This is a genomic window from Pseudomonas marginalis (assembly GCF_008692035.1).
In the GTDB taxonomy this organism is placed as follows: Bacteria; Pseudomonadota; Gammaproteobacteria; order Pseudomonadales; family Pseudomonadaceae; genus Aquipseudomonas; species Aquipseudomonas marginalis.
Genome location: NZ_VTFG01000002.1, coordinates 1 through 457,448 on the forward strand (window position 1 = coordinate 1; position 457,448 = coordinate 457,448).

The 457,448-nt window shown below is 61.1% G+C and carries 426 protein-coding genes, 11 tRNA genes, 3 rRNA genes and 6 pseudogenes (1 of these 446 running past the window's edge); 222 read left to right on the plus strand and 224 right to left on the minus strand.

What is annotated here, in order from left to right:
• The 6 genes from FX984_RS19865 to gspG all read right to left on the minus strand — a co-directional run.
• Positions 1-1,001: GspE/PulE family protein (locus tag FX984_RS19865; protein ID WP_154905357.1), on the minus strand; the 1,001-nt coding region annotated here is incomplete at its 3' end.
• 46 nt (positions 1,002-1,047) lie between these two features.
• Entirely contained in the window at positions 1,048-3,378 is a 2,331-nt protein-coding gene (gene gspD / locus FX984_RS19870) for a type II secretion system secretin GspD (protein ID WP_146477490.1), read from the minus strand.
• Positions 3,375-3,884 (minus strand): type II secretion system protein M, encoded by a 510-nt coding sequence (locus FX984_RS19875; protein WP_146477488.1) that lies wholly within the window; start codon positions 3,882-3,884, stop codon positions 3,375-3,377. Before FX984_RS19875 ends, gspD begins: the two co-directional genes overlap by 4 nt.
• Positions 3,877-5,016: a type II secretion system protein GspL gene (gspL, locus tag FX984_RS19880; protein WP_146477485.1), complete on the minus strand. Its 1,140-nt coding sequence runs from the start codon at positions 5,014-5,016 to the stop codon at positions 3,877-3,879. Before gspL ends, FX984_RS19875 begins: the two co-directional genes overlap by 8 nt.
• The gene (gene gspK, locus FX984_RS19885) at positions 5,013-5,936 is read right to left on the minus strand and encodes a type II secretion system minor pseudopilin GspK (RefSeq protein WP_027603443.1); all 924 of its coding nucleotides are present in this window, start codon (positions 5,934-5,936) and stop codon (positions 5,013-5,015) included. The genes gspL and gspK overlap by 4 nt, the downstream gene beginning before the upstream one ends.
• A gap of 8 nt (positions 5,937-5,944) precedes the next feature.
• Positions 5,945-6,394 carry a type II secretion system major pseudopilin GspG gene (gene gspG / locus FX984_RS19890; protein ID WP_027603442.1) on the minus strand — a complete coding sequence of 150 codons (450 nt, stop codon included), beginning with the start codon at positions 6,392-6,394 and terminating at the stop codon, positions 5,945-5,947.
• Positions 6,395-6,531: 137 nt separating this feature from the next.
• On the opposite strand from gspG, the gene gspI reads away from it, so the two are divergent.
• On the plus strand, positions 6,532-6,918 hold the full coding sequence (gspI, locus tag FX984_RS19895) for a type II secretion system minor pseudopilin GspI (protein ID WP_027603441.1): 387 nt from the start codon (positions 6,532-6,534) through the stop codon (positions 6,916-6,918).
• Between the two features lie 4 nt (positions 6,919-6,922).
• Here the strand turns inward: gspI and FX984_RS19900 are convergent, their stop codons facing one another.
• Positions 6,923-7,354 (minus strand): type II secretion system protein N, encoded by a 432-nt coding sequence (locus FX984_RS19900; RefSeq protein ID WP_027603440.1) that lies wholly within the window; start codon positions 7,352-7,354, stop codon positions 6,923-6,925.
• A 68-nt stretch (positions 7,355-7,422) separates the two neighbouring features.
• Here FX984_RS19900 and gspH point away from each other — a divergent pair, with 68 nt between their 5' ends.
• Together gspH and gspJ are read left to right on the plus strand one after the other, a co-directional pair.
• Positions 7,423-7,884: a type II secretion system minor pseudopilin GspH gene (gene gspH / locus FX984_RS19905; RefSeq protein ID WP_027603439.1), complete on the plus strand. Its 462-nt coding sequence runs from the start codon at positions 7,423-7,425 to the stop codon at positions 7,882-7,884.
• Complete coding sequence (gene gspJ / locus FX984_RS19910; protein ID WP_027603438.1) at positions 7,881-8,486, plus strand: type II secretion system minor pseudopilin GspJ; 606 nt, start codon at positions 7,881-7,883, stop codon at positions 8,484-8,486. The genes gspH and gspJ overlap by 4 nt, the downstream gene beginning before the upstream one ends.
• A gap of 63 nt (positions 8,487-8,549) precedes the next feature.
• Here gspJ and FX984_RS19915 read toward each other — a convergent pair whose 3' ends face one another.
• Entirely contained in the window at positions 8,550-9,293 is a 744-nt protein-coding gene (locus FX984_RS19915; RefSeq protein ID WP_027603437.1) for a YkgJ family cysteine cluster protein, read from the minus strand.
• Between the two features lie 274 nt (positions 9,294-9,567).
• Complete coding sequence (locus FX984_RS19920) at positions 9,568-10,686, minus strand: NADH:flavin oxidoreductase (RefSeq protein WP_146477483.1); 1,119 nt, start codon at positions 10,684-10,686, stop codon at positions 9,568-9,570.
• A 102-nt stretch (positions 10,687-10,788) separates the two neighbouring features.
• Here FX984_RS19920 and FX984_RS19925 point away from each other — a divergent pair, with 102 nt between their 5' ends.
• Positions 10,789-11,172, plus strand: coding sequence for a winged helix-turn-helix transcriptional regulator (locus FX984_RS19925; RefSeq protein WP_027603435.1), 384 nt, complete (start codon positions 10,789-10,791; stop codon positions 11,170-11,172).
• Between the two features lie 254 nt (positions 11,173-11,426).
• Entirely contained in the window at positions 11,427-12,854 is a 1,428-nt protein-coding gene (locus FX984_RS19930; protein ID WP_027603434.1) for an aldehyde dehydrogenase family protein, read from the plus strand.
• A 245-nt stretch (positions 12,855-13,099) separates the two neighbouring features.
• Here FX984_RS19930 and FX984_RS19935 read toward each other — a convergent pair whose 3' ends face one another.
• Positions 13,100-13,708, minus strand: coding sequence for a TetR/AcrR family transcriptional regulator (locus FX984_RS19935; RefSeq protein ID WP_146477482.1), 609 nt, complete (start codon positions 13,706-13,708; stop codon positions 13,100-13,102).
• Between the two features lie 78 nt (positions 13,709-13,786).
• Here FX984_RS19935 and FX984_RS19940 point away from each other — a divergent pair, with 78 nt between their 5' ends.
• Complete coding sequence (locus FX984_RS19940; RefSeq protein WP_146477480.1) at positions 13,787-14,671, plus strand: NmrA family NAD(P)-binding protein; 885 nt, start codon at positions 13,787-13,789, stop codon at positions 14,669-14,671.
• 198 nt (positions 14,672-14,869) lie between these two features.
• On the opposite strand, the gene FX984_RS19950 is transcribed toward FX984_RS19940, so the two are convergent.
• Positions 14,870-15,787 carry a LysR substrate-binding domain-containing protein gene (locus FX984_RS19950; RefSeq protein WP_027603431.1) on the minus strand — a complete coding sequence of 306 codons (918 nt, stop codon included), beginning with the start codon at positions 15,785-15,787 and terminating at the stop codon, positions 14,870-14,872.
• A 187-nt stretch (positions 15,788-15,974) separates the two neighbouring features.
• Here FX984_RS19950 and FX984_RS19955 point away from each other — a divergent pair, with 187 nt between their 5' ends.
• From FX984_RS19955 to FX984_RS19985, 7 genes are all read left to right on the plus strand, one after another.
• Positions 15,975-17,495 carry an ABC transporter substrate-binding protein gene (locus tag FX984_RS19955; RefSeq protein ID WP_027603430.1) on the plus strand — a complete coding sequence of 507 codons (1,521 nt, stop codon included), beginning with the start codon at positions 15,975-15,977 and terminating at the stop codon, positions 17,493-17,495.
• 81 nt (positions 17,496-17,576) lie between these two features.
• A complete protein-coding gene (locus tag FX984_RS19960) occupies positions 17,577-18,494 on the plus strand; it encodes an ABC transporter permease (protein ID WP_146477478.1) in 918 nt (305 codons plus the stop codon).
• A gap of 9 nt (positions 18,495-18,503) precedes the next feature.
• Positions 18,504-19,406 carry an ABC transporter permease gene (locus tag FX984_RS19965; RefSeq protein WP_146477476.1) on the plus strand — a complete coding sequence of 301 codons (903 nt, stop codon included), beginning with the start codon at positions 18,504-18,506 and terminating at the stop codon, positions 19,404-19,406.
• 32 nt (positions 19,407-19,438) lie between these two features.
• On the plus strand, positions 19,439-20,455 hold the full coding sequence (locus FX984_RS19970; protein ID WP_146477474.1) for an ABC transporter ATP-binding protein: 1,017 nt from the start codon (positions 19,439-19,441) through the stop codon (positions 20,453-20,455).
• The gene (locus tag FX984_RS19975) at positions 20,452-21,441 is read left to right on the plus strand and encodes an ABC transporter ATP-binding protein (RefSeq protein ID WP_108574705.1); all 990 of its coding nucleotides are present in this window, start codon (positions 20,452-20,454) and stop codon (positions 21,439-21,441) included. The genes FX984_RS19970 and FX984_RS19975 overlap by 4 nt, the downstream gene beginning before the upstream one ends.
• A complete protein-coding gene (locus FX984_RS19980) occupies positions 21,438-22,862 on the plus strand; it encodes a M20 family metallopeptidase (protein ID WP_146477472.1) in 1,425 nt (474 codons plus the stop codon). The genes FX984_RS19975 and FX984_RS19980 overlap by 4 nt, the downstream gene beginning before the upstream one ends.
• Positions 22,859-24,013 (plus strand): M20 family metallopeptidase, encoded by a 1,155-nt coding sequence (locus tag FX984_RS19985; RefSeq protein ID WP_146477469.1) that lies wholly within the window; start codon positions 22,859-22,861, stop codon positions 24,011-24,013. The genes FX984_RS19980 and FX984_RS19985 overlap by 4 nt, the downstream gene beginning before the upstream one ends.
• 46 nt (positions 24,014-24,059) lie before the next feature.
• On the opposite strand, the gene FX984_RS19990 is transcribed toward FX984_RS19985, so the two are convergent.
• The 3 genes from FX984_RS19990 to FX984_RS20000 all read right to left on the minus strand — a co-directional run bounded on the left by FX984_RS19990 (position 24,060) and on the right by FX984_RS20000 (position 26,139).
• Complete coding sequence (locus FX984_RS19990; protein WP_146477467.1) at positions 24,060-24,482, minus strand: hypothetical protein; 423 nt, start codon at positions 24,480-24,482, stop codon at positions 24,060-24,062.
• 47 nt (positions 24,483-24,529) lie between these two features.
• A complete protein-coding gene (locus FX984_RS19995) occupies positions 24,530-24,994 on the minus strand; it encodes a hypothetical protein (protein ID WP_027603422.1) in 465 nt (154 codons plus the stop codon).
• A 128-nt stretch (positions 24,995-25,122) separates the two neighbouring features.
• Positions 25,123-26,139, minus strand: coding sequence for a 1-aminocyclopropane-1-carboxylate deaminase (locus tag FX984_RS20000; RefSeq protein WP_027603421.1), 1,017 nt, complete (start codon positions 26,137-26,139; stop codon positions 25,123-25,125).
• Between the two features lie 198 nt (positions 26,140-26,337).
• Here FX984_RS20000 and FX984_RS20005 point away from each other — a divergent pair, with 198 nt between their 5' ends.
• Positions 26,338-26,847, plus strand: coding sequence for an Lrp/AsnC family transcriptional regulator (locus tag FX984_RS20005; protein ID WP_146477465.1), 510 nt, complete (start codon positions 26,338-26,340; stop codon positions 26,845-26,847).
• Positions 26,848-26,854: 7 nt separating this feature from the next.
• Here the strand turns inward: FX984_RS20005 and FX984_RS20010 are convergent, their stop codons facing one another.
• The gene (locus FX984_RS20010) at positions 26,855-27,835 is read right to left on the minus strand and encodes an AraC family transcriptional regulator (protein ID WP_186511897.1); all 981 of its coding nucleotides are present in this window, start codon (positions 27,833-27,835) and stop codon (positions 26,855-26,857) included.
• Between the two features lie 188 nt (positions 27,836-28,023).
• On the opposite strand from FX984_RS20010, the gene FX984_RS20015 reads away from it, so the two are divergent.
• Both FX984_RS20015 and FX984_RS20020 read left to right on the plus strand, forming a co-directional pair.
• Positions 28,024-29,202 carry an aldo/keto reductase gene (locus FX984_RS20015; RefSeq protein WP_043293236.1) on the plus strand — a complete coding sequence of 393 codons (1,179 nt, stop codon included), beginning with the start codon at positions 28,024-28,026 and terminating at the stop codon, positions 29,200-29,202.
• A 178-nt stretch (positions 29,203-29,380) separates the two neighbouring features.
• Positions 29,381-30,091: a hypothetical protein gene (locus FX984_RS20020; protein WP_186511896.1), complete on the plus strand. Its 711-nt coding sequence runs from the start codon at positions 29,381-29,383 to the stop codon at positions 30,089-30,091.
• A 106-nt stretch (positions 30,092-30,197) separates the two neighbouring features.
• Here the strand turns inward: FX984_RS20020 and FX984_RS20025 are convergent, their stop codons facing one another.
• Positions 30,198-30,608, minus strand: a complete 411-nt coding sequence (locus FX984_RS20025) for a winged helix-turn-helix transcriptional regulator (protein ID WP_074845758.1) — start codon at positions 30,606-30,608, stop codon at positions 30,198-30,200.
• An 88-nt stretch (positions 30,609-30,696) separates the two neighbouring features.
• Here FX984_RS20025 and FX984_RS20030 point away from each other — a divergent pair, with 88 nt between their 5' ends.
• The gene (locus FX984_RS20030) at positions 30,697-31,545 is read left to right on the plus strand and encodes an SDR family oxidoreductase (RefSeq protein WP_098479892.1); all 849 of its coding nucleotides are present in this window, start codon (positions 30,697-30,699) and stop codon (positions 31,543-31,545) included.
• Between the two features lie 165 nt (positions 31,546-31,710).
• Here the strand turns inward: FX984_RS20030 and FX984_RS20035 are convergent, their stop codons facing one another.
• Positions 31,711-33,909, minus strand: coding sequence for a TonB-dependent receptor (locus FX984_RS20035; protein ID WP_146477463.1), 2,199 nt, complete (start codon positions 33,907-33,909; stop codon positions 31,711-31,713).
• Between the two features lie 175 nt (positions 33,910-34,084).
• Between FX984_RS20035 and FX984_RS20040 the strand changes: the two genes are divergently transcribed.
• The 7 genes from FX984_RS20040 (at position 34,085) to FX984_RS20070 (ending at position 42,481) form a co-directional block, all read left to right on the plus strand.
• Entirely contained in the window at positions 34,085-35,314 is a 1,230-nt protein-coding gene (locus FX984_RS20040) for an MFS transporter (RefSeq protein ID WP_146477460.1), read from the plus strand.
• Between the two features lie 117 nt (positions 35,315-35,431).
• Positions 35,432-35,947 (plus strand): sigma-70 family RNA polymerase sigma factor, encoded by a 516-nt coding sequence (locus FX984_RS20045; RefSeq protein ID WP_027603406.1) that lies wholly within the window; start codon positions 35,432-35,434, stop codon positions 35,945-35,947.
• Positions 35,948-36,925 carry a FecR domain-containing protein gene (locus FX984_RS20050; RefSeq protein ID WP_092359193.1) on the plus strand — a complete coding sequence of 326 codons (978 nt, stop codon included), beginning with the start codon at positions 35,948-35,950 and terminating at the stop codon, positions 36,923-36,925. It begins immediately after the preceding gene.
• A 100-nt stretch (positions 36,926-37,025) separates the two neighbouring features.
• On the plus strand, positions 37,026-39,440 hold the full coding sequence (locus tag FX984_RS20055) for a TonB-dependent receptor (RefSeq protein WP_146477458.1): 2,415 nt from the start codon (positions 37,026-37,028) through the stop codon (positions 39,438-39,440).
• 64 nt (positions 39,441-39,504) lie between these two features.
• Entirely contained in the window at positions 39,505-40,659 is a 1,155-nt protein-coding gene (locus FX984_RS20060) for an ABC transporter substrate-binding protein (RefSeq protein WP_092359198.1), read from the plus strand.
• Positions 40,656-41,702 (plus strand): FecCD family ABC transporter permease, encoded by a 1,047-nt coding sequence (locus FX984_RS20065; RefSeq protein WP_092359200.1) that lies wholly within the window; start codon positions 40,656-40,658, stop codon positions 41,700-41,702. Before FX984_RS20060 ends, FX984_RS20065 begins: the two co-directional genes overlap by 4 nt.
• A complete protein-coding gene (locus tag FX984_RS20070) occupies positions 41,696-42,481 on the plus strand; it encodes an ABC transporter ATP-binding protein (protein ID WP_098479897.1) in 786 nt (261 codons plus the stop codon). Before FX984_RS20065 ends, FX984_RS20070 begins: the two co-directional genes overlap by 7 nt.
• 31 nt (positions 42,482-42,512) lie before the next feature.
• Here FX984_RS20070 and FX984_RS20075 read toward each other — a convergent pair whose 3' ends face one another.
• Positions 42,513-43,520: an aldo/keto reductase gene (locus FX984_RS20075; protein WP_027603400.1), complete on the minus strand. Its 1,008-nt coding sequence runs from the start codon at positions 43,518-43,520 to the stop codon at positions 42,513-42,515.
• Between the two features lie 273 nt (positions 43,521-43,793).
• On the opposite strand from FX984_RS20075, the gene FX984_RS32960 reads away from it, so the two are divergent.
• Positions 43,794-43,928, plus strand: a complete 135-nt coding sequence (locus tag FX984_RS32960) for a hypothetical protein (protein ID WP_257228071.1) — start codon at positions 43,794-43,796, stop codon at positions 43,926-43,928.
• 35 nt (positions 43,929-43,963) lie between these two features.
• Positions 43,964-44,950: an acrylyl-CoA reductase (NADPH) gene (gene acuI / locus FX984_RS20080; RefSeq protein ID WP_092359202.1), complete on the plus strand. Its 987-nt coding sequence runs from the start codon at positions 43,964-43,966 to the stop codon at positions 44,948-44,950.
• Positions 44,951-45,099: 149 nt separating this feature from the next.
• On the opposite strand, the gene FX984_RS20090 is transcribed toward acuI, so the two are convergent.
• Positions 45,100-45,687, minus strand: a complete 588-nt coding sequence (locus FX984_RS20090; RefSeq protein WP_146477621.1) for a TetR/AcrR family transcriptional regulator — start codon at positions 45,685-45,687, stop codon at positions 45,100-45,102.
• A 148-nt stretch (positions 45,688-45,835) separates the two neighbouring features.
• On the opposite strand from FX984_RS20090, the gene FX984_RS20095 reads away from it, so the two are divergent.
• The 3 genes from FX984_RS20095 to FX984_RS20105 all read left to right on the plus strand — a co-directional run bounded on the left by FX984_RS20095 (position 45,836) and on the right by FX984_RS20105 (position 48,809).
• Positions 45,836-46,936 (plus strand): alkene reductase, encoded by a 1,101-nt coding sequence (locus FX984_RS20095; protein ID WP_146477456.1) that lies wholly within the window; start codon positions 45,836-45,838, stop codon positions 46,934-46,936.
• A gap of 543 nt (positions 46,937-47,479) precedes the next feature.
• On the plus strand, positions 47,480-48,325 hold the full coding sequence (locus FX984_RS20100) for an alpha/beta fold hydrolase (RefSeq protein ID WP_146477454.1): 846 nt from the start codon (positions 47,480-47,482) through the stop codon (positions 48,323-48,325).
• Positions 48,326-48,347: 22 nt separating this feature from the next.
• Positions 48,348-48,809 carry an SCP2 sterol-binding domain-containing protein gene (locus FX984_RS20105; RefSeq protein WP_223841655.1) on the plus strand — a complete coding sequence of 154 codons (462 nt, stop codon included), beginning with the start codon at positions 48,348-48,350 and terminating at the stop codon, positions 48,807-48,809.
• Here the strand turns inward: FX984_RS20105 and FX984_RS20110 are convergent.
• From FX984_RS20110 to FX984_RS20125, 4 genes are all read right to left on the minus strand, one after another.
• Positions 48,709-49,077 carry an NAD-dependent epimerase/dehydratase family protein gene (locus FX984_RS20110; RefSeq protein ID WP_146477452.1) on the minus strand — a complete coding sequence of 123 codons (369 nt, stop codon included), beginning with the start codon at positions 49,075-49,077 and terminating at the stop codon, positions 48,709-48,711. The two genes, FX984_RS20105 and FX984_RS20110, sit on opposite strands and share 101 nt — an antisense overlap.
• A 54-nt stretch (positions 49,078-49,131) precedes the next feature.
• Positions 49,132-50,667: an amidase gene (locus FX984_RS20115; protein WP_092359208.1), complete on the minus strand. Its 1,536-nt coding sequence runs from the start codon at positions 50,665-50,667 to the stop codon at positions 49,132-49,134.
• A gap of 213 nt (positions 50,668-50,880) precedes the next feature.
• Entirely contained in the window at positions 50,881-51,513 is a 633-nt protein-coding gene (locus FX984_RS20120; protein ID WP_090404594.1) for an ANTAR domain-containing response regulator, read from the minus strand.
• Positions 51,510-52,658 (minus strand): transporter substrate-binding domain-containing protein, encoded by a 1,149-nt coding sequence (locus FX984_RS20125; RefSeq protein ID WP_108574690.1) that lies wholly within the window; start codon positions 52,656-52,658, stop codon positions 51,510-51,512. The genes FX984_RS20120 and FX984_RS20125 overlap by 4 nt, the downstream gene beginning before the upstream one ends.
• Positions 52,659-53,308: 650 nt before the next feature.
• On the opposite strand from FX984_RS20125, the gene urtA reads away from it, so the two are divergent.
• From urtA to FX984_RS20180, 11 genes are all read left to right on the plus strand, one after another.
• Entirely contained in the window at positions 53,309-54,490 is a 1,182-nt protein-coding gene (urtA, locus tag FX984_RS20130) for an urea ABC transporter substrate-binding protein (protein WP_065926081.1), read from the plus strand.
• Positions 54,491-54,569: 79 nt separating this feature from the next.
• Positions 54,570-55,472: an urea ABC transporter permease subunit UrtB gene (urtB, locus tag FX984_RS20135; RefSeq protein WP_027603389.1), complete on the plus strand. Its 903-nt coding sequence runs from the start codon at positions 54,570-54,572 to the stop codon at positions 55,470-55,472.
• Position 55,473: 1 nt separating this feature from the next.
• Positions 55,474-56,622: an urea ABC transporter permease subunit UrtC gene (urtC, locus tag FX984_RS20140; protein ID WP_092359212.1), complete on the plus strand. Its 1,149-nt coding sequence runs from the start codon at positions 55,474-55,476 to the stop codon at positions 56,620-56,622.
• A complete protein-coding gene (urtD, locus tag FX984_RS20145) occupies positions 56,619-57,356 on the plus strand; it encodes an urea ABC transporter ATP-binding protein UrtD (protein WP_027603387.1) in 738 nt (245 codons plus the stop codon). The genes urtC and urtD overlap by 4 nt, the downstream gene beginning before the upstream one ends.
• A gap of 2 nt (positions 57,357-57,358) precedes the next feature.
• Positions 57,359-58,048, plus strand: a complete 690-nt coding sequence (gene urtE / locus FX984_RS20150; RefSeq protein WP_027603386.1) for an urea ABC transporter ATP-binding subunit UrtE — start codon at positions 57,359-57,361, stop codon at positions 58,046-58,048.
• Between the two features lie 23 nt (positions 58,049-58,071).
• Complete coding sequence (ureE, locus tag FX984_RS20155; protein WP_146477450.1) at positions 58,072-58,512, plus strand: urease accessory protein UreE; 441 nt, start codon at positions 58,072-58,074, stop codon at positions 58,510-58,512.
• Entirely contained in the window at positions 58,509-59,264 is a 756-nt protein-coding gene (locus tag FX984_RS20160) for an urease accessory protein UreF (RefSeq protein ID WP_146477447.1), read from the plus strand. The genes ureE and FX984_RS20160 overlap by 4 nt, the downstream gene beginning before the upstream one ends.
• Positions 59,265-59,309: 45 nt before the next feature.
• The gene (locus FX984_RS20165; RefSeq protein ID WP_146477445.1) at positions 59,310-60,005 is read left to right on the plus strand and encodes an urease subunit beta; all 696 of its coding nucleotides are present in this window, start codon (positions 59,310-59,312) and stop codon (positions 60,003-60,005) included.
• 3 nt (positions 60,006-60,008) lie between these two features.
• The gene (gene ureC / locus FX984_RS20170; protein ID WP_146477443.1) at positions 60,009-61,721 is read left to right on the plus strand and encodes an urease subunit alpha; all 1,713 of its coding nucleotides are present in this window, start codon (positions 60,009-60,011) and stop codon (positions 61,719-61,721) included.
• 26 nt (positions 61,722-61,747) lie between these two features.
• A complete protein-coding gene (gene ureG / locus FX984_RS20175) occupies positions 61,748-62,401 on the plus strand; it encodes an urease accessory protein UreG (RefSeq protein ID WP_027603381.1) in 654 nt (217 codons plus the stop codon).
• The gene (locus FX984_RS20180) at positions 62,398-63,276 is read left to right on the plus strand and encodes an urease accessory protein UreD (protein ID WP_146477441.1); all 879 of its coding nucleotides are present in this window, start codon (positions 62,398-62,400) and stop codon (positions 63,274-63,276) included. The genes ureG and FX984_RS20180 overlap by 4 nt, the downstream gene beginning before the upstream one ends.
• 131 nt (positions 63,277-63,407) lie before the next feature.
• Here FX984_RS20180 and FX984_RS20185 read toward each other — a convergent pair whose 3' ends face one another.
• Positions 63,408-64,262, minus strand: coding sequence for an MBL fold metallo-hydrolase (locus FX984_RS20185; RefSeq protein WP_218190479.1), 855 nt, complete (start codon positions 64,260-64,262; stop codon positions 63,408-63,410).
• Entirely contained in the window at positions 64,255-64,815 is a 561-nt protein-coding gene (locus FX984_RS20190) for a sugar ABC transporter (RefSeq protein WP_092359220.1), read from the minus strand. The genes FX984_RS20185 and FX984_RS20190 overlap by 8 nt, the downstream gene beginning before the upstream one ends.
• A gap of 157 nt (positions 64,816-64,972) precedes the next feature.
• On the opposite strand from FX984_RS20190, the gene FX984_RS20195 reads away from it, so the two are divergent.
• On the plus strand, positions 64,973-65,875 hold the full coding sequence (locus tag FX984_RS20195) for a LysR substrate-binding domain-containing protein (protein WP_065947806.1): 903 nt from the start codon (positions 64,973-64,975) through the stop codon (positions 65,873-65,875).
• Between the two features lie 94 nt (positions 65,876-65,969).
• On the opposite strand, the gene FX984_RS20200 is transcribed toward FX984_RS20195, so the two are convergent.
• Entirely contained in the window at positions 65,970-66,995 is a 1,026-nt protein-coding gene (locus tag FX984_RS20200) for a LacI family DNA-binding transcriptional regulator (protein WP_027603379.1), read from the minus strand.
• A 199-nt stretch (positions 66,996-67,194) separates the two neighbouring features.
• On the opposite strand from FX984_RS20200, the gene FX984_RS32965 reads away from it, so the two are divergent.
• The 5 genes from FX984_RS32965 to FX984_RS20220 all read left to right on the plus strand — a co-directional run bounded on the left by FX984_RS32965 (position 67,195) and on the right by FX984_RS20220 (position 71,702).
• Complete coding sequence (locus FX984_RS32965) at positions 67,195-67,323, plus strand: hypothetical protein (RefSeq protein WP_256221047.1); 129 nt, start codon at positions 67,195-67,197, stop codon at positions 67,321-67,323.
• A gap of 13 nt (positions 67,324-67,336) precedes the next feature.
• Positions 67,337-68,365, plus strand: coding sequence for a Gfo/Idh/MocA family oxidoreductase (locus tag FX984_RS20205; protein WP_146477439.1), 1,029 nt, complete (start codon positions 67,337-67,339; stop codon positions 68,363-68,365).
• On the plus strand, positions 68,362-69,321 hold the full coding sequence (locus FX984_RS20210; RefSeq protein WP_027603376.1) for a sugar phosphate isomerase/epimerase family protein: 960 nt from the start codon (positions 68,362-68,364) through the stop codon (positions 69,319-69,321). The genes FX984_RS20205 and FX984_RS20210 overlap by 4 nt, the downstream gene beginning before the upstream one ends.
• A 96-nt stretch (positions 69,322-69,417) precedes the next feature.
• Entirely contained in the window at positions 69,418-70,836 is a 1,419-nt protein-coding gene (locus FX984_RS20215; protein ID WP_092359228.1) for a sugar porter family MFS transporter, read from the plus strand.
• Between the two features lie 116 nt (positions 70,837-70,952).
• Positions 70,953-71,702: a nitroreductase gene (locus tag FX984_RS20220; protein ID WP_092359230.1), complete on the plus strand. Its 750-nt coding sequence runs from the start codon at positions 70,953-70,955 to the stop codon at positions 71,700-71,702.
• A 90-nt stretch (positions 71,703-71,792) separates the two neighbouring features.
• On the opposite strand, the gene FX984_RS32970 is transcribed toward FX984_RS20220, so the two are convergent.
• Complete coding sequence (locus FX984_RS32970) at positions 71,793-71,918, minus strand: hypothetical protein (RefSeq protein WP_256592556.1); 126 nt, start codon at positions 71,916-71,918, stop codon at positions 71,793-71,795.
• On the opposite strand from FX984_RS32970, the gene FX984_RS20230 reads away from it, so the two are divergent.
• On the plus strand, positions 71,917-72,699 hold the full coding sequence (locus FX984_RS20230; RefSeq protein ID WP_098479905.1) for an IclR family transcriptional regulator: 783 nt from the start codon (positions 71,917-71,919) through the stop codon (positions 72,697-72,699). The two genes, FX984_RS32970 and FX984_RS20230, sit on opposite strands and share 2 nt — an antisense overlap.
• Here the strand turns inward: FX984_RS20230 and FX984_RS20235 are convergent.
• Positions 72,696-74,174: a class I adenylate-forming enzyme family protein gene (locus tag FX984_RS20235; protein ID WP_098479906.1), complete on the minus strand. Its 1,479-nt coding sequence runs from the start codon at positions 74,172-74,174 to the stop codon at positions 72,696-72,698. The genes FX984_RS20230 and FX984_RS20235 overlap by 4 nt on opposite strands.
• A gap of 2 nt (positions 74,175-74,176) precedes the next feature.
• Entirely contained in the window at positions 74,177-75,199 is a 1,023-nt protein-coding gene (locus tag FX984_RS20240; RefSeq protein ID WP_098479907.1) for an alcohol dehydrogenase catalytic domain-containing protein, read from the minus strand.
• A 148-nt stretch (positions 75,200-75,347) separates the two neighbouring features.
• Between FX984_RS20240 and FX984_RS20245 the strand changes: the two genes are divergently transcribed.
• From FX984_RS20245 to FX984_RS20300, 12 genes are all read left to right on the plus strand, one after another.
• A complete protein-coding gene (locus tag FX984_RS20245) occupies positions 75,348-76,061 on the plus strand; it encodes an enoyl-CoA hydratase/isomerase family protein (RefSeq protein WP_146477437.1) in 714 nt (237 codons plus the stop codon).
• 107 nt (positions 76,062-76,168) lie between these two features.
• Entirely contained in the window at positions 76,169-78,694 is a 2,526-nt protein-coding gene (locus FX984_RS20250; RefSeq protein WP_146477435.1) for a TonB-dependent receptor plug domain-containing protein, read from the plus strand.
• Positions 78,694-80,007 carry an MFS transporter gene (locus FX984_RS20255; RefSeq protein WP_222935656.1) on the plus strand — a complete coding sequence of 438 codons (1,314 nt, stop codon included), beginning with the start codon at positions 78,694-78,696 and terminating at the stop codon, positions 80,005-80,007. Before FX984_RS20250 ends, FX984_RS20255 begins: the two co-directional genes overlap by 1 nt.
• 20 nt (positions 80,008-80,027) lie before the next feature.
• Complete coding sequence (locus FX984_RS20260) at positions 80,028-81,212, plus strand: acyl-CoA dehydrogenase family protein (RefSeq protein WP_098479911.1); 1,185 nt, start codon at positions 80,028-80,030, stop codon at positions 81,210-81,212.
• A gap of 9 nt (positions 81,213-81,221) precedes the next feature.
• Positions 81,222-82,544: an amidohydrolase gene (locus tag FX984_RS20265; protein ID WP_146477433.1), complete on the plus strand. Its 1,323-nt coding sequence runs from the start codon at positions 81,222-81,224 to the stop codon at positions 82,542-82,544.
• A gap of 126 nt (positions 82,545-82,670) precedes the next feature.
• Positions 82,671-83,591 (plus strand): ABC transporter substrate-binding protein, encoded by a 921-nt coding sequence (locus FX984_RS20270; protein ID WP_027603372.1) that lies wholly within the window; start codon positions 82,671-82,673, stop codon positions 83,589-83,591.
• Positions 83,588-84,700 (plus strand): phosphotransferase, encoded by a 1,113-nt coding sequence (locus FX984_RS20275; protein ID WP_098479914.1) that lies wholly within the window; start codon positions 83,588-83,590, stop codon positions 84,698-84,700. The genes FX984_RS20270 and FX984_RS20275 overlap by 4 nt, the downstream gene beginning before the upstream one ends.
• Positions 84,697-85,569: a sulfurtransferase gene (locus FX984_RS20280; protein ID WP_146477431.1), complete on the plus strand. Its 873-nt coding sequence runs from the start codon at positions 84,697-84,699 to the stop codon at positions 85,567-85,569. The genes FX984_RS20275 and FX984_RS20280 overlap by 4 nt, the downstream gene beginning before the upstream one ends.
• 127 nt (positions 85,570-85,696) lie before the next feature.
• Positions 85,697-87,844: a TonB-dependent siderophore receptor gene (locus FX984_RS20285; RefSeq protein ID WP_146477429.1), complete on the plus strand. Its 2,148-nt coding sequence runs from the start codon at positions 85,697-85,699 to the stop codon at positions 87,842-87,844.
• A 75-nt stretch (positions 87,845-87,919) separates the two neighbouring features.
• Positions 87,920-88,513 (plus strand): nicotinamide riboside transporter PnuC, encoded by a 594-nt coding sequence (gene pnuC / locus FX984_RS20290; RefSeq protein WP_092359234.1) that lies wholly within the window; start codon positions 87,920-87,922, stop codon positions 88,511-88,513.
• 114 nt (positions 88,514-88,627) lie between these two features.
• Positions 88,628-90,001, plus strand: coding sequence for an LLM class flavin-dependent oxidoreductase (locus tag FX984_RS20295; RefSeq protein WP_027603367.1), 1,374 nt, complete (start codon positions 88,628-88,630; stop codon positions 89,999-90,001).
• An 81-nt stretch (positions 90,002-90,082) separates the two neighbouring features.
• A complete protein-coding gene (locus FX984_RS20300; RefSeq protein ID WP_146477427.1) occupies positions 90,083-90,817 on the plus strand; it encodes a UTRA domain-containing protein in 735 nt (244 codons plus the stop codon).
• Between the two features lie 128 nt (positions 90,818-90,945).
• Here FX984_RS20300 and FX984_RS33225 read toward each other — a convergent pair.
• The 6 genes and pseudogenes from FX984_RS33225 to FX984_RS20330 all read right to left on the minus strand — a co-directional run.
• Positions 90,946-91,467: pseudogene (locus FX984_RS33225) on the minus strand (methyl-accepting chemotaxis protein); the annotation flags it as partial.
• A 1,802-nt stretch (positions 91,468-93,269) separates the two neighbouring features.
• Positions 93,270-93,345, minus strand: a tRNA-Gly gene (locus tag FX984_RS20310).
• 60 nt (positions 93,346-93,405) lie between these two features.
• Positions 93,406-93,966 (minus strand): CDP-diacylglycerol--glycerol-3-phosphate 3-phosphatidyltransferase, encoded by a 561-nt coding sequence (gene pgsA / locus FX984_RS20315; protein ID WP_027603207.1) that lies wholly within the window; start codon positions 93,964-93,966, stop codon positions 93,406-93,408.
• A 32-nt stretch (positions 93,967-93,998) separates the two neighbouring features.
• Positions 93,999-95,822: an excinuclease ABC subunit UvrC gene (uvrC, locus tag FX984_RS20320; RefSeq protein ID WP_027603206.1), complete on the minus strand. Its 1,824-nt coding sequence runs from the start codon at positions 95,820-95,822 to the stop codon at positions 93,999-94,001.
• 1 nt (position 95,823) lies between these two features.
• Positions 95,824-96,465: a response regulator transcription factor GacA gene (gacA, locus tag FX984_RS20325; RefSeq protein WP_003190387.1), complete on the minus strand. Its 642-nt coding sequence runs from the start codon at positions 96,463-96,465 to the stop codon at positions 95,824-95,826.
• A gap of 151 nt (positions 96,466-96,616) precedes the next feature.
• Positions 96,617-96,982, minus strand: coding sequence for a helix-turn-helix domain-containing protein (locus FX984_RS20330; protein WP_027603205.1), 366 nt, complete (start codon positions 96,980-96,982; stop codon positions 96,617-96,619).
• 81 nt (positions 96,983-97,063) lie between these two features.
• Between FX984_RS20330 and FX984_RS20335 the strand changes: the two genes are divergently transcribed.
• Positions 97,064-97,303 carry a DNA-binding protein gene (locus tag FX984_RS20335; protein ID WP_065947535.1) on the plus strand — a complete coding sequence of 80 codons (240 nt, stop codon included), beginning with the start codon at positions 97,064-97,066 and terminating at the stop codon, positions 97,301-97,303.
• Between the two features lie 35 nt (positions 97,304-97,338).
• Here FX984_RS20335 and FX984_RS20340 read toward each other — a convergent pair whose 3' ends face one another.
• Both FX984_RS20340 and FX984_RS20345 read right to left on the minus strand, forming a co-directional pair.
• Positions 97,339-97,770 (minus strand): GNAT family N-acetyltransferase, encoded by a 432-nt coding sequence (locus FX984_RS20340; protein WP_098479918.1) that lies wholly within the window; start codon positions 97,768-97,770, stop codon positions 97,339-97,341.
• Positions 97,770-98,519 (minus strand): carbon-nitrogen hydrolase family protein, encoded by a 750-nt coding sequence (locus tag FX984_RS20345; RefSeq protein WP_027603202.1) that lies wholly within the window; start codon positions 98,517-98,519, stop codon positions 97,770-97,772. The genes FX984_RS20340 and FX984_RS20345 overlap by 1 nt, the downstream gene beginning before the upstream one ends.
• Before the next feature lie 623 nt (positions 98,520-99,142).
• Here FX984_RS20345 and FX984_RS20350 point away from each other — a divergent pair.
• Positions 99,143-100,207 (plus strand): 3-deoxy-7-phosphoheptulonate synthase, encoded by a 1,065-nt coding sequence (locus FX984_RS20350; protein ID WP_027603201.1) that lies wholly within the window; start codon positions 99,143-99,145, stop codon positions 100,205-100,207.
• Between the two features lie 171 nt (positions 100,208-100,378).
• On the plus strand, positions 100,379-101,197 hold the full coding sequence (dkgB, locus tag FX984_RS20355; protein WP_027603200.1) for a 2,5-didehydrogluconate reductase DkgB: 819 nt from the start codon (positions 100,379-100,381) through the stop codon (positions 101,195-101,197).
• Here the strand turns inward: dkgB and FX984_RS20360 are convergent.
• From FX984_RS20360 to FX984_RS20395, 8 genes are all read right to left on the minus strand, one after another.
• Positions 101,194-101,616, minus strand: a complete 423-nt coding sequence (locus FX984_RS20360; RefSeq protein ID WP_146477422.1) for an ANTAR domain-containing protein — start codon at positions 101,614-101,616, stop codon at positions 101,194-101,196. The two genes, dkgB and FX984_RS20360, sit on opposite strands and share 4 nt — an antisense overlap.
• 134 nt (positions 101,617-101,750) lie before the next feature.
• Positions 101,751-105,365, minus strand: a complete 3,615-nt coding sequence (locus tag FX984_RS20365; RefSeq protein ID WP_146477420.1) for a transporter substrate-binding domain-containing protein — start codon at positions 105,363-105,365, stop codon at positions 101,751-101,753.
• Between the two features lies 1 nt (position 105,366).
• Positions 105,367-105,996 (minus strand): response regulator transcription factor, encoded by a 630-nt coding sequence (locus tag FX984_RS20370; RefSeq protein WP_154905358.1) that lies wholly within the window; start codon positions 105,994-105,996, stop codon positions 105,367-105,369.
• 268 nt (positions 105,997-106,264) lie between these two features.
• Positions 106,265-106,981, minus strand: a complete 717-nt coding sequence (locus FX984_RS20375; protein ID WP_065926226.1) for an MgtC/SapB family protein — start codon at positions 106,979-106,981, stop codon at positions 106,265-106,267.
• A 16-nt stretch (positions 106,982-106,997) separates the two neighbouring features.
• Complete coding sequence (gene mgtA, locus FX984_RS20380; protein ID WP_146477418.1) at positions 106,998-109,703, minus strand: magnesium-translocating P-type ATPase; 2,706 nt, start codon at positions 109,701-109,703, stop codon at positions 106,998-107,000.
• A gap of 514 nt (positions 109,704-110,217) precedes the next feature.
• On the minus strand, positions 110,218-110,820 hold the full coding sequence (locus tag FX984_RS20385) for a GNAT family N-acetyltransferase (RefSeq protein WP_092359243.1): 603 nt from the start codon (positions 110,818-110,820) through the stop codon (positions 110,218-110,220).
• A gap of 22 nt (positions 110,821-110,842) precedes the next feature.
• Complete coding sequence (locus tag FX984_RS20390; protein ID WP_027603194.1) at positions 110,843-111,280, minus strand: T6SS immunity protein Tdi1 domain-containing protein; 438 nt, start codon at positions 111,278-111,280, stop codon at positions 110,843-110,845.
• A 24-nt stretch (positions 111,281-111,304) separates the two neighbouring features.
• Positions 111,305-111,649 (minus strand): FKBP-type peptidyl-prolyl cis-trans isomerase, encoded by a 345-nt coding sequence (locus tag FX984_RS20395; protein WP_027603193.1) that lies wholly within the window; start codon positions 111,647-111,649, stop codon positions 111,305-111,307.
• Positions 111,650-112,044: 395 nt separating this feature from the next.
• Here FX984_RS20395 and FX984_RS20400 point away from each other — a divergent pair, with 395 nt between their 5' ends.
• From FX984_RS20400 to FX984_RS20410, 3 genes are all read left to right on the plus strand, one after another.
• Entirely contained in the window at positions 112,045-112,290 is a 246-nt protein-coding gene (locus FX984_RS20400; protein WP_027603192.1) for a DUF6124 family protein, read from the plus strand.
• A 250-nt stretch (positions 112,291-112,540) separates the two neighbouring features.
• The gene (locus FX984_RS20405) at positions 112,541-113,428 is read left to right on the plus strand and encodes a nitrilase family protein (RefSeq protein WP_146477416.1); all 888 of its coding nucleotides are present in this window, start codon (positions 112,541-112,543) and stop codon (positions 113,426-113,428) included.
• Between the two features lie 14 nt (positions 113,429-113,442).
• Positions 113,443-114,612 carry a hypothetical protein gene (locus tag FX984_RS20410; protein WP_186511895.1) on the plus strand — a complete coding sequence of 390 codons (1,170 nt, stop codon included), beginning with the start codon at positions 113,443-113,445 and terminating at the stop codon, positions 114,610-114,612.
• A 50-nt stretch (positions 114,613-114,662) separates the two neighbouring features.
• Here FX984_RS20410 and FX984_RS20415 read toward each other — a convergent pair whose 3' ends face one another.
• The gene (locus FX984_RS20415) at positions 114,663-114,884 is read right to left on the minus strand and encodes a hypothetical protein (protein ID WP_143491232.1); all 222 of its coding nucleotides are present in this window, start codon (positions 114,882-114,884) and stop codon (positions 114,663-114,665) included.
• Between the two features lie 22 nt (positions 114,885-114,906).
• Here FX984_RS20415 and FX984_RS20420 point away from each other — a divergent pair, with 22 nt between their 5' ends.
• Together FX984_RS20420 and FX984_RS20425 are read left to right on the plus strand one after the other, a co-directional pair.
• The gene (locus FX984_RS20420) at positions 114,907-116,403 is read left to right on the plus strand and encodes a PAS domain S-box protein (protein WP_146477413.1); all 1,497 of its coding nucleotides are present in this window, start codon (positions 114,907-114,909) and stop codon (positions 116,401-116,403) included.
• Positions 116,404-116,534: 131 nt separating this feature from the next.
• Positions 116,535-116,807, plus strand: coding sequence for a DUF1652 domain-containing protein (locus FX984_RS20425; RefSeq protein ID WP_027603187.1), 273 nt, complete (start codon positions 116,535-116,537; stop codon positions 116,805-116,807).
• Here FX984_RS20425 and FX984_RS20430 read toward each other — a convergent pair.
• Both FX984_RS20430 and FX984_RS20435 read right to left on the minus strand, forming a co-directional pair.
• Entirely contained in the window at positions 116,770-117,963 is a 1,194-nt protein-coding gene (locus FX984_RS20430) for an MFS transporter (protein ID WP_027603186.1), read from the minus strand. The genes FX984_RS20425 and FX984_RS20430 overlap by 38 nt on opposite strands.
• Before the next feature lie 76 nt (positions 117,964-118,039).
• Positions 118,040-118,348 (minus strand): RcnB family protein, encoded by a 309-nt coding sequence (locus tag FX984_RS20435; protein ID WP_027603185.1) that lies wholly within the window; start codon positions 118,346-118,348, stop codon positions 118,040-118,042.
• A gap of 220 nt (positions 118,349-118,568) precedes the next feature.
• Here FX984_RS20435 and FX984_RS20440 point away from each other — a divergent pair, with 220 nt between their 5' ends.
• Genes FX984_RS20440 through FX984_RS20450 form a run of 3 tightly spaced genes read left to right on the plus strand, consistent with a single transcriptional unit; the run spans position 118,569 to position 121,596 of the window.
• Positions 118,569-119,126, plus strand: a complete 558-nt coding sequence (locus tag FX984_RS20440; protein ID WP_027603184.1) for a helix-turn-helix domain-containing protein — start codon at positions 118,569-118,571, stop codon at positions 119,124-119,126.
• 11 nt (positions 119,127-119,137) lie between these two features.
• The gene (locus FX984_RS20445) at positions 119,138-120,484 is read left to right on the plus strand and encodes a glutamine synthetase family protein (RefSeq protein WP_146477411.1); all 1,347 of its coding nucleotides are present in this window, start codon (positions 119,138-119,140) and stop codon (positions 120,482-120,484) included.
• A 14-nt stretch (positions 120,485-120,498) separates the two neighbouring features.
• Complete coding sequence (locus FX984_RS20450) at positions 120,499-121,596, plus strand: DNA alkylation repair protein (protein WP_146477409.1); 1,098 nt, start codon at positions 120,499-120,501, stop codon at positions 121,594-121,596.
• A gap of 39 nt (positions 121,597-121,635) precedes the next feature.
• Here FX984_RS20450 and FX984_RS20455 read toward each other — a convergent pair whose 3' ends face one another.
• The gene (locus FX984_RS20455; RefSeq protein ID WP_146477406.1) at positions 121,636-122,532 is read right to left on the minus strand and encodes a LysR family transcriptional regulator; all 897 of its coding nucleotides are present in this window, start codon (positions 122,530-122,532) and stop codon (positions 121,636-121,638) included.
• Positions 122,533-122,660: 128 nt separating this feature from the next.
• Between FX984_RS20455 and FX984_RS20460 the strand changes: the two genes are divergently transcribed.
• The 6 genes from FX984_RS20460 (at position 122,661) to FX984_RS20485 (ending at position 130,400) form a co-directional block, all read left to right on the plus strand.
• Entirely contained in the window at positions 122,661-124,307 is a 1,647-nt protein-coding gene (locus FX984_RS20460) for a GMC family oxidoreductase (protein WP_146477404.1), read from the plus strand.
• Positions 124,308-124,372: 65 nt separating this feature from the next.
• The gene (locus FX984_RS20465) at positions 124,373-125,995 is read left to right on the plus strand and encodes an MFS transporter (RefSeq protein ID WP_027603179.1); all 1,623 of its coding nucleotides are present in this window, start codon (positions 124,373-124,375) and stop codon (positions 125,993-125,995) included.
• Between the two features lie 229 nt (positions 125,996-126,224).
• The gene (locus FX984_RS20470) at positions 126,225-128,174 is read left to right on the plus strand and encodes a DNA topoisomerase III (RefSeq protein WP_146477617.1); all 1,950 of its coding nucleotides are present in this window, start codon (positions 126,225-126,227) and stop codon (positions 128,172-128,174) included.
• 119 nt (positions 128,175-128,293) lie between these two features.
• Entirely contained in the window at positions 128,294-128,734 is a 441-nt protein-coding gene (locus FX984_RS20475) for a CBS domain-containing protein (RefSeq protein WP_027603177.1), read from the plus strand.
• An 8-nt stretch (positions 128,735-128,742) separates the two neighbouring features.
• Positions 128,743-129,606, plus strand: coding sequence for an NAD-dependent protein deacetylase (locus tag FX984_RS20480; RefSeq protein ID WP_146477402.1), 864 nt, complete (start codon positions 128,743-128,745; stop codon positions 129,604-129,606).
• A gap of 464 nt (positions 129,607-130,070) precedes the next feature.
• The gene (locus FX984_RS20485; protein WP_016977362.1) at positions 130,071-130,400 is read left to right on the plus strand and encodes a hypothetical protein; all 330 of its coding nucleotides are present in this window, start codon (positions 130,071-130,073) and stop codon (positions 130,398-130,400) included.
• Positions 130,401-130,462: 62 nt separating this feature from the next.
• Here FX984_RS20485 and FX984_RS20490 read toward each other — a convergent pair whose 3' ends face one another.
• Positions 130,463-131,368 (minus strand): LysR family transcriptional regulator, encoded by a 906-nt coding sequence (locus tag FX984_RS20490; protein ID WP_027603175.1) that lies wholly within the window; start codon positions 131,366-131,368, stop codon positions 130,463-130,465.
• A gap of 133 nt (positions 131,369-131,501) precedes the next feature.
• On the opposite strand from FX984_RS20490, the gene FX984_RS20495 reads away from it, so the two are divergent.
• The 4 genes from FX984_RS20495 to FX984_RS20510 all read left to right on the plus strand — a co-directional run bounded on the left by FX984_RS20495 (position 131,502) and on the right by FX984_RS20510 (position 135,260).
• Positions 131,502-132,200 carry a CoA transferase subunit A gene (locus FX984_RS20495; RefSeq protein WP_027603174.1) on the plus strand — a complete coding sequence of 233 codons (699 nt, stop codon included), beginning with the start codon at positions 131,502-131,504 and terminating at the stop codon, positions 132,198-132,200.
• Between the two features lie 34 nt (positions 132,201-132,234).
• Positions 132,235-132,894 carry a CoA transferase subunit B gene (locus FX984_RS20500; RefSeq protein WP_027603173.1) on the plus strand — a complete coding sequence of 220 codons (660 nt, stop codon included), beginning with the start codon at positions 132,235-132,237 and terminating at the stop codon, positions 132,892-132,894.
• 11 nt (positions 132,895-132,905) lie between these two features.
• Positions 132,906-134,087, plus strand: a complete 1,182-nt coding sequence (locus FX984_RS20505; RefSeq protein WP_027603172.1) for an acetyl-CoA C-acetyltransferase — start codon at positions 132,906-132,908, stop codon at positions 134,085-134,087.
• Between the two features lie 378 nt (positions 134,088-134,465).
• On the plus strand, positions 134,466-135,260 hold the full coding sequence (locus FX984_RS20510) for a DUF4349 domain-containing protein (RefSeq protein WP_108574643.1): 795 nt from the start codon (positions 134,466-134,468) through the stop codon (positions 135,258-135,260).
• Here the strand turns inward: FX984_RS20510 and FX984_RS20515 are convergent, their stop codons facing one another.
• On the minus strand, positions 135,261-136,346 hold the full coding sequence (locus FX984_RS20515) for a DUF1615 domain-containing protein (protein ID WP_027603170.1): 1,086 nt from the start codon (positions 136,344-136,346) through the stop codon (positions 135,261-135,263). It abuts the gene before it with no gap.
• Between the two features lie 332 nt (positions 136,347-136,678).
• Here FX984_RS20515 and FX984_RS20520 point away from each other — a divergent pair, with 332 nt between their 5' ends.
• A complete protein-coding gene (locus tag FX984_RS20520) occupies positions 136,679-141,472 on the plus strand; it encodes an RHS repeat-associated core domain-containing protein (protein ID WP_154905408.1) in 4,794 nt (1,597 codons plus the stop codon).
• A gap of 25 nt (positions 141,473-141,497) precedes the next feature.
• Positions 141,498-141,896 (plus strand): hypothetical protein, encoded by a 399-nt coding sequence (locus FX984_RS20525; RefSeq protein WP_315899086.1) that lies wholly within the window; start codon positions 141,498-141,500, stop codon positions 141,894-141,896.
• Positions 141,897-142,095: 199 nt separating this feature from the next.
• Here the strand turns inward: FX984_RS20525 and hemB are convergent, their stop codons facing one another.
• The 3 genes from hemB to FX984_RS20540 all read right to left on the minus strand — a co-directional run bounded on the left by hemB (position 142,096) and on the right by FX984_RS20540 (position 144,730).
• The gene (gene hemB / locus FX984_RS20530; protein ID WP_146478360.1) at positions 142,096-143,070 is read right to left on the minus strand and encodes a porphobilinogen synthase; all 975 of its coding nucleotides are present in this window, start codon (positions 143,068-143,070) and stop codon (positions 142,096-142,098) included.
• 118 nt (positions 143,071-143,188) lie between these two features.
• Positions 143,189-144,028 (minus strand): PhzF family phenazine biosynthesis protein, encoded by an 840-nt coding sequence (locus FX984_RS20535; protein ID WP_146478359.1) that lies wholly within the window; start codon positions 144,026-144,028, stop codon positions 143,189-143,191.
• A gap of 3 nt (positions 144,029-144,031) precedes the next feature.
• On the minus strand, positions 144,032-144,730 hold the full coding sequence (locus tag FX984_RS20540; protein WP_146478358.1) for a glutathione S-transferase N-terminal domain-containing protein: 699 nt from the start codon (positions 144,728-144,730) through the stop codon (positions 144,032-144,034).
• Between the two features lie 253 nt (positions 144,731-144,983).
• Between FX984_RS20540 and FX984_RS20545 the strand changes: the two genes are divergently transcribed.
• Both FX984_RS20545 and FX984_RS20550 read left to right on the plus strand, forming a co-directional pair.
• Entirely contained in the window at positions 144,984-145,685 is a 702-nt protein-coding gene (locus tag FX984_RS20545) for a hypothetical protein (protein ID WP_027603165.1), read from the plus strand.
• Positions 145,686-145,730: 45 nt separating this feature from the next.
• Positions 145,731-146,786, plus strand: coding sequence for a permease (locus tag FX984_RS20550; RefSeq protein ID WP_146478357.1), 1,056 nt, complete (start codon positions 145,731-145,733; stop codon positions 146,784-146,786).
• Here FX984_RS20550 and mnmH read toward each other — a convergent pair.
• The 4 genes from mnmH to FX984_RS20570 form a co-directional block, all read right to left on the minus strand.
• Positions 146,776-147,876 carry a tRNA 2-selenouridine(34) synthase MnmH gene (gene mnmH / locus FX984_RS20555; protein ID WP_146478356.1) on the minus strand — a complete coding sequence of 367 codons (1,101 nt, stop codon included), beginning with the start codon at positions 147,874-147,876 and terminating at the stop codon, positions 146,776-146,778. The two genes, FX984_RS20550 and mnmH, sit on opposite strands and share 11 nt — an antisense overlap.
• The gene (gene selD / locus FX984_RS20560; RefSeq protein ID WP_027603162.1) at positions 147,876-148,910 is read right to left on the minus strand and encodes a selenide, water dikinase SelD; all 1,035 of its coding nucleotides are present in this window, start codon (positions 148,908-148,910) and stop codon (positions 147,876-147,878) included. Before selD ends, mnmH begins: the two co-directional genes overlap by 1 nt.
• Positions 148,911-149,004: 94 nt before the next feature.
• The gene (locus FX984_RS20565; RefSeq protein ID WP_146478355.1) at positions 149,005-149,754 is read right to left on the minus strand and encodes a TerC family protein; all 750 of its coding nucleotides are present in this window, start codon (positions 149,752-149,754) and stop codon (positions 149,005-149,007) included.
• Between the two features lie 29 nt (positions 149,755-149,783).
• Positions 149,784-150,035 (minus strand): hypothetical protein, encoded by a 252-nt coding sequence (locus FX984_RS20570; protein ID WP_027603160.1) that lies wholly within the window; start codon positions 150,033-150,035, stop codon positions 149,784-149,786.
• A 134-nt stretch (positions 150,036-150,169) separates the two neighbouring features.
• Between FX984_RS20570 and nhaR the strand changes: the two genes are divergently transcribed.
• On the plus strand, positions 150,170-151,072 hold the full coding sequence (gene nhaR, locus FX984_RS20575) for a transcriptional activator NhaR (RefSeq protein WP_027603159.1): 903 nt from the start codon (positions 150,170-150,172) through the stop codon (positions 151,070-151,072).
• Positions 151,073-151,076: 4 nt separating this feature from the next.
• Here nhaR and FX984_RS20580 read toward each other — a convergent pair whose 3' ends face one another.
• Positions 151,077-152,234 (minus strand): MFS transporter, encoded by a 1,158-nt coding sequence (locus FX984_RS20580; protein ID WP_027603158.1) that lies wholly within the window; start codon positions 152,232-152,234, stop codon positions 151,077-151,079.
• 232 nt (positions 152,235-152,466) lie between these two features.
• Between FX984_RS20580 and sstT the strand changes: the two genes are divergently transcribed.
• On the plus strand, positions 152,467-153,687 hold the full coding sequence (gene sstT / locus FX984_RS20585; RefSeq protein ID WP_027603157.1) for a serine/threonine transporter SstT: 1,221 nt from the start codon (positions 152,467-152,469) through the stop codon (positions 153,685-153,687).
• A 64-nt stretch (positions 153,688-153,751) separates the two neighbouring features.
• Here the strand turns inward: sstT and FX984_RS20590 are convergent, their stop codons facing one another.
• Complete coding sequence (locus FX984_RS20590; protein WP_027603156.1) at positions 153,752-154,261, minus strand: DUF1993 domain-containing protein; 510 nt, start codon at positions 154,259-154,261, stop codon at positions 153,752-153,754.
• Positions 154,262-154,434: 173 nt separating this feature from the next.
• Here FX984_RS20590 and FX984_RS20595 point away from each other — a divergent pair, with 173 nt between their 5' ends.
• Complete coding sequence (locus FX984_RS20595) at positions 154,435-155,085, plus strand: YceH family protein (RefSeq protein WP_027603155.1); 651 nt, start codon at positions 154,435-154,437, stop codon at positions 155,083-155,085.
• Between the two features lie 60 nt (positions 155,086-155,145).
• On the opposite strand, the gene FX984_RS20600 is transcribed toward FX984_RS20595, so the two are convergent.
• Complete coding sequence (locus tag FX984_RS20600) at positions 155,146-155,964, minus strand: shikimate 5-dehydrogenase (RefSeq protein WP_146478354.1); 819 nt, start codon at positions 155,962-155,964, stop codon at positions 155,146-155,148.
• 156 nt (positions 155,965-156,120) lie between these two features.
• Here FX984_RS20600 and FX984_RS20605 point away from each other — a divergent pair, with 156 nt between their 5' ends.
• The 3 genes from FX984_RS20605 (at position 156,121) to FX984_RS20615 (ending at position 157,176) form a co-directional block, all read left to right on the plus strand.
• Positions 156,121-156,474, plus strand: a complete 354-nt coding sequence (locus FX984_RS20605) for a hypothetical protein (protein ID WP_027603153.1) — start codon at positions 156,121-156,123, stop codon at positions 156,472-156,474.
• Between the two features lie 233 nt (positions 156,475-156,707).
• Positions 156,708-156,902 (plus strand): hypothetical protein, encoded by a 195-nt coding sequence (locus tag FX984_RS20610; RefSeq protein ID WP_027603152.1) that lies wholly within the window; start codon positions 156,708-156,710, stop codon positions 156,900-156,902.
• Positions 156,903-156,993: 91 nt separating this feature from the next.
• Positions 156,994-157,176 carry a hypothetical protein gene (locus tag FX984_RS20615; RefSeq protein ID WP_027603151.1) on the plus strand — a complete coding sequence of 61 codons (183 nt, stop codon included), beginning with the start codon at positions 156,994-156,996 and terminating at the stop codon, positions 157,174-157,176.
• Positions 157,177-157,179: 3 nt separating this feature from the next.
• Here the strand turns inward: FX984_RS20615 and FX984_RS20620 are convergent, their stop codons facing one another.
• Positions 157,180-158,247 carry an AI-2E family transporter gene (locus FX984_RS20620; RefSeq protein WP_108574784.1) on the minus strand — a complete coding sequence of 356 codons (1,068 nt, stop codon included), beginning with the start codon at positions 158,245-158,247 and terminating at the stop codon, positions 157,180-157,182.
• A gap of 161 nt (positions 158,248-158,408) precedes the next feature.
• Here FX984_RS20620 and trhP point away from each other — a divergent pair, with 161 nt between their 5' ends.
• Positions 158,409-159,728 carry a prephenate-dependent tRNA uridine(34) hydroxylase TrhP gene (trhP, locus tag FX984_RS20625; protein WP_108574785.1) on the plus strand — a complete coding sequence of 440 codons (1,320 nt, stop codon included), beginning with the start codon at positions 158,409-158,411 and terminating at the stop codon, positions 159,726-159,728.
• Here the strand turns inward: trhP and FX984_RS20630 are convergent.
• The 6 genes and pseudogenes from FX984_RS20630 to FX984_RS20650 all read right to left on the minus strand — a co-directional run bounded on the left by FX984_RS20630 (position 159,725) and on the right by FX984_RS20650 (position 165,416).
• Entirely contained in the window at positions 159,725-160,933 is a 1,209-nt protein-coding gene (locus tag FX984_RS20630; protein WP_146478353.1) for a pyridoxal phosphate-dependent aminotransferase, read from the minus strand. The genes trhP and FX984_RS20630 overlap by 4 nt on opposite strands.
• Positions 160,930-161,589 carry an RraA family protein gene (locus FX984_RS20635; protein ID WP_098479943.1) on the minus strand — a complete coding sequence of 220 codons (660 nt, stop codon included), beginning with the start codon at positions 161,587-161,589 and terminating at the stop codon, positions 160,930-160,932. Before FX984_RS20635 ends, FX984_RS20630 begins: the two co-directional genes overlap by 4 nt.
• Positions 161,586-162,254, minus strand: a complete 669-nt coding sequence (locus tag FX984_RS20640; protein WP_092359612.1) for an RraA family protein — start codon at positions 162,252-162,254, stop codon at positions 161,586-161,588. Before FX984_RS20640 ends, FX984_RS20635 begins: the two co-directional genes overlap by 4 nt.
• A 101-nt stretch (positions 162,255-162,355) precedes the next feature.
• Entirely contained in the window at positions 162,356-163,177 is an 822-nt protein-coding gene (locus tag FX984_RS33230; RefSeq protein ID WP_371856068.1) for a methyl-accepting chemotaxis protein, read from the minus strand.
• Positions 163,178-163,213: 36 nt separating this feature from the next.
• Positions 163,214-164,035: pseudogene (locus FX984_RS33235) on the minus strand (cache domain-containing protein); the annotation flags it as partial.
• A gap of 61 nt (positions 164,036-164,096) precedes the next feature.
• A complete protein-coding gene (locus FX984_RS20650; RefSeq protein WP_186511929.1) occupies positions 164,097-165,416 on the minus strand; it encodes a Na+/H+ antiporter family protein in 1,320 nt (439 codons plus the stop codon).
• A 1,381-nt stretch (positions 165,417-166,797) separates the two neighbouring features.
• Between FX984_RS20650 and FX984_RS33240 the strand changes: the two are divergent.
• Positions 166,798-166,944, plus strand: a pseudogene (locus FX984_RS33240) (HAMP domain-containing protein); the annotation flags it as partial.
• A 102-nt stretch (positions 166,945-167,046) separates the two neighbouring features.
• Positions 167,047-167,802 carry a methyl-accepting chemotaxis protein gene (locus FX984_RS33245; RefSeq protein WP_371263343.1) on the plus strand — a complete coding sequence of 252 codons (756 nt, stop codon included), beginning with the start codon at positions 167,047-167,049 and terminating at the stop codon, positions 167,800-167,802.
• Between the two features lie 67 nt (positions 167,803-167,869).
• On the opposite strand, the gene FX984_RS20660 is transcribed toward FX984_RS33245, so the two are convergent.
• Genes FX984_RS20660 through FX984_RS20675 form a run of 4 tightly spaced genes read right to left on the minus strand, consistent with a single transcriptional unit; the run spans position 167,870 to position 170,467 of the window.
• Positions 167,870-169,189 (minus strand): sensor histidine kinase, encoded by a 1,320-nt coding sequence (locus FX984_RS20660; RefSeq protein WP_146478351.1) that lies wholly within the window; start codon positions 169,187-169,189, stop codon positions 167,870-167,872.
• Entirely contained in the window at positions 169,186-169,854 is a 669-nt protein-coding gene (locus tag FX984_RS20665) for a response regulator transcription factor (protein ID WP_027603141.1), read from the minus strand. The genes FX984_RS20660 and FX984_RS20665 overlap by 4 nt, the downstream gene beginning before the upstream one ends.
• Complete coding sequence (locus FX984_RS20670) at positions 169,854-170,165, minus strand: PepSY domain-containing protein (protein ID WP_027603140.1); 312 nt, start codon at positions 170,163-170,165, stop codon at positions 169,854-169,856. The genes FX984_RS20665 and FX984_RS20670 overlap by 1 nt, the downstream gene beginning before the upstream one ends.
• Entirely contained in the window at positions 170,165-170,467 is a 303-nt protein-coding gene (locus tag FX984_RS20675) for a PepSY domain-containing protein (RefSeq protein WP_027603139.1), read from the minus strand. The genes FX984_RS20670 and FX984_RS20675 overlap by 1 nt, the downstream gene beginning before the upstream one ends.
• Positions 170,468-170,661: 194 nt before the next feature.
• On the opposite strand from FX984_RS20675, the gene FX984_RS20680 reads away from it, so the two are divergent.
• From FX984_RS20680 to codA, 6 genes are all read left to right on the plus strand, one after another.
• On the plus strand, positions 170,662-171,741 hold the full coding sequence (locus FX984_RS20680; protein WP_146478350.1) for a patatin-like phospholipase domain-containing protein: 1,080 nt from the start codon (positions 170,662-170,664) through the stop codon (positions 171,739-171,741).
• Between the two features lie 76 nt (positions 171,742-171,817).
• The gene (gene queD, locus FX984_RS20685; RefSeq protein WP_003237990.1) at positions 171,818-172,174 is read left to right on the plus strand and encodes a 6-carboxytetrahydropterin synthase QueD; all 357 of its coding nucleotides are present in this window, start codon (positions 171,818-171,820) and stop codon (positions 172,172-172,174) included.
• Positions 172,175-172,470: 296 nt separating this feature from the next.
• A complete protein-coding gene (locus FX984_RS20690; protein WP_027603137.1) occupies positions 172,471-173,094 on the plus strand; it encodes an NUDIX hydrolase in 624 nt (207 codons plus the stop codon).
• Between the two features lie 190 nt (positions 173,095-173,284).
• On the plus strand, positions 173,285-174,547 hold the full coding sequence (gene codB / locus FX984_RS20695) for a cytosine permease (protein WP_065939378.1): 1,263 nt from the start codon (positions 173,285-173,287) through the stop codon (positions 174,545-174,547).
• Positions 174,544-175,749 (plus strand): PucR family transcriptional regulator, encoded by a 1,206-nt coding sequence (locus FX984_RS20700; protein WP_027603135.1) that lies wholly within the window; start codon positions 174,544-174,546, stop codon positions 175,747-175,749. The genes codB and FX984_RS20700 overlap by 4 nt, the downstream gene beginning before the upstream one ends.
• Before the next feature lie 27 nt (positions 175,750-175,776).
• Positions 175,777-177,012, plus strand: coding sequence for a cytosine deaminase (gene codA, locus FX984_RS20705; RefSeq protein WP_108574786.1), 1,236 nt, complete (start codon positions 175,777-175,779; stop codon positions 177,010-177,012).
• Between the two features lie 8 nt (positions 177,013-177,020).
• On the opposite strand, the gene FX984_RS20710 is transcribed toward codA, so the two are convergent.
• From FX984_RS20710 to FX984_RS20730, 5 genes are all read right to left on the minus strand, one after another.
• Positions 177,021-179,171: a lipase family protein gene (locus FX984_RS20710; RefSeq protein WP_146478311.1), complete on the minus strand. Its 2,151-nt coding sequence runs from the start codon at positions 179,169-179,171 to the stop codon at positions 177,021-177,023.
• A 12-nt stretch (positions 179,172-179,183) separates the two neighbouring features.
• Positions 179,184-179,966 carry a hypothetical protein gene (locus tag FX984_RS20715; protein WP_027603132.1) on the minus strand — a complete coding sequence of 261 codons (783 nt, stop codon included), beginning with the start codon at positions 179,964-179,966 and terminating at the stop codon, positions 179,184-179,186.
• Positions 179,959-180,795 carry a DUF4123 domain-containing protein gene (locus FX984_RS20720; protein ID WP_092359601.1) on the minus strand — a complete coding sequence of 279 codons (837 nt, stop codon included), beginning with the start codon at positions 180,793-180,795 and terminating at the stop codon, positions 179,959-179,961. The genes FX984_RS20715 and FX984_RS20720 overlap by 8 nt, the downstream gene beginning before the upstream one ends.
• Positions 180,795-182,816 (minus strand): type VI secretion system Vgr family protein, encoded by a 2,022-nt coding sequence (locus FX984_RS20725; RefSeq protein WP_098479951.1) that lies wholly within the window; start codon positions 182,814-182,816, stop codon positions 180,795-180,797. Before FX984_RS20725 ends, FX984_RS20720 begins: the two co-directional genes overlap by 1 nt.
• Positions 182,817-183,126: 310 nt before the next feature.
• On the minus strand, positions 183,127-184,113 hold the full coding sequence (locus tag FX984_RS20730) for a diaminopimelate epimerase (RefSeq protein WP_092359598.1): 987 nt from the start codon (positions 184,111-184,113) through the stop codon (positions 183,127-183,129).
• A 348-nt stretch (positions 184,114-184,461) separates the two neighbouring features.
• On the opposite strand from FX984_RS20730, the gene FX984_RS20735 reads away from it, so the two are divergent.
• On the plus strand, positions 184,462-185,613 hold the full coding sequence (locus tag FX984_RS20735) for an MFS transporter (protein WP_146478312.1): 1,152 nt from the start codon (positions 184,462-184,464) through the stop codon (positions 185,611-185,613).
• Between the two features lie 10 nt (positions 185,614-185,623).
• Here the strand turns inward: FX984_RS20735 and FX984_RS32785 are convergent, their stop codons facing one another.
• The 15 genes and pseudogenes from FX984_RS32785 to FX984_RS20810 form a co-directional block, all read right to left on the minus strand.
• The gene (locus tag FX984_RS32785; RefSeq protein ID WP_223841656.1) at positions 185,624-186,544 is read right to left on the minus strand and encodes a type III secretion protein; all 921 of its coding nucleotides are present in this window, start codon (positions 186,542-186,544) and stop codon (positions 185,624-185,626) included.
• 186 nt (positions 186,545-186,730) lie between these two features.
• A complete protein-coding gene (locus FX984_RS20745) occupies positions 186,731-186,886 on the minus strand; it encodes a type III secretion effector protein (protein WP_098480019.1) in 156 nt (51 codons plus the stop codon).
• 291 nt (positions 186,887-187,177) lie between these two features.
• Complete coding sequence (locus tag FX984_RS32790) at positions 187,178-187,627, minus strand: hypothetical protein (protein WP_081744363.1); 450 nt, start codon at positions 187,625-187,627, stop codon at positions 187,178-187,180.
• Positions 187,628-188,398: 771 nt separating this feature from the next.
• A complete protein-coding gene (locus tag FX984_RS20755; protein WP_098479953.1) occupies positions 188,399-190,804 on the minus strand; it encodes a TonB-dependent siderophore receptor in 2,406 nt (801 codons plus the stop codon).
• Positions 190,805-190,901: 97 nt separating this feature from the next.
• Positions 190,902-191,855, minus strand: a complete 954-nt coding sequence (locus FX984_RS20760) for a FecR family protein (protein ID WP_043293201.1) — start codon at positions 191,853-191,855, stop codon at positions 190,902-190,904.
• A 29-nt stretch (positions 191,856-191,884) separates the two neighbouring features.
• A complete protein-coding gene (locus FX984_RS20765; protein ID WP_027603123.1) occupies positions 191,885-192,385 on the minus strand; it encodes a sigma-70 family RNA polymerase sigma factor in 501 nt (166 codons plus the stop codon).
• Between the two features lie 91 nt (positions 192,386-192,476).
• Positions 192,477-193,112, minus strand: a complete 636-nt coding sequence (locus FX984_RS20770) for a CGNR zinc finger domain-containing protein (RefSeq protein ID WP_146478313.1) — start codon at positions 193,110-193,112, stop codon at positions 192,477-192,479.
• 96 nt (positions 193,113-193,208) lie between these two features.
• Positions 193,209-193,823 carry an adenylyl-sulfate kinase gene (gene cysC / locus FX984_RS20775; protein ID WP_146478314.1) on the minus strand — a complete coding sequence of 205 codons (615 nt, stop codon included), beginning with the start codon at positions 193,821-193,823 and terminating at the stop codon, positions 193,209-193,211.
• Entirely contained in the window at positions 193,820-195,049 is a 1,230-nt protein-coding gene (locus tag FX984_RS20780; protein WP_027603121.1) for an MFS transporter, read from the minus strand. Before FX984_RS20780 ends, cysC begins: the two co-directional genes overlap by 4 nt.
• 10 nt (positions 195,050-195,059) lie before the next feature.
• Positions 195,060-195,830 (minus strand): class I SAM-dependent methyltransferase, encoded by a 771-nt coding sequence (locus FX984_RS20785; RefSeq protein WP_146478315.1) that lies wholly within the window; start codon positions 195,828-195,830, stop codon positions 195,060-195,062.
• A gap of 7 nt (positions 195,831-195,837) precedes the next feature.
• A complete protein-coding gene (locus tag FX984_RS20790) occupies positions 195,838-196,974 on the minus strand; it encodes a Rossmann-fold NAD(P)-binding domain-containing protein (RefSeq protein ID WP_146478316.1) in 1,137 nt (378 codons plus the stop codon).
• Positions 196,971-197,696 (minus strand): SDR family oxidoreductase, encoded by a 726-nt coding sequence (locus FX984_RS20795; protein ID WP_027603118.1) that lies wholly within the window; start codon positions 197,694-197,696, stop codon positions 196,971-196,973. Before FX984_RS20795 ends, FX984_RS20790 begins: the two co-directional genes overlap by 4 nt.
• Positions 197,697-197,706: 10 nt before the next feature.
• Entirely contained in the window at positions 197,707-198,435 is a 729-nt protein-coding gene (locus FX984_RS20800; RefSeq protein WP_146478317.1) for a sulfotransferase-like domain-containing protein, read from the minus strand.
• Positions 198,432-199,655: a transaldolase family protein gene (locus tag FX984_RS20805; RefSeq protein WP_146478330.1), complete on the minus strand. Its 1,224-nt coding sequence runs from the start codon at positions 199,653-199,655 to the stop codon at positions 198,432-198,434. The genes FX984_RS20800 and FX984_RS20805 overlap by 4 nt, the downstream gene beginning before the upstream one ends.
• Before the next feature lie 123 nt (positions 199,656-199,778).
• Positions 199,779-200,375 (minus strand): annotated as a pseudogene (locus FX984_RS20810) (HAD family hydrolase); the annotation flags it as partial.
• Between the two features lie 247 nt (positions 200,376-200,622).
• On the opposite strand from FX984_RS20810, the gene FX984_RS20815 reads away from it, so the two are divergent.
• The 3 genes from FX984_RS20815 to FX984_RS20825 all read left to right on the plus strand — a co-directional run bounded on the left by FX984_RS20815 (position 200,623) and on the right by FX984_RS20825 (position 204,217).
• On the plus strand, positions 200,623-201,423 hold the full coding sequence (locus tag FX984_RS20815) for a glucose 1-dehydrogenase (protein ID WP_146478318.1): 801 nt from the start codon (positions 200,623-200,625) through the stop codon (positions 201,421-201,423).
• Positions 201,416-203,242, plus strand: coding sequence for a glycoside hydrolase family 15 protein (locus FX984_RS20820; RefSeq protein WP_146478319.1), 1,827 nt, complete (start codon positions 201,416-201,418; stop codon positions 203,240-203,242). The genes FX984_RS20815 and FX984_RS20820 overlap by 8 nt, the downstream gene beginning before the upstream one ends.
• A gap of 75 nt (positions 203,243-203,317) precedes the next feature.
• On the plus strand, positions 203,318-204,217 hold the full coding sequence (locus FX984_RS20825; RefSeq protein WP_146478320.1) for an alpha/beta fold hydrolase: 900 nt from the start codon (positions 203,318-203,320) through the stop codon (positions 204,215-204,217).
• Here FX984_RS20825 and FX984_RS20830 read toward each other — a convergent pair.
• Positions 204,214-205,182, minus strand: a complete 969-nt coding sequence (locus FX984_RS20830; protein ID WP_146478321.1) for a GlxA family transcriptional regulator — start codon at positions 205,180-205,182, stop codon at positions 204,214-204,216. The genes FX984_RS20825 and FX984_RS20830 overlap by 4 nt on opposite strands.
• 90 nt (positions 205,183-205,272) lie before the next feature.
• Between FX984_RS20830 and inhA the strand changes: the two genes are divergently transcribed.
• Entirely contained in the window at positions 205,273-205,953 is a 681-nt protein-coding gene (gene inhA / locus FX984_RS20835) for an isonitrile hydratase (protein ID WP_146478322.1), read from the plus strand.
• Positions 205,954-206,135: 182 nt separating this feature from the next.
• Here the strand turns inward: inhA and FX984_RS20840 are convergent, their stop codons facing one another.
• A complete protein-coding gene (locus FX984_RS20840) occupies positions 206,136-206,765 on the minus strand; it encodes a LysE family translocator (protein WP_027603110.1) in 630 nt (209 codons plus the stop codon).
• A 159-nt stretch (positions 206,766-206,924) separates the two neighbouring features.
• Here FX984_RS20840 and FX984_RS20845 point away from each other — a divergent pair, with 159 nt between their 5' ends.
• From FX984_RS20845 to FX984_RS20915, 15 genes are all read left to right on the plus strand, one after another.
• Positions 206,925-207,440, plus strand: a complete 516-nt coding sequence (locus FX984_RS20845) for a sigma-70 family RNA polymerase sigma factor (RefSeq protein ID WP_053132260.1) — start codon at positions 206,925-206,927, stop codon at positions 207,438-207,440.
• The gene (locus tag FX984_RS20850; protein ID WP_092359590.1) at positions 207,427-208,377 is read left to right on the plus strand and encodes a FecR domain-containing protein; all 951 of its coding nucleotides are present in this window, start codon (positions 207,427-207,429) and stop codon (positions 208,375-208,377) included. Before FX984_RS20845 ends, FX984_RS20850 begins: the two co-directional genes overlap by 14 nt.
• Positions 208,378-208,483: 106 nt before the next feature.
• Positions 208,484-210,970: a TonB-dependent siderophore receptor gene (locus FX984_RS20855; RefSeq protein WP_146478323.1), complete on the plus strand. Its 2,487-nt coding sequence runs from the start codon at positions 208,484-208,486 to the stop codon at positions 210,968-210,970.
• Between the two features lie 430 nt (positions 210,971-211,400).
• Positions 211,401-212,840, plus strand: coding sequence for an undecaprenyl-phosphate glucose phosphotransferase (locus FX984_RS20860; RefSeq protein WP_027603106.1), 1,440 nt, complete (start codon positions 211,401-211,403; stop codon positions 212,838-212,840).
• The gene (locus tag FX984_RS20865) at positions 212,840-214,300 is read left to right on the plus strand and encodes a mannose-1-phosphate guanylyltransferase/mannose-6-phosphate isomerase (RefSeq protein ID WP_027603105.1); all 1,461 of its coding nucleotides are present in this window, start codon (positions 212,840-212,842) and stop codon (positions 214,298-214,300) included. Before FX984_RS20860 ends, FX984_RS20865 begins: the two co-directional genes overlap by 1 nt.
• A gap of 1 nt (position 214,301) precedes the next feature.
• Entirely contained in the window at positions 214,302-215,213 is a 912-nt protein-coding gene (locus FX984_RS20870; protein WP_027603104.1) for a glycosyltransferase family 2 protein, read from the plus strand.
• Positions 215,214-215,242: 29 nt separating this feature from the next.
• On the plus strand, positions 215,243-216,019 hold the full coding sequence (locus FX984_RS20875; RefSeq protein ID WP_027603103.1) for a polysaccharide biosynthesis/export family protein: 777 nt from the start codon (positions 215,243-215,245) through the stop codon (positions 216,017-216,019).
• Between the two features lie 14 nt (positions 216,020-216,033).
• The gene (locus tag FX984_RS20880; protein WP_027603102.1) at positions 216,034-218,025 is read left to right on the plus strand and encodes a GumC family protein; all 1,992 of its coding nucleotides are present in this window, start codon (positions 216,034-216,036) and stop codon (positions 218,023-218,025) included.
• Complete coding sequence (locus FX984_RS20885) at positions 218,025-219,215, plus strand: glycosyltransferase (protein WP_146478324.1); 1,191 nt, start codon at positions 218,025-218,027, stop codon at positions 219,213-219,215. Before FX984_RS20880 ends, FX984_RS20885 begins: the two co-directional genes overlap by 1 nt.
• A complete protein-coding gene (locus tag FX984_RS20890; protein WP_146478325.1) occupies positions 219,205-220,533 on the plus strand; it encodes a cellulase family glycosylhydrolase in 1,329 nt (442 codons plus the stop codon). Before FX984_RS20885 ends, FX984_RS20890 begins: the two co-directional genes overlap by 11 nt.
• 8 nt (positions 220,534-220,541) lie before the next feature.
• On the plus strand, positions 220,542-221,759 hold the full coding sequence (locus FX984_RS20895) for a glycosyltransferase family 4 protein (protein WP_108574799.1): 1,218 nt from the start codon (positions 220,542-220,544) through the stop codon (positions 221,757-221,759).
• Positions 221,750-222,853 (plus strand): glycosyltransferase family 4 protein, encoded by a 1,104-nt coding sequence (locus FX984_RS20900; protein WP_098479967.1) that lies wholly within the window; start codon positions 221,750-221,752, stop codon positions 222,851-222,853. The genes FX984_RS20895 and FX984_RS20900 overlap by 10 nt, the downstream gene beginning before the upstream one ends.
• 2 nt (positions 222,854-222,855) lie before the next feature.
• Positions 222,856-224,283 carry an O-antigen ligase family protein gene (locus FX984_RS20905; protein WP_027603097.1) on the plus strand — a complete coding sequence of 476 codons (1,428 nt, stop codon included), beginning with the start codon at positions 222,856-222,858 and terminating at the stop codon, positions 224,281-224,283.
• Positions 224,283-225,692 carry a lipid II flippase MurJ gene (locus FX984_RS20910; RefSeq protein WP_146478326.1) on the plus strand — a complete coding sequence of 470 codons (1,410 nt, stop codon included), beginning with the start codon at positions 224,283-224,285 and terminating at the stop codon, positions 225,690-225,692. Before FX984_RS20905 ends, FX984_RS20910 begins: the two co-directional genes overlap by 1 nt.
• Positions 225,693-225,714: 22 nt before the next feature.
• Positions 225,715-226,749, plus strand: coding sequence for an acyltransferase family protein (locus FX984_RS20915; protein ID WP_146478327.1), 1,035 nt, complete (start codon positions 225,715-225,717; stop codon positions 226,747-226,749).
• A gap of 36 nt (positions 226,750-226,785) precedes the next feature.
• On the opposite strand, the gene FX984_RS20920 is transcribed toward FX984_RS20915, so the two are convergent.
• The 3 genes from FX984_RS20920 to FX984_RS20930 form a co-directional block, all read right to left on the minus strand.
• The gene (locus FX984_RS20920; RefSeq protein ID WP_027603094.1) at positions 226,786-227,361 is read right to left on the minus strand and encodes a DUF4174 domain-containing protein; all 576 of its coding nucleotides are present in this window, start codon (positions 227,359-227,361) and stop codon (positions 226,786-226,788) included.
• 164 nt (positions 227,362-227,525) lie between these two features.
• On the minus strand, positions 227,526-228,158 hold the full coding sequence (locus tag FX984_RS20925) for a glutathione S-transferase N-terminal domain-containing protein (RefSeq protein WP_092359571.1): 633 nt from the start codon (positions 228,156-228,158) through the stop codon (positions 227,526-227,528).
• A 31-nt stretch (positions 228,159-228,189) separates the two neighbouring features.
• Entirely contained in the window at positions 228,190-230,547 is a 2,358-nt protein-coding gene (locus FX984_RS20930) for a DNA polymerase II (RefSeq protein ID WP_092359568.1), read from the minus strand.
• Positions 230,548-230,765: 218 nt separating this feature from the next.
• Here FX984_RS20930 and FX984_RS20935 point away from each other — a divergent pair, with 218 nt between their 5' ends.
• Positions 230,766-233,003: a TonB-dependent receptor gene (locus tag FX984_RS20935; RefSeq protein WP_146478328.1), complete on the plus strand. Its 2,238-nt coding sequence runs from the start codon at positions 230,766-230,768 to the stop codon at positions 233,001-233,003.
• Positions 233,004-233,081: 78 nt separating this feature from the next.
• On the opposite strand, the gene FX984_RS20940 is transcribed toward FX984_RS20935, so the two are convergent.
• The gene (locus FX984_RS20940; protein ID WP_154905359.1) at positions 233,082-233,549 is read right to left on the minus strand and encodes an SRPBCC family protein; all 468 of its coding nucleotides are present in this window, start codon (positions 233,547-233,549) and stop codon (positions 233,082-233,084) included.
• Between the two features lie 99 nt (positions 233,550-233,648).
• Here FX984_RS20940 and FX984_RS20945 point away from each other — a divergent pair, with 99 nt between their 5' ends.
• Positions 233,649-234,050 (plus strand): GFA family protein, encoded by a 402-nt coding sequence (locus FX984_RS20945; RefSeq protein ID WP_043293198.1) that lies wholly within the window; start codon positions 233,649-233,651, stop codon positions 234,048-234,050.
• Between the two features lies 1 nt (position 234,051).
• Here the strand turns inward: FX984_RS20945 and mrdA are convergent, their stop codons facing one another.
• The 6 genes from mrdA to FX984_RS20975 form a co-directional block, all read right to left on the minus strand.
• Positions 234,052-235,944, minus strand: a complete 1,893-nt coding sequence (mrdA, locus tag FX984_RS20950) for a penicillin-binding protein 2 (RefSeq protein WP_027603090.1) — start codon at positions 235,942-235,944, stop codon at positions 234,052-234,054.
• Positions 235,945-236,214: 270 nt separating this feature from the next.
• Positions 236,215-236,330: ribosomal RNA gene (gene rrf, locus FX984_RS20955) — 5S ribosomal RNA — on the minus strand.
• Positions 236,331-236,488: 158 nt separating this feature from the next.
• A 23S ribosomal RNA gene (locus FX984_RS20960) occupies positions 236,489-239,380 on the minus strand.
• Positions 239,381-239,628: 248 nt separating this feature from the next.
• Positions 239,629-239,704 (minus strand) — tRNA-Ala (locus FX984_RS20965).
• A 30-nt stretch (positions 239,705-239,734) separates the two neighbouring features.
• Positions 239,735-239,811: transfer RNA gene (locus FX984_RS20970), tRNA-Ile, on the minus strand.
• 83 nt (positions 239,812-239,894) lie between these two features.
• Positions 239,895-241,431 (minus strand): 16S ribosomal RNA (locus tag FX984_RS20975).
• The 16S, 23S and 5S rRNA genes sit together here with 2 tRNA genes alongside, the layout of an rRNA operon.
• Positions 241,432-242,129: 698 nt before the next feature.
• Here FX984_RS20975 and rhtA point away from each other — a divergent pair.
• Together rhtA and FX984_RS20990 are read left to right on the plus strand one after the other, a co-directional pair.
• On the plus strand, positions 242,130-243,017 hold the full coding sequence (gene rhtA, locus FX984_RS20985; RefSeq protein WP_027607139.1) for a threonine/homoserine exporter RhtA: 888 nt from the start codon (positions 242,130-242,132) through the stop codon (positions 243,015-243,017).
• Between the two features lie 164 nt (positions 243,018-243,181).
• Positions 243,182-243,463, plus strand: a complete 282-nt coding sequence (locus FX984_RS20990) for a hypothetical protein (protein WP_027607138.1) — start codon at positions 243,182-243,184, stop codon at positions 243,461-243,463.
• Positions 243,464-243,570: 107 nt separating this feature from the next.
• Here the strand turns inward: FX984_RS20990 and FX984_RS20995 are convergent, their stop codons facing one another.
• From FX984_RS20995 to FX984_RS21005, 3 genes are all read right to left on the minus strand, one after another.
• Positions 243,571-245,379 (minus strand): aminopeptidase P family protein, encoded by a 1,809-nt coding sequence (locus tag FX984_RS20995; protein ID WP_146478029.1) that lies wholly within the window; start codon positions 245,377-245,379, stop codon positions 243,571-243,573.
• Between the two features lie 39 nt (positions 245,380-245,418).
• Positions 245,419-246,579 (minus strand): cysteine desulfurase family protein, encoded by a 1,161-nt coding sequence (locus FX984_RS21000; RefSeq protein ID WP_027607136.1) that lies wholly within the window; start codon positions 246,577-246,579, stop codon positions 245,419-245,421.
• A 234-nt stretch (positions 246,580-246,813) separates the two neighbouring features.
• On the minus strand, positions 246,814-247,083 hold the full coding sequence (locus FX984_RS21005; protein ID WP_027607135.1) for a hypothetical protein: 270 nt from the start codon (positions 247,081-247,083) through the stop codon (positions 246,814-246,816).
• Positions 247,084-247,482: 399 nt separating this feature from the next.
• Here FX984_RS21005 and msuE point away from each other — a divergent pair, with 399 nt between their 5' ends.
• From msuE to FX984_RS21025, 4 genes are read left to right on the plus strand one after another with little or no spacing between them, the layout of a single operon-like run.
• A complete protein-coding gene (gene msuE / locus FX984_RS21010) occupies positions 247,483-248,046 on the plus strand; it encodes an FMN reductase (protein ID WP_027607134.1) in 564 nt (187 codons plus the stop codon).
• A 9-nt stretch (positions 248,047-248,055) separates the two neighbouring features.
• Positions 248,056-249,195 (plus strand): FMNH2-dependent alkanesulfonate monooxygenase, encoded by a 1,140-nt coding sequence (gene ssuD, locus FX984_RS21015; protein WP_027607133.1) that lies wholly within the window; start codon positions 248,056-248,058, stop codon positions 249,193-249,195.
• Positions 249,196-249,250: 55 nt separating this feature from the next.
• Positions 249,251-250,438, plus strand: coding sequence for an acyl-CoA dehydrogenase family protein (locus tag FX984_RS21020; protein WP_065924542.1), 1,188 nt, complete (start codon positions 249,251-249,253; stop codon positions 250,436-250,438).
• A 12-nt stretch (positions 250,439-250,450) separates the two neighbouring features.
• Complete coding sequence (locus tag FX984_RS21025) at positions 250,451-251,554, plus strand: sigma-54 interaction domain-containing protein (RefSeq protein ID WP_092358583.1); 1,104 nt, start codon at positions 250,451-250,453, stop codon at positions 251,552-251,554.
• On the opposite strand, the gene FX984_RS21030 is transcribed toward FX984_RS21025, so the two are convergent.
• Positions 251,543-251,908, minus strand: coding sequence for an antibiotic biosynthesis monooxygenase (locus tag FX984_RS21030; RefSeq protein WP_027607130.1), 366 nt, complete (start codon positions 251,906-251,908; stop codon positions 251,543-251,545). The genes FX984_RS21025 and FX984_RS21030 overlap by 12 nt on opposite strands.
• Positions 251,909-252,007: 99 nt before the next feature.
• On the opposite strand from FX984_RS21030, the gene soxR reads away from it, so the two are divergent.
• The 10 genes from soxR to FX984_RS21080 all read left to right on the plus strand — a co-directional run bounded on the left by soxR (position 252,008) and on the right by FX984_RS21080 (position 259,333).
• Complete coding sequence (gene soxR, locus FX984_RS21035; protein ID WP_027607129.1) at positions 252,008-252,448, plus strand: redox-sensitive transcriptional activator SoxR; 441 nt, start codon at positions 252,008-252,010, stop codon at positions 252,446-252,448.
• Between the two features lie 91 nt (positions 252,449-252,539).
• Positions 252,540-252,998, plus strand: a complete 459-nt coding sequence (locus FX984_RS21040) for a VOC family protein (RefSeq protein WP_141157193.1) — start codon at positions 252,540-252,542, stop codon at positions 252,996-252,998.
• Positions 252,999-253,218: 220 nt separating this feature from the next.
• A complete protein-coding gene (locus FX984_RS21045) occupies positions 253,219-254,421 on the plus strand; it encodes a PepSY-associated TM helix domain-containing protein (protein WP_027607127.1) in 1,203 nt (400 codons plus the stop codon).
• A complete protein-coding gene (locus FX984_RS21050; RefSeq protein ID WP_027607126.1) occupies positions 254,418-254,957 on the plus strand; it encodes a hypothetical protein in 540 nt (179 codons plus the stop codon). Before FX984_RS21045 ends, FX984_RS21050 begins: the two co-directional genes overlap by 4 nt.
• On the plus strand, positions 254,954-255,277 hold the full coding sequence (locus FX984_RS21055; protein WP_027607125.1) for a hypothetical protein: 324 nt from the start codon (positions 254,954-254,956) through the stop codon (positions 255,275-255,277). The genes FX984_RS21050 and FX984_RS21055 overlap by 4 nt, the downstream gene beginning before the upstream one ends.
• Positions 255,274-255,834, plus strand: a complete 561-nt coding sequence (locus FX984_RS21060) for a DUF6162 family protein (RefSeq protein WP_092358577.1) — start codon at positions 255,274-255,276, stop codon at positions 255,832-255,834. Before FX984_RS21055 ends, FX984_RS21060 begins: the two co-directional genes overlap by 4 nt.
• Positions 255,835-255,853: 19 nt before the next feature.
• The gene (locus FX984_RS21065; RefSeq protein WP_146478031.1) at positions 255,854-256,774 is read left to right on the plus strand and encodes a metal ABC transporter substrate-binding protein; all 921 of its coding nucleotides are present in this window, start codon (positions 255,854-255,856) and stop codon (positions 256,772-256,774) included.
• Positions 256,771-257,517 (plus strand): metal ABC transporter ATP-binding protein, encoded by a 747-nt coding sequence (locus tag FX984_RS21070; protein WP_027607122.1) that lies wholly within the window; start codon positions 256,771-256,773, stop codon positions 257,515-257,517. The genes FX984_RS21065 and FX984_RS21070 overlap by 4 nt, the downstream gene beginning before the upstream one ends.
• A complete protein-coding gene (locus FX984_RS21075) occupies positions 257,514-258,413 on the plus strand; it encodes a metal ABC transporter permease (RefSeq protein ID WP_027607121.1) in 900 nt (299 codons plus the stop codon). Before FX984_RS21070 ends, FX984_RS21075 begins: the two co-directional genes overlap by 4 nt.
• Entirely contained in the window at positions 258,413-259,333 is a 921-nt protein-coding gene (locus FX984_RS21080) for a metal ABC transporter solute-binding protein, Zn/Mn family (protein ID WP_092358573.1), read from the plus strand. Before FX984_RS21075 ends, FX984_RS21080 begins: the two co-directional genes overlap by 1 nt.
• 19 nt (positions 259,334-259,352) lie before the next feature.
• Here FX984_RS21080 and FX984_RS21085 read toward each other — a convergent pair whose 3' ends face one another.
• On the minus strand, positions 259,353-260,066 hold the full coding sequence (locus FX984_RS21085) for a UTRA domain-containing protein (protein WP_027607119.1): 714 nt from the start codon (positions 260,064-260,066) through the stop codon (positions 259,353-259,355).
• A gap of 347 nt (positions 260,067-260,413) precedes the next feature.
• On the opposite strand from FX984_RS21085, the gene FX984_RS21090 reads away from it, so the two are divergent.
• From FX984_RS21090 to FX984_RS21115, 6 genes are all read left to right on the plus strand, one after another.
• Positions 260,414-261,490, plus strand: coding sequence for an ABC transporter substrate-binding protein (locus FX984_RS21090; protein WP_131699191.1), 1,077 nt, complete (start codon positions 260,414-260,416; stop codon positions 261,488-261,490).
• 189 nt (positions 261,491-261,679) lie between these two features.
• Positions 261,680-262,486 (plus strand): alkaline phosphatase family protein, encoded by an 807-nt coding sequence (locus tag FX984_RS21095; protein ID WP_146478033.1) that lies wholly within the window; start codon positions 261,680-261,682, stop codon positions 262,484-262,486.
• Positions 262,483-263,328, plus strand: coding sequence for an ABC transporter permease (locus FX984_RS21100; protein WP_146478035.1), 846 nt, complete (start codon positions 262,483-262,485; stop codon positions 263,326-263,328). The genes FX984_RS21095 and FX984_RS21100 overlap by 4 nt, the downstream gene beginning before the upstream one ends.
• The gene (locus FX984_RS21105; protein WP_027607115.1) at positions 263,315-264,115 is read left to right on the plus strand and encodes an ABC transporter permease; all 801 of its coding nucleotides are present in this window, start codon (positions 263,315-263,317) and stop codon (positions 264,113-264,115) included. Before FX984_RS21100 ends, FX984_RS21105 begins: the two co-directional genes overlap by 14 nt.
• On the plus strand, positions 264,112-265,101 hold the full coding sequence (locus FX984_RS21110) for an ABC transporter ATP-binding protein (protein ID WP_092490276.1): 990 nt from the start codon (positions 264,112-264,114) through the stop codon (positions 265,099-265,101). Before FX984_RS21105 ends, FX984_RS21110 begins: the two co-directional genes overlap by 4 nt.
• Positions 265,102-265,131: 30 nt before the next feature.
• Positions 265,132-265,785 carry an HAD family hydrolase gene (locus FX984_RS21115; protein ID WP_027607113.1) on the plus strand — a complete coding sequence of 218 codons (654 nt, stop codon included), beginning with the start codon at positions 265,132-265,134 and terminating at the stop codon, positions 265,783-265,785.
• Between the two features lie 96 nt (positions 265,786-265,881).
• Here the strand turns inward: FX984_RS21115 and FX984_RS21120 are convergent, their stop codons facing one another.
• The gene (locus FX984_RS21120) at positions 265,882-266,844 is read right to left on the minus strand and encodes a zinc-binding dehydrogenase (RefSeq protein WP_027607112.1); all 963 of its coding nucleotides are present in this window, start codon (positions 266,842-266,844) and stop codon (positions 265,882-265,884) included.
• A gap of 138 nt (positions 266,845-266,982) precedes the next feature.
• On the opposite strand from FX984_RS21120, the gene FX984_RS21125 reads away from it, so the two are divergent.
• Both FX984_RS21125 and FX984_RS21130 read left to right on the plus strand, forming a co-directional pair.
• Positions 266,983-269,064 (plus strand): carboxy terminal-processing peptidase, encoded by a 2,082-nt coding sequence (locus tag FX984_RS21125; protein ID WP_174562728.1) that lies wholly within the window; start codon positions 266,983-266,985, stop codon positions 269,062-269,064.
• 118 nt (positions 269,065-269,182) lie between these two features.
• A complete protein-coding gene (locus FX984_RS21130) occupies positions 269,183-270,952 on the plus strand; it encodes a bifunctional diguanylate cyclase/phosphodiesterase (RefSeq protein ID WP_043293707.1) in 1,770 nt (589 codons plus the stop codon).
• Here the strand turns inward: FX984_RS21130 and FX984_RS21135 are convergent.
• The 4 genes from FX984_RS21135 to bamJ form a co-directional block, all read right to left on the minus strand.
• A complete protein-coding gene (locus FX984_RS21135; RefSeq protein ID WP_005786715.1) occupies positions 270,949-271,320 on the minus strand; it encodes a hypothetical protein in 372 nt (123 codons plus the stop codon). The two genes, FX984_RS21130 and FX984_RS21135, sit on opposite strands and share 4 nt — an antisense overlap.
• The gene (locus tag FX984_RS21140; RefSeq protein WP_027607109.1) at positions 271,317-271,655 is read right to left on the minus strand and encodes a helix-turn-helix domain-containing protein; all 339 of its coding nucleotides are present in this window, start codon (positions 271,653-271,655) and stop codon (positions 271,317-271,319) included. The genes FX984_RS21135 and FX984_RS21140 overlap by 4 nt, the downstream gene beginning before the upstream one ends.
• A gap of 93 nt (positions 271,656-271,748) precedes the next feature.
• Positions 271,749-272,207, minus strand: a complete 459-nt coding sequence (locus tag FX984_RS21145) for a YkvA family protein (protein ID WP_027607108.1) — start codon at positions 272,205-272,207, stop codon at positions 271,749-271,751.
• Between the two features lie 312 nt (positions 272,208-272,519).
• The gene (gene bamJ, locus FX984_RS21150; RefSeq protein WP_146478036.1) at positions 272,520-273,251 is read right to left on the minus strand and encodes a BamJ family beta-barrel-assembly machinery protein; all 732 of its coding nucleotides are present in this window, start codon (positions 273,249-273,251) and stop codon (positions 272,520-272,522) included.
• 258 nt (positions 273,252-273,509) lie between these two features.
• On the opposite strand from bamJ, the gene FX984_RS21155 reads away from it, so the two are divergent.
• Together FX984_RS21155 and FX984_RS21160 are read left to right on the plus strand one after the other, a co-directional pair.
• Positions 273,510-275,318, plus strand: a complete 1,809-nt coding sequence (locus FX984_RS21155; RefSeq protein WP_098480069.1) for a di-heme-cytochrome C peroxidase — start codon at positions 273,510-273,512, stop codon at positions 275,316-275,318.
• Complete coding sequence (locus FX984_RS21160; RefSeq protein ID WP_146478038.1) at positions 275,315-276,481, plus strand: catalase family protein; 1,167 nt, start codon at positions 275,315-275,317, stop codon at positions 276,479-276,481. Before FX984_RS21155 ends, FX984_RS21160 begins: the two co-directional genes overlap by 4 nt.
• 124 nt (positions 276,482-276,605) lie before the next feature.
• Here the strand turns inward: FX984_RS21160 and FX984_RS32505 are convergent, their stop codons facing one another.
• From FX984_RS32505 to FX984_RS21180, 5 genes are all read right to left on the minus strand, one after another.
• Positions 276,606-276,767 carry a hypothetical protein gene (locus tag FX984_RS32505; RefSeq protein ID WP_155954383.1) on the minus strand — a complete coding sequence of 54 codons (162 nt, stop codon included), beginning with the start codon at positions 276,765-276,767 and terminating at the stop codon, positions 276,606-276,608.
• 52 nt (positions 276,768-276,819) lie between these two features.
• A tRNA-Asp gene (locus FX984_RS21165) sits at positions 276,820-276,896 on the minus strand.
• 19 nt (positions 276,897-276,915) lie between these two features.
• Positions 276,916-276,991, minus strand: a tRNA-Val gene (locus tag FX984_RS21170).
• A 176-nt stretch (positions 276,992-277,167) separates the two neighbouring features.
• Positions 277,168-277,244: transfer RNA gene (locus FX984_RS21175), tRNA-Asp, on the minus strand.
• 19 nt (positions 277,245-277,263) lie between these two features.
• Positions 277,264-277,339, minus strand: a tRNA-Val gene (locus FX984_RS21180).
• 159 nt (positions 277,340-277,498) lie between these two features.
• On the opposite strand from FX984_RS21180, the gene rdgC reads away from it, so the two are divergent.
• The 3 genes from rdgC to sugE all read left to right on the plus strand — a co-directional run bounded on the left by rdgC (position 277,499) and on the right by sugE (position 279,899).
• Entirely contained in the window at positions 277,499-278,419 is a 921-nt protein-coding gene (rdgC, locus tag FX984_RS21185; RefSeq protein ID WP_027607105.1) for a recombination-associated protein RdgC, read from the plus strand.
• Between the two features lie 92 nt (positions 278,420-278,511).
• Positions 278,512-279,477, plus strand: coding sequence for a bile acid:sodium symporter family protein (locus FX984_RS21190; protein WP_027607104.1), 966 nt, complete (start codon positions 278,512-278,514; stop codon positions 279,475-279,477).
• 107 nt (positions 279,478-279,584) lie between these two features.
• On the plus strand, positions 279,585-279,899 hold the full coding sequence (gene sugE, locus FX984_RS21195) for a quaternary ammonium compound efflux SMR transporter SugE (RefSeq protein WP_027607103.1): 315 nt from the start codon (positions 279,585-279,587) through the stop codon (positions 279,897-279,899).
• A 56-nt stretch (positions 279,900-279,955) separates the two neighbouring features.
• Here the strand turns inward: sugE and FX984_RS21200 are convergent, their stop codons facing one another.
• From FX984_RS21200 to FX984_RS21210, 3 genes are all read right to left on the minus strand, one after another.
• Positions 279,956-281,830 carry an MFS transporter gene (locus FX984_RS21200; RefSeq protein WP_098480067.1) on the minus strand — a complete coding sequence of 625 codons (1,875 nt, stop codon included), beginning with the start codon at positions 281,828-281,830 and terminating at the stop codon, positions 279,956-279,958.
• Between the two features lie 57 nt (positions 281,831-281,887).
• Positions 281,888-283,036 carry a TDT family transporter gene (locus tag FX984_RS21205; RefSeq protein ID WP_027607101.1) on the minus strand — a complete coding sequence of 383 codons (1,149 nt, stop codon included), beginning with the start codon at positions 283,034-283,036 and terminating at the stop codon, positions 281,888-281,890.
• Between the two features lie 88 nt (positions 283,037-283,124).
• Positions 283,125-284,324, minus strand: coding sequence for an MFS transporter (locus tag FX984_RS21210; RefSeq protein WP_146478040.1), 1,200 nt, complete (start codon positions 284,322-284,324; stop codon positions 283,125-283,127).
• Between the two features lie 91 nt (positions 284,325-284,415).
• On the opposite strand from FX984_RS21210, the gene FX984_RS21215 reads away from it, so the two are divergent.
• A complete protein-coding gene (locus FX984_RS21215) occupies positions 284,416-284,955 on the plus strand; it encodes a TetR/AcrR family transcriptional regulator (RefSeq protein ID WP_027607099.1) in 540 nt (179 codons plus the stop codon).
• Positions 284,956-285,021: 66 nt separating this feature from the next.
• On the opposite strand, the gene FX984_RS21220 is transcribed toward FX984_RS21215, so the two are convergent.
• The 4 genes from FX984_RS21220 to FX984_RS21235 all read right to left on the minus strand — a co-directional run bounded on the left by FX984_RS21220 (position 285,022) and on the right by FX984_RS21235 (position 288,198).
• Positions 285,022-285,801 (minus strand): ABC transporter permease, encoded by a 780-nt coding sequence (locus FX984_RS21220; RefSeq protein ID WP_012723134.1) that lies wholly within the window; start codon positions 285,799-285,801, stop codon positions 285,022-285,024.
• The gene (locus tag FX984_RS21225; protein ID WP_027607098.1) at positions 285,798-286,730 is read right to left on the minus strand and encodes an ABC transporter ATP-binding protein; all 933 of its coding nucleotides are present in this window, start codon (positions 286,728-286,730) and stop codon (positions 285,798-285,800) included. The genes FX984_RS21220 and FX984_RS21225 overlap by 4 nt, the downstream gene beginning before the upstream one ends.
• A gap of 134 nt (positions 286,731-286,864) precedes the next feature.
• Positions 286,865-287,482 carry a glutathione S-transferase family protein gene (locus tag FX984_RS21230; RefSeq protein ID WP_027607097.1) on the minus strand — a complete coding sequence of 206 codons (618 nt, stop codon included), beginning with the start codon at positions 287,480-287,482 and terminating at the stop codon, positions 286,865-286,867.
• A 56-nt stretch (positions 287,483-287,538) separates the two neighbouring features.
• Entirely contained in the window at positions 287,539-288,198 is a 660-nt protein-coding gene (locus FX984_RS21235; protein WP_146478042.1) for a transglutaminase-like domain-containing protein, read from the minus strand.
• Between the two features lie 191 nt (positions 288,199-288,389).
• Here FX984_RS21235 and FX984_RS21240 point away from each other — a divergent pair, with 191 nt between their 5' ends.
• Together FX984_RS21240 and FX984_RS21245 are read left to right on the plus strand one after the other, a co-directional pair.
• Positions 288,390-290,837, plus strand: coding sequence for an acyl-CoA dehydrogenase (locus FX984_RS21240; protein ID WP_146478044.1), 2,448 nt, complete (start codon positions 288,390-288,392; stop codon positions 290,835-290,837).
• A 75-nt stretch (positions 290,838-290,912) separates the two neighbouring features.
• On the plus strand, positions 290,913-291,320 hold the full coding sequence (locus FX984_RS21245) for a PA2817 family protein (RefSeq protein ID WP_146478045.1): 408 nt from the start codon (positions 290,913-290,915) through the stop codon (positions 291,318-291,320).
• A 67-nt stretch (positions 291,321-291,387) separates the two neighbouring features.
• Here FX984_RS21245 and FX984_RS21250 read toward each other — a convergent pair whose 3' ends face one another.
• Positions 291,388-292,320 carry a LysR family transcriptional regulator gene (locus FX984_RS21250; RefSeq protein WP_146478047.1) on the minus strand — a complete coding sequence of 311 codons (933 nt, stop codon included), beginning with the start codon at positions 292,318-292,320 and terminating at the stop codon, positions 291,388-291,390.
• An 89-nt stretch (positions 292,321-292,409) separates the two neighbouring features.
• Here FX984_RS21250 and FX984_RS21255 point away from each other — a divergent pair, with 89 nt between their 5' ends.
• Together FX984_RS21255 and FX984_RS21260 are read left to right on the plus strand one after the other, a co-directional pair.
• Entirely contained in the window at positions 292,410-293,036 is a 627-nt protein-coding gene (locus FX984_RS21255; protein ID WP_027607093.1) for a serine-tRNA(Ala) deacylase AlaX, read from the plus strand.
• A gap of 147 nt (positions 293,037-293,183) precedes the next feature.
• Positions 293,184-294,923, plus strand: a complete 1,740-nt coding sequence (locus FX984_RS21260) for a dipeptidase (RefSeq protein ID WP_146478048.1) — start codon at positions 293,184-293,186, stop codon at positions 294,921-294,923.
• Positions 294,924-294,987: 64 nt separating this feature from the next.
• On the opposite strand, the gene FX984_RS21265 is transcribed toward FX984_RS21260, so the two are convergent.
• The 5 genes from FX984_RS21265 to FX984_RS21285 form a co-directional block, all read right to left on the minus strand.
• Positions 294,988-295,725: a hypothetical protein gene (locus tag FX984_RS21265; protein WP_027607091.1), complete on the minus strand. Its 738-nt coding sequence runs from the start codon at positions 295,723-295,725 to the stop codon at positions 294,988-294,990.
• Between the two features lie 144 nt (positions 295,726-295,869).
• Positions 295,870-295,945: transfer RNA gene (locus FX984_RS21270), tRNA-Gly, on the minus strand.
• Between the two features lie 3 nt (positions 295,946-295,948).
• Positions 295,949-296,024: transfer RNA gene (locus tag FX984_RS21275), tRNA-Glu, on the minus strand.
• A gap of 105 nt (positions 296,025-296,129) precedes the next feature.
• A tRNA-Gly gene (locus FX984_RS21280) sits at positions 296,130-296,205 on the minus strand.
• Positions 296,206-296,208: 3 nt separating this feature from the next.
• Positions 296,209-296,284, minus strand: a tRNA-Glu gene (locus FX984_RS21285).
• 359 nt (positions 296,285-296,643) lie between these two features.
• Here FX984_RS21285 and FX984_RS21290 point away from each other — a divergent pair.
• Complete coding sequence (locus FX984_RS21290; RefSeq protein WP_146478050.1) at positions 296,644-297,414, plus strand: hypothetical protein; 771 nt, start codon at positions 296,644-296,646, stop codon at positions 297,412-297,414.
• A gap of 126 nt (positions 297,415-297,540) precedes the next feature.
• The gene (locus FX984_RS21295; protein WP_027607089.1) at positions 297,541-298,353 is read left to right on the plus strand and encodes an alpha/beta fold hydrolase; all 813 of its coding nucleotides are present in this window, start codon (positions 297,541-297,543) and stop codon (positions 298,351-298,353) included.
• Between the two features lie 36 nt (positions 298,354-298,389).
• Here FX984_RS21295 and FX984_RS33250 read toward each other — a convergent pair whose 3' ends face one another.
• The 4 genes and pseudogenes from FX984_RS33250 to FX984_RS21310 form a co-directional block, all read right to left on the minus strand.
• Positions 298,390-299,271: a methyl-accepting chemotaxis protein gene (locus FX984_RS33250; RefSeq protein ID WP_391564240.1), complete on the minus strand. Its 882-nt coding sequence runs from the start codon at positions 299,269-299,271 to the stop codon at positions 298,390-298,392.
• A pseudogene (locus tag FX984_RS33255) lies at positions 299,248-300,357 on the minus strand (HAMP domain-containing protein); the annotation flags it as partial. The gene FX984_RS33250 and the pseudogene FX984_RS33255, both read right to left, overlap by 24 nt.
• A 115-nt stretch (positions 300,358-300,472) precedes the next feature.
• Complete coding sequence (locus FX984_RS21305; RefSeq protein WP_027607087.1) at positions 300,473-301,885, minus strand: aminotransferase-like domain-containing protein; 1,413 nt, start codon at positions 301,883-301,885, stop codon at positions 300,473-300,475.
• 202 nt (positions 301,886-302,087) lie between these two features.
• On the minus strand, positions 302,088-302,849 hold the full coding sequence (locus FX984_RS21310) for an SDR family oxidoreductase (protein ID WP_027607086.1): 762 nt from the start codon (positions 302,847-302,849) through the stop codon (positions 302,088-302,090).
• A 228-nt stretch (positions 302,850-303,077) separates the two neighbouring features.
• Here FX984_RS21310 and FX984_RS21315 point away from each other — a divergent pair, with 228 nt between their 5' ends.
• On the plus strand, positions 303,078-304,085 hold the full coding sequence (locus FX984_RS21315; protein WP_027607085.1) for an NADP-dependent oxidoreductase: 1,008 nt from the start codon (positions 303,078-303,080) through the stop codon (positions 304,083-304,085).
• A gap of 52 nt (positions 304,086-304,137) precedes the next feature.
• Here FX984_RS21315 and pyrF read toward each other — a convergent pair whose 3' ends face one another.
• A complete protein-coding gene (gene pyrF / locus FX984_RS21320; protein WP_065924510.1) occupies positions 304,138-304,836 on the minus strand; it encodes an orotidine-5'-phosphate decarboxylase in 699 nt (232 codons plus the stop codon).
• Positions 304,837-305,095: 259 nt separating this feature from the next.
• Between pyrF and FX984_RS21325 the strand changes: the two genes are divergently transcribed.
• Both FX984_RS21325 and FX984_RS21330 read left to right on the plus strand, forming a co-directional pair.
• Positions 305,096-305,860, plus strand: coding sequence for a response regulator (locus FX984_RS21325; RefSeq protein ID WP_065939996.1), 765 nt, complete (start codon positions 305,096-305,098; stop codon positions 305,858-305,860).
• Positions 305,860-306,897 carry a sensor histidine kinase gene (locus FX984_RS21330; protein WP_146478054.1) on the plus strand — a complete coding sequence of 346 codons (1,038 nt, stop codon included), beginning with the start codon at positions 305,860-305,862 and terminating at the stop codon, positions 306,895-306,897. Before FX984_RS21325 ends, FX984_RS21330 begins: the two co-directional genes overlap by 1 nt.
• Here FX984_RS21330 and FX984_RS21335 read toward each other — a convergent pair.
• The 8 genes from FX984_RS21335 to FX984_RS21370 all read right to left on the minus strand — a co-directional run bounded on the left by FX984_RS21335 (position 306,894) and on the right by FX984_RS21370 (position 313,091).
• The gene (locus FX984_RS21335) at positions 306,894-307,955 is read right to left on the minus strand and encodes an AI-2E family transporter (RefSeq protein ID WP_092490328.1); all 1,062 of its coding nucleotides are present in this window, start codon (positions 307,953-307,955) and stop codon (positions 306,894-306,896) included. The genes FX984_RS21330 and FX984_RS21335 overlap by 4 nt on opposite strands.
• A 71-nt stretch (positions 307,956-308,026) precedes the next feature.
• Positions 308,027-308,845, minus strand: coding sequence for a DUF4892 domain-containing protein (locus tag FX984_RS21340; RefSeq protein WP_027607080.1), 819 nt, complete (start codon positions 308,843-308,845; stop codon positions 308,027-308,029).
• 102 nt (positions 308,846-308,947) lie between these two features.
• Positions 308,948-309,802 carry an alpha/beta hydrolase gene (locus FX984_RS21345; protein WP_027607079.1) on the minus strand — a complete coding sequence of 285 codons (855 nt, stop codon included), beginning with the start codon at positions 309,800-309,802 and terminating at the stop codon, positions 308,948-308,950.
• A complete protein-coding gene (locus tag FX984_RS21350; RefSeq protein WP_027607078.1) occupies positions 309,799-310,602 on the minus strand; it encodes an alpha/beta fold hydrolase in 804 nt (267 codons plus the stop codon). The genes FX984_RS21345 and FX984_RS21350 overlap by 4 nt, the downstream gene beginning before the upstream one ends.
• Before the next feature lie 97 nt (positions 310,603-310,699).
• Positions 310,700-311,143, minus strand: coding sequence for a hotdog fold thioesterase (locus FX984_RS21355; RefSeq protein ID WP_027607077.1), 444 nt, complete (start codon positions 311,141-311,143; stop codon positions 310,700-310,702).
• A gap of 118 nt (positions 311,144-311,261) precedes the next feature.
• A complete protein-coding gene (gene sixA, locus FX984_RS21360; protein ID WP_108574510.1) occupies positions 311,262-311,711 on the minus strand; it encodes a phosphohistidine phosphatase SixA in 450 nt (149 codons plus the stop codon).
• Complete coding sequence (locus FX984_RS21365; RefSeq protein WP_027607075.1) at positions 311,708-312,055, minus strand: DUF4389 domain-containing protein; 348 nt, start codon at positions 312,053-312,055, stop codon at positions 311,708-311,710. The genes sixA and FX984_RS21365 overlap by 4 nt, the downstream gene beginning before the upstream one ends.
• A gap of 10 nt (positions 312,056-312,065) precedes the next feature.
• Positions 312,066-313,091, minus strand: a complete 1,026-nt coding sequence (locus FX984_RS21370; RefSeq protein ID WP_146478056.1) for an NAD(P)H-dependent glycerol-3-phosphate dehydrogenase — start codon at positions 313,089-313,091, stop codon at positions 312,066-312,068.
• A 195-nt stretch (positions 313,092-313,286) separates the two neighbouring features.
• On the opposite strand from FX984_RS21370, the gene FX984_RS21375 reads away from it, so the two are divergent.
• The 5 genes from FX984_RS21375 (at position 313,287) to fabB (ending at position 320,233) form a co-directional block, all read left to right on the plus strand.
• On the plus strand, positions 313,287-315,407 hold the full coding sequence (locus FX984_RS21375; protein WP_319805411.1) for a TonB-dependent receptor plug domain-containing protein: 2,121 nt from the start codon (positions 313,287-313,289) through the stop codon (positions 315,405-315,407).
• Position 315,408: 1 nt separating this feature from the next.
• Entirely contained in the window at positions 315,409-316,338 is a 930-nt protein-coding gene (locus FX984_RS21380) for an ABC transporter substrate-binding protein (RefSeq protein WP_146478057.1), read from the plus strand.
• On the plus strand, positions 316,335-318,236 hold the full coding sequence (locus FX984_RS21385; RefSeq protein WP_146478060.1) for an ATP-binding protein: 1,902 nt from the start codon (positions 316,335-316,337) through the stop codon (positions 318,234-318,236). Before FX984_RS21380 ends, FX984_RS21385 begins: the two co-directional genes overlap by 4 nt.
• Before the next feature lie 249 nt (positions 318,237-318,485).
• Positions 318,486-319,001 carry a 3-hydroxyacyl-[acyl-carrier-protein] dehydratase FabA gene (fabA, locus tag FX984_RS21390; protein ID WP_003210552.1) on the plus strand — a complete coding sequence of 172 codons (516 nt, stop codon included), beginning with the start codon at positions 318,486-318,488 and terminating at the stop codon, positions 318,999-319,001.
• 11 nt (positions 319,002-319,012) lie between these two features.
• Positions 319,013-320,233 (plus strand): beta-ketoacyl-ACP synthase I, encoded by a 1,221-nt coding sequence (gene fabB, locus FX984_RS21395; protein WP_027607070.1) that lies wholly within the window; start codon positions 319,013-319,015, stop codon positions 320,231-320,233.
• 106 nt (positions 320,234-320,339) lie between these two features.
• Here fabB and FX984_RS21400 read toward each other — a convergent pair whose 3' ends face one another.
• On the minus strand, positions 320,340-321,362 hold the full coding sequence (locus tag FX984_RS21400; RefSeq protein WP_146478062.1) for an amidohydrolase family protein: 1,023 nt from the start codon (positions 321,360-321,362) through the stop codon (positions 320,340-320,342).
• Positions 321,363-321,502: 140 nt separating this feature from the next.
• On the opposite strand from FX984_RS21400, the gene FX984_RS21405 reads away from it, so the two are divergent.
• Together FX984_RS21405 and FX984_RS21410 are read left to right on the plus strand one after the other, a co-directional pair.
• The gene (locus FX984_RS21405; protein WP_092358535.1) at positions 321,503-321,919 is read left to right on the plus strand and encodes an OsmC family protein; all 417 of its coding nucleotides are present in this window, start codon (positions 321,503-321,505) and stop codon (positions 321,917-321,919) included.
• Positions 321,920-321,983: 64 nt separating this feature from the next.
• The gene (locus FX984_RS21410; protein ID WP_146478063.1) at positions 321,984-322,850 is read left to right on the plus strand and encodes a pirin family protein; all 867 of its coding nucleotides are present in this window, start codon (positions 321,984-321,986) and stop codon (positions 322,848-322,850) included.
• Between the two features lie 46 nt (positions 322,851-322,896).
• Here FX984_RS21410 and FX984_RS21415 read toward each other — a convergent pair whose 3' ends face one another.
• The 4 genes from FX984_RS21415 to FX984_RS21430 all read right to left on the minus strand — a co-directional run bounded on the left by FX984_RS21415 (position 322,897) and on the right by FX984_RS21430 (position 326,611).
• Positions 322,897-323,625, minus strand: coding sequence for a dienelactone hydrolase family protein (locus FX984_RS21415; protein ID WP_092490340.1), 729 nt, complete (start codon positions 323,623-323,625; stop codon positions 322,897-322,899).
• Positions 323,626-323,691: 66 nt separating this feature from the next.
• The gene (htpG, locus tag FX984_RS21420) at positions 323,692-325,596 is read right to left on the minus strand and encodes a molecular chaperone HtpG (RefSeq protein ID WP_027607065.1); all 1,905 of its coding nucleotides are present in this window, start codon (positions 325,594-325,596) and stop codon (positions 323,692-323,694) included.
• An 89-nt stretch (positions 325,597-325,685) separates the two neighbouring features.
• Complete coding sequence (locus FX984_RS21425; RefSeq protein WP_065939925.1) at positions 325,686-326,138, minus strand: PaaI family thioesterase; 453 nt, start codon at positions 326,136-326,138, stop codon at positions 325,686-325,688.
• Entirely contained in the window at positions 326,135-326,611 is a 477-nt protein-coding gene (locus tag FX984_RS21430; protein ID WP_027607063.1) for a PaaI family thioesterase, read from the minus strand. Before FX984_RS21430 ends, FX984_RS21425 begins: the two co-directional genes overlap by 4 nt.
• 158 nt (positions 326,612-326,769) lie before the next feature.
• On the opposite strand from FX984_RS21430, the gene FX984_RS21435 reads away from it, so the two are divergent.
• Positions 326,770-327,021: a hypothetical protein gene (locus tag FX984_RS21435; RefSeq protein WP_010211724.1), complete on the plus strand. Its 252-nt coding sequence runs from the start codon at positions 326,770-326,772 to the stop codon at positions 327,019-327,021.
• Positions 327,022-327,115: 94 nt separating this feature from the next.
• Here FX984_RS21435 and FX984_RS21440 read toward each other — a convergent pair whose 3' ends face one another.
• The 11 genes from FX984_RS21440 to sdhC form a co-directional block, all read right to left on the minus strand.
• Positions 327,116-327,853 (minus strand): DUF599 domain-containing protein, encoded by a 738-nt coding sequence (locus FX984_RS21440; protein WP_146478066.1) that lies wholly within the window; start codon positions 327,851-327,853, stop codon positions 327,116-327,118.
• Between the two features lie 143 nt (positions 327,854-327,996).
• Positions 327,997-329,310: a branched-chain amino acid transport system II carrier protein gene (brnQ, locus tag FX984_RS21445; RefSeq protein ID WP_065939927.1), complete on the minus strand. Its 1,314-nt coding sequence runs from the start codon at positions 329,308-329,310 to the stop codon at positions 327,997-327,999.
• A gap of 416 nt (positions 329,311-329,726) precedes the next feature.
• Entirely contained in the window at positions 329,727-330,608 is an 882-nt protein-coding gene (sucD, locus tag FX984_RS21450; RefSeq protein WP_003172813.1) for a succinate--CoA ligase subunit alpha, read from the minus strand.
• A complete protein-coding gene (gene sucC, locus FX984_RS21455; RefSeq protein ID WP_003233235.1) occupies positions 330,608-331,774 on the minus strand; it encodes an ADP-forming succinate--CoA ligase subunit beta in 1,167 nt (388 codons plus the stop codon). The genes sucD and sucC overlap by 1 nt, the downstream gene beginning before the upstream one ends.
• Positions 331,775-331,977: 203 nt before the next feature.
• Positions 331,978-333,414, minus strand: a complete 1,437-nt coding sequence (gene lpdA, locus FX984_RS21460; protein WP_027607060.1) for a dihydrolipoyl dehydrogenase — start codon at positions 333,412-333,414, stop codon at positions 331,978-331,980.
• Positions 333,415-333,515: 101 nt separating this feature from the next.
• Positions 333,516-334,775, minus strand: coding sequence for a 2-oxoglutarate dehydrogenase complex dihydrolipoyllysine-residue succinyltransferase (odhB, locus tag FX984_RS21465; RefSeq protein ID WP_146478068.1), 1,260 nt, complete (start codon positions 334,773-334,775; stop codon positions 333,516-333,518).
• A gap of 44 nt (positions 334,776-334,819) precedes the next feature.
• Entirely contained in the window at positions 334,820-337,651 is a 2,832-nt protein-coding gene (locus FX984_RS21470) for a 2-oxoglutarate dehydrogenase E1 component (RefSeq protein WP_027607058.1), read from the minus strand.
• Positions 337,652-337,912: 261 nt separating this feature from the next.
• A complete protein-coding gene (locus FX984_RS21475) occupies positions 337,913-338,617 on the minus strand; it encodes a succinate dehydrogenase iron-sulfur subunit (RefSeq protein ID WP_003172807.1) in 705 nt (234 codons plus the stop codon).
• Positions 338,618-338,628: 11 nt separating this feature from the next.
• Positions 338,629-340,401: a succinate dehydrogenase flavoprotein subunit gene (gene sdhA, locus FX984_RS21480; RefSeq protein WP_027607057.1), complete on the minus strand. Its 1,773-nt coding sequence runs from the start codon at positions 340,399-340,401 to the stop codon at positions 338,629-338,631.
• Between the two features lie 3 nt (positions 340,402-340,404).
• Positions 340,405-340,773 (minus strand): succinate dehydrogenase, hydrophobic membrane anchor protein, encoded by a 369-nt coding sequence (sdhD, locus tag FX984_RS21485; RefSeq protein WP_003172805.1) that lies wholly within the window; start codon positions 340,771-340,773, stop codon positions 340,405-340,407.
• A complete protein-coding gene (gene sdhC / locus FX984_RS21490) occupies positions 340,767-341,141 on the minus strand; it encodes a succinate dehydrogenase, cytochrome b556 subunit (RefSeq protein WP_003172804.1) in 375 nt (124 codons plus the stop codon). Before sdhC ends, sdhD begins: the two co-directional genes overlap by 7 nt.
• Before the next feature lie 365 nt (positions 341,142-341,506).
• On the opposite strand from sdhC, the gene gltA reads away from it, so the two are divergent.
• The gene (gene gltA, locus FX984_RS21495) at positions 341,507-342,796 is read left to right on the plus strand and encodes a citrate synthase (protein ID WP_027607056.1); all 1,290 of its coding nucleotides are present in this window, start codon (positions 341,507-341,509) and stop codon (positions 342,794-342,796) included.
• A 230-nt stretch (positions 342,797-343,026) separates the two neighbouring features.
• Here the strand turns inward: gltA and FX984_RS21500 are convergent, their stop codons facing one another.
• From FX984_RS21500 to FX984_RS21510, 3 genes are all read right to left on the minus strand, one after another.
• The gene (locus tag FX984_RS21500) at positions 343,027-344,685 is read right to left on the minus strand and encodes a cation acetate symporter (protein ID WP_027607055.1); all 1,659 of its coding nucleotides are present in this window, start codon (positions 344,683-344,685) and stop codon (positions 343,027-343,029) included.
• On the minus strand, positions 344,682-344,993 hold the full coding sequence (locus FX984_RS21505; protein ID WP_027607054.1) for a DUF485 domain-containing protein: 312 nt from the start codon (positions 344,991-344,993) through the stop codon (positions 344,682-344,684). Before FX984_RS21505 ends, FX984_RS21500 begins: the two co-directional genes overlap by 4 nt.
• Positions 344,994-345,255: 262 nt before the next feature.
• Entirely contained in the window at positions 345,256-346,107 is an 852-nt protein-coding gene (locus FX984_RS21510; RefSeq protein ID WP_027607053.1) for a glycine betaine ABC transporter substrate-binding protein, read from the minus strand.
• 332 nt (positions 346,108-346,439) lie between these two features.
• Here FX984_RS21510 and FX984_RS21520 point away from each other — a divergent pair, with 332 nt between their 5' ends.
• Positions 346,440-347,993 carry a glycoside hydrolase family 17 protein gene (locus FX984_RS21520; RefSeq protein ID WP_146478070.1) on the plus strand — a complete coding sequence of 518 codons (1,554 nt, stop codon included), beginning with the start codon at positions 346,440-346,442 and terminating at the stop codon, positions 347,991-347,993.
• 80 nt (positions 347,994-348,073) lie between these two features.
• Here the strand turns inward: FX984_RS21520 and FX984_RS21525 are convergent, their stop codons facing one another.
• A complete protein-coding gene (locus FX984_RS21525; protein WP_092358527.1) occupies positions 348,074-348,442 on the minus strand; it encodes a hypothetical protein in 369 nt (122 codons plus the stop codon).
• A gap of 236 nt (positions 348,443-348,678) precedes the next feature.
• On the opposite strand from FX984_RS21525, the gene FX984_RS21530 reads away from it, so the two are divergent.
• Positions 348,679-349,977 carry a serine/threonine protein kinase gene (locus tag FX984_RS21530; protein WP_027607050.1) on the plus strand — a complete coding sequence of 433 codons (1,299 nt, stop codon included), beginning with the start codon at positions 348,679-348,681 and terminating at the stop codon, positions 349,975-349,977.
• Positions 349,970-350,758, plus strand: coding sequence for an MlaA family lipoprotein (locus tag FX984_RS21535; protein ID WP_027607049.1), 789 nt, complete (start codon positions 349,970-349,972; stop codon positions 350,756-350,758). The genes FX984_RS21530 and FX984_RS21535 overlap by 8 nt, the downstream gene beginning before the upstream one ends.
• A gap of 54 nt (positions 350,759-350,812) precedes the next feature.
• Here the strand turns inward: FX984_RS21535 and FX984_RS21540 are convergent, their stop codons facing one another.
• Complete coding sequence (locus tag FX984_RS21540; protein WP_098480053.1) at positions 350,813-351,727, minus strand: DUF808 domain-containing protein; 915 nt, start codon at positions 351,725-351,727, stop codon at positions 350,813-350,815.
• 291 nt (positions 351,728-352,018) lie between these two features.
• On the opposite strand from FX984_RS21540, the gene FX984_RS21545 reads away from it, so the two are divergent.
• The gene (locus FX984_RS21545; RefSeq protein WP_027607047.1) at positions 352,019-352,624 is read left to right on the plus strand and encodes a TetR/AcrR family transcriptional regulator; all 606 of its coding nucleotides are present in this window, start codon (positions 352,019-352,021) and stop codon (positions 352,622-352,624) included.
• 118 nt (positions 352,625-352,742) lie between these two features.
• Here FX984_RS21545 and FX984_RS21550 read toward each other — a convergent pair whose 3' ends face one another.
• Complete coding sequence (locus tag FX984_RS21550; RefSeq protein ID WP_027607046.1) at positions 352,743-353,183, minus strand: GlcG/HbpS family heme-binding protein; 441 nt, start codon at positions 353,181-353,183, stop codon at positions 352,743-352,745.
• A gap of 256 nt (positions 353,184-353,439) precedes the next feature.
• Between FX984_RS21550 and gcl the strand changes: the two genes are divergently transcribed.
• The 8 genes from gcl to FX984_RS21590 all read left to right on the plus strand — a co-directional run bounded on the left by gcl (position 353,440) and on the right by FX984_RS21590 (position 362,730).
• A complete protein-coding gene (gcl, locus tag FX984_RS21555) occupies positions 353,440-355,215 on the plus strand; it encodes a glyoxylate carboligase (RefSeq protein ID WP_146478072.1) in 1,776 nt (591 codons plus the stop codon).
• A gap of 10 nt (positions 355,216-355,225) precedes the next feature.
• Positions 355,226-356,008: a hydroxypyruvate isomerase gene (gene hyi, locus FX984_RS21560; protein WP_146478073.1), complete on the plus strand. Its 783-nt coding sequence runs from the start codon at positions 355,226-355,228 to the stop codon at positions 356,006-356,008.
• Between the two features lie 190 nt (positions 356,009-356,198).
• Positions 356,199-357,089, plus strand: coding sequence for a 2-hydroxy-3-oxopropionate reductase (locus FX984_RS21565; protein WP_092358523.1), 891 nt, complete (start codon positions 356,199-356,201; stop codon positions 357,087-357,089).
• 54 nt (positions 357,090-357,143) lie between these two features.
• Positions 357,144-358,424 carry a glycerate kinase type-2 family protein gene (locus tag FX984_RS21570; RefSeq protein ID WP_146478075.1) on the plus strand — a complete coding sequence of 427 codons (1,281 nt, stop codon included), beginning with the start codon at positions 357,144-357,146 and terminating at the stop codon, positions 358,422-358,424.
• Entirely contained in the window at positions 358,414-359,829 is a 1,416-nt protein-coding gene (pyk, locus tag FX984_RS21575) for a pyruvate kinase (RefSeq protein ID WP_027607041.1), read from the plus strand. The genes FX984_RS21570 and pyk overlap by 11 nt, the downstream gene beginning before the upstream one ends.
• Before the next feature lie 68 nt (positions 359,830-359,897).
• Positions 359,898-360,773, plus strand: coding sequence for an urea transporter (locus FX984_RS21580; RefSeq protein ID WP_146478077.1), 876 nt, complete (start codon positions 359,898-359,900; stop codon positions 360,771-360,773).
• Between the two features lie 31 nt (positions 360,774-360,804).
• Entirely contained in the window at positions 360,805-361,629 is an 825-nt protein-coding gene (locus FX984_RS21585) for an ion transporter (RefSeq protein WP_027607039.1), read from the plus strand.
• Positions 361,630-361,725: 96 nt separating this feature from the next.
• Positions 361,726-362,730 (plus strand): sulfate ABC transporter substrate-binding protein, encoded by a 1,005-nt coding sequence (locus FX984_RS21590; RefSeq protein ID WP_027607038.1) that lies wholly within the window; start codon positions 361,726-361,728, stop codon positions 362,728-362,730.
• A gap of 56 nt (positions 362,731-362,786) precedes the next feature.
• On the opposite strand, the gene FX984_RS21595 is transcribed toward FX984_RS21590, so the two are convergent.
• On the minus strand, positions 362,787-363,401 hold the full coding sequence (locus tag FX984_RS21595) for a DUF5666 domain-containing protein (protein WP_027607037.1): 615 nt from the start codon (positions 363,399-363,401) through the stop codon (positions 362,787-362,789).
• 141 nt (positions 363,402-363,542) lie between these two features.
• Between FX984_RS21595 and FX984_RS21600 the strand changes: the two genes are divergently transcribed.
• Positions 363,543-364,739, plus strand: coding sequence for an MFS transporter (locus FX984_RS21600; RefSeq protein ID WP_081744462.1), 1,197 nt, complete (start codon positions 363,543-363,545; stop codon positions 364,737-364,739).
• On the opposite strand, the gene FX984_RS21605 is transcribed toward FX984_RS21600, so the two are convergent.
• From FX984_RS21605 to ccmA, 15 genes and pseudogenes are all read right to left on the minus strand, one after another.
• Positions 364,736-365,140 carry a type II toxin-antitoxin system HicB family antitoxin gene (locus FX984_RS21605; protein ID WP_027607035.1) on the minus strand — a complete coding sequence of 135 codons (405 nt, stop codon included), beginning with the start codon at positions 365,138-365,140 and terminating at the stop codon, positions 364,736-364,738. The genes FX984_RS21600 and FX984_RS21605 overlap by 4 nt on opposite strands.
• An 11-nt stretch (positions 365,141-365,151) precedes the next feature.
• Positions 365,152-365,340 (minus strand): type II toxin-antitoxin system HicA family toxin, encoded by a 189-nt coding sequence (locus FX984_RS21610; RefSeq protein ID WP_027607034.1) that lies wholly within the window; start codon positions 365,338-365,340, stop codon positions 365,152-365,154.
• Between the two features lie 202 nt (positions 365,341-365,542).
• Positions 365,543-367,039: a M10 family metallopeptidase C-terminal domain-containing protein gene (locus FX984_RS21615; protein ID WP_146478079.1), complete on the minus strand. Its 1,497-nt coding sequence runs from the start codon at positions 367,037-367,039 to the stop codon at positions 365,543-365,545.
• A 366-nt stretch (positions 367,040-367,405) separates the two neighbouring features.
• Positions 367,406-367,978, minus strand: coding sequence for a phosphonate metabolism protein/1,5-bisphosphokinase (PRPP-forming) PhnN (phnN, locus tag FX984_RS21620; RefSeq protein WP_027607033.1), 573 nt, complete (start codon positions 367,976-367,978; stop codon positions 367,406-367,408).
• An 85-nt stretch (positions 367,979-368,063) separates the two neighbouring features.
• Positions 368,064-368,177 (minus strand): annotated as a pseudogene (locus tag FX984_RS33260) (hypothetical protein); the annotation flags it as partial.
• 22 nt (positions 368,178-368,199) lie between these two features.
• Positions 368,200-368,595: a hypothetical protein gene (locus FX984_RS21630; RefSeq protein ID WP_065939950.1), complete on the minus strand. Its 396-nt coding sequence runs from the start codon at positions 368,593-368,595 to the stop codon at positions 368,200-368,202.
• A gap of 16 nt (positions 368,596-368,611) precedes the next feature.
• Positions 368,612-369,796 carry a c-type cytochrome biogenesis protein CcmI gene (gene ccmI / locus FX984_RS21635; protein WP_146478080.1) on the minus strand — a complete coding sequence of 395 codons (1,185 nt, stop codon included), beginning with the start codon at positions 369,794-369,796 and terminating at the stop codon, positions 368,612-368,614.
• Positions 369,789-370,262: a cytochrome c-type biogenesis protein gene (locus FX984_RS21640; RefSeq protein ID WP_065901641.1), complete on the minus strand. Its 474-nt coding sequence runs from the start codon at positions 370,260-370,262 to the stop codon at positions 369,789-369,791. Before FX984_RS21640 ends, ccmI begins: the two co-directional genes overlap by 8 nt.
• Complete coding sequence (locus tag FX984_RS21645) at positions 370,259-370,795, minus strand: DsbE family thiol:disulfide interchange protein (RefSeq protein WP_010211784.1); 537 nt, start codon at positions 370,793-370,795, stop codon at positions 370,259-370,261. Before FX984_RS21645 ends, FX984_RS21640 begins: the two co-directional genes overlap by 4 nt.
• Positions 370,792-372,780, minus strand: a complete 1,989-nt coding sequence (locus FX984_RS21650; RefSeq protein WP_027607027.1) for a heme lyase CcmF/NrfE family subunit — start codon at positions 372,778-372,780, stop codon at positions 370,792-370,794. The genes FX984_RS21645 and FX984_RS21650 overlap by 4 nt, the downstream gene beginning before the upstream one ends.
• Positions 372,781-372,783: 3 nt before the next feature.
• Positions 372,784-373,239 (minus strand): cytochrome c maturation protein CcmE, encoded by a 456-nt coding sequence (gene ccmE / locus FX984_RS21655; protein ID WP_027607026.1) that lies wholly within the window; start codon positions 373,237-373,239, stop codon positions 372,784-372,786.
• Positions 373,236-373,412, minus strand: coding sequence for a heme exporter protein CcmD (gene ccmD, locus FX984_RS21660; protein ID WP_003172771.1), 177 nt, complete (start codon positions 373,410-373,412; stop codon positions 373,236-373,238). Before ccmD ends, ccmE begins: the two co-directional genes overlap by 4 nt.
• Positions 373,409-374,164: a heme ABC transporter permease gene (locus FX984_RS21665; RefSeq protein ID WP_027607025.1), complete on the minus strand. Its 756-nt coding sequence runs from the start codon at positions 374,162-374,164 to the stop codon at positions 373,409-373,411. The genes ccmD and FX984_RS21665 overlap by 4 nt, the downstream gene beginning before the upstream one ends.
• Before the next feature lie 86 nt (positions 374,165-374,250).
• On the minus strand, positions 374,251-374,919 hold the full coding sequence (gene ccmB / locus FX984_RS21670; RefSeq protein ID WP_027607024.1) for a heme exporter protein CcmB: 669 nt from the start codon (positions 374,917-374,919) through the stop codon (positions 374,251-374,253).
• Complete coding sequence (ccmA, locus tag FX984_RS21675) at positions 374,916-375,551, minus strand: cytochrome c biogenesis heme-transporting ATPase CcmA (protein ID WP_027607023.1); 636 nt, start codon at positions 375,549-375,551, stop codon at positions 374,916-374,918. The genes ccmB and ccmA overlap by 4 nt, the downstream gene beginning before the upstream one ends.
• Positions 375,552-375,751: 200 nt before the next feature.
• On the opposite strand from ccmA, the gene fliK reads away from it, so the two are divergent.
• Complete coding sequence (gene fliK, locus FX984_RS21680; protein WP_146478082.1) at positions 375,752-377,329, plus strand: flagellar hook-length control protein FliK; 1,578 nt, start codon at positions 375,752-375,754, stop codon at positions 377,327-377,329.
• Positions 377,326-377,655 (plus strand): EscU/YscU/HrcU family type III secretion system export apparatus switch protein, encoded by a 330-nt coding sequence (locus FX984_RS21685; protein ID WP_027607021.1) that lies wholly within the window; start codon positions 377,326-377,328, stop codon positions 377,653-377,655. Before fliK ends, FX984_RS21685 begins: the two co-directional genes overlap by 4 nt.
• A gap of 36 nt (positions 377,656-377,691) precedes the next feature.
• Here FX984_RS21685 and FX984_RS21690 read toward each other — a convergent pair whose 3' ends face one another.
• Positions 377,692-378,918 (minus strand): molybdopterin molybdotransferase MoeA, encoded by a 1,227-nt coding sequence (locus FX984_RS21690; protein ID WP_098480046.1) that lies wholly within the window; start codon positions 378,916-378,918, stop codon positions 377,692-377,694.
• Entirely contained in the window at positions 378,902-379,441 is a 540-nt protein-coding gene (gene moaB, locus FX984_RS21695) for a molybdenum cofactor biosynthesis protein B (protein ID WP_027607019.1), read from the minus strand. The genes FX984_RS21690 and moaB overlap by 17 nt, the downstream gene beginning before the upstream one ends.
• 76 nt (positions 379,442-379,517) lie before the next feature.
• Between moaB and mobA the strand changes: the two genes are divergently transcribed.
• Both mobA and FX984_RS21705 read left to right on the plus strand, forming a co-directional pair.
• Positions 379,518-380,120, plus strand: coding sequence for a molybdenum cofactor guanylyltransferase MobA (gene mobA, locus FX984_RS21700; RefSeq protein ID WP_065924550.1), 603 nt, complete (start codon positions 379,518-379,520; stop codon positions 380,118-380,120).
• An 81-nt stretch (positions 380,121-380,201) separates the two neighbouring features.
• Positions 380,202-380,423 (plus strand): YgdI/YgdR family lipoprotein, encoded by a 222-nt coding sequence (locus FX984_RS21705; RefSeq protein ID WP_010211805.1) that lies wholly within the window; start codon positions 380,202-380,204, stop codon positions 380,421-380,423.
• 55 nt (positions 380,424-380,478) lie between these two features.
• Here FX984_RS21705 and FX984_RS21710 read toward each other — a convergent pair whose 3' ends face one another.
• From FX984_RS21710 to FX984_RS21720, 3 genes are all read right to left on the minus strand, one after another.
• On the minus strand, positions 380,479-381,369 hold the full coding sequence (locus FX984_RS21710; RefSeq protein ID WP_146478084.1) for a pseudouridine synthase: 891 nt from the start codon (positions 381,367-381,369) through the stop codon (positions 380,479-380,481).
• Positions 381,370-381,436: 67 nt separating this feature from the next.
• A complete protein-coding gene (locus tag FX984_RS21715; RefSeq protein ID WP_010565034.1) occupies positions 381,437-381,772 on the minus strand; it encodes a hypothetical protein in 336 nt (111 codons plus the stop codon).
• Between the two features lie 74 nt (positions 381,773-381,846).
• The gene (locus FX984_RS21720; RefSeq protein WP_027607016.1) at positions 381,847-382,083 is read right to left on the minus strand and encodes a glutaredoxin family protein; all 237 of its coding nucleotides are present in this window, start codon (positions 382,081-382,083) and stop codon (positions 381,847-381,849) included.
• Positions 382,084-382,277: 194 nt separating this feature from the next.
• Here FX984_RS21720 and FX984_RS21725 point away from each other — a divergent pair, with 194 nt between their 5' ends.
• Positions 382,278-384,014, plus strand: a complete 1,737-nt coding sequence (locus tag FX984_RS21725) for a cation:proton antiporter (protein WP_146478086.1) — start codon at positions 382,278-382,280, stop codon at positions 384,012-384,014.
• On the opposite strand, the gene FX984_RS21730 is transcribed toward FX984_RS21725, so the two are convergent.
• Entirely contained in the window at positions 384,001-385,209 is a 1,209-nt protein-coding gene (locus FX984_RS21730) for an ammonium transporter (RefSeq protein ID WP_027607014.1), read from the minus strand. The genes FX984_RS21725 and FX984_RS21730 overlap by 14 nt on opposite strands.
• 346 nt (positions 385,210-385,555) lie before the next feature.
• Between FX984_RS21730 and FX984_RS21735 the strand changes: the two genes are divergently transcribed.
• From FX984_RS21735 to FX984_RS21770, 8 genes are all read left to right on the plus strand, one after another.
• Positions 385,556-385,870: an ElaB/YgaM/YqjD family protein gene (locus tag FX984_RS21735; RefSeq protein ID WP_146478088.1), complete on the plus strand. Its 315-nt coding sequence runs from the start codon at positions 385,556-385,558 to the stop codon at positions 385,868-385,870.
• Between the two features lie 2 nt (positions 385,871-385,872).
• Positions 385,873-386,256 (plus strand): phage holin family protein, encoded by a 384-nt coding sequence (locus FX984_RS21740; protein ID WP_012723020.1) that lies wholly within the window; start codon positions 385,873-385,875, stop codon positions 386,254-386,256.
• A complete protein-coding gene (locus tag FX984_RS21745; RefSeq protein WP_027607013.1) occupies positions 386,253-386,591 on the plus strand; it encodes a hypothetical protein in 339 nt (112 codons plus the stop codon). The genes FX984_RS21740 and FX984_RS21745 overlap by 4 nt, the downstream gene beginning before the upstream one ends.
• Positions 386,592-386,681: 90 nt before the next feature.
• Complete coding sequence (locus FX984_RS21750; protein ID WP_027607012.1) at positions 386,682-387,845, plus strand: EAL domain-containing protein; 1,164 nt, start codon at positions 386,682-386,684, stop codon at positions 387,843-387,845.
• 71 nt (positions 387,846-387,916) lie between these two features.
• The gene (locus tag FX984_RS21755) at positions 387,917-389,248 is read left to right on the plus strand and encodes a deoxyguanosinetriphosphate triphosphohydrolase (RefSeq protein WP_027607011.1); all 1,332 of its coding nucleotides are present in this window, start codon (positions 387,917-387,919) and stop codon (positions 389,246-389,248) included.
• Positions 389,249-389,419: 171 nt separating this feature from the next.
• Positions 389,420-389,815, plus strand: coding sequence for a response regulator (locus FX984_RS21760; protein WP_027607010.1), 396 nt, complete (start codon positions 389,420-389,422; stop codon positions 389,813-389,815).
• Between the two features lie 256 nt (positions 389,816-390,071).
• Entirely contained in the window at positions 390,072-390,692 is a 621-nt protein-coding gene (locus tag FX984_RS21765) for a response regulator transcription factor (RefSeq protein ID WP_027607009.1), read from the plus strand.
• Between the two features lie 8 nt (positions 390,693-390,700).
• A complete protein-coding gene (locus FX984_RS21770; protein WP_146478090.1) occupies positions 390,701-394,336 on the plus strand; it encodes a transporter substrate-binding domain-containing protein in 3,636 nt (1,211 codons plus the stop codon).
• 27 nt (positions 394,337-394,363) lie between these two features.
• On the opposite strand, the gene FX984_RS21775 is transcribed toward FX984_RS21770, so the two are convergent.
• Positions 394,364-394,846 carry a GAF domain-containing protein gene (locus FX984_RS21775; RefSeq protein ID WP_092358501.1) on the minus strand — a complete coding sequence of 161 codons (483 nt, stop codon included), beginning with the start codon at positions 394,844-394,846 and terminating at the stop codon, positions 394,364-394,366.
• Positions 394,843-395,733: an ATP-binding protein gene (locus FX984_RS21780; protein WP_027607006.1), complete on the minus strand. Its 891-nt coding sequence runs from the start codon at positions 395,731-395,733 to the stop codon at positions 394,843-394,845. The genes FX984_RS21775 and FX984_RS21780 overlap by 4 nt, the downstream gene beginning before the upstream one ends.
• Before the next feature lie 162 nt (positions 395,734-395,895).
• Here FX984_RS21780 and FX984_RS21785 point away from each other — a divergent pair, with 162 nt between their 5' ends.
• Positions 395,896-398,205, plus strand: coding sequence for a hybrid sensor histidine kinase/response regulator (locus FX984_RS21785; protein ID WP_146478091.1), 2,310 nt, complete (start codon positions 395,896-395,898; stop codon positions 398,203-398,205).
• Here FX984_RS21785 and FX984_RS21790 read toward each other — a convergent pair.
• The 3 genes from FX984_RS21790 to msrB form a co-directional block, all read right to left on the minus strand.
• A complete protein-coding gene (locus tag FX984_RS21790; protein ID WP_027607004.1) occupies positions 398,159-398,650 on the minus strand; it encodes a MarR family winged helix-turn-helix transcriptional regulator in 492 nt (163 codons plus the stop codon). The two genes, FX984_RS21785 and FX984_RS21790, sit on opposite strands and share 47 nt — an antisense overlap.
• Positions 398,647-399,132, minus strand: a complete 486-nt coding sequence (locus tag FX984_RS21795; RefSeq protein WP_027607003.1) for a glutathione peroxidase — start codon at positions 399,130-399,132, stop codon at positions 398,647-398,649. Before FX984_RS21795 ends, FX984_RS21790 begins: the two co-directional genes overlap by 4 nt.
• Positions 399,133-399,350: 218 nt before the next feature.
• Positions 399,351-399,743 (minus strand): peptide-methionine (R)-S-oxide reductase MsrB, encoded by a 393-nt coding sequence (gene msrB, locus FX984_RS21800; protein ID WP_092358497.1) that lies wholly within the window; start codon positions 399,741-399,743, stop codon positions 399,351-399,353.
• Between the two features lie 202 nt (positions 399,744-399,945).
• Between msrB and FX984_RS21805 the strand changes: the two genes are divergently transcribed.
• Positions 399,946-401,157 (plus strand): pyridoxal phosphate-dependent aminotransferase, encoded by a 1,212-nt coding sequence (locus FX984_RS21805; protein ID WP_065924445.1) that lies wholly within the window; start codon positions 399,946-399,948, stop codon positions 401,155-401,157.
• A 303-nt stretch (positions 401,158-401,460) separates the two neighbouring features.
• Entirely contained in the window at positions 401,461-402,348 is an 888-nt protein-coding gene (gene htpX / locus FX984_RS21810; protein WP_027607000.1) for a protease HtpX, read from the plus strand.
• Between the two features lie 53 nt (positions 402,349-402,401).
• On the opposite strand, the gene FX984_RS21815 is transcribed toward htpX, so the two are convergent.
• Positions 402,402-403,058, minus strand: coding sequence for a thiopurine S-methyltransferase (locus tag FX984_RS21815; RefSeq protein WP_146478093.1), 657 nt, complete (start codon positions 403,056-403,058; stop codon positions 402,402-402,404).
• 105 nt (positions 403,059-403,163) lie between these two features.
• Here FX984_RS21815 and FX984_RS21820 point away from each other — a divergent pair, with 105 nt between their 5' ends.
• Entirely contained in the window at positions 403,164-403,931 is a 768-nt protein-coding gene (locus FX984_RS21820) for a DODA-type extradiol aromatic ring-opening family dioxygenase (protein WP_098480041.1), read from the plus strand.
• Between the two features lie 69 nt (positions 403,932-404,000).
• On the opposite strand, the gene FX984_RS21825 is transcribed toward FX984_RS21820, so the two are convergent.
• The gene (locus FX984_RS21825; protein WP_027606997.1) at positions 404,001-405,674 is read right to left on the minus strand and encodes a DEAD/DEAH box helicase; all 1,674 of its coding nucleotides are present in this window, start codon (positions 405,672-405,674) and stop codon (positions 404,001-404,003) included.
• Positions 405,675-406,096: 422 nt separating this feature from the next.
• Between FX984_RS21825 and FX984_RS21835 the strand changes: the two genes are divergently transcribed.
• Positions 406,097-406,888, plus strand: a complete 792-nt coding sequence (locus FX984_RS21835) for a crotonase/enoyl-CoA hydratase family protein (protein ID WP_065924442.1) — start codon at positions 406,097-406,099, stop codon at positions 406,886-406,888.
• A gap of 1 nt (position 406,889) precedes the next feature.
• On the opposite strand, the gene FX984_RS21840 is transcribed toward FX984_RS21835, so the two are convergent.
• Complete coding sequence (locus tag FX984_RS21840) at positions 406,890-407,645, minus strand: spermidine synthase (protein ID WP_027606995.1); 756 nt, start codon at positions 407,643-407,645, stop codon at positions 406,890-406,892.
• 124 nt (positions 407,646-407,769) lie between these two features.
• Here FX984_RS21840 and FX984_RS21845 point away from each other — a divergent pair, with 124 nt between their 5' ends.
• Positions 407,770-409,116, plus strand: a complete 1,347-nt coding sequence (locus FX984_RS21845; RefSeq protein ID WP_027606994.1) for a class II 3-deoxy-7-phosphoheptulonate synthase — start codon at positions 407,770-407,772, stop codon at positions 409,114-409,116.
• 61 nt (positions 409,117-409,177) lie between these two features.
• On the opposite strand, the gene FX984_RS21850 is transcribed toward FX984_RS21845, so the two are convergent.
• Both FX984_RS21850 and FX984_RS21855 read right to left on the minus strand, forming a co-directional pair.
• The gene (locus tag FX984_RS21850; protein WP_098480040.1) at positions 409,178-410,398 is read right to left on the minus strand and encodes a winged helix-turn-helix domain-containing protein; all 1,221 of its coding nucleotides are present in this window, start codon (positions 410,396-410,398) and stop codon (positions 409,178-409,180) included.
• A gap of 45 nt (positions 410,399-410,443) precedes the next feature.
• A complete protein-coding gene (locus tag FX984_RS21855) occupies positions 410,444-410,650 on the minus strand; it encodes a DUF1127 domain-containing protein (protein ID WP_186511919.1) in 207 nt (68 codons plus the stop codon).
• Positions 410,651-410,720: 70 nt separating this feature from the next.
• Between FX984_RS21855 and FX984_RS21860 the strand changes: the two genes are divergently transcribed.
• Positions 410,721-411,602 (plus strand): LysR family transcriptional regulator, encoded by an 882-nt coding sequence (locus tag FX984_RS21860; RefSeq protein ID WP_065924438.1) that lies wholly within the window; start codon positions 410,721-410,723, stop codon positions 411,600-411,602.
• Here FX984_RS21860 and FX984_RS21865 read toward each other — a convergent pair.
• Positions 411,592-412,341, minus strand: coding sequence for a sulfite exporter TauE/SafE family protein (locus FX984_RS21865; RefSeq protein WP_027606990.1), 750 nt, complete (start codon positions 412,339-412,341; stop codon positions 411,592-411,594). The genes FX984_RS21860 and FX984_RS21865 overlap by 11 nt on opposite strands.
• A gap of 108 nt (positions 412,342-412,449) precedes the next feature.
• Here FX984_RS21865 and FX984_RS21870 point away from each other — a divergent pair, with 108 nt between their 5' ends.
• The 4 genes from FX984_RS21870 (at position 412,450) to FX984_RS21885 (ending at position 415,633) form a co-directional block, all read left to right on the plus strand.
• Positions 412,450-413,400 (plus strand): LysR family transcriptional regulator, encoded by a 951-nt coding sequence (locus FX984_RS21870; protein WP_027606989.1) that lies wholly within the window; start codon positions 412,450-412,452, stop codon positions 413,398-413,400.
• A gap of 79 nt (positions 413,401-413,479) precedes the next feature.
• Entirely contained in the window at positions 413,480-413,932 is a 453-nt protein-coding gene (locus tag FX984_RS21875; RefSeq protein WP_027606988.1) for a MarR family winged helix-turn-helix transcriptional regulator, read from the plus strand.
• A 237-nt stretch (positions 413,933-414,169) separates the two neighbouring features.
• Entirely contained in the window at positions 414,170-414,589 is a 420-nt protein-coding gene (locus FX984_RS21880; protein WP_027606987.1) for an organic hydroperoxide resistance protein, read from the plus strand.
• 27 nt (positions 414,590-414,616) lie between these two features.
• A complete protein-coding gene (locus tag FX984_RS21885) occupies positions 414,617-415,633 on the plus strand; it encodes an alpha/beta hydrolase (RefSeq protein ID WP_027606986.1) in 1,017 nt (338 codons plus the stop codon).
• A 65-nt stretch (positions 415,634-415,698) separates the two neighbouring features.
• Here the strand turns inward: FX984_RS21885 and FX984_RS21890 are convergent, their stop codons facing one another.
• Both FX984_RS21890 and earP read right to left on the minus strand, forming a co-directional pair.
• The gene (locus FX984_RS21890; protein ID WP_003172723.1) at positions 415,699-416,271 is read right to left on the minus strand and encodes an elongation factor P; all 573 of its coding nucleotides are present in this window, start codon (positions 416,269-416,271) and stop codon (positions 415,699-415,701) included.
• A 48-nt stretch (positions 416,272-416,319) separates the two neighbouring features.
• Positions 416,320-417,453 carry an elongation factor P maturation arginine rhamnosyltransferase EarP gene (gene earP / locus FX984_RS21895; RefSeq protein WP_027606985.1) on the minus strand — a complete coding sequence of 378 codons (1,134 nt, stop codon included), beginning with the start codon at positions 417,451-417,453 and terminating at the stop codon, positions 416,320-416,322.
• Positions 417,454-417,585: 132 nt separating this feature from the next.
• Here earP and FX984_RS21900 point away from each other — a divergent pair, with 132 nt between their 5' ends.
• Both FX984_RS21900 and FX984_RS21905 read left to right on the plus strand, forming a co-directional pair.
• Positions 417,586-417,954 (plus strand): hypothetical protein, encoded by a 369-nt coding sequence (locus FX984_RS21900; protein WP_108574496.1) that lies wholly within the window; start codon positions 417,586-417,588, stop codon positions 417,952-417,954.
• A 5-nt stretch (positions 417,955-417,959) separates the two neighbouring features.
• Positions 417,960-418,442: a GreA/GreB family elongation factor gene (locus tag FX984_RS21905; RefSeq protein ID WP_027606983.1), complete on the plus strand. Its 483-nt coding sequence runs from the start codon at positions 417,960-417,962 to the stop codon at positions 418,440-418,442.
• 6 nt (positions 418,443-418,448) lie between these two features.
• On the opposite strand, the gene cysB is transcribed toward FX984_RS21905, so the two are convergent.
• From cysB to FX984_RS21930, 5 genes are all read right to left on the minus strand, one after another.
• The gene (gene cysB / locus FX984_RS21910) at positions 418,449-419,423 is read right to left on the minus strand and encodes an HTH-type transcriptional regulator CysB (protein ID WP_003189876.1); all 975 of its coding nucleotides are present in this window, start codon (positions 419,421-419,423) and stop codon (positions 418,449-418,451) included.
• A 104-nt stretch (positions 419,424-419,527) separates the two neighbouring features.
• Positions 419,528-420,028 (minus strand): universal stress protein, encoded by a 501-nt coding sequence (locus FX984_RS21915; RefSeq protein ID WP_027606982.1) that lies wholly within the window; start codon positions 420,026-420,028, stop codon positions 419,528-419,530.
• Positions 420,029-420,081: 53 nt separating this feature from the next.
• A complete protein-coding gene (locus FX984_RS21920) occupies positions 420,082-420,999 on the minus strand; it encodes a 5'-nucleotidase (protein WP_027606981.1) in 918 nt (305 codons plus the stop codon).
• Between the two features lie 15 nt (positions 421,000-421,014).
• The gene (locus FX984_RS21925) at positions 421,015-421,968 is read right to left on the minus strand and encodes a putative 2-dehydropantoate 2-reductase (protein WP_027606980.1); all 954 of its coding nucleotides are present in this window, start codon (positions 421,966-421,968) and stop codon (positions 421,015-421,017) included.
• Positions 421,965-422,351 (minus strand): thioredoxin family protein, encoded by a 387-nt coding sequence (locus tag FX984_RS21930; protein ID WP_027606979.1) that lies wholly within the window; start codon positions 422,349-422,351, stop codon positions 421,965-421,967. The genes FX984_RS21925 and FX984_RS21930 overlap by 4 nt, the downstream gene beginning before the upstream one ends.
• Here FX984_RS21930 and FX984_RS21935 point away from each other — a divergent pair.
• Both FX984_RS21935 and FX984_RS21940 read left to right on the plus strand, forming a co-directional pair.
• Positions 422,350-422,784, plus strand: coding sequence for a PilZ domain-containing protein (locus tag FX984_RS21935; protein ID WP_027606978.1), 435 nt, complete (start codon positions 422,350-422,352; stop codon positions 422,782-422,784). The two genes, FX984_RS21930 and FX984_RS21935, sit on opposite strands and share 2 nt — an antisense overlap.
• A gap of 130 nt (positions 422,785-422,914) precedes the next feature.
• Entirely contained in the window at positions 422,915-423,991 is a 1,077-nt protein-coding gene (locus FX984_RS21940) for a 3-deoxy-7-phosphoheptulonate synthase (RefSeq protein ID WP_027606977.1), read from the plus strand.
• Positions 423,992-424,068: 77 nt separating this feature from the next.
• Here the strand turns inward: FX984_RS21940 and FX984_RS21945 are convergent, their stop codons facing one another.
• Positions 424,069-424,350 carry a GNAT family N-acetyltransferase gene (locus FX984_RS21945; RefSeq protein ID WP_027606976.1) on the minus strand — a complete coding sequence of 94 codons (282 nt, stop codon included), beginning with the start codon at positions 424,348-424,350 and terminating at the stop codon, positions 424,069-424,071.
• Between the two features lie 611 nt (positions 424,351-424,961).
• Here FX984_RS21945 and oprI point away from each other — a divergent pair.
• Positions 424,962-425,213 carry an outer membrane lipoprotei OprI gene (oprI, locus tag FX984_RS21950; RefSeq protein ID WP_003172710.1) on the plus strand — a complete coding sequence of 84 codons (252 nt, stop codon included), beginning with the start codon at positions 424,962-424,964 and terminating at the stop codon, positions 425,211-425,213.
• A 137-nt stretch (positions 425,214-425,350) separates the two neighbouring features.
• Here oprI and FX984_RS21955 read toward each other — a convergent pair whose 3' ends face one another.
• From FX984_RS21955 to FX984_RS21965, 3 genes are all read right to left on the minus strand, one after another.
• Entirely contained in the window at positions 425,351-426,319 is a 969-nt protein-coding gene (locus FX984_RS21955) for a L,D-transpeptidase family protein (protein WP_027606975.1), read from the minus strand.
• A 73-nt stretch (positions 426,320-426,392) separates the two neighbouring features.
• The gene (locus FX984_RS21960; RefSeq protein WP_003172705.1) at positions 426,393-426,686 is read right to left on the minus strand and encodes a hypothetical protein; all 294 of its coding nucleotides are present in this window, start codon (positions 426,684-426,686) and stop codon (positions 426,393-426,395) included.
• Positions 426,687-426,744: 58 nt separating this feature from the next.
• Entirely contained in the window at positions 426,745-427,350 is a 606-nt protein-coding gene (locus tag FX984_RS21965) for an arylesterase (RefSeq protein ID WP_027606974.1), read from the minus strand.
• Between the two features lie 10 nt (positions 427,351-427,360).
• On the opposite strand from FX984_RS21965, the gene FX984_RS21970 reads away from it, so the two are divergent.
• Entirely contained in the window at positions 427,361-428,044 is a 684-nt protein-coding gene (locus FX984_RS21970; protein ID WP_005786391.1) for an ABC transporter ATP-binding protein, read from the plus strand.
• Positions 428,044-430,554: an ABC transporter permease gene (locus FX984_RS21975; protein WP_146478096.1), complete on the plus strand. Its 2,511-nt coding sequence runs from the start codon at positions 428,044-428,046 to the stop codon at positions 430,552-430,554. The genes FX984_RS21970 and FX984_RS21975 overlap by 1 nt, the downstream gene beginning before the upstream one ends.
• A 45-nt stretch (positions 430,555-430,599) precedes the next feature.
• On the opposite strand, the gene greB is transcribed toward FX984_RS21975, so the two are convergent.
• Both greB and FX984_RS21985 read right to left on the minus strand, forming a co-directional pair.
• Positions 430,600-431,073: a transcription elongation factor GreB gene (gene greB, locus FX984_RS21980; protein ID WP_027606972.1), complete on the minus strand. Its 474-nt coding sequence runs from the start codon at positions 431,071-431,073 to the stop codon at positions 430,600-430,602.
• Between the two features lie 113 nt (positions 431,074-431,186).
• Positions 431,187-432,170 (minus strand): hypothetical protein, encoded by a 984-nt coding sequence (locus FX984_RS21985; protein ID WP_146478098.1) that lies wholly within the window; start codon positions 432,168-432,170, stop codon positions 431,187-431,189.
• Positions 432,171-432,380: 210 nt separating this feature from the next.
• Between FX984_RS21985 and FX984_RS21990 the strand changes: the two genes are divergently transcribed.
• From FX984_RS21990 to FX984_RS22000, 3 genes are read left to right on the plus strand one after another with little or no spacing between them, the layout of a single operon-like run.
• Positions 432,381-433,307: an ABC transporter ATP-binding protein gene (locus FX984_RS21990; RefSeq protein ID WP_146478099.1), complete on the plus strand. Its 927-nt coding sequence runs from the start codon at positions 432,381-432,383 to the stop codon at positions 433,305-433,307.
• Positions 433,304-434,029 (plus strand): ABC-2 transporter permease, encoded by a 726-nt coding sequence (locus tag FX984_RS21995; RefSeq protein ID WP_027606969.1) that lies wholly within the window; start codon positions 433,304-433,306, stop codon positions 434,027-434,029. The genes FX984_RS21990 and FX984_RS21995 overlap by 4 nt, the downstream gene beginning before the upstream one ends.
• A gap of 15 nt (positions 434,030-434,044) precedes the next feature.
• Complete coding sequence (locus FX984_RS22000) at positions 434,045-435,790, plus strand: Gldg family protein (protein ID WP_146478101.1); 1,746 nt, start codon at positions 434,045-434,047, stop codon at positions 435,788-435,790.
• 2 nt (positions 435,791-435,792) lie between these two features.
• Here FX984_RS22000 and FX984_RS22005 read toward each other — a convergent pair whose 3' ends face one another.
• The 3 genes from FX984_RS22005 to FX984_RS22015 form a co-directional block, all read right to left on the minus strand.
• A complete protein-coding gene (locus tag FX984_RS22005; RefSeq protein WP_065924423.1) occupies positions 435,793-436,101 on the minus strand; it encodes a hypothetical protein in 309 nt (102 codons plus the stop codon).
• Between the two features lie 261 nt (positions 436,102-436,362).
• A complete protein-coding gene (locus tag FX984_RS22010) occupies positions 436,363-436,797 on the minus strand; it encodes a DoxX family protein (protein WP_027606966.1) in 435 nt (144 codons plus the stop codon).
• Positions 436,798-436,900: 103 nt separating this feature from the next.
• Positions 436,901-438,322: an MltF family protein gene (locus FX984_RS22015; RefSeq protein WP_027606965.1), complete on the minus strand. Its 1,422-nt coding sequence runs from the start codon at positions 438,320-438,322 to the stop codon at positions 436,901-436,903.
• A gap of 236 nt (positions 438,323-438,558) precedes the next feature.
• On the opposite strand from FX984_RS22015, the gene FX984_RS22020 reads away from it, so the two are divergent.
• The 5 genes from FX984_RS22020 to FX984_RS22040 all read left to right on the plus strand — a co-directional run bounded on the left by FX984_RS22020 (position 438,559) and on the right by FX984_RS22040 (position 446,699).
• Positions 438,559-439,365, plus strand: a complete 807-nt coding sequence (locus FX984_RS22020) for a TatD family hydrolase (RefSeq protein ID WP_098480034.1) — start codon at positions 438,559-438,561, stop codon at positions 439,363-439,365.
• 96 nt (positions 439,366-439,461) lie between these two features.
• Positions 439,462-440,943 carry a methyl-accepting chemotaxis protein gene (locus FX984_RS22025; protein WP_098480033.1) on the plus strand — a complete coding sequence of 494 codons (1,482 nt, stop codon included), beginning with the start codon at positions 439,462-439,464 and terminating at the stop codon, positions 440,941-440,943.
• Positions 440,944-441,141: 198 nt separating this feature from the next.
• Positions 441,142-445,830, plus strand: coding sequence for an RHS repeat-associated core domain-containing protein (locus FX984_RS22030; protein WP_190329703.1), 4,689 nt, complete (start codon positions 441,142-441,144; stop codon positions 445,828-445,830).
• Complete coding sequence (locus FX984_RS22035; protein ID WP_146475741.1) at positions 445,830-446,219, plus strand: hypothetical protein; 390 nt, start codon at positions 445,830-445,832, stop codon at positions 446,217-446,219. Before FX984_RS22030 ends, FX984_RS22035 begins: the two co-directional genes overlap by 1 nt.
• 117 nt (positions 446,220-446,336) lie before the next feature.
• Positions 446,337-446,699, plus strand: a complete 363-nt coding sequence (locus FX984_RS22040; RefSeq protein WP_027604139.1) for an Mpo1-like protein — start codon at positions 446,337-446,339, stop codon at positions 446,697-446,699.
• Positions 446,700-446,702: 3 nt separating this feature from the next.
• On the opposite strand, the gene FX984_RS22045 is transcribed toward FX984_RS22040, so the two are convergent.
• From FX984_RS22045 to FX984_RS22055, 3 genes are all read right to left on the minus strand, one after another.
• The gene (locus FX984_RS22045) at positions 446,703-447,500 is read right to left on the minus strand and encodes an acyl-CoA thioesterase (protein WP_098480031.1); all 798 of its coding nucleotides are present in this window, start codon (positions 447,498-447,500) and stop codon (positions 446,703-446,705) included.
• A gap of 90 nt (positions 447,501-447,590) precedes the next feature.
• Positions 447,591-448,352 (minus strand): CHAD domain-containing protein, encoded by a 762-nt coding sequence (locus tag FX984_RS22050; RefSeq protein ID WP_027604141.1) that lies wholly within the window; start codon positions 448,350-448,352, stop codon positions 447,591-447,593.
• Positions 448,353-448,396: 44 nt separating this feature from the next.
• Positions 448,397-448,675, minus strand: coding sequence for a hypothetical protein (locus FX984_RS22055; RefSeq protein WP_003172685.1), 279 nt, complete (start codon positions 448,673-448,675; stop codon positions 448,397-448,399).
• 217 nt (positions 448,676-448,892) lie between these two features.
• Between FX984_RS22055 and FX984_RS22060 the strand changes: the two genes are divergently transcribed.
• Positions 448,893-449,930 (plus strand): patatin-like phospholipase family protein, encoded by a 1,038-nt coding sequence (locus tag FX984_RS22060; protein WP_065947440.1) that lies wholly within the window; start codon positions 448,893-448,895, stop codon positions 449,928-449,930.
• 225 nt (positions 449,931-450,155) lie between these two features.
• Here the strand turns inward: FX984_RS22060 and FX984_RS22065 are convergent, their stop codons facing one another.
• The 5 genes from FX984_RS22065 to kdpA form a co-directional block, all read right to left on the minus strand.
• On the minus strand, positions 450,156-450,845 hold the full coding sequence (locus FX984_RS22065) for a response regulator (protein ID WP_027604142.1): 690 nt from the start codon (positions 450,843-450,845) through the stop codon (positions 450,156-450,158).
• 37 nt (positions 450,846-450,882) lie between these two features.
• Positions 450,883-453,534 (minus strand): sensor histidine kinase, encoded by a 2,652-nt coding sequence (locus tag FX984_RS22070; protein WP_027604143.1) that lies wholly within the window; start codon positions 453,532-453,534, stop codon positions 450,883-450,885.
• A gap of 136 nt (positions 453,535-453,670) precedes the next feature.
• Entirely contained in the window at positions 453,671-454,216 is a 546-nt protein-coding gene (gene kdpC, locus FX984_RS22075) for a potassium-transporting ATPase subunit KdpC (RefSeq protein WP_027604144.1), read from the minus strand.
• A 64-nt stretch (positions 454,217-454,280) separates the two neighbouring features.
• On the minus strand, positions 454,281-456,344 hold the full coding sequence (gene kdpB / locus FX984_RS22080; RefSeq protein WP_065928095.1) for a potassium-transporting ATPase subunit KdpB: 2,064 nt from the start codon (positions 456,342-456,344) through the stop codon (positions 454,281-454,283).
• A 9-nt stretch (positions 456,345-456,353) separates the two neighbouring features.
• Positions 456,354-457,448, minus strand: the 3' portion of a protein-coding gene (gene kdpA / locus FX984_RS22085; protein WP_146475742.1) for a potassium-transporting ATPase subunit KdpA. 600 nt of this gene lie beyond the right edge of the window; the window shows 1,095 of its 1,695 coding nt (coding positions 601-1,695); the start codon falls outside the window, past its right edge; the stop codon is at positions 456,354-456,356.

Here is a 457,448-nt window from a genome sequence, read left to right on the forward strand (position 1 = left end):
TGCCCGGTGAGCGAGGCCTGCACCGCGATTTGCGCGGTCTCCAGGTCGCGGATTTCACCGATCATGATGATGTCCGGGTCCTGGCGCAGGATCGCCCGCAGGGCCAGGCCGAAAGTCATATCGATCTTGGCGTTGACCTGGATCTGGCTGATGCCCGGCAGGTCGTATTCCACCGGGTCCTCCACGGTGAGGATATTGCTGGTGCTCGCATCCAGCCGCGCCAGGGCGGCGTACAGGCTGGTGGTCTTGCCGCTGCCCGTAGGCCCGGTGACCAGCACGATGCCATGGGGCTGGCGGATCAAGGTGTCGAGGCGCGCCAGCAGCTGCGGCTCCATGCCCAGGGTCTCCAGTTGCAGCCGCCCGGCCTGCTTGTCGAGCAAGCGCATCACCACGCGCTCGCCATGCCCGGTGGGCACGGTCGACACACGAATATCAATCGGCCGACCCGCCACGCGCAAGGCGATACGACCGTCCTGGGGCAGGCGTTTTTCGGCGATATCGAGCTGGGCCATGATCTTGATCCGCGACACCAGCGCACCATGCAGCGCCTTGCGCGGCGACACCACATCCCGCAAGGTGCCGTCGACGCGGTAGCGCACCACGGAGTGGGTTTCATAGGGCTCGATATGGATATCACTGGCCTCGTCCCGCGCGGCCTGGGTAAGCAAGGCGTTGATCATGCGGATCACCGGCGCGCCGTCCTGGGTGTCGAGCAGGTCGGTGATCTCGGGCATGTCCTGCATCAGGCGGTCAAGGTCGACCTCGTTTTCCGCCGCTCCCACCACGGCGGCGGCGCTGCCCGTATCGGCATAAGCACTGGCGAGGAGGCCATCGAGTTCGTCGTCGCGTACCTGCTCGAGGTGGGCCTGGCCGAACTGGCGCCGTACTTCGCTGATGGACCAACCGGGGGTGGAGGGGCAGACGGTGAGCAGCATGCCGTCGGCGCCGGGGCGCAGGAGGATGCGTTGGGATTTGGCCCAGGCGTAGGGCAACAGACTCATACCCCTCTCCCACAGGAATACAGATTTGGTCCTGCGTAGAGCAGGCTCACGGTCGTGCACCTACAGGCACCGCCCGAATCACCGCCCTCGGCCCCTGCTGCTGCCCGCCCGGAATCCCCTTCTCCACCACCGGCAACTGCGGCGCCTGCACATCCGGCATCGCCCAGCTGTGTTCTGGCTGGGAATGGCCCTGGGCACGGCGCATGTAGTCATAGCGGTTCAGGGTGATCGCGCGTCCGGCACCACTGTCGCGGATGATATACGGGCGCAGGAACACCATCAGGTTGGTCTTGGTGACCGCCCGGCGCTCATTGCGAAACAGCACACCCAGCCCCGGAATGCTCGACAGCCACGGCACGGCTTCATTGCTCTGGCTGTAACCGTCCTGGAGCAGGCCACCGAGGACCATGATCTGCCCGTCGTCGAGCAAAATACTGGTGTCGATCGCGCGCTTGTTGGTAACGATGCCGGCCGACGCGGCGCTGCTGGACGCGCGCTCATCGATGCTGCTGACTTCCTGGTAAATATCGAGTTTGACCGTGCCACCCTCGGAGATTTGTGGGCGCACATTCAGCTTCAAGCCGACCTCTTCACGGGTGACCGTCTGGAACGGATTATTGCTGGTACCGCCGCCACCGGTCACGTAGCTGCCACTGACAAACGGAATAGTCTGGCCCACAAAAATACTGGCCGCCTCGTTATCCAGGGTCAGCAGGTTCGGCGTCGACAGGACGTTGCTGCCGCCTTTGCTTTTAAGCGCGCGGGCCAACACCTTGAGGTCCATGACCTTGCCAATGCCGGGCACATCCACAGTACCGTTGATGAAGCCGAGGCTGAGCCCGCCAGGCAGCACATCAACGCTGGTCTTGCCATTCAGGTTGAACCCCGCACCACCCAGGTTAGTCCCGCCGATCACGCCTTTGCCGGCCAGGTCGCCGCTCTGCCACTGCACGCCGAACTCATTGGCATCGTCCTCGCCGACTTCAACGATAAGGCTTTCAATCACCACTTGGGCGCGGCGCTGGTCGAGCATGTCGATGACTTCACGCAGGTTGCGGTACAGCGGCTCCGGGGCAGAAATCAGCAAGGTGTTGGTGGTCGAGTCGGCCTGGAGGGTCACGCCACCGGCGGTGAAGGCGACGTTTTGCTCACTCGTTTGCCCGCCGGGCTGGCTGCTCGAGCTGCCGGTCGTCTGCGCCGACTCATTGGCGCTGGTGGTACTGCCTTGGCCACTGCCCTGCCCGGTCTGGCTGCCGGAGATATTGGCACCCATTGTGCTGAGGGCCGACCGCGCATTGTCACCGCCACCGCTGTCGCTTTCACCGGTCAGCAAACCGCGTAACGACTGCGCCAGTTTCGCGGCCTGGGCGTTGCGCAGGTACACCACGTGCAAATTGCTTGGGTTGGCTTGGGCGTTATCCAGCTTGTAGATCAGGTTACGCGCCAACTCGGTCCGCTCCGGGCTGCCGGCACGAATCACGATCGCGTTGGAGCGCGGGTCGCCCACCACCGTGATTTTCTGCGTCGGATCGCTGCCCGGCTGCTCCAGCAGTTGCGAGACCATCTCGGCGATATCCACGGCGATCCCGTTTTGAACCTGCACCACGTCGGTGTCGATGGCGCTCGGGGTATCGATACCGTCGATAAGCTGCGCCACCCGCGCCAGGTTCTCGGCGTAGTCGGTGACAACGATGGTGTTGTTGCCCGGATAGGCGTTGATCGGGTTGTTCGGCGAAACGATCGGGCGCAGCACCGGGATCAGATTCACCGCGTTTTCGTATTGCAGGCGGAAGGTGCGCGTGAGCATGCCGCTGCCGCCCGGCTTGTCGGCACTGTAGATCGGCCCGCCGAGCAGCTTGGCATCGGCCTCGGGCACCACGTGCGCGATACCTCCCACATCCACCACGCTGAAGCCCTGCATGCGCAATGCCGCCAGCAGCATGTCGTAGGCCTGATGCGCCGGCACCTGCCCTTCGGAAACCAGCGTGAGGGAGCCCTTGACACGCGGGTCGACCAGGAACTGCTGCCCCGTCGCACGGGACAACGCCCGCACCACGGCTTGAATGTCGGCTTCGACGAAATTCAGCGTGACCGGTTGATCGCCCAAGGGTTTGTTCGGCGCCACGCCGCTGTGACCGGCACCGCCGCCACGTGCGGGGTGGGTAACCTTGTGCAAGGGCCGCGACTGCCGTTCGATTTGCACTTGCGCACGCTGCCGGTCTACCAAGGCATCGCCGCTGCGCTGGGTGGTGGCCAGGGGCAGGCCGAGCTCACTGTCCTGGGGTAAATCCGCCGTGGGCTGCGCGCTGCACGCCCCCAGTGCGAGCAACAGAAACGGCGCAGCCGTGCGTACATAATGGGAACCTGACCACTTCATGATGCTTCCTTAGCGCCGTGCATCCGATCCATACGGACGGTTCCTGTGAGAGTGCCTGCCGTGTTGTCGGCCGAGGCTTCGCCGGCGCGTTGCAAACGGGCCTCCACCACGTCCAGCGAAAATTGCCTTGGGTCACTCAATAACCAGCCGAGCACCGCATCGGCGGGGGCCGCGTCCAGTGTCAGTTGCCAGGACAGATCCTGGGCCTGCAACCGGTAGTGTCCCGCCAGGCCGGCGGCGTCGAGAGATTGCCGCAATGAGTGCTCAAGGTCCAGCCCGACAGGCGTGGTGACCTCGCGAAGCAACAGCGCCAGTGCCTGGCTCTGGGCGCGCAGCTTCGGGGTTTCGACTTGCCAATAGTCAATGTTCTTAAGCGCTGGCTGGATCAGCGACAGCCAGACCAACAGGCCGGCGAGAAAAACCGCCGCACCGCTGAGCATGGTTTTTTCCCGCGGAGCCAACGCTTTCCAGCGTCCGTTGAAGGCCATCAGCCGCGGATTATTCATCGTCGTTTTCCACGCTGGAATCACCCTCTCCCGACGCGGGTTCGGCCATCGCACTCAGCGTCCAGATGCGCTCGTTGCGGTGGGCGGAAAGTCCCGCCTGGCTCAGCGCAGCCTGTACAGCGCCGTCGGCAGCGGGAGTGGCTTCGGCGGTCATCTGCAGCTGCAACTGGCGCTCGCTGAAGGTCAGCTGCTGGACGCTGCCAGCCATGAACGGCAGCGCCATGGCGGCTTGCTGCACCAGGTAAGCAAAGTCGTGATTGAGCTGCGCGGGCCCGCCCCCTTGCCGGATCGCCAACTGCTGGCGAGCCTGTTGCAGAGGGTTGAGAATCACCGGCAACTCGGGAAATGCGTGCTTCACGCGCTGGCTCATCTGCTGCTTGAGCTGCTGCCCTTGCGCAACTTCGCGGGCGGCGTAAAGGTTGAGCCCGGCCACCCAGACACCCACGGCCAACGCACAACAGCCCAACGCCCGCCCCCAACCGGCCGCCGGTGCAGTGCGCCGGCCGACCCCGGCGTGCAATCCCCAGCCAGGGGCAGCGCCGTTCCAGCACTGGTGGTCCACGGGCCACAGCACACTTTCGCCGGTGGCGGCGAGCGCTTCCAGGCGGTCCTCAACCAACGGTTCCACCGCCCCATGGGCGAGGCTGAAACGCAGCAGCAACTGGCCCTCTACCACACACCCATTGACCTGCCCGGCCGCTGGCACGGCTAAGCGGTAAGGCGCCGGATACAGGCCGCCCAGCTTCAATCCGTGCAGGCCAAGCAACTGACCGAGGCGATCCAGTACAGCCTTGGGCAGCCAGCTCAGGTGCACCTGTCCATCGGTATCGCGAGCGCTGTGCGCCACATGCATCTGCTCGCTGGGCCCCAGGATCAACGCCTGCGCAGCGCAGGTAACCGCCGCATCGATACGGGACGCTGACAGCGGCGGTAGCTCGATGCGAGTAAGTACCGTGTCCATGGGGTGAAGGAAACACTCGACGGCCTGAGACTTGACCCGTTGTCCCAGCTGGCCAAGGGTGCTGATGCCGGTATGGCTGACGTGCCCCTTGCGGTCCAGTTGCGCGAACTCAAGCTCGGTGTCCGACGTCAAGGACTCCAGCGGCGGCAAGGCAAGGCGCAGGCGCGTCATACGCCCAGCCTCGACCAGATCACCCTGGGCATTGCGTCTTCCGGACGATGCAGCAGCGCAGCCAGGTGCACACGGCGCTGATTGCGGCGGGCCTGCCCCTGGAGCAGGAACCACTCACTGGTGATCCCGACGTTGAGGTGATCCACGTTCAAGTTGGGCAATCGCGCACGGTTAACGAAGTCACCGCGGTTGATAAACCACTGGCCGCGATCGCGCTCGGCGACCAACGCCTTGGCCTGCGCCCAGGACAAACCCGGCACCACCGCGGCCAGCACCTCAGCGCTGGCCGTATTGCCGTTGACCCAGGTGTTGACCGGAAGAATGCTGACGTAACGCTCGAGCCGCGCCAGGACCCGCTCATTGAGGCCTTCGATACCGCGTAATTGATCAAGACTGCGCAGCATCGGCTGGGTGGCGGGTAATGGCGGGGGTGGCTGCCCCACTGTTGAGGCAACCGGCCTATGTGGGTAGGCTGCAATCACGCGTTGGCTGATGCGCTGCGCCAGGCGGGCCTCGACACCGATCATCTCGCACAACCGCTCAAAGCTGCGCATCTGCCCGAGATCAACAGACTCTTGGGCGATTAAATTGCGCAGGTTGAACTTGCCTTGCAGGTCCTCAAGGCGGCCTTCGAATTCGCCGTCCTGAGCGGTGTTGATCGGCCGGGCCCATGGCTGGTCAAGCCGCGTCAGCACATCCTGCTCGCGGGCGTCCCGGAGCAATCGCCGGCTGACTTCCAGGCCGCCCAGCAGTGATGCACTGCCCTGCACTCGCGCCTGCTCGGCCTCAAGCGAACGGGTAAAAACGCTCTGGCGGGTGAGCATGCCGGCGGCGAACACAGCGACCACCGCCGCGATCAGCATCGCGCTGATAATCGCCATGCCGCGCTGTTTCGCCCCGGTGGGCGAGTGTGATTTCATGGCCGCGCTTAGAGCTGCCAGGATCCGATATCGGCATTCACACCGTCGCCATCAGGCTGTCCGTCGGCACCGAGGGAGAAGATGTCGACTTCGCCGTTCGCGCCGGGATTCAAGTAATGGTAAGGACGGCCCCAGGGGTCGTTGGGCAGGCGCTCCAGGTAAGAACGCCAGTTGGTATTTTTTGCATCTGCCGGGCGCTCGACCAGTACCTTGAGGCCCTGGTTCATGTTGGGATAGGTGCCGTGGTCGAGGCGATAAAGCTTGAGCGCCTGCATCAGGCCGGCGACGTCCTGCTTGGCCGCAATCGCCCTGGCCTGGTCCGGACGGTCCAGCACTTTAGGCACGACAATCGCCGCCAGAATGCCGAGGATGACCACCACCACCATGATCTCGATCAGCGTGAACCCTTGCTGAGCGTGGCGGGCGCGAGGCCCATATTTGATGCGCGCGAAATCCATATCCACCATCCTTGGCTCGATCCTAATTCGGCGCGCAGTGTAACAAAACTAACTATCTGGATAGCAAAAATAATTGGCCGCTGCCCGCGGCTCCCTGAGTGCTACTCTACGGCGTGTTTTTACGCCAAGAGTGACCCATGGAGCTGTCGCGCAAGGAGCAGGGTTTTACATTGATCGAGGTGCTCGTGGCCTTGGCGATCATTGCCGTGGCGATGGCGGCGGCGGTCCGCGTTGCAGGCTTGATGACCCAGAGCAATGGGTTGCTGCGCGACCGCTCGATGGCGCTGCTGTCGGCCCAGGGCAGGCTCGCCGAACTGCGCCTGGAGGGACGCCTGCCCAGGGGACACAAAGCGTTTGACTGTGATCAGGGCCGCTTGCTGTTGCGTTGCGAACAGAGCATCGCACCGAGCGCCGATGGACGCCTGATGCGCGTCACCCTGCTGGTGTCGGAGCGCAAGCGCGAGGCGCCGCCGCTGGCGCGGGTGGAAACGCTGCTCAACCCGCCGAAGGCAACGCCCCAATGAGCGTTCAGGGTCGGGTCAAGCGCGGTAGCACCACCGAGTCCGGCAGCGTGCTGACCTTGATGCGGGTGTGCTGCGTGCCCCGCTCAATCACTACTGCATCGCCCTCGATCGCCGCCAGGCGCACACCCTGGGCCAATGACTCGCCCACCCGAAAACTGCGCGGCGGCCCCTCGTTCAGGCTCAGGATCGCCACCGCCCCGCGCGCGCCGGCCATCAGGCCGGAGACCTTGATGTCCACCACCGCCGGCTGGTTGGAAAACCACTGCAACGCAGGGGTATCCGGGCGAGCGGCCAAAACCGGCGGCTCGACCGGCGGCACCTGGGACTCGGCCGATGTCAGCAACACGGAGGACCAGACCAGCACCCCCGCGAGCGCCGTGGCCAATGCCACTGCCTGCACCACTCGCGGCGCGGTCAAACGAAAAATAGCGACCAAGACAAAACCTCCTTGTTGTCCTGCCGGGCAGTCTACAGGAGAGACCCACGACGAAGGAGCGTTGTGTCATGACCAAGGCCAATCAACAAGGCTTCACCCTGATCGAATTAATGGTGGTGCTGGTGATCATCGGCATCGCCTCGGCGGCGATCAGCCTGAGCATCAAACCCGACCCGTTGCAATTGCTGCGCAAGGACGCCAACCGCGTGGTCCAGATGCTGCAGATCGCCCAGGCCGAAGCCCGGGCCGACGGCCGCCCCATCACGTGGCGGGCCGACACTAAAGGGTTTCGCTTCAGTCGGCGCCACGAGTCTGGCCAGGGCTGGGATCACTTCATGAGCGACCCGCAACTGCGTCCCCGTGCCTGGGAAACCCCCTCGATGAGCGTGCGGGTAACCCCCAGGCAATCGGTGGTGCTGAATGCCGAATGGTTTGCCTCGCCCTTGCAACTGCAGCTTTCGGATGGCCAGCACCGCCTCGACATTCAACGCACGGCGACCGGCCAGATACGCGTGGCAAATGCACCATGAAAACTCACCAGCGCGGCTTTACCCTCATCGAAGTCATGGTGGCGATCATGCTGATGGCCATTGTCAGCCTGATTGCCTGGCGCGGCCTCGACAGCGTGAGCCGTGCCGACAGCCATCTGCAGGCCAGCACTGAACAAACCGAAGCGTTGTTGCGCACACTCAACCAGCTGGACCGCGACCTGGCCCTGCGCGCCAGCGTTGAACTGAGAACGCCAGCCTTGAACGATGACGAACAGCCCGACGGTCTCGCCGCAATCAGCGTTCGCAGCTCCGACCAGCATGATTTTCAACTGAACGTGATTCGTAACGCAGCCCTTCCCGAAAACGGTCTGCAACGGGTGCGCTGGTGGCTGGAGGGTGACACGCTGTACCGCGCCACATCCGCAGCCAGTGATCGATACCCGTTACCTGCGCCCAAAAAAGCAGTGGCCGTCTTATCCGGTGTCAGCGACCTGCAAGTGCGCATCTGGGAACCGGGCCAAGGCTGGCGTCAGCTGGCCGGCAACCGTAAAGCCGATCCCATCGGCCTGGAAATCAGCCTGACCCGCCAGACACCACAGGGGGAAGAACGTTATCGGCAAGTGGTGGGGCCGCTGCAATAAGCGAGTCAGCGACGACCAAGGTATCCACACGCCCTGGAGCGGGCAAAGCACTGAGCTCTCCGACTAAAGCGAGTGAAAGATGTATTCAGTCTGTGCACGAAGATCCAGTTCAACACCTGCCCCCTGCAGACGAGTGTGAAGGTCTGCATCATCGACGCGGACTTTCCAGGACACATTGGCCGGTACGTCGCCTCCCGCGCGAACGAGACTGATGGCCTGCTGCAATTGCGCACGGTCGGCTAAGTAAACAGCCAGCGCGTTGCCTTTCCAAGCGGCAACACTTATCCCCAGCGCCGCGCAGACTGAAACTTTTGCCTTGGCATCGTCGCGGTCAGCCTGCCGGGAGCGTTGAATCTGATCCTCCAGGACAGGATCAACTACACGGTCAGACCATAGTACCTCTCCCGACTCCCAGACTTCCGGCGGGCAGACCTTTTCTTCGGGGCGCAGGGTTAGAAATGGATTGATTTCCATCGGATAGATTCGACACACCAGCGGTCGATCTTCATAGATCGTGCAGCGATTATCCTCCCCTAGACTTGGACACTGGGTCAGTGCGTTACCCGCAAAAATGGCAATGACCTGAATACGTGCCTCTCCACTGGCCACATCGACCGCGCGTTGCACGCTGTGGTTGTAGTGCCCTGGCAACGGGAAGACTGATGTGTCGAAAGCTTCGAGTATGACTGCGACGTTACCACCGCGATTTAACCATTCCTCGGCCTCTTGAAGCGTCAGAGGGATAAGACGTTCTTTACAGCAAGTTCCACACCCATTGCAGGTAAACCGCGTGACGTTGTTTTTCATGGGCGTCACTGATTGGCTTATAGGTGTCATGATCAATCCTGTTTCTCGCTTCCAAACTTCCAGTAGAGGCGATGGTTAAAGAAACCAATGATATAGGCTGTATACCTGGCTTCAATCAGGCACTGAATCCCTACCTGGTATACTTGAACACCCCTTCCCATGACAGGTCGCCACCGCTTGCCAGATCGCTCGGCATCATCCGTGGCGACGCCGTATCACCCGGACTCCGGGCCTCTACGACTCGCACGTAGATGCCCGAAATCCGGTCCAAGGCTTAAACCAATTCGGCTAAAGAGGCCGGATTGAAGCCCTTCAGATCTGCGTAATCGCCTTTTTCCACTTTGGCGACCCAATCCTTGTCACTCAGCAGAACACGCCCTACTGCGATCAGATCAAACTCTTCGCGCTCCATTCGCTCGACAAGCCGATCCAGGCTCGCAGGGGTCGATCCCTTGCCGGCGAATGCGTGAGTAACATCATTATCCAGCCCGACCGAACCGACGCTGATGGTCGTGGCGCCAGTGACTTTCTTCACCCAGCCCGCGCAGTTCAGCCCGTTCTCACCATCAATTTCGGGGAACTCAGGGTCCCAGAAGCGTCGCTGCGAGCAATGCAGAACATCCACACCCGCTTCAACCAGCGGCAGCAGCCAGTCTTCCATCAGTGCAGGCGTCTCGGCGAGGCGCACCCCGAAGTCCTGCTGCTTCCATTGACTGACGCGCATGATGATGGGGAATTCGGGCCCGACCGCATGACGCACAGCAGACACGATCTCAGCGGCAAAACGGGAGCGCTCTTTGATCGTCGGTCCGCCATAACGATCGGTGCGCAGATTGGTGCCGGCCCAGAAGAACTGATCGATCAAATAACCATGCGCCCCATGGATCTCAACGGTGTCGAAACCCAGGCGCCTGGCATCCGCCGCCGCCTGGGCGAACGCAGCAACTGCGTCTGCAATATCCTCCTCGCTCATCGCCACACCGCGAGGGACGTTTGGCGAATCGAGGCCAGACGGGCTTTCAACCGGCGCATCAGGCTCCCAGCCGCTGACGTCACGCACTGCGCCGGTGTGCCAGAGTTGCGGCCCCATACGGCCCCCGGCAGCGTGAACAGAATCGATCACGTTCTTCCATCCGGCCAGCGCTGCTTCACCGTGAAAAAAAGGAATACCGGGACCGTTACGTGAAGCGGGACGATTAATGACGGTGCCTTCTGACAAAATCAATCCGACCCGACCCTCAGCCCGCCGCCGGTAGTAGGCAGCGCTACCTTCACCAGGGATGCCCTCTGGGGAAAATTGCCTGGTCATCGGCGACATGACAATCCGGTTTTTCAGTTCAAGCGAGCGGATGGAAAGAGGACGAAATAAAACGCTGGTATCTGGGTTTGACATTGGATGGACTCCATTTGCTTTTGGAAACCATATAAGTATATTTTGTAAACTAAATGTCAATTAGGCACCTAGAATCGCCTAGGTATACATGAGGAAACTTCGATGCTGGAATTAAAGCCGCAATGTTTTTCGTCGGAGTGCCCAAGCCGGGCGCTGTTCGACCAAATCGCAGACAAGTGGTCGATGATGGTTCTGGCGGTACTTGATGACGGGCCGCATCGCTTTAACGCCATCAAGCGTCGCCTCGAGGGCGTCACTCAGAAGGCCCTGACACAGTGCCTGCGGCGACTGGAACGAAATGGTCTTGTCTCGCGCCAGGTCATCTCGTTTTCGCCCGTGGCAGTCCAGTATGAGATCACCCAACTGGGTCGAACACTGCAGCAGCCATTTCGCGAATTGCATAAATGGACGCTCGACAAATTGCCTGAGGTTGAAACGGCCCGGTTGAAGTTTGACGAGGCCGCGCAGGTAAGCCTGGCGGAGTGAATGCCTTCGCAGGTTTGCCCGCGGTATCCCTGAACCTACCAACGCTACTTTAAGTGCCTAATTGACTCCAGGTTTATCGCGTATACCTTGTAAGGGTCGCCCAAGATGGCCGCATTTCGATGCCTTATTGCGACCTTTGATCAACGCCTCTCTGCGACTCTCGACGATTGGCCAAGCGCCTTCGATATCGACGCGGCAGCGCTGATCCCAACGGCCTGACCTGTTTTGGAAAGCCCAATATGACGAGGACTAAAATGCGCGAAAATCTTCAGTTTTACATCGATGGCTCGTGGGTGGAGCCCGCTGGCAATATCGTAATGGATGTCATTAATCCGGCTGACGAAACGGTTGCCGGCCAGGTTGCGCTCGGCGGCCCCCTCGATGTCGATAAAGCGGTCGCGGCGGCAAGAGCCGCCTTCCAGACGTTCTCGCAAATATCGGTTGAGGAGCGTCTTGCACTCTTTGATCGAATCATCGCGGCCTACCAGTTGCGCGCACAGGATCTTGCGACAGCAGTGTCCGACGAAATGGGCGCACCGCTATGGCTTGCCGAGCAATTGCAAGTCACGGCCGGCCTGGCCCACATTCAAATCGCTCGCGCCGCGTTAGCCAAATACAGTTTCGAACACGAGATGGGCACCACTGAGATCGTACGCGAGCCGATTGGCGTTTGTGCGTTGATCACGCCATGGAATTGGCCGCTCAACCAGTTGACCTGCAAGGTGGCCGCAGCGTTGGCGACAGGCTGCACGATGGTGGTGAAGCCTTCTGAAGTGTCGCCCTTCTCGGCGACGATCTTTACCGAAATCATGCATGATGCCGGTGTACCAGCCGGTGTTTTTAATCTGGTACATGGAGACGGCAAAGGTGTTGGCGACGCACTGACGGGCCATCCTGAAGTCGATCTCGTCTCGTTTACTGGATCCACCCCCGCCGGCATCCAGGTAGCACGCAATGCTGCACTGACGGTGAAACGCGTACACCAGGAACTGGGTGGAAAGTCGCCGAACATTCTTTTGCCGAGTGCCGATTTTCCGTCAGCCGTGGCGGCAGGCGTGGCTCAAATGATGCTCAACAGCGGTCAATCATGTAATGCGCCGTCACGGATGCTTGTTCCATTTACACGAATGGATGAGGTAGCCAATCTCGCGCGCACGGCGGCAGCGCAGTGGGTTGTCGGACACCCGGCAAGTAACGCGAAAATGGGTCCGGTCGCCTCCGAGGCACAGTGGCGCAAGATCCAGAACCTGATCCAGGTCGGCATCGAAGAAGGTGCAACGCTGATAACAGGTGGTCTCGGCCGACCCGAAGGGCTCGACACCGGTTTCTATGTGCAGCCGACCGTCTTCTCCAACGTGACGAATGACATGACTATCGCCCGCGAGGAGATCTTCGGCCCGGTGCTTGTCATCATCGGTTATGCCGATGAAGCCGACGCCGTGGCGATCGCCAATGACACCGTATTCGGCCTTGCCGCTTATGTTCAAGGCGAACATGCAGCCGCCGAGGCAGTGGCGCGTAAACTTCGGGCCGGACAAGTCACGCTCAATTATGCCGACATGGATTTGGCGGCCCCGTTCGGGGGATACAAGCAGTCGGGTAACGGTCGTGAATGGGGAGAAGTTGCGTTCGGCGATTTTCTCGAAACCAAAGCGATCGTCGGCTTTCGCCGGGCGGTGTGACATGCCTGCTGCCGGCCATGCGGCCATGCGGCCATGCGGCCATGCGGCCATGGGCAGAGTAACCGTCAAACACCAACCAACCATGCCAGGACATTCGGTTACGCTTTATAAATCGGCACCTATGGCTTAGATGACGTAGCGGTATGATCACGTACCGCTACTCACCGTTATTGAGCACGGGGCAGACTTATCAGATGCCCAGGCGCGACTGCGGAAAAGATACCCCTACCATCGGGGTTACTCACTCATATCGTTTCAGTACCCGAACTATCTTGGCTCTCAGGCCATGTTGACATCGCGACATCAATGAGGCCGCCAAGTACCTGGTTAGTCGCCCCGACTGAAGGCAGATTTACCACAGCCTGCAGTATTCCGAAGTAATACCAAGCCAGTAGATCCAAATCGACATGCTGCCCTATCTCACCCTCCAACCGGCCATGAGTCAAAATATCCACAAAAATCTGTCGCTGCTGACAAGCCGCAAAATTCGCGGTTTTCTTTCCTGTGGCAGTGAGGTCTTCTTGCTCAGCGTTACTGCGAGATATCAGGCAACCAGGCGGACGCTCCACGCCAAATTCCTTCGGAAGAAACTCTCGTAGCAGCGCGTCTATGCTCGCCCTGGAGGTCTGTGCCCGGGTCGATCTCATTCGCGTTAATACACGGTCGGTATATAGCTGAAGCGTCTCGTTGAAGAGCCCATCCTTATCATGGAACCGCTGGTACAGGCTTGATCGAGACAACCCCGTTGCCTCAGTCAGATCGCTGACCGATGCGTTTGCGTACCCATGCCGCCAGAAAACAGCCGTCGCCGCCTTCAGGACTGCACTTTCGTCATATTGCGGTTTACCGCTCATAAATCCTCCGTTGACAACATGGAACGATCAGACCAGGATACTTGGACTGATCGTTCCACCATATAGGAAGATTTCATCATGCTCAATCAATCGACCAAACGGACGCAATCACTGAACATCGCCGTTGCTGGCGCGACAGGCCGCGTAGGCAGGCGATTGATCAGTCAGTTAGCGCAAGACCCAGTCACCCTGCTGGCGCTCACACGGCAAAAATCATCCACCGCTTTTGCCCCAGGGGTGGTCGCTGCCGAGTTGGATTTTGATCAGCCGGCAACGCTCAGAAAAGCGCTTGCCGGTGTCGAGAAACTGTTCATTGCTCACGGCACTTCACCCCAACAAGTCGCCAACGAGATTGCCCTTATTGACGCTGCCGTAGAAATGGGCGTGCAGCACATCGTAAAGCTTTCGGTCATGGGACCTTCGACCCCTATCAATCCATTTGCCTGGCATTCATTGATAGAAGCCCACCTGGGTCAACAACCTATCGCTTCTACCGTATTGAGACCTACCACGTTCATGGACGTGCTCAAGCGTGCTGGCAACGCTGTTGCAACGGGCACTTGGGCCGGCGCCGCAGGCCATGGACGTGTGAACCTGATAGACACTCGAGATGTAGCGGACTCGGCGCGCATAGCATTACTGGAGGAGGTAGCAGAAGGCTCACAACGTGCGTATCACCTGACAGGGCCGCGAAACTGGACAATGCCGCAAGTTGCCGAGGAATTATCCAGTCTGTTAGGCCACACAGTCGCCTATACCCATCGGTCTCCAGCCGCACAGCATTCAGCGCTAGTTGCCGATGGACTCTCCCCGTTTGTAGCCGAGATTCTCGTGGGGCTTGATCGCATCTTCCATGATTCCATACTGACAGAACGAACCTTTACGGTTGAAGACCTCACGGGTACCCCACCCCGTTCGCTGTCCGCCTGGCTCCGTGAAAACCTTGAGGCCTTCAAGAAATAGGAACTACCGAGCATTAGAACTCGATAGCAGACGCACACCTTTTAAATCTCAAACTAGAGGTTGCTGTTCATGAGGGCATTCAAACATCCGGAAGCCAGGGAGTTCATCCTTGAGCGTGTTCTCTATGCGTTAAGCATCAGTCAGCACAGAAAAACTCGCTGATCTTCCAAGGTGGAAGATGGGAGTAACCTCATCTTTTCAAAGCCGCTTCGCCTTCGCCAGCTCAGCGATCAGAAAATCCCTGAACGCCGAAACCGCCGCCGGTAGATTGCGCCCAGCCATGCTTTGCAGTTCGATGCGCCGCGCCTGCATGCCTTCATCAAGGATCGGCAAGCATTGCAACTGCTTGTCCGCCACCTGTTGGTGCAAGGTCATTTCGCTGGCCAGGCTGATGCCTCCCTCTTCACGGACGAAACTGTAGAGCGCGGCAACGTAATTGGTGGTCAATACCGGGTCGAACAACAACCCCTGGACGCCGCAACAGATGTCGAAGAGTTGCCGTATCGTAGTGTCGGCCTTGGGTAACGCAATGGGCCAGGGTTGCAACTCGGCGAGGTTGACAGACTCCCGCCCGGCCAAGGGATGGGCATTGGAGACCACGGCAAAAATCGCCCCGCTCAGGACATGCTCGACCTTGATTTCCTTTTGCGGCGTCAGGCTGAACGTCATCGCCAGGTCGGCTTCACCGGAGCGAACCTTCTCGGTCGCTTCAGCGGGCGCACAGACCTCCAACGTAAAATGAATGCCCTGATACTCACGCCTGAACGCGCTGATGCTCCTGGGCATGTATTCCAAGGCAAATCCTTCCGAACAGGCAACATGCACATGACCGCGCTGCAAGCCATGCAACTCGGTAATTTCCAGCACCACCTGCTCGGCCTCAAGCTGCGACTTGCGCGCATAAGCCGCCAGTCGCGCCCCCGCCTCGCTGAGCACCATGCCGCGGGCACGACGCTCAAACAGGCTGGCATCCAGGGCCAACTCAAGCTTGGAAATTTGTCGACTCACCGCTGATGCCGCCACATTCAGCCGCATTGAGGCCTCGCTGATTGATCCGCATCGCGCGACCTCAAGAAAATAGCGCAGTGCCGTGGACTGCACGCCATACAGCTGCATCGGAGCCTCCAAGGATTGCCTTTTCGGCAAAGGAAGTATCGAAATATTGTGCTTGTGGCATTGATAGCCCTTCCCTACATTCGTGTCCAGACCAAAAAAAACAGCGCCCGACCTTTTCCTCCTCCTTCTACGCATTTGCGATTCGCTGCCCTTTGATTCAACCACTCTCGCCAACGGAGACGACGGCATGGGCATCAAAGGTTTCGCCTGCAGTATCGCGCTGATGGGCCTTATCAGCAGCTTTCCGGCACATGCCGGCAAAGCCAACGACACCCTGGTTTACGCTTCCGACAGCGAGCCTGAAAACATCAGCCCCTATCACAACGATTTACGCGAAGGCGTGATTCTCGGCCGGCTGATCTGGGACAACCTGATCTACCGCGATCCCAAAAGCGGCGAATACAAACCCATGCTGGCCACCAGCTGGAAGCAGGTCGACGACACCACCCTCGACTTTGAGCTGCGCAAGGGCGTCAAATTTCACAACGGCGACGCCTTCACCGCCGACGACGTGGTGTTCACCCTCAACTACGTGGTGTCGCCCGAAGCGAAAGTCGTTACCGTGCAAAACGTAGACTGGATCAAGGGCGCCGAAAAAACCGGTGACTACAGCGTCCGCTTGTATTTGAAGAAGCCTTTCCCGCCGGCACTGGAATACCTGTCCAACGCCGTTCCGATGTTTCCCAAGCAGTACTTCGAGAAGGTCGGCCTGGCCGAATTCAGTCGCAAGCCCATTGGCACCGGGCCGTATAAAGCCGTGTCGGTGGTGGCCGGCGAAGGCGTGACCATGGAGATCAACAAGGACTACTTCCCGGACAGCCCACAAGGCAAGCCCCATATCAGTCACCTCAAGTTCCGCGTGATCCCGGATGCAGAAACCCGTCTGGCCGAGTTGATGACCGACGGTGTCGACTGGACCTGGCGTGTGACCTCGGATCAGGCGGTCGACCTCAAGGGTATGCCGAACCTGACCGTGACCAGTGGCGAAACCATGCGCATCGGTTTCCTGATTCTTGATGCACGGGGCACCTCCACTGAAAACTCACCGATGAAGAACCTCAAGGTGCGCCAGGCCATCAACCATGCGATCAACCGCAATGCGCTGGCCACGCAATTGGTGGGGGGCGAAGCCAAGCCCTTGCAGGTTGCCTGTTATCCCGGCCAGTTCGGTTGCGATACCACTGCGGCCACGGTCTACGACTATGACCCCGCCAAGGCCAAGGCGCTGCTCGCCGAAGCCGGTTACCCAAATGGCTTCGAGACAGAAATCTTCGCTTATCGCGACCGTGATTACGTCGAAGCCATCATCGGCAACCTGCGCGCAGTGGGCATCAACGCCAAGCTGCGCTACTTGAAGTACGCCGCCCTGCGCGATCAGCAACGTGGCGGCAAGGTGCCCATGTCGTTTCAGGCCTGGGGCTCGTTCTCGATCCTCGACACCTCGGCGTCGGCCGGTACCTGGTTCAAGGGCAATCCGGACGACAATATCAAGGACCCACAAGTCCAGGGCTGGTTGCAGACCGCCGACAATGCCCTCGACCCGCAAGTGCGCAAGGACAACTACCGCAAGGCCTTGCAGCGCATCAGCGAGCAGGCCTACTGGGCGCCGCTGTTCAACTACTCGATGAACTACGCCTACACCTCGGAACTCGCGTTCACACCGTACCCGGATGAGCTGCCGCGTTTCGTCGAGTCCACGTGGAAGTAATACGTAACCGGGCGCACGGACTCTCGTGCGCCACGGACACGTCCTCACACTTGTCATTCATTGGATATGAGGAAACTTGCCATGCTTGGATTCCTTCTGCGCCGCCTGGGCATCGCCATTTGCGTTGCCATTACCGTGTCGGTGATCAGCTTTTCTCTTTTGCACCTGTCCGGCGACCTCGCCACTGCCATTGGCGGACCGGAAGCCACCAGCGAACAGATCGAACAGATTCGCATGCAGTACGGCTTGAACAAACCGCTGCCGACCCAGTACTTCAACTGGCTGGGCGATTTGCTGCGGCTGGACCTGGGCAACTCGTTTTTCTTTCAGGAATCGGTCTACAACCTCGTCGCCAGCCGCTTGCCGATTACCCTGGGGCTGGGTGCCATGGCGCTGGGGATCGCCTTGCTGGTGGCCATTCCACTGGGCGTGCTGGCCGCGGTCAAACGCGACACCTGGGTTGACCGGCTGGCCTTGAGCATCGCGGTGCTGGGTCAGGCGATGCCAAGTTTCTGGTTTGCGCTGATGCTGATCGTGGTGTTCGCGGTGACGCTCAAGTGGCTGCCGGTGTCCGGCAATGCGACCCTGCTGCACTTCGTCATGCCGGCCATTGCCCTGGGCTACTACGCGACGCCGGCAATCATGCGCCTGACCCGCGCCGGCATGCTTGATGTGCTCAGTTCCGATTACATCCGCACCGCCCGCGCCAAGGGCCTGCGCCCTGCCCGCGTGCTGTTGAAGCATGCGCTGCGCAACGCGCTGATTCCGGTCGTCGCGCTGGCGGCGGTGGAGTTCGGCTTCATGCTCGGCGGCTCGGTGGTGATCGAAACCGTATTCTCCCTGCAAGGCATCGGGCAACTTGCCTGGGACGCCATCGCCCGTGACGACTTTCCGGTGGTACAGGCCGTGGTCCTGTTGATTGCGGTGATCTACATCATCCTCACGTTGCTGGCCGATGTGCTCAACGCACTGCTCGACCCGCGTATTCGCGTGCGCTAGGAGGCCTACATGAGCACCCCCACTACCCTCGCGATCAATGACTACCTGCCACCACCGAGCAGCCTGAGCCGAGTGCTTGGCAAGAGCTTGCGGCATCGGGGTTTCGCCATCGGCGCGGTGTTGTTGCTGATTATCTTCGTAGGTGCACTGTTCGCGCCGTGGCTGGCACCTTACGACCCTTATGCGCAAGACGTGATGCTGCGCATGAAACCACCGGTATGGATGGCCAACGGCACCTGGGAATACGTGCTCGGCACCGACAAGCTGGGCCGTGACTACCTGTCGAGGCTGCTCTACGGCGCACGTATTTCGCTGTTCATCGGCATTGCAGCGGCGCTGATTTCCGGCTTTATCGGCACGCTCATGGGGCTGTTGGCGGGCTACTACGGCGGCAAGGTCGATGGGTTTATCAGCTACCTGATCACCACCCGGCTGGCGATGCCGGTGGTGATGGTCGCGCTGGCCTCGGCCTCGCTGATGGGCGGCTCACTGAAAGTGGTGATCGTGCTGCTCGGCTGCCTGTTATGGGATCGCTTCGCGGTGGTGGTCAGGGCCTCGGTGCAACAGATTCGCGATGCTGAATATGTGGCGTCGGCCCAGGCGCTCGGCTGCTCGACCCTGCGCATTCTGGTCAGTGAAATCCTGCCCAATCTGGTCGGCGCACTGATCGTTGTCGCGACGCTGGAAATGGCCCACGCGATCCTGCTGGAGTCGGCCCTCTCGTTCCTCGGGGTTGGCGTGCAGCCACCGACGCCGTCCTGGGGCCTGATGATCGCGGAAGGCAAGCCCTACATGTTCTTTTCCCCGTGGGTCATCGCCATTCCCGGCGTCGCCCTGATGATTCTGGTGCTGGGCATCAACCTCGTCGGCGATGGCCTGCGCGATCTGATCCTGCCCGACGGCCGTAACTGATAGACCGCCGTAACTGATAGAGGGAACCGAACATGGCACTACTCCATGTGGAAAACCTGCGCGTGGACATCCCCATGGGCAACAGCCCGACGCCGGATGACATGCTGCATGCCGTACGCGGCCTGAATTTTGAAGTCGAGCGCGGTGAAATGCTGTGCATCGTCGGGGAATCCGGCTGCGGCAAATCCCTGACCTCGCTGGCGTTGATGGACCTGTTGCCACGCAAGGCCAAACGCACCGCGTCCCGGCTGACGCTGGACGGCATCGACATGCTCGGCCAGAGCGAGCGGCGCATGTGCGACCTGCGCGGCAACCGCCTGGCGATGATCTTCCAGGAGCCGATGACCTCGCTGAACCCGGCCTACAGCATTGGCGATCAACTCAGCGAGGTACTGACCCAGCATCGCAAGGTCTCACGCAAGGAGGCCCTGGGGCGCGCCGCGCAGATGCTGGAGAAGGTCGGGATCAGCAATGCCACCGAGCGCCTGCGCCAGTATCCGCATCAACTTTCCGGCGGGCTGCGCCAGCGGGTGATCATCGCCATGGCCTTGATGTGCGAACCGGACCTGATCATCGCTGATGAGCCCACCACGGCCCTGGACGTGACCATTCAAGCGCAGATCCTGCGCTTGATCCGCGACATCCAGAAAGAACTCGGCCTGGCGGTGATCTTCATCACCCACGACCTTGGGCTGGTGGCACGGATCGCCGACCGGGTCGCCGTGATGTATGCCGGGGAAATCGTCGAAACCGCCCCTGCCCTGCAACTGTTCGAGAACCCGCAGCATCCGTACACCCGGGGGCTGCTGGCGAGTATTCCAATCCCTGGCCGGACCAAACCGGGTGAGGCGCTGGGTTCGATTCCAGGCCTGGTGCCGAGCCTGGTCGGCGAACAGCAAGGGTGTGCGTTCCGCAATCGTTGCGGTCAGGCGATCCCGGCCTGCGCGCAACACATCCCCGAAGTCGAACAGGACGGGCACATGGCGCGCTGCCTGTTCGCCGCCCCGGCCCCGGCACCGATTCGCCTTCAGGAGCGTGCAAGGTCATGAAAAAAGACATCGCTTTGGAGCTGTGTGACATCCGCCGTGAGTTTCGGATCAACCAGGGCTTTTTCAAACCCGCCGCCACCCTGAAGGCCGTGGATGGTGTTTCCCTGCGCCTGATGCGTGGCGAGACCCTCGGTCTGGTGGGCGAGTCCGGTTGCGGCAAAAGTACCCTGGCCAAGATGCTGCTCGGCCTGTTGCCGCCCACCAGCGGCGACGTGTTGGTCAATGGCAAACACCTGGCGACGACTGATCGCAAGGAAATGTCGCGGCATATCCAGCCGATTTTCCAGGACCCATATTCCTCGCTGAATCCACGCAAGACCCTGCGCGAAATCGTTACCCTGCCGCTGATCGTGCATGACATCGGCAGTACCGCCGAGCGACGCAGGAAGACCGAAGCGATGCTTGATGTGGTCGGCCTGCCCAAGCGGGTGATCGACAGCTACCCGAGCCAGCTGTCCGGCGGGCAACGCCAGCGGGTGGCGATTGCCCGGGCGCTGATCATGCGCCCTGACGTGTTGATCTGCGACGAGCCCACCTCAGCGCTGGATGTGTCGGTGCAGGCGCAGATTCTCAACCTGCTGCAGGACCTCAAGCGCGAATTCGGCCTGACCTATCTGCTGATCAGCCATAACCTGGCGGTCATCGAACACCTCGCCGACCGGGTCGCCGTGATGTACCTGGGGCGCATCGTCGAAGAACGCACGCGCGAATCGTTGTTCGCTCAACCCGGTCACCCTTATACCCGTGCCTTGCTGGATTCGGTGCTCACGCCCGATCCGCGCCTGGGCATTCCCGAGATCGGCCTGCACGGCACCTTCCCCAACCCCATGTCACCGCCGCCCGGTTGCGCCTTCCACCCGCGCTGCCCGAGCTGCTTCGCCCCCTGCAAAACGGCCTACCCGGCCAATGGTCCGCTTATCGGCGGCAACGTGCGTTGCCACCTTCACGACACTTCTGCCCAAACACTGGAGCTTGTCCACTCATGAGTCGTTCACTGGCTATCAGCAACACCACAGCGCAATTCGACAATGGCGAATTCTTCAATCTGCTCCAACGCAGCGTCGCCCTGCACACCGAAAGCCAGGCAGCGGACAGCCAGCCCGAGCTGTATCGCTACCTCAATGAGTTCATCACCCCGCATGTCGAGGCAATGGGTTTCAGCGTCAAGATCTATGACAACCCGGTGGCCGAGCGCGGCCCCTTCATGATCGCCACGCGCATTGAACACCCGGACCTGCCGACCGTGCTCAGCTACGGCCACGGTGATGTGGTGCGCGGCTATGATGCGCAATGGCGCGAAGGCCTGTCGCCGTGGCACGTCATTGCCGAAGGCGATCGCTGGTACGGCCGCGGCACGGCGGATAACAAAGGCCAGCATCTGATCAACCTGACCGCCCTGGAACAAACGCTCAAGGCGCGCGATGGCCAGCTGGGTTTCAACGTCAAGCTGCTGCTGGAAATGGGCGAAGAAGAAGGCTCGCCGGGCTTGAACGCATTCTGTGCCGCCCACAGCAAAGAGCTTGCGGCGGATATCTTCATCGCCTCGGACGGCCCGCGCCTGGCGGCATCACGCCCGACGATTTTTCTCGGCTCGCGCGGGGTCTTCAACTTCGAGCTGGTGGTCAATTTACGTGAGGGCGCCCATCACTCCGGCAACTGGGGCGGGTTGCTGGCCAATCCCGGCATCATCCTGGCCAATGCCATCGCGAGCATGGTCGATGAACACGGTCGGGTGAAAGTGGCCGGCCTGATGCCCGAGACACTGCCGGAGCCGGTTCGGCAGGCGCTGGCCGATATTGCCGTGGGTGGCGGACCGGGCGATCCGCACATCGACGCCAATTGGGGTAACCCGCAGCTCTCGCTGAGCGAAAAGGTGTTCGGCTGGAACACCCTCGACGTCATCGCCTTCAAGACCGGCAACCCAGACGCCCCGGTGCATGCGATTCCCGGCAAGGCTAACGCCCACTGCCATATCCGCTTCGTGGTCGACAGCGACTACACGACCTTTATCCCGGCGGTACGTACCCACCTGGATGCGCATGGCTTCAGCAATGTCGAGGTCAAGCAAAGCCGCATCGATGTGATGCATGCCACTCGGCTGGACCCGCAGAGCCCTTGGGTCGATTGGGCGCTCGGCTCCCTGGCACAGACCACCGGCAAAAAACCTGCGCTGCTGCCAAACCTCGGTGGTTCGCTGCCCAACGATGTGTTCGCGGACGTGCTCGGCCTGCCGACATTGTGGGTACCGCACTCGTACCCGGCCTGTTCACAGCATGCACCGAACGAACACTTGCTGGCGCCGGTGGTCAAGGAAAGCCTGCAAATCATGGCCGGGCTGTTCTGGGACCTGGGCAACGACGCGGCACGCCTGACCCGGGAACATCAGTTACGGGAGCAGGCGCAATGAGCGCCACGCCACAACAGGCCCTGGACTGGCTTGCCGACCAGCGCCCAGCCATGGAGGCGCTGCTGCGGCGCATCGTCGACACCGACTCCAACAGCTATGACAAGGCGGGTGTCGATGCGGTGGGCGCGCTGCTCGCGGCTGAACTGGAGGCCGACGGCATCCTGCTCAAGCGCATACCGGTCGAGGGTTTTGGTGACGTACTGCTCGCCGAAGTGCCAGGCGATCCTGGAAAACCGGTGCTGTTGCTGGGCCATCGCGACACGGTCTTTCCCAAGGGCACCACCACGACTCGCGGCTACAGCCGCGACGCCAACCTCGCCTACGGCCCCGGCGTCGCCGACATGAAAGGCGGCCTGGTGCTCAATTGCTTCGCGCTCAAAGCACTCAAGCGCGCCGGCCGGTTGCCCTATCCGGTGCAGGTCCTGTACACCGGCGACGAAGAAATCGGCTCCGGCAGCGCCAGGCCCCATATCGAAAACGCCGCCCGTGCCGCCCGTGCCGTGCTCAACACCGAACCTGGCCGGGCCAGCGGCAACGTGGTCAGCGCACGCAAAGGCGGGGCCACGCTGATCATCGAAGTCAGCGGCCGCGCGGCGCATGCCGGGGTCAACCATGCCGACGGGGCCAGTGCCATCGAGGCCCTGGCACGCAAGATCGTCAAGCTGCATGCCTTGACCGATTACCCGGCCGGCATCACCACTAACGTTGGGCTGATATCCGGTGGTACGTCGAGCAATACCGTCGCGCCCAGCGCCTGCGCGCGGCTGGACGTGCGCTTCATCGAACTCAAGCACTGGGATCGGATCTTCAGCGCAATCCAGGCCATCGTCGCCGAAGAAGAACTGATCGGCACCCGCGCCGTCCTCAAGGAAGCGACGACCTTTCTACCGATGGAAGCACGCCACAGCGAACGACTGCTGCACCTCTACCAACAAAAAGCACTGGCATTGGGTTTCAGCGTCGAAGGCGAATTCACCGGCGGTTGCGCCGACTCCGGCTTTACCGCCAGCCTGGGCGTTCCAACCCTGTGCGGGCTCGGCCCGGTGGGTGGCAAGGTCCACACCGATCGTGAATACCTGGAGTTGGACACCCTGGTACCTCGCGCCCTGGCCCTGGTGGCGACCATTCTGGCGGTCGGCGACAGCGTTTGAGGTCATGGGTTTCTACGCGTCGCCGAGGTGAGGGTATCCGACAGGTTCACAGGCAGCTCCTGGCGCTGTCGGGTATCGTTTCAAGGTGACGGGAATGGCTCACTCGGGCGAAGTTTTTGACCTGTTCTACTGCTGCAATCACCGAGCATTCGGCCGACCCGTCTGGTGCTATGGAGTAAAGGCATCGCTTACCCATGGAAAGGCTATGCAATACACGTTCATCCAGTTCACCGAGCACGACAAAAGAACAGTCACTCCTGGCCACTTGCACATCAACATGCTTGCCAGGCACGGTGCCCACCGCATCGACATGGAGCAGCGCAACATTGTCAAAACAGCTGAACCCTTGATGAATCAAGTCAATATGAGCGCTATCAAGCCCGCACACGATGACCACGATGCGCGTGCAACTTGATGGCTCGCGCATCCACTTCATAGCGTTGGGACGACAATCGACAGTTTGGCTCATAAGCGATGCCTTTATGGTTCCAACCGGCGAATGGACCAGGTCATTGGTTAAATGACGCCGCGTGCCTGCAACACGCTTTTCGCCAGGCTTCGGGTCGCCGCTAACACCGCCTCCACCTGTTGATCCATCTGTGCAGTGGAGGAGGCTACTTCTCCAAGCTCGACCACGCGCAGCGGATGACCAAAGACGGACCCCAGCCACGTCATGCCGCAATTCGTGCCAGTTTCGACATCCAGTAAAAAGCTGCCGTGGGAGACGCCGCGCAACAGTTGGCTGGCATGGCACGCGTAGGCCCCGTCGGACGGCTCCGGGCTGGACCCGACCTGCAACCAATCGAGCCTCAACGCCTCGGACTGTTTGACGGCTAGATAAGCCACCTGGTCCCACTCATCTATCGCCACATGCAGCTTGTCGATCATGTACGGGGGCAACGCGGCGCTGGTAACGATCACCACTCCGGCATCCGCCGAAGGCTCCTTGATCCAGACTGCGGATTGCGTTATCGCATGCATGGCGGTACTCCCGGCGGTTGGATAGGAGCAACGTGCTCCGGGTGGCGATTCGACGATGGGATCGTGACATTCAATATTGATGCCGACTCACCCATCGCGTCGTGAGCTCCCTGGTTTTTTGGCGTTAATCAGCCGTTGCGAAACAGGAAGCTGTAGGCATTCAGCGCAGGCGCCCCACCCAAGTGCGCATACAGCACTTTGGAGCCTTCGGGGAACTCACCACGGCGGACCATTTCAATCATCCCGTGCATGGATTTGCCCTCGTACACCGGATCGGTCAGCACGCCTTCCAGGCTCCCGCACAAACGAATGGCTTCCAGCGTGCCTTCGTTGGGCAAACCGTATTCCGGGTAGGCAAAACGTGTATCGAGTACCACGTCGTCTTCGGTGATCTCACGGCCCAGTTCCACCAACTCTGCGGTGTGCCGGGCGATACGCAGGATCTGCGCCTTGGTTTGCTCCGGCTTGGCCGAGGCATCAATGCCGATAACGTTCTTCGAACGGCCGTCCGCGGCGAAACCGACGACCATGCCGGCCTGGGTACTGCCGGTCACAGAGCAGACCACGATGTAGTCGAACGTGAACCCCAGTTGTTTTTCCTGCTCTCGCACTTCCTCGGCAAAGCCGACGAACCCAAGGCCGCCGTAGGGGTGTTCGGAACACCCGGCAGGGATTGGAAACGGTTTGCCACCCCGCTCCACCACATCGTCCATGGCCTTCTGCCAACTGGGCCGGATGCCAATGTCGAACCCGGCGGCGTCCAGTCGTACGTCGGCGCCCATGATGCGCGACATCTCGATATTGCCAACGCGGTCATACACCGCATCGGAGTAGTTCACCCAGTTTTCCTGCACCAGCACACACTTCATGCCCAGGTGAGCGGCAACGGCGGCCACCTGGCGGGTCTGGTTCGACTGGATACCGCCGATGGAAACCAAGGTATCGCAGCCTTGCTCGAGCGCTTCGGGAATCAAGTATTCGAGCTTGCGCGTTTTGTTCCCGCCGAAGGCCAGGCCACTGTTGCAGTCTTCACGTTTGGCATACAGCTCGACCTTGCCACCCAGGTGTTCACTGAGGCGCTTCAAGGGCGTGATGGGAGAAGGACCGAAGGTCAACGGATAACGTTTAAAACGATTCAGGTTCATGACGCTGCTCCTTGATTACTGGACATCAAAGCGCCAGACCGAAAGGCAAAGGTTGCCTTCCAGGTTCTTTCAGTCGGGCTTCGATGAGTTCAATATTAAGAAGTTTTCCAAAAAGATGTGTTGCAAACTTCTAGCACTTAAAGAACTATAATTTCTCACTATAAATATCGAACATACTTTAATTGCGAATAAACAGTCATGAACGCAACAAACACTCGCAAGAAGCCAAGCATATCAGCCCCGGTGCCGCAGCCGCTGGATCGAACCGACCGCGCCATTCTCAAGGCCCTGCAACGAGATGCCTCCATCTCCAATGTGGCGCTGGCAGAGAAGGTGAAATTGAGTGCACCGGCGTGCCTCAGGCGCGTCGAGCGGCTCAAGCAGGTCGGCCTGATCAAAGGCATAGTCGCGCTGCTCGACAATGTCGCGCTGGATGCGGGGATGGTGGTGTTGATCGGCGTGGTGCTGGACCGCTCCACACCGGAATCCTTCGCCGCATTCGAGGCAGCCGCACAAAAAGTGTCCGGCTGCATGGAGTGCCATGTGGTGACGGGGGAGTTCGACTACTTCATGTTGATACGAACCAAGGACAGCAACAGTTTCAACCGGCTCCACGCGGAACAGTTGCTTTACCTGCCTGGGGTTCGCCAGATTCGATCGTTCATGGGCTTGCGTCAGGTCTTGTCGACCACCCACATTCCCCTTTGAAGCGTCGCTAGTCGAGCAGTCCGCCCTGCTCCCGTACGTGCTTGATGTCTCTCGAAGGCGGGGCTCCGAAACGCCGGGCATATTCACGGCTGAATTGAGCGACACTTTCATAGCCGACGCGCAACGCGGCGGTGTTCACGTCAACACGATCGGTCAACATCAGGCTGCGTGCGGCTTGCAGCCGTAACGCCTTTTGATACTGAACGGGGCTGGTGCCTGTCAGCTTGCGAAAACTGTGATGCAGCGTAGAGCTGGCCATTCCTGATCGTTCGGCGAGATCGGCCACGTGCAGCGGTTTGTCGTAGTGATGTTTCAGCCATTCAATGGCTCTCACGATGCCCTTGTCTCGGTAACCGTCGCGGGTGACGCTGCGCAACCACTGTCCTGCACCACTTAACAACAGCCGAACGCATATTTCCCGCTTGATCAGATCCGACATCAAGCCTGCTTCAAGCGGCCGTTCGATCAGCGTAGCGAGTCGAGCGAATGCATCGAGCATCTCACTCGACGCCGCACCCGATACGAAGCCCCGCGCTTCTGTAGCTATTTCCTGCGCGGGGGGGTCCAAGGTCTGGATCACCTCGTTGAGCATGGAAAGGTTGAGCTTCAACACCACGGATAAATAGGGGGTTGCCTCGCTGGCGGCGGTAACGCGGGCCAATGTGGGGATGTCGACCGACGTGACGAAGAACGCCCCCGGCCCGAACTCACAGGCCTCCTCGCCGAACGTGATCTCCTTCGCCCCCTGCAGAATGATGGCCACGCAAGGCTCATAAATGCAGTAAGTGGGCGTACCCAGCTCAGCCATTCGATAAAAGGCCAGGCCTGGAATCGATGTTTTGCAGACCTCGTTCAAACCAATCTGCCGGGTGACTTTTTCGATCAGCCGTCCCAGTGCCTGGAGACGCTCGTTGGGCTGTATGGGATCGCGCAACGTCAGAGAATGCAGGTGGCCGGAACCGAACTGCGAGAAGGAACCGCTCGTCATCACATGCGCCCCTGTTTACGGAATGTTCGAGTCTGCTGAGAGTGCGTGACCAACACAAGCGCATCGGCAGGATTGTGCAAAAAATATGGCGTATTAGGGTCACCCGGCCACCCCTCGTTGTTCTAACTTCCAGTACGAATACCGGCTTCGATGATCCCGTGAAACCTCGGTCGCGAAAGGAACGTTGGATGGACAGACGAGATTTTCTTACTTACTCGGCAGTGGGCACTGTTGCAGCCGCTTTGCTGCCAGCCTCGAGTGTCGCCAGTTCGACAGCCCCAGCGCCCTCTTTACTGACAGAGCGCGGGAGCGTGATGCGTACGGAAGGCCGGCCAGTGCGCACAGGCCTGCCCCTCAATTCACCCTCGCCTACCCTGCGATACATGACGCCTCAACGCTTTGGCATGGGCGGGACACAGATTGGCAATATCTTTGCGCCGCTCAGCGACGAGCAGGCGGGCCTGGTTCTACAGGCCGCCTGGGACGCGGGTGTAAGGCTTTACGACACGTCGCCGTTCTACGGGTTTGGTTTGAGTGAATATCGGGTAGGCCGCTTTCTGCACGGCAAAAATCCAAACGACTATGTGGTCTCCACCAAGGTAGGACGGGTTTTGACTGCCGCGGGTGGCCCGCGCGCGGACCATGCCATCTGGAAGTCACCCGCGCCCTTCAACTACCGGTATGACTACACCGCAGCAGGCGCACGGCGTTCCGTGGAAGACAGCCTGCAGCGGCTGGGGCTGCCGCGTATCGATATCGTCTTTATCCATGACATCTCGCCCGATAACAGCGAACTGGAAGGCGGTTGGGAAGCGGCGTATCGCATTGCGCGCACAGGGGCGATGGTTGAGCTTGAAAAGATGCGTGATGAAGGCCTCATCAAGGCATGGGGCTTCGGCGTCAATACGCCGAATGCTGTGGTTCAGGCAATGGCCGGTGATGACCCGACTCCCGACATCGTGTTGCTTGCCTGCCAGTATTCCCTGCTCGAGCACGGCGATGCGTTGCGCAACACCTTTCCGGCGTTGAGCAGGAAGGGCACCAGCGTTGTGGTTGGAACACCACTGAACGATGGATTCCTGGGAGGACGCAGCCGATACAACTTCAGTTTGGACCTGCCTGCCGGAGCGGTGGAAAAGCGCGCGCGAATCATGGCGGTTGCCAAACGACATGGCATCGATATTCATACTGCCGCCCTGCAGTTCGCGGCAGCACATCCGCAAGTGTCAGCGATCATTCCGGGTGCCCGCACGCCGGGGCAGATCGTTTCCAATGTGCAGGCGATGAAGGTCGGCATCCCGGCAGCCTTTTGGGAGGAGCTCAAGAGCCGGAACCTGATCGATGCCCAAGCACCGGTCCCTTCCTGAGCAGGGTCTACGCCCGTGCAACCTGCTGATGTGGCGCTAGCGTCGCTGGCCTCATTTAACCCGAAACCTATCTTCCTGGTTGCAGCAACGCTGCAGATAGCAGCCGCTTGATCCGCCTGTTCCAGTAAACAAACTGCGCACGCGTCCAACTAAAAACACTCGTCCAAGGCCGCAATAAATGAAGATACGCACGTCTTTCATGATTTTAGGCGGCCTGCTTGCGCTGTCCGGCAGTGGCTACTTACTCGCCGACACACTCGCACTGAGCGTTCCATTGCCGGCTCCACTCCCACAGCTAAAGGTGCTGACACTCCTTATAGGTATACACCTGCTCGGCATGTGCTTCGGTCTCGGTGGGGCGACGATGCTGGACCTCTGGATCTTGCGTTGGATGCGCCGGGGCAGCCTCCCGGTTGAAATCGGACGCACCTTCCACTTCATCAGCGACGCGGTCACTATTGGACTCTGCCTCCTGTGGCTTTCAGGCCTTGGTTTCCTTGCCCTTTACGCGATGGAGTCGCCGGAAAAGTTTGAAAACCCCAAACTCTGGGCGAAAGTCATTGTGGTGATCGTCCTGACCTTCAACGGAATAATCATCCACGCGCTTGTGCTGCCAGAAGCCCTACGCGACCTGAGTCGCCCCCTGCTCTTTGGCGTGTCCCGCAAAAGAGCGGCCTTGTTTCTCGCCTCCGGTGCAGTTTCGGGGGTGTCTTGGTACACGGCTTTTGCCTTCGGCATTTTTCGTGAGTTAAACAACAGTGTCACCTTCACCCTGCTGGTCATCATGTGGCTTACGCTGATAGTCGCCGCCTCTCTCGCCGCAATGCTGCTCTGGTTAAACTCTGCCGCGGGAACCAGAAAACCTCCGTCGCTCAGTCATCCGACGTGAAGATAAAGACCCGCTTGGGCATTGCGTGTAACTGCAACGCTTGCCAATCATGGCAAAGCGGCCGGGTCGTCCTCACGCATAGCCTTACCTGTAGCTCGCAAGCCCGTTATGAAATCTGGCGAGAGCGTTGTTCCTCCAGAATCTTTGGCAGATTGCCTTCGATCCAGTCAACCAGGCCTTCGACATGGCGGGCTACTTCAGTTCCCATAGGGGTGAGGCTGTACTCAACGTGGGGTGGCACGACCGGATAGGATTTGCGCAGGACGAAACCATCGAGTTCCAAAAACTGGAGGGTCTGCGCAAGCATCTTTTCGCTGACGCCTCCAATCTTGCGACGCAGATCGCTGAAGCGATGCGTACCCGCGAGCAAGGCCACCAATACTAATACTCCCCAGCGGCTGCTGACGTGCTGGAGCACGACCCTCGAGGGACAATCCGGGTCGAATAATTCACCGCTGCGCAGTCGGTTGGCCACTGTTGCGGGACGGGTTGCTCCAGAGGGCTCCGAATCCGGCATGCTTACTTACCTTTAGGTACGTACTTACGAAAAGTTAGTTAAGGCCCTACTCTGCCTGCTCTATCACTTTTTGTAAAAGGAACCCCTCATGATCGCCGTCACCGGAGCCACCGGCCAACTTGGCCGCCTCGTTGTCCAGCAACTCAAGCAAAAAGTACCCGCGTCCAACCTGGTCGCGCTGGTGCGCAGCCCTGACAAGGCGAGTGATCTAGGCGTGGAGGCACGTGTTGCCGACTATGACAATCCGCAAACCCTGGTCGCGGCGCTCAGCGGAGTCGACACGCTTCTACTCATTTCCTCAAGCGAAATAGGTAAGCGACTCTCACAGCATCGAAATGTCATCAACGCAGCAAAGCAGGCTGGTGTGGGTCGCGTCGTTTATACCAGTGTACTGCACGCGGATACCTCTTCATTGAGCCTCGCCGAGGAGCATCGGCAAACGGAAGCCGAGCTCACAGCATCGGGGTTGGCATTCACGATATTGCGTCATGGTTGGTATACCGAGAACTACACCGGCTTTATCGCTGGCGCGTTATCGGCCGGTGAATTTATCGGCAGCGCAGGTGATGGAAAGATTGCCGCGGCGACACGGGAAGATTTCGCCCAGGCCGCTGCCGTCGTGCTCACCCGCGACGATCAAGAGGGGAAGGTCTACGAGTTGGCGGGTGACAGCGCCTGGACGTTATCGGAACTCGCAGCCGAGGTTTCTCGGCAAACGGGCAGGAACATTCCCTACAAGAACTTGCCTGAAACTGACTACGCCTCTGCGTTAATCAATTTCGGCCTCCCGGAGCCACTCGCACAGGCCCTGGCTGGCTACGATGTCAACGCATCCCAAGGCGCACTTTTCGATGATAGCCATCAGCTTTCGACGCTGATCGGCAGGGCCACGACTTCACTTTCAGCAGCAGTGGCAATCGCACTCAAAGGGCAATGATCGCAGGACACCGTGGCGCCGCCGAGCAGCCACGCCAACAAAGAGCGCAAGGGCTGTAAACCCCTGTGTACCTTTGAGCAATGGCGAATTCGGGTCATTGACGATCGGGTGGCCAGCCAGGCTTAAGGTTATTGCTGGTGCATGATTGCTCCATACCGGCGCCCGTCAAAAATCGACGGTCGCCGATAGTTGCAAGGTACGCGGATACCCCGGGGAAAACGCACCATAGGAGGCCACGCCGGACCAGTACTCACGGTCGAACACGTTCTGTACCGTGGCGCGGAATGTCGTCGGCCGCCCTTCTATCTTGGTGGCGTAACGCGCACCGGCGTCAATGCGGGTCCAGGCGTCGAGTTCCTGGGTGTTGGTCTGGTTGACGTATTGGCTGTCGGTGTAGATCGCACCACCCGTGAGGGTGAAACCTTCCAGCCAGGGGGTGTCGTATTCCGCCCACAGGTTGGCCTGGATATCGGGCACGCCGACCGGCTTGTTGCCCTGGTTAGCGGCAGTCGCCGACTGGGTCAGCTCGCCATCGAGGAAGGTCACGCCCCCCATCAAACGGGTGCCGGTGGCCACTTCGCCGAACACGCTGAGTTCCAGGCCACGGTTGCGCTGTTCGGCCTGCACCGAATACACGCCATTGGCGCCCAGTTCGCCGGCAGGTTTTTCGATCTGGAACAGCGCCAGTGTGGTCATGAAGGTGCCGTGTTCATACTTCACCCCCAGTTCGTGCTGCTTGGACTCATACGGCGCAAAGGTTTCCCCGGCATTGCTCGCCGTGCCCGGTGCCGCATCGCCTTTGCTCAGCCCTTCGACGTAGTTGTAGTAGAGGGAGACGTCCTCCCAGGGCTTGACCACCACACCCAGCAACGGCGTGGTGGCGTTGGCGCTGTAACGCGAGCTGACGGTGCCGGCGGCATTGTAGTTACGCGACTCGATAAACTGCCGGCGTACGCCCAGGCTCAGTTGGAGACGGTCATCCAGCATCCCCAAGGTGTCGGTCAACGCCACGCCGGACAGCTCCGACTCGGAGATTCGCAGCACCTTGGGCGTGTTGATGTATTGCTTGGGCGTGTCCACCGGGTGGTAGATATTGGAGAGGATCGTGGTGCCGTTGTTGATGCCCCGCGACAGCTCATCCTGGTAACGGGTCGCCATCAGCGTGGTGGTATGGGTTACCGGCCCGGTGGCGAAGAGCCCGCGCATCCCCACATCGGCGGTAGAACGGTCGACGTTGAATTTGTAATAGCCCGGGACGTTGCTGGTGTCGCCCGCGTCATTGAGGATGCGCGGCACCTGGTCGGACATGCGTTTCACATCCGACCTGCCGCCCCCTGCATGGGCGAAAACGGTGAGGTTGTCGCTCAGATCATATTCACCGCCGAGCAATGCGGACTGTTCCTTGGTATCCGACCAACCCCACTTTTGCGGCAGGCTGGTGCGGCCATTGGGGGCGGATGGCACGTCAACGCCCGGCGCGATGGTGAACGGGCGTGAGGCACCGTCGAAGCTTTCTTTCTGGCTGATGTAGTCCAGGTTCAGGCGCAGCCGCTCGCCACGATAATCCAGGGCAATCGCACCGATCCCTACGTCGCGATGCTGGTCGTTCACCGCCGTATCACCGCCCTGCAAGCTGCCGTTAAAGCGCACGCCGAACTGGTTTTCCTCACCAAAACGCCGACTGATATCCAGGTGCCCGCCCGTCTGGGAGTCCGACGCGTAGCTGCCGGTGAACCGGGTCAGGTCTTCCTCCAGCGGCCGTTTGGGAACGATGTTGATGACCCCACCCACACCACTGTTGGGCGAGATGCCATACATCAAGGCACCCGGCCCCTTGAGCACTTCGACACGCTCGGCGTACTCGGTAAAGACCCGGTAATTGGGGGCCACGCCATACACACCGTCGTAGGCCAGCTCACCCAGGTTGCCTTCGCCGATGGCAAAACCGCGAATGAAAAACGAATCGACGATACCGCCGGTCTGGCCGGTCGAGCGCACCGACGGGTCGCGTTCCAGGGCATCGGCAACGGTGACGGTTTGCAGGTCGGCGAGGGTTTTGGCGGTGTAGCTGGTGACGCTGAACGGCGTGTCCATCACGTCTTTGTTGCCCATCATGCCCAGCCGCGCGCCGCGCGCCACCTGTCCACCGGGGAGGACTTCGGGCAACGCCGTCGGGCCGTTGTAGCGGCCGTCGATCGTGGTGGTGTCGAGGGTCAGGCTGGGCGTGCTGTCATCCGTGGCGGCAGGCGTTGGTGTCTCAGCCCAGGCAGTGGCGCCCGCTGCGACCATGACGAAATTCAACAGGGCGGTTCGAATGGCGAGGGTTAACGCGCGTTCACCGCAGGGCCGACTGGCAACAGGCATGACGAGAGGATCCTTTCAACGAGGGAAAATGGGAATTACTCCTAATGCCAGTCGACGTGCGAAAAGGTATCACCCCCCCGTATGATTTTTTTTGCACGGTGCGCAGGGTTGTGCTGGACGCCGCGTTCCTCACACACTGGCATGAAATGGCCCTGTGGCTGACCAAGGAGTACGCATGTCCCAAGCAGGTGCCATCCCGGGTTCCCATGTAAGAATCCTCATTTATCTTCTGTTCGCGATCCAGTTGGTCTCCATGGGTGCGATGGAAATGAGCGGGCCGTTCTGGCCCGTGCACCTGCGCGGGCTGGCCTCTTCGGAGTCGGTATTCAGCTTCGCCAGCATCGCCGTGTACGTCGGGCCGATGCTGGGCATCATGCTGACCAGTGCATTCTGGGGCCGTATCGGCGATCGCTACGGCCACAAACTGATGATGATCCGCGCACTCGCGGGGTTGTCCCTGACCCAGCTCGGACTGGCGTTTTTCAGTGACATCTGGGTCATCCTGATCCTGCGTTTTCTACAGGGCGCCTTTGCCGGCTATATAGCCCCGGCGCAGGCTTACGGGGTCAGTATCGAAGCGCCGTCGCGACGGGCGCGGTTATTCGCGATCCTGCAGATATCGACCAATGTCGGCTCACTGCTGGGTGCGGTCGCAGGCGGCCTGATCCTCGATTACGCGACGTTTTTCTGGATCAACATCGTCGCCTCGGTGCTCTGTGCACTCTGTACCGTCATCGCCGCCGTGACGTTGCCGGATGTACCTCCCGTACCGAAAAAACCGGCGGTGGCCACCCGCGCGCCGGCCGCAGGCACCGAAAGCATATGGCGCGGCTCTCCCCTGCTGTCGCTGCTGTGCGTCATGGGGATCCTGCTGCTGGCGCGCATGCTGCCGCAGACATCCTTCTCGCTGTACGTGAGCTCGACCTTCGAGGTCAGCCACTCAATCGTGGGCCTGTGCTACGGGTTGCTGGCGCTGGGCTTTATTCTGTCGGCAACGGCATGGTCGCGCTACTTCGAGCATCGTTCCCAGGCAGAAACCCTGCAACGCATCACGTATATCGTCATGGCCTGCATCGCCCTGACTGCCGTGGCGGGCGTAACGCGCAGCCCCGGGGTATTTATCCTCGCCTACTTCATTTGGGGAGTCCTGCTGGGGGCGACCACCCCCGTGCTGATGGCGCTGGTCTCGAAAACCGCCGACAGCTCGCGACAAGGCTACGTACTGGGTATTGCCCAAAGTACCGCGCAGTTCGCCTCGATTGCCGGCATCTCCATCGGTGGCTTGTTGAGCCAGGTCTACGGCCTGCCATACACCTATCTTTTCGTATGCCTGGCCTATGCCGTGGCGCTGGTTCCCATGGTGGCGTTGCGGTACTGGTGGGCGTCCGCGCCGTCCAATCGCTGATTAGCGCCTTGATACGCCTGTCACACGCCTGATCACCGGACATGATCGCGCTTGCGCTCACGTCGGTTTGTCAACTAGCATTGGGAATACTTCTCAATTACAAACAAATCTGCCGCCATGAGCGAAACCTCTTCCGCGAATCACCTCAATCACCTGCGCGCCATCGAGGCCCTGTACAGCGGGCATCACGGCTGGCTGTATGCCACGCTGAAGAGAAAACTGGGTAACGCCATGGATGCGGCGGATCTGGCGCAGGACACCTTCACCCGGATCCTCGCCTCACAGGTCACGGTGATTGACCAGCCACGGGCGTACCTGAGCTGCGTGGCCAAGGGCATCCTGGTCAACTGGTACCAGCGCAAGGCACTGGAACGCGCCTACCTGGATGCGCTGGCGAACGTGCCCACCCACGAAGCACCGTCGCCCGAGGCGCACTTCATGGTGCTGGAAACCCTGCACGAAATCGACGCCATGCTCGATACTCTGGCGCCCCTGGTCAAGCGCGCCTTCCTGTTGTCGCAGATCAACGGCCTCAAGTACGACGACATCGCCGAGCAACTGGGTGTATCGCTGATCACCGTCAAGCGCTACATGAAACAGGCCTTCGTACAGTGCCTGATGCTGGTGGAGTGAATGCTCGGTCTGCGCAGGGAACCGCCGCTGGACCCGCAGGTACTCGAAGAAGCCGCCGAGTGGCTGATGCGCTTGAGCGAACGCGAACTGAGCGAGCACGAGCGCGCCGAATGGGAGCGTTGGAAGGTCAGCAGCCCGGAGCGGGATCGCGCCTGGTCGCGGGCGCAATTGCTGCAGAGCAAGTTCGGCGGCCTGCCGCCCGCCCTGGCGATGTCGGCGCTCGACCGGCCAGACAGTCCTGAACGTCGTGCGGCACTGGGCAAGCTGGCGATCCTGCTGGCGCTGGCGCCCGCGGGTTGGGGGAGCTGGAAGCTGGCGCAATCGCAGCAATGGTCAGCGGACTATCGCACCGACGTTGGCCAGCGCCGCGAACTGACCCTGGCCGATGGCTCGCGCATCACCCTGAACACCGCTACCGCCATCGACGTCGTATTCGACGACCGCCAACGGCTTATTCACCTGCGCGAAGGCGAAATCCTGGTGCAGACCGCCGTGGACACCGCCCCCCTGCCCCGGCCGTTCCTGATCAGCACCCGCCAGGGAAGCATGCAGGCGCTGGGCACACGGTTTACCGTCCGTGAAGTCAGCCCTCGCACCCATCTTGCGGTCATCGACGGCGCGGTGAGGGTGATATTGGCCGATAACCGCCAGACCCCGCCGCTGATCGTCAACGCCGGACAGCGCACCGACTTCTCCTCACAGACCTTTGGTGACCTGGCGCCGACCGATCGCTACATCGGTTCATGGACCCAAGGCATGTTGATGGCCGACAAGATGCGCCTGGCGGATTTCGTCGCGGAACTGACGCGCTACCGCCGGGGTTTCCTGCGCTGTGATCCGGCCATCGCTGACCTGCGCATTTCCGGGGCCTTTCCGATCAGTGATACCGATCGCACCTTGAGCATGCTGGTGCACACTTATCCCGTGCTGGCGAACAGTCATTTGCGCGGTTACTGGGTCACCCTGTCGCCCGCCTGATCCCACGCAAAAATAAACGGCGGCCGGGGTGATACTTTTTTCGATCTCGACTGGCAAAGACAGGAACAGCCTTTTCCTCTCGTCCATGGATCATCCTTTCATGCTCGTAGCACGGCCCCTGCGTCCGGCTCGTCCGCTCAAACCGATGGTGCACGGCGTCGTGCTCAGCCTGCTGCTGGCCGGTGCCATATGCCCGGTGGCATTGGCGGAGGCACCGGCCCAATTGGATTCGGTCGCTGTGCAGGCCTACCACATCGCCCCCGGCCCGCTCGGCGCGACGCTCTCGAGCTTTGCCGTGGACGCCGGTATTGCCCTGTCGTTCCAGCCGTCGATCACGGAGGGCCTGATCAGCCCCGAACTGAACGGCACCTACTCCACGCAGGAAGCCGTCACGCGTTTGCTCGAAGGCAGCGGCCTGGAGATGGTATTGCGCAGCGATGGCAGCTACACCCTGGTACTGCGCCGGCTGACGCTGTCGGCGACCACGGTGGAGGCGGCGCAAAAACACACCGATAGCCTGCCGCCGGTGTACCCGGGCGGCCAGGTAGCCGAGGGCGGGCGTCTCGGTCTGCTGGGCAATACGGATGTGATGGACGCGCCGTTCAGCATCAGCACCTATACCGCATCATTGATCAAAGACCAGCAGGCGACCACCGTGGGCGACGTGCTGGAGCGCGACTCTTCGGTCCGCTCCACCGGCCAGACGGGGGGGATCGTCGACTCATTCTTTATCCGCGGCTTTCCGGTGGGGGAAGGCAACCTCGGGGAACTGGCGTTCGACGGTGTGTACGGCGTGGCCTCCAATTACCGGGTATTCACCGACTACGCCGAACGCATCGAAGTGGTCAAAGGCCCTGGCGCCCTCCTCTACGGCATGTCCCCCAACAGCGCCGTCGGTGGCGTGATCAACGTGGTCCCCAAGCGCGCCCTGGACGAGGACCTGACCCGCGTCACGGCCACCTATGCCCAGGACCGACAACTGGGCACCCATATCGACCTGAGTCGGCGGTTTGGCGAGGACCGGCGATTCGGCATGCGCGTCAACGGCCGCGTGCAGCAGGGTGACACTGTCATCGACAAGCAATCGCGGGATGTCGGGGTCAGTGCCATCGCCCTGGATTACCAGGGCGATCGCCTGCGCACCAGCCTGGACCTGATCAACCAGCAAGAGCAATTCGACGCGGCGTCACGGCCCTTCCTGATCGCGCCCGGCGTGCCGATTCCCCACGCCGCCAACGGGCGTACCAACGTCAGCCAGGCGTGGGGCTGGTCCAAGACCCGCGACAAGTCGGCATTGCTGGGTGGCGAGTATGACGTGAGCGACGCACTGACCCTGTTTGCCCATGCCGGCGGTGGGAAGTCGAACGTGGCACGCCTTTCCGACCAGACCCCGACCATCATCAACACCGCCGGCGACACCTCGTCGATCCCCGGCTATTACAAATTTAAAGTACGGCGCTACACGGTCGACAGCGGTGCCCGACTGCGTTTCGACACCGGGCCGATCAGCCACAGCACCACGCTGCAGGTCACGCGCTATCGCGATGAGTTGTCGCGCGGCATTATTTCCGGCCCGCCGATCCTGTCGAACATTTACCACCCTGTCTCACGACCCGAGGCCGACATTGCCACGCCGGCCACGCCGAAAGTCTCGGCGACCGAATTGTCCGGCGTGGCGGTTGCCGACACCTTGTCGATGCTCGAGCAGCGCCTGCAGGTGACGGCCGGCCTGCGCAAACAGACCATCCGCTCCAACAACTACGACGCGGCGGGTACGGTGACCACGGCTTACGACGACGGCAGGACCACGCCGCTGTTCGGCGCAGTTGTCCGGCCCTGGGAGCATGTGTCGTTCTACTACAACTACCTGGAAGGCTTGAGCAAAGGCGATATTGCTCCCGCCACGGCCTCGAACGCGGGCCAGATCTTTGCCCCCTACGTCTCACGCCAGCATGAGGTCGGGGTCAAGCTCGACTACGGCACGGTCATGTCCACACTCGCGCTGTTCCAGATCACCAAACCCAGTGGCGAGCTGTCAGGCACCACCTTTGCGGTACAAGGCGAACAGCGCAACCGGGGCCTGGAGCTGAACGTATCCGGCGAAGCCGGCCAAGGCACACGCCTGCTCGGCGGGGTGACGCTGCTGGATGCGCAACTGACCAAAAGCGCGGTTGCGGCCAACCGGGGCAATACCCCGGTGGGGGTGCCGAAGGTGCAAGCCAACCTCTGGGCCGAGTGGGACGTGCCCTGGGTCGAGGGGCTGACGCTAACCAGCGGGGCGTTGTACACCGGCAGCCAATATGTGAACCAGGCCAACACCCAGCAGTTGGCCCCCTGGACCCGCTTCGACATGGGCGTGCGCTACAGCACGCGCATCGCCCAGCGGCCGACGACCTTCCGCGCCACGGTACAGAACGTGTTCGACCGCGAGTATTGGTCGGGGGTCGCTTCCTATGGTGCGTTCTCTCAAGGCTCGCCACGCACCCTTCTACTGTCGACCACGGTCGATTTCTGAAACCTTCGGCCCGGCGCGACTAGCTGCACCGCCACCCGGCCCGACCACTGCAAAGGCTTTAACCATGGTTACCATTGTTCGACGCAGCCACGCCTTCGCCGGGCTGCTGCTTGCGGGTTTGCTGGGATGGGCGCTGCCGTCAACGGCCGCCGAGCCGCAGGCACCACGCAGCACCGTCACCGATTTGCTCGGGCGCCAGGTCAAGGTGCACCTGCCGGTCCGGCGCGTGATTCTGGGGGAAGGCCGCCAGTTGTACCTGGTTGCCGCGCTGGATACGCAAAACCCCATCGAGCGAATCGTCGGCTGGCGCAAGGACCTGATCCAGTCCGACCCGGACACCTATGGCGCTTACCTGCGTAAATTTCCCGCCATCGCCAAAATCCCCACCTTTGGCGGCTTTGAAGACGGCACCTTCGATATCGAGCAGGCCATCTCCCAGCGCCCGGACGTGATCATCCTCAATATCGAGGCCCAGCACGCGACCGAGGACGCCCGCTATATCGAGAAGCTCGATGCCCTGGGGATTCCAGTGGTGTACGTCGACTTTCGCAACCACCCGATGCAGAACACCGAACCGACCATGCGCCTGTTCGGCCAGTTGTTCGGCAAAGAGGCGCGTGCCGAAGCGTTTATCGACTTTCGCAACCAGCAGATCCGCCGCGTCACCGACGTGATCAACGCGCAACACCCTTCGCGCCCCAACGTGTTCATCGAGCGTATCGGTGGCTACACCGACGATTGCTGCCTGAGTTTCGGCAATGAAAACTTCGGTCTGTTCGTCGATATGGCGGGGGGCAATAACATCGCCAGAGGCGTTATTCCCACCACCTTTGGCCAGCTGAATCCCGAGCAGGTGATCGTCGCCAACCCGGAACAGGTGGTGGTCACCAGTGCCAACTGGGAAGCCTTTGCCCCCGGTGGCCACTGGGTCGGTGTGGGTCCCGGTGCCGACATGGCCCAAGCCCGGCGCAAACTGGCCTGGTATACCCAGCGCCCGGCCTATGCCGGGATCAAGGCCCAGGATGACCAGGCGTTCCATGCTATCTGGCACCAGTTCTACAACAGCCCTTATCAGTTCGTGGCCATCCAGCAGTTGGCCAAGTGGTTTCATCCGACACTGTTTACCGACCTGGACCCTGAAGCCTCGTTTCGCCAATTGCACGAGCGATTCCTGCCGGTGCCCTATGAGCCGGGTTACTTCGTGAGCCTCAAGCCATGAGTGCCGTGATCCAACGCGATACCTACCGGGCCCTGGTGCTGCGCAAACGCCTGATCCTCGGAGGCCTGGCCCTACTGTTGCTGTGCAGTGTGCTGCTTGACCTGGCCCTGGGGCCGGCGCGCTACAGCTTCCATGAAGTGCTCGGTGCACTGTTTGCGCCAGACAGTGCGCCGGCACAGGTTCGCGTGGTGATGTGGGACATCCGCCTGCCGATCGCCCTGATGGCGGTTGCCGTGGGTGCGGCGTTGTCACTGGCCGGCGCGCAGATGCAGACCATCCTCAATAACCCGCTGGCCAGCCCCTTCACCCTGGGCATTTCCGCCGCCGCCAGTTTTGGTGCAGCCATGGGGCTGGCGTTTGGTGTGGCGCTGTTTCCGTTGGCGGCGCAGTACATGGTGCCGGTCAACGCGTTCATCATGGCCATGCTGTCGGCGTTGCTGATTCACTTCCTGAGCATGCGTCGCGGGGTCACCGCGGAAACCATCGTGCTGCTGGGCATCGCCCTGGTCTTCACGTTTAACGCGTTATTGGCCCTGGTGCAGTTTTTCGCCACCGAGCAAGCCGTAGCAGCCGTGGTGTTCTGGACCATGGGCAGCCTGACCAAAGCCACCTGGCCCAAACTCGGGGTGATCTGCCTGGTGATCGCGATCACCCTGCCGATCTTTGCCAAGCGCGCCTGGGCCCTGACCGCACTGCGACTGGGTGACGACAAGGCCGCCAGCTTCGGGATCAATGTACGCAGCCTGCGCTTTCAGACGCTGATCATGGTCAGCCTGCTCGCCTCGTTCCCCGTGGCCTTTGTAGGCACCATCGGCTTTATCGGGCTGGTCGGCCCGCATATTGCGCGGATGTTGATCGGCGAGGACCAACGCTTCTTCCTGCCGGCCTCGCTGCTGACCGGCGCACTGATTCTGTCCGCCAGTTCAGTGGTGAGCAAAACCCTGATCCCTGGTGCCATCTTCCCGATCGGGGTGGTCACTTCGCTGATCGGCGTGCCGTTCTTCATATCACTGATCCTCAGCGGGAAGAAAAACACATGGTGAAGATTCAGCTGCAAGACCTGGGTGCCCGCTATGGCCAGCGCACGATCATCCGTGGCGTTACCACCGCCGCGTTCACCGGCGGCCAGGTGGTCGCGGTGGTGGGGCCCAATGCGGCGGGCAAGTCGACCCTGTTCAAACGCATGGCCGGGCTGATCGACGGGCCTGGACAGGTGATCCTGCAGGACTCGAAAAAGGGCCGGCAGGGCATCTGCTACATGCCCCAGGGCTTGAATGCCAGTGCGCGGTTGACGGTCTACGAATCGGTACTCCTGGCCCGCAAGCAACTGTCGCCGCAATGGACCGTCCACGATGACGAGTTGAACCTGGTGGAGGAAATGCTCGAGGCCCTTGGCATCAGCGACTTGTCATTTCGCAACCTCGGCGAACTCAGCGGCGGCCAGCAGCAACTGGTGTCCATCGCCCAGACCTTGGTGCGCGAACCGGAAATCCTGCTGATGGACGAACCCACCAGCGCCCTCGACATGCATCGCCAGGTGCAAGTGTTGAACTTCATGGGCGCACTGGCCCGCCAACAGCAGGTCATCGTGTTTATTGCCCTGCATGACCTGAACCAGGCGTTGCGCTTTGCCGACCAGGTATTGGTGATTGCCGACGGCACCGCCCAGGGCAGCGGCGCGAGTCATGAGGTGATCACCGAACGCATGCTGCGCGAGGTGTACCAGGTTGAGGCGCGGATCGAGCAGTGCAGTCGGGGACAACGGCATATTTTGATCGACGGCATAAACTTGACCGCGTACCCAAGGCGAACCACAGCTTGATGCGAGAAACCGATATATGCACCTTCACGGGTCAGGCAACGACACGCTCTGGAGCGCCGTCAGCCCAAGCAACAGGGACCCTGGCCACTGCCGACGGCGCCAGGTCACTCACGCTGTCAAGTCGACCAATTTGCTCCGCAGAGAGCTGCAGTGTCAGCGCTCCAAGGTTATCGGTAAGTTGACCAAGTGAGCGCGGGCCGATGATGGGAACCGCACCATGCGTGCCTGCCCAAGCAATGGCAACCTGGCCCGGGCTGACGCCGTGTTCACCCGCTATAGCGACTACCGCGTCCAGTGTCTGCGTGCGCTGTGCCGAGTTCTCCGGCTGGAACACACGGCCTGCGAACCCTTCAGCACGCCCCGTTTCACCTTGCCGGTACTTTCCGGTCAACATACCGCCCCCCAGGGGTGACCACGTCACGATGCCGAGACCGAGCGCATGCGATGCCTTGAACAAATCGGCCTCGGGCTCGCGATGCACCAAGCTATGTTCGAACTGCGCAGCCGCAATCGGAACGGCATGGGACAGTTCGGCCAGCGTGACCGCACGGGCGAGGCGCCAGGCGGGGAAGTTCGACAGGCCCGCGTACAGGATCTTGCCGGCACGCGCCAGGTCCTCGAAGCCTCGGACGATTTCCTCAAGGGGCGTGGTGCCATCCGGGTGATGCGCCCAGTAAATATCAATCCGATCGGTTTTGAGCCGTTTCAGGCTTGCCTCCACGGAAGCCACCATGGCCTTACGGCTGTTGCCGGTGACCAGTCGGTTCGCATTCTGCACTGCGCCACTGCTGAACTTGGTGGCGAGCACAAAATCCTCACGCCGCCCTTCCAGCAATGTACCGAGCAGTTCTTCGGATTGCCCGAATTGGTAGACGTCGGCCGAATCGATGAAGTTGCCGCCAGCTTCGGCATAAGCGTTGAACACAGCTTTGCTGGCGTCGGGATCGGCGCCATAACCCCAGCCTGTGCCGAAGTTGCCCGTGCCGAGCGCCACCTGTGAAACCTGCAAACCGGTCTTTCCAAATGATGTGTACTTCATGCTGTGCTCCGTCAATTGAATCGGCCCTGTTGTCGGGATCGACTGGGCGCATGACCGCCTTGATAGCGTTCCCCTGCGCTTTAGTGACTTTCATCTTCAAGATCTGTGTAGATAGACCAGCAGTGAAGCCTACAGCCATCATTGATGTCAATCGCAATCAAAGATCTTGACGACGAAGATTATGATCGACATCATTGAAGTACTTGCCTCACAAGGGTGCTGGCAATTCGCGCGCCCATCTGACCGCGCCCACCTGCTTTCGTCGAGGCGGGCTTGGCCTTCGAGTTTGCCGCCATGGTCCAGGAAAACCTCGCCGGGACGCGCAAGGACAAGGGCATCGTCACCTTCAACTACCCTCAGGTGGGTCGCAGGCGAACCCAAGGTTTCCAGCTGGGTCAACTGATTTAGCACAACGCACGTGGTCACCTGACCAGGAGAAGACGATGACATTCAAGGCACTGCTCGCCAGCAAGACCGGTGACACCCTTTCAACCCGCTTGGTTGACTTTGAGGACGAGGATTTGATGCCGGGCGACGTCACCGTCGCGGTCGAATACTCAACGGTGAACTACAAGGACGCGATGGCACTCAGTGGCCGGTCACCGATCATCCGCACGTTTCCGCTGATTCCGGGGATCGACTTTGCCGGTGTCGTAGAGTCGTCGACCTATCCCGGCATTGTGGCCGGCGACCGTGTGCTGGCCAACGGCTGGGGGCTCAGCCAGACTCACCACGGCGGCTTCGCCCAGAGGGCACGGGTGAGCGGTGATTGGCTGGTCAAGATTCCCGCAGCGTTTTCGGCCCGGGATGCCATGGCCATCGGCACAGCAGGGTACACCGCAATGCTGTCCGTGCTGGCACTGGAACATGGCGGTCTGACGCCTGCGCGCGGCGACATCCTGGTGACCGGCGCCAATGGCGGCTCTGGATCGGTGGCGATTGCCCTGCTGTCCAAACTGGGCTATCGCGTGATCGCATCGACCGGGCGGCTTGAAGAAGCCGATTACCTGCGCGCGCTCGGCGCGAACGAAATCATCGACCGCCACACCCTGTCCGCACCGGGCGCACCGATTTCCGAAGAGCGCTGGGCGGGCGCCATTGACTCGGTCGGCAGCCATACGTTGGCTAACGTACTGGCGCATACCCGGTATCGTGGCGTAGTCGCGGCCTTCGGACTTGCACAAGGCGCGGATCTGCCCGCCTCTGTACTCCCCTTCATCCTGCGCAACATCAGCCTTGCTGGCATTGATTCGGTCAATGCGCCTCAGCAGATACGGCTGCAGGCGTGGTCGCGCCTTGCCAGTGACCTGGATCTGGACAAGCTTGCCCGAACCTCAAAGGTGGTTGGCCTCGGCGATGTTCCTGACATCGCCAGCCGCGTGCTCGCAGGGAAAATTCAGGGGCGTACCATCGTTGACGTGAACGCGTGACGGGGCGGCGGGGTTTTCCAGTGCCACCACGCGCTCTTGTCCGAGGCGCTGCCTCTGCTGGCGAAAATCGATGATCAACCGAGGATCGACCGCCTGCTCTCTCGCACGCCCATGAAGCGCATCGGCAGGCGCGCTTGAGGTCTCCCGGACTATTGCTCGCTGCCTGGCGATACCGGCAAGGAAGCCGATATCCGGGCGTGGCAAACCTCGAGTATTTCATCGGCGAGCGGCGAATCATCCGGACACGCTCGCGACAACACCACCGCGCCAACGGCATGAGCCAGTACGTCGATCATCTTCGCTCTCGTCTCGCCCGGCGCAGCGTCTTCGACGGTCGAAGACTTTTGCACCAGCGCTTGCAGCATGCGGTCTATGCCTTCGGCGAATGCACGCTTCAGCTCATCCGACTGACGCGCCGCGTCTCCACACAGGGCCGCCATGGTGCAGCCCTCGCCACGCCGATCACGGTGATCCCTCGACACGTAGATATCGATGAACGTCTGAATATCAAGCGCCTCGGTACCGGCGAGCGACCGGGAAAGACTGCTGGCTGCAGCCTCGGCCATCAAATCGGCCTTTGAGCCGAAATGCTTGTAGAAACCTCCGTGGGTGAACCCGGCGGCCCCCATGAGATCCACCAAACCTACGCCGTCAAACCCCCGCTCACGAAACAACACGGAGGCCGTCTCGACGATGTGCTCGCGATTTGCCTGCGCCTGCGCTTTGGTCACTTTCACCTGCGATACCTCGAACTTGCACAAAAAACCTACGCCCATAGTACATAGATGTTGATTGCAATCAAAATAATTGACAGCTTTGATTATGATCACCATCATAAAGGCAAGCCAAATCCCTCTTCCGCCACAGCCACAGAAGACACCTCACATGACCGATCAAAATCTGTTTACTGCCTATACCCTTGGCTCACTGACCCTCGCCAACCGCATCGTGCTCGCGCCCCTGACGCGCAATCGCGCCGGCACTGGACTGGTGCCTAGCGAGTTCGCCCCCACTTACTACAGCCAGCGCGCTTCAGCCGGGCTGCTGATCACCGAGGCCACCCAGATTTCGGCGCAGGCCCAGGGTTACCAAGACACACCCGGTCTTTACACCCAGGCGCAGATCGACGGCTGGCGCCGTGTCACCGAAGCGGTGCATGCCAAGGGCGGCAAGATTTTTGTGCAGCTGTGGCACGTTGGCCGGGTTTCCCATGTGGACCTGCAACCGGGCGGTGCCGCCCCAGTAGCGCCGTCGGCGATCCGTGCCCAGACCAAGACCTTCGTCAATAACGGCTTTGCCGACGTGTCCGAGCCACGCGCACTCGAACTCGACGAACTGCCAGGCATCGTCAACGATTTCCGCCAAGCGGCGGCAAACGCCATTGCGGCCGGCTTCGACGGCGTGGAACTCCACGGTGCAAACGGCTATTTACTCGATCAATTCATCAAGGACGGCGCCAACCAGCGTACCGATGCCTACGGCGGTTCGATCGAAAATCGTGCGCGCCTGTTGCTGGAAGTGACCGCTGCCGTGGTCGCCGAGATTGGCGCGGACCGCACGGGCATTCGCCTGTCGCCGGTCTCGCCCGCCAATGGTGTGTCGAGCAGTGAGCCGCAGGCTCAGTTCGATTACATCGTCGACCAACTCAATGCGCTCGACATCGTTTACCTGCACGTCGTCGAAGGTGCGACCGGTGGGCCACGCGACGTGGCGCCGTTTGATTTCGATGCGTTGCGCCAGCGCTTCCAGAACACCTACATCGCCAACAATGGCTACGACCAAAACCTGGCCAACTCGCGGCTTGCGCAGGACAAGGCTGACCTCATCGCCTTTGGCCGCCCGTTTATCGGCAACCCGGATCTGGTGGAGCGGCTCAAGGCCGGTGCGCCGCTGTCCGCCTTCGACCCCACCACCCTCTACGGCGGCGGTGCGAAGGGCTACATCGACTACCCGACACTGGCCGAAGCCAGCGCTGTCGCCAACTAGGCAGTGCCTGACCGGGCCAGGTTTTATTTGTGCCCCCCTCTCACTGAGTGACCGAAGCTTGTATCCGGGAAGGTCCAGGTAACTCCGTATAAATGGCGTGCTTGGTGTCGTTACCTGTGTTCTGGCACCAAACGAGCCAGCGTCGATTACAGAACGATCACCACTGGGGGCACAAGGGGTAAGGCAGGAGCGCGCAAAAAGCTGGAAAGATGAAGTTGAATAACGATAAGTGCGACATCAATGAGTGCGTTGAATCAACCGCAGCCGCACCGCCCGATACAGAACACACAGGCCCACATCAGGATCAAGCGACACCCGCGAAATCACCGACCAGCAAAGTACCTGAAGACGCGGCTCAGCCTGTAATCGTCTGGCGTAGCTTGATGTTGCAGCAGTAACACTGCGAAGTCGCATTGCTCCGTCAACACCCGTCGCCGTGCAACCAGACATCGGGCCCGGTGCGGACAACCCGCGCGGGTGCAATCTGTCCCCAAACAGCCATGGTTTGCTGCATCAGATGACAACCCCTTGGAGGACTTCAAAATGAGCCATAGCCATCTAACCGCCCCTACCCTGTATATCGACGTCGATGGCGAGACATTTGCCTATCGCCGCTGGGGCAATGACAAGACAGATCAGCCTCCGCTGTTCCTCCTCCAGCATTTCCGTGGCGGCATGGATCATTGGGACCCCATCATGACGGATGGGCTGGCGGCAGGGCGCGAGGTCATCCTCTACAACGGTCGCGGCATTGCCTCTTCTTCCGGAGAGCCGCGTAACCGAATTGAGCTGATGGCCGACGACGCTGCCGCAGTGATCCGCGCACTCGGTCTATCAACAGTCGATGTGCTGGGCTTCTCGCTTGGCGGTTTTATCGCCCAGGACCTGACACGACGCCATCCCGACCTCGTGCGCAAACTGATGCTGCTGGGTACCGGGCCTCGTGGCGGTAATCCGGACTCAGACCCTGGCGTGCTGGAGGCCGCACCACGGCCCATTCCCACAGTGGACGATTTTCTGTTTCTGTTTTTCGGTCGCTCCGAGACGGCGCGGCAGGCAGGGCTCGAGTTCTGGGAGCGCCGTCATCAGCGTGTCGACCAGGATCCACCCAGCTCGATGCAGGTGATGCAGGCACAGATCGAAGCCCACATGCACTTTATGCCCAAGCTGGACCCAAATGATCCCTTCAATCATCTGCGCGCTATCAAACAGCCAACGTTCATCCTGAACGGCATGAATGACGTCATGATTCCAACAGTCAACTCCTGGTACATGGCCCAGAACATCCCGAACGCCCAGTTATTCCTGTACCCGGATGCGGGCCACGGCGCCCAATTCCAATGCCCTGAGCGCTTTCTGAAACACGCCATCGCGTTCCTCAGCGAATGACAACTTACGGAGCCAGCACATCATGCTGAAGTTTAAATTTTTGTTGTGGGCGCTGACCAAGCTGTTACAGCGAGCCATCAAGAAAAACCCCGGCTGCGCAAAATTTGTTAATGGCAAGTCGTTGGTCTTTCAGATTCGAACAGAGGATGGCGTGGGTCGCTACTTCACCGTTGCGAACGGAAAGATAAAATCCGCCGCAGGTTTAACGCAAAAGCCGGCATTCACGCTGTCGTTCAGAAACACAGAAAGAGGCTTCGCCATTCTGTCGGCTAAAGACAGCAAGGATGAATTCCTGACGGGCTTGCGTACAGGCGATCTGAAAATCAGCGGTGATTTTGTCGAGGTGATGTGGTTCCAGGGATTAACAGAATACTTGCAGCCGGCTAAAGACCCCGCGCAGGTCTTTTCACGACGCCTTGCATCGTGCGGCTGCCGATCATCACGATTCGGGCGCCGGGGTGAAGCCTGGCGTGCAGGGTGTTGACCAAATGGCTCGCCGCCGCCACGTGAACCTGCCACATGGCTTGGCCATCCTGCGGCTGCAACTGCCCCAACGGGGCGGTACGCATGAAACCTGCCGCGTGGACGATGGCATCCACCGTTTCGATGGGCTGCAAGGCTTGATCCAAGGCCTGCAAGTCACTCAGATCGCATTCAGTCCAGTGAAAGCGCGGATGGTCGATACCGGCAGCGCGGCGACTCAGCCCCTGCACACGCCAGCCTTCTGACAGCAGGCGTTGCGCGCTGGCCATTCCAGGCCCAGTCGCCAGCGAACGTATTCGCCAGCGCCTGGGCAGGCCATCGGTTTACAGCGCCGGGGGTTTAGGGAATACGCCACGGGCGTGTTCGTAGGCCTGGGCAACGCGCAGTGCGAGGGCGTCCTGGAAGCGCGGAGCAACGATCATCATGGCGACCGGCAAACCGTCCGCAAGCCCCGCCGGGATCGATGTCGCGGGGTGCCCCGTGAGGTCAAACGGCGCGGTATTGGCGAGCATGTCCAGTGCACTGTGCACGTACTCCTCGACGGGGGCGTCCGCGGCGGTCAACGGCGTGGCTACGAAGGGCATGGTGGGCATCACCAACACGTCAAAATCCTTGAATGCCTCGTCGTACTGGCGCGTCAACTCCGGTACCAGCATCCGCGCCTTGGCGTAGTAGGCGCCATGCAGGTTTTTCAGGCTGTAGTGACCGGTCAACGCAACCGCTCGCACGCTACTGGACAATGCATCGGCATGTTCGCGGCGTTTTTCGCCGAAGTAACTCATGATGTCCGGGTCGTAATAACCGTCGACGTTCATGCCGTAACCATTGCCCTGCAGCATCTGATACGCCGCGCCGTCAGTGGCAATCACGTTCCACAGATCCAACGCCACGCCCGTGTGCCACGGCGCACTCGCTTCGCCGACGCTGGCGCCCAGGCTTTCAAGCTGGGCAACCGCCGCCTTGACCAGCGCGTCCACCTGCGGCTCGGACATTCCCGGGATCGCAAAACCTTCTCGCAGCAAGCCGATTTTCAAGCCGGCCACGCCCTGCTCCAGCGTCGCGAGGCAGTTGACCGCTGGCGGATTTTTCTGCCGGGAATCAAGCCCATCGGCCCCCGCAATGACATCGAGCATCGCTGCCACATCGCGTACGTTATTGGCCATCGGGCCCACATGGTCGATGGTCCGCTCAATCGGAAAAGCGCCGGTGTAAGGCACCAGGCCGTAAGTCGGCTTGTGCCCGACGATGCCGCTCCAGGCCGACGGCATCCGGATCGAACCGCCCTGATCGCCGCCGATGGCCATGTCGACTTGGCCAAGCGCCACCAGCACCGCACTGCCGCTGGACGAGCCGCCTGCGTTGCGCGTCAGGTCCCAGGGGTTTTTAACCGGGCCGCTGGCGGAGGTAAAACTTGCCCCGGAAAAACACAAGTCTTCACACACCGACTTGCCCACCACCGTGGCCCCGGCCGCCAGCAAGCGTTTGACCACAGTGGCGTCTTCGGACGGGATATAACCGTCCAGGCTCAATGAGCCGTTAGCCATGGGCACGCCAGCCACCGACACATTGTCCTTGATGACCACCGTCCTGCCGGCCAACGGGCCTTGCGCCGCGCCGACGATTCGGGTTTTCACGTACCAGGCGCCGTGCAGGTTGTCTGCCTCGGCGGCTTTGTTGTATTCGCGTTCAGGCGGTTGCTGCGCGACGTTGGCAGCGTAGAGCGCATCGATGGCTTCGTAGGAATTCAACGTTTCATCGGCCAGGTTGAGGAAGGCCTCCATCTGGCGATCTGTCAGGTGATAACCGTGGTCTTCGGCGGCAATCAGAAAGTCGGCTTTGCCGGGGCGTTTTACGGACATGGTGTTCTCCAAATGACGTTAAGAACCACCCGATCTCGGGCGATCATTGACGCGCGCCACCCGTGCCCACTGCACAGGTTACGGCTCGCTCCGGAGGACTCCATTGTCCACGCCGGTCGCCACGCGGTGATCCATACCTGCCAAGGGAGGCGTATGGCAAACGTCCACGCAGAAGAGGATCAAGCCCTCACAAGCTTGATGCTCAAAGGCTGTTCAGGAACAGGCTTGTCGGAACAACTCATGGGCCTTGACCAGCGCTTCGGCGATTTTTTCCACCGGTTCGCGCTTGGCCATGGCTTGGTCTCGCAAGGCGTTGTAGGCATCGGTCTCCGACATGCCCTTGGTTTCGATAAGGATTATTTTCGCCTGCTGCACGGTGCGCATGACCGCCATGCGCCCTTCCAGGCGCTTGACGTGTCGTTCCCGTTCGCGGGCCTTGCGTGACTGACTCAGCGTGATCGCCAAAGCGGTCAGCAACCCGAACGACTTCACGGGCGAAGGAATGACAGAGCAAGCGTTCAACTGCACCAATGCCTCGACGATGATCGGGTTCTCATAGGCAATCACCGGAATGATCGGCGGCGTGCTGGCGTGGAGCAGCCATGGCGTGTTGGTCGACAGGCTTTCCGGCGACACCGCCAACACGATCACGTCCGCCTCGGCGCTCAAGCGCTCCGGGATCGGCCATTGCACACGCACCTGACAACCGATGCGCTGCAACTGCTCGATCAGGTTGCGTCCATCCTCGTCATCCGGGTGCATTACCAATACGCTGACGTCGCGCAGGTCCTTGATGCCTGTCGCGCTGTCGTTGCGCAGGCGTTTCTTGGCGGCGCGCAAGGTCATGGACGTCTCCCCACCGAGCCGGACCATTCATTGAAATTGGGTGCAATGGCGTAAGGGTCAGGCTTGAGTGCACTCTGGCTTTCGTAAAGGATGTCGAATTGGCCCTCGACGTTGGCCCGGCCGATCCGCGAAAACAGGTACGTGTGGTGATTGTTGGCATCGACCCGAATGCGTCCTTGTGGCGCTTCGAATTCCAGCCCGCGCATGGCCTGCAGCACATCCTCCACTTGCGTGCTGCCAGCTCGAACGATCGCCTTGGCCAGCAAGTGCACCTGAAAGTACGCCGCCTCCCAGCAACGGTCAGTGACCTGGTGTTGACCAAACAACTCCCGGTATTGGGCGATGCATTGGCGGTTGGTCGGCGTGTCCACCGACTGAAAATACGTAGCCGCCGAAATATGTCCCGCCCCCAGGTGAATCCCCATTTGCTGGATGTCGGTTTCGCTGGTCGTCAGGCTGGCAATCGGCATCACCGAGGGGTCAAAGCCTGCGTCGGCGTAGGCCTGGTACAAATGCCCCATGGTTTCGCCGACGACCGTCGAGAAAATAAACGAGGGCTGGAGCTCCCTGGCCTTGACCATCAGCTTGGCAAAATCTTCCGGACGCGCGTTTTTCAGCGGCAGATAATACTCGCCCAGCTTGGTACCGCCACGCTCGTACAACAGGTCGCTCATCAAGCGATTGGTTTCGTACGGGTAGACGTACTCGGAACCGATCATCAACACGCGATTGCCGAAGTTGTCGAGCATGTAATTGCCCAGCGGCAGGGCATTGTGATTCGGTGTGGCGCCGGTGTAGATGATGTTGCGCGAATACTCGAAACCTTCGTAATACACCGGGTACAGCAACAGGGCGTCGTAGCGCTCGACAATCGGCAGTGCCGCCTTGCGTGCAGCCGAAGTGTAGCAACCAAAGAAAAACCGCAGGTGTTCTTCGCGGATCAGCGATTCGATGTGCATGGCGTACAGCGCAGGCGTTGAATCGGGGTTACGGGTGATCAACTGCAGCGGGCGACCATCGACCCCGCCTGCCGCATTGATCTGCGCAATTGCGAACTGCGCGCCGCGCATCGTCGAGCCCTCGGCAGCCGCCGTGACACCGGTATCGGAAAACAGACCGCCTATGCGGATCGACTGGTCAACCATGCCTATCAACCTTGTTCAACGTGAGAAAAGACACCCGCTCGTGGATGGGGGTCTGGAGGCCTGTGCAAATAATGATTGAGCGAGACGCCGTATAACAAAATGGCTGCTCTCAGGCGGGTTGTGCCTGGGGCTGGCGCGACAACACTGTCAGGGCCAGTCATGCGAGGGGCCTTCCACACCTGCCGAGGATGGGCGTGTGACAAGGGACCCTGCGAGGGTGTTGCCTGTCGCTCATGCAGATAGTGGGCCACACGCCATGGACGAGCTGCACCCGCGGCGCCGGCCGGTTTCAATCCTTGCCGTGGAGCCCATCCATGCCGCCCACACGCTCACGGTATTGGTGCATTCAGGGTGCATTCGCGCCAAAGCAGCGCAGGCCAGTGACACGCGGCAATAGATGCAGGCGTCACTCGCACGCCCCTTCGACTGCCCGGAAAACGCCCTGATCGCAATTGGCACTGCCCTTGCTATAACTCTCCAGAGACATCGCGCCAGCTGTTTGCCCTACGCCCCCTTGGCAAGTAGGGAAGCACCTCGCGTACGACTGGATCGGACACAGCTGTCCCGCCAGATTCGGCACAAGAAGCCTGATTTCCCGACTATTGATTTAGCCGGGATGTCGGGCTTTTTTTATTCCTGGAGAGAAGTGAATGCACAACGACAAACGCCGTTTGATCAAGCATGCCCTGTTGCTGGGCGCCTTCAGCCTGTTGCCGTTTTCCCTGGTCAGCCAGGTGCAGGCAGCCGAGACCGTGAAGGTCGGTATCATCCACTCGCTGACCGGCACCATGGCCATCAGTGAGGCCTCGGTGGTGGATGCGGAAAAACTCGCCATCGACGAAATCAACGCCAGCGGTGGCGTGCTCGGCAAGACCATCGAACCGATCGTCGAGGACGGTGCCAGCGATTGGCCGACCTTCGCCGAGAAGGCGCGCAAGCTGTTGGAAAACGATCACGTTGTCGCCACGTTCGGCGCCTTCACCTCGGCGTCGCGTAAAGCGGTGTTGCCGGTGTTCGAACGCAACAAGGCCTTGCTGTATTACCCGACATTCTATGAAGGCCTGGAAAAATCCCCGGCCATCATCTACACCGGCGCCGAAGCGTCGCAGCAAACCCTGGCAGCCGTCAGCTGGTTGATGGCCAACAAAGGCAAGACCGTCTACCTCGTGGGCTCGGACTACATCTGGCCGCGCACCACCAACAAGCTGGCACGGGCGTCGGTGACCAAGCAGGGCGGATCCATCGTTGGTGAGGATTACCTGCCCCTGGGCAACATCGAGTTCTCCTCGGTGATCAACAAAATAAAGGCCGCCAAGCCCGACATCGTGCTGTCCACCATCGTCGGTGGCTCAAACGTGGCGTTCTACAAACAGCTCAAGGCCGCCGGCATCGACAGCAGCAACCAGACACTGATGGCGCTGGCCGTCACCGAAGAAGAAGTCACCGGCATCGGCGCCGAAAACCTCACCGGTTTTCTCACCTGCATGAGCTACTTCCAGAGCCTGAAAAACCCGGTCAACGAGAAATTCGTCGCCGCCTTCAAGGCCCGCTATGGCGACAAACGCGTAGTCGGCGACCCGATGGCGGCCGCGTACACCGCCGTGTACCTGTGGAAGAAAGCCGTGGAAAAAGCCGGCAGTTTCGACGTCCCGGCCGTGATCGCCGCGTCCTCGGAGCTGACCCTCGACGCGCCTGAAGGCGAGGTCAAGGTCCACAAGGACAACCACCACCTGTGGAAGCGCGCGCGCATCGGCACCCTCAACGCCCAGGGCCAGGTTGACGTGATCTACGAGTCCGCGCCCATCGAGCCCAACCCTTTCCCGAAACTGTGATGCAGGATCGGGCGCGATCTGACTCGCGCCCTCTCCCGCCCACGCGGTCCGCCAACGTGCAGCGACAGGTAGCGACGCAATGACTTTCGATATTTTGGTGATGCAGGTCTTCAGCGGGTTTTCGCTGTTCTCGGTGTTGGTGCTGATGGCCCTGGGGCTGACCATCGTGTTCGGCCTGATGGGCGTAATCAACATGGCCCACGGCGAGTTGATGGCGATGGGGTCGTACATGACCTACGTCACGTCCGTGGTGTTTGCGCGCTACTTTCCCGACTACATGGGCTGGTATTTCGTGATCGGCATCGGCGTGGCCTTCGTCGTGACCTTCGCGTTCGGTTTCCTGCTCGAACGCTGCTTTATTCGCTTCATGTACAACCGCCCGCTCGACACGCTTCTGGCGACCTGGGGCCTGTCGCTGGTGCTGCAGCAGGTGTTCCGCCAGGTCTTCGGGCCCAAGGAAGTCAGCGTGCCCACGGTGCAATGGCTGCAAGGCGCGTGGAAGATCAGCGAAGGCCTGGAACTGCCGCTCAATCGGATTTTCATCATCGGCCTGACACTGGTGATCGCCGGCGCCGTGTTTCTGTTTTTGTACCGCAGCCGCTGGGGGCTGCGCATTCGCGCGGTGACCCAGAACCGCGCCATGGCGGGGGCAGCCGGCATTAACACCGCCCGTGTCGATGCGGTCACGTTTGCCCTGGGCTGCGGGCTGGCCGGGATCGCCGGCAGCTCGTTCACCATGCTGGCCTCGACCGGCCCGGTCAGCGGCCAGCAGTACCTGGTCGACACCTTCATCGTCGTGGTGTTTGGCGGGGTGGAGAGTTTGCTGGGCACCTTCCTGTCGGCCTTCGCCATCGGCCAGACGCAGATTTCGCTGGAATACCTCACCACCGGCTCCATGGCCAAAGCCATCACGCTGCTGGTGGTGATCGTGCTGCTGTTCTTCCGCCCCAACGGCTTGTTCGCCGCGAAAGTGAGACGCTGAGATGAACGATATGACTGAGACGCCCCTCACCCGCCCCAGCACCTCGACGCAGACCACGCGCCGGCTGCGCACCGGGTTGCTGCCGTTGCTCGAGCGCCACAGCCTGGTCTGGCTGTCGCTGCTGTTGCTGGTGATATTGCCCCTGAGCCTGGGCGACTTTCGCCTGGGCCTGGCCGGCAAATACCTGAGCCTGGCGTTCTGCGCCGTGGGCATGGTGATGATCTGGGGCTACGGCGGGATACTCAGCCTGGGCCAGGGCATCTTCTTTGGCCTCGGCAGCTACATGATGGCGATGTACCTGAAACTTGAAGCCACCGCCAACGACGAAGCGGCGAGCGCGCTCGCCGCCTTCTACGGCTCGGCGTTGCCGGACTTCATGATCTGGAACAGCGTCGACGCGCTGCCCTGGTGGTGGAAGCCTTTCGAGTCGGCGACATTCACCTTTGCCGCGATCCTCGTCCTCCCGGCATTGCTCGCGTTTGTGTTCAGCTACGCGTATTTCAAGAAGCGCGTGGGCGGCGTGTACTTCTCGATCATCACCCTGTCGTTGGCGGCGATCATGTCGATCATGATCATCGGCCAGCAAGGCTACACCGGCGGTGTCAACGGCCTGACCGACTTCAAGACCGCCTTTGGCCTGAGCCTGCAAACGCCTCAAACGCCCTGGATTCTGTACCTGATCACCACCCTGTTGCTGCTGGGCTGCGTGGCGTTGTGCGGGTTCATCCTGCGCAGCCGGCTGGGCAAAGTGGTGGTGGCGATCCGTGACCGTGAGGACCGCGTACGGTTTTCCGGCTACAACACGGCACTGTTCAAAGCGTTCATCTTTGCCGTCGCAGCACTGATCTCCGCGCTCGGCGGGGTGATGTTCACCCTGCAGGTCGGCCTCGCGTCGCCGTCGCTGGTGGGCATCATTCCTTCGACCGAAATCGTGATTTACGCAGCCCTCGGCGGGCGTCTGTCGCTGGTCGGTGCGGTGTACGGCACGCTGTTGATCGGCGTGGCCAAAACCTACCTGTCGGAAAATTTCGTCAACTTCTGGCAGTACTTCATCGGTTTCCTGTTCATGGGCGTGGTGCTGTTCTTGCCGACCGGGCTCGCCGGTTTGCTGCAACGCCTTGGCCACAACAAACAGGAGGTGCAGTCATGAGTGGCCTGTTGCTGAGTGTCGAAGATCTCACGGTGTCGTTCGACGGTTTCAAGGCAGTGGACAGCCTTAATTTCTATGTCGAAGAAAACCAGGTGCACGTGGTGATCGGGCCTAACGGCGCGGGCAAGACCACCCTGCTTGACATGATCTGCGGCAAAACCCGACCGAGTGCCGGCAGCATCCGTTTCAAGGACCTGCAACTGGCCAACATGATCGAGTACCAGATCACCCGCGCGGGCGTTGGGCGCAAGTTCCAGAACCCTTCGGTGTATGAAGACCTCACCGTGCGCGAGAACCTCGACATCTCGTCGCCCGGCAAACGCGGCATTTTCAACTGCCTGTTCGCCCGCAAAGACCCGGCCCTGCAAGCAGAGATCGAGCAGACCGCCGAGATGATTTTCCTGCAGGACCAGCTGGGGCGCAAAGCCGGGCTGTTGTCCCACGGGCAAAAGCAGTGGCTGGAGATCGGCATGCTGCTGATGCAGCGCCCGGAACTGTTACTGCTGGACGAGCCGGTGGCCGGCATGAGTGCAGGCGAGCGGGAAAAGACCGCAGGCCTGCTCAAGCGCATCGCCAAGGGCCGCGCCATGGTGATCATCGAGCACGACATGGAGTTCGTGAAGTCAGTGGCTGACAAAGTCACCGTCCTGCACCAGGGCAAAACCCTGGCCTACGGCTCGATGGATCAGGTGCAAAACGATCCTCGCGTCATCGACGTCTACCTGGGGCACTGAGCATGCTGACCGTCAATAACCTGAACGTGTATTACGGCGACAGCCATGTGCTGCGCAATCTCGACCTGACCCTCGCACCGGCCGAGTCCCTGGCGATCATGGGTCGCAACGGCATGGGCAAGACCACCCTGCTCAGAAGCCTGGTGGGCATGCTGCCGGCGCGCAGCGGCAGCATCACGCTGGCGGGCCGGGAACTCACCGCCAGCAAGAGCTATGAGCGGGTCGCCGCCGGGGTGGGCTTCGTGCCGCAGGGGCGGATGATTTTTCCGTACCTGACGGTGGAGGAAAACATCCTCACCGGCATGCAGGGCGCCCCTGCCGCACCGATTCCCGACTACATCTACGAGTACTTCCCGGTGCTGTTCGAGATGCGTCGACGCAAGGGCGGCAACCTCTCCGGCGGCCAGCAACAACAGCTGGCGATTGCCCGCGCGCTGGTCTCCAACCCCAAAGTGTTGATCCTGGATGAGCCGACCGAGGGCATTCAGCCGTCGATCATCAAGGACATCGCCCGGGCCCTGAACCTGCTGAAAAAAGAACGGGGATTTTCGCTGATCGTCTCCGAACAGGTGCTGTCGTTTGCGATGGCCGTGGCCGACCGTTACCTGATCATCGAGAAAGGCGAGTTCGTGCACAGTGAGGTCCGCGAAACCGTCGACCGCGAGCGCATCCTGCGCTACCTGACCATCTGAAAGCGGACCTGGGAGCACACACCATGTTGATCCTCGACCGCATTCTGGGCCAGGCCAGCGACCCTGCCCTCGCCGACCGTTTGCATGACCTCAGCCACGCAGGCCTGGTCGAAACCCTCAGCCTGTCGGCCAGCGACATTCAGCGTCATCGCCTGCGCCTGGCCAGTGATCGCGGCACCGACTGTGCGATTCGGCTGGAGCGCCATCAGCAACTGCGTAACGGCTCGGTGCTGATGCTCGACGGTCAGCGCGCCATCGTCGTGCACATGCAGGACGTGCACTTTCTCGACCTGCAACCGCGGGACGCTGCCGCAGCGCTGGAGCTGGGGTATTTCGCCGGCAACATGCACTGGGCCGTGCGCTTTGCAGGCACTGCGTTACGGATCCCGCTGAATGGCCCGGAGGCCGACTACCTCGAGCGTCTGGCGCCGATGCTCGCGGACGGCCGGGTGCAGCGCCTATGAGCGCCGCACCGGCCGAGTTGCGCAGCAGCCTGTTGGCGCTGCAACAGGCAGACAGTTTTTTCCCCGGTGGCGCGGTTGCCTGGTCATGGGGGCTGGAAACGCTGGTGGCCGATGCGCGCCTGGGGCAGAACGACTCGTTGACCGACCCCGTCCCTGTCAGGCGCCGTCAGCGCGGCCTGCAGAATGATCGCAGCATTCAGGTGCGGGCCTTCGTCGAAGGTCAATTGCGTCATCGCTGGAACAGTTTTGACCGGGTGTTTTTATGCGCCGCCTGGCATGCAGCGGCTGACCTCGCCACTCTGATGGACCTGGACAGTCACATCGAGGCCCTGACCCTGGCAGAGGAACTGCGCCAAGGCTCACGTCGAGTCGGTCAATCGTTGCTGGGCGTGCATGTCGCGCTCGGTACCCCCGGCGCTGCCGCTTACCAGCAACACGTGCTCGCCCGGGCAACGCCGGGGCATTTGCCGGTGTTGCAAGGGCTGCTGTGGCAACAACTCGGCATGCAACTCGAGCACTGCCAACTCGCCGCCGCCCATGGGCTGTGCACCGGACTGGTCAGCGCCGCTGTGCGCCTGGGCGTAATGGGGCATGTGGATGCGCAGCGGGTACTCACCGACATCCAGCCCTTGCTGCTGCAACTGCTTGCTCAGGCGCCGCTCGCCCTCGACGACGCCAGCGGCTTCACGCCCATGGCCGAGATCGCCGTGATGCGGCACGAAACCCAGGACCTCCGTCTTTTCGCCAATTGAGGTGGCAGGCACGAAAACGCCTGCTGCCGACACAGGAGCTTGAACATGCTGCTGACGCCCACCGAACTTGAGCGGCTGACGCTGTACACCGCCGCCGAACTCTCGCGCAAACGCCGCGCCAAAGGGCTGCGCCTGAACTTTCCGGAAGCCTCGGCGCTGATTGCCGATGAAATCCTCGAAGGCGCCCGTGAGGGGCGCAGCGTGGCCGAGCTGATCGGTTTCGGCTCGACACTCCTCAACACTGACGACGTCATGCCCGGCGTGGCCGAGCTGCTGCCGGTACTGCAGGTGGAAGGTACGTTCCCCGATGGCACCAAACTGGTCACCGTGCATCAGCCGATTCGACCCGGCCGGTTGCCGTTGGCCGTCATGCCGACGCCTGGCGAAATCATCTCGCCCGAGGGCGATATACCACTCAACAGCGGTCGCCCCACGACCACCGTACGGGCCATCAATACCGGCGACCGGCCGGTGCAAATCGGCAGTCACTACCACTTTTTCGAAGTCAACAAGGCGCTGGATTTCCCGCGCGCCGCCGCCTTCGGCATGCACCTGGACATTCCTGCGGGCACCGCCGTGCGTTTTGAGCCGGGGGAGCTGCGCGAAGTGCAGCTGGTGCAATTCGGCGGCACGGGGGACATCCACGGTTTCAGCGGTTTGACCAATGGCAACCTGCACGATCCGGCCTGCAAAGCCATCGCGCTTGATCGAGCCCGCGCACAACAGTTCAAGGGGGCATGACCCATGGCAACGATGACGCGCAAGGAATACGCCGCGATGTACGGCCCCACCACTGGCGACGCGGTGCGCCTGGGGGATACGTCGCTGCTGGCCGAGGTGGAATTCGACTACGCGGTGCCCGGCGATGAATGCCTGCACGGCGGCGGCAAGACCCTGCGTGACGGCATGGGCCTGATGCCAGGGCATGACAGCGCAGACGGCGCGCTGGACATGCTGATCTGCAACGCGCTGATCATCGACCCGGTGATCGGCATCGTCAAAGGCGACATCGGCATCAAGGACGGCAAGATCGTGGCCATCGGCAAGGCCGGTAATCCGCAGGTCATGGACGGTGTCCATGCGCAGCTGATCTGTGGCGTCGCAACCACCGTGCGCGACGCAGAAGGCCTGATCGTCACGCCGGGCGGGATCGATGTGCACGTGCATTTCGACTCGGCGCAACTGTGCGATCACGCGCTGGCGGCGGGCCTGACGACGCTGATCGGCGGCTCGCTCGGGCCGATTACCGTGGGGATCGACTGCGGCGGCGAATGGAACGTCGGCAAGATGCTGCAGGCCTCTGAAGCCTGGCCAATCAATTTCGGCTTTCTCGGCAGGGGCAATTCCAGCAAGCCGGAATCGCTGCTCGGCCAACTGCGCGGTGGCTGCCTGGGATTGAAGATCCACGAGGACTGGGGCGCGATGCCCGCCGTGATCGATACCTGCCTCAAGGTGGCCGATGAATACGACTTCCAGGTGCAGTTGCACACCGACACCTTGAATGAATCGGGTTTTCTCGAAGACACCCTGGCCGCCATCGGCGACCGCACGATCCACATGTACCACACCGAAGGCGCAGGCGGCGGCCACGCCCCGGACATCATCAGCGTGGCGGGAAAATCCAACTGCATCCCCTCCTCGACCAACCCGACCAATCCGTACACCGTCAACACCTTCGACGAACACCTGGACATGATCATGGTCTGCCATCACCTCAATCCGGACGTGCCGGAAGACGTGGCGTTCGCCGAATCCAGAGTGCGTCCGCAGACCATCGCCGCCGAAGACATCCTGCACGACACCGGCGCAATTTCGATCCTGGGTTCCGACAGCCAGGGCATGGGGCGCATCAACGAGGTGATCTGCCGCACCTGGCAACTGGCCTCGAAGATGAAAGAGCAACGCGGCCGTCTACCGGAAGAAAAAACCGGATTGGGCGACAACGAACGCATCAAGCGTTACATCGCCAAGTACACGATCAACGCTGCGCGGGTGTTCGGCATCGACAGTTACATCGGCTCGCTGGAGCCGGGCAAGCTCGCTGACCTGGTGCTATGGCGGCCGGCCTTTTTTGGCATCAAGCCGGAGCTGGTGGTCAAGGGCGGGTTTATCGTGCACGGCGTGATGGGCGACTCGGCAGCCTCGCTGTACACCTGCGAACCCCTGATCATGCGCCCGCAATGGGGGGCCTTTGGTGAGGCCAAACAGGCACTGTCGGTGAATTTCGTCAATCGCCTTGCGGTGGAGGCCGATACCGCTGAGAAACTGGGCCTGAAAAAAGCCCTGTTGCCGGCCTTCGGCACCCGCACGCTGCGCAAGTCCGACATGCTGCACAACGACGCCTGCCCGGACATTCGCGTCGACCCCCAGACCTTCGATGTGTACGCCGACGGTGAGCGCCTGACCTGCGAGCCGGTCAGCGAAGTGCCCTTGGCCCAGCGCTACATGCTGCGCTGATCACAGCCAATAAAAGGAACCTGCTAATGAGCACTGCATTCAACGCCGCACCGCAGCCGCAACCCCACCCGGGCGCCGCGCGCGTCGGGATCGGCGGCCCGGTCGGCTCGGGCAAGACTCGCCTGCTGGAGCAACTGATTCCGCGCTTCATCGCGCGCGGCACCGAGTTGGCCATCATCACCAACGACCTGGCCACCCGCGAGGACGCCGAACGCGTGCAGCGCAGCGGCCTGATCGACCCACAACGGGTGCTCGCGGTGGAAACCGGCGCCTGCCCGCATACGGCGATCCGCGAAGACCCGACGCTGAACCTGCAAATGGCCGACGAGCTGGAAGCGCGATTCGAGAACCTGGACCTGATCCTGATTGAGTCCGGCGGCGATAACCTGGCCTCGACCTTCTCGTTGGATCTGGTGGATTACTGGATCTTTGTCATTGATGTCGCCGGCGGCGATGACATCCCGCGCAAACGAGGGCCTGGCGTGTTGAGCTGTGATCTGCTGGTGGTCAACAAATATGATCTGGCGCCCTATGTGGGCGTGGATCTGCCACGCATGCGTCGCGAATCAGCCGAAGCCCGCAACGGCCGGCCCGTGCTGTTCACCAACTGCGCGACGGGTGACGGGGTCGACGCGGTCGTCGACGCCATCAGCCGCGCCGTGTTGTTTGACCGACCATGAACGCGCCGCAGGAACTGTTTCGCCCGTTGATTGCACCGCCCAAGGCATCCTCGCAGGTGCAGGCCCGGATTGCCTTCAGCAAAGCGCCGTCCGGCGCCAGTTATATCAGCGAACAGCGCGTGGGCTATCCCTTTCACCTGGGCCGCACCCTGAAGCTGCCGGACGACCCGAAAGGCATGGCGGCCGTGTATGTGCAGTCGTGCTCGGGCGGGATTTTCGCAGGCCAGGAGTTGCGGATGCACCTGCATGCCGGGCCGGACACTCAAGTGCATGTCAGCACTGGCGCGGCGACGGTAGCCCACAGCATGCTCGAGCAATCGGCACGCCAGACCGTCAACCTCACTGCAGAACGCGGAGCATTACTGGAGTACCTGCCTATGGCGACGATCCTGTTTCCCCAGGCAAAACTGCACAGCCAGGTAAGGGTGAATCTGCACCCGGGCGCCAGGGTGATGCTGTGCGACGCGTTTTGCCTGCACACCCCCCAGGACAGTGCCGGCCTCTTCGATGTCTACCGCGCCGACCTGGAAGTGCGCTGCCCGGCAGGCCGTTTGCTGGCCGGCGATCGCCTGGCGCTGAACGGGCAAGACCTGCTGCGGCAATTACCGGGCGTCGGTGGTGCCTTCCAGACCCTGGCGACATTCATGCTCGTGGGTCAGGGCTTGCCTGTCGAAGCGCTGAAAACCGCATTGCGCAACGCCCTGCCCACTCACCCCGACAGCTATCTGGGTGTCAGCGCACTACCCAACGATTGCGGGGTTTCATTACGCATCATGACCCTTGATGCCGTGTCACTGCGCAACAGCCTTCACATAGCCTGGGCGTGTGTACGTGAGCATCTGACCGGTGTGGCACCGCGTATGCGCCGCAAATGAGGAGTGACGATTGCAGCCCACGCCGGCTGACGGCGTTCAGCGATTTTCTGTTCCACCGCTGGCAGGAGGCGCCGTGGGATCAATGACCTCATTCGCCGCAGCCGATGCATCGTAGGCATCTCGAACAGCCGCTAAGTTTCGTAGGAAATTTTGTAGGTCTTGCCTATCCGCTCGACATGTGCAAATCCAAGCTCGCCAAGGTGCATACCCGCGATAAGAATCTTGTCCGAGCTGACGACATCCAACAACTTTGAACGTGTGGCGGCGGAAAGCAGCGGGTCTTGGTCAAATGCAATGGATACGTCGGGACGGGCAATCTGGACTTGAGGGAAATGAACGATATCCCCCCAGATCAACAGACTCCTCTCATCGGATTCGAGGCGATAACCGGAATGCCCCGCCGTATGCCCCAGAAGGGGCGTCGCACTGATGCCAGGGAGGACTTCGTTATCAGTAAACGTGCGCATTTTCTCTCGGTACTGATCGAATACCTTCCGAGCAAACAGAAAGTTGCCACGAGCACGCTCACTCGCTCGGCTGAGATTGCCGTCGTCTTCCCAGAAAGAAACCTCACGCTGGTGCACGACTAGCTCTGCATCGGGAAAGGCTACCGCCCCTGAAGCGTCAAGCAGCCCCCCAACATGGTCGGGATGTGCGTGGGTCAGAAGAATGGTGTCAATGTCAGCGGGTTGCACGCCAGCAAGCGCGAGATTCGCCTTCAGCTTTCCGCCCCACTGCTTGAAACCACCAGCCCCCGCATCGATGAGAATCGTGCGGCCCCTTCCACGCACCAGGTAACAGTTGATGTGGATCGAGGATGGGTCGCTCACGCCTGCGTCCTGCTGCAACTTGGACGCCTGCGCAGGATCGATATTGGAGAGGAGATCCAGACTTGCGCAAAGGTATCCGTCACTGATGGCCGTAATCGAAAACTCGCCGATCTGCTGGCCCGGAAATTTCATGTCGAAGATTGTCAGGTTAGGCATGTCGGTTTTGCCCCGGCGTGTGGGGCAGTGCGCCACTGCCACTCGTCAACTGCGCGGTCATCGGAGCATAGAGGTGTACGGCGTTCGGAAGGGTATCCACATCGAGACGGATGGAGCTATCCAGCTTCGCCAGCCATCTGATTTCAGGGCACTTCTCCAATGCGACGGCGCGCATACGATCAGGCGCCAGCCCCCTCTCGATGAGCGGCTCGGGACCGACTGCGCTTACGATCAGATGCTCGCCTTCACCGATGGCAGGCGCACGTTCAAGGGCGCCATACAGATTGCGGTGCCAATGGGTGATGTGCTGCTGCCAGCGTGCAAAATTGCCGCCGCCCTTCTGGCGATACTCATCGCCCTCAAGCACGGCCAGGCCGTCGATCGAATGCATGGCAAGGTAGACAGGGCAACCCGTGCTCAACGCCTTGAAGCGCTGCGAGGTATGGAACCCGCTCACGGAAATAAGCGCGGGTAGTTTTTCCAGGCTATAGAAATCATTCCACTCGGCTTCGCTGGCGGGGTCGGCAAAGCTGCACTCGACGGTATAGATCATGGATAACGTCGCGACCGGACACCTTGTGTCCGGCCCTCCTTGTTGATGTTCCATCACGGTATGGCCTTGACATCAACGAATAAAGCGATTTTTCGGTATGCTTCAGTGATAAAAGATCAAGCTTAGCTGGATCACCACCCTTAGACCGAGAACGCTTATGCGAAAGAAGATCCCGAGCAGCACGGCATTGACAGCATTCGAGGCGGCCGCTCGTCACGGCAGCTTCGCGCGCGCGGCAGAGGAACTGTCTTTGACTGAAGGCGCCATCAGTCGCCAGATTGGCCGGCTGGAAGCCTTCCTCGGTGTCGCGCTATTCGAACGAGTCGGCAATCGTGTCCGGCTCCTGCCCAACGGGGAACGCTACGCGGCCCAAGTTCGCGAATCGCTGGACCGCCTGGATCGGGACAGTCAGTACTTAATGGGGCAGCCGAACGATGGCGCGAGCCTGGACATCGCCACTATCCCGACGTTCGCGATGCGATGGCTCATTCCTCGCTTGACACGATTCCAGCAAAAGCATCCGAACATCACTGTGCATTTGGCCGAGCGCATGGACCCCTTCGTCCTAGCCGGGAGCGGATTCGATGCTGCCATCCATTTCGAGCACCCAGCGTGGACGGGTATGCGGACTCACCACCTTTTGCATGAAGTGCTGGTTCCTGTTTGTCATCCTGCATTGCTCCAAGAGAGCACAGGAGCAGCAACACTGGACATGCTTCCACGCCTGCACCGACGGCAGAACCCGGATGCCTGGCAGCGCTATTCCCTGGAAACGGGGATCCCACTTACCAATCCAGCGATTGGTGCGCGCTACGATCTTCACGGCATGTTGATCGAGGCGGCATTGGCCGGCCTCGGTGTTGCGCTGGTCCCGCGTCTTTACGTTGAAACTGAACTGGCGTTAGGACGTCTGGTCGCTCCGTGGCCAGAGGGGAAAACCATTTCCAAAACCTTCTGCCTCATCCTCCCCGAGCCCATCGCATTGAGCAGAGAGCCAATACAAGCGTTTGCTCAATGGATGCTGGACGAAGCGAAGAAAGCAACGACGGTTGAGTCGTAGGGAACCTCCTTTTGCAGGCCTGCCACCAGGCTGTCCCATACGCTTTTATGTATGCATCGATGCATGCAAATTAGATACCGACCGCAACCTGGCCTTACGTACCACAGTTATATCGAGTGTGAATCAAGATCTGTGTTGAAGGTGGCGTTGTCGCCGCTCCCTCAATCGCTCCTCGTATCCAGCGCACCGCTGCGGCAGTCTCGCCAACGAAATCATGAGAGATAACATAATCCATGACGCCGGACTCAAGCATCGCCCGCGTATGAACCGTAAGCTCATGACCGACAAAAATAGGCCGATCCTCAACCGCAATGGTATCTATCGCTTGAGCAACGCCCCGATTGGCGCCGGCCACGTTGTAGATGGCTGCCGGGTAGTAGTGCTTGGAAAAATAACGCGTCAATTGCTCAGTAGTGGTATAGGGGCGATCATCGGAAATCACCCGCTCGTCGATCTTCAGATAGGGAAACTCCGAGCGAAGCACCCTGCGAAACCCCATCTCCCGCTCTTGCTGGCAGCGAAACGGCACACTGGTCACTAACAGAATTTTTGCCGGCTCCTTGGGTAACGCATTGCCTATCAGTAGCCCGGCGACACTGCCTGCCGCATATTGATCGTTGCCTACGTAAGCGCTTCGTCCGGAATTAGGCAGGTCGGTGGTCAGGCAAACGACGGGGATACCCAGGCTGCACAGTTTGCGAATCGCTCGGTTGATCGCCGGATGCTCGCGCGATACGACAATCACACCATCCGCTGAGGCACCCTCAGCCTGAACCTGATCAGCAAACGCGGCGGGATCGACCTGGTTAGTCGGTACATAGTAGCCATGCACGACGACACCAGGTGTCGAGGCGTTCACCACTGTCTCGGCGCCGGCCAGCGTCGCATTGAAGGTTTCGCCCGAGTCGCAGAATAACTTGATCTGCAACGTTGCCATGCCGTCAGCCAAATCTTTCTTTAGCTTATCCAGCGCCGCCAGCACTTTCAGACGAGTATTTTCCCGTACGCCGGGGCGGTTATTCAGCACACGATCGACGGTCGCTGCCCCGACCCTGGCCACCTTAGCGACCTGTTGAACAGTGGGGCCCTTCCATAAGCGCGCCGATGTTTGCATGGTCATATAGCCAGCCCTTTTTTGATGTTCTTTACACCATATACGCATTGCTGATGATTGTTTTCAAGAGCAATGACAGGCATCAATGCATCTTCGCATTTGAGGTGTTTTAGATCATAAACCGCCTATGGCGCTGCTTGATGATTGCTTTTTCGGTGCTAATAATCGAGGCATAACAAACACAACAAACCGCCAGGATCGCCCCATGAGTAACTCGTCCCCACCGGTTGATTTCGACCGCCACGGCTACGCCGCTTGTGCCCTATTGCGCACCTCCTTTCTCAATCAACACGCTCGCGAGTTCGACGCGGCGTTGATGACTTTCGCCCATTGATAGGTAGTTGAATATGAGCATACGAATCGCCGTTATCGGCGCAGGGATTATGGGGGAAGATCACGCCCGCATCATTGCCCAGGACCTTCCGGGAGCCACTTTGCATGTGGTGTGTGATGCGTCGCCAGAGCGAGCGAAGCTGATAGCTGACCGTTATGGCGCCGCTGACGTTTCCACTGATCCACTGTTCACGCTTTCAAGGTCCGATGTCGATGCAATCATCATCGCCAGCCCGGACGAAACCCATGCGGTCCTGACCATGGCAGCCATCGATGCAGGGAAACCTGCACTGTGTGAGAAACCGCTGTCTCAAAGCCCGGACCAGTGCCTGGCGGTCATCGACAAAGAAGCCTCCCGGGGTCGCCAATTCGTGCAACTGGGCTTTATGCGCCGGTTTGACCCTTCGTACAGGGAAATGAAAAGTGCCTTGAGCGACGGCGTGATCGGTCGGGCTGTGATGATGCACAATTTCCATCGCAACGTAGAAGCTCCCGCCAACTTCAGCGGGCAAATGGCGATCAGTAACTCCGCGCCTCATGAATTCGATGTGGCACGTCACGTGCTCGATACTGAATACGTTGCCATTTCAGTGTTCCAACCCACCCACACGTCTAAGGACGGCGTCGGCGCCCCGGTATTCATGGTGCTGGAAACCCGGGAAGGCCATCTGGTGAACATCGAAATCAACAACAACGCCCATTACGGGTACGACGTCCGTGGCGAGCTGGTGGGCGAGCTGGGTTCCGTGCAACTGGTCACCCCCGTACATGCTCGCTTCAACACCTGTCTTCAGGGTTTTGAACGGTACGCTGCCGATTGGCGGCCGCGTTTCGCCGACGCCTACCGCCTGCAGAACAAAGCATTCGTGGAGTTCATCACCACAGGAAGGTTCCCCGTCCATGCCGCGAGTGCCTGGGACGGCTATTGCGCAGCCATTGTCGCTCAAGCTGGCATCGAGGCGCTCAATCAGCGTCGCCGGGTCGTTTTGCCGACGCTGGAAGCACCGCCCCTCTACCGATCGAGAGAAGGAGCTACGTCATGAAGCTGGGATTCGTCACCGATAGCCTCGGTCACCTGCCATTGCGGGAGATGCTCAAGCAGGCGGAACGCCTGGAAGTGTCGGGCCTGGAGATCAACACCGGCGGATGGTCGACCGCACCACACTTTAACTTGGCACAGATGCTCGCCAGCGCCGACGACCGCAAGGCACTCAAACGCAGCTTCCAGGAGCACAATCTGGAAATCATTTCCCTGAACGCCAACGGCAACCCTTTGCATCCTACACAGCCCGAACAAGGCCAATGCCTCCGGGACACGATACGCGTAGCCGGTGAACTGGGAGTCAAGACCGTCTGCACCATGTCTGGCTTACCGGAAGGTCGGGCCGGCGACAGGATGCCGAACTGGGTGGTTGCCTCATGGCCTCCCGAAACCCAGACAATGCTGCGCTATCAATGGGAAGAACGCCTGCTGCCCTTCTGGAGCGAGATCGCTGACCTGGCCAAGGAAAATGGTGTGGAGCGTATCGCGTTGGAATTGCACGGTAACCAATGCGTCTACAACGTCCGTTCGCTTCTGAAACTACGCCATGCGATCGGACCGGTGATAGGCGCCAACCTGGATCCCTCTCATCTGTTCTGGATGGGCGCTGATCCGCTGGTAGCCGCCGAGGCACTGGGCGCTGCCATCTACCACGTACATGCCAAGGATACCTTGCTTAATGCGCCAGTCCAGGCCGTGGACTCACTCCTGGAAAATGGCTCATTGATGGATATCTCATCCCGTAGCTGGTCCTACATCACACTTGGATTCGGCCACGGCGAGCAATGGTGGAGGCAGTTCTGCTACCGCTTGAAAATGGCTGGCTACGATGGCTGGCTATCGATTGAGCATGAGGACGTTTTACTCAACAGCCTCGAGGGCTTGGAAAAGTCCGTAAGACTGCTAAAGAGCGTCATGCCGGTTGCCGCCAGCGATTTCAAACCCCAGTCCATCTGAATCGCACCACGAGAAAAAACCAATGTAATTCCATATTAAATCGCTCACCGCAATGGCGAGTGAGCCTCCCCATGAGTTTCAGTCAGGAATATCACAATGACAATTAATTCCTACGGAAATACGGCAGACACTTCAGCCGCCTATGTAAGTCCTGAAAAACGCCAGGCACAGCGCTACCTGCAAAAAGTGACTTGGATCGCCACGTTTGGCGGCCTGCTCTTCGGCTTCGATACCGGCGTCATCAATGGCGCCCTGCTCTACATGAAGGATGACCTGGGCCTGACGCCATTTACGGAAGGCCTGGTCGCCAGTGCCTTGTTGATCGGCGCAATGATGGGGGCGCTGTGCAGCGGTCGCTTATCAGACCTCAAGGGACGCCGCCGTATCATTCTTTTCCTCGCCGTGCTGTTTTTTCTTGGCGCATTGGCTTGTGCGCTGGCGCCCACCCTCAATGTCATGGTGGCCGCCCGCTTCACGCTCGGGTTAGCGGTGGGCGGCGCATCGGTCGTCGTGCCGGCGTATCTTGCAGAGATGGCTCCGTCCAGCATCCGCGGTCGCATCATTACCCGTAACGAGTTGATGATCGTCACCGGGCAATTCCTGGCCTTCACCACTAACGCCACATTGGGCAATTTGTTCAGCGATCTCGATGGTGTGTGGAGATGGATGCTTGCCTTGGCAACCCTGCCAGCAGTGGCACTCTGGTTGGGAATGCTCTACATGCCCGAAAGCCCGCGCTGGCTGGCAACCAAAGGCCGCTTCAGAGAGGGCCTGGAAGTACTGAAACTAGTACGGGAAGAGTACTATGCCAAGGCTGAAATGGAGGCCATTACCCAACAGATCAGCAACGAACGATTCATCAAAAAAGGTGGCTGGCGCGACCTGTCTCAAAAGGGCGCGCGACGAATCTTTTTGATTGGCATCGGTATCGCTGTTACGTCGCAGCTGACCGGAGTCAATTCAATCATGTACTTCGGCACCCAGATCCTCACAGAAGCAGGCCTGGAACAACGTAGTGCACTGATCGCCAATGTCGTAAACGGCGTTATCTCGATTGGCGCAACGTTCGTGGGTATTGCTCTGCTGGACCGCGTGGGCCGTCGCCCAATGATGCTGCTCGGTTTCACCGGCACTACATTGTCTTTATTGTTGATTGGCCTGGTCTCAGTTTTTGTCGACCCCTCCGTTACCCGCGCCATGCTCATTCTCGGAGCCATGGCGATGTTCCTTGCCTCCATGCAAGGGCTGATCGGGCCTGCTTTCTGGGTACTTTTGGCAGAAATTTTCCCAATGCGCATCCGCGGCGGATGCATGGGTATGGCTATCGCAGCCTTCTGGTTGACCAACGTGATGATCGGCATGTTCTTTCCAACTCTGGTTGCGACAATCGGGATCGGCCAAACCTTCTTTGTATTCGTGGGAGCGGGACTTCTGTCACTGACCTTTGTCGCTGTGTGGGTACCGGAGACACGAGGCAGCACGCTCGAAGAGATTGAACAGCGGTTGTATGGTTAGACGAGATCGAGTATGACGCGCCCATGACCATGGTCAGTTTCGACGAAAAATCCCTCGACATGAAAATCGCGCAGTCGCCGGCCGACGACTCCCCCTGAACGGAACCCGCTAAAAGGATGCGTATCTTGAATCGCTTATCACCACCACCGCTGTCTGCGCTAGAAACCCAGCGCACTGTCGATTGGGCAATCATGTCACGGCGCAGCATCAGGGCCTTTTTGCCGACAGCCGTGCCCCATGAGGAAGTCGAAGCGATTCTGGATGTCGCACGCTTCAGTGCCTCGGGTGTGAACATGCAGCCCTGGCAGGTGCACGTTGTAACCGGTGAAGCGAAAGAGCGCCTGTCAATGGCCATCAGCGCGATCGACAACGACCCACGACTCAGCAGCGATATGCAGGAGCCCTACGCCTACTACCCGAACGAATGGATCACGCCTTACATCGATCGCCGGCGCAAGGTGGGTTGGGACCTCTACGGGCTGCTTGGGATTGCCAAAGGTGAAAAACAACGCATGCACCAACAGCACGGGCGCAATTACCGGTTCTTCGACGCGCCGGTTGGCTTGCTGTTTACCGTGGACAACGTGTTGGAGCAAGGCAGCCTTCTGGACTACGGCATGTTTTTGCAAAACATCATGCTGGCGGCACGCGGGCGGGGGTTGCACACCTGCCCGCAGGCCGCCTTCCTCAAATACCACAACGTCATTTCAGAGATGTTGAGCATTCCCGCCGACCAGATGCTGGTGTGTGGCATGAGCCTTGGCTATGCCGACCCCAAGGCCGTTGAAAACACTCTGGTAACAGCCCGGGAACCGGTCAGCGCTTTCGCCGTTTTTCACCATAATAATAAGGAGACCCAGCCATGATCAGTGGTGCATACGCAGCCAGGGCATCGGCGTCGGGCCATTGGGCGTTTTGCAGTAGGGACTTGAACACATACAGACGATTGCGACGGGTCAGGTGTTCTTCGACACGTAAATCAAGGCTTCACCCAGCAACGGATCGCGGCTAACCTTGGCCACCGGCCAAGCCTGCGATCCGCGCTTGCCGAACATAATGATTTCGGAAGCTGCTGCCACCATGGATATTTCTTCGACGCCTTCTCCGCCTGCCAGTAACAAGGAAAATACCGGTGGGCGCGTACAGGTCATCGACCGCTCGATTGTACTGCTGCGCACCCTCTCGGGGCTCAAGCATGGCGCCAGCGCTCTGGACCTGGCGCGGCTGACCGGTATAGACCGCACCACCATTCATCGCCTGCTCAAGACCCTGACCCACTGGAGCCTGATCGAGTCCCAGGGCGGCACCTATCGCATCGGCCCGGAATGCCTGATCTATTCGGCGGCGTACCTGAACCGCCTGAACCTGCGCAAGATCGCCCTGCCCTACGCCATCGAGTTGCAACGGGTGATCGGCGAGCGCCAGGCGATTGTGTCGCTGTCGGTGCCGGTAGGTGACCAGGTGGTGTTGATCGAGCGGATGTGGACGCCGACCACGCCGCTCAACGTGATTGTCGACCTCGCCGACCAGTTCCCCATCGACGGCAGCCCCAGCGGGCGTGCGGTGCTCGCCACCTACAATGAGGCGGCCGCGCAGGCGATCCTGGGCGAAGCGCGGTATGCCAAGGTACGGCCGGCGTTGGAGTTGATCCGCAGCCAGCAGGACTTCGCGTTTGGCCATGGCGAGTTCAAGCCTGGCCTGTCGTCGGTGGCGTTTCCGATACGCGTGGAAGCCGGGCAGGCCATTGGCGCGGTCGTCGTGGCCGGGCTTGAGATGGAAGACGAAACCCACCCCGGCTCGTCCCTGGCCAGCCATGTGCGCCGCGCCTGTGAAGGTATCGCGGCGCAGTTGGGCAACCTTTAGGGCCTGAGGCCCAGGGCGGCGAGCAGGCGGTTTTTCTGCACCTTGCCGTAGTGGGAGCGCGGTAGTTCGTCGATGAAGTAAATGCGGCGCGGCACCTTGTAGCGCGACAAGCCGGCGCGGCAGTGGTCCATCAACTGCTGCGCCGACAGGTCTTGCGAACCCTCTAATACCACGGCTGCGCACACTTGCTCGCCCCATTCCAGGTCCGCCAGGCCAAACACGTGGGCGTCCTGCACGCCGGGATGGCTCAGCAGGTTCTGTTCGACTTCACCGGGCTGCACGGATTTGCCGCCGCTGCGGATGATGTCCTTGCAACGCCCCAGCACGCGCAGCAGCCCATCGGCACCAATGCGCCCGAGGTCACCGCTGCGCAGCCAGCCGTTGTCCAGGGTCTTGGCACTGAGGCCCTCGAGCTGCCAGTAACCACTCATCAATTGCGGCCCGCCGAGCAGAATCTCGCCCACACCGTTTGCGTCCGGTTGATCGATGCGGATCGCGGCGCTGAACAACGGTCGGCCCACCACGCCTTCACCACTGTCGCCGGCCGCGCGCACCGTCGCCATTTGCGCGGGCGAGAGGTAGCAACTCCAGGGCGCTTCGGTCATGCCGTAGAGCACGCCGATGCGTTCACTGAACAGGCTGCATGAGCCTTCCAGCACTTCGCCGGTCAACGCGGCAGCGCCGACATCGAGGCTCTTGAATACCGGAAGATCCGCCGCTGCAGGGCCGGTTTCGCGCAACAGGCGCAGTAATTGCGTCGGCACCAGGGAACTGAACGCCACCCGGTACTCAGTAAGCTGAGCGATGAAGGCCTTGCCGTCGAAGCGACCACCCAACACCACTCGGCCGCCGCTGAGCAAATGGGCCAGCACCGCCACCGCTGCAATCGGCCATAGCGGACGGACGTTGAGCAGTACATCGCCAACCACCGCGCCCCGGCCCATGACGATGTTCTGCAACACCGCGCACAAGCTGGCATGCCGATGCATCACCGCCTTGGGCGTGCCGGTGGTGCCGCCGGTGTAGTTGAGCGAGGCGAGTGCCTGAGGGGATTGCGCCGGGCGTGGGAGGATGTCGACGGGGTTGGATTCGGTGACGGTGTGCAGCGGCAGGCAACGGATGCCCAAGCCTTGCGCCACACCGGTGTACTGCTCGGAAAACAGCAGCAAGGCAGCGCCCGCGTCCTGTAGCTGAGCAAGCAATTCGTCAAGCACCAGGGCCGGGTCCAACGGCACGCGCACGCGGCCGCTGGCCATGCAGCCATAGTCGGCCAGCAGGTAGTCGATGCTGGCGTCGGCCAGTAAGGCCACCCGCGCACCGACCGGGATTTGCAACCGCTCCAACGCTTGGCCGACGCCGCTGAGGGCGCGGTCCAATTCGTCAAACGTGAGGGTGCGAGCACTGGCCGGTTCGTGCAGTGCGATGTGGTCCGGCCATTTAAAGGCCGCCTGGCTGAGCAGCGTACTGATGTCCATGCTTACCACCCGCTCAACACAATACGCCCATTGACCTGACGCGACTCCAGCAGCGCATGGGCCTCAGCCACTTGGTGAAACGCCAGCACCCGGTCGATCAGCGGCTTGACCTGCCCGCCCTTGATCAACGCCAGTGCCAGGCGCACCTCTTCCAGCGTCGCGCTGCCCGAACCCTGCACCCGCAGGCGTCGGCCGATCAACAGCCCCGGGTTGATCGGCACACTGGCGGGCGTCACATTGCCCAACACCACCACGCGCCCTCCGAGGGTCATGCTACGCAGGGTGTCTTCGAGGGTGCTGCCGAGGTTTTCCATGGCAACGTCCACGCCGCGTTTGCCGGTGAGTTTCCAGACCTCGGCGCTGTAGCTGCCGCTGCTCACAATCACGTCATCGGCGCCCAGGCTGTGGAGAAAGTCACGCTTGTCCGCACTGCCCGTGACGGCAATGACCCGCGCGCCCGCTGCCTTGGCCAATTGAATCTGATGGGCGCCCAGGCCACCGCTGGCGCCATTGATCAACACGCTTTCGCCGGGTTTGAGCGCGGCCTCGCCGTGCAAAGCGCGCACGCTGGTGCCGATCGGGCAGGACGCCAAGGCGGCCTGGATGTAGTCCAGACCGTCGGGCAGTTCGATGGCGGAGATCGCCGGTACTCGCAGGTATTCGGCATAGGCGCCTTCAGTATCCACCGATGGCAGGCCCAGGGCCCGGCACAGATCCTGGCGACCGCGCAGGCAGTCACGACACTGACCGCAAAAGCGTCGCTGGTAAACCACCACCCGGGCGCCGACCGTCAAGTGGTGCACACCCGCGCCCACCTCAACCACTTCACCCGCCACCTCATGGCCCAGTACCACGCCGGTATGGGCTCCCGGTAACCGCCCGGCACGGTGCAACAGGTCGTGATGGCAAACCCCTGCTGCCGCGACCTGGACCAACACTTCACCCGCACCAACCTGCGGGGTCGGCACCTCCTCGACCTGCAATTGCTCCGGCCCGCCGAAGGCTTTTAGAACTATGGCTTTCATTTTTTATAACCGTTTTTGACCCGATAAGAATATGTTCATATAACAAACATATTGTTTGCATTGTGCACATCGATTAAGTTTTCCTCACTTTGACGCAGACCTCAAGGGGCAATCGCGTCTTTCTTTCTCTCTCAATGAAAAGCACACCATGACAGTCGAGTACCAAGCTATTGGCGAAGGAATTCTGGTCGTCACCCTCAACCGCCAGGAGCGCCTGAACGCACTGGACAGCCAGGCCAAGCACGAGTTGGCCGAGGTTTGGCAACGCGCTCAACACGACCACGCGGTGCGCGCCATCGTGCTGCGCGGTGCCGGCGAGCGGGCGTTTTGCGCCGGCTCCGACCTCAAGGAAATCGACGCCACCGGCGAGACGGTCAGCAGTGACGTCTTGGCTCGCGCCCTGCCCGGCGTCGGCAACGACCTGAGTAAACCGGTGGTTGCCGCGTTGCACGGCCACACCTTGGGCCTGGGCATCAGCCTGGCGATTCATTGCGATTTCCGTATTGCGCGGCATGACACGCGGTTCCACTTTCCGGAAGTGCAGCACGGCATGTTGTCGGGTTTCAGTGCGATCACCCTGCCCAGCCTGATCGGCGAAGCAGCAGCCCTGGACATCATGCTCAGCGCGCGCAAGTTCAACGCCCAGGAGGCGCTGGCCATCGGCCTGGTCAATCAGGTGGTGGACGGCGCCTACGCCAGCGCGCTGGAACTGGCCGCACGCCTGGCCAACCATTCCTCTAAGGCCGTGGAATGGACCAAGACCTTGCTGCTGGCCGAACGCAAAGCCCGACTGACGCGGCAGATGGCACTGGTCGACCAGGCTCGCCAGGACGTGATGCTAGGGCGCGATGCGAAGGTGTAGCCCCCACCCCTATAACTAGAAACAGCCAACACATAAGCCTCCCCAGTACTGTCAGGAACTCCCACCATCAGGAATGGAAAGCGGCACCTAACCATTGGAGCCTCACCATGTCTCGCCCTTACACCCGCTTTCGTCCCAGGCTCAGCCTGCTGACTGTCGGCATCCTCGGGCTGTGCGCCCAACCGACAGCCCACGCTGAAGAGAACCCGTCACGACCGTCGGCGGCCAGTGACACGGCCCTGCAAACCGTGGTGGTCACCGGTGCCCGGGACAGCGGTCGCACCGTGGCCAAGAGCCTGGCGCCGATCGATGTGATCAGCGCCGACGACCTCGCCCGCTCCGGTAAACAGAACCTGCGCGACGCCCTGGCCGCCAGCGTACCGTCCTATACCAATGCTGCAGGGTTTACCGGCGGCACCGGGTTGTCGGTCAAGTCCGCGACTTTGCGCGGCCTGGGCGGTAACCATGTGCTGGTGCTGGTCAACGGCAAGCGCCGCCACAATACGTCGCTGATCTTTGTGCAGACCGCCGCCACCTCAAGCGGCCAGTCGCCCGCCGACCTCGACCTGATCCCCATCGCCGCGGTGGACCACGTGGAAGTGCTGCGCGACGGCGCGGCGGCGCAATACGGTTCGGACGCGATTGCCGGGGTGATCAACATCATCCTCAAGACCAACCGCTCCGGCGGCAGCGGCAGCGCCCTATATGGGCAGTACGCCAACCGTGTGGGCGGCAAGGGCAATTTCGGCGCGCGGGGCCAGGGCCAGATCAACCAGGGCTTTGAGCTGCCCAATGACGGCTTTTTCAGCCTCAGCGCCGATATCGGCCTCCAGGAAAGCTCCAACGTGGCCGGCGCCGTGCCGGACCGCACCAGCATCTATTTCCGCCAGAACGGCCAGCCCGACCCGCGCGAAACCAGTGAAAGCCGTTACCGCCAGCAACTGGGCCAGCCCCGTTCGCAAACCTATAACTTCGGCTACAACGCCGAACTGCCGCTGAACGAGGACTACACGCTGTACTCGTTCTCCACCCTCAGCCACCGCAACTCCACCAGTTGGGGCACCTACCGCACCGCCAACTCGCCGCAGAACATTGTCTCGGTGTACCCGGACGGTTTCTCGCCGCGTTTCGTGGTGGAAGAAGACGACTTCCAAAGCGTGTTCGGCGTGCGCAACGACGACCTGCTGGGCTGGGCTTGGGACCTGAGCAGCAGCTACGGCTACAACAACGCCAACACCCGCAACGAGCGTTCGCTGAACCCGTCCCTGGGACCAAACAGCCCTCAGGATATGGACGGCGGCAACCTGATCGCCAGCCAATGGACCAATAACCTCGACCTGACCCGTGCGTTCGATACCGGGCTGTTTGCCAAGCCGCTGAACGTCTCGACCGGCCTTGAGTTCCGCCGCGATGGGTTCGAGATCCAGGCCGGCGAATACGCCTCTTATGCCGATGGCGGCTACGTGTTCCCTGCCGGCAGCCCACTCGCCGGCCAACGCCCCAACCCTGGCGCGCCTGGGCTGGTGGGTTTCACCCCGGCCGACGCGCACAACTACTCACGCACCAACACCGCAGGCTACGTCGACTTCAGCCAAAGCCTGACCGACCAATGGGACGTGAGCCTGGCCGGGCGTTTCGAGCACTACAGTGATTTCGGCGACACCGGCAGTGGCAAGTTCTCCACGCGTTACGCGTTCACCCCGCAATTCGCCGTGCGCGGCACCGTAAACAACGGCTTCCGCGCGCCGTCCCTGCAACAGCAGTTCTATTCGTCGTCGCTGACCGCCTGGCGCACCAGCCCGCTCACCGGGCAACTGGAGCAGGCCACCACGCGCTACGTCACTGTCAACGACGCCGCCGGCCAGGCCCTGGGCGCCAAGGAGCTCAAGCCTGAACGCTCGATGAACTACAGCCTCGGCTTTGTCGCCACACCGACCGAGAACCTGGACATTACGGTCGACCTGTACCAGATCGACATCAAGGATCGCATCCTGCAGACCAGTAACCTGCAAGGCACGGCGGTCTCCAACGTGCTGGCCGCCCAGGGCCTGAACCCGAACCAGATCGTCTCGTACTTCGGCAACCTGGCCGATACCCGCACCCGTGGCATCGACCTGGTGGCCGACTACCGCTATGACCTGGGCCGCTACGGCAAGACCAAATGGACCTTGCTCAGCAATCAGAGCCTGCAGACCATCGAGAAGATCAAGGAGCCCGCAGCACTGGCCGGCACCGGCGTCAGCGTGATGGGCCGTGACCGCCAGGGCAACCTGACCTCGGCCTACCCGAAAAACACCACGTCGCTGAATGCCGCCTGGCAACTGGGGGATTTTGAGGTGAATCTCAAGGAAACCCGCTATTCCAAGGTCACCGGGCGTAACCAGATTTCGGCCAGTCGCGATGAAAAAATTCGCCCGGCATTCATCACCGATCTGAGCGTGGGTTACTGGTTGAGCGACGCGGTGAAAGTCACCGTCGGCGGCGAAAACATCTTCGACCGGCGCCCGCAGCAACTGAATGATGAGGCCAAGCGCTTCTACTTCTTCCCCACCGACAACCCCACCTACAGCTGGTACTCGCCCTATGGCCTGGAAGGCGCCTACTACTTCGCTAAAGTCGACGTGAGCTGGTGATGACGAACTTCGAACGCCCGCAGGCGACCTTCGACCAACGCCTGTATCGCAAACTGGCGTGGCGGATCATGCCGTTCCTGTTCCTGTGCTTCGTGCTCAACTGGCTGGACCGGGTCAACATCAGCTTTGCGCATTTGCAGTTCAAGACCGACCTGAACATCAGCGACGCCACGTTCGGCATCATCGTCGGGGTGTTCTCCATCGGTTACCTGCTGTTCGAGATTCCCAGCAACCTGCTGCTGGAAAAGATCGGCGCGAAAAAAACCATGATGCGCATCATGGTGCTGTGGGGACTGGTGACCATCGCCACCGCGTTTGCCCAGACCCCGGCGCAGTTCTATGTGCTGCGGGTGTTGCTGGGCGCCGCCGAAGCCGGATTCTTCCCAGGGGTAATCCTGTACCTCACCTACTGGTTCCCGGCCAGCCACCGCGCGCGCATTACCTCGCGCTTCATCATGGCGATTGCGGTGTGCGGAATTATCGGCGGGCCGCTGTCGACCAGCATCATGGCGCACTTCGCCGGTATCGGCGGCTTTACCGGCTGGCAATGGCTGTTCGTGATCACCGGCATTCCGCCGGTGCTCGCGGGGTTGTTCGCCTGGTACTGGCTGGACGACAAACCGGCGTCGGCCAAGTGGTTGAGTGCGGATGAAAAACGCGCCATCGAACAGGCCCTGGCCCAAGAACGCCAGCAGCGCAAACCCGGTGGGCACTCGCGTTTTGTAGAGGCGCTGAAGGATCGCAAGGTGTGGTTTATCACCCTGGCCTACTGCCTGACCATCATGTGCACCGGCAATGTCACCAACATCTGGGCGCCGTCGATCATTCGCGATTCCGGGGTCAGCAACCTCGGGCAATTGGGCTTGCTCTCGGCTTTGCCCTATGTGATCGGCGTGTGCGTGATGCTGTGGGCGTGCCGCCATTCGGATGTGAATCAGGAGCGGCGCTGGCACTTCGCGCTGGGCGGCCTCACGGCGGCGCTGGCAATGCTGGTGCTGCCCAACTTTCTGTTCAGCCCGTACTCGGCAATCGCCGTACTGACCCTGATGACCAGCGGCTACCTGGTGGCCACGGCGATTTTCTGGACCATCCCCACGTATTACCTGTCGGACCACGCCAAGGCCGCAGGCCTGGCGCTGGTCAATTGCTGCGGGCAGATCAGCAGCCTGCTGACACCCATCATGATCGGTGCGATCAAGACCTCCACCGGCAGCATCAGCCTGGCGCTTTATATCGTGGCGGCGCTGGTGGCCTGCGGCACCTTGATCCTGTTGCTCGGCGTCCCGCGCAGCGCTCTGCGCGACGCTTCCTGACCTCTTTGATGGACCTTTCCATGACCGATTACCTTGCCCTCGCCCACCAACTCGCCGCGCAGATCCAACCCGGTGCCGCCGAACGCGACGCCGGCAGAATCCTGCCTTATGCGCAGCTCGACCTGATCCGCGAATCCGGCCTGGGCGCCGCCCGGGTCCCCACTGAGCTGGGCGGCGGCGACGTCAGCCAACTGCAGGTGGCACAGATTTTCATCACCCTGGCCAAGGCCGATCCGAGTGTGGCCCAAGCGCTGTTTCCGCATTTCGCCACGGTAGAGCACCTGCGCCTGATCGCCAACCCCGAGCAGCAGCGCGAGTACCTCGGTGCCTTTGCCGAGCGCCAGTTGTCATCGGGCGCGATTGCCGAACGCAGCGGCACCTTTCGCGGTGAAATCCACACGCGCCTGGAGCGTCGCGGCGATCAACTGGTGCTCAATGGCAGCAAGTTCTACAGCACCGGTTGCCTGTTTGCCGACCTGCTGAAGATCCAGGCCGTGGACGAGGCCGGCAACGCGGTCTACGTGATGCTGCCCGTCGATACCGCCGGGATCACCCTGCTGGATGATTGGGACGGCATGGGCCAGCGCGTCACCGCCAGCGGCAGTACCCTGCTGGACAATGTGCCGGTGCGCCCCGAGCAAGTGATCCCGTTGGCGCAGTGGTATCAACGCCGCAACTATGTCGGCGCCAGTGCGCAACTGATCCACTGTGCCCTGGATGTCGGCATCGGCCTGGCAGCCTTGGATGACGCGGTAGCATGGGCGCGCACTGGCTCGCGACCGGTGCGCGAAAGTGGCGTGGACCAGGCGCGCCACGACCCGTACATCCTGCACACCCTCGGCGATCTGGCCGCGCGCATCCATGGCGCCGAAGCGCTGGTGGAGAAAGCCGCCGGGGCGGTCGACCTGGCCGCACGCACGCAGTTGCAGGGGCTGGCGCAGGGTGAGGAATTGGAAGCTATTTTGGTGAAGTCCTCGATTGCCGTGGCCGAAGCCAAGATCGCCTCAACCCGCGCCGCCCTCTTCGTGTGCGAGCGCCTGTATGAAGTCGGCGGCGCAGCCACCACCCAGTCGCGCTACAACTTCGACCGTCACTGGCGCAACGCACGCACCCACACCACCCATGACGCCCTGGCGTACAAGTACAAGGCAATTGGCGATTATTTGCTGAACGCGAAAGCACCGCCGATTGCGTTTACTTATTGAGCCCTGGATATGTTGAAGCTACCGATTTCCCTGCTGCTTCTGTCTGGCTCCGTGTCGGCCGCCGAGCCTTGGGACGACCTGGACGCGCAGATCAGCCAGGCATTGCCCGGCGTGATAGAGCTGCGCCACGCGATTCACCAACAACCCGAGCTGGGCAATCGCGAGTTCCACACCGCCGAGCGCATCGCCCAACGCCTACGGGAACTGGGGCTGGAGGTGCAGACCGGCATCGCGCATACCGGTGTCATTGGCATTTTGCCTGGTGGCAAACCTGGCCCGGTGGTCGCGATTCGCGCCGAACTGGACGCGCTGCCGCTCACCGAGGAAACCGGCCTGCCGTTCGCGTCGACAGTGCGCAGCAAAGATGAAGGCGCTGACTTTCGCAGCCGTGGCAAGGACGTCGGGGTGATGCACGCTTGCGGTCACGATGCGCATATGGCGATGGCGCTAGGGGTTGCCGAGGTGTTGGCGGCCCATCGCGAGCAGTTGCCGGGCACCCTCAAGCTGATCTTCCAACCGGCCGAAGAAGGGCCGCCGCTCGGTGAACAAGGCGGCGCGCAATTGATGATCAAGGACGGCGCGCTGCAAAATCCCGCGCCAGCGGTGATCTTCGGCATCCACGTAACTGCGGGTACGGCGGGGACTTTCACGCTCAGCCGGCAACGCACCACGGCGGCAGCCGACACCTTTGTCGCGCGCATCATCGGCCGCCAGACCCATGCGGCCTTCCCGTGGACCGGCATCGACCCTGTGCCCGTCGCCGCCCAGGTGATCCTGGCCTGGCAGACCATTCCCAGTCGCCAATCCAACCTCAGCCTGTTGCCAGCACCGGTGATTTCCGTGGGCCGTATCGAAGCCGGGGACCGCCACAACATCATCCCCGCCGAAGTGCGCCTGGAAGGTTCGATTCGCACCGTCAGCGATGAACAGCGCGAGGACGTGTTGCAGCGCATGACCCGCACCGCCGAGCACATCGCCGAAGCCTCGGGGGCCACCGCCAAGGTGGACTACCTGCCGGGGAATTACCGCGCCGGCTACAACAACACTGCGTTGGTCGACCAGTTGATGCCGGTGCTGCAACAGGTGTCGACCACGCCAGTACGGATCGACAACGGCACTTACGGTGCCGATGACTTCGCTGAATACGCCCGCCAGATTCCGGGGATTTTCATGCGTATGGGCGTGACACCGCCTGCGCTGGAGGGCAAAAACGTGTGGCCTACCCATTCGCCGGGCTTCCAGGTGGATGACCCGAGCCTGGCGGTGGGGATCCGGGCACTGAGTCGGATGACGTTGAGCTACATGATTGACGCTCCTCGGTTGTCGCCCTAGGGTCCGGAACGGTGAATTCAGACCGCGCTGCGGTTATATCCATAGCAATAAAGGATATTGGTATATACCAGATCACTCCCTTATAAATCGCTTCCATCAAAACACGTTGGACTGGAGTGGCAAGCGATGGTGTCGGTAAAGGTAATGCTCGAGTACTTCCATCCCTGGCCGAATTCGGCGGGTTTGTACCTGGCGCGGGAGCGCGGCTGGTATGAAGAGCTTGGCCTGGATGTGGAATTGGTGGTGCACGACCCCTACCGTGGCGACACCCTGCAGCACCTGCTGGCCGGTGCGGCGGATTTTGGCGTATTTCCCAGCAACCGCCTGCTGGTGCGCCGTGCCCTGGGCCAACCGTTGCAAGGCATCGCGGCGATCAACCATGCGGGCCTGGAGTCGATCCAGACCCTCACCGATTCCGGCATCCGTCGCCCGCGAGACCTGGTCGGCAAGCGCCTGGCCCTCAACCCGACACCACGTGGCCTGGCCATGGTGCGCCACTTGGTGAGCCGCGACGGAGGTGACTTCGACGCGGTGATCCTGGTGGACAGCGGTGTGCGCGAACTGCGCCCCGAGCAGCTCGCCGAAGGTATCGCCGACGCCAGTTTTGGCGGTTACTGGGCCTGGGAAGCGTTGATGCACAGTCCTATCGAAGCGGCGCGCCGCGTGGTGTTGCCGGTGGACGACATCGGCGCTCCGGCCTATCACAGCTACCTGCTCGGCACCCACGAACGCACCCTCGCCGACAAACCTGAAGTGGTGCGTGACTTCCTCGCGGCCACCGCCCGCGGTTACCTGGCCGTGGCGCAGGATCCGGCGATTGCCCTCGCCGCCTACGAACACACCACGCCGTATTTCCCGGCCGAATTGCTAAGTGCCTCGCTGCATAAAATCGCCCCGACCTGGCTGCATGAAGGCCGCTGGGGTGAGCAACGCCAGGCGCTGCTGGCACCCTACGCCGAATGGCTGCACGAGCATGCGGTGCTCGACGATCCGCAGGTGTGGCAAGGCGCAACCAGCAACGCTTATCTGCCCGAGGTGAGCGCATGAACCCCCAACGCACCGCTCACGGCCTGGGGCTGGAGCCGGTTGCCGCCGATTGGCCGGCCCTGCACGAAACCGACATCGCACACCTGCTGCGGGAGTACCCGCAACTGGGTCCGCTGCATAGCCTGCATTGGCATAGCCCACGGCCGTTTTCCGCCGCCGGATTGATCACCACCGGTAACGCGACGCTGTTCGTCAAACGACATCACCAACGGGTGCGCCAAGCCGCGTGGCTGCAAGAAGAACACCAACTGATCGCCCACCTGCATCGCCGGGGCGCGCCGGTGGCGGCGGTAGTGCCGAATCGACATGGCGCGACGGCCACGGTGCAAGGTGAGTGGACCTATGAAGTGCACCACGTTGCCAAGGGCCTGGACCTGTACCGCGATGCGCTGTCGTGGTCGCCGTTCCAGAATCTTCAGCATGCCTTCGCCGCCGGCCAGGCGTTGGCGCGTTTGCATCAGGCCGCCGAACACCACGACGCGCCCCGACGCCGGACCCATGTGCTTCTGGCCAACGCACGGCTGATCGAACAGTCTGCGCCCCTGGAAGCCATCGCCAACATCGCCAGCCCTTACCTGGCAGGCAAGGATTGGCGAGCCCAACTCAGCGAACTGTTGTTGCCGTGGCACAACGCGTTGCACCCGTTGCTACGTGAACAACCACCGTTGTGGACTCACAACGACTGGCACGCCTCCAACCTGTTATGGAATGCTGATGGCAGCGTTTCGAGCGTGCTGGATTTCGGCCTGGCCGACCGCACTTTCGCCCTCTTCGACCTGGCCACGGCCATCGAACGCAACGCCATACCCTGGCTGGAACTGGACACTGGCGGTGCGGCTCGCGCCGATCTCGACAGCGTCGATGCGCTGCTTGCCGGTTATCACCAGGTGCGCCCGCTGGGCGCGAAGGATCTACATACCCTCAGCGCCTTGCTGCCGTTGGTGCATGTAGATTTCGCGCTGTCCGAAGTGGCGTATTACCAGGATGTGGTGGGCTCCACGGCCAGTGCAGATGTGGCGTACTACAGGTATCTGCTGGGCCATTTGCGCTGGTTTGCCGGGCTGCAAGGGCAACGTCTGCTCGGCCATATCCGACGGAAAACCGTATGAGTATTCTGGTCGATAGCCAATGGCTGCAGGCGCATCTGGACGACCCTGGAGTAGTGGTGCTGGATGCCACCGTCGTGCTGCCCTCACCCGAGTTCGATGGCGATTACCGCGTCGATAGCGGTTACGACGGCTGGTTGCAGGCACATATCCCAGGCTCGCGGCATGCCGACCTCTTGACTGAACTGGCGGACACCCAGGCCAGCTTCAGCTTTGCCTTGCCGCGCCCCGAGGCACTGGTGAGCGCCCTGGCAAACCTTGGCGCAGGCGAAGAAAAAGCCGTGGTCATCTATGACCGTGCCGACGGCTTCTGGGCCGCACGGTTGTGGTGGATGCTGCGTGGAGCAGGTATCGACGCCAGGGTGCTGGATGGCGGTTTCAACGCCTGGCGTGAAGCCGGTCTGCCCGAACACAGCGGCTCTGCCAAGCCGATAACGCCTGTGCCCCCTTGGTCAATCAACCCACGCCCAGAGCTATGGATTGACCGCAGCGGCGTAGAAGCAATCGTCGCTGGCAACGCACGGGGACAACTGATCTGCGCCCTCGGCGCGGCCCTTTTTGAAGGTACCGCTGCCACCCGCTACGCCCGACGCGGGCATATCCCCGGCAGCCTTAACCTGCCGGCCCGCCTGCTGTTCGACGCCCACGGCCGCTACCTGCCCAAGGATGCCCTGGCCCTGGCGATTGGCCCCACGCTGCTGCACAGCGAAGGCCCTTTGATCCTGTATTGCGGCGGCGGTATCTCCGCGGCTGCCAACGCGCTGGCCCTGACCCTGCTGGGTCGCCAGGACATCGCGATCTACGACGGCTCCTTGCAGGAATGGGCCGCCGACGCACGTTTACCAATGACTACCGGAGCAGCTCCGGCCTGACGCCACTTTCGGCGAATTCGGCTTTTTCATCACGAACTGGCAACCCGTCCGTTGCGCAGCGCTGGGCCCCTTTGCGCCCGATAAAGGCGTACGGCAATGGCCGGCAGACCTTTGGAGCGCTCTTTATATGGCTACACCTTACCGTCACACGCTGCTCGCCCTGAGCATCACCCTCGCCGCTGCGGCGGCCCATGCCCAGGATGCGACGCTGGACACCGTTACCGTCGTCGGCCAGGAAACCACCGACTATCAGGCAAAAAAAGCCGCCGTGGCCGGCTTCGATAACGCGCCGTTGCTGGACACCCCGGCGTCCGTCGCCGTGATCACCGAAGCGCGCCTGAAAGACCAGCAGGCACGCCTGCTCAGTGAGGTGTTGAAGAATGACGCCTCGGTGGGCGACAGCTATGCGCCGGTCGGCTACTACGAGAATTTCGTGATCCGTGGCTTCGCCCTCAACCCGGCCAGCAGCTACAAGATCAACGGTCGCACCATCACCGGCGAGCAGAACGTGGCGCTGGAAAACAAGCAACAAGTGGAAGTGCTCAAGGGCCTGGCCGGTTTGCAAAGTGGCGTCTCCGAGCCCGGTGGGCTGGTCAACTACGTGAGCAAGCGCCCGGAAAATGTGCGCTCGGTGACGGTGTCCACCAACGAACAGGGCGAGCGCTACCTGGCCACCGATGTCGGCGGCTGGCTCGGCACCGAACAGCAAGTGGGCGTACGCATCAACCTGGCCCACGAAGACATCCGCTCCTATGTCGAGCACGCCGACGGCAAGCGCGACTTCGCCTCGTTGGCGCTGGATTGGAACATCAGCCCCAACGCCCTGCTGCAACTCAACGCCGAGTACCAGGACCGCGAGCAGCGCTCGGTGCCGGGCTATCAATTGCTCGGCGGCACCGACGTGCCGCATCACGTTTCGCCCAAGGACCTGCTGGCGTACCAGAGCTGGTCGAACCCGGTGGGCATCCGTTCCCTGAACCTCGACGGGTTGTTCGAATACCGCTTCAACGACGCCTGGAAGGCCAGCTTCAGCGCCTCCCGCAGCCGCGTGGTGATCGACGACTACAGCACCTTCGCCTGGGGTTGCTACGGTGCCGCCAGTTGCGCCAATACCGCTGTGCCCAACCACTTCAGCGCCGAGGGCGATTATGACATCTCCGACTACCGCAGCCCCGACGACACCCGCCGCAACGAAGAAGCACAGGCTGCACTCAATGGCCAGTTCGACACCGGTTTCCTCAAGCATGACCTGACCTTCGGCACCACCGCGTTCCGTCGCCTGGTGGACCGGCGCACGTCGGTCAACGCGTACATCGGCGAGGGCAATATCTACCAGCCGTCACCGGTACTGGAACCCTACGACGGCCCGCTTGGCCACACCTACCGGCGCCTCGACAGCCGCCAGTACGGCCTGTTCGCCAGCGACCGCATCAGCTTCAACGAGCAGTGGCAAACCATCCTCGGCGGGCGCCAGGTACGCCTCGATGAAGAGACTTACAACCAGGCCGGCGTCACCACTCGGCACACCCAGCGCAGCGTGTTCCTGCCCCAGGTGGCGCTGATCTATAAACCGCGCCCGGACACCTCGTTGTACGCCAGCTACAGCAAGGGCCTGTCCCTGGGTGGCGAGGCCGCGTGGTTCAGCAGCAACGCCGAGGAGGTGCTGCCGCCGACCACCTCGCGCCAGCTGGAGGTGGGGGTCAAGCGTGACTTCCAGCGCCTGAGCCTGACCGCGGCGCTGTTCCAGATCACCCAGGATTTGCAATACAACCGACCGAACGACGACGGCACCATCACCTTCGTGCAGCAAGGCAAGCAGAAAAATGTGGGCCTCGAATTGTCCGCCAACGGCCACCTGACTTCCGACCTGCAAGTGTCGGCCAGCGTTGCAGCGATCCGCGCCCGGGTCAGTGGCAGCGGCACCGACGACTACGACGGCCACCAGGCAATCAACGTGCCCAAGCTGCGCGCCAGCCTGCACGGTGACTACAGCATTCCCGGCGTCCCTGGCCTGGCCTTGCTCGGCGGGGTGCAATACAGCGCGAGCAAATACGCCAACCGCGAAGCTACGGTGAAGGTCGACGACTACGCGGTGTTCGATGTGGGCGGTCGCTACAGCACCAAGGTGGGCGATTACGCCACTGTGCTGCGCCTGACTGTCGACAACCTGTTCGACAAACGCTACTGGCGCGATGTGGGTGAATCCGCAGGCGACGGCTACCTGTTCCTGGGTGCGCCGCGCACGGCGCGATTGTCCGCCACCGTCAATTTTTAAGGCCGAGCGTTACCCTGGCCGACCAGCTCAAGCAACAGGCGTTGCACCTGGAAAATTGGTTTTTGAGAGAACCCTATGTCGCCACTCGAAATCGTCGCCGTACTCTTCAACATCGCCGGGGTCTGGCTCACCGCACAACGGGTGCGCTGGTGCTGGCCCGTCAGCGTGGTCGCGGTGTTGTTGTATGCCTGGATCTTCTTCGATGTGAAGCTGTATTCGGACATGCTCCTGCAACTGGTCTTTGCCGTGCTGCAAGGCTATGGATGGTGGCGCTGGAGCACCGGCCGCGTTAATGCCGGCAAGGTGCGGGTGGAACGCCTGCCGCTTCAGGAAGCGTGGCGGCACGTGCTCGCGGGCGTGATCGGAGCCGTGGCCCTGGGTGCGGTGATGCACCACTTCACCGACGCCGCCCTGCCCTGGCTGGATTCGCTGCTCACGGCCTTCAGCCTGGTCGCCAGCCTATGGGCGGCGCGCAAGTACGTGGTCAGTTGGTGGCTGTGGATCGTGCTGGACGCGGCCTATGTGGGCTTGTTCCTGTACAAGGACCTGCAACTGACCGCTGCGCTGTATGCCGGTTTTGTGCTGCTGGCCGCCTACGGTTTGCGTGCGTGGCAACGTGACCTGCAGCAGCAGGAGCATATAACCAAAGTGTCGGCTAACAGCGTTTAATATCATTAAACACAAAGCATTTATCACGTTTAAATATAAACAAACGCCCGGCTGTTCTTAGGCAGCAGACCTGCCCCCGCGTGTCCCCCAACCTTTTTTCCCGCAGGAAGCACCATGTCCGATCCCACCCCGCTGTTATTCGGCCTTTATGAACAAGCCAGTGTCGGCTGCGGCGGCGCGCCCAGCCTGTGGACCCACCCGGCGGATGAACGGCTGAACATCAACACCCTCAAATACTGGTCGAACCTGGCCCGCACGGCGGATGAAGCTAACCTGGACCTGATGTTCTTCGGCGATGTGCTGGGCTTTTACGACGTATTTGGCGGCTCTGAAGCGATGGCATTGAAATGGGCCGTCGAAGCCCCCGCCAACGACCCGCTGACGATCATTCCGGCGCTGGTGGCCCTCACCGACAAACTCGCGTTTGGCGTCACCGTCACCACCAGCTACGAGCACCCGTTCACCCACGCCCGACGCTTCAGTACGCTTGATCATTTGTCCGATGGGCGCATCGGCTGGAACATCGTCACCTCGTATCTGTCCAGCGCCGCGCGCAATTTCGGCCTGGAGCAGATGATCAAGCACGATGACCGCTATGAGCGCGCCGAAGAATTCCTGGAGGTGGTCTACAAGCTCTGGGAAGGCAGCTGGGCGGATGACGCCGTGGTTGCCGACAAACGTTCGCAGACCTACGCCAATGGCGCGCGGGTGCGCCCGATCCAGCACGCGGGTGAACATTACCGCGTCGCCGGCCCGCACCTCAGCTCGCCGTCGCCACAGCGCACGCCGTTGCTGATCCAGGCCGGCTGGTCGGCACGGGGCCGGGAGTTCGCGGCCAAGCACGCGGAACTGGTGTTTATCGCCAAGTCCAACCCGCTGGATATCCGCGAGGGCCTTGAAGATATCTGGCGCCAGGCCGAAGCCCGTGGCCGTCAGGCCGCCGATGTGAAGTCGCTGACCGTGCTGCGCATCGTCACCGCTCCCACCGCCATCGAGGCACAGAAAAAATACGACACCCTGCAAAGCAACTATCACCTGCAAGCACAGTTGGTGAGCTATGCCGGCGACACCGGCATCGACATCAACCGCTACGCCGACAACGAAGCGCTGTCGACCCACACCGAAGGCATGACCTCCTACGTGATGCGACCCGATGGCAGCGGCAAACCGTTGACCGCAGGCGAGGTGCGCCAACGCTTTGCCAATGTCACCCGTGGCAGCGACCTGATCCTGGTGGGCACCCCGGAGCAGATCGCAGAAAAGATCGAGGAGCACGCACGCATCTCCGGCACCAGCGGCTACATGCTCAACCCGCTGATCAGCCCAGGTTCGTTGAATGACTTCGTCGAACTGGTGATCCCGGCCCTGCAAAAACGCGGGCTGTACCGCACCAACGCGCAAAGCGGCACACTGCGCTCGCGCCTCAGCGTCGATGGCAGCGATCGCCTGCCAAGCTCGGCCCATGGCGCTTCGTTCCGCTTTGCCTGAAGCCTGCGTGGGACCAGGTGACCTGCGCCAACAGGAACGGTAGAGTCACCCCCACGCCATGCCTGCACACGGAACCCCAGGATGCCTTTCGACCCTATTTCCCCGCACTACCAGCGTATCCGCGAACAGATCGCCAACGACATCGCCGCAGGCAGGCCCCAGGCCGACGAGAAATTCCCCTCCGAGCGGGACATGATCGAACGCTTCGGCTGCACCCGCGTCACCTTGCGCCAGGCCCTGCAGCAACTGGAAGCAGAGGGCCTGGTGTATCGGGAAAATCGCCGGGGCTGGTTTGTCAGCCCGCAGCGCATCCGCTACGACCCGACGCGCATCAGCGGTTTTATGGATTACGTCAGTGCCCAGGGTCGCACACCGCGCACCGAGTGCCTGCACGCCGAACTGCGCCCGGCTGGCCCGTGGCTGGCCAAGCGCATGGGTTTGTCTTCGGTGGATGAACCGGTGTTTTTCCTGCAACGCCGCCGCTGGATCGATCGTCGCCCGGTGCTGCTGGAATTCAACGCGCTGCTGGCCAGCTGGTGCCCAGGCCTGCTGGAAGCCGACCTCAATACCTCGCTGACCCAACTGCTGCGCGAGCGGTTTGCACGGGTGCAATCCCGTTGCGAGCTGGAGATGCACATCGGCACGGTGAATGAAGAACAGGCCGAGCTGCTACAACTGTCGCCGGGTTCCACCAGTGTGTACCTGGAGCGTTTGAATTTCGGTGAGGACAACCGGCCGGTGGAATTCGACCAGGAATTCTGGCGCCCGGATGCGTTGTCGATTGTGATGGAGACTCGGTACCCGGGAACTCACTGAGACGTCAACACGTCGCTGACAAGTCCAGTGCAGTTGATATTTATCACTTCTTGTCGAAGCATCCTGCTGAGTAGCCCAGCGGTCGCGCATAAACGTCAGTCCGGCTGTGAAAAGCTGTCCTGAATCCACTAAGCCGCAGAGAAGAACGCCACTTTAGCGGTAAGACGATCCGCTAAATCTGATAGCTCGATGCTGGCTGCTGCCACTTGGCGCGCGCCATTGGCCGACTCAACCGTCGAGCCATGAATGCGGTTGATGTTTTCAGCGACCTCGTCGGTCACGCTACTCTGCTGCACGGAGGCACTCGCGATCTGGGCGTTCATATGACTGATAGCGGCCACCTGCTCACTGATCCTCGCCAACGCCTCCTGCGCACTGCGCGTTTGTGTGACCGTTTGGCTCGCCAGCTCACAACTATCGCGCATGGTTTGAGATGCTGTTTCGGTACCCGATTGCAACGTACTGATCATCTCTCGAATTTCTTCGGTCGACTGCTGTGTCCGGTTGGCCAAGGAACGTACTTCGTCCGCTACCACCGCAAATCCACGCCCGTGCTCGCCAGCTCTAGCAGCCTCGATAGCTGCGTTCAAAGCAAGCAAATTGGTTTGCGAGGCGATGGAGTTGATTACGTCGATCACTGACGCAATATTTTCACTATGTTTGGAGACCTGGTTCACGGTAGCAGTCGTTTGCTCGAGGGTTAATGCCAGCTGTTCGATAGCAACCGTGGTGCTTGCAACCAATTTGTTCCCACTTCCCACGTCAGTATCAGCCAACCGGGAGGCATCAGCTGCCTGCGCGGCATACCCGGATACTTCATTAACCGTCGCCGACATTTGCATGATGGCTGCGGCTACCTGCTCGGCTTCGCGGGTTTGCAAGCTGGTCTGCTCATTATTAGCCGATGATGCGGCAGACAACTGGGTGGCCGAGTAATTGACTTCTTGGGCCGCCTTGCGTACTTGACGAATGGTCTCTGCGAGATGGCCCAGCGTGTCTTTCAGGACGCCCATGACACTGCCGGGATACTCTGTGGAAATCGTTTGATTCAGATCACCAGCTGCCAGTCGCTCGATGGCCAATGCAACGTCTGTGGGCTCAGCACCCAGCGTGGATTTAACAAAGCGAATAAGTACGGCCGACAACGTGATGCTCAGCAGCAGGGCAATACCTGTCGCGATAAGCATCAGCGTACTGAACTGGCTGGCGGTTGCCTGCACTGCGCCCAACTTCGCCTTGATTGATACTTCCTCGTAGTCGATCAATGCATTGACGCGCTTGAGCCACTCACTGTAATCCAAAGACGTTTGACGCATCAGCAGCGCCTGAGCCCCTGGTATGTCACCCGCCTGGCGCAGGGAGATTACCGCCCTGGTGGAGTTAAGGGTTTGTTGTTCGATGTCCTTGATAGCGCTCAGTAATCGAACCTCCTCGCCAGTTACGCTTGCGCCCTTGAACAACTGATCCATTGGAGCTGCCGAGTCAGAGTAGGCCTTTTCCAAGGCTGAGACTTCCGATAAGTGTTTTGCCAAATCCAAATCAGTCGTTACCAGCACGGCATCCCGAATAGCGATGGCACGGTTATGGACACTGCCTCGGAAATTGATTGCGTAGCGCTGCACCTTTGCGGCATTTTCGCTTACGTCGCCCAAGGTGGAGTCAATGAACGCAACGCGGTGAATGCCGATGGTGGTTATCAATATGAGCAGCGCCAGGATGGCCGCGAAACTAAGCCCTATGCGTGTGGCCAACGAAAGCGTTTTCTTCATGGAAATCTCGGAAACATGACCTGTACAGGCCTGTGTTGATTTGGAAGACGCGAACGGTGCTACCGGCCCATCACGCTTAATACCTCTACGATACGTAGACGCAGAATGGTCATCTAGTGAGTAATACGCACGGCCATGATAGCTCATAGCTATCATGGCCGTGCGCATGCTTCACAGTGGGCCTCGCGAGTTAGGCAGCAGGTACCAAGGCAGAGAGCGTATGGGTAACCGTGCGGTAGACACGTATTGACGAAATCATCTTAGGCCGGGCATTTACGAGCTTTTGGTGTCCGGGAGAGAGCCTTTAGCCCAGTGGTCAGATGCTTCGGCAGAGCCTCGCGGGCCGCATCTGCGAACCGAGTAGTCCTGTTCGCTCCTTGCCGTTGTCTTTTGGAATGCGCTTTCCCGTAGAGGTGGCGGGAAATACGACCCTGAACACAACCGGTTCCAGATGCGGTAGAGGTTATGATCGCGTTGCCGATCAAAGTCCGTGTGCTCTACCGCATTACGCACAGAGCGACGTAAACCGATTCAGTGTGCGTCCGAACTCAAGACTCTCATTCAGGACTTAAAAACACTGGATGGTGCTGGATTTCAGGGGTTCCCGCCGGAACGAAAAAAGGACCCGAAGGTCCTGATTTCAATCGCTTGCAGAATTCAATGGAACTCTGCAGCGCTATATTTGGAGCGGGAAACGAGACTCGAACTCGCGACCCCGACCTTGGCAAGGTCGTGCTCTACCAACTGAGCTATTCCCGCTTGGTGATGCGCATTCTATAGAATCCTCAGCACCCGTCAACCCCTTGATTCAAAAAAGTTTTATTTCTTTTCAACGGTGGTGCGCAGATGCGGCCAGGCGGCGCGCAGATATTGGAGCATCGACCACAGGGTGAGGCCCGCGGCGATCAGCAGCAAGGCATAACCCGTGAGGACCCAGAACGAGAAGTCCGACGGGTTGGCCAGCAGGATAACCAGCGCGAGCATTTGCGCGGCGGTTTTCCATTTGCCCATGTTGGACACGGCAACGTGGGCGCGGGCACCGATTTCGGCCATCCATTCGCGCAGGGCCGAGACGACGATCTCGCGGCCGATGATGACCGCGGCCGGCAGGGTCAGCCACAGGTTGCCGTGTTCCTGCACCAGCAGGACCAAAGCGACGGCCACCATGAGCTTGTCGGCCACCGGGTCGAGGAACGCGCCGAAGGGCGTGCTCTGTTCCAGGCGGCGCGCCAGGTAGCCGTCGAGCCAGTCGGTGGCGGCGGCAAAGGCAAACACTGAACTGGACGCCAGATAACTCCATTCGTACGGCAAATAGAACAACAAAATGAAAATAGGGATGAGCAGGACGCGTAGAACGGTGATCAGATTAGGGATATTCATCGGCACAACTGGCTACGAGGTGGAAAGGCATTCTATTCGCTATGCAGATTCGCATAAATCAACTCAGCGAGCTTTTTACTGATACCGGGTGCTTTGGCTATCTCGTCAATGCTGGCACGGGACAGCTCCTGCAAGCCACCAAAATGTTTAAGCAAGTCGCGACGTCGCGTCGGGCCAACCCCTGCCACCCCTTCCAGGGTTGAGGTTCGTCGGGTTTTGCCACGGCGGGCGCGGTGGCCGGTAATGGCGAAACGGTGGGCTTCGTCACGAATCTGCTGGATCAAATGCAACGCGGGTGAGTCGCCCTTCAAAGTGAACTCATGGGCGGCATCATTCAAGTACAACGTCTCGAAACCCGCCTTGCGCGTCGTGCCCTTGGCCACGCCCAGCAGGATCAGGTCAGGCACCGCCAGCTCATTGAGCACGTCACGGGCCATGGACAGCTGGCCCTTGCCGCCGTCGACCAGGAGGATATCCGGCAACTTGCCCTCGCCATCCTTCAACTTACTGAAGCGGCGCGTGAGGGCCTGGTGCATGGCGGCGTAGTCATCGCCGGCGGTGACGCCTTCGATGTTGTAGCGCCGGTAATCGGACTTGATCGGCCCTTCCGGTCCGAACACCACGCAGGATGCCACTGTGGCCTCGCCACTGGAGTGGCTGATGTCGTAGCACTCCAGGCGCTGGGGCGGCTCCTCCAGGTTAAGGACTTCAGCCAGGGCGTCAAAGCGTGCGGCGACGTGCTGTCGGTTGGCCAGGCGCGCGCTCAGGGCTTGCTCGGCGTTGGTCACCGCCAGTTGCTGCCAGCGTGCGCGGGTGCCACGCACGCGGTGGCTGATGTCCAGCTCGCGGCCGCGCAATTCGTGGATGGCTTCGATCAACGCGGGGAAGTCTTCGTGCACCACATTGACGATCAACTCCGACGGCAGGTCGCGCTCGGGGCTGCTCACGTAGTATTGGCCCAGGAAAGCGGCCATGACTTCGGCGACCTCCTCGTCAATACCGGTCTGCGGAAAGAAGTTCTTGCTGCCCAGCACTCGCCCACCGCGCACGCTGATCAGGTGCACACAGGCACCGCCCGGATTGACGAAGGCCGCGATCACGTCGACGTCGCCGGTGCCGCCTTCCATGCTTTGCTGGTCCTGGACACGGCGCAGCAGCGAAATCTGGTCGCGCAGCTCGGCGGCCCGCTCAAAATCCAGGGTGCTGGCCGCCTGCTCCATGGCGGTGGAAAGCTCATCGGTGAGGGCATTGCTGCGCCCTTCGAGGAACATCACCGAATGGCGCACATCCTCGGCGTATTCGGCCGGCTCAACCAACCCCACACAGGGCGCCTTGCAGCGCTTGATCTGGTACTGGAGACAGGGCCGGGTGCGGTTCTTATAGAAGCTGTCTTCGCACTGGCGTACAAAAAAGGTTTTTTGCAGCAGGCTCAGGCTTTCCCGAATGGCCCCGGCGCTGGGATAAGGCCCGAAGTACTTGCCCTTCGCCTTCTTCGCCCCACGGTGAATGCTCAGGCGCGGGAAGTTGCCGTCGGATAAAAACACATAGGGATAGGATTTATCGTCACGCAGCAGAATGTTGTAGGGCGGTCGCCATTCCTTGATCAGCGTCTGCTCAAGCAGCAGCGCTTCGGTTTCGTTGGCAGTGATGGTGGTTTCGACCTGGGCGATACGCGCCACCAGGGCGGCGGTTTTCGGCGCGAGACCGGTCTTGCGAAAGTAGCTCGCCAGACGACTCTTGAGGTTTTTGGCCTTACCGACATACAGCAGGCGTGCCTCGCTGTCGAACATGCGGTACACGCCAGGGCGGCCACTGCAGGTTGAGAGAAAGGCACTCGGATCAAACGGTGTGGTCATGTCAGGCGCTGGCGTCCACCATGCCGTGGCGCACCGCGAGCAGGGTCAATTCAACATCACTGCTGATGGCGAGCTTCTCGAAGATGCGATAGCGGTAGGTGTTGACGGTCTTGGGCGACAGGCACAGCTTGTCGGAGATCGTCTGTACCTTCTGGCAACCGACGATCATCAGGGCAATCTGGATTTCCCGCTCCGACAGCGCATCAAACGGCGAGTCGCTGGTGGGCTGGAAGGACTTGATAGCCAATTGCTGGGCGATCTGCGGGCTGATATAGCGCTGGCCGGCAAACACCAGCCGAATGGCCTGGACCATTTCCGCCAGGCCCGCACCTTTGGTGAGGTAACCGGCAGCGCCAGCCTGCAGCAGGCGTGTCGGAAACGGGTCTTCCTCGCACACAGTCACCACCACGACCTTGATGTCCGGATGGCTGCGCAGCAATTTGGTCGTCGCGCCAAGACCGCCGATACCAGGCATCTTGACGTCCATCAACACCACATCGGGTTTCAACTCCCGGGCCTTGATCAGGGATTCCTCGCCTGACTCGGCCTGACCGACTACTTGCAGGCCATCGATGTCAGCCAGCATTCGTGTAATGCCTGTACGAACGAGATCATGGTCATCGACTACTAGCACCCTAATCAAGCAGACACCTCGCGAAATGGTCTTATAGGTTGCTGAACACCTTAGCAAAAAACCAAGGCACAGACCTAATAGCACGCGTCATATAGAGAGAGATTGATTGAGCGACAGCCATCCGCCGGGCGGCAGATGGCTCAATTTGCTGGGCGAAGGGTCAGGAATCCTGGGGCTGTGGCTTGGGTTTTCCATTCATCGCAATCGAGTGCTCGGCCAACGTCGAGGTCAAGCGACGGATCGCAGCCTGGTCTTCCTTGAACATTGCGCGATAATCCCCGAGGACTTTTTCTTCAATCTGGCTCAGATTCTCCAATTGAATCGGCGTGGCTGCGCCGGTCAACACGTAAAGTACATCCACGCCTCTTTCGGCGACACGAGACAGGTAATCCGCTTTAGGCGCACGCCCTCCACTTTCATATTTACCTTGTGCGTTGGCTTCAACGCCTCCGATTTCACCAAACACTTTTTGCGACAGGCCAAGTCGCTCCCTTTCTTGCCGTAAACGCGAACCGATTCCACTCATTTGGATGTATGATCCTATTTGGCACACCCCAAGAGGTGACACATTCATCTCTTATTAAACAAACTTGAACGGTTTTGAACTATGCCCGGAATCCGTACCGCTGCACAAGCCAAGGCCTGGCTGGAACATCAAGGAAAGTCAGTTCAAGCGTTCGCCCGTGAACATGGCGTAGATCCGGCAACCACCTATCAAGTGCTCGCTGGGCGCAAAAAGGGACGGCGTGGGGAAGCCCATAAGGTAGCGGTCCTTTTGGGCATGAAAGAAGGGATCATCCTTGCTGAGACGGGAGACCTGAACAACGATCAGGAAGTCGGCGCCTGAGGCCAGTATGCGCTTATAAGGAGTGGGTGCACGTTTTAGCTTGAGCGACAAACACGCTCCATACGCCAGAAGCAGTCTTCTTCACCTACGATGCTGAGCCCCATGCGCTGATAGAGCCTCCTGGCCGGGTTGGTCTTGAATACGGTCAAACGCAACAGTCCCAACGTTTGCGCCTTGAGCGCCATCTGCTCCAACACCCAGCCACCCGCACCCAACCCGCGATACGCCTCGAGCAGATGCAACTCGCGAATATAGAGGGCCCGGCTGTCGCGGCTCAGGCTGATAAAGCCCAAGACACTGTCGTCCCGGCAAATCAGCCAGTTTTCCCGATCGGCCCAGGCCGTATCAAAGCCGTCGTTGGACCACCACAACCCGTACTGCACGTAGTAGCGGGCCATGGCCTCGTGGGTCAACTTCCGCGCAAAGGGCAGGTCCTGGTCCGTTGCAGCGCGCAGGTGAAAAGCCATTAGACAGCCATCACGTGGCTGACCCAACCCCCGCCATCGCGACGGGCAATCAGCAACGCATCCCCCACGCCAGGTACAGCAGCAAGCAAACGGCCATTGGCGGCCCAGATCGCACTGCGACCGGCGCAGGCCCAGCCACCCGACGGGCCGCCATGATTGGCCATCAACACCAGCAGGCCATGTTCAGCGGCATAGGCTTGGAGCAGCGCACTGTCCGTGGCGTAGCCGCCTTCACTGATCAACACCCCGGCGGCATACACCGTGGCGCCCGCTCGCGCCGCGGCACGGGGATGGCTGGCCTGGGAAAAATCTGCGCACACCGCCAGCGCAATCCGTTCATCCCCACGCTCAAGGACCGCACCGCCCTGCCCTGGGACAAACACAGCCTCTTCGCCGGCATGCAGATGCTGCTTGGTGTAGACCGCCAGGGAGCCATCCGCTCCCAGCACCAACGCACCGATCAGCACGCCCGCCTCTGGCGTCAGTCGGATCGGCATTCCCACCACCGCCGTCAATCGCAGCTCACGTGCCATCTCGCGCAGGGGTGCCAGCACCTTGTCCCACGGCGCAATCGCCAATTCAGCGGCCAGCGACGGCTCATACCCTGTCAACGACAACTCGGGGAACACCAGTAATTGCACACCCTGTTCCGCCGCCGTGCGCATAAATACGAGGTGCCGTTCAATATTGGCTGGGACATCGCCCGCGATGGAAATGGATTGAGCAGCAGCAAGGGTGAAGGCAGTCATGGTCGCGTCCAAGCAATCAGTATCAAAGTGCAAACAGCATATCGGCACTCCCCCCATAGCCGTAAGTCCCACACCGCAATAGAAATTACTGATTGAATCTGCCTGCGTGCCTCGAGTAAGCTCCCCCATACATTTGGAGACACACCATGTTGCAACTCACCCACACTCAGGTTTGCCCTGCTGCCAGCGCCCAGCGCTCGGTGTCGGCTACCCGTGTGAACGGTTCGAGCGCACTGGTCAGCTTTTATTTTGGGTATTGGTTTAGCCACTGGCGCGCCTGATACCTGAAATCGGCGCCCACTTACCAAGGGGTCGCCTACCAGAGAAATCTAACCCCCGGTCGGCTCCCCGACCGGGGGTTTTGTTTTTTCAGGTCTCCATAAACTTTTCAACTTGATCAAGAACACTTAGAGGAATCACGACATGAACTACGCCACCTATTACCGCTACGACATGTGCACTGCATGGCGATTTAGCCAGCTCCGCTCGGGACAGCCTGCCGCCTCCGATCGGTCACCTATCGGTGGCAAACCAACACACGTCGCCGATACGGCGAATTGTCGAACACCCCAGTAGGCCGAGCGCGCGGGAATAGCCCGCCGCTTGCCCAGGAAACCTTGAATATGAACTCCTCCGTCGCCGCTCTGCCCCTCTCTGCCTTGAACAGTGCCAATGAAGCCCTGACCCAGCGCCTGCCCAGCTCGCTTGAGCTCAAGCACCAGTTGCCCCTCAGCCCGTTCCTCAACGAACAGATCCACGCCCACCGCCAAGCCGTGCGCGCCATCCTCAATGGCGAAGATTCACGCTTGCTGGTCATTGTCGGTCCGTGCTCGATCCATGACCCGGAATCGGCCATGGAATACGCCCGTAACCTGAAGAAGCTGGCCCTCGACGTCGGCGACCAGATGCTGCTGGTGATCCGCGCCTATGTCGAAAAACCCCGCACGACGATCGGCTGGAAAGGCCTGGCCTACGACCCTCGCCTGGATGGCAGCGATGACATGGCCGCCGGCCTGACCCTGTCCCGCGAGCTGATGCGCGAAATGCTGCGCCTGGGCCTGCCGGTCGCCACCGAGTTGCTGCAACCCATGGCCGCCGGCTACTTCGATGACCTGCTCAGTTGGGTGGCGATTGGCGCGCGTACCACCGAGTCGCAGATCCACCGCGAGATGGCCAGCGGCCTGGGCATGCCCGTGGGCTTCAAGAACGGCACCGATGGCGGCGTCGCGATTGCCTGTGACGCCATGCGCTCGGCGTCTCACCCGCACCGCCACTTCGGCGTCGATAGCCAAGGCCATCCGGCGATCATCCAGACCCCGGGCAACCCCGACACCCACCTGGTGCTGCGCGGCGGGCATCACGGGCCGAACTACGATGTGCAGAGCGTGGCGCGGGTAAGACACGACCTGGCCAAGTCCAAGGTCACCCCGCGGATCATGGTCGACTGCAGCCATGCCAACAGCAACAAGGACCCGTTGCGCCAACCGGCCGTGTTCAACGATGTGCTGGAGCAGCGCTTGCAGGGTGATACCTCGCTGATCGGCATGATGCTCGAAAGCCATTTGTTCGAAGGCTGCCAGCCATTGAGCCCGTCGATGAAATACGGGGTGTCGGTGACCGATGGCTGCCTGGGCTGGACCGCCACCGAGCAGTTGCTGCGTGCGGCTGCCGAGCGCCTGCGCGCTTAAGGCTGATGGATCGAGGCGCTGCTGCCGCAGGTACAGCGCCTCATGAGAACCTGCGGCACACAGGCCATTCGTGACGTGCAGGCAAGAGTCCTTTTCGGCGTCGACGGTGTTTCCGAAGCAACGACGAGGGGATACTCAACGCCATTGCCTACGGCCCTATTGGAGTTACCGATGTCTACCCTCACGCCAAAAGTCCCTGCCTTCGGCCTCGGCACCTTTCGCCTGCAAGGCCAGGTGGTGATCGATTCCGTCAGCACCGGCCTGGAACTGGGCTACCGTGTCATCGACACCGCGCAGATCTACGAGAATGAAGCAGACGTTGGCCGGGCCATCGCCGCCAGCGGCATCCCGCGGGACGAGCTGTTTGTCACCAGCAAGATCTGGATCGCCAACCTTGCTGAAGGCCGGCTGATCCCAAGCCTCAAGGAAAGCCTGCGCAAGCTCGAGACCGATTACCTGGACCTGACCCTGATCCACTGGCCATCGCCGGAAGACCAGGTGCCCGTCACCGAATTCATGGGGCAGTTGCTGGAAGCCAAACGCCTGGGCCTGACACGCCAGATCGGTGTTTCCAACTTCACCATCGCCCTGATGAAGCAGGCCATCGCAGCCGTGGGTGCCGAGCACATCGCCACCCACCAGATCGAATTGCACCCTTATCTGCAAAACCGGCAGGTTGTGGATTTCGCAACCGCCAACGGTATCCAGATCACCTCGTACATGACCCTGGCCTACGGTGAAGTGCTCAAGGACCCGGTGATCCAGCAGATCGCCGAGCGCCATCAGGCCACCCCGGCGCAAGTGACCCTGGCCTGGGCCATGCAATTGGGCTATGCGGTCATCCCGTCCTCAACCAAGCGTGCCAACCTGCAAAGCAACCTCAAGGCCCTGCAACTGACCTTGAGCGCAGCTGACATGGCGCACATTGCCGGGCTGGAACGGGGCCAGCGCTTGACCAGCCCCAAGGGCATCGCGCCGAAGTGGGATTAAACCCCCGCCACCGGTGTGCGGGATAACTCGCGCAGCCATGGCAACACCCGCAGGCCGGCAGTGGCCTCGGGGGGATCGATGATGTCCATGAAGTGTTCGAGATTGACGTTGTCCGGCACGCCGGACAGCCGCACCAGCACCGCCGGCGTTACGCCGGGGTGTGCGCCCACATCCAGGTGATCGTAGACCAATACATGGCGCACCTGGGGCTGGGGCCCACGGGCCTGGGCCGTCAGCCCCGCATTGATGATCAGCACGTCGAAGGGTTCGGCCGGGATGGCCGTGAGTATCTGGACTTCCTCGAAGGTTTGTACCGGCACGATCCGGTGGTACCCCAACTGATTGAGCATTTTTTCGATATACAACCGTTGCAGGTGTTGTTCATCGGCAATCAGGATGGTCAGTGCTTTGTTCGGCATGGCAAACCCCTGGGCAGGCAGCGCTCGTCAGTGAGCGAGGCCCATTTTCCAGACATATCCCGAAGACAAAATCAGGCATGTTCCCCCTTCTTGTAGGAGTTCTCCCAAATCAACCGAATGACCACATTCCGCGGTCAAGCCTGATTGCGGTAACGGCCCAGGCTGTGATGCAACTCTTCGATGGCCTCTTCCAGCGCCGCTACCGCAGCGCCCAGTTCCCCGCTGTCACGTCGTTCACAGACGCTTTCCAGGATCTCGCAACAGTTGATCAACGCCTTTGCCCTGACCATACGCGCGCCCCCTTTGACCCGATGAGCCAGGTCATGGAGCCTGGCGAAATCAGCCTGGGATTTCAGCGGCTGCAACAGCGCACAGTCCTCGTTGAGGCTGCCGAGCAACGGCGTCAGCAGCTCGTCGAGAGCATCGTTATCACCCTCCGTCAGCGTGATCAGCGAGCTTAAGTCAAACGTAAGCCCAGCCTCAGTCGTTGAAACGTCGGCGGTGCGTGACGCCAAGGCCAGGCGCAAGTCCTCAAGCCCGGTCGGCTTGAACAGGCAACCGTCCATGCCTGCTTGCCGGCAGCGTTCGGCTTCCTGCGGCAAGGCATTGGCGGTGAACCCGAGGATCAGGCACGGCGCCAGCCCACGCTGGCGTTCCTGTGCGCGAATATCACGCGCCAATGCGTAACCGTCCTTGAAGGGCATATTGCAATCGGTGATCACGCCGTCAAAATGCCCGGCCTGCCACAGTGACAATCCTTGGGCGCCGTCCTCGGCCAAGGTGATGCGATGCCCCAGGAAACTCAGCTGTCGCGCCAGCAACAAGCGGTTGGCCGGGTAGTCATCCACCACCAGGATATTCAACCCGCGCGCTGGCGGAACGTGGGGGACCGGTACATTGGCAGGCATGGCTGTGGTCAGCGCCAGCGTCAACGTCACATCCACCCGCGTGCCCTTGCCCAGCACACTGCTCAAGTGCAATTGACCGCCCATCATCTCGCACAGGTTGCGACTGATCACCAACCCCAGGCCCGATCCGCTTCGCGCCGGCTGTTCGTTATTGCTGCCCTGGATAAAGGGGTTGAACAAACGCTGCTGATCTTCGGCACTGATGCCAATACCCGTGTCCTCCACCCACAACCGCAGGTGCAACTGGTCGTCGGTCAATACCGGTGCACCCTGGGCGCCCAGGCGCACATGGCCGGAGGCGGTGAACTTGATCGCGTTACCCAACACATTGGACACCACCTGCTTGAAGCGCAGCGGGTCAACCAGCACCGGCCGGTCGATCAACGGGTCGAGTTCCACCTGCAGCACCAGGCCCTTGTCCCGCGCCAGCCCCTCGAACACCCGCGCCACTGAGGCCAGCAGTTCGTGCAGATTGGCCGGTTCCAGGCTCAGGGACAGGTGGCCGGATTCGATTCGCGCAATGTCGAGAATATCGCCGATCAACTCCAGCATGCTCCGGGACGCCACCGACGCAACCTCCAGCGCATCGCGGTCAGCCACGCCCTGCTCGGCGTTTTTCAGGGCCAGTTCGATCATGCCGATCACGGCATTCATGGGGGTACGGATCTCATGGCTCATGGTCGCCAGGAAGGTGGTCTTGGCCCGGTTTGCGGCGTCGGCCTCCTCCTTGGCTTCCTGCAACTGCCCCAGCAAGCGCTGGCGCTCGCTGACATCCACCCAGCCGGCGATCATGCCCACCACGCTGCCATTGCTGTCACGGTACGGGAGCATCCATTGGTAGATGGTCAACACCTCGCCGCCGGGCACCTTGAGCACGCGGTCATGAACCTGCGGCTCGCCCAACGCCATCAAACGCAAATAGTCGGCGTGGAACGACTGGGCCTGGGGCGGGTTCCCCGTGTCGGTTTCCACCACGGTCTTACCGATGACGTCTTCCAACTTGAAGCCGAACACATCCAGGTAGGCATTGTTGCAGGCCATCAGGCGCCCCAGGCGATCGCGCACATAGATCGGGTGCGGCGTGCCGTCGATCAACACACTCATGAACCGCATCTGGTCGCTCAACGCACGCTCGGCCTGGGTGCGCTTGCGAATCAGGCTGCGCAGGTAGAACACCCATCCCAGGGTGACCAGCAGCAGCAGCGCGGCCAAGCCAAACCCCTGGAGGATGATGTTGCGGTGACGTATCCAGTAGTTGTCTTCGATGATGATCTCGCTGCGCCAATGATTGGTCAGCTCGTCCATTTCTTCTGGAGTAATGCTCAATAACGCCTTGTCGAGGATCGAGTACAGCTCCAGTTGGCTGCGGTTGACCCCAAAGGCAATGCGTGCAGGCTCACTCCCGACAGTGCTGGTGATGCGCAGCCGCTTGCGGTAATTGCGGGCGATCATGTAGCGCGCGCTCATCAGTGAAACCGCAGTCGCATCGACGATGCCGTTGACCACCAATTCCATGGCCTGCTCCGGGTTCTCCACGTCGACAAACCCGATGCCCGGGTAGTCCCGGCTGATTTGCCCGGCCAGGCTGTTGCCGCGAATAAGCGCCATGCGTTTGCCAGGCATATCTTCCAGGGTCACCAGATGCTCGTCGTGGGTGCGCACCACCAATACATAGGGACTGGACAGATAAGGGCGAGTAAAGCGGATCTTTTCGGACCGCTCGACACTGGGCGTGACGACCGCCAGCATGTCCACGCGACCGGCACTGGCCTGTTCAATTTGCCGCGGCAGCGAACTGCCCCGTTCCACATCAAACCGCAAGCCTGTACGCAGACTGATACGCGAGAGAACCTCGGAGCTCAATCCCTCGAATTGCTCTTGTTCGTTGAAAAAAGACAACGGCACGAATTTATCGAGCACCGCCACTTTCACCCGCGGGTGCTTCTCCAGCCAGCGCTGTTCACTTGCGCTCAAGCGCAGTTGCTCCGCCTCCAGGAACCCGCTGCCGCCAGCACTCCAACGGCGCAGGATTTCCATCTGCTGGTTGGCCGGAACGGCGGCCAGTGCGCTATTGATGATGCCCAACAGGCGGGTATTGTCCTTGGCGAATGCGAACCCGAACGGGTTGACCTCCAATGCGGAGAAGTCCGCCATGCGCACGTTATTAAGGTGGTTCTTGTTGATCAGGTAGCGGGTGCTGATGGCGTCACCCAGGTACACATCCGCCTGGCCGAACGCAACGGCACCAATGGCTTCGAAGGTCGAGGCAAACAAGAGCAATTGCGCATCGGGGTAAAAGGCCTGGACGGCCTCGGGCTGCATGTAGTGGTAGAGCATCGCCAGGCGCTTGCCGGCAAGGTCAGCCTTCAGCACCTGATTCTCCCCCGCGCGTGTCACCAGCGCGGGTTGGTCATTGGCGTAGGATCGGGACAGCACCAGCTCCGGGTCGGCCGCCTCGAACCCATTGGCCGATCCCACAAAATCCACGGCGCCGGTCTTCAGGGCTTCGATCACCTCATCACGGGTGTCGTAGCGCTTCACGTCGATGGTGATATTCAGCGCCTCGGCAACCAGTGCCGCAAAATCGGCCGTGATGCCCTCGAGCTCGTCATTGTTGCTCAAGTCAAAGGGCGCGTAGTCGGGGGCCGACACCCCCATCAGGAGCGTGCGGCGCTCGCGTAGCCAGCGCCAGTCGGCTTCGTCCAACACCACCGAGGGATTTTCAAGAGTGGAGTGACCCAGCAGTTTCAGATCGTGGGATTCCTCCAAGGCCATCACCGCCCAGGGCAACAGCCCCATCAGCAGGATGGCCGCGCGTTTCACCCGCCGGGAGGTGAGCATTTCAGATCAGATGATTGCGCTGGGCGAACTTGGACAGATGCACCACCGACGACATACGCAACTTCTCCTTGAGCCGCGTCTTGTAGGTACTGATAGTCTTGTGGCTCAACAGCATGTCCTCGGCAATATCCTTGTTGCCCAGGCCCAGGGCCAGCTTCTGCAGCACGGTCAATTCGCGATCGGATAACGCCTCCACCAACTCCTGCTCGGTCGATTGCAGGTCGTCGCGACGCACCGAACTGGTGGGCAGGCTGGGGAAGCAACTGTAGCCGGACCTGATCGCCCTGATCGCCTTTTGCAGCTCATCCAGTTCACCGGTCTTGGCAACAAAACCCATCGCCCCGGCGCGCATGCAGCGAGTGGAAAAAAACACCGCCAGATACGAGGTCAGCACCAGGATCCGGCAGGGCAACTCCAGCGCCTTGATCCGGCTGATCACCTCCAACCCACCGAGCTTGGGCATCGCCAGGTCGAGAATGACCAGGTCCGGACGTTCTTCGCGAGCAATCTGCATGGCATTAGCGCCATTACCCGCTTCGTAGATAGTATCGAAACCTTCCTGCCTCAATAGATACTTCACGGTAGCGCGTATAAAAGGGTGATCATCCACGATTAAAGCTTTGTTGCTCATAAGACTCCCCTGGGAAGATCAGTACGCTTACATATCACTCGAGACCCCACTACCTGTGAAAAGTAACAGTTCCGACAAGCGGCACTGATTACTCAGTCAAACACCTCAGGCAGTACAGGCCCCTCCTTTTGAAAAACACAGTAAACATGTGAAGCCACGCCTTGATTCCTGAACAGGCGCAAGCGCGCAACCTTAGCAACCGCGTGTTTTTGCCAATGAAGGGATAATCTCGACTAAATGTAGGACTTTTCCTCGGAACTCTCCAAAGCTACTCGGTGGTGCTGGGGCTCCAGAAGGCCTGAACCACCAGGGTCGACCTGGAAATTCGCGCCACCAGGGCGTCCAACTCGTCACCGTCTACCGAGGTCACCGCCAGGGTGGCTTCGATTTCAACTTCCTCAGTGCCGAACGGCCGCACATCGACATCGCTGGCCGGGTAGTTACAGCGCGCCAGTTCGGCTTCCAGCAACGCCAATACCGCGGTTTGCTGGGTGCGCCGGGCAATCACATAGAGGATGTTGGTGACCTCCGCCGACACCACATCCAGCGGTTGGCGGTTGATGTTATTGACGATGGGCCGCAGCAGCGTATTGGCCGCCAGCACAAACAGCGTGCCCAACAACGCCTCGAGGACCAGGTCGGCACCGGCGCACGCCCCCACCGCCGCCGACGCCCAGAGCGTGGCGGCGGTGTTGAGACCGCGCACATTGCCTTCTTCGCGCATGATCACACCGGCCCCCAGAAAGCCGATGCCCGACACCACATACGCCACCACCCGCACGGCGCCTTCCGCACCGCCGAGGCGGTTGGCCATGTCAACGAAAATCGCCGCCCCCACCGCCACCAGTACGTTGGTGCGCAGGCCCGCCGTGCGTTGGCGGTACTGGCGCTCGAAGCCGATCAGGCCACCGAGGATAAACGCGGCGGTGAGGCTGACCAGGGTATCGACCAGAGAGTTGAGGTTGATATTGTCGATTGCTTGCATGGGAAACCGTCCCTGTTCACTGCCAGCCAAACTTACGGATGTAGTAGCCCTTCACCGCCTGGGTCAGCGCCATGTACGCCAGCAGGATCACCGGCAGGAACACAAAGTACAGCGACGGCAGCGCCTGCAATTTGAAGTAATGCGCCAGCGGCCCCATCGGCAGGAAGATCCCCACGGCCATGATCACGCCGGTCATCACCATCAACGGCATCGCCGCGCGGCTTTGCAGGAACGGGATTTTCGGGGTGCGGATCATGTGCACGATCAGCGTCTGGGTCAGCAGCCCCACCACGAACCAGCCGGACTGGAACAGCGTCTGGTGGTCAGGCGTATTGGCATCGAAGACGTACCACATGAGTGCGAACGTGGTGATGTCGAAAATCGAACTGATCGGCCCGAAAAACAGCATGAACCGCCCCACGTCCCCCGGCTGCCAGCGTTGGGGTTTGGCGAGCATGTCCTCGTCGACGTTATCGAACGGGATCGCGATCTGCGAGATGTCATACAGCAGGTTTTGCACCAGCAGGTGCATCGGCAGCATCGGCAGGAACGGGATAAACGCGCTGGCCACCAGCACCGAGAACACGTTGCCGAAGTTGGAGCTGGCGGTCATCTTGATGTACTTGAGCATATTGGCGAAGGTGCGCCGGCCCTCCAGTACGCCCTCCTCCAGGATCATCAGGCTCTTTTCCAACAGGATGATATCGGCGGCTTCCTTGGCGATATCCACCGCGCTGTCCACCGAAATCCCGATATCCGCCGTCCGCAGCGCCGGTGCGTCATTGATGCCGTCCCCCATAAAGCCCACCACATGCCCGTTGGCCTTGAGCAGGCGCACGATGCGTTCCTTGTGGCTGGGCGTCAGGCGGGCGAACACATTGGTAGTTTCCACGGCCTTGGCCAGCTGGGCGTCGGTCATGTCCTCGATGTCGTTGCCCATCAACAGGCCCTGCTGCTCCAGGCCCACTTCGCGGCAGATCTTGGCGGTGACCAGCTCGTTGTCGCCGGTCAGCACTTTGACCGCCACACCATGGGCTTTCAGCGCCTTGAGAGCGGGCGCAGTGCTTTCCTTGGGCGGGTCGAGGAACGCGACGTAGCCGATCAGCGTGAGGTTGTTTTCATCCGCCAGGCTGTAAGTGTCGCGCCCCGGGGCCATCGGTTGCGCAGCCACGGCCACCACCCGCAGGCCTTCTTCGTTGAACGCGGCAGTGACCTGGCGAATGCGCGCCAGCAGCTCGTCGGTCAGCGCTTCGTTGACCTCGCCATGGCGCACGCTGTTGCACACCGAGAGGATCTCTTCCACCGCACCTTTGCAGATCAGCAGATGCGGCCGGCCCTGTTCGGCCACCACCACCGACATGCGGCGGCGGTTGAAGTCGAACGGGATTTCATCCACCTTCTGGAACGCGGTGCCGACCTTCAGTTCGCGATGCACCTCCACGTGCTCGAGCACCGCCACGTCCAGCAGGTTTTTCAGGCCGGTCTGGTAGTAGCTGTTGAGGTAAGCCATCTCCAGCACGTCGTCGGACTCCTCGCCCCACACGTCCACATGACGCGCCAGGAAAATCCGGTCCTGGGTCAGGGTGCCGGTCTTGTCGGTGCACAGCACATCCATCGCGCCAAAGTTCTGGATCGCATCCAGGCGCTTGACGATGACCTTCTTGCGCGACAGGAACACCGCGCCCTTGGCCAGGGTGGACGTGACGATCATCGGCAGCATTTCCGGGGTCAGGCCCACGGCAATCGACAGTGCGAACAGCAGCGCTTCGGTCCAGTCGCCCTTGGTGAAACCGTTGATGAACAACACCAGCGGCGCCATCACGAACATAAAGCGGATCAACAGCCAGCTGACCTTGTTGACGCCCTGCTGGAACGAGGTGGTCGCACGGTCGGTGGCCGTCACGCGTTGAGCCAGCGCACCGAAATAGGTGCTGTTGCCGGTGGTCAGAATCACCGCCGTCGCGGCGCCGGACACCACGTTGGTGCCCATGAACAGGATGTTCTCCAGGTCCAGCGGGTTGCGGGTGTTGGTGTCGTGCTGCTGGGCGAACTTCTCCACCGGCATCGATTCACCGGTCATCGCCGCCTGGCTGACGAACAGGTCCTTGGCGCTGAGCACGCGGCAGTCGGCGGGGATCATGTCCCCGGCCGAGAGCACGATCAGGTCGCCTGGCACCAACTGCTTGATGGGCAATTCAATGCGCTTGGCATCCTCCCGGCGCAGCACCGTGGCGGTGTTGCTCACCATGGCTTTCAAGGCATCGGCGGCCTTGTTGGACTTGGCCTCCTGCCAGAAGCGCAGCAGGGTCGAGAGCACCACCATGGAAAAAATCACCGTGGCGGCCTTCATGTCTTCGGTCAGCCAGGAGATCACCGCCAGCAAGGTCAGCAATAGGTTGAACGGGTTCTTGTAGCAATGCCACAGGTGCACCCACCACGGCAGCGGCTGCTCGTGCTCGACTTCATTGAGGCCGTATTGCACGCGCAGGGCGTCGGCTTCCAGGCCGCTCAAGCCCTCGGTATGGCTGCCCAACGTACCGAGCAATTGCACGGCACTGCTGTTGGCCGCGACCACCAGGGTTTGCGCCAGGGTGGGCGGCACTTCGCGGCTGACGCTGGCATCGGTGACGGTTTCGAGCATCGCCAGGCGGCGGAAATGCCGGGCGATATGCCGGGTCCGCAGGAAGCCGGCGAAGAACTCTTTCAACAGAGTGAGGTTCATGGTGTGTTACTCCTGCGCGAGGAAAAAACCTTCGTGCAGGTACTGCCTGTCCCACCGCGCCCGCTTCATAGGCACAGTCAGCCCGGCCCGCCCGCCGTAAAAGGCAGGCGCGTCCGTAGCATCCCGAGGTTAACCGGGTGCTGGTCAGCGTCGATGAGAGGGATCGGACAGGGGCCAGGACTGACCACTGTCGGGATGCCGCTTCTCGCTAGGTGGCGAGACAACGGCATCGAAAAAAATGCGCGTTATCTTGCCAAGTATGTGCCGGTTACCGAGACCGGCCGACAACTGTCACTCGAACAAGTACCCACTGAGGGTCTCCGCTATTGATGAAAACGCGCGAAGCTTACGCCCCGATTTAAGGAGAGTAAACCGTAGGAAAGTTTCCATATGGTGAATAAGAGGATTCTTCAGGGAGGGTTCAGGAAGCGGTCATCCTGAACCTGGCGAAGATCAAAGGAGGGTCAGCCATTTCAGTCGACCGCATTCCTGTGGCGAGCGGGGCCTCCCACACTTACGGTGTACAGGGTCGATCCCGCTCAACCAACGCCAGGTAATCCTTAACCTGTCCACCCGCCAACGCCTTAACCTGAATCGACACCTTGTTCACCTGCCGCCCCATCGTGATCCCGTCCCGCGTGCGCACGGATACATACCCAAGCTTGGGCCAGAAGCGTTCGGCTTTGGTATTGCCGACCACCACCGACAGCCGCAGCCACTGGGCGCCATTTTCCACCGCCCATCGTTCAAGGTCTGAATGCAGCTGCTGGGCAAGCCCGGTGCCATGCCAGCGCGAATCGACCAGCAGCAAACCGATATGCCACACCCCATCAGCCAGCAGATCCGCCGCGATATTCACCACGGCGACCAGCGCCTCGTCCGTACCGCGATAACCCAGCCAGTGCATCCGACTGCACGCCCACCCCGCCGGCAATTGCACCTGCAATTCGTCGCACGCTTCGGTCAGCGTGGCAGGCTCGCCGTTGACCGCGATGAAGTAATCCGGCGCCTGCTCAAAAAACTGCTGTAGCTCAGCTTCGTCAGCCAGGGTAAGCGCCACGACTCGAATATCGGGGAAGGTGCTCAGAGGAAGTTGAGTCATGCAATCCACATCCATGAGGTGCTGTCCTTACAAGCGACTAATCCACAATCTTGAGTTTCACTTGCGCGCCGTCGGGCAAATCCTTGATCTCACGTGCCAGATCACCGCAGAACCGAAGCTGCTCGATATGATCAAGTTGACGCACATTGTCGATGGCGTACTTGCCGCCCAAAACCGGCGAAATAACGAAATGGTAAACCTCGCCCTGCGCTAACGGCCCCAGCATCTCCTCGGCCTGATCCACCATCGATTGCAGGTACCAGTCGTGCAGAAAGGCCTGATCCCTGGAGACCTCGTCCAAGGCTTCACGGGTCTGGGCGATCACTTCGCAGGAAAGTGCCTCGGGGCACACTCGCCAGTAGCGACCCTGTTCGTCCTCGACCATCAAATTGCCAAACGCCGTAGCGCCTACGACCTCAACAGGGTCAATGCCCGCCCAACCCCAGCTGTCGCGTATTGCGTGAAGAATGTTCATGCAGCCTCCTTGCGTCGAAACGACTCAATCATCCCGCGTCAGCACTTCTAACAACTCAATCTCAAAGCGCAGATTGCTGTTGGGCTTGATATGCGCGCCCATCGACCGTTCGCCATAGGCCAGGTGCGCCGGCACAAACAACCTGCGCACCCCGCCGACCTGCATGCCTATCAAACCCTGGTCCCAGCCCTTGATCACCCGCCCGGTGCCGATCACACACTGGAACGGCTTGCCCCGCTCCCAGGACGAATCGAAGACCGTGCCGTCTTCCAGGGTGCCGGTGTATTGGGTGGTGATCAGCGCGCCCTTGACCACGGCTTTGCCGGTGCCTGGGCGGGTGTCGGTGATCTGGAGTTCGTCGGGGCTCATGGTGGTTCTCGTTGAAGGCGTAAAGGCTGGGGTTTTCCCAGAATCGGTGGGGTTTGGCAAGTGTAGGAACAGTCGCAGCCGTGACATTTCCCTTTAACTTGCAGGACGTTTCCGAGAGAATCCCAAGCGCTTGCGCCGCTCAAATCACGTGGCTAGTCTTCGGCGGTCACTGCCAATTCAGTGACCGGGTTTAGCAGCCCGCCGATATGACTAGGCGCAAAGCGCCACCTTTTGCAGGGCGCTTTTTTTCGGCCCGTGCTTCATGGTGGCCGTGCGCAGGGCACCTTCGGGTGCACCGGGTTCCTAGTCACCGGTCTGCTAACCTGCGCATGGCCGCCACCCCAAATCGTTTAGCAGCGATGGTGTCGGCTCCTACTGACTAGAGGAGCTTCAAAATGGACAAACTCGTCCCCGCGCCACCCGCCCCAGAACGGCAATTTTTCACCACCACCCCAGACCTCAGCTTCGAAGACGCCCTGGCCCACGCCAGCAGTGTGCTGCGTTGCGCCGCCGTTGCCGCACAGACGGCAGGTGATCAACTGGACGGTCCTTCGCGCACGCTGGTGCTTTCGGTCATGCACTTGGTGGACATGGCCAGTGTGATGGTGGACCGGTCACTGGAGTGTGTGCTGCCACGCTAAAAGCACAGTCGGTTTCTGTGGCGAGGGAGCTTGCTCCCGTTGGGCTGCACAGCAGCCCATTACTTAGCAACGACCTCTCTAACCTTAGGGCCTCACTGCTCGGCATGGTGTTTCAGCACAAACAGCTAAAGCAGCGTTAGAGAATTTAACTACAACGCAGCAGGAACCGTCCGACTTCTCCTCGAACATTTCGTCACCTCTTATAAACATCCAACCAAACCTGGTTGCATAACAATAAGAGGTCACCCCCATGAACGAACCAACAAGCCCAGCCCGCGTCGCCGTCGTTCAGTTCAACCCACAGGTCGGTATAGCCAACCGAAGCGACAACCTGCGTCAAAGTCTTCTACTGGCGACTGAAGCAGTAAACGGCGGCGCCAATCTGATCGTGCTGCCGGAGCTTTCCAACTGCGGCTATTTCTTCAGCAGCCGCCAGGACGCGTTTGATCATGCAGAGGCAGTGCCGAACGGACCGAGTGTGCGGGAATGGATCGATTTTGCCTGCAAGCACCAGGTGTATCTGGTCGCCGGTCTTAGCGAAATCGATGGTATGCAGCTGTTCAACACAGCCGTATTGCTGGGGCCCGACGGGTTCATAGGCAAATACCGAAAAGCCCATTTATGGAACCTGGAAAAGCTTTGGTTCACCCCGGGGAATTCTGGCTTTCCAGTGTTTGAAACGCCGATCGGTCGTATAGGCCTGCTGATCTGCTGGGACATCTGGTTTCCGGAGGTACCGCGCATTTTGAGCCAGCAAGGCGCCGATATCATTTGCAGCTTGAACAATTGGGTATGGACACCCCCGCCGTTGTTCGATGAGGCAGGAAAGTGCATGGCGTCGTACCTGACGATGACCGCTGCACATGTGAACAACGTATTTATCGCGGCCGCGAGCCGCATTGGTGAAGAGCGGGATGCCCGTTATCTCGGATGCTCCTTGATTGCAGGGACAAATGGCTGGCCAATCGGCGCTGTGGCTTCGGCCAATCGCCAGGAGATCCTGTTCGCCGACATTGACATCACCAGCGCCCGCAGCGCGCCGATCTGGAACAGCCTCAATGATCTGCAACGGGACCGTCGCAATGATCTTTATGATCAGATGCTCGGGTATTCCCAGCACCCTGCCCTGCCTCGCTGAGAGGAGGGCAATCTATGGAAACGTTGTTTGCCAGGAAAACGCCAACCCGCTCACGAGCGGATATCACAGTTATTGTACTGGGACTCGTCGCTACCTTGCTCGCGGTATGGGTTGTATCCAGTCATCAAGGTTCATGGCCAGGATACAACGAGATGGTGACGGCCCTCCCCCATCCCGTAGCGTGGGTGCGGTGGGTAGTGGGGGATATAAGCGAAGTTGCCTTTTACAAGCATGAACTCGCGTCACTGGGCCTATTGAGTGGTGCCTATCTGGCATGGTGGGCAAACAAACGTGGCAAAGCCTGGCAGGGCTTTTCCATTTGCTATGGCACCGGATTGTGGCCTTGGGTGGTGAGCAGTTCGTTGATCGGGCTGTTGCTGAGCAACCTCCTGTGGGGTTGGAGCGTTACCGCCGAAACCTGGCAGCCTACGTTTGCGGCGTTTGTTTCATTGCCAGCAGCGATGGTGCTCATGTTTGGCAGCGGTTGGAAGGTCGCCCTCAATGGTGCAGTGCTGGGAGCTTTACTGGTTACTCCACTGTGCTTGTTGATCGTCAATCTGGTGTGTGTGCCACTGGGTTTACCAGCCGTGGTCGGTAATGTGCTGGGCATGGCTATCGGAAGCGTCATTGCATTTGCACTGTGTCGTCGGGTGCCCTCGCTGGTGCGTTCGGACTCTATCGCTCCAGACCGACCGATACCTGTTACCCCGCCCAGTTACGGAGTGTTCTGGAGCCTGCGCCGAGTGCTGGCGGACTTTTCCGAAGCACCCTTTTTTGGAAATGAGCTGGCCAGTCTCGGACTGTTGGCAGGCGTGTTGCTTGCCTATGCCCTCAACCCCATGAGCCCGGCTTATGGCTCCGGCCTGCTTTTGCACATGGTAGGAGCACAGGCACTGACGTCGGCTTTTGGCGTAGTGATCTGGCGCCATCAATGGATAAAACGGGGTTGGTATCCCACCTATGTACCGTTGGTATCTGTGGTACCGGCAGCAGTGTTGACCCACGGTGGCAGTTGGATGGTGGTGACTTCAAGTGCATTGCTGGGTGCACTGATCGCACCGCCGTTGGCCTGTGCAATTGCGGCGAGACTGCCTGCCCATTTTCATCCGTACATTGGCAATGTAGTTTCAATGGCGTTGAGTACGTTGATGATTGTGCCGATCGTAGGTTGGCTGGCAACTTGAAAGGTGTGGTTAGGGCCCCCCTAACCACTTTTGAACACAACAATAATCGATCAAGCCAACGGCACCCGACGCATCGTCAGTGCCATTCGCCCCACAAAGAAACTCAACGTCGCACGCGACAGCTGCTTGGGCGCCACTTCACGGGTTTTATACTCGGCCTGTTGCTTCAACTCCTCATCCTCGCGCAAAGGCACCAGGCCATCTGGTGCATTCGCACCCCACGCCGCGCAATTACCCTGCACTATCCTGACACCGGGCTGTCGTACTTTCATGCGTCTAAAACCCGGAGAAACCATGACCCAGGATGTCCTCGCCAAAGAAACCAACCGCCGCCAGCTGCAGCAGATTATCTCCGGGCTGTCCGACGGGATCATCCTGGCCGAAGTCGACCAGACCATTCTCTGGGCCAATGAAGCCGCGCTGGCCATGCACGGTGTGGAGGACGTCACGGCACTGGGTGCCAATACCCAGGAATACGCCGAACGCTTCAGCCTGCGCTATCGCAATAATCATCCCTTGCCCTTGGAGAATTACCCCCTCGCCCGCGCGGCGGCAGGCGATGAATTCAGTGACGTGGTAGTGGAGGTCATGCCCACCGCCGATGCAGAAAAAACCTGGGTGCACCGCCTGCGCAGCCTGGTCATCAGCGATTCCCATGGCACGCCTGAATTACTGGTGCTGATCCTCAGCGACGCCACCGAATGGGCCAGCGCCGAACAGCGCTTCGAGAAAACCTTCAACGCCAACCCGGCGCCGGCGGTGATCTGCCGCCTGAGCGACCTGCGCTATATCAAAGTGAACCAGGGCTTCCTGGAGATGACCGGCTACAACCGTGACCAGGTAATCGGCCGGTCCGTGTATGAACTGGACGTGCTGGAGCATGCCGAACGCAGGGAGCTGGCCATTCAGCGCCTGGGGGAAGGCGCGACCATCCCGCAGATGCAGGCCGAGCTGAAACTGCCCGGAGGCGGCAGCAAACTGGTGATCGTCGCCGGCCAGCCGCTGGACATGAACGAGGAAGACTGCATGCTGTTTTCCTTCACCGACCTGGAGCCACGCCGCAAGGCCGAAATCGCCCTGCGCCAGAGTGAAGAGCGCTTCGCCAAGTCGTTTCGCCTGACGCCGGTGCCCACCTTGGTGTGCAGCGCCGCCAACCGGCAGGTGGTGGATGTCAACGAAGCGTTCATGACCATTACCGGGTACACCAGCGAAGAGCTGATCGGTAAATCCATCGAAGACATCAACTTCATCGACAACCAGGAGGCGGCCGCGCAGTTGTTCGCCACCCTGGAGAAAGCCGGCAACCTCGATGGCCAGGACCTCAAGGTGCGCAAGAAAGGCAACGAGGTCATCGACTGCGTGGTCTCGGCAGACACGGTGATCATTGAGGATGTGCCCTGCTATCTGCTGGTGATGATGAACATCACCGAACGCAAGCGCTCGGAGCTGGAGTTGGTGGCGGCCATCGAGGAAGTGATGCAGGACGCGTCCTGGTTCAGCCAGACTCTGATCGAGAAACTGGCCAATGCCAAGAGCGTCAACAGCCCCAACCTGCCGAACGTGGCCTTCACCGACCTGACCGCCCGCGAGCGCGATGTACTCGGCCTGATCTGCGAGGGCCTGGCCGACAAGGAGATCGCCTCACGCCTGAAATTGGCGCCCAACACGGTGCGTAACCATGTGGCCACGGTGTACTCGAAACTGGGGGTGCATAGCCGTAGTGCAGCGATTGTCTGGGCCCGTGAACGCGGGCTGTTTGCCGGTGAACTGCGGGTTAAGAAAACCCGATAAAAGTGCAAATGCACTAGTGCGGTTAGTGCGAATTCGCCTTATCCCGCGCAGTTCCAATCCCTAACCTTCAGGGTGTGAGTACAGGGCTTTCTACCTGTGCCGTCGTAAAACGACACCCTGAAGGAACCCACATGTTTACGCTCTCTCAACTGCGAAATTGCATCGAAGAAGGCCTCGCGCCGCTGACATGCGAGTTCACCCTGTGCCGGGATGCGTCGCTGACCCTCAAGGTCTACGACGCCGACACCGGCCGGGTGGACCTGGTGGTGACGGGAATCAGCACCAACCGGCTGCAGACCCCGCAAGACGTGGAAAAGATGGTGGAAGAACTGCGCTACGAACTGCAAAGCAACAACATGGGCAAGGTCACGCTGGAAGACGCGCCTTCAACGACGAACCAATGAAATAGAACACCCCGCCCGCGACGATGAACGCCCCCAGCATGTAGAACATGTAATGGGCCGGCAGGCTGGCCAGCACCAGCCCGCACAACACCGGCCCCAGCGCAGCCCCCAGGTTGGACAGGTTCTGCGCCCCGTAGTACATGCCCCGCAGGTGGTCCGGGGCGATCCGGTCGATAAACATGTATTCGGCCGGAAACACGATGATTTCCCCCACGGTAAATACCGCCATCGCCAGCACCCACCACAGCACGCTGGTGGACAGCGCAAAACCAATCAAGCCCAGCATGAACATGCCCAGGCCGGCGATCAGCCATTGGCTGAGGTAACGGTGGGAAATACGTCGACCAATCACGTACTGCAAGGCGATCACCAGCACGGCGTTGGTGGTGAGCACGGCACTGATGACGGTGTAGGTGTATTCAGCACTGGTGGTGGTGACCAGGTACTGCGAGAGGTAGGCGGTGAACTGGCCGAACACCACGGCGCTGAGCACACCCCCAAGGGTGAAGCACACCAGGCGATGGTCACGCAGCAGCACGCGGCCGACGGCCAGGAACGGCACCGGCTTTTGCGTCACATCGATGGTCGCCAGGGTGCGATCGCCCCAACGCCAGTACAACAGGAAAAACCCAGCCCCCAACAGCGCCGACAAGATGAACGGCAGACTGATGTCCAGCTTGGCCACCATCGCCCCAAAGAACGGCCCCGCGGCATAGCCGATATTGGTCAGGGTGTACTTGATGGAAAACACTTCGCTGCGTGCATCTTCCGGCAGCAAGCTGGCAAAACCGGCCTTTACCGCAATATCGATGACCGCGTAGGCCAGGTTGATCAGGATCAGGCAGCTGTAGAACGCCCAGATGTTCTGCGCCAGCACCGTACCGATAAACCCCAGCCCAAACAGCACGCTCAACCCCAGCAACAGCCGATAACTGTTGATGCGGTCGACCAGAAAACCGCCATACACGCTGAGCAGCGAGCCAAGGATCAACGAGCTGCCGATCACCAGCCCGACCTGGGTGATGTCGAGGGCAAATTGGCGGGTGAGGTAGATCACCAGGTAGGGAAAGGTAATCGCCTTGGCCAGCGTCAGCAGCAACGTGGCGGACAACAGCAGGTTCACGGCGCGGGGGTAGTTTCTTATTGTGGCAAGCATCCTGCTCTCTTTCTTTGAAGGTAACACGGTCTTGATGGCCGGTTACCTTACCGCAAGAGCCGAAAAAAAACGCGGGTCATTTCTTGACGGGCGTGATCTCCAGGATGGTGCCGTTAGTGGTTTTGAGCAGCACGAACCTGTCGCCCACACGGGCCCACTGGCTGTCGGCTTCAGGCTGCTTGAGACCGCGTTTCTTCCAGTCGCTGACCGCCGACTCCTTGCGCATCAGGATGTCCGGGGCACGGTCGCCTTCTTTCAAATCACGGGTATTGATGTTCGAAGGCTGCACGGTTTCCTGGGGGGTATCGCCGGCCTGCACGACAAAGCTGGCGGTGGACAGGCTGGCGGCGACCAGGACACAGGCAGCGAGGGTTTTGGACTTCATGGGTGCTCCTTCAATGAATGATGCGTACCCAGGTTCCGACCGCAGGCGCATGAAATCATTCAGCCTGCTGAACCTTGATCCCCTGTGATGAGCATAGGTATCTACACAACTTTTCAGAACCCTGACAAATCTCCCTGTGGTGAGCGGACTTACGCGTGCCCCCATTGCCCTTATGAAATTAATCCTGTAATTTTTCATGAAATTATTAGATATAAATTTCATGAACCAGCAAGAAGAACTCGACGCCCTGGCGATCCTGATCCACGACCTGCGCAAGTACAAGAAGCTTACCCTCGCCCAACTCGCACAGAAGATCGAGCGTTCGGTGGGCTTCCTGTCCCAGGTGGAACGGGGTTTGTCGCGTCCGACCGTGGCGGATCTCACCGCCATCAGCCATGCCCTCGATGTGCCCACCACCTATTTCTACAGCCTGTCCAAACCCAAGGCCGTGAGCTGGGTCACCCGCCCCAACGAACGTCGTACGGTGTACTACGCCAACGGCATCACCGACATCCTGGTGTCCCCCAGCATGAATGGCGCCTTCTCGATGCTCGACAGCCTGCTGGCACCCGGCGCCAACAGCGGTGAACAGACCATGAGCGACCGCGCCGAGCAGGCCGGATTTGTACTGGAAGGCGAATTGACGCTGTGGGTAGAGGGCGAGGCCGATTCGGTCACCCTCGGCCCCGGTGACAGCTTCCACCTGGCCAGTTTCGCCCACTGCCGCTACGCCAACCTCACCGACCTGCCCGCCCGCGTGCTGTGGGTTTACAACTAGGAGCAACACCCGTGAAAAGCCAAGCCTCCACGTTACTGGCCGAAGTACGGACCTTTCGCCAGAACCATCCCGACGTGCGCTATGTCGACCTGATCGCCCTGGACATCCCCGGGCATTTCTACGGCAAGCGCTACCCCATCGAGATGCTGGAAAAGGTCGCCGCCGGCAGCCCCTTGAAGCTGCCGCAGAACGCCGTGCTGCTGGGGGTTCAGGGCGGGCTGTTCAAGATCGGCGACTACTGCTTCCACGATGGCGACCCGGACGCCAACCGCCGCCTGGTACCGGGCACGCTCAAGCCGGTGAGCTGGGAGTCGCAGCCGCTGGGACAGATGTTGATCACCTCGGACGGCACCGAGGCGCCGATCGAATTCGAACCTCGCGAAGTCCTGGCCAAGGTGCTGGAGCGCCTGCACCACAAAGGCATTCACCCGGTGGTGGCCTTCGAACTGGAGTTCTACCTGTTCGACAAAAAACTCGACAACGGCCTGCCGCAATTCGCCCGCGACCCGCTCAGCGATGACACCGACGACCAGCCCAACCTGCATATCGAACGGCTGTCGCGCTTCAGCGAGGTGCTGGACGACATGGCGCAGACCGCCAAGGACCAGGGCATCGACATCACAGTGATCACCGCCGAACTCGGCCCCGGCCAGTTCGAGATCAATTTCGGCCATCTCGACGACGGCCTGCGCGCCGCCGACTGGGCGGCCCTGTTCTGCCGCAGCACCCGCGGCGTGGCGCTCAAGCACGGCTACCGCGCCAGCTTCATGGCCAAGCCTTACCTGCAATTTCCCGGCAGCGGCATGCATGTGCATGTCAGCCTGTATGACGGCGCGGGTAACAACCTGCTCGCGGCGCACCAGCAGCAACCCCTGCGCCACGCCGTGGCCGGTTGCCTGGAATTGCTGCCCCACTGCATGCCGATCTTCTCGCCCAACCACAATGCCTTCCGCCGCCTGGGCGGTACGGTCAACGCGGCCACCCGCGCTTGCTGGGGGTTTGAAGACCGCGATGCGTGCGTGCGCATCCCCGAGTCCGACCCGCGCAACCTGAGGATCGAACATCGCCTGGCCAGTGCCGACGCCAACCCGTATCTGGTGCTGGCGGCGATCCTGGTCGGCCTTGAACATGGCCTTGAAGCCGGGCGAGAACCTATCGCGCCACTGAACGAGGACCGCAATAGCGGCACCGACTTCCCCGTGGAAATGCTCGATGCCGTGCGCGCCATGCAGCATCAGCCGGTAGTGCGCGATAAGCTGGGCGCCGAATTTGTCGACGTGTACTGCGAGAACAAACGCCAGGATCACCTGGCCTTTCAACAAGAAATCCATGCGCGGGAATACCGCTGGTTTCTCTAACGACGGAATAACCGATGACCGACCAAAGCGCCCCGGCCCTCAAGGACATCTTCAACGTCGAACGCCTGGAACACATCGCCAGCGAGATGACAGCGGTGTACCCGGCGTTCGACGCCAAGGGGTTTCTCCAGCACGCCAAGGCCGGGCTCGCCGAATTATCGGTAATGCAGCGTGTGGCGCGGGTCAGCGAAAGCCTGCACGCGGTGATCCCGCTGGACTATGCCCAGACCCTCAAGCTGCTTTACGCCCTGGCGCCGCGCCTGAACAGCGGGTTTGTCAGCCTGTGCCTGCCGCACTACGTGGCGAGCTACGGCCTGGCTGACTTCACGCGCTCCATGGCCGCGCTCAAATACTTCACCCCCTTCGGCTCGGCTGAGTTCGCCATAAGACCCTTCTTGCTCCACGACTTCGAACGCACCCTGGCGGTCATGCAAACCTGGTCGCTGGATGACAACGATCACGTACGCCGCCTCGCCAGCGAAGGCTCGCGTCCGCGCCTGCCGTGGTCGTTTCGCCTGGCCAAGGTGCAGGCCAACCCCGAGCTGTGCGCGCCGATCCTCGACAACCTCAAGGCCGACAGCAGCCTCTACGTACGCAAATCCGTGGCCAACCACCTCAACGACATCACCAAGGACCACCCGGATTGGGTGCTCGGCCTGATCGAAGGCTGGAACCTGGATAACCCGCACACCGCCTGGATCGCCCGCCACGCGCTGCGCAGCCTGATCAAGCAGGGCAACAGCCGCGCGCTGACCCTCATGGGCGCCGGCGCCAAGGCCGAAGTGAAGCTCCATCACCTGAGCGTGACACCGGCGGTGATCACCCTGGGCGAGCGGATCACCCTGTCGTTCAGCCTGGAATCCACCGCTGCCACTGCACAGAAACTGGTGGTGGACTATGCCATCGATTACGTCAAAAGCGCCGGGCACAGCGCGACCAAGGTGTTCAAGCTCAAGGCGTTTACGCTGGGCGCGGGTGAACGACAGAACCTCCGCCGCGAGCAGCATATTCGCACGTTGACCACACGCAAGCACTATCCCGGCAGGCATGCGGTGCATGTGCTGGTAAATGGAGAGCGATTGGGCAGTGCCGAATTCGAATTGAGGGATTAACCCGATTCAACCAACACCGCAGATCACTATGGAAGGGTTTCATCCGTTGGATTCGCCCAGCAACAGTGGCTGCTCCCGCGCGCACAATTCCACCACGTAGTCCCACAGCACCCGCAACCGCACCGACTTGTGCAACTCCCGGCGCGAGCTGATCCAGTAGCTGCGCTGGATCCCCTCCCCCGGCAGCAACGGCACCAGCTGCGGATCACCCGACGCCATGAAGCACGGCAACACCGCAATCCCCAAACCGGAGCGTGCGGCCTGGTGCTGGGCGATGACGCTGGTGCTGTGGAACACCACCTTGGGGTTACGGCAGAAACTGCTGAGAAACTTCAGCTCCTGGCTGAACAGCAGGTCATCGACGTAGTCGATCCAGGCGTGGGCGGCGAGGTCTTCGCGTTTTTCGATCGGGGGATTGCGGTCCAGGTAAGCGCGGCTGGCATAGAGCGCCAGGCGGTAATCGGTGAGTTTGCGCGTGACCAGTTGATCGACGCTGGGGCGTTCGAGGTGGATGCTGATTTCCGCCTCGCGGTTGAGGATGCTGACGAAGCGCGGCACCGCCACCAGTTCCACTTCCAATCCGGGATAGCGCTCGAACAGCCCGCCCATGCGGCTGGCGAGGAACATCACCCCCAACCCTTCGGCCACCCCGAGGCGGATCTTGCCCAGGGGCGCAGCGGCGTGGGTCAATTCGTCCTCGGCCAACAGCGCGACGTTTTCCATGGCCTCGGCGTGTTTGAGCAGGGCTTCGCCGGCGGGGGTCAGTTCGTAGCCCTGGGCGTGCTGCACGAACAGCGCGGTGCCGAGGCTCTTCTCGATGGCTTCGATATGCCGGGCCACCGTGGCATGCGTGGTTTTCAGGCGCTGCGCGGCGGTGAGCAGGCGGCCGCTGCGCTGCAACTCCAGAAAATACCGCAGGTCATTCCAGTCGAACATGTCGCCTCCATTGCATGGCCCGGATAGCGCTGTTTAAAAACGCACAGCAGCTGGGTAAAAACTAACATTTTTAAGACGAAAACTAACAACTAGGATGGAGCCAATAAGAAAAACAAGCGAGACCTCAGATGCCCATTGCAGCTGCTGAATATGATTATGTGGTGGTAGGCGCCGGCCCCGCAGGCTGCCTGCTCGCCAATCGTCTGTCCGCCAACCCCGCCCACCGCGTGCTGCTGCTTGAAGCCGGTGGCCGCGACAACTACCCCTGGATCCATATCCCCGTCGGCTACCTGTTCTGCATCGGCAACCCGCGCACCGACTGGTGCTTCAAGACCGAAGCCCAGGAAGGCCTGCAAGGCCGTGCGCTGAGCTACCCTCGGGGCAAGGTGCTCGGCGGCTGCTCGTCCATCAATGGCATGATCTACATGCGCGGCCAGGCCCAGGATTACGATGGCTGGGCGGCGGCAGGCAACGATGGCTGGGCCTGGAAAGACGTGCTGCCACTGTTCAAGCAGAGTGAAAACCACTTTGCCGGCAGCTCGGAATTCCACAGCGATGGCGGCGAATGGCGGGTTGAGCAGCAACGGCTGTCCTGGCCGATCCTCGATGCGTTTCGTGAGGCGGCAGCGCAAAGCGGCATCTCCAGTATCAGCGACTTCAATCAAGGCGATAACGAAGGCTGCGGCTACTTCCAGGTCAACCAGAAGGCCGGGGTGCGCTGGAACGCGGCCAAGGCGTTTCTCAAGCCGATTCGCCAGCGGCCCAATCTCACCGTGCTGACCGAGGTCGAGGTAGACCGCGTGGTCCTGGAAAACGGCCGCGCCTCGACCGTGATCGGGCGTCAAAACGGCCAGCCAGTGAGCTGGAAGGCGCGCAAGGAAATCGTACTGTGCGCCGGCTCCGTGGGCTCGCCGGGCATCCTGCAACGCTCGGGCATCGGCCCGTCCAGCGTGCTCAAGCCGTTGGGCATCGATGTGCTGCATGAACTGCCAGGGGTCGGCGGCAACTTGCAGGATCATCTGCAATTGCGGCTGATCTACAAGCTGGAAAACGCCCGCACCCTGAACCAGATCGCCGGTACCGTATGGGGCAAGATGGGCATGGGCCTGCGCTACCTGTATGACCGCAGCGGCCCGCTGTCGATGGCGCCCAGCCAGCTCGGCGCGTTTGCCCGCTCGGGCCCGGAACAGACCTCGGCCAACCTCGAATACCACGTGCAGCCGCTGTCCCTGGAGCGCTTTGGCGAACCGCTGCACGGGTTCCCGGCGTTTACCGCCTCGGTCTGCGACCTGCGCCCGCAAAGCCGTGGCCGCATCGATATCCGCTCGGTCAACCCGGCGGATGCGCCGCTGATCCGGCCCAACTACCTCAGCCACCCGGAGGACCTGCGGGTGGCCGCCGACGCGATTCGCCTGACCCGACGCATCGTCGCCGCACCGGCCCTGAGCCAGTTCAAGCCGGTGGAATACCTGCCGGGTGATTCGCTGCAAACCGAAGAACAACTGCACGAAGCCGCCGCGCGTATCGGCACGACGATCTTCCATCCGGTCGGCACCTGTCGCATGGGCAGCGATAAAGACGCGGTGGTCGACGCCCAGTTGCGCGTGCATGGCGTGCCCGGCCTGCGTATCGCCGATGCCTCGGTCATGCCGCGCATTACCTCCGGCAATACCTGTTCACCGACGCTGATGATCGCGGAAAAAGCCGCGCAGCTGATCCTTTCGCCGAACACAAGGAGTCTCGCCCCGGAGAAAGAACTGGTTCATGCAATCTGAATAGCGGCGCCAAACCTGGCGCCGACAGTGGAACAACAATAAATAATCACTGTGAGGGCTTCCCGATGTCAGAACATGCTCAAACCCTGGGCTCGGCCACCAACGCGAGCACCGGTAACGAATCAAGAAAAGTCATCTTCGCCTCGTCCCTGGGGACGGTGTTCGAGTGGTATGACTTTTTCCTCTACGGCGCCCTGGCGGCGGTAATCAGCAAGCAGTTCTTTGCCGGGGTCAACGACACCACGGCGTTTATCTTTGCCTTGATGGCCTTCGCGGCCGGCTTTGTGGTGCGCCCGTTCGGCGCGCTGGTGTTCGGCCGCCTGGGCGACATGATCGGGCGCAAGTACACGTTCCTGGTGACCATCATCCTGATGGGCGTGGCGACCTTCTGCGTCGGCCTGCTGCCAACCTACGCCAGCATCGGCATCGCGGCGCCGATCATCCTGATAGTGCTGCGCATGCTGCAAGGCCTGGCATTGGGCGGCGAGTACGGCGGTGCGGCCACCTATGTGGCCGAGCATGCGCCGGCCGGCAAACGCGGCCTCAACACCAGCTGGATTCAATCCACCGCGACCCTCGGTTTGCTGCTGTCGTTGCTGGTGGTGCTGGCATGCCGGTACTTCACCGGCGATCAGTTCGAAGTCTGGGGCTGGCGTATACCGTTCCTGTTCTCCATCGTGCTGCTGGGCATCTCGACGTGGATCCGCATGAGCCTGCATGAATCGCCGGCGTTCCTGAAGATGAAAGAGGAAGGCAAGGCCAGCAAGGCGCCCATCCGTGAATCCTTCGGCAAGTGGGAAAACCTCAAGGTCGTGTTGATCGCCTTGTTCAGCATCAACGGCGGCCAGGCGGTGACCTTCTACGCGGCGCAGTTTTACGTGTTGTTCTTCCTCACGCAGTTCCTGCGGATGGACCCTGCCCTGGCCAACATGCTGCTGATTATCAGCGTGGTGATCGGCGCGCCGTTCTTTATCTTCTTTGGCTGGCTGTCCGACAAGGTGGGTCGCAAGCCGGTGCTGATGCTTGGCTTGCTGCTGGCCACTGCGCTGTACTTCCCGATCTTCAAAGGCCTGGCGCACTACACCAACCCGGCGATGGACCAGGCCAGCCGCCAGGCACCGATCACCGTGCTGGCCGACCCGGCCACCTGTACTTTCCAGTTCGATCCGGTAGGCAAGGCAAAATTTGACAGCCCGTGCGACAAGGTCAAGACCTTCCTGGTCAAGCAAGGCCTGCCCTACAGCAGTGCCGCCGCCCCGGCCGGCAGCCCGGTGCAGGTCAGCGTGGGTGAAGTGCGCATCGACGGCTTCGACGAGGCAGCGCTGCGCGGTGCAGTGGCCCTGGCCGGCTACCCGACTTCTGCGGATGTGGCCCAGGTCAACAAGGTCATGGTGGTGGTGCTGATCGTGGTGCTGATCCTGATCGCCGCCATGTGCTACGGCCCGCTGGCGGCGCTGATGGTGGAACTGTTTCCAACGCGTATTCGCTACACCTCGATGTCCCTGCCCTACCACATCGGTAACGGCTGGTTTGGCGGGTTCCTGCCGACCGTGTCGTTTGCGCTGGTGGTGTACACCGGGGATATCTTCTATGGCTTGTGGTACCCGGTGGTGGTGACGGGGGTGAGCCTGATTGTCGGATTGTTTTGCCTTAAAGAAACGCGGCATGTGGATCTCGACAACAATTAAACCGATCGCCTGAACACAGGAGATCCCTTGTGGGAGGGGGCTTGCTCCCGATAGCGGTGGTTCAGTCACAGTTGCGTTGACTGATATGGCGCTATCGGGAGCAAGCCCCCTCCCACATTTATTTCCGCAACGCTTACACGAATTGCTGTACATCCATACAGATAATAGTTGCTCAAATTCCTCTGACTGAGCATCCTGCAAAGCATCAACCCGATCTGATGTGATGACCATGCGGCTGTACCTCTGTGAAAAACCCTCCCAGGCCAAGGACATCGCGGCCGTGCTCGGCGCCAGTCGCCGTGGCGACGGTTGCTGGTTGGGCAATGGGGTCACCGTCACCTGGTGCATCGGCCACCTGCTGGAAACCGCCCCGCCCGACGCCTACGACGCCAAATACAAACGCTGGGTACTGGCCGACCTGCCAATCGTCCCGGAAAAATGGAAGATGCTGGTCAAGCCCAAGACCGCCAGCCAGTTCAAGGCCGTCAAGCGCCTGCTGGGGGAAGCCCAGGAACTGGTGATCGCCACCGACGCCGACCGTGAAGGCGAGATGATCGCCCGCGAACTGGTCGAGCATTGCCGCTATCGCGGGCCGATCCAGCGGCTGTGGCTGTCGGCGCTGGACGATGCCTCCATCCGCAAGGCCCTGGCGGCGCTCAAGCCCGGCGCCGAAACCTTCAGCCTGTACCACTCGGCCCTGGGCCGCTCCCGCGCCGACTGGCTGATCGGCATGAACATGAGTCGCCTGTTTACCCTGCTGGGGCGTCAATCCGGCTATCAGGGCGTGCTGCCGGTGGGCCGGGTGCAAACACCGACCTTGCGCCTGGTGGTGGACCGCGACCGCAGCATCGCCGACTTCGTGCCCGTGGCGTACTGGGCCATTGATGTGGACCTGCGCCACCAATCCATGACGTTTACCGCACAATGGCGCGCGACTGAAGATGCCTGTGACGACCAGGGCCGCTGCCTTGACCCGCAGCTGGCCCGGGACGCTGCCGACGCCATGACCAACGCCGCCGGCGCACGCCTGATCAAGCTGCGCACCGAACGCATGCGCGAGGTGGCCCCCCTGCTCTTCGACCTCGGCACCCTGCAGGAGATCTGCTCGAAGAAACTCGGCCTCGGCGCCCAGGAAACCCTGGATATCGCCCAATCCCTCTACGAAACCCACAAGGTCATCACCTACCCCCGCAGTGACTGTGGTTACCTGCCATTGAGCCAGCACAGCGAGGCGCCGAAGATTCTCGCCGCATTGGGCCGTGGGGATGCGGCAGTCAATGAGCTGATGCCGCATATCGATCCCCTGCACCGCTCACGGGCCTGGAACGATGCCAAGGTCAGCGCGCACCACGGCATCATTCCCACCGGCGCCGGCAAGGACGTCGGCCAACTCACCGGAAAGCACCGTGCGGTCTACACCTTGATTCGCGCGCGCTACCTGGCGCAGTTCCTGCCCAACCATGAATACGATCGCACCCAGGCGGATTTCGACTGTGCGGGCCAGGCGTTGCGTGCGGTGGGCAAAGTGGTGATCGAACCAGGCTGGAAACGTGCCTTGCCCGAAGCCCTGGCTCCGGCGAAGGGCCGTGAAGCATCGGCGCCCCAGGCCTTGCCGACACTGGTGCAGGGCCAGGATTACGGCGTGGCCAAGGTCAACCTCAAGGACCTGTGGACCCAGCCACCCAAGCCCTTTACCGAAGGTGACCTGATCAAGGCGATGAAAAACGTCGCCAAACTGGTGGAAGACCCGCTGCTCAAGCAAAAGCTCAAGGACACCACCGGCATCGGCACCGAAGCCACCCGCGCCGGGATTATCCAGGGCCTGCTCGACCGCGGTTACCTGGTGAAGAACGGCAAGGCGCTGTCGGCCACCCCGGCAGCCTTCAGCCTGATCGACGCGGTGCCCCGCGCCATTGCCGACCCCGGCACCACCGCGATCTGGGAGCAAGCGCTGGACATGGTGCAAAGCGGTGAGATGAGCCTGGAAGAATTCGTCGCCAAGCAGGCGGCGTGGATGAGCAAGCAAGTGGCCCGTTGCAACGGCATGCGCATGACCATCAGCGGGCCGGCCAGCCCGCCGGGCCGAGGTGCTGCGCCGTGGAAAAAGAAGCGCAAGTCGGCCCCTCGCAAGACCGCCACTGGCCCAGAGCGCGCCAGGAAACCGAAAAAAACCGGGTGAAAGGCGAAAAAAACCGGCGAATGACGTTTTTCGACGGGTTTAACGCCGCATTGGACCTTGCCCCGGCGAGTGCCGTCTAGGATTCTGTAGGGGATAACAACAACACCGGAGTGGCCGCCATGAAAACCGTCGCACAATTGCTCAAAGCCAAGGACCAGAAAAACCAGGACGTCCACACCATCCAATGGGACCACACTGTGTTTGAGGCGCTGGTGCGGATGTCGGAGAAAAACGTCGGCGCCTTGCCGGTGGTCAAGGAAGGCACGGTGGTGGGGATCATCAGCGAACGCGATTACGCACGCAAAATAATGCTCAAGGGCCTATCGTCGGTCACTACAAAGGTCCATGAGGTCATGAGCTCGCCGGTGATCACCGTCGATACCCATAAAAGTGTCGAAGCGTGCATGAACATCATGACCGACAGTCACCTGCGCCACCTGCCGGTGGTCGAAGACGGCAAACTGCTGGGCCTGCTCTCCATCGGTGACCTGGTCAAGGAAGCCATCGCCGAACAGGCAGACCTGATCAAGCAGTTGGAGCAGTACATCCGCGGCGAATAGGGGACCCCATGCTCGACACCCTGGAACATCAACAGGACCACCTCGACACCCTGCACCGCGCCATGGCCGAACGGCGCTTCCTGGTATTGACCGGTGCGGGCATCAGCACGTCGTCGGGAATCCCCGACTACCGCGACAGCGAAGGCGTGCGCCGGGGCAAGGCGCCGATGATGTACCAGGAGTTCCTCGCCACTGCCCAGGCGCGGCGGCGCTATTGGGCACGGGCGATGCTGGGGTGGCCGAGGGTACGTATCGCCCAGCCGAACAACGCTCACCGGGCACTGGCGACCTTGCAACAACGCCAGCACATCAGCGGCCTGATCACGCAAAACGTCGACACCTTGCATGACCAGGCCGGCAGCCATGACGTGATCGAATTGCACGGCAGCCTGCACCGGGTGCTGTGCCTGGATTGCCAGTTGCACAGCACGCGCGACCTGATCCAGCGCCAGATGGAAATCGATAACCCGTACCTGGCGCAAGTCCATGCGGTACAGGCGCCTGATGGTGACACCTTGCTCGACCCCGCGTTTGAAGAGCGCTTCCAGGTCCCCCGCTGCCCCGATTGCCAGGGTGAGCGACTGAAACCGGACGTGGTGTTTTTTGGCGAGAACGTCGCACCGGCGACGGCGGCCAGGGCGATGGCGGCGGTAGCGCATGCCGAGGGGCTGCTGGTGGTAGGTTCATCGCTGATGGCTTACTCCGCATTTCGCCTGTGCAAGGCAATGGTCGAACAGGGCAAGCCGGTGATCGCCATCAACCTGGGCAAGACCCGGGGTGATGAGTTGTTGCAGGTAAAGATCGAAACCTCGTGCGAACAGCTTCTGCCCTTGTTGGCAGACCGCCTGCAGTCAACCCCTCCTCAGCCATAGCGACCGTCCAGCGCAAAAAATGACGCTCGAGTCACGCATTTGCCGTATCTCCCCATAGCCACGACGAATTATGTAGTGATCAAAAATAATCACTACATAAGCGTTGACGTAACCTTTTTGTCCTTGCATGATCTAGACGTCTCCCGGATCGGGAGCGTTGGTAACAAGCGTTTTGAACAAGCTCGTCTGACCGCCGAGCTGTTTTTTCCGGATGTGCACTGCCCACAAGGCAGATTGATGAAGCTGACCGACCCGAAAGGATCGGTACAAGGCGCTCAAATGCGGCTTGTCTTCGTTATGAAACCATTGCGTAGCAGTTCATCAGCAAGACTACATGCATCAGGTTCAAGACCCTGCCCGTATTCGGCAGACCGTCACTGACGCCCGGTTTTCCAAGCCGGAGACAACTAAGCAGTTTTAACGGAATCAACTGATAGATCGCCAACTGGTCAAGGGGCTTACACATGAATCTGAACAACCAACCAACTATCGATGAATTGGCTGAGATGTTCGCAGCGCAGAAAGACACACTCGACGACCATATCCTGTGGATTGGCAAATCGGGCGAAGTGCAAATCGACTGCCTGGCGCCCCACACTGAAGAAGCCGAGTTCGACCGCAATAACCGTGAACTGGCGGCGCGCCTGAAGATGTACCGCCGTGGCCAGGGTTATGTCGGCAAGAAGGCCGCGGCCGATCGCAACTTTATCGAGCAAGTATTCCACACACTTAATACCGAATGGCAGAACCTCAAAGGCCAATCGCACGTTAAAGTGATTGATAGATACTGCTGATAACAGTGCACCTTTAAATTTAAGCCCGCTGGTCTATTCGAGCGGGCTTTTTAATACCTGTTTTATAACACCGCCGGAAACCTGCCCTTCCCCGCCTCATCCCGAAAAATATCAAACAACACCTGCGCCGCCGCCGACAGTTCATGCCCAGGCTTGGTCAGCACGCCAATCGGCCGCTCGATCACCGGATCGGTCAAGGTGATGCAATGCGCCCCCGCCTCCTGCATCTGCTGCGCACACAAGGCCGGTACGGCGCTGACACCCAGGCCGCTGGCGACCATCTTGCCCACGGTTGCCAATTGATGGCTCTCCAAGGCCACCGGCAGCTTCATCTTCAAGGCCCCCAGGTGCTCCTCCAGCATCACCCGCACCGTGGAAGGCCGCTGCAACGTAATGAACGGGTGCTCCAGCAAGGTTTTCCAGTCGACCTCGGCACACTGTGCCAGCAGTGAATCACCGGGCACCACCGCAATGAAGCGGTCCAGGTACAACGGTGTAAAGGCCAGCGACGAGCCTTCCGAGGGTTCAAACGCCACGCCCAGTTCCACATGGCGGTCGCGAACCATCTCCAGCACTTGCTCGTTGATCAAGTCATGCACCGTCACGTTCACCTGGGGGTAACGTGCGCGGAATATCTTCAGGATCGGCGGCAGCAGGTTGCCGGCAAACGACGGCATCGCCGCCACGGTCACCCGCCCGCGTTGCAGGGTGAACAGCTGACGCAGCTCGTCCTCGGCATTGTCCCAATCGGCCATCAGCCGACGGGCCAGGGGCAGCAGGGATTCGCCCTCGGGCGTGAGCGCCACGTTGCGCGTATTGCGGCTGAACAAGCGCCCGCCCAGCCCTTCCTCCAAGCCTTTGATGGTCAGGCTCAACGCCGATTGAGAGAGGTGCAGGCGCTCGCAGGCGGCGGCAAAACTCAGGCTTTGGGCCACGGCCAGAAAGGCACGCATCTGTTTAACGGTCATGGCGCTACTCCGGGCGGCGGGTTGACTATGCTGTTTTCTAAATCAATCAACCTTAAAAAACAACTTAACAAATCAATCCGTCGGCGCAACACTCGATTCATTGGCTGGCCCACAAACAATAAAAGAGGTGCATATGGCAGGTTTCGATAAACGCGTGGCGTCCTACGAGGAAGCACTGGCAGGCCTGGAAGACGGCATGACCGTGCTCTCCGGTGGTTTCGGCTTGTGCGGAATTCCGGAAAACCTCATCAATGAGATCAAGCGCAAAGGCACCCGTGACCTCACCGTGGTTTCCAATAACTGCGGCGTCGACGGCTTTGGCCTGGGTGTGCTGCTGGAAGAAAAGCAGATCAGCAAGGTGATCGCTTCCTACGTCGGTGAAAACGCCCTGTTCGAGAAGCAGTTGCTCAGCGGCGAAATCGAAGTGGTCCTCACCCCCCAAGGCACCCTGGCGGAAAAAATGCGCGCAGGCGGCGCCGGTATCCCCGCCTTCTTCACCGCCACCGGCGTCGGTACTCCGGTGGCCGAAGGCAAGGAAACCCGCGAATTCAACGGTCGCCCGTACCTGATGGAAGAATCCATCACCGGCGACTTCGCCATCGTCAAAGGTTGGAAAGCCGACCACTTCGGCAACGTCATCTATCGCCACACCGCCCAGAACTTCAACCCGCTGGCCGCCACCGCCGGCAGGATCACCGTGGTCGAGGTCGAGGAAATCGTCGAACCGGGCGAGCTGGACCCGGCGCAGATCCACACCCCTGGCATCTACGTCGACCGGATCATCTGCGGCACGTTCGAGAAGCGCATCGAACAGCGCACCGTGCGCAAATAATCCGCCTCCAGCCCGAACAATAAGGACTCATAAAATGGCTCTTACCCGCGAACAAATGGCTCAACGCGTCGCCCGCGAAATGCAGGACGGTTTCTACGTCAACCTGGGCATCGGCATTCCGACCCTGGTGGCCAACTACATCCCCGAAGGCATGGAAGTCATGCTGCAGTCGGAAAACGGCCTGCTCGGCATGGGCCCGTTTCCTACCGAAGACACCATCGATGCCGACATGATCAATGCCGGCAAACAGACCGTGACGGCGCGCATCGGCGCCTCGATCTTCTCCTCCGCCGAATCCTTCGCGATGATTCGCGGCGGCCACGTCGACCTCACCGTGCTCGGCGCCTTTGAAGTGGACGTACACGGCAACATCGCCTCGTGGATGATCCCCGGCAAACTGGTCAAGGGCATGGGCGGCGCCATGGACCTGGTGGCCGGTGCGGAAAACATCATCGTGATCATGACCCACGCCTCCAAGGACGGTGAGTCCAAGTTGCTCAGCCAATGCAGCCTGCCGCTGACCGGCGCCAACTGCATCAAGCGCGTACTGACGGACCTGGCGTACCTGGAAATCGAAAATGGCGCTTTTGTCCTCAAGGAACGCGCACCTGGCGTCAGCGTTGAAGAGATTGTGAGCAAGACCGCCGGTAAACTGATCGTCCCGGACCACGTTCCAGAAATGCACTTCCAGTGAGGACAGATTCCATGCAAGACGTCGTGATTGTTGCTGCCACCCGCACCGCCGTGGGCAGCTTTCAAGGTTCACTGGCCACCATTCCGGCACCGGAGCTGGGCGCCGCCGTGATCCGTCGCCTGCTGGAGCAGACCGGTCTGGACCCGGCCGAAGTGGATGAAGTCATCCTCGGCCAGGTACTCACCGCGGGTTCCGGCCAGAACCCCGCACGCCAGGCCTCGATCCTCGCCGGCCTGCCCCACGCCGTGCCGAGCCTGACCCTGAACAAAGTCTGCGGCTCGGGCCTGAAAGCCCTGCACCTGGGCGCCCAGGCCATCCGTTGCGGTGACGCCGAGGTCATCATCGCCGGCGGCATGGAGAACATGAGCCTGGCACCCTACGTACTGCCTGCTGCGCGCACGGGCTTGCGCATGGGCCACGCCAAGATGATCGACAGCATGATCACCGACGGCCTGTGGGATGCGTTCAACGACTATCACATGGGCATCACCGCCGAGAACCTCGTGGACAAATACGGCATCAGCCGTGAAGCCCAGGATGCTTTCGCCGCCGCCTCCCAGCAGAAAGCCACCGCCGCCATCGAGGCCGGGCGTTTTGTCGATGAGATCACGCCGATCCTGATTCCCCAGCGCAAGGGCGACCCGATTGCCTTCGCCGTCGATGAGCAACCTCGCGCCGGCACCACCGCCGAATCCCTGGCCAAGCTCAAGCCGGCGTTCAAGAAAGACGGCAGCGTCACCGCCGGTAATGCTTCCAGCCTGAATGACGGCGCCGCTGCGGTGCTGCTGATGAGTGCCGACAAGGCCAAGGCCCTCGGCTTGCCGGTATTGGCCCGTATCGCCAGTTACGCCAACGCGGGCGTCGACCCGGCGATCATGGGCATCGGCCCGGTCTCGGCCACCCGCCGCTGCCTGGACAAAGCCGGTTGGAGCCTGGGCGACCTGGACCTGATCGAAGCCAACGAAGCCTTTGCCGCGCAATCCCTGGCGGTAGGCAAAGAGCTGGAGTGGGATGCGGACAAGGTCAACGTCAACGGCGGCGCCATCGCCATCGGCCACCCCATCGGCGCGTCAGGCTGCCGCGTGCTGGTCACCCTGCTGCATGAAATGATCAGGCGCGATGCCAGGAAAGGCCTGGCGACCCTGTGCATCGGTGGCGGCCAGGGCGTAGCCCTGGCCCTCGAACGCAGCTGATAAACGAGCAACACGGAAAAGGCCCGGCTCCACGAAAAGCCAGGCCTTTTCTTTATGCGGTTTCCCTGAACAAACACAGTCCAAATGTGTGGGGGCTTGCCCCCGATGAGCATAGGTATCTACACAACTTTGTCTAAACGCTGCCTCCCCCGGTAGAAAGGGCTGTTGTGGCGAGCGGGCTTGTCCCGCGTTGGGCTGCGAAGCAGCCCCAAAACCAGCCTCTACAGAGTATCTGATACACCGCGTTCTTCTTTAGGCGCACGGTAATCCACTCCGCGACCACCATCAGCCTTGCAAATCCTGCACGATACTTTGCGTTAATTCGCCGGACCCGCTTTAATCGCCGCCAATGTCCCCCGCACACCTCAAGGAACTGCAATGCGCCATCCGGACGGCACCCCTCAATCGCTTCGCGCGCCCCTGTTGATCCTGCTGGCCGGCCTGGCCCTGGTCGGCTGTTCACCCAAGGACCACTCCCGCGCCACGGTGATCAATGGCGAACAAGGCCGGGCCGGTGCGCAACTGGCCTATGAGCACGAACTGACCCTGGCCCTGCCCGGCGCCCTGCTCGCGCCGCGCATGCAGGCCACCCGCGAGGCCTGTGAGTCGGCGCGGTTTGGCGCGTGCAATATCCTTGGCATCACCGAAGACAGCAACGGCGGCGAGATCATCCTGCGGATCGCGCCCACCGGGGTCGAACCGATGGTCGCCATGGCCGCTGAAGGCGGCAAACTCGGCCAGCGCATCACCACCGCCGAAGACCTGGCCGACGCGGTCGCCGATGTACGTCGCCGCCAGGATCGCCTGCAAGCCCAGCAACAGCGCCTCGATGAACTGGCCAAGCGCAAGGATATCAGCGTCAGCGACCTGATTGCCTTGAGCAAGGAGCAGGCAGGCATTGAAAACGAACTGCAGGAACTCGCCCAGGTCGCCGCCGGCCAGCAGCGTCGCCTGGATACCAACCGCGTCACCCTCAACTTCCGCTCTGCCGACGGCGCCAACCAACCGTCACGCTTCAGCCGGATGTTCAGCAACCTGGGGACCAACCTGGTGGACGGCACCGCAGACGCCCTGGAACGCGCCAGCTATGTGCTGCCGTTCGTGATCCTGGCGTTTCCGGTGGTGTGGTTGTGGGTGTGGCTGTGGCGCACATTTGTCCGGCGCCGCAGTTGATCAGCGCTTCATGCAGCGCTGGTACCGCTCATCCACGCGCTTGGCAAACCACGCCGTGGTCAGGTTGCGGGTGATCTTCGGGCTTTTGAGCACGATGCCCGGCAGGATCGCACGGGGCATCGGCTTGCCGGCAGCCTGGTCGGCCAGGGCAAACACGCGTTTGTAGAGGGTGGTGTCTTCAAAATCCAGCTGTTCGCCCTGTTCCAGCTGGCTGCGAATACTGGGATTGCGCATGTCCAGCTTCGCGCCCAATGAGCGCACCGCCAGTTCGGTGGTGCCGGGCAGCAATGAGCCGTAGCGAATCAAATCCCCGTCCAGCGCCAACTCAGTGCCCGACGCGCGGCTGACCGCCGCCTGGAACGCCGCATTACGGCTGGCGTACCACCCCGCATTGAAGTCGGCAAAGCGATACAACGGCTGGTCATAGCTCACCGGATAGCCGAGCAAATGGGCGATACCGAAGTACATGCCGCCGCGCCGGGTGAAGACTTCCCGACGAATCGTGCCATCCACCGTGTAGGGATAACCCCGCGCCTGTTTCTGGGCGAAGTCGATACTGACCTGCATGGGACCGGCGGTGTGCACCGGATTGAAACCGCCAAACAGGGTGTTGCCCAGGGGCACCACGCTGATGAAGTCATCGAAGATGCCACTCAGGTCCTTCTCCGTGCGCGCGGCACTCAAACGGTCGGCATAGGACTTGCCGGTGGGCGAGCGCAGCTGCAGGGCGCTGCGCACCACAAAAGCGGGCACATGCACCTTGGCGGCACGGCGCAGGATTTCATCCTGGGCGATCTTGCCCATGTTGGGCACGGGCGGGTCGACCTGATAGGTGGATTCCTGCTCGGTCACCGCCAATACGGCACAGATATTCTCGGTACTGGGGTAGATCTTTTGAGTGTCAAAGGCGGTGTAGATGTCCTGGGCCCAGCCGTTGCGGTCTGGAACCTTCGCCGGGAGCAAACGCACGATCTCGGCCTTCACCTCGGCTTCGCTGCGCGCTGGTTGCTGCGGACCGCGTGACGTGGAACAGCCGGCCAGCACCACCAATGAGGTGAGGCAGAGGATCAGGCAGCGTGGGGACATGGGGCTTCCTTGAGGACGATGGGCCAGGCGTTGCGGATATGGACCGGTAAGTCTAACGCGGGTTCGCCAACTCACCTTCTCGCCAGCCAGGGTTGAACCTGGCGTTCGCGCAGCGCTGAAGGCTTTTTGATACGTCGCCAAAAAGGGACGATAGCCGCTGAAAGCTCCCACGTAACGGCAAGATAAGCTCTACAGCCCCTGCCTGAAAACCGCTGCAAAGTCCCTCGCCTGAATACACAGTGCGAGGGATTGCAGATGGTTGTTTTCGTTAAAGCCCTGGTTGAAGGGGCGGCCTCTTGAACCCGGCCATTGGCAGGCTGGCCCTGACCCCGATGGATGTGAAGACGGTCGACGTTGAAAGCGTCTTCCGTGACTTTCGCGAATGCCTGAATACGTTCGATGACTGGGCGCAAAGCTTCTGGCGCTTCTCGGCGCTGGAGGTCGAGCAGGTCTTCAAGGTCGGCGATGAGGTGGCGCTGGTTGCGCCGATCAATCGCTCAATCATCCCCAGCAGCACCGTCGCCACGTGCCCGGCCAATGGCACCCTGACGCTGGTGCATATGTTCGAAAGCATGCGCTTCGTGCCCATCGGCGACACGCCGGTGATGCTGCAGCGCGTCGATCCCAATGGCGGCCCATTGGGCGAGCCTATCCACAAGACCATCGGCCCCAGCGGCCTTCTCGAAATCACCGAGTGTGATCGCAACCAGCCGTACCGAATCAGTTTCTACCCCAACGTTTCCAGGGATCACGTCAAGGCGCTGTATGGGTCTTATCAGTCGGTGATCGCGGGGTTGGAGGCGCGCCTGCGTGAAGAGTGGGCCCGCACTTTCCAGGATGAGTGGAAAGACTATGCCGAAGCCAAGCCCCTCGATCGGCGCCGAATGCTGGAAGCAGCGTTTTTCAGCGGCCTTGGAAAAGCCCTCTTCAATGTGTGGGACAACGTTACGCAGTTGTCTGACCTGCTGGCGGACCTCAAGCCCAACAGCGAAAAGCTGTTGGCCTACCTCTCCCAGGCCGAACTCGATGAACTGCTGAAGCTCGGCAACGACACGATTGCCAACGGTTTGCTGGTGCTCAGCGATGAGCCGCTGTTGTTTATCTACCTGTCGGCGATGGTCAGTTGGATGCGCCTTCTGCCACCGCCGCAGATGAATGAACTGTGGGGTGAGATCACTGGCGAGGTCCTGATCAATCTGCTGTTGATTCGTGTATTGGGGGCGATGGGGGTGGCGGCGCGGATGGGGGCTCAAGTGCTGAGCGCTATCAAATCCAAACGCGCGCGGGAGTTGTTGGAGTTGCTGGCCAGGCAGCTTGTAGAGCCGGGGTTGGAGCCGCATGTCGAAGCGGTGAAGCCTTTGCTGCTCGGTGGCCCGGCGACAGCGATCAAGACTGTGCCGGTTGCGCCGTTGAAGGTTGGGGAGCATGTGGTTTCGAACCCGGTGCCGGCGGCTCGCAGGAAGACTCAGCAGACGGTGTTGGTCCGCCAGGAGCCTGTCGATGATGTGCCGGTTTCAGGGAAAAACCCGAATGGGGATGCGGCGGCCCCTTCGGATAAGACCGTCACCAACGGCTGCCCCGTGTCGATGGTTACCGGGGAGGAATTGCTCACCCTCACCGACGGCACGTTGGATGGGATCTTGCCGTTCGAGTGGACCCGGCTGTATCGCACCAGTGCGGTGGAAGTGGATGGCGGGTTGGGGTTTGGGTGGAGTCATTCACTGGCGCATCGGCTTTCTGTTTCAGGCGATTCGGTGGTGTGGACGGACCATGAGAATCGCTCGATTGGGTTTCCACTGCCGAGTGTTGCTCGACCTGCCATCACCAATAGTTTGGCCGAAGCAGCGATCTATTTGGGCGCGTCGCCGGATGAACTGGTGCTGGCCCAGGCGTCGCGGTTTTATCACTTTCGCGACGGTGTGCTGGTCTCGATCAGTGATGCGTACGACAACCGGCTGCGGATTTCTCGGGATTTTCTAGGGCGTATTGAGCGGTTGGATAACGGCGCGGGGTGTGCGCTGTTTTTGCGTTACTCGTCCGGTCGCATCGTGGCGGTGGATTATCAGGTTCAGCGGGCCAAGGGGTATGAGCCTTACGAATGGGTGACGGAGCAGAACGTCGTTTCCTACGCCTATGACGACGCTGGCCGACTGGTCTCGGCGACCAATGCGGTAGGTGAAAGCGAGGTTTATCGCTACGACGATCAGCACGTGATTCTTGAGCGGGGCTTGGCCGGTGGGGCGAGTTTCTTCTGGGCGTGGGAACGGTCCGGCAAGGCTGCGCGATGTGTCCGGCATTGGGCCAGTTTTTCCCAGATGGATACGCGGTATGCCTGGGGGGACGACGGCCGGGTCACGCTGCACAACGCCGATGGCAGTAAGGAGGTGTATGTCCATGACGACCGGGCGCGGCTGGTGCAGCGGATTGATCCGGACGGTGCCCAGCACTTCAAATCCTACGATGCCAAAGGCCGGCTGACGGTTGAGCAGGATCCGCTGGGGGCGGTGACGGCGTATCAGTACGACGAAGCCGGACGCTTGGTGGCGTTGTTTCCCGGGGATGATGAGCCGACGTCCTACGAGCATGACAACGGGTTCGTACGGGTTGTAAGGCGGGGTCTGGCGGTCTGGAAGTACGAGCGTAACGACCAGGGCGATGTCATCCGCAAGACCGATCCCGACGGCAATATCACCGACTACAGCTACGACAAATACGGGCAACTGGTTGGGGTTTGGTACCCGGACCACAGTTGCCAACGGCTGGTGTGGAATGAGCGGGGGCAACTGGTTGAGGAGCAGTTGCCCAATGGCGGGATCAAGCGTTATCGCTATGACGATCTTGGCCGGCAGGTGGCGCGCGAGGATGAGCATGGCGCGCTGACCCAGTATCAGTGGGACAGCGTGGGTCGCTTGGTTCGCGTGGTGCTGCCCGGTGGGGCATGTCGGGAATACAGCTACAACCCCTACGGAAAAATCACCGCCGAACGCGACGAACTGGGCCACGTCATCCGCTACGAATACGCCGACGGGTTGCACCTGATCAGCCGCCGTATCAACGCCGACGGTAGCCAGGTCAAGTACCGCTACGACAATGCGCGATTACTGCTGACCGAGATCGAAAACGAGGTTGGCGAGACCTACCGACTTGCTTACCACCCCAATGGGCTGATCCAGCAGGAAACCGGGTTTGACGGGCAGCGTACGGCCTACGTCTACGACCTCAATGGCAACCTGCAGGAAAAAACCGAACACGGTGACGATGGCAGTCAGCTCGTTACCCGTTACGAGCGCGATCACGCCGGACGCCTCGTACGAAAAACCCTGCCCGACGCCAGCGTTGTTGAATATGCCTACGACCGCCAGGGCAACCTGCTCAGCGTCGACGACGGCCATTGGGCGCTGGCCTACGAATACGACCCACAAAACCGCCTCACCGCCGAACATCAGGGCTGGGGCACCTTGCGCTATGGCTACGACGCCTGCGGCCAGCTTCAAACCCTGCGTCTGCCCGACAACAACCGCTTGGTGTTCAACCACAGCAAAGGCGGCCACCTCGCCACCGTCGAGTTAAATGGCACGCTGCTGACGTCTCACCTATTCAAGGCCGGCCAGGAACATCAGCGCCAACAAGGCCAACTCCTCAGCCACTACCACTACGACGACCAACACCGCCTGCACGCCCACGCAATCACCCAGCAACAAGACCACCTCTACCAACGCCAATACGACTACGACAAAACCGGCAACCTCACCCGCCTGCTCGACACCCGCAAAGGCGAACACCACTACCACTACGACCCGCTAGGCCGCCTCACCCGCGCCGACCACTCCCAAGACCTGCAGGAACGCTTCGGCCACACCCCCGCCGGCAACCTGCTCATGCAAGACCGCCCCGGCCCCGACATCGTCGCCGGCAACCGCCTGATGATCCAGGGCGACCGCCACTACGACTATGACGCCTTCGGGAACCTGATCCGTGAACGGCGTGGCCGTGGGCACGCACTCGTCACCGAATACCGCTACGACTGCCAGCATCGGCTGATCGGCATCACCCAACCCAACGGCCAAACCGCCAGCTATCGCTATGACCCGTTTGGGCGGCGCATCAGTAAAACCGTGGACGGCATAACCACGGAGTTTTTCTGGCAAGGCGACAGGCTGATTGCCGAACACCATGCAGACCGCCATCGCAGCTATCTCTACGAACCCGACAGCTTTCGCCCGCTGGTTTTGTTGGAAGGCTTCGGCCCAAAAAACACCAAAGCCTTTCACTACCAACTCGACCACCTCGGCACACCACAGGAACTGACAGACCCAGAGGGCGACATCGTCTGGTCCGCCCACTACCGCGCCTACGGCCAGATCAGCCGACTCGACAAAGGCACAATCGACAACCCGCTACGTTTCCAGGGGCAGTACTTTGATCAGGAAAGCGGCCTGCACTACAACCGTCATCGCTACTACAATCCGGATATTGGGTGTTACCTGACGCCTGATCCGGTGAAGTTGGCGGGTGGGATCAACGCGTATCAGTACGTGCCCAATCCTACGGGGTGGATTGATCCGCTGGGCTTAAGCACCTGCCCTGGTGACGAATGCAAGCCTAACGCTCCTCCTATTTTTCCGAAGCCTAGCGTTAATGAAGGCGCGCCCGCTCTACCTCAACTGCCGAGCACTCAGCGACAGGCGAGAATAGATGAACTGACAGAGGTAAATGCAAAACAAAAAGTACTGGGTTGGGAACAGGAATACGATATGCACTCGGTTGAAAAGCATGGCCCAGAGATACCAGACAACGCTTTAAGGCAACGATCTATTGATGGAACGAATCCAACCACAGGGGAGAGGGAAACTATCAGTTCCAGCTCCCAATTTAAAACCTGGAGAATGCAGCTTCACGCTCTAAACAAAGCCATGGGTAGGATGCAAAGCAATTCACCATCTCCTACAGGTCTTGATGGAGCGGGTAACCCAGTAGTTATAGTCGAGCTACCCGGAGCTGGACGAGGCTACAAACCTAACCGGCGGGACGCAAACGATCCTAAGTACATTGAAAATATGGACAGAGCGGAGGTCAGATTTGATATAAACAATCCAACTCGGCCATTTACCGCATTCCCTAAGTGAGCAGAAAATGCTGAAATGCCCATTCATGAATACACCTTACATTCCTAACATTTCTCATATATTGGGAGCCTTATCGATATACGACCTTGAGGATACAGTTGGCAAAGAACTATGGAAGTACGACCCTAACAATGAGAAAGACAGAGAGATAATTATTATTTCTTTTGTCCTGAAGAAACTTATGCATTTGTCATACAGACATCGCTTCGTATTGATGTCTGCACTCCGAGATGTGCTAGACAAACCCGACTTTGACTTTTCGAAAGAATTCGAAAGCGATTACGACGAATACATAACTATGGCTTGGGACGAAACAGAAATCGCCGACCCTAGAGGCTTCTTCGCCGATATCTACCGTTTAGCCAATGAGGTCTGGAAAGACGACCTGCAAAAAGCCAGCCTCGAAGACCAGTCAACGTGGTAGCGCTACCATTCTCCCTGACACCCCAACGCCCCCTGTGGCGAGCGAGCTTGCTCGCGTGGGGCCGCGAAGCGGCCCCAGTCAAGGCAATACGGTGTTTCAGGTAGATTGGCGGTGTCTGGTTTAGGGCTGCTACGCAGCCCAACGCGAGCAAGCTCGCTCACCACAAGTGTTCGCTCACCAGGGGGGGGTTACGTTGCCCTTAGATCCCAGCCAACGCCAAGTCCATAGCAAAGTAAGTAAAGATCAAATCCGCCCCCGCACGCTTGATCGATCCCAACGTTTCCCGCACAACCCGATCCTCATCGATCGCTCCCGCCTGGGCGCCGAACTTGATCATCGCGTATTCGCCGCTGACCTGGTACGCCGCCACCGGCAGGCGCGAGGCTTCGCGGATGTCGCGGATGATGTCGAGGTAGGCACCGGCCGGCTTGACCATCAGTGCGTCCGCGCCTTCCTGTTCGTCCAGCAGCGATTCGCGCACGGCTTCGCGGCGGTTCATCGGGTTCATCTGGTAGCTTTTGCGGTCGCCCTTGAGCGCGCTGCCGCCGGCTTCGCGGAAGGGGCCGTAGAGGGCCGAGGCGAATTTGGTGGAGTAGGCCATGATCGGGATATGGGTGAAGCCGGCCTCATCCAGCGCACGGCGGATGGCCTGGACCTGGCCGTCCATGGCGGCCGAGGGGGCGATCACGTCGGCCCCGGCGCGGGCGGCGGCAACGGCTTGTCTGCCGAGGTTGACCAGGGTCGCGTCGTTGTCGACATGGGCACCGTGCATCACGCCGCAGTGGCCGTGGTCGGTGTATTCGCAGAAGCAGGTGTCGGACATTACGATCATGCCCGGCACCGCGTCCTTGATGATCGAGGACATCCGCGAGACCAGGCCGCGTTCCTTCCAGGTGTCGCTGCCGTTGGCGTCCAGGTGGTGGGACACGCCGAAGGTCATCACCGACTTGATACCGGCACGGGCATAGCGCTCGATCTCGGCAGCCAGCTTCTTTTCCGGGATGCGTTGCACACCGGGCATGCTGGTGATCGGCACGAAGTCGTCGATGTCTTCTTCGACGAAAATCGGCAGCACCAGGTCGTTGAGGGTGAACTCGGTTTCCTGGAACAAGCCACGCAGCTCCGGGGAGCGGCGCAGGCGGCGTGGACGGGCTTGGGGGAACTGGCTGGTCATGGCTGTCCTGAAAAAGTGGCGGGAAATCTTTGGGGCGAAAGCTTATGCCCCAAGGCCCCGGCAGCACAAATGCCCAGGGGCCAACAGTGTATTGCGGGGGCCGTAATAATGTATTGATCTAGAGCTGTAGACGTCCTTCGATGCACACCGCAACGGCGCCGCCGACCCAGATTTCATCACCCTGGCGCTCGACGCGAATACGCCCCGCACGCCCCATGGCCGTGCCCTGGCTGACCACGTAGCACTCAGGTGCGAGTCCTTCGCTGAGCAGCCATTGCGCGACGCCGGCATTCAGGCTGCCGGTGGCCGGGTCTTCCTGGGCCCCGTCGCCTGCGACAAAGGCACGCACCTCAAACTGCGCGTCCACGTCGTCAGCCGGGTTGCAAGGCGCAATCACGCCGACGGCCAGTCCCAGCAGCTGCGAATAGTCCGGCTGCAAGGCCAGGACCTGATCACGGTCAGCCAGCATCACCGCGAGCCACCCCGCGCCATTGTCGACCCACTGGCTGCGCACAATGGCCCCCGGCGCCAGGCCCAATCCCAGGCGAACGCGCTCCAGCAACGCGGAGTCCACAGCGCCGGCGCGCATCAACGGCGGTGCAATAAACGCCAGTTCATCGCCTTGACGCCGAATACGCACCAGGCCGATTTCACACTCCTGGATAATCTCCTCGCCTTGGGGCACCCCACCCGCCTTGAGCCACGCATGGCAACTGCCCAGCGTCGGGTGCCCGGCGAACGGCAGTTCCTGCAAGGTGGTAAAGATCCTCACCCGGTAGTCCGCCCGAGCATCGCGCGGTGTCAGCAAAAACGTGGTTTCACTGAGGTTTGTCCATTTGGCGAAGTCAGCCATCTGTTGGTCGCTGAGGCTGTCGGCCCCCAGCACGACGGCCAGCGGATTGCCCTTGAGCGACACGCTGCTGAATACATCCAGTTGTTTGAAATCGAAAGTCGGCATGCTTCAGCTCGGAATATTCAGGCCACGGATGACCGCCGGCCGGGCGACAAAGCCGTCCAGCGCGCGCAGTACGTTAGGGAAGTCGGCGATGCCCACCAGATCGCCCGATTCATAGAAACCGATCAGGTTGCGAATCCAGGGGAAGGTGGCGATGTCGGCGATGCTGTAGTCGTCGCCCATGATCCAGGTGCGGCCGAGCAGGCGTTTTTCCAGCACGTCCAGCAGGCGACGGGATTCCGCGGCGTAACGGTCGCGGGGGCGCTTGTCTTCGTAGTCCTTGCCGGCAAACTTATTGAAGAAACCCAGTTGGCCAAACATCGGACCGATGCCCCCCATCTGGAACATCAGCCATTGAATCGTTTCATAACGTGTCGCCGGATCTTCGGAAAGCAACTGGCTGGATTTTTCCGCCAGGTAGATCAGGATTGCGCCTGACTCGAGCAGCGCCAACGGCTGGCCCGCCGGGCCGTCGGGGTCGATGATCGCGGGAATTTTGTTGTTGGGGTTCAGGGACAGGAACTCGGGGGAAAACTGGTCCTGGGTCTCGAAACTGACCTTGTGCGCCTCATAAGGCAGGCCCAGCTCTTCGAGCATGATCGAGACTTTTACCCCGTTGGGCGTGGGCAACGAGTACAGTTGCAGGCGCTCCGGATGCCGGGCGGGCCATTTGCTGTTGATCGGGAACGCGGCGATCGGGTTCATCGGGAAACTCCCTGGCGGAAAGCCCCCATGATAATCATCTGACCCACGTCCTGCATGGGTCATCAATGCGCAACATCAGCGGGCTATTATCCCCCGTGGGCGAACCAATACGCCCGCGTGCACTCTTAAGTGCGCTCAAACGGTGAATGGAGGCACCTCGCTGTACCGACACGGAATACCCGCAGGACGCCCCAGGCGTCATTGGGGCCAGGCTTGTCCGCCTTAACGTGACGCACGAAGACTCGAACCCATAATGACGATCAAGCCTCTGCGCCTTGTGCAACGACTGCAACACTACGCCTACATCCTGTTGCCCCTTTTGCTGGTGAGCGGCGCCATGGTTGCCGCCCTCGACGCCCGGGAAAGCCGCGCCCAACCGGTGGACGGCGTGCAAACCCTGGTGTTCCTGCGCCACGCCGAGAAACCGGCCGGCGGCCTGGGCCAACTCAATTGCCAGGGGTTGAACCGAGCAATGAACCTGGCCACCCTGCTGCCGGAAAAATTCGGCAAGGCCAACTTCGTGTTTGCCGCCAACCCGACGCGCAATGTCGAGGAAGGTGAGCTGGACAATTCCTACAGCTATATTCGCCCGTTGATGACCATCAGCCCCAGCGCCATCAAGCTGGGCCTGCCGGTGAACATCAAGTTCTCGGCCAACGACACCAGCGACCTGGCCGACGAGCTGGTGGAAGACAAATACCACAATGCCACCATCTACACCGCGTGGTCCCACGGCTACCTGCCGGAGCTGATCAACAAGGTGGCCAGTGAGGCCTCCGGCGAAAAACACACGATTACCGACGACTGGTCCGGCAGCGACTACGACACGCTGTACGTACTGACGCTGACCTGGCACAACGGCAAAGCCTCGCTGCTCAGCCGCAACTACAAGCAGGGCCTGAACGACGGTGAAGAAACCTGCCCGCAGCCAACACAGGTGAGTGCCGATAGCTGAGGGCGTATGATGCACCGCTATTGACTCATCTGCGGACCCTCCCCCATGCCCAACCTCGCCTCCACCCAGCCCGTCCGGGGCTGGTCGTTCTGGTGGAAACCTGCCCTGTTCCTACTGGTAGCCTGTGTCGGCCTCTACTACGTGAAGTGGTCGCCCTACTACTTCAAGGCGTTTGTTGCCGCTGACAACCACAGCATCGGCGCCTCGATCCTCAACGATCAACAAAGCTCGCCATTGGCAGCAGCGCTGGCCTACGCCCAGGTGTATTTCCTGGCGATCTGGAAGGCTGCCGTACTGGCGGTGATCCTCGGCTCGCTGCTGCAAGTGCTGATCCCCCGCGACTGGTTGCTGCGCCTGTTTGGCCGTGCCGGCCTCGGCTCGACCTTGCGCGGCGGGCTGTTTGCCTTGCCGGGGATGATGTGCAGTTGCTGCGCGGCGCCCGTCGCTGCTGGCATGCGCCGCCAGCAGGTGTCGGTGGGCGCGGCACTGGCCTTCTGGATTGCCAACCCGGTGCTGAACCCGGCCACGCTGGTGTTCATGGGCTTTGTGCTGGGCTGGGGCTTTACCGCCTTGCGGCTGGTGGCGGGCATTGTGCTGGTGGTCGGCGTGTCACTGGTGGCACAGCGCATCGCACGGCCGGACCAAGTGCCGGAAGTTGCCTTGGACGCGGTGGCCGAGGCCAGCCAGGTCGAAGCACAACCCTTCTTCAGTCGCTGGCTGCGTACCCTGTGGCAGCTGTTCTGGAGCACCATACCGATCTATATCCTGGCGGTGCTGGTACTCGGTGCCGCACGGGTGTGGCTGTTCCCCCACGTGGACGGCGCCATGGCCAACAGCCTGGCGTGGCTGGTGCCCCTGGCGATTGTCGGCACGCTGTTTGTGATCCCTACAGCGGCAGAAATCCCCATCGTACAAACCATGATGACCCTGGGCATGGGCACCGGCCCGGCCGTGGCCTTGCTGATGACCCTGCCCAGCGTGAGCCTGCCGTCGCTGTTGATGCTGCGCAAGGATTTCGATGCGCGGGTACTGGTGACGGTGGCCGGGCTGACCATGCTGGTGGGCGTGGTGTGCGGGTTGATCGGCGCGCTTATTCTCTGAGGGCGCGCTCGCGCAGATAGGCCGTGACTGCGCCCTGCTCTCCCGCAAACTCGATGCGTGCGCCTTTGCTTTCACGCTGGAAGGCGTACATCGGGTCGTAATACTCGCGCAACAGCCCCTCAATCCAGGCGCGATGCAGGTCCACGGCGCCGCTGCGCAGCTGTTCCGCCAGGGCATCCTGCATGATCGCCTGCAACCGCTGGAAGCGCTCGCCGCCCAGGCGCTTGTGGATATTGGCCAGGCTCTGGGTCAGGCGCTCGGCAAACAGCGCCTGGCCCTGCTCACCAAACACCGCGATGAATTCTGCGCACAGGTCAATCACGTAATCGCGCAGGATGCGCTCGACACGGCCTTCGACGCTGTCTTCCAGCCACACCATCGGAAAGGTCTGCATGCCCTTGTGCAACGGCAACGGCAGCGCGCAGCTGCCGATCATGCGGCTTTCATCCTCGACCACGAACTGCTCGATACCGCCCGCACGTTTTTTCAGCAGGTCCACCGCCAGGCGGTTTTCGAAGTCGATAGTGGAGGGTTGCGCCGTGGCGCGTTTGCCGAAGCTGGAACCGCGGTGGTTGGCATGGCCCTCCAGGTCCAGGGCGTTGCGCAACTGGCCCAGCACCTCGGTCTTGCCGGTACCGGTCATGCCGCCCAGCAGCACGAAATCACATTGAGCTGCCGCCTGGTCAAGGGTATCCAGCAGGAAGGTCCGCATGGCCTTGTAGCCACCGCCGACCCGCGGGTACTCGATGCCGGCTTCGGTCTTCAACCATTGCTGCACGATCTGCGAACGCAGCCCGCCCCGGAAGCAATACAAGTAACCATCAGGATTGGCCTGGGCAAACCTTGCCCATTGTTCGATGCGTTCAGCCTTGATCGCCCCCGATACCAGCTCATGCCCCAGCACAATCGCGGCTTGCTGGCCCTGCTGCTTGTAGCAGGTGCCGACGCGTTGACGCTCGTCATCGGTCATCAGCGGCAGGTTGATCACGCCGGGGAACGCGCCCTTGGCGAATTCGACCGGCGCGCGGGTATCCATCATCGGCCGGTCGTTGAGGAAAATGTCGCGGTAATCGGTGATGTCAGTTGCCATCAAACCACCTCTACCGCGTGGGTCTGTCGCTCAACCAATTGGCCGATCGGCTCAAGGCTCAAGCCCAATTCAGCCGCCGTCGCGCGGAACTCGGCGTCGCCTTCAGGCGTGACCGCGATCAGCAGGCCACCGCTGGTCTGCGGGTCGCACAGCACGCGTTTGTGCAATTCCTGCAGACGCCCGACCTTGCTCGAGTAGCTGTCGAAGTTGCGCAAGGTGCCACCCGGCATGCAGCCCTGGTCCAGATAGTCCTCGATCCCGGGCAGACGTGGGACTTTGTCGTATTCGATACGTGCGGTCACGGCGCTGCCGTCCGCCATCTCCACCAAATGGCCCAACAGACCGAAACCGGTGACATCCGTCATTGCCGTCACACCGGCCAGCTTGCCGAAACGGCTGCCGGGTTTGTTGAGGGTGCACATCCAGTCACGGGCCAGGCCGATATCCGCCTCACGCAACTTGCCCTTCTTTTCGGCGGTGGTGAGGATGCCGATGCCCAACGGTTTGGTCAGGTACAGGCGGCAGCCCACGGTGGCGGTGTCGTTGCGCTTCATATGGCGCTTTTGCACGATGCCGGTGACGGCCAGGCCGAAGATCGGCTCGGGCGCGTCAATGGAGTGCCCGCCCGCCAACGGAATACCGGCTTCGTCGCACACCGAGCGGCCGCCACGGATCACTTCACGGGCGATCTCCGGCGCCAGCACGTTCACCGGCCAGCCAAGAATGGCGATGGCCATCAACGGGTCGCCGCCCATGGCGTAGATGTCACTGATGGCATTGGTGGCGGCGATGCGGCCGAAATCGAAGGGATCATCGACAATCGGCATGAAAAAGTCAGTGGTAGAGACCACGCCGCGCTCATCGTCGATGGCATACACCGCCGCGTCGTCGCGGGAGGCGTTGCCCACCCACAGGTTGGGGTCAAGGTTCTGCGCACCGCTGCCCGCCAGGATCACTTCCAGCACCTGGGGCGAAATCTTGCAGCCACAACCCGCGCCGTGGCTGTACTGGGTAAGGCGAATCGGCTCGTTCATGGTGGACCTCAAGCTATCAAGTGGGCGGATTCTAACAGACAGCAAAAGGCCGGCTGGGCTCTTGTGGGCACAGCCGGCCTTTGGGGTTGCAGCGTTACTGCCGGGCAGCGAACAGACGCTTGTGACGGTTGCGCCGAGCGATGTTCAGGCACTCGATGGCCGCCGAGAAGGCCATGGCCGCGTACACGTAGCCTTTAGGCACATGGGCGCCGAAGCCTTCGGCGATCAGCGTCATGCCGATCATGATCAGGAAGCCCAGGGCCAGCATCACCACGGTCGGGTTGTCGTTGATGAACTTGGCCAACGGCTCGGCCGCCACCAGCATCACGATCACCGAGGTCACCACGGCGATGATCATGATCGGCAAGTGCTCGGTCATGCCCACGGCGGTAATGATGCTGTCGATGGAGAACACCAGGTCAAGCAACAGGATCTGCCCGATGGCTGCGGCAAAGCCGATGGCCACGACATTACCAGCGCTGGCTTTCTCTTCAGGCTCCGGGTCCATGCTGTGATGGATCTCGGTGGTGGCCTTCCAGACCAGGAACAGGCCACCGGCGATCAGGATCATGTCCTTCCACGAGAACGCCTGGCCGAGCACTTCGAACACCGGCGTAGTCAATTGCACGATAAACGCAATGGTGCTCAACAGGCCAAGGCGCAACACCAGTGCCATGCTGATACCGATGCGTCGCGCCTTGGCCCGATGTTTCTCCGGCAATTTGTTGGTGAGGATCGAGATAAAGATCAGGTTATCGATGCCCAGCACGATTTCCATCACGATCAAGGTGGCCAGGGCAATCCAGGCGGTAGGGCTGGCGGCCAGTTGTAAAAGGTAATCCATAGGTCAGTCCTGACGTTGTGCTGGGGAGATTAGGTTTCTTTGGTGTTCGATTCAGACTCGTTTTCTTCCTGATCATCCTTTTTTTGTGGATTGATCAGGCCATTTGTCGCTTCACTCAACGCCTGCTCGGCAGCTTTCTGGGTGTCATCGATGGCTTGCTTGGCCGACTCGGTGGCCTTGCCCATGACCTGTTGCGCGCTTTTTTCGACCTGATCGCAACCGCTGATCATCACCAATGAAAGCGCAAGCAACGATGCCGCGCCCAGGGAATTGAGTTTCATGATGTCTTCCTCGTTAGAACCATTGGGTCCAAATAGTGGCCCCGCGATAGCGAGGCATTCTATGCAGGCAAACAGTTCAGGAAAATTCGTATTTTTCTCGCGTATACTTCGGTTTTTACGAAGTGATGATCATCATGCTCAATTACCGACAGTTGCATTACTTCTGGGTAGTGGCCAAGACCGGCAGCATCGTGCGCGCCTGCGAGCAGTTGAACCTCACGCCCCAGACCATCAGCGGGCAGATCAGCCTGCTGGAGCAAACCTACGGGATTGCGCTGTTTCAGCGGGTAGGCCGCCAGCTTGAACTCACCGAAGCCGGGCGCCAGGCCCTGCCCTATGCCGAACAGATGTTCCAGACCGGCAATGAACTGGAGGCGATGCTGCGCGCGCAGCCCAATGAGCAACAGATCCTGTTTCGGGTCGGGGTGGCGGATGTGGTGCCCAAGTCCATCGTGTACCGGCTGATCGCACCGACCATGGAATTGAGCGAGCCGCTGCGCATTACCTGCCGGGAAGACAAACTCGAGCGTTTACTGGCCGACCTGGCGATCCAGCGCCTGGACCTGGTGATCTCCGACAGCCCCATGCCCTCGCACCTGGATATCAAGGGCTACAGCCAGAAACTGGGGGAATGTGGCATCAGTTTTTTCGCCACCCAGGCATTGGCTGACAGGTACGCCGGTGACTTCCCACAGTGCCTGCACGGCGCGCCCCTATTGATCCCCGGCGCGGAAACCGTAGTGCGCAGCCGTTTGCAGCGCTGGTTTGCCGAGCAGCAGATCCTGCCCAGGATCATCGGCGAGTTCGATGACAGCGCCTTGATGCAGGCCTTTGGCCAATCCGGCAGCGGGATCTTTATCGCGCCCAGCGTGATCGCCGATGAAGTAGTGAGCCAGTACGGGGTGGCGTTGATTGGCCAGACCGATGCCGTCACCGAGTCGTTCTACGCGATCTCGGTGGAACGCAAGGTCAAGCACCCCGGCATCGTGGCGATTACCGAAGGTGCACGGCGTGAGTTGTTTACCGCCCTGCCCTGAGCGTTCAGGCGTTGGACGCGACCGCTGGCCTGGCGGTCATCAGCCACAGCGCCAGCAGCATCGACACCAGGATAAACCCGGAAGCGGCAAAGCCCAGGCTGCCGAGGCCGAGGGTGTCGATCACATGCCCGCCGACCATGGCCCCCAGGCCAATGCCCAGGTTGGCCCCGGCGATATTCAACGACGCCGCAAACGCCGGCGCATGGGGTGCGGCCTTCATCAACCGCACATGGCTGACCAGGAACAGCGCCGCCTGGGTCACGCCCCACACCGCCATCGCCGCCGCCAGGCCGACCGTGGAGTGGATCGCCGGTACCAGCGCGACCATGCCGGCGATCATGAAACCGCAGAACACCATGGAAGCGATCAGCGGGTGACGGTCCACCGCACGCCCGCCCAGGGAGTTGCCGATCAGCCCCACTGCGCCAAAGCCCATCAGGCACCAGCCCACCAGCGTGCCGTCGAAACCGGCCAGGCGCTCAAGGATGTCCGCCAGGTAGGTATACGCCGTGAACATGCCGCTGAATACCAGGACCGACAACAGGATATGGCCTTGCATCAGCGGGTTGCGCAGGATCTTGAACTGCGAGCGCAACGACACCTGGTCGTTCTTCGGTTGGGTCACCGGCAGGTAGATAAACAGCAGCAAGGCCTTGGCCAGTGCGACCACGGCGAGGATCGCAAACGCGGCGCGCCAGCCGAACATATCGGAAATCAGCGTGCCCACTGGAATCCCGAACACCGTGGCGCAGACGATGCCGAAGCCGATCTTTTCGATGGCGCGCCCGGCGTATTCGGGGCCGACGATATCCACTGCGGTTTCACTGGCCAGGGCCCAGAACACCGGCAGGCCCAGGGCCGGGATCAAGCGCGCCAATGCCATCACCCAGATATTCGGCGCCAATGCGGCCACGGTATTGGCCACGCCGAACAGGAGCAGGATGCTGATAAACAGACGCTTGCGGGGGAAACGGGCGCAGTAAGCCGTCAGAAACGGACCAAAGGCCGCCACGGTAAACGCAAACAAGGTCACCAGCAGGCCGGCCTGGGACACGCTGACGTTGAGGTCCCGGGCAATGGACGGCAACAGGCCGACGATAACGAATTCTGTGGTCAGCACGGTAAAACCGGCGGCCGACAGCAGCAGGATGGGAAACAGCATGAAAACTCCAGAAACGGCGACATCAACGACAGCCCGAAGGGCCCGCTGACGGAGAGGAAAGGTGAGAGGGCAGAATCTTAACAGAGTATGTCCGGCTTTTGCGAAGCCCCGGCGACCCAATGCCGCAGCGGCCGGGACAGGTCCAGCGGCATGCTAGACTTCGCGCCCTGCTTCCTACAGCCCTTTCCGCCTGCATTGCTGTGCCCTTAAAAAAACTAGAGACAACCTTCATATGACTGCTGCCCCTTCCCTTTTCCAACGCCTGGCCCGCATCAGCCTGGTCACGCAAATCGTCATCGGCTTGATCGCCGGCATCCTGCTGGCCCTGCTCTTGCCGGAGGCGGCCAAGGCCACCGGGTTTATCGGCAAGGTATTTGTTGCCGCGCTCAAGGCCGTGGCGCCGATCCTGGTGTTTGTGCTGGTGATGGCGTCGATCGCCAACCATAAACACGGCCAGGAAACCCATATCAAGCCGATCCTGTTCCTGTACCTGCTGGGCACCTTTGCCGCCGCCGTGGTGGCGGTGATTGCCAGCATGTGGTTTCCCTCATCGCTGGTGCTCGCTACCCATGACGCCACCGTGAGCGCTCCCGGCGGCATCGGCGAGGTCTTGCAAAGCCTGCTGTTGAGCGTGGTGGACAACCCCATCAGCGCACTGATGAACGCCAACTTCATCGGCATCCTGGCCTGGGCCATCGGCATGGGCATTGCCATTCGCCATGCCGGCGAAACCACCCGCACGGTGCTCGACGACCTGTCCAACGGTGTGACCCTGATCGTGCGCGTGGTGATCCGCTTCGCCCCGCTGGGTATCTTCGGCCTGGTGGCCTCGACACTCGCCACTTCGGGCTTCGGCGCCCTGCTCGGCTACGCCCACCTGCTGGTGGTGCTGATCGGCTGCATGCTGTTCGTGGCACTGGTGGTCAACCCGGCCATCGTGTTCTGGAAACTGCGCCGCAACCCGTTCCCGCTGGTGCTGATGTGCCTGCGCGAAAGCGGCATCACCGCGTTTTTCACCCGCAGCTCCGCAGCGAATATCCCGGTGAACCTGGCCTTGAGCAAACGCCTGGGCCTGCATGAAGACACCTACTCGGTGTCGATTCCACTGGGTGCCACGATCAACATGGCCGGTGCTGCGATCACCATCACCGTGTTGACCCTGGCGGCCGTGCACACCCTCGGCATTGCCGTGGACCTGCCGACCGCCGTGCTGCTCAGCGTGGTCGCGGCGATCTGTGCCTGCGGCGCGTCGGGTGTGGCCGGCGGCTCGCTGCTGCTGATTCCCCTGGCATGCAGCCTGTTCGGTATCCCCAGCGAAATCGCCATGCAGGTGGTGGCCGTAGGCTTCATCATCGGCGTGTTGCAGGATTCGGCGGAAACCGCGCTCAATTCGTCCACCGATGTGCTGTTTACCGCGGCCGCGTGCCTGGGCAAGGAAGAGCAGTCGGCTTAAGCGCCAGGCGTAAAAAAGCCCGGGGTGGTTCAGGAATGAACCACCCCGGGCTTTTTTTCGAGCCTTAGAAAGCGCCCATGTAGTCCCGCTTGCCCACTTCCACACCGTTGTGACGCAGCAAGGCGTATGCGGTGGTGACGTGGAAGAAGAACTGCGGCAGGCCGTAGGTCAGCAGGTAGGACTGGCCGCTGAAGCGCTTCTCTTTCGGCGTGCCTGGGCGGGTAATGATCTCGATGCCTTCCTTGCCGTCGACTTGCTCGGGCTTGATGGTGTCGACAAACGCCAGCACCTTGGCGATCAGCGCTTGCAGGTCGGCGAAGGTGACTTCGGTATCTTCGTATTTCGGCACTTCGATCTCAGCCAGGCGTGCGGAAACGCCCTTGGCGAAGTCGACGGCGATCTGCACCTGGCGCACCAGTTGGAACATGTCCGGGAACAGGCGTGCTTGCAGCAAGGCGTTGGGTTCGATGTTCCTGGCGGTGGCGTGGGCTTCGGCTTTGTTCAGCACATCGCTCAGGGCGCTGAGCATTTGCTTGAAGACGGGGATGGAGGCGGCGTACAGGGAAATAGTCATGGCAGTCTCATGGGTAATGGCAGGGTTGGAACCAGCGGCGATTATAGACACGCCAGGCGCTTGTCTTTTATTTTTTCCGGCTTAGGCTAGGCGGGGGCGTTCTCAATTAGTTTCCCCGCCGCGCTGGGGAAACTAATTGAGAGCGCCCCCATTCACAGCATAGGGAAAGCGCGATGACCGCCGAGCACGACACCGACACCCCTGAGCCGCGCCTGAACAGCACGGAAATTCGCGTCCTGGGTTGCCTGATCGAAAAACAGGCGACCAACCCGGAAACCTATCCCCTGACCCTCAACGCCCTGGTCCTGGCCTGCAACCAGAAGACCAGCCGCGAGCCGGTGATGAACCTGAGCCAGGGCCAGGTTGGCCAGAGTCTGCGTGCGCTGGAAGGCCAAGGCTTCACGCGCCTGGTGATGGGCAGCCGCGCCGACCGCTGGGAGCATCGCGTGGACAAGGCGCTGGAACTGGTGCCGGCCCAGGTGATCCTGACCGGGCTGATGTTCTTGCGTGGGCCGCAGACGGTCAACGAACTGCTGACCCGCAGCGGGCGCATGCATGACTTCGAGGATGCCGAGCAGGTGGTGCACCAGTTGGAGCGCCTGATCGCCCGCGGGCTGGCGCTGCTGGTGCCGCGCCAGGCAGGGCAGCGGGAAGATCGCTATACCCATGCGCTGGGGGATCCGGCGGACATCGAGGTGATTATCGCGGCGCGGGGAAGCCCGGTGGAGCGCTCTGCCGGCGCAGTCTCGCTGGATCGTATCGAAGAGCTTGAAGCACGAATTGCAGCTCTGGAAGAGCGATTGGCGCAGCTGGAACAGGCCTGACACGGTCAACCAGTGTGGGAGGGGGCTTGCTCCCTCCCACATTTAGAGCAGCAGCGGCCTTCAGTTGCGGGCGAAGGCTACTGCCGCCTGGAACTGTTCATCCTTAGGCCGCACGCCGGTGTACAGAACGAATTGCTCCAACGCCTGGATCGCAATCACCTCCAGCCCAGTGATCACCCGCTTGCCTTTGGCCCGTCCACGCACGATCAGCGGCGTTTCGGCGGGGATCGCCACCACATCGAAGACAGTGTCCGCGGCATCCACGGCATCCGCGTCGAACGCCAGGGCATCCGCCTCGGCCCCGCCGGTCATGCCGATGGGGGTGACGTTGATCAGCATCTGCGGGCGCAAATCGCCCAGTTCCGCCTGCCACTCATACCCCAGGTTCTGCGCCAGCGCCCGGCCTGCCGCTTCGTTACGCGCCACGATCACACCATTGGCGTAACCGCCATCCCGCAAGGCGCTCGCCACGGCCTTGGCCATACCGCCGCTGCCACGCAGGGCGAAGGTCGAATCCTGCGGCACGGCGTGTGTCTTGAGCAATTGTTCGACGGCGATGTAGTCGGTGTTGTAGGCCTTGAGATGGCCATTGGTATTGACGATGGTATTCAGGGAGTCAATGGCTTGAACCGAATCGTCCAGTTCGTCCACTAAGGCAATGGCGGCCTCCTTGAAGGGCATGGACACCCCGCAACCCCGGATGCCCAACGCGCGGATACCACCTATCGCGCCGGGTAAATCCTGGCTGCTGAAGGCTTTATAGTAGAAGTTCAGCCCCAGCTGTTCGTACAAGTGGTTATGAAAACGCAAGCCAAAATTCCCAGGGCGGGCCGACAGCGACATGCACAGTTGGGTGTCCTTGTTGGGGTGCATCTGCATGGATAACTCCTTTGAGTAAGCAAATCGGTACAGACCTTACACAACCTTTACCTAGCGGCCGTGCTGTTTTTCAGAAATACGTTGTCTTAAAAGTATCCCCGCGACATTACTTGAGTCTATTGATTGCAGACCACAAGCGCAGGGGCTAACCGAGGAATGACCATGATTCGTACAATCCCCAAGATCGCCTTGCTGGTAGGTGCACTCGCTATGGCAGGCCAAGCCTCCGCCCATGGTGGTGGATGGGGTGGCCCAGCCGTCTTGGGTGCCCTGGTCGGCGCCGCCGTAGTGGGCTCCGTGGTGGCCAGCCAGCCCCGTGAGGTCTATGTGCAGCAGCCGGTCTACGTGCAACCGCAGCCGGTGTATGCCGCGCCGCCGCCCGTCTACTACGCACCACCGCCACCGGTGTACGTGCAGCAGGAGGTTTATTACCGCCCGGCGCCGGTCTATTACGGCCCACCGCGTGGCTACTATGGCCCGCCCCACGGCTATTACCGCCGCGGCTGGTAAGTCTCAACCGTCAGCTATGCAACAGGCCTCGCCCACCCGCGGGGCCTTTTCTTGTGGGTAACGTCCGGATTTATCCTGCCAAGGTCGCTCTGAGGACAATGACCGGGCTGCAATCCCACATGATTAAGGTCGAAAGTCTACTTGCCCGAACGGGGCTCACGCTGTCATGTTTGTGTCACGCCACACTCCCACTATCAATCCTGTCCACTCCATAACAACAAGGACGACTGACCATGCCCACACAAAATCCGCACCGCACCGCTGGCCTGTGTACGTCCAGCAAGGTCTACAGCGCCCTCACGGAGCTCAAGCACCTGGAAGGCCACCGCAGCGCCAAGTTCCTCGCGCTGCTGGCGGAAAACCTGGTGCACAAAGGCCTGCTTAATGAGCAGGAAGTGGTGAGCATGCTCGATCAAGTGGTCGACTGAGGCCTTTTGTTGATGTCGACTATCGAGCCAGATGATTTTTCCTGAGCGCCTGTGCCCCGTAAGGTGACCTCCATAGCGATTGGAGGTCCTTATGCCCACTGTTCAAATCATGTCCGTCATCGGCAGCGCCGTCCCTGCCCCGCTTCGAGAGCTGGGTTTATTGGCTTGCTGGTACGTGGTGCGCGACGGCGAAGCCATCAGCGGCCCGCTCACTTCCCTGTCTGACGCCGAAAAACAACTGCAGCAAGCCTCGAACTTCCGCCTGCACGCCTGAGACTCAAGGCAACGGCAACTTGACCCGCGGCTTGCTCTCGACAAACAACGCCCAGCTGGACATGAACAGCGCCGCCACCAGCGGCCCGATCACGAACCCGTTGAGGCCGAATACCGACAGGCCGCCCAGGGTCGAGATCAGGATCAGGTAGTCCGGCATCTTGGTGTCCTTGCCCACCAGGATCGGGCGTAATACGTTGTCCACCAGGCCGATCACAAACACGCCGAACAGGCCCAGCACCACACCCTGCCAGATCGAACCGCTCAACAGGAAGTAGGCGGCCACCGGCCCCCACACAATGCCCGCGCCCACGGCCGGCAGCAGTGATAGAAACGCCATCAGCACCGCCCAGAGCAACGCACTGGGAATGTCCAGGAACCAGAAGATCAAACCACCCAGCGCCCCCTGGGTTACGGCCACCAGCACATTGCCCTTGACCGTGGCGCGCACCACCCGATTGAACTTGAGCTGCAACCGACGCTTCTGCGGCTCGGCCAGCGGCACCGCTGTGCGGACCTTGCGCACCAGTTCCGGGCCGTCGCGCAGCAGGAAAAACAGCAGGTACAGCATGATGAAAAAACTCACCAGGAAATCAAACGTGCCCTGGCCGAAGCTGAACGCCTGGGTCGCAAAGAACTGGCTGCCCTGCATCGCACTCTTGACGATCTTCTCGCGCAGCCCTTCCAGGTTGCCCATGCCGAAGCGGTCCAGCAGGTGCTGGAAGTACGGCGGCAGGAAGTTCTTGAACTGCTCGATATAGCCGGCCACGTCCAGCTTGCCGCTCTCGACGTTTTTGTACAGCGTGGCGCCCTCTTGCACCAGCAACGCGCTGGTAATGATCACCGGCAGGATCGCGATCACCAGGCACACCATCAAGGTGGCCAGGGACGTCAGGTTGCGGTTCCAGCCGAAGCGCTGCTGCAGGCGACGTTGCATCGGCGCAAAGATGATGCCGAGGATCACCGCCCAGAACACTGCACCGTAGAACGGCAGCAATATCCAGATAAAGGCGATGGTCACCAGGGCCAGCAGGAGCAGCAGGGTCTTGAATTGCAGGTTGGTTTGATTCATGTCCGATCCATGTCAGAAAAGCAGGCCGCGCATGTGCGTCCAGCTGCTTAGTCCACCGCAAATCCCGGGAGTGCCATCTTTGTTGCGGTAAGCGTAGACCCAGATCAATAAAGCCCGGTACACGTTGGGCTACGCTCGCGGCCTTTTGCGACCCGATCCCCATGCCTCTCGTCCTTGCCCCCGAACTGCTCGCCCCCGCCGGCACCCTGAAAAACATGCGCTACGCCTTCGCCTACGGCGCCGATGCGGTCTACGCCGGCCAGCCGCGCTACAGCCTGCGGGTGCGCAACAACGAGTTCGACCACGCCAACCTCGCGCTCGGCATCCAGGAAGCCCACGCGTTGGGCAAGCGGTTCTACGTGGTGGTGAACATCGCGCCACACAATGCCAAGCTCAAGACCTTCCTCAAGGACCTCGCCCCGGTGATCGCCATGGGCCCGGATGCGCTGATCATGTCCGACCCGGGCCTGATCATGCTGGTGCGCCGGCACTTCCCGATGATGCCGATCCATCTGTCGGTGCAGGCCAATACGGTGAACTGGGCCAGCGTCGAGTTCTGGCAGCAGCAAGGGATTTGCCGGGTGATCCTGTCACGGGAGCTGTCCCTGGAAGAAATCGACGAGATTCGCCAGCAGGTACCGGCCATGGAGCTGGAAGTGTTTGTCCACGGTGCCTTGTGCATGGCCTATTCCGGGCGCTGCCTGCTCTCGGGCTACATGAATAAACGTGACGCCAACCAGGGTACCTGCACCAATGCCTGCCGCTGGAAATACCAGGCCACCCCGGCGGTGGAAAACGCCACGGGCGATATTGTCCAGGTGTATCAACCGGAACCCACACTGGGGATCGGCGCGCCCACCGACCAGGTGTTCCTGCTGCAGGAAGCCAACCGCCCCGACGAACAGATGCCCGCCTTCGAAGATGAACACGGCACCTACATCATGAATGCCAAGGACCTGCGCGCCGTGCAGCATGTGGAGCGCCTGACCCACATGGGCGTGCATTCGCTGAAGATCGAAGGCCGCACCAAATCGCATTTCTACTGCGCCCGCACGACCCAGGTGTACCGCCAGGCAATCGATGATGCCGTGGCCGGTCGTGCGTTTGACCGCAACTTGATGACTGACCTGGAATCCCTGGCCCAACGCGGCTACACCGAGGGCTTCCTGCGCCGCCACGTGCACGACGAATACCAGAATTACCAGAACGGCAGCTCAGTGTCCGAGCGCCAGCAGTTTGTCGGCGAATTGACCGGCGAGCGCCGCGGCGAACTGGCCGAGGTCAAGGTGAAGAACCGCTTTGCCGTGGGTCATCACCTGGAGCTGATGACCCCCGCCGGCAACTTCCACTTTGACCTGGCCAGCCTGCACAACGCCAAGGGTGAAGCCATCGATGTGGCGCCGGGAGATGGACACACGGTGTATGTGCCCCTGCCGACCGAAATGGACCTGCGCTTCGGTTTGCTGATGCGCGACGTCTAACGGGTCGCAGCGCAGAACCGGTGGATCGCCTCGCAGGCCTGGCGCAACGAGGCGTCGTCCAACGCGTAGGCGATGCGCAGGTACGGCGCCAGCCCGAACGCACTGCCGGGCACCACGGCCACATGGGCTTCGTCGAGCAAGGCATCGGCCACGTCTTCGTCGGTATGCAGCCGCTTGCCGGCCGGCGTGGTGCGGCCCAGCAGGCCGGCGCAGGACGCAAAGGCATAGAACGCACCGTCCGGGTTCATGCATTCCAGCCCCGGGCTGGCGTTCAGCAAGGCCACCACCAGGTCACGGCGCTGCTCGAATAACGCCCGTGACTGCTGGATAAAGTCCTGCGGGCCGGTCAATGCAGCAATCGCGGCCTGCTGGGAAATCGCACTGGCCCCCGACGTCTGCTGGCCCTGGAGTTTTTCCATGGCGGCCAGCAACCAGCGCGGGCCGGTGGCGAAGCCGATGCGCCAGCCGGTCATGGCATAGGCCTTGGACACGCCATTCATGGTCAGCACCCGTGGCGCCAGGCGCGGCTCGACTTGCGCCAGAGTGTGGAAGGTTTGCCCGCCGAACAGCAAGTGCTCGTAGATATCGTCCGCCAGCACCAGCACATGGGGATGTTTCAACAGCACCTGCGCCAGGGCCTGCAACTCCAGCCGGCTGTACACGGCGCCGGTCGGGTTGGACGGTGAGTTGAGGATCAGCCAGCGCGTGCGGGGGGTGACCGCCTGCTCCAGCGCCGCCGCGGTCAGCTTGAACCCCTGCCGGGCGGCGCACGGCAAAATCCTTGCGGTACCGCCGCACAGTTCGACCATTTCCGGGTAGCTGACCCAATACGGCGCGGGCACGATCACCTCGTCGCCTGCATTCAAGGTGGCGGCCAGGGCGTTGTAGATCACATGCTTGCCGCCGTTGCTGACCAGGGTGTCCTGCCAGGTGACGTCCAAGCCGTTTTCGCGACGGAACTTCTGCGCCACGGCTTCACGCAACGCTCGCACTCCGGCGACCTGGGTGTAACGCGTATGGCCGTTGCGGATCGCATCGATACCTGCCTGGCGGATGTGTTCCGGGGTGTCGAAATCCGGCTCCCCGGCACACAACGAGATGATGCTTGCGCCCTCGGCGCGGCGTGCGGCCACGCGGTCGATGATACGGTAGGTGGCAGACGGTCGGGCCTGGGCCAGGCGCGTGTTCAGGCGTTCAATGGTCATGCGTCCTTCCTCTGCAAGGTGTGATAGCCCAAAGACTCACGCGCCTGCCTGAGTGTCCTGCCGGCCTCGATCTGCGCGCGGATCCGGGCTTCCACCGCCTCGATCTGCCGGGCCGTAAGCGCCACCTCCTCGGCACGGGCACGCGGCACCACCAGTACGCCATTGGCGTCGGCCACCACAATGTCCCTTGCACACACGCGCGCGCCGCTGATCGCCACCGGCTGGTTCACCGCCAGCACTTCCACACGGTCCTTGCCGGTGCGCATGTAGCGGCCCTTGGTGAACAACGGATAGCCATCGCCGAGGGCTTTGCTGACATCCCGGCACACCCCGTCGATCACCGTAGCGGCAATGCCCCGGCTGCCTGCGTACTGGGTCATGATGTCACCCCACACCGTGCAATCGCTGCGCCCGGCGTTGGCGATAACCACCACATCCCCCGGCAGCACGTCTTCGATAAAGTCACCGACCGAGCCCGGCGGCATACTCGCCGGGACGTATTGCACGGTAAACGCCGGGCCCACCACGGTGCCCCGGTAGTTATCCAGCGGTGCGATGCCCAGGCATTGGCCGGCAATCCCGAGTTTATCCATGGCATCCGACACACCCGGTGTATCGAGCCCGGCAAACAGGGCGACAAGGTGTTGATCGTTCATCGGGCAGGCTCCACGCGGATGGCTTCGAAATGGCTGTCGTGCATCACATCGGCCACCGAGCGGCCGCTGCGCACGGCCTCGACCATGCCGGCTTCACGGGCGGCGATGCGCTCGCCCAGGTCCAGCACCTGCTCGATAACGGCAGCGGGGATGAACACCGTGCCGCAGCGGTCGGCAATCACGAAGTCGTCCTCCGACACGTTCACACCGCCCACGCTGACAGTGACGCCGGAATCGACCTGCACCACCCGATTGCGCGCGCTGATCATGGTGACCCCACGGCCATAGACCGGGTAGCCGATGGACGCACTGCCGTCGATATCGCGACTGCAACCGTCGATCACCGAGCCACGAATGCGCCTGGCCACGGCGGCATTGGCGATGATGTCGCCCCAGCAGGAGATCCCCTCCAGCCCACCGGCGATCACCAGCACACGGTCGTCGGTGGTGATCGCGTCGATCACCGGGGAAATCAGGTGCACGGCGGGCGCGGCGTCAGTCTTGGGCGCCAGCTTGACCGTGCTGGCCCGGCCCACCACCTTGGGGCAGTCCCACAATGGGCGGATGCCCACCACTGCGCCCGGCAGTTGCAGGAAATCCAGTGCGTCGGAGACCGTATTGGTGTCGAGTTCAGCCAGGCGCTGAAGCGGGTCGGGAAGTAGCATGAGGTGAGCCCCTGTGGTGAGTGGGGCTCAAGTCTCACTGAGGGGCGGTGATAGGTATATTCGTATTAACGGTGGATAACCATACGCTCAACCTATGAGAATCAGATCCTGAACTGGCCGACCAATTGGCCCAAGCGTTGGCCCAGATCCGCCAGACTGCGCGACGTCTGGGCGCCCAACTGGGTTTCATCGGCCACGCTGTCCACCGCCACGGCGATCTGATGCACACTGCGGTTGATCTCTTCGGCAACGGCAGTCTGTTCTTCGGCGGCGCTGGCAATCTGCGCGTTCATCGAGTTGATGGTGCCGATCAACTGGGCCATGGTGTCCAGGGACGCCCCGGCTTCGTTGGCCTTGGCCGAGGTGCCGTCGCCGGCATCGCTGGAGCGGCGCATGGCATCCACGGCCGCCTCGGTGCCTTTTTGCAGGCGGTCGATCATGCCCTGGATTTCCTGGGTGCTGGTTTGCGTGCGGCTGGCCAGGGCGCGCACCTCGTCGGCGACCACGGCAAAACCGCGCCCGGCCTCCCCTGCCCGCGCGGCCTCGATCGCCGCGTTGAGGGCCAGCAGGTTGGTTTGTTCGGCAATCGAGCGGATCACGCCGAGCACGCTGACAATCGACGACACGTCCTGCTGCAGGCTGTCGAGGGACACACCGCTGCTGCGGATGTCATTCACCAGCGCATGGATCTGCGCAATGCTGCCGTCCACCACGCGCTTGGCGGCCTGGCCTTCGGCGTCGGTCTGTTGCGCGGCCACGGAGGCGCCCTGGGCACTGCGCGCCACTTCTTGCGCTGCGGAGGACATCTGGTTGATGGCGGTGGCCACCTGGTCGGTCTCGTGACGCTGGCGTTCCATGGCCTGCTCCGAGCGCTGGGCCTGGTCGGACACCTGGCTGACCAGGCCGGTAAGTTGGGTGGTCATCTCGGTGATCTGGCGCACCAGGCCGTGGATCTTGTCGACAAAGCGGTTGAACGCGCCGGCCAGGTCGCCCAGTTCGTCCTGGCTGGTGATGGCCAGGCGGCGAGTCAAATCGCCTTCACCGGCAGCGATGTCGTCGAGGTTGGCTTTCATCAAATGCAGCGGGCGCAAAATGGTGTTGGCCAGCAGCATGCCGACGGCGGCGATCACCAGCAACACCACCACGGCCACGCCGAGGATGCTCAGCAGCACGCCTTCCATGCGTGTTTTCACTTTGGCTTCGACCACCGCCACCTGGGCTTCGATGCCATCCAGGTTCACCGAGGTGCCGATAACCATGTCCCACTTGGGCAGGTATTCGGTGTAGCCCATCTTGGGCACCAGTTCGGTCTGGCCGGGCTGGGTCGAGCTGTATTGCAGGTAGTGGGTGCCGTCCTTGCCGACCTTGACCAGGTCGCGGTTGACGTAGACACCGTTGGGATCACGGTTGTCCTTGAAGCTCTTGCCCACGCCGTCGGGGCTGTTGCCTTTGAACAGGCGGATGGTCTCGGAGTCGTAGCCGAAGAAGTATCCGTCCTTGCCATAGCTGGTGTTGGACAGCAGCTTGACCACCTCGGCCCGCGCCGCAGTATCGCCGGGGGCGGCCGCGTCATAGAGCGGCTTGATGGTGGTCATGGCCACTTCCACATAACTTTGCAGGGTGGCCTTGGCGTTGTTGAGCAGGCGCTGGCGGGTTTCATCCACCTCGTTGCGCGCCTGGCCCTGGAGGATCCACACGGTGGTCAGGCTGATGACCACGGCGAACAGCAACACCGGCACAACGGCGAGGGACAGGACTTTGGCCTTCAGGCTCAGACGCATGGCTTTTCTCTCTTATTGGGCGACTTGAGAGGTTATCGGCCAGCGCCTGTGAATCTGTAGATCAGAGCGTCATCGCCGCCAACCAGCCAAACGCCAGCAACGGAAGGTTGTAGTGCAGGAACGTCGGCACCACGGTGTCCCAGATATGGTGATGCTGGCCGTCGATATTCAGGCCGGAGGTCGGGCCGAGGGTGGAGTCCGAGGCTGGCGAACCGGCATCACCCAGCGCCCCGGCGGTGCCGACAATGCACACGATGGCCAGCGGGCTGAAGCCCAGTTGCACACACAGCGGCACGAAAATCGCCGCCAGGATCGGCACCGTGGAAAACGACGAGCCGATGCCCATGGTCACCAGCAGCCCCACCAGCAACATCAACAACGCCCCCACCCCACGGCTATGGCCGATGAACGCCGCCGAGGTTTCCACCAGCGAGCGGACGTCGCCGGTGGCCTTGAGCACTTCGGCAAAGCCTGACGAGGCGATCATGATGAAGCCGATCATCGCCATCATCTTCATGCCTTCGGTGAACAGGTCGTCGGTGTCGCGCCAGCGCACGATGCCCGAGACCGAGAAGATCAGGAACCCGGCCAGGGCACCGATGATCATGGAGTCCAGCCACAACTGGATGATGAACGCCGAGGCAATCGCCAGGCCGGCCACCAGCAGGGTCAGCGGGTTGTACTGCACCGCCACTTGCTCGACCCGTTCGATTTTCTCCAGGTCATACACGCGCTTCTTGCGGTAGCTGATAAACACCGCCACCAGCAGCCCGACCACCATGCCCAGCGCCGGCAGGCTCATGGCGTGGGTGGCGTTGACCTGGCTGATGTCCACGCCGCTCTTGGCCACATTGGCCAGCAGGATCTGGTTGAGGAAGATATTGCCGAAGCCCACCGGCAGGAACATGTACGGCGTGATCAGGCCGAAGGTCATCACGCAGGCGATCAGGCGGCGGTCCAACTGCAATTTGGTCAGCACATACAACAGCGGCGGCACCAGCAACGGGATAAATGCGATATGGATCGGCAGGATGTTCTGCGACGCAATCGCGACCACCCACAGCAGGCCGATCAGCAACCATTTGACGTGGTTGCCGCCGCTGGCTTCCTGACGGTCGACCAGCAGCAAGGCCTTGTCCGCCAGGGCGTGGGCCAGGCCGGACTTGGCAATCGCCACGGCGAAAGCGCCGAGCAAAGCGTAGGACAAGGCCACGGTCGCCCCCCCTCCCAAGCCACCGTTGAACGCCTTGAGCGTGGCCTCGATGCCCAGGCCACCGGTCAGGCCGCCCACCAGGGCGCCGACAATAATGGCGATGACCACATGCACGCGGGACAGGCTGAGTACCAGCATGGTGCCGACCGCGGCGATGACTGCGTTAATCATGGTTACCTCAAGCAGAAACATACAAAACAGGCATGCCCGCGCCCGGGCGGCCATCGGATGGCAGCCGGCGTGCAGGCTTGAAGGTGGTCTTATTAGAGGGCGCGCACTGTGCAGCAGGTCGCGCCCCATGTCAAAAAACGGCGCCGCTTTCAGGTTTAAATTGATCGTTTGAATAAAGAAAATGCCAGATCGGCCGATAACCGGGCTCTATGTGTTTTCAGGTAAGGATGTACCGATGTCCCTCAGACAGCTCTCCATTCAATGGAAAATCACCCTGCTCGCCGGCCTGTGCCTGCTGGGGATCGTGACCCTGCTGGTGGGTTTGTCGTTGTACCGCATGGCGCAGAGTTCCGAGCAGGTCAAGGCTTCCAGCATGCAGATGCTCGATGAAGCGGCCCAGGCTCGCATCGAGGCCCAAGGTGAGGTGCAGGCCGCGGGCATCCGCCGGCAATTCATGGACGCCTACCAATATGGGCATGGGTTTTCCCGCCAGGTCCTGTTCCTGCGTGAGCAAGCCGAAAAACGCTTCCTCGACGCCTTCGACACCCGCGAAGACCTGACCCGCCAGGTCAAGGCCGCCCTGCAGGCCAATCCGGAACTGCTGGGGCTGTCCCTGGTATTCGAAGCCAATGCACTGGATGGCAAGGATGAGTTGTTCGCCGGCCAGGCCGAACTGGGCAGTAATGACAAGGGCCGCTTCGCCCTGTACTGGTCGCAGCCGACGCCGGGCACGCTGACGTCGATGGCACTGCCGGAAAGCGACATGTCCGACACGCGCGTCGGCCCCAGCGGCGAACCGGCCAACGCCTGGTTCACCTGCCCGCGCAGCACCCTCAAGCCGTGTGTGATCGAACCGTACTTTTATGTGATCGACGGGCAAAACGTGCTGATGACCAGCATCGTGTTTCCGTTGACGGTCAATGGCAAGGTGATCGCTTCGCTGTCGGTGGACATCAACCTCAACAGCCTGCAGGCCGTGAGCCAGCAGGCCAGCCAGAAGCTGTATGACGGCCAGACCCAGGTCAGCATCCTCAGCCCCACCGGTCTGCTTGCCGGCTACAGCGCGGACGCCAGCCAGTTGAGCAAACGCCTGGATCAGGTCGATAGGCAAAACGGCGCGCAATTGATCAGCGCCCTGGCCGGCGGGACACAGACCCGCAGCCTGCGCACCGACCATCAACTCAAGGTGCTGGCGCCGTTCGCGCCGATTCCCGACGGCAAGCCATGGGGCGTATTGCTGGATGTACCGGAAAAAGTCCTGATGGGGCCGGCTGAAGCACTGAAGGCCCAGATGGACGCCGATAATACCCGCGGCACCCTGCTGGAATTGGGCCTGGGCCTGCTGGCCGCCGTGATCGGCCTGATCCTGGTCTGGCTGATGGCCCGCAGCGTGACCCGACCGATCCTCGGCGTGGCCCATATGCTTGAAGACATCGCCAGCGGCGAAGGCGACCTGACCCGCCGCCTGGCGTATGACAAACAGGACGAACTGGGCCAGCTCGCCGGCTGGTTCAACCGTTTCCTCGACAAGCTGCAACCCATCATTGCCGAAGTCAAACGCTCGGTGCAGGACGCCCGTGGCACCGCCGACCAGTCCGCCGCGATTGCGACGCAAACCAGCGCCGGCATGGAGCAGCAGTACCGCCAGGTCGACCAGGTGGCCACCGCCTCCCACGAAATGAGCGCCACCGCCCAGGACGTGGCCCGCAGCGCCGCCCAGGCGGCCCATGCCGCGCGGGATGCCGACCAGGCTACCCGCGACGGCCTGACAGTGATCGACCGCACCACCACCAACATCGGCCAACTGGCGGCCGATATGAGCACCGCCATGGCCCAGGTCGAAGGCTTGTCCGCCAACAGTGAGAAGATCGGCTCCGTGCTCGAAGTGATTCGCGGCATCGCCGAGCAAACCAACCTGCTGGCGCTCAACGCGGCAATCGAAGCCGCCCGCGCCGGTGAGGCCGGCCGCGGGTTTGCCGTGGTCGCCGACGAGGTACGCAACCTGGCACGGCGGACCCAGGAGTCGGTGGAGGAAACCCGCCTGGTGATCGAACAATTGCAGAGCGGCACCGAAGAGGTTGTCGGTTCCATGGGCAACAGCTATCGCCAGGCCCAGGGCAGTGTCGAACAGGTCGGCGAGGCCGTTACCGCCCTGCGCCAGATCGGCGATGCGGTCACGGTCATCAGCGACATGAACCTGCAAATCGCCAGCGCCGCCGAAGAGCAAAGCGCGGTGGCCGAAGAGATCAACCACAATGTGGCGACCATTCGCGATGTGACCGAGTCGTTGTCGGAACAGGCCAATGAGTCGGCGCGGGTGAGCCAGGCGTTGAACAGCCTGGCGAATCAGCAGCAGGGGTTGATGGACCAGTTCCGCGTCTGAGGGTCGCAGGCAGTCCAATGTGGGGGGGCCACAGAAAGCCCCCTGCCACATTTTGATCTACGGTGTGTCAGCCATGGCGCTTGGGTAACTCGATCAGCGCCTTGAGCCCGCCCAGTTCGCTCTCCTGCAACTGCAACACCCCGCCCCACACCTCGACAATGTCGCGCACGATCCCCAGCCCCAGGCCATGGCCGTCGATCTGTTCGTCCAGGCGTGCACCGCGGCTGAAGACCTGGTCACGCTGGGCCTCGGGAATCCCGGGACCGTCATCTTCCACCGCCAGCAGGTAAGCATGCGGCGTCTCGCTGACGCTCGCGCGCACCTCCGCATCCGCCCATTTGCAGGCGTTGTCCAACAGGTTGCCGAGCAGCTCCAGCAGGTCTTCGCGGTCCCAGGGCAGTTGCAGGCCAGGCGCGACGTGGTAACTGAGGTCCAGGTGTTCGCCATGGATCATGCTCAAGGTGGCGAGCAGGCCGGGCAGTTCTTGTTCACAGTCGAACAAGGCACCCGGCAGGGTCTCGCCGGCCAGCCGGGCGCGATTGAGTTCACGGTTGAGGCGTTGTTGCACCTGCTCCAATTGCTCGCGCAGCAGTTTGCTCAGTTCGGGGTGATCCTTGAGCGCCTCGCTCGAGGCGGCGCTCAACAGCACCGCCAGCGGGGTTTTCAGCGCATGCCCAAGGTTGCCGAGGGCATTGCGCGAACGTTTGAGACTGTCTTCGGTGTGGGCCAGCAGGTGGTTGATCTGGGCGACCAGTGGCTCCAGTTCCAGCGGCACCTGGGTGTCGAGTTGCGAGCGTTGGCCTTGTTGCAGTTGGGCGATCTGGTTACGCGCGTTTTCCAGCGGGCGCAAGGCACGACGCACGGTGACTCGCTGCAAAAACAACACCAGCAGCAGTGCCGCCAGCCCCAACACCAGGCCGATCCGACGCATCAGGCGAAAACTTTCCCGCACCGGGGTGTAGTCCTGGGCCACGCTGATGGAAATCGATTGGCCAAAGCGTTTGTAGTCCGAACGCAGGACCAGCAATTGCTGGCCTTCGGGGCCCAATTGCAGGTTGCCCTTGAGCCCGGCCTCGGGCAGTCGGGGCAATTCCTGGTCCCACAGCGAGCGGGAGCGCCAGTGAGTGTCGGCAAAATCGATGCGGAAGTAATGCCCGGAAAACGGCCGCTGGTAGGCCGGCGACAGGCGCTGCTCATCCAGTTGCACACCGTTGGGCCCGCGTACCAGGGCGACCAGCAGGTTCTCGGCATCGTTGCGCAACCCGGCTTCCAGGTAGCGTTGCAAACCGGCCTCGAACAACCACAGGCTGGTTTGCGCCAGCACCACGCCGACGATCACCATCACGCTGATCAGGCCCAGGCTCAGGCGGCGCTGAATCGACTTCATGCAGGGCTGGCGCCAAACCGGTAGCCCTGGCCGCGCCGGGTTTCGATCACACTGCGCCCGAGTTTGCGGCGCAGGTGGTTGACGTGCACTTCCAGTACGTTGGAGTCGCGCTCGGTCTCGCCGTCGTACAGGTGCTCGGCCAGGTGGCTTTTCGAGAGGATCTGTTCGGGGTGCAACATGAAGTAGCGCAACAGGCGAAATTCTGCGGCGGTCAGTTGGATCTCGTCGCCATCGCGCAGCACGCACTGGCGGCCTTCGTCCAGGTGCAGGCCGGCAGCCTGCAAGGTGGGTTGGTTGGCCTGCCCGTGGGAGCGGCGCAACAGCGCCTGGATGCGCAGGTGCAGCTCTTCGGGGTGAAAGGGTTTGCTCAGGTAATCGTCGGCACCGGCCTTGAGCCCTTCGATACGCTCGGCCCAGGAATCGCGGGCGGTGAGGATCAACACCGGGGTGGCCAGTGCGGCGGCGCGCCATTGCGCCAGCACCTCAAGGCCGGGCAAACCGGGCAGGCCGAGGTCGAGGATGATCAGGTCGTAGGGTTCGCTGCGGCCCTGATACGCAGCGTCACGGCCGTCGGCCAGCCAGTCGACGGCATAACCCTGGCGCTGCAGGCCGGCCAGCAGTTCATCGGCCAAGGGTACGTTGTCTTCCACCAGGAGCAGGCGCATCAGTCTTCCTCATCTTTGATCAGTACACCGTTGGTGGCGTCGAGTTTGATCTCGCGCACCACGCCGTCGGTGGTCACCAGTTCCACTTCGTAGGCATATTGGCCATGCTTTTTCTCAAGCTCGGCTTCCAGCAGGCGCGAGCCGGGATACCGCGCCATGGCCTGCTGCAACAGTTGCTCCAGAGGCAGGATCACCCCCTGCTGGCGCAGCGCCAAGGCTTCGTCCTGGTTGAGGTCGCGGGCCTGCAAGCCTGAGCAGAACACCACCAGCACCAACGCCACTCGACTGCCGGCGCGTAAATTTACCTTCATTACGTATCCTGATGATTCTTGAGAACCTGCCCGGTGAGCGCGTCCAATTCGACCTCCCATTCAATGCCGTCGGCATCTTGCAGTTCGACTTCATAGACATACTTGCCGTAAGCCTCGTCCAGGTCGGTGTCCAACAGCGTTGAACCGGGGTGCAGGGCCTGGGCTGTGGCTTCGAGCTGGTCGAACGCGACAATTGTAACAGTGGCGGGCACGGTCAGTGGTTTGTCAGGGTCCACGGCTCCGGCCTGGGTCGCCGTGGAGGCGATGATAGCGGCGGCGACCAGAGCAGTGAGGCGTTTCATGATGAGTCTCCGTTACACGATGTTTTTCCTACACCGGCCACGGTAGCGGCTGCAACTTAACTGAAACTGAATTGCCACCATGGCAATTTCCAGCAGCCGCGACAGGCTACGATGCTTATTCAGGATTCACGCGGTATCGTTAGCGTTTTTCGCGAGCACGCTTGCACCTGCACCTCGCTTCAACAGAGACCGGTATGACAGCCATCCATATCAAGTTCCCCGCCCTGACCCTCAAGGCCGGCAAACGCGCCTTTGCGCGCATTCGTGAACAAGGCCTCAAGCCTGCGGATGTCGGCATACTCCCCGGTGCGGCCGGCGGCCCCAAGGCGCTGGGGATCCAGGGCCTGGACCTGGCGCTGTTCAGCGACTGGCTGCCGCGCGCACCGCGGGAGCGGGCGTTGATCGGCGCATCGATCGGTTCCTGGCGGTTTGCCAGCGCCTGCCTGCCCGACCCGGTGCAAGGCCTGCTGGACCTCGGCCGCCTGTACAACGAACAACGCTTTGCCAAAGGCGTGACCATGGCCGAAGTCAGCCGCAGCTGCCAGCGCATGCTCGACGACCTGCTGGCCGGCCGCGATGCACGGGTGCTGGACAACCCCGACTACCGGCTGAACATCATGGTGGTCAAGAGCCACGGCCTGCTCGCCGATGACCACCGCGGGCGCCTGGGTTTGGGCCTGTCCTCGGTGATTGCCGACAACCTGCGCGGCCGTGCGCGACTGGCGCGGCATTTCGAGCGGCTGATCATCCACGACCCGCGCCAGGCACCGCCGGTGCACCCGCTGAAGGATTTCCCCTCGCGCTTCCTTGCGCTGGACATGGGCAACCTGCGCCAGGCATTGCTGGCGTCCGGGTCGATCCCCATGGTGATGCAAGGCGTGCGCGACCTGCCCGGAGCCGGCACCGGCACTTACCGCGACGGCGGCCTGCTGGACTACCACCTCGACCTGCCCTACCACGGCGACGACATCGTGCTGTACCCGCACTTCACCGACCGGGTCATCCCCGGCTGGTTCGACAAGGGCCTGCCATGGCGGCGCAGCAACCCGCACGGCTTGCAGGATGTGTTGCTGCTGGCGCCATCCAGGGACTACCTGGCCCGCCTGCCCCACGGCAAACTGCCGGACCGCAGCGACTTCAAGCGCTTCATGGGCGACGACCCGAGCCGCAACAAGTACTGGCAAACCGCGATGAGCGAGAGCCGACGGCTGGGGGATGAGTTTCTACAACTGGCCGATAACGGTGGCCTGGGCGAGCGCTTGCAGGCGCTTTGACCCAGCGGTATGCGCGGCATGGGATCAAGCTGTTAAACTCGCCGCCTGCCAGATACCTGACCGAGCTGAAAATACTGTGGAAATCTTCAAAGAGTTTACCTTCGAGTCCGCCCACCGCCTGCCCCACGTACCGGAAGGCCATAAGTGCGGGCGCCTGCATGGGCATTCGTTCAAGGTGGCGATCCACCTGAGTGGCGACCTGGATCCCCATACCGGCTGGATTCGTGACTTCTCGGAGATCAAGGCGATTTTCAAGCCGCTCTACGAACGCCTCGACCACAACTACCTCAATGACATCCCAGGCCTGGAAAACCCTACCAGCGAAGTGCTGGCCAAGTGGATCTGGACTGAACTCAAGCCGCTGCTGCCGGAGCTCAGTGCGATCCGTATCCACGAGACCTGCACCAGTGGCTGCATCTATCGCGGCGAGTAAGCCTGCACTGTTAAAAAACCACTCTTGCGGTTAATGCCAGTCAGTTAAGGAGGAACACTGTAACTGTGGTGAGCGGGCTTGCCCCGCGTTGGGCTGCGCAGCAGCCCTAAAACACAGTCCCGTGCAGCGCTCTTATTGGGGCTGCTGCGCAGCCCAACGCGGGGCAAGCCCGCTCGCCACAGGTTACTGTTTGCCCGTTCTATCTCTTAACTGATCGGCATTACCCTTGCGGGTTTTTTTGTGCCTCCCGTAGCCCCCTTCCACCCTTGCCCTTCTTCGCGACCGAGGAGATGTCCATGGAAACTACCTGGCTGGCCCAGGCCAAACGCTTGCAAGCCTTGGCCTCCACGGGGCTGCACTTTTGCACCGATGATTTCGAGCGCGAACGCCTGGAAGAAATCGCCGAGATTGCCCACAGCATGCTGGCGCAGCTGGGCAATGTGCCCCTGGAGCGCATCACCGGGCTGGTGTCGGATTTCGCCCAGCGCTATTCGACGCCGATGATCGACGTGCGTGGCGCGGTGATCGAGGGTGAGCGGATTCTGCTGGTGCGCGAGGCCACCGACGGTTGCTGGGCGCTGCCCGGTGGTTATGCCGATATCGGGTTGTCGGCGGCGGAAAACATCATCAAGGAAATTCGCGAGGAAGCCGGGCTGAGCGTTACTGCGCGGGCGCTGTATAGCGTCACCCACAAGGCCAAGGGGTTGTACCGGCCGGATGTGCGGGATTTCTACAAGTTGTATTTCCTGTGTGAACGGGTGGATCAACTGGCGCCGGTGGCCGGGTTCGAGACCACCGAGGTGGGCTTTTTCAGCCTGGACGAGCTACCGCCGCTGTCCCGTGGACGCACCATCGAAAGTGATCTGGAGGCGGCGTTCGCCTTTCATCGCGGCGAGACCACGCAGACGCTGTTCGACTGATCCAATTTGTATCACTGCTGCACCGCTTTCGTGCCCGACTGGGCACAGCGAACACTCCCGCCTGCGTTCCCCGCCTGTTTGGCTATAAATACTGTGCACGGTGCACAGCGGCGACCGTGCGCCTGTCACTGCCGGTGATTTGGCACGCCCGGTGCAACAGGCCTGCGTCACTCATTCAGGGAGCACGCACATGACGCAGCAAGAACCGGGCAACGATTACCCCTTAAGCGAAGTCCCCATGCATGCGCGCAAAGGCCTGGCGTCGACCGCCATGGTGCTGCTGGGCTTTACCTTTTTTACCGCGACCATGTTTGCCGGCGGCAAGCTCGGGGTGGCGTTCAGTTTCACCGAGATGCTCGGCGTGGTGGCCCTGGGTAACCTGCTGTTGGGTATCTACGCCGCAGGCCTGGGTTACATCGCGTTCAAGAGCGGGTTGAACTCGGTGTTGATGGGCCGCTTCTGCTTTGGCGAGGTGGGCAGCAAGCTCAGTGACTTGATCCTCGGGTTCACCCAGATCGGCTGGTACGCCTGGGGCACCGCCACGGCGGCCGTGGTGCTGGGCAAGTATTTCGAGCTGAGCCAGGGCAGCGTGCTGGCGTTGATGGTGCTGTTCGGCCTGGTGTTCTGCGCCACGGCCTACGTGGGTTATCGCGGGCTGGAGATCCTTTCCTACATCGCGGTGCCGGCCATGGGCCTGTTGCTGTTGCTGTCGATGTGGGTCGCCACGGTGAAAGTCGGCGGGCTGGATGGGCTGCTGGCGGTGGTGCCGACCGGCGAGCTGGATTTGTCCACCGCGATCACCCTGGTGTTCGGCACGTTCGTCAGCGGCGCCACCCAGGCCACCAACTGGACGCGGTTTTCCCGCTCGGCCAAGGTCGCGGTGCTGGCCAGCCTGATCGGGTTCTTTATCGGCAATGGTTTGATGGTGCTGATCGGCGCCTATGGCGCGATCGTCTACCAACAGCCCGACGTGGTCGAAGTGTTGCTGCTGCAAGGCTTCGCCATGGCGGCAATGGCCATGTTGCTGCTCAATATCTGGAGCACCCAGGACAACACCATCTACAACTTCGCCGTGGCCGGCTGCAACCTGCTGCGCACCAAGCGCCGCAAAACCGTGACCTTGGCGGGTGCGGTGATCGGCACCCTGCTGGCGTTGCTGGGTATGTACGACATGCTGGTGCCGTACCTGATCCTGCTGGGCACGGTGATTCCGCCGATTGGCGGGGTGATCATGGCGGACTTCTTCTACCGCTGGCGCGGCCACTACCCGCGCCTGGCGGATGCGCGCCTGCCAGCCTTCAACTGGGCCGGGCTGGTGGCGTACGCGGTGGGTACCGTGCTGGCGTTCAACTCGCCGTGGGTCGCGCCGTTGGTGGGCATCGCAGCCGCGTCGCTGACCTACGTCGCACTCACCGCCGTGCTGCGCGTGCCTTTGGCTGATGCCCGGGCATGAGCCTGACCATTGCGGAGGTACTGGCGTTGCCGGGGCTGGAATCCATGCGCCTGCGCGCCGGCGCTGCCGCCCTGGATAACGTCGTGCGTTGGCCTTATGTGGCGGAAAACAGCGGGATCGCCGAGTGGGTGCTGGGCGGTGAATTGGTGTTCGTCACCGGCATCAACCACCCACGGGATGAGGCCAACCTCCTGCAACTGCTGGACGAAGCCTGCCAGCGCCAAGTGGCCGGGTTGGTGATCCTGACGGGAGCGGCGTATATCCAGGCGATTCCCCAGCGCTTGCTCGACGCCGCCGAAGCCGCCGGCATGCCGCTGATCGAGCAGCCCTACTCGCTGAAAATGGTGCTGGTGACCCAGGCGATTGGTTCGGCGCTGATCCAGTCCGAGCAACTGGGACGCTCGCGGCACGACGTGCTGGAGCGCTTGCTGAGCGGGGATTATCAATCCCTGGATTTGCTGCTGCATCGGGCCGTGCAATTGAATATGCCAATGGCCGGGCATTGGCAGGTCGCCCAGCTGCAATTGGAAGGCAGTGAGCTGCTGTTTGCCCAGGGGGACGCGGCACAGGTGGAGGCACAGCTGGCGCGACAACACGACGGTATCAGTCGGCGCTTGCGTCAATTATCGGCGGTACTGCCGGTACTGGGGCGCGCCGGACAATGGACCCTGCTGCTGCCGGCACCGGATGCCGTCACGGCCTTGGCCAACCGCCAGCAACTGGCCAACTGGCTGAACCCGCTCAACCTGCGCCTGGCGCCGCTGAAATTGTTTATCGGCCTGAGCGCCGCTGCACACCCACCCGCGCGCCTGGCCCAGGCGCAGGACGAAGCACGCCAGGCATTGGTGGCGGCACGACGCTTCAGCGAGCGTGCCGGGCTATGCGTGTATGACGAACTGGGCGTGCTCAAGCTGCTCAGCGGTGTCCGTGATCGCGCCCTGCTCGACCAGTTCCTCAATGAACGCCTGGGCCCGCTGCTGCGTCACGACCTGCACCACGGCCCCAGCCTGATGCCGACCCTGGAAGCCTGGTTTCACGAGAATGGTAACCTTGTGGCTGCCGCCCAGCGCCTGGCCTTGCACCGCAATACCCTGACGCACCGTGTCCAGCGCATCGAAGCCCTGTGCGGTCTGACACTGGATAACGCTTATGACCGCCTGGACATCGGCATCGCCCTGATGATCTGGCGGCTGTCTGCCTGATTGTTTTTAGCCAAGAGGAACTTGCCCATGCACATCATCAACGCCCGCCTGCGCAACCGTGAAGGCCTGCATGATCTGCACCTGGAACACGGCCGGATCGCCAGCATCACCCCACACACAACAGCGCCGGCAGTGGGGCCCAATGACCTGGATGCAGCCGGCAACCTGGTGATACCGCCCTTCGTCGAACCGCATATTCACCTCGATGCCACCCTCACCGCCGGCGAACCGCGCTGGAACATGAGCGGCACCCTGTTCGAAGGCATCGAGTGCTGGGGTGAACGCAAGGCCACCATCACCGAGGAAGACACCAGGTCCCGCGCCAAAAAAACCATCCAGGCCCTCGCCGCCCACGGCATCCAGCATGTACGCACCCATGTCGATGTCACCGACCCCGACCTCACGGCGCTCAAGGCCATGCTGCAAGTGCGCGAAGAAAGCTCGCACCTGATCGACCTGCAAATCGTCGCCTTTCCCCAGGAAGGCATCGAGTCGTACCGCAACGGCCGCGAACTGATGGAAGAAGCCATTCGCCTGGGCGCCGATGTGATCGGCGGCATCCCCCACTTCGAATACACCCGCGACCAAGGCGTGAGTTCGGTGAAGTTCCTGATGGACCTGGCCGAACGCACCGGCTGCCTGGTGGATGTGCACTGCGACGAAACCGACGACCCGCACTCACGCTTCCTCGAAGTACTCGCCGAAGAAGCCCGCAGCCGCGACATGGGCGCCCGCGTCACCGCCAGCCACACCACGGCCATGGGTTCCTACGACAATGCCTACTGCGCCAAACTGTTCCGCCTGCTGGGGCACTCCGGGATCAGCTTCGTCTCTTGTCCCACCGAAAGCATCCACCTGCAGGGTCGCTTCGACAGCTTCCCGAAACGCCGTGGTGTCACCCGGGTCAACGAGCTGCTGGAGGCCGGCATGAACGTATGCTTTGGCCAGGACTCCATCGTCGATCCCTGGTACCCGCTGGGCAACGGCAACATCCTGCGCGTACTGGAAGCCGGTTTGCACATCTGCCATATGCTCGGCTACCGCAACCTGCAAAGCGCCCTCGACCTGGTGACCGACAACAGCGCCAAGGCCATGGCCCTGGGTGACCGTTACGGCCTTGAAGCCGGGCGCCCGGCCAACCTGCTGATCCTCTCGGCCGACAGCGACTACGAGGTGATTCGCAGCCAAGGGCTGCCGCTGTATTCGATTCGCCACGGCAAGGTGTTGATGAAGCGCCAGCCCGCGCAGGTGGAGTTTGTCTAAGCACCCAGTCAGACGATTGAGTCGAGATCCAGCGGCTGTGCCCTCCCCAGCTCACTCTGCGCAGCGGGAGGGATGCTCGCGACCTGAGGCAACGCCTGGTTTTCACGATGGCGGAACCAGCGCTTGAGACTGGGTTGCAGGTTGGAGCAGTGGCTATGGCTGCCGTAGACATCACGCGCTTCAAGACGACGCCAGCGCAGGGTTTGCAGGCGTTCGCGACTGGTGTACAGGCGGTCGATCTCAGCGTTCAGCGGCTCATGGTATTCATAGGCACGGTCGTTGGCCGGGCGCTGTCGAGTCAGTTCACGCCGCTTGTCTTGCAGTTGCTTGCCCATGGTCGCAAGGGCGTGGTCGAGCAGTTCAAACTCCCGTTGGGTCACCAGAGGACCGTTGCTATCCACAGCCTGTTGCCAGCGACGCAACGTCGCCCAGGCGGCCGGGATGTAGCTGGCGGTCATGAAATGCTGCTTGTATTGCACCAACTGTTTGATCAGGCCTTCGCGATCGGGCATGTCACCGCGCGTTTGCCATGCCCGGTTGCGGCCGGCTTCTTCAATGGACTCGCAGCCCGGCTTCCACAGCACGGACGAATGCGTACCGTCCGGGAGCACGATCGGCATGAAGTGCTGTTGATCGCCGTGGTGTTGGTAGGGGTTGCCGCCAATACGCACCAGGCCGGCGGGGAACAACAGGCCCCCGGCCGTGGGGGCGCTGAATAGCGTGACGGCACCGGGGATCCAGAGTTTGGCGGTGGTGTTCATCCAAGGCGCCGGGACGCTGGGGACCGGGTCGTTGTGGTTGACGATGCGGTGGTGCACCAACGCGGAAGCGCCGGCAGTGAACTCGGCATCGGCGGCGCGGGGGGCGCCGTAGGTGTAGAGGAGGATGTTGTAGTGAGCGTCGGGAATTCGGCGCAGCCCCTCAGCCAGAAGCAACGCGATGGCGCCGCCAAGGCTGTGACCACATATAACTATTCGTTGCCCGACATGAAACTGGTCGAGGTATCGCAGCACGAAGTTACGTACCGCTCGGTAAGCCTGATAAAATCCCTCATGCGCCTTGCCTACGCCATCGATGAAGGGCACTTGATGGGCGTTGGCATCTCGCAATCCATCAGATGGGCTGGCGGTGCCACGCACCGCTATCAGCATGACCTCATCGTGGTGGGTTATGAAAGCCTGGGTATCAGTACCGCCTTTTTCGTCATCGAAGAAGTGCAAATGCGCAGGGTGTTCCTGTTTTTCCTCCAACTCCGGACGATTTTGCGGATACAGCTCAGGATCGAAGGGAAGAATTTCAAAACGCCGTGAGTAAGGTACATCCTCATAAAGCGGATAAAAACGTCGCACTTGCTCCGGATCAACTCGCCAGGCTTGGTGAAACCCAGATAGTTGTTCAGCAAACAAATTTCCAACACTGGGATCCAGTGGAAAGCGCACTTGATCAAATGGTTTGTCTGGGGGCTCCTGGCCAAAATCGCAGTAACTCAACGCCGCAAACAGTGCCAATTGGTACAGGTTCAAGGCACAGAAGCGGTCTTCCGTGGATAGCATTGGACGCAGGGCTCGCAGTGGACGTACTTCGAGAACAGTGTGATTGCTCGGGAACAACACCACCCCTGATAAGGAGGGTTGGGACGGACCGAACCCCAGATCAGCCATCATTTTTAGGGCATGGCGTTTGGGTCGGTAAGCAGTGGGTGTCACGGCAGGTAGATGGGAGCCCTGACGAACCAAGTCGCTCACTTCAACCTGATAAAAGTGGTCAGCTTTCTGCCGCGCAGAATTGCTCTCGGTTTGCTCACCGCTGGATTTTGAAAATTTCGTTTGTTCAGCTCTGACCTGAAGGTCGGTGATGGGTAACGGATACTTTTCTCGCCTCTGCAATGTCGAATAGTAGCTCCCCAACTCCTGATACATAGCATCGAAAACCAACACTACAGGACCACGGCAGTGCCCCTCTAATCGTACAAAACCATCTCCATTCAAACGGCCTGCGTATCGCTGCCCTGCACTGTCAAAAATTTCATAGTTGAGCCCTCCATAGGCTTTCCCGTCACCGGACTCGTCCACTAGACAAAAACTCAGCCAGTCTCCACGCAGCGTACAGGCGGGAATTTTTTCGTTAAAAAACGGTTTTTTCCATTGTTCTATCGTCATGCCTGAACATCCTTATTCACTGCAACTTGGATATATGTCACATACACGCCCATCGGGCATTTTGAAGGATTTGAAATCTGTAGTGTTACCCCCACAAAACGCGTACTGGTCCTCAAAGCTTTTGCCTCGACAGCGTTTCCACCCTTGAGAAAAACGAACCCAGTTATCGCCCATATAAGGTCGTTCCTCACTAATGAGGTTCAGCTTTATCACTACCTTTTTCCCACCCAACTCATCTCGCGAAAAAACACCGTTCGAGTGAGTTTTATATCTTTGCCCTGTAGCGCCCAGCGAATTACAGTTCAGAACCTTTCTGATCGCATGTATCGGCCCCACAGTCCGAAACAACCACTGACATTGCCAAGACAGTTCCTGAACTCCCGACTCCGGCATTCCAGGCCTATCACCCTCCAGACGATCCCGAATCGAAATCCCCGCAATATCCCCGCCAACATCCGAATCCCGCGTACCCCACTTAGCGTAAAAATCAAACTCCACATTGCGTAATACCAGCGGACACCCCTGTACCGTTTCACTCAGCGGTAACTCATAACTCGCCCGACTTGCCACCGGTTTGTACTCGGTAAAAAAAACCTTCCTCTCCGGCCTCTTGCCTCGGCGCCTTGGCAAGGTGCAGGTCTCACCCGTTGCGGGCCCGTAGTTGGCGGCAGTTTTAAGTTCAAATTCCGCCGGTAAATCCACCTCCAACGTAAAGCGATCAACCGGCTTCATCGCACACCCCGAAAGTCCCGCCGTTGCCAGTGCAAGCAGCACGCCCCATACACGCTTACTCATCCTTGTTCTCCAACATGAGCCACTGCTGCTTAACTCGTTCAAAGTGATCCTGCGGTGTTTCTCCAACCGTCGGCTGCCAACGAATCCCACTGCTGCGAGTGGCCTCTTCCAACCGTCGCACGACCAGAAACTCCAACTGTTCCGGCTGGCTCCATCGCCAACTGCGAGCCTGTTCCAACACTTGGGTCAGCCAGACCCTGGGGTCTTGGAACTCAACCAATGCCGCCAGATCTTCACTGCGTTCAGCCAGCAGGTAACGCAGGATATTGGCGTGCAGGATGGCGCTGGCATTCGGGTTGGGCGTGTTCAGCCAGGGGGCTGGCTCGGGCACCGGATAGTCACCGGGGGCAGGGTTGTCGCCACAGTGCCAACTGCCTTCATGCCAGTAGCACACACTGATCAGTGGGCCGAGGAATGCTGGCCAGTGTTCAAGGCCCAGATGGTTCAGTGCGCGCGCCAACGTACGATTGTCGTGAAGGCGGTACAGCGTCCGGTTATTCTCCGGTCCGACCAGCAGCCGGTCGCGCCAATGCCGGGACATGTCCGTCAGGTCCGCGTCTGGCAAGCTGCCCAGCCAGCCCCAATTCATCTCTGGTTCTTGCAGAAGATCGAGCAACGCGGGCTCCCCTACCTGATCCAGCAACAGGATCACGGGGCCAGCCATGGCCATTTCCGCCAGTGGGGTTTGTGCGTAGAGGCGGCAGTACGCTGGAAAACCGCGTGCCGCCAACATTGGCTGGCACGCTGCGTGATTTCCCTCAAGCATCAGGCACAGCCTGTGCCCCGCCTGTTGCTGTTGGCTCATCCATCGGCTTGGAAGGTTTTCCATCAGGCCGCCCTCCCGCCGACAGTGCAGAGGCCTTCGCGGCAGTCCTCGCATAGCGGGCAGAAGTCCGCATCCAGTTGCCTGGCCAAGTGCATGATGGCGCCCTGTGTGGCGGAGATTTTCGGGCTCTGCGCAACCAACAGGGCGTTCGCCGACCTGGTCGCGGACGGGGTTCCACCGAGGGTGATGGGCCGACTGCTGAAAATGCCGCCTGCCTGGATCACCAGGTGCTCTCCGCCGGCCTTGAAACTCAGTTGTACGCCCGCGTCGATAACCAGGCTGGCGCCGGCCTTGAGATGCACCTGTTGCCCGGCTTCAATCATCAGGGTTTGCCCGACATAGGTCCGGCTGTCGCCCTGCACGTCCAGATGATCGCTGGCGTTGAGTGCAACCTTGCGGTCACCGGTGACGTGACGATGCTCCTCGCTTTCCAGGTGCGCCGTACTTAACCCTCGGATGATTTCACGCCGCTCACCGGCCACTTCCAGGCGACTGTCATGCCCCACCTGCTGCTCCAGGTCCCGCTGGGCACGAAGGTAGATGAGCTCCTTGCCACGGCGGTCTTCCAGGTGCAATTCGTTGCCGCCGCCTCCGCCCGGGGTGCTGCGACTGCGCAAGACGCTGCGGGTCTTGTGTTGCGGCAAGGAATAGGTCGGCATGTGCAACGCATTGGCCAGGCAACCGTTGATCAGCGGCTGGTCCGGGTCGCCCTCCAGGAACGTCACCAGCACTTCCATGCCCACCCGCGGGATCATCGTTGCGCCAAACCCGTCTCCGGCCCAACCCGATGCCACCCGCACCCAACAACTGCTTGTGTCATCGCTCTTGTCCAGTCGGTCCCAGTGAAACCGTACTTTCACCCGGCCGTATGCATCGCAATGCACCTCCTCGCCGGCAGGCCCGGTCACCGTGGCGGTCTGGGTGCCGTGGATGGTCGGCTTGGGGTACTTGAGAGGGGGTCGATACGGCGCACTCCAGGGTGTCGCGGTGAAACGGTTGCGATACCCCTGGAATGCATCCACCTCCTCACCAGTCGCATCCTCCAGCACCTGCGGTTGATAACCCTCGTGACGGATCGAAGTGATCAACCATAAATCATTGCAGGCCGGATCCGGATGGTCGTGCAGCTCAAGAAAGTGCCCACTGCGCAGCACCGCTTGGTCGCTCTTGCCCAATGCACGATATCGGCCGATCTGAAGGCGCTCCAACCCCCTGCGCGCCAGGCGAGCCCCCCGTGCATGGCCGGTAAACCCAGCCGGGTAGCGGTAGTCCTCAAGGGGTTGCGCTGAGGCAGAACCCGCGCTGTCTTGCAGGCATAAGGACGGATGCTCGAAGTCATGATCACGACGCACCGTTCGCTGGCTGCGGGTCGCCAGGCGTACGTCGAAACGCTGGATAACCCGTGTCTCGGCCAGCGGGCCGCCGGCAGCTGAATAACGCTGCGCAGGCAGGCGCTGAAATACGGTCTGGTCGTCGCCAAACACCAGCACATGCTGGTGCTCGCTGTGACGGAAGTGGTAGTGAATGCCCTCCTCTTCACACAGCCGCTGGATGAAATGCAGGTCGGTTTCCGCGTATTGCACGCAGAACGTCCGCGGCGGGTAGACCACCGGCCCCAACTCAAAGGCGTAGCGGTCGGCCAGGATGCCGTGGTGTTCGAGGACTGCCGCGATGATCTGCGGAACACTGCGCTGCTGGAAAATCCGCTGGTCGCGTCGATGGGCAAGGTAGGCGAGACTCGGCGCCAATGTCAGGTGATAGCGGGTGAGCCGCCGCCCGGGGTCGTCGCGGCCAATCGCGTAAACCTGCCCGTGCAGGCCTTCATTCGCATCGCCAAAAACCAGGTAGGCAGGCTGGTGGAGCAGTGACTCCAGGTCCAGCGAAGGGTTTTCGCTGACCACCTGCACCTGGATGAAAAACGGCTGATCAAGCACCTCCTGACCGTTGAACGCCAGTACTTGAAAGTCAGTCTTTATGCCTGGAAGGATTAATTTGAAACGTGACGAAACAAACGCGTTAACCATCCGTTGTTACCCGCCAATATCGATAGTTATTACCGGACTGAGATACCTCCCCCGCCAAACATGAAATAAGTTGCCGAGGAAAAGCGCCTGAACGCCTTGAAGCTTAGCGTTTCCAGGAAAAAATCGGCCCCGAAAAAATAAAAAAGAAGTTTCGTACGACTGAGATTGAAGTGTCTTTTACAAAATAATAAATCGAGTCAATGAGCCACTTCTTAAACATAAGAAATGCCCTACACCAACTTTTATCTGATCAATTAATCAATAGCGAAACAGCTGACACCCACTCAGGGCGTCAACTGCTCAAAAGACTTCATGCCCGAGGCAGTGCAGTCCCGAACAGACTGACGCTCAGCAGCGTATCGACCTGGGTATGCAAACGTACCGGCGCAGTGCCACCCGGCATCACCACCGCGACTTCACCCCCCTCAACCCAACCCGCTCGCCACGCCGCACAGGCGACGGCACTGGCGCTGGTGCCGGAGGACGCCGTGGGGCCCTCTCCCCGCTCGAACACCCGGGCAACCACCCGGTTGCCGGATTGCCTGGCGACCCATTGCAAATTGACGCCGGCCAAGCATGGCTCGCCGCTTCCTGCCGGGGGGGCGAAGGCAATTGCCTGCAACGGTTCGAAAAGCGCTGGCTGTTGCATCTGCAGATTGTCCGGCAAGGCTGACAGGTGTTCGACCAGGGTCACACAATGAGGATTGCCCACACGCACAAACTGACTGTGCGCCCACTGTGGGTTGATCGCCGCCAACGCCTTCACATGGCTCAGTTCAATGTCGCCTTGGAACACCTGCTCAACCCCCTGCGCCCCCACGGCCGACGGCCCGAACCCGGGCAAACCCAATGCCAGCCAGAATCCAGAGCGGTGCCCATAGACAGCAGGCTCGACCCGAGTCACCAACGGCGACACCCCGTCAGGCTGGTCATGATGCACGCGCAAATCACAGGCCTCGGTCATCAAGCCCTGGTCAGTAAGCGCCTGGGCAAAAATCGTCAACCCATTGCCACTGCGCTCGGCCAGGGAGCCGTCGGTGTTCACGATCAACAGGTCAAACGGCGGCTCGGCCTGGAACGGGCCCACCAGCAAGCCATCGCAGCGGTGAGCCTTGGCATCGACCGGGCGCGGTATCGAACCCCACTCGCATTCGGAGCTTATGGCTGATGCAGCCCAACCCTCGCGAGTCCTCGCGGCCTGTGCGGCGTTATTGGGCACCTCGATACCCTGCTGTCGTAAAAACGCCGGGCTGGCGACCCCGTAAATGTTGCCACGTGCGTCATAGAACTGGGTCATGGCGCCACTTGCCTTGCAATCTTCATCGGTGCGTCCGCTCGGTTGCCTACAGGGTTGGACCAGCAGCGTATTACACAATGCAGGGTATGTGGGAGGCGGCCTGGAAGGTGGTAATCCACCGTGCAAAACCCGGGGGTTCACCAGTTCCCACAGGGATTACACACCTTCCAGAACGCCTTCTGCAAAGACACTTCGTGTGTGGTTGCCAACGCCCATGGCGTTCCCGAATTGCAAAAAGAAATCATCGCCGCTGATCTCGGGGGGGAACCCGGCTCGCCCCCAAGGGCCTGATGTGCAAGGATATCGCGCCGGACATCGTTCGCTGAACGCAAAACCAAGGATTTTTTCATGACTGCCATCCTCACCTCAGCACCCGTGGTTCCCGGGCGGCTGGAACAAATGTCGACCCGTATCGCATTTTTCATCGCCGGCTTCGGCATTGCTGCCTGGGCGCCGTTGGTGCCATACGCCAAAGCACGCGCCGAACTGAGTGAAGGCACCCTGGGCCTGCTGCTGTTGTGCCTGGGGGTGGGGTCTATCATCGCCATGCCGGCCGCCGGTGCGCTGGCGTCTCGTTATGGCTGCCGACGTGTGCTGAGCGCCGGCACGATCATGATCTGCCTGGCCTTGCCCATGCTGGCCACGGTCAGCTCGATCCCGTTACTGATCGCCGGATTGTTCCTGTTTGGCGCGGGCCTTGGCACGGTGGACTCCACGGTGAACCTGCAAGCGGTGATTGTTGAGCGCGCCAGTGGCAAAACCATGATGTCGGGCTTCCACGGCTTGTTCAGCCTGGGAGGGATCGTCGGCGCGGCCGGGGTTGCCGGGCTGCTGGGGTTGGGTCTGTCACCTCTGCAGGCGACCCTGGTGGTGATCGTCATCATGGCGCTGGCGCTGCTCAAGGCCGGGCCCCATTTGTTGCCCTACGGCAGTGAAAGTTCGGGTCCGGCATTTGCGATCCCCCACGGCGTAGTACTGTTCATCGGCTGTCTGTGCTTTATCGTGTTTTTGGCAGAAGGCGCCGTACTGGATTGGAGCGCCGTGTTCCTCAGTGCCGAACGCGGTCTGGACGAGGCCTACGCCGGCCTGGGTTACGCAGCCTTCGCCCTGACCATGACTGCCGGGCGCCTGACCGGCGATGCCATCGTGCGGCGCCTGGGCGCAACCCGCGTGATCGTGATCGGTGGTGCACTGGCCACTGCTGGCATGTTGCTGGCAACGTTATTGCCAGCCTGGGAAACCGCATTGCTGGGGTATGCGCTGGTAGGTGCCGGTTGCTCGAATATCGTGCCGGTGCTGTACACCGCCGTCGGCAAGCAAACGGTGATGCCGGAACATATTGCCGTGCCTGCCATCACGACCTTGGGGTATGCCGGGATTCTTGCCGGCCCCGCAGTGATCGGCTTCATTGCCCATGGCAGCAGCCTGAGCAGTGCCTTTGTGCTGATCGCAGTACTGCTCGCCGGTGTATCCCTGAGCGGCAAGGTCCTCAAGGTATGACCCCCGCACATCAGCGCGCTTTGCGGGCCTTGTCCTGTTCCAGCCAACGCTCGAGACTTTTGTTACTGAGCCAGCCGTCCTTTTGCGGCGGACCAAACAATCGTGTGCCGTTCGCACGTATCAGCGAAGGCAGCAGACCTGGCCGCTCAAGAATGTTCTTCGCCGTGTAGACACAGAGCTCGCTGTACCTGGGCCGAGGCATGCCGGAGGAAGGATCCAGCACAGGCGCACCCTCTTGATCAACGGCATGCGGGTCCTGCATGACGGCCTTGAGCATGGCGATTTCAACGTACTGGTGTTGTTCAAAGAAGAACGTCCGATCCTGCGATTTATCCCTCAATTGTTCGAACTGGCCCTGCAGGGCCAGCACCACCTGGGTATTGCCCTGGGCATGGAACGGGTCCTGGCTGAACACACTTGGCGAGCTGTTCCCCTGTAGCGTTTGGGCGGCCGCCCTGAGACTGTCCCGGGTGATATCGCCGTCGCGGCTCAAAATTGCATCGCTCAACCGCGGGCGCTTGAGAATCTCGCTGACCACTTGAATCGTCCGGTCCAACTCCTCGCTTTCCCCCATACGTTCGTCTGCAACACGCTGCAATGACGAGCAGGTCAAACGCCCGTCGTTCAGGAAGGGGTACAGCCTGCCAAAATCCTTTTCCAGGGCCAACGCCAGTTGGCTGTCGGTGGACGTTACGCCGGGCTGGGCGAGGTTCGCGCGCGTAGCAGCGGGCAGGTTCTGCAGCGCTCGCTGGCGCAGCACCGACGTTGTCCCGCGCAGCACCAGAGGCACCCGCGACACGCCGTCGGGGCGCGCAGGAACAGCACCCTGCCAGGTTCCAGAGGGCGTGAGCGGCGCTGGCACTGTAGACCGTAAAGCCGGCTCGTCCAGTGCCAAGGGCAGACCATGAGGGGGTACACCCTCGATCGTCATGGGTTTTCTCCAACGCGTTTCCGATACATACCTGCCCGGTGATCACCACCCCCAGACGGAATCAGCGAATGGATTCCACCGGCAAGTACCCCATGTGTGGTTGGACAAACACAACAGTTCCGGACAACCGATGAATACCAATGACAGCATGTAAACAACGACCAGAAGGTACGGAGATTCCCACCCTTACCGACGCAACCAGGTCGTCAGGCTATTGATCAGCCTGGAATATCTGGGGGCCTTGGCGTCATCACTCGCGACCTGCCCGGTCGCGAGCATGCCCCGGGAAAAGTCTTCCTCGACCGGCGCCTGGAATTTACGCTGACCGGCAAAAGCCCTCATGCGCCTGGCTTCGACAGCATGCACATCGGCCGGGGCCGGGGGCTCGTGCGCAACGATGTCACCCGTGGGTACAGTCGGATCGCCATCATCCGTATTGCGAAAGAGCTCATGACAGCTGGGCTGGGGCGGGTGAAACGAGCTTGACGTCATTTGCTAGCCCTCCACACGGAATCTGAAAGCCGACCGGTTTGATCAAGGCCGGTGCCTATGAACTATGTGGTCAGTCGGCGTAAACAGTTCCTGACAAAATTGAGCCAGGCACGTCATTCAATGGCGGCGCCTGGCGGGCGGTCAGCGGGAAAGCTGATAAAGCGCTTGCCAACTGATCCGGCCGTCATCATCACGACCGGCGAGATTGTCCATTTTCCTCAACACGTCACTGCGCTTGAGCATTTCCTGGGACAGTTGGATCAGATGATCCATGGGCGAATCGCCTGTCTGCTCCTGGGCCGCCAGGCTCCTCAGGTGGTTGAAGCTCAGCTCCCGCTCCCAGGGATTACGTTTCAACTCGTCGAAATGCTCAAGCATTTCACCGGCCATTTCCTTGTCGGTCTTGTACTTGAAGTAGTTTTCCCCCTTGACCACGATGTTCACATTTTGCCGGTCGATCAGGCCATCCAGTGCACCGGTAGAAGAGTGCCGGTCCAGGGCGCCCATCACTTCCGGACGTCGTAGCAATTCGTTGGCCAGGCGAATGTTCGCGTTCGTGACCGGATTGGGAGACCAGGTTTTTTTCGCCATCCCATAGATACTGTCAACGCTGACATACCCAGGGTTGCTGCGGTCCCTGAAGGCATTGAAATTGTCACGTAACTGTTGCGCCAACTCGTCATTGCTTTTCAGCGAGTACGTCGGATCAGGCCAGCCCGGCGCGGGTGGATACGGTTTACCCACGCTAGGATAGGGGCGTGGTGGCGGATTGCTGCAGCCAGGACTCGGCCTCGGCGGCGGACTGCAGCAGCCAGGATTCGGCCTCGGCGGCGGATTGCAGCAGCCAGGACCTGGTTGTGGGCGATTCCAGCCAAACCAAGGGCCCATCCAGTGTCTGACCGTATTCATCAGGCCCTGCGCAGCCGGCGCGCTGGAGTGACGCATCACGTTGTCAGCAGCACTCTGACGGGGGGCCTGCGAAGAGGGCGCGCCGAACACGGGCCCCCTCTGGTTTTCCCGAGGCAGGAAGCTGACGTTTGCAGCCGTTTGGCCGTTGGAGGCAGTCGCTGGCCGAGGGGCTTTGACCTCAGGCCTGGAAGTGGCCTGCAAAAGGTCAGAGGTTGATGAGGTAGAGGCCTGTGTATCGGACACCAATACCGACATAGTTTTCTCCATTACAGTGGGCGCGATCTTCAGCTTGCCGCTCCAACGCAACGTCGAAGCCCTTTAGCTTTCCCATGTGTGGCAATTCTGTCGGAAACGGTTCCTGAACCAGCCGCAATATGCGCTGCGAGGATGTAAGAAACAGGACAAACGATCGCAGCCTCTTGCAAGACTGCGACTTTTCCAAGCCGATAAAGGTCAGAACCCGACGCTGGCCTGTACAAAAAACGTACGCGGCTCGCCCAGGTACAGCCCGGCATTGTTGTCGCTGGAGCGGGTGTAGTGCTGCTGGTCAAAGACGTTTTTCACCCCCACCCCCAGCTTCAGGTTCGACAGTTGTTCGCCAAAGTCGTAGCCACTGCGCACGTTGACCGAGACATAGCCCGGGATATCACCGTACTGCCCATCGGCGGTGCCCTGGGTAATGTAGGTGCTGGTGGTACCCGGTGCACGCTGTCCGGACTGGGCGTACACATCCAGGTTGTGGGTCCAGTGGTTGACGTCGTAGCGCAGGCCCAGGGTTGCCACTTCCCGGGAATACAGTGGCAGGTCGCGCCCTTTGAACGGTACGTCACCTTCGGCGGTAGCCTTGGTGTAGGTGAAGCCGGCGTTGGCGGTCAGGCCGTCCAGGCGAGGGTCCAGGTTCGACAAGTCATAGTGGGCCGACGCTTCGATGCCGGTGTGCTTGGTGGCGCCAAGGTTGGTCCAGCCCACGGCATTGCTGACGTATTGCAGCTCATCCGAGAAGTCGATGTAGAAATACGTGAGTTCCCCGCCCCACACACTGTCGTTGTAGCGCGTACCGACCTCATAGGTCCTGGCTTTTTCCGGGTTCAGGCCGCTGGCGGTCTGGTCGCCGCTGCCGCCTTGTCCGAGTTGGAAGTACTGCAGGCTGCCGAAGGAGGTTTCGTAGTTGGCGAACAATTTCCACGCATCGGAAAGGTGGTACATCACGCTCAGTGCCGGCAGCGGTTCCCGGCTATGGACCTCGCGGCGTTTTTCCTGGGTGCGGGGCCCCGTAAGGGGGATGACCGGACGGTCGTGCCATTCGGTGCGGATGTCTTCAAAACGGATGCCCGGGGTGACGGTCCACTTGCCGATATCGATCTTGTTGTCCACATAGAAGGCGTTGGCCTCGGTGCCACCGGTGCGATCCTGGTAGACGTGACCATCGCTGCGGCCACCCGGCGTCGGCACGTTGTTGATCAGGTTCAGGCTGGTGGCCTGCTCGTGCATGCCTTCCTTGAGGTAGCGGTAACCGACGCTGACTTCCTGGGTGCTGGGGCCCACGTCGAATACATGGGACACCCGCGGCTCGATGCCGAAGGTGTAGTAGGTGCGCGGGTAGGACCCGAGGGTCGCGAGGTCGCGGTTAGCGATGTTACTGCCGCGGAAACTGTCGGAATAATAAGTCAGCACTTCGGCCTGGGTCCGGTCGTCGATCTGCCGGATGTACTTGAAGGACACGTCTTTGCGACGCCCGCTGAAATTGTCCCAATCGCGCACCGACTGGTACGGGTTGGCATCGAACTGTTTCTGGGTCAGCCCGCCGGGCATGTCGGCGCTGGCGTCGTAATAGTGGAAGTTCAGCGAGAAGTCGTCCTGGTCGGTCGGCGCCCAGTGGGTCTTGAAGATCACGTCGTCGATGTCGTTGCCGTTGTTGCTGTTGCGGTAGCCGTTGCCATTCACTCCGGAGTACAACAGCGCAGCGCCGATGCCGTTGTCGGCAGTGCCGCCGATAAAAGCGCTCTCGATGTGCTTCCAGCCACCATGGGCTGAAGTTTGCAGGGTGGTGCCGACTTCACCGGAGAATTTCTCGGGGATCGCGCGGGTCACGAAGTTGATCACGCCACCGACGTTCTGTGGCCCATAACGCACGGAACCGGCGCCGCGTACCACGTCGATGCTGTCCAGGTTGCTGGCGGTAATCGGCGCCATCGACAGTTGTGGCTGGCCATAGGGCGCGAATGCCGCCGGCACCCCGTCGATCAGCACGGTGGAGCGTGGCGACAGACGTGATGTCAGCCCGCGTACGCCGACATTGAGGGAAATATCGCTGCCACCTGTGCCGTTGGATTCCTGCACCTGGACCCCAGGCATACGACGCAGCACATCACCGACATTCATCGCGCCCTGCTCCACCATGGCTTCGCGGCGAATCACCGTACGCGCGCCCGGGTGGTTCTGCACCACTTCGGCATTGGCATCCCCAAGCCAGTCGCCGACCACCCTGATGTCGGTGGCACCCAGTTCCAGGGGCGAACCGGCGTCACCGGCGCCGCTGCCGAGCGGGCGCAGGGTCACGGAACCAGCGTCGATCTGATAGTCCAGGCCACTGCCTTGCAGCAATTGGCGCAGGGCCTGTTCCGCCGACAGGTTGCCGTCTACTGCGGGGGCCTGCTTGCCGGCGACCAGGTCGGGGCTGAAAAACACTTGCAGGGACGTCTGCTGCCCCAGTTGGCTCAGCGCGCTCCCCAGGGGTTGGGCCTGGATATGGATAGCGTCGCCAGCATAGGCTGCCGGCACTGCGGCACTGACAGCGAGCGCAAGGGCAAGCGGCGCCCAGCGGGAGATTTTATTGTTGTGAACGGCACAGTTTTTCACGTCGACCCCAGTCCTGTAATCGCAAGAGTATGCGGCTGTTAATGCAAACCAGTTGCAGCTGCAGGAGAAGACGAAGAACTCGGAAAAAACCTGAATCTCAGCGCGAAATAATTTCCTGGCTGCCATCCGGCAGGGTTCGCAGGGCCACGGGCAGGATATGGGGCAAAGCCTTGAGCAAGGCATCGGTATCATTGGCCTTGAACACACTGGTCAGTCGCAGGTTGCCAACGGCGGGTGTGCTGACGCGCAACGGGCGCTCGCGATAACGCGACACCTCACGGGCGACTTCACCCAGGGAGGCGTTGTTGAACACCAGTTTGCCGCTGCGCCAGGCCGTCAGTTCCTCGGTATTCACTGCGTAGGACGCTGCCACCAGGCCTTGGTCATTGATATGGGTCCCCAGCCCCGCCGTCAGCGTCACCCCCTCGTTCGGCGAGCGCCCTTGCACCTTCACCGTACCGGCCTCGACCACCACACGGGTCTGGTCGTCATCGCGACGCACATCAAAGCGCGTTCCGGTGACCGTCACCTGCCCTGCACCGGCGGCGACCACAAAGGGACGGCGGGTGTCATGCTCGACACTGAACATGGCCTCGCCCTGCTTGAGTTCAACACTGCGGCGGCCTTTTTCGTAGTGCACCGAGACAACACTGCGGCTGTTCAAATCCATCGTCGAGCCGTCGGGCAATGCCACCTGGCGATGCTCACCCAGGCGCGTGCTGAAATCGGCCCGGTAGGGCTTCGGATGATCAAGGCCGCTGAACAAGCCGAGCCCCAAGGCCACGGCGACCACACTGGCCGCGACGGCGTAACGCAACACGCCGCGACGTTTTGGACGCTCGGCCGACGCCTCGCCCAACGCCTGCAAGCGGGCCTTGGGCACCAGGTCGGCGGCGCTCCACAGGCCTTGCAGCACATCGAATTCATATTGGTGTTCGGGCTTTTCACTGCGCCACGCATCGAAACGCTCGCGCTCGGTGGCGTCCAACCCAGCGTCTTGCAGGCGTACAAACCATTGCGCGGCTTCGTCGCGGGCACGGTTATCCATCATGGAAGGTCCTGTTTCAGAGCGAGCGTGTGTCATGGGGCCATCGCGTCCAGGCGCTCTCGCAAATGCCGCAGGGTGCGGATCATATACTTTTCCACCATGTTCTTGGACAAGCCCAGGCGCTCGGCGATCTCCTGCTGGGTCAGGCCCTCGATCTTCTGCCAGATAAAGATCCTGCGGCAGTTGAGCGGCAACTCGGCCAATGCCCGCTCGATGGAGTCCGCCAGCTGGATCGCGTGCATGAAATGCTCCGGGTCACCGCCGTGGGGCTGGCTCTGATCAAAGGCTTCCAACGCCATGGCTTCCCGCCGGTCTTCGCGTCGGTAGGCGTCCACGGCGATATTTCGCGCAGTTTGATGCAGATAAGCGCGCGGTTGCTCTACCTGGGAGGCGGTTGTCTCCAGCACTCTCACAAAGGTGTCATGGGCCAGGTCCTCGGCCTGCTGACGGTTTCTCAGGCGGCGTGTCCAGGTGCCGATCAACTCTTCGTAGTGCTCGAAAAAGCCTGTTCTGCGGGGCGGCTGAGGGATCATCGCGAGGGCACTGGGGAGGCGGGGCGTGAATAGTAATGCTTCCTATTAAGTGGAGCAATTGCTACCCGTCGACCGCGACATTGCCTGGCAACTAAAGCGCCTGTTTAAGGCGACTCAATTTCTCCCGGCTGCCGCACACGCTCATCTGGCACCATTTGCGCAGTTTGTTCTTGGAGATATCCATGAATAGCCAATCACAGTCGGTGGCCGTGCAGCACTTCAGCACGCGAAGATCACCGGACACCAGCAACTGCGTGGCATCGATCGCCAGGCGCCCGATCAACATTGCACTCAGTTCCTGGGCAGAGGTGCAGGTTTTCCACGCCCAGGCCGGTGTCCCATCAACCATGCGCAGCACCCGCCAGGCGGTGCCTTGCTGGAAATTCAGGTTGATCTGCTGCAAGGCGTCATCGGCCGCAGCCTGGCGCAAGGACAACGGGTAAAACACGGCATACAGGCATTCGCGGAACGCAATGATGGCATCCAGATCCGGCTGGTAGGAAATAGGCGACTCAAACACCATGGCCTTGTATTCAGCGAACTCCTGGGCGGAGATCAGCGAGGCGTGCAGCGCCCATTCAAAGAAAAACTGAAAACTGGTGAGCCGCTCTTCCATGACCTTGAGTGGGGAACCAGGGCGGCGGCCGTTGGTGGTATTGATGAAGTCCAATACCTGGGCCCCGCCGATCAGACGTATGGATTTTGCAGTGCCGGTGAAATGCGTCATGCCTGCTCCTGAAAAAACGCGGTATGCCTGCGATGGCGCAGATTACCTTGTTTTCCGAAGGTGCAGGCACCGCCACCGCGGCGCAAAGACCAGCGGCTATGTGCGCTCGTCGTTGCGGGCCATCCAATCGAGAATAGTCGCGACAGACTGTTCGACAGACAGCGCCTGGGTGTCCACGTGCACTTCCGGAAAGATCGGCACGTCGTAGTTCGAATCAATCCCGGTGAAATGTTGGATCAGCCCCAGGCGGGCTTTTTTATACAAGCCTTTAGGGTCACGTTGTTCCGCCGTTTCCAGCGGCGCATCCACATGCACCTCGACAAAATGCTCATTGCCGACAATGGCGCGCGCGTAGTGCCGGCTGGCCGCCGACGGTGAGATCAGCGCCACGATCACCACCAGCCCCGCGTCCAGCATCAAGCGCGCCACTTCGGCGACCCGCCGGATATTCTCGTCGCGGTCGCTGTCGGTAAAACCCAGGTCGCGGCACAGGCCGCCGCGCACCGAATCGCCGTCAATGATGCAGGTCAGGCGCCCCTGCGCCTGCAAGGCGCTGTCCAGCGCATCGGCAATCGTCGACTTGCCGGAAGCCGAGATGCCCGTCATCCAGATGACCAAGGGCTTCTGCCCCATACGCGAGCGTTCCGCGCCGTGATGGCTGAACGCAAACGCATGCAGGTTCCGCTCTGGACGTTCCGCAAACTGACTCATGGCCGCTCACCCTCCGTCCCCGCCACAGGCGGTTTACCCAACAGGAACACCATCACGCATTGCACGAACAGCAACAGCGCAACCACCCAGTAGACGGTTGCGAACGAGCCGGTCAGGTCCTTGGAGAAACCGCCCAGGAAGTTGCCGCACACGCCCCCCAGGCCGATCAGCACATTGGCAATGCCGAATGCCTGGGTCAGTCGGCTGACTGGCACGATTTGTCCGATGTAGCTGGGGACAAGCCCGAAGATGGGGTAGAACGCCAGCGCAAACAAAAATGCCGCCAGGTAGAACAGCGGGAGGCTGTTGAAACTGAACACCAGGGTGGCGGCCAGCCCCGCACTCAGAAAGCACATGGCCAGCGACGCCCTGACGCCCACCTTGTCGGCGATCCACCCCACCAGAAAGCCCGAGGCCATGCCCACCGCACCGATGGTGGTCCAGACAAACCCGGCGTCCTGCACCGACACTCCCAACTCGTCCCGCAGGAACGGAGCCAGGTAAGTCTGGAACGGCAACAGCGCCATCCCGTTCAAAAACGCAATGGCCCAGGTCAGGTACAGCGAGCGACTCAACCAAGGTGCATGACTCTCGAACGCCGTCGAACGCGGCCCGGAAAAACCGGCGCCCTTGTCCGCCACCAGGTTGCGCAGCAGAAACCAGGCCACCACGCACAGGGCCACCGAGATCAGGCCCGCGGTGAGCCAGATCGAGCGCCAGCCGCCCTGCAGGGTGAGGAACGACACCAGCAAGCCATTGATGAACACGCCGTAGCTGGTGCCGCTGGAAATCAGCCCCATGACCCGCGAGCGATTCCCCGGGCTGAAGCCCTTGGTGACAATCTCCGCCAACGGGATGTACACCGAGGCCGAGCAGCCGCCGAGCAAAATCAACAGCGCCCCGGACAGCCAGATACTGTTGCTGACACTCAGCCCCAACAGCGCCAGGGAGGTCATCAGCGTCGACACCAGGCTGATTTTCCAGCCTTCGAAAAAACGGCTGATATAACTGGTGACCGATGAAAACAGCAGGAAGCCGATCTGCGCACCGCCGGTGATCAGGCCCACCGTGGTGTAGTCGAAACCGATATCGCGGCGCATGTCCACCACCAGGTTGGCGAACAGGTAGACACCAAACCCGTAGGTACTGGCCACGAACCCGGTCAACACCACCGCCAGCACGACGCTGTCCAACGGGCGCGCGCTACTGTGTACAAGTGTGCTCATCAGGTACTCCTTAAACGGCGCGTGCGGTGTGGATGACAAAATCACAATTCATCATGTCGTAGTCACGCTGGAAATCCCCGTAACTCTCATGGGCGCAAAATCCGGACTTGAGCACCTCCCCCTTCAACTCGCCCGGCAACAGCGGATAGACCTGCAACCGGTACTGCTCGGCGTCATCAAAGGAGTAGATGAACTCACACACGTGCTCATCCACCTGCCCCAGGCCGACGGATGCCTGCGTGCCGCAGTAATAGTAATGACCGCTGGATTTGAACTTGCCTGCGCGAATGGCAAAGAAGTTACGTTGATCCACAATCAGCAAGCCACCCGGATTGAGCAATGCCCTGAATTTCTCCAGCACCGCCAACCGTTCATGGGCTGCAAACACATGGCACAGCGAACTGCCCAGGCACACCACGGCATCGAAGCGCCCCAGTTCGGCGGGATCGAGGGCCTGCCAATCCCGATAGTGCGATTCGATCGCCAACCCGCGTTGCCGAAAATTCTCCCGGGCCTTGGTCAACATCGTGCTGCTGCCGTCCGTGGCGACGACATCGAACCCCGCCTGCTTAAGCTGGACCGCATGAAAACCACTGCCCGTGGAGACGTCGATCACCGACTTCACGCCGTGCTGCTTCAGCAGGTTTTCAAAGAACCCGTTCTCCCCCGCCTTTCTTTTTTCCCAGTCGATCAAGTCATCCCAGCGCTCGACGAATTTTTTCGAGTATTGCGTGGCGTAACTGGCGACTTCGCTGTGCTTGTGCCGCGACATTTGATTCATCACACACCTACCAGGTTGAATGTTTGAAAGACAGGTATTTGCTCGACAGCTCGCGGGCAAATTCGGCGGACTGTTCGATGGACATGGTTTTCTTCGAGTACCCCAGCATCGCCTGCATCACGGCCATGCATTGCGGGTTATAGGTGACCGAACCATCGCAATGAATTTCATCGATACCATCCTGGCTCTGGCAGATGGTATTGATGCGCACCGCTTCGTCCTGGGGGCAGTCGGCGCTGAACTGCACCTTGATCTGCCCCTCCTGCAGCCACACCGGATAGCCGCCAGGCAACCCCAGCGGGCCGGGCGCGTGCACCAGCACCGGCGTGGGCGAAAACAACCCCTCGATCACGGTGACGGCCGAGCACGCCGTGAGGAACTGCCCATCGATACCGCCCAGGCGGCGGAACTCGGATTTAACCGTGGAAAAAATCGCTTCGGCCGGCAGGTGGGCCGCAGCCGGGCGGTCGCGCACCTCATACAACAAGCGGTAACTGGCACGCGGGGGCAAGCCGCCGCGCGGCACGTAGTGGCTGAAATAGTGCTGGGCATACAGGCACACCTGCACATCGGCGGGCGCACACTCCAGCAGCCGCGCGATGGAAAATCGCAGCGCCGGGACCAGGTTGGCGATATTGCCCACGCCAATATCCGGCGCCAGCCCGACCCTGGCCAGGATCGGGTTGACCGCATCGGGAAAGGCCGCGTTGACCGTCCTGGCCGCGATACCGGAGGCTTTTACCGCCTGCATCAAGTGATGCATCAGCGTCAGGTGCATGGGCAGCCAAGGTCCGAACTGCGCCTGGTCGAGCTGCTCGAAGGAGAGCCGGGGCAACCCCGTGATCACTCGCCACGATTGCAACGACGCACAGTTCACCACCATGTCCGGGGCCTCTTCACGCAGCACCCGCGTCACCCGCTCGATATCGGTGAGGTCGGCGATCACCGGCTTGATCGCGATGCAGTGCCCCAACTGCGCACACGACAGGGCCACCAGGTTGCACAGCCGCACGGTCGCGTCTTCATTGCGCCCCAGCACCACGAATTCAAAGGCATTTTTCGGCCCGAGAATCTTCAGGATCTGCAGGCACAGGTTGCCCGCGCCCACCAGCAGCAGTTTCTTCTTGGGGGCTGACGGGCTCATCGTGGGTAGGCTCCGTTGTCTACCGGAATGACCTTGCCGGTGACATGCCGCATGGCATCGCTGATCACCAGCAAAATGACCTCGGCGACGCCGCCGGGCAGGATCGGTTCCTTGAGGATTTCCTGGCGCGCGTACTCGGCGCGGCGGTATTCAGGGATGGTGTCGTAGATGGCGGTGTCATGGATCAGCGCCGGCGACACTGCGTTAACCCGCACGAACGGCGCAAAATTCCAGGCATTGGCTTTGGTCAGGCCGATCACCGCCGCCTTGGTGGCGCCGTACAAGGCATCGCAGCTGCCTACCTCACCGGCCACCGAGGCGATATTGACGATGCTGCGCGGCGCCTCGTGTTTCATCTCCCGTTCGGCGAAGTCTTTGGAGAGATAGACCAAGGCCTTGAGGTTCACAGTCAGGATTTCGTCCACTTCGGCATCGGAATAGGCGTAGATGCTTTTGCCGTGGTAAATACCGGCGTTATTGATTAATGCATGAATAGTTGCGTGGCGCTCATACAGCGCAGGGATAAACCCCTTGATCAGCGCGTTATCCGAAAAGTCCGCGACATGGGTTTCCAATACATCCGCCGTGTAAGTGCGCTGTAACGCACGCAGGCCTTCGGCATCCTTGTCGGCACCGATAACGAAATAACCTGCCTGGATAGCCTTTTCCACAGTAGCCCGGCCGATCCCATTGGCCGCACCGGTGACAATCAACTTTTTCATACAACAATCCTTATTGGCAAAATTCATTCATGCGTGCGTAGAAGGGTCGGTGGTATTCGTAAAAGGCTTTTAATTTTGGCGACCGATCGAAAGCGTCCATATCGATAGCAGGTTTATCCGGCAGAGCAATGCGTTCACTGTTCTCCGCCGCCACATGCCAACTTCTCCAGGTTTTCCACTGTCGCGGACATTCGCGTTTCCATGTCATGGCGTGGGGCAAAAATTCAATCTGCAAGTAGTCACACAGTTTACGAATGACACGCTCCGGCTCGGCGGCGAGGTCATCGGCATTAATCACATAAGGCACTTTTCCGATGAGTTTGGTGACCACACAAAAAATCTCGTACAAGGCTTTATGCCCGATGGCCTGCACGGGCATATCGGGGTGTACCCGGTGATGGGAAATAATGCTGCTGGCGGGCTCGCGGATAATAAAAATATTGTGTTGTTGCGCAAGGAAGTCCCGGTCAACTTTCAAGTCATCCAGGCAGTGGTAACACATGTCTTTGTGAAAGACATGGGTACTTTCCCGGGCCTTGAGCAGTTGCTCTTTTATGCCTTGATACGTGGTGGGCAAACTGTGATCCCATTCATCCGAAGGAATCACTGAATCTGCGGAAAACGCCATATGGGCAAACGGCTCGTGGAAAACCTCAAAATCCCCCCGCTCGATAAACACCCGTTCCAACACCGTGGAACGGGAACGCGGGTGCGCCCACAACCCGACCATCTTGTTCATGCCAGCACCCCGTATTCAGCGGCCAGGATGGCGTTGAGCGAGCGTGCGAAAGGCTTCGCCACCGGACACAGGCGCACGCAGTAGTCGGTCAGGCGCCGATGCGCACTGTTGGCCTCGTTGCAGGCGTTGATAAACGCCTCATGATTGCCAAAGTCGTAGGGCTCGATGCTGTCGATGAAATAGGCTTCGCAGAAGTACGGAATGCGAATGAGCCGGGCGAACGTCTCAGCCGGCGCCTGCTGGGGTTCACAGGCGGGTGCCACCGGTTTGCCGTGGCTTTCACGCTCGATCAGAAACTCCACCACATCCGGCGTCAGGGTGTAGCACGTGGTGGTCAGCCCGGTCTTTTCCAGGTGCCAGCAGTGCTTGTGGCCACGCTCGTCAACGTCGACCTTGATACTGGACAGCAGGGTCTTGACCGGTACCTTCGAGGCCGCGACCAGGGCCTGGATCTGCTGGTAAATCATCAGCTCGGCCCAGCGCATGTCCTCCGGGCCCAGCGCCAGGCCACGCTCGGCGGCCTGCAAGGCGAACTCGGGCTGGCAGGAAAAACGCCCGATCATAAAGGTGATCACATACTTGCAACAGTCGGTGTCGACGCCGTTGCGACGGGCGCTGGCGATGCCCCGCTCTATCGCCTGGATACCGGCCTGGAACTGCGAAACGGTGAAGCAGAACGTGATGTTGACCGAAACGCCTTGGGCCACCAGGTGTTCGATCGTCGCGAAACCCTCCAGGCTGCCCGGCACTTTGACCATCACATTCGCGGCCAGGCGATGCAGCTCCAGGCCCCGCGCGGTCATGCGTTCGCTGCACCGCACATCCGACGGGTCGACCTGGGCGCATAGCCAACCATCGGCCTGAGCCGATTGCACCCACAACGGCTTGAGCATCGAGGCGCCTTCTGCAATCACTTCGTTGTACAGCTGCTTGCGCAATTCCCCGGGAGACAGGCTGGCCAGATTAAAACGCGACGACCAATACTCTTTCTTGTCGAGGATTGCCGCCGTCACCAGCCGGGGGTTGGTGGTCACACTGCTGAAGCCCCAAGGCTGGGAGAGATCCTGCGGCATCAACTGTTCGATATGGGCAGCGGCCGCCGGGTACTTGTCCAACAAATGCTGTTTATACGGTGCGTACACCACGGGCGACGAATCCCACCACACTTCCGAACGTGGATCATTACGTTTAAGTCGCTCTATATAACCCAGTGTGCCCACAACACTTGCTCCTTGAGTAACGTGATCAATGAGGGTCGGTAACTCACGCATATCGGCAAAAGGTAACGCACCGGCTTCGGCCAATATTCGATGTCGAGACAACGGACCAAAACCCAGGACTTTTATAGTGGCTGCAACGGCGGCTTGAACCCCTGTCACACTGTCTTCAATCACCAGCGCATCACAGGGTTCAACGTTGTAAGTTTCACACGCCGTTAAAAACACCAGCGGATCAGGCTTCCAACGCCCCAATTCATAACAACTGAATATTCGCCCTTCGAAATAAGGTAACAACCCCACAACGCGCAAACACTGTTCGATCTTATTGCGCGGCGCACTCGAGGCTACGCAATAGGGAGTTTCCAGCACTTCCAATACGTCAAGTATCCCATCAGTCGCTTTCACATTAAGCGTCAATGCTTCCAGCGCTCGAACTCGGAAGTCCTCTTCAAACTGAGGGGGCAAACAAATACCCAATAACGGTTCTACTTCGCGCAGGCAATCGGCAATCTTTCTTCCACGAAAGTGCTCAATGAAATACACACTATCCAGTGTCTTGCCGTCCTGTACGTGAGCATTAAGCATGCCGATCAATACAGACAAGGTGATCTCTTCGCTTTGGACGAGTACACCGTCGCAATCGAAAATAACTAACTTAGGCAACGGCGTAGCTCCCTGCTCTGGTAGTTCCCCTATAGCTGCCGATAAACACATAGGCATCTCTTATAGGTGACTCCGCATGACTTCCGAACTACCAGCGGAACGGGTTGAGGTGTGCTTATAAGACACGGGGCAAAAAACCCTGTCAAACGCTTTTTAGCGGTTTTTTAGTATCTTATGGTTATTTTTTATTCTTCTGTTATTCCATTTTTCACCATGGTTGTAGTCGCTAATTTCACACGGCTGAACTTCCGTTACGCGCCGTCAGTCAGCTACTTGAACTCACGAATTCAAGGTCGGGTGGGCAATGCATATCTCGTTGGAGCAACAAGTGGCACTGGTAACAGGCGCCAGTTCCGGTATCGGCGCCGGTGCGGCCAGGGCCCTGGCGCAGGCCGGTGCTGCGGTGGTGCTCAATTACAACAGCCAGGCCGCGCCCGCCGAGGCCTTGGCAGAGCAGATCAACGCCGAGGGCGGCCGGGCGATTGCCATCGGCGCCGACGTGTCGAAAGAAGCCGATGTGGAACGCCTGTTCGCAAAGACCCTCGAGGCGTTCGGCCATCTGGACATCCTGGTGGCCAACTCCGGTATGCAGAAGGACGCCGCCGTGGTCGACATGACCCTCGACGACTGGAACGCCGTGATCGGCGTCAACCTCACCGGCCAGTTCCTCTGTGCCCGGGCGGCGGTACGCCTCTTCAAGCGCCAGGGCATCCGTGAAGGCGTATCCCGCGCCGCCGGCAAAATCATCCACATGAGCTCGGTGCACCAGTTGATCCCCTGGGCCGGGCACGTGAATTACGCGGCGTCCAAGGGCGGCGTTGACATGCTGATGCGCACCCTCGCCCAGGAAGTGAGTGAACAGCGCATCCGTATCAACGGCATTGCGCCGGGGGCGATTCGTACGGCGATCAACCGTGCCGCCACCGAAGGTGCGGCGGAACAGGAGCTGCTCAAGTTGATCCCCTATGGCCGGGTCGGCGATGTGGAGGACGTGGCCAACGCCGTGGTATGGCTGGCCAGTGACGCCTCGGATTACGTGGTCGGCAGCACCCTGTTCATTGATGGCGGCATGAGCCTTTACCCGGAGTTTCGTGACAATGGTTGATTTGCAAAAAGAACCACAAAGCGCCATCGATGCCCACGGCATCATCGGCGACATGCGCAGCGCGGCGCTGGTAAACGATAAAGGCAGCATCGATTTCTTCTGCTGGCCGGAGTTCGACAGCCCGTCGATCTTCTGCTCACTGCTCGACACCCCCGATGCCGGCACGTTCCAACTCACCCCGGACCTGCCCAACGCCCGCCGCGAACAGATCTACCTGCCCGACACCAATGTGCTGCAAACCCGTTGGCTCAGCGATGAAGCCGTGGTGGAAATCACCGACCTGCTGGTCATCAGCGAAGAAATCGACGACGTGCCCCTGCTGATTCGCCGCGTACGCGTAGTCAGCGGCACGGCCACCCTCCATCTGCGCTGCGCCGTGCGCCATGACTATGCGCGCGCGCCCACCGAGACGAGCCTGGATAACGCCAGCGTCTGTTTCAACGCCGATGGCCAGCCGGGCATGCGCCTGTGCGGCAGCCATCCGTTGCAGATCGAAGATAACGCCGCCGTGGCCCGCTTCACCCTGGGTCAGGAAGAAAGCGCCGAGTTCGTACTCGGCGGCCAGGACGATGAGCGTGTGGGCAGTGTCTGCACCGACCTGGCCCTGGCCCACACCTTGAAGTTCTGGCGCGGCTGGATCGCGAAGTCGAACTACCGCGGGCGCTGGCGCGAAATGGTCAACCGCTCGGCCCTGGCCCTCAAGCTGCTGACCTCGCGCAAACACGGCGCAATCATCGCCGCGGCCACCTTCGGCTTGCCGGAAACGCCTGCGGGCGAACGCAACTGGGACTACCGCTACACCTGGATCCGCGACGCCTCGTTTACCGTCTACGCGTTTATGCGCCTGGGTTTTGTCGACGAGGCCAACGCCTATATGCGCTGGCTCAAGGGCCGGGTCAGCGACTGCTGTGGCCAGCCGACCAAGATCCATATCCTCTACGGCATCGACGGCCGCCAGGAGCTGCCCGAAACCACGCTGGAGCACCTCAGCGGCCACGGCGGCGCCAAGCCGGTGCGCGTCGGCAATGGCGCGGTCGACCAGGTCCAGCTGGATATCTATGGCGAGTTGATGGACGCGGTGTACCTGGTCAACAAGTACGGCGAAGCCATCTCCCACGAGGGCTGGAAACACACGGTGGAAGTCGCTGACCAGGTGTGTGAAATCTGGAACCAGAAAGACGTGGGCATCTGGGAAATGCGCGGCGAACAGCATCACTTCCTGCATTCGCGACTGATGTGCTGGGTGGCCCTGGACCGTGCGATCCGCCTGGCCTCCAAGCGCTCGTTGCCGGCGCCGTTTGCACGTTGGGACCAGACGCGCCAGGCGATCTATGCCGATATCTGGAGCAACTTCTGGAACGAAGAACGCGGGCATTTCGTGCAGCACATCGGCAGCACCGCCCTGGACGGTTCGATGCTGCTGATGCCGCTGGTGCGTTTTGTCGCCGCCACCGACCCGCGCTGGCTGAGCACCCTGCAGGCGATCCAGAAAAGCCTGGTGCGCGACGGCATGGTCTACCGCTACCGCAACGACGACAACGCGATCGACGGCCTGCAAGGCACCGAAGGCGCATTCGCCGCCTGCTCGTTCTGGTACGTCGAATGCCTGGCCCGCGCCGGGCAAGTGGAGAAGGCCCACCTGGAATTCGAACAACTGCTGCGCTACGCCAACCCGCTGGGCCTGTATGCCGAAGAGTTCGACAGCCAGGCCCGCCACCTGGGCAATACGCCCCAGGCGTTGAGCCATCTGGCGTTGATCAGCGCGGCGACGTTCCTGGACCGCAAGCTCAGTGGCGAGAAGACGACCTGGCAGCCCTGAGGCGCCCTGCCTTTACAGGCAGGGCATCCCGCCATGTCTTTCGACTAGAGTTTCAACACCTGACAGGAGCCCACCATGACCATCACCGCCCCACTCCTCTACGTGCGCACCTCCATGCTCGATGTGGCGTATGAAACCCACGGTCCCATCGACGGCGAGCCTGTGATCCTGCTGCATGGTTTCCCTTACGACCCGCGCGGCTATGACGAGATTGCGCCGGTGCTGGCCGAACGCGGCTACCGGGTGCTGGTGCCGTACCTGCGCGGTTATGGCCCTACGCGGTTTATCAACGCGCAGGTGATGCGCTCCGGCCAACAGGCGGCGCTGGGCAAGGATCTGCTCGACTTCATGGATGCGCTGTCGATCCCGCGCGCCACCCTGGCCGGGTATGACTGGGGCGGGCGCGCGGCGTGTATCGTCGCGGCGCTGTGGCCGGAACGGGTACGCGGGCTGGTGACCGGCGATGGCTATAACATCCAGGACATTGCCAGGTCGCGCCAGCCACGGGCGCCGGCGACGGAGCATCGGTTGTGGTACCAGTTCTACTTCCACACCCAGCGCGGTGTGGACGGGCTGACGGCCAATCGCCGCGAGCTCTGTGAGTTGCTGTGGTCACTGTGGTCGCCGTCCTGGGCCGAAGGGCCGGGGCTGTATGGGCAGACGGCGCCGTCATTCGACAACCCGGATTTTGTCGAGGTGGTGATTCACTCCTATCGCCACCGGTTCATGTATGCGCCTGGCGATCCGGCGCTGGAAGCTATCGAGCAGGCCCTGGCGCGGCAACCGGCGATTGCGGTGCCGAGCATTTCGCTGTGCGGCGCCGATGACGGCGTAGGCCCGCCGTCGCAAGAGGATGACGACGTGGAGCATTTCAGCGCTTTTTACCGGCGGGAGGTGTTGCCCGGTGTGGGCCACAATATTCCCCAGGAAGCACCGCAGGCCACCCTCGACGCCCTGCTTGAATTGCTCGCCTAGGCCACCGGCGAGAACCGCTCGCGGTAGGCCTGGGGCGTCACCGACAAGGCCCGCATAAAGCTGCGGCGCAAGGTTTCTTCGCAGCCGAAACCACACTGCACGGCGATGCGCTTGATCGATGTGGTGCTGTCGGCCAGTTGCCGGCGCGCGCTTTCGACACGGATCAGCTCCACCGCGCGCGCGGGCGTCTGGCCGGTTTCGGCGCGGTAGTGGCGCACGAAGCTGCGCTCGCTCATGCCGGCCTGGGCGGCCAGGGTCGGGATACTCAGGTCGAGGGCCAGATGCTCGGCTATCCAGGCATGCAGCTCGGTGAAACGGCTGCCGCCCTTTTGCAGGGACAGGGTCACGCTGAATTGCGACTGGCCACCGGGGCGTTTCAGGAACACCACCAGGTGCCGCGCCACTTCCAGGGCCACGGCGCGGCCCAGGTCTTCTTCCACCAGGGCCAGGCACAGGTCGATACCAGCGGTCACACCGGCGGAGGTCCACACCGCGCCCTGCTGGATAAAGATCGGGTTGGGCTCCACGGTCAGCGCCGGAAACTTGCGCGCCAGTTCTTCGCAACGGGTCCAGTGGGTGGCGACGCGGCAACCATCGAGCAAGCCACTGGCCGCCAGCAAAAACGCACCGGTGCACACCGAGGCCATGCGCCGACTGTGCCGGGCTTTTTCGCGCACCCAATCCACCAGCGCAGGCTTTTCAGCGGCGCCGTACACGCCCCAGCCACCCGCGATCACCAGGGTGTCGCAGGGCTGGTCGACCGCAGGCAACGGCTCGGCCACCAGCGCCAGGCCGGCGGAGGTCATCACCGGTCCGGCCTGGTCGGCGATCACCGTGACCGCATAAGGCAACGGCACGCCACGCTGGCGCGCCAGGTCATTGGCCGATGCAAACACCTGCAACGGCCCGGTGACGTCGAGCACCTGGGCATTATCGAAAGCGAGTACGTGGACAATTCTGGGCATGGTTGGCGTGATTCGTGGGTTCAATGGCGTATTCGCCAAAGACTAGGCCGCTAGAGTGAGGTCGTCTACCCCTTTCTCGGAGCTTCATTCATGACCTTGCAGATCGGCTTTCTGTTGTTCCCCGGCATTCAGCAACTGGACCTGACCGGCCCCTACGACGTATTGGGTTCGCTGTCGGATGTAAAGCTGCACCTGGTATGGAAGGACCTGGCGCCGGTCACTTCAAGCACGGGCCTGGTGTTCACGCCGACCATGACCTATGCCGACTGCCCGACGCTGGATGTGATCTGCGTGCCCGGTGGTTCCGGCGTGGGCCCATTGATGGAAGACCCGCAGACCCTGGACTTCCTCAAGGCCCAGGCGCAGACCTCGCGCTACGTGACCTCGGTGTGCACCGGCTCGCTGGTGCTCGGCGCGGCGGGGTTGCTGCGCGGGCGCAAGGCGACGACGCACTGGGCCTACCACGACATGCTCGCCCCGCTCGGCGCCATCCCGGTACAGGAGCGCGTGGTGCGTGACGGCAACCTGTTCACCGGCGGTGGCATTACCGCCGGTATCGACTTTGCCCTGGTGCTGGCGGCGGAGTTGTACAGCGAAGCGGCGGCGCAACTGGTGCAGTTGCAGATCGAATACGCGCCGGCACCGCCGTTCGATTCGGGTCGCCCGGACACAGCACCTGCGCATGTGCGGGAAGAAGCCAACAAACGCACCGCCGAATCGCGCAGGGTGCGCGGTGAAATCGTCGCGCGCGCAGCAGCACGGCTGGGCTGAGCCTGTACCTGTGGTGAGCGAGCTTGCTCGCGCTGGGGCGCGAAGCGGCCCCAAGCTTTGGAGGGGCTGCTGCGCAGCCCCGGCGCGAGCAAGCTCGCTCACCACAACAAGCTCGATCACCACAACAAGCTCGTTTGGCCACAGACCGCTTGCTCGCCGCACAATCCCTTCACCTCATGGGGTCAGGTTGGGCGCGACATCACCGCCAGGCGCACCGCCAGCACGCTCAGCACCGTCGCCAAGCCCCATCTCTGTAACCAGGCGCCTCTTGGGCGCCTGGCGAAGAAGCGGCTCAGCACCCCGCCGAAAATGCCCAGCAGCAGGTGAAACACCCCAGCGATCAAGGTCAGCACGCCGCCCAACAGCATCAACTGCACGGCGATGGAGCCGGCCTGCGGCCGTACGAACTGCGGCAAAAACACCACAAAAAACAGCAACGCCTTGGGGTTGAGCAGGCTGTTCAGCATGGCCTGCAGAAATACCCGGCCAAGGGGCACACGGTGCAGGTGGGCAGTATCTGGCCCAGGTTTTTTCTGCAGCGTCTTGAACACCAGCCACAGCAGGTAGACCACACCCGCACAGCGGATCACGTCAAAGGATGGCGGCCAACTGGCGACCAACGCCGTCACCCCGCTGGCGGTCAATGCGCTCAGCAGTATGTCGGCCACACCGATGCCCAGGGCCGAGGCCACTCCCCCACGCCAGCCGTGAGTGACGCCATGGCTGATCACAAAGGCCATGTTCGGCCCCGGGGATAACAGCAACAAAAGCACAGCACCTGAAAAAACCGCCAGGGTCCCAAGGTCGATCATGCTCAAGCCCTCCACCGGGAAAGCCTGCAGATTAGTGCGTGGGCCCGGAGCGAACAAAAAATTGTGCTGGATACATTGTTCATCGGCAATTGCGAATGGCCACGACCAGCGTCTAGAATGCGAAACATTATCAATTAAGACTGCTGCGCCAGGATGCCCATGTCGAGCGATCACCCACTGGACCATGCCGCCATCGGCCAGCTTTACCACACCCATCACTCCTGGCTGCGCGGCTGGTTGAGCCGGCGCACCGGTTGCCGTGAACGTGCCGCCGACCTCGCGCAGGAAACCTTTGTGCGCCTGCTCAACGCACGCAAACAGCAGGCTGTGCTGCAGCCGCGCGCGTACCTGAGCAGCATCGCCCGCAGCTTGATGATCGACCAGTACCGGCGCCGTGAATTGGAGCGCGCCTACCTCGAAAGCCTTGCGCATTTCCCCCAGGCCGACGTGCCGTCGGAAGAAACCCGCCTGCTGATTCTCGACAGCCTGGAACGTATCGACCGCCTGCTCGACCAGCTCAAGCCGCGGGTGCGTGAAGCGTTCCTGCTGGCGCAACTGGACGGCCTGACCTGCGCTCAGATCGCCCTGCGCCTCGGGGTGTCCAAGGCTACGGTGGAGCGTGATCTGTCCAAGGCGCTGCACGCCTGCTATCGGTTGCGCTATGCCGACCTCTGACCCGCGCCTGGTCGACCAGGCTATCCAGTGGATGATCAAGCTGCGTTTCAACGTCGCCGACGACGCCAGCACCGCTGCGTTCGAGCGCTGGCTGCACACCAGCGCCGAACACCAGCAGGTCTGGCAACGGGTGGCGACGATGAATGATGAGTTCAGCCACCTGCCCGCGCAGGTCGGCCGCCACGCCCTGCACGGGGCGCGTCGACGTATCAGCCGGCGTGAAGGGTTGAAGCTGCTCGGCCTGGTGGCCGGTGCGGCCGGCCTGACCTGGTTCGGCCGCGACTACACCCCGCTGCCCGCCTTGATGGCCGACTACCGCACTGCCACCGGCGAACGGCGTTGGGTGGCGTTGAACGACGGCAGCCGCATCCAACTGAACAGCGCCAGCGCACTCGACACGGCGTTTACTCAGGAACGACGCCTGGTGCAGTTGCGCCAGGGTGAAATACTGGTCAATCCCGGTGCCGACACGCGGCCCTTCTGGGTACAGACCCGTGACGGTTACCTGCGCGCCCTCGGCACGCGCTTCCTGGTACGCGAAGAGCCCCAAGGCACCATGCTCGCCGTGCAGCAGGGCACGGTGGCGGTGTTTGCCGACAACCACGCCGCCGGCGCGCGCCAAGTGATCAACCCCGGCGAACAGGTGCTGTTCGACCGCAGTGGCATTCGTTCTCTCGCCTCCAATGGCCTGGACCCTTGGGCCTGGAGCGATGGTGTGATCAGCGCCCGGGACATGCGCCTGGATGCTTTCCTCGCCGAGCTGGGCCGCTACCGCAACGGCCTGCTGCGCTGCAGCGAAGCGGTGGCCGGGTTGCGGGTGTCGGGCACTTATCAGTTGGACGACACCGATGAGGTGCTGGGCCTGGTAGCCCACTCACTCAAGCTCGATGTCACTTACCGCAGCCGCTACTGGGTGACCGTCACCGCCCGCGTTTAACATTCTCGAAAATAAATGAGGTGAATTCTCATTGCCGCTCGACCTGTAAGGAAAGGCCGATCAACAGGCCGGTTCTGTTCACTTCCTTCAGGAGCATCCCGCGGTCATGCACGCGTCCCCCTTCCCACGTTCACCCCTCAAGCACGCGGTGCACGCCGCCTTGCTCGGCGCCTGCCTGAGCTGCGCAACCGCGCCGCCGTTCGCATGGGCCGAAACGCCGGCCAGCGACACCCAGGCCCGCGACTGGAACATCGCCGCCGGTTCCCTGGCCACGGCCCTGGACCAGTTCGCCCGCCAGGCCGGCATCAGCCTGTCGTACGACGCCACCAGCGTCGCCGGCAAGACCAGCCAGGGCCTGAGTGGTCGCCTGGACCGCGAGCAGGCGCTCGGCCAGTTGCTGCGTGGCCAGGGCCTGCAAGCCCAGCGCCAGGGCAACAGTACCTGGCTGCTGTTGCCGCAAGTGGCCGACGGCGGCGCGCTGAACCTGGGCGCCACCACGGTCACCGGTGAGCGGTTGGGCGCCACCACCGATGGCACCGGGGCCTACACCACGGGTGCGGTGACGATCGGCAAGGGCGAACACAGCCTGCGGGAAACGCCGCAATCGGTGAGTGTGATGACCCGCCAATTGATGGATGACCAGAACCTCACCACCATCGATGACGTGATGGAACGCACGCCCGGGATCACCACTTACGAATCACCCATGGGCGGCAAATATTTTTATTCCCGTGGTTTCAAGATGCTCGGCCAGTACCAGTACGACGGCGTGCCCCTGGACATGGGCAAGGACTACGTGCAGGCCGACAGCTTCAGCGCGAACATGGCGATCTACGACCGCGTCGAAGTGCTCAAGGGCGCGGCGGGCATGCTCAAGGGCGCCGGCACCGCCAGCGGCGCGGTGAACTTCGTGCGCAAGCGGCCCCAGGCCAAGCCCACCACCAGCCTGTCGCTGTCCGCCGGCACCTGGGACAACTACCGCGCCGACGTCGACACCGGCGGCCCGCTGAATGACAGCGGTACGGTGCGCGGCCGCGCGGCGATCAGCCAACAGAATCGCGGTTCCTACATGGATATTTCCAAGCGCCAGGACCAGGCTTTCTATGGCGCCCTGGATGTCGATCTCAGCGCCGACACCACCCTGGGCTTCGGCGCCAGCCATGAAGACGTCGACGCCACACCGTGCTGGGGCGGCCTGCCGCGCTATGCCGACGGCAAAAGCGCCCACCTCAGCCGCTCCACCTGCCTGGGCCAATCCTGGAACGACTGGCAAAGCCGGCGCACCACCTTCTTCGCCGACCTCACCCATCACTTCAACGATGACTGGAAACTCAAGGTTGCGGCCGTGCACAGCCGCAACCTGCAAGACACCAAATACGCCGCCAGCGAAGGCACCATTGCCTACGGCAACCCGACGCCTACGGCCAACTCCTATGCGGCGCTGATGGACTACGACCACAAGGACTTCGGCCTCGACGCCTATGTGGACGGCAAGTTCGAAGCCTTCGGGCTGGAACACGAACTGATCCTCGGTGCCAATGGCAGCCGTGGTACCCAGGACGATGTGTACGCGATCCAGAACCTGCCCAGGCGCCAAGGCATCTACCAACCCGACCACCATTTCCCGGAGCCGGCCAACAGCACCTTCTGGCCGAACATGTATCGCGGCGGCACGGTGAAGGAAACCGCCACCCAGTACGGCGCCTACACCACCTTGCGCCTGCGCCTGGCCGAGCCGTTGATGTTTATCGTAGGCAGCCGCGTGAGCTGGTACGAGAACCGTCGCCAGTCCAACAACCTGGCCTGGGGCGAGTGGGCCTTGCAGGATGCCCGCACCCGGGAAACCGGTGAAGTGACGCCGTTTGCCGCACTGATCTACGACCTCAACGAGCACCTGTCGGTGTACGCCAGCTACGCGGATATCTTCCAGCCGCAAAGTTCCTATGCCACGCTCGATGGCGCCGCGCTCAAGCCGAAGATCGGTGACAACTACGAGCTGGGTATCAAGGGCGAATGGTTCGACGGGCGCCTCAACAGCTCCCTGGCGCTGTTCCGCGCCGTCGAGAAAAACGCGGCCGAATCCGACTACATCGCCCAGTGCCCGACCTCCGCCGACGGCTATTGCTACACCGACAGCGGCAAGGTGCGCGCCCAAGGGGTGGAGGCGGAAATCAGCGGTGAAGTGCTCGAGCGCCTGCAGGTATCCGGCGGCTACACCTACACCCAGACCAAGTCCCTGAAGAACATCGATACCGCCCTGGAGGGCGGTACGTCCAACACCTACGTACCTCGACACATGCTGCGCATGTGGGGCGACTACCAGCTCGACGGCGCCCTGTCGAAATGGAGCGTGGGCACCGGCGTCAACGCCCAGAGCAGCAATTACCGCGTGCAGACCATCAAGCTCGAACAGGCCGGTTACGCAACCTGGAGTGCCCGTGTGGCGTACCGTATCGACGACACTTGGACCGTCGCACTCAACGGCAACAATCTATTCGATAAAAGCTACTACAACACTGTCGGAACAGCCTCCTGGGGCAACTTTTATGGCGAACCGCGAAATTTTACGGTGAGTTTGAAAGGCAACTTCTGATCTGGCGAAAGTCCCGCAGGCAGGGCACTTCGTGCGCCCTGCCAACCCCTCTTTGTCCCCCCTTCCTACCGCCTTTGAAAAAAGGTTTTTCCTTTATGCAGGAAAAATCCTGCATTTGTTTCTACACTCAAAAACACACCCAATCACCGCGTACCCGGACAAGGAATGTCAATAAAATGCCGAACAAAATACTGATAAACCTGTCTTCCCTGCCATCTCCGCACCACAGTCAATTAATTGACAGATTGATTAAGGTAACACTCCTGTAGTCACTACCCCCGCAAATTCCCTTCAAATGGATAGCTGCATTTGAATTGATAGTTGCGTATTACCCAGAGTAGCCGTAGTTGGAAGTGCTCTCTAAAGCAGTTCGCTGCTTTATTGAACAAACATCCAAACAATAGCTCTGGCGTGCAATGAGGGATGTTTTATGCGAGAGAAGTCGTCCGTCGACAGCCTGTTTTTAACGCGCGCCGGTTTTGTTGAGTTCTTTGTTGTTTTCGTCAAGTTCATACATGGCCTGAGTGCCATTTTGCCCCCGCTGATCCTGGTGATGTTCATCGACCCGATGGACCCCGAACTGCGCGGGCACTTCCTCGGCCTGCTGGTATTTTTCGCGGTCCTGACGATCATTCTGTTCCAGGCCCTGGGCATCTATTCCGAAGAACTGTTCAGCAACCGACTGCGCCTGAAAACCAAGGTGAAGGCATGGTCGGCGGCGTTTTGCATCCTGTTGTTCATGTACCAGATCCTGCAGTTTTTCCCGCAATTGACCCCGCGTAACCTGGTGGCCTGGTACGTCGCCAGCCTCGGGTTGTTCTGCCTTGAGCGCCTGCTGATGCTGCGCCTGTACCGCAGCCTGATGCGCAAGGGCAAATACCTGCAACGTACGGTGATCCTGGGCTTTACCGACACCGCCATGCACGTCGCCGACCACCTGCAACGCAACGGTGATATCCGCTCCGGCCTGATCGGCTTTATCGACGATCGCACCGAGCGGATCCCCAAGGAATTGAGCAACCTGCCCCTGCTGGGCAACACCCGTGAGCTGGAAAAACTCATCCGCGCCGAGCAGGTCAACCAAGTGATGATCTGCCTGCCCTGGGCCGCCGAGCAGCGCATCCACGGGCTGGTCAATCGCCTGCGGCAGATGTCGGTCAACGTGATGCTGGTGCCCGACATGGCCGCCCTGCGCTACGGCCATAGCCGCATCACCGATGTGGGCGGGATCCTGATGTTCAACACCTCGCAATTGCCGTTGCGTGGCTGGTCGCCGGTGATCAAGCGCCTGGAGGATGTGCTGCTGGCCAGCCTGGCCCTGGTGGCGCTGTCCCCTCTGATGGTCGCGACGGCGATTGCGATCAAGCTCGACTCCAAAGGGCCGATCCTGTTTCGCCAGAACCGCTTTGGCTACAACGACAACGAAATCCGCGTGTTCAAGTTCCGCTCGATGTACACCGACCAGAGCGACTTCACCGCCGAACGCCAGACCACCCGCCAGGACCCGCGCATCACCCGGGTGGGACGCATCATCCGCAAGACCAGCATCGACGAGCTGCCGCAATTGTTCAACGTGCTGCTGGGCAACATGTCCATGGTCGGCCCGCGCCCCCATGCCACGGCGACCAAAGCCGCCGGCATACCCTTCGAAGTGGCGGTGAGCGAGTACAGCTCGCGCCACCGCGTGAAACCGGGGATTACCGGCTGGGCGCAGATCAACGGTTACCGGGGTGAGACCGACACCCTGTTCAAGATCCAGAAACGTGTCGAGTACGACCTGGAGTACATCTCCAAGTGGTCGGTGTGGTTTGACCTGTACATCGTTTTCATGACGGTCCCGGCCGTCCTTTCCACCAAGGAAGTCTATTGATGAAGACCCTCAACGGATTAATTCCCTGCATCGTTTCCGGTGGTTCGGGCACTCGACTGTGGCCGGTGTCGCGGCAGAACATGCCCAAGCCGTTCATGCGCATGCGCGATGGCCAGAGCCTGCTGCAAAAAACCTTCCTGCGCGCGGCCAAACTGCCCGGCGTGGAAAGCGTGCTCACGGTGACCAACCGCGACCTGTTGTTTCGTACCCTCGATGACTACCGCGGAGTGAACAACGCCCGCCTGCCCCTGGACCTGCTGCTGGAACCGTTCGGTCGCAACACGGCGGCGGCCATCGCCGTGGCGGCCCTGCATGTGCAGGAGCATTTCGGCGGCGACGCACAGTTACTGGTGATGCCCGCCGACCACCTGATCCTCAATGAAGTGGCGTTCGCCGAGGCCGTGACCCAGGCCCGCGACCTGGCCGAAGCCGGCTACCTGGTGACGTTCGGCATCCAGCCCGACCACCCGGAAACCGGTTTTGGCTATATCGAGCAAGGCGAGGCGCTGAGCCATGGCTACCGGGTCAAACGCTTCGTCGAGAAACCCGACCTGGCCACCGCCCAGGCCTACCTGGACGGCGGCAAGCACCTGTGGAACGCCGGCATGTTCTGCTTCAAGGCCAGCACCCTGGTGGATGAGCTCGCCACCCATGCACCCGACGTGCTGGAGGCCGCATGCGCCGCGCTGGAGCACAGCCAGAGCCTGCAGAACACAACCTCGCGCCAACGTGAACTGGATGCGGATGCGTTCGGCAGTGCGCCGGATATTTCCATCGACGTGGCCTTGATGGAAAAGTCCCGGCAAGTGGCCGTGGTGCCCTGTGACATTGGCTGGAGCGACATCGGGTCCTGGGAAGCGCTGCGCCAGCTCACCCCCAGCGATGCCCATGGCAACCAGGTCAATGGCGAAGCGATTTTGCACGACGTGCACAACTGCTACATCGACTCGCCCAAGCGCGTGTTGGGCGCCGTGGGGGTGCGCGACCTGATCATCGTCGACACCCCCGACGCGCTGCTGATCGCCGACGCCCACCGCAGCCAGGATGTGCGCCATATCGTCGCCGAGCTCAAGCGCCAGAACCATCCGGCGTACAGCCTGCACCGCACGGTGACCCGGCCGTGGGGCACCTACACCGTGCTGGAGGAAAGCAGCCGTTTCAAGATCAAGCGCATCGTGGTCAAGCCCCTGGCCTCGCTGTCGTTGCAGATGCACCACCACCGCAGCGAACACTGGGTGGTGGTCAGCGGCGCGGCACAGATCACCAATGGCGACCGCGAGTTCCTGATCAACGCCAACGAGTCCACCTACATTCCCGCCGGGCACAAACACCGGCTGACCAACCCCGGCATCATCGACCTGGTGATGATCGAAGTGCAGAGCGGCGAGTACCTGGGCGAAGACGACATCGTGCGCTTCGACGACATCTACGGCCGCGCGCCTGCCGAGGCGAAGAAATGACATGCGTACTTCATTGATCATCCCCACCCGTAACGCCTCCAGCCACCTGGCACGCCTGCTGCCTGCGCTGAAGATGCAAACCCTGCAACCTGACGAGATGCTGGTGGTGGACAGCGCCTCCAGCGATGACACCGTGGCGCGCTTTCGAGCGTTCGGCGCGCGGGTCGAGGTGATCGACGCCCGTGACTTCAACCACGGCGGCACCCGCCGCTGGGCCAGCGAACAGGTGGGTGGCGACGCGCTGATCGTGATGACCCAGGACGCCATCCCGGCAACGCCCGAGACCTTTGCCAACCTGCTCGATGAATTGCAGCAGGACCCGCTCAACGGCGTCGCCTACGGGCGGCAATTGCCCCACCCCGATGCGGGCTTGCTGGGCGCGCAATCGCGGCACTTCAACTACCCGGAACACAGCCGCAGCAAAAGCCTGGCCGATGCACCGGAGCTTGGGATCAAGACCTGCTTCAGCTCCGACTCGTTTTCGGTGTACCGGCGCAGTGTGTTGCAGGCCGTTGGTGGCTTCCCTGCCGACGTGATCGGCAGCGAAGACGCCTTTGTGGCCGCACGCATGCTGCTCGACGGCTACAAGGTGCGCTATGCCGCCACCGCGCTGGTGCATCACTCCCACGATTACAAACTCATGGACGAGTTTCACCGCTACTTCGACATTGGCGTGTTCTACGGCCGCGAGCCGTGGATCAAGCAGGCCTTTGGCGACGCGGGTGGCGAGGGCAAACGCTATGTGCTGGCCGAACTCGCGGCGCTGCGCAAAGCCGGCGCCTTGCACCGCGCGCCCGAGGTGCTGGTGCGCAGTGCGTTCAAACTGCTCGGTTACCGCCTGGGCCATCTTGAACGCCGCCTGCCGCTCGCCCTCAAGCGGCGCATCAGCATGTTTCCCGGTTATTGGAGGTGAGCAGCATGACCCACAGGAAGTCCCCCTTGATGAAGCGAAGCGTGCTCGCCCTGGCCATGCTGGCCCTGGCCGCCTGCAACACCCCGGCGCGTATCGAGCCACCGGACAGCAAGACCGTCGAGGACGGCAAGCGCGCCCTCGACCAACTGGCCCAGCTGCCACCGGCGGTGGAACGCATCCGTATCGGCGACCAGTTGCGCATCGTCCGCGATGCCGGCGAGATGCCGACGCTGTCGGCGTTCAACGTCAGCACCATCTACGAGCTGACGCTGTACACGGTGCAGACCGACGGCAAGATCAACTACCCGTTCCTGGGGCCGATCCAGGTTGCCGGGCGCCAGCCATCGGAGCTGGCCACCCAACTGACCCACGAGCTCGCGGCGACCTACCGCGAACCCCGGGTGACGGTGAACATCAACCAGGCACCGAGCAACTCGGTGATCGTCGGCGGTGCGGTGAATAACCCCACGGCGGTGCAGATCGCCACGGCCAACACCCTGGAGCAGGCGATTGTCGGCGCCGGCGGGGTCAGCCCGGCGGGCAACGCGAGCATGGTCGCGCTGCTGCGCGAAGATGCCCAGGGCGCCTATCGTGCTTACTTCCTGGACTTCAGCCAGCTCCTCAAGACCGGCGCCAACGGACGCAAGCCGGTACGCCTGCAACGCGGCGACGTGGTGTTCGTGCCCAAGTCCAACGTCGGCGAGCGCATCCAGGGCGTGGACACCTACATGAACCAACTGATCCCGTTCACCAAGTCCATCGGGGTCGGCTACAACTACACGCGAACCAGCGGCGGCAGTAATTAAAGGAGCGACATCCCATGATCGAGATCCGTTCTTTTCGTGATCTGCTACGCCTGTTCTTCATCTTCCGCCACGAGTTCAAACTGGCCGCCATTGCGGCACTGGTGATCATTCTGCTGGGGGCTTTCCTGCTGCCGGCCAAGTACGAATCCACGGCGCGCCTGCTGGTCAAGCCGGGGCGTGATTCGACCTTGCCCATCGAGATCAGCAACCGCCAGGCGCTGGTGATGCCCAGCACCCAGCGCGACCCGATTGTCGACGAAGAGCGCCTGCTCACCGGGCGCCCGATTGTGCGGGCGGTGGCCGAGCACTACCTGGAGGTGATCAGTAACGCACCGCCACCGGAAGGCTTCTGGAAGCGCACCAAGTACTACGTCAAGAGTGGCGTAGGTGCGGTGTTCGATGGCATCCGCGTGGTACTGGAAACTGTCGGCGTGGTGGAAAAAACCACGCCGGTGGAACGCCTGGCGGCGGGCCTGGAAAAGAACTTCGAAGTGAGCCACGCGGCCGGCTCCACGGTCATGGACATCAACTTTACCTGGGGCGACCCGGAGATAGCCCAGGCGGTGGTCAAGGATTGGGTCGAGACCTATGTCAACGAACGCACCCAGGCCCTGGGGCGCAAGAGCCTGTACGTCTTCTATGAAGGCCAGGTCGCCACCAGCGCCACCGAGATCCAGAGCTACAAGCAACAGATCCTCACGCACCTGAACCAGATCGGCGCGGCGAGCATCACCGATCGCCTGGAAGACTTGTCCGAGCGCATCAACGTGCTGCGGGGCGAAACGTTCAACACCACGCGCCTGATCGCCTCCTCCGACAGCGCCATACAGAGCACCCGCACCCAGCTCAAGAGCCAGCCCAAGGAAGTCACCACGGTGCGCCAGATCGCACTGAACCCCCAGCAGCAGGACCTGCGCCGCCTGCTGAACCAGAAGCTGCTGGAAAAGGCCGACATGATGCGCACCTACACGGACAACGCGCCGCCGGTCAAAGCCCTGGATGCGTCGATCCGCGCAATGCAGGCCCATGTCGCGAGTGAAAGCAACACCGTGCAAAGCTCGGAAAACCGCGCGCCCAATACCCTGGAAATCCACTTGCAGCGAGTACTGCTGGATGAGTCGAGCAACAACCTCGCGCTGCGTACCCAACTGACTCAACAACAGAAACAACTGGCCAACCTCGAAGCCCAGCGCAAGCAAGCCCTGGAGATCGAACCGGAACTGACACGCCTCGCCCGGGAGCTGGGCGCCGCCGAACGCAACTACGCGTTGTATGTGGACAACCTGGAGAAATCACGCATCGACCGTGAACTGGATAACAGCCAGATCAGCAACATCGCGGTGATCGAAGAGGCCACCCTGAACCCCGGCCGCATCTTCCCCAAAACCCTGGTGATGCTGGTGCTGGCGGTCCCATTCGCCGTCGTCGTCGGCCTGCTGGTGATTTACCTGTGCTACCTGCTCGACCAGCGCATCCACGATGGCGGCCTGGCGGAACGCAAGTTCGGCCTGCCGCTGTGGACCACCTTGCCCGAGCTGGACACCAGCACCGCCCAAAGCACCAACGCGTTCAATGCGAGCATCTACCGGCTGTACGGGTTGCTGCAGTTGGAGCGCATCGCCGAGCAGGGCCTGACCCTGGGGCTGACCTCGGCACGTCACGGCGAAGGGGTGACCTTTGTGGTGGAACAACTGCGTCAGTTGCTGCAGGAAAACGGTATCAACGTGCGTGTGGGCGGCGCCGAACCAGCGGCGCCAGGTGAAGTGGTGCTGCTGGACGCCTCGGCGCTGCTGGATAACCGCGATGCGTTTATCAACCTGCGTCGGGCCGACCTGATCGGGCTGGTGGTGGAAGCGCAGAAGAGCACGGTGCCGGTGGTGGAGCACGCGCTGTCGATCCTCAACACCGCGTTCGGCAAGGTCGACGGCATCATCATCAACCGGCGCAAATTCGAAGTGCCGGCCAAGGTGCTGAAAACCATCGCCAAGTACCGAGGGGCATTCTGATGCGCGTCGCCCTGCTCGCCCCGTTGCCGCCGGAGAAAAATGGCATCGCCGACTACGCGAACCATTTCCGCAGGGCACTGGAACAACTGGAGGTGACGGTGCTGACGCCGTTGGCCGGGGTGGCGGGCAACAGCGATGCGATCAAACAGGCCATCGGTGGGTTCGACTGGCACAGCGTGGACCTGGTCCACGCCGAGCTGGGCGGCGGACGGCTGGGGGAGTTCCTGGCCCTGCGCGAATTGCGCAAGGCCTACCCGGCACTGCCCTTGACCGCCACGGTGCATGATCCGGAACGCATCGTCTGGCGGCGTGAGCGCTTGCCATTCCCGTTGAACCTGCTGGAGCGCTTGCCCAGCCCGATGCCACAGGCCGCAGTGGTGCTGGCCGATCCGCTGACCTTGCGTGAAGAGCGCCAGGTCGCCGCCGGCTTGACCCGCTTGATCACCCTCACCCGCCTGGGCGCCGAGTGCCTGGGCCAACGCATGCAACTGCCGGCGGGGAAAGTCGCGGTGATCAACCATGCCAATCTGGCGATTGCATCGGCGCCGTTACCGCCCCTGGATACGCTGCGCCTGCTGTACTTCGGGTTTATCTACCGGGGTAAAGGCATCGAAGACCTGTTAGAGGCCCTGGCCGGCGTATTCAAGCAGGCCCCCGAATTGCGTGAGCGTGTGCGCCTGACCCTGGTCGGTGGCACCGCCGCCGAAATGGCGTTTGGCGCAGGCGGCAACTACCTGGAGCAGTTGAACCGCCAGATCGCCGAACTCGGCCTGGCGGATGCCATCGACTGGCAGCTGAACCTGCCGGCCGACGAGATTGCCCAGACCATCCAGGCCCACCATGTGATGGTACTGCCCTATCGCGAATCGAAAAAACTCGGCCTGCTCGGGCGCCAACGCGGGACCAGTGGCGCGCTGTCCTGGGCTGCCGCCTGCGGGCGTGGGGCGATTACCTCCGACGCTCGCGCGTTTGCCGAGGAAGTCGCCAGCGGCAACGGTGCCCTCTACCCCGAAGGCGATGTGGATGCCCTCAGCGCGCAACTGCTGCGCCTGGCGCGCACGCCGCTGCTGGCCCGGGACTGGGCCGAACGCGCCGGCGAAATCGGCCGCGAGCGCTTATGGCCGTTGACCGCGCAAAAGTTCAAGGCACTGTTTGAGCAAGCCATCGAGGGCAGCCACCATGGCGCGTAAACGCACCTACGTCGCCACCCTGGTTGTGGTCGCCGCCCTGGGCCTGACCGCGTTTTTGTGGGGGCGCCAGGCCGATGCCGAGAGCCATGTGCTCAAGGGCAACAAAACCGTGGTGTGGAAGGATTTCCTCGGGGTGAACGCGCAGTTCCTGTGGTTCGCCCCTGAGCGCTATCAGAAGCAGATCGACCGTCTCAAGGCGCTGGGCCTGGAGTGGGTACGCCTGGATTTGCATTGGGACCAGCTGGAGCCGGTCGAAGGGCAGTACCAGGTTGCGACGCTGGATCAGTTGGTGGGCAAACTACAGGACAACCAGCTCAAGTCGGTGTTCTACCTGGTCGGGTCGGCGCCGTTCGCCACCACTGCGCCGGTGGGGGCGCCGTATCAGGACCAGTACCCGCCAAAAGATCCTAACGTGTTCGCCAACCGCATGGCGCTGTTGGCCCAGCGCTACCCCAGTGTTGACGCCTGGCAGGTGTGGAACGAACCGAACCTGCTGGGCTTCTGGCGCCCGGTGGCCGACCCGGCCGGCTACGCCGCACTGCTGACCACCACCGCCGGCGCGTTGCGCGCAATGAACCCGAGCAAACCGGTGGTGGCCGCCGGCATGGCATTCTTCAGCGAAATGCCCAACGGCCAGAGCATGTTTGATGCCCTCGGCGCCCTGGGCGTGGCCAGCCTCAATACCGTCGTCTCGTACCACCCCTATACCCAATTGCCCGAAGGCAACGACCCGGCCAACCTGGACTTTATCGCCAGGACCACCGCGCTCAACCAGGCCCTGCGCAACGGCGGCGTGCAGACCCTGTGGAGCACCGAGTGGGGCTGGTCGACCTACACCGGCCCCAAAGACGCCCAGGACATCATCACCCCACAGGCCCAGGCCGATTACGTGGTGCGCCGCCTGGCGCTGATGAGTGCGCTGGATTACGACCGGATCTTCCTGTTTACCCTCAGCGACCTGGACCAGCGCGCCAGTGTGCGGGACCAGTCTTACGGCTTGCTCGACATCGACGCCAACCCCAAGCCGGTCTACACCGCGCTGAAAAATTTCCTCGACGTCAGCGGTCCGACGCTCACCCCCGGCGATCCGCCCAGCGCCGACCAGTTGCCCGACGGCCTGTTCAGCATCGGCTGGACCCGCGCCGACGGGCGCAAGCTATGGTTCTTCTGGGCGGCCGAGGGCGGCAACGCACACCTGCCCAACCTGGCCAGCGCCACCCTGTATGACTCGCTGCGCGGTACGCAAACCCCGGTGAGCGGCACCCACGGGCTGACCGTCAGGGTCAAGCCGAACCTGCAAATTCTGTTATGGGAGTGAGGCCCGCCATGCGCATTTTATGGATCCTGCCCTACTCGCCCTGGCCCGCCACCAGCGGCGGCAAGACCCGCCAGTTCCACCTGCTGCGCAGCCTGGCGGCGCGGGGGCATCGGATCACCTTGCTGCTGCATGACAAGCATCCGGTGTCCCCTGCCGACCGCCAGGTGCTGGAAGCGTTTGTCGAACAGTTGATCATCCTGCCGCGCCGCCCGTTGCGCAGCCTCAAGACCCTGGTGGCGGGGCTGTTTGCCCCCTACCCGCTGCTGGCCAGCGTGAATGGGCTGGCGGGCGAGTTGCAGGACACCTTCAACTGGTTGCTGGGTGAACAGTGGGACGTGGTGCAGATCGAGCACAGCTACAGTTTCCAGCCTTACGAGGATGCGCTGGCGCGTAAATCACAGCCCTTTGTGCTGACCGAACACAATGTGGAATCGGCCCTGGGCGCGGCCACCTACGACCGCTTGCCGCGTTGGTCGCTGCCGTTCATTCGCTACGATCAATGGCGCTATGCCCGCTGGGAACGCCGGGTGATGCGCCAGGCCGCGCAGGTGGTGGCGGTCACTCAAAGCGATGCGCACACCCTGGAGAAAATCGCCGGAAAACCCGTGCCGGTGGTGGTCAATGGCGTGGACTGCGATCACTTCGCCGCCGCCCATCCCGACCCGTCGACACGCCGCGTGCTGTTCCTCGGCAACTATGAATACGCGCCGAACGTGGACGCCATCGAATGGGCCCTGGATGAAATCCTGCCCAAGGTCTGGGCGCGCTGTGCGGATGCGCGCATGAGCGTGTGCGGCTTCGGCATGCCCGGCAGCTGGCGCGAGCGCTGGAAAGACCCGCGTATCGAGTGGCAAGGCTTCGTACCCGACCTGCTGGACCTGCAATCGAGCTGTTCGGTGTTCCTGGCCCCGTTGCGCCACGGCGGCGGCTCCAAGCTCAAGGTGCTCGAAGCCCTGGCCGCCGGCCTGCCGCTGGCCAGCACCGAACAAGGCGTGTCGGGGCTGGACCTGGTGGAAGGCCTCGACTACCTCGGTGGGCAAAGCGCCGACGACCTGGCCGATGCCGTGGTGCGCCTGCTGCAATGCCCTGAAGCCGCCGCGCCCATGGGTGAGGCGGGCCGCGCCTACGTACGCCGCGCCCATGACTGGAGCGTCGCCGCCAGCCAATTGGAGCAGGTGTACGCCACCCTCGTGCCGCTGAGCCAGAGGGAGCCCGCATGCGTATAGGCCTGGATTACCGCACCGTCGGCACCTCGCCGCAATCGGGCATCAGCCGCCAGGTGTATGCACTGGAAAGCGCCCTGCACACCTTGCCGGGCATTGAGCTTGAACGGTTTACCGTGGCGCCACTGGGCGATGAAACGCGCCTGCAGGCCCACTGCCCGGCGTGGGGCTGTGCCAAGACCGCCATGCACCAGCCGCAGAATCGTCTGCGCTTTGAGTCCGGTTTTCTGCCGCGTGCCTTGCGCGAGGAGCGTATCGACCTGTACATCAGCACCTTCAACATGGGCCTGCCGTTGCCGCCCAAGCCGAAGGGTTTGCGCACGGTGGTGCTGCTGCATGACCTGTTCCAGATCACCCTGGACAACTACCATGCCAACCGCTTGAAGGCGCTGATCTACAAGACCAGCGATCGCCTGTCGATTACCTACGCGGTGCACAGCGCCGACCGCGTGTGGACGCCGTCGCAATACAGCGCCGATGAAACCGCACGGCTGTTTCCCAAGGCGGTGGGCAAGATTCGTGTGCTGCCCAATCAGGTCGATGGCTTTGCCGGGCTGGTGGCGGACCTGAGCCGGCATCAATTGCCCGAGCGCTACTGGCTGCTGGTGGGCACCCGCGAGTTGCGCAAGAACGTGCCGTTTTTGGTGGACGCCTGGCAGCAGGCGCGGCGCCAATCCCCTTCGGTGCCGGAGTTGGTGCTGGTGGGCAGTTTGGAACACTTGCCCGAAGCCCAGCGCACATTGCCGGGGATTCGCGCCCTGAGTGGCGTGTCGGACGCCGAGTTGCAGGGGCTGTACCGCCAGGCGTCACGCCTGTGGCAGCCGTCCTATGCCGAAGGCTTTGGCCTGCCGGTGATCGAGGCCCTGAGCGTCGGTACGCCGGTGGCGGTGGCCAGCGGCACTTCGCTGGATGAAATCACCCCGCCGTCGGCCCCGCGGTTTTCGCCCACCGATGGCCCGGCGCTGGTGCAATTGATGCTCAGCCTGGGCGCGCGGCCGGATGAAGACTGCGCCGAGCAACGGCGCCTGTGGGCGCAACGTTTCAACCATCATGCTTATCGCCAACGCCTGGCCGAACTGATCGAGGAACTTCAGTGAGAGTGAACCTGGCAAGCCTCGTCGCGATCCTCTTCGGCCTGCTGTTTGGCGCCCTCGCCCTGTTGCTGTCGCCGGCCAAGGCGTTCCTGGCCGTGGTCGGCCTGGCGGGGGCGGTGACCATTCTGCGCTTTCCGTTGTGGGGGCTGTTGCTGTTCGCCATGATCGCCACGTTCATGCCGTACTCGACTATCAACCTGGGGATCCGCAGCACCGTCAGCGAAGCGATCCTGGCCCTGACCTGGGGCGCGGTGCTGTGGCACAACTTCCTGGCCCGCCTGCCCGATACGCCCAGCCTGACCCGCCGCCCCACCGACCAGATGCTGCTGTGGCTGATGCTGTTCAGCGTGTTCCCGTTTATCGTCGGCCAGGTCACCGTCCACGCCGACAGCAGCGGCGTGGCCAACTGGCTGCGCTGGTTGCTGAGCCTGTCGGCGGTGTTCCTCTGCGCCAGATTGCTGGTGGACCGCAAGCAGCGTGAATCCTTGGTGATCGCCCTGTTGCTGGGCAGCCTGGCGATGCTGGTGCTGTCGATTGCGGTGTTCGTGCGCACGCGCTCCGGGGCCGGCATTGCGCCGATTCTGGCGTTGTTCAACTACGGCAACTTCGACATGTTGAAATTCGGCCTGGAGGCCATGTCTTCGCGCATGGGTTCGCCGTGGATGCACCCGAATGCCATCGGCGGGATCATGGCATTGCTGCTGCCCCTGGCCTTCTGCTTCGGCGTGACCGAACAGGGCTGGAAACGTGCGCTGGGCCTGGGCGTCGCCTGCCTGGGCGCGGCGGCGTTACTGTTGGCCAGCAGCCGTGGCGCGATGGTCAGCCTGGCGTTGGTGCTGGTGTGGATGGCTACGCGCCGCGTGCCCTACACCGGGCGCCTGCTGATGATCGGCGCGGCGCTTACCGTGGCACTGGTAATGGCCTACCCACCGTTGCAGGAACGTCTGGCGACGATTTTCTCGTCGGACAACGCCAGTACCGAAGTGCGGTTCGACGAGTACCGCATGTTCCCGCAGGCGGTGGTGTCTTATCCGTTCGGGATCGGCTTCAAGGTTGACCCGCCGGTACCGGGCACCCACCTGTTGGGGATCTCCAACCTGTGGCTGAACTTCATCTACAAGACCGGCATCGTCGGCATGCTGTTCTTTGTGGCGGTGACCGTGCGCTGGTGGCGTGAGGCGCGTCCGCAAAAAGGCCCGATCCGCCTGACCAAGGACAATGCCCTGTGGCTGGGCACCACCGGCGGGATTCTGTCGGCGCTGGTCAGCGGCCTGTTCGACCACTACTTCAGTTTTGCGGTGGTGATGGTGGCGTTGTTCTGGCTGATGGTGGGCATCAATGTGCTGGAGGCGCGGCGGTTGTTTCCAGCGCGGCTGCCGCAGGTGAAGACCGTGGCCTACCGCAAACACCTGCCTGATGGGGCACGGCCCTGATGCTCGGCTCCGCCGCCTGGCTGACCCTGGCGACCCTGGTGGGCCTGTGCCTGGGATTTGCCCGTGAATGGTTGCTGGTGGCGGCCTGGGGCGCCGGAGAGCGCAGCGATGCCTTCCTGATCGCGCTGTTTTTGCCGGAAGCGCTGCGCATGTCGTTGGCCGGCGGTGTGCTGAGCGCCGCCGCGCTGCCGTTGTACCTGCAACGCAAGCATGGCGAACGCCTGGAGTGGCTGGCGGTGCTGTTCCCGGCGTTGCTGCTGATCGCGCTGGTCATGAGCCTGCTGCTGACGCTGTTGGCACCGTGGCTGGTGCAAGTGCTCGGCCCGGGGTTGGCCGACACCGCCACAGTCTTGGCCAGCAGCAACCTGCAGATCCTCGCCTGGTGTGTGCCGGGCTTGATGTTGCATGGGCTGTTCAGCATTCCCTTGCAGGCCGGTGAACGTTTTGTCCTCGCGGGGCTGGGCTCGTTGCTGTTCAACCTGCCGCCGGTGACGTACCTCGCCCTCGCCGGCACCACCAGCCAACCGCACGCGCTGGCCCTGGCCTGCCTGGCCGGCAGCCTGTTGATGCCGCTGGCGCTGTTGCCGTCGGTGTGGCGCCAAGGCTGGCGGCCATGGCGCTGGCAACTGAGCGTCGCACCCTTGCGGGAGCTGGGCCAGCGCATCGGACCGCTGTTGCTGAGCAATGGCGCCAGCCAGGGGTTGGCGCTGATCGAGCGGCTGGTGGCATCGCTGCTGGGCGAAGGCGCGGTGACCTGGGTCAACCTGGCGCGCAAGCTGATGAACCTGCCGCTGATTGCACTGATGAGTCTCAACCAGGTACTGCTGGGCATGATGAGCCGCCGTCAGGGCGATGAGCGCCTGGCCCTGCTCAAGCGCGGCCTGGAAACCGCCAGCGTGTTGACCCTGCCTGCCGGTGTCGGCCTGGTGGCGGCAGCCCCGAGCCTGGTGGCATTGCTGCTGCCCAGGCAATCGGCGGATTCGCCGTTGCCGCTGCTGCTGGCCTGGTTTGCCGTGCCGTTGGTGTTCGGCGCCTGGAACGCCTTGCTCGCGCGCTATGCCTACGCCGCCGGCGATACGCGCGAGCCGCTGCGCTGCGAGTTGCTCGGCAGCCTGGTCAACGTGGTGTTGCTGGGAGCGCTGCCCTGGGTGTTCGGCCTGGCCGGTATCCCCTTGGCCGCACTGGCCGGCGTGCTCTGCACCGCACTGTTGCTGATGCAGCGCCAGGCCTTGCTCGACGCCGTGCCCTGGGCCCGGCACTGGCTGCTCAGTGCACTGCTGATGGGGCTGGCGGCGCTGATGCTGTTTGGTATTGAGGGCGTGTGGCTGCAACTGGGGCTGAGCACCCTGGCCGGCGCCGTGGTGCTGCTCGGCATGGGGCTGTGGCTCAAGCCGTGGCGCAAGGCATGAATGATCGATCGGGAGCACTCAGGTGAAAAATCGCTGGATTCAAATGGATATCGCCAAGGGCATCGGCATCCTGGTGATCGTGTACGCCCACAGTTGGTTTGTCGCCACGTCGCCGGACTTGATGTACCCGATCCTGGCGTCGTTCGTACTGCCGTTGTTCTTCTTTCTGTCGGGGGTGTTTTTCAAACCTGAACAGCCGTTTGTCGAGATGGCGGTGCGTAAGGCCGACGGCCTGCTCAAGCCGTTTTTCTTCACCATGCTGGTGTATGTGATCGTGCGCGATGTGCTGCGCGGCCAACCGCTGCTGCCGGATATCGGCGGCGTGCTGTACGCCTCGGTGGACACCATCCCGTGGCAGGCGCTGTGGTTTTTGCCGCACTTCTGGGTGGCGATCCTGTTCAGTTGGGCGGTACTGCGGCTGATCCAGCGCCTGCCGCTGGCGGTGAGTTGCGCAGTGATGCTGGTGCCGCTGCTGATCGGCATCTGGATGCTGCCGTGGTTCTGGCAACTGCCGGTGACTCTCGGCGGGCAAATCTGGGTGCTGCCCGGCCTGCCCTTCAGCCTGGATATCACCCTGATCAGCAGCGCGTGTTTCGTCTACGGCTACCTGCTGCGCGGCTGGCTGCGTACCCATGCGGGCTCCCTGCTGACCCTGCTGGTGTCGGTGGCGCTGTTCGCGGCGGTGTTCCTCTACCGGGGCGACACCATGGACCTGGCGCAGCGTCGCTACGACCACTGGCTGTGGACCAGCCTGCTGGCGGTGATTGGGGTGTACCTGTGCTGGGCGTTGGCGCGGGTGCTGATGGCGTCGGCCCTGATCACCCGGGTCATGACCTACATCGGCCAGTCGACCCTGATCCTGCTGATCTTCCATGGGGAGATCCAGCACAAGACATTCGACTTGATGGAGCGTCTGGGGCTGCACGCGTTTGTCGCGGCCTGTATCGGCTTTGTGGTGGCGGTGGTGGTGCCGTTGTTGATCGGGGAAGTGATCAAGCGGGTGGCGTTCCTGCGGTTTTTCTACTTTCCATTTCCGCTGCGCAAGGCTGCCAGATAACGGTAGGAGCGAGCGTGCTCCTACCGGGTATCGGGTTCAGTCATCCAGTTGTTGCGCGGCGGGCTTGCCGGCGTGTTTCGCCGGCTTGGCGCCCTTGGCAGGAGCCGGTGCAACGGGCTCGGGTTCCGGGGCGGCGGCGGTTTCTTTCTCGGCCATCGGCATCTGGTCGATGGCGCTGAAAAACTCTTTCAAGTCGAGGCTATCCGGCGGCACGGTCTTCTCGACTTTCTTCTCGCCATCCTTGCCCACCAGGATCACTTTGGTGCCGCTGCCGGCGCCCAGTTTGAGGGCGCGGATCAGCGCATTGGTCTCAGGCGGCGTGAGCTTCTTGTTGTCCTTGGGGTCCTTGGCGAACTTCTCCCCTTCGGCACCGATGCTGCCGAACTTCACGGTGTAGAACACCATGCTGCGCTCTTCAAAGGACTGCTTGGTGGCAGGCTCGTCCAGTTGTTTCTTGAGGGTCGCCAGTGTGTCGTTGCCGGAATCAAGCTCCACCACCACCAGTGGCCGGGCTTTGCCCAGGTCCTGCTTGAGCGGGTTGATATCATCAGCAGCCAACAGCGGCCCCGTAAAAGCCATCAAGGTAGCCAGGGTCAGCGACCGGATGAGCATGCGCACCTCCTTTGAATTCCATGCAGGGTTCTTGAGTTTCATGTCTGCGACAGTCAAATTCAAGGATGATTCCTACACCGCGTTCAGAAAGCGTAGGCCAGGACGCCCGCTCCGCAAGGACTTGGCGGCGACATGCGGCATTGTTTCCTTTGATTGCACAAACATTACGAGACCTTCCAGCCCGGCCAATGGCGGGCAAAGACAGGTGCCACGATCGGGTCGGCATCCACCTGCGCCAGGGTCTGGGCAAAGCCTGGCGCCAAGGCAGTCAAGGCCTCACGCGCCTCATCCCAGCGCGACACCGCCGCCGCCATGATGCCCAACGCATTCGGTGCGCCGTCGGGCGCGAACAGTTGGCCGGCAAACTGTTCGGCAAACACCACCCAGGCCTGGTGCAGATAGCGGCGCGTGCCCGTGGCCAATTGCGCCAGCACCGCCTCATCGGCGTTGCCCAGCCAGCGTTGCGGGTAGTCGATGATGCCGATCGCCGAATAACAATTGGCCGCGATGTACACCAGGCCGCGGATGATCTGGTCACGGTCGCCGCCCAGCAGATGCGCATCGGGAAACGCCAGGCCCAGGTGGATCAGGATCGCGGCACTTTCCGTCAGCACCTGTCCATCGGGGGTGACCAGGGTGGGCACCTGTTTGAGCGGGTTGATACGGGCAAGCTCGTCGCTGCCCTCGCCGTCGGCCCAGGAGGCGGCGTCCACCCGTCGCCAGGGTACCGCGCAACGGTGCAGGGCGATTTCGATCATGCAGGAGCCGGACTCGTCGATGCCATAGAGTGTGTACATAGCCTTTCCTCCATTGGATGAATCAAGAATTTTAGAACAGGCCCATTTGCCCGCCGACCAGGGTGCTGAAATCGTCACTCACGAACGGCAGGATGGCATCTGCGACCGGTTGCAATTGCCGGGTGACGTAGTGGTCGTAATCAATCGGCGCCTGGCGTACTTCCAGCGGTTCGGGGCCGTTGACGCTGATCACATAGCGGATCCAGCCGCCGCGCTGGTACTGGCGCGGGCGCCCCAGGCGGTCGTTGTATTCATCGGCCAGGCGCGCCGCGCGTACATGGGGCGGCACGTTGCGCTCGTAGTCGTCCAATTGGCGGCGCAGACGCTTGCGGTAGATCAGCAGTTCATCGAACTCGCCGCTCAGGGTCCGGCGCACGTAGTCGCGTATGTAGTCCTGATGGGGCTGGCGGTGGAAGATGCGCTGGTAGAGTTCCTGCTGGAACCGACGGGCCAGGGGCGACCAGTCGCTGCGTACGGTCTCCAGGCCTTTGTAGATCATCTCTTCGCTGCCGTCGGCATGTACCACCAGGCCGGCGTAGCGCTTCTTGCTGCCCTCCTCCGCGCCGCGAATGGTCGGCATCAGGAAGCGGCTGAAGTGGGTTTCGTATTGCAGCTCCAGGGCGCTTTGCAGGCCGAACGCGCTGTGCAGGTGCTCACGCCACCAGGTGTTGACGTGCTTGACCAGCGCCTGGCCGATACGGCTGGCGTCGTCCTGGGAATGCGCGCTGCCGAGCCACACGAAGGTGGAGTCGGTGTCGCCGTAGATCACCTCATACCCCTGGGCTTCAACCAGTTCGCGGGTCTGGCGCATGATCTGGTGGCCGCGCATCGTGATCGAGGAAGCCAGGCGTGTATCGAAAAAGCGGCAACCGCTGGAACCGAGTACGCCGTAGAACGCATTCATGATGATTTTCAGCGCCTGGGACAGCGGCGCGTTGTGCTCACGCTTGGCCTCTTCGCGACCTTCGGAGACACGCGCAACGATGGCCGGCAGGCAGTGCCGGGTACGAGAAAAGCGTGCACCGCGAAAGCCTTCGACGGAGTCGCTGTCGTCGGGGTGCTTGAGGCCTTCGATCAGGCCCACCGGATCAATCAGGAAGCTGCGGATGATCGACGGGTAGAGGCTTTTGTAATCGAGCACCAGCACCGATTCGTAGAGGCCGGGGCGCGAGTCCATGACAAACCCGCCGGGGCTGGCCTGGGGCGGTTTGTCGCCCAGGTTCGGCGCGACGAAGCCCTGGCGGTGCATCAGCGGCATGTACAGGTGGGTAAATGCCGCTACCGAGCCGCCGTTGCGGTCGGCCGGCAACCCGGTGACGCTGGCACGCTCGAGCAGGAACTTGAGCAGCTCGGTCTTCTCGAAAATCCGTGTGACCAGCTCGCAGTCCTTGAGGTTGTAACGCGCCAGGGCGGGCTTGTCCTCGGCGAACATGCGGTTGATTTCGTCCATGCGTTGATACGGTGTGGAGATGTCCTTGCCCTCGCCGAGCAGGGTTTGCGCGACGTTTTCCAGGCTGAAGGATTCGAAGCTCCAGGTGGCCGAACGCAAGGCTTCGATACCGTCGATAATCAGGCGCCCCGCGGCCGCGGCGAAGTAATGGTTGCGACTGCCGTGTTCGCGCCAGGCCATGGGCTCATCGCCGCGACCGAGCATCAGCGGCACGTTGAGGCGCTGGGCATGTTCGTGGAGTACGCGCAGGTCGAACTGCACCACATTCCAGCCGATGATTGCATCGGGGTCATGGGTGGCGAGCCATTGGTTGAGGCATTCGAGCAGTTGGGCGCGGGTGTCGCAGTAGTCGAGCTTGAAATCCACCGCGTCCGTCTTGTTCGGCGGGCCGAGCATGTACACCTGGCGTTCGCCGCAGCCTTCGAGGGCGATGGAATAGAGGTCGCCCTGGGCGGTGGTCTCGATATCCAGGGACACCAGCTTGAGCGGCGGCCGGTAGTCGGGCGCGGGCTTCATCTGCGCATCGCACAGGGCACCGCCGGCATCCGGTGTACCCCCGAACCAGACCGGAGCGGTGATGAAACGCTCCATCATGTAGCGTTCCGGCGGGCGCACATCGGCTTCGTAGACATCGACACCGGCGGCGCGCAGGCGTTTTTCCACGTCCATCAACTGGCGGTGCTGGCGCGTGTATAGGCCCAGGACCGGGCGGTGATGGAAATCGCAGAGTTGCAGCGGGCGCAATTCGATATCGCGTTCGCCTTTGAGCAACCAATCCAGCGGCTTGCGATGGGCCTCGGGAATAAACATCACCGAGGTCTGCACGGGTAGGCGGATAAACCGTGGCCCCTGGTCTGTGGCCAGCCAGAAACTGACCTCCGTGCCCGCCGGGGTGTCGCGCCAATGCCGGGTCAGGACAAAACCCTGCTGTAAATCCACCGTACCGCACCTCTGGAATAGCTTTCAGGCGTTGATTCTACGCGGCATCTGCGCAAACGCGGCAGGTAAACGCGCACGCAGACTGCAATCTGACAAATTTGTTGCACGTCGTTAATAATAATTACTATCATCTGCGCCGGAGTCGTATTCGCGCAGTGAGGAAGCGCAACGCCTGTTGCCCCTCTTCTCACATTGACGGTTCGCCGTCAGGATCGACCATGCCCACCCGTAGCCCATTCGCTGTGCCGTTTTGCCCGACCTTGCTCGCCCTTTGCTGTTCCCTGAGCTTTGCCGCCCATGCTGCAACCCCAGTCAACCCGCAGGATGCGAACAACCGTCAGGACGGCAGCACACTGGAATTGGGTGCCACCACTATCAACGCCGACGGGCCCGGACCGGGTGCCCTTCCCCCCGTGTACAGCGGCGGCCAGGTGGCACGCGGTGGTCAATTGGGAGTGCTGGGCAACCAGGACATCATGGACGTCCCCTTCAGCATGGCCTCCTATACCGAAAAATTGATTCGTGATCAGCAGGCCGAGACCGTCGGCGATGTGCTGCTCAATGACTCGTCGGTGCGCCAGGCGTCGGGGTATGCGAACCAGGCGCAGACCTTCATGATCCGTGGCCTGCCGTTGAACGGCGATGATATTTCCTACAATGGTTTGTACGGCATCCTGCCACGTCAGATCATCTCTACCGACGCGCTGGAGCGTGTGGAAGTGTTCAAGGGGCCCAACGCGTTTATCAACGGCGTGACACCGGGCGGCTCGGGGATCGGCGGCGGCGTGAACCTGCAACCCAAGCGCGCCGATGATGTACCGCTGCGTCGCTTCAGCACGGATATCAGCAACGATGGCCGTGTAGGCGAACACTTGGATATCGGCCAGCGGTTCGGCGAAGACAATCGTTTTGGTGCACGAGTAAACCTGTCCCAACGCGAAGGGGATACTGGTATTGACGATGAAAGCCAGCGTTCCAAACTGTTTGCCCTCGGCCTGGATTACCGCGGCGATGCTTTGCGCGTATCGAGTGATTTTGTCTATCAAAAGCAGCGCATCAACGGCGGGCGCAATTCGGTATTCCTGGGTACCGCCACCCATGTACCGGATGCGCCTTCAGCAGACACGAACTATGCGCCGAGCTGGAGCAGTACCAACCTTGAAGACACCTTGGGGATGCTGCGCGCCGAGTATGACCTGAACGAAAACTGGACGGCTTATGCCGCAGCCGGTGCCAAACACAGCCGTGAAATGGGCCAATATTCATCGGTGACCCTGACCGATAACCTCGGCAATGCCACATCCAGCCGCTCGACCATCGCGCACGAAGAAGACAACTCCAGTCTAATGAGCGGCCTGAACGGCAAATTCCAGACCGGCGCCGTCAGCCATCGACTCAACTTCGGCCTCGCGGGCATTTGGACCCAGGCACGTAACGCCTATGTCTTCAACGGCTCACCGAGTGCGACCAATATCTACGCGCCTGTGACTGGCGCACCACCGACTCTCAACAACCCGCGCAATACCCCAGGTACCGATTTCAGCGACCCGACCATTACCGCCAAGACATTCGTGCGCAGCGTAGCCGTCTCCGACACCCTGGGCTTCTTCGATGACCGCCTATTGGTGACCGTCGGCGCACGTCGCCAGCAGATGGTGGTTCAGGGTTACAACTACATGAGCGGTACACGCACCGCCAACTATGACGAATCGATCACCACGCCGGTCTACGGCATTGTGTTCAAGCCATGGGAACACGTGTCGGTGTACGCCAACCGCATCGAAGGCTTGGCCCAAGGACCGGTTTCCCCGCTCGTGGCAGGCACCCGCACTGTGATTGGCGGCGGGCAGGCCTACGCGCCCGCTCGCTCCAAGCAGATCGAAGCGGGCGTCAAAGTGGACATGGGTACCTATGGCGCTACCTTAGGGGTTTATCGTATCGAGCAGCCTGGAGCAGGTTACTCGGAGGTCGTCGATGCAACCACCGCACGCTACGTTCGTGAAGGCCAGCAGATCAATAAAGGCGTCGAATTGAATGTCTTCGGCGAACCGGTCAGCGGCCTGCGTTTGCTGGGTGGTGTGACCATGATGAAGACCGAACTCAAGGACACACAGAACGGTGCCAACGATGGCAACCGCGCCATTGGTGTACCGTCCTTCCAGCTCAACGCGGGCGTGGACTGGGATGTACCCGCCCTGCAAGGCGTGACCCTCAACGGGCGCATGCTGCGCACCGGTGGCCAGTACGCGGATGCAGCCAACAACTTGAGCCTGCCGGCCTGGAACCGCTTCGATATAGGCGCGCGCTATACGTTCACGCTGGACCAGCGTGATGTAACTCTCGGGGTTACTGTGGAAAACGTCGCTAACGAAAAATACTGGGAATCGGCTCAGGGCGGGTTCCTGAGCCAGGGCGATCCTCGCGTAGCCAAGTTATCCGCGACGGTGGACTTCTAACCGTAAGGCCAGGTCACTCCCCCGTGAACACTGGAAACGACAAGGACGGGCATCCGTTAATGATGCCCGTTATGCGGCTCACGCCCTACGTGCTTTGCTCAAATAGTTTTCGATATTGCCCATCTGATCGTCCCAGCCACGGGAGTTCATCTTGAAGGCCTTTTGCCGACGAGCCTCCGGCACCGCGTTGAAACCGGATTCAACCACCCGCAGCAAAATGCCCGGCGCCCGATCCTCAATGGTGAATTCAACCAGTGTCGGGGTTTCCTTGTCGTAGTCGACGCCCTTTTCTACCGCGAAGGGGTGCCAACAGAAAGAGAACAACGTTTGCGGCAGGATGCGTTCGATTTTGGCTTTCCAGATCACGTGTTCGTAACCTGGGTAGGTAATCGGCGCCTCTATGGTTTCCCCTGCCACAAAGGCTTTGCCCTTGAGGGCGATACCAAACCAATCGCCGAATTGCTCGGCATTGGCGAGCGCTTCCCAGACCTGTTTACGTGAAGCATTCAGCAGAACTTTTCGCTCAATGCGATCTAATACGTGCATAAGTCACCTCCTCCATTGACAGTAGGCGACACCAAATAATGCGCAACCTCAGGTTGTAAGCAATCATGATGACCCCGTCCTTGAACCGGCAATACGTTTATGACTGACCCATTGAATGGAAGTTGCTTCTGCAAAGGTGTCCGCTATCAGGTGGACCAGTTGGACATGCCTATCAGCCACTGCCACTGCGCAAGCTGCCGCAAAATACATGCGGCGCCGTTTGTCGCCACTGCAGGCGTAATGCGCGAACATTTTCGCTGGACGCGGGGAGAGGAGCTGTTGGCGTCCGTTGAATCTTCGCCGGGCAAGCTCAGGCATTTCTGCTCGCGCTGTGGCTCACATCTGATAGCAGAACGTGGGCATCAGCCCCATGTGATCGTGCGGGTGGCGACGCTGGACGATGATCCGGGCGTCAGGCCCACCTCGCACATCTGGACGGCCCATGATGTGCCCTGGCTTGCCCATGAAGGCATAGAGCAATGGGACGAGTGGAAGGCATGATTTAAACGCGGGGGTCACCTGGCGCTTTTGCCGGCGTCGCATATTGCGGCTTCAGGTGACCGTCCTGGTCGAGTAGCCAGGCATCCATGATTTGCCGCACCACCGGACCCGCGACGCGACCACCGGCCTCACCGTTTTCGATCATCACCGAAATCACGATCTTCGGATGTTCGGCCGGAGCGAAGCCAACGAACAACGCGTTGTCACGGTGGCGTTCCAGTGTCTTCTCGCGGTTGTAACGCTCGCCTTGCTTGATCGCAACCACTTGCGCGGTACCGCTCTTGCCGGCAATGCGATATTGCGCCCCTTGTGCGGCGGCCCGGGCGATACCTCGTGGGTCATGCATCACCAACTGCATACCGTGATTGACCTGCTCCCAATCACGCGGATCCTTGAGGACGACGTTGGGCATGGGGTTCTGGTCCACCGGCGGCTCGCCATTGATCGTCTTGGCCAGGTGCGGGCGATTCCACACGCCTTTGTTGGCGATCAACGCCGTGGCCTGGGCCAATTGCAGCGGAGTGACTTGCATGTAACCCTGGCCAATGCCGAGGATCACGGTTTCACCTGGGAACCAGGGTTGGCGCCGTGTGGCGCGCTTCCATGCCTGGGATGGCATCAAGCCGGCGGACTCTTCGAACATGTCCAGGGAGACTTTCTGACCCAGGCCGAACTCGGCCAAGTAGTCATGCAGGCGGTCAATGCCGAGCTTGTGAGCCAGGTCGTAAAAGTAAGTGTCGTTGGAACGCATGATGGCAGCGTCCATGTCTACCCAGCCGTCACCACTGTGGTTCCAGTTGCGGTATTTGTGGTCAAAGTCGGGGAGCTGGTAGTAACCGGGGTCGAATACACGGGTCTGTGGGGTGACGACACCGCTGTCGAGACCAGCGATGGCCACTTCCGGCTTGATGGTCGAGCCTGGCGCATAGAGCCCCCGGAGGACACGGTTGAAGAGCGGCCGGTCAATGGAGTCGTGCAGGGCGGCATATTCCTTGAAACTGATGCCGGTGACGAACAGGTTCGGGTCAAAACTCGGCTTGCTGACCATGGCCAGCACTTCACCGGTTTGCGGATCGAGGGCAACCACCGAGCCACGGCGATCACCCAGGGCCTCTTCCGCAGCCTCCTGGAGCTTCACATCGAGGCTCAGGACGATATTTTTGCCAGGGATCGGGTCGGTGTGCTTGAGCACACGGAGTACGCGGCCCTGGGCATTGGTCTCAACCTCTTCGTAGCCGACATGACCATGCAGTTCGGACTCGTAGAAACGCTCGATACCGGTTTTGCCGATGGACTGCGTGCCACGGTACTCCACCGAGTCGAGGGCTTTGGATTCTTTCTCATTGATCCGCCCCACATAACCGATGGAGTGGGCAAAGTGCGCGCCCAGCGGGTAGTGACGGACGAATTGCGGCTCTACATCTACTCCTGGCAGGCGGAACTCATTTACCGCCAGCAATGCAATTTGCTCTTCGGTCAACTCGTAAAACAACGTCACGGGGACGAATGGGTGGCGTGCCTGCTTCAGAGCCTTGTCGAACAGTGCTCGGTCTTCGACAGGCAGGTGCAGCAAGTTGACGATGGCGTCGAGCTCGCCCTTGAGGTCAGTGGTGCGCTCGCGGGTGATGGTCAGGTTGTAGCTGGGTCGATTATCAGCCAGCACCACGCCATTACGGTCATAGATAAGGCCGCGCGTCGGAGTGATGGGCAGCACATGGACGCGGTTGTTTTCAGAAATCGTGGAGTGGTAGTCGAACTGTACGACTTGAAGGAAATACATACGCCCCACCAGGGCACACGTAATGCCTATCACCAACAACGCACAAGCGAGCAGGCGCTTGTTGACCAGGCGGTTTTCTTTTTCGTGATCTTTAATCGGTATCGGTTCAGGCATTTCTACAGCATCTCGTTGAAGAAGGTCGACGCCGCATCCTGCGATGAAAGATCAGTCCTTGGGAAATGTGCTGCACCATACCAAAAATGCAGAAACACTTTGCATTGAATTCCCCAACGGCACTCTGAAGTGAGTTCCCTCTCGACGGGTACGGTGATACGGCAGCTGCCCTTGAAGATAATCAACAGCTCATCCGCCTAGGCGTACCCACTTTCCGACCGCCCAAAACAAAACCCCATCTGCTTTCGCAAATGGGGTTTCGGAATTTAATCTTGACGATGACCTACTCTCACATGGGGAAACCCCACACTACCATCGGCGATGCATCGTTTCACTGCTGAGTTCGGGATGGGATCAGGTGGTTCCAATGCTCTATGGTCGTCAAGAAATTCGGGTACTGAGTCGTGGCCGGCTGGCCTCGCTTCAGCAAATTGGGTATGTGACAGCTGTCGGTGTTTTGTGAAATCTCGAACTTTCGGTTCATTGCGTCTTCACACACCGCAATCTGATGCTCTTTCGAGTAGTCAAATTGCTTGGGTGTTATATGGTCAAGCCTCACGGGCAATTAGTATTGGTTAGCTCAACGCCTCACAGCGCTTACACACCCAACCTATCAACGTCGTAGTCTTCGACGGCCCTTCAGGGGACTCAAGGTCCCAGTGAGATCTCATCTTGAGGCTAGTTTCCCGCTTAGATGCTTTCAGCGGTTATCTATTCCGAACATAGCTACCCGGCAATGCCACTGGCGTGACAACCGGAACACCAGAGGTTCGTCCACTCCGGTCCTCTCGTACTAGGAGCAGCCCCTCTCAAATCTCAAACGTCCACGGCAGATAGGGACCGAACTGTCTCACGACGTTCTAAACCCAGCTCGCGTACCACTTTAAATGGCGAACAGCCATACCCTTGGGACCGGCTTCAGCCCCAGGATGTGATGAGCCGACATCGAGGTGCCAAACACCGCCGTCGATATGAACTCTTGGGCGGTATCAGCCTGTTATCCCCGGAGTACCTTTTATCCGTTGAGCGATGGCCCTTCCATACAGAACCACCGGATCACTAAGACCTACTTTCGTACCTGCTCGACGTGTCTGTCTCGCAGTCAAGCGCGCTTTTGCCTTTATACTCTACGACCGATTTCCGACCGGTCTGAGCGCACCTTCGTACTCCTCCGTTACTCTTTAGGAGGAGACCGCCCCAGTCAAACTACCCACCATACACTGTCCTCGATCCGGATAACGGACCTGAGTTAGAACCTCAAAGTTGCCAGGGTGGTATTTCAAGGTTGGCTCCACGCAGACTGGCGTCCACGCTTCAAAGCCTCCCACCTATCCTACACAAGCAAATTCAAAGTCCAGTGCAAAGCTATAGTAAAGGTTCACGGGGTCTTTCCGTCTAGCCGCGGATACACTGCATCTTCACAGCGATTTCAATTTCACTGAGTCTCGGGTGGAGACAGCGCCGCCATCGTTACGCCATTCGTGCAGGTCGGAACTTACCCGACAAGGAATTTCGCTACCTTAGGACCGTTATAGTTACGGCCGCCGTTTACCGGGGCTTCGATCAAGAGCTTCGCGTTAGCTAACCCCATCAATTAACCTTCCGGCACCGGGCAGGCGTCACACCCTATACGTCCACTTTCGTGTTTGCAGAGTGCTGTGTTTTTAATAAACAGTCGCAGCGGCCTGGTATCTTCGACCGGCATGGGCTTACGGAGCAAGTCCTTCACCCTCACCGGCGCACCTTCTCCCGAAGTTACGGTGCCATTTTGCCTAGTTCCTTCACCCGAGTTCTCTCAAGCGCCTTGGTATTCTCTACCCAACCACCTGTGTCGGTTTGGGGTACGGTTCCTGGTTACCTGAAGCTTAGAAGCTTTTCTTGGAAGCATGGCATCAACCACTTCGTTACCTAAAAGGTAACTCGTCATCAGCTCTCGGCCTTAGAATCCCGGATTTACCTAAGATTCCAGCCTACCACCTTAAACTTGGACAACCAACGCCAAGCTGGCCTAGCCTTCTCCGTCCCTCCATCGCAATAACCAGAAGTACAGGAATATTAACCTGTTTTCCATCGACTACGCTTTTCAGCCTCGCCTTAGGGACCGACTAACCCTGCGTCGATTAACGTTGCGCAGGAAACCTTGGTCTTTCGGCGTGGGTGTTTTTCACACCCATTATCGTTACTCATGTCAGCATTCGCACTTCTGATACCTCCAGCAAGCTTCTCAACTCACCTTCACAGGCTTACAGAACGCTCCTCTACCGCATCACTTACGTGATACCCGTAGCTTCGGTGTATGGTTTGAGCCCCGTTACATCTTCCGCGCAGGCCGACTCGACTAGTGAGCTATTACGCTTTCTTTAAAGGGTGGCTGCTTCTAAGCCAACCTCCTAGCTGTCTAAGCCTTCCCACATCGTTTCCCACTTAACCATAACTTTGGGACCTTAGCTGACGGTCTGGGTTGTTTCCCTTTTCACGACGGACGTTAGCACCCGCCGTGTGTCTCCCATGCTCGGCACTTGTAGGTATTCGGAGTTTGCATCGGTTTGGTAAGTCGGGATGACCCCCTAGCCGAAACAGTGCTCTACCCCCTACAGTGATACATGAGGCGCTACCTAAATAGCTTTCGAGGAGAACCAGCTATCTCCGAGCTTGATTAGCCTTTCACTCCGATCCACAGGTCATCCGCTAACTTTTCAACGGTAGTCGGTTCGGTCCTCCAGTTAGTGTTACCCAACCTTCAACCTGCCCATGGATAGATCGCCCGGTTTCGGGTCTATTCCCAGCGACTAGACGCCCTATTAAGACTCGCTTTCGCTACGCCTCCCCTATTCGGTTAAGCTCGCCACTGAAAATAAGTCGCTGACCCATTATACAAAAGGTACGCAGTCACCCAACAAAGTGGGCTCCCACTGCTTGTACGCATACGGTTTCAGGATCTATTTCACTCCCCTCTCCGGGGTTCTTTTCGCCTTTCCCTCACGGTACTAGTTCACTATCGGTCAGTCAGTAGTATTTAGCCTTGGAGGATGGTCCCCCCATATTCAGACAAAGTTTCTCGTGCTCCGTCCTACTCGATTTCATGACTAAGAGATTTTCGCGTACAGGGCTATCACCCACTATGGCCGCACTTTCCAGAGCGTTCCGCTAATCTCAAAGCCACTTAAGGGCTAGTCCCCGTTCGCTCGCCACTACTAAGGGAATCTCGGTTGATTTCTTTTCCTCAGGGTACTTAGATGTTTCAGTTCCCCTGGTTCGCCTCTTGCACCTATGTATTCAGTACAAGATAACCATCTTATGATGGCTGGGTTCCCCCATTCAGACATCTCCGGATCAAAGTCTGTTTGCCGACTCCCCGAAGCTTTTCGCAGGCTACCACGTCTTTCATCGCCTCTGACTGCCAAGGCATCCACCGTATGCGCTTCTTCACTTGACCATATAACCCCAAGCAATCTGGTTATACTGTGAAGACGACATTCGCCGAAAATTCGATCATACTCAATTAAGAGCCACTCACAAATTTTACCTTAGCCTGATCCGTTACCAGTGAAAGTAACGTTCAGTCTATCTTTCTATCACATACCCAAATTTTTAAAGAACGATCTAATCAAAGATAGAAATCAACATTCACCATCATACTGATGGAATGCTCATTTCTAAGCTTTCATAACGTAGAAGCAGTAGTGGTGGAGCCAAACGGGATCGAACCGTTGACCTCCTGCGTGCAAGGCAGGCGCTCTCCCAGCTGAGCTATGGCCCCGTATTTCTACAGGCGTTTCCCACACAAAATTGGTGGGTCTGGGCAGATTCGAACTGCCGACCTCACCCTTATCAGGGGTGCGCTCTAACCAACTGAGCTACAGACCCAATTTCGGGCTGCTTCTTTATCGTCTTCTTCAATGAATCAAGCAATTCGTGTGGGAACTTATGGAGCAGCTGATGTCGTCGATTAAGGAGGTGATCCAGCCGCAGGTTCCCCTACGGCTACCTTGTTACGACTTCACCCCAGTCATGAATCACACCGTGGTAACCGTCCTCCCGAAGGTTAGACTAGCTACTTCTGGTGCAACCCACTCCCATGGTGTGACGGGCGGTGTGTACAAGGCCCGGGAACGTATTCACCGCGACATTCTGATTCGCGATTACTAGCGATTCCGACTTCACGCAGTCGAGTTGCAGACTGCGATCCGGACTACGATCGGTTTTCTGGGATTAGCTCCACCTCGCGGCTTGGCAACCCTCTGTACCGACCATTGTAGCACGTGTGTAGCCCAGGCCGTAAGGGCCATGATGACTTGACGTCATCCCCACCTTCCTCCGGTTTGTCACCGGCAGTCTCCTTAGAGTGCCCACCATTACGTGCTGGTAACTAAGGACAAGGGTTGCGCTCGTTACGGGACTTAACCCAACATCTCACGACACGAGCTGACGACAGCCATGCAGCACCTGTCTCAATGTTCCCGAAGGCACCCATCCATCTCTGGAAAGTTCATTGGATGTCAAGGCCTGGTAAGGTTCTTCGCGTTGCTTCGAATTAAACCACATGCTCCACCGCTTGTGCGGGCCCCCGTCAATTCATTTGAGTTTTAACCTTGCGGCCGTACTCCCCAGGCGGTCAACTTAATGCGTTAGCTGCGCCACTAAGAGCTCAAGGCTCCCAACGGCTAGTTGACATCGTTTACGGCGTGGACTACCAGGGTATCTAATCCTGTTTGCTCCCCACGCTTTCGCACCTCAGTGTCAGTATCAGTCCAGGTGGTCGCCTTCGCCACTGGTGTTCCTTCCTATATCTACGCATTTCACCGCTACACAGGAAATTCCACCACCCTCTACCATACTCTAGTCAGTCAGTTTTGAATGCAGTTCCCAGGTTGAGCCCGGGGATTTCACATCCAACTTAACAAACCACCTACGCGCGCTTTACGCCCAGTAATTCCGATTAACGCTTGCACCCTCTGTATTACCGCGGCTGCTGGCACAGAGTTAGCCGGTGCTTATTCTGTCGGTAACGTCAAAACCATCACGTATTAGGTAATGGCCCTTCCTCCCAACTTAAAGTGCTTTACAATCCGAAGACCTTCTTCACACACGCGGCATGGCTGGATCAGGCTTTCGCCCATTGTCCAATATTCCCCACTGCTGCCTCCCGTAGGAGTCTGGACCGTGTCTCAGTTCCAGTGTGACTGATCATCCTCTCAGACCAGTTACGGATCGTCGCCTTGGTGAGCCATTACCCCACCAACTAGCTAATCCGACCTAGGCTCATCTGATAGCGCAAGGCCCGAAGGTCCCCTGCTTTCTCCCGTAGGACGTATGCGGTATTAGCGTCCGTTTCCGAACGTTATCCCCCACTACCAGGCAGATTCCTAGGCATTACTCACCCGTCCGCCGCTCTCAAGAGAAGCAAGCTTCTCTCTACCGCTCGACTTGCATGTGTTAGGCCTGCCGCCAGCGTTCAATCTGAGCCATGATCAAACTCTTCAGTTCAAACATCTTTGGGTTTTTAAGAAACCCTAAACTTGGCTCAGCAATCGTTGGTTACATCTTTGATTTCTCGTGGAGTAACTTGTGATGCTGATAATCTTGTTGACTATCAGTCTGACTCCACAAGCACCCACACGAATTGCTTGATTCAGTTGTTAAAGAGCGGTTGGTTAAGAGCTTTCGTCTCAACCGAGGCGCGCATTCTACAGCAGCCTCATTTGCTGTCAAGTGATTATTTTCAGAAGCTTTCGAAGATTTCTTCAACAACTTCAACCACTTGCGCTTCCGATCTCTCGTCAGCGGGAGGCGAATTCTACAGCGTTACACGCTGCTGTCAACACCTCTTTTTCTCCGCTTTCGACCGAGAAGATCGAATCGTTAATAGCGTCAAACAACACGACCCTACCAACTCCTTCTGGGCTTCGATGAACTGAAGCAATCCGCTGCTTTATTCTGCATAACTCATTGTTTATCAAGGAGTTTTACGTTTCGACTGCGCCGGAAGTGGGGCGAATTATAGACTTCCAGGATCTGCCGTCAACACTTAATTTGGTTTTTCTATCAAAGTGCCTGCCAACCTTCAAATCCCTCTATATAGAGAAGGTCTCGCTGTCGAATTGAGCAATATATTGCTCAAAGCCGAACGATTAAGCATCATAGCAGCCCCTGATTCTCGAATATGACCTCGGACGAACGCCCCAATGACCACCTCCCCCCGCAGCTTGGCCTCGGCATTGTTTCCTGTCGGCCTGCTGTTGATCGCCATGGCCTCCATCCAGTCCGGAGCCTCACTGGCCAAGAGCATGTTCCCGATTGTCGGCGCCCAGGGCACCACAACCCTGCGCCTGATCTTCGCCAGCGTAATCATGTTGCTCATCCTGCGACCATGGCGCGCCAGGCTGACCGCAAAATCCCTGCGCACCGTGGTCGTTTACGGCATGGCCTTGGGCGGCATGAATTTTCTCTTCTATATGTCCTTGCGCAGCGTTCCCTTGGGCATTGCCGTAGCCCTGGAATTCACCGGACCGCTCGCCGTCGCGATCTACGCGTCGCGCCGAGCGGTAGACTTCCTGTGGATAGCACTCGCGATCATCGGCCTGCTCCTGTTGATTCCCATGGGGGAAGCCAGCAGCGGAATCGACCTGGTCGGCGCGACCTATGCTTTGGGGGCGGGGGCTTGCTGGGCACTCTACATTCTGTTCGGTCAGAAAGCAGGCAACGACAACGGCGTCCAGACCGCCGCCCTCGGCGTAATGATCGCTGCCCTGTTTGTGGCGCCCATCGGTATCGTCCATGCCGGCACCGCATTACTGACCCCGGCATTGATTCCAGTCGCCATCGGTGTCGCGATCCTGTCCACGGCACTTCCCTACACCCTGGAGATGGTAGCGCTGACACGCCTCCCCGCCCGCACATTCGGAACACTGATGAGCATTGAGCCTGCTTTCGGTGCACTCTCAGGACTTTTCTTCCTGCAGGAGCACCTATCCCTACCGCAATGGCTGGCCATAAGTTGCATTATCATGGCCTCGGTAGGCGCGACACTGACGATGCGCAATGACTCCAAGCCACTGGTTCCGGCGGATTGAATCATCTTTGAAAGTTGCTCTGGTATTTGCCGCGTATTTAGGCCATGTTTAAACTGCAAACGAATGTCATTCATGGAGTTTTTCGACAAGGACAGCACGAACGCTACACTCGAGAGCGAGTAGAGCCGGCTTCAAGCATTATGAAGTGGCTATTAAGGATAGGAATGAAGCGAATTTTGATACTGTTAATGGTCGTGGCTATTGCTGGCTGCGCCGCGACTACCAAGACAGAAGTAAAACGCGGCAAAAAAGGGCTGCATATCAACTGTTCCGGCCTGTCTTCTTCCTGGGACCAGTGCTACACCAGTGCAACCAACTCTTGTGGCGCCAAAGGCTACCGGGTTATCGCCAAGTCCGGTGACAATTCCGAGGAACCAGGGGACTATCCCTTCGGCCTAAACCCTGCCGGCTATACCAGCCGCAGCATGATCGTCATCTGCAAGTGATCTCCTCCGAGCAGTCACCAGCGACTGCTCATACACATGCCTGATATAACGCCGTCCCTTCGCGGCGCTGCAACTGAATTATTGCAGCTCCTGATTTTTGCACCCGGTCAAATAGCCGTCGTACGCACCTGCAACCACGCCAACGCAGCACCGCTGAGCAGCGGGCTCAGGCGTTCACGCACCTCGGCGTGGTACGCATTGAACCATTCGCGCTCATCCGCGGTGAGCAGCGACGGCTCCAGGCAACGGGTGTCGATCGGGCACAAGGTCAGGGTTTCAAACGAGAGAAACTCACCAAACTCGGTCTTGCCTGCCTCGCGGTTCAATACCAGGTTCTCGATACGCACGCCCCAACGTCCAGGGCGGTAGGTGCCCGGCTCGATGGAGGTGATCATCCCTGGCTGCATCGCGGTTTGCGGCGCAGTGGCGGCCTGGTAGGCAATCACTTGTGGGCCTTCATGCACATTGAGGAAATAACCTACGCCGTGCCCGGTACCGTGGCCGTAGTCCACGCCTTCAGCCCAGATCGGCGCGCGGGCAATGGAATCCAGCAGCGGCGACAAAATCCCCTTGGGGAAATGCGCACGTGACAGTGCAATCACGCCCTTCAGCACACGGGTGCAGTCACGTTTCTGTTCGTCGCTCGGCGTACCGATAGGCACCATCCGCGTGATATCCGTGGTGCCACCCAAATACTGGCCACCCGAGTCGATCAGCAGCAAGCCATCGCCTTCGATCACCGCATGCTCTTCTTCGGTGGCGTGGTAATGCGGCATGGCCCCATTGGCATTGAACGCTGCGATGGTATTGAAACTCAGCGACACATAATCGGGGCGACGGGTGCGCGCAGCCGTCAGGTGTTCATCGATGGTCAATTCAGTGATGCGTTCACGTCCGAGTGCACTGTCCAGCCAGGCGAAGAATTCGCACAGCGCCGCGCCGTCCTGTTCCATGGCGCGGCGGATGTGCTCCGCGTCCGCCAGGCTTTTGCGGGATTTGGCCAGCGTGGTCGGGTTCAGCCCTTCGATCAGCTTGACGCCGGCATTCAGTTTTTCCAGCAGACCGGCAGTAACGCGGGCCGGGTCAACCTGCATGCTGGCGCCCGATGGCACCGCATGCAGTGCATCCGCCACGTCGCTGTAGTCGCGCAACGTCACACCATCCTGCGCAAGCACCGCGCGCAGGTCCGCGTCGACTTTACTCAGCGCCACAAACAACGTGGCCTGTTGTTGATTGATCAACGCAAACGACACAAACACCGGATTAAACGAAACATCGCCGCCACGCAGGTTGAACAGCCAGGCGATGTCATCCAGGGTGGCGATGAAGTGCCAGTCGGCGCCCTTCTCCTTCAAACTGGCGCGCAGCGCAGCAAGTTTATCGCCACGGCTCACGGTCGCTTGCGGTGGCAGATGCTGATAGATCGGCTGGCTCGGCAGGCTCGGACGGTCTTTCCAAACCACATCGAGTACGTCGATATCAGTCCGCAGGCGCGCGCCGCGCTCTGCCAGCCTCGCGCCCAAGGTGCGCGACGACGCGACAGCCATCACCGCACCGTCCACCGCCACCACACCGCCTTCCGGCGTCTGCTCAGCCAGCCACTCCAGCGGCCCGGGTTGGCCCGGTTGCAGCTTGACCAATTCAATGCCACTGCCCTTGAGCTCCTTGGTCGCCTGTTCCCAGTAACGGCTGTCGGCCCAGACACCGGCGAAATCCGCAGTGACAATCAGCGTGCCTACCGAACCATGGAACCCCGACAACCATTGGCGCCCCTGCCAGTAACCCGGCAGGTATTCGGACAAATGCGGATCAGCCGACGGCACCAGCAGGGCGTGAATGCCCTCGCGGCGCATCAGTTCGCGGGTGTGCGCCAGGCGCTGGGGAACCGTTCCATGGGTCAAGGGCTGCGTACTCATTGTGTCTCCTGCTAACCACTAATAATTGTTATGTGAAAATCAGACGGCCCAGAACGCCGGTGCACTGGCCAGTGCGGCCTTGATCAATTGCACGGCCTGGTCGATGTCCTGCTCGGTGGTAAACCGGCCCAGGCTCAAACGTATGGTGCGGCCGGCAGAACGTGCGTCAAGGCCCAACGCAAGCAGCACGTGGGAAGGCGCGTTGCTGGCGGAGTTGCATGCCGAGGTCGCCGAAAAGGCGATGCCCGCGCTCAACGCAGCAGCGTCGAATTCACCTTCGCTGAACGTAAGGCTGAGGGTGTGAGGAATGCGCTGCGCAGGGCTGCCATTGAGGCGCACGCCACCGAGCGTATCCAACTGCTCCAGCAGGCGCTGACGCAAGGTCATAATGACAGCCTTCTCCTGCGCAAAAGACGCCGCCGCCAGAGCGAACGCCGCGCCCATGCCCGCAATCTGATGGGTAGCCAGGGTACCGGAGCGCAAGCCCCCCTCGTGGCCGCCACCATGAATCTGTGCCGACACTTTCTGTTGCGCCCGAGGGCCGACATACAGCGCGCCAATCCCCTTGGGGCCATACAGCTTGTGCGCGGAAAACGACATCAAATCCACCGGCCACTGCGCCAGGTCGATCGCCACCTTGCCCGCGCCCTGCGCCGCGTCGACATGCAACAACGCGCCATGCTCACGCACACGTGCGCCGATGGCGGGGATGTCATTGAGGGTGCCCAGTTCGTTATTCACCAGCATCAGCGATACCAGAAAGGTATCTTCACGCAATGCTTCGCTGACGGCCTCGGCGCTGATCAATCCGTCGGCGTCCGGCACCAGGTAAGTCACGGCCACACCGGCTTCCTGAAGCTGTCGCGCGGTGTCCAGCGTGGCCTTGTGTTCAATCTGGCTGGTGATGATATGCCCGCCCGCCACGCCACGCGCCTGGGCAACGCCCTTGATCGCGAGGTTATTGGACTCAGTAGCGCCGGAGGTCCAGACGATCTGTTCAGGCTCTGCGCCGACCAGTTCGGCCACCTGGCGACGCGCCTGTTCAACCGTTTGCCGGGCCGCCTGGCCGAACGCATGGGAACTGGACGCGGGGTTACCGAAATTGGCATTGAAGCCCAGACACTCGACCATCACCTGGATGACGCGTTCGTCCACCGGGGTGGTAGCGGCGTAGTCGAAATACAGCGGACGTTTATTCATGACAGTCAAGACTCGCAGAGCAGGTTCCCGAGAGCAGCGTCTCAGGGGCATCGGCCGGAACAGAGGTCGTCAGGTTTACCGGATCGAATGCCATTAAAGAAGGACAACTTTAAGTAAATGTGCGTAGGAACGCTCCTGAAATTCAGCTTAACAGGCTGAAGTCGTGCCATGGCAAACAAAAAGCCCGAGGTTCCTTCAAGGGAAGCCTCGGGCTTTTTGCTGCGCAGTGCCAATTCAACTGGGACGACCATGCAAAACCACGTTGCGCTCGGCGTTCATTTCGCCCTGGCGATCAAATCCGAACGGCTTCTGTGGCTGGCCGGTCAGTGCGGCGCGCTGCTGTTGATATTCATCAAACGACAAGCCACGACGGCTCAGCGCTTCCAGGGCCAGTTGCTTGCTCTCTTCGGCCGTGTAGGGACGCAATTCCGGCGATGGATGGTTCGCACACCCGGCGAGTACGGCGCTGACAATCACTAAGCAAACAGCAAGAAATCGGTTCATGGAGGTAGCCCTGGAAAGAAGGTTTCGAGTCAATGAACACAGGCTACTCCCGACCTCACAGAGGGAAAAATCACCGTCCGTGATAGTCGCTATCAACCGCCAACGCCCCCTCGATAGCCACCCCCTTATATTTCCTTATGATCTATAAATATGGAAATACGTTCATTTACGGAATAAATGCAACGTTCTATAAAGGACTTGCACCGCAACTGCACTGTTCGCCACGCAACTGTTTGCCAGGCAACAGCCATTCAACAAATCACCAGTCAGACAACAGCAGCATTTTTCAGCAGTGAACCTGCAACCCACGCCAATCAAGGCCTGCCCCCGTTGGTACAGCTCTTGCTCAACAGGTTGCACTCCACCTGCTATGAACCACTGTTGATAAAGGAACTGTTCATGACCCGTCCCCTGAATGTCGTTGCCCTCTCCGGCGGAACCTGGCGCCCGTCCCGGACCCTCGTGCTGACCCAAGCCGTACTGGCTGAATTGGCGACCTTGCTGCCGATCCAGACCACCCTGATCGAGCTGGGCGACATTGCCCGGCCACTCGGTGGTGCGCTGTCACGGGATGAGTTGCCCGCCGAGGTTGAAGCCCAACTGGTGGCCATCGAACAGGCCGACCTGCTGATCGTCGCCGCACCGGTCTATCGCGGTTCCTACCCTGGCCTGCTCAAGCATCTGTTTGACCTGGTTGGCCTCAACGCCCTGATCGACACACCGGTATTACTCGCAGCCACCGGCGGCAGCGAGCGCCACGCGCTGGTTCTCGATCACCAACTGCGGCCGCTGTTCAGCTTCTTCCAGGCCCTGACCCTGCCGATCGGGGTGTACGCCACCGAGGCCGACTTCACCGATTACCAAATAACCAGTGAGCCCTTGAAGGGCCGTATACGCCTTGCGGCAGAACGCGCAGCGCCGTTGTTTGCAGCGCACTCCCCCTCTCTGCTGAAAATCGCTTAAGGATTGGTCATGGATGTTTTCTGGTTTCTGCCAACACATGGCGACGGTCATTACCTGGGCACCACCCAAGGTGCACGGCCGGTCACCCTCAATTATCTGAAGCAAGTCGCGCAGGCGGCTGACAGCCTGGGTTACCACGGCGTGTTGATTCCTACCGGCCGCTCGTGCGAAGACTCCTGGGTCATCGCCTCGGCACTGGTGCCGCTGACCGAGCGCCTGCGTTACCTGGTGGCGATTCGCCCGGGCATCATCTCGCCGACCGTTTCTGCGCGCATGGCGGCGACCCTGGATCGCCTGTCCAACGGTCGCTTGCTGATCAATGTGGTCACCGGCGGTGATCCCGACGAGAACCGCGGCGACGGCAGCTTCCTCGACCACAGCGAACGCTACGAAGTCTCCGACGAATTCCTGCAAATTTGGCGCCGCGTATTGCAGGGCGAATCAGTGGACTTCGAAGGCAAACACCTGCGCGTACAGAACGCCAAGGCGCTTTACCCACCGGTGCAAAAGCCTTATCCACCGTTGTATTTCGGCGGTTCCTCGGATGCCGCCCACGACCTCGCCGCCGAACAGGTGGATGTGTACCTGACCTGGGGCGAACCGCCCGCCGCCGTCGCCGAAAAACTCGCGGATGTGCGTGAACGCGCTGCCCGCCACGGGCGTACGGTGAAGTTCGGCATTCGTCTGCACGTGATCGTGCGCGAGACCGAAGAGGACGCGTGGAAAGCCGCCGACAAGCTGATCGAGCACATCAGCGACGAAACCATTGCCGCCGCACAAAAATCCTTCTCGCGCTTCGACTCCGAAGGCCAGCGCCGCATGGCCGCCCTGCATGACGGGCGCCGCGACAACCTGGAAATCGCCCCCAACCTATGGGCCGGTGTCGGCCTGGTACGCGGCGGTGCCGGTACCGCGCTGGTGGGCAACCCCCGGCAAGTGGCCGAACGCATCAAGGAATACGCCGACCTGGGCATCGAAAGCTTCATCTTCTCCGGCTACCCGCACCTGGAAGAAGCCTATCGCTTTGCCGAGCTGGTGTTCCCGCTGCTGCCGGAACCCTATGCCAGCCTGGCCGGACGCGGCATCACCAACCTCACTGGCCCGTTCGGCGAAATGATTGCCAACGATGTTCTGCCAGCCAAGGCCTGATCGGCGCAGCGGCGGGAGCGGCATTGGTCGTTCCCGCTTATAAAGAGGAAACCCCGTGACAGCCAAACCCCACAGCGTCCTGCCATCACCGTTGCAGACCGCCAGACTGCTGGCCGCCGAATTCGCCCTCACCGCCGTCGAACGCGACGAGCGCGGTGGCACCCCCAAGACCGAACGTGACGCCCTGCGCCAAAGCGGCCTGCTGGCCCTGAGCATTCCCACCCAATATGGCGGCCTCGGCGCCCGCTGGAGTGACACCCTGGCCATCGTGCGCGAGTTCGCCAAGGTCGACAGCTCCATTGCCCACGTCTTCGGCTTCCACCACCTGATGCTGGCCACCGTGCGCCTGTTCTCGCGGCCGGACCAATGGCAACCCTGGTTCGAACAGACCGCGCGCAAAAACTGGTTCTGGGGCAACGCCCTCAACCCATTGGACACACGCACCGTGGTCAAGGACTTCGGCGGCTGGCGCGAGTTCTCCGGCAAGAAGAGCTTCTGCTCCGGCGCCAGCGACTCGGAAATGCTGATTGCCTCGGCGGTGGATGAAAGCGCCGGCGGCAAGCTGCTGATCGCCGCCATCCCCAGCGGGCGCAGTGGCATCACCCTGCACAACGACTGGAACAATATCGGCCAGCGCCAGACCGACAGCGGCAGCGCCAGCTTCGAACGGGTGCGCGTCGAGGAGTCGGAATTGCTGCTCGACCCGGGCCCGCTGAGCACGCCTTTTGCCTGCCTGCGCCCGCTGATCGCCCAGTTGACCTTCACCCATATGTTCCTCGGCATCGCCGAAGGTGCCTTCGAAGAAGCGCGCAACTACACGCTCACCGAGACCCGTTCCTGGCACAAGTCCTCAACCGAAGACGTGCGCCAGGACCCTTACGTACTGCATCACTACGGCGAATTCTGGGTGGCCCTGGAGGGTGTGCGCCTGTTGGTGGAACGCGCTGCCGAGCTGCTCGACCAGGCATGGGCAAAAGGCCCCAACCTCAGCGAAAACGAACGCGGTCAACTGGCGATTGCCATTGCGACCGCCAAGGTCGCCGCCACCCGCCAAGGCCTGGACCTGTGCAGCCGCCTGTTTGAAGTCACCGGCGCGCGCTCCACCCACGCATCCCTGCGCCTGGATCGTCATTGGCGCAACCTGCGCACGCAAACCCTGCACGACCCGGTGGATTACAAGCTCCACGAACTGGGGGACTGGGCGTTGAACCAATCCCTGCCGATTCCGACGTTCTACTCATAAAAAGAGGTGCCCATGCAGCTTCTAACCTTACCGCCCTCGCCCGCCCTCGCGACGTCGATCCGCGCCACGGCCCAGGTCTTCGAAGACCCGAAATCCAAGGCGCTGCTCGACCACATCCAGCAAGTGGCACCCAGCGAAGCCAGCGTGCTGATCATCGGCGAGACCGGCACCGGTAAAGAGCTGGTGGCGCGCCACATCCACAACCTCAGCGCGCGGCGCAACCGGCCGTTCGTGGCGGTGAACTGCGGGGCGTTCTCCGAATCCCTGGTGGAAGCCGAGTTGTTCGGCCATGAAAAAGGCGCGTTTACCGGCGCCCTCAGCGCCAAGGCCGGCTGGTTCGAAGAGGCCGATGGTGGCACCTTGTTCCTCGATGAAATCGGCGATTTGCCGATGCCCATCCAGGTCAAGCTGCTGCGCGTCCTACAGGAGCGCGAAGTGGTGCGCCTGGGCTCGCGCAAGAGCATTCCGATCGATGTGCGGGTACTGGCTGCGACCAACGTGCAACTGGAAAAGGCCATCAACGCCGGACATTTCCGCGAAGACCTCTACTACCGCCTCGACGTCGTCAGCCTCGAGCTCAGCCCGCTGCGCGAGCGCCCCGGCGATATCCTGCCGCTGACCCGGCATTTTATCGAAGCCTACAGCCAGCGCCTGGGCTACGGCCCGATCACCATCAGCCGCGAGGCCGAACACAAGCTGAAGAGCTACAGCTGGCCGGGCAACATCCGCGAATTGGAAAACGTGATTCACCACACCCTGCTGATCTGCCGTAACGGCGTGATCGAACGCGACGACCTGCGCCTGTCGAACATGCGCATCGAGCGCCAGGACGACAGCCAGCACGGCACCGACAACAGCGCCGAAGCCTTGCTGGAGCGCGCGTTTCAAAAGCTCTTCGAAGAACAGGCCGGTGCCCTGCACGAAAAGGTTGAAGACGCGCTATTGCGCGCCGCCTACCGCTTCAGCCATTACAACCAGGTGCACACCGCCAACTTGCTGGGCCTGAGCCGCAACGTCACGCGCACGCGCCTGATCAAGATCGGCGAGTTGGCGGTGAACAAGCGTCGCCCTGGAGAAAACGTGCAGGGCGAGCGCATGCTGCACCTATCCATTTAGGCGACAGTGCAACGCGTTGTCATGGCTGCGTTCGAAACTGCGCAGTACCTGGAACGAACCAAAGGTCACGGCCGTGGCCTGATGGGCGCGAATCAGCGTCCAGAAATCTTCCTCGCCGTGCTCAAAGCATTGGAACGCCGCTTCGCCGTCCTCGCGGGAGCGCCATTGCAGGTAATTGAGCACCCGCCGCCCGTCTTCGCTGACCTGCACGCTCGCATTGATAAAGCCGCCATGGCCCTGTGCCAGGCGTTCACTTTGGGTGGACAAGGCCGCCACCAGCGCCACTTGTTGCTGGGGCTCGATGTGAAACTCGATCAGTTGAGTGAAACTGCGATTCTTCTCTGATACCGGCATGAACACTCTCCTTTCTCTGTAGGCAGAATCTTGTGATTCGATACCACGCAGGGTAAAACCTCTAGTTAAGTCAAGGTCAAGCGCTTAATTGGAGTATTCATGGTTACCAAAGAGCTCACCGTCGGCCAACTGGCAGCCCGTAGCGGTGTAGCTGTTACGGCCCTGCACTTCTACGAAACCAAGGGGCTGATCAAGAGTCATCGCAATGCCGGCAATCAACGACGCTATCCACGGGATGTACTGCGCCGGGTGGTGGTGATCAAGATCGCCCAACGCCTGGGAATTCCACTGGCAACGATTGGCGAGGCGTTGCAGACGTTGCCGGAAGGGCGCACGCCCAACGCTCAGGATTGGGAGCGGTTGTCCGCGCTGTGGCGGGAAGACCTCGACGAGCGCATCCATAAGCTGATGCTGCTGCGGGACAAACTCACCGGTTGTATTGGGTGTGGATGCTTGTCGCTGGACGCGTGCCCGTTGCGCAACCCGGATGACCAGCTCGGTGGGCGCGGGCCGGGGGCGCAATTGCTGGAGCCCGGCTGAACGCCCCCTTGTCGGGGCCCTCGGAGCCCTTGATGGGCATGGCCTATAGTGAAGAGGCCGCGCCTCCACAACCACAATCAAGGAGAACGAAATGAGCGTTAAACCCATTCCCGAGGGTTATCACAGTGTCACGCCCTATATGGGCATCGACAAAGCCTCAGAGGCTATCGAGTTTTACAAAAAGGCCTTCGGCGCCACCCAAATCATGCGCCTGGACATGCCCGATGGCAGGGTCGGCCATGCCGAGCTGCGCATTGGTGACTCGGCGATCATGCTGGGCACGCCCTGCGATCAGATGTCCCTGAGCAATCCGGCTGAAAGCACCAGTGTCGCCTTGCATCTGTACGTGAACGACGTAGACGCACAGTTCAAACAAGCCGTCGCAGCGGGCGCCAGCGTGGTGTCCGAACCGGAGGACCGATTCTATGGCGACCGTTCGGGCAGCGTGAAGGATCCATACGGTCACCTTTGGTACCTCGCCACCCGCAAGGAAGACCTCAGCGAAGAACAGATCCGTCAGCGCGCCATGGAAATGTTCAAGCAAGGCTGAGCATCGGGGCCGGTTCGCCGGCTCCTACCCCACTTCATGAATACCCCCACGCCGTAAAAACCCGCTGGATATGAACCTGAAACATTTTCTTTCATATCCACCTTGGGGATTTCTCATTCTCATCCGTCTTAACTTAGATACAGCCTGTCGCGTCAGCAAAAGCTACGACTGGCCTTTTCCGGGCCTCCCTCGCCCTCTCCTGATCAAGACCCTCTTTCACATGTCGAAGAAGTCACGCTCAAAACTCTGGTTTCTCGTCCATAGCTGGCTGGCCTTGCCCATCTGGTTCTTTGTACTGATTGTCTGCGTCACCGGCACCCTGGCGGTGGTCAGCCAGGAAATCGTGTGGCTGGCCAATCCGGACATCCGTGCGAGCAAGCCGTCGGATGATGCCGAGCCGCTGAGCTACGACCAGGTGATCAGCGCCATCAAGCGGGCCGAACCCCAGGTCATCGTGCAGTCTCTCAGTCGTCCGGATGAATCGCACTTTGCCCTGAGTGTCGACCTCAGCTACCCGGACGGGCGCTCGGTAGAGGTCTACGTCAATCCGTACACCGGGGCGATCCAAGGCATCAGCCCGTCGTTCAACTTCCGTCAGTTCACCCGCGCCCTGCACGGCTGGTGGCTGGTGCCGTTTACCAATGGCTTCAGCTGGGGCTGGTACCTGGTGTCGCTGCTCGGCTTGCCGTTGCTGGCCTCACTGGTCACCGGCCTGGTGGTGTACAAGCGCTTCTGGAAAGGCTTTTTCAAGCCGACCCTGCGTATCCGCCACGGTGCGCGGATTTTCTGGGGCGACTTCCACCGCCTGAGCGGTATCTGGTCGATCTGGTTTATTGCGGTGATTTCCATCACTGGCACTTGGTTCCTGATCCAGGCAATCCTGGGTGACAACCAGATCTCCATCTCCAGCGAGCCCATCGTCCCGGTGATCGCCCGCGAAAAAGTCCCAACCTCAGCCCCCGGCGTGCCTGCGCCGATGATTCCGGTGGATGAGGCGATCGCGATCGCCACCCAACGTATCCCGGGGCTGGAGGCGAGTTTCGTGAGCCTGCCGCTCAATGCCTACAGCCACCTGCAAATCGGCGGGCGGGGCTGGTACCCGCTGATGTTCCAGACCGCTCAGATCAACCCGTATGACGGTGAAATCGCCTCGTCGCACCTGCTGTCCGACCGCACCAAGCTGGAGTTCGTCACCGAGTCCATGCGCCCCCTGCACACCGGCGACTTCGGTGGCCTCTGGATCAAGCTGATCTGGGCGTTCTTCGGCCTGGTGCTGAGCATGATGGTCTTGAGCGGCCTGTTGATCTGGACCAAGCGCACGGCCCTGGCCACCCTCAACGCTCTCAAGCGCGAAGCCAAGACACAACGTGCGCCGGCACCCACTCCGGCCATGCAGGCTGAAACCTCGGAGGCCAACCCATGAGCAAGTCCGCCAACGCTACCCCGCCTTCACCGTTGCGGGCCTTCTGGCTGAAATGGCGTTTCCACATCAATGTCCTGCTGTTGCTGGTACCGCTGGGTTTCATGCCCAAGTACTTCGCCGATGCCGCGCTGTTTCGCGGCGACACCGGCATCGGCGAGCGGGTGGCCGGCGACGTACAGGTCGGACCCTGGAGCCTCACGCTGGCCGAATTCCGCAACGAAGGCCCACGCCCCGACCCGGCCGGCCCGATGAAGTTCTTCAACGCCGCCCTCTGCGCCACCTGCGCCGACCAGGTCAAGGCCACCTACCTGCGCATCGGCAAGCCGCGCAGCCTGCGCGCCGCCGGGGTGATCTTCTTCGGCACCCCGTACCGCATGGGTGCCGGCCTGCCCGTGCCGGAACGTACCCCCGTCGATGCCGAACTGTGGGTCACCATGGAAGGCTGGGACGGCACTATGCACCAGGGTTCCATCCCGCTGAGCCAGGCCTCGCCTGCCACCATTGCCTGGCTGAACAAGCAAGGAGTCAAACCATGACGTTCAAGCGCCTGTCCCGCGCCGCGCTGTTGCTGTGCGCCGCTTTCAGTACCACCGTCCTTGCCCACAACCCGATGTGCGAATGCAAGGAAATCCCCGGCGAGCAGATCCAGTGCAAAGGCGGTTTCTCCGACGGCAGCGGTGCCCCCGGCGTGACACTGGATGTGATCGGCTATGACGAAACCATCCTGGTGCCCGGCAAGCTCGGCCAGGACTCCACCCTGACCTTCAAGAAGCCGTCCGCCGAGTTCTACGTGCTGTTTGATGCAGGCCCCGGTCACGTGGTGGAAATCGACCAAGCGGATATCCAGCCTCAATGAGTACGACACAGGTTGTTCGCCCCGCCGGTGCCGGCCACGAAACCCTCTACGTCCTGCTGCTGTGCCTGATCATCCTCGCGGTGGCGGGAACCGTGGTGGCGCTGCACGGTGAAACCCAAGCAGTCGCGGCGCTGCCCCGCCATCAACTGGATGCCCGTCGCGACCTGAGCGCCGCCGAACAAGGCATCTACGCCGACCTGCGGGTCACGCTGGATGAAATCCACTTGCTGCAGCAGGAGCAAAGCGCCCTGCCCACCCCCGAGCAACTGGCCGAAGAAGGCTTCGCGCCGTTTGCCCAGGACGCCAGTTCGGTCAGCCGCGGCGACCATCGCTGGCAGTTGTTGGCGAATTCGGCCTACTTGGGACTGAGCCAGACCCCGACCACCAGCGGTTCACTGCTGATGCGCGTACAGGGCAGCGAGCCGGATATCTGGCTCAACCGCAGCACACACCTGGCCGCCCCCTCCGACCTCACTGACCAGGCGCTGATCGCAGCCGGCTGGCAGCAGGTGGTCGCGCAATTCGATGCCGGCGTCACCCGCCAGCACCGTCACTGAACGAGAAGACCGATTGCCCATGTCTATTTCATCGCCCTTGTTGCGCGTGTTTCTGGTTGGCCTGTTCAGCCTGATACTCGCTCCCCTCGCGAATGCCGAAGCGGCCAAACGCCTGCGTATCGGCATCACCCTGCACCCTTATTACAGCTACGTGGCCAATATCGTCGGCGACAAGGCCGACGTCGTGCCGCTGATCCCGGCCGGCTTCAATCCCCACGCCTACGAGCCACGTGCCGAAGACATCAAGCGCATCGGCACCCTGGATGTGATCGTGCTCAACGGCGTCGGCCATGACGATTTCGCCGACCGCATGATCGCCACCAGCGAGCGCCCGGACATCCCGGTGATCGAAGCCAACGCCAACGTGCCGCTGCTGGCGGCCACCGGCAACGCCGCGCGCGGTGCCGGCAAGGTGGTCAACCCGCACACCTTCCTGTCGATCAGTGCGTCGATTGCCCAGGTCAACAACATCGCCCGCGAACTGGGCAAGCTCGACCCGGACAACGCCAAGACCTACACCCAGAACGCCCGCGCCTACGGCAAACGCCTGCGGCAGATGCGTGCCGATGCCCTGGCCAAGTTGACCGGCGCCCTCAACCCGGACCTGCGTGTCGCCACCGTGCACGCGGCCTACGATTACCTGCTGCGCGAGTTCGGCCTGGAAGTCACGGCCGTGGTCGAGCCGGCCCACGGGATCGAGCCGAGCCCCAGCCAGCTGAAGAAGACCATCGACGAACTGCGCGCCCTGGACGTCACGGTGATCTTCTCGGAGATGGATTTCCCGTCCACTTACGTCGACACCATCCAGCGTGAATCCGGGGTCAAGCTGTACCCGCTGTCGCATATTTCCTACGGCGAATACAGCGCTGAAAAATACGAAGTGGAAATGACCGGCAACCTCAACACCGTGGTACGGGCGATTCAGGAGTCGGGGGCATGACCGCAGCGCAGCAACTTAAGGTCGCGAGCGTCGGCCCGACCCTCGACTTCGACCAGGTGTCCCTCACCCTGGGCCGCACCGTCATCCTCGACGGCGTGAGCTTCCAGGTGCAGCCGGGCAGCATCCATGCGCTGGTGGGGCCGAATGGCGGCGGAAAAAGCTCGCTGATCAAGACCCTGCTGGGGCAAACACCGCACCAGGGGCAACTGAGCCTGCAGTGGCCGGGCACGCCCGGCACCATCGGTTATGTGCCCCAGGCGCTGGAGTTCGACCGGGGCCTGCCGATGACGGTCGACGATTTCATGGCCGCCATGTGCCAACGGCGCCCGGCGTTCCTGGGTTTGTCCAAACATTACGCCGCCGCGATTGGCGAGGCGCTGGAACGGGTCGGCATGCAGGACAAGCGCAAGCGGCGCATGGGCGCGCTGTCCGGCGGTGAGCGCCAGCGGGTGTTGTTGGCCCAGGGACTGATCCCGGCGCCGCAGTTGCTGGTACTGGATGAACCGATGTCGGCCCTCGATGAAGCGGGTATCCAGGTGTTCGAACGCCTGCTCAATGACTGGCGCCTGGCCGGGATCACCGTGCTGTGGATCGAGCACGACCTGGAAGCCGTGGGCCGCCTGGCCGACCGCGTCACCGGCCTGAACCGCCGCCTGCTGTTCGACGCCACGCCGAAAGAGGCGCTGACCCCGGAGCGCCTGCTGACCCTGTTCTCTACCCACCCTCGGAGCCCGGCGCCATGAGTTATGAAGCGTTTCGCCTGATGGTCCAGGGCTGGGCCTCATCCGGTTACCTGCCGGAGGCACTGGCCTATGGTTTTGTGGTCAACGCCCTGCTCGCCGGTCTGCTGATCGGCCCGGTACTGGGCGGGCTGGGCACGCTGGTGGTGGTCAAGCGCTTTGCGTTTTTCTCCGAAGCGGTCGGCCATGCCGCACTGACCGGCGTGGCCGTGGGCATCCTGCTGGGTGAGCCCTACACCGGGCCCTATGGCAGCCTGTTCGGTTACTGCCTGTTGTTCGGCATCCTGCTCAACTACCTGCGCAACCGTACGGGCCTGGCGCCGGATACCTTGATCGGCGTGTTCCTGTCGGTGTCCCTGGCATTGGGCGCCAGCCTGCTGCTGATCCTGGCGGGCAAGATCAACGTGCACATCCTCGAAAACGTGCTGTTCGGTTCGGTGCTCACGGTCAACGGCAACGACCTGCTGGTACTGGCGATTGTCGGCGCCCTGGTGATGGCCCTGGCGCTGCCGCTGTACAACCGCATCATGCTCGCCAGCTTCAACCCGCAATTGGCGGCAGTGCGTGGTGTGGCGGTGAAGACCCTGGACTACCTGTTCGTGATCCTGGTGACGCTGATCACCGTGGCGGCAGTCAAGGTCATCGGCGCCATCCTGGTGGGCGCGCTGCTGGTGATTCCGGCGGCGGCGGCACGCTTGCTGAGCCAATCGCTCAAAGGCTTCTTCTGGATCTCGGTGGTGATCGCCACCGTCAGCACCCTGTGCGGGATCCTGTTGCCGATCATCTTCGACCTGCCCATCCCCTCCGGTGCCGCGATCATCCTGATGGCCGGTATCGCTTTCGCCCTTGCCGCCGTCGCGCGGGGCACCGTGCCCAGCCTTAAAGGGAACCTTGGATAATGCGCTCCGTTCTTCAACCTCTGGCCCTGGCCATCGCTTGCCTGATCACCACGCCGCTGATGGCGGCCGACGTGGGCAAACCTGCTGCTCACGCGGCCAAACCGGTGAAAGTCCTGGCCTCGCTGCCGATCACCTATGGCCTGGCGCAGGTGCTGCTCAAGGGCACCGATGTGCAGCTCGAGCGCGCGGCGCCGGCCAACCTGCCGGGCTCGCGGCAGGTGTCGTACTTCACCGGCCGTGGCGCGCCGGCACTGAACACCCTGGCCCAGGACGCCGACGCCGCCATTGGCGTGCGCTCGCTGTGGGCCGATGACCCGCTCTACCCCGTGGCACGGCGCAGCAATATCCGCATCGTCGAAATCGATGCGGCACGCCCGGTGGATGGCGGCCTGCCGGGCATCGCCGTGCAACCTGGCGTCGCCGATGGCTTGAACAGCCAGCCGTGGCAATCGAGCAACAACCTGGGGCGCATGGCCGATGTCCTGGCCGCCGACCTGAGCCGCCTGGCACCGGGCGCCAAGGCGAAGATCGACGCCAACCTGGCCGCCCTCAAGCAACGCCTGCTCAAGCTCAGCGCCGACAGCGAGGCGCGACTGGCCAAGGCGGACAACCTGAGTGTGGTCAGTTTGAGCGATCACTTTGCCTATCTGATCAGCAGTTTGAATCTGGAACTGCTCAGTACCGATGCCCGGCCCGACGCCGATTGGACACCTGAGGCGTTACAGAAGCTCAGTGCCGAGCTGAAGGACAACGACGTGGCCGTGGTGCTGCATCATCGCCAGCCAAGTGATGCAGTGAAAGCCGCCATCACGGCAGGCGGTTCAACGCTGCTGGTATTGAACGTAGACGGCGCGGACCCGGTATCGGAGCTGGAGAGCAATGTGGACCAGGTGATCAAGGCACTCACGCCGGATAGCTGAGTGACAGAGCCTTGGTGGGTTAAACCACATCCACGCCGACATGAATCGCATCATGCCGCCAGAATTCCAGGTCGCAGTCGATCAAGCGCTGGTGCTGGTCATAATTGACCCGGGCGATCCGCAAGCCCGGGCTGCCCACCGACACGCGCAATGCCGCCGCCGCTTCCACCGGCAATGAGGTCGGCACGATCTCGAAGCGCACCCGCCCGTAGTGCAAGTCGTACTTGCGCGCATACAACTCGGTCATCGACTGATTCAGGTCGCACTCGAGAATCCCCGGGAAATACTGCGGGTTCAGGTAGTGCTCCACATACAACACCAGCCGCCCGTCAATCCGCCGCCCCCGGCAGATCTGGATCACGCTGGACAACGCCGGCAGCTGCAACCACGCACACACCGCGGCCGAGGCCGGCTGCAGCCGCGCACTGATCACTTCGGTGGATGCCACCCGCCCCTGGTCGTTGACCATCGCGTGAAAGTGGCTGCGCTGCATCAGGTTGTAGGCCAGCCGAGGCGGCGAGACAAACCAGCCACGACGCTCCTCGCGATAAATCTGCCCTTGGGCCTCCAGTTGTAACAAGGCTTCCCGCACCGTAATTCGAGTGGTACCAAACAACTCGCTGAGCTTGCGCTCGGCGGGCAGCTTGCTTGCAGGCGCCAACAGGCCGTGGTCGATCTGCTCTTGCAGCGCCAGGCCGATGGATGTCACCGCCTTGATTGCCTCATCACGCATCAACGTTACCTATCTGGACTAGACCAGCACTGTTCAGGTGCACAAACCGCTGCATAAATGGGCTTGCACGACTGCTTGCCAGCCTAGGCACTCCTGATGACCGACAGATGACAGTCCCTGCCGCGTCCCTGCACCACACCCTGCAATACATCGGCCAAGTCCAGTCTCTGCGGGCACTTGAGCATGGTCTACGCTAAGTCTGCGCCGAGCGACATCAAGGCTATGAAAACGACATCGACATGAAACTGTCATCCATCGCGTCTAGATTGGCTCAGGTATTGCTCTGACCTAGACCAACAACACCGTAGAAAACACCGCCGCGTTGAAAACGCCCAAAGGAGCTTCGGATGAAACAGCTTTTCCTGGCATCACTGTTAGGCTCGACCATTGCCATGTGCACCGCCGCCATGGCCGCTGATACCGATCTAAAAACCTTGGAAGCCGCCGCGAAAGCGGAAGGTGCCGTCAACAGCGTCGGCATGCCCGATGACTGGGCCAACTGGAAAGGCACCTGGGAAGACCTGGCCAAGACCTACGGCCTCAAGCACATCGACACCGACATGAGTTCGGCCCAGGAAATCGCCAAGTTCAAGGCCGAAAAAGACAACGCCAGCGCCGACATCGGCGACGTAGGCGCCGCCTTCGGCCCGATCGCGGTGAAGCAGGAAGTCACCCAGCCGTATAAACCGTCGACCTGGGCTTCGGTGCCGGATTGGGCAAAAGACAAGGACGGTCACTGGGCCCTGGCCTACACCGGCACCATCGCGTTTATCGTCAACAAGAAGCTGCTGCACGGTTCCGAAGTCCCTACCAGTTGGGCTGACCTGCAAACCGGCAAATACAAAGTTTCGGTGGGTGACGTGAGCACTGCGGCCCAGGCCTCCAACGCCGTACTCGCCGCTGCTATCGCCAATAAAGGCGATGAAAAGAACATCGCCCCCGGCCTGCAATTCTTCACCAAGATCGCCCAGCAAGGTCGCCTCGGCCTGTCCAACCCGACCATCGCCACCATGGAAAAAGGTGAAGTCGAAGTGGGGATCGTCTGGGACTTCAACGGCCTGAGCTACAAAGCCAAGATGGCCAACCCGGATGACTACGTGGTGCTGATCCCATCGGACGGCTCGGTGAAATCCGGCTACACCACCATCATCAACAAATACGCCAAGCACCCGAACGCCGCCAAGCTGACCCGCGAATACATCTTCAGCGACGCCGGCCAACTCAACCTGGCCCGTGGCAACGCACGTCCGATCCGTGCCGAAACCGACCTGAAGCTGCCGGCCGACATCGCCAAGAACCTGATCCCGGGCGAGCAGTACACCAAGGCCAACCCGCAGCCGATCAAGGATGCCGATGCCTGGGAAGCGACTTCCAAGAAGCTGCCGCAACTGTGGAACGAGCAGGTCATCGTAGAGATGAAGTAAGGGTTTATCCCACATTGGAGCTCCAGTGGAGATCCAATGTGGGAGGGGGCTTGCCCCCGATGACGGTGGATCAGCTAACAAATTCGTTGAATGACACACCGCTATCGGGGGCAAGCCCCCTCCCACATTTTTGACCCCGTTCCTCCAGAGGAATTGAGCCAAGTCAATCATTGCGGAGCGTCGCCCCCCATGAAACACCCCGTCATCCTTGTCGTGCTCGACGGCCTGAACTTCGAGGTTGCAAGGCACTCCATGGGGCACTTGCAGGCCTATGTCGGCGCAGGACGCGCAGCCCTCTACAAGCTGGAATGTGAACTGCCCGCCCTGTCCCGCCCGCTGTACGAATGCATCCTCACCGGCGTGCCACCGATCCACAGCGGTATCGTCCACAACAATGTCTCGCGCCTGTCCAACCAACGCAGCATTTTCCATTACGCCACCGACGCCGGCCTCACCACGGCGGCGGCGGCTTACCATTGGGTCAGCGAGTTGTATAACCGCACGCCCTTTCTCGCCGCCCGTGATCGCCATACCGACGACAAGGCACTGGCGATCCAGCACGGGCATTTCTACTGGAATGACCACTACCCGGATTCCCACCTGTTTGCCGACGCCGAAAGCCTGCGGCTCAAGCACGCGCCGGACTTCATGGTGGTGCACCCGATGAACATCGACGACGCCGGCCACAAGCACGGCCTCGACACGCCGCAGTACCGCAACAGCGCACGCTCGGCCGACATCATCCTGGCCGACTACCTGCAAGCCTGGCTCGATGCCGGTTACCAGGTGCTGGTGACCGCCGACCACGGCATGAACAACGACCGCTCCCACAACGGCCTGCTGCCGGAAGAACGGGAAGTGCCGCTGTTCGTGCTCGGCGATGCCTTCAGCCTGGACACCCACGCCGCACCGAAACAGACCGAGCTGTGCGGCACGGTCTGCGAACTGCTGGGCGTACCCCACGACAAACCTGTGTGCCGGGAGTTACTGAAGTGACTTCAATATCCCGCGGCAAATGGCTGGCCCTCCTGTGCCTGGTGCCTTTCGCACTGTTCTTTATCGTGTTCGAAATCGCCCCGCTGGTGTGGGTGCTGATCAATAGCCTGCAGACCGAAGACACCGGCTGGGGGCTGGACAACTTCACGCGCATCTTCAGTTCGAAGTTCTACCTGCAGGCCATCCAGTTCAGCCTGGAGATCAGCTTCTACTCGAGCATCTTCGGCATCATCATTGCCACGCTGGGCAGTTACTCCCTGCGCCGGGTGGATTCGCCGCTGCGCAACTTCGTCACCGCCTTCGCCAACATGACCAGCAACTTTGCCGGCGTGCCCCTGGCCTTCGCGTTCATCATCCTGCTGGGGTTCAACGGCAGCATCACCATCATGCTCAAGCAAGCCGGGATCATTCAGGACTTCAACCTGTACTCCAAGACCGGCCTGATCATCCTCTACACCTACTTCCAGATCCCCCTCGGCGTGCTGCTGCTCTACCCGGCCTTTGACGCCCTGCGCGAAGACTGGCGCGAGTCCGCTGCGTTACTGGGCGCCAATGGCTGGCAGTTCTGGCGGCACATCGGGCTGCCGGTGCTCACGCCGGCGCTGCTGGGCACGTTCGTGATCCTGCTGGCCAATGCCCTGGGTGCCTACGCGACGGTCTACGCCCTGACCACCGGGAACTTCAACGTGCTGCCGATTCGTATCGCCGGCCTGGTGTCGGGGGATGTGTCCCTCGATCCAAACATGGCCAGCGCCCTGGCCGTGGTGCTGGTGGCGCTGATGACCGTGGTCACCGTGGTCCATCAACTGCTGCTCAAGAGGAGCTACCATGTCTCGCGCTGAAGCCGGCCCGGCCTCCCTCTACCACCGCGTGGTGGTGTACCTGTTGTTCGCGATCCTGGTGCTGCCGCTGATTGGCACCTTCGTCTACTCCATTGCCAGCAGTTGGTCAGCAACCATTCTGCCGGCGGGCTTCACGGTGAAGTGGTATGTGCAGCTGTGGAGCGACCCACGCTTCCTGATGGCCTTCGGGCAATCCTTGCTGGTGTGCGTGGGTGCGTTGATCCTGTCGGTGGTGTTGATTCTGCCGCTGTTGTTCGTGGTGCATTACCACTTTCCCAGGCTCGACGCCTTGATGAACATCCTGATCCTGCTGCCCTTCGCGGTACCGCCGGTGGTGTCGTCGGTGGGCCTGCTGCAACTGTACGGCTCCGGGCCGTTGGCGATGGTGGGCACGCCGTGGATCCTGATCGGCTGCTATTTCACCGTGGCGCTGCCGTTCATGTACCGGGCGATCACCAACAACCTGCAAGCCATCAACCTGCGCGACTTGATGGACGCCTCGCAACTGCTTGGCGCCAGCACCTGGCAGGCCGCGATCTTCGTGGTGCTGCCCAACCTGCGCAAAGGCCTGATGGTGGCGCTGCTGCTGTCGTTCTCGTTCCTGTTCGGTGAGTTCGTGTTCGCCAATATCCTCGTGGGCACCCGCTACGAAACCCTGCAGGTGTACCTGAACAACATGCGCAACAGCAGCGGCCACTTCACCAGCGCCGTCGTGATTTCCTATTTCTTCTTTGTGCTGGTGCTGACCTGGGCCGCCAATATCTTGAACAAGGACAAAAGCCAATGAGCTTCGTCAGCGTCCAACACCTGCAAAAAGGCTACGCCGGCACCCCGGTGTTCAGTGATATCAACTGCGAAATCGCCAAGGGTGAGTTCGTCACCCTGCTCGGCCCATCCGGTTGCGGCAAGTCCACCCTGCTGCGCTGCATCGCCGGCCTGACCGCGGTGGACAGTGGGAAAATCCTGCTGGACGGCCAGGACATCGTTCCGCTGAGCCCACAGAAACGCAACATCGGCATGGTGTTCCAGAGCTATGCGCTGTTCCCCAACATGACCGTGGAACAGAACGTCGCCTTCGGCCTGCGCATGCAAAAGGTCAACGCCGATGACAGCCACAAGCGCGTGCAGGAAGTGCTGCAACTGGTGGAACTCAAGGACCTGGCCGGCCGCTACCCGCACCAGATGTCCGGCGGCCAGTGCCAACGTGTAGCCCTGGCCCGCTCCCTGGTCACCCGCCCGCGCCTGTTGCTGCTGGATGAGCCGCTGTCGGCGCTGGATGCACGGATTCGCAAGCACCTGCGCGAACAGATTCGCCAGATCCAGCGCGAACTGGGGTTGACCACGATTTTCGTAACCCATGACCAGGAAGAAGCCCTGACCATGTCGGACCGGATCTTCCTGATGAACCAGGGCAAGATCGTGCAAAGCGGCGATGCCGAGACCCTCTACACCGCACCGGTGGATGTATTCGCTGCCGGTTTCATCGGCAACTACAACCTGCTGGACGCCGACAAGGCCAGCCAACTGCTGCAACGCCCGATCAGCGGGCGCATCGCGATTCGCCCGGAGGCCATCGAACTGAGCCGCAACGGCGAACTCGACGCGCTGGTGCGCAGCCACAGCCTGCTGGGCAACGTGATCCGCTACCGTATCGAAGCCCGTGGCGTGGAATTGGTGGTGGACGTGCTCAACCGCTCGGCGGACGATCTGCACCCGGACGGCCAGCGCCTGGCACTTTCCATCGACCCCAGTGCGCTGTGTGAAGTAGCCTGAGCAGCAGTGAATCTTGAGAGAGCGTAACGGATGGCATTGGTAATTTTTGATTTGGACGACACCCTGATCCATGGCGACTGCGCCACCCTCTGGAGCGAACAGATGGGCCGCCTGGGCTGGGTCGACCCGGCGTCGTTCATGGGCAGGAACAACGAGCTGATGGACGCCTACAGCCGCGGCGAGCTGGCCATGGAAGACTTCATGGACTTCAGCCTGGAACCGATGATCGGCCGCACCCCGGAGGAAATCGAGCATTTGGTGGAGCCATGGGTCGAGGATGTGATTGAACCGCTGATCTACAGCGACGCCACCAGGACCATCGCCCGCCACCGCGCCAACGGCGACCGGATCCTGGTGATCTCCGCCTCGGGGACTCACCTGGTGAAACCGATCGCGGCGCGTATCGGCATTGATGAGGTGCTGGGGATTGAGCTGGAAGTGAGTCATGGCGTGTACAGCGGCCGTACCGTCGGTGTACTGACCTACCGCGAAGGCAAGATCACACGCTTGCTGGAATGGCTGGAACAGGAAGGTGAATCGCTGGACGGCGCGTATTTCTATTCGGATTCGCGCAATGACTTGCCGTTGTTGCTGAAGGTGGAGCACCCGCAGGTGGTGAACCCCGACCCGGTATTGCGCGCCCACGCCGAAAAATCCGGCTGGCCAATCCACCACTGGGTCTGACACCGCCTATCCCGACTTGAAATCCAATCAAAGGTGGGAGGGGTAAGTCGAAGCGTCGCACCGCCCCTCCCACATCGACCCTATTCCAATCCGGGATCAGGTCAGGCTTTCGTCAATCACCAACACCAGCTTCCCGGCAATCTGGTTAGTCGCCAACTCGGCAAACGCCGCCTCGGCATCCTTGATCGGGAACGTCCTGGCCAATTGCGGGCTCAGGCGACCTTCGGCAAACAACGGCCATACATGCTGGCTCAGCTCGCTGAACAGGTCGGCCTTGAACTGATCGTCACGGCTGCGCAGGGTCGAACCCAGCAGTTGCACACGCTTAGCCAGCACCTGGGCCAGGTCCAGTTGCGCCTCGCGGCCGCCCATCAAGCCGATCAACACCCAGCGACCGTCCAGCGCCAGCAGCTTGAGGTCCAGCGCGGCGTAGTTGCCGCCGACCGGATCGAGGATCACATCGAATGGCCCGAAATCCCGCAGCCCTTCGATACCGTCAGTGCGTACTACGCCGCCCTGGGCGCCCAGGTCTTCACAGTAGGCCAGGCGCTGCGCCGAGCCGACGCTGACCCAGCACGGGCTGCCAAATGCCTTGCACAGCTGGATGGCCGCCGAGCCCACGCCACTGGCGCCGGCGTGCAGCAACACTTTCTCACCGGGCTTGAGGCCCGCCAGTTGGAACAGATTGAGCCACGCGGTGCTGTACACCTCCGGCAGCGCCGCCGCTTCGACCAGCGACAGACCTTCCGGTACCGGCAGCACATGACGTGCATCCACCACCACTTCTTCGGCCATGCCGCCACCGGCCAGCAGTGCACAGACGCGATCGCCCACCTGCCAGGACGAACCCGGGCCCACTTCGCTGATCACCCCGGAACACTCCAGGCCCAGCACAGCACTGGCGCCAGGCGGTGGCGGATAGAGCCCTGCACGCTGCAATAAATCGGCGCGATTAAGGCCCGCAGCCGCCACGCGAATGCGAACTTGGCCTACATCACATGTAGGACTGGGTTCGTCCAACCACGCCACATGACCTTCAACGCCTTGCAATGCTTTCACAGTGCCTCCATAGTGAGTCTGGACTGAGCCCGTAGCAGTAGCGCCGGGCTTTTTGCATTATGCGACCGGCCCCTATGGAACCGGCAACTTCAAAGACGGCCTAATATGCGTTATCAATTGCCCCCGCGTCGAATCAGCATGAAGCATCTGTTCCCCAGCACCGCCCTCGCTCTTTTCATTGGTATCGGCTTCGCGTCGATGTCGACCAATACGTTCGCAGCCAACAGCTGGGACAACCTTCAGCCGGACCGCGATGAGGTGATTGCCAGCCTTAACGTCGTCGAGTTGCTCAAGCGTCATCACTACAGCAAGCCGCCGCTGGACGACGCGCGCTCGGTGATCATCTACGACAGCTACCTCAAGCTGCTGGATCCGTCGCGCAGCTACTTCCTGGCCAGCGATATCGCTGAGTTCGACAAGTGGAAGACGCAGTTCGACGACTTCCTCAAGAGCGGCGACCTGCAGCCCGGCTTCACCATCTACAAGCGCTATCTGGATCGCGTGAAAGCGCGTCTGGACTTCGCCTTGGGTGAGTTGGACAAGGGTGTCGACAAGCTCGACTTCACCCAGAAGGAAACCCTTCTGGTGGACCGCAAGGACGCGCCTTGGCTGACCAGCACCGCCGCCCTCGACGACCTCTGGCGCAAACGCGTCAAGGACGAAGTGCTGCGCCTGAAGATCGCCGGCAAAGAGCCCAAGGCCATCCAGGAGCTGCTGACCAAGCGCTACAAGAATCAACTGGCGCGCCTGGACCAGACCCGTGCCGAAGATATCTTCCAGGCCTACATCAACACCTTTGCGATGTCCTACGATCCGCACACCAATTATCTGTCTCCAGATAACGCGGAAAATTTCGATATCAACATGAGTCTGTCCCTGGAAGGCATCGGTGCCGTCCTGCAAAGCGACAATGACCAGGTGAAGATCGTGCGTCTGGTGCCGGCCGGTCCGGCAGACAAGACCAAGCAGGTGGCGCCTGCCGACAAGATCATCGGTGTGGCCCAGGCCGACAAAGAGATGGTCGATGTGGTCGGCTGGCGCCTGGACGAAGTGGTCAAGCTGATCCGCGGGCCGAAAGGCAGCGTGGTGCGCCTGGAAGTGATTCCGCACACCAATGCACCGAACGACCAGACCAGCAAGATCGTGTCCATCACCCGTGAAGCGGTGAAGCTCGAAGACCAGGCCGTGCAGAAGAAAGTCCTCAACCTCAAGCAGGATGGCAAGGACTACAAGCTGGGCGTGATTGAAATCCCGGCCTTCTACCTGGACTTCAAGGCCTTCCGTGCCGGTGACCCGGACTACAAGTCCACCACCCGCGACGTGAAGAAAATCCTTACCGAGCTGCAGAAGGAAAAAGTCGACGGCGTGGTCATCGACCTGCGCAACAACGGCGGCGGTTCCCTGCAGGAAGCCACCGAGCTGACCAGCCTGTTTATCGACAAGGGCCCGACCGTGTTGGTACGCAACGCTGACGGCCGTGTCGACGTGCTCGAAGACGAGAACCCGGGTGCCTTCTACAAAGGCCCGATGGCGTTGCTGGTCAACCGCCTGTCGGCTTCGGCTTCGGAGATTTTCGCCGGCGCCATGCAGGACTATCACCGTGCATTGATCATCGGCGGCCAGACCTTCGGCAAAGGCACCGTGCAGACCATCCAGCCGCTGAACCATGGCGAGCTCAAGCTGACGCTGGCCAAGTTCTACCGGGTGTCCGGGCAGAGCACCCAGCATCAGGGCGTACTGCCGGACATCGATTTCCCGTCGATCATCGACACCAAGGAAATCGGCGAAAGCGCCCTGCCGGAAGCCATGCCGTGGGACACCATCCGTCCTGCAATCAAGCCGGCCTCGGACCCGTTCAAGCCATTCCTCGCGCAGTTGAAGGCTGACCACGATACCCGCTCCGCCAAGGATGCCGAGTTTGTGTTCATCCGCGACAAGCTGGCCCTGGCCAAGAAGTTGATGGAAGAAAAAACCGTCAGCCTCAATGAAGTGGACCGTCGTGCACAGCACTCCGACATCGAAAACAAGCAACTCGCCTTGGAAAACATCCGCCGCAAGGCCAAGGGCGAAGAACCCCTCAAGGAGCTGAAGAAAGAAGACGAGGATGCGCTGCCGACCGAAGCGGATAAAACCAAGCCGGAAGACGACGCTTACCTGGCCGAGAGCGGCCGGATCCTGCTGGACTACCTGAAAATCACCAAACAGGTGGCCAAGCAGTAAATGATGGCGATTTAATGTGATCGCTCCCTGGAGTGTCATCATATAGACATCATTCTGTCGTGAAATGAAGGACCGTCGGCGTAACGCCCACGGTCCTTTTTTTTCGATCGAGATCGCCATGACCATGACCGAACAGCTGAGTGCATTGGGCTCTATCCTGGCTCAAGGCAGTTTGCACAGCCTGTTCCAACCGATCATCTGTCTGTCGGAACGGCGCATCCTCGGCTACGAGGCCCTCAGCCGCGGCCCGTCGAACAGCCCGCTGCACTCCCCCATCGCGCTGTTCTCGGTGGCGCGCCATGCGGGACGCCTCAGCGAACTGGAAATGGCCTGCCGCGAAAGCGCATGCCGCCGCTTCAGCGAGCAAAAGCTGCCGGGCAAGCTGTTCCTGAATGTCTCGCCCGAATCCTTGATGGAGACCGCTCATCAACCGGGCCGCACCCTGCAATTGCTGCGCGACTTCGGCATTCCGCCGAGCCAGGTGGTGATCGAACTCACCGAGCAGACCCCCACCGACGATTTCGACCTGCTGCAAACCGCCCTGCACCATTACCGCAACATGGGCTTTTCGATTGCCTTGGATGACTTGGGTGCCGGCTATTCCAGCCTGCGCTTGTGGTCGGAGCTGCGCCCGGATTACGTGAAGATCGACCGCCACTTTATCGACGGTATCCATCAGGATGCGCTCAAGCGTGAGTTTGTCGGCTCTATCCTGCAGATCGCCAGGGCCTCACGGGCCCAGGTGATCGCCGAGGGCATCGAATTGCCGGAAGAGCTGGCGGTATTGACCGAAATGGGCGTCGACCTGGTCCAGGGTTACCTGCTCTGCCGTCCACAGGAGCAGCCGCCCCAGGAAGCGCGCCAGATGCTGCCCAAGCCCGACCAGGCCAATGTGGCCCTCAGCGAAGAAGCCGGCGACCTCAGCGCCCTGCTCAGCGAACAACCGGCGGTCGATCAGGACACCGCCACCGCCCAGGTGTTGGAGGCGTTCCGCCGCCAGGCTAACCTTAACTCCCTGGCGGTTCTGGATGGACGCGGCCACCCGGTAGGGATCGTGCACCGGCATTCACTCTCCGATGCGCTGCTCAAGCCGTTTGCCACCGACCTGTTTGCGCGCAAGCCCATCAGCCGGCTGATGAGTACGGATTTTCTGGCGGTGGAGTTGAGCCAGTCGCTGCAACAGGTCAGCCGCCTGCTGACCAGCCGCGCACGGCAACGTATCGAAGAAGATTTCATCATCACCCTCAATGGCGATTACCTCGGCCTGGGCCGGGTAATCGATGTACTCAAGCTGATCACCGAACTGAAAATCCAGCAGGCGCGCTATGCCAACCCGCTGACCCTGCTGCCCGGCAACGTGCCGATCCAGCAGTGCCTGACGCGACTGTTGCAGCAACAGCGGGAATCGGTGATCTGCTACGTGGATATCGACAGCTTCAAGCCGTTCAACGACATCTACGGCTACGGACGTGGGGATGAGGTGTTGCTGTGCCTGGCGCAGTGCCTGAACGACCGGGTCGACCCCAGCCGCGACTTTGTCGGGCACATCGGTGGCGATGACTTCCTGCTGGTATTGGGGCCACAGGATTGGCGCAAGCGGCTCAACCAGCTGCTGGACGATTTCCATACCCAGTGCCGGCGCTTCTACCGCGCCGAGCACCTCGACGCCGGCTGCTTCGTGGCGCTGAACCGCCAGGGCGTACGCCAGGAGTTTGCGTTGCTGTCATTGTCGATCGGGGTGGTGCATTTGTATCCACAGGCCTGTGGACAACTCGATGCCAGCCAGTTGGCGGAACTGGCCTCGCAGGCCAAGCACCATGCCAAGGATATGACCGGCTACAGTATCCACGTGATCGACAGCATGGACATGTTGCCCCAGGCACTTTAAGCCTCGGCAGACTCCGGATACTCGTATTCGAACACCCGCACCACTTCCGAGGCATGCCAGGAGGCGGCGGCCACGCCATCGGACGGCCCGCTGAAACGCCCCAGGCGCTCCACACATTCAAAGAACCCGGTACGCGGCAGGCGACTGGCGCCCTGGCTGATCACCAAGGAGCTGCGCAACGGTTGCTCGGCCTTGGCGTCCAGCGCCGCCAGGTGCTCCAGGGCAGCGGCCAGGGTTTGCATCGCCGGCGTCGGAAACTGCAGGCGCTCCAACAGTGCCCGGTAGGTCAGCAGATGGCGCTGGCGGCGCGCCTGGTCCAGTTCGTTAAGTAACCCATCCCAATGTTGACGACTGATACGTAGGCTCAAGATTCATCCCTCCACCCTGTAACGCCCAATTCCCAGGCCAGGCTGCGGCGGATTGCGGCATCCGGCTGACGTTCACCACTTTCGATCAATCCGAGATACGAGGGGCTGATGCCCACGGTGCGGGCCAACGCTTCAATCGCCAGGCCCTTGGCTTCACGCAAGCCGCGCAGGTCTGCGAGCGGGCGCAAATCCTGGTCAGGTGCGGCGTGTGCAGTAGGAGAAGGCGTCGGTGAAGGCTGTTGCTGACCGGCGGCTTTTAGCAGCGCCTGGTACTGATCCCATGGCAACACCGCGTACTCGGGTTCGCCATTGCGTGAAATTATCTGAATATCCATGACCGCCCCGTAGGATAACTGCACTTACTGAGTAAGCTCTTTCCTTAGGAGTGTAATCCTAACAGCCACAAAGGTCGCAGGGGGATAGCCACGTCATCCGTTTTTTTGCGGGTTTTCCTTGGCCAGCAAGGCCGGGGTGGCAGGCAAACGCTCAACCACCGCGAGTTTTTCCGGGCGCTGTGCGTCACGCCAGGCGCGAAACGCGCTCAGTTCGCCTTCCAGGGTCTTCATGACCCACGCCAGTACCGCGATGTCGTCGAGCATGCCGAACATGGGGATAAAGTCCGGGATCGCATCAATCGGGCTGAGGAAATACATCAACCCCGCCACCACAGAGATCAGTGCCTTGGGGCTGATGGCCCGGTACTCGCCACGCCAGTAGGCCAGGCACAGGGATTGAAGCAACTTGAGATCATCCTTGAGCTTACCCAGGCGGTTGCCCTGGCTGGAGCCTTTGGCGGCGACAGCGAACAGCAGGGTCGGCAAACGTCCACGGCCCAGCAAGCGTGCAGCCATGGGCAGGAAACGGGTGAAATTGAAGGGTGGTTTCATCTGTCACTCCAGTTCCATCAAACAGAAAGGTTATCCACACAAATTGTGGATAACCTTGTGAACAGAGCCTGTTTTACCGGCTGAAAGCCACGTTCTACAAGGCTTCCAGTCAGATCGGGCGTTTTTTGCGCACATCAAAAAAACCCAAGAATTCATTGACTTGGCGCAGATGTGCCGATACCCGTACTCGAGTCTTATATCAGACTGCTACAGCGTACGGGCGTTCGATCGGATGTCTACAGGTACTGATTTTGAAAACCCTGGAAACAACAACGCCCCGTCAAGACGGGGCGTTGTGTGTTCAAGCGCCGATTACTTCTTGGCGGCAGGTGCAGCAGGGGCGTCAGCCTTGGCTGGGTCCTTGATGGCCAGCAGTTCCAGGTCGAATACCAGCACCGAGTTGGCCGGGATTGCCGGGCTCGGGCTCTGGGCGCCATAGGCCAGGTCGGACGGGATGTACAACTCGACCTTCTCGCCTACGTGCATCAGTTGCAGGCCTTCGACCCAGCCAGGAATCACGCCGCTGACCGGCAGGTCAATAGGGCTGCCGCGATCCACGGAGCTGTCAAAGGTGGTGCCGTTGGTGAGCTTGCCGGTGTAGTGAACAGTCACCACGTCAGTCGGCTTAGGCTGTGGGCCGTCGGCTTTCTTGGTGATCTTGTACTGCAGGCCGGAAGCGGTGGTGACTACGCCGTCTTTCTTGGCGTTGTCTTCGAGGAATTTCTTGCCGGCGGCTGCCGACTCTTCGCTCATTTTGGTCATGCGTTCTTCAGCACGCTTCTGCAGTGCGGCAAACGCTTCAACCAGTTCGTCGTCTTTGAGCTTCTGCTCTTTCTTGCCGACGGCATCTTCGATGCCCTGGGCTACCGCTTTGGAATCCAGGTCATCCATGCCTTCCTGGGCAAGGCTTTTGCCCATGTTCAGGCCGATGCCGTAGGAAGCTTTCTGCGCCGGGGTTTTCAGCTCTACGCTGGTCTGCGAATCACAACCCGCAAGTACCAGGCTAACCAGGGCCACCGCCGCCGCCAACCGATGCTGTTTCATGCTATTTCCTTGTTCATGCGCCAAAAGGGCATTCGAATAAAGTCGCGAGCTTATCAGGCGGCCACGACCAATGGCTACCGGCATGTGAGCAGGAAACTTCCGATAAGTTCACGTGTTTAAAAGCATTTTCATTCATTATGGGAGCCCGCGACGGATCGCGGGACCGCCTCTCATCTGACTCATGGCCACTTGCCGCACCCGTGGCGTAGTGGCATAACAACGCGACCACTCGACAAGGCCGAGACAAGGATAGCCATCTTGCGCATTTTTTCCCGTGTTTTACTGCTGATACTCATCGCGCTGGGCCTGATCCTGGCCGTGGTGCTGTACTACACCGTCAACCCCAGGCTGCCCGACTACGTGCCGGTGGAACAGGTGCGCTACCAGGACCAATGGAGCGCCGCCGACCGCCAGACCTATTACTTCACCCCTCAGGGCACCCAAGTAAAAGGCCTGCACTACAACTGGTTCACCGCCCTGGAACTGCCGTTCTCCGAGCGGCGTTTTGCCACGCCAGAGTACCTGGCGCGCTTCGGTTTCCTGGTGGACCCCAAGCAGGTACCCACCACGCAAAACCCCGGCAACCTGCCCGTGGGCTTCGCCCGGCACAAAAACGCCGACAGCAACGTCGAGTACCTGGATATTACCTGTGCCGCCTGCCATACCGGCGAATTGCACTTCAAGGGCCAGGCCCTGCGTATCGACGGCGGCTCGGCCCAACACGTACTGCCTTCCAGCGTACCCACCTTGCGTGGTGGCAGTTTCGGCCAGGCCCTGGTCGCCAGCCTCGCCGCCACCTACTACAACCCCTGGAAATTCGAGCGGTTTGCCCGCCAGGTGCTGGGGGATCGCTACGACGCAGAGCACAGCCAGTTGCGCGAGGACTTCAAACAGTCGCTGAACCAGTTCCTCAAGGTCGCCTGGAACGACACCCACCGCGGCCTCTACCCCACCGAAGAAGGCCCGGGCCGCACCGACGCCTTTGGCCGGATCGCCAATGCCAGCTTTGGCGATGCCATTTCGCCAGACAACTACCGCGTCGCCAATGCGCCGGTGGACTACCCGCAGCTGTGGGACATCTGGACCTTCGACTGGGTGCAATGGAACGGCTCGGCCCAGCAACCCATGGCGCGTAATATCGGTGAAGCCCTCGGTGTAGGCGCGACGTTGAGCTTTTTCGACGCCGCCGGCCAACCGCTTCAGGGCGATGCGCGCTACCCGTCGAGCGTCAGGGTGCGTGACCTCAACCGGATCGAAGAAACCCTGCAACGCCTCAAACCACCGACCTGGCCCGAGGACTTGTTCGGCCCCGTCGACAAGCCCCTCGCCGCCCAGGGCCGCGCGCTGTTCGCCGAGAACTGCGCCGGCTGCCATGTGCCGGCCGTCACCGAGGAAAATGGCCGCCCGGTGCAGCAGCTGAAAATGCTGCCGGTGGCGTACATCGGCACCGACCCCGGTACCGCCAGCAACATTGCCGACCAGCGCTATGACCTCAGCGCCCTGCAGTGGGACCCGGCGGAACTGGCCAAGCTCAATGTCGAACTGCACCCCACCCCCACCGAGCCGCTGGACCTGAAGAAAATGTCCGTGGCCAAGGGCCTGGCCTACGTCACCGCCTTCGTCGAAGACCACGCCTACCGCGCCGCCGGCGTCACCCCGGCCGAGCGCCCGCGCCTGGATGGCTACGGCCTGCCCATTGGCGTGCGCGAGTTGCGTGCCTACAAGGCCCGCCCGCTGGCCGGTGTGTGGGCGACCCCGCCGTTCCTGCACAACGGCTCGGTGCCGACGATCTACCAGTTGCTCTCGCCTCAGGATGAACGCAGCACCACCTTCTATAAAGGCACCTTCAACTACGACCCGCGTCACCTGGGCTTTGAGACCGCAGCGTTCAAGAATGCCTTCCTGTTCGATACCAAACTCACCGGCAACCACAACAGCGGCCACGAATTCCGTGCCGGCAAGCGTGGCAATGGCGTTATCGGCCGCAGCTTGCTGCCGCAGGAACGCTGGGCACTGCTGGAATACCTCAAAGTGCTGGGCGGCCCGCTGGAGCAACAACTGCCATGATGATCCGATCTCGATACGACCAACCTTCCCTGCTCGCCCGCCTGTGGCTGCGCCTTGGCCGGTTTCTCGGCAAGACCCTGTTGTGGCTGGTGGGCCTGGGCCTGCTCGGCTGGCTGGCGAGCACGGCGTGGTTTGCCTGGCAGCACAGCGGACCGGTGTCGCCGGACGAGCAGATCCCTGCGGGTGAAGCGGCAATGACCCAGGGCATTATCCAGACCGCCGTGCGCATCGTTGACCAGCATCGCGAAGGCACGCGCTACCTGCGCGATGCCCACGCCAAGGCCCATGGTTGCGTGAAAGCCGAAGTCAGTGTGCTGGCCGATCTCGACCCGGCGTTGCGCCAGGGTGTATTTGCCGAACCAGGCAAGACCTGGCAGGCCATGATGCGCTTGTCCAACGGCAACGCCTACCCGCAGTTCGACAGCATCCGCGATGCCCGGGGCATGGCGCTCAAGTTGCTGGACGTGCCGGGCAAACAATTGCTCGCCGACCAGCAGGCCCGCACGGAACAGGACTTCGTGATGTTCAGCCACCCGAATTTCTTTGTCAGCGATGTGGCGGAGTACGCGCAGAACATCGGCGCCCAGGCGGATGGCAAGAAAGTCCTGGCGTTCTTCCCCAAGGCCGACCCGCGCAGCTGGCAGGTGCGTCACCTGTTTATCGCCCTGGCAACCCTGGCACCCGCACCGGCCAGCCCGACGCAGACCACCTATTTTTCGGTATCGCCCTACAAGTTCGGCGCGGCCAATGCCAAGTTCCGTGTGGCGCCCGACCCACAGGGCTGCCCGGAATACGCCCTGCCCAAGCAGAACCAGGACCTGCCGAACTTCCTGCGCAGCGCCTTGAGCCAGCAGCTGTCCACCGACCGCGTGCCGGCATGTTTCGTGTTGCAGATCCAGCGGCAGAACCCGCAGAAATTCATGCCGATCGAAGACACCAGCATCGAGTGGAAGGAGAGCGATGCGCCCTACGAGAGCGTAGCCAAGGTGCGGATCCCGGCCCAGGATTTCGATACGCCCGAGCAGAACCTGGCGTGTGACAACCAGTCGTTCAACCCATGGTTTGGCGTGACCGAGCACCGCCCCATCGGCGGCATCAATCGCTTGCGCAAGGCGGTGTATGAAGCGGTCAGCGATTACCGCCACAGCCGCAACGCCCCGTAAAGACTGCGTAACAATGGGCCCGGCGTCGTAAGGATTGCGTCGGGTCTATTGAGGCGCTTTCGTCGTAACTCTACCGTGGACGCCTACTCCATCACGTAGGAAGCCCATCGTGGAAAGCTCAACCCTAGGCATGATCGTCCTGACCATAATCGCCGTGTTCGGCACTGCGTCTTTTTGCTTCGAGCACTTGGCCACGCGCCAGCCACGCAAGAAAAAGGTCAGGTAGCGTCAGGGCGACGGCAAGGCGCAGAAAGGTCAAATCGCAGGCAAAAAAAAGCCCGCTCATTGAGCGGGCTTTCCGTGGTGACCTGGCGTTCAGCGTTCCAGGCTACCGAATATGGCGCAGCGGACGGGACTCGAACCCGCGACCCCCGGCGTGACAGGCCGGTATTCTAACCGACTGAACTACCGCTGCGCGTAACACGTGAAGCGAATGGTGGGTGATGACGGGATCGAACCGCCGACCCTCTGCTTGTAAGGCAGATGCTCTCCCAGCTGAGCTAATCACCCTTCGTTTCGGTGTGGGCGCATCATACACCAAAAAATCGTAATGTCTTGATTTAAATGCAATTTATTCAAAAAAAGTTCAGCGCACGATTTTTTGCCATATTCCGGACAGCAAAAAGCCCGCGATCAGGCGGGCTTTCTGTGGTGACCTGGCGTTCAGCGTTCCAGGCTACCGAATATGGCGCAGCGGACGGGACTCGAACCCGCGACCCCCGGCGTGACAGGCCGGTATTCTAACCGACTGAACTACCGCTGCGCGTAACACATGAAGCGAATGGTGGGTGATGACGGGATCGAACCGCCGACCCTCTGCTTGTAAGGCAGATGCTCTCCCAGCTGAGCTAATCACCCTTCGTCTCGGTGTGGCGCGCATTCTACGGAGCGACCTTATGTCTGGCAAGCACTTTCTTAAATCTTTTTTTTGAGGCCTTCCAATGGCTTAGGCAGGGTTGGCCTGGGGCGCTATCAAGAGAATAATGCCCCCCTTTGTATAAAGGAGAGACTCACCCCATGTGGTTCAAGAACCTGCTTATCTATCGCCTGACCCAAGATCTGCCTGTTGATGCCGAGGCGTTGGAAGCGGCCATGGCCACCAAACTGGCGCGCCCTTGTGCCAGCCAGGAGTTGACCACCTACGGTTTCGTCGCACCGTTCGGTAAAGGTGAAGACGCTCCCCTGGTTCACGTCAGCGGTGACTTCCTGCTGATCGCCGCCCGCAAGGAAGAACGCATCCTGCCGGGCAGCGTGGTGCGTGACGCACTGAAAGAGAAAGTCGAAGAGATCGAGGCCGAGCAAATGCGCAAGGTCTATAAAAAGGAACGCGACCAGATCAAGGATGAAATCATCCAGGCCTTCCTGCCCCGCGCTTTTATTCGCCGCTCGTCGACCTTTGCCGCCATCGCGCCGAAGCAAGGCCTGATCCTGGTGAACTCGGCCAGCCCGAAACGCGCCGAAGACCTGCTCTCCACCCTGCGTGAAGTGATCGGCACCCTGCCGGTGCGCCCACTCACCGTGAAAACCGCGCCCACCGCCATCATGACCGACTGGGTCACCACCCAGAAACCGGCCGATGACTTCTTCGTCCTCGACGAATGCGAACTGCGCGACACCCACGAAGACGGCGGCATCGTACGTTGCAAGCGTCAGGACCTGACCGGCGAAGAAATCCAGCTGCACCTGACCACCGGCAAAGTCGTGACCCAACTGTCCCTGGCCTGGCAGGACAAGCTGTCCTTCATGCTTGACGACAAGATGACCGTCAAGCGCCTGAAGTTCGAAGACCTGCTGCAAGACCAGGCGGAACAGGACGGTGGCGAAGAGGCCCTGGGTCAGCTGGACGCCAGCTTCACGCTGATGATGCTGACCTTCGGCGACTTCCTGCCGGCGTTGATCGAAGCCCTCGGCGGCGAAGAAACCCCGCAAGGTATCTAAGCCGTTTGAAGATCAAATTGTGGGAGGGGAATTGCCCCCTCACACATTTGATCGCATTTGCACTTCAAGAATCTAATAACAAGGACACCCCCATGCGCGCACTCGCCGCCTTGAGCCGCTTCGTCGGCAATACCTTCGCCTACTGGGTGTTGATCTTCGCCGTTGTCGCGTTCCTCGAGCCCAGCTGGTTCATCGGCCTGAAAAGCGCCATCGTCCCGCTGCTGGGCCTGGTGATGTTCGGCATGGGGCTGACCCTCAAACTTGAAGACTTCGCCGAAGTCGCTCGCCACCCGTGGCGCGTGGCCCTGGGCGTGGTCGCGCATTTCGTGATCATGCCGGGGGTGGCGTGGCTGCTGTGCCAGGCCTTTCACCTGCCGCCGGAAATTGCCGTCGGCGTGATCCTGGTCGGTTGCTGCCCAAGCGGCACCTCGTCCAACGTGATGACCTGGCTGGCCCGTGGCGACCTGGCGCTGTCGGTGGCCATCGCTGCCGTCACCACCCTCCTCGCCCCGCTGCTCACCCCGGCGCTGATCTGGCTGTTGGCCTCGGCCTGGTTGCCGGTGTCGTTCATGGAGTTGTTCTGGTCGATCCTGCAAGTGGTGCTGCTGCCGATCGTGCTCGGCGTGGTCGCGCAACGCGTGCTCGGCGAGCGGGTCCGCCATGCAGTGGACGTGCTGCCCCTGGTGTCGGTGGTCAGCATTGTGATCATCGTCGCCGCGGTAGTGGCTGCCAGCCAGGCGAAAATTGCCGAATCGGGCCTGCTGATCATGGCTGTGGTGATGCTGCACAACAGCTTCGGCTACCTGCTGGGCTACTTCACCGGCCGTGTGTTCAAACTACCATTGGCCCAACGCAAGTCGTTGGCACTGGAAGTGGGCATGCAGAACTCAGGGCTGGGCGCCGCCTTGGCCAGCGCGCACTTTTCGCCGTTGGCGGCAGTGCCCAGTGCGTTGTTCAGTGTCTGGCACAATATTTCCGGGGCATTGCTGTCGACGTATTTCCGCCGCATGAGCGAGAAGGAAGACCGCCGCGTACTGGAGAACACGCCGCAAACTTGATCGCATGATCAATTTTCGGCACTCTACCGGGCTTCGCGGGGACGACCTCGCGACGCTGTCGAGGCGCACAATCCGGGGACGACCCCGCCTATGGAAGCGAGGTCATCATGTCCTGGATCATTCTGTTTTTTGCCGGTCTGTTCGAAGTCGGCTGGGCCGTCGGCCTGAAGTACACCGACGGTTTCAGCAAGCCACTGCCCACCGCCCTGACGATTGCCGCCATGGCCATCAGCCTCGGCCTGCTGGGGCTGGCCATGAAGGAACTGCCCCTGGGCACCGCCTATGCCATCTGGACCGGTGTGGGCGCGGTGGGCACCGTGATTGCCGGGATTGTCCTGTTCGGGGAGTCCATGGCGTTGTTTCGATTGGCCAGTGTGGCGTTGATCATTTGCGGGCTTGTTGGGCTTAAGATCAGCGCTTAGGCCGCTACCGCCATCGGGGGCAAGCCCCCGATGAGTCCGGTACATCCAGCACAGAACTACCTGACACTCCCCCGCAAAACACCCACCACCGCCTGCAACTGCGCAGGCGTAGCCGCCTCCACGGCAACAGGCTCACCCGCCACCAATACCACCCGCGACCAGATCCGATGAAAGAAGCCCTTGTGCGGATCGCGGCTGAAGAAACTCCCCCACAGCCCCTGCAACGCCATCGGAATCACCGGCACCGGTGTCTCTTCCAGGATGCGCGTCACCCCACCACGGAACTCATTCATCTCGCCATCCGCCGTCAATTTGCCTTCCGGGAAGATACACACCAACTCCCCGTCCTTCAGGTACTGGGCAATGCGCGTGAAGGCCTTTTCGTAGATCTGGATGTCTTCATTGCGCCCGGCAATCGGAATCGCCCCGGCGGTGCGGAAGATAAAGTTCAGCACCGGCAAACGGTAGATCTTGTAGTACATGACAAAGCGAATCGGCCGACGCACCGCGCCACCGATCAACAACGCATCGACAAACGACACGTGATTGCACACCAGCAACGCCGCGCCTTCATCAGGGATAGCGTCAAGGTTGCGATGCTCCACGCGGTACATGGAGTGGCTGAGCAGCCAGATCATGAAGCGCATGGTGAACTCGGGGACGATCCTGAAGATGTAGGCGTTGACCGCGATGTTGAGCAGCGACACCACCAGGAACAACTCCGGGATCGACAGCTTGGCCACGCTCAGCAGCAGGATCGACACGATCGCCGAGACCACCATGAACAGCGCATTGAGAATGTTGTTGGCGGCGATCACCCGCGCCCGCTCGTTCTCGGCGGTACGCGACTGGATCAGCGCGTACAGCGGCACGATATAGAAGCCGCCGAACACACCCAGGCCAAGGATATCGAACAACACCCACCAGGCCTGGCCGTAGCTGAGCACCGCGAGCCAATCGTTGGCCTGGACGTTCTGCGGGAAACCGCCGGAATGCCACCAGAGCAGCAGGCCGAACACCGTCAGGCCGAACGAGCCAAACGGCACCAGGCCGATTTCCACCTTACGCCCGGAGAGTTTTTCGCAGAGCATCGAGCCCAGGGCGATGCCCACCGAGAACACCGTGAGGATCAGGGTGACCACGGTTTCATCGCCGTACAACCATTCCTTGGCGTAGGCCGGGATCTGCGTCAGGTAGATCGCGCCGACAAACCAGAACCACGAGTTACCGACAATCGAGCGCGACACCGCGGGCGTCTGCCCCAGGCCCATGCGCAGCGTGGCCCAGGACTGGGTGAAGATATTCCAGTCCAGGCGCAGTTGCGGCGTGGATGCGGCCGCCCGTGGAATGCTGCGGCTGGCCAGGTAACCCAGCACCGCCACGCCGACAATCGCCACCGCCACGATCGGCGCGTAATGGGTGGACGACATCATGATCCCGGCGCCAATGGTGCCGGCCAGGATGGCCAGGAACGTGCCCATCTCCACCAGGCCGTTGCCACCTACCAGCTCATCTTCGTGCAGGGCCTGGGGCATGATCGAGTACTTCACCGGACCGAACAGCGCCGAGTGGGTACCCATGGCAAACAACGCCAGCAGCATCAATTCCAAATGGTTGAACAGGAAGCCTGTGGCACCGACGGCCATGATCACGATCTCGCCGATCTTGATCGCACGGATCAACGCATCCTTGTTGAATTTCTCGCCAAACTGCCCGGCCAGCGCCGAAAACAGGAAGAACGGCAGGATAAACAGCAAGGCGCACAGGTTGACCCAAATGCTGCGGTCACCGTCGATGGTGAGCTTGTAGAGAATCGCCAGGATCAGCGATTGCTTGAAGATGTTGTCGTTGAAAGCGCCCAGCAACTGGGTGATGAAAAACGGCAGGAAGCGCCGTGTGCGCAGCAAGGTGAATTGTGAGGGGTGGCTCATCGTCCGTGTTCCTGCGTGGCCTAATAGTTATCAGGCCACGACTTTACCTAACTCCGCTTACTTATTCCCTAGTCCTGCAATGCACGGCGAAACAAAAAGCTCGCCTTTGTAGGCGCCCTGCACAGTGCGCTTGGCCACGATCAGCCACATCAGCGCCAACGCCGCCACCAGCAGGCTACCGAAGGCGCTGAAGAAGCCCAGGTGCAGCAGGTTCGCCAGCTTCAGCGTGGCCAGGGCGTACACCCCCAACGGGAAGGTGAAGCCCCACCAACCGAGGTTGAATGGGATACCGCCGCGCAGGTAACGCAGGGTGATCAATACTGCGATCAGCATCCACCACAAGCCGAAGCCCCACAGGGTGATGCCTGCGACCAGGCCGAGCCCATTGGCTATTTCACCCACGCCGGGCAAGCCATTGGCGGCAAAGATCGCCGGAGCATCGCCGCCCAGCAACAACATGCCCAGGGCACCGGTACCGATCGGGCCCAACGCCAGCCAGCTCGACGCCGCCATGTTGGCGTGGGGCAGTTTGTGCAGGGCCATGCGCAACATCAGGATGGTCAGGATGCTGAACGCCACCGGCAGGGAAAACGCCCACAACACGTAGCTGGTCACCAGCATCACCAGTTGCGAATGAGCGTCCGCCAGGTGCGGCGCGAGCAAGCCGCCGCTGGCTGCGGCGACTTCGGCCGCCACCACCGGCAGCAGCCAGACCGCAGTCATCTGGTCGATGCTGTGTTCCTGGCGGGTGAACATCATGAAGGGAATCAGCACACCGCAGGCCAGGGCCATCGCCACATCCAGCCACCACAGGGCTTCGGCCAGCGGGATCACATCGGCGCCCCAACGCGGCAGGCCAAACAGCAGCAAGCCATTGAGAATGGTCGCCAGGCCCATGGGGATGGTGCCGAAGAACATCGAGACCGTGGAGTGCCCGAAAATCCGCCGCGCCTCGTGGAAAAACATCACCCAGCGCGCGGTATACAAGGCACTGAACAGAATGAACAGGCCAATGGTGAACCACCACAGTGCTTCGGCAATGGCCTGCACACCTGGCAGGTTGACCGGCCATTGCGCCAGGGCCAGCGCCAGCACCCCGGTGCCCATGGTCGCGGCGAACCAGTTGGGGGTGAATTGGCGAATCACTTCCCGAGGCCGGGTCAGGTGACTGAAGGGTTTGTAGCTGATGGTCGTCGAGCAGTTCATGATGGCAATCCTCTTCCTCGCATGAGGTTGAGGCCATGGTAGAACCTGATCGAATATCTATATAACGGGTAATATCTCTAACTGTTATCTACTTTACAGATATGCAGGCCGCCTTGGATTTTGCCGAATCCTGCAGCAGCAAGGCGACCAACGCCCCGAGGGCCAGCAGGATCAGTACGGCGCCGTAACCGTCGGTGGTGACGATCAGGCCAAAGCGGCGAATCAGGTTGCCCGCCAGCAGCGAAGGCAAGCAGAACGCCAAATAACTCAGCACATAGAATGCCGACATCAAGCCTGCCCGTTCATGCGGCAAAGCCAGCGGCACCACACTGCGCAATGCGCCGAGAAAGCCGGCGCCAAAGCCGCTGCCGGCGATCAATGTGGCGATAAAAAACAGCGGCAGGCTGGCGCTGTGCACCGCCGTAAGGATCAGCGCCACCCCCACCGCCAGCAGCGTCGCGCCCAGGCGCAGCACCTTGCTGGCCGGGCGATTGCGCAGGGTGAAGATCATCAGCGCCCCGCTCAACGTCAGCACCGCCACCAGGCCGCCACCGATAAGGTTCGATGTAGAGCCTGTCGCCGCCCGTACCAGCGACGGCGCCAGGGACAGGTAAAAGCCCCCCATCGCCCACACCGCCACGTCCACCGGCAATGACAGCCACAACGCGCGACGCGCCTGGGGCGGCACATGCAGCGTGGGGCGCAGCGAGGCCAGTGCACCGGGAATACGATCAACGGTTTCCGGCAGGCGCCACACATACAGCGCCTGCATCAGCATCAGCGCCAGCAGCGTCCAGTAGATCAACTGCGTCGGCAGTGGCGCGAACTCCGCCAGCACACTGCTGCCCATCGCACCGCACGCCATGCCCAGCAGAGGTGCCACGCTGTTGACCAGCGGGCCCTGCTGGCGGTCGGTGTCGAGCAAGGCCGCGCCCAGCACCGCCGTGGCCATGCCGGTGGCAAACCCCTGTACGGTACGCGCTGCGACCAGCCAGGCCACGCTGTCTTCATTGATAAACAGCAGCATCGCCAACATATTCAGGACCAATGCCGTAAAAATCACGGGCCTGCGTCCCAGGTGGTCCGACAGCGAGCCCACGGTCAACAGCGCCGCCAACAGGCTCAAGGCGTACACGCCGAAGATCAGCGTGAGCGTGCCCGCCGAAAAATGCAGGCCCTCCTGATACAGGTGGTACAACGGTGTCGGCGCACTGGAAGCGGCGAGAAACGTCAGCAACGTGACCGCGAGGAACACCAGGCTGGAACGATGAGAAGTGAGGCTGGACATGGGCACGCTCCGCTAAAGCTAATTTTTTGCTTTTGCGGAGTGTGCTACTCGCCGGCGCTTAAAGCAAATTCTTTGTGTTAAGGTCACAAGCATGGCGATAAAAGAAGGCCTCCGCCCGGGGGGCCGCAGTGCCCGGGTACAGGAATCAGTCCATTCGGCCGTGCGTGAATTGCTCGAAACCCATGAGCGCTCCAGTGTCACGGTGCCGATGATTGCCGCACGCGCAGGCGTCACGCCGTCGACTATCTACCGGCGCTGGGGCGACCTCTCGGTGCTGCTCGCGGATGTGGCCCTTGCGCGCATGCGCCCCGACAGCGAGCCCGCCAACACCGGCAGCCTGCGTGGCGACTTGCGGGCGTGGGCCGAGCAATACCTGGATGAGATGAGTTCAGAGCCGGGCCGCAACATGATGCGCGACCTGCAATGCAGGGGGACGCCGGGCTACTGCGTGAGCATCTTGAGTGGGCAGCTTCAGGCGATTGTCGACCGTTATCCGCACCAGTCGCCACCAAGCGTGGACCACTTGATCAATCTGCTGGCAGCGCCGACGGTGTTCCGTATTCTGTTCTCAAGCGCGCCGCTGACGGTTGAAGAGCTGCACGCGCTGATCGAGCTGGCTCTGCAGGCCTGAAGACCTGAAACAAAACCAAATGTGGGAGGGGGCAAGCCCCCTCCCACATTTTTTGACCGCGCTTTATCAGGTACGCATCCCGCGCCCGCTCACCAGCAGCTTCGCGCAACCGATATACAACACCACAGTCGCCACCAGCATGAAGGTGATCGCCACGCTGATCTTGATATCCGACACGCCCAGGATGCCGTAGCGGAAGGCGTTGACCATGTGCAGCACCGGGTTGGCCAGCGACACGGTCTGCCAGAACGGCGGCAGCAAGGTGATGGAGTAGAACACCCCGCCCAGGTAGGTCAGCGGCGTCAGCACGAAGGTCGGGATGATCGAGATGTCATCGAAGTTGCGTGCAAACACGGCGTTGATAAACCCCAGCAGCGAGAAGATCGTCGCCGTCAGCACCACCACCAGAATGGTGACGCCGAGGTGATGCACCTGCAGGTGGGTGAAGAACAGCGACAGCAGCGTCACGATCACACCCACCATCAAGCCGCGCAGTACGCCACCCAAGGTGTAGCCAATCAGGATGGTGTGGGGCGATACCGGCGAGACCATCAGCTCTTCGATGGAGCGCTGGAACTTGCTGCCGAAGAAACTGGAGACCACGTTGCCGTAGGAGTTGGTGATCACCGACATCATGATCAGGCCCGGCACGATGTACTCCATATAGGTGAAACCACCCATGTCGCCGATCTGCCGGCCGATCAGGTTACCGAAGATCACAAAGTACAACACCATGGTGATCGCCGGCGGCAGCAGGGTCTGCGGCCAGATCCGGGTAAAGCGCTTCACTTCGCGGTAGACGATGGTCTGCAGTGCGACAAGGTTGGGTTGCAGCTCAGAACTCATACCGCCACCTTCGTCAGATTTTTCTCCACCAGGGACACGAACAACTCCTCAAGGCGATTGGTTTTATTACGCAGGCTCAGCACGTCGATGTTCTGCGCCGCCAACTGGGTGAACAACGCGGTGATGCCCATGGCTTTATCCACCTGGACTTCCAGGGTATGGCTGTCCACCAGGCGGCTGGGGTAACCGAGCAATTGCGGCGGTGCCGACAGGTTGTTCTTCAGGTCGAGCAGGAAGGTTTCCACATGCAGTTGGCCCAGCAGGTTACGCATGCTGGTGTTCTCGACGATGGTGCCGTGGTCGATGATGCCGATGTTGCGGCACAGCTGCTCAGCCTCTTCCAGGTAATGGGTGGTGAGGATGATGGTGATGCCCTTCTCGTTCAGCTCGGTGAGGAAGGTCCACATCGAGCGACGCAGTTCGATATCCACGCCGGCGGTGGGCTCATCGAGGATCAACAGGCGCGGTTCATGCACCAGCGCACGGGCGATCATCAGGCGACGCTTCATGCCACCGGACAGCGAACGGGACGGCACGTCGCGCTTGTCCCACAGGCCCAACTGGGTCAGGTATTGCTCGGCGCGCTCCTTGGCAACTTTCGCCGGGATGCCGTAGTAACCAGCCTGGGTCACGACAATGTCGAAAGTCTTTTCAAACTGGTTGAAGTTGAATTCCTGGGGCACCACGCCGATGGAACGCTTGAGCGCCGCCGGGGATTTGTCCAGGTCGTGGCCGAAGATATTCACCGTGCCGCTGGTCTTGTTGACCAGAGTGGAGAGGATACCGATGGTGGTGGATTTGCCGGCGCCGTTGGGGCCGAGCAAGGCGAAGAAGTCACCTTCGGCAACGTCCAGATCGATACCACTCAGGGCCTGGAAACCGTTGCCGTAGGTTTTGGTTAGCTGCCGGATGGACAGAGCGGAACTCATATCGGAATACGCACCAAAGAAGGGAATAGAAAGAGTAGATGAGGGCGCAGCGCACGTAGTTCAACGGCGGCGCATGACAGGCATGGTGCTTGCCCGCGCCGCACAAGTACAGTCACCTGTATTAATAGTCAGTATTAAGTCAACGCGGTCATGACCGCCTTGCGGTAGGCCGGGCGCTGTTGCAGGCGCTGGTACCAGGCCTCCAGATGGGGCATCGCAGGGCGCTCGATGGGCATCTCGAACCAGGCGTAGATAAAGCAGCCGAGGGGAATATCACCCATGCCGAAGGTCTCGCCCGACAGGTAAGGCTGCTCGGCCAATGCATCGTCAACGGTACTCAGTGCATCGATACAGGCCTGACGCCCGGCGTTGATGCTGCCCCAGTCCTGCTTCTCCGCCGGGGTGCGCACAACGCCCCAGAACACGGCCTTGAACGGCTCGGCGAGGGTCGAGGTGGTCCAGTCCATCCATTTCTCGGCGCTGGCACGCGCCTGCAGGTCGCTCGGGTATAACCCCGACGCGTGTTTGGCGCAGAGGTAGCGCACGATGGTGTTGGACTCCCACAGCACAAAGTCGCCATCCTCGATCATCGGCACCCGGCCATTCGGGTTCAATGCCCGGTATTGCGGCGTGTCCACCACGCCAAAAGCCCCGCCCGCATCAATTGCCTCATAGTCCAGGCCGAGTTCCTCGGCGCACCACAGTGCTTTCCTGACGTTTGATGAATTTTTACGACCCCAGATCTTCAGCATGACCGCGCCTTTTTGTTGATGAACATGGCTGGATGAACGCAGCAGCATACGCCGGTTCACTCGCGGCTCAAATCGCTCTGCATGTCGCCCAGCAAGGTCGGCATCTGTTCGGCAAACAGGTGTGGGTAACATTTCTCCAGATGAGCGAAGAAGAAATCCTCGGGCACATCGGGAAACTGCCCATGGTCCACCACGTACTCCATCGAGCGCTGCCCCTGGCGGTTGAATGCATGGAACACGCTGTCGTTGATCCCGTCGAAGTCCAGCGGTGGTACGTCGAACACCTCACACAGTTGGCGGTTGAACGCCGGCGTCGCCTTGACCCAACGGCCGTCCAGGTAAAACTCGGTGTAGCCATGCATGGCGAACACATCGCTTTTGAGCAACGCGATCAGGCGCGGTGTCGACAGATGATTGCGCACATCCGCAAGACCGATGCGCGCCGGGATGCCGCAGTGGCGGGCGCAGGCGGCGAGCAAGGTGGCCTTGGGCACGCAATAGCTTTCGCCGGCGGCCAGGGCAAAGCTGGCGCTGAGGCTGCCGGGGTCGCGGCTGAAGGTGTAGGGGTTGTAGCGAATCGCCTCACGCACGGCGTAATAGAGACTGACCGCCTGGTCACGTAAATTCGCGCTGGAGCCGCGGTGTTTTTCGGCGAACTCCACCACCGCAGGGTGGTCACTATCGATGAAGCGGCTGGGACTCAGGTACGTATCCATGAGCTTGATCTCCGAAGGAAGCCTGGAGTTTAACGACAGGTCCGCCACGGAGATAACGACGATTCGGCCAAATGTCGGCGCCTGATGCCAAGTGTTCCCAGTACAACTTGTAACACCCTGATCACCCCGCTTGTTCGGATGCCGACTAAGCTCCCTGGTGGTTTCGCCCCTGGTTTCACGGAGGATTGAATATGCTGTTGTTGTGGATACTGGTTCTGGTGGTCGGCATTGCCTACCTGGCACATCGCCGCGTCGCCCCCCTGCCCGCCCTGGGCGTGGTCGCCGTTTACCTGTTGGCGATGGGCGCCTGGAGCCATGCACCGGGTTGGCTGCTGCTGATTTTCTGGGTATTGATCGCTGTGGTGGCCGCGCCCTTGCTGCTGCCGGACCTGCGCCGCCAATACTTCACCAAGCCGCTGTTCAGCTGGTTCCAGAAAGTCCTGCCGCCGATGTCCGAGACCGAGCGCGACGCCATCGACGCCGGCACCGTGTGGTGGGACGGCGAACTGTTCAGCGGTCGTCCCGACTGGGACAAATTGCTGGCCTACCCCAAGGTGCAACTGACCGAGGAAGAACAGGCCTTTATCGACGGCCCCACCGAAGAACTCTGCGCCATGGTCAGCGACTGGGAAATCGGCCAGGCCATGGACCTGCCGCCGGCCGCGTGGGAGCAAATCAAGACCCACGGTTTCTTCGCCCTGATCATTCCCAAGGAATATGGCGGCAAGGGCTTCTCCGCTTATGCCCACTCCCAGGTCGCGATGAAACTCGCCACCCGCAGCGGCGACCTCGCCTCCACCGTGATGGTGCCCAACTCCCTCGGCCCGGCCGAATTGCTGTTGCATTACGGCACCGACGAACAACGCAACCACTACCTGCCGCGCCTGGCGCGTGGCGATGACATCCCCTGCTTCGCCCTCACCGGCCCGCTGGCCGGTTCCGATGCCGGCGCCATGCCTGACACGGGGGTGATCTGCAAAGGCGAATGGGAAGGCAAGGAAACCCTCGGCCTGCGCCTGAACTGGGAAAAACGCTACATCACCCTTGGCCCGGTCGCGACCCTGCTGGGCCTGGCCTTCAAGGCCCACGATCCAGACCACCTGCTGGGTGAAGAAGAAGACCTGGGTATCAGCCTGGCGCTGATCCCTACCGACACCCCCGGCGTGGAAATCGGCCGTCGCCACCTGCCCCTCGGCGCCGCGTTCATGAACGGCCCCAACTCCGGCAAGGATGTGTTCATCCCCCTGGAATACCTCATCGGCGGCCAGGAAATGCTCGGCAAAGGCTGGATGATGCTGATGAACTGCCTGTCTGTCGGCCGTTCGATCTCCCTGCCCGCCGTGGGCACCGGTGCTGCCAAGTTCACCAGCCTGATCACCGGCCAGTACGCCCAGGTGCGCGAGCAGTTCAACGTACCGCTGTCAGCCTTCGAAGGTATCCAGGAAGCCCTGGCGCGCATCGGCGGCAACGCCTGGCTGATGGACAGCGCACGCATGCTCACCGCCAATGCCGTGGACCTTGGGGAAAAACCCTCGGTGCTGTCGGCGATCCTCAAGTACCACCTGACCGAACGCGGCCGCGAGTGCATCAGCCACGCCATGGACGTACACGGCGGCAAGGGCATCATCATGGGCCCGAACAACTACCTGGGCCGCAGCTGGCAGGGCGCGCCGATCTTCATCACCGTGGAAGGCGCGAACATCCTCTCGCGCAACCTGATGATCTTCGGCCAGGGTGCCATCCGCTGCCATCCGTTCGTGCTCAAGGAAATGGCGCTGGCCGGTCGTGAGGACCACGATCAGGCGCTGAAGGAGTTCGACGGGCTGTTGATGCAACACATTGGCTTTGCCGTGAGCAATGCCGCCAGCACCCTGGTGCTGAACCTCGGCGTGGGGCACTTCGAGAAAGCCCCGGGCAACCGTTTGAGCCAGGGTTATTTCCGCGCATTGAACCGTCAGGCTGCCGCGTTCGCGCTGCTGGCAGACCTGAGCATGATGCTGCTGGGTGGCGAGTTGAAACGCCGCGAACGCCTGTCGGCACGCCTCGGTGACGTACTGAGCCACATGTACCTGGCATCGGCGGCACTCAAGCGTTACCACGACCTGGATTCGCCGGATCACCTGGAACCGCTGTTCGCCTGGGCCATGGAAGAAAGCCTCGGCGAGTCCGAGCGTGCGCTGGATGAACTGTTGACCAACTTCCCGAATAAAGTGCTGGGCTGCCTGCTGCGGGTGATTGTGTTCCCGTTCGGGCGTCGCCATACCGGTCCGTCCGATGCGCTGGATGCGGAAGTGGCCGCGGTGATTGGGCGCGCCAAAGGCGATCCGACCCTGGAAGAATTGCTGGCTGGTTGCTACCGCCCACAATCGGCAGACGATCCGGTGGGCGCGCTGCAACACGCCTACGACCTGCTGGGTGCCAGCCACCCGCTGCAGAAAAAACTGCATGCCGCGCTCAAAAGCGGCCAGGTCAAACCGACTGCCGGCGAGCATGCCATCGACGCCGCGCTGCATGCCGGTGTGCTGCAACCGGCGGAAGCGCAAACCTTGCGTGACGCCGAAGCGGCACGGCGCAAGGTGATCGACGTGGATGATTTCAGCAAGGAAGAGCTGGTACACGCTGAAGGTAAAGTCCGCTGAGTCCGGCGGTCATATAAAAACGGGCGCGAGAGGCATATACTCTCGCGCCCGTTTTTGCTTTAGAGGACTTATCTCGTGTCCAACGTCGTTGCCGATCATCTCGTCTTGCTCGACCACCTGCGCAGCATCCTGGTTGCCGTCGGCGAAGCCGAACAGGTGCCCGAGGAAAGCCACACCCTGTTCCTGGAGCGCTTCGACGAACTGCGCGCCCTGCTGCCGATCGACCCGATCGAAAGCCAGTACCTGGGCCAGGACCTGATGAGTCAGGTCATCCTGCGCTACCCGCAGATCGCCCACCTGATCCCGCGCGACCTGCTGTGGTTCTTCGGCGGCGATTGCCTGCACTTCATGCCCGACGAAGAACTGGACCTGTACCAGGCCCTGGAAGAGCGTCGCTTTGAAGCCGAACAAAACGACGAACCGTTCGACTGGAACCAGGAAAAGCAACTGCTGGCCATGCCGCAGGACCAAAGCAAACACTGATTGTTCAAGACACTGCACAACTGAATGCGGGAGGGAGCAAGCCCTCCTCCCACATTTTCGACCGCGCCTATCGCCGGCGCAATGTCGGCTCCCTCGCCATGCACTCCACCAGATAATCGATAAACACCCGCAGCTTCGGCGGCAGGTAACGCGTGGGCGAATGCAACAACCACGCCTCGCCATGGTAGGACGCAATAAAGTCCCACCCGGGCAGCACCTGTACCAAACGCCCCTCCTCCAACGCATGACGCGCGGTGAAATACGGCAAGCTGCCAATTCCCACGTGCTGCAACACCGCATCCAGCCGAACGCCGGTGTGGTTCGCCGCATAACGTCCACGCACGCCAACCGTCACCGCCTTGCCGCCCTGGCGGAATTTCCAGCGCGAGTCACCCGGTGTTTCCCCCAGGTAGATACAACTGTGCTCCAGCAAATCATGGGGATGACTCGGCGTGCCATGCTCGGCCAGGTACTGCGGTGTCGCGCACAGCAAGTGCTCGATGGGCAATAGCTGTCGCCCAACCAGACCCGGTGGCGGACTGTCGGTGATGCGAATGCTCAGGTCGACATTGTCGTCGATCAGGTCTACATGCCGGTCTTCAAGGATCAGTTGCACATCCACCTTGGGATAACGCCGCAGGAACTCCGGCATATGCGGGTGCACCACAAACCGCCCGACCGCCTTCGGCACACTGACCCGCACCAGGCCCTCGGCCTCGTGGGCGAACTGGCCGCTGATTTCCATCACTGAGCGCGCCGAGCTGACCATCTCCTGGCAGCGTTTGAAGACCTCCTCACCGGCTTCACTCAGGCGCAATTTGCGCGTGGTGCGTTGCAACAAGCGGGTTGCCAGGGCCTTCTCCAGGCGCGAGATGCTACGGCTCACTGCCGACGGCGAAACGCTCAACTGCCGCGCCGCTTCGGAGAAGCTGCCGGTCTCCACTACCTTGACGAAAATCGCCATTTCGCCCAGCAGCGGCAAAGGAAGATTGATGCTCATGACGCACAGGTCCATTGATAATTGAGTGGATTATCACCTATCTACGCACTATTTATACTCCCCGCAGAACCCTGATGCGGATGTAGAAAATGACCGAGCGCCTGTTTTTCACCCATGACCACCTGACCGCCGAGCTTGAAGTACTCAGTTGCACCCCCTGCGAGGGCCAGTTTGCGGTCGTTTTGCAATCGACGATTTTTCATCCCCAAGGCGGTGGCCAGCCGTTCGATACCGGCTGGCTGGGCGACAGCCAGGTGCTGCGAGTCACCCAGGAAACCGATCGCGTGGTGCACTATGTCAACCAACCGGTGGAACCGGGCCCCATCACCGCGCGAGTCGACGAACCGCGCCGAACCCTGCACACCCGCCTGCACTCCGCCGGGCATTTGATCGGCAACGCCGGCGAAACCCTGGGTTGGATGCCGATCAAGGCGCACCACTGGCCAGGTGAAGGCAAGATCACTTTTATCCGTGGCGAAACCGCGCAAGCCATGGACGCCGAGATCATTCAACAGCAGATCAACCAATGGATCGCCGCCGACTATCCGCGCCATATGGCCCTGGACGACGGCACCCGCGAAGTGGGCTTCGGTGATCTGCCCACCTACGCTTGCGGCGGTACCCATGTGCAAACGCTGGGCGAGTTGGGTCAGGTAACGATCCTGGCGCTTTCGGAGAAAAAGGGCGCGTTGTCGGTGCGTTACAGCCTGGACTAAAGCACGGAGTCGAGGGTGATATCGAGTTTTTAGATAAGCCTCCCAGTGGCCTCCCGGGCACACCTTGGCAGTGGTAGTGTGTCGAAATATTTCTGACACGTTGATCAGGAATCCCCTATTTCCCTTTGCAAAGGAATGCCCCTGACCATGCACTTTCGACTCAAGCAATTGGCGGCTGCCACCCTGTTCGCGACCGGCCTTTCGGTGATGACCACGCCTGCCTTTGCCAACATCACCCCAGAGCAAAGCACGGCGATCCTGAAGAGCTTCAGCGAAACGTCGGTCACGGATTTCCGTGGTTTCCTCGGCACCCTGGCCAAAGGCGACCTGGGCAAGGCCGACGACGTAGGCCCGGCGATCGGTGCCTTCCTCGATAACAAAACCCTGAGTGCCGACCAGCAGAACGAGATCCACCGCCTGCTGGGTATTTACACCCGAGTGAAATACGGCAAGGCCGCCTTAGATACCCTGCGCGAACTGGTGGAAATCCCGACCTTCAACGTGGACGGCGTGCCGCAGTACAAAAATCCGGAATTCATCCGGATTGCCGACAAGATCCAGGCCCTGGCCAAGACCTTCAACCTGAACTTCCGTAACATCGACAACCGCGTGTACGAGATTTCCCTGGCAGGCAGCGGCGACGAAGTGGTGGGTATCCACGCCCACGCCGACGTGGTGCCGGTGACGCCGGAGAACTGGGTCTTGAAAGACGGCACCAGGCTCGACCCGTTCAAGGTCACGCTGATCGGCGACCGCATGTATGGGCGTGGCACCGAGGATGACAAAAACGGCATCGTGGTGGCGATGTACGCCATGAAGGTGATCAAGGAAGAGAAGTTGCCGCTGGCGCGCAATTTCAAGCTGCTGGTGGACACCACCGAAGAAACCTCCGGCGACGCGATCCCCTATTACTTTGAACGCAACCCGACGCCGCAGTACAACCTGGCGCTGGATGGCGGCTACCCGGTGGTGATTGCCGAAAAAGGTTATGGCACTGTCATGGCCACCTTCCCGCGCCGCAAAGGGGAAGGCAAAGGCGCGGAAATCATCGCGATGACCGGCGGCATGGCCACCAACCAGATTCCCTCGGCCTCGGTTGCCACGTTGATCAGCGACACGCCGGCCGAACTGGCCGCCAGCCTGCAAAAAGCCGGTACGGAGTATGCCAAACGCAACGGCGGTGATTTCGAAGTGACAGCCAAGGTGGTTGGCAAAGAGGTCAAGCTGACAGTGACCGGGGTTTCCGCGCACTCCTCCGAGCCCGAATCCGGCATCAACCCGGTGTCGCGCATGCTGGAGCTGATCCACAGCATCGACAGCAAGATCGCCCTCAAGCACAACCACATCACCGACGCGGCCCGTTATGCCTCGGACAACTGGGGCCTGGATTATCTGGGCGGCAAATTGGGCGTGGGTTTCTCCGATGATTTCATGGGGCCGCTGACCACCTCGCTGACCTTTGTCGGCCTGGATGACAAAGCCTTCAAGCTGGCGGTGAACCTGCGTGTACCAAAGGGCAAATCGCCGGATAAACTGAAAGCCGAGATTTCGGACAAGTTGAGCGCCTGGGACAAGCAAACCAAAGTCAATGTGGACTTCACTTACTCGGTCGCCGAACCGATGTACCGCAACCCGGAAGGTGAGTGGGTGAAGGCCTTGTTGGCCGTGGCCAGCGAAAACCTGGGCATGGAGCACAAATTCGGCACCTCAGCCGGCGCGACGTCCGTGCATGAACTGCCCAATGGCGTGCAATTCGGCCTGGCGCGGCCGGAAGTGAAGTACACCGGGCACACCGACAATGAGTTCAAGACGGTCGACCAGTTCTTGCTGGATCTGCAGATCGTCACCGAAATGATGGGGCGTGTCGGACAGTTGCCGAAGCTCTGACAGCGATTGAAGTGTGCGCAAAAAAACGCCGATCAGTGATGATCGGCATTTTTATTCAGGTTCTTCATGCGCCCAGGTATCGCTTGCGCTCCTGCTCCCGCTGCAACATGTCCAGGGGTGGGTAGTAGATATACAGGGAAGACTCGATGGCAAACCATGCCGACGCCAACATTACCCCGCCCGCTACCACGACCATGCTGGCCAGAAACAGCCCCGTATCACCCAGTACATGCATGGCCGAGAAAATCAGCGAACCAGTGCCGAATCCAAAATATGGCACCGCCCAATCCACGACGGACAGCACCAAACAACCAAACACCAAGTGCGCTACTTTGTTCATCATCAACCGGTGCTGTTCTCGCAACTGCACATGCCGCTGATACCAGCTAAGCAGGAAATCACTGTTTTCCTTCAGTGCCAGGTCCAGAAGGTCGTTGGCCCACACATAACCGCTCCCCCTTGAAGGAGGTGTATAGGCATCACCCAAGAGCTTTGGAAAGGCCATTCGCAACCTTGTGCCGATCCCACGAACGATTTCCGTCAACAGCGGCAGAACGAAAGACACCACCAGCGCAAAAGAGGCAGCGGTGACCGCCAGGAATCCCAAGTCAGCAAGCAATGCGTCGCTGCTGGTCGTCCATTCCACCAAGGGCGTCCGGGTATGGATTAGCAAAGCGATATCAAGAAACAGCACAACGCTGACAAAGCGCATTGCCCAATGGAAATCCCATGCTTTTTCCAAGGCGCTGATACCCAATGGGGCGACCTTGGTTTCACCGGACGATTGAGAAGTTTCTGCCATCACGCGTGCTCCTTGAACTCAAACGCCAGACTATATCTCGAACACGCCAGGATCTGAGCCAGGAAGATGACAGGTTCAGGCAGATGAACAAATAACGCACAAACAAAAACGCCGATCATCACTGATCGGCGTTTTTGTTGAATATGGAGCGGGAAACGAGACTCGAACTCGCGACCCCGACCTTGGCAAGGTCGTGCTCTACCAACTGAGCTATTCCCGCAAATGGCGTCCCCTAGGGGACTCGAACCCCTGTTACCGCCGTGAAAGGGCGGTGTCCTAGGCCACTAGACGAAGGGGACACGCTACTGAAACACATGGTGTGTATTTCAGTGCCCAGAGGCCTCGTCCGAAGACTTGGTCCTGGTTTCACTCAGTGCCGCCCGAAAGCCACACTGCTTGTAAATTGGAGCGGGAAACGAGACTCGAACTCGCGACCCCGACCTTGGCAAGGTCGTGCTCTACCAACTGAGCTATTCCCGCATATGGCGTCCCCTAGGGGACTCGAACCCCTGTTACCGCCGTGAAAGGGAGGTGTCCTAGGCCACTAGACGAAGGGGACACACGTACAACATTCACTCCCTACCGCGTTTCGCTGTGTGCTTTACGCTGTAAGTGGCGCGCATTCTATGGATGGATTGAAAGGTCGTCAACCCCCAAGGATAAATTTATTTAAATCAATGACTTCGCCCGCGTTTACCGGCCCGCGCAGGGCATTCTGCCCGTCCAGGCCTTGACGCCTATATTCTGGCGTCCGACAAGGCGCTATAGTTCGTTCCAGCAAGTGATGGCAATGTGCATCTACGCAGGGAGCGGCTACTTATATAGAAGAACTACCTGGGTAACTGGTCGATCAGTCCTATCCGTCGACAAGCCCAGTCACTACACTCCACTGTAAACCCTATCAAAGAGGTCACACCGGTGACACCACTCATGATCACCCTGCTGGTAATAGCCGGGATCGTAATACTGATCGCCATTGGCTACATGAACCACGTGGTGGAAAACAACAAGCTGGAAAAGAAGCGCACCGAGATCGAGCTTAATGATCGCCTGCGCCGTTGCGGTGAGATCACCGAGACCTTCCCTGGCCAACTGATGACCCCGGCGCTCAAGCTCTTACTGGCCCGCCTGGAGCTCAACGTCAATCAGCGCCTGTTGAACCTCAACAAGACCAGTGCACCGCTCAAGGCCCGTATCACCGAGCTGAACAAGCTGGTGGCCCAGGGCGAGTCCATCCCGGTGAACAACCCGCCGGCGCCGATCCAGACCGAAGCCAAGGCCAAGGACGTGCGCTTCCTGCTGGAAGCCCTGCATGGCCAGGTCACCCGCGCCGCCCAGGACGGGTTCCTGCCGACCAACGAAGCCAAGCACTGGATCAAGGAAATCCGCCATATCCTGGTGCTGTTGCACATCGAGTTCTTCAACAACCTCGGCCAGCACGCCTTGCAGCAGGGCCAGCCTGGCCAGGCGCGCCTGGCCTTCGAACGTGGCGTGCAGTACCTGCGCAAGCAGCCTGAACCGGTGCTCTACAGTGCACAGCTGCAATTGCTGGAAGGTCAACTGGCCCGCGCCAACTCGACCGTCCTGGCTAACAGCAAACAGGCGGCGGAGGAAGTCAACGAATTGACCGAAGGCATGAAAGAAGTCGACGCCGATGCCGAGTGGAAAAAGAAAGTCATCTACGACTGATCTGCCCACTCCCCTGGGGTGAGCGGGCTGCCCGCTCGCCCCAACATGCCATCAATTTGCATCTATCGCCCCGCCCCCGACTAGCGTAAAAAAGTGCCCCTCACTCCGTGAAGTCAGAGGCCCGCTATGCCTATCGCCGTCATTGATGGACAACCGCTGCATTACGTCGACCAGGGCACCGGCCCTGTCGTCCTGCTCGGTTCAAGCTACCTGTGGGACCGCGACATGTGGGCCCCGCAGATCGAAGCCCTGTCGCAACAGTACCGGGTCATCGTGCCCGAACTGTGGGGCCACGGCGAATCGGGCCAACTCCCCACCCCCACCCACACCCTCGACGACCTTGCGCGCCAGGCCCTGGCCCTGCTTGACCATTTGGAGATCGCACAGATCAACCTGGCAGGCCTGTCGGTGGGCGGCATGTGGGGCGCACGCCTGGCGTTGCAGGCCCCCGAGCGGATCAACAGCCTGGTGCTGATGGACACCTACCTCGGTGCCGAGCCAGAGGCCACGCGCCAGTATTACTTCTCGTTGTTCAAGATGATTGAAGACGCCGGCGCCATTCCTGAGCCGTTGCTGGATGTGATCGCGCCGATCTTCTTTCGCCCCGACATCGACCGCGAATCGGCGCTCTACCAGGATTTTCGCAAGTCACTGCAGGACTTTCCCCGGGAACGCCTGCTGCACAGCATCGTCCCCCTGGGTCGATTGATCTTCAGCCGCGAAGATGTGTTGGAACAACTACCGCAGCTGGACGCCGATACCACCTTGGTGATGTGTGGCGAACAGGACAAGCCTCGGCCACCCGCCGAATCCGAGGAAATGGCCGAGCTGATTGGCTGTGCCCTGATCCTGATTCCAGACGCCGGGCATATCTCCAGCCGGGAGAACCCGGATTTCGTCAACGAAGCGCTGCTGACCTTCCTCGCCAACCACGCCTGATCGCCCTCCCTTTTGATCGCCGCCTCGGGGCGGCGATCAAAGGCGGAAGTGCCCCACCATCCCCTTGAGCTCCGCTCCCAACTGCGCCAGTTGGATGCTCGACGCCGCATTGCCCTGCATGCTCAACGCCGATTGATCGGCACTCGCACGAATACTGGTGACGCTACGGTTGATCTCTTCGGCCACCGAGCTCTGCTCCTCAGCCGCAGCGGCAATCTGCTGGTTCATCTGCTGGATCAACGACACCGCTACCGCAATGCTGCCCAGGGCACTTTCAGTTTCCAACGCATCGCTGACCGCCAGCTTGACCAGTTCGCCACTTTGCTGGATCTGCTGCACCGATGATTGCGCCGCGCTGCGCAAGGTACTCACCAGCCGCTCGATTTCTTCGGTCGACTGCTGGGTACGCTTGGCCAGTGCCCGTACTTCATCGGCCACCACCGCAAAACCCCGGCCCTGTTCGCCCGCGCGAGCGGCTTCGATGGCCGCGTTCAGGGCCAGCAGGTTGGTCTGTTCGGCGACGCTTTTGATCACGCTCAGCACGGTGCCGATATTCTGGATTTCAGCACTGAGGCTCTCGATGCTGGTGCTCGCACGGGTACTGGACGTGGCCAGCAACTCGATGCGCTGCAAACTCTGGCGCACCACCTGCTGGCCGCTGTCGACTTTTTCATCCGCCGTCTGCGCAGCTTGCGCGGCCTGTTCGGCGTTGCGCGCCACATCGTGCACGGTGGCAGTCATCTGGTTCATCGCGGTAGCAACCTGCTCGGTTTCCTCCTTTTGGCTGCTCACCTCGACGTTGGTCTGCTCGGTCACGCTGGACAGCGACTGCGCCGAGCTGGCCAATTGTTCGATACCGGCCTGCAGGCCGCTGACCATCTGGCTTAGGCCGCTGCTCATCTGCTGCATCGCCTGCATCAACTGGCCGATTTCATCACGACGACTGACCTCCATGCGCCCGCTCAGATCCCCGGCGGCAATCTGTCGGGCTACCGCGATCACACTGCGCAGCGGCGCGACGATCAAGCGGGTAATCACCCAGGCCGCAATCAACCCCACCAGCAAGGCCAGGGCCGACGAGCCAATGATCAACATCGCGCTTTTCTTCAGTTGCGCCTGCATCGACAGGTCTTCAGCGTCATAGGCCTGGTTGACCCGGCTGACGACCTGGTCAGCTCGATCATGCAGTTGTTTGTAGACGACTTTTTCCTGGGCCAGCAGGCCGGTGTATTCCCCCAGCTTTTCGCTGAAGGCGGCGATATGCCCGGAAACTTCGTTGAGCACCGTCTGATAACCAGGGTCCTTGACCGACGTTTTCAGTTGCTCGACCTGGGCCAGGGCCTGGTCGGCCTGCTCGATCTTGCCTTGCTCGGCGTCGTCTGCATCCGCCTTGCGGCTCTGGTCCAGGCGCACATGGGCTTCGTTCATGGCCTGCAACATCAAGCGGGAAACCTGACTGATCTGGCCTGCCTGCTCGATAAACTCGGCGCCCTCCTTACCTTGGCTTTCCTTGAGGCCATAGGCGCCGTCGTCCGCCAGCCCGGCCTGCAATACATCCAGGTTATTCGCCACGCTGGACACCGACCAACTGGCCATTTCCAGCGCCAGGTCCTTGGTCTGCGTCAGCTCGACAAACTCATCGAACGCCTTCCGGTAGGCTGCCAGAGCCTGCTCGACCTCGGTCATCACCGGCACATTCGCCGCAGACTGGGCCTTGAGGCCGGCCGCCTGGGCCGCCAGGGCATCAAGACTTTCATGCAAGGCGTCGACGGCCTTGGGGTCGGCGTGCAGCGCGTAGTCCTGCTCGATCAGGCGCACCTTGAGCAAGCCGCTGTTAAGCGACGACATGGCCTTGAGGCCTTCAAAACGCTGGCCAACGGTTTGCAGGGACCACACGCCGATAGCCGCGACCAACGCCGTCAGCAGCAGCACCAGGGTGAAGCCCAAGCCCAGTTTTTTCGCCATACCCAGGTTGGCGAAACGTCGTTGCACGCCTGAAATCATTGCACTTGAATCCTCTTGCAATGGCGGACGCCATCAAGTCCGATGGACAAGCAACGAGATTCGCAACCAAAAGGCACTGAGCACAAGGCACTGGCGCCACAATAATGGCAAAAAGCTACACGCTCGTCGTTTTCAGAATGGTCGAGGTCGATCTGGCGGGCCCCATCGCACGGAACAACGCCAAGGCACGTTGATCAGTAGCATAGGCGACATTAAGGCGTAGCCACTCACTGTGCCCGCCGGTGGGACTGAACAACGCCCCGGGCGACAACAACACCCCCAACTGCCGGGCGCACGCCTGCAACCGCGAAGGCTGCGCCGTCCCCGGGCGTGCCCACAGGAACATACCGCCGGTGGGTACGGCGAACACCTCCCACTCTTCGTCCTCCAGCACTTGCAGGGTCACGGCCATTTCACTGCTCAACCGCTTGCGCAGGCGCTGCACCCACTTGCGATACGTGCCATTGGCCAGCAACGTCGCGACCACCGCTTCAGCAAACCGGGAGGTGCCGAAACCGGTCAAAGTCTTAAGGCTGGCCAGTTGCGCGATGATTGCACTGCTGGCGCAGAGGTAGCCCACACGCAAGGCGCTGCTCAGGGTCTTGGAAAAACTCGCGACGTAGATCACCCGATCATCATGGGGCAATGCCGAAAGCCGCGTGCAACTGGCCTGTTGCAGGTCGCCGTAGACATCTTCCTCGATGATCAGGAAGTTCTTGCGGTGTGCCAGTTCCAGCAAGCGCTCGGCCACCAGCCGGCACAGGCTGGTGCCCGTGGGGTTGTGATAAAGGCTGTGGATGAACAGGCACTTGGGATGATGGTGCTGCAGCAGCGCTTCAAGTGCCGGGAGGTCGGGGCCGCCTCGGGTACGCGGTACTTCCAGCAGTTTCACGCCCTGGAACGCCAGCTGCCGGTAGAGATTGGCATACCCGGGGGTTTCGACCACCACGCTGTCGCCGGCCTTGAGCAGCGTACGTATCAGCAGGTCCTGGGCATGGCTGGCACCTGCGGTGGTCAGGATGCGCTCCAGGCTGGTGGCGATGTGAATCTGGGTCAGGCGCTTGAGCAGTTGCTCGCGCAGCGCAGGCAGACCCAGAGGGGTGCTGTAGTTGAACAGGCCGGCCGTGTCGGTGCGGGTGACTTCGCGAATCGCGTAACTGATGTCATCGCTTTCGCGCCACGCATCGGGCAACCAGCCGCAGCCCAGTTTCAACTCGCCCAACGGATTGTCGGCAAAGGCGCCCCACTCGCGCTCCGCCCCCTCATACCAGTTGCCTTCGTGGCAGGCAGCCGGCTGGGCCACCACAAATCCCGAGCCCTGCCGGGGCGCCAGCACCCCTTGGGCGACCATCCGTTCGAATGCTTCGATCACACTGGATTGGCTGAGCAGGTTGTCCAGGGCCAACTGGCGGACGGATGGCAAGCGTGTTCCGGGACTCACGCCGTCCTTGCGAATCCATTGCACCACGGCACTGACGATTTGCTGCACTACCGGTACAAGGGCCTGTCGATCGATCCCTAAATCCATGAGCCACTCACTTCAACTGTCTGTTATCAACCCGGAGAGTTAAGCACAGAAGCAGCAGGTTGCCGGCCGCATAAATTTATTAAATTATTGATTTTATTGACTTATTTACCTACTGACACATATTCGGTCACAGCGTTTTGCCAGCTTTGGAAAAGCCCCACGCGCCCCCAGACGTTTTCGAACAAGGGGCCGGCGCCAGGTCCTAGATAGCCGTCGCGCCACCGTCCACGGCCAAGGCGTGGCCGGTGGTGAACGCCGCTCCGTCGCTGCACAGGTACAGCACTGCGCTGGCAATTTCCTCCACCTTGCCGATACGCCCGACCGGGTGCATGGCGGCGGCGAATTCGGCCTTGCGCGGGTCGGCTTCATAGGCGCGCCGGAACATATCGGTATCGATCACCGCCGGGCAGACGGCATTGACGCGGATTTTCTTCTTCGCGTACTCGATCGCCGCCGATTTGGTCAGGCCGATCACCGCATGTTTGGAGGCTGCATAGATACTCATCTTCGGCGCCGCGCCCAACCCCGCCACCGACGCGGTGTTGACGATCGCCCCGCCGCCCTGAGCCAGCAGCAGCGGCAACTGGTACTTCATGCACAACCACACACCCTTGACGTTGACGCCCATGATCGCGTCGAACTCATCCAGGCTGCCGTCCGCCAGCTTGCCCTTCTCGATCTCGATGCCGGCGTTATTGAACGCATAGTCCAGGCGACCATAGGCGCCGATGGTCTGTGCCATCAACTGCTGCACATCCGCCTCCTGGGTGACGTTGCAGCGCACGAACAGCGCCTCGCCCCCGGCCTGGTGGATCAGCGCGACCGTACCCTCGCCGCCCGCTACGTCCAGGTCGGCGACCACGACCTTCAAGCCTTCGGCGGCGAACGCCAGCGCAGTGGCGCGACCAATACCGGCGGCGGCGCCAGTCACCAGGGCGACCTGGCCGGAAAACGTCATGCTCATGGAGGATGTCCTATTGGGATTAATGGCAGTGGCACGAGTCTAGCCAACGCCGAGACGCACAGGTCAGCACTATCAGAAGGCCGGTTAGCGCCGTATGAGTCATGGTGATAAAGCAACCGGGCTCACTATCAATGGCACCTATCAATGAGCATTCGCACCCTCGGCTGACCTTGCCCCCAGGCCGTCCAAGGTCTATCAATCATGCTTCACTTCTAAAGAGTCCTTGCCATGACCGCCCAGACCAACCGCCAATTCCTGCTCGCCAAACGCCCGGTCGGCGCGGCCACGCGGGAAACCTTCACTTACCAGGTCGTGCCGGTGGGCACCCCCGGGGACGGGCAGGTGCTGGTGCGCAACGAATACCTGTCCCTCGACCCGGCCATGCGTGGCTGGATGAATGAAGGCAAGTCCTACATTCCGCCCGTAGGCCTCGGCGAGGTCATGCGCGCGCTGGGTGTGGGCAAGGTGATTGCCTCGAATAACCCGAAATTCGCCGTCGGCGACTACGTGAATGGCGCCCTGGGCGTGCAGGATTACTTCCTGGGCGAGCCGCGCGGCTTCTACAAGGTCGACCCCAAGCTGGCGCCCCTGCCCCGTTACCTGTCTGCGCTGGGCATGACCGGCATGACCGCCTACTTCGCGCTGTTGGACACCGGCGCGCCCAAGGCCGGTGAAACCGTGGTGATCTCCGGCGCGGCCGGTGCCGTGGGCAGCATTGCCGGGCAGATCGCCAAGCTCAAAGGCTGCCGCGTGGTCGGCATTGCCGGCGGTGCCGACAAGTGCAAGTTCCTGGTGGATGAACTGGGCTTCGACGCCGCCATCGACTACAAGAACGAAGACGTGCCCGCCGCCCTCAAGCGCGAGTGCCCTAAAGGTGTGGATGTGTATTTCGATAACGTCGGCGGCGACATTCTTGACGCGGTGCTCAGCCGGCTGGCGTTGAAAGCCCGCGTGGTGATTTGCGGGGCCATCAGCCAGTACAACAACAAGGAAGCGGTGAAAGGCCCGGCCAACTACCTCTCACTGCTGGTCAACCGCGCACGGATGGAAGGCTTTGTGGTGATGGATCACGCGGCGAACTTTGCCGCCGCCGGGCAGGAAATGGCCGGCTGGATGGCCCAGGGCAAGCTCAAGAGCAAGGAGGATATCGTCGAGGGGCTGGAGACGTTCCCGGAGACGCTGATGAAGCTGTTCAACGGCGAAAACTTTGGCAAATTGGTGCTCAAAGTCAGCTGATACACACGCTCTGCGCGTTCCCACGCTCTGTGAACGTGGGAACGCGCATCGATCAGGCGATCTCGGCGACTACCGCCGCCAACGCCTTGGCCGGATCCGCCGCCTGGCTGATCGGACGGCCGATCACCAGGTAGTCGGAACCCGCGTCCAGTGCCTGGCGCGGGGTCAGGATGCGGCGCTGGTCGTCCTGGGCACTGCCCGCAGGGCGAATCCCCGGGGTCACCAATTGCAACGACGGATGGGCAGTCTTCAAGGCCTGGGCTTCCAGCGCCGAGCACACCAGGCCATCAAGGCCGGCTTTCTGCGCCAGGGCCGCCAGACGCAGCACCTGCTCCTGAGGCTCGATGTCCAGGCCGATGCCCGCCAGGTCCTCGCGCTCCATGCTGGTCAGCACGGTCACGCCGATCAGCAACGGCTTGGGGCCGCTGCGCTGTTCCAGCACTTCGCGGCAGGCGGTCATCATGCGCAGACCGCCGGAGCAGTGCACATTCACCATCCACACGCCCATCTCGGCCGCAGCCTTGACCGCCATGGCGGTGGTGTTGGGGATGTCGTGGAATTTCAGGTCGAGGAACACCTCGAAGCCTTTGTCACGCAGGGTGCCGACGATTTCCGCGGCGCAGCTGGTGAACAGTTCCTTGCCGACCTTGACCCGGCAAAGCCTGGGGTCCAACTGGTCAGCCAGCTTCAGTGCGGCGTCACGGGTGGGGTAATCCAGGGCGACGATGATAGGAGTCTGGCAGACGGACATTGGAATGGGCTCTCAGGCAAGTCGAAATCGGCGCGGATTGTAGCGCAAGCAGCGCCGTTGCGGGATCCGATGATCGGTAAATACTGACCAACCGCCATCAGCCGGGCATTCCAGATGACTATTTCAAAGCTGATACATTCATGACATGCCCACAACACGCCCTGCCGCTAGCCTCGCCCGCACGACCCACCGACCAGCACTACCAGCCATGGGGCTGGGCGCCTATGCTGAGCGCAACAACCAGGCAGATGATCGCACTATGCATACCCCTTCCGTCCCCGTGAACGACGAGCCCAAAGGCGCGGTGGTCGCCGATGACAAGCGCTGGAACACCCGTGCGCTGATCGTCGACGACGATGTGCCGATCCGCGAATTGCTGATCGACTACCTGGCACGCTTCAATATCCTCGCCACCGGCGTGACCGACGGCGCCGCCATGCGCCTGGCCATGCAAGCCGAAACCTATGATGTGGTGGTACTCGACCTGATGCTGCCGGGGGAAGACGGCCTGACCCTGTGCCGCTGGCTGCGCGCCGAATCGGATATCCCGATCCTGATGCTCACGGCCCGCTGCGAGCCCACCGACCGCATCATCGGCCTGGAACTGGGGGCCGACGACTACATGTCCAAGCCCTTCGAACCCCGTGAACTGGTAGCGCGGATCCAGACCATCCTGCGCCGGGTACGCGATGACCGCACCGAACAGCGCGCGAATATCCGCTTCGACAACTGGCGCCTCAACAGCGTGTTGCGTCAATTGGTGGCCGACGATGGCCTGGTGGTGCCGCTGTCCAACGCGGAATTCCGCCTGTTGTGGGTGTTTATCGAACGCCCGCGTCGGGTGCTGAGCCGGGAGCAGCTGCTTGATGCCGCCCGTGGCCGCTCGATAGAGGCCTTTGATCGCAGTATCGACTTACTGGTGTCGCGCCTGCGGCAAAAACTCGGGGATGACCCCAAGGCACCGCAGTTGATCAAGACCGTGCGCGGCGAAGGCTACCTGTTCGACGCCCGGGATATTGGCTGATGCGCGCGCCCTTCAACACGCTGTTCGGTCGGCTGTTCGGCGTGTTGCTGGTGGCGATTGTGCTGGCCCATGGGCTGGCGTTCTTCTGGTTTCACCACTACGGCCAACCGCCGCCGCCCCCTCCTGAGCGATTTATCGAGCAGCCGGACGGGACCATGACGCCGATGCGCGACAAGCACCCACGCCCCTGGTTTGGCGGCCCGGTGGTGCCCCTGACCTTTCAATTCGTCTCGTTGATTATCGCGGCCTGGTACGGTGCCAAACTGCTGAGCCGGCCGATACAGCGCCTGAGTGAAGCGGCGGAACGCTTGAGCCTGGACCTCGACAGCCCACCCCTCGATGAATCCGGCCCGAGGGAAGCACGACAGGCCGCCTCGACCTTCAACCTGATGCAAAGGCGCATTCGCGAGCAGGTCAGCCAACGCGCGCGCATGCTCGGCGCCGTCTCCCATGACCTGCGCACCCCGCTGTCACGCCTCAAGCTGCGCCTGGAGCAGATCGAGGACACCCGGCTGCAGGGCCAGATGCGCCAGGACCTGAACGACATGATCGGCATGCTCGACGCCACCCTGAGCTACCTGCACGAACAGCGCACCAGTGAAACCCGGCATTGGCTGGATGTGCAGGCGCTGGTGGAGTCCATGAGTGAAAACGCCCAGGACCAGGGCTCCGATGTGCAATGTGCGGGCAGCTGCCTGCCCTTGCAGGTGCAACCGATGGCCCTGCGCTCATGCCTCAACAACCTGATCGACAACGCCTTGCGTTATGCCGGCACAGCCCGCGTGGAGCTGGAGGACAGCCGCGAAGCGCTGGTCATCCGTGTGATCGACCACGGGCCGGGGATCGCGGTCGATAAGCGTGAGGCGGTGTTCGAGCCGTTCTACCGGCTGGAAGGCTCGCGTAACCGCAATTCCGGCGGCGTTGGCCTGGGCATGACCATTTCCAAGGAAGCCGCGGAGCGCCTGGGCGGCCGCCTGAGCCTGGAAGAGACCCCAGGCGGCGGCTTGACCGCCGTGATGTGGTTGCCCAGGGCTTAAAGGGGCTTGTCTTCACGCCGAACCTGGGCCTGGGTTGCGCTCCAATCCATCAGCAGGCTGTAGGCCACGGCCAGCAGGGTCGGGCCGATAAACAGGCCGATAAAGCCAAAGGCAATCAAGCCGCCGAAGACCCCGAGCAACACGATCACCAGCGGCAGGTTGCCGCCACGGCTGATCAGGTACGGCTTGAGCACGTTGTCCACGCCGCTGATGATGAACGTCCCCCACACGCCAAGGAACACCGCGTAGGTGTAGTCGCCTTTCCACGCCAGCCAGGCCGTGGCCGGGATCCATACCAGCGGCGGGCCCATCGGGATCAGGCTGAGCAGGAACGTCACGATCCCCAGTACCAACGCACCCGGCACGCCGGCGATCAGGAAGCCGATCAGTGCCAGCAGGGCCTGGGCGGCGGCAGTGCCGATCACACCGTTGACTACCCGCTGCACCGTACCGGCCACCAGTTCGATGTAGTAGCCGGCACGGTCACCGATCAGGCGCTCCAGCAAGCGATGCACGAACATCGCCAGACGCGGCCCGTCACGATAAAAAAAGAACACGAACACCAGGCTCAGGGTCAGTTCGAGGATGCCGCCGCCGATCTGCGCACTGCGCGCCAACAGCCAGTTACCCACCTGCCCCAGGTACGGCTTGAGGCTGACCATCAGCGCCGCGCCCTGCTCGTCGATGCTGTTCCACATACCGACCAGGCGTTCCCCCACAAAAGGAATCGCGCCTAACCAGGTTGGCGCCTCGGGCAGCCCATCGACCTGAATATCCTTGATCAACGCCACGGCATCGCGCACATGGTCCGCGAGATTGAACCCCAGCCATACCAGCGGCACCGCCACCAGCAACATCCAGCCCAGGGTCAGGATGCCGGCGGCCAGGGATTCACGGCCACCCAGCCAACGTGTCAGCAGCACCATCAGCGGCCAACTGGCAAACGCCAGCACCGCCCCCCAGAACAGCGCCGACCAGAACGGCGCCATCACCCAGAAGCTGGCACCAAACAGCACCAGCAGCAGGATTTGCACCAGCAGGCGATCGTTATTGAGCATGGGGTATCTCTAGAAAAGGCTGTAGGAAGAAAGCTTAGGCGAACAGCGCGGGTCCGTTCGCCCTGTTGCGGTCAGCGTATCAGATGCAGGTGCAGGCCTTGGGTTTCAGTGCTGCCGGTTTCCAGGCGCGCGGCACGCACGCCTTTGTCGACCAGGGCCTGGCGCCAGGCTTCGGCTTTCGGGCCGGTCAGACTGACGCGCAAGGTCGTATCGAGGTTCAAGCCCCGGGAAATCAGGGTCAGCCAGGTGTCGTCGGGGTCGCCGCCAAGCGCGGGGAAATCCAGCTCACCGGTGCTTTTGAGCTCGCGCAACAAGGTGGCCGAGGTCGGCAGCAGGTCGCCCAGCGGTGCGCCGGCATCCAACTGCTCCACATGCAGGTAGGCACGGCGGTTGCCTCGGGTGATGCCGTACATGGCCACCAGGGAGTTTTCCTGCGGGGCAGCCAGACGCAGCAGCAGGTATTCCTGCTGGCCGTCGGCCCCTACCAGCTTGGCATTACCGAACACTTCGTTGGCCCACAGGCTGCTTTCACCGCAATCGCGGGCCTGGCACCAGAACAACAACTGCGCGCCGTTGGCCTGCAACGCTTCGCGCGTCGACGTGAATGCAGCACTGGAGGTGTGTTCGGCAGGCAGTTCGTAGGTAATCGCTGTGGCTCGCCCACGGGCGGTGGCCTGGCCCTCGTAACGCAACTGGCCACTGATCTTGCGGATCGCCCCCATGGGGTAGATGCGTTCCTTTTCTTCAGCGGGACGGTAATCGACGATCTGTGCGTCGACCTGACGGGCCACGGCAGGCAGGTCCTGGCTTCCCGGCACATCGGCGGCGAACACCAAGGGGCTGAAACAGCACAGTCCGAGGGCACGTATACATCCTTTACGCAGGCTCATCGGATCGGTGAGCCCTGGCCATCGGAGGTCGCAGCAGTGTTGAGTTGGTTCATGGTTGACTCCCTTTCAATCCGCCCAGCCTCGGCAGTTGACCGCCCCAAGTCAAGGCGCGGAGAAGAACCGATTGAAACAGTCTGCAACAAGGACCGCACCGGGCTCATCATTCAGGTGTAAATGATGGCCACCCGGCAACGTGGTTACCGTAAAGGGTAGCTGGGAAAGCAATTCGGGATGTTTCGCCAACATGCCATCGGCGGCGACCACCAACTGCGCAGGGCAACCCACGCGGCGCACGAAAGCCATCGCCTGCTCATCGGTCAGGCGCATCGGCGAAGCCAGGGTCAGGCGACTGTCCGAGCGCCAGGTATAACCGCCCGGCACCGGCATCAAACCGCGCTGGGCCAGCAGCTCTGCGGCTTCACGGCTCACGGCGACCAGACCTTTCATGCGCGCCTCAACCGCCCGATCCAGGGTGGTGTAGACCGGCTTGCGCTTATCCTGCAGGTTCAATTGCGCCTGCAAGGCCATGCCCAGGCGCTCGGCCGCGTTCTCACCGCTGGCAGTGGGCGGGATCACGCCGTCAATCAAACCCAGGTGCGTCACCCGTTCCGGCAAGGCACCGGCCAGCACCAGGGACACGATGGCGCCGAGGGAGTGGCCGAGTAATGCAAAACGTTTCCAGCCCAGTTGCTCGGCAACGTGCAGCACGTCGTGGACGTAATCCCACAAGGCATAACCGGCACCTGTAGGACGATGCGCCGAATGCCCATGGCCGGCCATGTCCAGCGCCACGATACGTAAACCCGCAAGCTTCGGCGCCAGGCGTGCAAAGCTGTTGGCATTGTCCAGCCAGCCATGCAGGGCGATCACCGGCAAACCGTCCTCGGGGCCAAACAGATGGGCCGCCAACTCAATGTGCGGCAGGCTCAGGCGAACCTCTTCGACGGGTGTGCTCATGCGCAGCTGCGCTCCCGGGCTTCCCAGCGCGCGAACAGGGTCTTGATCAAGGTCGCGGTGTCCTGGGGGCGTTCGAGGGGAAACATATGGCCGCCGGGCATGGTGAGCATTTCGCCCATAGGCAGACGGTCGACACCGCTGGCGTGGTGACGCATCACCACGCGGCTCTGGCGACCGCGCACCACCGCCAGCGGCACTTTCAATTGGCGCACCTGGCCAGGGCTGGTGTGGGGCACGCCCCGGTAGATGCTGATTTCGGTGGCCGGGTCGAAACGCAGGCGCAGGCGATCACCCGCCTGGTACAGGCCGTGTTGCAGGTAGGCGTCGAAGCATTCCGGGTCAAAGCCTCGGAACAGGGTCTTGCCGGCAAAGTAGCTGCGTGCGGCGTCCAGGTCGCTGAACTCTTCACGACGGCCCAGGGTGCGCCCGGCCGGCGTGAGGCGGTCGATAAAACCGAAGCGCTTGGCGGCGCGGATCACCCAGCGGTCGGCGCGGGTCAATACCGGCGAATCGAGCATCACTACCCCGCGATACAGCTGCGGGCAGCGCAGGGCCGCGTGCAAATGCAGCACGCCACCCAGGGAATGGCCCACGCCCCAGACGGGCTGCGGTTGCTGCTCCAGATGATGGATCAACTCGTCCACCAGGTTCTGCCAGTTATCGTCCACTGGAAACCTGGGGTCGTGACCGTGCTGCGGCAAGTGAGCCACCGCATATTCCGGGGCCAGGGCGGCAAACAGCTTGCCGTAGGTGGCCGAGGGGAAGCCATTGGCGTGGGCAAAAAACACGTGCTGCGACATAGCGGATCCATCTGCAAAAACCGAGATTGATTGTCACCAGGCCCAAGCCCCACAGCAATGACTGTAACTGCCAGGAATGATGACACTCACGCCACACCTATCGCGCCGGAGGGGTTTCGCCCAAAGGCACCACGGCCATGGTCAGCCGTGAGACACAGTTGCACTTGCCGTCATCGGTGGTCAGGCGAATGTCCCAGACCTGGGTGGTGCGGCCGATATGGATCGCCTTGGCCACCGCCGTCACCCGCCCGCTGCGCACACCGCGCAGGTGATTGGCGTTGACCTCCAGGCCCACGCAATAGAACTTGCTCGGGTCGATGCACAAATAAGCCGCCACGGAGCCGACACTCTCGGCCAGTACCACCGACGCACCGCCATGCAGCAGGCCGTAAGGCTGGTGAGTGCGGTGGTCGACCACCATGCTGGCGGTGAGGGATTCGTCGTCGAAGCTTTCAAAACGGATGTCCAGCAGTTCACCGATGGTGTTTTTCTGGCCGGCATTGAGTTGTTCGATATTCGGTTGGGTGCGCCACAAGCTCATGGAATTGTCCTTATTGGTTTTATTACGACCCTAATCCTGCCACACAACTGCCTCGCTGCGCTCGCTCCAACGAAAAACGACGGACATAAGACCCGATCCTCTGTGACCCGGCGATAGCCTACGGATTCTTCACGCTGACCAGGCTCATCAACCCCGCCAGCGGGAAGTCGCCTTCAAGCTCCGCCAGGCTGGCGGTGGACATCGGCTGCGGCTGGCGCTGATGGCCATGCTGCAGAAAACTGATCAAGCTGCCGACCAGGGGCTGATGACTGACCAGCAGCACGTTGTCATCACTGTCGAGCTTGCTCAGGACCTCCAGCGGATTGCCCTCCGGCGTGAGCCAAGGCACCGTGCGGATATCCGGTTCAAAACCCAACGCGTCCCGCACCAGCTGTGCAGTCTGCTGCGCCCGCACGTACGGGCTGGCAATGATCGCGCTGAGCGGCTGGCCGATCAGGTGCGCCGCACTGCGCAACACCTCGGCGCGGCCATGTTCGGTGAGGTTGCGCTCGGCATCCGTGCGGGCATGCGCCTCGGCCTCACCGTGACGCAAGACCCACACCTTCATAGCTTCGGCTCCTCATCCCGCACCGGGTGCGGCGCCGGCGGCACGCTGTGGGCGGCTTCGCCCTCGGGAGCGCGAGGGGTTGGCCAGTCGGCGAACGGCCAGGGCTTCTGTTCGGTGTGGAAGCTGCCAAAGCGGCCGATCTGGGCAAGAAACTGGCTGAGGCTGTCGCCGAAGTTCATCAGGCCCAGGTTCGGCGCGCTGTAGACCAGGCGGTAGATCAACTGCACCACCACCAATGCGCCGAGCAGGAACTGCGCCACCTGCCACACCAGGGCAAACACCAGCATCCACAGGATGCGCAGGATAATGGACTCGTACTTGGGGGCTGCTTTCGGATCGTTCATGGCGCGTTCCTCAGTTGAAACCACTGGTGGAAATAAAGTCGACGTCGGTTTTGGGCTCGGCCCGCATCAGCAACTCGATGACCTGGGTCAAGGTGCGCCCTTCAAACAGGATCGCGTGCAACCCGGCGACCAGCGGCATGTACACGCCGACTTCCTGGGCCTTGGCCTTGAGCACCTTGAGGGTGTTGACCCCTTCGGCCACTTCGCCCAGGCGCGTCACCGCGTCTTCCAGGCTCAGGCCCTGGCCCAGGGCGAAACCCACCTGGTAGTTGCGGCTTTTCGGCGACGAGCAGGTGACGATCAAGTCGCCCACGCCGGCCAGGCCCAGGAAGGTCATGGGGTTGGCGCCCTGGTTCACCGCGAAGCGGGTCATTTCCGCCAGGGCACGGGTAATCAGCATGCTCTTGGTGTTTTCGCCCATGCCCAGCGCCACCGCCATGCCGGCGATGATCGCGTAGACGTTTTTCAGCGCCCCGCCCAGTTCCACGCCAAAGCGGTCGCCACTGGCGTATACGCGGAAGGTCCGGCCATGCAGCACCGCCTGGACGCGCTCGCACAACGCCTCATCCTCGCTGGCGATCACCGTGGCGGTCAGCGCGTGCTCGGCGACTTCCCGCGCCAGGTTCGGCCCGGACAGCACGCCAATGCGCGCCCGGGGGGCGATCTCGGCGAGGATTTCGCTCATCAGCTTGAAGGTCTGCGCCTCGATGCCCTTGGTCAGGCTGACCAGCAGCTTGCCCGCCAGGCGCTCGGCATGGGGCGCCAGCACCGCGCGCAAGGCGCTGGAAGGCAGCGCGACAAAGCACAGGTCGCAGTCCGCCAGGGTGGCCAACAGGTCGGTGACCGGCTCGACCGCCGGATGAATCTTGATGCCTTTAAGGTAACGAGGATTTTCGCGGTGTACGCGAATGGCCTCGGCCTGCTCGGGATCGCGCATCCACTGGCGCACCGCATGGCCGTTCTCGGCCAGCAGGTTAGCCACGGCGGTACCAAAACTTCCGCCTCCCAGGACCGCAATAGGGCGCTGTTCAGTCATATGCAATCCGTTAATCCATACCAGTGGCGATGGCGGCATTATACGGGGCGACCCGCTTGCGGCCAGCCCCCGTATCAAATCGTGGGCCTGTCGGGAAATGCCATGTCCGTGTAACGGAATTGCAAGGGCGACGACTGGCAAATAGCCTCGCCTCGGTTAACATGGGCGGCTATCCGTCATTATCAAGGCCATGTCGTGTATTTGGGCCCTCCTTCCCGTTCATCTCTACTGCTTATGCTGTTGTGCAGTGCACCTGCGCTGGCTGACGACCTGTTCCTCGACAGCCAGCCGCTGCCGCAGGTATTGACCGCCACGCGTCTCAAGCAATCGGCGGCCGCCGTGCCGGGCAGCATGACCGTGATCGACAGCGAGTTGATCAAGGCCAGCGGCGCAAGGGACATCAGCGAGCTGCTGCGCCTGGTGCCGGGGATGATGGTCGGCTACACCACCGGCAACCAGGCGGCGGTGAACTACCACGGCACCAGCGCCAGCGATGCGCGCCGCATGCAGGTATTGATCGACGGGCGTTCGGTGTACCGCGCCGGCCTGGCCACGGTGGACTGGAGCGACATTCCGGTAGCAATGGAAGACATCGAGCGCATCGAGGTCTTCCGCGGCCCCAACACCGTCAGCTACGGGGCGAATGCCTTGATGGCGGTGGTCAATATCCTCACGCGCTCACCGGCCAACAGCCATGGCTCACGGGTGAAGGTGATTCGCGGTGAGCGCGGTATCAATGACTTTTATGCCAGCCAGGGCGTGGGCTGGGAAACCGGCGATCTGCGCCTGTCGCTGTCCGGGCAACAGGACGATGGCTTTGACAGCGATGCCGCTGGCGCCGACCGCCGCGACGGCCGTCGCCTCAACCGCTTCAGCCTGGCAGTGAGCCAGACCTTGAACGCGCAACAGAGTATCGACTGGCAACTGAATGCCAAGGAAGGCACCAACCAGCGCCCTTATACCTACACCCCGGTATTCGCCGGGATTACCGAGGGCGGCGACAATTCCGACGTCACGGCCAAGGACTACGCCGGTTCCCTGCGCTGGAACTTTGATTTCAACCCCGAGCACAGCCTGTATATCCAAGGCTCGGCCCAGCAGTGGGACCGCCGGCAAATCTGGAAGGCCTGTGACGCCAAGGTCTCGTTCAGCCCCGAGCTGACCCAGTTGTGGCAGCTCAACCCCAACTATGCCGAACGGCTGGCCCGGCATATGGACACCTACAGCCAGGGCACCGCGCCACCGGGCAGCGCCGCCGAACAAGCCTTGGCCAACCAGGTACTGGACCAGTGGCGCAACGGCGCCAACCAGAGCGTCTGCGGCGACATCGACCAGAGCACCCGCGAAAGCCGCTACGATGTGGAAATCCAGGACACCCTCAGCCTGTCCGACAGCCTGCGCCTGGTCAGCGGCATGAATTACCGCTACGACCGCGCCGACTCCGATACCTACTTCAACGGCACCCTGGACGACACCACCTGGCGCCTGTTCGGCCAGTTGGAATGGCGCGCCAGTGAACATTGGCTGCTGCAAGGCGGCGCCATGTTCGAAGACACGCACCTGAGCGGCCATTCGCTGACGCCCAGGGTGGCGGTCAACTATTTGATCAACCCGCGCCACGGCTTGCGCGCGGTGTACTCGGAAGCCATCCGTTCGCCGGACATGTTCGAGAACAATGTCAACTGGAGCTACCGCGTCACCAACCTCAGCTCACCGACCTATGGGCAGAGTTCCGGACAGTACTTCGTGAAGACGCGAGGCCCGGGCAACCTCGACAAAGAACTGATGCGCTCGCGGGAACTGGGCTACAACGGCTTCTTTGCCGACATCGGGCTGAACATGGACGTGAAGGTGTTCTACGACGAAATCACCGACATGATCAGCTCGCCGCTGCGCAATAACCAGTACATTGCCAGCAACGCCAACAGCTCACGCTTCACCGGCGCCGAGTCCCAGTTCGACTGGCGCGTGAGCAACGCCGACCGCCTGCGGCTGACTTACGCGTATGTCGACGCCACCACCAGCAACCCACTGGACAAAGCGCAGACCGCGCGTAACAGTGGCTCGGCCGGCTGGTTGCGCGAATGGGGCCAAGGTTGGTCCAGCGCGCTGTTCTACTATGGCGACGACGCACTCAACCAATATCGTTTCGAACGGGTCGACCTGCGGGTGGCCAAGCGCATTGCCCTGGGCAAAGCCAACGTGGAGCTGGCCGGCATGTTGCAACAACGCCTCGATAACCAGCCCACCACCTGGGCCGACAACACTTACGACCATCGTCACGTACTCTACTTCAGCGCGGAGTTAGAGTTCTGACATGGGCGACTCGTCACGGATGACCTTCTTCTTTATCTATAGGCTGCGGCAACTTGCCGGGCTGCTGGCCGGCCTGTTGCTGTGCGCACCGGCGTGGAGCGCCGAGATCCTGCTGACCGCCGCCGAAGACGGCGCCGGGGTGCAGGCCTTTACCCAGGCGCTGGCCCGGCAACGCCCCGAAGACCGCGTCACCTTCACGTCCCTTGCGGCCTTGCCGGCACCCAGCCACCTGCCCGCCGGCACGCGCCTGATCCTGCTCGACCTGCCCGGCCTCGACTGGCGCCTGCGGGATACTCAAGGGCCGCCGACGCTGGTACTGCGCATCAGTCGGCTCCAAGCCCATCAGCGCCCGGACGCCTCACGGCACGCGCGGGTCAGCCTGTTGTGGAGCGACCCGCCGCTGGAGCGGCAGTTGCGCCTGATCAGCAGCGTCCTGCCCCAGGCACGGCGCATCGGCGTGCTCTACGGCACCGACAGCGAATTCCTGCTGCCCGAATTGCGCCAGCATGCGGCGGCCCTGGAGTTGGAGATCGTGCCGCAGCGCTGGGACAACACTAACGACAGTCGTCCGCTGCAAACCCTGTTCAGGAACAGCGACGTGCTGCTCGGCCTCGATGACCCGCAGCTGTACAACCCGAAGACCGCTAAAAACCTGCTGCTGAGCAGCTACGCCCAGCAATTGCCGCTGTTCGGGCCCAATGCAGGGTTTGTGCGCGCCGGCAGCCTCGCCAGCACCTACAGCGACCAGGAAGATTGGCTGGCGGTACTCGATCGTTTGCTCGACCAGCCGCCGGCCGCTTGGCCACGCGCGCTGTACCCCGAACGCTTCAAAGTCGTGGGCAACGCGCAGGTCGCACGCTCACTGGGCATCGAACAGGTGGACGAAGCCAGCGTCGCCGCCCGAATGGCCGAAGGAGAAAAACGCCCATGACCTTGCGTCGTCGTTGGGACATCAATACCCGCACCCAGCTCATCACCCTGGGCCCGGCGCTGTTGCTGACGTTGCTGTTGATCAGCTTCTTCACCTTCGTGCGTATCCAGGACCTGCGCCAGGAACTGGACCACACCGGCCAATTGATCGCCAACCAACTGGCACCGGCCACCGAATATGGGGTGATCTCGGGCAACAACGATGTGCTCGACAGCCTGCTGCGCGCCACGCTGGCGACGCCCCATGTGCGTTTCCTGGAGATTCAGGACAGCAGCGAAAATATCCTCGTGTACGTCGAGCAACCCGCGGAGAAACACGACCGCGCGCTGTCGGTCAAAGTGTTCCAGGCACCGATCCGCCTGCAGCATATCCAGTTGGGCAATGACTTTTTCCAGGACAACCTCAACGAACCCAAGGCCCCCCGCGCGGACTACCTGGGCCGGGTGATCGTCGGCATGTCCAATGACGCCTTCAGCCAGCGCCAGCAGGAGATCCTGTTCAAGGCCGGTATCCTCGCGCTGTTCGCCCTGCTGTTTACGTTCCTGCTCGCCCGGCGCCTGGCGGCGAGCCTGTCGCAACCGATCAGCGCCATGGGCAATGCGGTCAAGGCCATCCAGCAGGGCGACTACAAGACGCCGCTGCCGATTGTGGATGACTCGGAGCTGGGCGACCTGTCGCGGCATATCAACAACCTCGCCGAAGGCCTCAACCAGGCCAGCCGCGAACAACAGCAGGCCATGGCCCAGTTGATCCAGACCCGCGAAGAGGCCGAACGGGCCAACAACGCCAAGTCAGACTTCCTGGCCATGATGAGCCACGAACTGCGCACGCCGATGAACGGCGTACTGGGCATGCTGCAACTGCTGGAAACCACCGAAATGACCGAGGAACAGACCGAATACGCGGCGCTGGCCTCCGAATCCACCGAGCATTTGCTCAAGGTGATCAACGACATTCTCGACTTCTCGCGCATCGAACGCGCGGCCCTGGAGCTGGAACATATCCCCTTCAACCTGGCCGACCTGATCAACAGTTGCGCCCAGGCCTTCCAGCACAGCGCCCAGCAGCGCGGGCTGGCACTCAAGCTGCCGATCCCGCCCGGCATGGACGCACTGCGGGTACAGGGCGATCCGACGCGGATCCGCCAGATCCTGGTGAACCTGATCGGCAATGCCTTGAAGTTCACCGAACACGGCACCGTCAGCGTCGAGCCCCACTGGCAGGTGCTCGACCATGAGTTGGTGTGGTTCACCTGCACCGTGCGTGACAGCGGCATCGGGATTTCCGCCGAGCGCCTGGAATTGATGTTCGATGCGTTCCAGCAGGCCGACAGTTCCATTTCAAGACGTTACGGCGGTACCGGTCTCGGGCTGCCCATCGCCCGTACCCTGGCCGAACGCATGGGAGGCACGCTGCGCGCGCAGAGCGAAGAAGGCCGTGGCTCGGTGTTTACCCTGGAGATCCCGCTGGCCATCGACCCCCACAGCCAGCCGTCGATCGCCCTGGATGCCGAGGGCAAGCACAGCGCCGGGGAGGGTCGCCATGTGTTGCTGGTGGAGGACAATCCGGTCAACCGCACCGTGGTCGAAGCCATGCTGCGCAGCCTGGGCTTTGAAGTCAGCCTGGCCACCGATGGCGCCGAGGCGATCCGCAGTGCCGAGAGCCTGATCTTCACCGCGATCCTGATGGATTGTCGCCTGCCCCTGATCGACGGTTATGAAGCCACCCGGCAGATTCGCCAACTGCCCGGCTGCGCCGGCCTGCCGATCATCGCCCTGACGGCCAACGCCTTGCAGGGCGACCGGGAAGCCTGCCTTGCGGCCGGAATGAACGATTACCTGGCCAAGCCGTTCAAACGCACGGATCTGCAGCAAATCCTGCAGCGCTGGGTGCAATAGCGGCGCGCCATCAGCCAACTCCGACTGGCGTGAAAGACGAAAGTGCGGCAGTCTTAGGCACCCGAACGGGCCCATAAACAGGCTCGGTTTAAAATTTCAGTGAACAAGTGTACATTCAGTACCTTGCCGCTGTGACTTTCACTACAACGCAATAGTCTATGTGTAGGCTGCCGACATGAGGCATGAACGCTTCATTCGGTTCGGGAAGATTTGCCCTACCCTGCCGCATGGGATTATTGAGGAGCTCGCATGACCAAACAAAACGCCTTTACTCGGGAAGACCTGCTGCGCTGCAGTCGCGGTGAGCTGTTCGGCCCAGGTAACGCGCAACTGCCCGCCCCGAACATGCTGATGGTGGATCGCATCACCCATATCAGCGAAGAGGGTGGCAAGTACGGCAAAGGTGAATTGGTCGCCGAGCTGGATATCACCCCGGACCTGTGGTTCTTCGCCTGTCACTTCGAAGGTGACCCTGTCATGCCGGGCTGCCTGGGCCTCGACGCCATGTGGCAACTGGTCGGCTTCTACTTGGGCTGGCAAGGCCTGCCAGGCCGTGGCCGCGCCCTGGGTTCGGGTGAAGTGAAGTTCTTTGGCCAGGTCCTGCCGACCGCCAAGAAAGTCACCTACAACATTCAAATCAAGCGCGTCCTCAAGGGCAAGCTGAACCTGGCCATCGCCGACGGTTCGGTGACTGTCGACGGTCGCGAGATCTATACTGCCGAAGGCCTTCGGGTCGGCGTATTTACTTCCACTGACAACTTTTAAGGGTTATCCGCATGCGCCGCGTCGTTATCACTGGTCTGGGCATTGTTTCTTGCCTGGGCAATGACAAAGAGACCGTCACCGCTAACCTGCGTGCAAGTCGCCCTGGCATCCGCTTCAACCCGGAATATGCCGAAATGGGTCTGCGTAGCCAGGTTTCCGGCTCCATCGACCTGCCCCTCGAAGAACTGATCGATCGCAAGATCTATCGCTTCGTGGGCCACGCTGCCGCCTACGCCTACCTGGCCATGAAAGACGCAATCGCCGACTCCGGCCTGAGCGAAGACCAGGTATCGAACGTACGCACCGGCCTGATCGCCGGCTCCGGCGGCGCATCGACCCTCAACCAGATGGAAGCGCTGGACATCCTGCGCGAAAAAGGCGTGAAGCGCGTTGGCCCGTACCGTGTCACGCGGACCATGGGCAGCACCGTTTCGGCCTGCCTGGCCACGCCATTCCAGATCAAGGGCGTGAACTACTCGATCTCCTCCGCATGCGCCACCAGTGCACACTGCATCGGCACCGCCGTCGAGCAGATCCAACTGGGCAAGCAGGACATCGTCTTCGCCGGCGGCGGCGAAGAAGAACATTGGAGCCAGTCGTTCCTGTTCGACGCCATGGGTGCCCTGTCCACCCAGTACAACGAAACCCCGGAAAAAGCCTCCCGCGCCTACGATGCCAAGCGTGACGGTTTCGTCATCGCCGGCGGTGGCGGCATGGTGGTGGTCGAGGAGCTGGAGCACGCCCTGGCCCGTGGCGCCAAGATCTACGCGGAAATCGTTGGCTACGGCGCTACTTCCGATGGCTACGACATGGTTGCGCCAAGCGGTGAAGGCGCCATCCGTTGCATGCAGATGGCCATGTCCACCGTGGACACCCCGATCGACTACCTGAACACCCACGGCACCTCGACTCCGGTCGGCGACGCCAAGGAAATGGAAGGTGTACGCGCGGTGTTCGGCGACAAGGCACCGGCCATCAGCTCCACCAAGAGCCTGTCGGGTCACTCCCTGGGCGCCGCCGGCGTTCACGAAGCGATCTACTGCCTGCTGATGATGGAAGGCAACTTCATGGCCGGCTCGGCCAACATCGACGAGATCGACCCGGTCGTCGCCGATATGCCGATCCTGACCAAGACGGTTGAAAACGTCAAAGTCGACACCGTGATGAGCAACAGCTTCGGCTTCGGTGGCACTAACGCCACCCTGGTGCTGAAACGCTGGCAGGGTAAGTAAGCCCCGCAGGTTGATCACCTGAAAAAGCCCCGACTGGTTCGGGGCTTTTTTATGGGCGACTGGATTTGAGACCGCAACCGCATTTGCGTGAGACGAAAACGCAATATCAACGCGCCCCCTCATCGCCGCGAGGTTTAGGCAGGATGGCCAGGAAGTTGTCCCTCGCCACTTTGTGGGCAACGTCTTCAGGCAATGCATCAAGGAAGACATCAAAGCGGTGCATTTCCTCACCCAGCTTGCTGAAACGCCCGACGACATCCGAACCCAGCATAAAGCGCTCCGGGAAGCGTTCCACCAGCGTTACCCACTCCGGCCGAGGCTTGCCCCCATCATCCAGCAAGTACGGCGTGAGCATGCTCCAGGACAGGTCGATATACAGGTTGGGGTAAGCCTCGAGCATACGGCTCAAGGTGGGCAGCAAAAAGTCCATTTGCACCTGGTGGCGGTGAATTTCCTTGCTGGTGCCGGCGTGAGCCCAGATAAAGCGAGTGTGCGGGTGGTTGCGCAGCGGCTCTTCGATTTCGGCCAAATACAGCGGGTTACGCTCGCGCTTGGAGGTGATGTTGGAGTGCAGCATCACCGGCAAGTCGTTTTCCGCCGCCAGGTGATAGATGCGCGTCATGGCCTCGTTGTTGGCGCGCGGGGTATCCCCCGATGTGAGGGCGGTAAGGTCGTCGTGGCGGGTAAACACTTCACCGATGCCTTGCCACAGCCCCGGGTTGAGGTCGAGCATGCGCTGGATATGGGCATCCGAGTTCTTGTCATTGGGGTTGAAGCCGGACAGAAACGGATGAAAGTGCTGGCGCTGTTCAGGCGTCAGTTTATTTACCGCTGCGGCGACAATCACGTCCGTGGCGCTGTACCAATAGGCATCTGCGTCATCACCGGCGTAGTAGCGCGGGCGCTTGGGTTCGTCTTCGTGCCATTTCTTTGCGACGGGAATGCCGGAAATCATGACATGCTCGATGCGATTTTCTGCCATTGCCTTGAGCAACTTATCCATCCCCGCCGTTTCCTGGAAGAAATCCACGTAATGCAGATGGGCATCGCTGTAGGCATAGTCGCGAGCCTGTGTCGCAAGGCTGTTGGCGGCGAGCAACAGGGCGAGACTCAAGCGGGTCCAGGGCACGGTATAACCTCGATAAGGGCGAGTACCGGTAGACCTTGCGTGCCATACCGGGGTTCAGCCGGCAAAAAATGTGGAACACCCCCGTGCCAGCATGCTCTATAACTGCATGACCTTCCTTCTGCCACCCCGTGAGGTTTGCCATGCCTGTTACCGTCAATACGCTGAACACCGACAACTTCCGCCACAGCGTCAATATCAATAATCACGAGCTGTTTACCGACCTGCCCAAGAGCCTGGGTGGTGACGACTCGGCGCCCTCCCCCCACGATTACTTCGACGCCGCGCTGGCATCGTGCAAGGCGCTGACCGTCAAGCTCTACGCCCAGAAAAAAGACATCCCCCTGACCGGCGTGACCGTGGAAGTCACCCACGACGCCACCGAAGAACAAAAGGGCAAATACAGGCTCAACGTCAAGCTGACGCTCAAGGGCGTACTCACCGACGAACAGCGCGACGAGCTGCACCGCGTGGCCGATCGCTGCCCGGTACACAAGCTGATGACCACCGCCGAGGTCACCATCGAAACCCGCCTCTCTGAAGGCGCGTTCAGCCAATAGCGGCAACCTCCCGTCGAGCGGGTTATGCTCATTACCCTACAACCCGCTCAGACTGGGACGCACCATGACCACCCTCACCGTGATCCGCCCACGCCCCGAAGATGTCGAAGGCCAGCCGATCCTGCGCCCGCTGCCCTCGCGGGAATGTCGCAGCGTCGGGCCCTTTGTGTTTTTCGATCATATGTTGCCGACCCGCTATGCACCGGGCAGCGGCATGAACATCCGCCAGCACCCCCATATCGGCCTGTCCACCCTCACCTATCTGTTCGAAGGCGCACTGCAGCACAAGGACAGCCTGGGGTCGGATCAGGTGGTAGAGGCCGGCGATGTCAGCTGGATGACCGCAGGCGGTGCAATCGCCCATGTCGAGCGCACACCCGAGGCATTCAAGGCCCGTGGTTTCAGCATGCATGGCCTGCAAGTGTGGCTGGCATCGCCCAAGGACCACGAAGAGGGGCCTGGACACTACAGCCATCACCCTGCGGCGAGCCTGCCGGTGAGTGACAACCTGGGCGTGCGGATTCGCCTGATCGCCGGCAGTGGCTTCTGCCTCAAGTCACCGGTGCCGGTGCTGTCGCCTACGTTGTATGCAGATGTACACATGCAAACGGCCACGACCCTGCTGATTCCTGACGAGCACGAGGAACGCGCGGTGTATGTGCTGGAGGGCGAAGCCCAGTTGGAGGGTGAGCAGCTTGAGGTGCACAGCCTGGTGGTATTGCCGGCCGGGCAGGTAATGACCCTGTTCGCCGAAAGCGATTGCCAGTTGGTGGTGTTCGGCGGGGCACCGCTGGATGGGCCACGGCGGATCAATTGGAATTTTGTCGCGAGCGATCCGTTGAAGATCGAGCAGGCCAGGCAGCGCTGGGCCGCTGGGGATTGGCCGACGGTGCCGGGTGAAACCGAAAGAATTGAGTTGCCGGTGAGATAGCTATCGGGGGCAAGCCCCCGATGACACCGGAACAGGCGCTGAAGATTCAGCCCTTGAACACTTCATCCAGCAAGTTATGCATCGACCGGAACGCCCGTGCAGCGGTCTTGGCGTCATACATCATCTTGCCCGGCACATTGGCATCCGGGTCAGTGAAGGAATGCACCGCACCGCCGTAGCTCAGCAATTGCCAGTCCACGCCGGCCGCGTTCATTTCATCTTCGAACGCCGGCAGTTGCTCTTTCGGCACCAACGGGTCGGAAGCACCGTGCAGCACCAGCACTGAACCCTTGATGTTTTTCGCATCTGCCGGGTTCGGCGTGTCGAGAGTGCCGTGGAACGATACGGCAGCCTTCAATGGCGCACCGGTACGTGCCAGCTCCAGGGAGCAGCAACCGCCGAAGCAGAAACCAAAGGTGGCCAGCTTAGAGGTGTCCACTGCCGCTTCGGTCTGGCCCTGCAGCTGCTCAAGGGCAGCCTGCATGCGTTTGTTCAGCAACGGGCGATCATTCTTCAACGGCATCATTGCGGCACCGGCTTCATCGCCATTCGACGGGCGCACGGTTTGCCCGTAGAGGTCGGCGATCAGCACCACGTAGCCCTTGGCGGCAACGCTCTTGGCGATCTCCTCGGCACCCGCACTAACCCCCATCCAGTTCGGCGCCATCAGCAGGCCGGGCAGCGGGTTCTTTTGGCTGGCATCGAACGCCAGGCGGCTTTCATAAGACTGGCCATCAATCTGATAGACCACGGAACGCACGGTGACTTGGCTCATCATTTTCTCCAGTTAGGGTGCACTAGAACGAAAAAACCCGCCGAAGCGGGTTTTTCTACAACGGTATCAAACCGACAGTTCAACCAACAGCTTGTTCAGTCGGCGCACGTAGGCGGCCGGGTCCTTGAGGCTGTCGCCAGCGGCCAGGGCCGCCTGGTCGAAGAGGATGTGGGACAGGTCGCCAAAGCGCTCTTCGCTCTGCTCGCCGTCGAGTTTCTCGATCAACGGGTGAGCCGGGTTGAATTCGAAGATCGGCTTGGAGTCCGGGACCTTCTGGCCGCTGGCTTCGAGAATCTGGCGCATCTGCATGCCCAGGTCCTGCTCGCCGATGGCCAGGATCGCCGGGGAATCAGTCAGACGATGGGAAACCCGCACTTCGCTGACGGCATCGCCCAGGGACGCCTTGATCCGCTCAACCAGGCCTTCTTTGGCCTTGGCGACTTCCTCGGCTTCTTTCTTCTCTTCCTCGGAGTCCAGGTTACCCAGGTCCAGGTCGCCACGGGCCACGTCGACAAAGGATTTGCCGTCGAACTCGTTGAGGTAGCTCATCAGCCACTCATCGATACGGTCGGTCAGCAGCAGCACTTCGATGCCTTTCTTGCGGAAGACTTCCAGGTGCGGGCTGTTCTTGACCTGTGCGTAGGTTTCGCCGGTCAGGTAGTAAATCTTGTCCTGGCCTTCCTTGGCACGTGCCAGGTACTCGGCCAGGGACACCACCTGCTCGCCCTCTTCACCCTGGGTGGAAGCAAAGCGCAGCAGACCGGCGATTTTTTCCTTGTTGGCAAAATCTTCCGCCGGGCCTTCTTTCATGACCTGGCCGAAGTTTTTCCAGAAGCCCTTGTATTGCTCTGGCTCGTTCTTCGCCAGTTTTTCCAGCATGTCGAGCACGCGCTTGGTCAGCGCCGACTTCATGGAATCGATGATCGGGTCTTTTTGCAGGATTTCCCGCGACACGTTCAGCGACAGGTCATTGGAGTCGACCACGCCCTTGATAAAGCGCAGGTACAGCGGCAGGAACGACTCCGCCTGGTCCATCACGAACACGCGCTGCACGTACAGCTTCAGGCCCTTCGGCGCTTCACGCTGGTACAGGTCGAACGGCGCACGGGCCGGCACGTAGAGCAGCGAGCTGTATTCCAGCTTGCCTTCGACCTTGTTATGGCTCCAGCTCAGCGGGTTTTCGTAGTCGTGACCGATGTGCTTGTAGAACTCCTGGTATTCCTCGTCCTTGATCTCGGTACGCGGACGGGTCCACAGGGCACTGGCGCGGTTGACGGTTTCCCATTCCTGGGCAGGCTTCTCTTCACCTTCGGCAGCCGTTTGTTCTTTCGGCAGCTCGATCGGCAAGGCGATATGGTCGGAGTACTTCTTGATGATATTGCGCAGGCGCCAGCCATCGGCAAACTCGTCTTCACCGGATTTGAGGTGCAGGACGATGCGGGTACCACGGTCAGCCTTGTCGACGGTGGCGATTTCAAATTCGCCCTCGCCCTTGGAAGCCCAGTGCACGCCTTCGCTGGCGTCAAGGCCGGCACGACGGCTGAACACTTCAACCTTGTCGGCCACGATGAAGGCCGAGTAGAAGCCCACACCGAACTGGCCGATCAGGTGCGAATCTTTCTTCTGGTCGCCGGACAGGTTTTTCATGAAGTCGGCGGTACCGGATTTGGCGATGGTCCCCAGGTGGGTAATCGCATCTTCACGGCTCATGCCGATACCGTTGTCTTCGAGGGTGACGGTATTGGCGTCTTTGTCGAAGCTCACACGGATTTTCAGTTCCGCGCCGCCTTCCAGCAGTTCAGGCTTGGACAGGGCTTCGAAACGTAATTTGTCGACAGCGTCAGAGGCGTTCGAGATCAATTCGCGAAGGAAGATTTCCTTGTTGGAATACAGCGAATGGATCATGAGGTGCAGCAGTTGCTTCACCTCGGTCTGGAAGCCCAGGGTTTCCTTTTGAGTTTCCACACTCATGGTCATCAAACTCCAATTGGATGGCAGTGGCCGCACCCTGAAGGGTTGGCGGCGGGTTGTCATCAAAGTTGGGGGCTAAGAGCAGGATTTCAAGGGCGGACCACGTCCTCGATCTTGAAATGCGCACGGGCGGTGGCGATGGGCTCGGCGGCGGTGGTTTGCCAGGCGGTGATCGCCACATTCGCCACCCGCCGGCCCTGGCGCCACACCTGGCATTTGGCGTAAGTGTCGCGAAACTGGCCGGCGCGCAGGTAATCAAGGGAGAAATCGATGATTTTCGGGAGGCCCGGCGCTCCGGTAAACACCAGCAGGTGCAACGCCGCTGCCAGTTCCATGAAGCCGGCAATCACCCCGCCGTGAAGCGCCGGCAATATGGGGTTACCAATATTGTCCTTGTGGGCCGGCAGGCGAAACAGCAATTCATCCCCCAGCCGGGTGCATTCGATACCGATCAGTTTGGCGTAGGGGATCAGGTCCAGCAGCGCCTCGTAGCTGCCGCGCTGATGGGCCTGTTCCAGGCGGGTCTTGAATCGATGGGTCATGCCTGCTCTCCCTTGATGGCGCGCCCCAACCCTTGGGTGCCCTTGAGACGCTTGCCCATGCGCATGAAGGTGCCCACCACATGGGCGATGGGTTGTTGCGGGTCGTCCTGATAGGCAAAACCACGGGTGAAGATCACGTCGGTGGTCACCCGGTAGCACTGGGCGAAACCATATACCGGCTTATGCGGCTCGGCGGGATGCATATAGTCGACACGCAGGTCCAGGGTCGGGCACACCTCGAACTCCGGCAGGACACACAGGGTGGCCATGCCGCAGGCGGTATCCATCAAGGATGTCAACGCGCCACCGTGGATCACGCCGGTCTGGGGATCACCCACCAACTGCGGCGCGTAAGGCATGACCAACGTGATGCCCTCCTCGCTGGCATGATGAACGCTGATACCCAGCACCTGACAATGGCGCAAGGCCGAGACAAAGCGCGTCGCGCGCTCTAACAAGGGATTTTCGGTCATTCGTTGCAGACTCTTATTAGTGTTGATGGGCGAAATAGACGGTGCGGGCGAAAGTTCCTTTGAGGTCGTTGTTTATATATCTGTGGAATAAAAGGAACTAATGCTGAACGGCCATGCTCGAAAGGCCAGTAGATATCTTCACTAAGGAGAAACACCCCATGCGTAAGACTTTAGCTATTTCCATGATGTTGGCCGCTGCCCTCGGTCTCGCTGCTTGCGACAAGAAATCCGAAGACAAAGCCCAAGATGCCGCAGCGCATTCTGAGCAAGCTCAAAAAGACATGGCGAAAGCTCAGGATAAAGTGAACGACGCTGCGAAAGAAAACGCCGATGCTGCCAAAGCTCAGGCTGAATCGAACGAAGCCGCCGCAAAAGAAGCAGCACCAGCTACCCCTGCCACCGGTTCCTGATACCGCGGCATGAAATAGCTTCGCTGCAAAAAGAAAGCCCGCTTATATAGCGGGCTTTACTTTGCCTGTTGTTTTTAACTCAGCGCGTCACGCATTAAATCTCCTCTTTGGCGGGCTCAGGAATCGGTGTATCCGTCTGCGTATACACCATCACTTGCAGTACGTCGGAATGAAACTCCCGGCGATACAACACAAACACCACCCCGGCACTCATCAACATGAACAACCAGGGGCTGACGAACCACGCCAGCATGGTCATGCCGAAGTAATAAGAACGCAGGCCAAAGTTGAACTGGTTGGCGGCCATGGAAATCACTCGCGCCGCACGCAGGGCAAACGCCTTGCGCTCCTGCTCCGACACATGCCGCTCACCGATCATCGGTGCCGACCCGACCAGCACAGCGGCAAAGTTGTACTGGCGCATGCACCAACTGAAGGTGAAGAAGGCATAGACAAAGACCAGCGCCAGGCAGAGCAGCTTGATCTCCGACATGCCCTGGGAGGCCTGCTGCACCATGGGTATGTCTGCCAGCAATGACACCGCCCGTTCGGAGGCCCCCAGCACCGTGAGAATGCCGGCGAGGATGATCAAGGTGCTGGAGGCGAAGAATGAGGCATTACGCTCCAGGTTGCCGATCACGCTGGCGTCGGCGATGCGGTTGTCGCGCAGCAGCATGCGGCGCATCCAGTCCTCGCGGTACAAATGCAGCACGCTGGCCAGGCACGCGGTGTCTCGGGCTTTCCAGGTGGCATAACGGGTGTAGCCGCCCCAGCACAGGATGAACCAGAGGGCGGCAAGCAGATGGATCTGATTGGCTTCGACGAACGACATGCGGGTCCTTGCAGAAAGGAGATTGAAAAACTTTTTGCGTCTGTTCGACGTTAGCGCAAAGAAAAAGACACCGCCCGCCGCTCAAAAAAAATGCCCCGTATCGATTGATACGAGGCATTTCCGTACTGCATGAAACCCGCTTGTTATGCGATGGCTTCGCTGCGCTTACCCAGCATGCGATCAATGACGACCGCCACAACCAGCGTCATCACCGACGGCACCAGCCACGCCAGGCCTTGCTCGCTCAGCGGCAGGTTCGCCAGCTGCGAAGGCATCCAGCCTGCCAGGCCTGCGCCCTTGAGCGCGTCAATGCAACCAAAGATGAACGACACCAGCATCACCGGCCCGACGATACGGCCCTGTTCCTGCCAGAAGTCTTTGCAGAAGCTCAACGCCACCAGCACGATGCACGGCGGATAGATCGCAGTGAGTACCGGGATCGAGAACGCAATCAGCTTGGTCAGGCCCAGGTTCGACACGAACAGCGAGAACAGCGCCAGAATGACGACCAGCGCCTTGTAGGACAGCGGCAGGATTTTGCTGAAGTACTCGGCACACGCGCAGGTCAGGCCGACGGCTGTGACCAGGCATGCCAGGGAGATCAATACAGCCAGGAACCCACTGCCCAGGGAACCGAAGGTGTGCTGAACATAAGCGTGCAGCACTGCGGCGCCATTGGCCGCGCCGGCAGCGACTTCATGGCTGCCCGACCCGAGGCGGAACAGGCTGACATACACCAGCGCCAAACCGACGCCGGCAATCAACCCGGCAATGATCGCGTAGCGGGTGATCAGCTTGGGCGATTCGACACCACGGGAACGGATCGCATTGACGATCACAATGCCAAACACCAGCGCACCCAGGGTATCCATGGTCAAGTAGCCATTGATAAAGCCCTGGGAAAACGGTGCGGCGACGTATTCCGGGGTGGCGACACCCACCTCACCAGCCGGCAGGGCAAACGCGGCAATGCCGAGGATGGCCAGGGCGATGATCTTCAGCGGCGCCAGGAAGCGACCCACGGTGTCCAGCAGTCGGCCTGGGTACAGGGAGACAAAGAACACCACCAGGAAATACACCGAGCTGTAGAGGAACAACGCCAGCGGGCTTTCGCCGGTCAGCGGCGCCAGGCCCACTTCAAACGACACGGTCGCGGTACGCGGGGTGGCGAACAGCGGCCCTACCGCCAGATACGCCGCCGCCGCGAGCAGGCCACCGGCGATCTTGCCGATCGGGCTGCTCAGCGCGTCCATGCCGCCTCCGACCTTGGCCAGGGCGATCACGGTGACCACCGGCAGGCCAACGGCGGTGATCAGGAAGCCCAGCGCCGCCATCCAGACATGAGGCCCGGACTGCAAACCAACGATAGGCGGGAAGATGATGTTGCCGGCGCCCACGAACAGGGCGAAGGTCATGAAGCCCAACGCCAGGATGTCCTGGCTTTTCAACACTTTCATTTGAGGAAATACCACACTACTGAATCGGAATTTAGAGAGGGATTCCCTATGGATGAGGGAAATGCTGCCGGCCCTTATGGGCACCGGCCGGTCTAGCGCGCAGCTTCCTTTTGGGAGGCGGACGCATAAAGAGGCGGCTAGGGTACAGAATTAGCCTGACAAACGCACTGTTGCGGGGCGGACTGTCCGATAAGCGACATCTCGATGTCGCGTTTTCATACTTAATTTGGCAATACAAACAAAATTGTGGGAGGGGGCTTGCCCCCGATAGCGGTGCGTCAGTCCCACATTAGCTGGCTGATGCACTGCAATCGGGGAAAGCCCCCTCCCACATTTGAATCGTCAACAATCTGCAGAATGCACAAAGGCCACCCGAAGGTGGCCTTTGCTGGTAAAGCGTCAGCTAAGCGCGAGGCTTACTTGACAGCCCAACCGGTCAGCTCGGCCAAGGCCTTGCCGATGTCTGCCAGCGAACGCACGGTTTTAACGCCTGCGTCTTGCAGTGCAGCGAATTTCTCGTCTGCAGTGCCTTTGCCGCCAGAGATGATTGCGCCCGCATGGCCCATGCGCTTGCCCGCAGGGGCAGTCACACCAGCGATGTAGGAAACAACCGGCTTGGTCACGTGTGCCTTGATATAGGCAGCCGCTTCTTCTTCAGCCGAACCGCCGATCTCACCGATCATCACGATCGCTTCGGTCTTCGGGTCTTCCTGGAACAGCTTCAGGATATCGATGAAGTTGGAGCCCGGGATCGGGTCACCGCCGATGCCGACGCAAGTCGACTGACCGAAACCGGCGTCAGTGGTCTGCTTCACAGCTTCGTAGGTCAGGGTGCCGGAACGGGAAACGATACCGACTTTACCTGGCAAGTGAATGTGACCTGGCATGATGCCGATCTTGCATTCGCCTGGAGTGATCACGCCTGGGCAGTTAGGGCCGATCAGGACTACGCCCAGCTCGTCGCACTTAACTTTAGCGTCCAGCATGTCCAGGGTAGGAATGCCTTCGGTGATGCACACGATCAGCTTGATGCCGCCGAATGCCGCTTCCAGGATCGAGTCCTTGCAGAAAGGAGCTGGAACGTAGATCACGCTGGCGGTGGCGCCAGTGGCAGCTACAGCGTCTTTCACGGTGTTGAACACTGGCAGGCCCAGGTGCTCGGTGCCGCCTTTGCCCGGGGTTACGCCGCCAACCATCTTGGTGCCGTATTCGATGGCTTGCTGGGTGTGGAAACTACCTTGCGAACCGGTAATACCCTGGCAGATAACTTTGGTGTCTTTATTGATCAGGACGCTCATTATTTGCCCTCCGCAGCTTTGACAACTTGTTGAGCAGCGTCGGTCAGGCTGGTAGCCGCGATGATGTTCAAACCGCTTTCTGCCAGTACTTTAGCGCCCAGTTCAGCATTGTTGCCTTCAAGGCGAACAACAACCGGGATTTTAACGCCGACTTCTTTCACTGCACCGATGATGCCTTCGGCAATCATGTCGCAACGAACGATGCCGCCGAAGATGTTGACCAGTACTGCAGCGACGTTGGAGTCGGACAGGATGATCTTGAAGGCTTCGGTTACGCGTTCTTTGGTAGCACCACCGCCCACGTCGAGGAAGTTGGCTGGTTTGCCGCCATGCAGGTTGACGATGTCCATGGTACCCATGGCCAGGCCGGCACCGTTGACCATGCAACCGATGTTACCTTCCAGGGCTACGTAGTTCAGTTCGAACTTGGCAGCGTGCGCTTCGCGCGGATCGTCCTGGGACGGATCGTGGAAAGTCTTCAGCTTAGGCTGACGGTACATGGCGTTGGCGTCGATGTTGATCTTGGCGTCGAGGCAGTGCAGATCGCCATCAGCCTTGATCACCAGCGGGTTCACTTCCAGCAGGGCCAGATCGTGATCCTGGAACAGCTTGGCCAGACCTACGAAGATCTTGGCGAACTGGGCAACTTGCTTGCCTTCCAGGCCCAGCTGGAAAGCCAGCTCGCGACCCTGGAATGGCTGGGCGCCAACCAGTGGATCGATAGTGGCTTTCAGGATTTTTTCTGGGGTTTCGTGAGCGATCTTCTCGATGTCCACGCCACCTTCGGTGGAAGCCATGAACACGATGCGACGGCTCGAACGGTCAACGACAGCGCCCAGGTACAGCTCTTTAGCGATATCAGTGCACGATTCAACCAGGATCTTGGTGACTGGCTGGCCATTGGCATCAGTCTGGTAAGTCACCAGACGCTTGCCCAGCCACTGCTGTGCGAAGGCCTTGGCGTCTTCTTTGCTGCGAACCAGCTTAACGCCGCCCGCTTTACCGCGACCACCAGCGTGGACCTGGGCTTTGACAACCCACTCGGTGCCGCCGATTTTGTCGCAAGCTTCTGCTGCTGCTTCCGGGGTGTCTACTGCGTAGCCCTTGGAAACTGGCAGGCCGTATTCAGCGAACAGCTGCTTACCCTGATACTCGTGAAGATTCATGCTTTTTACCGTCTTCGTTAGGTACTGCGCATTCGGCGCTGCGCTCATTATGAGTGCCGCGCCACCTGTGACTGCTGCTTGCGCAACTTGCGGGGCTCAGGCCCGTAAAGCTGCGCAAGACTGCGTCCAGCGGATATTCCGCGGTGAGTCTTGCGCGCAAGGCTCACGACGGGCAACTCCGCCGTGGTTTCTTATTATCTCGCTTAGCGCTTCTTCTTGTTGGCGATGTGGATGGCATGGCCATTCACTGCCAACGCGGCTTCGTGCAGCGCTTCGGACAGGGTCGGATGGGAGAAGACCATCATGCCGATGTCCTCGGCACTGGTGCCGAATTCCATACCGATCGCGCCCTGCTGAACCAGTTCTGCTGCGCCTGGGCCAATCACGTGGACGCCCAATACGCGGTCAGTCTTGGCATCAGCGATGACTTTGACAAAACCACCGGTGTCGTTGGCTGCCATGGCACGGCCAGAAGCGGCAAACGGGAAGGTGCCGACGTTAACTTCAACGCCTTCAGCTTTCAACTGCTGTTCGTTCTTGCCGACCCATGCAATTTCCGGGTGGGTGTAGATAACCGATGGGATCAGGTCGTAGTTCATCTGGGTCTTGTGGCCCTTGATGCGCTCGACGACCATGATGCCTTCTTCGGAAGCCTTGTGCGCGAGCATCATGCCGCGAACCACGTCGCCAATGGCGTAGACGCCCGGAACGGTGGTAGCGCAGTGATCGTCAACGTGGATGAAGCCACGCTCGTCGATGTTCACGCCGCTGTCGGAAGCCAGCAGGTCGGTGGTCACTGGACGGCGACCAACGGCTACGATCAGCTTGTCGAACGTGATGGTCTGTTCGCCATCCTTGTCGGTGTAGGTCACGACGACTTCTTCGCCGTTGACCTTAGAGCCGGTCACGCGAGCGCCCAGCTTGATGTCCAGACCTTGTTTGGTCAGGGTTTTCAGCGCTTCCTTCGACACTGCGGTGTCAGCAGCCAGCAGGAACGTGTCCAGGGCTTCCAGCACGGTCACTTCGGAACCGAGGCGGGACCAGACCGAACCCAGTTCCAGGCCGATCACGCCGGCGCCGATCACGCCCAGGCGCTTAGGCACAGCCTGGAATTCCAGGGCGCCGGTCGAATCAACGATCACGTTCTGGTCAACCGGAGCCGGTGGAATATCGATTGGACGCGAACCTGGGGCCAGGATCACGTTCTCGGCTTCGATGACTTCTACCGAGCCGTCCGGCTTGGTGATTTCAACTTTCTTGCCGGCCAGCAGCTTGCCGTGGCCTTGCAGGGAAGTCACGCCGTTGGCCTTGAACAAGGTGGCAACGCCGGAAGTCAGGCCTTTGACGATGTTGGCTTTACGGCCGACCATTGCTGGCACGTCCATGGTCACGCCGGCATGGTTGATGCCGTGGATCGCGAAACCGTCCTGGGCCTCGTGGAATTTCCAGGAGCTGTCCAGCAGCGCCTTGGACGGAATGCAACCGACGTTCAGGCAAGTACCGCCCAGTGCCAGTTTGCCTTCCTTGTCGGTGTATTTTTCGATGCAAGCAGTCGAGAGGCCCAGTTGTGCGGCCTTGATGGCGGCAACGTAGCCGCCAGGACCCGCACCAATCACTACAACGTCAAATTTCTGCGACATGAAAATAGTTCCTCTATTTAGCAGCAAGCTTTCAAGCCGCAAGCCCCAAGCCCAACTGCCTTATCCGGCAATCTGTCACTTGAGACCTGCAGCTGCTTCTATCAGATATCCAGCAGCAGACGAGCCGGGTCTTCCAGCAGGTTCTTGATGGTCACCAGGAAAGTCACGGCTTCTTTACCATCGATCAGGCGGTGATCGTAAGACAGCGCCAGGTACATCATTGGGCGGATCACGACTTGGCCGTTGATGGCCATCGGACGCTGGATGATGTTGTGCATGCCCAGGATCGCGGCTTGCGGCGGGTTAACGATCGGCGTCGACATCATCGAACCGAAGGTACCACCGTTGGTGATGGTGAAGGTACCACCGGTCATCTCGTCGATGGTCAGCTTGCCGTCACGGGCTTTCTTGCCGAAGCCGGCGATGCCGCCTTCGATTTCAGCCAGGCTCATCAGTTCGGCGTTACGCAGGACCGGGACCACCAGGCCACGGTCGCTGGACACGGCAACGCCGACGTCTGCATAACCGTGGTAAACGATGTCGCCGCCGTCGATGGAAGCGTTGACTGCCGGGAAGCGTTTCAGCGCTTCGGTGGCCGCTTTCACGAAGAACGACATGAAGCCCAGGCGCACGCCGTTGTGGGACTTCTCGAACAGATCCTTGTACTTCGAACGCAGAGCCATGACTTCGGTCATGTCGACTTCGTTGAAAGTGGTCAGCATCGCCATGTTCGACTGTGCTTCAACCAGGCGCTTGGCCACGGTGGCACGCACGCGGGTCATCGGTACACGCTTCTCGGTGCGGTCGCCGGCAGCGAACACAGGCGCAGCGGCAGCCGGGGCAGCAGCCTTGGCAGGCGCGGCAGCCGGAGCGTTTTTCTTGGCTTCAACAGCAGCGACCACGTCTTCCTTGGTCACACGGCCGTCTTTGCCGGTGCCTTTGATGGAAGCCAGGTTGATGCCGTTTTCTTCAGCCAACTGGCGAGCAGCCGGTGCGGCGATTGGATCTTCGCCACCCGCAGCCGGAGCGGCAGCAGGTGCCGAGGCAGCGGCCGGTGCAGCAGCGGCAGCAGGAGCAGCGGCAGCGGCCGGTGCAGCAGCGGCAGCAGGAGCAGCGGCAGCGCTGCCCTCTTCGATCGAGCCGAGTACCTGGTTCGACAGAACGGTAGCGCCCTCTTCGGCAACGATTGCGCCCAGCACGCCGTCAGCCTCGGCCAACACTTCCAGCACGACTTTGTCGGTCTCGATGTCGACGATCAGGTCGTCACGCTTGACGGCCTCACCTGGTTTCTTGTGCCAGGTGGCAACGGTGCCATCGGCAACCGATTCCGGGAATGACGGGGCTTTGATTTCGATAGCCATTATCTGTGGGTCCTTAAAATTCGGTTTCAGTCAGCGCGAAGGCGTTAAACAGTGAAAGCATCTTGCAGCAGTTTTTCCTGCTGCTCGGCGTGCATCGACGCATAACCACACGCAGGTGCAGCGGAAGCATCACGGCCGGCGTACTCCAGGCCCAGGGCCTTGTTGTGGTTACCGATGCTGCGACGCAGGTGATGCTGGCTGCTGTACCAAGCGCCCTGGTTCATCGGCTCTTCCTGACACCACACCACGTTAGTGAGGTTGGTGTAAGGCGCGATGGCCTCCATCAGGTCGTCTTCCGGGAACGGATAAAGCTGCTCGATACGCACGATGGCGATGTCTTCGCGGCCTTCGGCACGGCGTTTTTCCAGCAGGTCGTAGTAGACCTTGCCGCTGCACAGCACCAGGCGAGTCACCTTGGCCGGGTCCAGCGTGTCGATTTCTGGAATAACGGTCTGGAACGAGCCATCCGCCAGATCTTCCAGGGTCGAGATGGCCAGTTTGTGACGCAGCAGCGACTTCGGCGTCAGCACGACCAGCGGCTTGCGCAGCGGGCGGATTACCTGGCGACGCAGCAAGTGGTAGATCTGTGCCGGGGTGGTCGGCACGCACACCTGGATGTTGTGCTCGGCGCACAGTTGCAGGTAACGCTCCAGACGGGCCGAGGAGTGCTCAGGGCCCTGACCTTCATAGCCATGTGGCAGCAGCATGGTCAGACCGCACAGGCGACCCCACTTGTGCTCGCCGCTGGTGATGAACTGGTCGATAACCACTTGGGCGCCGTTGGCGAAGTCGCCGAACTGGGCTTCCCAGATCACCAGCGCATTCGGCGTGGTGGTCGAGTAACCGTATTCGAACGCCAGTACCGCTTCTTCGGACAGGAACGAATCGTACAGGTCGAAACGTGGCTGGCCTTCGTAGAGGTGCTTCAGCGGAACGTAGGTGCTTGCGTCTTTCTGGTTGTGCAGAACCGCGTGACGGTGCGAGAACGTACCACGGCCGATGTCCTGGCCAGTCATGCGGATCGGGTGACCTTCGAACGCCAGGGTCGCGTACGCCATGGTTTCGGCATAACCCCAGTTGATCGGCAGGCCGCCGGCTTGCATCTTCTGACGGTCTTCGTAGATCTTCGCAACCTGGCGCTGCACCACGAAGCCTTCCGGAATTTCCAGCAGCTTGGCGGACAGTTCCTGCAGGGTCTTCAGATCGAACGAGGTGTCGTGACGCGCCGTCCAGGTGTGACCCAGGTACGGACGCCAGTCAACGAACAGCTCTTTGTTCGGCTCCTTGACCAGGCTTTTTACGACATGCAGACCATTGTCCAGCGCGTTGCGGTATTCATCGATCTTCGCCTGAACACGTTCATCGTCAACGATACCGGCCTTGGTCAGGCTTTCGGCATACAGCTCACGGGTGGTGCGCTGCTTGGTGATCTGCTGGTACATCAACGGCTGGGTGCCGCTTGGTTCGTCGGCTTCGTTGTGACCGCGGCGGCGGTAGCAAACCAGGTCGATCACCACGTCACGCTTGAATTGCATGCGGTAGTCGACAGCCAGTTGGGTCACGAACAGCACGGCCTCCGGATCATCGCCATTCACATGGAGGATCGGCGCCTGGATCATCTTGGCAACGTCGGTGGCGTACTCGGTGGAACGCGCGTCCAGCGGGTTGCTGATGGTGAAGCCAACCTGGTTGTTGATGACGATGTGAACGGTACCGCCGGTCTTGAAGCCGCGGGTCTGCGACATCTGGAACGTTTCCAGGACCACGCCTTGACCGGCGAATGCCGCGTCACCGTGGATGGAAATCGGCAGGACCTTTTCACCGGTGGTGTCGTTACGACGATCCTGGCGAGCACGGACCGAACCCTCGACCACTGGAGAAACGATTTCCAGGTGGGATGGGTTGAACGCCATGGCCAGGTGAACTTCACCGCCGGTGGTCATCACGTTGGACGAGAAGCCCTGGTGGTATTTAACGTCACCGGAACCCAGCTCGACCTTCTTCTTGCCCTCGAACTCGTCGAACAGCTCACGCGGGTTCTTGCCGAAGGTGTTGACCAACACGTTCAAGCGACCACGGTGGGCCATGCCGATCACGATTTCCTTGGTGCCGTAGGAACCGGAACGCTGGATCAGCTCGTCGAGCATCGGAATCAGGCTCTCGCCGCCTTCCAGGCCGAAACGCTTGGTGCCCGGGTATTTGGTACCCAGGTATTTTTCCAGGCCCTCGGCTGCGGTCACACGCTCAAGCAGGTGGCTGCGCACGTCGGCGGACAATACCGGACGGCCACGCACGCCTTCCAGGCGATGCTGGAACCAGTGGCGTTGCTCCGAATCGGTGATGTGCGTGAACTCAGCGCCGATGGTGCGGCAATATGTCTGCTGCAACGCTTCGTGAATTTCGCGTAGGCTCGCTTCCTCTTTGCCGATGAACAGGTCGCCGGCACGGAAGGTCGTATCAAGATCGGCATTGGTCAAGCCGTAATGATTGATCGACAGGTCAGCAGGTGCAGGACGCTGCCAGAGCCCCAGCGGGTCAAGCTGGGCCGCCTGGTGGCCACGCATCCGGTAGGCCTGGATCAGTCGCAGTACTTCAACTTGCTTCTTCTCGTGCTCACTGCTCACGCTGCCGGCGGAAACCGGTTGGGCGCGGCGCTGGTTCTTTGCCAGCAGCACGAACTGATCGCGAATTGTTGCGTGCGATACATCGGTGGCAGCGTTGCCGTCTGAAGACAACGTCTGAAATTTGGTGCGCCATTCTTCTGGCACAGCGTTAGGGTCGTGCAGGTAGAGCTCATAAAGCTCTTCCACATAGGCAGCGTTACCACCTGAAAGATAGCCGCTGTTCCACATGCGCTGCATCACGCTTTCTTGCATGCTTGGTCACCCTCGATTTGGGGACACCACCGGCGAAAACACCGAGTTTGCTTGCAAAAGGCCAAGTGCAGCGACCAAAACAAGCCACTTAGGATCACGCTGATAGTTCGGGTACCAACCCGAATGCCCCTGCTTGTCTCATTTCTTCAAAATAAGAGCCGCGGCTTTGTAAGTCGCTGCTCAAGTTAAAACTACGGCGCCGGTTGAAGCCTGCGCCGTAGCATTTACGGGCACAACGGTCCTGCTTTGTTACAACGTCAGTTACACACCGCTTTGCAGCAGCATGTTACGGATGTGACCAATGGCCTTAGTCGGGTTCAGGCCTTTAGGACATACGTTGACGCAGTTCATGATCCCGCGGCAGCGGAATACGCTGAACGGGTCATCCAGCGAAGCCAGGCGCTCGGACGTCTTGGTGTCACGGCTGTCTGCCAGGAAGCGGTACGCTTGCAGCAGGGCAGCTGGACCCAGGAACTTGTCCGGGTTCCACCAGAAGGACGGGCACGACGTCGAGCAGCAGGCGCACAGGATGCACTCGTACAGGCCATCGAGCTTTTCACGCTCTTCTGGGGACTGCAGACGCTCGATGGCCGGAGCCGGCGTGTCGTTCTGCAGGAACGGCTTAACTTTCTCGTATTGCTTGTAGAAGATGCTCATATCGACGACCAGGTCACGGATAACCGGCAAACCTGGCAGAGGACGAACGATCAGCTTGTTGCCTTTGACAACGGCGGACAGCGGCGTGATGCACGCCAGGCCGTTTTTGCCGTTGATGTTCATGCCGTCGGAACCGCACACACCTTCACGGCAAGAGCGACGATAGGAGAAACCTTCGTCCTGCTCTTTGATCAGTGCCAATACATCCAGCACCATCAGGTCTTTACCACCGGTATCGACCTGGAACTCCTGCATGAACGGCGCAGCGTCCTGATCAGGGTTGTAACGATAAACACTGACTTTCAACATGGCAGCCACCCTTAGTAAGTCCGAATCTTCGGTTCAAACGTCGGAACCGTCTTCGGCGAGAAGTTCACGGCACGCTTGGTTACGCGCTTGTCACCCGGGAAGTACAGGGTGTGGCACAACCAGTTTTCGTCATCGCGATCTTCAAAGTCTTCACGAGCGTGGGCACCACGGGATTCCTTACGAACCTCGGCGGCGATCGCAGTCGCTTCAGCCACTTCCAGCAGGTTTTGCAGTTCAAGGGCTTCGATACGAGCGGTGTTGAACGCCTGGCTCTTATCGTTGATCTTGACGTTGGCGATGCGCTTGCGCAGATCGGCCAGCTGGGCAATACCCTTCTGCATGTATTCGCCGGTACGGAATACACCGAAGTAGTTCTGCATGCAGCTTTGCAGCTCGCGACGCAGGGTTGCCACGTCTTCGCCATCAGTGCGCTCGTTCAGAGCGTTCAGGCGCGCCAGGGCGGCCTCGATGTTGGCGTCGGTGGCGTCATCGTATTCGATGCCGTCGGTCAGGGCTTTTTCCAGGTGCAGGCCAGCCGCGCGGCCGAATACCACCAGGTCGAGCAGCGAGTTGCCGCCCAGGCGGTTGGCACCGTGTACCGATACGCAGGCCACTTCGCCTACCGCGAACAGACCGTGGATGATCTCGTCCACGCCTTCGGCGTTCTGGGTGATCGCCTGGCCATGAATGTTGGTCGGAACACCGCCCATCATGTAGTGGCAGGTTGGAACAACCGGAACCGGAGCAACCACCGGGTCCACGTGGGCAAAGGTCTTGGACAGCTCACAGATACCCGGCAGGCGGCTGTGCAGCACTTCTTCACCCAGGTGATCGAGCTTCAGCAGTACGTGGTCGCCATTCGGGCCACAGCCGTTACCGGCGATGATTTCCTTGACCATCGAACGGGCAACGACGTCACGACCCGCCAGGTCTTTCGCGTTCGGAGCATAACGCTCCATGAAACGCTCGCCGTGCTTGTTGATCAGGTAACCACCTTCACCACGGCAACCTTCGGTGACCAGTACACCGGCGCCGGCGATGCCGGTCGGGTGGAACTGCCACATTTCGATGTCCTGCACCGGCACGCCGGCACGCAGTGCCATGCCGACGCCGTCACCGGTGTTGATCAGGGCATTGGTGGTGGAAGCGTAGATACGGCCTGCACCGCCGGTCGCCAGAACGGTAGCCTTGGCGCGGATGTAGGTGGTTTCACCGGTTTCGATGCAGATGGCGATCACGCCAACGAATGCACCGTCGGCGTTCTTCACCAGATCCACTGCGTAGTATTCGTTCAGGAACGTGGTGCCGGCTTTCAGGTTGCCCTGATAAAGCGTGTGCAGCAGCGCGTGACCGGTACGGTCGGACGCGGCGCAGGTACGGGCAGCCTGGCCGCCTTTACCGTAGTCCTTCGACTGGCCGCCGAATGGACGCTGGTAGATGCGACCCTGTTCGGTACGGGAGAACGGCAGGCCCATGTGGTCCAGCTCGAACACCGCGGCCGGGCCTTCCTGGCACATGTATTCGATAGCGTCCTGGTCACCGATGTAGTCGGAACCCTTGACGGTATCGTACATGTGCCAGCGCCAGTCATCGTTCGGGTCGGCGGACGCGATGGCGCAGGTGATGCCACCCTGGGCCGATACGGTGTGGGAGCGAGTCGGGAATACCTTGGTGATCACGGCAGTCTTGTGACCGCCCTGGGCCAGCTGCAGCGCTGCGCGCATGCCGGCACCGCCGCCACCAATAATGATGGCGTCGAAGGAAATAGTTGGAATGTTAGCCATGAATCAGATACCCCAAAGAATCTGCACACCCCAGACGAAGTAAGCGAACATCGCGACGCCGCATACTGCCTGGAAGAGGAAACGGACTGCGGTCGCGGACTTGCCCAGCGCCATCGGCGTCAGGTAGTCGGTCGCGATGGTCCACATGCCGACCCAGGCGTGAGCGCCCAGGGCTACAAGGGCCAGCAGGCTGAAGATTCGCATCGCATTGTGGGAAAACAGCCCGTGCCATTGCTCGTAGCCGATGCCCGGGTTTGCGACGAGGTATCCGATCAGGAAAATGAAATAAGCCGCGAGAACGACCGCAGACACACGCTGCGCCATCCAGTCATAGAGGCCCGAACGCGATAGGTTCGTAACGCTGGTTACCATATCCAAACTCCTGCCAGAACGATCAGCACCACGGAAATGGCGATGATGATTTTCGAGCCCAGGCGGCCGCCTTCCAGCGTCTCACCGATGCCCATGTCCATGATCAAGTGGCGCACACCGGCTACCAGGTGATACAGCAGAGCGGACAGGAGGCCCCATGCTACGAACTTGGCCAGCGGGCTGGTCAAGCATGCCTTCACCTCGGCGTATCCTTCCTCGGAACCCAGGGATTTGCTCAATGCATAAAGCATGATGCCCAAGCCCAGGAACAGGATGATGCCGGAAACACGGTGCAGGAACGACGTAACGCCGGTGATGGGGAGTTTGATGGTCCTTAGGTCTAGGTTTACAGGTCGTTGGCTATTCACGGCTTTTTTTCACACTGAAGAGCCCCTAACAATCAGGGCAAAGTTGTTGGGGAGTGCGACTGGTCAGGTAAGCACCACCCAGGGAGTGCGACCCCCAATGAAAGCAAGCCCAAAAGCCCTTGGCGGTCGGTGGCCGAGTATAGACAGTTAGGTTACTAATGACAACGCGCGCACCTCACCCTAATAGCGGATTGCGCTGGCGGGATAAAAGGCGTAAATGGCAGGCAATTTCGAGGAAAAAGTCCGGTTAAAGCCTTCTGGGGCAAGACTTTAGGCAAATTGACATCTGAATTTATCTCACTATAGTGGTGCGGGCCCTGCGTGGGGGGTCTGTCTGATGATTTGAAGCATAAATAGGAGGCCACATGGCTGACAAAAAAGCGCAGTTGATCATCGAGGGCGCAGCCCCCGTCGAGCTGCCCATTTTAACCGGCACCGTTGGTCCCGATGTTATCGACGTACGGGGCCTGACGGCCACGGGCCGTTTCACTTTCGACCCAGGCTTCATGTCGACCGCCTCTTGCGAGTCGAAGATCACCTATATCGACGGCGACAATGGCATCCTGCTGCACCGGGGCTACCCGATCGAGCAACTGGCGGAAAAATCGGACTATCTGGAAACCTGCTACCTGCTGCTAAATGGCGAATTGCCAACAGCCGAGCAAAAAGCCCAGTTTGTCAGCACCGTGAAGAACCACACCATGGTTCACGAGCAGTTGAAGACCTTCTTCAACGGCTTCCGTCGCGACGCCCACCCGATGGCGGTCATGTGCGGCGTGGTCGGCGCCCTGTCGGCCTTCTATCACGACTCCCTCGACATCAATAACCCGCAGCATCGCGAAATTTCCGCGATCCGCCTGGTTGCCAAGATGCCGACCCTGGCCGCAATGGTTTACAAGTACTCCATGGGCCAACCCATGATGTACCCGCGCAACGACCTGACGTACGCGGAAAACTTCCTGCACATGATGTTCAACACCCCGTGCGAGATCAAACCGATCAGCCCGGTGCTGGCCAAGGCAATGGACCGGATCTTCATCCTCCACGCCGACCACGAGCAAAACGCCTCCACCTCCACCGTGCGCCTGGCAGGCTCTTCGGGTGCCAACCCGTTCGCCTGTATCGCCGCCGGTATCGCCGCACTGTGGGGCCCTGCCCACGGCGGTGCGAACGAAGCCGTATTGACCATGCTCGATGAAATCGGCGATGTGTCCAACATCGACACGTTCATCGCCAAGGCCAAGGACAAGAACGATCCGTTCAAGTTGATGGGCTTCGGTCACCGGGTCTACAAGAACCGCGACCCACGCGCCACCGTCATGAAGCAGACCTGCGACGAAGTGCTGAAGGAACTGGGCATCAACAACGATCCGCAACTCGAACTGGCCATGCGCCTGGAAGAGATCGCCCTGACCGACCCGTACTTCATCGAACGCTCGCTGTACCCGAACGTCGACTTCTACTCGGGGATCATCCTCAAGGCGATCGGCATTCCAACCAGCATGTTCACCGTGATCTTCGCCCTGGCGCGGACCGTGGGCTGGATCTCCCACTGGAAAGAAATGCTCTCCAGCCCGTACAAGATTGGCCGCCCGCGCCAGCTGTACACAGGCTACGAGTCGCGTGACATTACCAAGCTGGAAGATCGCAAGTAAGCACCTTTCAGCAGCACCGAAAACGGCCTCCCTCAGTGGAGGCCGTTTTTATTTGTGGCGCCTGATCTACCGCCATCGGGGGCAAGCCCCCTCACACATTTGAACGTATTCATAGATCAAGTGTGGGAGGGGGCTTGCCCCCGATGAGGCCAGTAGCAGCCCCCCATAAACCCCAGGCAAAAAAATACCCCGGCCTTTCGACCGGGGCTTTTCTTTATCCAGCTACAACCTTAGTGATTAACCGCCCCACTCGCCCCCAGGCCAGTCTGCGAACGCACAAACTGCGGGAAGTACAGCGCACGCTCTTTCTCTGCCGCCGCCGACTTGTCGGTGATGGAGAAGAACCAGATACCGATGAACGCAATGATCATCGAGAACAGCGCCGGGTATTCGTACGGGAAGATGGCTTTTTCGTGATGCAGGATCGAGACCCAGATGGTCGGACCCAGGATCATCAGGCCAACGGCACTGATCAGGCCCAGCCAACCGCCAATCATCGCGCCACGGGTGGTGAGGTTTTTCCAGTACATGGAAAGCAGCAACACCGGGAAGTTACAGCTGGCGGCAATCGAGAACGCCAGGCCGACCATGAACGCGATGTTCTGGCTTTCGAACAGGATGCCCAGGCCAATCGCCAACACTGCGAGGGCGATGGTGGTGATCTTCGATACGCGAATCTCATCCTTTTCGTTGGCCTTGCCTTTCTTGATCACGCTGGCGTACAGGTCATGGGACACCGCCGAAGCACCGGCCAGGGTCAAGCCGGCAACCACGGCGAGGATGGTGGCGAAGGCCACCGCCGAGATGAAGCCCAGGAAGATACTGCCACCCACCGCGTTGGCCAGGTGCACCGCCGCCATGTTGTTACCGCCCAGCAAGGCGCCTGCAGCATCCTTGAACGCCGGGTTGGTGCTGACCAGCAGGATCGCGCCGAAGCCGATGATAAAGGTCAGGATATAGAAGTAGCCGATGAAGCCCGTGGCATACAGCACGCTCTTACGCGCTTCCTTGGCGTCGCTTACGGTGAAGAAGCGCATCAGGATATGCGGCAGGCCGGCGGTACCGAACATCAGTGCCAGGCCCAGGGAGAACGCGGAGATCGGGTCTTTCACCAGGCCGCCGGGGCTCATGATCGCTTCACCTTTAGGGTGGACCTTGATCGCCTCGGAGAACAGCGTGTTGAAGTCGAAGTTGACGTGCTTCATCACCATCAGCGCCATGAACGAAGCACCGGACAGCAACAGCACCGCCTTGATGATCTGCACCCAGGTGGTCGCCAGCATGCCGCCGAACAGCACATACAGGCACATCAGGATCCCGACCAGGATCACCGCCACATGGTAGTCGAGGCCGAACAGCAGCTGGATCAGCTTGCCCGCCCCCACCATTTGCGCGATCAGGTAGAACGCCACCACGACCAGGGAACCACAGGCCGACAGGCTGCGGATCTGGGTTTGCCCGAGGCGATAGGACGCCACGTCGGCAAAGGTGTACTTGCCCAAGTTACGCAGGCGCTCGGCGATCAGGAACAGAATGATCGGCCAGCCCACCAGGAAGCCGATCGAGTAGATCAGGCCGTCGTAGCCGGAGGTGAACACCAGTGCGGAAATACCCAGGAAGGATGCGGCCGACATGTAGTCGCCGGCAATCGCCAGGCCGTTCTGGAAACCGGTGATCTTGCCGCCGGCCGCATAGTAGTCGGCCGCCGACTTGTTGCGCTTGGACGCCCAGTAGGTGATGCACAACGTCGCGCCGACAAAGGCCACGAACATCAGGATCGCTGCGATATTCAGCGGTTGTTTGTGCACTTCACCGGTCAATGCATCCGCCGCCCACACCGCAGGAGCGAAGACCGAAGCGCCGAATACTGCCAATAGACGACGGATCATTGCGCAGCCTCCTTGAGAATCGCATTGTTCAGGTCGTCGAATTCGCCGTTGGCGCGTCGCACATAGATGCCGGTGAGGACAAAGGCCGACACAATCAGCCCGACCCCAATGGGGATGCCCCAGGTGATGGATGAGCCGGGGCTGAGTTTAGCCCCCAGTACTTGTGGCCCGTAGGCAATCAACAGGATGAATCCGGAGTACAGCCCTAGCATGATCGCCGAGAGAATCCAGGCGAACCTTTCCCTTTTTCTTACCAGCTCCTTGAAACGCGGGCTGTTTTGAATCGAGAGGTAAATGCTGTCGTTCATTGTTTTTATCCTCGCAGCACAGCTTTTTTATTATTGGTACGTATCCACTGTATGCGGCTACGGAACAGGTTCCAGACGACCTTAGTATTAGACGGAGTGTAGCGAGGGATTGAGAGGGCGCAGAAACATTTGCGGGTGACGAAAATAATGTGGGAGGGGGCTTGCTCCCGATAGTGGTGAGCCAGTCAGATCATTGACGACTGACACACCGCAATCGGGGGCAAGCCCCTCCCACAGGGGGTTGTATCAAGGCATTGGGGGGTTATTTACCGGTCCACTCGGCTACGCGCTCAGGGTGCTTGGCCACCCAGTCCTTGGCCGCTGCATCAGGCTTGGCGCCTTCCTGGATAGCGAGCATGACTTCGCCGATCTCATCCTTGGAGGCCCACTGGAATTTCTTCAGGAACGCCGCGACTTCCGGCGCTTTCTTCTCCAGGCCCTTGCTGCCGATGCTGTTGACGGTTTCAGCAGCACCATAAATCCCTTTTGGATCGTCCAGGAAACGCAGTTTCCACTTGGCGAACATCCAGTGTGGCACCCAGCCGGTGACCGCAATGGATTCCTGTTTGTCTTCGGCACGGGTCAGCTCGGCGATCATCGCCGCACCCGAACTGGCTTGCAGTTTGTAGTCGAGGCCGTACTGCTTGATGGCTTCGTCGGTCTTGAGCATCACGCCTGAACCGGCGTCGATGCCGACGATCTTGTTCTTGAAGGTGGTGTCGGTCTTGAGGTCTTCGATGGACTTGGCCTTGACGTACTCCGGCACGATCAAGCCGATCTTCGCATCCTTGAAGTTGGGGCCGTAGTCGACCACCTTGTCCTTGTTCTTGGTCCAATACTCGCCGTGGGTCACCGGCAGCCAGGCGGAGAGCATGGCATCGAGCTTGCCGGTGGCCACACCCTGCCACATGATCCCGGTGGCGACCGCTTGCAGTTTGACGTCATAACCGAGCTTTTCCCTGATCACCTCTGCCGCCACATGCGTGGTGGCAACGCTGTCGGACCAGCCATCTACATAACCGATGCTCAGGGTTTTGCTGTCGGCGCTGGCCAGTGTGGAGCTCATCGCAACTACCAGAGTGGCAGCTGCGCCCAAGAGTCGTCGCATCTTCATCGTACTTCCCCGAAAGTGCTGCGCCCGACGGATGTCGAGCGACGTCAACCTGTTGTTATGTGGTGCGCCGCGCCCCCTTCACGCGCATCGATCCGGCTGCTGCGACATCAGTGGAGTGCTGACACGTCGATCATCAACCTGCCGCAGCCTTCGACCTGCTCTGTCAGCGACCTCATGCAAGCAAGAAACGACATCACATCGCCAGTAGGACTTTTTGTAGGACTTAACCCCACGATCCCGCCTGAACTTTGCATGTCAAAATTATGCAGCCCCACTGGGATAGCGCAAATCCGGGTAAGATGCGCGCCTTTGCTCCCCCAGATAAGCCGACCATGCCCGCGACTGCCCGCTTCCCTGCCCTGCCCTATTGCTTCGCTTTGATCCTCGGCCTGCTGGCCCTTGTCGGCTACTGGTATGGCCTCGGCCGGCCGGTGGTGCTGCCGGATGTGGCCAGTGCCAGTCACAAGCTGCAATGCGCGTCGTACACACCGTTCGACAAGGACCAATCGCCCTTCGACCAACCGTTCACACTGCGCCCCGCGCGCATGGACGCCGACCTGGCCCTGCTGGCCACCCGCTTCGAGTGCATCCGCACTTACTCCATGACCGGCCTGGAAGCCTTGCCGGACCTGGCGCGCAAGCATGGGTTAAAGGTGATGGCGGGCGCCTGGGTCAGCAGCGACCCGGTCGCGACCGAAAAAGAAGTCGACCAACTGATCGCCTCGGCTAACGCCAACCCCGATGTGGTCACCTCGGTGATCGTCGGCAACGAAGCGCTGCTGCGCAAGGAAGTCACCGCCAAACAGCTGGTGGCGCTGATCCATAAGGTCAAAAGCCAGATCAAGCAGCCGGTCACCTACGCCGACGTCTGGGAGTTCTGGCTGCAGCACCCGGAAATCGCGCCGGCGGTGGACTTCCTGACCATCCACCTGCTGCCCTACTGGGAAGATGACCCCTCCGGCATCGACCAGGCCCTCAAGCATGTGGGCGATGTACGCCAGACCTTTGGCAACAAATTCGCGCCCAAGGACATATTGATCGGCGAGACGGGCTGGCCCAGCGAAGGCCGCCAACGCGAAACCGCGGTGCCGAGCCGGGTCAATGAGGCCAAGTTCATGCGTGGCTTCGTGGCCATGGCCGAGGCCAATGGCTGGCACTACAACCTGATCGAAGCGTTTGACCAACCGTGGAAGCGCGCCAGTGAAGGTGCCGTGGGCGGCTACTGGGGCCTGTTCGATGCCGACCGCCAGGACAAGGGCATCCTCGCCGGGCCGGTGACCAATGTGCCGCACTGGCCGCTGTGGCTGGGGGTCGGCGGGATTATCCTGCTGGGCACGCTGGTGCTCGGTGGTCGCGTCCGCAGCTCGCGCGCCGCGATCGCCCTGCCCCTGCTGGGTGCAGTGGCTGCCTGCGCCATCGGCACCTGGGCCGAACTGACCCGCGTGACTGCGCGCTTCAACGATGAGTGGGCATGGGCCGGTTTACTCGTGGCGCTGAACCTGCTGGTGCTGGCCCACGCCACACTGGCCCTGAGTGCCCGTGAAGGCTGGCGCGAACGGCTGTTCAACTGGCTGGAACAACGTGCCGGCTGGCTGGTGGCAATCGCAGGGTTCGCGGGCGCCGTGATGATGCTGGCACTGGTGTTTGACCCACGCTACCGCAGCTTCCCGAGTGCGGCGCTGCTGCTGCCGGCGTTGGTGTACCTGGTTCGTCCGGTGACCGGACCACGCCGGGAGATTGCCTTGCTGACCTTTATCATCGGGGCCGGCATTGCGCCACAGCTGTACCGTGAAGGCTTGCTGAACCAGCAGGCGTGGGGTTGGGCGGTGGTCAGTGGGTTGATGGTTGTGGCTTTGTGGCGGTGCTTGCGGATGCGCAAGGCTTAAGAGCGCCATCGGGGGCAAGCCCCCTCCCACCTTTGGACTGCGTTCTCATGTGGGAGGGGGCTTGCTCCCGATTGGTCTTGTCAGGCGCGCCGCGACTGCCTGACCAACCGCAACCCCGCAATCACCACCGCAAACACCGCAAACGAGGTGTTGTACAACGCCAGGGCCGGCAGCCCGAACGCCAGCCCCAGTACCGCCAAGCCCCATCCCGCACGGCCCGGCACGAAAAACGCCAGCACCGAGGTCACCAGCGCGGCCCAGCCCAGCACCTTGAAGTGAATCATCAAGCCCAGGTTCGAACGCACCTGGCATTCCCAGCGGCTGGCCTCGTCGGCACAGATGCCGACCCACTGGCCATCTTCCATAAAGCCGTAACGCGCGCCATAACTGGCAGCCAGCCATAACGGCAGGGCAATAAGCAGCAAAATCAACGGCAAGCGGCGGGACATGGAGCACTCCGATAGGCAAAAACGGCGCTCAGCTTAATGCGCCGGCGGCCGTTAGCAAGGTGCATACACACAATTAGTGTTCACTAATGCATGGCAAAGTGTATCGTCTCGCTACTATTACCCCGAATCCGACGTTATTTTCCGACTTTTCGTGCCGAGAGCTGGCACTTCGGTGGCAACGCGGTGGTCATAGCCTGCGAACTTCATTAAGCACGTTTCCTCTTAGGGATTAAGTCATGCTCCGTTCCTTGCGCTGTGCTGCCTTACTGGGCAGCCTTTTTTTGAGTGCGTCAGCACTGGCCGTCGATATCGACCAAGCCAGCTATGGCTACCCTTTGACCAACCCATTCGAAGCGACCATCGCCACCACACCGCCTGACCTTCGGCCGACATTGCCGACCGATGACGAGATCAACCAGTCCGACTACACCCTGAACATGCGCCCCGAGCGCGAGTTCAGCCTGCCGGACAACTTCTGGGCAGTGAAGAAACTCACGTACCGCATCGCCAAGCAGGACCGGGCCGCGCCGCTGATCTTCCTGATCGCAGGCACCGGTGCGCGGTTTGACAGCAGCATCAACGAATACCTGAAAAAACTGTATTACCAGGCCGGCTACCACGTGGTGCAACTGTCGTCGCCCACCAGCTTCGACTTCATCGCCTCTGCGTCGCGCTTCGCCACTCCCGGCATCAGCCAGGAAGATGCCGAAGACATGTACCGCGTGATGCAGGCCGTGCGCGCCCAGAACGCTTCGCTGCCGGTGACCGACTTCTACCTCACCGGCTACAGCCTCGGCGCGCTGGATGCGGCATTTGTCAGCAAGCTCGACGAGACCCGCCGCAGCTTCAACTTCAAGAAAGTGCTGCTGCTCAACCCGCCGGTCAACCTCTACACCTCGATCACCAACCTCGACAAGCTGGTACAGACCGAGGTCAAGGGCATCAACAACACCACCACCTTCTATGAACTGGTGTTGAACAAGCTGACCCGTTACTTCCAGCAAAAGGGCTACATCGACCTCAACGACGCCCTGCTCTACGACTTCCAGCAATCCAAGCAGCACCTGACCAACGAACAGATGGCCATGCTGATCGGCACCTCGTTCCGCTTCTCGGCGGCCGACATCGCCTTTACTTCGGACCTGATCAACCGCCGTGGCCTGATCATCCCGCCGAAGTACCCGATCAGCGAAGGCACCAGCCTCACGCCGTTCCTCAAGCGCGCACTGCAATGCGACTTCGATTGCTACCTCACCGAACAGGTGATCCCAATGTGGCGCGCCCGCTCCGACGGCGGCAGCCTGTTGCAACTGGTTGACCAGGTCAGCCTGTACGCCCTCAAGGACTACCTGCACGCCAGCCCGAAAATCGCCGTCATGCACAACGCCGATGACGTGATCCTCGGCCCGGGCGACCTTGGTTTCCTGCGCAAGACCTTCGGCGATCGCTTGACCGTCTACCCCCTGGGCGGCCACTGCGGCAACCTCAATTACCGCGTCAACGCCGACGCCATGCTGGAGTTCTTCCGTGGCTAAATATCTTCTGCTGCTTGCCGCCCTGATGTGCGCAGGCGTTGCCAATGCCGACAACAGCAAGGCTCACGCGCCTGTGGTGATGGACTCCGACGGATTCAAGGAGCCGTTGAGCAAACTCAAGTTCAACCCGGGTCTGGACCAACGCGAATTCGAACGCTCGTCGGTCAACGCCCTCAACGTGTATGACCCGCTCGAATCGTGGAACCGCCGCGTGTACCACTTCAACTACCGCTTTGACCAATGGGTGTTCCTGCCGGTGGTCGACGGTTACCGCTACGTCACGCCAAGCTTCCTGCGCACCGGCGTGAGCAACTTCTTCAACAACCTGGGCGACGTGCCCAACCTGTTGAACAGCCTGCTGCAACTCAAGGGCCACCGTTCCCTGGAAACCACCGGGCGCCTGCTGCTCAACACCACCGTCGGCATCGCCGGCCTGTGGGACCCGGCGACCGCCATGGGCCTGCCGCGCCAGAGCGAAGACTTCGGCCAGACCCTGGGCTTCTACGGCGTGCCCGGCGGTGCCTACCTGGTGCTGCCGATCTTCGGCCCGTCGAACCTGCGCGACACCGGCGGCCTGCTGGTGGACTACACCGCCGAGTCCCAGATCAACTTCCTCAACGTCTCCGAAGTCAGCTCCAACCACCCGGAAATCTGGGCCCTGCGCGCGGTGGACAAGCGCTACCAGACCAGCTTCCGCTACGGTCAGATGAACTCGCCGTTCGAGTATGAGAAGGTGCGGTATATCTACACGGAATCGCGCAAGTTGCAGATTGCCGAGTAAATAACGCCCGTAAAAAAGGCCATTCGATTGAATGGCCTTTTTTGTGTCGGCGATTTATGCCCTGAGCGCTTTCCAGCTCTTGCCCACCACACTGACCACTGCCAATACCACCGCCCCGGCAACAATCCCCGCCACCGCATTCAGTAACGTCGGCATCAACCACGCCAATCCACCTGTGCTCTGGCTCACACCCTCGATCCAGTGATGCACCACCGGCACGCCATGGGTAAGGATGCCACCGCCGACCATGAACATCGCCGCCGTGCCGATCACCGACAGGCTCTTCATCATGTACGGTGCCGCCCGCAGGATGCCGCCACCGATACGGCGAGCCATCTGGCCAGGCTTCTGGGTAAGCCACAGGCCCAGGTCATCCAGCTTGACGATGCCAGCCACAAGCCCGTAGACGCCGATGGTCATGACGATGGCGATGCCCGACAACACGATCACCTGCTGCATCAGCTGCGCATCAGCCACGATACCGAGGGTGATCGCGATGATTTCCGCCGAGAGGATGAAGTCGGTGCGGATAGCGCCTTTGATCTTGTCCTTTTCGAAAGCCACCAGATCGGTCGCCGGGTCGGCCACGGCTTCGACCAATTGGGTGTGTTCGGCCTGGTCTTCAGCCTGGCTGTGCAGAAATTTATGCGCGAGTTTTTCGAAGCCTTCGAAACACAGGTACGCACCGCCGAGCATCAACAAGGGCGTCACCGCCCAGGGTGCAAAGGCGCTGATCAACAGCGCCGTCGGCACCAGGATCAGCTTATTGACGAATGACCCCTTGGCCACCGCCCACACCACGGGAATTTCCCGCTCGGCGCGCACACCGGAAACCTGCTGGGCGTTAAGCGCCAGGTCGTCACCCAGCACGCCGGAGGTCTTCTTCGCGGCCACTTTTGTCATCAAGGCAACGTCATCGAGTACCGCGGCGATATCATCAATCAACACCAACAAGCTGCTTCCTGCCATGAATCGGGCTTCCTTAAGAGAGGGATGGGCGGAGCATAACGCGGCGCAGGGCTTTGCGGGCACATTGTTGAGGCCCGCGGATAGCCGGTGCTACCATGCGCAACCGCCTGTCCTGGCAAGGAAACTCCCCGTGCTCAGTTTCATAGATACGTTTCTCTTTTGGCGAGTGGCTGTTGTCGTCAGGCAAGGAGCCGCGACGACTCATAGCTCGCTATGGGGAGGAGCGGCGACGCAGAATGGCGGCAACAGACGCCGTCAAACAGAAACAGTATCTGTGAGACTGAGCACTTTATGAGCACCATTCGCGAGCGCAACAAAGAAAAGATCCTGCGGGCGGCGAGCGAGGAGTTTGCCGACAAGGGCTTCGCCGCGACCAAAACCAGCGACATCGCCGCCAAGGCCGGGCTGCCCAAGCCCAACGTCTATTACTACTTCAAGTCCAAGGACAACCTCTACCGCGAGGTGCTCGAAAGCATTATCGAGCCGATCCTGGCGGCGTCCACGCCGTTCAACCCCGAGGGCGAGCCTTCAGCGGTGCTGAGCAACTACATCCGCTCGAAAATCCGCATCTCCCGCGACCTGCCCTTCGCCTCCAAGGTGTTCGCCAGCGAAATCATGCATGGCGCACCGCACCTGAGTGCCGAGCAGGTCCAACAACTCAATGCCCAGGCCAAGCACAATATCGACTGCATCCAGAGTTGGGTGGATCGCGGGGTGATCGCGGCTATCGACCCTCATCACCTGATGTTCAGCATCTGGGCGGCGACGCAGACCTATGCGGATTTCGACTGGCAGATTTCCGCGGTGACCGGCAAGGCCAAGCTGGATGAGGCCGATTATGAAGCGGCGGCGCAGACGATTATTCGGTTGGTGCTCAAAGGCTGCGCGCCGGACTGATGCACCGAGGTGCCTGTGCCAATCGGGGGCAAGCCCCCTCCCACCTATTGAACCGTGAATACGCTCAAGACTGTGGGAGGGGCTTGCTCCCGGTGAGGCCCTTACAGTCACACACCACTCAAGCTGATACCCCCGCATCCGCCCTCAACCCCAGCCCTTCGATCGCCGTGATCGCACACTGCTCATCAATATCCGACGTATCCCCGCTGATCCCGATCGCCCCCAGTACCGCCCCCGCCTGATCCCGAATCAACACCCCACCCGGCGCCGGCACCACGCTGCCTTGCCCCAGGCTGTTCAACGCCGCGATAAACGCCGGCCGTTGCTGTGCGTCCAGCGCCAGCAAGCGCGAGCCCTTGCCCAGCGCAATCGCGCCCCAGGCCTTGCCGATGGCGATGTGCGGGCGCAGCAGGCTGGCGCCGTCTTCGCGCTGCACGGTGATCAAGTGGCCACCGCTGTCGAGCACCGCAACGGTCAGCGGTGCGGCTGAGATCGTGCGCCCTGCGCTGAGGGCCTGGCTGGCCAGTTGGGTGGCAATCTTCAAGGTTAAAGCGCTCATGGTGCCGTCCTTCTTTTGTTATTGGGAAAGCGGTGGAGGTCTGTTTGATCAGATGCTCGACCAAACAAATAGAACACAATGAAATTCATTTTTGTATACAATATTTTCAAACAAAGGCTCCATACGTCGAAAAAAGCCGTTCCGACCAACGCAAAGGCCAATCAATAAAATGGATTGACCTGCGCCGTCCGCCGTGAATACACTTTGGCCAGACACCACTTGTATACAATTACAAAACGCAAGAGGCACCAAAATCATGAGCAAAATGAGAGCAATCGAAGCCGCCGTCCTCGTCATGCGCCGCGAGGGCGTGGACACCGCCTTCGGTATCCCAGGCGCTGCGATCAACCCGCTGTACTCAGCCTTGCAGAAGGTGGGTGGCATCGATCACGTCCTTGCTCGCCACGTTGAAGGCGCCTCGCACATGGCCGAGGGTTACACCCGCACCAAGGCCGGCAATATCGGCGTATGCATCGGCACCTCGGGCCCGGCGGGCACCGACATGGTCACCGGCCTCTACAGCGCCTCGGCCGACTCGATCCCGATCCTGTGCATCACCGGCCAGGCACCACGGGCCCGCATGCACAAGGAAGACTTCCAGGCCGTGGACATCACCAGCATCGTCAAGCCGGTGACCAAGTGGGCAACCACCGTCCTCGAGCCGGGCCAAGTGCCGTACGCGTTCCAGAAAGCCTTCTATGAAATGCGCTCCGGCCGCCCTGGCCCGGTGCTGATCGACCTGCCGTTCGACGTGCAGATGGCCGAGATCGAATTCGACATCGACGCCTACCAGCCGCTGCCACTGGCCAAGCCACTGGCCACGCGTATCCAGGTCGAAAAGGCCCTGGCCCTGCTGGATCAGGCGGAACGCCCGTTGCTGGTGAGCGGCGGTGGTGTGATCAACGCCGACGCCAGCGAGCTGCTGGTGGAGTTCGCCGAACTGACCGGCATCCCGGTGATCCCGACGCTGATGGGCTGGGGCACCATTCCCGACGATCACCCGCAGATGGTCGGTATGGTCGGCCTGCAAACCTCCCACCGCTACGGCAACGCAACGCTGCTCAAGTCAGACGTGGTGCTGGGTATCGGCAACCGTTGGGCCAACCGCCACACCGGTTCGGTCGAGGTCTACACCGAAGGGCGTAAATTCATTCACGTCGACATCGAACCGACGCAGATTGGTCGCGTATTCACCCCGGACCTGGGCATCGTGTCCGACGCCGGCTCCGCGCTGACGATGTTCATTGAAGTGGCCCGTGAGTGGAAAGCCGCCGGCAAGCTCAAGGACCGCAGTGCCTGGCTGCATGACTGCCAGCAGCGCAAGTCGACCCTGCAGCGCAAGACCCACTTCGACAACGTGCCGGTCAAGCCGCAACGGGTGTACGAAGAGATGAACCAGGTGTTCGGCAAAGACACCTGCTACGTCAGCACCATCGGCCTGTCGCAGATTGCCGGCGCGCAGTTCCTGCATGTGTACAAGCCCCGCCACTGGATCAACTGCGGCCAGGCCGGCCCGTTGGGCTGGACCATTCCGGCGGCGCTGGGCGTGGTCAAGGCCGACCCGGGCCGCAAGGTGGTGGCGCTGTCCGGCGACTATGACTTCCAGTTCATGATCGAAGAGCTGGCCGTGGGCGCGCAGTTCAAGCTGCCGTACATCCACGTGGTGGTGAACAACTCTTACCTGGGGCTGATCCGCCAGGCCCAGCGCGGGTTTGAAATGGACTACTGCGTGCAATTGTCTTTCGACAACCTCAACGCACCGGAGCTGAACGGTTATGGCGTCGACCACGTCGCAGTTGCCGAAGGCCTGGGTTGCAAGGCCCTGCGCGTATTCGAGCCGGGGCAAATCCAGCCGGCATTGCGCCGCGCCGAGGAAATGATCGAAGAGTTCAAGGTGCCGGTGATCGTCGAGATCATTCTGGAGCGCGTGACCAATATTTCCATGGGCACCGAGATCAACGCCATCAACGAATTCGAAGACCTGGCCCTGGTCGGCAACGATGCGCCGACCGCCATTTCCCTGCTCGATTAAGGAGAACCCTATGCCACGCTTTGCCGCCAACCTGTCCATGCTGTTTACCGAACAGGACTTTCTCGCGCGCTTCAAGGCCGCTGCCGAGGCCGGGTTCCAAGGTGTCGAGTACCTGTTCCCCTATGAATTCAGCTCGGCTGACATCAAGGCCCAGCTCGACACCCATGGCCTGACCCAGGTGCTGTTCAACCTGCCCGCCGGTGACTGGGCCGAGGGCGAACGCGGCCTGGCGTGCCACCCGGACCGGGTCGAGGAGTTCCGCGCCGGGGTCACCCTGGCCATCGCCTACGCCCAGGTGCTGGGCAATACCCAGATCAACTGCCTGGCGGGGATTCGGCCCCAGGGTGTGGATGATGAAACCGTGGAAAAGACCTTTGTCGCCAACCTCAAGTACGCCGCCGACAAGCTGCAAGCAGTAGGCATCAAGCTGGTCATGGAAATGATCAACACCCGCGACATTCCGGGCTTCTACCTCAACAACACCGCCCAGGCCCTGTCGATTCGCGAACAGGTGGGCAGTGACAACCTGTTCCTGCAGTACGACATCTACCACATGCAAATCATGGAAGGCGATCTGGCCCGGACCATGGCCGCGCACCTGGAGGAGATCAACCACATCCAGCTGGCGGACAACCCTGGGCGCAATGAGCCGGGAACCGGGGAGATCAACTACCGCTTCCTGTTCGAACATCTGGACCGCATCGGGTACGCGGGCTGGGTCGGCTGTGAATACAAGCCGCTGACCACCACCGAAGCGGGTTTGGGCTGGCTTAAAGCCCACAACGCCATCTAACCGACACCACACAAAACCTTGTGGGAGGGGGTTTGCTGTGGTGATGGGGGGCTTTACCACTGCCCCCCATGGGGCTGCTACGCAGCCAGCGCGGGACAAGCCCGCTCACCACAACAAGCCCCCTCACCACAGCAAGCCCGCTCACCACCGCAAGCCCAGCGCCCACAGAGCATAAAAAGAGGATTTCATCATGGCTAAAATCGGATTTATCGGCACCGGCATCATGGGCCAACCCATGGCCGCAAACCTGCAGAAAGCCGGTCATCAACTGTTGCTTTCCGAACACCACGGCAAGGCGCCGGCCGAGCTGATCAGCGCCGGCGCAGTGGCCCTGGCCACCCCGCAGCAAGTGGCCCAGGAAGCCGAGTTCATTATCGTCATGGTCCCCGACACCCCGCAGGTCGACGACGTGCTGTTCCGCGCCGACGGTGTGGCGGCGGGCCTGTCGCCGAACAAGGTGGTGATCGACATGAGTTCGATCTCTCCCACAGCCACCAAGGCGTTTGCGGCAAAGATCAACGAGCACGGCGCGCAGTACCTCGACGCCCCGGTGTCCGGCGGTGAAGTCGGCGCCAAGGCCGGTACCTTGAGCATCATGGTCGGTGGCGAACCACAGACCTTCGAACGTGCCCTGCCGCTGTTCCAGAGCATGGGCAAGAACATCACCCTGGTGGGCGGCAATGGCGATGGCCAGACCGCCAAAGTGGCCAACCAGATCATCGTCGCGCTGAATATCCAGGCGGTGGCCGAAGCGCTGCTGTTCGCCTCCAGGAACGGCGCCGACCCGGCCAAGGTGCGTGAAGCGCTGATGGGCGGCTTTGCCTCATCAAAGATCCTCGAAGTGCACGGCGAACGCATGATCAAGGGCACCTTCGATCCGGGTTTCCGCATCAACCTGCACCAGAAGGACCTGAACCTGGCCCTGGCCGGTGCCAGGGAACTGGGGATCAACCTGCCGAACACCGCCGGCACCCAGCAGGTGTTCAGCACCTGCGCGGCGCTTGGCGGCGGTAACTGGGACCACTCGGCGCTGATCAAGGGGTTGGAGCATATGGCGAACTTTTCGATTCGCGATAAGTAACCCCCCTTTGAAAGGGCTGTACCTCTAATAACAAAAATACCCGGGAGCCCGCTTATGTCGGTCGATCCGCAACACCTGCTTCGCGAGCTGTTTGCCACAGCCATCGATGCCGCCCACCCCCGGCACGTCCTCGAACCCTGCCTGCCCGCCGACCGCAGCGGCCGCGTGATCGTGATCGGCGCCGGCAAGGCGGCGGCCGCCATGGCGCTGGTCGTCGAGAATTGCTGGCAAGGCGACGTCTCAGGCCTGGTGGTGACCCGCTACGGCCACGGCGCCCCTTGCCAGAAAATCGAAGTGGTCGAAGCCGCCCACCCGGTGCCCGATGCCGCCGGCCTGGCGGTGGCCAAGCGCGTGCTGGAATTGATCAGCAACCTGGGCGAAGACGACCGGGTGATCTTCCTGCTCTCCGGCGGCGGCTCGGCACTCCTGGCACTGCCTGCCGAAGGCATCAGCCTGGCCGACAAGCAGGCCATCAACAAAGCCCTGCTCAAATCCGGCGCCACCATTGGCGAGATGAATTGCGTACGCAAGCACCTCTCGGCGATCAAGGGCGGTCGGCTGGCAAAGGCGGCCTGGCCGGCCACGGTCTACACCTACGCGATTTCCGATGTGCCGGGCGACCAGGCCACGGTCATCGCCTCCGGCCCCACGGTCGGCGACCCGAGCACTTCGCAACAGGCTCTGGCAATCCTCAAGCGCTACGGTATCGATGCCCCGGCGTCCGTGCGCAGCTGGTTGCAGAACCCGGCCTCGGAAACCGTCAAGCCCGGCGACCCGGTACTCGCCCGCAGCCACTTCCAGTTGATCGCACGCCCACAACAATCACTGGAAGCGGTCGCGGTGAAAGTCCGCCAGGCCGGTTTCAGCGCGCTGATCCTCGGCGACCTGGAAGGCGAAGCACGGGACGTGGCCAAAGTGCACGCCGGCATCGCGCGGCAAATCGTGCAGCACGGCCAGCCGTTGGCGGCGCCGTGCGTGATCCTCTCCGGTGGGGAAACCACCGTCACCGTGCGCGGCAATGGCCGTGGCGGGCGCAACGCCGAATTCCTGTTGAGCCTGACCGACAGCCTCAAAGGCCTGCCGGGCGTGTACGCCCTGGCCGGCGACACCGACGGCATCGACGGCTCGGAAGACAACGCCGGCGCAATCATGACCCCATGCAGCTATGCGCGCGCCGAAGCCCTGGGCCTGTCGGCCAGCGACGAGCTGGACAACAACAACGGTTATGGCTACTTCGCCGCCCTCGACGGCTTGATCGTTACCGAGCCGACCCGCACCAATGTCAATGACGTGCGCGCCATCCTGATCCTTGAGACTGCCCGCCATGACGCCTGACAAGAAGGTCAAGATCCTCGCCACCCTGGGCCCGGCCACCGACGGTATCGACGACATCCGCGAGCTGGTGCAAGCCGGGGTGAATATCTTCCGCCTCAACTTCAGCCACGGTGAGCATGCCGATCACGCCCGGCGCTACCACTGGATTCGCCAGGTGGAGCGCCAGCTCAACTACCCGCTGGGCATCCTCATGGACCTGCAAGGGCCGAAGCTGCGCGTCGGCACGTTTGCCGAGGGCAAGGTGCAACTGGTGCGTGGCCAGGCCCTGCGCCTGGACCTGGACCCGACGCCGGGTGACCAGCGCCGGGTCAACCTGCCCCACCCGGAAATCATCGCCGCCCTGGAACCGGGCATGGACCTGTTGCTCGACGACGGCAAGCTGCGCCTGCGCGTGATCACCCGGCACGCCGATGCCATCGACACCACCGTACTGAATGGCGGCGAGTTGTCCGACCGTAAAGGCGTCAACGTCCCACAAGCCTTGCTGGAACTCAGCCCGCTCACCGCCAAGGACCGTCGCGACCTGAGCTTCGGCCTGGAGCTGGGTGTGGACTGGGTGGCGCTGTCGTTTGTGCAGCGCCCGGAAGACATCCGCGAGGCTCGCGAGCTGATCGGCGACAAGGCCTTCCTGATGGCCAAGATCGAGAAGCCCTCAGCCGTACAACGCCTGCGGGAAATCGCCGAGCTGAGCGACGCGATCATGGTGGCCCGGGGCGACCTGGGCGTGGAAGTGCCGGCGGAGAGCGTGCCGCAAATCCAGAAAGACATCATCCGCACCTGCCGCCAGTTGGGCAAACCGGTGGTAGTGGCGACGCAGATGCTGGAGTCCATGCGCTTTTCGCCGGCGCCAACCCGCGCGGAAGTGACGGATGTCGCCAATGCAGTGGCCGAAGGCGCGGATGCGGTGATGCTGTCGGCGGAAACCGCGTCGGGCGAGTACCCGCTGGAAGCCGTGCAGATGATGAGCAAGATCATCCGCCAGGTGGAAAACGGCCCGGACTACCAGACCCAACTCGACGTCAGCCGGCCCAAGGCCGATGCCACGGTGTCGGACGCCATCAGCTGCGCGATCCGGCGCATCAGCAGCATCCTGCCGGTGGCGGTGCTGGTGAACTACAGCGAGTCGGGCAGCTCCAGCCTGCGCGCGGCGCGGGAACGGCCGGTGGCGCCGATTCTCAACCTCACGCCGAACCTGTCCACCGCACGCCGCTTGAGTGTGGCGTGGGGCGTGCATTCGGTGGTCAATGATCGACTGAGGCAGGTGGATGAGGTGTGTTCCACCGCGCTGGAGATTGCCCAGGCCCAGGGCATGGCGCAGCGCGGGGATACCTTGGTGATTACTGCCGGGGTGCCGTTCGGGCAGCTGGGGTCGACCAACTCCTTGCGCATAGAGACGCTGATCTAGCGCCTGTAGAGGCCCCATCGGGGGCAAGCCCCCGATGGAGACAACTCGGTCCCACTGACTCACTAAACATGCACAACCCAACCTGCCCCGACTGGGCCGAAGCCCTGCTCAACGGCTTCAGCCAGATCTTCCTGCAACGCCATCCGCTGTGCGGCCTGCTGTGCCTGTTGGCGATCCTGGTCAGCGCCCCTGCCTTGCTTGGCGGGGCGCTGCTGGGGGGTGTCGCCGGGTTGCTCACGGCCCAGCGGCGCGGCTATCCCAAGGCCGAGCGCCAGGCGGGTATCTATAGCTACAACGGCGTATTGCTGGGCCTGTTGATCAGCCAGCATTTCGCCTGGTCGGCGTTGTTGCCGCCGCTGATCCTGGCGTGCGGCGGCCTGAGCGCGATCCTCACGCGGCAGTGGCTGAAACACGCCAGCCGGCCGCATGACCTGCCCGCCTACACCGCGCCCTTTGTCGGCCTGGGCTGGCTGCTGCTGGGCAGCGTCCCACACAGTGCCTTGGCCCTGGGCGAGCCCGATACCCTGGCGGTGCTCGGCGCGCCGTTCACCGGCCTCGCGCAAATCATGCTGCTGGACCAGCCGCTGGCGGGCGTGCTGATTGCCCTCGGCCTGTGGCTGGCGAACCGGCGTGCCGCGGTCTGGGCCGTGATCGGCGCCAGCAGCGGCGTACTGATCGGATGGCTGCTGGACGACACCAGCGCCGCCCTCCTCGGCCTGCACAGCTACAACCCCGCTCTCGCGGCCCTGGCGCTGAGCCAGGCACGGCGCCAACCCTGGCTGCCGCTGCTCGGCATCCTGCTGGCGATCCTTCTCACACCGGGCTTTGCCGCCGTGCACCTGCCCGCACTCACCGCGCCGTTTATCCTCGCCTGCTGGCTGGTACGCGCCGGCGCCCGAATACTCAGGAAACCCCGCATGGACAGCCCCTTCGAATCCCCCTAGGCTTGCTCGATATTCGATTCAGGCGGGCTTTATGGACAGCAACAACGACTGGCGTCAGCGGCTCTACATCATGGTTTTTCAGAGCGACACCGTCGCCGGGCGGCGCTTTGACGGCATCCTGCTGTTGATCATCCTCGCCAGCCTGGTGATCGTGATGCTCGACAGCATCGACCAGGTCCACCAGAACTACGCCGATGTGCTGGCCTACATTGAATGGGGCTTCACCCTGATCTTCCTGATCGAGTACGGGTTGCGCCTGTACTGTTCGCCCAAGCCGTTGCGCTACGCCTTCAGCTTTTACGGGCTGGTGGATCTGCTCGCCATCGTGCCCGGCATCCTTGCGCTGTACTACAGCGACGCGCAATACCTGCTGATCATCCGCATCATCCGCATGCTGCGGATTTTCCGCGTGCTCAAGCTCAGCCCGTACCTCAAGCAGGCCAACTACCTGATGGCGGCGCTGCGCGGCAGCAAGCAGAAGATCGTGGTGTTCCTGGTGAGCGTATGCACCCTGGTCACGGTGTTCGGCACCTTGATGTATGTGATCGAAGGGCCGGAGCACGGCTTCACCAGTATCCCCAAAGGCATCTATTGGGCGATCGTGACGCTGACCACTGTGGGCTTTGGCGATATCGTGCCCAAGACGCCGTTGGGCCAGGTGATTTCGTCGCTGGTGATGATCACCGGTTACTCGATCATCGCCGTGCCCACGGGTATTTTTACGGCCGAACTGGCCAGTGCCATGCGTGGTGAGCAACTGCAGCACGACTGCCCGGTGTGCAGGAAAAACAGCCATGAGCCCAACGCGGCGTTCTGTTCGCGCTGTGGCAGCGCTCTTTTTAAGAAAGTGGAATAAGCAAAGTTCTTTTTAATCTTTAAGCGACTAAGTGCCCCCGGCTATAGTCGCTGGCAATGTGCCTCCCCTCTTCTCCCGAACAACAAGGAATGAGCAGTGAAAAAACTCGTAAGCGCCTCTCTCCTGGCCGCCGGCCTTGCCCTCGCGGGCGCCGTCCAGGCCGCACCGGTCACCCTGCTCAACGTCTCCTACGACGTGATGCGCGATTTCTACAAGGACTACAACGCCGCCTTCCAGAAGCACTGGGAAGCCGAGCACCCGAACGACAAGCTGACCCTGCAGATGTCCTTCGGCGGTTCCAGCAAACAAGCGCGCTCGGTGATCGACGGCCTGCCGGCTGACGTGATTACCATGAACATGGCCACCGACATCAACGCCCTGGTCGACAACGGCAAACTGGTGCCGGACAACTGGGTCACCCGCCTGCCGAACAACAGCGCGCCGTTTACCTCGGCCACCGTGTTCATCGTGCGCAAGGGCAACCCGAAAGCCCTGAAAGACTGGCCGGACCTGCTCAAGGATGGCGTGCAGGTGATCGTGCCCAACCCGAAAACCTCGGGTAACGGCCGCTACACCTACCTGTCGGCCTGGGGTTATGTGCTCAAGAACGGCGGCGACGAAGACAAGGCCAAGGCCTTTGTCGGCAAGCTGTTCAAACAGGCGCCCGTGCTGGACACCGGTGGCCGCGCCGCCACCACCACGTTCATGACCAACCAGATCGGCGACGTGCTGGTGACCTTCGAGAACGAAGCGGAAATGATCGCCCGTGAATTCGGTCGCGATCAGTTCGAAGTGATCTACCCAAGCGTCTCCGCCGAAGCCGAGCCGCCGGTGTCGGTGGTGGATAAAGTGGTCGAGAAGAAAGGCACCCGCGTGGCGGCTGAAGACTACCTGAAGTACCTGTGGTCGCCGCAAGGCCAGGAAATCGCTGCCAACAACTACCTGCGCCCGCGTGACCCGAAGGTGCTGGCCAAGTACACCGACCGCTTCCCGAAAGTCGACTTCCTGTCGGTGGAGAAGACCTTTGGTGACTGGCGCACCGTGCAGAAAACCCACTTCAATGATGGTGGGGTTTTCGACCAGATCTACTCCGGTCAGTAACTGACAAATGTGGGAGGGGGCTTGAACCCTCCCACATTTAGATCCGGGTTTTGCAGTTACATCGGCGGTGTCACGCCATCCTTGCCGGCTGAAATGGCTTGGGCAGTGATTTTCCCATCCGCCCCCTGCGCGGCAAACAACACCACCTTCACCCCCGGCTTGAGCAAGCTGCGGTCCCCCGGTTCCAGGTTGACGATCGGCACATCCTCCGGCACCACGATCTTCTGTTCGCCGCCTTTGTATTTCACGGTCAACGTCCGCCCTTTGCTGACCACCAGGTCGCCGACGGTGCCGTTGGTCATGCTGCTGCCTTCCTTCAGGTCAAACGCCCGATGCCCGTCCCCCGTGCCGGCCATGGCCGGTGGGAACACATGCACTTCCAGCGCCGTCAGGGTGCCGTCGGCGTTGGGCATGGCGGCCGAGCCGATGTAGCTGCCGGGTTTTATTTCGTCGATCCTGGCCAGGGTAACGGCGCGCACCTGGGTATCCTTGGTCAGGTGCACGGTGACGTCTTCACCGCTGTTGACCTTGACCTGCATCGCATCACCGTCCATCGCGGTGATTGCCCCGCGTACGCCTACGCGCGGTGCATCGGCGGCATTGGCCAGGCCGAGGGCCATCGCAACAGCGAGGCTTGAAGCCAGGAGTATCTTGTTGAGCGTGATTTTCATGGCGCTGGATTTCCTGTTTCGGCAGTTGTTTCTGAATGTATCATCACCCGGCATAAGTGATATCACCACAAACGGCCTACTCGCCGTTGAGCCTTGTCTTTACTCTCGCTCGCCATCTACCTTCGCTTTTATGAGAACACCATGAATGCTACCCCCCATGCTACGAGCACCATGACCCGCGCAATGGTGATGCTGTTTGCGTTTTGCTGCGGCGCCATCGTCGCCAACATCTACTACGCCCAGCCGATCATCGAACTGATCGCACCGGACATCGGCCTCACCCCGGCGATGGCCAGCCTGATTGTGTCCCTGACGCAGATCGGCTATGCCCTCGGCCTGTTCTTCCTGGTCCCCCTGGGCGACCTGCTGGAAAACCGCAAGCTGATGATCATCACGACCCTGGTGGCGATTGCCAGCCTGCTGGGTGCGGCCTTTACCGAACAACCGAACCTGTTCCTGCTGGTGTCGTTGCTGATCGGCTTCAGTTCGGTGTCGGTACAGATCCTGATCCCCCTGGCCGCACACCTGGCGCCCGCCGAGTCTCGGGGTCGGGTGGTCGGCAGCATCATGGGTGGGCTGCTGTTGGGCATCCTGCTGGCGCGGCCAGTGTCCAGCGTCGTGGCTGACCATTTTGGCTGGCGCGCGATGTTCATGGCCGCCGCCGCGTTGATGGTATTTATCAGCGTGGTGCTGATGCTGACCATCCCCAAGCGCCAGCCGGACCACAGCGCCAGCTATGGCCAATTGCTGCGCTCCCTGGGCACCCTGTTGCGAGAACAACCGCTGCTGCGTCAACGCGCGTTTTACCAAGGTTGCATGTTCGCCACGTTCAGCCTGTTCTGGACCGCCGCCCCGCTGGAGCTGGTGCGCAACCACGGCCTGAGCCAGACCCAGATCGCGATCTTCGCCCTGGTCGGTGCTATCGGCGCCATTGCCGCCCCCATCGCCGGACGCCTGGCCGATGCCGGTCACACCCACCGCGCATCGCTGCTGGCCATGGTCTTTGCGGTATTGAGCTTCCTGCCGGCCTTCGTGCACCCGCTGTACAGCGTCATCGGCCTGGCGGTGACCGGCGTGGTCCTGGACTTCTGCGTGCAGATGAACATGGTCCTCGGCCAACGCGCCATCTATGCACTCGACGCCAACAGCCGCAGCCGCTTGAACGCGTTGTACATGACCAGCATCTTCATCGGTGGTGCCTTCGGCTCGGCGATTGCCAGCAGCGTGTACGAACACGGCGGCTGGCTGGGTGTGATGCTGGTGGGCAGCGCGTTCCCGCTGGTGGCGTTGTTGCGGTTCCTCAGTGCGTCGCGGCAAACGGCTGTCGCCACCGCCTAGGAACGCACCAACTTCTCCAAAGCCGCATCCGCCAGAAATGACGAGCGGCTTTTGACCTTGTGCTCGCGCACATACCGGTCAATTCGCTGGATGACATAGCCGGGCAAGGTCACATTGACCTTCTCGGTCTTGCCCAGATACGGCGAGATGTCCAGTTCCAGCATGCCCCAGCCCATCCCGGCATAGTCTTCATGGGTGTGATGAGTGCCCACCGACCTTGGCATCGGAATCACCCCGCCCTCGGCGGCGATCTCCTGCAGCAGGATGTGCGCGACTTCCACCGCGGCGTTGTAGGCCTCTTCGAAACTGTCCCCGGCGGTGACTGCGCCTGGAATATCGGGGATCTGGATACCGGTGGCGGTGAAGTCATCGCCCCATTCGATACAGATTGGGTATTGCATGAATGCTCTCCTTAAAACTGAAACAGCCCGGCACGTTTCCTGATGCTTCTGATGGTGCCCAGCGGCAGATCCTTCTTCGGATGCGGCACCGGGATCGTGTACGGGTTATAGCGGTGGGTAAAAATAGGATGACTGCCCGTGACCCGATCCAGCACCCAACCCGCCTCTTGCAGCGCCTTGATCAATAGCCTGCCTTGCACACCAGCCTCCTTGGCTCGGCCTAAATAAAAGCAACCCTAGAGTTATCTTTACTCAAGCGTTGAAAACCGCCAACCGAATGACATGCCATGGGTATTCCCCACAGGCTTGTCTGTGCATGGCAAGGGCCAGGGCGCCGGCGTTTGCCGACCATGGCAGGCGCTGATCAAGGCCTGAGCCTGTCAGCGCCTCGTCATGGCAGTGTTATCTGCGGGCATCCGACGGCTGGACGATGTTTTGTATCCACTGCAACAAGGCTGAGAACGCCTTGATCATTACCTCGCGTAACGCTGCAAGCGGGTCCGCGCTGCTATCCAGCGGGGGCGCCGGCGGCGGCGCAGGGGCCGGTGTGGGGACAACCTTCGGTGCGGGTTTAACCTCCGGCTTTTGCCCCTGCCACTGCACATCGCCGGGTTTGATCTGGCCAATGCTCTTGACCACCAGGTCGGCGCTGCCGCTCCCCTTCAGATCTATCTCCAGGCTTGAACGCCCGGTGGCCGCGTCGTGCCTGAGCAATGCCTCGCCGGCGCGACCAGAGAATCGATCAGTGAACGTCAGGGCACCGACGCGCGCCTCTTTCAATGCACCCGAGACGTCAATCTTGTCCGTCCCGCTGGTAAAGTCCTCGATCAGGTCAGGCTGCTGCGGTGTGGAGTGGCTGGCCTTGTCGTAGTCAAAAATATCCGCCCCGCCGCCGCCCCGCAGCCTGTCTGCACCCAAGCCGCCCTTGAGCCGATTGTCCGCGTCATTCCCCGTCAAGACATCACGTCCGGCCCCACCGATGGCGTTTTCAACCACGCAGCCCTTGGCGATGGAAACATTGCCCTTCAAGCCGCCCACATCAGAAAACGACTCGGCTTTCAAATTGATGTTCTGGTTCTGGGAAAACCCGGAACAATCCAGGGTGTCGTTACCGCCCCCATCCCATATGCAAAAGATAGCTTTATCCCTCGCACTGGTGAGGGTCATGGCGTCGCGGCCGGTATTGGAATTGAAGCCGTAGGTGGTGTCGGTGTTGCGGGTTTTGTGATTGGCCCCATAGAGCCGCTGAGCGGCTGCGATGTCATCCATCATCGGGGCAGAGGGATTCGAATACCGAAAATCATGGCCGGCCTGGTTCGTCTCCGACCAGTAGCTCATCACACTGCGTGCCTTGGTATCGCCGGCATACCTGGCACCATTGTTGTAATCAGCGCCGCCGCCATTGTAGTCACCCGGATGCTGCAGGCCGATGGCGTGGCCGATTTCATGCACGGTAGTGACTGAAAAGTGACTGCCCTGCGCCGGCGAACTACTTTCTCGCAGTGTGCCGACCGTGGCCGTGGTGGTGGTAATGCCGCGCGAGGGTGAGCTGGCGACGCCACGGTCACCGTGCGGGTTGTTTTTGATGTGAACCGTGCCGTCGGCGCCGGCTGCCCGCTCCTTGAAACTGATGTTGGCCACGTCCTCCCAATATTGCACCGCCTGGCGCACTCGGCGCTGCTGCGCGGCGCTGAACGTCGGGTCCACCGTATAGGAGAGATCGATCCGCTTGTCGCCATTACGGTCGTGGAAGTGCAGGTTGTCGCGGGTGATGTACTTTCCGGCCTGTTCCGTCGTGAAGGTTGGTTTGCGACCGGCGCCCACACCATAGGGGCCAGGATCGGAAGGCGGCAGGTTTTCAAGTGAGAAGTTGAGCCGAGAACGTTCAGAGCAAATCATGGGACAGTGCGCTCCTTATAGTAAGTTGATGAGTCGAGTCAATCAGAATCGACGCAATAAACTCCCATGCAGAAAACGCTCAGGACAGCGCTGATTTAGTTCGTACTGAAACACCTTAAGGCGGCGCAACATGCGCTAAGACAGGCACTAAACCACTTGCAATTTAAACAACTGAACACACACTTTCGCGCAAAAAAACCTATTGGATTCTCAGGAAAAAAACATAATCCTACAAAACCGTGCTGCTTCGACTACACCAAATCCGCCTTCACCCAGATACATGCACTTAACTTTTTCCGCCGAGTTCGCTGCATGTCAGGATCTCGCCGCTTGACATGCCCCGCACCTCACCGGTGCAGAGCAGGGTCAGGTCAATACGCAATGCCTCTGGTTCAGGCAACACAGCAGGCGCTCGACCGTGTGCTCCAGTGGCCCGGAGTTATCCAGCACAAACAACCCCGAGCCATTGCCGGCGATCAGGTCGGCGGTGAACCGTGCATTGCGCGCCAGGCGCTCCTCGATATCCGCCAGGGCCTCACGCCCCCGCGCCACCAGGCGCTGGCGCAATACGGCTTGATCCACCGCCAGCAACAGCACCCACACATCCGGGTAGCGCTCGCGGGTCTGCGCCAGGTGCGCGCGAGAACCATTGACCAGCACGTCCTCCCCCGCCGCCAGCCATTCGTCGATGACCTTGGGAATGCCGTAGGACAACCCGTTGGCGTGCCAACTGAGGGCAAACGCGCCCTCGGCCTGCATCACGGCGAATTGCTCCGGGCTGACACCCTGGGCCGCCTCACCCACCGCTTCCGCCGAGCGTGTGATCACGCGGCGCACAATCCGGCAACCGCGTTCGGCCAATCGTGGGCGTGCAGCCTCCAACAGGCTGTCCTTGCCCGAACCCGATGGCCCGATGAGATAGATCAACCTGCCCGCCATCAAAACACCCTCTTCGCTTGTCGCCAGACTGGTTGCACCACGGGTAGCCTGCGCGAATCCTGACCCGCAACAGGCCGGACGGTTAGTAGTCACCGGAAAGTATATCCAGCAATCCCTCGGCAGCCAGACCGGCGGCGGCCACAGTACCGGAGTGCGAGCCGCCACGCACCATGATCGATGTGCCCATCAAAACAGTAAGGCGACCCGAAGGTCGCCTTTTGTCATTGCGCGTACTGCTTGCTCAAGCCCGGCGGCACGCCCTGCACGTCGGTGTCTTCCCAGGGTCCGTTGGGGCTGATGGAGCGGCTCCAGCCGTTGCTCCAGCGGTAGTAGGTGCGCTGGCGGTAGAAGGTGTCGGGCTGGTCGTCGAGCACGTACACCTGCATCTTGCCATCCCAGTGGCTGGCGGCGCCCGGTGGTGGGGCGAAGGTGGGCGATTTGGTCGGCAGTGGCTTCGGCGGCGGGGTCACCGGGCCAGAGGGCCTGGTGCTCGGCTGGGTCGACGGGCCTGACGGTGGGATAGTCGGGCCGGTCGGCGCAGGCGGTGGGCGGTGGACCGCACAGGCGCTCAGGCCCACTACCAGGCTGAGCAGGGTGATGCGTGCAAATGCGGTCATGGGCGTTTCCTCGAAATTACTTGTCCGGACTGTCGATGGTCAGCTGCTGCAGCGCAGTGGTGGTGCTGGCCAGGGGTTGGCTGCGGCCGATCCACTCGCCGGTGGTCGGTTGACCGGCCCGGGATATGCGCGCAACCAGTTGGACTTCGGGGAAGTTGGACAGTTTCAACTGCGGCATCATCGCGTCGGCATCGCCGAGTTCGACGGTGACGGGCAACTCGGCAACGGTGACGCGTTTGGCCGCCAGGGGTGCCGGCGGGCCTTTTACCGCGCGGGCGAAGATGAATACGCTGTCGCTGGGCAAGGCCTTGGCCTTGACCTCGGCGGACAGGTCCACGCGGACGTTCATCACCGCTTTCTGCGCCACGCTACCGCCGCCTTCCTTGAGTTTTTCCGCAGCACGGTCAATGCCGCCTTGCAGCGCCACGCGGGAATTGTCTTGCGGTGGCAGTTGCGCCAGCAGGCGGCTCCAGTAGTCGATGGCCTCTTGATAACGCTGGCCTTCGAAGGCGGCGATACCGAGCAGGCCGAGGCTGGTGACTTCCTTCGGGTCAAGCTTCAAGGCTTCGTCGGTCAGCGCCTGGACCTTGGGCGACCACTGTTTGTTGTCGGCAAAGTACTGCGCCTGGGCCCACTGGCCGAGCAGTTCCGGCTGGCGCCCGGCCAGCGCCACGGTACGCTCGAAGACCTTGGCGGCATCGGCGGAACGGTCCTGGGCCATATAGGCGCGACCGAGGAAGTACAGGCCTTCCGCCGAGTCCGGTTGGGCGGCGGCGGCGCGTTCCAGGCGCCGGGTCATGTCTTCCATGGACACCGGCGGCTGGGAGAATTCGCGGGTCAGTTCAACCTTGTCGCTGGCACCGAAATGCATATACAGGCCCAGGCCAAGCACCGGCACAAGGATGGCGGCGAGCAACGGCATCGGCTTGCCCAGGCGCGATTCGCGGGGCTTTTCCACGCCTTCGGTGTCGGCCAGCAGCTCGCGGGCGGCTTCGGCGCGGCCGCTGTCGAGTTGGGCGGCGTTGAGCACGCCTTCGTCCTGCTGCACTTGCAGCTCGGCCACACGTTCTTGGTAAAGCGCCACGTTCAGCGCAGTGCGATCCTCTTCACGCTGGGCACGGCGGCCGCGCAACACAGGGATCAACAGGAAACTCAGGGCAATCAGAAGCAGCAAGCCGGCTGCGAGCCAGAAATCAATCATCAGTCTTGGTGTCCAGCAATTGGTCGAGGCGTTTACGCTCTTCGGGGGATAGCGCGTCGGAACCATCGGTAGGCGCGGCGCGGCGACGGCGGACGATCACGGCCATCACCACCACGCCGGCCAGCAGCAGCCCGGCGGGGCCGAACCAGAGCAGCGCGGTCTTGCCGGTGAGGGCCGGTTTGTAGCGCACGAAATCACCGTAGCGGTCGACCATGAAGTCGATGATCTGCTGGTTGTCCTTGCCCTCCCCCAGCATGCGGAAGATTTCCTTGCGCAGGTCGGCGGCGATGGGCGCGTTGGAGTCGGCGATGTCCTGGTTCTGGCACTTGGGGCAGCGCAGCTCCTTGGTCAATTCGCGGAAACGCTCGCGGTCACCGTCCTTGGCGAATTCGTAAGTGTCGATGGCAGCGTGGGCCACACCGGCCAAGCCCAGCGCCAGCACGGCAGCGGCTAACAGGCGCTTCATGGCTTGGCCTCGTCGACCAGGGCCTGGTACTTGGCGGCCAGTTGCTCGCGCCACACCACTTCGTCGATCACGCCGACGTATTTGTCGCGGATCACGCCCTTGGCGTCGATAAAGAAGGTTTCCGGGGCGCCGTACACGCCGAGGTTCAAACCGAGGTTGCCGTCTTCATCACGGATATCCAGCTGGTAGGGATTGTGGAACTCCGCCAGCCACTTCAAGGCCGCCGCGTTGTCGTCCTTGTAGTTGATGCCGTAGATCACCACGCCCTTCTCGGCCAGCTTGTTCAGCACCGGGTGCTCGACGCGGCAGGAGATGCACCAGGTGCCCCACACGTTGACCAGCGCCGGTTTGCCGAGCAGGTCGGCCTGGGTCAGGGTCTTGTCACCCTGCACGGTCGGCAGGCTGAACGCGGGGAACGGCTTGCCGATCATCGCCGAGGGCAGCTCGGCCGGGTCCAGGTACAAGCCGCGATACAGGAATACCGCCACTACCAGAAACAGGGCCAGCGGCACGACCATCAACCAACGCTTCATACCGCCGCTCCTTGCAGGCCCAGCGCTTCACGCACCCGGCTCTTGACCTTGACCCGATACCGGCGATCCAGTGCCGCGAGCAAACCACCAAAGCCGGTGAGCAAGCCACCGAACCAGATCCAGCGCACAAACGGTTTCACATGCACGCGCACGGCCCAGGCGCCATCGCCCAAGGGTTCACCCAGGGCCACGTAGAGGTCACGGGTGAAACCGGCGTCGATACCGGCTTCGGTCATCATCGAACTCTGCACGGTGTACAGGCGTTTTTCCGGGTGCAGCACGGCGATCTCTTTACCGTTACGCACGACCCGCACGGTGCCTTTGTCTGACGTAAAGTTCGGCCCTTCGAAGTGCCTGGCGCCTTCGAAGATGAACTGGTAACCGGCCAGGTCCATGGACTCGCCCGGCGCCAGGCGCAGGTCGCGCTCGGCACTGTTCTGGCTGGACAGCACCACACCGAGGGCGCACACGGCGATGCCGATGTGGGCGATCTGCATGCCCCAGTAGCTGCGGGTCAGGGTCGGCAGGCCTTTGACCAGGCCTTTGTGGCGGGTCTTGTCGACGATGTCACGCACACCGGCCAGCAGTACCCAGGCGGCGAGCAGGAAGGTGGCGAGCACCGCCCAGTTGAAGTCGCCATAGGCGATACCGGCGACCACGGCCAGGGCCACGCTGCCGAGCAGCACCGGCATCAGCATGCCGGCCAGCCATTTGACCGGGGTGTCCTTCCAGCGCACCAGCACACCGACCGCCATCACCACCATCAACAGCCCCATCAACGGAATAAACAACGCGTTGAAGTACGGCGGGCCGACGGACAGCTTGGCGCCGCTCAGGGCATCCAGCACCAAGGGGTACAAGGTGCCGAGCAGGATCATCGACGCGGCCACCACCAGCACCAGGTTATTGCCCAGCAGCAGGGTTTCCCGCGACCACAGGTTGAAGCCGACCTGGCTCTTGACCACCGGTGCGCGCAGGGCGAACAAAGTGAGGGAGCCGCCGACCACAAACAGCAGGAAGATCAGGATGAACACACCGCGCTCTGGGTCGGACGCAAACGCGTGCACCGAGGTCAACACGCCCGAACGCACGAGGAAGGTGCCGAGTAGGCTGAGGGAAAAGGCCGCGATGGCCAGCAACACGGTCCAGCTCTTGAACACGCCACGTTTTTCGGTGACGGCCAGGGAGTGAATCAGTGCCGTGCCGACCAGCCATGGCATGAACGAGGCGTTTTCCACCGGGTCCCAGAACCACCAGCCACCCCAGCCGAGTTCGTAGTAGGCCCACCACGAACCGAGGGTGATGCCGATGCCGAGGAACGCCCAGGCGACGATGGTCCACGGCCGCGACCAGCGCGCCCAGGCCGCATCGAGACGCCCGCCGAGCAAGGCGGCGATAGCGAAGGCAAAGGCCACGGAAAAACCCACGTAGCCCATGTAGAGCATCGGCGGGTGCACGATCAGGCCGATGTCCTGCAGCAGCGGGTTGAGGTCGTGACCGTCCGCCGGGATCTGCGGCAGGATGCGGGTAAACGGGTTGGAGGTCATGATCAGGAACAGCAGGAAGCCGATGCTGATCATGCCCATCACCGCCAGCACCCGTGCGAGCATGACTTGCGGCAACTGCCGCGAGAACACCGACACCGCGAAGGTCCAGCCGCCGAGGATCAACGCCCACAGCAGCAGCGAGCCTTCGTGGGCGCCCCACACCGCGCTGAACTTGTAGTACCAGGGCAAGGCGCTGTTGGAGTTATTGGCTACATAGGCGACGGAAAAGTCGTCGGTCATAAAGGCGTAGGTCAGGCAGCCAAACGCAAAGACCAGGAACGCACACTGGCCCCAGGCGGCCGGCTGCGCCAGGCTCATCCACAGGCGGTCACCGCGCCAGGCACCGAGCAACGGCACCACTGCCTGGACGATGGCAAAGCACAGGGCGAGGATCATCGCCAACTGGCCCAGTTCCGGAATAAACAATGCAGACGTCATCACTTAGCCCTCCTTGGCGGGGGTGGGTGCGGACTGGCCGCTGTCTTTCAAGGCCTTGGTGACTTCCGGCGGCATGTATTTCTCATCGTGCTTGGCCAGCACTTCATCGGCCACCACCACGCCGTCGGCGTTGAGCTTGCCCAGGGCGACGATGCCCTGGCCTTCGCGGAACAGGTCCGGGAGGATGCCGCGGTAGGTGATGGTCACGGCCTTGTTGAAATCGGTGACCACGAAGGTGACGTCGAGGGAGTCGCCGGAACGCTTCAGCGAGCCCTTCTCCACCATGCCGCCGGCGCGGATGCGCGTGTCCAGCGGCGCTTCGCCGTTGGCGATCTGGGTCGGGGTGTAGAACAGGTTGATGTTCTCCCGCAGGGCGCTCATCGCCAGGCCCACGGCAATACTGACGCCGGCCAGGATGGCAAGGATGATCAACAGACGCTTTCTACGCAGCGGATTCACTTTTCGGTCTCCCGGCGCAGACGACGCGCCTCTTGTTGCAGGTAACGCTTGCGGGCCAGGATCGGCGCGGCGACGTTGAGGGCCAGCACGGCCAGGCAGATGCCATAGGCCGTCCAGACATACAGGCCGTGGTGGCCCATGGCGAGAAAATCACTGAAAGAAGCAAAACTCATCCACGCGCTCCCAGGCAGCTTTGCACTTCGGCCTTGACCCAGCTGGCGCGGGCTTCACGCTTGAGCACTTCGAGGCGCATGCGCATCAGCAGCACGGCGCCGAAGAAGCAGTAGAACCCCAGCACCATCAGCAGCAACGGCGCCCACATTTCCACGGGCATCGCCGGTTTTTCGGTGAGGGTGAAGGTGGCGCCCTGGTGCAGGGTGTTCCACCACTCCACCGAGTACTTGATGATCGGGATGTTGATCACGCCGACAATCGCCAGCACCGCGCAGGCCTTGGCGGCGCTGTCACGATTGCTGATCGCGTTGCCCAGGGCAATAAGACCGAAGTACAGGAACAGCAGGATCAGCATCGACGTTAGTCGCGCATCCCACACCCACCACGAACCCCAGGTGGGTTTGCCCCAGATCGCGCCGGTGACCAGCGCCACGGCGGTCATCCACGCACCGATGGGCGCGGCGCATTGCAGGGCGACGTCCGCGAGTTTCATCTTCCACACCAGGCCGACGACGCCGCACACCGCCAGCATCACGTAGCAGGACTGGGCCAGCATCGCGGCAGGCACGTGGATGTAGATGATGCGAAAGCTGTTGCCTTGCTGGTAGTCCGGCGGTGCAAAGGCCAGGCCCCAGACCAGGCCGATGCCGATCAGCAACACGGCGGCGAGGCTGAACCAAGGCAGCAGTCTGCCACTGATGCCGTAGAACCATTTGGGCGAGCCGAGCTTGTGAAACCAGGTCCAGTTCATTGCTGTTTCCATCACGGTTGCTTCTTGTCTTGGCAAGAAGCGTAGGGTCTTTACTGACTATGCGTATACCGCCCAGTCAGACCTCATTATTCACCGACGCTGATCTTCAGGCCGGCGGCTATAGCAAAGGGTGTCAGGGTTACCGCCAGGGCGGTCAGGCTGCCAAGCCACAGGAGGTAACCGGTCGCCGGCATGCCCATGAGCGCGGCTTGCAACGCGCCGCTGCCCAGGATCAGTACCGGGATGTACAAAGGCAGAATCAACAGGGCCAGTAACAGGCCACCCCGTTTCAAGCCGACGGTCAACGCGGCACCCACCGCCCCCAACAGGCTGAGTACCGGGGTGCCGAGCAGCAGGCTCAGCAACAGGATCGGCAGGCATTCGCCGGGCAATCCCAGCATCATCGCCAGCAGTGGCGAGAGCAAGACTAGCGCCAGGCCGGAAAAAGCCCAGTGTGCCAGTACCTTGGCCAGGACCAGAAGTGGCAGGGGGTGCGACGAAAGGACCCACTGTTCGAGGGAACCGTCTTCGAAATCACTGCGAAACAGCCCGTCCAGCGAGAGCAGGACGGACAAAAGGGCCGCGACCCACACCAGTCCCGGAGACAAGGTTTGCAACAGTTTAGTCTCCGGGCCGACCGCCAACGGGAACAACGCAATCACGATGGCAAAGAACACCAGCGGGTTGGCCAGTTCGGCCGGGCGGCGGCACAGCAAGCGGGCTTCGCGGGCGATCAACAGGGCAAACACACTCATACCGACCACCGCCCCAGGTCGAGGTCGCGGTAACCGCCGGGCATGCGCGCCAGGGTGTGGTGGGTGGTGAGCACCACCTGGCCGCCCTGCTCGCAGTGCTGCGCCAGGTGCTGTTCCAATTGGGTGACGCCTTGTTTGTCGAGGGCGGTGAAGGGTTCGTCGAGAATCCACAGCGGCGGGCCAGGCAGGTACAGGCGCGCCAGGGCCACGCGGCGCTGCTGGCCGGCGGACAGGGTGTGGCAGGGAACGTCTTCGAACCCCTTGAGGCCGACGGCGGCCAGGGCTTGCCAGATGGCGTCGCGGGTCGCGGGATGATGCAGGGCGCTGAGCCAACTGAGGTTTTCTTCGGCGGTGAGCACATCCTTGATCCCGGCGGCGTGGCCGATCCAGATCAGGTTGCGTGCCAGTTCGGTGCGTTGTTCGTCGAGGGGCCTGCCGTTGAGTCGCACTTCACCGGCCGTGGGTTGCATCAGGCCGGCCAGCAGGCGCAGCAAACTGGTCTTGCCGCTGCCGTTGGGGCCGCTGATCTGCACCATGTCGCCGCCCGCCACACGCAGGTCGAGGTGCTCGAACAGCAGGCGCAGGTCGCGTTCACAGGAGAGCGCTACGGCTTCAAGAAGAGGGCTGGTCAAGAGATCACGGGCCTTTACGGTTCAAGTCGGCGGTGCAGCGGCCGTTATAGAAAGAAGCACAATAACGGCTTTGGCGACCGATTTTAGAGAGCTGGATCAAATAGTTGTGAGGTTTTTACCGCTCTCTTTGCAGACGGGCGGCATTATACATGCGATGCCCTACGCTAAAGAGGGCTATTTCCCCAGAGACGATGCGCACGATGACCGGCGAGATCAACCTTCCTACGCTTCCTCCCACCCCGGCAACCGGGCAAAGCCCTGCGCCTGCGCCCGGGGCGCTGCTGAAACTGCTGGAGCCGCAGATCGGGCTGATCGACCCGGGCAAAACCGTGAATGCCGAGGTGCTCGCCCTGAAACAAGGCGGTGAGGCGTTTCAGCTGTTGCTCAAGCTGACCCTTGAAGGCGGCCGCCAGACGCTGGTGCAAGCCAGCAGCCCACAACCCTTGCCGTTGGGCAGCAATGTGGCCGTGAGCCAGACGCCCGCAGGCAACCTGGCCATCAGCCTGCAACAAGCCCTGAGCGCCAATGTTGCCGCCCTCACCCGTATCGATACGGCCAGGATGCCGGAAGGCACACTGCTGCAGGCCAAGGTGCTGACCACCCAGGCCATGCCCCAAGGCAGCGCGCAGCCGGCGATCTACCGTTCGTTGGTGACCGTACTCAATAGCGCCCTGGCCGGCGCGACCCTGACACTGGAAAGCCCGCAACCGTTGCGCGTGGGCAGCTTGCTCAGCGCCGTGGTGCAGAACGCGCAAACCCTGAATTTTGTGCCGTTGAGCGGGCTCAAGGATCAACTGGCCGTCACCCAGCAACTGGCGACCCAGCAAAGTCGCCAGGGCTCCCTGGATGCGGTGTTCACGGCGTTGCAAAATCTGCCCCGCGGCGACAGCACCTCCGCCGACCTTCGCGCTGCCGCCGACCGTTTGCTGGCGGCCTTGCCCGACCTGGCACAGGTGAGCAACCCCAAGGTGCTGGCCCAGGTGATCCAGAACAGCGGCGCCTTTCTTGAAGCCAAGTTACTCGCCGGGCAAAACCCGCAGGTGCCACCGCTGGATATGAAGGGCGCGCTGCTGCGCCTGGTCGCCGACCTGCTGCCCGCCCTGCCCGCGAGCACCAACCTGAATGCCATTCTTGCCGCCAACACCCTGGCCCAGGTGCTGCCCAACTTTGTGCGCAGCCCATTGGGCACCCTCGGCCAGGTCGGCGCGCGGCAGGCGCCGGTCAGCTTCCCACTGCCGGAGCGGCTGATGGCGAAACTGGAGGGCGAAGGCGACCTGGAAAACCTGCTGCGCCTGGCCGCCGGGGCCATTTCCCGCCTGCAGAGCCACCAGCTGTCGAGCCTGGAGCAAACCGGCACCACCGCCGATGGCCGCCTGCAAACCACCTGGCAGTTGGAGATCCCCATGCGCACCCTGCAGGACATCGTGCCGTTGCAGGTCAAGTTCCAGCGCGAAGAGCCGGCGCCGGACAAGGACCAGCCCGAACGCAAGGATTCCAAGGAGCCCAAACAGATGCTCTGGCGCGTCGAACTGGCCTTCGACATGGAGCCCCTGGGGCCGTTGCAGGTCCAGGCGCAACTGACCCAGGGCAAGCTGTCCAGCCAACTGTGGGCAACCCGCGCTTTCACCGCCAGCCTGATCGAAAGCCATTTGGGCAGCCTGCGCGAGCGCCTGGTGTCGTCGGGGCTGAATGTCGGCGACCTGGACTGCCACCTGGGCACCCCGCCACGCGGGCCGAAAACCGGACTGGAACAACGCTGGGTGGATGAAACCGCATGAACAACGCCAACCCGCCACGCCAGGCGATTGCCCTCAAGTACGACGGCCAGCAGGCGCCGACCCTGACCGCCAAGGGCGACGATGCCCTGGCCGAAGCCATCCTCAAGTTGGCGCGGGAAAATGAAGTGCCGATCTATGAAAATGCCGAGCTGGTGAAACTGCTGGCACGCATGGAACTGGGCGACAGTATTCCGGAGGAGTTGTACCGCACCATCGCCGAGATCATTGCATTTGCCTGGACGTTGAAGGGCAAGTTCCCGGTGGGCTATGACCCGGATGCGCGGCCGGTGGAGCGGGATGTGACCGAGCGTGGCGACGATTACTGAATCGTCGCACCGCCCCTCCCACATTTGGATCCGCGGTCAGTTGAGCAATTCGCTTAGCGGAATGAAACTGACCCGATCACCCACCTCCAGCGTCGTCCCTTCCAACACCTCCACAAACCCCTCCGCCCACGCCGCGCTGCGCAGCACGCCGGAGCTCTGGTTGCGGTAGATGATCGCCTTGCCCTGTTCGATGCGCCCGCGCAGATACTCGCGGCGGTTGCCCGGCTTGGGCCAGGTGAACCCCACCGGCACGTCGAAACGCAGCGGCTCCACGTCTGCCACACCCTGGCGGCGCAGCAAGTAGGGGCGCGCCAACAGCGCAAAGGTCACCAGGGTCGAGGCCGGGTTGCCCGGCAGGCCGATCACCGGCACGCCACGGAAATGACCAAAGGTCAGGGGTTTGCCCGGCTTGATCGCCAGCTTCCATAACGCCAGCTCACCCTCCTCGCGCAGGGCGATACCGAGGAAATCCGCCTCGCCCACCGACACACCGCCCGTGGACAAAATCAGATCAACCGCGCTCAAGCCTGCCAGGCGCGAACGGGTCTGCTCCAGGTCGTCCGGCAGGATGCCTGCGTCGATGACTTCGCACCCCATGCGCTCAAGCCAAGAACACAACACGCGGCGATTGCTGTTGTAGATCTGGCCCGGACCGAGGGGCAAACCGGGCTCGATCAGCTCATCGCCGGTGGACAACACCGCGACACGCGGGCGGCGGATCACGTCCAGCCGATCGCGGCCAAGGGACGCCGCCAGGCCCAGCTCGATCGGGCCCAGGCGCGTACCGGCCGCGAGCACCAACTCACCGACGGTGGTTTCCTGGCCTTGGGGGCGGATGTTCTGGTTGGGCTGCAACGGTTCGCTGAAGCTCACGCGCTCATCGGCGTGGACCACGGCGTTTTCCTGCATTTCCACGCAGTCCGCGCCTTCCGGTACCGGCGCACCGGTGAAGATGCGTGCACAGGTGCCGGCCGCCAGCGGCTGCGGCGCCTGGCCGGCAAAGATGCGCTGGCTGACGGGCAAGGGTTCACCGGTCCAATCCGCCAGGCGCACGGCGTAACCGTCCATGGCGCTGTTGGGCCAGGGCGGCAGGTCGAGGGTGGAGACCAGGTCCTGGGCCAATACACGGCCGTCGCACTCGGCCAGGGGCAGCACGTGCTGATCGCGGATCGGCGCGGCTTCGGCCATCGCCAGCAGCTGTTGCAAGGCTTGTTCTACCGGCATCAGGGCGCCGGTCTTGCCGGGCTTACCCACGGGATTCACAGGGTTCGGCCAACTTCAGGTGCGGCACGAAGTTGCACGGCCGATGACGGTTATCCAGTTGTTCGGCGAGGATGCCATCCCAACCGGTGCGCACCGCATTGGTGGAGCCCGGCAGGCAGCACACCAGGGTGCCATTGGCCAGGCCGGCCAGTGCACGGGATTGCACGGTGGAGGTGCCGATGTCGGCCACGGAAATCTGGCGGAACAGTTCGCCAAAGCCGTCGACTTGTTTGTCGAGCAGGCAGCCGACCGCTTCGGGGGTGCTGTCGCGGCCGGTGAAGCCGGTGCCGCCGGTGATCAACACCACTTGCACCACGTCTTCGGCAATCCAGTGGGCGACCTGGGCGCGGATCTTGTAGAGGTCGTCCTTGAGCAGCACGCGCTCGGCCAGGTGGTGGCCGGCGGCGGTGAGGCGGTCGACGAAGACCTGGCCCGAGGTGTCGGTGTCCAGGGTGCGGGTGTCGCTGACGGTCAATACCGCGATATTCAGGGGTACGAAGGGTGCATCGGCCTTGGCTTTCATGGCACGGTCCGGTTGTCGAAGGAACGGCCCGATGTTATATCACAGGCCCCTGTTCAGCTGCCTGCGCGGAACCCACATGCCACTCGATTCAATCCCCCTGCCCTGTTCGATCCTGCTGCTGGCCGGTGGCCGCGGCCAGCGCATGGGCGGCCAGGACAAAGGCCTGCTGGACTGGCACGGCCTGCCCTTGATCGCACACGTGCAGCGCCTGGTACGGCCACTGACCGATGACCTGATCATCTCGTGCAACCGCAACCAGGCGCAGTACGCCGCCTATGCCGACCAGCTGGTAAGCGACGACAGCCCGGATTTTCCCGGGCCATTGGCCGGTATCCGCGCGGGACTCGCCGCCGCGCGCCATGGGCACTTGCTGATCCTGCCGTGCGATGTGCCCCATATCGACGCTCGACTCCTCGCCGACCTGCGTGAAACCGCACAACGCCATCCCTTGTTGCCGGTGATGGTGCGCCACGGTGAATTCTGGGAACCCTTGATCTGCATCATCCCCATCGGCCTGCGAACCGAGGTAGAACAGGCCTGGCATGCCGGTGAACGCAGCCCACGGAAGATCCTCCTGCAATTGGGCGGCGTCGGCGTGGAATGCCCAACCGATGACCCGCGCCTGGCCAACCTGAATACACCAGAGCTGTTGCGCCCAAGGTCTGACGTGTCAGAATGAACCTTCGCACAAGGAACTTTGGCGACGTCTCACACGTCTCAAGGTCAGCAATCAAAAAGTATTCTCTTGGAGACAACACCCATGACTCAACGGACCATCGCCGCTCTCATGCTTGCACTGGGCCTGGCTACCCTCGCCGGTTGCGCCTCGCCGACAGTGATCACCCTGAATGACGGTCGCGAAATCCAGGCCGTCGACACCCCGAAATACAACGAAGATTCGGGTTTCTACGAATTCGAACAGCTTGATGGCAAGCGTACCCGCATCAACAAAGATCAGGTTCGCACCGTTAAAGACCTTTAAGCCTCAGCGCTTGCACACAAGGCCCGCCTCGCGCGGGCCTTGTCGTTTCCGGGGGTTACCAGTCGAGGGTGATCTGGCTGCGGAAATGGCGTTCCTCACCGGTGACGGGGTCGATAAACCGCACGCCCTGGGCCAGCAGCTTGAGGGGATTGGCGTAATCGTCCACGGCATCCTTGATCACGTCCGGGTAGAACGGATCGTTGCAGATGCTCGCCCCCAGCGCGGTCATGTGCACGCGCAGCTGGTGCTTCTTGCCGGTCACGGGAAACAGGCCGTAGCGCCATAAGTCGCCGTTCTTTTCCCGCACCTCCACGGCTGTTTCGGTGTTGCTGGCGCCAGGGCCTTCCTGCATGCGGAAGAACGGTTCGCCATCCACCAGGCGGCTTTTGTGTAGCAACGGGAATGTCAGTCCCGGTAAGGCCGGGGCAATGGCTTCGTAGAATTTATCGATCCGGCGCGTGGGAAACAGCTGCTGATAGGCCGAGCGGCTGGCCGGGTTGGCCGAGAACAACACCAGCCCGGCGGTGTGTCGATCGATGCGGTGCAGGGGCACCAGCGCCGGGTTGTCCAGGCGGCGAATCAGGCGGCGCAGCAGGGTTTGCTCGACGTACTCGCCGGCCGGGGTCACGGGCAGGAAGTGCGGTTTGTCCGCCACCACCAGGTGCTCGTCGGCGTAGAGGATGGTTTCCTGCACCGGGATGACTTTTTCGTTGGGGACTTCACGGAAGTAATAGATGCACAGGCCTTCCCTGTAGGCCAGGTCCAGGGGGATCGGGCTGCCAGTGACATCCAGCACCCGCCCACGGGCGATGCGGTCCAGCCAGTGTTCGCGACTGATCGCCGCAAAGTGCTCGCACAGGCACTCCAGCACCGTCGCCCAGGGGCCAGGTGGCAGGTACAGGGTGCTGGCCTGGTGCTGGGACGCGGAAAAAGCGGATGTGGACATGCTCGAAGCCTTGAAAAAACAGGCGGGCATTATCCCGCATCAAGCGGGATGAAACCTAGGGCGGATCTCAGGCCTTGGCCAATTCCGCGCGCAGGATCGGCGAAGCACTCGCCGCCTCGGTGAACTCCTTGAGCCAGCGCAGCACGTCTACCGCTTCCCAGCGGCCGGGATCGTACAACGCGTACAACAGACCCTGGTAACCCACCACATCGAGCTGCTTGTGATAACCGGCGCGCTGGAACAACGCCTCGATCTCGGCAAAGCAGGTATTGAAATGCACTTTGTTAAACGGCGTCTTGCCTTCCGTGACCAGGCCGTCGAGGCGCAGCTCGTTCACCGCGTCGCGCACGACATCGGCAGACATGCGATTGACGCTGCTTTTCAGTTGTTCAACATTCACCACGGGCGTTCCCTCTATTCAATCGCTGTACAAACATACAGTAACGTAATATTCGGAAACCCGCCATCGCATAAACGTCAGCGCAGGAAGGCGACAACCTGATCCGCATCGAAGGGCCAATCCAGTTCAGCCCCCGTGTCCACCCGCCGAAGCACCGGAATCCTTAGGCCGTAGGCGTCGGTCAGGTCGTCGGGGTCGGTGATATCAACCAACTCGACCAGCAACCCGCGTTCGACGAGCGGCATGATTTCGGCTTCGGCAATTTCACAAAGATGGCAACCCAGGGTGCCGAACAACTGGCATTCAGGAAGCATGACGAATGGCCCTGATCAGTAAGTAGACAAGCATTCTAAGCCTGACAAAAACCTGTGGCGAGCGGGCTTGCCACAGGTACAGCGTTCGCTCTCCGGAAATCCGCCGGCCACAATAAACCCTGACCCAGATCACCATGGCCTATAACTGATTCAGCGATTCTCGCGGCTTTTTGCCCGCTCCCCCTGCAACGGAGATGCTTGTGTTCGCCAACCTGCTGATCATTCTGGCCTCATCCCTGGTGGTGATTGCGCTGTTTCGCCGGCTGCAACTGCCACCCGTGCTGGGCTACCTGTGCGTGGGCCTGGCCGTGGGGCCGACGGCCCTGGACTGGGTGAATGACAGCGAAGAACTGCCCGACCTCGCCGAACTGGGCGTGGTGTTCCTGCTGTTCTCACTGGGCCTGGAGTTTTCCCTGACCAGGATGCTCGCCCTGCGCCGCGTGGTGTTTGGCCTGGGCAGCTTGCAGGTGCTGGGGTGCAGCGTGCTGCTGGGGGGCCTGTTGATGGCCTTCGGTGTGGCGCCGGGCATCGCCTTGTTGCTGGGTGCGGGGCTGGCGCTGTCGTCCACGGCGATCGTCAGCAAGGAACTGACCAGCCTCGGCGAAATCTTCAGCAGCCATGGCCAGAATGCGATCGGCGTGTTGCTGTTCCAGGATGTGGTGGCGGTGTTGCTGCTGACGCTGGTGCCGGTGTTCGCCGGCAGCAGCGAACAGGCCTGGTACTGGGCGTTGCCGCTGACGCTGGGCAAAACCGTGGTGTTGTTCGTGGGCCTGTTGCTCGCCAGCCGCTGGTTATTGCCGCGCTTGTTTCATGAGGTCGCCGCCTCCCATTCGGCGGAGCTGTTTGTGCTGCTGGCGCTGGTGATCGTCTTGCTGACCGCCTGGCTCACCCACTTGCTGGGCCTCTCCCCTGCCCTCGGTGCCTTCCTGGCCGGCATGCTGCTGGGCGAAAGCCATTACCGCCATCAGATCGAAGCGGATATCCGGCCCTTTCGCGACATCCTGCTGGGGCTGTTTTTCGTCAGCATCGGCATGCTCATCGACCTGCAGTTGTTCGTCAGCCACAGCCTGTTGATCCTCGGCATGACCCTCGCGCTGATGCTGATCAAAGGCAGTGTGGTGGCCGCGCTGGTCAAGCTGCGCGGCAGCGACAGTGAAACCGCCTGGCGCACCGGCCTGGCCCTGGCCCAGGGCGGTGAGTTCTGTTTCGCCCTGATGGCGCAGATGCAACAGAGCCGGCTTATACCCGATGAGTTCAACGGTTTGCTGCTCGCCGCGACGTTCTGTTCGATGCTGTTGACCCCACTGCTGCTGCGCGCCGCGCCGGCGATTGCCCTGCGCCTGCACCGCAAGCCCAACCAACAGGTGCAACTTGAAGAAATTGCCGCCCTCAATGCGCAATTACACGGGCATGCGGTCATCTGCGGCTATGGCCGGGTCGGGCAATCCATCGGGCGCTTTCTGCGCAATGAGCAACAGGCGTTCATCGCCCTGGATGACGACCCGGAACGGGTCCAGGAAGCCGCCACCGAAGACAGCAGCGTGCATTACGGTGACTGTCGCCGTGGCGCCTTGCTCAGTGCCGTGGGCCTGGAACGCGCGCGCCTGGTGGTGATTGCCGTGGACAACAGTGATGTGGCCCTGGCGGTGCTCAAGGAAGCCCGCCATATCAACCCCGACGTGCCGATCCTGGTGCGCACCCGCGATGACAGCCAGTGGGCTGAATTGAAAGCCGCGGGCGCCAGCGAAGTGGTGCCCGAGCTGCTGGAGTCAAGCCTGATGCTCGCCTCCCACGCCTTGATCCTGCTGGGCCTGCCGGACCAACAGGTGCAGGCGCGGGTCGATGAAGTCCGGCATAACCGCTATCGCCTGCTGCACGGTTTCTACACGCACCCGAGCACCGACGAAGAGGCGCCGATCAATCCTGACTGACCGCACCGATCTTGTGGATCGACAGATCTGCGCCGTAATACTCCTCTTCCTGGCTCAGGCGCAGCCCGTGCACGCGCTTGATCACGCCGTACACCAGCAGGCCGCCGCCAAACGCGACGACCACACCGAGCCCCGTACCGATCAATTGGCTGATCAGGCTCACACCGCCCAGTCCACCCAGCGCGGTCTGACCAAAGATGCCGCAGGCAATCCCGCCCCATACACCGCACAGGCCATGCAGTGGCCACACCCCCAGCACATCGTCGATCTTCCAGCGGTCCTGGGCGGCGATAAAGCACCACACAAACAACCCGCCCGCGACCACGCCGGTGACCAGCGCGCCCACCGGATGCATCAGGTCGGAACCCGCGCAAATCGCTACCAGCCCGGCCAACGGACCGTTATGCAGGAAGCCGGGGTCGTTGCGGCCGATCACCAGGGCGGCGACGGTGCCGCCGACCATGGCCATCAGCGAGTTCACCGCCACCAGGCCGCTGACGCCGTCCAGGGTTTGCGCGCTCATCACGTTAAAGCCGAACCAGCCGACAATCAGGATCCACGAGCCCAACGCCAGGAACGGAATGCTCGACGGCGCGAATGCCACCAGGCGCCCTTCGCGGTAGCGCCCATTGCGCGGGCCCAGCAGCAGCACCGCCGCCAGCGCCAGCCAGCCGCCCATGGCATGCACCACCACAGAGCCGGCAAAGTCATGGAAGCTGGCGCCGAACGCCTTGAGCAACCAGGCCTGCAAACCGAAATTGCCGTTCCATACCATGCCTTCGAAAAACGGGTAGATAAACGCCACGATCAACGCGGTGGCGCACAACTGCGGAGCGAACTTTGCGCGCTCCGCAATACCGCCGGAGATGATCGCCGGGATCGCTGCCGCAAACGTCAGCAGGAAGAAGAACTTCACCAGGCCATAACCATGGTCGGCGCTGATCACGGCCGCCGGTTGCATGAAGCTCACCCCGTAGGAGATCCAATAGCCTATAAAGAAATAGGCCAGGGTGGAGATGGCGAAGTCGCTGAGGATCTTCGACAGGGCGTTGACCTGGTTTTTCTGGCGCACCGTCCCGACTTCCAGAAACGCGAAGCCGGCGTGCATGGCCAGGACCATGACCGCACCGATCAGGATAAACAGGGTATTGGAGCTGTGGACCAGAGTGTCCACCGCACTTTGCAGATTTTCCATGGAGGTTGGCAGGCCTGTGTAAAGGCAAAAAGCACCAAAGCGGTTCAAGCCAGGGGTTGCGCGCACTAAATTGGCACCACCGGCACCGCCCCTCTTCAGAGGGCGTGAACCGCTTTAGCGCAGCGTTCAACACAACCGGCCGTTGCCGACAGGGTTTTTCCGCGAGTTTGAGTTATTTAGGGTAAGGTTTTTCGAGACCTGCGCCCCGACCGCCCGGATTCAGCGCAAGCCACGGGGCGTGCGCACCAAGGCAAAGCAAAAGCTGTACCAGACAATTGCACTGAACCTTCACCGATACCGGTGACTCGAAACCACACGTACCGATCAGCCAATCACGGAGATAACCATGGCCAGAAGAACTGCAAAGACTGCTCAAGAAATACTGATGGCGGATTTTCAAACCCTGGTGACTGACACCGAAAGGTTGCTGGACGACACCAAGGTGCTTGCGGGCGACCAGGCCGATGAGCTGCGCGCCAAGATTCATGACACGCTGTTGCAGGCCCGCGAAACCCTCAAGCAAACCGAAGACTCCCTGCGCGAACGCAGCCAGGCGGCGGTCACCGCGACCGAAGATTACGTGCAGGCCAACCCTTGGCAGTCGGTAGGCATTGCCGCCGGCGTGGGCTTTCTGATCGGCCTGCTGGCCACAAGGCGCTAATCATGTCTATCGGCGAAACTGGCTCGTCCACGGGTACCACCTCACGACGCCTGGGCGCGGCCGTTCTTGGCTTGCTGCACAGCCACGTCGAACTGTTTGGCATCGAATTGCAGGAGCAGAAGGCCCGTACCGTCAGCCTGCTGCTGTTTGCCGGCCTGGCGCTGGTGTTTGCCCTGTTGTTGCTGGTGGGGTTATCGACTCTGGTGATGATCCTGGTATGGGACACCGGCTACCGCCTGACCGGGATCATCTGCCTCTGCGTGTTCTACAGCCTGGCCGCTGCCTTCTGCGGGGTGCGCTTGAAAGCGGCGGTGTTCGATGAGTCCACGCCGTTCCACGCCACCCTCGAAGAGCTGGCCAATGATCGGGAGCGCCTGCTGCCATGAGCTCGAATGAAATCCAGCAAACCTCCCGCCGGGAAATGCGCAAGGCTTTGATCCGCCTGCGCATGGAGATGCACCGCCAGGAGATACGCCACGAATCCCAGCAATTGATGGCGCCGCTGAACAAGGTGCGCAACCTGGGCCAAAACTTTCAGGGCGGCCTGGGCATCAAGCACGCGCCGCTGTGGGGCGTGGCCGCTGTAACCCTGATCGGTTTCTTCACCGGCAAGGGCGCCAAGGGCGGCGGTATCAGCAGTGTGACGCGCCTGGTGCGCCTCGGTGCCGGCCTGATCCCGCTGATCAAACTGGCCATGCAGGGCAATTCACGCAAAGGTTGAGCCTGCTGGCTGCATTCTTGCTAACAGAATGGCCCGGTCCTCGTTTTCGAGGGCCGGGTCTTTTTTCGCCAGTGTTTTTAAGGAGGCCCCGTGATCGACGGGCAACCGCTCGCCTGCTTCCAACCGTTTATCGATACCGCCACCGGGCGCATTGCCGGCGTCGAGGCCTTGGGGCGTCTACGCCAGGCTGATGGCCGCCTGCAGTCCGTTGGCCCGCTGTTCGCCGACCCACGCACGCCAGGCGCGAGCTTGCGCCGTCTCGACCGGCAGATTCGCGACAACGCGTTAAGCCGCCTGCATGAAGCCCCCGAAGACTGGTTCCTCAGCCTGAATATCTCGCCGCGCTGGATCAACCAACTGCGCCCGGGCCAGGCGCTGCCGAGCCTCAAACAGATCCACAGCCATGGCGTCGACCCGCAGCGCATCGTGTTCGAGATCACCGAACTGGGCGGCGACATCCAGCGCCTGGCCGAGGTGGTGGCACGTTATCGCGAGGCCGGTGCGCGCATCGCCATCGATGATTTCGGCGCCGGCTATTCCCAGCTTGACCGGGTATTGGCGCTGCAGCCGGACATCCTCAAGCTGGACATGCGCCTGTTCCAGCAAGCCGCCAGGGGCGGACCGAGCAGTGACGTCGTGCGGGCGCTGGCGCAGATGGCGGAAAAGACCGGCTGCTGGATCATTGCCGAAGGCGTGGAAACCGAGGCGCAGCTGAGCTTCGCCCTGGAATGCGGTTCGCGCTACGTGCAGGGCTATCTGTTTGCCCAGGCGCAATTGGACTGGTTCGCCACCGACGCCTTCGTGCCGCGCTTTGACCAACTGCGCGCGGCGTATGTCCAGCAGAAGCTGGCCGAACGCGGGCGCATCATGCAACTGCGCCAGCAATTGACCGAACTGATGAAGATCCTGCAATCCTGGGCACAGGCCCAAGCCCCGCTGGATCACTTGCCCCAACTGCCGGCCTTCCCCTGGCTGCTGCGCTTTTACCAATGCGACCGGCATGGCACCCAGTTGACCCCCAACTTCGAATGGCGCCAGGACGCCTGGCAGGCCGACAGCCGTTACCTGGGCCACAACTGGTCATGGCGCCCGTACTTCTATCACCTGCTGGCCGAAGGTTGGGAAGAGCGTCGCCTGACGCTGTCCTCGACTTACCGCGACGCCACCACCAACCAGTACTGCCTCACCGCCGGACAATTCTTCGATAACGGTCAGCGCTTGCTGTTAATCGATATCGACGCGGCCGGCCTGTAGATTTTCGCTTGCCCCGCCAAGGCGGAACCGGGAAGCTGGGCGGGTCATTCACCGTACGGAGAGTACCCGCCTTGGATTGGCCCACCCTGCTTACCCGCGAACGCCTTGGAAAACCCCTGCACAGCCCGGAAGAACTCGGCCGCAGCCCGTTTCACAAAGACCATGACCGCATTATCTTCTCCGGCGCGTTTCGCCGCCTGGGCCGCAAGACCCAAGTGCACCCGGTGTCCAGCAACGACCATATCCATACACGCCTGACCCACTCCCTGGAAGTCAGTTGCGTAGGCCGCTCCCTCGGCATGCGCGTGGGCGAAACCCTGCGCAGCGCCCTGCCCGACTGGTGCGACCCGAGCGACCTGGGCATGGTGGTGCAATCGGCCTGCCTGGCCCATGACATCGGCAACCCGCCGTTCGGGCATTCCGGCGAAGACGCCATCCGCCACTGGTTCCAGCAGGCAGCGGGGCGCGGCTGGCTGGACGACATGAGCAGCGCCGAGCGCAATGACTTCCTCAACTTCGAAGGCAATGCCCAAGGCTTCCGGGTACTGACCCAACTGGAATACCACCAGTTCGACGGCGGCACGCGCCTGACCTACGCGACCTTGGGCACGTACCTCAAGTACCCCTGGACCGCCCGCCACGCCGACTCCCTGGGTTACAAGAAACACAAGTTCGGCTGCTACCAGAGCGAACTGCCGATCCTCGAACAGATCGCCGGCAAGCTCGGCCTGCCGCAACTCGAGGAACAACGCTGGGCTCGCCATCCACTGGTCTATCTGATGGAGGCGGCAGACGACATCTGCTACGCCTTGATCGACCTGGAGGACGGCCTGGAAATGGACCTGCTGGAGTACACCGAAGTCGAGTCACTGCTGCTCGACCTGGTGGGCGACGACCTGCCGCAGACCTACCGGCAACTGGGCGCCCAGGACTCGCGCCGACGCAAGCTGGCGATCCTGCGCGGCAAGGCCATCGAGCACTTGACCAACGCCGCGGCGCGCGCCTTCGTCGAACAACAGGAGGCCTTGCTTGCCGGCACCCTGCCCGGCGACCTGGTGGAGCACATGCACGGCCCCGCCAAACGCTGCGTGCTGGATGCCAAGGACATGGCGCGCAAGAAAATCTTCCAGGACAAGCGCAAGACCCTCCACGAGATCGGCGCCTACACCACCCTGGAAATCCTGTTGAACGCCTTCTGCGGCGCGGCCCTGGAGCAGCACGGCGGACGCACGCCGTCGTTCAAGAACCGGCGCATTCTCGACCTGCTGGGCAACAACGCGCCGGACCCTGCGTGGCCGCTGCACAGGTCGTTCCTGCGCATGATCGACTTCATCGCCGGCATGACCGACAGCTATGCCACCGAGATGGCACGGGAGATGACCGGGCGCTCCAGCCCTCAATAACCTGGCTGATCACGCCGCCTGTTCACTGAACAGAATCTGCCTACGATGGGAACAGAGCGGCCTGATCGAATTCGCACAAGCGCCCGAAGAATAATCGCGCACGCTCCGGGCAGGTCTGGCGAACAGTTCCTACGTGCCCCCTATCGACGCTTGACTCACCGTGTGCCTTCTATGCCCCACTACCCCTTTCGGATCCTGTTGGTGGAGGACCATCCCTTTCAGCTCCTCGCCACCCAATGCCTGCTGAGAAGCTTCGGCTTCGAGCACCTGGCCCCGGCCGAAAACGCCGAGCAGGCGATCCGTTTGATGACCCAGGCCGAGGCGCCCTTCGACATCATCCTCTGTGACCAGTGCCTGCCCGACCTGCCCGGGCTTGAATTGATTGAAATCGCCAGTCGCCAATGCTTTATCAAGGCCGCCATCCTGCTCAGCGGACTTCCCGAGGCAGAACTTTCAGCGTTGCAAACCCAAGCCCTCAAACGTGGCCTGCCCTTGCTCGGCTACTTGCCAAAGCCGTTGAATAAAGATGAGCTTGAACATTTGACCCATACATTACTCACGTTATAAATGTAGGACTTTAAACAGATCGACCGGTCGGAAAAATCGCGCATAACCACCGTAAAGTCCTTGCCATGTTCCTTCGGCCCATGCCCCTGCGGAACCTTGGCCTCTTGCGTTACAGCTCCTTAGAGACAGGTAGGCTTTTACCTTTTTTAATGTAGGAACTTTCCTGTTTTATACCTGCCACCCCCCAAGTTCATGCTTACCCATCGGCTTCTGAGCTAATGTGCCCGCTTTATTTGTACTTGCATGGAATATGATCATGAATACAGTTTTTATTATTGACGACCATCCGGTGATAAGACTTGCCATACGAATGTTGTTGGAACATGAAGAAAACTTCAAAGTAGTCGGCGAAACGGATAACGGATGCGACGCCATACAAATGGTCCGCGAATGCATGCCGGACCTGATCATCCTCGACATCAGCATTCCAAAACTCGACGGACTGGAAGTGCTTTGCCGATTCAACGCCATGAACGCGTCGATGAAAACCCTGGTGCTGACGGCTCAATCCCCCACCCTGTTTGCCACGCGTTGCATGCGTTCGGGAGCCGATGGCTACGTGTGCAAGGAAGGTGACCTGAGCGAACTGATGAGCGCCATCCGCGCTGTACTGTCCGGTTATAACTACTTCCCCAGCCAAGCCTTGAACCCCAACGATGAGGCCTGCAAGGAACTTGAACTGTTCAAGGCGGTTAACGACCGGGAGTTGATGGTACTGCAACTTTTTGCACAAGGCCGCACCAACAAGGAAATAGCCAAAGGTATGTTCCTGAGCAATAAAACAGTAAGTACTTATAAAAAGAGACTGATGCAGAAACTTCAAGCCAAGTCCTTGGTAGAACTTATCGAGATGGCAAAACGGAACGCGCTAGTGTGAGAAACCGGATGCCCAGGCGTATAAAGGACTATTTGATTATATTGAGTGCCGGTTTGTGCTTCAGCACCGCCGTGCCTGCCACCCCTCCAGCAAGCCCGGAGCATTTCAACCTTTTGAGTCGTGCGAGCTCCGTGCAGCTGGAACCCTACCTGAACAAGGCCCAGCGCCAATGGCTCCAGAACAAACGCGAACTGGTACTGGGCGCGGCGTTTCCTGACTACCCGCCTTTTGACCTCACCTCCAGCGGGCGTGACTATGAGGGACTCACCGCCGACTACGCCGGCTTGCTGGCAATGGCGCTGGACGTACCGGTAAAAGTGTTGCGCTACCCCTCCCGAGAGGCCGCCATTCATGCCCTCGAAGCGGGTGAAATCGATTTACTGGGTTCCTCCAACAGCTTTGAAGCGGCAAATCCCAGCCTGACCCTGTCGGAGCCGTACGCCGTGGACCGGCCAGTGCTGGTGACCCGCGAAGGCGAAACCCGCAGCCTGGCTGATGGGCTGGCCGGCATGCGCCTGGCACTGGTCTATCACTATCTGCCACTGCACGAAGTGGAAAGGCTCTACCCCAAGGCAATCATCCGTGCCTATCCTTCTTATCAAAACGCCTTGAATGCAGTGGCCTTCGACCAGGCAGACGTCTTTCTCGGCGATACCATTTCCACCCACTACATGATCAACAAGGGTTACCTGAAAAACATTCGCATGGCGAACTTCGGCAAACATGAAGCCTATGGATTCAGCTTTGCCATGCCCCAGGAACAGCAGACGCTGTTGAGCATCGTCGACGCCGTCCTGAGGGCCGTGCCCGCTGCCGAACGGGAAACCATTGCCAAACGCTGGAGTGCTGGCAGCGACATCCTCCTGACCGACCAAAAGCTGCAACTGACCCTTCGCGAAGAACGTTGGCTGAGGGAAAACCCGGTCGTCAAAGTGATCGTGAACCCTACCTTTGCGCCGCTGACCTTCTTCGACGCCGATGGCAATTTTCGCGGCATTACCGCCGACCTGCTGGAACTGATTCGCCTGCGCACCGGGCTGCGCTTCGAGATCCAGCGCGGGCGTGATGTGAACACCATGATCGAGCATGTAGAGAGCGGCAAAGCGGACATCGTCGGCGCAATCATCCCCAGCGTCGAGCGAGAAGCCCAACTGAACTTCAGTCGTCCCTACCTGGAAAACTCCTACGTGATGCTGACACGCAAGGACGGCCAGGCCCCCACAGGCCTTGAGGAAATGGAGGGCAAGCGCCTGGCGATCACGCAGGGCAGTCCGCTGAAAAAATTCCTGCGTGAGCACTTCCCAAAGATTCAGCTGGTAGATACCGGCGACACGTTCAAGTCAGCCGAACTGCTGGTACAAGGCCATGTAGAGGGCGCGGTGAATACCCTGGTGGTCGCCAATTACTTCCTGTCCTCGCAGATACTCCAGGACAAGATCCAAATCAGCTTCAGCATCGGCACGATGCCGGCCACCTTCGGGCTGGCGACGTCCCGCAGCGCCACCGAGCTCAGCTCGATTCTCGACAAGGCGTTGCTCAGCATCGCCCCGGACGAACTCGGCGTGATCAACAGTCGTTGGCGCGGTTATACCGCGGCCTCGGACAGTTACTGGCGCGACTATCACCAACTGATTGCGCGCATCGTCATCGGGACCGGCCTGCTGCTGCTGATTTCCCTGAGCTGGAACGCGTACATGCGCCGCCAGATCAAGCACCGGAAAATGGCCGAGCGCGCCCTCAATGATCAGTTCGAGTTCATGCGCGCCCTGGTCAATGAAACCCCGCACCCGATCTACGTACGTGACAACAAGGGCCTGCTGCAGACCTGCAACGACAGTTACCTGCAGGCGTTCGACGTCAAGCGCGAGGACGTGATAGGTAAAAGCGCGGTCCAGATCAGCACAGCCCTTGCAGTCGAGGCGGCGCAATACCATGCCGACTATCAGCGCGTGGTGGCCGAGGGCAACCCGCTGATCCTGGACCGCACCCTGCATATTCGCGGAAAAAAACTGACGATCTACCACTGGATCCTGCCGTACCGCGACTCCGTCGGTGAAGTCCAGGGCATCATCGGTGGCTGGATCGATATCAGTGAACGACGCCAGTTGTTCGACGAACTCCGCACCGCCAAGGAGCGAGCCGACGAAGCCAATCGGGCCAAGAGCACGTTCCTCGCCACCATGAGCCACGAAATCCGCACGCCGATGAACGCGGTGATCGGCATGCTCGAGCTGACCCTCAAGCGGGCGGACCAGGGCCACCTCGACCGCCCGGCCATCGAAGTCGCCTACAACTCGGCCAAGGATCTGCTGGAGCTTATCGGCGACATCCTGGACATCGCGCGGATTGAATCCGGGCGCCTCAGCCTGGCACCGGAACGCGTCAACCTGAGGGAGGTGATCGAGTCGGTGGTGCGTGTCTTCGACGGCCTGGCACGCCAGAAGACCCTTAGCCTGTTGCTGGAGTTCACGCCTGATCTGGAGCACACCGAAGTGCTGATCGACCCGCTGCGCTTCAAGCAGGTGCTGTCCAACCTGATCAGCAACGCCATCAAGTTCACCGAACGTGGCCAGGTAAAGATCAAGGTGGAAGTATCGGCCACCGAACTGCCGCAGCAGGTCGAGATGAAACTGGTGGTGGAGGACACCGGCATCGGTATCAGCCGGGACGACCAGATGCGCCTGTTCGAACCCTTTGCCCAGGCGGACAACTCAGGACAGCTGGCCAGGAGCGGTGCGGGCCTCGGGCTGGTGATCTGTCGCAGCCTGTGCGCGATGATGGGCGGGCAACTGAGCCTGAGCAGCGTGCCCATGGTGGGCACCCAGGTGCATGTGAGCCTGAAGATGAATCGCCTGCAGGCGCTGCAGGTGGCCGAAGAACTCAAGCCCGCCGAGACCTCGAACGTGCCGGTGCTCAATGTGCTGGTGGTGGACGATCATCCGGCGAATCGCCTGTTGATGTGCCAGCAGCTCGGCTACCTGGGCCATCAGTACACCGCCGCCCAGAACGGCGCCTCCGGCTTCCAGGCCTGGCGCCAGGAGCACTTTGACCTGGTGATCGCCGATTGCAACATGCCGATCATGAATGGCTACGAACTGAGTCGTTCGATCCGCGAATACGAGGAGCGCGAACAACTGACGCCTTGCGTGGTACTGGGTTTTACCGCCAATGCCCAGCCCGAAGAGAAACAACGCTGTGCGCAGGCGGGCATGAATGACTGCCTGTTCAAACCCATCAACCTTACGGCGCTGGAGCTGCAACTGGCGAAGATCAGTCCTCAACCCAGCGGCATGACCCTGGACATCGGCAACTTCGAGGCCCTTACCGGTGGCGATCCACACATGAGCCGCCTCTTGCTGGAGGAGTTGCTGAGCAGCAGTCGCCAGGATCGCCAGGAGTTGGTTGCACTGATCGCTGCGCAGGCCTTGCCCGAAGAGATCATCGAACAGGCTCACAAGATCAAGGGGGCCGCGCGCATCGTTCAAGCCTCTGCGCTGGCCTCGCAATGCGAAGCCGTCGAACAGGCCTGTGCCCGGGGCGATGATCGGCCCCTGATCGAAGCGGGTGTGAAATCCCTGGAGAAGTTGATGCTGGAGTTGGAGAGGATGCTGCAAGTGCGGCTTGACGAACTGGATGGCCGATAAGGGGCGGGGCTGCGCCCCCTATTTCGATCAGCAGTCGGTCAAACGCAGGAAAATCGCCGCCAGCTGTTCGATACCGGCCTGATCCTGGGGGGTAAAGCGGGCCAACGACGGGCTATCGAGGTCAAGGACACCAATCAATGCGCCGTCCTTGACCAGTGGCACCACCAGTTCGCTGTTGGACGCGCTGTCACAGGCGATATGCCCGGGGAACGCGTGCACATCGTCTACTCGCTGGGTTTGCCGCGAGGCCGCGGCCGCGCCGCACACCCCACGGCCGAACGGAATACGCACACAGGCGATCTGCCCCTGGAACGGGCCAAGCACCAGCTCTTCATTGCGGTTGAGGTAAAAGCCCGCCCAGTTCAGGTCATCCAGCTGGCTGAACAGGAAAGCCGAAAACTGGGCGCTGTTGGCGATGAAATCACGCTCATCGGCCAGCAGCGACTCCAGCTGGGCACTCAGCAGGGCATAGCCACCGAGGCCGGCGCCGGCTTGTTGTAAATCGATCATGGTTGACGCTCCAGCAATTTAAGACCCACCCAGTAACGGGCGAATTGATACGCGCAACGACCGTTGCGGTTGCCGCGCCCGGTGGCCCAGCGCACGGCAAGAATGTCGAGGTCCTCATCGCGCTGCCACTGCAAACCCGCCTTGTTCGCCAGCTCACCGATCCAGTGCTCGACCACGTCCAGGAAATGTTCCTGGGTGAACGGGTAGAACGACAGCCACAAGCCAAAGCGGTCGGACAAGGCAATCTTGTCTTCCACCGCCTCGCTTGGGTGCAACTCACCGTCCACGCGCTTCCAGTTATCGTTGTCGCTCTGGTTTTCCGGCACCAGGTGGCGGCGGTTGGACGTGGCATACAGCAGCACGTTTTCAGGGGCCTGTTCCAGGGAGCCATCCAGCACGCTCTTGAGTACCCGATAGTCGCCTTCGCCGGCTTCGAACGACAAGTCGTCGCAGAACAGGATGAAACGTTGCGGCAACTTGAGCAATTGCTCGACCACACGCGGCAGGTCGGCCAAGTGGTCACGCTCGATTTCGATCAGGCGCAGACCGGCCTTGGCGTGTTGAGCGAGCAAAGCGCGCACCATGGACGATTTACCGGTGCCCCGCGAACCCCACAGCAACGCATGGTTGGCAGGCAGGCCATCCAGGAACTGCTGGGTGTTGCGCGCCAGGGTTTCACGTTGCTTGTCCACGCCGATCAGGTCGGACAAGCGCATGTCCAGGCTCACGTCCAGCGGCAACAGGAAGCCACTGCGGCCCTCGCGCTGCCAACGGGCGGCCAGGCACTGGTTCCAGTCGATGGTTTGGCGCGGCGCGGGCAACAAGGGTTCCAGGCGGGCGAGCACGGCATCGGCTCGCTCCAGAAAGGCACTCAATCGAGAATCCACGATTATTCCTCTGGCAAGTTCTTGCAAAAGATGGCGTATTGGCAACCCTGCGACAGACCGCTTGGGGCTGCGTAAAAACGATTCATGCCGGGCAGGCCTGGGCGTGTGGATGTTCAGCTATGCTTGCCGGGCGAAGGGAAACGTGAAGTGGTTCAACACTCAATGGATATCAAGTTCGCCCACCGCTTGTCTTATAAACAAGCCAGATTGACGGTGCTGGTCGGTTTCGTCTTGGGAACCTTGCTCAGCCTGATCCAAATCGGCATTGATTATGCCAGCGAAGACGCATCCATCAACCGCGAAATACGTTCGCTGATCGAAATCAGCCATAACCCCGCGTCACGTATCGCCTACAACATCGATGCCGAACTGGCCCAGGAACTGACCCTGGGCCTGCTGCACTCCCCCGCCATCATTCGCGCGCAGTTGATCGACAACAATGGCGTGGTGCTGGCCGATGTCGACCGGCCACGCAAGGAAAGCACCTACCGCCCTATCAGTGACTTCATGTTTGGCGCCAACCGCCAGTTCGAAGACCAACTGTTCCTGAGCCACATGCCCAACGAGTCACTTGGCGTACTGCGCCTGGACGTCGACACCTACGCCTTTGGCAGCCGGTTCCTGCGCCGCGCCGAGATCACCCTGCTCAACGGGTTCGCACGCAGCCTGTTGCTGACCGGGATTCTGCTGGGCCTGTTCTACGTCATGCTGACCCAACCGCTGGTGCGCATTATTCGTGAGCTGAGCACCCGCAAGCAGGCACGCCTGGACTGCCCGCCGGGGCATGAGCACGATGAAATCGGGGTGCTGGTGGACGTCGCCAACCAGCAATTCGAAAACATGGAAACCGAAATCCAGCAGCGCCGCCACGCCGAGGATCGGCTGACCGAATACCTGGGGCAACTGGAACATATCGTGTCCGCGCGCACCCTTGAACTCAAGGCCAGCAACCAGCGGCTGACCCAGTCCAACGATGAGCTGGAAGCCGCCAAGATGCATGCATTGGGCATGGCCCAGGCCCGGGCGGCCTTCCTGGCGAACATGAGCCACGAAATCCGCACCCCGCTCAACGGCCTGCTGGGCATGATCGCACTGTCGCTGGACAGCCCGTTGAACGCCGAACAACGCCAGCAACTGTCTATCGCCCATGACTCCGGCAAAGTGCTGGTGGAACTGCTCAACGATATTCTCGACCTGTCCAAGTTCGACGCCGGCCAGTTGGAGCTGGAGCGCATCCCCTTCGACCTCGGCGCGCTGGTGGAAGACACCGCCAACCTGTTATCGCAGAACGCCGCACCGAGCGTGGAGCTGAGCTGCCTGATCGACCCGCAGTTCCCGGCCCAGGTGCTCGGTGACCCGACCCGTGTGCGGCAGATTGTCAGCAACTTGCTCTCCAACGCCTTGAAGTTCACCCGCTTTGGTCGGGTTGATGTGCGCCTGCGTACCCACGACGGCGGCGTACGCATTGAAGTCTGCGATACCGGCATCGGCATTGCGCAGGAGGCCCAAGTGAAAATCTTCCAACCGTTCACCCAGGCCGGCGCCGGCATCACTCGCCAGTATGGCGGGACGGGCCTGGGCCTGGCACTGACGCACAACCTGTGCGAAGCGATGAAGGGGCGCTTGAGTATCAGCTCGGAAGTGGGCTTTGGCAGTCAGTTCTGCGCAGACCTGCCACTGCCGGCCCATTTGCCCGCGGTGCAGCCAGCGCCTCTCAAAGGCGAGGTCATCGCCATCACCAACGCCGGCAGCGGCCTGACAGAGTTGCTCACGGCCCTGCTGCCCTGCTGGGGACTGTCCCTGCGTTGTTTCACCATGGATGACGATTTGAGCGGGCAAACCCCCGACCTGCTGATTACCGACTGCCCGGAATGCCTGTTCCGCATACGGCCGGGCATCACCGCGCCCATCCTGCTGGTGACCGCCTATGGCAACTTCATGCCCAGCGAAGAAGTGGCGGCACTGGCGCCGTTGCACCAACAGGCACGCCCCTTGAGCCGCAACGCGCTGTACCAGATCCTGCAACGCAACTTGCGCACCGACGCGCACCTGGTGCTTGACCCCGTCCAACTGGATGCCGCACCGCTCGCACATCGGGCGCGCATCCTGCTGGTGGAGGACAACCCGGTCAACCAACTGGTGGCCAAGGGCATGCTCAGCAAACTGGGCTGCGAAGTGATCGTGGCTGCCCACGGTGGCGAAGCGCTCACGTTTCTTGAACAACAACGCTTCGATATGGTGCTGATGGACTGCAACATGCCGGTGATGGATGGCTATGAGGCCAGCCGGCAGATTCGGCGCAGCGGACGCTGGCCGGACCTGCCGATTGTCGCGTTGACCGCCAATGCCCTGTCCGAAGAGCGCGAGCGCTGCCGTGCGGCGGGGATGAATGATTACCTGGCCAAGCCGTTCCGCCGCGAAGAACTCAATGCCCTGCTGGACTTGTGGGTGCCTGGGACGACAAGTCTTTAAGCTGCGCAAGCAACTGGTCGAGACCATCGCGCAAGGCATCGGCCTGATTCAGGTCGATGCCGCGATCACACAACAGGCGGGTCTTCAGGCCATGGGCCTGGTCCCGCAGTTGCACACCGGCCTCGGTCAGGCTCAAGTGCACTTCACGCTCATCCCTGGCACTGCGCCGACGCGTCACTAACTCAAGCTGTTCAAGGCGCTTGAGCAGCGGCGTCAGCGTGCCCGAGTCGAGCATCAGGCGCTCCCCCAGGGCCTTGACCGTCGGCTGCAGCGCAGGCGTGGCGTGCCACTCCCACAACACCAGCATCACTACATATTGCGGGTAGGTCAGACCCAACTGGTCGAGCATCGGCTTATAGGCACGGGTGACAGCGCGTGACGCAGCGTAGAGCTTGAAACACAGCTGGTTGTCCAGGGCCAGGGACACGCTGGGCAGGTCGGTCATTTGAGCAAGGCTTCGATCTCTTGGGTCAAGTCCTGCGGCTTGGTGGCAGGACCGAAGCGCTTGACCACCTGGCCGTCGCGGCCGATGAGGAACTTGGTGAAGTTCCACTTGATGCCCTTGGACCCCAGCAGGCCCGGCGCCTGTTTTTTCAGTTGCACGAACAGTGGATGGGCATCGCTGCCATTGACGTCGATCTTCTTGAACAACGGGAAGCTGACACCGAAGTTCAGCTCGCAGAATTCGGAAATCGCCCCTTCGTCACCGGGCTCCTGCTTGCCGAACTGGTTGCAAGGAAAGCCCAATACCACCAGGCCCTGGTCCTTGTACTGCTGCCAGAGTTGCTCCAGGCCCTTGTACTGCGGGGTGAAGCCGCATTTGCTGGCGGTGTTGACCACGAGGACGGCCTTGCCGGCGAAATCGGCCAAGGTCTTTTGCTCACCCTTGATGGTGGTGCAAGGGATGCTCAGCAGGTTGTTGCTCATGGCAGTGCCTCGATAAGGGAGAAAGAGGATGAAACATAGTAGGCAATTCAATTGCGTGCAATTTAATTGACCGCACTGATGACACCTCATCAACACTCTGTAGGAGCGAGCTTGCTCGCGAAAAACTCAAGGACACCGGGCTGAACCAGAATGCCCGTGTAATCGTTGACGACTTTCGCGAGCAAGCTCGCTTCTACAGGGGCCCGACGCCAGTCGAGTTAACGGGGCACAAGATCCAGGCACACCGAGTTGATGCAATACCGCAGCCCCGTCGGCGGCGGACCGTCCGGGAACACATGGCCCAGATGCGCATCGCATTGGGCGCAGGTGACTTCGGTGCGGATCATGCCGTGGCTGACGTCACGGATCTCGATCATTGCGCTGTCGGCGATCGGCGCGTAGAAACTCGGCCAGCCGCAGCCGGAGTCAAACTTGGTGGTCGAATCGAACAGTGGCGCATTGCAGCAGATGCAGTGATACACGCCATCGGTGCGGGTCTCATTGTACTTGCCGCTGAAAGGACGCTCGGTGCCCTTGAGACGGCACACGTTGTACTGCTCCGGATCGAGCATTGCCTTCCATTCTTCAACGGTTTTCTGCAACTTTTCCATCGGTACACCTCGGCAACTGAAAAAGCCTGATCTGTATCTTTTCCATGGATCAGGCGGCACGTATGATTGCGCCTCTTCAAAACGCCAGTCTGGCACCCGCGCTACCGGCATTCAAACGTATTTATGGGTGCGGGCCTTGCAGCATTCACAGTACGGTAGTGCCCACACCGTCTGGATCGTTCATTTTCAGGATCACATCGCCATGCAGGTCAGCAAATCGAACAAGCTCGCCAACGTCTGCTACGACATTCGCGGCCCGGTGCTCAAGCACGCCAAGCGCCTGGAAGAGGAAGGCCATCGCATCCTCAAGCTGAACATCGGCAACCCGGCGCCCTTTGGTTTCGAAGCGCCGGATGAAATCCTCCAGGATGTGATCCGCAACCTGCCCACCGCCCAGGGCTACAGCGACTCCAAGGGCCTGTTCAGCGCGCGCAAGGCCGTGATGCAGTACTACCAGCAGAAGCAGGTCGAAGGCGTCGGCATCGAAGACATCTACCTGGGTAATGGCGTGTCCGAGCTGATCGTGATGTCCATGCAGGCCCTGCTCAACAACGGCGACGAAGTGCTGGTGCCAGCACCCGACTACCCACTGTGGACCGCCGCCGTGACCCTGGCCGGCGGCCACCCGGTGCATTACCTGTGCGACGAGGGCGCCGACTGGTTCCCGGACCTGGCCGACATCAAGGCCAAGATCACGCCGAACACCAAGGCCCTGGTGATCATCAACCCGAACAACCCCACCGGTGCAGTGTACTCCAGGGAAGTGCTGCTGGGCATGCTCGAGCTGGCACGCCAGCACAACCTGGTGGTGTTCTCCGACGAGATCTACGACAAGATCCTCTACGACGATGCGGTGCATATCTGCACCGGTTCCCTGGCGCCGGACCTGCTGTGCCTGACCTTCAACGGCCTCTCCAAGTCCTACCGCGTGGCGGGCTTCCGCTCCGGCTGGATCGCGATTTCCGGGCCCAAGCACAATGCCCAGAGCTACATCGAAGGCATCGACATGCTGGCCAACATGCGCCTGTGCGCCAACGTGCCGAGCCAGCACGCAATCCAGACCGCCCTCGGCGGCTACCAGAGCATCAATGACCTGATCCTGCCCCAGGGCCGCCTGCTGGAACAGCGCAACCGTACCTGGGAGCTGCTCAATGCAATCCCGGGCGTGAGCTGCGTCAAGCCCATGGGCGCGCTGTACGCCTTCCCGAGGATCGACCCGAAGGTCTGCCCGATCCTCAACGACGAGAAATTCGTGCTCGACCTGCTGCTCTCGGAAAAGCTGCTGGTGGTCCAGGGCACGGCGTTCAACTGGCCGTGGCCGGATCACTTCCGAGTGGTGACCCTGCCCCGCGTGGATGACCTGGACATGGCCATTGGCCGTATCGGCAATTTCCTCAAGTCCTATCGCCAGTAACCGACGTGGCGCTGTACGACCGGCATTCGGTCGTACAGCGATTATCTGGCAACACTTCTCTGGCTATGCACATTCCCCGTACTGCATTTGCGTTTCTACATCCACAAGCCCCTGTAGTTACGGGCCCGTAAGGCAAAAAATAGCTTTTCACGGGTAGTATTCATCATCGGAAAATCCCTTCAAGGCTCTACATTCAGGCTGTAGGACACAGTTTGAAATAGTCGCTCGGTTGAATCACCCCAAGCCGCACCTTATATACCCCGCAGTACGCGACATATTAAGCATGAGGAGAACTCTACAACCATGATGCGCATCCTGCTGTTCTTGGCTACCAACCTGGCGGTCGTGCTGATTGCCAGCATCACCCTGAGCCTTTTCGGCTTCAACGGGTTCATGGCGGCCAACGGGGTTGATCTGAACCTCAATCAGCTGCTGATTTTCTGTGCGGTCTTTGGTTTTGCCGGTTCGCTGTTCTCGCTGTTCATCTCCAAGTGGATGGCGAAGATGAGCACCAGCACCCAGATCATCACTCAACCACGCACCCGCCATGAACAATGGCTGATGCAGACCGTGGAGCAGTTGTCTCAGGAAGCAGGTATAAAAATGCCCGAGGTCGGGATTTTCCCTGCCTACGAGGCCAACGCCTTTGCGACGGGCTGGAACAAGAACGACGCCCTCGTGGCGGTCAGCCAAGGGCTGCTCGAGCGCTTTTCACCCGATGAGGTGAAGGCGGTCCTCGCGCACGAGATCGGCCACGTAGCCAACGGCGACATGATTACCCTTGCGCTGGTGCAGGGCGTGGTGAACACCTTCGTGATGTTCTTTGCGCGGATCATCGGCAACTTTGTCGACAAGGTGATCTTCAAGAACGAAGGCGGCCGCGGGATCGCCTACTTCGTAGCGACCATCTTTGCCGAAGTGGTGCTGGGTTTCCTGGCCAGCGCGATTGTGATGTGGTTCTCGCGCAAACGAGAGTTCCGTGCAGACGAAGCCGGCGCGCGCCTGGCTGGCACCAGTGCAATGATCAGTGCGCTGCAGCGCCTGCGCTCCGAACAGGGCCTGCCGGTGCATATGCCCGACAGCCTGACCGCCTTTGGCATCAACGGTGGTGTCAAGCAGGGCCTGGCTCGCATGTTCATGAGCCACCCGCCGCTGGAAGAGCGTATCGACGCGCTGCGTCGTCGGGGCTGATACCCGGTAATGCAAAAGGGGCGATTGGATCGCCCCTTTTTTGTGCGCGGGTTTTACCCCTTGGTGAGCCGATAAACGCGCTCTTCAAGACACGTGACACCGTCCTGCACGAACTTCCAGCTCTCACCCAGGATATCCTGGGCTTCGAGCACCTCCAGGCGCCACTGCAAACCCAGCAGCACCTTCACCTCATCATCCGGCACCGCAAAGGGCGGGCCGGCTTTTTGCGTCTGGTCGTAGTCCAGGGTGATCAGCAGTCCCTGGCAGCCTGGCCGCAACAGGCTGTTCAACTGGTCGGCGTACTGCGCGCGCATCAGCGGCGGCAGGGCGATCAGTGCGGCACGGTCGTAGAGCGCCGTGCAGTCAGCCAGTGCCCCGGCATCCAAGGCAAAGAAATCGCCGCACCATATTTCGATCAAATCAGCCTGGTACACCTTGAACACGCCGTGCCGAGTGATGCGCGGCGTCAGGTTCTGCTCGCTGAAAAAGGCTTCTACCGCCTGCTCCGACAGCTCAACGCCGAATACGTGATAGCCGTTGCTGGCCAGCCACATCAGGTCCAGGCTTTTACCACACAGCGGCACCAGCACCTTGGCGCCCTGGGCAAGGCCAAGCACAGGCCAATACCGCAGCAGGTAAGGATTGACCTCGGGCAGGTGAAAGCCAATCTGATTGCGCGCCCAGCGCTCCTGCCAAAATTTGGGCTCCATGGAATCACCTCCGAAAATTCGATCAAAAAGCGCTAAAACTTATATTAGATTTAGATCAATGATCTGATTGAAGATGGGCCCATGTTAAACCTCAGGACCTTCCTTATGTTGCCCAGCCTGTTTATCTCCCACGGATCGCCCATGCTTGCCCTGCAACCCGGCGCCAGCGGCCCCGCCCTGCAGCGCCTGGCCGCTGAACTGCCGCGGCCGAAGGCAATTGTGGTGGTGTCGGCACATTGGGAAAGCCAGGAACTGCTGGTCAGCGGCAGTGCCGCGCCCGAGACCTGGCACGACTTCGGCGGTTTCCCCCGGGAGCTGTTCGCCGTGCAGTACCCGGCACCGGGCGACCCGCAATTGGCCGGCGAAATTGTCGAACTGCTTCATGCCGACGGCTTGCAGGCGCGAATCGATGAGCGCCGCCCGTTTGACCATGGCACCTGGGTGCCGCTCTCGCTGATGTACCCGGCAGCGGATATTCCAGTGGTGCAAGTCTCCTTGCCCAGCCACATGGGCCCTGCCCTGCAAACCCGCATCGGGCATGCCTTGGCCAGCTTGCGCGAACGGGGCGTGCTGTTGATCGGCTCCGGCAGCATCACCCATAACCTGGGGGAGCTGAACTGGCAGGCCGGACCTGAGAGTATCGAGCCTTGGGCACGCGACTTCCGTGACTGGATGGTGGAGACACTCGCCGCCAACGACGAGGCGGCCTTGCATGATTACCGTCGCCAGGCGCCCCACGCCGTGCGCAGCCATCCCAGCGATGAACATTTGTTGCCGCTGTACTTTGCGCGCGGCGCCGGGGGTGACTTCAGCGTTGCACACCAGGGGTTCACCATGGGCGCGCTGGGTATGGACATCTACCGCTTCGGTTAACAGCGGACAAAAAAAATCCCCGAACCAGTCGGGGATTTTTTATGTGCGATCAATCAGCCCAAGGGCGGATCAATCTTCGCGGTAGCGACGCAGCTTCAATTGCTTGCCGGCAACGCGGGTGTCTTTCAGCTTGGTCAGCAGTTTTTCCAGACCGTCTTCCGGCAGCTCCACCAGGGAGAAGCTGTCACGGACCTGGATGCGACCGATGGCTTCACGTGCCAGGCCACCCTCGTTGAGGATAGCGCCCAGCAGGTTCTTGGCAGCGATACCATCACGTGCGCCCAGCGCGGTACGGCAACGGGCACGGCCTTCTGCCAATGGAACCGGAGCGCGACGCTCACGATCACCACGGTCCGGACGGTCGCCGGTACGCTCTGGACGATCACCGCGTGGCGCGTTGTTCGGCACCAGTGGGCGCTCTTTCTCGATGGCCGCCAGGGTCAGGGCCTGACCGTTGGTAGCCTTGCGCAGCAGGGCTGCAGCCAGGGCACGCGGGGTGCAACCGATATCGGCGGTCAGGCGGTCCAGCAGGTCGCCGTGGGTCGATTCAGCGTCAGCCACCAGCGGCGACAGGCTGTTGGTCAGTTTCTTGATGCGGGCATCGAGAACGGCCTGGGCATCCGGCAGGCGGACTTCGGCGACTTTCTGACCGGTTACACGCTCGATCACTTGCAGCATGCGGCGCTCACGTGGCGTCACCAGCAGCAGTGCACGACCTTCGCGACCGGCACGGCCGGTACGGCCGATACGGTGAACGTAGGATTCCGGATCGTAAGGCATGTCAACGTTGAACACGTGGGTGATACGCGGAACGTCGAGACCACGAGCCGCTACGTCGGTCGCCACAACGATGTCCAGACGGCCATCCTTGAGGGAGTCGATCACGCGCTCACGTTGGTTCTGGGCGATGTCACCGTTCAGCGCAGCGGCTTTGTAGCCTTTGGCTTCCAGGGCACTGGCCAGGTCCAGGGTCGCTTGCTTGGTACGCACGAACATGATCAGGGCGTCGAAGTCTTCGACTTCCAGCAGGCTCAATACAGCCGAGGTCTTCTGGTCAGCGTGAACCAACAGGTGAGCCTGTTCGATCGCGGTAACGGTCTGAGTCTTGGTCTGGATCTTCACGTGTTGCGGATCGCGCAGGTGGCGTTCGGCAATGGCACGGATCGACTGTGGCAGAGTGGCCGAGAACAGGACGGTCTGACGGGTCGGAGGCAGTGCCTTGAAGATGACTTCCAGGTCATCCATGAAGCCCAGCTTCAACATTTCGTCGGCTTCGTCCAGAACCAGGTGGTTCACGGTCGACAGGACTTTCTCGTCGCGACGCAGGTGGTCGCACAGACGGCCCGGGGTGGCCACGACGATCTGAGCGCCATTACGGATGGCCTTCAGTTGCGGGCCCATCGGCGCGCCGCCGTAGACGGCAACAACGGTAACGCCTGGCATTTGCTTGGCGTAGGTTTCAAAAGCGGTTGCTACTTGCAGCGCCAACTCACGCGTTGGCGCCAGGATCAGGGCTTGCGGCTCGCGCTTGGCAGGATCGATGCAGTGCAGGATAGGCAGGGCGAACGCGGCGGTTTTACCGGTACCGGTTTGCGCCTGGCCAATCATGTCCTGGCCGGCCATGATGATCGGGATCGATTGCTGCTGAATCGCCGAAGGTTCTTCGTAGCCGGTCGCGATGACGGCAGCGAGAATGTTCGGGTTAAGATTAAAAGCGGCGAAGCCGCCGGTTTCCTGGGTCATGGGTCTGCCTCTAAGTGCATCCGCAAAGACCCATGCTCCAAAGCTGCGCATGCCGTGTTGAGACTCAAGAGTCGCCCTGGCTGCTTTGTCGGCGGGGATTTGCGAAAACGAATGAATGAAAAAGATTCGTCAAGGGAGAGTCCGCTGTGCGGACGTGCAGCCGAAGCTGACTTCGGGGAATTGCGCTACCTAAACGCGGCCCGGTTAAAGGCCGGCGCGCACTATACCGGAAATACCTGAAAAAGGGAGCTTTTTTTATCGCCAGGCGCCGATAAACCGCGCTGCATCACAGTCTTTGCAGATAAGCGCGGCAGGGTCTATTTTTCAAAGGCCCGGCCCTGCTGGTCATAACGCTTAAACGGTTCACCTTGCATCGAGACCCTTTGGTCTGAAACCCTTCATTGCGCCCGAGGGCACACCCGATGAATCAAGCCAGCAGCAGCCGCGTCAGCCGTGAACTCCAGGGCCATGTCCTGCTGTTGGGACTGGATCGGGTCGCCAAGCGCAACGCCTTTGACCTGGACCTGCTCAATGAACTGAGCCTGGCTTATGGCGAATTTGATCGAAATGACGAAGCACGGGTGGCCGTAGTATTTGCCCACGGTGACCACTTCACCGCCGGCCTGGACCTGGCCAATGTCAGCGCCGTGATGGCTGGAGGCTGGCAACCGCCCCTGGGCGGTTGCGATCCCTGGGGCGTTTTCGCCGGCCCCAGGGTCAGCAAACCGGTGATCGTCGCGGCCCAGGGCTACTGCCTGACCATCGGTATCGAGTTGATGCTCGCGGCGGATATCAACCTGTGCGCGAGCAATACCCGCTTTGCGCAGATGGAAGTGCAACGTGGGATTTTTCCGTTTGGAGGCGCGACATTGCGCTTTCATCAGATCGCCGGCTGGGGCAACGCCATGCGCTGGCTGCTCACCGGCGATGAGTTCGACGCCCATGAAGCCCTGCGCCTGGGCCTGGTGCAGGAAGTCATGGCCAGTGAAGACCTGCTGCCCCGCGCCATCGAACTCGCCAGCCGCATCGCGCGCCAGGCGCCGCTTGGCGTCCAGGCCACCTTGATGTCGGCCCGCCTGGCACACATGGAAGGCGAAACCGTTGCCGCCGCCGCGCTGCCGCCGATGGTGGATAAATTGCTGAACAGCGAGGATGCCAAGGAAGGCGTGCGGGCGATGGTCGAGAAGCGGCCGGGGGTGTTCAAGGGCATCTAGCTTATGTAGCCGGACGAATCGCCTTGATCAACGCCTGCAACGAGTAACCCAGACGCGGCGCCAACAACTCAGCCCGAGCAGAAAGCGCCTCCATATCCAGCGCCTGGTCCAGCTCCGAAGGCACCAACAGGATCACATTGCCCTCCTTCACCGGCAGTTCCCAATAATGCCGGTGGTACAAACCACGCAGCAGCGCCGCGCCCAAGGGTTTGCCATCGTCGGTGGCCCACTGGTTGATCACCAGCCAACCGCCGGGGTTGAGTTTCTTCTGGCAGTTTTCCAGGAAGGTCCAGGCCAGGTGTCCGACGCCGGGACCGACATCCGTGTAGAGGTCGACGAAAATCAGGTCCGCCGATTCAGCGCTCTCCAACAGTTCCAAGGCGTCGCCGATGCGGATATACAGGCGCGGATCATCATCCAGCCCCAGGTATTCGATGGCCAGGCGCGGCACATCGGGGCGCAGCTCGATGGCTTCGACATCCTCCAGCGGCAGGAACTTGAGGCAGGCCTGGGTCAAGGTGCCAGCTCCCAGGCCGAGGAACAGTGCGCTCTCCGGCTGCTCATGGCACAACGCGCCGATCAGCATCGCGCGGGTGTAGTCGTACTCCAGCCAGCTCGGGTCAGCGGTGAACACGCAGCTTTGCTCGATGGCGTCGCCAAACTCGAGAAACCGGTAATCGGCCACCTCGAGCACACGAATCATGCCGAAATCATCATGGACTTCGGCCAGCAGGCGCTCGACACGCTCCTCGCTCATCACTACTCCTAAAGGGGTTACCCCACGGCAAAGGCGCGATTGTCGGCCAACCGGCGGCAACAGGTCACGCACTAATTGCTGATAACATTGGCGCCCGACCGTCAACCACCCAATCGAGTTCATGATGAGCCAACCCTGGAGCCCCGACAGCTGGCGCGCCCTGCCAATCCAGCAACAACCCCAGTACCCGGACGCTGCGCACTTGTTGCAAGTGGAGCAGAGCCTGGCCAGCTATCCGCCGCTGGTGTTTGCCGGGGAAGCCCGCGAGTTGCGCCGTCAGTTTGCCGAGGTGACCCAGGGTCGCGCGTTCCTGCTGCAAGGTGGCGACTGCGCCGAGAGCTTTGCCGAGTTCTCCGCCGCAAAAATCCGCGACACCTTCAAGGTGCTGCTGCAGATGGCCATCGTGATGACCTTCGCCGCCGGCTGCCCGGTGGTGAAAGTCGGGCGCATGGCCGGCCAGTTCGCCAAGCCGCGCTCGGCCAACGATGAGACCCTCGACGGCATCACCCTGCCCGCCTACCGTGGTGACATCGTCAACGGCATCGGCTTCGACGAAAAAAGCCGCGTGCCGGACCCGGACCGCCTGCTGCAGTCCTACCACCAGTCCACCGCCACCCTCAACCTGCTGCGCGCCTTTGCCCAGGGCGGTTTTGCCGACCTGCACCAGGTGCACAAGTGGAACCTGGACTTTATCGCCAACTCCGCCCTGGCCGAAAAATACAGCCAGTTGGCCGACCGCATCGACGAAACCCTGGCGTTCATGCGCGCCTGCGGCATGGACAGTTCGCCGCAGTTGCGCGAAACCAGCTTTTTCACAGCCCATGAAGCGCTGCTGCTCAACTACGAACAAGCCTTCGTGCGCCGCGACAGTCTGACCAACGACTACTACGACTGCTCGGCCCACATGCTGTGGATCGGCGACCGCACCCGTCAGTTGGATGGCGCCCATGTCGAATTCCTGCGCGGGGTGAACAACCCGATCGGCGTGAAAGTCGGCCCGAGCATGAACCCCGATGACCTGATCCGCCTGATCGACATCCTCAACCCCGACAACGACCCCGGCCGCCTCAACCTGATCGCGCGCATGGGTGCAGGCAAAGTCGGCGACCACCTGCCCAAGCTGATTCGCGCGGTGCAGCGCGAAGGCAAGCAGGTGCTGTGGAGCTCCGACCCGATGCACGGCAACACCATCAAGGCCAGCAGCGGCTACAAGACCCGCGACTTTGCGCAGATCCTCGGCGAGGTCAAGGAGTTCTTCCAGGTGCACCAGGCCGAGGGCACGTATGCCGGCGGGATTCATATCGAGATGACCGGGCAGAACGTCACCGAGTGCATCGGCGGCGCACGGCCGATCACCGAAGATGGCTTGTCGGACCGCTACCACACCCACTGCGACCCACGGATGAATGCCGATCAGTCGCTGGAGTTGGCGTTCCTGATTGCCGAGACCTTGAAGCAGGTCAAACGCTAGCAGACGTTTGGAAAATAGGGCTTGTTGTGGCAAGCCCGCTCGCCACGAAAGTACCTTCCTCCTACACGTGCAGCATGGCAAACCGCAGCCGGTCGGCACTCGGCCGCTGGCAATTGAGCTGGACCTGTTCCAGCCCCAGCCAGTCGGCCATTTGCCGCAGGTTCAGGGCCAGCGCCTGCATTCCCTCATCATCCAGCCCCGGCTCCTCTTCGTGCACCCCATGCACGGCCAGGCGCCCGTTGGCGCGTTCGGCCCGCAGGTCGATACGTGCAGCGATCCGCTCGTTGTGCAAAAACGGCAGCACGTAGTAGCCGTACACCCGTTTGTGTTGCGGGGTGTAGATCTCCAGGCGGTAGCGGAAATCGAACAGGCGCTCGGTGCGGCTGCGCTCCCAGACCAGCGAGTCGAAGGGCGACAGCAGTGCGCTGGCCGACACCTTGCGTGGCACTTTTGGCCCGGGCAGGCAGTATGCTGCCTGCTTCCAGCCTTGCACCTGGCACACCTGCAATTGCCCGTCCTCGACCAATTCCGCCAGGCGACTGCGACTGTCGACGGGGTCAAGGCGGAAGTAGTCGCGCAGGTCTTTTTCGGTGCCTACACCCAAGGCGGTGGCGCTGTGCAGCAACAGGCCACGCTGGGCCTCGGCCTCGGTCAATGGCGTCTGCTGGAGGATGTCAGCCGGGATGACGCGCTCGGGCAAGTCATACAGCCGCTCGAAACCACGCCTGCCGGCAACGGTCACCAGGCCGGCGGCGAACAGCCACTCAAGCGCGTGCTTTTCATCGCTCCAGTCCCACCAGGGTCCGGCTCGCTCTTCGCGGGTCGACAAACTGCCCGCGCCCAGCGCGCCCTGCTGTTCGACAGTCTGCAAAACGCGCTGGATCGTGGCCTGTTGCTCACGACCGAAGCGCGCCATCTGCGAATAGATGCCCCGTCCCTGCTGCGCCCGCTCCATACGCCAACGCATCAAGGGATACAACGCCATCGGCAGCAACGAGGCCTCGTGCCCCCAATACTCAAACAGCGAACGCCGCCGGCCCTGGCTCCAGGCCGCCTGTTCAAGCATCAACGGCGAGTAACCGCCCAAGCGGGAAAACAGCGGCAAGTAATGAGAGCGCACCAGCGCATTGACCGAGTCAATCTGCAACACGCCCAAGCGCTCGATCACGCGGTTGATGTGCGCAGCTTTTATCAGTACGGGCGCCTGGCGCCCGGAAAATCCCTGGGCCGCCAGCGCCATGCGCCGAGCTTGCTTGAGGGAAAAAGACAGGTCGGCGGCCATGAGGTTCTCCATGTGGGCTCGCCAACCACCCTACTGCATCCGGGGTCATTTTCGCAGCGGGTCTTGCCAGAAATGCAGATGGAGATCCTGCTCAACGTCGCCGCGATTGAGCCCGATGTCCTTGAGCGCATCATCGCTCAAGCTGGCCAGGACCTGGCGTTCCCCATGCAGCGCCTGCCAACGGGCAATCCTGTGAAACAGCCCGGAAAACGGACGTTTTGCCATCAACACAAAGCCTCTTTGACCTTTCATCTTCTCGCCCTCCAATGGGGATGACGCGAGTGTGTGCCTGGCCTTAAGATCAATCCAACGAATGTTTCTTATGCAATACATCTCGGAGATTGATCAATTGTCCGGCTACCCGAGCATCGACACTGAGGTACTGCGCACTTTCGTCGCCATCGCCGACCAAGGCGGTTTCACCCGCGCCGGTGAACGGGTCAACCGCACCCAATCGGCGGTGAGCATGCAGATGAAGCGCCTGGAGGAAGACGTGCTGCAGCGCAAACTGTTCGAGCGCGATGGCCGGCAAGTGCGGCTTACCCCCGAGGGCCAAGTGCTGCTGGGCTATGCGCGGCGCATCCTGAAATTGCACAGCGAAGTGTTCAACACCCTGCGCGAGCCGCATATGGTGGGGCTGGTACGCATCGGTACACCGGATGACTACGTGATGCGCTTCCTGCCGGGGATTCTCCAGCGGTTTTCCAAGGCATACCCGCTGATCCAGATTGAGATGCACTGCGAGGCGTCCACGGTGCTGATGCAGCGCCGGGACCTGGCCCTGACCGTGATCAGCCGAGAGCCCGGGAATGATGTCGGGGAACTGTTGCGTTCCGAACGCATGGTATGGGCCGCAGCACCGTGCTTTTGCGTAGACGAGCACGACGCCCTGCCCCTGGCGATTTCCGGTGCTGACTGCCTTTACACCCAATGGGCCCTGGGGGCACTGGATTCGGTCGAGCGCAGTTATCGCCTCGCCTATCACAGCACCAATGGGGCGGCGATCCAGGCAGTCGTCAGCGCGGGCTTGGCGGCCATGGTCAGCATGGAAAGCCTGGTGACTGCAGACCTGCGCATACTCGGCAGCGAGGAAGGGCTACCGCCCTTGCCGTCAATGAACCTGCGTTTGCTGCGTAACCCCCTGATGGCCTCACCGATCACCGATTGCCTGGCGGAGTACATCCTCGAAGGCTTCAGACTTTAAAGGTCAGCATTACCGCACACAGCACCAGGAAGCCGCAGAACAGGCCGCGCAACAGCCTTTCCGGCAGGGCGTGGGCGACTTTCACGCCCCAACTGATACTGAGCAGGCCACCGACAGCCAGGGGGATGCCGATCAGCCAGTCCACTTCGTGGTGCCAGGCATAGGTGACCAGGGTCACCCCGGTACTGGGCAGGGCCAAGGCCAGGGACAAGCCCTGGGCGACCACCTGGGTGGTGCCGAACACACTGGTCAGTACCGGCGTGGCCACCACCGCGCCGCCCACCCCAAACAAACCGCCCATGGAACCGGACGCCGCGCCCAACACGCCAAGCCAGGGCCAGGAATAACGCATGTGTGCCGTCGGCGGTGCATTGCGCGTGAACATGCGCAGCAGGTTGTAAGCCGAAAGCGTCAGCAGGAACACGATAAAGCCGATGCGCATGGCGCCTGCATCCAGCCCCACAGCCCAGATCGAGCCGAGCCAGGCAAAGCTGAAGCCCATGATGCCCAACGGCAGGGCGTGGCGCAGTTCGATGCGATTGCGCTGGTGGTAACGCCACAGGGCCAGCATCACGTTCGGCACCACCATCACCAGCGCCGTGCCTTGGGCAAGTTGTTGGTCCAGGCCGAACCATACGCCGAGGACCGGGATCGCAATCAGCCCACCGCCAATACCAAACAGGCCACCGACCGTGCCGAGGGCCACGCCCAATACCAGATACACCGCTAAATCCAACACCGCTCGCTACTCCACATTCCCAGGCCCTGCATGCTACGCAGTCGACCCTGGCGCGGAAACGCACAGCAACGCACAATGGCTGTGCCAATCTCGCATAAGCGCGCATCGATGAATCCCAACACGCTGACCGATCAACTGAGCCTGTTTCTCGATGTACTGGAAACCGGCAGCTTTTCTGCCGCAGCCCGTCGCCATCCGCTGACCCCTTCGGCGGTGGCGCGGCGCATCGACAGCCTGGAAAGCTCCGTGGGCAGCCGCCTGTTCCAGCGCAGCACTCACGCGGTGGTGCCAACCCCGGCGGGCCTGGCCTTCGCCGAGCGGGCACGACGGATTGTCAGCGAGCTGCAACTGGCGCGGGCGGAAGCGGTCTCCTTGAGCCATGCGCCCGAGGGCTTGATCCGCGTGGACGCACCGGCAGCGTTTGGGCGACGGCATCTGGCGCCCGTGATCGCCGACTTCCTGAATGTGTACCCGGGCTTGGATGTGCACCTGCATCTGATCGACAGCTTTGTCGATATGCAGGGCGCGCACTTGGGCAAGGTCGACCTGGTGCTGCGCGCCGGGCATATCGTCGATACCCGGCTGATCGCCACGCCCCTGGCCAGTATCGTGCGCATCGCCTGCGCCAGTCCGGCCTACCTGAAAAGCCGTGGCACCCCGGCCCACCCTCGCGAATTGAGCGAGCATGACGGCCTGGACTGGGACGGCCTGGCGCCGATGTTCGCGTGGCGCTTCGAGTTGGACGGGCGACGTGCAACGTATCGCCCGCGGCGCATCCGCATGAGCGCCAACAACGCTGAAGCGCTGTTATCGGGCGCTCTCGCCGGGCTGGGGATCGCCCACCTCCCCACCTGGCTGGCCAGTGAGTACCTGGTGCGCGGCGAGTTACTGCCGCTGTTTTGCCAAGACGGCCTACCCACCCCGGAGACCACCGGGATCTATGCACTGCGCCTGGAACAGCAGCCCAATGCGCGCAGCCGGTTGCTGCTGGAATACCTCAAGTCCCGATTCAGCCCCGTGCCGCCTTGGGATCTGGCACTGCAGAACGGACTGGTCTGACCACCCGCACAGAATTATCTGGCGCATTAAAGATTTGCCCGCTAGATTCCAGGCAGACACGCTTTTTTGAGGCACCACCATGAGCAAAAATCCCGCCCCGTGCGAATCCCTGTTGCTGGACAACCAACTGTGTTTCGCCCTGCACTCCACGTCGCTGCTGATGACCAAGGTCTACAAACCGCTCCTGCAAGCCCTCGGCCTGACCTACCCGCAGTATCTGGCCATGATGGTGCTGTGGGAAGAAGATGGTTTGACCGTCGGAGAAATCAGCAGCCGCCTGCTGACCGACCCGGGCTCCCTGACGCCCCTGCTCAAGCGCCTGGAAGCCGAAGGCCTGCTCAGCCGCACCCGCAGCCGTGAAGATGAGCGCGTGGTGGTGGTGGAACTGACCGGCGCCGGGCGTGCCTTGCAGGAAAAGGCCATGGGCATTCCACAGTGCATTCTCGGCGCCAGCGGTTTGGAGCTGGACCAATTGCGCAAGCTGCAGGCTGACTTGCTTGCGTTGCGGGGCAACCTGCAGAACGCGATCTGAACACGGCAAAACACTCAACCTGTGGGAGGGGGCTTGCTCCCGATGACGGTTTATCAGTCGACGAATCTTTTGACTGAAACACCGCTATCGGGAGCAAGCCTCCTCCCACACTGGTTTGCAGCGACTGAAAAAATATTTATACATTTATCTTGCGCGCTAAACATTAGCGCTATACATTTGCCTCACCAACTAATTAGCGCGCAAAACTTTAGCGCTAAAAACCAAGAGGACGACACCATGCAAACGCTCTATACCGCAGTAGCCACCGCCACCGGCGGCCGTGATGGTCGCGCTGTTTCCAGCGACAATATCCTCGACGTCAAACTCTCCACTCCCAAGGAGTTGGGCGGCGCCGGCGGCCAGGCCACCAATCCGGAACAACTGTTTGCCGCCGGTTACTCGGCCTGCTTTATCGGCGCCCTGAAATTCGTCGCCAGCCAGACCAAACGCAAAATCCCGGATGATGCCTCGATCACTGCCCACGTCGGCATCGGCCAGATCCCTGGCGGTTTCGGCCTGGATATCGACCTGCACGTCAGCCTGCCAGGCCTGGCCGAGGACGATGCGCAAAGCCTGGTCGACGCCGCGCACCAAGTCTGCCCGTACTCCAACGCCACCCGTGGCAACGTCGATGTGCGCCTGCACGTAACCGTCTAACCACTGCCGCTGTCACTGGAGAAGAACATGAACACATTTGCCAACGTGCTGACCGGCAGCCTGCTCGCCCTGTCCGTCACTCACGCGTTTGCCGCCAATGGCGACGTTGAACACAGTACCCAGGCCTTCCTGGATGCGTTGAACGCCGGCACCGGCAAACCGATGGAACAACTGACACCCACGCAAGCCCGTGCCGTGCTGACGGGCGCCCAGGCCGGTGTGAAGTTGACCCTGCCCAAGGCGGACGTGAGCCAGAAGACCATTCAGGTCGATGGCCAGCCGCTGGACCTGACCATCGTGCGGCCAGCCGGGGTCAAGGGCACATTGCCGGTGTTCATGTTCTTCCACGGTGGCGGCTGGGTGTTGGGGGATTACCCGACCCACGAGCGCCTGGTGCGCGATCTGGTGGCGGGTTCGGGGGCCGTGGCGGTCTTCGTCAACTACACGCCTTCACCGGAAGCCCGCTATCCGGTGGCGATCAACCAGGCCTACGGCGCAACCAAGTGGGTCGCCGAGCATGGCAAGGACATCAACGTCGACGGCAAACGCCTGGCGGTCGCGGGCAATAGTGTCGGCGGCAATATGGCAGCCGTCGTCAGCCTGATGGCCAAGGACAAGGGCACACCTGCGATCAAGTTCCAGCTGCTGTTATGGCCGGTGACCGATGCCAACTTCGAGACGGCGTCCTACAACCAGTACGCCGAAGGGCACTTCCTCACCAGGAACATGATGAAGTGGTTCTGGGACAACTACACCACCGACGCCAATCAGCGCGCCGAGATCTACGCCTCGCCGCTGCGGGCGACCGCGGATCAGCTCAAGGGCTTGCCGCCCGCGCTGATTCAGACCGCCGGTGCCGACGTGTTGCGTGACGAAGGCGAAGCCTATGCGCGCAAGCTGGACCAGGCCGGGGTTCCAGTGACCGCCGTGCGCTATAACGGCATGATCCACGACTACGGCTTGCTCAATGTGGTCAGCCAGGTACCAGCGGTGCGTTCGGCCTTGCTGCAGGCATCCGACGAGCTCAAGCAACACCTGAAGTAAAAAAGCAGCGCCCACGAAAAAGCCCGACGCTAGGTCGGGCTTTTTTCGTATCGGCGGGGCCGGAATTACTTCTTGGCGCGACCTTTGTACGAACCACCTTCGCGGGTGTCGATCTCGATCAGGTCGTCGATTTCGATGAAATCGGCTACTTGCAGTTCGGTACCGTTGCTCAGCTTGGCAGGCTTCATTACTTTGCCCGAAGTGTCACCGCGAGCGGAACCTTCGGTGTAGGCAACCTTACGCACGATAGTGGTCGGCAGCTCTACGGAAACCAGGCGCTCTTCGAAGAAAATAGCTTCGCAGACGTCTTCCATGCCTTCTTCGATGAACGGCAGAACGGCTTCGATATCTTCAGCGTTCAGCTCGTACATGGTGTAGTCGGTGGTGTCCATGAACGTGTAGGTGTCGCCGCTGATGAAGGACAGGGTCGCTTCCTTGCGGTCGAGGATCACGTCGTCCAGTTTGTCATCGGCGCTGTAGACGATCTCGGTCTTGTAACCGGTCAGCAGGTTCTTCAGCTTGGTCTTCATGATTGCGCTGTTACGACCAGACTTGGTGAACTCAGCTTTCTGAACCAGCCAAGGGTCGTTTTCGAGACGGATCACTGTACCGGGTTTCAGTTCTTTACCAGTTTTCATTGCGTATATCCGAAATTTGGATGGGATTACAAAAATCAAGGTCGCGTATCATATCCAACTTTCATAAAACTGTACCAGCGCCGTCGCAAGATCGGCCTGCAAGCCTTGTTCCAGACACCACGTCTGCGCGTGCTGGCTTAACTCAGGCCAGTGCGCCAGCAGCATTTTCCACGCTTGTGCCATATCGCCATCAGTGTTCCAGGCTTGCCAGAGCTCGACCAGGGCAGCCTTTGCGGCCGGTGACAGGGCGGCGGTGTACAGGTCCAGGAAGGCGTCGAGCTTGTCCAGGTGGATGTCTTCGTCCTGGCGATAGATGTGCCACAGCAGCGGCCGCCCGGCCCATTGGGCGCGCACGAACGAGTCTTCGCCTCGCACGGCGTTGAAGTCACAACACCACAGCAGGCGGTCATATTGCTCCTGGCGCACAAACGGCAGCACCTGCACGGTCAGGGCGTTGCGTTGATGGACGTCCCCCACCGCCAGGCCTTCGACACCGAGCCAATGCTGTACATCACCGAGGATGCGCCCTTCCGGCACCAAGAGATGAGTGGTGTGCCCGTCGGTCGAAAGTGCATCCAGCCAACTGGCCAGCCCGGCGTTTTCGTAGGCGAACAACGAGATCAGCCGCGCACCCGGTGCCGGAAACACACCCAAGTCTTGCAGGAATTGCCGCTGTGCAGCGGCATCCTGCTGAAACGCCTGACGCTGTTCCAGCAACCCGGCCTCGCGTAACAACCCGCCCGTACCGGGTCGGAACCCTGGGAAAAAGAAGTACTTCTGCACGCCCTTGAACTTCACCGACGGCAACCGATGGCACCCCACTACCCAGTCTTCGGCACTGAGGTAATCCAGGTTCATCCACAACGGCGTGCGTTCACGCGCGGCCATGGCTTCCATGTAGTCAGGCGGCAACTGGCAGGCGAAGGCGGCGATCACCACATCGGCTGCCGGTGCGCTCGACCACACGGCCGGCCAATGGCGCACATCGACACCCTCTTGCCATTGCTGGTCCAGGCGCACATCAATCTCGGGGCACATACGCTCGAAGGCGCGCAGGTCGTCGACCCACAAGCGCACCTCGCAGCCCTGCTCCGCCACCAATTGCCGGGCCAGGCGCCAGGTCACGCCGATGTCGCCATAGTTATCGACGACGCTGCAAAAAATATCCCAGCGGGCTTTCATTCCGCGCTCCAACGCTCAAAGGCTCGATTGTCCGCATAAATGCGCCAATGCAGAAGGCTTGATCGCGATTATTCTGCACAGTGGCTGTGCGACAATCGCCGCCATGCCGTTAATGCCTGCCAGGAGGCCATCATGTCCGATCGCTCGTTGTCGCTGCCCAAGCTCACGCTCGCCATTGCCCTGGGGGTGTGGCTGGGATTTATCGCCATTGCGCTGACCAGTTGGCTGGCGTCGCGCTACCTGTTCCCGCAAAGCCTGGCGCCTGTAGCCCAGGCCGTTGAGCAACTGGGTAAACCCGCACCGGTTGCGCCGGAGCCGCCGAACCGTATGTTCGAGCAATATCAACAGAACCTGCAGAAGCATGAACAACAGCAGGCCCTGGACCAGGCCCGCAATAACGCACGCAACCTGTCCAACCCAAAATGCCAGTTCTGGCTGCAGCAGGACCAGAACGCACCGAATGAAAAGACCCGGGCCAATGTCCTGCAATTCTGCGATTGATGACCATGAATAAACACGCCGTTCACCAGCTGATCCTGGAAAAACTCACCGTCGACCTCGACATCGCCCAGCGCGCCGCGCAGACCGCCTACGAAACCGCGACCCACGAAGAAAATATCGCCGAAAACAAATACGACACCCTCGGGCTGGAGGCGTCTTACCTGGCAGCCGGGCAAGCCAGGCGCGTCGAGGAAATCAAGCAGGCGCTGGCGCTATGCCAGAACCTGCCACTGCGTGCGTACGATGATCAACGTGGCATAGAAGTCGGCACATTGCTGGGCCTGGAAGACGAGAACGGCCGCCAGCAGTGGCTGTTCCTGGCACCGGATGCGGCGGGTTTGAAGGTGGACGTGGTCGGGCAACCGGTGACCGTCATCACCCCGCGTTCACCCTTGGGCAAAAGCCTGCTGGGCAAGTTCGAAGGTGATGAGGTGGAGATTCTGGTGGCAGGCGCCCGGCAACACTTTACGGTTACCGAGGCCAAGTAACCCCCCTTAATGGACGGGCAATTCCACGCCGTCGAACAGCTCTTCCAGTTCCTGCTTGTTGTGGCACTGGATTGCCTTGGCCATGACTTCGCGGGTCAGGTGCGGGGCGAACTTCTCGATGAAGTCGCACATGAAGCCCCGCAGGAAGGTGCCACGGCGGAAGCCGATCTTGGTCACACTGGACTCGAACAGCTCGCTGGCATCCAGCACCACCAGGTCTTTATCGAGGTTGGTATCGACGGCCATCTTGGCGACGATGCCCACGCCCAGGCCCAGGCGCACATAGGTCTTGATGACGTCGGCGTCGGCGGCGGTGAACACCACTTTCGGCGTCAGGCCACGATGGCTGAAGGCTTCGTCGAGCTTGGAGCGGCCGGTGAAACCGAAGACGTAGGTGACGATCGGGTATTCGGCCAGGGCTTCCAGGGTCAGCTTCGGCAACTTGGCCAATGGGTGGCCCTGGGGCACGACGACGCAACGGTTCCAGCGGTAGCACGGCATCATCACCAGGTCACCGAACAGCTCCAGGGCTTCGGTGGCGATGGCGAAATCGACGGTGCCGTCGGCGGCCATCTCGGCGATCTGCATCGGCGAGCCTTGATGCATGTGCAGCGCCACGTCCGGGTATTGCTTGATGAAATCGCGGATCACCGGCGGCAATGCGTAACGCGCCTGGGTGTGGGTCGTGGCAATCGACAAGGTGCCTTTCTTCTCGTTGGAGAATTCCTGGGCGATCTGCTTGATGCTCTCGACTTTGCGCAGGATCTCGCCGGCGGTGGTGATGATGCGTTCACCGGCCGGGGTGACACGGGTGAGGTGCTTGCCGCTGCGCGCGAACACTTCGACGCCCAGCTCGTCTTCGAGCAGGCGGATCTGCTTGCTGATACCGGGTTGGGAGGTGTAAAGGCTTTGAGCGGTAGCGGAAACGTTGAGGTCGTGGTGCGCCACTTCCCAGATGTAGCGCAGTTGTTGAAGCTTCATATGTGTCCCTCAAAGCAGATAGACGCCACGGGTATCAGCGACGGTATATAACTATATTAAAGGTTTGACGGATAAATCTAGAACTTTTTATCGTTTTTTACCCATCACACGTCATCACTGCGTCGACGCTGTAACGCAGGCACCAGGTAAACCGGCACGCTAGACAACTGCAGCACCCGTGCGGCGGTGCGCCCAAGCGGTGTGGCGGCCGCCGTGGCATGGCTGTGGCTGCCGACGATCAACAGGTCGACGGACAATTTGCGCAACTGCTCGAGTATCACTTCGCAGGGGTCGCCCTGAATCACCCGTACCGAGCGAATCAGTTCCAGGTCCTGGCCCTCGTCCCCCAATTCTTCGCGAAAACTGTCCAGCACCCGCTGCTCGATGGTCGCCATGACAGTGCTCAGCCCCTGGCTCTGCCATTCACTCAAGGCCTTCTCATCAAGGTAGCTCTGCAACACCGATTCGGCGAACAACCCGATGGGCTCGACCACATGAATCACATCCAGGTCAGCCTTGAACGTTCGTGCCAGCGCCAGTGCATGTTGCATCACATACGGCGCATACAGACCGAGGTCTGTGGCGTACAGCATCGAACGAATCATAAAACCTCCCGGACGGCCAGGATGGAGGAGATTGAATGAGCTTAGCAGCGCGCCTAGGTCTCGGCCTGAATCCTCACCTCGTTACTGATGCCATGGGGCACATGCCCGGTGGCCACCACCTCCCTGGCTTTCTCGCAGTGACCGGCCTGGTCATCGAAAAACACATCCGCGGCAAACGCCTCCAGGAAGGCGGACTTTTCCAGGCCGCCGAGAAACAGTGACTCATCCAGGCGGATGTCCCACTCACGCAAGGTCCGGATCACCCGCTCGTGGGAAGGCGCCGAACGGGCGGTGACCAAGGCTGTGCGGATCGGGCAGGCCTCGTCTGGAAACTCACGCTGCAACAAGTTGAGTGCCGCCAGGAAGCCCTTGAACGGGCCACCGTGCAAAGGCTGGCGTGCCGACTCGCGCTCGCTGGCCTGGAACGCCTCCAGCCCACCGGCCTGGTACACGCGCTCCGACTCATCGGAGAACAGCACCGCGTCACCGTCGAAGGCGATCCGCAGCTCTTCGCTGGACGCCCGGCGCGGACCGCCCGACAGAATCGTCGCGGCGGCAAAGCCGGCATCGAGGGCGCTGCGTACATCTTCAGCATGGGTGGACAGAAACAGGTGACAGCCAAACGCTGCCAAATAAGGATAAGGACTACGCCCACCGACAAAGGCTGCGCGGGAAATATCCAGGCCGTAATGCTGGATGGAATTGAACACGCGCAAGCCGGTGTCGGCACTGTTGCGCGACACCAGCACCACCTCGACCCGAGCACGGCCCAGGCTGGCATTGAGGCTCAGCAGCTTCTTGACCAGCGGAAAGGCGTCACCGGGCTCGAGGATCTCTTCCTCGTGTTCGATCTGGTATTTACGGTAGGCCTCCACCCCTTGGGCAAGGTAGACCTTGTGGCTGTCGCTCAGGTCGAACAGGGCCCGCGAGGAAATCGCCAGCACCAGTTTGTCGCCCAATCCCTTTGCCATGGTACGTCCCCCGAATCAGCGGTTATGCCGATCAATAAAGCTCAAGGCCTGGTACAGCGCCTGCATTCGTGGCAATTCGCAACCTGCGGCCTTGGCGGCAGCGAGCGGTCGCCCATAGATCGCCGCCAGTTCCAGCGGGCGTTTATGTATATGGTCGTGGTACATGCTGGGCAGGTAATCGTCCATGGTTTCCGTCATGGCGAACATCTGCTCGGCGTAACTGTCGGGGATTTCATGACCGCAGGCATGGGCGCCCTGCACCACTTCGGCCATCAGCGCCTGGATCAGCTCGCGGCTGGATTCGTCCGCCATCATTGCCGTGGTACCCGTTCCCAACAGTACGGAGAGGCCATTGTAAGGCACGTTCCACACCAGCTTGTGCCAGCGGGCCTGATGCACATTGGCCATGGTCTGGGACTCGATGCCGGCCTTATGAAACAACGCGGCACCGGCTTCGACAATAGCCTTCTGACGGGCCTCATCGTTGGCGGCCGTGCCGCTGTGGTAGCCCAGGTTGACCCGGCCCAACGCCTGATGCTCGACGACGCCAGGCGCGGAGCGGTGTACGCCGATGTAGCACAGCCCGCCCAGTAGATGCAGGGATGGCGGCAGGTGTTCACGCAGACTGTCTTCGACATCCAGGCCGTTTTGCAGCAACACCACCTTGGCGTCCGGCGCCGCGACCTGGGCGAGGGTCGGGGCCAGCTCGACATTGCCGGTGGACTTGGTGCCCACCAGCAACCAATCGCACGGCGGCATGTCGGCGGCATGGGCGTAGGCCTGCACCGGGCGCAGTTGCAGGTTGCCATGCACACGGCTATTGACGCGCAGGCCGTGCTCGCTGACCGCCGCGTATTCGCTGCGCAGCAGGAAGTGCACGTCGAAGCCCGCGCGTGCCAGCATCACGCCATAGAAGCCACCGATGGCGCCGGTGCCGATAATGCCGATACGTGGCGACTGTACTGTCATGGCAGTTCCTCCGGAGTGCGGCTAAGTGCTTGGTCAATGGTTTCGGTCAGGTCAGAAAGCGTAAGACGTGTCTGTATTTGCCCGAGGAACTGACCCTCGCACACCACGAACAACGCCGGCAAATGAAAGATCTGGTAGCGTTCGACCGCACCGCCATTGTGCCCGGCATCCACCCAGCACACGCGGTCCACCGGCAAACGCCAGCCCGGCAACTGCTGGCGTGCCCAACGGCAGCTGGAACACCCCACGCTGGTGAACACCACCAGCGAAATACCTGGCAATCCCAGCAATTGCTGGTCAATATCCAGGTCGGTCAATTCCAGTTCCTTCACTATACTGCTGCCACCGCCGTCAACTGGACGGTGCTCGGAGTCCGTGTACATGGGTCGTTTTTTACCTCACCCTGATGATGTCGCTGTCGAGTTAATCCAACGCCCCTCTCCCGCCATCCCCCGCCAACGCCTGCACACTATCGGACTGGGCGGCGTTGCCTGCAATTGGCCCCGCCCATGGCGCCAGGGCACGGCCGTTGACCTGCACATTCCCTCCCTGGGCGCCACGGCCCGCTATCCGGGGTATGTGGCGTGGTGTCGCAAGGTGGAAAACGGCTACCGCGTGGGCATTTCGTTTACCGATGAACATGCGTTGTTCGGTGCGCGAATGGGTGAACAAGCATGCCGGATAGAGCGCTACTGCCGCCAGCACGAAGATGCCGAGCCCACCCCGCAGCAACTCGAAGCCCTGGCCCGTGAGTGGGTGGCGCGCCATGCCGGCGAGTTCGCCCACGAGACGTTTGTGCGACCAGCGCTGGATTAAAGCGGGCTTTGCCCATTGTCGCGGGCCCGTGTTACGCGCTAAGGTTCCTCCCCCCTGCATTCAAATCATGCTGTGCCCGCCGCACGGGGATGGCTGGCGGCCGGCACCCGTGACCCTGGCGAGTAACACGATGGCTGATTTACCGATCAATGACCTAAACGTCGAATCCAACGAGACCCTGATCACACCCGATCAGCTCAAGCGCGAAATCCCTCTGAGCGACGCTGCCCTGCAGACCGTCACCAAGGGCCGCGAAGTCATCCGTGACATTCTCGATGGCACCGACCACCGCCTCTTCGTCGTGATCGGGCCTTGCTCGATCCACGACCTCAAGGCTGCCCACGAATACGCCGAGCGCCTCAAAGTGCTGGCGGCGGAAGTGTCCGACACCTTGTACCTGGTGATGCGCGTGTATTTCGAGAAGCCGCGTACCACCGTGGGCTGGAAAGGCTTGATCAACGACCCGTACCTGGACGACTCGTTCAAGATCCAGGACGGTTTGCACATCGGTCGCAAATTGCTGCTGGACCTGGCCGAAATGGGCCTGCCCACCGCCACCGAAGCCCTCGACCCGATCTCCCCGCAGTACCTGCAGGACCTGATCAGCTGGTCGGCCATCGGCGCGCGCACCACCGAGTCGCAGACCCACCGCGAAATGGCATCCGGCCTGTCTTCGGCCGTAGGCTTCAAGAACGGCACCGACGGCGGCCTGACCGTGGCGATCAACGCGCTGCAATCGGTCTCCAGCCCTCACCGTTTCCTGGGTATCAACCAGGAAGGCGGCGTCTCCATCGTCACCACCAAGGGCAATGCCTACGGTCACGTGGTGTTGCGCGGCGGCAATGGCAAGCCCAACTATGACTCGGTCAGCGTGGCGCTCTGCGAGCAGGCGCTGAACAAGGCCAGGATCAAGCCGAACATCATGGTCGACTGCAGCCACGCCAACTCCAACAAGGACCCGGCGCTGCAGCCGCTGGTGATGGAAAACGTCGCCAACCAGATCCTCGAAGGCAACCAGTCGATTATCGGCCTGATGGTCGAGAGCCACCTGAACTGGGGCTGCCAGGCGATTCCAAAGGACCTGGCCGACTTGCAGTACGGCGTATCGATCACCGATGCCTGCATCGACTGGTCCGCCACCGAGAACACCCTGCGCAGCATGCACGCCAAGCTCAAGGACGTATTGCCGAAACGCAAACGCAGCTGAACCTGTATCTGAAGGGTGCGCACACAAAAACGCCGGGCTGAGCCCGGCGTTTTTCATGCTGCATTTTATGTTGTGCGTTATAGCTTCGCGGCATGGCGCTGGTGGCGCTCCATGTAGCGTTCGACATAGGAACACGACGGGATCACCGTGTAGCCTTGCTCTTCGGCAAACTTCAACGCTTCCTCGGTCAACGCGGCAGCAATGCCACGGCCGCGCAGTGCGTTGGGCACGAAGGTCCGATAGATGTCCAGGGTCTGCTTCCCGAGGTCCATATAGGTCAGATAGGCACGATGACCGTCCACATTGGTCTCGAACTGATGACCAGCCTGGTCATGGTGGATGGACAACGCCTCGCTCATCACTACTCCTCGCGGGTCTTGGATTCTGACCCCTACCTTACCGATGTTTTTCCGGCGAAGGAACATCTACGCCACCCCGTGCCGGTTTCGACAACGAGAAAACCTTGAGCGCTCACAACCAGCACGTAGGGAATAGTAGGCAGCAATCCTGTAATTGCTCAAGGCGTGCCCGTCATCCCTGCCGCTGGTGGATATAGAAAGGGCCTCGATCAACCGGTGACCGAAAGCCTGAACATTGCCGGCAGTTGAACCTTGAGACGAACAGGCGCTCTTAAAGTCACCTCTACATGCGTAAAAGATGCTCGGGCAAGCATCCTCAAGCCTAACCAAAGTGTCGGCGTGGATATATAAATTTTCATCTGGTTGCCAGGCCCGGCACATGCGGGCTGGCCCTTTCAGCCTGGATCCAATTTTCATCCGAATGAAAAAAACTGGACAGTTTTTATACAAACCTCAAAAAGGTTAGCCAAAATAGATTCGGTACAAGAATTTTTTTTGCTTCTTGCGCTACGTCAGTTTACTTACTACAAGTAATGGGTAGTATGTACGCCGGCTATTAGCTCACTCTGAGAAAGTAGCCATTTAATAGAAAGTCCTTGAAGGGGAACACGATGAACAACGTTCTGAAATTCTCTGCTCTGGCTCTGGCCGCAGTTCTGGCTACCGGTTGCAGCAGCGTCTCCAAAGAAACCGAAGCTCGTCTGACTGCAACTGAAGACGCAGCAGCTCGCTCCCAGGCCCGTGCAGACGAAGCCTACCGTAAAGCTGATGAAGCTCTGGCTGCTGCTCAAAAAGCACAACAGACTGCTGACGAAGCTAACGAGCGCGCTCTGCGTATGCTTGAAAAAGCTAGCCGCAAGTAATAATCCCTCGGGATTGTTATCAAGCCGATCCATTCTTGGATCGGCTTTTTATTGCCTGCGATTCGGACCAGAACCCCGCGCAATAAAAAGCCCGCCGCAGCGCAAGGCCGTGGCGGGCTCAGCAGCGGACCGGACGCTTATTGCTGCAGGTCGATCGGCGCGCTGGAAGCTATCGGTGCAGCACCTGGCACACCGATCTCGGTGGGCAGGCCATCTTCGGCCGCGACCACATCACGCACCTGATCCCAGTTCACCCGCAGGTTATTGGCCAGGTCTTCACGCTTGAGCAAGGCGTTGATCACTGCCGTGTGCTTGTCGACCACCGACGGCGTGCCATCGTCGTTCAAGGGCGTATGCGCCTCGAGGTAGACCTTGCCGCCGCTGCTGCCGAACTTGTAGGCATCGTTGATGATGCGCACCGACGTCCCCACCGGGACCATGCCGGCCATTTCCAGCACGTTGTTGTTGAACATGCGGAAGCAGCCGTGGCTGGTACGGGTGCCGATGCCGAACTTCATGTTGGAACCGTGGATGAGGTAACCCGGCGTTCCCAGGGTGAACTTGAACGGCCCCAGGGGGTTGTCCGGGCCGGCCGGCACCACATTGGGCAACGGGTCGCCGTTGGCGGCGTGCTCGGCCTTGATCGAGGCCGGCGGCGTCCAGGTCGGGTTCGGCGTCTTGGCGATGATGCTGGTGTGCGCAATGGGCGAGCCCCAGCCTTCACGGCCAATCCCAAGCGGGAAGGTGTAGACCACGTCCTGCCCCTTGGGGAAGTAGTAGAGCCGGTATTCCGCCAGGTTGATCACGATGCCCTCACGGGGGCCCGGCGGCAGGATGAAGCGCGTCGGCAGGACGATCTCGGTCCCCGCCCCCGGCAACCAGGCATCGACGCCCGGATTGGCCGCGACCATTTCCGAATAGCCCAGGTCGTAGGTGGTACCCAGGTCGGCAAAGGTGTCTTCGTACTTGGCCTTGATCACCTGGACCTGCCCGACGATGTCTTCGCCGGGTGGTGGCAGGGGCAACTGCAAGGCGGCGGCAGGACCGGCCGCACACAAGGCAGCAAGAGACAGGCAGCAGGTGACGACGGAAAGGCGCGACAACATCCGGAAAATCCTTCGCAGAACGACGGGTAGGTAAAAATCGATTGTATACGTGAAGCGGACTTCTAGCTGCCCCCTACAACTCGAAACGCAACTCGGGCCAGATTGGCGGCGTGCCACGCTTCTGCGACTCCAGGATCGCCCGGCACAAAGGGCACAGGCGCTGGTCCTGGAAAATCGAACGGTCGACCAGGGACCAACGCGGCTGCGCCGGCAATAACGTACCGCACAGGGTGCGGTCGATGGAGCCGCCCAGTTCCAATTGACGCGTCACCAGATGCACCCGCACTTCCTGGCAGGCGAACAGATCCAGCTGCTCGTCCGGCTCGATCAGTTGGTAGTTAAACAGGGACCAGGCAGGACGCGACATCGGGGGCTCCAGATCGGGGGGGCGCCACCTTAGCCGAAAGCCTGCCGGTAGAAAAGCGTCATAGCAGCGGTTTTAGCGTCGGCCAGACATTTTCCAGCAATTTGCCCTGGGCGCCGACAGCCGGGTGCAGTCCATCAGCCTGCATCAACGCCGGGTTGCCACCGATACCCTCCAGGAAAAATGGCACCAACGGCACCTTTTTGGCCGTTGCGACGTCATTGAATACCTTGGCGAATGCATCGACATAGCGCTTCCCGTAATTGGGCGGAATCTGCATGCCCAGCAACAGTACCTTCGCACCGCTGGCCTGGGACTGCTCGATCATCGACGCAAGATTTTGTTGCAATTGCGCCGGCGGCTGCCCGCGCAAGCCGTCGTTACCACCCAATTCGATTACCACCACGTCCGGCTTATGCGCTGCGAGCGCCGCCGGCAGGCGCGCGAGGCCTCCGGCACTGGTGTCGCCGCTGATGGAGGCATTGACCACTTTATCGTCGAAACCTTCCTTCTTGAGCCGTTGCTGCAGCAATGCGACCCACCCTTTGCTGGTATCCAGGCCGAAACCGGCACTGATACTATCGCCAACGATCAGGACTGTACCCGCCGCTGCGTTCTGGGCCATGCACATCAAGGCCAGGCCAGCACTCAAAAACCACATTCGCATCGGATTCTCCATGGGCGCAAGCATTCTCACCGCGCGGAACCTCAGCAAAGTGGTTCCCAGCGCGGAAGGTGAACTGACTATCCTGCACGAACTGAGCCTGGAACTGAACAAGGGCGATAGCCTGGCTATCGTCGGCAGCTCCGGCTCCGGTAAATCCACCCTCCTCGGCCTGCTCGCCGGCCTCGACCTGCCCAGCAGCGGTGAAGTCACCCTCGCCGGCCAGGCGCTCAGCACCCTCGACGAAGACCAGCGCGCACGCATCCGTGCCGAACACGTAGGCTTTGTGTTCCAGTCGTTTCAACTGCTCGACAGCCTCAATGCGCTGGAGAACGTCATGCTGCCGCTGGAGCTGGATGGCCGCAAGGACGCCCGCGAACGCGCCAGACACCTGCTGGAGCGCGTGGGCCTCGGCCAGCGCCTGACCCATTCCCCACGCCAGCTTTCCGGGGGCGAACAGCAACGGGTGGCGATTGCCCGCGCCTTTGCCGCCGAACCGGACGTGCTGTTTGCCGATGAGCCCACCGGCAACCTCGACAGCCACACCGGCGAGCGCATCAGCGACCTGCTGTTCGAGCTCAATAAAGAAAGCGGCACGACCCTGGTGCTGGTTACCCATGACGAGCGCCTGGCTCATCGTTGCCGACGCCTGATCCGCCTTGAAGCCGGCCTGATGGTCGCCCCCCTGGAGCCTTGATGGCACGTTTGCCGCTGTTGCGCCTGTTCAGTCTTGCCCTGCGCCAATTACTGCGCGATGCCCGCGCCGGCGAATTGCGTGTGTTGTTCTTCGCCCTGTTGGTGGCCGTGGCCGCCAGTACCGCCATCGGTTATTTCGGCGCCCGCCTCAACGGCGCCATGCTGTTGCGCGCCACGGAGTTCCTCGGCGCCGACCTGGTACTCGAAGGCAGCTCACCGGCCCGCCCCGAACAAATCAGATCCGGGACCGAACTGGGCCTGGATCACGCCCGTGTGGTTGAGTTTTCCAGCGTCATTGCCACCGATAATGGTATCCAGCTCTCCAGCATCAAGGCGGTCAACGAGCAGTATCCGCTACGCGGTCAACTCAAGAGCGCAGCAGCCCCCTTTGGGGACGAAACCCCGGGCGGCGGGCCGAAACCCGGTGAAGCCTGGGTCGAGTCGCGGCTGCTGACGGCACTGGACCTGAACGTCGGCGACAGTATCGATGTGGGTATGAAGACCTTGCGCCTGGCACGCGTACTGACCTACGAGCCGGATCGCGCCGGCAACTTCTATAGCCTGACGCCCAGGGTGATGATCAACCTGGCGGACCTGGACGCCACCGGCGTAGTCCAGCCAGGCAGTCGCGTCAGCTACCGCGAGTTGTGGCGTGGCCCGCAGGCCAGCACCGCGCTGCAAACCTATCGTGACCTGATCAAGCCGGGGCTCGCTGCCAACCAGCGTCTTCAGGATTCACGGGACGGCAACCAGCAGATCGGCGGCGCCCTGGGCAAAGCCGAGCGCTACCTGAACATGGCCAGCCTGGTGGCCGTGCTGTTGGCCGGCGTCGCCGTGGCCCTGTCGGCCAACCGCTTTGCCACCCGCCGTTTCGACGCCAGTGCGTTACTACGTTGCCTTGGGTTATCGCGACTCGAGGCCATGTTGCTGTTCAGCCTGCAATTGAGCGTACTGGGGTTGCTGGCGAGCCTGGCCGGCGCCCTGCTCGGTTGGCTGGCACAGTTTGGCCTGTTCTATTTCCTGCACGACCTGTTGCCGGCGGATGTTCCGCCTGGTGGACTGTTGCCGGCCATTGCCGGGATCGGCACCGGGCTGGTTGCTCTCGCGGGATTCGCGCTGCCACCGTTGGCCGCCCTCGGTCGCGTGCCGCCGCTGCGAGTGCTGAGGCGCGACCTGCTGCCTATCCCGTCCAGCACCTGGATGGTCTACGGCGCCGCGTTGTTCGCCCTGGGCCTGATCATGTGGCGCCTGAGCCTCGACCTGGTGCTGACCTTCGCCCTGCTGGGCGGCGGCGTGGTTGCCGCGCTGGTTCTGGGGGGCTTGCTTCTGCTGCTGTTGCAAAGCCTGCGACGCCTGTTGGCCCGGGCCTCCCTGCCGTGGCGCCTGGGCCTGGGCCAATTGCTGCGCCACCCGCTGGCGGCGGCGGGCCAGTCCCTGGCATTCGGCCTGATCCTGTTGTCCATGGGCTTGATCGCCCTGCTGCGTGGCGAATTGCTGGACACCTGGCAAAACCAGCTGCCCAAGGACGCCCCCAACTATTTCGCCTTGAATATCCTGCCGGCCGATAAGGACGCCTTTGGTGCCCGCCTGCTGGAAGTGCAGGCGCAATCCGCGCCGCTGTACCCGGTCGTGCCAGGTCGGTTGATCAGTATCAATGGCGAGCCGGTACAGGAAATAGTCAGCAAGGACTCCAGCGGTGACCGCGCCGTACAACGGGACTTGAGCCTGACCTGGGCCGCCGACCTGCCGCCGGGCAATACCCTGACCGAAGGCTCATGGTGGTCGCAACAACCCCCCGATGGAATGCCCGGAGTCTCGGTAGAAGCCAAGGTCGCGCAGAGCCTCAAGCTCAAGTTGAACGATCACCTGGTGTTCACCATCGCCGGGGAAAACCGTGAGGCGCGGGTTGCCAGCCTGCGAACCATCAACTGGGATAACTTCCAGCCGAACTTCTTCATGATTTTCCAACCGGGAACCTTGACGGACCTGCCGGCCACCTACCTGACCAGCTTCTACCTCGCGCCAGGGCATGATCAGCAGATCGTTGATCTGTCCCGCGCCTTCCCGGCGGTGACCATCCTGCAGGTCGAGGCGCTGCTGGAGCAGCTGCGCAGCATCCTCGCCCAAGTGACACTGGCGGTGGAGTACGTGTTGTTGTTTGTGCTGGCCGCTGGGATGGCGGTGCTGTTCTCCGGCCTGCAAGCCACCTTGGATGAGCGTATTCGCCAAGGTGCACTGCTCCGGGCACTGGGCGCGGAGCGCAAGCTGCTGGTCAAGGCGCGGCGCATCGAGTTCGGCTTGCTGGGCGCAGTCAGCGGCTTGCTGGCGGCGCTGGGTACCGAGTTGGTGACGTGGGTGCTGTACCGCTATGCCTTCGACCTGGCCTGGCAACCGCACCCCTGGCTGTTGCTGCTGCCTGTGATCGGCGCCGTATTGATCGGCGGTGCCGGGGTGTTCGGCACGCGCCGTGCGCTGAATGCCAGCCCGCTGACGGTTTTGCGCGAGGGCTGAGCGGTCAATGACCCGCCTGCCTTGCGGGGGGCGGGTCAACGTCGCTTACTTCACGTACTCGATAGCGGTGATCCACCAGCACACCTCGCCTCCCGGGGTCTGCACAATGGCCTCATCGTCGACTTCCTTGCGCAGCAGCGCACGGGCCATCGGTGAATCGATGGAGATATAGTCCATCCGATCATAAATCTCGTCATAGCCGACGATACGGAAACGCTTGGTCTCGCCCTGTTCGTTTTCAATCTCGACCCAGGCGCCGAAAAACACCTTCCCTTCCTGCTCGGGCATATATTCCACCACACGCATGTCTTCCAGGCGCTTGCGCAAGTAACGCACCCGCCGGTCGATTTCGCGCAGCAGCTTCTTGTTGTACTGGTAGTCGGCATTCTCGCTGCGATCCCCCAGGGAAGCAGCCCATGTCACCTTGCGCGTGGTATCCGGGCGCTTTTCGCGCCACAGGTAATCCAACTCTTTCTTCAGCGCTTCATGACCTTCTTTGGTTATCAGCTTGGTACTCAAACGCATGCATCCCCAGGCAATGTCCATAGGTACCGATAAGGCAGGAAATCACATCCAGGCGTCGGTTCGCTGGCGCTGATGATAAATGAACCCAGGAAAGTAGCCAGGCCTGTCTAGCTATCCAACGTCTGATCCAATTCAAGCAGCACGCCCCGCAAGCTCTGGCGTAAGCTCGAGACTTGCGAGGTCATCACCTTCAGGGCTTCGGTCCGTTGACTGACGGCCAGGGACTGGTCATGCAGTTGAGCGGTGCGCTGCTCCAGATCCCGGACCCTTTCATCCAACTGGGTTTGCTCCTGCTGCAAGCGGGCCTGCCATTGATCAAGCGCGGTTTCCCTCTCCGACGCAGCGAGTTTCTGTTGGGCCAGCTCCTGAGCAACACGAGCCAGGTTGGTCAGCGTACTGCCTACTTCAAACAAGTGGTCGTCGTCCGCGGGCGCCGAAAGCTTCGGCTGCGCCGGGGCGCTTGGCTCATTCAGGACAACAGGTACATCCTGGACGATGGCCACAGGCGCGTCGACCAACATCTGCCGGGGCTCTTCTACGACAGGTTCAGGTACGGGAAGCGGAGTAGGCTCGGGTGGATTCGCCCCCCTGACAGATGAACTCATTTTCGACGAGAAACGAATGGAAGGCACAATTAATGAAGCACTTTCGATTGCCGGCAGCACCGGCGCAGACATTCCCAGGGAGATCACTTTCATCACCAGGGCCTTCTTGATGATCACCGAATGATGCTCTTCGGGCCTCGCAGGCGGCAGCTTGCAGCCTTTTAAATCGATAAAATGATAAGGCACCTGAGTTTCGGTAACACCGGCTTTAGTGCCTGCCGCCGCCGAGGTAAGAATTTGCTTGAAAACATGCATTGCCACATGCAGGTCCTCCTTGGACTCCACTCCCCCCAGAAAATACCGATCAAGTTTTTTGCGCAAGGCTGCGATATACACCCTGGAACTCGCCGGCTCAACCTCTTCATCCAAGCTATAAACAAGAAAGTTGGAGGCAATCTGGCCTACAGCAAACCCACAGAGCAATGCACCGTTAACCGGAGCATCTTGACCGTCGCGTTCAAGAACAAGGGTACGTAGAAGCATCATGGTGATCGGGCCTCATTACAAAATTCGAAAAGTCTCTATAACCTTCAGACCATCACTCAATAATTAAAGGTTAAAAACACAAAACAATTGTTTCAGCGACTTGCCTAGCGCGCCCGTAGGATTTTTCCTATTAATGCTGAGCGGCGTTCCCAAAAACAGATATTGCTCGTACCCTTTTCAAACTCTCCCTCCACGACCACACCACGCTAAATGATCGAAATCATCAACCTGACAAAACATTTAAACAATAAGAAAATAATCAGCGATTTTTCATTCAGCGCAAACAAACAGGAATGCCTGGGACTATTCGGAGAAAATCCTACAGTTAAAACGGCCCTTCTCGACGTAATATCGGGCTCGACCACGCCTTCCAGCGGGCATATAAACATCCAAGGCTTCAATACTAAAGCCCATCCATTAAGAGCAAAAAAACTCATCGGCTACCAACTTCACAGATGCGTCAGTCATCCTACGATGTCGGTTAAAGAATTCCTTGACTACATCGCGGCCCTTCGCGGACTGCGCGGCACCGAAAAACGCGCACAGGTGGACTATGCCGCTACGCAACTGGAGTTGTCGCCGGTGCTCAACGCTCCCCTCGAGGCTCTCTCCATCGGTTTGAAGCGCAAAGTCACCATTGCCCAGGCCATCCTGCACGCCCCTGCCTTGCTATTACTGGATGAACCGACCGAGGGGCTGGCACCTGATCAGAAATACAAATTCAGGAGCCTCATCCAGTCATTGACGCAAGAAATGACCGTGATCGTCGCTTCCCGACACTGCGATGAATTATCCGAACTCTGTACACGCGCCCTGGTGATCGCAGGTGATCGCCTGGTGGCCGATACCCCCATGCCAGATCTGCAACGCGACTCTCGCCATTTCCAGGCGGTCACCCTCGCCGCAGATGCCCCCTTGGACCTGCTGGCTCTCGCCGTACTGCCGGGGGTGGCAGGCATCGAAGAACATCGGCACGCACCCGGCACGGTGACCGTCCTGGCCATGCCGGGGCACACCATCTACCCCCATATCAATACGCTCATTGCCAATCGTCGCTGGAAAATCAACTCACTGAGCCTGGAGCCTGGTCGCCTCAGCGACGTAGTTCATTATCTGAGCCGAGAGACTCCCCTTTGAAACTGCTGCCCGTCATATTCAAGCGTCAACTCGTCCACTATGCCGGTACACCCGGCACCTATCTGAGCATTGCCATTTTTTCAGTACTGTCCGTGGCATTGGGGTTGCACATGAGCGCCTGGCCAGAACAGGACAGCAGTCACTTGCAGGTTTTCTTCCAGCTACACCCCTGGCTCTATTTATTGCTGATTCCAGTACTGGCGGCACAACTCTGGTCGGACGAGTCCAATGCCGGTTTTCTCGACCTGATGAAAACATTACCCATCACCACGTTTGAATGGGTTATCGGCAAATTTCTAGCAGCCTGGGTCGTGGCGGCCACAGCCCTGATATTGACCTTCCCTCTCGTGATCATTGCCAACTACCTGGGAGTGGCGGACAACAGCGTTATTGCCTCGCAATTTATATCGAGCTGGCTACTGGCGGGCAGTTATCTAGCCGTCGGTTGTTTTATTTTCACACTGGTACGGCAACGCACTGCCCTTTTCATACTGACTGTAGGCTTTATGCTTATCGTCAGCGCACTCTCTTATTTACTCGATGCACTTGAACATCAAGCCCCCATCTGGGCGGTGGACAGTCTGGTTTCCCTCAGCCCTTTTTCGAGGTACAGCGCTATCGACAATGGAAAGTTCACGCTTCGTGACATGCTTTACTTCATCAGCATGATCTTGGCCTTTCTCGCAGCGACGACCGTCACTCTCAACTATAGACACAGCTGAGAAGGAAAGCCCTCCATGCGACCTACTCTGCGCACCGGCATGACACTCACTGTTATCCTGTTACTATTCCTGGCGTTTAACTTAGTTTGGGTAGGAAAAATTCCAAATATCCGATGGGACTTCTCACAAGGAAAAACGCATACCCTATCGCCTCAAGTACGACAGTTACTCGCGTCATTGGAAAACCCTGTGGATTTGTATTATTTCAATGCCCATGACAGCCCTGGACGAAGCTACACCTTGAAACGCTATGGCAAGCGCATCGAAGACCGGTTGATGGAGTACGAAAAAGCAGCAAAAGGCATGATCAACCTGCACCTTATTGATCCCATGCCTTTTTCAGAGGACGCCTACAAAGCCAGGTTGTTTGGCCTCGACGACAATGCGGGATTCATGGGCCTGATCGGCACCCGAGCCGGCTATGGAGCGCAACGCATCGAATCATTCAGCCTGGATCGTGAGCCATTGCTCGAATATGAAATCAGTCATTTGATCTACAAGTTGCAGCATCCGGAGCGCCCCGCTATCGGACTGCTGTCAGGGCTGGCGATGGGAGAATCCGCGGGCCGATTGTTGAAGGAACTGCAGCGACATTTCAACCTGGTCAATCTGGGAGCAAGCACCGAGCGCGTGCCGGAACAGGTCAAGACGCTCATGGTCGTGCATCCACAGGCGCTGCCTGAACAATCGTTATATGCGGTTGAACAATTTGTATTGAAGGGCGGTAAATTGATGACATTTATCGACCCGTTTAGCGAGCAAAGCTCGAACACCCCATCCGCCAATACCCGACTGACTGACTTGCTTGCCGCTTGGGGAATACAGATGCCGGCGAACAAGTTTCTGCTCGATCACCGTTACGCCGCGTCGCACACACCTGTGAAAGGGAAGTTCACAGTGCAGCATCCGGGCAGGTTGAACCTGCCCCGGCAGGCAATGAACACAGGCGATCCGAGCACCTGGAAATTGAATAACGTGACGGTATCAAGCAGCGGCGTGCTGTTTCGCCGCCAGAAAGGCCGCACGACGCTGACCCCTCTCCTGCAAAGCTCCCTGCAATCCGAGTTGCAGGAAACCGACCGGCTTGCCTCGGCAACCGAGCTCGATTCAACGGCCGATGAGGCCTCCAGCCAAACACAACGCCATGTGATTGCAGCCCGTATAGAGGGGCCTGCCTATTCAGCATTCCTCGATGACGTGGAAGGACAGCCGGCAGCAGTGCAAAAAGCGGCGCAGATCCATGTGGTGGTAGTCGCCGACACTGATTTGCTCACGGATCAAGTCAATAGCCCAGCGCCCGACAGCAACACACTGTTTATCTTGAATACGCTGGATAACTTGTCCGCCAGTGATGTACTGACCAATATTCGCCCGCACGCGTCGGCGCAAAGATCGCCAAACAGGCTGGAACGGATGCGCGACAGCGCCGTACACGCCTACACGCAGAAGGCGACTGAATTGGAACAACGCCTGCTACGGACAGAACATGAATGGCAAATGCTGCGCACAACGGAGGTGCAGCTCGGCTCCCAGACCGTGGACACCACCACCCAATTGGTTGCACTCAACAAGGAGCGACTGCGCTTGCCAATGGAATTACATGCCTTGAAAGCCGAGGCATACGCGCAGGTACATCGCCTGGAGTTCGCCATAAAAATGCTCGTGGCACTGGCGATACCCCTGATGCTATGCCTGGTAGCCTGGGTGGTTTTCCTGTGCAATCGACGGCGTCGACTACAGGCGAGCGTCGCGCTCTACTGAGTTCAACGCCTGGCAATCAGCCCCTGCCGGGCAATGCGGGTCAATTGTCGGATGACTTCCTGCGCGTCGCTGGCGCTGGGGGCCTGGATAACCGCAAGATCGAAGCTGTTATTCGCAAACCGGGCAAGAGAATCGCCATCTTCCACAAACTGAATCAAGAATGCCGATGGCCGTCCGCTGCGACGTGGCCACCCGTCCAGATAACGCAAGAGCGTAGGCTGATGCTTGCCGCCCAGGAGGATTTTTGGATTGCGTTGGGTGAGGTCCGCGGTGATCGGGGCCAGGCGTATCAGGGGGCGTAGTGCATTCATCGTGTCGTGTCTCTGCCTCAAAAGTCTGCGGGCAGGTGAGAGGCAACACCGAACCAGCGCTTTAGCGGTATTTCGAAGTTGCCTCCCCAGGGGAGAACAAGCTTCTGTCGGGTTCTATCAAGACCCAGTGGCGCCCCGCAATTAGCTGTTTAAATCGGCGCATGGGCAGCATCCTAGAGAAGCCGGTGGGGCGGTGTCAAGAATCCCGAGCAACGAAAAGGCCCACACAGTGGTGGGCCTTTTCAGAGTTTTGCGCCGGTGTCAGTTGGCGATGGCGCGGTCGGCAGACAGTTTGCCAGCACCTTCCAGCAGCACCGCCAGGGAGCCGCCCAGCAGGGCCAGTGCGAACTCATAACCGTTGTTGGCCATGAACAAGCCATTATGGATATGCACCGAGAAGATCGCCACCAGCGACAGAATGGTCAGGCCCAATGCCGCCGGGCGTACCAGCAAACCGATGATCAGTGCCAGGCCGGCAAAGAACTCGGTTCCGCCCGACAGCAGCGCCATCAGGGTACCCGGCGCCAGGCCAATGCTTTCCATCCACTGGGCGGTGCCCGCCAGGCCATAGCCGCCAAACCAACCGAAGAGTTTTTGCGAACCATGGGCGGCAAAGATGATGCCGACGACGATGCGCAGGATGGTCAGGCCGTAGCCGGCACGAGTGGACAGTACGCTTTTGATCATTGGGCTCATGGGGTGGATCCTTTTCGAAGTAGGGGTTGGTTGGCCGCTATATTAATCAGTTTAAGCAATGATAAAAGCCGAAAAACTGCCTGATTAACATCGAAAAAATAGATTATTTCCGTGAGGCGATTTTCGGCGCCTGCGGTTCCAGGGACTCTCGCTCCCGATCGAACGCCAAGTAGTACTTGTTGACGCTATTAACATAGCTGACGCCCCCCATCCCCACCTGCTCCATGGCGATGCGCTCCACCTGGAAGAACCATTGATTGGGGTTCAGTCCCCGACGCCTGGCCTCGGTGCGCATGCCCTGCACCCGCTCCGGCCCCATGTTGTACGCGGCCAATACGAAGGCCATGCGCTCGCGCTCGTTGAGCTTGGGGCTGGCGAAGAATTTGCGACGGATCAACGCCAGGTAACGCGCGCCGGCCTGCACATTGCTGTCGAGACTTTCGATGTTGTTGACGCCCACCCGCTGCGCTGCCGAAGGGGTGATCTGCATCAGGCCGGTAGGGCCGCCGCTGTTGCGCGCACCCGGGTCGAAAGCCGACTCCTTGAACGCCAGCGCCGCGAGGTTCAGCCAGTCCATGCCTTGCTCACGGGCGTGCTTTTGCAATACCGGGCGCAGTTTTTCCAGGCGCTGGCGGTCGACGCGGGCCAGCGGGTTGCGCACCTGGTAGAGGCGCCGATAGATGCGCTGGAATGCCACATCCTGGTCGGACGGCGTGCGATAGGTCTTGAGAAATCGATCAATACTGGCCCGCAGCATCGAGGCATCCTGGCGCACAAACCAGTACTCGTCGCCCGGTTCGCTGATTGCCACCTGCTTGTCGAAGCGCAACTTGGGCAGGATCTTCGACCAGCGCTCAGCAATCGGCTTCTCGACAATAGTCAGGTGAAAAATACCCGCCTGGACCATCTCCAGCACATCCTCCACCGCCAGGGTCGGGTCCACCCATTCCACCTTGACCGGCGGCTGTTTGTGCAAGGCCAGTTTCTGGTTGACCTGGCTGATGGCATCCGCCGCCGCGCTGCCGGTGGTCAGCGCCAGGGTACGCCCGGACAGTTGCTCCAGCTTGGTAAACCGCCGCTCACCCTTCACCCCCACCAGCCATAACGGCACACCGCTGGCGATCGGATCGCTGGTGCTGATCTTGTGTGCGGCCTTCACATCCAGCAATTCACCGGGGGCCACCAGGTCGCCTTCGCCACGGGCGAGTGCGCCGAGCAGTTGGTCCTTGGCCTTGGGAATGATCTTGAGGTTGATTTCCTGGCCATCACGGGCGTGGCCATTGAGGTATTGCTCGAACGCACGCAAGCGATGGTATTCGACACCGATGGCCTGGCCCTGGACCTCGCCGGAACTGTTACGGCTCTGGTTCACCAGTACACGCAGGGTGCGACTCGAGCGAATCTCCGCCAGGTCGCGCACCTTGCCGGGCCTGGTCACTTCCAGCGGCCCGTCCAGACGCGCGAGCGCCGCCGCGGGCAGCAGCAGCGTCAGGCACAACATAAGCAACGCCGAGGGTCGGATCATCCGCTCTCCGGAAAGAATACTGGCCAACACCCTCGCGAAAAACGAGGCGTTGGGGGTCAGAAACAGAGCGCTTTAAGCGCTGGCAAGACGCGCAACGGTGGCACAGTGCAAGGCGTGCAGCCAATCACGATGTCACTTGCGACGTTCAAAGACAGCTATAACTCGTTGTAGTTCTTCGTTTTTCTTATAAATCTACAGCTCTGATATGCTTTCCGGCCGCAGGCGGAGATAGCACCATGCAACTCATTGATATCGGCGTCAACCTGACCAACCCCAGTTTCGACGAGAAGCACCAGGCCGTTCTCGACCGCGCCTATGCCGCCGGGGTGCAACAATTGGTGCTCACCGGCACCAGCGTCGACGGCAGCGAACAGGCCTTGGAACTGTGCGTCAACCTCGATGACAGCGGCCAGCGCCTGTTCAGCACGGCCGGCATCCACCCCCACTCCGCCAGCGATTGGAACGGCGATAGCGCCAGGCGCCTGCGTGGTTTGCTCAACGAAAGCCGCGTACGTGCGGTGGGCGAATGCGGGCTGGATTTCAATCGGGATTTCTCTCCGCGCCCGCAGCAGGAAAAAGTCCTCGAAGAGCACTTGGCTCTGGCGGTTGAGCTGAAACTGCCGGTGTTTCTCCACGAGCGCGACGCCAACCAGCGCCTGCTGGAGATCCTCAAGGACTACCGCGACCACCTGAGGGCCGCCGTGGTGCATTGCTTCACCGGCGAACAACAGGCGCTGTTCAGCTACCTCGATCTCGATTTGTACATCGGCATTACCGGCTGGATCTGTGATGAGCGCCGTGGGACGCACCTGCATCCGTTGGTCAGGGAAATTCCCCGTGGTCGTCTGATGCTGGAGAGCGATGCGCCCTACCTGCTGCCGCGCACCCTGCGTCCAAAGCCGAAAAACGGCCGTAACGAACCCGCCTACCTGCCGGAAGTGCTGCGCGAAGTCGCCCTGCACCGCAACGAAACGGCCGAGGACCTGGCTCAGCACAGCACCGCCTGTGCCCGCGCGTTTTTTGGGCTGCCTGCCGTGGATTGATGCGGTGCATTGACCCATGTCAAAACCGCTTTGCGGAGTAGCGGCACAATAATGGCACCTTGCCAATGCTGTTTCCGCTATCAGAGAAAACCTTCCATGGGTGCCTGGCTTAGCAATATCTCGCTGAAATACAAATTCTGGGCCGTCAACGCGGTCGCCTTTATCACGACCCTGCTCCTGGTGCTGTACGCCGTGCATCTCGAACAGCAATCGCGCAGCCATGCGTCCCAGGCCTCGGCACAGGCCCAGGCGCAATTGCTCGGAGCCTGGCCGGCCGACAAGGCCCTGCCCAAGAGCGAGCACTGGCTGACGTTTGCCCGCGGCCAAGTCCCACAGCTGGCCGATCAGGATCTGTCAGCCCTGAGCAGCAACACGGGTTGGGTCGAACTCAACCCCATGCCGCTGTTCGGCGAAAACACGCTGATGGGCGCCGAAGTGATCGCCCGCCCTGATGGGCAATACATCGCCGTGCTCGCCCACGCCCCCAGCCTGAGCCAGGTATTCAGTGAACGCTTCGCCAACTATGCCGTGGCGGTGCTGATCCTGATGCTGGCGATGCTCTGCGCCTCGCAATTGCTGATCCGCTTTCTGCTCAGCCAACTCAACACCCTCAAGGACGTGATGCTGCACGTGGAGAAAACCGGCGACCTGTCGGCCCGCGTGCCGTTGGCCTGCAAGGATGAAGTCGGCCAGATGGCCAGCGCCTTCAATGCCATGCAAGCCGGTTATCAGCGCGTGGTCAGCACCGTGGCGCGCACCGCCAGGCTTCTGGACGAGGGTGCCGCTCGATTGGCCAGCAGCATGAACGAGGTACAACACGGCATGCTTGGCCAGCAAAGCGAGACCGACCAAGCCGCCACCGCCATCAACGAAATGACCGCCACCGTCTACCATATCGCTCAACATGCCGGTGCCACCCGCGACTTGTCCCAGGCCGCCGACACCCTCGCTGGCAGCGGTCAGGACGTGGTCACCCGCGTACAGCATTCAATCGCCGGCCTGTCTTCCGGCGTGCAACAGACCGCCGAAATGATCCAGAAACTGGCCGAGGACAGCCAGAAAATCAACAGCGTGGTCAGTGTGATCCACAGCATCGCCGAACAGACCAACCTGCTCGCCCTCAACGCCGCCATCGAAGCTGCTCGCGCCGGGGAAATGGGCCGTGGGTTTGCCGTGGTCGCCGACGAAGTGCGCAACCTGGCCAAGCGCGTGCAAAGCTCCACCGACGAAATCACCCGCATGGTCTCGGCGCTGCAGGCCGGCACCCGCGACGCGGTGGACTTCATGCAGGAAAGCTCGTTCAAGGCCGACGACTGCGTACAACAAGCCCTGGAAGCCGGCACAGCGCTCGCCGAAATCACCAGCGCCGTGGCGCAAATGCGTGAAAGCAACACCCAGATCGCCGTCGCCGCCGAACAGCAAAGCCACGTGGCCGAAGAGATGAACCGCGCAGTGGTGAGCATTCGTGATGTGACCGAGAACACCGTGCAACAGACTGTGGGTTCGGCGACCACCAGCAATGAGCTGGCAACGTTGGCTGGTGAGTTGAGCAAGGCGATTGGGCAACTGAAGCTGTAGGGCTTCTCCACCTGTAATCCGACTCCTACGATCGACTCTGCGTTTACCCGAAGTCTTGGCGAACCCTCCTAGCCGTCCTGGCGAATAGCGCCGACTTCTTTACCTGACGAACCTCTCCAAAGTCTCTCGCCTGATCATTCAGTGCGAGGGACCGCCGATGCACCTACCCGTTAATGCCCTGGTTGTCGGGGCTGCCTCTTGATTCCCGTGATTGCCAGCTTTGTCCTGGCCCCCATGGATGCCAAGGCGCCGGACGTTGAGCGCGTCTTCCGTGACTTGCGTGATTGCCTGAACACCTTTGATGAGTGGGCCGAGGGGTTCTTGAGCGCTTCGGCACTGGAAGTGGATCAGGTGTTCAAAGTTGGGGAAGAGGTGGCGCTGGTGGCGCCGGCTTCCTCCAAAACCCCCAGTAACACCGTCGCCAGGTGCGATGCCCAGGGATCGCTGACCCTGGTGCATATGTTCGAAAGCACTCGGTTTGTACCGATCGGCAATACGCCGGTGATGCTGCAAGCCATTGCCCAGGATGGCAGCCCGCTCGGCGCACCACTGCATCGGACCATCGGCCCCGGCGGCATCCTCGAAATCACCGAGTGTGATCGCAACCAGCCGTACCAAATCACCTTCTATCCCAACGTTTCCAAGGATCACGTCAAGGCGCTGTATGGGTCTTATCAATCGGTGATCGCAGGGTTGGAAAGTCGCCTGCATGAGGAATGGACCAAGACTTTCCAGCCCCTGTGGGATGACTTCGCCAACGCCACGCCGCCCGAACGTAGCGCGATGCAAGGTTTGGCGTTTTCAAGCGGGATGGCCAAGGCGCTCTACAACCTGTGGGACAACGTCAAGCAGCTGTATGACTTGTTGGCGGACCTCAAGGCCAACAGCCAGAAGTTGTTGGCCTACATCTCCCAGACTGAACTCGATGAACTGCTGAGGCTGGGCAACGACACCATCGCAAAGGGGCTGTTGGTGCTCAGCGATGAGCCGCTGCTGTTTATCTACGTGTCGGCCATGGTCAGTTGGCTACGCCTGCTGCCACCGCCCGAGATGTATGAAGTGCTGGGCGAGATCAGCGGTGAGGTGTTGATCAATCTGTTCCTGATCTGGGCGACCCGCGGCATGGGCGTGCAGATTCGCCTGGGCGCTCAGGTGCTGGGACATATCAAATCCGGACGAGCGCGCCAGTGGCTGGAGAGGCTGGCTGATCAGTTGGTGGGACCGACGTTGGACGCGCATGTCGAGGCGGTGAAGCCTTTGCTGCTCGGTGGCCCCGCGACAGCGATCAAGACCGTACCGGTGGCACCGTTGAAGGCGGGGGAGCATGTGGTTTCGAACCCCGTGCCGGCGGTTCGTAACAAGACACAGAAGACCGTGTTGGTCAGGCAGGAGCCTGTCGATGATGTGCCTGTTTCGGGGAAAAACCCGAACGGGGATGCGGCGGCTTCTTCGGATAAGACCGTCACCAACGGCTGCCCGGTGTCGATGGTTACCGGGGAGGAATTGCTCACCCTCACCGACGGCACGTTGGATGGGATCTTGCCGTTCGAGTGGACACGGTTGTACCGCACCAGTGCGGTGGAAGTGGATGGCGGGCTGGGGTTTGGCTGGAGTCATTCGCTGGCGCATCGGCTTGCGGTGTCGGGCGATTCCGTCGTTTGGACGGACCATGAGAACCGCTCGATTGAGTTTCCACTACCGACTGTTGCTCGACCCGCCATCACCAATAGCCTCGCGGAAGCAGCGATCTATTTAGGTACGTCGCCGGATGAGTTGGTGTTGGCCCAGGCGTCGCGGTTTTATCACTTTCGCGACGGTGTGCTGGTCTCGATCAGTGATGCGTACGACAACCGGCTGCGGATTTCTCGGGATTTTCTAGGGCGGATTGAGCGGCTGGATAACGGCGCGGGGTGTGCGCTGTTTTTGCGTTACTCGTCCGGCCACATCGTCGCGGTGGACTATCAGGTTCAGCGCGCCAAGGGGTATGAGCCTTACGAATGGGTGACGGAGCAGAACGTCGTTTCCTACGCCTATGACGACGCTGGCCGACTGGTCTCGGCGACCAATGCCGTCGGCGAAAGCGAGGTTTATCGCTACGACGATCAGCACGTCATTCTTGAACGTGGACTGGCCGGTGGGGCGAGTTTCTTTTGGGAATGGGAACGGTCCGGCAAAGCGGCGCGATGTGTCCGGCATTGGGCCAGTTTTTCGCAGATGGATACGCGGTATGCCTGGGGGGACGACGGCCGGGTCACGCTGCATAACGCCGATGGCAGTCAGGAAGTGTACGCCCATGACGACCGGGCGCGACTGGTGCAGCGGATTGATCCGGACGGTGCACAGCATTTCAAATCCTACGATGCCAAAGGCCGGCTGACGGTTGAGCAGGATCCGCTGGGGTCGGTGACGGCGTATCAGTACGACGAAGCCGGACGCTTGGTGGCGTTGTTTCCCGGGGATGATGAGCCGACGTCCTACGAGCATGACAATGGCTTCGTACGGGTTGTAAGGCGGGGTCTGGCAGTCTGGAAGTACGAGCGTAATGACCAGGGCGATGTCATCCGCAAGATCGATCCCGATGGTCATGTTACGGATTACAGCTACGACAAATACGGGCAACTGGTTGGGGTTTGGTACCCGGACCACAGTTGCCAACGGCTGGTGTGGAATGAGCGGGGGCAACTGGTTGAGGAGCAGTTGCCCAATGGCGGGATCAAGCGTTATCGCTATGACGATCTTGGCCGGCAGGTGGCGCGCGAGGATGAGCATGGCGCGCTGACCCAGTATCAGTGGGACAGTGTGGGTCGCTTGGTTCGCGTCGTATTACCAGGCGGTGCATGTCGGGAATACAGCTACAACCCCTACGGAAAAATCACCGCCGAACGCGACGAACTGGGCCACGTCATCCGCTACGAATACGCCGACGGGTTGCACCTGATCAGCCGCCGTATCAACGCCGACGGTAGCCAGGTCAAGTACCGCTACGACAATGCGCGGTTACTGCTGACCGAGATCGAAAACGAGGTTGGCGAGACCTACCGACTTGCTTATCACCCCAACGGCCTGATCCAGCAGGAAACCGGGTTTGACGGGCAGCGTACGGCCTACGTCTACGACCTCAATGGCAACCTGCAGGAAAAAACCGAACACGGTGACGATGGCAGTCAGCTCGTTACCCGTTACGAGCGCGATCACGCCGGACGCCTCGTACGAAAAACCCTGCCCGACGCCAGCGTTGTTGAATATGCCTACGACCGCCAGGGCAACCTGCTCAGCGTCGACGACGGCCATTGGGCGCTGGCCTACGAATACGATCAACAAAACCGCCTCACCGCCGAACATCAGGGCTGGGGCACCTTGCGCTACGGCTACGACGCCTGCGGCCAGCTTCAACACCTGCGCCTGCCGGACAACAACCGCCTGGTGTTCAACCACAGCAAAGGCGGCCACCTCGCCACCATCGAATTAAACGGCGCGCTGCTGACGTCTCACCTATTCAAGGCCGGCCAGGAACATCAGCGCCAACAAGGCCAACTCCTCAGCCACTACCACTACGACGACCAACACCGCCTGCACGCCCACGCAATCACCCAGCAACAAGACCACCTCTACCAACGCCAATACGACTACGACAAAACCGGCAACCTCACCCGCCTGCTCGACACCCGCAAAGGCGAACACCACTACCACTACGACCCGCTAGGCCGCCTCACCCGCGCCGACCACTCCCAAGACCTGCAGGAACGCTTCGGCCACACCCCGGCCGGCAACCTGCTCATGCAAGACCGCCCCGGCCCCGATATCGTCGCCGGCAACCGCCTGATGATCCAGGGTGACCGTTACTACGACTATGACGCCTTCGGCAACCTGATCCGTGAACGGCGGGGTCGTGGGCACGCACTCGTCACCGAATACCGCTACGACTGCCAGCACCGGCTGATCGGCATCACCCAACCCAACGGCCAAATCGCCAACTATTGCTACGACCCGTTTGGGCGACGCATCAGCAAAACCGTGGACGGCATAACCACGGAGTTTTTCTGGCAAGGCGACAGGCTGATTGCCGAACACCATGCAGACCGCCATCGCAGCTATCTCTACGAACCCGACAGCTTTCGCCCGCTGGTTTTGTTGGAAGGCTTCGGCCCAAAAAACACCAAAGCCTTTCACTACCAACTCGACCACCTCGGCACACCACAGGAACTGACAGACCCAGAGGGCGACATCGTCTGGTCCGCGCACTACCGCGCCTACGGCCAGATCAGCCGACTCGACAAAGGCACAATCGACAACCCGCTACGTTTTCAGGGGCAGTACTTTGATCAGGAAAGCGGGCTGCACTACAACCGTCATCGCTACTACAATCCGGATATTGGGTGTTACCTGACGCCTGATCCGGTGAAGTTGGCGGGTGGGATCAACGCGTATCAGTACGTGACTAACCCGACCGGATGGTTAGATCCGTTAGGGTTAGCTTGCACTTCTGGGAGCTGCCCTCCGCCACACACCGGAAACACGTGGGAGTTTAACTCCGATGTAGATCTGGACTGGCGCAAACAAGACCGCAACAGCTACGAGCAAATGCACACGGGTTTAGATGAAGCCTTTCGCAGAACAGGCATATCAAGGGATGAATACAGCGTATCCAAATGGGGTAAAGACCAATATGGAAAGTCATTTCCAACTGAATGGCGTGTCCAAAGCGGCCCAAATAGGGGGGCCGAGGTGAATATTGATGACCCAATACTTGTCCCAAGCAAAGAAGGGCCGAAATCACCTCATATTGGCTATCAAACCCCCGGAAAGAGAGCGGGCGGAGGGGCAAAAAGAGGTCATATACTTCTCAAACTGGTTCCCGTTAGCCGATCAAGAATTGGGATTCACTAATGAGTTATCTGGAAGAAGAAATAGATGATGCTTTCAGGAGCTTAGAAATAAACTCTAGAAAACTTCAGACATACGAAACCACAACATTAATAAATAACCTGACAAAGAAGTTCTTCAAGTCCGAGAGCAGCTTCCTCGACCCCGTCGAACTGAACGAGAAAAACTCAGAGCACAACCCCAATTTCTGGAAGGAAATACAGTACCGCATTAACCAAAAAGACCTGATTTTGTTGGTACTTGATTCAACATACTCGGGCTGGGAAATCGACAATGCGCAGGATATAGCCTCTATCTTAGGTGAAACGACCGGATATCCGTTCTGGGTGACGGATAGCAAACTCACGTTTCTGGTGCACATGGATGATCATGACTGCGTTATTTGGGCTTGAAGATGGTTTGCCACAACTGGCCCTCTATCACCGTCATAGCCAACCCCAATTCGCCCACCCGCCCACCCCCACCTAAACTCTCCCCATGTTATTTCAACGGACAGAGGGTTCACCATCATGGGCAAACGTCATCCCAATCTCCCCGCCTGGCAATGGCGTAACTACCCGCAAAACCATCAGCACCCGACCAACCTGGCGTTGCACCTGATTGCCGTGCCGTTGTTTATCATCGGGTTTCTGTTGATTGTATCCGGAGTGTTCAGCCTGAGCCTGGCCAGTTTCGCCATTGGCGTAGTCGGCATCCTCGCTGGCCTGGCGTTGCAGCGTCATGGCCATAGCCTGGAAGCCGAGGCCGGTGAGCCGTTCAGTGATCGTAAAGACGCAGTACAGCGCCTGGTGGTCGAGCAGTTCCTGACGTTCCCGCGCTTTGTGTTGAGCGGTGGCTGGTGGCGTGCCTGGCGGCTGCGCCACCGTCACTGACGATCAGGCGAAGACCACCACGGTCTGGCGGCTGAGGGCGATCAACGCACCGGTTGGGCTCCACAGCGCGGCGGCGGCGTGACCGTAGCCGTCGCGCGCATGTTCGATGCTGACGTGGTACTGGCACCAGTCCAGGGTCGTCAATTCCTGCAACGGTTGGATGAATTCGATGGTCCAGGTCAGGGTGCTGCCCGGAGCGGGCTTTTTCAGGTGCGGCAGCAGCGCCGGTGGCCAAGCGTCGACCAGGGCGAGGATATGCGCTTCGGTCAGCGGTTCTTCCTTCACATCCCCGCGCAAGCGAACCCACCCGCCCATCTCGCGGGATTTATTCCCGGTAAACGGCAAACCGCCAACGCTCCAGCGCATCGCCAGGTGGCGCATGAACTCAGGCGTGACGCCCTTGATATAGGGCAGTTCCTGGCACTCATCCCAGTGCTTGAACGTCGGCGGCGGCTCGCTGGCCACATCGATTTCCGACTCGCGGGATGCGCCAAAACTTGCCTGTACCAGGGTCGCGACCTCACCGTTCTGCACAACCCGGCCGAGCAACTGGCTGACCGCCTTGCCTTCACGCAACACTTCGACTTGATAGCTGGCGGGTACATCGGGCGCGACCGGGCCAACGAAGGTGATCGCAAGCGAGCGCAATGGGCGGTCCGTCGGCACCTGGGCGCGCAAGGCTTCGTATTGCAACGCAGCAACCAGGCCACCGAACGTGGCGCGGCCCTGGGCCCATTCAGCGGGAATGGTGACATCCAGCGGGTTGCTTCGGGCGGCGTCGAGCAAATCACTAAAGCGCATGGCGACCTCACATCAAAAGAAACAGATGGGCGATCTTAACCAGCGCGCAGCCAAGGTACAGCGCTTATTCCGGCCAAAAGCCGGACCGATTTAGAAACAATCCGCGCTGAGTTTGTCCAGCACGCGATCCGCCTGCCCTTCGGCCTTGGCCATGGTGCGATGCCATATCGCAACGCAAGGCTGCAGATCGGCTTGATGTTCGGCCTGGGCCAACCATTGCCAGCAGTCATGCCAATCACCCAGTGCCGCTTGGGCTTTCTTCAGGCGTGGCAGGGCATTGGCGGGCAACTTATCCAGCTGGGGGTAAGCCTCGGCGGCATAGCGCACACGCTTGATCAACAAGCGCAAACGGTGGCGATCATGGTCTGGATCTTTCAGCGCTTGATCGAGTTTCTGCCATTGCCTGGCCAGGCGCTTCTCAATGCGCGGTCGCAAACCCTTGAGCAATTTCTGGTGCTCCGAGGCGCGGATAAAGCGCGGGAATGCATCAAGGATCAGCAGCAGATGGGCAACTTCCGGGCCCTGTGCCACCTGGCGATAGGCGTCGGGTTGCAGGCGCAGGCGTCGATCAGCGGCCTCGTGATAACCATGCTGATGCAAATACGCCGCCAGCACCTCTCGGTCGCGCAGCGGCGTCGTCAACTGGCCGACCGTGCCGGCGGCCAATTCAAGCTGTTCCACACCCGGCAGCCCGCGCAAAGGACGCAACAGACTGCGCAGGCGGCGCACGGTGGTGCGCAGATCATGCAAGGCTTCATCATCGGTGACGGCAGCGAGGCGAGCCTGGCAGCTCAGTAACCCTACTTCCAGGCCAATGACCTGAGCGACTAACTGATCGACCAAAGATGACATCCCGCCCTCACTCTCAGATGAAAAATCCCACTCTGCGCTGCACGTTAACGCCCGGCGCGCGACTCACGAATATAGAACCGCGCTTTTTCGGCCTTGTTGGAGCAGCCTTCAAACGCCTCGAATTGCTGCTGGGTCTTGGCGCCAGTCAACAACGACAAGGCCTTGGAGTAGCTGACGGTGCCGGCAAAACCTTCGGCCTTGGCCAGGTCGAGCTCTTTCCAGGCGGCATCCAATTGCGAGCCACAGCTGTCGCGGTATGCGGTTTTCCCGGCACAACCCGCCAGGGCCAACATGATCACAGGCACACACATCCAGGCTTTCATCGATGACACCTCAAAATAAAGAAAAACAGTCGTACGCTGTAAGACGTTGCCTACAAGAAAAAGTGCCTTGTCCTTAGCCTGAAATCGGTAGTACCTATTGCCAGAGCATACCCGAGCCTGGGCGCTATTCTTGAAAAATATTGCCAGGCGCAACGAAGATTGAAGCGGCCCCCAAAATAGGCGCATTGTGGGCCCCCGTTTATGAAGGACATCGACCATGAAGAAACGTGTTGCCTTGGTGTTGGGTTCCGGCGGGGCCCGGGGCTACGCCCATATCGGGGTGATCGAGGAAATCGAACGGCGCGGCTACGACATCGCCTGTATCGCCGGTTGCTCCATGGGTGCCGTGGTGGGCGGGATCTACGCCGCGGGCAAACTGGACGAGTATCGAAACTGGATTGAAAGCCTCGACTACCTCGACGTGCTGCGCCTGGTGGACGTGAGTTTCCGCCTTGGGGCGATTCGTGGCGAAAAGGTCTTCGGGCAAATCCGCAAGATCGTCGGCGAGATCAATATCGAAGAGCTGCGCATCCCCTACACCGCCGTTGCCACCGACCTGACCAACCAACAGGAAATCTGGTTCCAGGAAGGCTGCCTGCACCAGGCCATGCGCGCCTCGGCGGCGATTCCCAGCCTGTTCACCCCGGTGATGCAAGGCAACCGCATGCTGGTGGACGGAGGCCTGCTCAACCCGCTGCCGATCGTGCCGGTGGTGTCGAGCCATTGTGACTTGATCATCGCGGTCAACCTCAACGCCACCAACCAGAAACACTACCAGTTGCCGGTGATCCAGCGCCCGCCGGCATTCAAGAGCCGCTTCAACAGCCTGGCGAAATCACTGGGTTCGCACCTGCCGTTTCGCCGCAAGCAGGCCGAGCAGTTGATGAAACTTGAGCAGGAAGCCTTGCAGGCCCAGGCGGCCGAGATCAATCCGTGGCTGGAGTCGGCCGAACCCGAATCCCAGCAACCTGCCGCCGCTCCGGAAAAGCCGGGGGCGCCGAAGTCGGCCACCGGTTCATTCATCATCGATAACGTCGGGCCGGCGTCATTGCTGGATCTGATCAACCAGAGTTTCGAGGTGATGCAGACTTCGCTGGCGCAATACAAGATCGCGGGCTACCCGCCGGATGTACTGATCAACGTGCCGAAGCGGGTGTGCCGGTTTTTCGAGTTCTACAAGGCGCCGGAGTTGATCGCACTTGGGCGGGAAATTGCCAGTGATACCCTGGATCGCTATGAGAGTGAGCAGCGCTGAGACAGCTGTGTCGCTAGAGCCGTGGTGAGCGGGCTTGCCCCGCGTTGGGCTGCGCAGCGGCCCCACTCAATGAGGAGCGCGCAGTGTCAGGTACTCCTTTGGGCCTGGTTTTGGGGCTGCTACGCAGCCCAGCGCGGGGCAAGCCCGCTCACCACAGAATCCACAGAATCCACAGAACCACAGAACCACAGAACCACAGAACCACAGAGAGGCTGACAGATCGCCTCAGGCACTCAATAATCGATACCCCACTCCAGCCTCGGTCACGATAAACCTCGGCTGGGTCGGATCGTCCGCCAGCTTCTGGCGCAGATGCCCCACCACAATCCGCAGGTAGTGACTGTCGTCGGTGTGGGTCGGGCCCCAGATGTCCTTGAGCAGTTGCTGTTGGGTGATCACCCGTCCCGGATGCCGCGCCAGTTGTGCCAGCACCGCGTATTCCTTGCGGGTCAGTGCCACCTCGGCGCCGTCCAGCAGCACGCGGCGATAGGCCAGGTCCACCGTCAACGGGCCAAACTGCAGCGCCGCTTCCTGGGTCTCGCCCACCGGCGCCTGGCGCAACAAGGCGCGCACGCGGGCCAGGAACTCCTGGATGCCAAAGGGCTTGGTGACATAATCATTGGCGCCACCATCGAGGGCTTCGACTTTCTGCCCTTCGCTGGCCCGCACCGACAGCACCAGCACCGGCACCGTCGACCACTCACGAAACTCGCGCAACACCTGCTGGCCGTCCATGTCCGGCAGGCCCAGGTCGAGCACCAGCAAGTCGGGTTTGCTCAACGCCGCCTGGGCCAGGCCTTCGTTGCCGGTACCGGCCTCGATCACTTTGTAGCCCTGGGAGGCCAGGCTGATGCGCAGGAATTTGCGGATCTGCGGTTCGTCATCAATGACTAAAATCGTCGCGGTCTGGCTCATGGCGTCCAATCAACATCCGAAGAGAAAACAGGGTAGCTCACGCCTCGCCTTCCAGGCCAGGCTGTGTCGGCAATGGCAGGAACAGCGTGATACAGGTACCGCGCCCCTCAATGCCATCGGCCACGCTGATATGCCCACCATGGGCGCCGACCATGCCCTGGCAGATCGCCAGGCCCAGGCCGGTGCCCTGCCCGCCTCGATCACCGCGTGCGGCGGTGTAGAACATGTCGAAGATCTTCGCCCGCTCATCCTCAGGAATACCGGGCCCCTCATCCGCCACGGCGAAAAACAATCGGTTATCCGAGACGCCGGCGCTCAGTTGCAATCGACCGTGGGGCGGTGAAAAGCGCGCGGCATTTTCCAGCACATTGACCAGTGCCTGTTCGATCAACGCAGCATGGACATAGAGCAGCGGCAACTCCGCCGGCACATCGGTGCTCACCTGCAGCGGTGCCAGCACCGCGCGCAAGCGCCCGAGCGCACTGCCGACAATATCGCCGGGCGACACCCAGTCCCGCGCCAGCTTCAGCGCGCCATGGCCCAGTCGCGTCATGTCCAGCAGGTTCTGGATATAGCGGTCCAGGCGCTCGGCTTCATCACGAGTACCTTCGAGCAACTCGCGGCGATCCTCCAGGGGGATGGCTTCGCCGAGCGCCAGCAGGCTGTCGATACTGCCGCGCATGGAGGTCAACGGTGTGCGCAAATCGTGGGACACCGACGCCAGCAAGGCGCTGCGCAGTTGCTCGGTTTCGCCATGCAAACGGGCGGATTCCAGCTCCTGGGCCAACTGCGCCCGCGCCAGGGCCTGGGCCAGGGGCTGGCTCAAGGCGGTCAGCAAGCGACGGCGTTGGCCGCTCAATTCCAGGCCCGGCTTGGCACTGACGCCGAGCAACCCGAGCGGGCCTTCTTCGCCCGACAACGGCCACCACCACCAGCGCCCGAACGGCAGGGTGCCGGTGCCCATACCTGCCGGCTGGTCATGCTGCCAGGCCCAATCGGCCGCAGCACGCTCGGCTTCGGTGAAGGTCAGCGGGCCGCCGGTCTCGACCTTCCATCCACCCTGGCCGTCGCGATTGACCAGGCACAGATCCAGGTCGCTCCAACCTTCCAGATGGTGGGCGGCGGCACTGATCACCGCCTGGCGGTCGGTGGCGGCGGTGAGTTTGCGCGACAGGTCGAGCAGTTCGCCGGTTTCTTCCTGGGTGTCGCGCAATGCCTGCAACTGACGGCGCTGGCGTGCGGCAAGATTGCCGGTGAGCGCCGCCATCAGCAGGAAGAACAACAGCGTCAGCACGTCCTCTTCGCGCTGGATGGCGAAGGAGAAATTCGGCGGGATAAACAGGAAGTCATAGGTCAGGAACGACAACGCCGCACACACCAGGGACGGCCCCAGGCTGCTGCGCACCGCCACCAGCAACACGGCGGCAAGAAACACCAGCGAGATATTCGGCAACGGCAGCGCGCTTGCCACGGCCCAGGCCACAGCGGCGGCGACGACAGTCGCAACCACAGCCAAGGCGTAATCGAACCACACCAGGCCGCGCACATCCGGCAGGCGTGGGGCTGCGGGCACATCGTCACTGTCGAGGACGTTGATTTCCAAGCCCCGGGCATTACGCAACAGGCGCGCCGCCAAACCGCCACCGAACAGGCGACGCCGCCAACGCATTCGCGACTGCCCCACCAACAGCAGGCTGGCACGGCGTTCGGCGGCATGCTGGATCAAGGTCTTGGCCACCTCCCCCGCCCGCAGCAGCACCACTTCGCCGCCAAGGCGCTCGGCCAGTTGCTGGGCGTTTTGCAGGCGCAGGCGGGCCTGCTCATCCCGCGCACGGCCGTTGTCGATATGCACCAGGCTCCACGGCAAATGCCGGCGCTGGGCGACGCGACTGGCATGGCGCACCAGGCGTTCGGCCTGCGCATCGCCATCCACGCCCACCAACAGACGACCGCGCACCGCCGGCGCCGCCTGGCCGAGCTGGCGATAGCCCTGGGCCAAATCGTCGTCGACATGGGCGGCGGCGGTCTGCATCGCCAGCTCGCGCAGGGCCATCAGGTTGGTCTGGGTGAAGAACGCATCGATGGCGGCGCGGGCCTGCTCTGGCACATACACCTTGCCGTCGCGCAGACGCTCGAGCAGTTCGCGGGACGGCAGGTCGATCAGCAGCAGTTCGTCGGCTTCCTGCAGCACCCAATCCGGCAGGGTTTCGCGGACCTGCACACCGGTGATGCCGCGGACCTGGTCATTCAGGCTTTCCAGGTGCTGGACGTTGACCGTGGTAAACACGTTGATGCCGGCGGCGAGCAGTTCCTGGATGTCTTGCCAGCGCTTTTCATGGCGGCTGCCGGGGGCGTTGCTGTGGGCCAGTTCGTCCACCAGCACCAGCTTGGGCTTGGCGGCGAGCAGGCCGTCGAGGTCCATTTCTTCGAGCATCACGCCACGGTATTCGCTGCGCAACAGCGGTTGTTGCGGCAGGCCGCTGAGCAAGGCTTCGGTCTCGGCGCGGCCGTGGGTTTCAACCACGCCGGCGATCAGTTTGACGCCCTGGCGCAGTTGGGTATGGGCAGCCTGGAGCATGGCGTAGGTCTTGCCCACACCCGGCGCGGCGCCGAGGAAAACTTTGAGCCGGCCACGGCCGTCCCGGGGTAGATCGGCTAGCAGGGCATCGGCGCGGCCGGAGTCGCTCATGCTGGGGTTTCCTTCAATTGTTCAGACCCAGAGAAAATCCAATGTGGGAGGGGGCTTGCCCCCGATAGCGGTGGTTCAGTCGATACCTGTGTTGACTGACACTCTGCTATCGGGGGCAAGCCCCCTCCCACAGGGTTCAGAGTTTTTCCAGGGCCATGTTCAGCGCCAGCACATTCACCACTGGCGGCCCCACCAGCGGGCTTTCGATATGTTCATCCAACAACCGTTGCAGGGTCGACACCGGCACATTTCGCGCGGCAGCCACCCGTGCCAGTTGATAGGCAATCGCCTGGGGTGGCAAGTGTGGATCAAGACCGCTGCCGGAGGTAGTCAGCGACACCAAAGGCACCGGGCCCTGGCCGGGCACCAACTGTTTGTTCGCGTCATCGAACACGCGGGTGGCCAAGGCCGGGTTGCTGGGGCCGAGGTTACTGGCGCTGCTGGAAACCGTCGCAAAGGCCCCCGCCGAAGGGCGCGGATGGAACCAGCTGTCACCGGTAAAGTCCTGGGCGATCAGGCTGGAGCCACGCACCTTGCCGCTGGCATCGCGCACCAGGCTGCCGTTGGCCTGGTCCGGGAAAGCGACTTGGGCGACGCCGGTCACCACCAGTGGGTAGGCCACGCCGGTGATCAGGGTCATGAGCACCAGCAGGCTCAGGGCCGGGCGGATTATGTTGGACATTTCAAATTCCTCAATTCGGTCTTTGCAACCTGTGGGCACCGGGATGGCGCCCACAGGCATCGGGTCACACCAGGTGCAGCGCGGTCAGCAGCATGTCGATCGCCTTGATGCCCACGAACGGCACCAGCAACCCGCCCAGGCCATAGATCAGCAGGTTGCGCCGCAGCAACGCCGCCGCACTCGCGGCCTGCACACGCACACCGCGCAGCGCCAGGGGAATCAGCACCACGATGATCAGCGCGTTGAACACGATGGCCGAGAGAATCGCGCTCTGGGGGCTCTGCAAATGCATCACGTTGAGCACGCCCAACTGCGGGTAGATCGAGGCGAACAACGCCGGCAGGATCGCGAAGTACTTGGCCACGTCGTTGGCGATGGAAAAGGTGGTCAACGCGCCACGGGTCACCAGCAACTCCTTGCCGATCTGCACCACGTCCAGCAGCTTGGTGGGGTCGCTGTCGAGGTCGACCATATTGGCGGCCTCGCGGGCGGCCTGGGTGCCGTCGTTCATCGCCATGCCGACGTCCGCCTGGGCCAGTGCCGGGGCGTCGTTGGCACCGTCACCGCACATCGCCACCAGGCGGCCGTCGTTTTGCTCGTGACGGATGCGCGCGAGTTTTTTCTCCGGGGTCGCTTCGGCCAGCACGTCATCCACACCGGCTTCGGCAGCAATCGCAGCGGCCGTCAGCGGGTTGTCACCGGTGACCATCACCGTGCGAATCCCCAGCTTGCGCAGCTCGGCGAAACGTTCGCGGATACCGGGCTTGACCACGTCCTTGAGGTGGATCGCACCGAGCAATTTGCCGTCGGCACACACCAGCAAGGGCGTGCCGCCGCTCTGGGCGATCTTGTCGATTTCCCGTGCCAACGCCGGTTGCAGGTCGCCGCGTGGCTGGCCGATAAACGCCAGCAACGAATCCACTGCGCCTTTGCGGAACACGCGACCCTGGTAGTCGACACCGGACAAGCGGGTTTCGGCGCTGAACGGTACCGCGGTCAGTTCATCCAGGGATGGCTCGGCCTGCGGGTGCAGAGCCCGCAGGTATTCGACGATGGATTTGCCTTCTGCCGTGTCATCGGCCAAAGAGGCAAACAACGCACCTTCGGCCACTTCCTTGCCGCTGACGCCAGGCGCCGCAACCACCGCCGCGCACCGACGGTTACCGAAGGTGATGGTGCCGGTCTTGTCCAGCAGCAACACGTGCACGTCACCGGCCGCTTCCACGGCACGGCCGGACTTGGCGATCACATTGAGGCGCACCAGGCGGTCCATGCCGGCAATACCGATGGCCGACAACAAGCCGCCGATGGTGGTAGGAATCAGCGTCACCAGCAGTGCGACCAAAAACACCAGGGGCAAGCTGCCATTGGCGAAGTGGGCGAACGGCTGCAAGGTCACGACCACCAGCAGGAAGATCAGGGTCAGGCCGATCAGCAGGATATCCAGCGCGACTTCGTTGGGGGTTTTCTGACGCTTGGCGCCTTCGACCAGGGCGATCATGCGGTCCAGGGTGGACTCGCCGGGATTGGCGGTGATGCGGATCAGCAGCCAGTCCGAGACCAGCCGCGTGTTGCCGGTGACGGCCGAGCGATCGCCGCCGGACTCGCGGATCACCGGTGCGGATTCACCGGTGATCGCCGCTTCGTTGACCGCCGCGATGCCTTCGACGACCTCGCCGTCGCCGGGGATCATTTCCCCGGCGGCCACACGCACCACATCACCTTTACGCAGACTGGTGGCCGGCACGACCTTGAAGCTGCCATCGGCTTCCTTACGCCGCGCGCTCAGGCCTTCGCTGCCGGCCTTGAGGCTGTCGGCACGGGCCTTGCCGCGTCCTTCGGCCAAGGCTTCGGCGAAGTTGGCGAACAGCACGGTGAACCACAGCCACACGGCGATTTGCACGGCCACATACGTCGGTACGGCGGTGTCGGGCACAAAGCACAGCACGGTGGTGAGGATGGCGGTCAGCTCGACCACCAGCATCACCGGCGAGCGTTGCAGCTGGCGCGGGTCCAGCTTGACGAACGCCTGGACCAGCGCCGGGCGCCACAGGGCCGAGACGGCGGTTTTGGCGGGTTCCTGGGTTTTGACCGGGGCCGCGTTTTTTGCAGGCATATTCATGTTCATATCCCCTTTTTAGAAGCCCATGCTCAAGTGTTCAGCGATGGGCCCCAGCGCCAGCGTCGGCAGGAAAGTCAGGCCGCCCACCAGCAAAATAGTCACGGTCAACAGGGTCACGAACAGCGGACCATGGGTCGGGAAGCTGTTCTGGCCAATCGGTGCGGTCTTCTTCATCGCCAGGCTGCCGGCCAGGGCCAGTACCGGGATGATGTAGCCGAAGCGGCCGATCAACATGCCCAGGCCCAGCATCAGGTTGTGGAACGGCGTGTTGGCACTGAAACCGCCGAACGCCGAGCCGTTGTTGGCGCTGGCCGAGGTGTAGGCGTACAGCAACTGGCTGAAACCGTGAGGGCCAGGGTTGCTGATCGCGCCGGCAGGGCCGGGCAGGCTCGCGGCGATGGCACCCAGTACCAGCACGCCCACCGGCATCACCAGCAGGGTCACGACCAGCAGCTGCACTTCCTTGGCCTGGAGTTTCTTGCCCAGGTATTCCGGGGTGCGCCCGATCATCAGGCCAGCCAGGAACACCGCGATCAACACGTTGAGCAACATGCCGTACATACCGGCGCCGACGCCGCCGAAGATCACTTCGCCGACCATCATGTTGACCAGCGCCACCATCCCACTGAGGGGGTTGAGGCTGTCTTGCATGCCGTTGACCGAACCGTTGGACGCCGCGGTGGTGGTCACCGACCACAACACCGTGCCGGTGGTGCCGAAGCGCGCTTCCTTGCCTTCCAGCGGTGCGGTCTGCTCGACGGCCGGGTTGTTCAAGCTCGGGTTGGGCTGGTATTCGGACCACAGGGAAGTGGCGCCGCCGATCAGGAACAGCGCCAGCATGCAGCCAAGGATCGCGCGGCTCTGGCGCAGGTCTTTCACGTAGTGGCCGAAGGTGAATACCAACGCCACCGGGATCAGGATGATCGAGGCCACTTCGAACAGGTTGGCCCAGGCGGTCGGGTCTTCAAACGGGTGCGCCGAGTTGACGCCGAAGAAGCCGCCGCCGTTGGTGCCCAGTTGCTTGATCGCAATCTGGCTGGCTGCCGGGCCCAGGGGGATCACTTGATCCACGCCTTGCAGGGTCACGGCATCCACATAGTGCGCGAAGGT

Excerpts from the sequence above, each read along its gene's own strand:
- FX984_RS20260 (WP_098479911.1), top strand. The coding sequence starts at position 80,028 with ATGACCGATTACCTTGCCCTCGCCCACCAACTCGCCGCGCAGATCCAA.
- FX984_RS20515 (WP_027603170.1), bottom strand. The coding sequence starts at position 136,346 with ATGTCCCCACGCTGCCTGATCCTCTGCCTCACCTCATTGGTGGTGCTG.
- FX984_RS20670 (WP_027603140.1), bottom strand. The coding sequence starts at position 170,165 with ATGAAGGTAAATTTACGCGCCGGCAGTCGAGTGGCGTTGGTGCTGGTG.
- FX984_RS20340 (WP_098479918.1), bottom strand. The coding sequence starts at position 97,770 with ATGGCTTTTCACCTGCGCGCTGCAACGGACCAGGACCTGCCCTTTGCG.
- FX984_RS21140 (WP_027607109.1), bottom strand. The coding sequence starts at position 271,655 with ATGGATATTCAGATAATTTCACGCAATGGCGAACCCGAGTACGCGGTG.
- FX984_RS21870 (WP_027606989.1), top strand. The coding sequence starts at position 412,450 with ATGAATCCCAACACGCTGACCGATCAACTGAGCCTGTTTCTCGATGTA.
- FX984_RS19955 (WP_027603430.1), top strand. The coding sequence starts at position 15,975 with ATGGGCATCAAAGGTTTCGCCTGCAGTATCGCGCTGATGGGCCTTATC.
- gspD (WP_146477490.1), bottom strand. The coding sequence starts at position 3,378 with ATGAAGTGGTCAGGTTCCCATTATGTACGCACGGCTGCGCCGTTTCTG.
- FX984_RS21585 (WP_027607039.1), top strand. The coding sequence starts at position 360,805 with ATGGACAGCAACAACGACTGGCGTCAGCGGCTCTACATCATGGTTTTT.
- FX984_RS20860 (WP_027603106.1), top strand. The coding sequence starts at position 211,401 with ATGCGAGAGAAGTCGTCCGTCGACAGCCTGTTTTTAACGCGCGCCGGT.
- FX984_RS21705 (WP_010211805.1), top strand. The coding sequence starts at position 380,202 with ATGACTCAACGGACCATCGCCGCTCTCATGCTTGCACTGGGCCTGGCT.
- FX984_RS21595 (WP_027607037.1), bottom strand. The coding sequence starts at position 363,401 with ATGAAAATCACGCTCAACAAGATACTCCTGGCTTCAAGCCTCGCTGTT.
- FX984_RS20395 (WP_027603193.1), bottom strand. The coding sequence starts at position 111,649 with ATGAGCCCCGACGAACTCCAGATCACCGACACCCGCCCAGGCACCGGC.
- FX984_RS21260 (WP_146478048.1), top strand. The coding sequence starts at position 293,184 with ATGCACTTTCGACTCAAGCAATTGGCGGCTGCCACCCTGTTCGCGACC.
- FX984_RS21765 (WP_027607009.1), top strand. The coding sequence starts at position 390,072 with ATGAATACAGTTTTTATTATTGACGACCATCCGGTGATAAGACTTGCC.
- FX984_RS21440 (WP_146478066.1), bottom strand. The coding sequence starts at position 327,853 with ATGTCGTTCGTCGAAGCCAATCAGATCCATCTGCTTGCCGCCCTCTGG.
- FX984_RS21920 (WP_027606981.1), bottom strand. The coding sequence starts at position 420,999 with ATGGCAAAGGGATTGGGCGACAAACTGGTGCTGGCGATTTCCTCGCGG.
- ureC (WP_146477443.1), top strand. The coding sequence starts at position 60,009 with ATGGCAACGATGACGCGCAAGGAATACGCCGCGATGTACGGCCCCACC.
- FX984_RS22015 (WP_027606965.1), bottom strand. The coding sequence starts at position 438,322 with ATGATCCGACCCTCGGCGTTGCTTATGTTGTGCCTGACGCTGCTGCTG.
- FX984_RS21005 (WP_027607135.1), bottom strand. The coding sequence starts at position 247,083 with ATGAACCGATTTCTTGCTGTTTGCTTAGTGATTGTCAGCGCCGTACTC.
- FX984_RS21520 (WP_146478070.1), top strand. The coding sequence starts at position 346,440 with ATGCCCGCGACTGCCCGCTTCCCTGCCCTGCCCTATTGCTTCGCTTTG.
- pyk (WP_027607041.1), top strand. The coding sequence starts at position 358,414 with ATGACGCCTGACAAGAAGGTCAAGATCCTCGCCACCCTGGGCCCGGCC.
- FX984_RS21600 (WP_081744462.1), top strand. The coding sequence starts at position 363,543 with ATGAATGCTACCCCCCATGCTACGAGCACCATGACCCGCGCAATGGTG.
- FX984_RS20100 (WP_146477454.1), top strand. The coding sequence starts at position 47,480 with ATGAGCCATAGCCATCTAACCGCCCCTACCCTGTATATCGACGTCGAT.
- gspL (WP_146477485.1), bottom strand. The coding sequence starts at position 5,016 with ATGACGCGCCTGCGCCTTGCCTTGCCGCCGCTGGAGTCCTTGACGTCG.
- sdhA (WP_027607057.1), bottom strand. The coding sequence starts at position 340,401 with ATGGCTAACATTCCAACTATTTCCTTCGACGCCATCATTATTGGTGGC.
- FX984_RS19940 (WP_146477480.1), top strand. The coding sequence starts at position 13,787 with ATGCTCAATCAATCGACCAAACGGACGCAATCACTGAACATCGCCGTT.
- FX984_RS21430 (WP_027607063.1), bottom strand. The coding sequence starts at position 326,611 with ATGACCGAAAATCCCTTGTTAGAGCGCGCGACGCGCTTTGTCTCGGCC.
- FX984_RS21875 (WP_027606988.1), top strand. The coding sequence starts at position 413,480 with ATGAGCAAAAATCCCGCCCCGTGCGAATCCCTGTTGCTGGACAACCAA.
- acuI (WP_092359202.1), top strand. The coding sequence starts at position 43,964 with ATGACATTCAAGGCACTGCTCGCCAGCAAGACCGGTGACACCCTTTCA.
- FX984_RS20185 (WP_218190479.1), bottom strand. The coding sequence starts at position 64,262 with ATGCCTAACCTGACAATCTTCGACATGAAATTTCCGGGCCAGCAGATC.
- FX984_RS20450 (WP_146477409.1), top strand. The coding sequence starts at position 120,499 with ATGACCGACCAAAGCGCCCCGGCCCTCAAGGACATCTTCAACGTCGAA.
- FX984_RS20125 (WP_108574690.1), bottom strand. The coding sequence starts at position 52,658 with ATGGTTGACCAGTCGATCCGCATAGGCGGTCTGTTTTCCGATACCGGT.
- sucD (WP_003172813.1), bottom strand. The coding sequence starts at position 330,608 with ATGAGCGTCCTGATCAATAAAGACACCAAAGTTATCTGCCAGGGTATT.
- FX984_RS21505 (WP_027607054.1), bottom strand. The coding sequence starts at position 344,993 with ATGAACGACAGCATTTACCTCTCGATTCAAAACAGCCCGCGTTTCAAG.
- dkgB (WP_027603200.1), top strand. The coding sequence starts at position 100,379 with ATGTCTACCCTCACGCCAAAAGTCCCTGCCTTCGGCCTCGGCACCTTT.
- FX984_RS20230 (WP_098479905.1), top strand. The coding sequence starts at position 71,917 with ATGGATATTTCTTCGACGCCTTCTCCGCCTGCCAGTAACAAGGAAAAT.
- FX984_RS20535 (WP_146478359.1), bottom strand. The coding sequence starts at position 144,028 with ATGCCGACTTTCGATTTCAAACAACTGGATGTATTCAGCAGCGTGTCG.
- FX984_RS21305 (WP_027607087.1), bottom strand. The coding sequence starts at position 301,885 with ATGGATTTAGGGATCGATCGACAGGCCCTTGTACCGGTAGTGCAGCAA.
- FX984_RS20060 (WP_092359198.1), top strand. The coding sequence starts at position 39,505 with ATGGTTACCATTGTTCGACGCAGCCACGCCTTCGCCGGGCTGCTGCTT.
- FX984_RS21605 (WP_027607035.1), bottom strand. The coding sequence starts at position 365,140 with ATGCAATACCCAATCTGTATCGAATGGGGCGATGACTTCACCGCCACC.
- FX984_RS22010 (WP_027606966.1), bottom strand. The coding sequence starts at position 436,797 with ATGAGCCCAATGATCAAAAGCGTACTGTCCACTCGTGCCGGCTACGGC.
- FX984_RS21355 (WP_027607077.1), bottom strand. The coding sequence starts at position 311,143 with ATGAGCTTGTGGCGCACCCAACCGAATATCGAACAACTCAATGCCGGC.
- FX984_RS20890 (WP_146478325.1), top strand. The coding sequence starts at position 219,205 with ATGGCGCGTAAACGCACCTACGTCGCCACCCTGGTTGTGGTCGCCGCC.
- FX984_RS20820 (WP_146478319.1), top strand. The coding sequence starts at position 201,416 with ATGGTTGATTTGCAAAAAGAACCACAAAGCGCCATCGATGCCCACGGC.
- FX984_RS21070 (WP_027607122.1), top strand. The coding sequence starts at position 256,771 with ATGACCGCAGCGCAGCAACTTAAGGTCGCGAGCGTCGGCCCGACCCTC.
- FX984_RS21720 (WP_027607016.1), bottom strand. The coding sequence starts at position 382,083 with ATGCTTCCTGAATGCCAGTTGTTCGGCACCCTGGGTTGCCATCTTTGT.
- FX984_RS21645 (WP_010211784.1), bottom strand. The coding sequence starts at position 370,795 with ATGAAGCGTTGGTTGATGGTCGTGCCGCTGGCCCTGTTTCTGGTAGTG.
- ccmI (WP_146478080.1), bottom strand. The coding sequence starts at position 369,796 with ATGATTGATTTCTGGCTCGCAGCCGGCTTGCTGCTTCTGATTGCCCTG.
- FX984_RS32790 (WP_081744363.1), bottom strand. The coding sequence starts at position 187,627 with ATGGCGAAAAAAACCTGGTCTCCCAATCCGGTCACGAACGCGAACATT.
- FX984_RS21955 (WP_027606975.1), bottom strand. The coding sequence starts at position 426,319 with ATGTTGTCGCGCCTTTCCGTCGTCACCTGCTGCCTGTCTCTTGCTGCC.
- FX984_RS21025 (WP_092358583.1), top strand. The coding sequence starts at position 250,451 with ATGCAGCTTCTAACCTTACCGCCCTCGCCCGCCCTCGCGACGTCGATC.
- rdgC (WP_027607105.1), top strand. The coding sequence starts at position 277,499 with ATGTGGTTCAAGAACCTGCTTATCTATCGCCTGACCCAAGATCTGCCT.
- FX984_RS21045 (WP_027607127.1), top strand. The coding sequence starts at position 253,219 with ATGTCGAAGAAGTCACGCTCAAAACTCTGGTTTCTCGTCCATAGCTGG.
- FX984_RS20785 (WP_146478315.1), bottom strand. The coding sequence starts at position 195,830 with ATGAATCAAATGTCGCGGCACAAGCACAGCGAAGTCGCCAGTTACGCC.
- FX984_RS32785 (WP_223841656.1), bottom strand. The coding sequence starts at position 186,544 with ATGACGATCGAGGGTGTACCCCCTCATGGTCTGCCCTTGGCACTGGAC.
- FX984_RS20435 (WP_027603185.1), bottom strand. The coding sequence starts at position 118,348 with ATGAAGTCCAAAACCCTCGCTGCCTGTGTCCTGGTCGCCGCCAGCCTG.
- FX984_RS21190 (WP_027607104.1), top strand. The coding sequence starts at position 278,512 with ATGCGCGCACTCGCCGCCTTGAGCCGCTTCGTCGGCAATACCTTCGCC.
- FX984_RS21970 (WP_005786391.1), top strand. The coding sequence starts at position 427,361 with ATGGGCGCAAGCATTCTCACCGCGCGGAACCTCAGCAAAGTGGTTCCC.
- FX984_RS20095 (WP_146477456.1), top strand. The coding sequence starts at position 45,836 with ATGACCGATCAAAATCTGTTTACTGCCTATACCCTTGGCTCACTGACC.
- FX984_RS21740 (WP_012723020.1), top strand. The coding sequence starts at position 385,873 with ATGTCTATCGGCGAAACTGGCTCGTCCACGGGTACCACCTCACGACGC.
- FX984_RS19875 (WP_146477488.1), bottom strand. The coding sequence starts at position 3,884 with ATGAATAATCCGCGGCTGATGGCCTTCAACGGACGCTGGAAAGCGTTG.
- FX984_RS20745 (WP_098480019.1), bottom strand. The coding sequence starts at position 186,886 with ATGAGGGCTTTTGCCGGTCAGCGTAAATTCCAGGCGCCGGTCGAGGAA.
- FX984_RS20540 (WP_146478358.1), bottom strand. The coding sequence starts at position 144,730 with ATGAACCCGATCGCCGCGTTCCCGATCAACAGCAAATGGCCCGCCCGG.
- FX984_RS20390 (WP_027603194.1), bottom strand. The coding sequence starts at position 111,280 with ATGAACATTCTTCACGCAATACGCGACAGCTGGGGTTGGGCGGGCATT.
- FX984_RS20570 (WP_027603160.1), bottom strand. The coding sequence starts at position 150,035 with ATGAAACTCAATTCCCTGGGCGCGGCATCGTTGCTTGCGCTTTCATTG.
- phnN (WP_027607033.1), bottom strand. The coding sequence starts at position 367,978 with ATGGCGGGCAGGTTGATCTATCTCATCGGGCCATCGGGTTCGGGCAAG.
- gspJ (WP_027603438.1), top strand. The coding sequence starts at position 7,881 with ATGAAAACTCACCAGCGCGGCTTTACCCTCATCGAAGTCATGGTGGCG.
- FX984_RS20880 (WP_027603102.1), top strand. The coding sequence starts at position 216,034 with ATGATCGAGATCCGTTCTTTTCGTGATCTGCTACGCCTGTTCTTCATC.
- FX984_RS21115 (WP_027607113.1), top strand. The coding sequence starts at position 265,132 with ATGGCATTGGTAATTTTTGATTTGGACGACACCCTGATCCATGGCGAC.
- FX984_RS21580 (WP_146478077.1), top strand. The coding sequence starts at position 359,898 with ATGCACAACCCAACCTGCCCCGACTGGGCCGAAGCCCTGCTCAACGGC.
- FX984_RS21255 (WP_027607093.1), top strand. The coding sequence starts at position 292,410 with ATGACCGAGCGCCTGTTTTTCACCCATGACCACCTGACCGCCGAGCTT.
- FX984_RS19965 (WP_146477476.1), top strand. The coding sequence starts at position 18,504 with ATGAGCACCCCCACTACCCTCGCGATCAATGACTACCTGCCACCACCG.
- FX984_RS21545 (WP_027607047.1), top strand. The coding sequence starts at position 352,019 with ATGAGCACCATTCGCGAGCGCAACAAAGAAAAGATCCTGCGGGCGGCG.
- FX984_RS21145 (WP_027607108.1), bottom strand. The coding sequence starts at position 272,207 with ATGAAACCACCCTTCAATTTCACCCGTTTCCTGCCCATGGCTGCACGC.
- FX984_RS20350 (WP_027603201.1), top strand. The coding sequence starts at position 99,143 with ATGAACTCCTCCGTCGCCGCTCTGCCCCTCTCTGCCTTGAACAGTGCC.
- FX984_RS21650 (WP_027607027.1), bottom strand. The coding sequence starts at position 372,780 with ATGACGTCTGCATTGTTTATTCCGGAACTGGGCCAGTTGGCGATGATC.
- FX984_RS21845 (WP_027606994.1), top strand. The coding sequence starts at position 407,770 with ATGAGCCAACCCTGGAGCCCCGACAGCTGGCGCGCCCTGCCAATCCAG.
- FX984_RS21075 (WP_027607121.1), top strand. The coding sequence starts at position 257,514 with ATGAGTTATGAAGCGTTTCGCCTGATGGTCCAGGGCTGGGCCTCATCC.
- FX984_RS20715 (WP_027603132.1), bottom strand. The coding sequence starts at position 179,966 with ATGAGTAAGCGTGTATGGGGCGTGCTGCTTGCACTGGCAACGGCGGGA.
- FX984_RS20590 (WP_027603156.1), bottom strand. The coding sequence starts at position 154,261 with ATGACTATTTCCCTGTACGCCGCCTCCATCCCCGTCTTCAAGCAAATG.
- FX984_RS20295 (WP_027603367.1), top strand. The coding sequence starts at position 88,628 with ATGTCCGATCCCACCCCGCTGTTATTCGGCCTTTATGAACAAGCCAGT.
- FX984_RS21405 (WP_092358535.1), top strand. The coding sequence starts at position 321,503 with ATGCCTGTTACCGTCAATACGCTGAACACCGACAACTTCCGCCACAGC.
- FX984_RS20180 (WP_146477441.1), top strand. The coding sequence starts at position 62,398 with ATGAACGCGCCGCAGGAACTGTTTCGCCCGTTGATTGCACCGCCCAAG.
- cysB (WP_003189876.1), bottom strand. The coding sequence starts at position 419,423 with ATGAAGCTTCAACAACTGCGCTACATCTGGGAAGTGGCGCACCACGAC.
- FX984_RS21085 (WP_027607119.1), bottom strand. The coding sequence starts at position 260,066 with ATGCGTGATGAGGCAATCAAGGCGGTGACATCCATCGGCCTGGCGCTG.
- msuE (WP_027607134.1), top strand. The coding sequence starts at position 247,483 with ATGACCCGTCCCCTGAATGTCGTTGCCCTCTCCGGCGGAACCTGGCGC.
- FX984_RS20195 (WP_065947806.1), top strand. The coding sequence starts at position 64,973 with ATGCGAAAGAAGATCCCGAGCAGCACGGCATTGACAGCATTCGAGGCG.
- FX984_RS20940 (WP_154905359.1), bottom strand. The coding sequence starts at position 233,549 with ATGCACGTATTAGATCGCATTGAGCGAAAAGTTCTGCTGAATGCTTCA.
- FX984_RS19985 (WP_146477469.1), top strand. The coding sequence starts at position 22,859 with ATGAGCGCCACGCCACAACAGGCCCTGGACTGGCTTGCCGACCAGCGC.
- FX984_RS21205 (WP_027607101.1), bottom strand. The coding sequence starts at position 283,036 with ATGAACTGCTCGACGACCATCAGCTACAAACCCTTCAGTCACCTGACC.
- FX984_RS20760 (WP_043293201.1), bottom strand. The coding sequence starts at position 191,855 with ATGATGGATAACCGTGCCCGCGACGAAGCCGCGCAATGGTTTGTACGC.
- inhA (WP_146478322.1), top strand. The coding sequence starts at position 205,273 with ATGACCTTGCAGATCGGCTTTCTGTTGTTCCCCGGCATTCAGCAACTG.
- FX984_RS20015 (WP_043293236.1), top strand. The coding sequence starts at position 28,024 with ATGGACAGACGAGATTTTCTTACTTACTCGGCAGTGGGCACTGTTGCA.
- pyrF (WP_065924510.1), bottom strand. The coding sequence starts at position 304,836 with ATGTCCGTCTGCCAGACTCCTATCATCGTCGCCCTGGATTACCCCACC.
- FX984_RS20615 (WP_027603151.1), top strand. The coding sequence starts at position 156,994 with ATGCCCACTGTTCAAATCATGTCCGTCATCGGCAGCGCCGTCCCTGCC.
- FX984_RS20010 (WP_186511897.1), bottom strand. The coding sequence starts at position 27,835 with ATGACGAGCGGTTCCTTCTCGCAGTTCGGTTCCGGCCACCTGCATTCT.
- FX984_RS20360 (WP_146477422.1), bottom strand. The coding sequence starts at position 101,616 with ATGCCGAACAAAGCACTGACCATCCTGATTGCCGATGAACAACACCTG.
- FX984_RS19950 (WP_027603431.1), bottom strand. The coding sequence starts at position 15,787 with ATGCAGCTGTATGGCGTGCAGTCCACGGCACTGCGCTATTTTCTTGAG.
- FX984_RS22045 (WP_098480031.1), bottom strand. The coding sequence starts at position 447,500 with ATGCGCTTTAGTGATTTGCTCGACGCCGCCCGAAGCAACCCGCTGGAT.
- sixA (WP_108574510.1), bottom strand. The coding sequence starts at position 311,711 with ATGAAGGTGTGGGTCTTGCGTCACGGTGAGGCCGAGGCGCATGCCCGC.
- FX984_RS20780 (WP_027603121.1), bottom strand. The coding sequence starts at position 195,049 with ATGAGCACACTTGTACACAGTAGCGCGCGCCCGTTGGACAGCGTCGTG.
- FX984_RS20765 (WP_027603123.1), bottom strand. The coding sequence starts at position 192,385 with ATGATCCCTCAGCCGCCCCGCAGAACAGGCTTTTTCGAGCACTACGAA.
- FX984_RS20680 (WP_146478350.1), top strand. The coding sequence starts at position 170,662 with ATGACAGCCATCCATATCAAGTTCCCCGCCCTGACCCTCAAGGCCGGC.
- soxR (WP_027607129.1), top strand. The coding sequence starts at position 252,008 with ATGGTTACCAAAGAGCTCACCGTCGGCCAACTGGCAGCCCGTAGCGGT.
- FX984_RS20300 (WP_146477427.1), top strand. The coding sequence starts at position 90,083 with ATGCCTTTCGACCCTATTTCCCCGCACTACCAGCGTATCCGCGAACAG.
- FX984_RS21425 (WP_065939925.1), bottom strand. The coding sequence starts at position 326,138 with ATGACCCATCGATTCAAGACCCGCCTGGAACAGGCCCATCAGCGCGGC.
- FX984_RS20025 (WP_074845758.1), bottom strand. The coding sequence starts at position 30,608 with ATGCCGGATTCGGAGCCCTCTGGAGCAACCCGTCCCGCAACAGTGGCC.
- ureG (WP_027603381.1), top strand. The coding sequence starts at position 61,748 with ATGAGCACTGCATTCAACGCCGCACCGCAGCCGCAACCCCACCCGGGC.
- FX984_RS20275 (WP_098479914.1), top strand. The coding sequence starts at position 83,588 with ATGAACCCCCAACGCACCGCTCACGGCCTGGGGCTGGAGCCGGTTGCC.
- FX984_RS20070 (WP_098479897.1), top strand. The coding sequence starts at position 41,696 with ATGGTGAAGATTCAGCTGCAAGACCTGGGTGCCCGCTATGGCCAGCGC.
- FX984_RS20730 (WP_092359598.1), bottom strand. The coding sequence starts at position 184,113 with ATGACCCAGTTCTATGACGCACGTGGCAACATTTACGGGGTCGCCAGC.
- FX984_RS20725 (WP_098479951.1), bottom strand. The coding sequence starts at position 182,816 with ATGGTTAACGCGTTTGTTTCGTCACGTTTCAAATTAATCCTTCCAGGC.
- sdhD (WP_003172805.1), bottom strand. The coding sequence starts at position 340,773 with ATGGTAACCAGCGTTACGAACCTATCGCGTTCGGGCCTCTATGACTGG.
- FX984_RS20840 (WP_027603110.1), bottom strand. The coding sequence starts at position 206,765 with ATGATCGACCTTGGGACCCTGGCGGTTTTTTCAGGTGCTGTGCTTTTG.
- FX984_RS20455 (WP_146477406.1), bottom strand. The coding sequence starts at position 122,532 with ATGTTCGACTGGAATGACCTGCGGTATTTTCTGGAGTTGCAGCGCAGC.
- FX984_RS20235 (WP_098479906.1), bottom strand. The coding sequence starts at position 74,174 with ATGGACATCAGTACGCTGCTCAGCCAGGCGGCCTTTAAATGGCCGGAC.
- earP (WP_027606985.1), bottom strand. The coding sequence starts at position 417,453 with ATGAAAGCCCGCTGGGATATTTTTTGCAGCGTCGTCGATAACTATGGC.
- FX984_RS19915 (WP_027603437.1), bottom strand. The coding sequence starts at position 9,293 with ATGAAAAACAACGTCACGCGGTTTACCTGCAATGGGTGTGGAACTTGC.
- FX984_RS21890 (WP_003172723.1), bottom strand. The coding sequence starts at position 416,271 with ATGAAAACTGGTAAAGAACTGAAACCCGGTACAGTGATCCGTCTCGAA.
- kdpC (WP_027604144.1), bottom strand. The coding sequence starts at position 454,216 with ATGTCCAACATAATCCGCCCGGCCCTGAGCCTGCTGGTGCTCATGACC.
- FX984_RS20790 (WP_146478316.1), bottom strand. The coding sequence starts at position 196,974 with ATGAGCCCGTCAGCCCCCAAGAAGAAACTGCTGCTGGTGGGCGCGGGC.
- FX984_RS21840 (WP_027606995.1), bottom strand. The coding sequence starts at position 407,645 with ATGAGCGAGGAGCGTGTCGAGCGCCTGCTGGCCGAAGTCCATGATGAT.
- rhtA (WP_027607139.1), top strand. The coding sequence starts at position 242,130 with ATGACCACCTCCCCCCGCAGCTTGGCCTCGGCATTGTTTCCTGTCGGC.
- hyi (WP_146478073.1), top strand. The coding sequence starts at position 355,226 with ATGCCACGCTTTGCCGCCAACCTGTCCATGCTGTTTACCGAACAGGAC.
- FX984_RS21215 (WP_027607099.1), top strand. The coding sequence starts at position 284,416 with ATGGCGATAAAAGAAGGCCTCCGCCCGGGGGGCCGCAGTGCCCGGGTA.
- FX984_RS20020 (WP_186511896.1), top strand. The coding sequence starts at position 29,381 with ATGAAGATACGCACGTCTTTCATGATTTTAGGCGGCCTGCTTGCGCTG.
- FX984_RS20110 (WP_146477452.1), bottom strand. The coding sequence starts at position 49,077 with ATGGCCAGCGCGCAACGCCTGCTGTCAGAAGGCTGGCGTGTGCAGGGG.
- FX984_RS21240 (WP_146478044.1), top strand. The coding sequence starts at position 288,390 with ATGCTGTTGTTGTGGATACTGGTTCTGGTGGTCGGCATTGCCTACCTG.
- FX984_RS21630 (WP_065939950.1), bottom strand. The coding sequence starts at position 368,595 with ATGACCGCATTTGCACGCATCACCCTGCTCAGCCTGGTAGTGGGCCTG.
- FX984_RS20845 (WP_053132260.1), top strand. The coding sequence starts at position 206,925 with ATGTCGAGCGATCACCCACTGGACCATGCCGCCATCGGCCAGCTTTAC.
- FX984_RS21820 (WP_098480041.1), top strand. The coding sequence starts at position 403,164 with ATGTTGCCCAGCCTGTTTATCTCCCACGGATCGCCCATGCTTGCCCTG.
- FX984_RS20505 (WP_027603172.1), top strand. The coding sequence starts at position 132,906 with ATGCAAGACGTCGTGATTGTTGCTGCCACCCGCACCGCCGTGGGCAGC.
- FX984_RS20500 (WP_027603173.1), top strand. The coding sequence starts at position 132,235 with ATGGCTCTTACCCGCGAACAAATGGCTCAACGCGTCGCCCGCGAAATG.
- FX984_RS20735 (WP_146478312.1), top strand. The coding sequence starts at position 184,462 with ATGACTGCCATCCTCACCTCAGCACCCGTGGTTCCCGGGCGGCTGGAA.
- mrdA (WP_027603090.1), bottom strand. The coding sequence starts at position 235,944 with ATGCCTGAACCGATACCGATTAAAGATCACGAAAAAGAAAACCGCCTG.
- urtD (WP_027603387.1), top strand. The coding sequence starts at position 56,619 with ATGAGTGGCCTGTTGCTGAGTGTCGAAGATCTCACGGTGTCGTTCGAC.
- FX984_RS20630 (WP_146478353.1), bottom strand. The coding sequence starts at position 160,933 with ATGACCATTGAACGCCTGAACACGCGCCTGGCCCAGGCCCGACCGTCT.
- FX984_RS20055 (WP_146477458.1), top strand. The coding sequence starts at position 37,026 with ATGCTCGTAGCACGGCCCCTGCGTCCGGCTCGTCCGCTCAAACCGATG.
- ccmD (WP_003172771.1), bottom strand. The coding sequence starts at position 373,412 with ATGAGTTTTGCTTCTTTCAGTGATTTTCTCGCCATGGGCCACCACGGC.
- FX984_RS21065 (WP_146478031.1), top strand. The coding sequence starts at position 255,854 with ATGTCTATTTCATCGCCCTTGTTGCGCGTGTTTCTGGTTGGCCTGTTC.
- FX984_RS20250 (WP_146477435.1), top strand. The coding sequence starts at position 76,169 with ATGTCTCGCCCTTACACCCGCTTTCGTCCCAGGCTCAGCCTGCTGACT.
- FX984_RS20115 (WP_092359208.1), bottom strand. The coding sequence starts at position 50,667 with ATGTCCGTAAAACGCCCCGGCAAAGCCGACTTTCTGATTGCCGCCGAA.
- FX984_RS20400 (WP_027603192.1), top strand. The coding sequence starts at position 112,045 with ATGGACAAACTCGTCCCCGCGCCACCCGCCCCAGAACGGCAATTTTTC.
- FX984_RS20470 (WP_146477617.1), top strand. The coding sequence starts at position 126,225 with ATGCGGCTGTACCTCTGTGAAAAACCCTCCCAGGCCAAGGACATCGCG.
- FX984_RS21335 (WP_092490328.1), bottom strand. The coding sequence starts at position 307,955 with ATGCTCAATAACGATCGCCTGCTGGTGCAAATCCTGCTGCTGGTGCTG.
- mobA (WP_065924550.1), top strand. The coding sequence starts at position 379,518 with ATGCCACTCGATTCAATCCCCCTGCCCTGTTCGATCCTGCTGCTGGCC.
- urtB (WP_027603389.1), top strand. The coding sequence starts at position 54,570 with ATGACTTTCGATATTTTGGTGATGCAGGTCTTCAGCGGGTTTTCGCTG.
- FX984_RS33230 (WP_371856068.1), bottom strand. The coding sequence starts at position 163,177 with ATGACCACCCAACTTACCGGCCTGGTCAGCCAGGTGTCCGACCAGGCC.
- FX984_RS20330 (WP_027603205.1), bottom strand. The coding sequence starts at position 96,982 with ATGAGTGGAATCGGTTCGCGTTTACGGCAAGAAAGGGAGCGACTTGGC.
- FX984_RS20365 (WP_146477420.1), bottom strand. The coding sequence starts at position 105,365 with ATGCTCACCTCCCGGCGGGTGAAACGCGCGGCCATCCTGCTGATGGGG.
- FX984_RS20375 (WP_065926226.1), bottom strand. The coding sequence starts at position 106,981 with ATGCAAGCAATCGACAATATCAACCTCAACTCTCTGGTCGATACCCTG.
- FX984_RS21380 (WP_146478057.1), top strand. The coding sequence starts at position 315,409 with ATGGGCGACTCGTCACGGATGACCTTCTTCTTTATCTATAGGCTGCGG.
- FX984_RS21235 (WP_146478042.1), bottom strand. The coding sequence starts at position 288,198 with ATGGATACGTACCTGAGTCCCAGCCGCTTCATCGATAGTGACCACCCT.
- FX984_RS21345 (WP_027607079.1), bottom strand. The coding sequence starts at position 309,802 with ATGAGCACACCCGTCGAAGAGGTTCGCCTGAGCCTGCCGCACATTGAG.
- FX984_RS20510 (WP_108574643.1), top strand. The coding sequence starts at position 134,466 with ATGCGCCATCCGGACGGCACCCCTCAATCGCTTCGCGCGCCCCTGTTG.
- FX984_RS20285 (WP_146477429.1), top strand. The coding sequence starts at position 85,697 with ATGGCTACACCTTACCGTCACACGCTGCTCGCCCTGAGCATCACCCTC.
- fabB (WP_027607070.1), top strand. The coding sequence starts at position 319,013 with ATGCGCCGCGTCGTTATCACTGGTCTGGGCATTGTTTCTTGCCTGGGC.
- FX984_RS21900 (WP_108574496.1), top strand. The coding sequence starts at position 417,586 with ATGTCCGATCGCTCGTTGTCGCTGCCCAAGCTCACGCTCGCCATTGCC.
- FX984_RS21540 (WP_098480053.1), bottom strand. The coding sequence starts at position 351,727 with ATGGCAGGAAGCAGCTTGTTGGTGTTGATTGATGATATCGCCGCGGTA.
- FX984_RS21880 (WP_027606987.1), top strand. The coding sequence starts at position 414,170 with ATGCAAACGCTCTATACCGCAGTAGCCACCGCCACCGGCGGCCGTGAT.
- FX984_RS20220 (WP_092359230.1), top strand. The coding sequence starts at position 70,953 with ATGCGTATCTTGAATCGCTTATCACCACCACCGCTGTCTGCGCTAGAA.
- ureE (WP_146477450.1), top strand. The coding sequence starts at position 58,072 with ATGTTGATCCTCGACCGCATTCTGGGCCAGGCCAGCGACCCTGCCCTC.
- FX984_RS20160 (WP_146477447.1), top strand. The coding sequence starts at position 58,509 with ATGAGCGCCGCACCGGCCGAGTTGCGCAGCAGCCTGTTGGCGCTGCAA.
- FX984_RS20280 (WP_146477431.1), top strand. The coding sequence starts at position 84,697 with ATGAGTATTCTGGTCGATAGCCAATGGCTGCAGGCGCATCTGGACGAC.
- FX984_RS20065 (WP_092359200.1), top strand. The coding sequence starts at position 40,656 with ATGAGTGCCGTGATCCAACGCGATACCTACCGGGCCCTGGTGCTGCGC.
- FX984_RS20335 (WP_065947535.1), top strand. The coding sequence starts at position 97,064 with ATGCCCGGAATCCGTACCGCTGCACAAGCCAAGGCCTGGCTGGAACAT.
- FX984_RS21105 (WP_027607115.1), top strand. The coding sequence starts at position 263,315 with ATGTCTCGCGCTGAAGCCGGCCCGGCCTCCCTCTACCACCGCGTGGTG.
- FX984_RS21130 (WP_043293707.1), top strand. The coding sequence starts at position 269,183 with ATGACCATGACCGAACAGCTGAGTGCATTGGGCTCTATCCTGGCTCAA.
- mgtA (WP_146477418.1), bottom strand. The coding sequence starts at position 109,703 with ATGAACCTCACTCTGTTGAAAGAGTTCTTCGCCGGCTTCCTGCGGACC.
- FX984_RS21340 (WP_027607080.1), bottom strand. The coding sequence starts at position 308,845 with ATGAGCCTGCGTAAAGGATGTATACGTGCCCTCGGACTGTGCTGTTTC.
- FX984_RS20605 (WP_027603153.1), top strand. The coding sequence starts at position 156,121 with ATGACCATGATTCGTACAATCCCCAAGATCGCCTTGCTGGTAGGTGCA.
- FX984_RS21220 (WP_012723134.1), bottom strand. The coding sequence starts at position 285,801 with ATGAGTTCTGAGCTGCAACCCAACCTTGTCGCACTGCAGACCATCGTC.
- FX984_RS20710 (WP_146478311.1), bottom strand. The coding sequence starts at position 179,171 with ATGACGATAGAACAATGGAAAAAACCGTTTTTTAACGAAAAAATTCCC.
- FX984_RS22070 (WP_027604143.1), bottom strand. The coding sequence starts at position 453,534 with ATGAGCGACTCCGGCCGCGCCGATGCCCTGCTAGCCGATCTACCCCGG.
- FX984_RS20910 (WP_146478326.1), top strand. The coding sequence starts at position 224,283 with ATGCTCGGCTCCGCCGCCTGGCTGACCCTGGCGACCCTGGTGGGCCTG.
- FX984_RS20420 (WP_146477413.1), top strand. The coding sequence starts at position 114,907 with ATGACCCAGGATGTCCTCGCCAAAGAAACCAACCGCCGCCAGCTGCAG.
- FX984_RS20205 (WP_146477439.1), top strand. The coding sequence starts at position 67,337 with ATGAGCATACGAATCGCCGTTATCGGCGCAGGGATTATGGGGGAAGAT.
- FX984_RS21160 (WP_146478038.1), top strand. The coding sequence starts at position 275,315 with ATGATGATCCGATCTCGATACGACCAACCTTCCCTGCTCGCCCGCCTG.
- FX984_RS21835 (WP_065924442.1), top strand. The coding sequence starts at position 406,097 with ATGAATCAAGCCAGCAGCAGCCGCGTCAGCCGTGAACTCCAGGGCCAT.
- gspG (WP_027603442.1), bottom strand. The coding sequence starts at position 6,394 with ATGGATTTCGCGCGCATCAAATATGGGCCTCGCGCCCGCCACGCTCAG.
- htpX (WP_027607000.1), top strand. The coding sequence starts at position 401,461 with ATGATGCGCATCCTGCTGTTCTTGGCTACCAACCTGGCGGTCGTGCTG.
- FX984_RS22020 (WP_098480034.1), top strand. The coding sequence starts at position 438,559 with ATGCAACTCATTGATATCGGCGTCAACCTGACCAACCCCAGTTTCGAC.
- msrB (WP_092358497.1), bottom strand. The coding sequence starts at position 399,743 with ATGGAAAAGTTGCAGAAAACCGTTGAAGAATGGAAGGCAATGCTCGAT.
- FX984_RS20920 (WP_027603094.1), bottom strand. The coding sequence starts at position 227,361 with ATGCTCATCCGGTCGCTGACCCTGGCTACCTTGATGGCTTTTACGGGG.
- FX984_RS21775 (WP_092358501.1), bottom strand. The coding sequence starts at position 394,846 with ATGATCGATTTACAACAAGCCGGCGCCGGCCTCGGTGGCTATGCCCTG.
- FX984_RS20620 (WP_108574784.1), bottom strand. The coding sequence starts at position 158,247 with ATGAATCAAACCAACCTGCAATTCAAGACCCTGCTGCTCCTGCTGGCC.
- FX984_RS21790 (WP_027607004.1), bottom strand. The coding sequence starts at position 398,650 with ATGACCGACCTGCCCAGCGTGTCCCTGGCCCTGGACAACCAGCTGTGT.
- FX984_RS20045 (WP_027603406.1), top strand. The coding sequence starts at position 35,432 with ATGAGCGAAACCTCTTCCGCGAATCACCTCAATCACCTGCGCGCCATC.
- FX984_RS21080 (WP_092358573.1), top strand. The coding sequence starts at position 258,413 with ATGCGCTCCGTTCTTCAACCTCTGGCCCTGGCCATCGCTTGCCTGATC.
- FX984_RS21385 (WP_146478060.1), top strand. The coding sequence starts at position 316,335 with ATGACCTTGCGTCGTCGTTGGGACATCAATACCCGCACCCAGCTCATC.
- FX984_RS20165 (WP_146477445.1), top strand. The coding sequence starts at position 59,310 with ATGCTGCTGACGCCCACCGAACTTGAGCGGCTGACGCTGTACACCGCC.
- bamJ (WP_146478036.1), bottom strand. The coding sequence starts at position 273,251 with ATGAAACAGCATCGGTTGGCGGCGGCGGTGGCCCTGGTTAGCCTGGTA.
- fabA (WP_003210552.1), top strand. The coding sequence starts at position 318,486 with ATGACCAAACAAAACGCCTTTACTCGGGAAGACCTGCTGCGCTGCAGT.
- FX984_RS20565 (WP_146478355.1), bottom strand. The coding sequence starts at position 149,754 with ATGGATTACCTTTTACAACTGGCCGCCAGCCCTACCGCCTGGATTGCC.
- FX984_RS20215 (WP_092359228.1), top strand. The coding sequence starts at position 69,418 with ATGACAATTAATTCCTACGGAAATACGGCAGACACTTCAGCCGCCTAT.
- FX984_RS20865 (WP_027603105.1), top strand. The coding sequence starts at position 212,840 with ATGAAGACCCTCAACGGATTAATTCCCTGCATCGTTTCCGGTGGTTCG.
- gspK (WP_027603443.1), bottom strand. The coding sequence starts at position 5,936 with ATGAAATCACACTCGCCCACCGGGGCGAAACAGCGCGGCATGGCGATT.
- FX984_RS21470 (WP_027607058.1), bottom strand. The coding sequence starts at position 337,651 with ATGCAAGAAAGCGTGATGCAGCGCATGTGGAACAGCGGCTATCTTTCA.
- FX984_RS21365 (WP_027607075.1), bottom strand. The coding sequence starts at position 312,055 with ATGAACGATCCGAAAGCAGCCCCCAAGTACGAGTCCATTATCCTGCGC.
- FX984_RS21330 (WP_146478054.1), top strand. The coding sequence starts at position 305,860 with ATGCGCGCGCCCTTCAACACGCTGTTCGGTCGGCTGTTCGGCGTGTTG.
- FX984_RS20270 (WP_027603372.1), top strand. The coding sequence starts at position 82,671 with ATGGTGTCGGTAAAGGTAATGCTCGAGTACTTCCATCCCTGGCCGAAT.
- FX984_RS20525 (WP_315899086.1), top strand. The coding sequence starts at position 141,498 with ATGAATACACCTTACATTCCTAACATTTCTCATATATTGGGAGCCTTA.
- FX984_RS20245 (WP_146477437.1), top strand. The coding sequence starts at position 75,348 with ATGACAGTCGAGTACCAAGCTATTGGCGAAGGAATTCTGGTCGTCACC.
- pgsA (WP_027603207.1), bottom strand. The coding sequence starts at position 93,966 with ATGAATATCCCTAATCTGATCACCGTTCTACGCGTCCTGCTCATCCCT.
- gspI (WP_027603441.1), top strand. The coding sequence starts at position 6,532 with ATGGAGCTGTCGCGCAAGGAGCAGGGTTTTACATTGATCGAGGTGCTC.
- FX984_RS21525 (WP_092358527.1), bottom strand. The coding sequence starts at position 348,442 with ATGTCCCGCCGCTTGCCGTTGATTTTGCTGCTTATTGCCCTGCCGTTA.
- FX984_RS20640 (WP_092359612.1), bottom strand. The coding sequence starts at position 162,254 with ATGCTACTTCCCGACCCGCTTCAGCGCCTGGCTGAACTCGACACCAAT.
- FX984_RS22050 (WP_027604141.1), bottom strand. The coding sequence starts at position 448,352 with ATGTCATCTTTGGTCGATCAGTTAGTCGCTCAGGTCATTGGCCTGGAA.
- FX984_RS21925 (WP_027606980.1), bottom strand. The coding sequence starts at position 421,968 with ATGACAGTACAGTCGCCACGTATCGGCATTATCGGCACCGGCGCCATC.
- sstT (WP_027603157.1), top strand. The coding sequence starts at position 152,467 with ATGACTGCTGCCCCTTCCCTTTTCCAACGCCTGGCCCGCATCAGCCTG.
- FX984_RS21940 (WP_027606977.1), top strand. The coding sequence starts at position 422,915 with ATGGCTGATTTACCGATCAATGACCTAAACGTCGAATCCAACGAGACC.
- uvrC (WP_027603206.1), bottom strand. The coding sequence starts at position 95,822 with ATGACCACACCGTTTGATCCGAGTGCCTTTCTCTCAACCTGCAGTGGC.
- FX984_RS20690 (WP_027603137.1), top strand. The coding sequence starts at position 172,471 with ATGGAAACTACCTGGCTGGCCCAGGCCAAACGCTTGCAAGCCTTGGCC.
- FX984_RS21960 (WP_003172705.1), bottom strand. The coding sequence starts at position 426,686 with ATGTCGCGTCCTGCCTGGTCCCTGTTTAACTACCAACTGATCGAGCCG.
- FX984_RS21815 (WP_146478093.1), bottom strand. The coding sequence starts at position 403,058 with ATGGAGCCCAAATTTTGGCAGGAGCGCTGGGCGCGCAATCAGATTGGC.
- FX984_RS21975 (WP_146478096.1), top strand. The coding sequence starts at position 428,044 with ATGGCACGTTTGCCGCTGTTGCGCCTGTTCAGTCTTGCCCTGCGCCAA.
- FX984_RS21735 (WP_146478088.1), top strand. The coding sequence starts at position 385,556 with ATGGCCAGAAGAACTGCAAAGACTGCTCAAGAAATACTGATGGCGGAT.
- FX984_RS20200 (WP_027603379.1), bottom strand. The coding sequence starts at position 66,995 with ATGACCATGCAAACATCGGCGCGCTTATGGAAGGGCCCCACTGTTCAA.
- FX984_RS20040 (WP_146477460.1), top strand. The coding sequence starts at position 34,085 with ATGTCCCAAGCAGGTGCCATCCCGGGTTCCCATGTAAGAATCCTCATT.
- FX984_RS20440 (WP_027603184.1), top strand. The coding sequence starts at position 118,569 with ATGAACCAGCAAGAAGAACTCGACGCCCTGGCGATCCTGATCCACGAC.
- ssuD (WP_027607133.1), top strand. The coding sequence starts at position 248,056 with ATGGATGTTTTCTGGTTTCTGCCAACACATGGCGACGGTCATTACCTG.
- FX984_RS20005 (WP_146477465.1), top strand. The coding sequence starts at position 26,338 with ATGAACGCAACAAACACTCGCAAGAAGCCAAGCATATCAGCCCCGGTG.
- FX984_RS20370 (WP_154905358.1), bottom strand. The coding sequence starts at position 105,996 with ATGAGCAACAAAGCTTTAATCGTGGATGATCACCCTTTTATACGCGCT.
- FX984_RS19925 (WP_027603435.1), top strand. The coding sequence starts at position 10,789 with ATGCTGGAATTAAAGCCGCAATGTTTTTCGTCGGAGTGCCCAAGCCGG.
- FX984_RS21785 (WP_146478091.1), top strand. The coding sequence starts at position 395,896 with ATGGATATCAAGTTCGCCCACCGCTTGTCTTATAAACAAGCCAGATTG.
- FX984_RS21475 (WP_003172807.1), bottom strand. The coding sequence starts at position 338,617 with ATGTTGAAAGTCAGTGTTTATCGTTACAACCCTGATCAGGACGCTGCG.
- FX984_RS20075 (WP_027603400.1), bottom strand. The coding sequence starts at position 43,520 with ATGAAGTACACATCATTTGGAAAGACCGGTTTGCAGGTTTCACAGGTG.
- FX984_RS22000 (WP_146478101.1), top strand. The coding sequence starts at position 434,045 with ATGCGACCTACTCTGCGCACCGGCATGACACTCACTGTTATCCTGTTA.
- FX984_RS20875 (WP_027603103.1), top strand. The coding sequence starts at position 215,243 with ATGAAGCGAAGCGTGCTCGCCCTGGCCATGCTGGCCCTGGCCGCCTGC.
- FX984_RS20425 (WP_027603187.1), top strand. The coding sequence starts at position 116,535 with ATGTTTACGCTCTCTCAACTGCGAAATTGCATCGAAGAAGGCCTCGCG.
- urtA (WP_065926081.1), top strand. The coding sequence starts at position 53,309 with ATGCACAACGACAAACGCCGTTTGATCAAGCATGCCCTGTTGCTGGGC.
- FX984_RS21795 (WP_027607003.1), bottom strand. The coding sequence starts at position 399,132 with ATGAGCAACAACCTGCTGAGCATCCCTTGCACCACCATCAAGGGTGAG.
- FX984_RS21125 (WP_174562728.1), top strand. The coding sequence starts at position 266,983 with ATGAAGCATCTGTTCCCCAGCACCGCCCTCGCTCTTTTCATTGGTATC.
- FX984_RS20945 (WP_043293198.1), top strand. The coding sequence starts at position 233,649 with ATGACTGACCCATTGAATGGAAGTTGCTTCTGCAAAGGTGTCCGCTAT.
- FX984_RS21350 (WP_027607078.1), bottom strand. The coding sequence starts at position 310,602 with ATGTCGCAGCACGTGTTTTTTGCCCACGCCAATGGCTTCCCCTCGGCC.
- FX984_RS20990 (WP_027607138.1), top strand. The coding sequence starts at position 243,182 with ATGAAGCGAATTTTGATACTGTTAATGGTCGTGGCTATTGCTGGCTGC.
- FX984_RS21250 (WP_146478047.1), bottom strand. The coding sequence starts at position 292,320 with ATGAGCATCAATCTTCCTTTGCCGCTGCTGGGCGAAATGGCGATTTTC.
- trhP (WP_108574785.1), top strand. The coding sequence starts at position 158,409 with ATGCCTCTCGTCCTTGCCCCCGAACTGCTCGCCCCCGCCGGCACCCTG.
- FX984_RS21825 (WP_027606997.1), bottom strand. The coding sequence starts at position 405,674 with ATGACCCAGGAAACCGGCGGCTTCGCCGCTTTTAATCTTAACCCGAAC.
- FX984_RS21055 (WP_027607125.1), top strand. The coding sequence starts at position 254,954 with ATGACGTTCAAGCGCCTGTCCCGCGCCGCGCTGTTGCTGTGCGCCGCT.
- lpdA (WP_027607060.1), bottom strand. The coding sequence starts at position 333,414 with ATGTCGCAGAAATTTGACGTTGTAGTGATTGGTGCGGGTCCTGGCGGC.
- odhB (WP_146478068.1), bottom strand. The coding sequence starts at position 334,775 with ATGGCTATCGAAATCAAAGCCCCGTCATTCCCGGAATCGGTTGCCGAT.
- FX984_RS32505 (WP_155954383.1), bottom strand. The coding sequence starts at position 276,767 with ATGAGCGGGCTTTTTTTTGCCTGCGATTTGACCTTTCTGCGCCTTGCC.
- FX984_RS21225 (WP_027607098.1), bottom strand. The coding sequence starts at position 286,730 with ATGAGTTCCGCTCTGTCCATCCGGCAGCTAACCAAAACCTACGGCAAC.
- FX984_RS22025 (WP_098480033.1), top strand. The coding sequence starts at position 439,462 with ATGGGTGCCTGGCTTAGCAATATCTCGCTGAAATACAAATTCTGGGCC.
- gcl (WP_146478072.1), top strand. The coding sequence starts at position 353,440 with ATGAGCAAAATGAGAGCAATCGAAGCCGCCGTCCTCGTCATGCGCCGC.
- FX984_RS20825 (WP_146478320.1), top strand. The coding sequence starts at position 203,318 with ATGACCATCACCGCCCCACTCCTCTACGTGCGCACCTCCATGCTCGAT.
- hemB (WP_146478360.1), bottom strand. The coding sequence starts at position 143,070 with ATGACCAGCCAGTTCCCCCAAGCCCGTCCACGCCGCCTGCGCCGCTCC.
- FX984_RS21095 (WP_146478033.1), top strand. The coding sequence starts at position 261,680 with ATGAAACACCCCGTCATCCTTGTCGTGCTCGACGGCCTGAACTTCGAG.
- FX984_RS21040 (WP_141157193.1), top strand. The coding sequence starts at position 252,540 with ATGAGCGTTAAACCCATTCCCGAGGGTTATCACAGTGTCACGCCCTAT.
- FX984_RS20345 (WP_027603202.1), bottom strand. The coding sequence starts at position 98,519 with ATGACTGCCTTCACCCTTGCTGCTGCTCAATCCATTTCCATCGCGGGC.
- FX984_RS19970 (WP_146477474.1), top strand. The coding sequence starts at position 19,439 with ATGGCACTACTCCATGTGGAAAACCTGCGCGTGGACATCCCCATGGGC.
- FX984_RS20660 (WP_146478351.1), bottom strand. The coding sequence starts at position 169,189 with ATGAAGTCGATTCAGCGCCGCCTGAGCCTGGGCCTGATCAGCGTGATG.
- FX984_RS21990 (WP_146478099.1), top strand. The coding sequence starts at position 432,381 with ATGATCGAAATCATCAACCTGACAAAACATTTAAACAATAAGAAAATA.
- FX984_RS21030 (WP_027607130.1), bottom strand. The coding sequence starts at position 251,908 with ATGCCGGTATCAGAGAAGAATCGCAGTTTCACTCAACTGATCGAGTTT.
- pnuC (WP_092359234.1), top strand. The coding sequence starts at position 87,920 with ATGTCGCCACTCGAAATCGTCGCCGTACTCTTCAACATCGCCGGGGTC.
- brnQ (WP_065939927.1), bottom strand. The coding sequence starts at position 329,310 with ATGAAAGTGTTGAAAAGCCAGGACATCCTGGCGTTGGGCTTCATGACC.
- FX984_RS21200 (WP_098480067.1), bottom strand. The coding sequence starts at position 281,830 with ATGAGCCACCCCTCACAATTCACCTTGCTGCGCACACGGCGCTTCCTG.
- FX984_RS21500 (WP_027607055.1), bottom strand. The coding sequence starts at position 344,685 with ATGATCCGTCGTCTATTGGCAGTATTCGGCGCTTCGGTCTTCGCTCCT.
- FX984_RS21945 (WP_027606976.1), bottom strand. The coding sequence starts at position 424,350 with ATGAGCGAGGCGTTGTCCATCCACCATGACCAGGCTGGTCATCAGTTC.
- FX984_RS21370 (WP_146478056.1), bottom strand. The coding sequence starts at position 313,091 with ATGACTGAACAGCGCCCTATTGCGGTCCTGGGAGGCGGAAGTTTTGGT.
- FX984_RS21965 (WP_027606974.1), bottom strand. The coding sequence starts at position 427,350 with ATGCGAATGTGGTTTTTGAGTGCTGGCCTGGCCTTGATGTGCATGGCC.
- FX984_RS21325 (WP_065939996.1), top strand. The coding sequence starts at position 305,096 with ATGCATACCCCTTCCGTCCCCGTGAACGACGAGCCCAAAGGCGCGGTG.
- FX984_RS21615 (WP_146478079.1), bottom strand. The coding sequence starts at position 367,039 with ATGATTTGCTCTGAACGTTCTCGGCTCAACTTCTCACTTGAAAACCTG.
- sugE (WP_027607103.1), top strand. The coding sequence starts at position 279,585 with ATGTCCTGGATCATTCTGTTTTTTGCCGGTCTGTTCGAAGTCGGCTGG.
- FX984_RS20850 (WP_092359590.1), top strand. The coding sequence starts at position 207,427 with ATGCCGACCTCTGACCCGCGCCTGGTCGACCAGGCTATCCAGTGGATG.
- FX984_RS20050 (WP_092359193.1), top strand. The coding sequence starts at position 35,948 with ATGCTCGGTCTGCGCAGGGAACCGCCGCTGGACCCGCAGGTACTCGAA.
- FX984_RS20675 (WP_027603139.1), bottom strand. The coding sequence starts at position 170,467 with ATGAAACGCCTCACTGCTCTGGTCGCCGCCGCTATCATCGCCTCCACG.
- FX984_RS21000 (WP_027607136.1), bottom strand. The coding sequence starts at position 246,579 with ATGAATAAACGTCCGCTGTATTTCGACTACGCCGCTACCACCCCGGTG.
- FX984_RS21850 (WP_098480040.1), bottom strand. The coding sequence starts at position 410,398 with ATGGCCGCCGACCTGTCTTTTTCCCTCAAGCAAGCTCGGCGCATGGCG.
- gltA (WP_027607056.1), top strand. The coding sequence starts at position 341,507 with ATGGCTGACAAAAAAGCGCAGTTGATCATCGAGGGCGCAGCCCCCGTC.
- FX984_RS20000 (WP_027603421.1), bottom strand. The coding sequence starts at position 26,139 with ATGAACCTGAATCGTTTTAAACGTTATCCGTTGACCTTCGGTCCTTCT.
- FX984_RS20610 (WP_027603152.1), top strand. The coding sequence starts at position 156,708 with ATGCCCACACAAAATCCGCACCGCACCGCTGGCCTGTGTACGTCCAGC.
- FX984_RS20545 (WP_027603165.1), top strand. The coding sequence starts at position 144,984 with ATGACGATCAAGCCTCTGCGCCTTGTGCAACGACTGCAACACTACGCC.
- FX984_RS22040 (WP_027604139.1), top strand. The coding sequence starts at position 446,337 with ATGGGCAAACGTCATCCCAATCTCCCCGCCTGGCAATGGCGTAACTAC.
- FX984_RS20885 (WP_146478324.1), top strand. The coding sequence starts at position 218,025 with ATGCGCGTCGCCCTGCTCGCCCCGTTGCCGCCGGAGAAAAATGGCATC.
- FX984_RS20665 (WP_027603141.1), bottom strand. The coding sequence starts at position 169,854 with ATGCGCCTGCTCCTGGTGGAAGACAACGTACCCTTGGCCGATGAACTG.
- FX984_RS21745 (WP_027607013.1), top strand. The coding sequence starts at position 386,253 with ATGAGCTCGAATGAAATCCAGCAAACCTCCCGCCGGGAAATGCGCAAG.
- FX984_RS21415 (WP_092490340.1), bottom strand. The coding sequence starts at position 323,625 with ATGAGCCAAGTCACCGTGCGTTCCGTGGTCTATCAGATTGATGGCCAG.
- FX984_RS21060 (WP_092358577.1), top strand. The coding sequence starts at position 255,274 with ATGAGTACGACACAGGTTGTTCGCCCCGCCGGTGCCGGCCACGAAACC.
- FX984_RS20105 (WP_223841655.1), top strand. The coding sequence starts at position 48,348 with ATGCTGAAGTTTAAATTTTTGTTGTGGGCGCTGACCAAGCTGTTACAG.
- FX984_RS20405 (WP_146477416.1), top strand. The coding sequence starts at position 112,541 with ATGAACGAACCAACAAGCCCAGCCCGCGTCGCCGTCGTTCAGTTCAAC.
- FX984_RS21530 (WP_027607050.1), top strand. The coding sequence starts at position 348,679 with ATGCTCCGTTCCTTGCGCTGTGCTGCCTTACTGGGCAGCCTTTTTTTG.
- FX984_RS21050 (WP_027607126.1), top strand. The coding sequence starts at position 254,418 with ATGAGCAAGTCCGCCAACGCTACCCCGCCTTCACCGTTGCGGGCCTTC.
- FX984_RS20925 (WP_092359571.1), bottom strand. The coding sequence starts at position 228,158 with ATGTACACACTCTATGGCATCGACGAGTCCGGCTCCTGCATGATCGAA.
- FX984_RS21710 (WP_146478084.1), bottom strand. The coding sequence starts at position 381,369 with ATGTCCACATCCGCTTTTTCCGCGTCCCAGCACCAGGCCAGCACCCTG.
- moaB (WP_027607019.1), bottom strand. The coding sequence starts at position 379,441 with ATGAAAGCCAAGGCCGATGCACCCTTCGTACCCCTGAATATCGCGGTA.
- FX984_RS21770 (WP_146478090.1), top strand. The coding sequence starts at position 390,701 with ATGCCCAGGCGTATAAAGGACTATTTGATTATATTGAGTGCCGGTTTG.
- FX984_RS19980 (WP_146477472.1), top strand. The coding sequence starts at position 21,438 with ATGAGTCGTTCACTGGCTATCAGCAACACCACAGCGCAATTCGACAAT.
- FX984_RS20830 (WP_146478321.1), bottom strand. The coding sequence starts at position 205,182 with ATGCCCAGAATTGTCCACGTACTCGCTTTCGATAATGCCCAGGTGCTC.
- sucC (WP_003233235.1), bottom strand. The coding sequence starts at position 331,774 with ATGAATCTTCACGAGTATCAGGGTAAGCAGCTGTTCGCTGAATACGGC.
- FX984_RS21685 (WP_027607021.1), top strand. The coding sequence starts at position 377,326 with ATGAACAACGCCAACCCGCCACGCCAGGCGATTGCCCTCAAGTACGAC.
- FX984_RS20815 (WP_146478318.1), top strand. The coding sequence starts at position 200,623 with ATGCATATCTCGTTGGAGCAACAAGTGGCACTGGTAACAGGCGCCAGT.
- urtE (WP_027603386.1), top strand. The coding sequence starts at position 57,359 with ATGCTGACCGTCAATAACCTGAACGTGTATTACGGCGACAGCCATGTG.
- mnmH (WP_146478356.1), bottom strand. The coding sequence starts at position 147,876 with ATGGCAACTGACATCACCGATTACCGCGACATTTTCCTCAACGACCGG.
- FX984_RS21230 (WP_027607097.1), bottom strand. The coding sequence starts at position 287,482 with ATGCTGAAGATCTGGGGTCGTAAAAATTCATCAAACGTCAGGAAAGCA.
- oprI (WP_003172710.1), top strand. The coding sequence starts at position 424,962 with ATGAACAACGTTCTGAAATTCTCTGCTCTGGCTCTGGCCGCAGTTCTG.
- FX984_RS22060 (WP_065947440.1), top strand. The coding sequence starts at position 448,893 with ATGAAGAAACGTGTTGCCTTGGTGTTGGGTTCCGGCGGGGCCCGGGGC.
- nhaR (WP_027603159.1), top strand. The coding sequence starts at position 150,170 with ATGCTCAATTACCGACAGTTGCATTACTTCTGGGTAGTGGCCAAGACC.
- FX984_RS20485 (WP_016977362.1), top strand. The coding sequence starts at position 130,071 with ATGAATCTGAACAACCAACCAACTATCGATGAATTGGCTGAGATGTTC.
- FX984_RS21935 (WP_027606978.1), top strand. The coding sequence starts at position 422,350 with ATGGGTCGTTTTTTACCTCACCCTGATGATGTCGCTGTCGAGTTAATC.
- FX984_RS20520 (WP_154905408.1), top strand. The coding sequence starts at position 136,679 with ATGGATGTGAAGACGGTCGACGTTGAAAGCGTCTTCCGTGACTTTCGC.
- FX984_RS20550 (WP_146478357.1), top strand. The coding sequence starts at position 145,731 with ATGCCCAACCTCGCCTCCACCCAGCCCGTCCGGGGCTGGTCGTTCTGG.
- FX984_RS20635 (WP_098479943.1), bottom strand. The coding sequence starts at position 161,589 with ATGAACGATCAACACCTTGTCGCCCTGTTTGCCGGGCTCGATACACCG.
- FX984_RS20800 (WP_146478317.1), bottom strand. The coding sequence starts at position 198,435 with ATGAACAAGATGGTCGGGTTGTGGGCGCACCCGCGTTCCCGTTCCACG.
- FX984_RS19995 (WP_027603422.1), bottom strand. The coding sequence starts at position 24,994 with ATGCATGCGATAACGCAATCCGCAGTCTGGATCAAGGAGCCTTCGGCG.
- FX984_RS21570 (WP_146478075.1), top strand. The coding sequence starts at position 357,144 with ATGTCGGTCGATCCGCAACACCTGCTTCGCGAGCTGTTTGCCACAGCC.
- urtC (WP_092359212.1), top strand. The coding sequence starts at position 55,474 with ATGAACGATATGACTGAGACGCCCCTCACCCGCCCCAGCACCTCGACG.
- FX984_RS20870 (WP_027603104.1), top strand. The coding sequence starts at position 214,302 with ATGCGTACTTCATTGATCATCCCCACCCGTAACGCCTCCAGCCACCTG.
- FX984_RS20240 (WP_098479907.1), bottom strand. The coding sequence starts at position 75,199 with ATGAAAGCCATAGTTCTAAAAGCCTTCGGCGGGCCGGAGCAATTGCAG.
- kdpB (WP_065928095.1), bottom strand. The coding sequence starts at position 456,344 with ATGAACATGAATATGCCTGCAAAAAACGCGGCCCCGGTCAAAACCCAG.
- FX984_RS19975 (WP_108574705.1), top strand. The coding sequence starts at position 20,452 with ATGAAAAAAGACATCGCTTTGGAGCTGTGTGACATCCGCCGTGAGTTT.
- FX984_RS20595 (WP_027603155.1), top strand. The coding sequence starts at position 154,435 with ATGACCGCCGAGCACGACACCGACACCCCTGAGCCGCGCCTGAACAGC.
- FX984_RS21985 (WP_146478098.1), bottom strand. The coding sequence starts at position 432,170 with ATGATGCTTCTACGTACCCTTGTTCTTGAACGCGACGGTCAAGATGCT.
- FX984_RS19935 (WP_146477482.1), bottom strand. The coding sequence starts at position 13,708 with ATGAGCGGTAAACCGCAATATGACGAAAGTGCAGTCCTGAAGGCGGCG.
- FX984_RS20190 (WP_092359220.1), bottom strand. The coding sequence starts at position 64,815 with ATGATCTATACCGTCGAGTGCAGCTTTGCCGACCCCGCCAGCGAAGCC.
- FX984_RS19960 (WP_146477478.1), top strand. The coding sequence starts at position 17,577 with ATGCTTGGATTCCTTCTGCGCCGCCTGGGCATCGCCATTTGCGTTGCC.
- FX984_RS20475 (WP_027603177.1), top strand. The coding sequence starts at position 128,294 with ATGAAAACCGTCGCACAATTGCTCAAAGCCAAGGACCAGAAAAACCAG.
- FX984_RS22035 (WP_146475741.1), top strand. The coding sequence starts at position 445,830 with ATGAGTTATCTGGAAGAAGAAATAGATGATGCTTTCAGGAGCTTAGAA.
- FX984_RS20460 (WP_146477404.1), top strand. The coding sequence starts at position 122,661 with ATGCCCATTGCAGCTGCTGAATATGATTATGTGGTGGTAGGCGCCGGC.
- FX984_RS20900 (WP_098479967.1), top strand. The coding sequence starts at position 221,750 with ATGCGTATAGGCCTGGATTACCGCACCGTCGGCACCTCGCCGCAATCG.
- FX984_RS20255 (WP_222935656.1), top strand. The coding sequence starts at position 78,694 with ATGACGAACTTCGAACGCCCGCAGGCGACCTTCGACCAACGCCTGTAT.
- FX984_RS21855 (WP_186511919.1), bottom strand. The coding sequence starts at position 410,650 with ATGAAAGGTCAAAGAGGCTTTGTGTTGATGGCAAAACGTCCGTTTTCC.
- FX984_RS22005 (WP_065924423.1), bottom strand. The coding sequence starts at position 436,101 with ATGAATGCACTACGCCCCCTGATACGCCTGGCCCCGATCACCGCGGAC.
- codA (WP_108574786.1), top strand. The coding sequence starts at position 175,777 with ATGCACATCATCAACGCCCGCCTGCGCAACCGTGAAGGCCTGCATGAT.
- FX984_RS21310 (WP_027607086.1), bottom strand. The coding sequence starts at position 302,849 with ATGAGCATGACGTTTTCCGGCCAGGTCGCCCTGGTGACTGGCGCCGCC.
- FX984_RS21210 (WP_146478040.1), bottom strand. The coding sequence starts at position 284,324 with ATGTCCAGCCTCACTTCTCATCGTTCCAGCCTGGTGTTCCTCGCGGTC.
- FX984_RS20720 (WP_092359601.1), bottom strand. The coding sequence starts at position 180,795 with ATGGAAAACCTTCCAAGCCGATGGATGAGCCAACAGCAACAGGCGGGG.
- FX984_RS21905 (WP_027606983.1), top strand. The coding sequence starts at position 417,960 with ATGAATAAACACGCCGTTCACCAGCTGATCCTGGAAAAACTCACCGTC.
- FX984_RS20210 (WP_027603376.1), top strand. The coding sequence starts at position 68,362 with ATGAAGCTGGGATTCGTCACCGATAGCCTCGGTCACCTGCCATTGCGG.
- FX984_RS20935 (WP_146478328.1), top strand. The coding sequence starts at position 230,766 with ATGCCCACCCGTAGCCCATTCGCTGTGCCGTTTTGCCCGACCTTGCTC.
- FX984_RS21930 (WP_027606979.1), bottom strand. The coding sequence starts at position 422,351 with ATGTACACGGACTCCGAGCACCGTCCAGTTGACGGCGGTGGCAGCAGT.
- FX984_RS22055 (WP_003172685.1), bottom strand. The coding sequence starts at position 448,675 with ATGAAAGCCTGGATGTGTGTGCCTGTGATCATGTTGGCCCTGGCGGGT.
- selD (WP_027603162.1), bottom strand. The coding sequence starts at position 148,910 with ATGAACGAGCCGATTCGCCTTACCCAGTACAGCCACGGCGCGGGTTGT.
- FX984_RS20480 (WP_146477402.1), top strand. The coding sequence starts at position 128,743 with ATGCTCGACACCCTGGAACATCAACAGGACCACCTCGACACCCTGCAC.
- FX984_RS20385 (WP_092359243.1), bottom strand. The coding sequence starts at position 110,820 with ATGGATGTGGATTGCATGACTCAACTTCCTCTGAGCACCTTCCCCGAT.
- gspH (WP_027603439.1), top strand. The coding sequence starts at position 7,423 with ATGACCAAGGCCAATCAACAAGGCTTCACCCTGATCGAATTAATGGTG.
- FX984_RS20415 (WP_143491232.1), bottom strand. The coding sequence starts at position 114,884 with ATGAAAGTACGACAGCCCGGTGTCAGGATAGTGCAGGGTAATTGCGCG.
- FX984_RS21410 (WP_146478063.1), top strand. The coding sequence starts at position 321,984 with ATGACCACCCTCACCGTGATCCGCCCACGCCCCGAAGATGTCGAAGGC.
- FX984_RS20035 (WP_146477463.1), bottom strand. The coding sequence starts at position 33,909 with ATGCCTGTTGCCAGTCGGCCCTGCGGTGAACGCGCGTTAACCCTCGCC.
- FX984_RS19920 (WP_146477483.1), bottom strand. The coding sequence starts at position 10,686 with ATGTCAAACCCAGATACCAGCGTTTTATTTCGTCCTCTTTCCATCCGC.
- FX984_RS21565 (WP_092358523.1), top strand. The coding sequence starts at position 356,199 with ATGGCTAAAATCGGATTTATCGGCACCGGCATCATGGGCCAACCCATG.
- FX984_RS20465 (WP_027603179.1), top strand. The coding sequence starts at position 124,373 with ATGTCAGAACATGCTCAAACCCTGGGCTCGGCCACCAACGCGAGCACC.
- cysC (WP_146478314.1), bottom strand. The coding sequence starts at position 193,823 with ATGAGTCAGTTTGCGGAACGTCCAGAGCGGAACCTGCATGCGTTTGCG.
- FX984_RS21295 (WP_027607089.1), top strand. The coding sequence starts at position 297,541 with ATGCCTATCGCCGTCATTGATGGACAACCGCTGCATTACGTCGACCAG.
- FX984_RS20600 (WP_146478354.1), bottom strand. The coding sequence starts at position 155,964 with ATGCAGATGCACCCCAACAAGGACACCCAACTGTGCATGTCGCTGTCG.
- FX984_RS21665 (WP_027607025.1), bottom strand. The coding sequence starts at position 374,164 with ATGAACTGGACCTGGTTTCACAAGCTCGGCTCGCCCAAATGGTTCTAC.
- ccmB (WP_027607024.1), bottom strand. The coding sequence starts at position 374,919 with ATGAGTGTGTTTGCCCTGTTGATCGCCCGCGAAGCCCGCTTGCTGTGC.
- FX984_RS21915 (WP_027606982.1), bottom strand. The coding sequence starts at position 420,028 with ATGATTCGTTCGATGCTGTACGCCACAGACCTCGGTCTGTATGCGCCG.
- fliK (WP_146478082.1), top strand. The coding sequence starts at position 375,752 with ATGACCGGCGAGATCAACCTTCCTACGCTTCCTCCCACCCCGGCAACC.
- FX984_RS32965 (WP_256221047.1), top strand. The coding sequence starts at position 67,195 with ATGAGTAACTCGTCCCCACCGGTTGATTTCGACCGCCACGGCTACGCC.
- FX984_RS20770 (WP_146478313.1), bottom strand. The coding sequence starts at position 193,112 with ATGACGCATTTCACCGGCACTGCAAAATCCATACGTCTGATCGGCGGG.
- FX984_RS21805 (WP_065924445.1), top strand. The coding sequence starts at position 399,946 with ATGCAGGTCAGCAAATCGAACAAGCTCGCCAACGTCTGCTACGACATT.
- FX984_RS20495 (WP_027603174.1), top strand. The coding sequence starts at position 131,502 with ATGGCAGGTTTCGATAAACGCGTGGCGTCCTACGAGGAAGCACTGGCA.
- FX984_RS21265 (WP_027607091.1), bottom strand. The coding sequence starts at position 295,725 with ATGGCAGAAACTTCTCAATCGTCCGGTGAAACCAAGGTCGCCCCATTG.
- FX984_RS20580 (WP_027603158.1), bottom strand. The coding sequence starts at position 152,234 with ATGCTGTTTCCCATCCTGCTGCTGTCGGCCGCCGGTTTTACCGTGCTG.
- FX984_RS32970 (WP_256592556.1), bottom strand. The coding sequence starts at position 71,918 with ATGGTGGCAGCAGCTTCCGAAATCATTATGTTCGGCAAGCGCGGATCG.
- FX984_RS22065 (WP_027604142.1), bottom strand. The coding sequence starts at position 450,845 with ATGAGCCAGACCGCGACGATTTTAGTCATTGATGACGAACCGCAGATC.
- FX984_RS20995 (WP_146478029.1), bottom strand. The coding sequence starts at position 245,379 with ATGAGTACGCAGCCCTTGACCCATGGAACGGTTCCCCAGCGCCTGGCG.
- FX984_RS21640 (WP_065901641.1), bottom strand. The coding sequence starts at position 370,262 with ATGAAGCGCCTGTTAGCCGCTGCCGTGCTGGCGCTGGGCTTGGCCGGT.
- FX984_RS21435 (WP_010211724.1), top strand. The coding sequence starts at position 326,770 with ATGCGTAAGACTTTAGCTATTTCCATGATGTTGGCCGCTGCCCTCGGT.
- FX984_RS20030 (WP_098479892.1), top strand. The coding sequence starts at position 30,697 with ATGATCGCCGTCACCGGAGCCACCGGCCAACTTGGCCGCCTCGTTGTC.
- FX984_RS20430 (WP_027603186.1), bottom strand. The coding sequence starts at position 117,963 with ATGCTTGCCACAATAAGAAACTACCCCCGCGCCGTGAACCTGCTGTTG.
- FX984_RS20120 (WP_090404594.1), bottom strand. The coding sequence starts at position 51,513 with ATGACCTTGCGCGCCGCCAAGAAACGCCTGCGCAACGACAGCGCGACA.
- FX984_RS19990 (WP_146477467.1), bottom strand. The coding sequence starts at position 24,482 with ATGAGCCAAACTGTCGATTGTCGTCCCAACGCTATGAAGTGGATGCGC.
- FX984_RS21315 (WP_027607085.1), top strand. The coding sequence starts at position 303,078 with ATGACCGCCCAGACCAACCGCCAATTCCTGCTCGCCAAACGCCCGGTC.
- FX984_RS20795 (WP_027603118.1), bottom strand. The coding sequence starts at position 197,696 with ATGAAAAAGTTGATTGTCACCGGTGCGGCCAATGGGATCGGCCGGGCT.
- FX984_RS19930 (WP_027603434.1), top strand. The coding sequence starts at position 11,427 with ATGCGCGAAAATCTTCAGTTTTACATCGATGGCTCGTGGGTGGAGCCC.
- htpG (WP_027607065.1), bottom strand. The coding sequence starts at position 325,596 with ATGAGTGTGGAAACTCAAAAGGAAACCCTGGGCTTCCAGACCGAGGTG.
- FX984_RS21550 (WP_027607046.1), bottom strand. The coding sequence starts at position 353,183 with ATGAGCGCTTTAACCTTGAAGATTGCCACCCAACTGGCCAGCCAGGCC.
- FX984_RS20855 (WP_146478323.1), top strand. The coding sequence starts at position 208,484 with ATGCACGCGTCCCCCTTCCCACGTTCACCCCTCAAGCACGCGGTGCAC.
- FX984_RS21860 (WP_065924438.1), top strand. The coding sequence starts at position 410,721 with ATGCAATACATCTCGGAGATTGATCAATTGTCCGGCTACCCGAGCATC.
- FX984_RS33245 (WP_371263343.1), top strand. The coding sequence starts at position 167,047 with ATGGAGCAGCAGTACCGCCAGGTCGACCAGGTGGCCACCGCCTCCCAC.
- FX984_RS20265 (WP_146477433.1), top strand. The coding sequence starts at position 81,222 with ATGTTGAAGCTACCGATTTCCCTGCTGCTTCTGTCTGGCTCCGTGTCG.
- FX984_RS20490 (WP_027603175.1), bottom strand. The coding sequence starts at position 131,368 with ATGACCGTTAAACAGATGCGTGCCTTTCTGGCCGTGGCCCAAAGCCTG.
- FX984_RS21510 (WP_027607053.1), bottom strand. The coding sequence starts at position 346,107 with ATGAAGATGCGACGACTCTTGGGCGCAGCTGCCACTCTGGTAGTTGCG.
- FX984_RS20410 (WP_186511895.1), top strand. The coding sequence starts at position 113,443 with ATGGAAACGTTGTTTGCCAGGAAAACGCCAACCCGCTCACGAGCGGAT.
- codB (WP_065939378.1), top strand. The coding sequence starts at position 173,285 with ATGACGCAGCAAGAACCGGGCAACGATTACCCCTTAAGCGAAGTCCCC.
- FX984_RS21110 (WP_092490276.1), top strand. The coding sequence starts at position 264,112 with ATGAGCTTCGTCAGCGTCCAACACCTGCAAAAAGGCTACGCCGGCACC.
- FX984_RS20895 (WP_108574799.1), top strand. The coding sequence starts at position 220,542 with ATGCGCATTTTATGGATCCTGCCCTACTCGCCCTGGCCCGCCACCAGC.
- FX984_RS21760 (WP_027607010.1), top strand. The coding sequence starts at position 389,420 with ATGCCCCACTACCCCTTTCGGATCCTGTTGGTGGAGGACCATCCCTTT.
- FX984_RS33250 (WP_391564240.1), bottom strand. The coding sequence starts at position 299,271 with ATGCAGGCGATGCAGCAGATGAGCAGCGGCCTAAGCCAGATGGTCAGC.
- FX984_RS20700 (WP_027603135.1), top strand. The coding sequence starts at position 174,544 with ATGAGCCTGACCATTGCGGAGGTACTGGCGTTGCCGGGGCTGGAATCC.
- FX984_RS21090 (WP_131699191.1), top strand. The coding sequence starts at position 260,414 with ATGAAACAGCTTTTCCTGGCATCACTGTTAGGCTCGACCATTGCCATG.
- FX984_RS21725 (WP_146478086.1), top strand. The coding sequence starts at position 382,278 with ATGCTTGTGTTCGCCAACCTGCTGATCATTCTGGCCTCATCCCTGGTG.
- FX984_RS21885 (WP_027606986.1), top strand. The coding sequence starts at position 414,617 with ATGAACACATTTGCCAACGTGCTGACCGGCAGCCTGCTCGCCCTGTCC.
- FX984_RS21730 (WP_027607014.1), bottom strand. The coding sequence starts at position 385,209 with ATGGAAAATCTGCAAAGTGCGGTGGACACTCTGGTCCACAGCTCCAAT.